The organism is Pseudoalteromonas sp. PS1M3, from assembly GCF_016865405.1.
Lineage (GTDB): Bacteria > Pseudomonadota > Gammaproteobacteria > Enterobacterales > Alteromonadaceae > Pseudoalteromonas > Pseudoalteromonas marina.
Genome location: NZ_AP022624.1, coordinates 2,883,572 through 3,344,944, shown reverse-complemented (window position 1 = coordinate 3,344,944; position 461,373 = coordinate 2,883,572). Strand labels below are relative to the sequence as shown.

The window sequence follows — 461,373 nt, the reverse complement described above, 5'->3', positions numbered from 1 at the left end:
ATCGTTGAGTGCTTCTTTTAAATCTATTTTTTCTTGGCTACCTAGCTCAACTGTAAAGGCTTCTACCTGCACGTTGAACGAACGCCCTTGCGCGCTAAGTGCATTGCTTAAGTGCCACCATGGGCAAAAGCTAGCTTCATCCATAGCGCCATCAAAGTCGCTTGGGATCAGCAGTACATGTTCAATATTAAAATAACGAGCACTGTCTGTTGCATAGGTTGGGCAATATAAATGCTTACTTGAAATAGGGCCTGTGTGTAAATCGAGTACTATGTCGGCTTGGTGCGCAAGCTTTTGCAAATTAAGCGCAATGCGTTTACCGGTATTGAGTAAATATGCAGGGCCGTTAAGTTTGGTGTCTATTTCATCAAGCAAGGCTTGTTTAAAGTTATTTTTTAAAGCTGCATCGTCGTACTGGCTATGATCTTTGGCAAACTGGGTGACTAAATCACTATTGTAGTGATACATACGGTTCCAGTTAGTGCCCGTAATTGGGTCGAATCGGCCAAGGGTAAACTCCCCTGATTTTTGATTGCAACCAATAGGGTTAGCATATGGTACTAAGGTAATGTCGCCTTTTAAATTGAGCTGTTTTAACTGCTCTAGCAGCTGAAAAATAACCGCGTTACCTTGTACCTCGGCGCCATGCATGTTGGCTTGAATATACACGCTTGGACCTGTGCCGTCGCCTTTTAAGCGATACACCGGAATAGTGAGAGGCAAGCCATTTGCTACTTCCCCTACTACAATGTTTTCTTGGCTAATGGGTGTTGTTATGCTCATGTTTATTACCTTAAGTAGTGACTGGCATTTTCTGCTTGGCGCACACAGGTGAGCTCGCCATTTTGTAACACATATTCTGCGGCTAGTTCATGGCATAAAAAGTAGGGCATGCTTTCGGTAAAACCATAGGCGCCACATTGGCTAAATACCAGCCAGTCTTGCTCGTTTAAATCGCTTGGTAGGGTATGCTCACCTAAACAATCAAGGGCAGTACATAATGGGCCATATAGGCTCATTGCTTGTTCTGGCGCCGTTGATTCGCGCAATAACGCCGCAGGAAAATCTTGGCTTGTAACAGCAGGACGCAATAAGTGGTTAATACCACCGGTTAAAATAACTTGCTGTTGGCCGTAGTTTTGTTTGCACTCTACTACGGGGTTAGCATAATGACCGCATTCGCCTACAGCGTAGCGGCCAAGCTCCATCCAAAGCTCGTCTACACCCGCCTCTTTTTTAATTTTAGCAAGCGCGGCTATAAGGCCATCCCACTCAAGGATTGTCTCGTTTTGTGTATAAGGAATGCCTAAACCGCCGCCTAAATCGAGAATTTTAAGGTTTATATTTAAGTTATTAGCCAAGGTGGTAAGCGGTGCAATCATTTGCGACCACAGCTCGCTTAGCTTTTGCGTGCTAAGCATGTTGCCCCACTGAAAAATATGCAGGCCATCAAAATTAAGTGCTGGGTAATCGCCAGTATTGAGCGCTTGCCATTCATCGCAGCCAAGCCCAAACGGAGTTAGGCTGTCGCCGCCTAGTGGGTTTTTTTCACCTTCAGGCCAGCGTAGTTGCACACGCAATAAAACTTGCAGCTGCGTATTTTGCAGCTGCGCTTGTTGGTTTAACCAACGCACTTGATTGAGGCTTTCGGCAACAAAAATACGTACGCCGCGCTCAATAAAGTGTTTAATTTGTTTAGAGCTCTTTGCAGGCCCTGTGTTGAGCACGCGCTGCGAACTAATACCTTGTGCAAGGACTTGTTCAAGTTCACCTTTACTTGCTACGTCAAAGTTAAAGCTTGCGCTATCTAAGCTTTGAATAATCTTAGAAAGCGGGTTCGCTTTTACTGCATACCAAAGTTTTACATCGGTTTGCGCAACTAAGCGCGCAAGGTGTGCGTTTAGTTTATCTAGGTCGTAAACAAAAAAAGGGGTATCAAGTTGCTGAGTAAGCGTATTAACAGCGGTTTTGATTGGCGTGCTCAAAAAGCTCATTATCGTAAAACCTCTTCTAGCAATAACGATGCATCGCTTTGCTCGTCGCGGTATTTAACAATTAACGCACACGACATGCTTAGGCCTTGCTCACGAGCCCACTCGTTAGACGCAGGGCGAGAGCCAGGTATTACAATGGCGTACTCTGGAATTGGCTCGCCTTTATCTAGCTGGCGCTCGTTTACGCAGTCGTACACCGGAATGGTTGCAGATAAGCGTACGCCTGGTGCAAGTACAGCGCCTTTTTTAACCACTACGCCTTCAACAATGACACAACCTGCGCCAATAAACGCATCGTCCTCAACCACAACTGGGCTTGCCCCGATTGGCTCAAGTACACCACCAAGTTGAACGGCTGCGCTCAAATGTACGTTTTTACCTACTTGTGCACACGAGCCCACTAACGCGTGGCTATCAACCATAGTGCCTTCGTCGATGTATGCGCCAATATTTACGTACGCTGGTGGCATAATAATAGTGCCTTTAGCTACGTAGGCACCACGACGAACGCTTGAACCACCTGGTACCATACGCACGCCGTCGTCAGTGCTAAACTCTTGCGGTGCAAGGTTGTGCTTGTCAACAAACCCGCCTGCAAACTCGGTGTTAGTGCCATTTTTAAAGGCTTCTAAAATGCCTTGTTTTACTTCTACGTTAGCTTCCCATTGACCGCTTTCGTTTTGTGATGCTGCGCGTACTGCGCCCGATTCTAAATTATTAAGTAGTTCTAACCAGCTCATTATAAAAACCTGTATTTAATGCCAAGATAAAATGGTGTCGTTTGCAGTGGTAATGCAATCGGTTTGCGTTAACTCAAGATGCGTTAAAGGCGGGCGCAGCAACGGGCTACTTAAGCGGCCTTGTTGGTGCATTAGCACTTTAACGGGAATAGGGTTTGCTACAGCAAATAGGCTATCAATAGCGCGAGTCCACTGAGCAAATAAATTGGGGTGTTGGCCACTTAAGCTGCGTTTTACAAATTCGTGTGTTTGCAAAGGCCACGCGTTTGCCGCAACCGATACTAAGCCTTTTGCACCTGCTTGGGCAAAGTAGGGCATAAGTGCATCGTCGCCACTGTATAGAGCTAAATTAGGCGCGGCTTGTCGGTATGCTTCAAATTGGGTGATGTTGCCACTGGCTTCTTTTAAGGCCCACAGTTTTGGGTGTGCTTTTAAGTTTTCAATGGTTTCGATAGGAATGCTTACACCGCTGCGCCCAGGTACGTTGTATAACATACACGGATGCGCGCTTTCGTTTAATAAGCTTTCGTACCAATGTGTTTGACCTACAGCCCCTGGTTTTGCATAAAGAGGCGAGCCTAATAAGTAGCTGTGAATAGGTAATTGGTTACAGTAGCTAACCCATTCTTTTTGTTGGGCCAAGTTACTACCACCAACAGCAACCATAAGCGGTACACTGGGTTTTAATTGGCACACATGCTCAACAATGCCTTGCTGCTCATTAAGCGTAAGGGCTAAACCTTCACCTGTGCTACCGAGCAGTAAAATACCGTTGTGTGCTGCTTCTTGTTCGCTAACAAGTGTTGTGAGCGTGTCGTAGTCAACATTACCTTGTTGATCAAACGGCGTAACAAGCGCTGTCCACAGTGCGTAGTCATCTAAATTGAAATTATTGATCATCTCTTACGAACCTATAAGGTGTTCGAGATATTAAAGGGGCTGTATGATGTGAGCCGCATTAACGTCGTTCGAACAGTATTCGAAGAGCGAATGGGCTTAAAATAATAGGGCGCACGGCCTTATTATTTAAGACCAGAAGCTCTCCACCAAACTAATAAGCTGTTTTAAAACAGCTATTGGTGACAGTCGCTAGGATTCAACCTAGTCGCCCGAAGTAATTGCTTCGCAAAAGCGTTTACCTCTCGGCGGTATTCCCCTGACGTATGCTCACTGGAGTTTGCGCTCCTAACATACGCTACCTGAATAACGCACCTCTTCTAGCCCTTTGTATTTTGTTTAACCGCAAAAGGTTTAACAAAATACAATTTAAATAGGGTAATTGCGGCGATTAAAACATTTTAGCCGTCTAGGTGTCAAGTTGCAGGATACAGATTAGTTCATCGAAAATGTGGGTGGTTACGTATTGGCTGCTTTTCTCGTAAACTAACCCTATGAGCAGCGAGGTATTTAATAAGTATGGAAAAATTTAGCGATATTTATAAGCGAGCAGTAGAGCGAAAAGGCTCTGAAAAAATGCTTAAGTTATTACTCGCAAAACCCTTATCTAAAAAAGCATTAAGCGCATTAAGTGACGACGATTGGCTTGAAGAATTTACCCGAAAAGTTTTTCAAAGTGGTTTTTACTGGTCGGTAATAAACAGCAAATGGTCGGGCTTTAGAGAGGTTTTTTGGGAATTCAGCGTTGATAAGCTATTAATGATGCCGCCCGATATGCTCGAGCAAAAAGCGAGTGATGAGCGTATTATTCGTAATTATAAAAAAGTGAAAACAATTCCTGAAAATGCCTACATGATCCACGAAATAGCACAGGAATATGGCAGTTTTAGCAAGTTCGTAGCTAACTGGCCAAGCGATGACATTATTGGTTTATGGGCATATTTAAAAAAACACGGCGCCCGTTTGGGTGGAAATACTGGCCCGTATGCCTTAAGAGCGCTTGGTAAAGATACTTTTTTACTTTCGCGAGATGTAGAAAGTTACCTAAGGGCACATAAAATTATTGATGGTGGGCTGCAAACTAAAAAATCACTCACTGCTGCGCAGGCATTTTTTAACGAAATGCAAAAGCAAAGTGGTTTAAGTATGCAAGAGCTGAGTTTAATTGTGGCCTATGGTGTGGGTGACAATCGCGTAGGTATACGTCAACAGTCAGGAAATTAACCATGAAACTAGTGCCGAGATACACAGACATAGCAGATAATTTCGCAATAGAAGATCAACCATCAAGCGTTGCAGCTCCGCAACTGCTTTTGTGGAACGAAGCGTTAGCAAAGCAGTTTAATATAGGTGTTGAGCCGCAGCTGCGTCCTAGTACCTTTGCAGGCAATGAATCACAGCAAATAAAGTCGGTAGCGCTTGGTTATTCTGGGCACCAGTTTGGTCACTTTTCGCCGCGCTTGGGTGATGGGCGAGCGCATTTGCTTGGTGCTATAAATGACGATAAAAACCAGCTGTGGGACATTCAGTTAAAGGGCTCAGGCGCTACCCCGTATTCTAGAGGTGGCGATGGGCGATGTGCATTAGGCCCTGCTATTCGTGAATACGTAATGAGTGAAGCTATGCACGCATTAGGTATTCCCACTACTCGTTGTTTGGCTGTGGTTGGTACCGGCGAAGCGGTTTACCGTAATACGCCTCAACCAGGGGCTGTTGTTACTCGCCTAGCAAGCAGCCATATTCGTGTTGGCTCGTTTCAATACTTAGCAACCCAAGGCGATGCTGAGGGATTAAAAAAATTAGCTGATTTAGCAATTAAACGCCATTACCCTGAAATAACGAGTGAAGGTCCTGAGCGGTATATCGCTTTTTTGACAGCAGTCATTAGCAATCAAGTGAACTTGATTATTAATTGGATGCGCGTTGGGTTTGTTCATGGCGTTATGAACACCGATAACACGCTCGTAAGTGGCGAAACTATAGATTATGGCCCGTGTGCAATGATGGATAGCTTTGATTTTGACACCGTATTTAGCTCTATAGACAAGCAAGGCCGCTACTCTTTTGGTAATCAGCCAAATATGGCGAGTTGGAATTGTGCTCGCTTAGCTGAAAGCCTTATCCCATTAATTAGCGATGATGAAGAAAAAGCTGTGTCATTACTTACTCCAGTTATACATCATTTTTCAGAGCAATTTAATACTCAATTTACAGTAATGTGGAGCAAAAAATTAGGCCTGGCTGGTGCAAAAGAGGGCGACAAAGATCTTGTTTCTGAGCTACTAACATTATTGCAAGCACATCATCTTGATTACACCAATACTTTTGATGCACTGACGGAGTTTGTGAATGGCAATGCAACTATTCCAAAAGAATTAATTGAGTGGGCGAATAAGTGGCAAAGCCGAACAAGTAACGATAGCTACAAAACCATGCGAGCAGCCAATCCACGTATAATTCCGCGAAATCATATAATTGAAACAATATTAGCTGAATATAATGAGCTTGGTTCAAGTAAACTGATGAGCCGTTTTGTAAAAGTAGCTAATAAACCGTACCTGTTCAGCGATGATATGGCCGAATTTCAAGAGGTACCGTCAAATGATACCGACTATAAAACTTTTTGTGGTACTTAAGTGTTGTAAAAATAGATAAGTTAATGATTATAAATAACGATATTTTAGCACAGAGATGTTCATTGATTGAGCAAAGCAAATTCCGGTGTTACTATCTAAACATAAAGATAAGTTAGTTTCATTGTGAGCAAGAACAATTGATTGAGTTGTCTTTGTGTCTTCTGCAGATTATCGATTTATATGATCAACTAGTTGGTTTCTAGCTAGGTAAAGTTTTAAATTTCACCTAAACTGATTTGTTGGATATCGTTATATCGCATTGAAAAAAATTATAAACTTTATTTTTCGTTAAGTATTGATTAACAAAAGTTGAGTTAGTCTGTATAAAACTTAGTGAGCTAGTACTTAATTAGCCACAATTTATTAGTTGTTAAAATGGGAAGAAAACAATGAAATTAAAATCACTAACTATTGCAATTGCGTTAGCTGCAACTAGCGTATCTACTTTTGCTGCTGACAAGCAAGAAGGTTTCTACATTGGCGCATTTGGCGACTACTACGATGCGTCTTGGGAAAATATGAGCGCACAGGCTGGTCTTGACGTAAACGAGTCGACTGGCTTTGGTCTTGAAGCGGGTTACCGCTTCAGCGATTTTTGGAGTGCTCGTTTAGAGTATGCAGATCTTGATTTCAATGCATTCGACAAAGCCGCTGGTAACCGTAACAACATCGACGGTAGCCGTTTTGGTATTGATGCGCTTTACCATTTAGATGGCGGTCCTTTCTACGGTTTAGTTGGTATTAAATCAATGGACGTTGTTGATGACAACACGTTCTTAAATGCAGGTGTTGGTTACAGACACTTCATTACTGACAACTTATTCGCTAACGTTGAAACTGCTGTATACCAAGGTATTGATAAAGGTTACACAGATGTTGGCGCTAAATTAGGTATTAACTATTTCTTTGGACAAAACACTATGCCTGCTGAGCCGGTACAGCCTGCGCCAGAGGTTGTTGAAGTTATGGTTGAGCCAGTAGACAGCGACAATGACAATATTTTAGATGCTGATGACAAGTGTCCTAATACACCAATGACAGATGCTGTTGATGGTACTGGTTGTACTTTATATGAAGATAAAGAAGTAACTGTGAGCTTATTAGTAACGTTCCCTAACGACAAAGCTGCTGTATCACAGCGTTACTTAGACGACATCGATCAAGTTGCATCTTTCTTAAAAGATTACCCAGATACAACAGTGCTTTTAGAAGGTCATACTTCAGCAGTAGGTAAAGCGACTTACAACAAAATGCTATCTAAAAAGCGTGCTGATTCGGTAGCTAAGCAATTAATAGCTGACGGTATTGCATCTGACCGCATTACTACGGTAGGTTTAGGTGAAGAGCGCCTTAAAAATGAAGCTAACACAGCCGCTGCACACGCAGAGAATCGTCGTGTTGAAGCGCACATCAAAACAATCAAAACAGTAAAAGTTTTACGTTAATAGATTATTTTGATTATAAAAACCCAGCTTATGCTGGGTTTTTTTATGGCCGCTATTTATGCTTGTCTACCTAAATAGTAATGATTATTACTTAACAAGTATTCATGGAAATAGAATTTCCCGTAACTACTATTCATAGTGTTTATAGTCGGTATAATCAGTTGTGTAACTGGATGGATTTTCATCTATCTATAAAAGCTTTATAATTACGCGTTAGAATACTATAAGTATTGGGTAACAAGTGCGCATGAAGCGCTACCGAATACTTTCACGTCACCAAGAGGGCAATATTGTGCTACAAGAATATCGTAAACACGTAGAAGAACGTGCCGCGTTAGGTATCGTACCAGCGCCATTAGATGCTCAGCAAACTGCTGATCTTATTGAATTAATAAAAAACCCACCGGCAGGTGAAGAAGAATTCATTTTAGATTTATTAATCAATCGTGTACCACCAGGTGTTGATGACGCTGCTTACATCAAAGCAGGCTTCCTAGCCGCTGTTGCTAAAGGTGAAGCGACTACTTCTCTTATCTCTAAAGAAAAAGCAGCTGAATTATTAGGAACAATGCTAGGCGGATACAATATCGCGCCAATGATTGACCTACTTGATGACGAATCATTAGCGCCAATCGTAGTAAAAGGCCTTTCAAACACATTACTTATGTTTGATGCTTTCTACGACGTAGAAGAAAAAGCCAAAGCAGGCAATGCGTTTGCTAAGCAAATTATCGAATCTTGGGCTGCAGCTGAATGGTTTACAAATAAGCCAGCAGTAGCTGAAAAAATCTCTGTTACTGTATTTAAAGTAACGGGTGAAACAAACACCGATGACTTATCACCTGCACCAGATGCATGGTCACGTCCTGATATCCCACTTCATGCTTTGGCAATGCTAAAAAATGAGCGTGATGGCATAAACCCAGATAAAGCAGGTGAAGTAGGTCCTATCGTACAGCTTGAAGAATTAAAAACTAAAGGCTTACCACTTGCTTATGTAGGTGACGTTGTAGGTACTGGTTCTTCTCGTAAGTCTGCTACTAACTCTGTGCTTTGGTTTATGGGTGATGATATCCCATTTGTACCAAACAAACGTGTTGGTGGTGTATGTTTAGGTAACAAAATAGCACCTATCTTCTTTAACACAATGGAAGATTCTGGCGCATTACCAATCGAATTAAATGTTGACGAGTTCAACATGGGTGATCAAATTGATATTTACCCATACGAAGGTGTTGTTAAACGCCATGGTACTGATGATGTTATCTCTACTTTCGAACTTAAATCAGATGTAATCCTTGATGAAGTTCGTGCTGGTGGTCGTATTCCACTTATCATTGGTCGTGGTTTAACAGACAAAGCACGTACATCTTTAGGTTTAGGTGCTACTGATGTATTTAAAGTACCAGCAGTGACTGAAGAGTCAGACAAAGGCTTTACACTAGCGCAAAAAATGGTTGGTAAAGCATGTAACGTAGCCGGTATTCGCCCAGGCCAATACTGTGAGCCTAAAATGACTACTGTAGGTTCGCAAGATACTACTGGTCCTATGACACGTGATGAACTTAAAGACTTAGCATGTTTAGGTTTCTCTGCAGATTTAACAATGCAGTCATTCTGTCATACCTCTGCTTACCCTAAACCAATTGACGTAAACACGCACCATACGCTTCCTGATTTCATCATGAACCGTGGCGGTGTTTCACTTCGCCCTGGTGACGGTGTAATTCACTCGTGGTTAAACCGTATGTTATTACCAGACACCGTAGGTACTGGTGGTGATTCACATACTCGTTTCCCATTAGGTATTTCGTTCCCAGCGGGTTCAGGTGCAGTAGCATTCGCAGCAGCAACAGGTGTTATGCCACTTGATATGCCTGAGTCTATTTTGGTTCGCTTTAAAGGTGAAATGCAGCCAGGTATCACATTACGTGATCTTGTTCATGCAATTCCTTACTACGGTATCAAAGAAGGCTTATTAACGGTTGAGAAGAAAGGTAAAATCAACGAATTCTCTGGCCGTGTACTAGAAATTGAAGGTGTTGAGCACTTAACTGTTGAGCAAGCATTTGAACTATCAGATGCATCAGCAGAACGTTCAGCTGCTGGTTGTACTGTTAAGCTTTCTAAAGAGTCTATCTCTGAGTACCTTGAGTCTAACATTGTTATGCTTAAGTGGATGATCTCTGAAGGTTACGGCGATGTTCGTACAATCGAGCGTCGTATTACTGCAATGCAAGATTGGTTGGCTAACCCAGAACTTATGGAAGCTGACGCGGATGCAGAATACAAGCACGTACTTGAAATCGACCTAGCTGATATTAAAGAGCCGGTACTTTGTGCACCGAATGACCCAGATGATGCGCGTTTACTATCTGACGTTACAGGCGAGAAAATCGATGAAGTATTTATCGGTTCTTGTATGACTAACATTGGCCACTTCCGTGCAGCGGGTAAATTACTCGATGGCTTTACTGGCCGTATTCCAACACAGCTTTGGGTTGCTCCACCAACGAAGATGGATAAAGACCAACTTACAGACGAAGGTTACTACGGTATCTTTGGTCGTGTAGGTGCACGTATTGAAACTCCAGGGTGTTCACTGTGTATGGGTAATCAAGCACGCGTTGCAGATAAAGCAACGGTTGTTTCTACCTCAACACGTAACTTCCCTAACCGTTTAGGTACAGGCGCAAACGTATTCTTAGCATCAGCAGAGCTTGCTGCAGTTGCGGCAATTTTAGGTAAATTACCTACTCCGGCTGAGTACCAAGAATATGCAGCGAAAATCAATGCAACGGCAGCAGATACTTACCGTTACTTGAACTTCCACCGTATGCCTCAGTACACTAAAAAAGCAGACAACGTAATTATTCAGCAAGCTGTTTAATTTATAGAGTTTGAATAAAAAACCCGCTTCGGCGGGTTTTTTATTGTTTAAATATAATTTAGATTATTCATGCTTTAATAGCCTTATACTGAATTAAAATTAAGTATTTTTCACATTTAAGTTGGATAATAAAGCAATAATTCCTCGCTACATGCATTAAAATCTCTTTTAATATTCTCATTATTTTAGGCGAGATTTCATGACTGCATTAAACAACCAGAATTTACTGCAACTTCGTTTTATTAACCAAGCAAATATTGATTTGGTTAAGCCTTCTTTTGATAACCTACCTGCAAATCCATATGCAGATGGCGAATTTCGTAAGCGTCGTTATTCAGTAATTAAATTTCAAAATGGTGAGCTAAAATTGCAAGCTGCCAAAGCATTTGTTCAAGACGATTCGATTAATACGTTTCAAGGTAACGTTGAACGTACTTACGAAAATTTAGAGCAAAGCCTACTTGAATCAGATGGCATGAAAAGTATTGTCAGTGAGTTTTGCCAGCTTACCGGTATTGATGAAGATCGCGATATTGAAATACATCAATTTAGAATGTTAGCCATTGATAGCGATACGCCAGCAGCGCCAGAAGGCGTGCATCAAGACGGTTTTGATCATGTATGTATATGCGGTGTTTCGCACGAAAACTTAGAAGGTGGCGAGTTACTTGTATACGAAAACAAGCAAGCTGAGCCATGTTTCAAAATGGAAATTAAAGACGGCATGTTTGCGCTTATAAACGACCGCCAAGTTTGGCACAATGCAACGCCAATGAATAAAGTTGATGCTAGCAAACCAGGTTACCTGGATTGCTTTGTACTTACCTCTTAAGGAATGCTCATGAATATAGCGCAATTACGTGAGCAGTTTCCGGCATTAATGCAAAGCGTTGATGGTAAATCGCCGATATTTTTAGACGGCCCTGGTGGCTCTCAAGTGCCGCATTCAGTGCTTAATGCAATGTCTGCTTATTTAGGACACTACAATTCAAACCTAGGTGGCGCGTTTTTTTCAAGCGATAAAACTGTTGAGCTAATGGCAAATGCACGCCAAGCTGCAGCCGATTTACTCAATGCGCCAAGTGCTCAAAATATTGTGTTTGGCCCTAACATGACAAGCCTTACCTTTAGCTTTAGCCGAGCTATTTCGCGCAATTGGCAAGCCGGTGATGAGATCATTGTTACTAACGCCGATCACTTCTCAAACGTGTCATCATGGCAGCAAGCCGCAGAAGATAAAGGCGTTAAGGTTAATACTGCCTTGATTAATGAAGCCGATTGCAGCCTAGATATGACGCAGTTTGAAAGCTTATTAAACAGCAAGACTAAGTTGGTGGCTGTTACCTATGCTTCAAATACTACAGGCTCAATTAACGATATTGAACGCATTATAGAGCTAGCTCATGCTGTGGGCGCTCTTGTGTATGTTGATGCGGTACATTATGCGCCGCACGAGCTTATTGATGTACAAGCCCTTGATTGCGACTTTTTAGCCTGCTCAGCGTATAAGTTTTTTGGCCCACACTTAGGGATGGTGTACGGTAAAAAAGAGCATCTTGAAGGTTTTACGCCGTACAAAGTAGAGCCTGCTAAAGATGTAGCGCCGGGACGTTGGGAAACCGGTACCCAAAGCTTTGAAGCAATGGCAGGCTTTATTGCCGCTGTTGATTACATTGCTGCAATTAGCGAGCTTGATGATGGCCATACACGCCGTGAAAAGCTAACAGCTGCGTTTGCTAAAACTAAACAGCACGAGATGGCGCTCAGTGAGCACTTTTTAACGCGTTTGGTTAATTACCCTCGTATAAAGTTATACGGTATTGATGACTTTGATCGATTAAACGAACGTACCCCTACGTTTGCTTTAACATTTGAAGGGCTTGAGCCACGCGCCGTTTCAGAGTTTTTAGGCAAACAGCATATATGTGTGTGGGATGGACATTTTTACGCGCAAGGTTTATGCAAGCAATTAAACGTGCTTGATACAGGCGGTGTAGTACGTATTGGTTGTATGCATTACAACACAGTCGAAGAGCTTGATAAGCTGTTTGATATGTTTGACGAGCTACTTGGTTAAATAGGTCGTCTACTAAATATATAAATAAGCCATAAGTGTTACTTATGGCTTATTTATTGGTTTAGCTTTTAGGTGCACCATATATTTGCTCTGCACGGTTAAATAGCACCCACGAGGTTAAAATATACTTATCGTTTGATACTGGCTTATTACCCCTATGTGTATGCGTAAAGTAGCCAGGCGCTATCACCATGGTGCCTTTTTTAGGGGCTATTTTACGGTTTTGATAATAAAACTCCGTTTCTCCACCTTCCTCGACATCGTTTAAGTAAAACATAAATAAAAGTACACGATGCAGGGCTTCATTGTGTTGTAACTGAGGATACACTTCGCTGTGCCAGTAAGGATAACCCCCTTTATTTACCTCGTATTTCTGCGCTTGGATATTACCTAATCTAAATATTTGCTGCACAAGGACAGGGAGCTGTGGCTTACCCACTTCATCAAAATTTTCTTGAGTTAAATCTACTACTTCCCCCGTTTTTGGATGATAAACCTTTAAGCCAAATGCGCCAATCATCATAAAAATATGTTCTTCAATATAGTTAAAAACATGTTGTGCAGTCGTTTGTTGTATGTGTTTTAATTGCTCTGCATATTCGGGGTGACTATTTAGGTGCAGGTCGTGGCTGTCTTTTTTCTTTAAATCAACACCGCCTGAAGTAACCCCTTGTTTTACATGCGGGCTTTGCGTGAACGTATTAATAAAGTTATCGCAAAAATCATCGCTCAATGCGTTTTCATAAACGCGAATAAAGTCCGTCATGGTTTACCTTTGTATAATTATTTTTGGATTAATATGTTTATTGAAAAAGTGATACCGCGCTTTAGCGAAACAGATGCACTCGGACACATCAACAATACCGTACTCCCCGTGTGGTTTGAAGCCGCTCGCGTCCCTATTTTTAAATTTTTTACGCCAGACTTAAACCCACATGACTGGAAACTAATCATTGCCAAAATAGAAGTGTCGTTTGTGGGGGAGTTATTTTATGGCCACGAAATCACGATTAAAACGTCTGTAGATCACATCGGCACAAGCTCTTTTGTACTCAAGCAAGAGGCATTTCAGCATGATAAATGCTGTGCAATTGGAAAGGTTGTAATGGTCAGATATAACTTTGCTGAAAGAGCTAAGCAAGCTTTGAGCACTGAAGAAAAAGCAGCACTTGAGAAGCATATGGCTTAATTTACAAACCGATACTGCAGTGTTACGCACATTTCAACTTAGCCCATTATAAGTAACTGAGTGCCAATAATTAAAAAGGTACTCAGTATTAACGTTAAATAAATAGCGCAATTGTAAATTTTATTAAAAAATTTAACGTTTTTTAATTGAGTTACCAATATGAGTTATATACTATTTATAATATATATAGCTGCCTTATCTAACTAATATAGTTTTCTAGGTAACTTTTGAGGAATGTGCGTGACGATGACAACCATTGATGAACCAATGCAGGTTATACATCTTAGTGATTCTAAGAATTTAACAGCCGAAATATTGCCATTTGGTGCAATAATTAAAAGCATTAAATTTAAAAACCAAGAAATGACGCTTAGCGTCGACGATCCTCAGTACTATCTTGAAAACCCATTTTATTTAGGCGCTACAGTAGGTCGATACGCTAATCGTATCGCTGAAGGGCGTTTTAACTTATCTGGCTCGCAGTATCAACTGGAAGCAAATAACGGCCCTAATAGCCTACACGGCGGCGTTAAAGGCTTTAATAAAGTACTTTGGCAAGTAACCAAACAAACCGACAGTGAGGTTGAGCTTTATTATTGCTCAGTGGATGGCGAAGAGGGTTTTCCTGGAGAGTTAAAAGTATGGCAAACCATTACTGCAGAAAATGGGCAGCTTCTACTTAAGTTTAAAGCGACTTGCAATAAAGAGACTCTCGTTAACTTCACTAACCATTGCTATTTTAATCTTGAGAGCAGCGACACTATTGAGAACCATTTACTTCAGGTAAATGCGACCCACTATTTACCCATTGATGAGCACAGCATCCCATTGGGCGGGCCTGCCCCCGTTGCAAATAGCTGCTTTGATTTTATTAAGCCAAAATTAGTTAAAGATGCATTAACGCAAAGTCACACCCAATTAGATGCAGCTAATGGTTTAGATCACTGTTATATATTTGAAAACGACGACAGCCTTCATACCATGGCGACATTAACGTCGCAGCAAACCGGTATTAATTTAACACTCAAAAGCACTCAGCCAGGTATGCAATTATACACAGCTAATTTTGTTAGTGACCCTTTTAGGGCACGGCAAGCACTTTGCCTTGAAGCGCAAAATTGGCCTGATGCGCCAAATCGCGAAAATTATCCCAAAGCTAATTTATTGCCTGATGAAGAATATAGTCAGGTTATTATTTACGCGTTTTCGTAAGTAAACTCAATACGTTAACATGATGCTTCATGTTAAAAAAAAGAAAACAAAAAGAAAACCCATAGTAATAAAATAATGCCTACAATTAAGGAAAGGGTTGCACTTTTACTTAGTTTAAAGTATTTATAATATAAATAGTATTTGAAATAATTTTAAAGCTATTCAACCATCACAACGACAAAATGACTACACACAATCAGGAGTTTTTAAAAAATGATAATTAACAATAAGTTATCGTTCAACAAGAAAACCGCGCTTAGTATTGCTATAACAGGCATCTTGGCAAGCGGTAGCGTTGCAGCTCAAGGCGCGGAAGGTGATACACCTAAAGTAAATGAAGATGTTGAAGTTATCGCAGTAACGGGTATACGCAGCAGCTTACGTTCATCAATGTTAGATAAAAAAGCATCTAATGTTGTTACAGACGGAATTAAAGCAGAAGATCTTGGTAAATTCCCTGATTTAAACGTGGCAGAGTCTCTGCAACGTATTACAGGTGTAGCTATTGACCGAAGTGGCGGTGAAGGTCAAGCCGTAACAATTCGTGGTTTTGGTCCACAGTTTAATACGGTTCTTGTAAACGGTCGCCAAATTGCGACTGATAGTGCAGGGCGAGAATTCAACTTTGATGTGTTAGCGGCTGACCAAATTACAGGTGCTGATATTTATAAAAGTAATAGCGCTTTACTTCAGGAAGGCGGTATTGGTGGTACGGTTAACGTAACAACTGCACGTCCTTTTGACTTTGGAGGCTTGCATGTAATTGGTTCAGTTAAAGGCATGTACGAAAGCCTTTCTGAAGAAGTATCTCCGTCGGCATCATTTTTAGTAAGTAATACATTTAACGACGATAAGTTGGGTGTACTTTTCGCTATTACTAATCAGCAGCGTAAACTTCAAAATAACCAAATTTTGACAGCCGGTTGGCGCGGTGGCCAAACAATTTCTAACCCACAAGACGGTGTGTTATTTGATAATGCATACATTCCACGTAACTGGGACCAAGTTGTTGATGAGCAAGACCGTGAGCGTACTAACGCAAGTCTAGTGCTTCAATATGCACCATCGGATGACATTACAGTAACGGTTGATGGTTTAATTTCGAAATTTGAAGTTGATTCAACAGTTCGCGACCTTGCATCTTGGTTTGAACCAGATCGTGTAGGCAGTGCAACAATTGATGAAGCAACAGGTACACTATTAACGTTTAGCCAAGATGTAGGTTTAGGTGCGCCAAGTGGTAACCCTGCAAGTGACTTTGTATCTCATACACGTAACTCTCGTGATGTAACTAACAAAGCATTTGGTATTAATGTTGATTGGCAAGTAAACGAGTCATTAAAAGCGAAATTTGATGTATCTCGCTCAACAGCTGAAAATGATCGTGCTGGTCGAGATCGTTTTAACGTAGTGGGTATTATTAACAGCTACAGCTTTGATGGCACAGGCGGTGTTCCAACTGTTCAGCATGATGGTTTTGATAATGGCTCTCTTCCAGATCCAAGCCTTGCTCGCCTTCATTACAACGAGATGGGTAACCAGTTTACCAACGAAGACGAAATTACAGAAGCGAAAGCCGATTTTGAATACGTACCAGATAAAGGCCCAGTAGAGCGCATTAACTTTGGTGCTTATCGTCAAGAGCGCGAAAAGTCTAGCTTCCAAATTTTTGGTAGCCAATGTCAGTTTTGTGGTTACGGCACTGAAGCGCCTACTGACGTAATTGATTTTGAAGCATACCAAGCAAATAACTACTTCCCTGGCTTAATTGACACATTCTACACCTACGACGGTGATAAAATGCTTGATTACCTAGCGGATCAGGGTTTCCCTGTTGCACCTACACTGCAAAATAACCGTTACACAATTAACGAAGATATCACTAGCTTATACATGGACTTCACTATAGGTTTTGACCTAGCTGATATGCCTGTAACGGTTAACATGGGTGCGCGTTACTCAGAGACAGATATTGATGTGTCTGCAGTTCAAAGTTTTGTAACAGACGTAGTACCTACATCTGATGCAACGTTATTTGCTAACGTATTTGGTCCTGCAACAAACATTACACAAGGTACAAGTTACTCAAACTTATTACCTTCTTTGAATGTGAAGCTTGAGCTTCAAGAAAATATGGTATTACGTTTTGCAGCGTACGACAGTATTACTCGTCCAACAATGTCGCAGTTATCGCCTGCAACAACGTTTAACGAACCTCGTCGTCAAAACTTAACGGCAAGTGGCGGTAACCCAGCACTTAAGCCATTCCAATCTGAAAACTGGGATATTTCTTACGAGTGGTACTACAACGATGCTAACTTATTTAGCTTTGCGGTATTCAGTAAAGAAGTTGACGACTTTATTGTTACGTTAACAGGTGCAGAAACTTACACCATGTCTGACCGTAACGGCCCTGATTTTGCGTGTACTACATGTACAGACCAAACAGATGAAGAACTTGTTGGTAGCTCAGAAGTTTACACTGTAACGCGTCCACAAAATGGTGAGTCAGCAACAGTTACGGGTTACGAAATTGGTGTAACTCATATGTTTGAGAATGGCTTTGGCTTTATTGCTAATGCTACAGTAGTAGATAGCGATATCAGCATTGGTTCTGATACATCACAAACATTTGCACTTGAAGGTTTAGGTGACTCACAAAACTTAGTATTGTTTTATGAGCAAGATAACTGGCAAGCACGTGTTGCGTACAACAACCGTGAAGGCTTTTTACGCTTAGTTGATAATGGCTTCAATGGTGAGCCAGTGAACGTAGAAACTTACGGTCAGTGGGATATCAGTGCAAGCTACGATATTAACGAAAACTTCACTATATTTGCTGAAGGTATCAATATTACTGAGGAAGAGTTAGTACAAACAGGTCGTTTTGCTAACCAGGTTTACTCAGTTGAAGACAATGGTTCACGTTACGCGTTTGGTATTCGCGGATCGTTTTAATTGATAAAGGGGCGATTAATCGCCTCTTTGTTTTCATTGCAGTGCTAAAGGCACTAATACCAATTGGGTTATTTTATCGGTAATGTATATTAGATAACCACATTGATTAAAATGAGACCACGTTAAATACAAATGCCCTAACGGGCATTTGTTGTCTAAAACGTTATCAAAAATACTCAAAGAGTAGTCCATTATGAATAAAGCAGTAAAAACAGTAGCGGTAATTGGTGGTGGCACAGCCGGGTGGCTCAGTGCTGCACTTATTGCGTCGTATCATCAAAGCCAAAATGGAGACGGCTTAAAAGTAATGTTGGTGGAATCATCAGATATTCCAACCATTGGTGTCGGCGAGGGTACGTGGCCCACCATGAAAAACACACTTCAACAAATTGGTTTACGCGAAGTCGATGTATTTAAAACGTGTAACGCAACCTTTAAACAAGGTGGAAAATTTGTAAATTGGACGCATGGTAATAATGACTTTTACTATCACCCATTTACAGTGCCACTGGGTTATGGCCGCATTGATTTAGCGCCCTATTTAGATAATGTTGTTGACTATGCACAGCAAACTAATTTTCAACACGATATTTGTGAGGCTAGTTTAGCACCTCGTGGCATTGCGCAAGGTGAATATCAAGGTAATTGCAATTACGCCTACCATTTAGATGCGGGCGCCTTTGCTGAAATGCTTAAACAGCATAGTAAAAGCAAGTTAGGCGTTGAGCATGTTATTGGCACTGTCGATGAAGTAAAACTAGATAATGACGGGGCAATAGATACCCTGACCTTAAAAGATCAAACCCGCACTATAAACGCCGATTTATATGTCGATTGCACTGGCTTTTCTTCATTATTATTAGGTCAAGCGCTTAATATTCCATTTAAAAAAATGGACCATGTGTTATTTAACGACAGTGCACTTGCAATGCAAGTCCCTTACGCAGAGGGCGATGAGTCACTTGCGAGTCATACGATTGCCACTGCACAAAACGCAGGCTGGATTTGGGATATTGGTCTAACGCATCGACGAGGCGTAGGGCATGTATATTCAAGCAAGTTCTTATCAGACGATGAAGCCGAGCAAAACCTACGAAATTATTTAGGTGATGCTGCTGAAGGCCTAACCGCGCGTAAGATTAGTTTTGAATCAGGTTACCGAGAAAAGTTTTGGCATAAAAACTGTGTTGCTGTGGGTATGTCAGCTGGGTTTGTCGAGCCACTGGAAGCAACCGCTATTATGCTTGTTGAAATTTCATCACGCTTTGTTGCAGAACATATGCCAGCAGACACAAAAGTAATGCCGATTGTTGCTAAACGATTCAACGAACAAATGGATTATCGTTGGCAGCGTATTATCGACTTTTTAAAATTGCATTACATGCTGACCAAGCGTCCTGAGCCATATTGGCAGGCACATGTTGACCCAGACACTATACCGCAAAGTCTTAAAGATGATTTACTGTTATGGGAAAGCCGAGGCCCGCTTATCCAAGATTTTCATGGGGCGCTTGAGCTTTTTCCAGCAGCGAGCTACCAGTATGTTTTATACGGCATGGGCTTTAAGCCAGATTTTACCAAGCAAGCATATTTGTACTCACAAGATGCACAAGCTAAACAAATAATTGAACGTAACAGCCAGCTTACACAGCAGATGTTGCAAACTTTGCCGCCACACCGTGCTTACATAGAGCAGTGGTTAGCAGCTAACCCAGTTTAAGGATGTGTAATTATGGCCATTAGCGAGCTATTAAATACAAAGCACCAAGCAGTAAAAATTTGTCCAAACGCAGGGCTTGAATACGCTAAAACACAGCATTTAATTAATTTAAGAGCCAGTGAAGTAGCAAAAGCCGCCTGTGATTTACCTGTTTTTTTAGCGCGTAATACACAAAACGGTAGTTATACCATATCGGCTCTAACGAGCTTTAGCGCTCAGCAAAGTTTGTTAGTAAACAATGATCAATGGCTAGCACTTTATACGCCTGTATGTATGCAAACTCAGCCATTATATTTAATGACCCGAGAAGCAAACAGTAGCGAATACTTTGTTGCTATTGACGAGCAAAACATTGCGATCAGTACAGACTCCGGTGAAGCATTATTTGATGCAAAGGGTAACCCAAGTTTATACCTAAGCTCGCAGCAAAAGCTGTTAGAAAATGATTTAAAAAATGATTATTTAACTTATCAGTTTACTCAAGAGTTAGTGCGTTTAGGGCTAATAAAAGACATTAATATTGTTTTGCAGTTTAAACAGGGTGAAACCCAAACAATTCAGGGTTTAAGCACGATTGATGAAGACAAGTTACAAGCTCTAGATAGTACAACAATCGCACAGCTACAAAAACAAGGGTATTTAAGTGCTATTAACAGCATGCTTATTTCTTTGTTTCAATTAAATGCACTAGTTAAGCTACATAATCAGCGCGAAGATTTAATGGCGCTAGCACAAGTAAAATTAGAGCTTAGTCGCGACACACACGCGCTATAAAGTGCACATTTATATTATTAAGACATTGCGTATATCACGCAGGAGACACACATGTCAGACAACATTTTGCAGCTGGTGGTTTTTATATTTGTAACCGCCTTAATTGGCGGGCTTACCTATTGGAAGTGCCGTGGACAAAACAGAAATAATGGGGAAAGCCAAACTAAAGAATACTTTTTAGCAGGCGGCGGCTTAACGTGGATGTTTGTCGCAGGTTCAATCACCCTCACTAATTTAAGTACCGACCAACTTGTTGGAATGAATGGTAACCAAATGGCTTTATTGGTTTGGTGGGAATTAGCGGCCATTATTGGCCTGATTATTTTAGCTAAAGTATTTATCCCTGTTTATTACAAATATAACTGCACAACAACCACTGAGTTATTAGAAAAGCGCTACAACAATAAGCATATTCGCGCCGTTATTGGTGGCTTGTTCTTTTTAGGAAATGCATTAATTTATATGCCAGCGGTCATTTATTCCGGTGCGCTATTTATGCAAACCATGTTTAAAGTTGATATTCCATTAATGTATATAGCAACCGCTTTTGCCATTGTAGGCGCTATTTATGCCTTTTTTGGTGGGTTACGCGCAGTTGCGGTGTCAGATACATACAACGGGCTACTTGTGTTAGGTATGGCAATACTTGTCGTGTTCTTAGCGCTTAACGCAATTGATTACGACTTTAGCGGTATTCCACAGGAGCGGTTAACACTAATTGGCGGGCCTGATTCACCTATACCTTGGCCAACCTTATTAACAGGTATGTTATTTATTCAAATGTACTATTGGGGTACTAACCAAACTATTACACAACGTGCTATGGCGGCACCTAATGTTAAAGAAGCGCAAAAAGGTATATTTGCAGCAGCGGGTATTCGTTTTTTAATCGTACCAGCAATTGTTGTACTACCAGGTATTATTTCTTACAAGTTATATGGCGATATTGGTGATGCTGCATACGGCCGTATTGTTGGCGATGTAATGCCAGCATGGTTAACAGGTGTATTTGCGGCAGCAATGGCAGCGGCAGTACTTTCTACTTATAACAGCTTATTAAATTCTGCCACTGCACTTTATGTATGTGATATTCACGAAGCGTACTTTAATAAAGAGCCAAGTGTAGTAAAGCTAAGTGGCTATGTTACTTTATTACTTACCAGTTTAACGCTTGTGCTTGTGCCAATTTATCAGCAAGCCGACAGCATTATTAACTTACTACAACAGTTAAACGGCTTGTTAAGTATGCCTATATTCTCAATTTTTGTAGTGGGCTTATTATTTAAAAATGTGGATGCGCGCGCAGGTATCGCTGCGGTAATTTTAGGTGTTGTTATGTATGGCATGCTGACATTCGAAAATTCACCGCTGCATACAACCATTCATTACATTCACCTAATGCCAATTACACTTATTGTATGTGTAGCCTTTGCGTTAATAGTGAATAAAGTTGTGTTTGGGTTAACCGCACAATGGGCGGGTAAATCACCTGCAATTGATAACGCAGTTAAAGAATAAACGTTAACTAACCGACGTTAATACAATCGGCCAAAGTATAGCTTTGGCCGATTTTTTATTTTAAACAATGTGATTACCACTATAGTTAATCATTAAGTGAAACCTAAGTGGTATATCCAGTGGTTTTATCTCAGTATTTGCGATAGAAAAACTATTAAAACTCAATTTATATGATATATACTATTATTGATGGTCGCTGTCTGATAGATTGTGCCTGAACACTTTAGAGATCGCGTTAACGCCTATCGCTAACATCATCTCGGTATATTAATCACTCACACAATGAATAAGAGGATAGGAAAATCATGGCCAACACTAAATCATTTTATCGATTAGACAGTGTAAACAGCACCGTTATTTTCAACTGTCAAAGTAAAACACCTGCGTTACTTTATTTTGGGAAACGCCTATCAGAGCAAACAACTGAGCTAATGCTTACTCAGCTTGCTACTCGTCAAGAAGTAAAATGTGCCGTAGTTGAAGAAGCACCTATTTCTCTTTCTCCATTATTAGGTGAGGGCTTTACAGGTGCACCTGGGCTTGAGCTTATAAATGACTCTATTGCTTGGTCTGTAGGACCAAAGTTAAAAGAGGTTCGTCAGCCATCATCATCAACGCTTGAGTTTGTAAGTGAAGATACATTACGCGGAATTGAAGTCGTTCATAGTATTACGCTTGATAACAACACTAATGTGTTAAGCGCGCATACGGTATTAACTAATTTAAGTGATTCACCACTCAGCGTTAATTTTTGTGCAGCACCCACATTCCAGCTACCCGATAGCGTGAACAAAATTATAAGTTTTGAAGGGCGGTGGTCAAACGAGTTTCAACGTCAATCTGTCGACTTAGTACTAGGCAGCTTTGTACGTGAAAACCGTAAAGGTAAAACATCGCACGACGTATTCCCTGGTTTATTAGTTCATAGCGAAGGCGCAGGCGAGCAACAAGGCGAGTGCTATGGCTTTCATTTAGGCTGGAGTGGTAACAACAAGCTACGCGCTGAGCTACTACCAGAAGGGCGCCGTTATGTGCAAATGGGTGAGTTATTATTACCGGGCGAGCTAACACTTGCTAAAGGGCAAACGTATCAAAGTCCACGTATTTATGGCTCGTTTTCGAGCGACGGCTTTAGCGCGCTTTCGCGTAATTTTCATCAGTTTGTTAAGGCTAATTTACTTAGCCAAGCACAGCGCGAAAAAACACGCCCGGTGCATTACAACACGTGGGAAGGTATTTATTTTGACCACGATGTAGATACGCTTAAGCAGTTAGCCGATAAAGTAGCACCATTAGGTATTGAGCGTTTTGTTCTGGACGATGGTTGGTTTAAAGGTCGCCGCGGTGATTTTGCAGGCTTAGGTGATTGGACAGTTGATTACGAAATTTACCCAGATGGTTTATCGCCAGTCATCGATCATGTAAATAGCTTAGGTATGGAATTTGGTATTTGGTTTGAACCAGAAATGGTTAACCCAGATAGCGACTTATACCGCGCTCACCCTGATTGGGTCTTAGGCTCAGAAAATAACGAGCAACTGAGCTTTAGAAACCAACTTGTGCTTGATTTAACGCGCACTGAGGTGGTTGAATATTTATACAAAGCCATTGACGATATTTTGGTTGAATACCCAACTATTAAGTATATTAAATGGGATATGAACCGCGATATTAACCATGCGGGTAATTTTGATGGTAAGCCTGCGGTACATCAGCAAACACTGGCGCTGTATCGCTTAATCGATCGCATTAAAGCGGCGCATCCAGGCCTTGAAATAGAAAGCTGTTCGTCAGGTGGTGCACGTGTAGATTATGGTGTGCTTGCACACACAGACCGTGTATGGACGTCAGATTCTAACGATGCGCTTGACCGTCTTGAAATTCAACGTGGTTGTTCGTTCTTCTTCCCATCGTCGGTTATGGGTGCACACGTAGGCCCACGTGATTGTCATATTACAGGGCGTAATGTGAGCATTGAAATGCGTGCTGCGGTATCCATGTTTGGCCACATGGGAATTGAAATGGACCCACGTGAGCTGACCGATCACGAATACAATGCGCTTAAAGCGGCTATTGCGCTGCACAAAGAGCACCGTGAATTTATTCATGCTGCCGATTTGTACCGCCTCGATAGCGACGATTTATCAATTAACTTTGGTTTAATCGATGAGCAAAAATCAAAAGCGTTATTTGCGTATAACAGCGTGCGCGAAACACCGCGTACTGCGCCTAATAAGCTTCGTTTTGTTGGTTTGGATGCAGATACACAGTACACACTTAATTTAGTGTGGCCTGTTAAGTTTGAAGAATACCGCCCTTCGTCTATTGCCGCCGTCAACGGGCAAACCTTTTCGGGTGAAGCGTTAATGGAATTTGGCCTACAAATGCCAATTTCATTTCCGCAAACATCACTTATTTTTGAGCTTAATAAAGCTTAAAATATAATACGCAGTAAAAAGGGAGCTAAGTAGCTCCCTTTTTTAATGGTATTTTTTTAGTCATCAATCGAGTTTAGATTCGATGAGCTCTAGCGCTTCTTCTAAAATTGTTTCGACCGCTTTTTTAGCGCGCTCGGGATTCCCAGATTTAATTGTGTCTAAAATATCAGCGTGTTTAGTTACGTCAGCGCCTGGTACACCTTTAATATGGTTAGTGTAACGAATACTTACTCTGAGAGCAGTACTAATAAATTCAGTCAGCTGTACAAAAAATCGGTTGTTACTGGCTACTAAAATGCTGGTATGGAAGGCGATGTCGGCTTCTAACGGGTCGTCTAACCCTTCATCGGCATCAGCCATGCGCGCAAGTGCGTTATCAATTTCTGCAAGCTGCTCTGGCGTAGCGCTTATTGCGGCTAACGCGGCTGCTTGTGGTTCAAGTGCAACACGTACTTGGGTAAATTCTTTTAATAATGATAGTGACGGTTTGCTGCTTAAAATCCAACGAAGCACGTCGGTATCAAACATATTCCAACTGCTTTCTGGTAATACACGAATACCTTGCTTTGGGCGCGATGAGATAAGCCCTTTAGCAGAGAGCATTTTTACTGCCTCGCGCGTTGCACTGCGGCTTACATCGTACTTAACGCATAAATCAGCTTCCGATGGTAACCCTTCGCTTACAGGATACACGCCCCGCACTATTGCAAACCCTAAATCATGGGTTAGTTGGTGAGTTAAGTTTTGGCGAGGTTGAGTTTTCATCGTGCGAATTTCCGAGTTCATTATTGCTTAATTATATATCATATATCATATTAATGTACGTAAGGATATGTTATAAACTTTTAAATCGCTAATTATTTTAACACAGCAATAACAACTTGGTTTGGCTCTTTTTCTCTAAGTAATCGTTTTTAAAGGGTTTAAGTTGAACTGAAAACATGCTGCAAGGAAATTTAATTTTGAACACTCAAGCTCAATATCACAGTCTTTCTGGCAAGGTTATTTTTATCACTGGTGGTGCGTCAGGCATTGGCAGAGCCATGGTTGAGTCGTTTGTTAAACAGCAAGCCAAAGTAGCATTTATTGATATAGATGATGAAGCCGCGCAAGCGCTCATTAGCGATTTACCCGATGCTAATTTATGGTACAGGCAAGTTGATGTCACTGATTCGAACGCTTTGCAAAAGTCACTGGTTGATGCGTGTGCTGCCCTTGGTAGCGTAAATGTGCTTGTAAATAATGTGGCAAACGACCGTCGTCAAGCCAGTGAAGACGTGACGGTTAAAGACTGGGACCAGTGTTTACAAATTAATTTAAATCCTGCTTTTTTTGCCTCTCAAGTGGCTATGTCGTTTATGCAGCAAGAAGGTGCTGGCAGTATTATTAATTTTAGCTCTATTAATGCCATTATGGGCCAACCACAAATGGCAGGTTATGTAACCGCCAAAGCGGGTTTAATAGGTATGACCAAAGCACTCGCTCGTGATTATGGTGAATTTGGTATTCGCGTTAATGCCATATTACCAGGCTGGGTTGCAACCGAGCGTCAATTAGCAAGCTGGTTCACCGAAGAAGAACAAGTAAAATGGATGGAAGCTATGGCGCTTAAAAAATTAGTAACGCCAGACGACGTCGCTAATTTAGCGCTTTTCTTAGCCGCCGATGAAAGCAGTATGATCACCGGGCAAGGCATTAAAATTGACGGTGGGAGACTTTAAAGTTTGACTACTTCAACTTTGTTTATAGCCGTTGACTGGGGCACAAGTCATTTACGTGCTTACTTGTGTAAAGTAGGTGAGGGCAGTGAGTTAACGTTAATTGAACAACGTGACGGGCCTGGCGTTGTAAAAGTTAATCAACACTTTCAACAAACACTGATTCACGCAATTACACCTTGGACAGCGCAATATGGTGTACTACCTATTTATATTGCAGGCCAAATTACATCAACGATTGGCTGGCATGAAACCCCTTATTTAGAGTGCCCAATTAACCCTGAAGGCTTGCTTGATGCTGCTGTTAGCTTTGAATGTGAAGGGCACACTATTAATGCTTTACCAGGCACAAAATGCACGTTACAAAACACGCTAATTGATGTCATGCGAGGTGAAGAATTACAAATACTGGGTTTTTTAAAACAAAACGAGCAGTATCAAACGGGTAAAGTTTTACTGTGTTTACCTGGCACACATACCAAGTGGGTACTTATTAATAATGGTAAAATAATATGTTTTAAAACCGCTATGACCGGCGAGTTATACGACCTGTTATGTCATCAAAGCGTGTTAATTCCTGATGATTGCGCTGAAGGTGAATTTGATTGGCAAGCGTTTGAACAAGGCTGCGATTTAACATTGGGCAGTGATAGCGGTAACTTAGCGCATGGTATTTTTAGTGTAAGAACACGCCAATTGTCCAAAGAACTAACCCCTGTTCAAGCTAAAGCATACCTATCGGGCGTGCTAATAGGCAGTGATGTACGTGCAGCACGCTATGCAAGTGAATGGCAGCTACTCAGCAACACGCAGGTTGTGGTTATTGGTACTAAGCAACTTAACACGTGTTTTACCAAGGCGCTTACAAAAATAGGGGTACAGTGCAGTGAGTTTGATATTAAATCGGCAACGCTTAGTGGGTTTAACTATTTATACCAGTCGGCTGAATAGCTAATAATAAAAACCCCTTTATAGCTTGTTAACCATAAAGGGGAAAACGGGAAATAGTGATAATGAAACAGCTTATTAATCAGCGTGTTTCAATATAATTATTTAAAACTGTAATCTGCTCATCGCTAAAACGTAAACCCAGTTTACTGCGACGCCATAAAATGTTGTAAGCATTACCAGCCCATTCTTGATTAAGTAAATAATCAACTTCGGCAGCAAATAACCCATGGCCAAAGTCATGTCCTAAATCACTGAGTTGTGTGGCATTACCTAAAATAATTTTTGTACGTGTGCCATACGTACGCACAAAACGCTTCAACGTCACTTCTGGTAGCCAGTTGTATAAAGATTTAAGCTCTTGAGTCAGTGCTTCAACATTATCAAAGTCGCCACCAGGTAATGCACTGTGTTTAGTCCATGCTTTACCCATTTGCGGATAAAAGTCTTCTAACTTATCAACAGCGGCTTCTGCCAGTTTACGGTAAGTGGTAATTTTTCCACCAAATACGCTTAATAATGGAGTGTGTTTACTCTCACTTGAAAGCTCTAGCTTGTAGTCACGTGTTACGGCTTGCGCACTAATAGATTCGTCATCTAATAGCGGGCGTACACCTGAAAAAGTATGAACTATGTCTTCGCGTTTAATGTGGTTTTTAAAGTAGCTGTTAGTAATATCGATTAAGTAATCGATTTCTTCATCACTAATTTTAACATCTTGTGCTGCGCCGTTATGCTCTACATCGGTTGTGCCAACTAACGAATAGTCATCTTCAAATGGAATAACAAATACAATTCTTTGATCTTTATTTTGTAAAATATAGGCTTCTTTTTCATCGTGAATGCGAGGCACTACAATGTGGCTGCCTTTTACAAGGCGAATATTTTGTGGTGATTTTTCAATTAGCGCTTCATCAAATAATTTTGCAACCCACGGACCTGCTGCATTAACAATGCCTTTAGCCGATACAGTGTATTTACTTTTAGTATTTTGTTGCTCAAGCGTTACCTGCCATTTATTTTGCTCACGTTTAGCGTTTACACATTTGGTTTGTGTAGCAATGGTAGCGCCTTTTTCTTGTGCAGAAAGGGCATTTAAAATAACTAAACGAGAGTCATCAACCCATCCATCTGAGTATTCAAAACCTTTTACAATAGATGGCTCTAGCACGCTATTTTCGCCAAATTTAATACCTCGAGAACCAGCCAGTGTTTCGCGCTTGGCTAGGTTGTCGTACATAAACAAGCCAATGCGGATCATCCATGCAGGGCGTAAATGCGACTGATGCGGTAATCTAAAAGTAAGTGGCCACATAATATGAGGGGCATTTTTAAGCAGCACTTCTCGTTCAGCTAAAGCTTCTTTTACTAATCTAAATTCATAATGCTCAAGGTAACGTAAACCACCGTGGATTAACTTAGAACTATTTGATGATGTCGCACAAGCAAGGTCCGATTGTTCACACAAAAGTACTTTTAAACCTCTGCCAGCTGCATCAGCTGCTATTCCAGTGCCGTTTACACCACCACCGACGACGAGTAGGTCGTATTCGTTATCTGCTAATTCCACTGTGAGCTAACCTTTTTATTTGTAATATAAATAAGACATATTCCATCATAAAGCGACCGTTAGTGTTTGACAATAGCTAACCGTGCTTTTTGATTTTAAATTTTTTAGCCTGATCTTTTTAAAATCAAACTGCGTAAAACGCGCTTTTAAATAGCGTTTGAGCTGGTTTAGAAGCCGCTAAATCTCATTAGCGGCTGCATACATTATTGTTGTTGGCAATCGTCGCTAGATAGTCGAACTTGCGCTACACAGTGCTGCCATTTTGCGTATAAATCATTACGTTCATCAGCACTCATTGTTGGCTCAAAACGACGGTCACAGGTCCACATTTTAGCGAGTTGCTCAGTTGACTCGTAAATACCTGCTTGCAAGCCGGCTAAATAAGCAACGCCTAACGAGGTGGTTTCGGTGACTGTTGGGCGCTCTACGGTTGCACCTAAAATGTTAGATAAAAAGGTCAGTACCCAGTTATTTTTAACCATTCCGCCATCTACGCGTAGTACACTTGGGCGAAGTCCATCACGTTCCATTGCTTTTTGTAAATCTTTGGTTTGATAACCCACCGATTGCAAAGCTGCGGCAACAATAGTGCTGATGCCAGAGTCGCGTGTTAAGCCTAAAATTGCACCACGTGCGTTAGGGTCCCAATAGGGGGCGCCTAAACCTGTAAAAGAAGGTACTAAAAATACCCCATGATCAAGTGGTACATCTTTCACTAGTGATTCACTTTCGCCTGCATGACTCAACAGTTTTAAGCCTTCAACAATCCACTGCATAGTGGCACCCGCCATAAAAATGCTGCCTTCAATGGCGTAAGTGGGTTTGCCATTTAATCTATAAGCAACCGTAGTCAGTAAGCGGTTCTCAGATGTAAGGGCTTTTTCGCCCGTATTCAGCATTAAAAAACAGCCCGTACCATAGGTGCTTTTAGCCATACCTTGTTCAAAGCAAGCATGACCAACAAGCGCAGCTTGCTGATCGCCTGCAATACCACATACGCGTATTGGCGCGCCAAAAATATCTTCACTGGTTGAGCCAAACTCGTCTGCTGAATCCATTACTTGTGGAAGCATCGATTCAGGAATACCAAATAAGTCGAGTAACTCTTGATCCCATTGCTGTGTATGAATATTAAATAACATGGTGCGCGAGGCATTAGTGGCATCGGTGCGATGCTCTTGTCCACCTGTTAGGTGCCATAATAAATAAGTATCAACGGTACCAAAGGCCAGTTCGCCAGCATCGGCTTGTTCACTTGCGCCCTCTACGTTGTCTAAAATCCAGCGTACTTTAGTGGCAGAAAAATAAGGGTCGAGCAATAAGCCTGTTTTGTCGCTAATAGTTTGGCAAAGTTCGTCAGTGCTTAGGCTTTCGCAATAATCACTGGTACGGCGGTCTTGCCAAACAATGGCGTTATACACTGGCTTACCGGTTTTTTTGTTCCATACCAAGGTCGTTTCACGTTGGTTGGTGATACCAATAGCAATAATTTCATCAGGCTTTACGTCGTTTTCAGATAACACTTCACGGCTTGTGCTAAGCACGGTTTGCCAAATATCGTTTGGGTCATGTTCAACCCAACCATTTTTTGGAAAATGCTGTGAAAATTCTTGTTGTGCTGACCCAAAAACGTCTGCATCTTTTGTAAACAAGATGGCCCGAGAGCTTGTGGTTCCTTGATCAATTGAGAGTATGTATTTTGACATGATATTTGTGTTATTTATCTTATCTTATATATGACTAGATTGCCTTTAACAAAGGTTAATGGCAATGGTTTTTTCTTAAAATAGCCGATTAAAAAACAAACATTTTTATATTGTGTGTTAACTCATTTATATAAAAGGTTTTTATTTCAGTCTGGTTTTAAGGCGAAGGCGGCTATCAAGTTTTATAGCCGCTTAAATTAAGTATTACTTACTACGAGGTTTACTTTGTTGCCAATCCATACCTGATGAGAAGCGGTTATCAAAGCCATACCATTGTGGTAGTGGCTTACCATCAACAATGGCTTGGTCGCCATTTTGAGGTAAATCTAAGTACTTACACTGGCTGCTTATGTCTTTTACATGGCAATCCATCATGGCAAGTACAAAGTGTTTATTTATTTCGTTAATGGTGCGCAATGACCACGATGGCTCGTAGTAATGACCTAAATCTAATTCACTACTGCTTTGGGCAATCGCAGGGGCTGGGTGCGGTGCAATATTATGGCGGGCATTTTTATAAGTAAGCATGTACTTGTCGGCACTGCCAGTTTGGTTGTAAAGATTTTTAATGCCTTCAAAACCAGAAATATCATCTAAGTCACCTGCAATATAAAGTGAAGGCACTTTAATGTTTTTCATTGCTTTAGCGTCAAATAAGTTATGCTGTCCACCCCAAGGTGCGATAGCCACCATTGTTTTTATACGAGGGTCTACTTGCGGGTTTTGATATTGCCCGCCTGCACAGCTATTAAGTAGTTGCTGTACTTGTTTAATTTGAGCAGGGTCAGTCATTCCCGTAAACATGGCTGTAGTTTGCTCGTTAAAGGCATAACAACCACCAATTGTATTAACCGCACCAAATCCACCCATAGAGTAGCCAATAACACCTGCGCTAGTTTGATCTACTTGCTCGCTTGCAAAGTTGCTTTGTTCGTTAAAATAATTAATCACAAATTGCTGATCGCGTGAGCGATTAATCAAGGTGCTAAAAAAGCCCGCAAAGGGCGCGTTTTTAAAATCTACATGGGCGTTTGTGGAGTCTGTATGATCAAGCGCAACAACTATGTAGCCATGCGAGGCTAAGTGCTCGCCAAGGTAGTACATAATTGTGCGGTAGCCGGTATAACCGTGCGAAAGTACTACAACTGGGTAGTTATCGGCGTTACTTATATCAACATCTCGCTGTGCATCGGCCTGTAAGGTAAATTGTTTGCCTGAGCGTGTTATGTCTGTGTAGCTGGTTAGTGGTTTGTTTGCTTTACTATCTGCTGGATACCACACTTCAACTTTTAAAGGGCGATCTTTTTGGCTTTGCGTTGTGGGATCAAACTGCGCCGGATTAACTAAGTCTAGGGTTTTTACACCTACTTTATAGGTGCCTTTAGCTGCTAATTCAGGGAGAACTTCGCTGGTTATTGGCGGATAAAGTTGCTCAGGCTTATTTGATTCGGCAATTACCGTACCGGTAGTTAAACTGGCCGTGGCTAATAACATTGCCTTTGAAAGCGTTTTTAAACCATGTGTTGTAGTCATTGTGTATCCTTGTTGCGTGTATTTTTATTAATTTATGTCATGAGATTCGACAGTCGCGCTATATTCAATCTGCCATTGGGCTCTTAGGGTATCCATCATCGCCATAACCCGTAAGCTAGTGCTTAGTGGTAATACAGAGCTTTGTATTTGTTTATTTAATATGCACTCAGTAACGTGATCAATTTCAAATTTAAAGTTTTCATCATCACTAAATGGGTAGTCAAAATGTTGAATAGCTTGCCCATTAATATGAAGCTCAAGACCTTTTGCACCTACAAACCAAGGTATGCGTATAAAGCCATGTTCACCGGTAATACATGCTTCGGTTGGACCGTTTTGCTCAAGTGCGCTGCTAAGTTGTGCGAACTGACCATTACCATAATCGAGCATGGTAATATTTCGCGCATCTACACCTGTATCTGCCTTATGCACAAATGAGCTGATTTTTTCAGGGGCTTTATTAAAAACCACATCAGCAATCGATAGCGGGTAAATCCCTAAATCAAGCAAAGCGCCACCGGCTGTATTTGGGTTCATTAAGCGGTGGGTGTTGGCAAAGGTGCCGGGTAAACTAAAGTTGGCCTGCACGGTATGTACTTTGCCAATAACTGCTTGGCTTAGTAGCTTCTCTAATTTTATAATGGCGGGTAAAAAGCGCATCCACACTCCTTCCATTAAAAAACAATTTTTTTGCTCTGCCAGTGCGGTTAAGTTTTTTAATTGCTGTGCATTAACGGTAATAGGTTTTTCACTTAGTACGTGCTTATTATGCATCAAGCATTGGGCGATGCTTTGAAAGTGTTGGTCGTGAGTGTTTGCAATGTAAATAGCATCAATGTTTGGGCATTGCATAAGGGCTTGGTAGCTCTCATAGCCTTTAATTGAATAATGTGTGGCAAACTCGTTTGCGCGCTGCTCACTAGTTGAGGCTGCGCCAATAAGCTGAGCATCAGCGCAATGCGCAATGCTTTTAGCAAAGGTGTGAGCAATATTGCCACACCCAATAATACCCCAGTTAACCTTTGCCATATTGATACCTACTTTTAAAAAGACGTTATTTGTAACCCTGAACCTGCTGAGCACACATAAATATCTGCGTATAAGTTAAAGCGTTCAAAGTAATGTTTTTCAACGGCGGCTTTAATTAGCGGTACTTCTGCATCGCGGCATAAACACACTATTGCTCCCCCAAAACCACCACCGGTCATGCGCACTGCGCCACGCTCACCCATCGCTTCTTTACATATTTCTACTAAGCCATCCGTTGCGGGTACCGTTACTTCAAAGTCGTGTTTAAGTGATTGGTGCGATGCAGCCATCAATTCACGAAGTTGCTCCATATCATTGGCTTGCAATGCTGTAGTTGCGGCGATAACGCGGTCGTTTTCGCTAATTACATGGTGCGCACGTTTGTACTCGTTATTGCTAAGTTGTGCTTTAACAGCATCTAGCTTAGCCATAGTTGCTTGGCGAAGTGTTTTAACTCCCATTTTTTCAGCAGCTTGTTCGCAATCAATACGGCGTTGATTGTATTCGCTGTCTACTAATTTACGTGGGTAGTTAGAGTTTACAATAACAATGTTTAAGTCATCAGGCACTTTCACAGACTTAGTTGCCAAATTTTCGCAATCTATTAGTAATGCGTGGCCGTTTTCGCCTTTTGCCGAAATGAGCTGATCCATAATGCCACACTGGCAATGCATAAAGTCGTTTTCAGCTTCTTGCCCTAGTAGTGCAATTTTTTCTTCGCTTAAACCAAGCTGTGCAATATGGTTAAACATACCACCCACAGCCACTTCTAATGCTGCCGATGATGATAAACCACTACCTTGCGGTAAGTTACTATCAATAAGTAAATCAGCACCGCGTAAGGTGTGGCCTGCGCGTTTTAATACGAATGCAACGGCGCGAATATAATTTCCCCATTGCGATTGACCTTCGCTAATCGGTTCGTCAACGTTAAAGCTGTCTTGCTCGCCTGGGTAATTGAGTGACTGCACGGTAATTGTATTATCGTCGCGCTCTTTAAACATCACTTGGGTACGAAATTCTAATGAGCACGGAAATACAAAGCCGTCGTTGTAGTCAGTAAACTCACCGATTAGGTTTACACGTCCTGGTGCAGCTGCAATACCCTGAGCAGGGGCACCGTACAGTGATAAAAAGTGGTGTTGAAATTCATTAAGCTTCATCTGTGTGTCCTGCTGTATTTTTATAGTGTGTAGTGCTTGCTGCTTTTAAAATAGACGCGGCTGTTTCTGCGCTTAAATCGCGCTGACTTTCGCCTAACATTTCGTAGCCAACCATGTGTTTTTTAACGGTGGCAGAGCGAAGTAGTGGCGGGTAAAAGTGTGCATGTAAGCGCCAGTGTTGCTCATCAGAGCCACGATTTGCTGGAGCATTATGCCACCCCATAGAGTAAGGGAAGCTGCAGTTAAATACGTTGTCGTATTTAGTGGTTAATACTTTTAATGCCTGAGCGAGTGAATCGGTTTGTACATCACTAAGCTGACTAAAGTTTTGAATGTTGTCTTTAGTTACTAGTAAGGTTTCAAATGGCCATGCTGCCCAAAAAGGCACCACAACAAGCCAGTGTTCATTCTCAAATACGACACGGGTTTTATCGACTTGTTCTTTTTTTACATAGTCGGCAAGCATAGCAGTGCCGTGTTTATCAAAATAAGCACGCTGCTGAGTATCTTCGGCTTCTATTTCGGTAGATAGGTGCGAATGCGCCCATACTTGGCCATGCGGATGGGGCTGCGAGCACCCCATGATCTCGCCTTTATTTTCAAATACCTGAACACACTCGTATTGCTGTGCAAGCTCGGTATAGTTGTCTTTCCACGTTTTTACTACGGCATGCAGGGCATCGTGCTCAAGCTCTGGTAATGTTTTGTTATGTTCTGGCGAAAAACAAATTACGCGGCATTCGCCGCTTGCTTCATCAGCAATAAATAAATCGCTATCTGACTCTACGCTTTGTGATTGTTCGCTGGCATTGGGCGTTAGTGCGCCAAAGTCATTTTTAAAAACATGGGTGTATTTGTAGTCTGGGTTGCTGTCGCCATTTGCTCGTGTATTGCTTGGGCAAAGCGGGCAGCTTTCGTCATGCTTTGGCAATACTGTTTCGTTAACGGCTTCGGTTGCGCCTAACCATGGGCGGTTATTACGATGCGGTGAAACTAATACCCAGCGCCCCGTTAGCGGGTTTTTACGTCTGTGAGTACTTTCTAATAAAGCCATATCAACTCTCCAACCCACTTGGGTAATTAGTTTGCCAGCGCCATGTATCGTTGGTCATGTCGCTCAGTGTTAGTTCTGCGTGCCAGTTAAGGGTGTTTTGCGCTTTTGTGGCATCAGCGTAATTGCAGGCAATATCGCCTGCACGGCGCGGTGCACTTTTATACGGAATAGCTTTACCTGCTGATGCGCTAAATGCGTTGATCATATCAAGCACTGAATAACCTTGGCCTGTGCCTAAGTTGTATGCATGAAAGGCGGTATCTGATTTATGTTGCATAAATGCCGCTACATGGCCTTTAGCTAAATCTAAAACGTGAATGTAATCGCGCACGCCAGTACCATCTTCGGTATCGTAGTCGTCACCAAAAATATTAACTACCTCACGTTTACCTACCGCAGTTTGAGCAATAAATGGCATTAAATTATTTGGAATACCATTTGGGCTTTCGCCCAATAAACCACTTGGATGTGCGCCTACTGGGTTAAAGTAACGCAGTGCTATGCCCATAAAGTTGCTGTTGGCATTACATACATCTTGCATGGCTTGTTCTACCATGACTTTAGTCCAACCATAAGGATTGGTTGCGCGTATTGGGTGCTTTTCATCAATAGGCAGGTAGTCTGGCTCGCCATAAACAGTGGCCGATGAGCTGAAAATTATATGATTAACACCTTCATCTTGCATGTTTTGTAGCATGCTTAATGTGCCCGATACATTGTTTTGGTAGTAACGTAGTGGTTGCTCGGTCGATTCACCTACCGCTTTTAACGCTGCAAAATGAAATACAGCCTCAGCCTGAGTGTGCTTAAGCGCAAGTTTAAACTGCTGCTCGTTTTGAATATCGCCTAAAATAAATTCAAAACGTGTACCTGTAATTTTTTCGAGTTGATCAAGTACACGAGGGCTCGCATTAGATAAGTTATCGTAAATTACAGGTGTAATGCCTGCTTCATGTAATGCAATACATGTGTGGCTACCTATGTAACCCATGCCGCCAGTCACTAAAACTTTCATGTGTTTTCTCGAAAATATATTTATATGATAAATACTACTATTAAGGAAGTTTAAAAACAATAGTTATGAATTGTTCAAAATTCAAATAAATGATTAAAAAACATTCACTGCTATTGCCGTCACTTTATTAATACTTTCTATAAACTGATTCAACAACGGTCTAATTATCATTCAAAGATGGCAATGCTATTATTTCACAATCGTAATTCGTTAAATGTGTAAGCGCTGTATTACATAACATGGAGCTAGGTATGAACAAAAAAATTTTAATCACAGGTGCAACAGATGGCATTGGGTTTGAAACAGCTAAAATGCTGCTAGCGCAAGGTCATACCGTTCTTCTTCACGGGCGTAATGCGCAAAAGCTCAATAAAGTACACTCTTTACTCAATAACGATTATCCGCAAGCAAGCACACAAACTTACGTGGCCGATTTGAGTGAAATGGCGCAAGTGCGTAATCTGGCTAAACAAATAACAGCCGACCATAAACACTTAGATGTACTTATTAATAATGCAGGTGTGTTTAAGCTCGACAACCCTGAAACTGCAGATGGTCTTGATGCACGATTTGCAGTAAACACATTAGCGCCTTATTTATTAACAACTTTACTATTACCGCTTTTTGATACCCAAGGGCGAATTGTTAATGTGTCGTCAGCGGCGCAAGCAACAGTCAACTTAGATGCACTGATTGGGCAAAGCTTTTTGTCAGATAACGCAGCATACGCACAAAGCAAATTGGCAATTACAATGTGGTCGCGTCATATGGGTATAAAACTTAAGGGTAATGGTCCATTGGTGGTATCGGTTAACCCTAAGTCGCTACTAGGCAGCAAAATGGTTAAAGACGCATACGGCCTTAATGGCGGCGATTTAAAGTTAGGTGCCGATATATTTTGCCGCGCTGCACTAAGCGATGAGTTTAGTAATTCAACAGGGCTTTACTTTGATAATGACGCTGAGTGCTTTTCAGCCCCTCATGCAGATGCATTGAATGACGCTAAAAATCAACAGCTAATAGATGCACTCGATTTAAAGTTATTACAGCTAGCAATATAGCTAACGCAATTTGAGCGCTGGTTATAGAGTGTATTACCTAGTTATACACCGTATAAAGTTTTATTGAAGACAAACAAAGAGTTCACCACTTTAAAATGGCGAACTCTTTTTTGTTTTTGGAATTTTATATTTATTGTGCGCTTATTAAACGCTGATACAACCAATCTTTTAATTCAGAACGGTCGTGTTTTAGCTGGTGCATTTGCTCATCGCTAATAGGCGCACCGTCCAATTCTAATATTCTTATTTCTTTATCTAGTTTATTGTACTGCTCGGCTTTTTCTGCAAAGTCAGCATCACTTTTGTTCAACGTATTTATCGTGTTTATGTGCTCAGGAAAGTCGTTTGTTAATGAATGGTCTTCGCCTAACATAGTCGCTCCTTAGTAAAAAATAAGCTTATACAAAATAAGCTGTCACTTAATGAGCTTGGGTTTAAATAAGGGGAATTCAACCACTCGCATCAAAAATTTAATAGGGTAAGTAAGTGTTACGTCATGCTAAAGAGGGAATTACTATTTATCTAGTTGCAAATCACTGACACTCATAACAGCTTGGGTTAGAATGCAACACGCCTAAATACTCCCGATAACTATCTTTATTGAGTACTTAATTACATGCTTTTAATGATCGATAATTACGATTCGTTTACCTATAACTTAGTGCAGTACTTTCAGCGATTGGATCAAGACGTATTAGTAAAACGTAATGACGAGTTGAGCATTGCGCAAATTAAACAACTTAATCCGGAGCATATAGTTATCTCTCCGGGTCCTTGCTCACCGAATGAAGCTGGTATATCGTTAAGTGTAGTTGAACACCTAAAAGGCCAATTTCCTATATTAGGGATTTGCTTGGGACATCAAACGATTGCCCAAGCTTTAGGCGGGGATGTAGTGCGCGCTAAAAAAGTAATGCATGGTAAAACATCTCCCATAACGCACACCAATAAAGGTGTTTTTAAAGGATTAGCTAATCCTTTAACGGTTTGTCGTTACCACTCGCTGGTGGTTAAAGCGCAGTCGTTGCCCAACGAACTTGAAATAACAGCGTGGACACAAACACCGCAAGGTGAGTTTGACGAAATAATGGGCATGCAACACAAGGAGTTAGCAATTGAAGGGGTGCAGTTTCACCCGGAAGCTATTTTAACCGAGCAGGGATTAACGCTGCTTGATAACTTTTTAACTCGCTTCTAGTCTAATAACACTAAACGTATTCAATAATTACTAATTAACGAGCACTATGACTGAACTTGCACAACAACAGCGTACAGCAAAAATACTTGATCAACGGGGACACGATTTGCTGTTGGGTCATAGTTTTGCGCATCAGCAAATTGGGTTTATTCATACCTTAGATATTGATTACGGCGAGCCTATGAAGCAGCGTACCTTGTTGCAGGTTGAAGTGTCAGCGCAACAAAAGCGTAAGCAAACAAGTACCGCTCATCATAAGTATCGTGCACAAGCCAGCGAACAGCTTCATAAAGTAATTGAAACAGCTATATTTAAACAGCTCGAAGATATGGACGCAGTGATTCAAACCACAATAGGGATTGAAGACAGCGTTGCCACTATTTTAGATATATTAGCTGTAAAGTCGGCCTCAGTTGGCCGTTTAGAGCCGTTAGTAAACGATTTAAGCTGGCTAGGGCGCGAATTGGTCACGTTGGTTAACCTCCCGTATTACCGAAACCAGCGTAGTAAAAAAAATACCGCGGTAAAAGTAGACAGCCCCGCACTTGCTCTGCGTTACATAGGGCTTGATAACTTACAGTTAGTGATTCCCACATTTGCAGTTCGCCATTGGATGCCCCACAGTACCGAGCCTTTTTCGTTACTAAAACGTAGGCTCAGAGACAGCGCAATGGCCAACGCCATTGCCGCGCAAAAAATTGCAGAAATAAACGACGTAAACGAGATACACGCATTTACCTTGGGTATGTTATTAGATGTAGGGCGTATTACGTTAGTACGTTTGTACTTAAAAACCTTTGAGCAGGTTTGGCAACGAAAAGTACAAATAGCACGTCAAGAAAACCAAAAAGACCTCCACACAGCATTATTAGAGCTAAAGCCCGACCCTTTATTTTTAACTACACTGCTGTGCAATAAGTCAATTCAGGTCAGTGCACGAGTCATCGACAAAATGGCCTTTAAATATTTGCCATTTAAAGGCGTGATGGAACAGTTACAAAATGGCGTAAATAAAGGCGATAGTGCCTTACCGTTAACGCAGGTCATGTTAAAAGCGCGGTGTTACTCCCAGTACTTAATTTTAAAAGAACACCAACTAATTGAGCCCGACGAAACGGCGGCATGGTTTTCGTATTTTCAGTTCACTAAAACGGAACTAAAAACCCTTCAAACAAGCAATTTTACCAATCTTGCTATTCAAATTGACTAAAAAATTAAATTTTTTGTTAATTTTTTTACGACTATTCATTCATTCCCACTGATTCATCCGTAAAGTTATTTAGTGGTAAAAGCCTATGCAGGTCACTACTGATGCGGTTAGTTGATAAAAAATAAGTGTGTTTAGGTATGCAAATAGTTATTCACTATCTATGAAATAATATCTTAAGCCCTTTATTTTCAAGGGTTACATGAAAGTTTTTAACGAGACAGCTACCACTAATTCTGAAATAATGGGCGTCTGAAAATTGAACCACAAAGCAGTTTTTTGTACCCAACAGACACCTGAACGTACTTAAAAGCTTGGTTAATATTTTTAATCAAACACTTATTTATGCTTTGTGTAGATCACAATTAAGAGGAAATAAAATGACAGTCAATCGCGAATTATTTGATCACGTAATGGTTCCTAACTACGCACCTTCAAGCGTAATTCCTGTTCGAGGCGAAGGCTCTCGCGTATGGGATCAACAAGGCAAAGAGTTTATCGACTTTGCTGGTGGTATTGCTGTTAACTGTCTTGGCCACTGTCACCCTGCTTTAGTAGGTGCATTAAAAGAACAGGGCGAAAAAATTTGGCATTTATCAAATGTTATGACTAATGAACCGGCGCTTCGCCTCGCTAAAAAAATGGTTGATGCCACTTTTGGTGAAAAAGTTTACTTTGCTAACTCTGGCGCAGAAGCAAACGAAGCCGCACTTAAATTAGCGCGTCGTTTTGCACTTGATAAGTTTGGCCCAGAAAAATCACAAATCATCGCATTTAACAAAGGTTTCCACGGTCGCACATTCTTTACTGTAACTGTTGGTGGCCAAGCGGCATACTCAGATGGTTTTGGTCCTAAGCCGGGTGACATCGTACATTGTGATTACAACGATCTAGCCGCATTTGAAGCGCTAATTAGCGACCAAACATGCGCCGTAATGATGGAACCACTGCAAGGCGAGGGCGGTATTGTTTCACCAACTGACGAGTTTGCTCAGCAAGTTCGCGATTTATGTACTAAACACAATGCGCTACTTATTTTTGATGAAGTACAAACAGGTGTTGGCCGTACAGGTGATTTGTACGCATACCAAGGTTTAAATGTAGTACCTGATATTTTAACTTCAGCAAAAGCATTAGGCGGCGGTTTCCCAATTGGCGCAATGTTGACTACAACAGATATTGCACAGCATCTAAAAGTAGGTACTCATGGTTCTACTTACGGCGGTAACCCGCTTGCATGTGCTGTTGCCGAAGCCGCATTTGATACTGTTAACACACCCGACGTACTTGCTGGTGTAAAAGAAAAAGCAGCTTTATTTAACGAACTCCTTGCAGCGGTAAACGAAAAATACAACGTATTTAGCGAAATTCGCGGTAAAGGTTTGTTAATTGGTGCTGTTGTGAATGAGCAATACAAAGGCCGCGCTAAAGAATTTTTAGTAGCCGGTACTGAACAAGGTCTAATGTCATTAGTGGCAGGTGCTGATGTTGTTCGTTTTACACCGTCTCTTGTTATCCCAGAAGCGGATATTCGCGAAGGTATGGCACGTTTTGAAAAAGCAGTTGCAAGCGTAGTAAACGCATAAGCTGTTTTAGCCAATCTACCGAGGGCAAGCATTGTTTGCCCTACGAATTTTATTTACCGTTATTTATAAGGGAGCAAGCGGACTCATGATGATCCTTCGCCCAATCCAGCAAAATGATTATTCAGCATTACTGACAATCGCCCACGAATCGGGCCATGGTTTTACATCTTTGCCTTTAAACGAAGAGCTATTACAAAAGAAGATTGACCATTCAGTAAGCTCATTTGCTAAACAAACGTCACAACCCGGTGACGAAGGCTACTTGTTTGTTCTTGAAGATAGCGAAACAGGTGAAGTAGTAGGTACCTCGGCTATAGAAGCAGCTGTGGGCCTAGATGATGCGTTTTATCATTACCATTTAAGTAAAGTGATTCACTCTTCGCGCACACTAGATGTTTACAAAGCGGTTGATATTTTAACGCTATGTAACGACTACACTGGCGCAACAGAGCTGTGCACCTTGTTTTTGAAAGACGGCTATCGCAAAAACTGTAACGGCAAACTGCTGTCTAAAGCACGCTTTATGTTTATTAAACAACACCAAGCACGCTTTGCAGAAACCGTTATTGCAGAAATGCGCGGTGTGTCTGATGAAAACGGCAATAGCCCGTTTTGGCAGTGGTTAGAAGAACACTTTTTCTCAATGGACTTCCCAACAGCAGATTACTTAACTGGTATTGGCCAAAAAGTATTTATTGCTGAACTGATGCCTAAATACCCAATTTACGTCAATTTATTGAGTAAAGATGCGCAAGCGGTAATCGGTCAAGTTCACAACAATACTCGTCCAGCGATTGAATTATTAAAAAGCGAAGGCTTCACGTTTAACGGCTACGTCGATATTTTTGACGCAGGTCCAACAGTTGAAGCAAAAGTAGATAATATAGCTACAGTACGTAACTCACACGACTTTATTGTTGAAATTGGTGAGCAAACGGGCGACACCATGGTGTTATTAGCAAACGACAAGCTCGAAAACTTTAGAGCGACCGTTGCATCAATGAGTTTCGACGAACGCGCTAAAACCGTTGTGTTATCACAACAAGTAGCCGACGCCCTGCAATTACAAACGGGCGATACTGTTAGCGCAACCCCTGTTTAATTTAGGAGAAAGTATATGACTCATCCTGCACAATTTATTAATGGTCAATGGTCACAAGGCCAAGGCTCAGAATTTAACTCAGTAAACCCAGCAAATAACGATGTTATTTGGCAAGCATCATCAGCCACTGCAGAGCAAGTTGATGCAGCTGTTGGCGCTGCGCGTGAAGCGTTTTACGCATGGGCTGATAAAAGCTTTACTGAGCGTTTAGAAATAGTAAAAGCATTCGCAGCACAATTAAAAGAAAACAGTGAAGAGCTTGCAATCACCATTGCACAAGAAACAGGTAAGCCACTATGGGAAACACGCACTGAAGCGGGTGCGATGGTTGGTAAAATTGCCATTTCAGAAAAAGCATTTTTAGAGCGCACGGGCGATGTTGAAAATGCAATGCCATTGGGCCGCGCGATGATTCGCCACAAGCCACACGGTGTTGTAGCAGTATTTGGCCCGTATAATTTTCCGGGCCACTTACCAAACGGCCATATTGTGCCAGCGTTACTAGCGGGTAATACGGTTGTATTTAAACCGTCTGAACTAACACCAAAAGTGGCTGAGCTTACCCTTAAATTGTGGGAAAAAGCGGGTTTACCAGCAGGCGTTATTAACCTTGTTCAAGGTGAAGTTGAAACGGGTAAAGCCCTTGCTGCTCATAAAGGCATTGATGGCTTGTTCTTTACTGGTTCATCGCGCACAGGTCATATTTTACATGAACAGTTTGCAGGCCAGCCGGGTAAAATTTTAGCTCTCGAAATGGGCGGTAATAATCCGCTTATTATTACTGACGTTGAAGATACTAAAGCCGTTGTACACGATATTGTGCAATCAGCATTTATTTCAAGCGGTCAGCGTTGTACCTGTGCTCGTAAGTTATTTTTACCAACAGGTAGTAAAGGCGATGCAATATTAGAGCGCCTAATTACTGCAACTAAAGCCATTAAAGTAGGCAACTACGACGATGAAGATCAGCCATTTATGGGCTCTATGATCTCATCAGCGGCAGCAGAAGGTATGGTTAAAGCACAAAGCGAGCTTGTTGAGCTTGGCGGTAAGGTGCTTGTAGAACTAGAGCACACAGCAAATACAGGCTTTGTAACACCAGGTATTATTGAGTGTTCAGCAATTGGCGACTTCCCAGACGAAGAGCATTTTGGCCCACTTTTAAAAGTGTTCCGCTTTGACGACTTTGACAGCGCAATTGATAAAGCAAACGACACAAGCTTTGGTTTATCTGCTGGTTTACTTAGCGATAATGAAGCCGATTACGACCACTTTTTACGTCGTATTCGTGCCGGTATTGTTAACTGGAACCGCCCAATTACGGGTGCATCTAGCGCTGCACCATTTGGTGGTATTGGCGCATCAGGCAATCACAGAGCAAGCGCGTACTACGCAGCTGACTACTGTGCATACCCTGTAGCTTCAGTAGAGCTTGAAAAAGTAGCCATGCCAGCAACATTAAGCCCAGGCTTAAAAATAGATTAAGTTAATAATACTTAATTAGTATAAAAGCAGCTTCGGCTGCTTTTTTTGTATGCTTAAATCACAAAGCTAGCAATCAACCGCGCTTTCTGCTTAAATCAGCGTAAGTAATATTATTAGGTGGTAAATATCATGGTTTTAGATAGGCAAGGGTACGATGATTTAATCATGTATCTAACTCAAAATTTAGCATTGTTTGAGAAGCCAGGTGTGATAAAACCAGGCGCTCCAACGGTAATGGAACTCATAGAAGATGTTATTGCCGAAAACGTCATGCTAATTTGTGAACAGCACACAAACCTTAACACAGAGCAACGCAGCTTAATTGTGCGTGAGGTTGATGGCATTGTTTACGACTTACAAGAAGTGCTTAGCAGCATTACGTCACAGCCTGTTACGGTTGAACAACATGAGTTTATTGACGAATTTGCAAGCTTAATTAAAAACCTCTTCGACAGCGCTGTTTCGCAGCAGTATTAATCCCCAATTTATAGCGCCGCGTATCGCATTTCGTTTGCAACTGCGGCCAACTTGCTTACAATCAAGAAAAATATTTTTGAGATAAAAACATGCAAGCAAATGTAAAATGGGTTGATGGCGACACATTCGTAGGTCGTTCTAATTCTAATCACAACGTTGTATTTGATACCGGTAGCGACAGTGCTGCACCTAGCCCAATGGAAATGGTATTGATGTCGGTTGGCTGTTGTTCATCGGTTGATGTTGTGGGTATTTTAAAAAAAGCCAAACAAGACTTTTCAGACGTTCAAGTACAATTAAGTGCCGAACGCGCCGAAACTGCTCCTCGCGTATTTACTAAAATCAATTTACATTTTGTTGTTACAGGCAAAAATGTGTCTGAAAAGCACCTTGCACGCGCTGTTTCTTTGTCTGCTGAAAAGTATTGCTCGGTAGCTTTAATGCTTGATAAAACAGTAGAAATTACTCATAGCCATGAAGTTGTGCAAGAACAGGTAAAATAACGCTTTTTCCATAAGGAAAATTCGTATAAAATCCGCGAACTTTTCATTCTGCAGGTGCAGATTTCACTAATTTATAGGTTGGTTTATTATGAACAAACCCTTCGATAAACTTAAACTTCATGGCTTTAACAATTTAACCAAAAGTTTAAGCTTTAGTATTTACGATATTTGCTACGCAAAAACCGAGCAACAACGTAAAGAATATATTGAATATATCGATGAGCAGTACAGTGCAGATAGACTAACCGACATTTTAGGTGAAGTTGTTGATATTATTGGTGCCAATATTTTAAATGTTGCACGCCAAGATTATGAACCACAGGGCGCCAGTGTAACTATTTTGGTTTCGGAAGAGCCTGTAGAAGAGCAGCAAAATTACGATGCTGACGAAGCACCAGGCCCATTACCTGACTCAGTGGTTGCGCACCTAGATAAAAGCCATATTTGTGTACACACATACCCAGAAGCTCACCCTGATGATGGTATTTGTACATTCCGTGCTGATATTGAAGTATCTACGTGTGGTATTATTTCGCCGCTTAAAGCATTAAACTTCTTAATTCATAGTTTAGAGTCTGACGTGGTAACAATTGACTACCGTGTACGTGGTTTTACTCGCGACGTAAACGGCGTTAAGCATTATATTGACCACGCTATTAACTCAATTCAAAACTTCATGACAGACGATACCAAAGAAGCGTACCAAATGATGGACGTAAACGTGTATCAAGAAAACCTGTTCCATACCAAAATGATGTTAAAAGAAACCGACCTGAACACATACTTGTTTGGTCTTTCTACAACTGATTTATCGGATGATGAAGAAGAAGAAATTCGCTCTAAGCTAAACCGTGAAATGCAAGAAATATTCTATGGTCGTAACCTGCCAGAAACAGAATAATAGTCACGTTAGTTAAATAAAAACGGCGCTCATTGAGCGCCGTTTTTGTATGCGTTAATAAATATACCTATAAATCACTTACATCAGAGTTTAGGTTATTTAACAAGTAACAACTCGGTTTGTCGGCCGTTTAAGTACCACACGCCGGTTTTATCAAAAATAGCGTCTTCTTCTAACATTATGCGTATTTCTTTATTCCATGGTTTTATAAACACCGCATTGTTAAGCTCAATAGAGTAAGCGGTATTTAAATGCAGTGGGTAGTCGCCATCGCCGGATACACCCTGTTGTGAATCCCACATACCCAGTGTGGTACCCGCAGCATGACCATGATAGCCAAGCGGGTGCGTATAAATAGTGGGTTTTAAACCTTGGGCAATGGCTTTTTCGCGAGCGGCTTTTAATACCTGATTACCCGTTTTACCTTCGCTAAATTCAGCGGTAAAAATGTCTTGGAGTTTATTGCCCTTTTTAAGCGCATCAACAAGGTAAGCGGGCGCAATGGTTTCGCCAGGCTTTAAAACATAAGCATGTTGTTGGGTGTCGGTATTTAAGCGTAAGTACGTAATACCAAAATCGACATGCAGTAAGTCACCCGCTTGAATAACGTTATCGGCGTAACCATTAGTAAAGCTGTCTTCGTGATCGAACGATTGGCTGTCGGCGCGTTGTATTGCAATACTTGGGTGAAACCATGTTTGCAGTTTTAGCTCTTTTACGCGCTCTCTAAACCACCACACTAAATCGTCGCTGGTTGTTTTGCCCACCGTTATTACTTTGCTTGAAAAACCCTCGGCAATAATAGCGTGCGCAATAGCAACAATGTGTTTATACATGTCTATTTCTTGGGGGATACGCTGCTCTAACCAGGCAACTGCCAGCGGCTCGGCCGATATTATTTTATTTTTATAAGCGCTAGGTAAGTTGGCCATTAAGGTATTGTAATCGCCTAGCACTAAGCCGTCGGCATGACCCCAATCGGTAGACGTATTGAGTGCAATGTTATCTGGGTTGTAGCGTTCAATAATATCGTTCAGTGCTTGCCACTGGTTTGGCTGCGCCTTTTTGTCCCAGCCTTTTGTAAATACGTTACCTATTTTATAGGGCGCAATGGCGTAAGCATCCACATTGCCTTGTTCATTTAAGGCAAAGAGCAAAATGGTGGTACGCCTTGCCGATAACCAGGTTGCTGGCAGCATTGTTTTTAATATGGGATCTTCGTTGTATTCGCGGCTAATAAGCAGCCACATATCGATGTTGTGTTGCTTCATTAAGCTGGGCATTAATGTGTTTACCCTAAGCTCGGTTATATTATCTATAAACGCAGCGCGTTCTTTCATCGATAAAATAGCAGGCACGCCATCGGCTTTAGCTAAGGGGCTTAAAATAAGCGTGGTAAGTAAGCTCACGCAAAGTAGGAGGTGTTTTGTAAGGTGCATAATTGTTTTATTTTTAGGCTAGTTAATTTATAACATGCCTTAATGGCAGCCATAAAAAAACATTTTGAGATAAACAGCACACAAAAAAGCCCAGCTAACTCGCTGGGCTTTAGCATGAATAGGGATATTATTTAATCATGCTGTAAATAAGTGCAAATACCGCAAGCGCACCTACCGCTAACACAAACAAAGTACTTAAACGGTTACGATACTTATGCAGAGCCGGTACTTTATAAACTGCAATCATAGGCATGATAAATAATATCATTGCAATAATAGGGCCCGACAGCTGATCCATCATATCGAGTATGCTTGGGTTTTTAACTGCACAAAACCAAATTGCAAAAAACATAATAACTACGCCAATTTTATCTACCGTTTTAGCACCAAGCTGTGTTTGCTTAGTCACCAAACCTGTAAAGCTTTCGCGGGCTCCTAAAAAGTGACCTAAAAACGACGACGTAATGGCAATAAAGGCAACTAAAGGTCCAAGCGTCGCAATAAACGAGTTATGGGTAATGTTAGCAAGGTACGATAAAACCGAGACGTTATCGGCTTTTGCTTGTGCCATCTGCTCACCTGTTAGCGACAGCACGCACGAAAATACAAACAGCAATACAAACACAATTAACAGTAAGCTTGTGCGCTTTAAAATGGCTTCTGATTTGCGTGTAGCAAGGTCGTCATAGTGTTCGCGTTGTACATGCACAAAGCTTGAAATAGCCGCTGCATGGCTAAACGAAAACACAATAATAGGAATAGATAACCACAGCGTTTTACCAAAGCTGCCCACTTCAGGTAGGCTCATGTTGGGCATTTGCCAGCTAGGTATTAAATACAGGGATAAAAAAAACAAAATACCCACAAGCGGATACACCAAAATAGAAAACGCGCGCAGCATTAGGCGCTCGCCACCCATCATTAGGCTTATCATACCGGCTACCAAAACACCCGAAAGCACTACGCGAGGCGGCGATTCCATGCCCAGCTGGTTTACCATAAAGCTGTCTACGGTGTTGGTTAAGCCTACACCGTAAATAAGCAAAATAGGGAATATAGATAAAAAGTATAACAATGAGATTAATCGCCCTGCATTAACGCCAAAGTGTTCTTCAACAACATCGGTAAAATCGGCATGCTTATTTTTAGACGATAATACAAAGCGTGCTAAACCACGGTGGGCTAAAAAGGTCATCGGAAACGCTAAACACGCCATAATAATCAGCGGCCAAAAACCGCCAATACCAATGTTAATAGGTAAAAATAAAATACCCGCACCAACGGCGGTACCAAAAAGGCTTAAGGTCCACTGCGTATCGTGTAGGTTCCATTTAGATTTTGCGTTTGAATTTGCACTTGAATGCGCGTGTGTTGATGCATTTGAATGCGTTGCATCTAAAGGTGTTGTCATGTGTGTGTGCCGTCCATTATTTATAATAATAACCGCGCCGAAGGATATAGTTTTTGGCCCACTTTTTCATGTTTTTAGCGCCCTAGAGCCACAATTAACTGCGTTAAAATAGCCCCCAAGTGTCATGAATACGAAACAGCGGTGTAAAAGTAAACAAAGCCAGCACAAGGTGTTTAAAAATGTAGTAATGACACGCTTTACTATTTCTAGCACAGCTAAATAACTCGCTAAAATATAATATTTATAATTGGCAAACACTTACACGGTTTGTTATTAATAGGCGTTCATAAAATAAGGATGTTTTCATACAAAAATGGTGAAAGTGTTCTTTTGTTAAATTGTCAGGTTTTTCATCGTGTTAATTCATATAGTTTTTACTGAAACAGCAGTAATATTAACGAAGGTCGAATATAAATCATTCAGGGAAATACAAAATGATTTTTGTGACTTCAAAGCGTCACTTGGTCCTTGGACAGAGTGTGAGGTTTTTGATTATCTAAATTTTGAATATTCAAATTTAGCACCGAATGCTAGGGATCAACTAAAAAAGCTTAAATCGAGTGGGCACAACGAAATTGTACTTTCTTTTTGCGATAAGGCATAAACCTACAACTTAATAAATTAACTCACTTTTGTGCATACATGAAGGGCAGCTGTGCAATTTATTTAGAGGTTTTATAATGTTTATAGGCAACAATCATTAATGCGGTGCTTCACTAACTGGTTGGCTAGACTTAAGTTGGAATCAAATTTGAAAATTATTATTGTATTAATATGTTTAATAACCTCTTTTAATTCCTTCGCTTGTTTTGTTCAACCAGAAGGTTTAACAGAACAACATGAAACTCAATTAATTAATTATTTAATTTATGCTGGTGTTCTAATGACTGCAGCTTTATTTATTAGGGCTTCATATAATATACAAAAAATTTGGATTCCAATTTTGTTGCAGGTTATTTTTGGGTATTTTCCAATGTATCTGTATATGCTGGAAATAGCAGGTGTATCACCTTATTCAGGCTCCTGTGGTGCTCCTGGGTTTGTTTACATTGGTAAAGTATTAGCCATTGGTATGGCCTGTATTTTTGCACTTGAAGCAGTTTTATTCTTTAAGGGCAGAGGAAGTAGAAAAGTAAAATAATAAGCTCGGATTTTATTTTTATTTAGAATTAGGATAAACAATAAGTCTATAGTTTTACACCGGCATGTGAATGACTACGTATTAACAGGCAATATATGGCAGACCAAGAAATAAGACAATTTATTGAGGATATACAATCTAAGTTTCCAGATGTCATACCGCTAATGGATAAACACGAAGAATGTGAATTCGCTTTTCGTATGGAGGAGTTCGCAAATTTAACAACGTTTGCATTCAACGAACAGAAAAACGCCGACGCCCTAAAGTATTTGTCATATATGAATCTAAAACTAGAGACTGCAAGCCCTGCCGAGTTTGAATACATAGATACCTATTATGTTGAGCACTTGTTTTGGAAAGCGACTCCCATCGGAATTGAAATGGGCTGGCCACTCGTCCCCGGTAAACTAAAAAAGCTGTACTTAAATTTTCATGGGCGAGCGCCTCAAATACGTTGAGTATTGGTAAAGGTTATTCTTATTTGTTTTTATTTAAAAATTAAAACCTGTTCCGAAAAGTTGTTAAGTAGGCGCTATTGTTGTGAACTTGATGAGAGATTTTTATTAAACTCCGTTATACTTCTTACAATTGAATATGCCAAATGAAGTAAATAGGCCGCTAACAGCAATGAGCACAGACATTCTTTTTCATACTATTTTTCCGCACGAAACCAGTCAAACATGGGTTGTATTTGTCCATGGCGCTGGGGGAAGTTCGGCAATTTGGTTTCGTCAGCTCAAAGCTTATAAAAAAGAATACAATGTATTGTTGCTAGATCTTCGTGGTCACGGTAAATCAAATAACTTAGTACAAAATTTTGTTGATAATAATTATTCGTTTAATAACGTCTCTAAAGATATTATTGATGTGTTAGACCATAACAATATCACCAGCGCACACTTTGTTGGTATTTCATTGGGCACAATACTCATTCGTAATATTGCTGAAATTGCGCCGCAATATGTTTCTAGCATGGTGCTAGGTGGCGCGGTAACTCGCTTTAATACTCGCAGTAATACTTTGGTTTATTTAGGTAATACCTTTAAGCATTTCTTGCCGTATATGTGGCTATACCGTTTATTTGCTTTTATTATGATGCCCAAAAAGCGCCATAAAGAATCTCGGCTTTTGTTTGTTCGTGAAGCAAAACGTTTGTGCCAAAAGGAGTTTATAAAATGGTTTAAATTAGCCATGGATGTAAACCCCTTAATGCAGTATTTCAAAGAAAAAGACATCGATATCCCCATTCTTTACATTATGGGTAAAGAAGATCATATGTTCCTTGGCCCTGTTAAAGAAATGGTTAAACGCCATAAAAATAGCGTACTGCAAACTATTCACCATTGCGGCCATGTTTGTAATGTGGAACGCCCAGACTTATTCAACCAGCACTCGCTTGCTTTTATCGCCCAGCAAAATAGTTAAGGATTTTAGAAGGAATAGGGATAGGACTTTTTTTAGACCTTCGTTCTAAACTAAAAATAAGACTTAAAGGAATAACACTCTACTCTTATATCAAAGCATAGGTTGAGTAGAGCGAAGCAAAACCCAACACGCTATACCGTCATGTAAGCAGTAAAGCCAAGATTGAGGGCATAACGAACAGTCTATTAAAATACAATACTTACAACTAGTAATAACTGACATAGTTTGCTAATAATAGAGCCACATTAAATAAAGGCATTTTTCGTGAAAAGAGGGGAAGTGCTTTTGATAAAATTGCTGCAGTGTAATTCAATTGGATATATATGATACAAGAAATACGAGTTAACTCTTTTGAGAACTACGTTAATGAAGTAACGCAAAGAGAAAAAGAAATGTGGTTTAGAGGGGTAACTAATAAATCATTTTCTTTAATACCAGGCTCTGTAAGGTATGGGCTGGATGGAGATAAGGAAATTACTGCTGTTTTAGACTTTATGGCTGCATACCAGAATTATCATGAAAAAATCGAAAATTCGTTTGAACTTTATAGCCTAATGCAGCATTACGGCTTCCCTACAAGATTACTAGATTGGTCAACTTCAATGATTGTTGCATTGTATTTTGCATTAGATGGAGAAGCTAGCCGTGATCGAGATGGTAATTCCATTGATAGAGTTGTTTGGGGTATGACAACGGGTATGCTCAATAAGCTAAATTTTCTCAAGCGTCGTGTAATTCCAACTGCAATTGGAAAAGCCAGCAGCGCTGGGGAAAATTACTTGCCTAGTCCCTTGAGAAGAGAAGAAGGTGATAACTCTAAATTTGAGGTTAAACCTATAGCTGTTCGAATGCCTTTTACTAACAAGCGAGTACATGCTCAAAAGGGGTGTTTTACTATCCATGGAAGTGATCCACGAGGCATTGAAGATATTATGCTATCAAATGGTCTAGGTAATGAATTGATAAAGTTTGTATTTGATGAGGACGCTGCAACACGTATCAGAAAGACTCTTCATAAACTGGAAATAAATGAAGATGACATATACCAAGATTTAAATTCTTTATCTCAAAGAATCGTCAGAAAAAGAAAAATCGGAGTCGAAAATTAGGTTGATTATTTATCGCTCCTAGTGCAAAACACATTTTCCTATGATTACCTATGTATAAAGTGAAAAATACACAGATAATCATAAGGGGGTAAATCATTAGCTTAATGGGGTCGCAGCTCTTGCAGTCCTTTAGTGTTTCTAAAATGCTTCTCAGGCATTAATGTGCTGGCTAAGCTATCAAGTATTATCACTGCTATTATCAAAAAAGAAGAAAATGATACCGGTAAAGGATGCTGTTAAAATAAGGCCTGTTAAAGCTTGTAGCGCAGAGAATAACCTAAAGAAGTTATCTGGGATCGTAATTTCGCCATAGCCAAGAGTTGTAAAAGTTACCAAGCTAAAATATAGCGTGTCTATAAATTGTTTTGGGCAATTTAGTTCATTAAATATCAAAGAGTAAAGTGCGGTGAATAGAAGAATATTAACTATCAATAAGACAAAGTTAGATATGAGAATAAGGAGTGAGTATTTAATATTAGTTTTTATAGCAGTCTCAAATTGATAGATTCTACTTTTTAGGAATGGTTGAAGTTCCCCTACTATTTCATTTAATTCTTCTGAGAGAGTAACTTCTTTAAGCTTTTCGTCGATTTTTTTCTTTTTTTCTACAATCAGGTTTCTGTGCTGCCACATTTTAATATTGTATTTTTTAGTTCTAGCTAATGTTCGTATGAATATTGCATATTCTCTCCAGCTTTGATCACCCAATTGCATTAACTTTGATCGCTTATTCTCATTAAGCTTTGATCACTAAAATCACTTGTAAATGATCACATTTATGCTCTTAATGATTTTGCCGATCAAAGCTTAATACCACTCGTAACCGAGTTCACGTTTTATCATTTTTGTAGGTGTGTTAAACCGTTATCTGAATCGTTTGATGAGGATAACAACAATGACAACAAGACCTATATCTATGAGTAAATTACATTCCATTTTACGGCTGAAGTACTCAGCACAATTATCCCATCGAGAGATTGCCAGAAGTTTAAATATTTCACCTGGTACTGTGGCTAATTACCTTAAAAAGGCCAATGAGTTAGGCTTAAATCAATGGCCAATACCAGAGGATAAACAGCAAAATACATTTTTCAACACCAAACTCAAGCGCTTCTCAACGCGTAAAAAAAGACACCCAACGCCTGACTGGTTAAATATCAATAAAGACTTAAAACAACATAAACACCTAACATTACAGCTCGTATTTGATGAGTTACTTGAAAAAGTGGGTGAGCCTTATTACAGCTACAGTCACTTCTGCCGAGCTTATAAACAATGGTTAGGTACCCAGCGACTCTCAATGCGTCAGCAGCATAAAGGGGGTGAAAAGCTGTTTGTGGATTATTGTGGCCCCACAATTACCATTACTTGTCCGACGACACAAGAAAAGCGCACTGCTCAGATATTCGTTGCTGTACTAGGTGCATCAAATTATACCTATGCTGAAGCAACGTATAGTCAGCAACTTGAAGATTGGGTAATGAGTCATGCGCGTTGCTTTGAATTTTTAGGCGGCGTTCCTGACGTTGTTATTCCCGATAATCTCAGAAGTGCTGTCAGTAAAACCTGTCGCTACGAGCCTGATTTAAATCCGACGTACCACCAGTTAGCCGAGTACTTTAACGTTGCTGTCATTCCGGCTAGACCTTATAAACCCAAAGATAAATCGAAGGCTGAAGTCGGCGTACAAATTGTTGAGCGTTGGATCATGGCACGCTTACGTAACCAAACCTTCCACAGCTTAGCGCAACTCAATCATGAAATAGCAAAGCTACTGGATATGATGAACAATAAGGTGATGAAGCAATATCAACAATCACGCAAACAGCTATTTGATATGGTGGATAAAAACGCATTAAAGCCATTGCCTGAAAAGCCCTATCAATATACACAAATCAAAACAGTACGTGTGCATATTGATTACCATGTTGAAATAGAAAAACATTACTACAGCGTGCCTTATCTGTGGGTTAAAAAACAATTACGCGCACACATATCCAATCAACTCGTGCAGCTTTATTATGACGGCACTTTAATAGCACAGCATCCTCGCTCAAACCGTTTAGGCGGACATACGACACAGACACATCATATGCCAAAGGCGCATCAAAAACAGCATGAGCAGTCACCGATAAATTTACGCTCATGGGCATTGAGTATCGGTGATTATACTCATCAAGTCGTTGAATTATTGCTTAATAGCAAACGTCATCCAGAGCAAGCTTATCGCACCTGTTTAGGGGTATTAAGTTTAGCTAAAACGTATTCAAAAGAACGCCTCGAGCGAGCATGTTACCGAGCAATTTGCATGAATACGACCACACACAGATCTATTAAGCAAATGCTGCAAAAAGGGTTAGACCAACAACCATTACCCACACTCCAAACAGAGCCAGAAAAGCCAATTACACACAGCAACATACGTGGCACAGATTACTACCATTAAGGAATGTAAACATGATAGAAACAATTAATCAGCAACTTCAATTGCTCAAGTTATCGGGTATAAAGCAAGCACTCAAGCAGCAGCTTGAACAGCCAAACCTATATCAAGAACAAAGCTTTATAGAGCGCGTCAGTTTATTGCTAACGCATGAAATTGATACGCGTAACCAAAGAAAAATAGAGCGACTGGTGCGACAAGCAAAATTCCGCGTACCGGGTCAGTTAAATCAACTCATTTACTCGCCGAAGCGTAATCTAGATAAAGCACAAATACGCGGCCTCAGCCAAAGCACCTGGCTGAGTTTACATCAGAATATATTAATTACAGGCGCCACAGGCTGTGGCAAAACCTACCTCGCGTGTGCATTGGGTCACGAGCACTGTTTACAAGGAAAAAGTGTCTTCTATATTCGATTAAAAGAATTACTTGAAAGTCTATTTCTAGCACAGGCCGATGGCAGTTATCGAAAATTATTGGGTAAACTCATTAAATACGACTTACTTATTTTAGACGATTGGGGGCTAGAGCCACTCAGTGCTCAGCAACGAAGCGACTTACTTGAATTAATCGATGCTAGATATGGTTATAAATCACACATCATCATTAGTCAGTTACCACAGGAAAACTGGCACCAAATGATCGGCGAATCAACGCACGCTGATGCTATTTTAGATAGGCTGATTCATGGTGCAATTAAGTTGAATTTAAAAGGAGAATCGATACGAAAACAGTTAAATGAATTGACTGATGATGATCAGTTAAGTTAATTTAAAAATGGCTCTACAAAATGATAAATCAAGCGATCAAAGCTGATGAGAATCGGTGATCAAAGTCATGAGAATACGCAAATATTATAGAAGAGCTAATACATAGTACTATGAATAAAGAAATAAGGCAGATGAGAATCGTTAGTTGCGCGTAAGAAAATGCAATAATGCATAGTGTAGTTATGAGTAGTGTAAAAAAGTACCAGCTTGATAAAGCTTTATTATTGTATACAAAACCTTTAGCTTTTTCATAAAAATTCATTCTTCCCTACCCTTATCACAGTTTCCTAAATAAACTATAAAGTAGCGCAAGCAGTGTATTTAAACTAGTGATTTAACAAGAGGGCATCTTTTCGTAGTTATAGTTATGCTCCTTAGTGAGGTTTATAAATTAAACCACGAGTGAGGTTTATTTGGTAAAAGCTCTCTATTAAAGCATGGGGTTTTTAAACTTGCGTTTTAGGTCTTTGGTTCACTAATATAATAGTTAACCTACGGAGTTTAGATTTAAATCGAGCTGCTCGTGGCTAACAGCTCGAAGCTCTTAGCTTTTATTCTTCCACCGCACTCACTACAAAATACGGATTCAAATACTCATCTTTAGTATTGTAAATAAGCGGGCTGCCATCAAGCTTGGTGACTTTTGCACCGGCTATTTCGGCGATTGCATGGCCAGCTCCGGTATCCCATTCACAGGTTGGGCCTAAGCGTGGGTAAATATCGGCGCTGCCTTCAGCAACTAAACACAGTTTTAGTGAGCTGCCTTTTGAGACCATTTCTACGTCGTCAAAGCGTTTTACAAATTCGGCTAAATCGGGTGATGGGTGCGAGCGGCTGCCTACAACACGTATTAACCCTTTGTTAGGCTTAGTGGTTACTTTAAGTTCTATACGCTCATCGCCCATGTCTTTAAACGCGCCAATGGCGTCGCTTGCTAGGTACGATACGCCAAGTGCAGGGGCATCAACAACCGCGAGTACCGGTTTTCCGTTTTCTATTAGGGCAATGTTTACGGTAAATTCGCCGTTCTTTTTAATGAACTCTTTGGTACCGTCAATTGGATCGACTAACCAGTAGCTTTTCCACGTTTGGCGAATCGCCCAGCTTATGTCGGCGTTTTCTTCGCTAAGGACGGGGATGTCGGGCGTAAGCTGAAGTAGCCCCGCTACAATGACCTTATGAGCTGCTAAGTCGGCGTCGGTTACTGGGCTTTCATCGGCTTTGTATTCAACGTTAAAGTCCTTTTCGTAAATCCCCATAATGGCTTTGCCTGCGGTGCGGGCAAGGATGAGGGTTTCTTCTAGCAGTTCGGTTTGGTTCATTGGGGTTAACCTATTATATGCGTTTGTTTTAGATACGTTATCAGTTGGGCAACCGATTGGTCTAGGGTGTTTTTACTTGTATCTAAAATTATTTCAGGCTTTGTGGGTACTTCGTAGTTTGAGTCGATTCCAGTAAAGTGTTTTATCTCTCCTGCGCGCGCTTTTTTGTATAGCCCTTTTGGATCGCGGCTTTCGCATACATCAAGCGGAGTATCTATAAATACTTCAATAAACTCTCCGTCGTCTACTAAATTGCGCACCATGTCGCGTTCAGCTCTAAAAGGCGATATAAACGCAGTAAGTACTAACAAGCCTGCGTCGGTCATCAGTTTTGCGGTTTCGCCTACACGGCGAATGTTTTCTATGCGGTCTTCATCGCTAAAGCCTAGGTCTTTACATAAACCGTGGCGTACGTTGTCGCCATCGAGCAGGTAAGTGTGTACGCCTTGCTGATTAAGCGCCGCTTCGAGTGCGTTGGCTACGGTGCTTTTACCCGAACCTGAAAAACCAGTAAACCATAAAATAGCCGGCTTATGTTTTTTTTGCTCGCTACGTTGTGCTTTAGTGGTTGCGTAGTTATGCCAAACTATATTTTCATCCATAGTGATGTGTCTCTTATGCTGTTTGCGCCAGTATTAAAAAGGAAATACCAGCGGGATCAGGGTTAATACCGTGACTGAATAAATAATAGAAAGGGGCAAGCCCATAACAATGTAATCTTTTAAGCGATAATTACCCGCGCTATACACCATTAAATTTGTTTGATACCCAAATGGCGAAATAAAACTTGCCGATGCGCCAAAAGCAACCGCCATAATAAAAGGGAGCGGGTCTACATTAAAGCCAACAGCCAATGAGTAAGCAACCGGAAATGAAAGTGCCGCTGCCGCATTATTTGTAATAAGTTCGGTAAATAATACGGTCATTAAAAATATGGCTATAAATGCGCCGTAAGGACCAAAGTCGCCAAGTACCATAAATAGCGCACTCGATATTTGCCCAGCAAGGCCAGTGCCTATCATTAATTTTGCAAGCCCAATGGCGCTACCTACTACAACAAGTAACTCAAGCGGAAATCGGCGTTTGATTTCGTTTAGCTTTATGGTGCCGCTGAGCATTAAGCCAATAAGCAATACCAATAAGCCTTTTACTAACGGCACTACCCCAAAAATACTTAAACCCAATACACCCGCAAAGCTGAGTAATACAATATTAGATTGTTTGGGCGCAAGGTGGGTTTGTAAATCAAGGCCTGAAATATATACAAACTCACGCTTTAAATTAGGTAGGCTGTAAAAGTTTTTGCCGGGTGCCAAAATGAGTGAATCGCCTGCTTGTAATTGTACTTGGCCAAGGCCGCCTTGAAGGCGGTCGTGCCCACGGCGAATAGCAATAACAGCAGCGTGAAACTGCTCGCGAAAGCGTATTTCTTTTACTGTTTTGCCTATAAATTTAGACGACTGACTTACGACCACTTCAACTAAGTGTTCTATGTCTTTTTCGTGGTTATCGTGTACTACTTTTAAACCATCAAAGCGTGTTAATAGAGGGACTGATTTAATGTCGCCTACAAATAATAAAATGTCGTTTTGTTGAATAATTTGCTGAGGCGTTACTGCGCATATGCGTTCGTTATTACGAATTATTTCAGCTAGGAACAAGTCTTTTAAATCGCGTAGGCCGTTTTCTTCTACTGTGCGACCTATTAATTTTGAGCCTGTTTGTACTTTACCTTCAAGGTAAAAAGGAACAACTTCTTGATCGCTTTTGCCGTTGTCAGGCAAGTATTTAAGCATTACCAAAATAGTAATAAGGCCAATACTAAGCGCGCCTAAACCCACTAAGGTAAAGTCGAAAAAGCCCAGTGGCTGCATACCTGCATCTACCGCAAAGCCGTTAACAATGAGGTTTGTTGAAGTACCTATGAGTGTAATGGTGCCACCTAAAATAGCAGTGTACGACAGCGGTAATAATAGCTTTGAGGGTGAATGGTTTGGGTTATCTTTTATAGCGGTAATGAGTGAGGCAACCACCGCCGTATTATTAGTAAACGACGATAAAAATGCAGTAGAAATCCCCAGTTTTGTTACCGACTTAACTAAGCTACCTTTAGATAACGACATGGATAGCTTTTGAATTAACGTGGTTTTTTCGATTGCAATCGACACTAATACGAGGAGCACTAAGGTAATAAGTGACGGATTGGCGTAGTTAACTAGCATGTATTCAAGGTCAATTAGCCCGGCTAAATAGCTGGTGCCAATAGCGCTTACAAATAACCATGCTGGATTAATGCGGGTGCCAAAAAGGCACCCGACTAAGGTAAGCATTATGCCTGTTAAAACTAGCTGCTCTACCATGCTTTATTATTCCTAACAGACATTAATAAACTTACAGTTTCGAAATATCAAGCGCTTGCCAATGCGGGAAGTGCTTGCGTACTAAGCTATTAAACTCAACTTCAAACTCACTGAAATCGCTTTTGCTTTTTTCGCTTTGTAGTACGTGTTCAATCATACCGGCTGCTACCGTTAAGTTAGATAAACGGTCAATTAGAATGAAAGAGCCTGTTTCGTGGTTATTGTGGTACTCGTCGGCCAAAATAGTTTCGGTTAGCTCAAGCGTTACAATAGCAATTTCGTTTAGCTGTAATGAATCGGCAGAGCCATGTTCAAGCGTGTTTACATCAATAGTGTGGTCAATCTTTTTAACCACAGCCGATGTGTTTTTGCTGCCCAGTTTTAGGTTGTAGTTTTTACCTAGCACCAATGGCGATTCGTGCATCCATACAATTTTAGCCTGAAGCTGATTAGTAACAGCGGCAGTTGAACTTGCCGGTACGATTACGTCGCCGCGGCTAATGTCTATTTCACTGTTTAGCGTAATAGTAATTGCTTGGCCTGCTTCTGCTGTGTCTAGGTTGCCATTAAAGGTGACAATTTCTTTAATGCTTGATGTTTTACCCGACGGTAATACTTTTACAGCGTCGCCTACTTGTAGCTTGCCCGATGCTAATGTGCCCTGAAAACCACGAAAGTTTAAGTTAGGGCGTATTACATATTGCACGGGTAAACGTGCTTCAAAACCGGTATCGGTTTGTGCCGCTGGCGAGTCTTCTAAAAGCTCAAGCAGTGGTTTGTCGGTGTAATACGGTGTATGTGCAGAGCGCGTTACTACGTTGTCGCCTTTAAGCGCCGACATAGGCACAAACTTGATGTTTGTTACATTTAGTTGCTCAGCAAATTTAAGGTAATCGGCTTTGATTTTTTCATAAACGGTTTCGTCAAAATCAACGATATCCATTTTATTAATGGCTACAACAAACTGTTTAATACCTAGCGAGTCACAAATAAAGCTATGGCGCTTGGTTTGTACTTGCACGCCGTAACGCGCATCAACCAAAATAATGGCGACATCGCTTGTTGATGCACCCGTTACCATGTTGCGTGTATATTGCTCGTGGCCTGGTGTGTCGGCAATAATAAATTTACGCTTAGCCGTTGAAAAGTATCGGTATGCTACGTCAATGGTAATGCCTTGTTCGCGTTCAGCTTGTAGGCCATCTACTAGTAATGCAAGGTCAAGATCTTCACCTGCGTTACCTACTTTTTCGTTGTCTTTGTGAAGGGCTGCTAGCTGATCTTCATAAATTTGGTGGCTGTCGTGTAATAGGCGGCCAATCAGTGTTGATTTACCATCGTCTACGCTGCCACAGGTAAGCATGCGCAATAAGCTTTTGTCTTGTTGACGTGCTAGGTAGGCGTCTATGCCTATTTCTTTTACTTCGTTAAATGTATCGTTATTTTGGCTAGACATTAGAAATACCCCTCACGTTTTTTCTTCTCCATTGAGCCTGCTGAGTCATGGTCAATAACGCGGCCTTCGCGTTCTGATGATGTAGATAACAGCATTTCTTCAATAATTTCGGTTAGTGTACTGGCTGTAGATTCAACGGCGCCGGTTAGTGGGTAACAGCCTAATGTACGAAAACGGACCGATTTCATTTGTGGTACTTCGCCTTCTTCAAGTGGCATACGTTCGTCATCAACCATGATAAGTGTGCCGTCACGTTCAACTACAGGGCGCTCTTTAGCTAGGTAAAGCGGAACCATTTCGATGTTTTCTTGATAAATGTATTGCCAAATATCAAGCTCAGTCCAGTTAGATAACGGGAATACACGAATGCTTTCGCCTGGGTTTACTTGACTGTTATAAGTATTCCAAAGCTCTGGACGTTGGTTTTTTGGATCCCAACGATGGTGCTTGTCGCGGAACGAGTACACACGTTCTTTTGCACGTGATTTTTCTTCGTCGCGGCGAGCGCCACCAAAGGCTGCATCAAAACCGTATTTGTTAAGAGCTTGCTTTAACCCTTGGGTTTTCATTATATCGGTATGCTTACCCGAGCCATGAGTAAAGGGGCCAACGCCCATTGCTAAGCCTTCTGGGTTTTTGTGTACCAGTAGGTCAAAGTCGTACTCTTTTGCTATGCGGTCGCGAAATTCAATCATTTCACGAAACTTCCAGTCGGTGTCTACGTGTAATAACGGAAACGGAATTTTTGCAGGGTAAAACGCTTTACGCGCTAAGTGCAGAAGTACCGACGAGTCTTTACCAATTGAGTAAAGCATTACTGGGTTTTCAAACTCAGCGGCGACTTCGCGCATGATTTTGATACTTTCAGCTTCAAGTTGCTGAAGATGAGTTAAAGCCATTGTTAGTCGTCCTACTAAAATGATTAAAAGTTATAAAATTAAATTTGGTTACTAATTTGCTATATCGGTTAACGGTTGCGCATAGCTACTTGTTTGGTTGTTTTGCCCAAACCATGCAAGCTGCGAGTGTAGGGCGGCTACTTCACCAATAATAAGTAATGCTGGCGATACAATGCTGTTGCGTTCAATTAAATTGGCAAGCTCACCTAATTGGCCTGTTACTACACGTTGATTTTTGCGCGTGCCATTTTCGATCACGGCAACTGGCGTGTCGGCTTTGCGGCCATGCTGTAATAGTTCTGCTTGAATGTGTGGTGACTTAATTACGCCCATGTATATAGCAAGTGTTTGGTTTGGTTTAGCCAGTGATTGCCAATCAAGTTCTTGGCCATCTTTTTTACAGTGCCCTGTTACAAACTGAATAGCTTGGGCATGATCGCGATGCGTAAGCGGAATACCTGCATACGCACTACACCCTGCTGCAGCTGTAATACCCGGTACTATTTGGTAATTCACCTTGTTGGCAGCCAATACTTGTACTTCTTCACCGCCTCGGCCATAAATAAAGGGGTCACCGCCTTTAATTCGGCATACTTTTTTACCTTGTTTAGCTAGGTCAACCAACATTTGGTTAGTGTCTTCTTGAACAACACTATGGTCGCCTAAGCGTTTACCAACACAAATTAGGTCTGCATCACGACGAACAAGCTCCATAATTTCGTCAGACACTAAAAAGTCGTAAACAACTACATCAGCCTGTTGCATAAGTTGCAGTGCTTTAAGGGTTAAAAGTTCTGGGTCGCCAGGGCCTGCCCCTACCACATAAACTTCGCCCTCGGGCTCGGCTTTAGCGTCTAGCATTTGTTCAAGTTGTTGCTCAGCACCTTGGGTGTCGCCGGTTTGTACTTTACTCACAACTGATGAGTCGAACACGCCTTCCCAAAATTGGCGGCGATCAGAAAAGTGCTTAAAGCGCTGTTTTACTTTATCTCTAAAGCCACCCACCAGTGTGGCAAGTGGGCCAATGTGTTGTGGTATTAATGTCTCTAACTTTTCGCGTAAACGGCGTGCCAGTACAGGGGCTGTTCCCGCACTCGAAATAGCAATTGTAATAGGGTTACGGTCAACAATAGAAGGAAATATAAACGTACATTTAGGTTGGTCATCAACCACGTTTACAAACACATTGCGAGCATTGGCAAGCTCAAACACCGTGTTGTTAACTTCGTCTCGATCGGTTGCTGCAATAACTAGCATTTTTCCGTCTAGGTGTGATTCGTCAAAGTAAGCGTCTATTAGGGTCACTTCGTTGTGTTGTGCGTGTTCTTTTAATTCGTCACAAAACCAAGGTGCCACTAAGGTTACTGCTGCACGGGCTTTTAAAAACGCGCGACACTTGCGTAATGCGACCTCTCCACCGCCAACAACCAATACAGGTTTGTTGTCGAGTTTGGTAAAGATAGGTAAATATTGCACGTTGGTAACACCCCTAAACAATTTTATAAAACGCTTTAATCTGTTGCGCAGAATATAGCGGCTATGTGTAAGTAAAAAATAATTAAAACCAAGTTGATATAACCAAAAGTTATATTGGGTAGCGGTTTTAAGCCTAAGACTGAGTTAACAAGGGATTGCGGCTAGTTACAAGTAAAATAATAAGCTTAGAGTGTTTGGTTATGAGCTATAGCGAGTTTTTTTTAATTTGTTAATATGAGGCATATTAATTTTACCCAAGCAGGGCAAGGGAGTCCGTATGACAAAACAACAAGATGCATTACTCGCAGTAGAGCTTATGGATTTAACTAGCTTAAACACAAGCGACACAACAAAAGACATTCAAGCTCTGATCAATAGTATTAGGCCTGCACTAGGCACGCCAGCTGCGGTGTGTGTGTTTAGCGATTTTGTAGACGATGCAAAAATAGCGCTTGCTGCACGAGAGCTTAGCCACGTTAAAGTAGCAACGGTGACTAACTTTCCAACGGGTGACGCCCTGCTGAGCGATGTGATAAACGAAACACTTATAGCCATTGATCGCGGCGCAGATGAAATAGACCTCGTTATCCCTTATAAAAAACTAGCAGCAGGTGATACGCAAGCCACGCTTAAGTACATAAGTGAAAGTAAAAAAGCGTGCGGCACTCAAGCTCAGCTAAAAGTAATTGTAGAAAGTGGTGAGCTAAAAACAGAGTCGTTGATTGCTCAAGCGACCGAACTGGCTATTAAAGGCGGCGCTGATTTTGTAAAAACGAGTACAGGCAAAGTCGCTATAAATGCGACGATTGAGTCAACTAAGGTAATGTTAACGACCATTAAAAATTCAGGTAAACGTGTTGGTTTTAAAGCTGCCGGCGGTGTTAAAACGGTGGCTGATGCCAGTGAATATTTAGCACTAGCCCGTTCAATAATGAGCGATGACTATCTACAAGCCACCACATTTAGGTTTGGTGCTTCAAGCCTATTAAGCGTTGTATATAAAGTATTAGAGAAATAAAGGACAAATAATGAGAGCAAGAAATTCAGGGATGCAAAGTTTGGTTAATAATTTAGTTAAAGGTGCCTTTGTTGTTGGTGTAATTGGGTTTGGATTAACCGCATGCACTAACCCAAGTACGCCAGCGGGTGAAGAGGGCTATGTTTACGAAAAACCACGAGTATTTGGTGAAGGTGGTTACCAAGGCACCATGATAGGGCCTGCTAATTATGGTATGTCATTACTGCGGAATGAAGTGGTAAACATAGATATGCGGCCCAATACGTATACCGAAACATTTAGAATATTAGCTAATGATGATTTAAACATAAAATTTGATTTTCATGCTGTGATTGCCATTCAAAGTGGTTCAGTGCAAACCGTTGTTGAACAATATGGAGCAGAAAACTGGTACAAACGTTTTGTGCGTGAAACGTTCAGAACTTACGTAAGAGATACGGTGCAGAAATACGACAGTGGTGAACTTAAAACAAACCGCGAAAAAATAGCCCAAGAGGTCACACTGCGTTTACAAAATTATTTATCAACCACCCCCTTTAAGCTTGCCAATGTAGTTGTAGGTAATATTAACTACCCCGATATTGTTGCTAATGCGGTAGAGAAAAAACTAGCTGCGCAGCAGTTACTTGCTGAAAAAGAAACACAAAAAGAAATTGCGCGTAAAGATGCAGAAATACGTGTTGAAGAAGCAAAAGGTATAGCGCAGGCACAAAAAATTATTAACGCTACGCTTACGGCTAATTATTTACAACATGAAGCCATAAATGCGCAAATAAAAATGGCCGAGTCGCCAAACCATACAACGGTTTATATTCCTGTGGGTAATAATGGCGTGCCACTTGTTAAAGGGGCGAATTAAGCCTTTTTAATATTAAGTACTTAATTGTTTATAGAGATTTTGCATTGCGGGTATCTTTTAGGCTTGTGTAAATGATTTGCGTAAGTATAATAGGCATCCACTTTGCAGGGGCGTAGTTCCAATTGGTAGAACAGCGGTCTCCAAAACCGACGGTTGGGAGTTCGAATCTCTCCGCCCCTGCCAATTTACTCATTAATATGAGTAAGTCTGGGGTTAAAAATCGGTTTAAATAAGTCTGTTTTTAAGTTTAGATTTTAATGGATTAACCCTGCCATTGTGTAGGGTTGTTGTGTCTGTAGTTAAGGTAATAATATTATGAGCACGAATGTAGAAACACCATCAAGCGGGATGGAGTCAGTGAAGTGGTTAGTAGCAATCGCGCTACTTGCAGGCGCAGTTGTTGGTAATCATATGTATGCAGATCAGTCTGTATTACTACGTGCTATCGGCGTTGTTGTTGCAATAGCGGCCGGATTAGCCATTGCCTCACAAACTTTTAAGGGACGTACCTTTCTTGCTTTCGCTAAAGAAGCTCGAATTGAAGTACGCAAAGTTATTTGGCCTACGCGTCAAGAAACTACCCACACGACATTAATTGTAATGGTTGCAACCGTGATTATGGCACTTATCCTTTGGGGATTAGATGGCATTTTATTCCGCGCTGTTGGCTTTTTAACTGGATTGGAGATCTGATCCCATGTCGGATGAGAACAAAGAAATTAAATTACGTTGGTACGTAGTACAAGCATTTTCTGGTTATGAAAAGCGTGTAGCTCAAACGTTAACTGAACACATTAAAATCGAAGGTCTTGAAGAGAGCTTTGGTGAAATATTAGTACCAACTGAAGAAGTGGTTGAGATGCGCGCAGGTCAAAAGCGTAAATCTGAGCGTAAATTCTTTCCAGGCTACGTACTAGTACAAATGGATATGAATGACGCTAGCTGGCACTTAGTAAATAGCACAGAGCGTGTAATGGGCTTCATTGGCGGTACATCTGACCGTCCAGCGCCAATTAGCTCTAAAGAAGCTGATCGTATTCTTAACCGTTTACAAGAAAATGCTGAAGCACCTAAGCCTGCTACATTATTCGAACCAGGTGAAGTAGTACGCGTAACTGACGGTCCATTTGCAGACTTCAGTGGTGTAGTTGAAGAAGTTGACTACGAAAAAAGCCGCGTAAAAGTATCTGTACTTATTTTTGGTCGTTCTACGCCAGTTGAGCTTGAATTTGGTCAAGTTGAGCAAGATAAGTAATTGATTAAAAAAGCTTCACTGCTGAAATTTTAAATTTTGGCACGAAGCTTGAAAAAGGCCGCTGATTATCTTATAATCAGCGGCCTTTTTGTATAAAGGTAAAAATTTATTTTTACAGTACAAAAAGTACGAAACCAATTTTTAAACTGGGAAGCCGTTAGAGTACGCGTCCTCGCGCGCACAAGGCTAAGACCCACCAAATGAGGTATTTATAATGGCTAAAAAAGTTGAAGCTCTAATCAAGCTACAAGTTGCCGCTGGTATGGCTAATCCTAGTCCTCCAGTAGGTCCTGCACTAGGTCAACACGGTGTAAACATCATGGAATTCTGTAAAGCGTTTAACGCACGTACAGAGTCTATCGAAAAAGGCGCTCCAGTTCCTGTAGTGATCTCTGTTTACGGTGACCGTTCATTTACGTTCGACATGAAAACGCCACCTGCTGCTTACTTACTTAAGAAAGCTGCTGGTATCAAGTCAGGCTCAGGCCGTCCTAACACTGACAAAGTAGGCACAGTAACTCGTGCTCAACTTGAAGAGATTGTTGAGACAAAACGAACTGACCTTACAGCTGCCGATATGGACGCAGCGGTTCGCACTATCGCAGGTTCTGCGCGTGCGATGGGCTTGAACGTAGAGGACTAAGAAATGGCTAAATTAACTAAACGTATGCGTACTATCCGCGAAAAAGTGGAAGTAACTAAAGATTACGAAATCAATGAAGCAGTTGCTCTTTTAAAAGAGTTAGCGACAGCTAAATTCGTAGAAAGTGTTGACGTTGCTGTTAACCTTGGTATCGATGCTCGTAAATCTGACCAAAACGTTCGTGGTGCAACTGTACTACCTAACGGTACTGGTCGTGACGTTCGCGTTGCAGTATTCACACAAGGCGCTAACGCAGAAGCTGCGAAAGAAGCCGGTGCTGAATTAGTAGGTATGGAAGATCTTGCTGAGCTAGTTAAAAAAGGCGAGATGGATTTTGACGTTGTTGTTGCATCTCCAGACGCTATGCGTGTTGTTGGTCAACTAGGTCAAATCTTAGGTCCACGTGGTCTAATGCCAAACCCTAAAACTGGTACTGTAACACCTAACGTTGCAGAAGCAGTTAAAAATGCTAAAGCTGGTCAAGTGCGTTACCGCAATGACAAAAACGGCATCATCCATACTACTATTGGTAAGGTTGATTTCACAGCTGAGCAACTTCAACAAAACCTTGAAGCTCTAATTGTTGCACTTAAGAAGGCTAAACCTTCTCAAGCTAAAGGTGTTTACTTGAAAAAAGTAACTATCTCTACAACAATGGGCGCAGGTGTTTCTGTTGACCAAGCTACTTTAAACACAGTAGTTGCTTAATTTAGTGTTTACATGGCACGAAATTTGTACTATAATTTCGCGCCATTTTGTTGATTAATTTATTAATTAGCAAAATAAAGAATTCGGGTTGAAGTTCATAATTTCGGTGCGCCTCTGGCAAAGCGATAAATTGGGCTTCCGTCCAAGACCGTAGGCGGCTTAGGCCTTAATTTTACCTACGTAGACGGTGTAGACCCCAGATAGATTTTTCCTAATCCTTCTGGCTCTCGCCGTAAAAAGCATCTCTACCTTTTTGGTAGGGAAGAGTAGAACAGGGGAAACCGATTGTCGGTAACCCCATTAAACCAGGAGTAACACCCATGGCTTTAAATCTTCAAGGCAAAAAAGCAATAGTTGCTGAAGTCAACGAAGCAGCCAATGGTGCTCTATCTGCAGTTGTTGCAGATTCTCGTGGTGTAACAGTTGGCGCAATCACTGCCCTTCGTAAAGAAGCTCGTGAAGCTGGTGTATGGATGAAAGTTGTTCGTAACACTTTAGCAAAACGTGCTCTTGAAGGAACAGATTTTGAGTGTCTTTCTGATTCATTTGTTGGTCCAAGCTTAATCGCTTTCTCATCAGAGCACCCAGGTGCTGCTGCGCGTATCTTTTCAGATTTCGCGAAAAAGAATGAGAAATTTGAGCTTAAAACGGCCGCTTTTGAAGGTAACGTAGTAGATGCAGCTATGCTTGCAACTCTACCTACATACGACGAAGCTGTTGCACGCTTAATGAGTGCTATGAAAGAAGCGTCTGCTGGCAAATTGTGTAAAACAATTGAAGCAGTACGTGTACAGAAAGAAGAGCAAGCTGCTTAATTTTAAGTTGTTTAATCCTTTCGGTGTAAAATTTATTTGGACCTAGAGTCCGTTAATTATTAGGAAATTTGTAATGTCTGTATCTAAAGACCAAATCCTTGACGCAATTGCTGAAATGTCAGTAATGGACGTTGTTGCTCTTGTTGAAGCAATGGAAGAAAAATTCGGCGTAACTGCTGCAGCTGCAATGGTAGCTGGTCCAGCTGCTGAAGCTGCTGAAGAGAAAACAGAATTTGACGTAATCCTTACTGGCGCTGGCGCTAACAAGGTTGCTGCAATCAAAGCTGTTCGTAGCGCTACAGGCCTTGGCCTTAAAGAAGCTAAAGCTCTTGTTGAAGCTGCTCCTACACCTGTTAAAGAAGGTGTATCTAAAGAAGAAGCTGAAGCACTTGCAAAAGATCTTACTGAAGCTGGTGCTGAAGTTGAGGTTAAGTAATTTAGCTTACGCTAAGTTCGCTGCCTGAGAAATCAGGCAAGGGCTGGTGATTATTTAATCACCGGCCTTTTTGCGCTATGGAGTGATGCACTCTTATAGCGCAAATAAAATCTAATTATTTCTTTACTTTCAACGCTTTATAGTTTGCTAGTGTTGAAAAGGGATTTAATTAGAACAACAATAAAATGTTGTAAATCTTGGCATAGCTGCCAGTTAAGTCTGTTCTTACAAGAACAGGTCGGGTCAAAGATCAGCAAGCTGAGGAACCCCATGGCTTACTCTTATTCTGAAAAGAAACGTATCCGTAAGGATTTTGGTAAACGTCCACAAGTTTTGGATATACCTTTTTTACTGTCTACACAGTTAGAATCGTTTAAAAAATTCTTAGTGCCGGACGCTGATGGCGATCATGGTTTGGAAGCTGCCTTCCGTTCTGTGTTCCCTATAAAAAGCTACTCGGGAAATTCTGAGCTTCAATACGTAAGTTACCGTATTGGTGAGCCAGTTTTCGATGTAAAAGAATGTCAAATTCGCGGTGTGACTTATTCTGCTCCACTTCGCGTGAAACTGCGTCTTGTTGTTATGGACAAAGAAGCTCCAGGCACAGTTAAAGACATTAAAGAGCAAGAAGTTTACATGGGCGAAATTCCGCTCATGACCGATACCGGTACCTTTGTAATCAATGGTACAGAGCGTGTTATCGTTTCTCAGCTACACCGTAGCCCTGGTGTATTCTTTGATAACGACCGCGGTAAAACTCATTCATCAGGTAAAGTATTATATAACGCACGCGTTATTCCTTACCGTGGTTCATGGTTAGACTTCGAATTTGATGCAAAAGATAACTTATATGTACGTATTGACCGCCGTCGTAAATTACCGGCGTCTATCATCTTACGTGCACTTGAGTACTCTAGTGAAGAAATCCTAGATATCTTCTTCGATACTACTGCGTTTGAAGTAGCTGACGGTAAAGTTCTAATGGAACTTGTACCTTCACGTTTACGTGGTGAAACTGCCGCTTTTGATATCAAAGGCGAAGACGGTGAAGTACTTGTTGAAAGCGGGCGTCGTGTTACGGCTCGTCACATCAAGAGTATCGAGAAAAAAGGCATTACTCAGTTAGAAGTACCTCATGAGTACATCATTGGCCGTATTATTTCTAAAAACTACGTTGATGAATCAACGGGTGAAGTTATTGCAAATGCGAATGATGAATTAACTCTTGAGCTTATGGCTGAATTAGTTAAAGCCGGTCACACTACCATTGATACGTTGTACATCAATGAAGTGGACAGCGGTGCTTACATGTCAAATACATTGAACATTGACTCTTCAAGCAACCGTTTAGAAGCACTAGTAGAAATTTATCGCATGATGCGGCCAGGCGAGCCACCGACGAAAGACGCGGCTGAAGCCTTATTCCAAAACTTGTTCTTCTCTGAAGAGCGTTATGACCTATCAACTGTTGGTCGTATGAAGTTTAATAGCCGTGTTGGTTACGATTCTGACACAGGCCCAGGCACATTAAGCAAAGAAGACATCGTGTCTGTTATGAAAGTATTAATTGCTATTCGTAACGGTCAAGGCGATGTTGATGATATCGACCACTTAGGCAACCGTCGTATACGTAGTGTTGGCGAAATGGCTGAGAACCAATTCCGTGTTGGTCTAGTACGTGTAGAACGTGCTGTACGTGAGCGTTTAAGCTTAGGTGACCTTGACGCGATAATGCCACAAGATCTTATTAACGCTAAGCCTATTTCGGCAGCGGTTAAAGAGTTCTTCGGCTCGTCTCAGTTATCACAGTTTATGGACCAAAATAACCCGCTATCAGAAGTAACGCATAAGCGTCGTATTTCTGCATTAGGTCCGGGCGGTCTAACACGTGAGCGCGCTGGCTTTGAAGTACGTGACGTTCACGTAACTCACTACGGTCGCGTATGTCCAATCGAGACTCCTGAGGGTCCAAACATCGGTCTAATTAACTCATTGTCTACGTACGCACGTACAAATGACTACGGTTTCTTAGAAACACCTTACCGCAAAGTGGTAGACGGTGTAGTAACTGATGAAGTTGATTACTTATCAGCCATTGAAGAAGGTCAGTTTGTTATCGCACAGGCGAACTCAAACTTAACTGAAACCAATGAGTTTGTAGATGAACTTATTCCATGTCGTCACAAAGGTGAATCAACCTTTATGGGTCGCATGGACCAGCAATATATGGATGTATCACCACAACAGGTGATCTCTGTAGCAGCAGCACTTATCCCGTTCCTAGAACACGATGATGCTAACCGCGCATTGATGGGTTCAAACATGCAACGTCAAGCAGTACCAACATTGAAAGCGGATAAGCCGTTAGTAGGTACAGGTATTGAGTTAACACTAGCGAAAGATTCTGGTGTAACGATTGTTGCAAAACGTGGTGGTGAAGTAATGTATGCCGACGCAAGTCGCATCGTTGTAAACGTACATGAAGAAGAACGCATCCCTGGTGAAGCGGGTATCGACATCTACAACTTAACCAAGTACACACGTTCTAACCAAAATACATGTATTAACCAAAAACCAACGTGCATGGTTGGTGAACCGGTTACTCGTGGTGACGTGTTAGCAGATGGTCCTTCGACTGACTTAGGTGACTTAGCCCTTGGTCAAAACCTTCGCGTGGCATTCATGCCATGGAACGGTTATAACTTCGAGGATTCAATCTTACTATCAGAGCGCGTAGTTGAAGAAGATCGTTTAACGACTATCCATATTCAAGAACTACAGTGTGTTGCCCGTGATACTAAATTAGGTCCAGAAGAGATCACTGCAGATATCCCGAACGTGGGCGAATCTGCACTAGGCAAGCTTGATGAATCAGGCGTTGTTTATATTGGTGCTGAAGTTAAAGGCGGCGATATTCTAGTAGGTAAAGTGACTCCGAAAGGCGAAACACAGCTTACACCTGAAGAGAAGCTACTGCGTGCTATCTTCGGCGAAAAAGCATCTGACGTTAAAGACAGCTCTTTACGTGTACCAAACTCTGTAACTGGTACAGTAATTGACGTGCAAGTTTTCACCCGTGACGGTGTTGAAAAAGATAAGCGTGCGTTAGAAGTTGAAGACATGCAGCTTCGCGAAGCGAAGAAAGACTTCAACGAAGAGTTCCGTATTCTTGAAGCTGGCGTTTTAGAACGCGCTCGTAAGCTACTTGTAGCTGCAGGCTTTGATGAAAACAACTTAGTGTCATTAAATGCTGAAAAACTATTAACTCAAAGCCTTGCTGAAGAAGATAAGCAAGCTGAACTTGAGCAACTAGCTGCACAGTACGATGAACTTAAAGCTGAATACGATAAGAAGTTTGAAAACAAACGTCGTAAAATTACTCAAGGTGATGACTTAGCACCAGGCGTACTTAAAATTGTTAAAGTATACCTAGCTGTTAAACGTCGTATCCAACCGGGTGATAAAATGGCGGGTCGTCACGGTAACAAAGGTGTTATCTCGACTATCGTACCAGTAGAAGATATGCCATACGATGATAAAGGTCGTACGGTAGATATCGTACTAAATCCACTAGGTGTACCATCGCGTATGAACATCGGTCAGATCCTTGAAACACATATGGGTCTTGCTGCACGTGGTATCGGTGAACGTTTAGAAGAAATGATGAAAGAGCAACGTGAGCTTCATGAGCTACGTGAATTCATCAAGCAAGCTTACGAAATTGGTGAATCTCGCCAAGTTGTAGACATTGCAAGTTTCTCTGATGACGAAATTCGTCGCCTAGCTGAAAACTTAAAAGGTGGTTTACCAATCGCTACTCCTGCATTTGATGGCGCTAAAGAAAGCGAAATCAAAGACATGCTAGAGCTTGGTGGATACCCTAGAAGTGGTCAGGTTACACTTTATGATGGCCGTACTGGCGATCAGTTTGAACGTCAAGTAACTGTTGGTTACATGTACATGCTTAAACTTAACCACTTGGTTGATGATAAGATGCACGCGCGTTCTACTGGTTCTTATAGCCTTGTTACTCAGCAGCCGCTGGGTGGTAAAGCACAGTTCGGTGGCCAGCGTTTTGGTGAGATGGAAGTATGGGCACTTGAAGCTTATGGTGCTGCTTACACTCTACAAGAAATGCTAACAGTGAAATCGGATGACGTGAATGGTCGTACTAAGATGTATAAAAACATCGTTGATGGTAACCACAAGATGGAACCAGGTATGCCAGAATCGTTCAACGTATTGTTGAAAGAAATCCGCTCACTGGGTATCAACATCGAGTTGGAAGAAAATTAAGCCAATTAGATGCTGCAGTTGACGCTGCAGCATCTGTTACGGCTGAATAGAATGTAGGGACGAGATTACCCGTCCTCGAGATTAACTCCGACAGGAGAGCTAAGGTGAAAGACTTACTTAAGTTTCTGAAGCAACAAAATAAGACCGAAGAATTCGATGCAATTCGCATTGGTCTTGCTTCACCAGACATGGTTCGTTCATGGTCATACGGTGAAGTAAAGAAACCTGAGACTATTAACTACCGTACTTTCAAGCCTGAGCGCGATGGCTTATTCTGTGCCCGTATTTTCGGCCCAGTGAAAGATTATGAGTGTTTATGTGGTAAATATAAACGCCTTAAACACCGTGGTGTGATCTGTGAGAAGTGTGGCGTTGAAGTTACACTGACCAAAGTGCGTCGTGATCGTATGGGTCATATTGACCTTGCGAGCCCAGTAGCACATATATGGTTTTTAAAATCATTACCGTCACGTATCGGCTTAATGCTAGATATGACGCTTCGTGATATTGAACGTGTTCTTTACTTCGAATCATTCGTAGTAACTGAGCCAGGTATGACAACGCTTGAGCGTGGTCAGTTACTAGGTGAAGAAGAGTACCTAGATGCATTAGAAGAGCACGGTGATGAGTTTGAAGCGAAGATGGGTGCTGAAGCAGTTTTAGACTTGCTTCGTGAACTTGATCTTGGCCAATTAATTGCTGAGATGCGTGAAGAGTTACCAACAATTAACTCTGAAACTAAGCGTAAAAAAATCACTAAACGTCTTAAGTTAATGGAATCATTCCACCAATCAGGTAATAACCCTGAGTGGATGATCATGACAGTACTTCCAGTATTGCCACCTGATCTACGTCCATTAGTACCACTAGACGGTGGTCGTTTTGCGACATCTGATCTAAATGACCTTTACCGTCGTGTTATTAACCGTAATAACCGTCTTAAGCGTCTATTAGATTTAGCTGCACCAGACATTATCGTACGAAACGAAAAACGTATGTTACAAGAAGCGGTAGATGCGCTACTTGATAACGGTCGTCGTGGTCGTGCTATTACAGGTTCTAACAAGCGTCCGCTTAAATCTCTTGCTGATATGATCAAGGGTAAGCAAGGTCGTTTCCGTCAGAACTTACTTGGTAAGCGTGTAGATTACTCAGGCCGTTCTGTAATCACAGTAGGTCCTACACTTAAGCTTCACCAATGTGGTCTTCCTAAGAAGATGGCACTTGAGCTATTCAAACCGTTTATCTACGGCAAACTAGAGCGTCGCGGCATGGCTACGACAATCAAAGCTGCTAAGAAGATGGTAGAGCGTGAAGTAGCGGAAGTATGGGATGTATTAGACGAAGTAATTCGTGAACATCCGGTATTACTAAACCGTGCACCAACACTTCACCGTTTGGGTATCCAAGCGTTTGAGCCTGTGCTTATCGAAGGTAAAGCGATTCATTTGCATCCATTAGTATGTGCGGCTTACAACGCCGATTTCGATGGTGACCAAATGGCGGTACACGTACCGTTAACAATTGAAGCACAGCTTGAAGCACGTGCATTGATGATGTCAACAAACAACATTCTATCTCCTGCGAATGGTGAGCCAATCATCGTTCCTTCACAGGATGTTGTATTGGGTCTTTACTACATGACCCGTGATTGCATCAACGCAAAAGGCGAAGGCGCAATATTTAAAGATCCTAAAGAAGCAGAAAAAGCATACCGTAGCGGTAATGCAGACCTTCACGCTATTGTGAAAGTACGTATTAGCCAGTCAGTTGCTAACGAGCACGGTGTAGTAGAAGATACTACAACGGTTATCGAAACAACGGTAGGTCGTGCAATTCTGTCTCTAATTTTACCAACTGGTATGCCGTTTGAGTCAATCAACCAGCCACTAGGTAAAAAGCAGATTTCTAGCTTGTTGAATGAGTGTTACCGTCGCTTAGGCCTTAAAGACACAGTTGTGTTTGCTGACCAAGTTATGTACACCGGTTTCCATTACGCAATGAAGTCTGGTGTTTCTATCGGTATCGATGACTTAGTTATCCCACCGGTTAAAGCGCAGATCATTGAATCAGCAGAGGCTGAAGTAACTGAAATCAACCAACAATTCCAATCAGGTCTTGTAACGGCTGGTGAGAAGTACAACAAAGTTATCGATATCTGGTCACGTGTAAATGAAAACTTATCACGTGAGATGATGGCTAACTTGTCGAAAGACACAGTAACCAACGCGAAAGGTGAAGAAGTAGAGCAACCGTCATTTAACTCAGTGTTTATGATGGCCGACTCAGGTGCTCGTGGTAGTGCCGCTCAGATCCGTCAGCTAGCAGGTATGCGTGGTCTAATGGCACGTCCAGATGGTTCAATCATCGAGACACCAATCACGGCTAACTTCCGTGAAGGTCTAAACGTACTTCAGTACTTCATCTCAACTCACGGTGCGCGTAAAGGTCTAGCCGATACAGCACTGAAAACAGCGAACTCGGGTTACTTAACGCGTCGTCTAGTAGACGTAGCACAAGATTTGGTAATCAACGAAGACGACTGTGGCACAGAAGATGGCTTAACAATGAAACCGCTTATTGAAGGTGGTGATGTTGTAGAAGCGCTTCGCGAACGTGTACTAGGTCGTGTTGTAGCTGAAGATGTTGTTATTCCAGGTACTAATACTGTACTTGTAGAACGTAATATCATGCTTGATGAAAAACTGTGTGACCTTTTAGAAGAGCACTCGGTTGATGAAGTACGCGTACGCTCAGTTATCACATGTGATAATGACTTTGGTGTATGTGCTAACTGTTATGGTCGTGACCTTGCACGTGGTCATATCATCAACGCAGGTGAATCAGTAGGTGTTATCGCGGCACAGTCAATTGGTGAGCCGGGTACACAGCTTACGATGCGTACATTCCACATCGGTGGTGCGGCATCTCGAGCGTCAGCTGAAAATAATGTACAAGTTAAAACTAACGGTACATTAAAACTTCACAATGCTAAGTATGTATTAAATACAGACGGTAAGATTGTTATTACGTCACGTTCAACGGAAATCACTATCATCGATAGTCATGGCCGTGAAAAAGAGCGTTATAAAGTGCCTTATGGTGCAGTATTAACAGTTCAAGACAATGCAGAAGTTCAAGGTAACGACATTGTTGCTACTTGGGACCCGCATAGTCACCCAATCGTTCTTGAGCACAAATCAAAAGTATCGTTTAGCGATATCGATGACTCGAATACAGAGACACAAACCGATGAACTAACTGGTTTGACTCGTATCGTAGTTAAAGACCTTGCTAAAGCGAATGCTAAAGAGCCTAAACTTATCATCGAAAGTGATGAGCGTGGTCTGCAAGAAACACGTCTTCCTTCATTCACAACGATTGAAGTAACAGACGGTGCGACTGCAAACCCAGGTGACGTGTTAGCACGTATCCCGCAAGAAGGCTCTAAAACTCGTGATATCACGGGTGGTCTACCTCGCGTAGCCGACTTATTTGAAGCGCGTAAGCCAAAAGATCCAGCTATCTTAGCTGAAATCACCGGTACTATTAGCTTCGGTAAAGAGACTAAAGGTAAGAAGCGTTTAGTTATTACTCCAGCTGAAGGCGATCATTACGAAGAAATGATTCCTAAGTGGCGTCAACTTAACGTGTTTGAAGGTGAACAAGTGTCTAAAGGTGAGGTAATTGCCGATGGTCCTGAATCACCACATGACATCTTACGCCTACGTGGTGTGACTCATGTTGCTAACTACATTGTTAACGAAGTGCAAGAGGTTTACCGTTTGCAAGGCGTTAAGATCAATGACAAGCACATTGAAACAATTATCCGTCAAATGTTACGTAAATGTACCATTTTACACGGTGGTGATACTGACTTCTTAGCTGGTGAACAAATCGAAGTGGCGCGCGTTAATATCGCAAACCGTGACCTTGAAAAACAAGGTAAGATCCCAGCGAAGTTTGAAATCCAGTTAATGGGTATTACTAAAGCATCACTAGCGACAGAATCTTTCATCTCTGCAGCGTCTTTCCAAGAAACAACACGTGTTCTTACAGATGCAGCAGTGAATGGTAAGAGCGATGAGCTTCGCGGTCTGAAAGAAAACGTAATTGTGGGTCGTTTGATCCCAGCCGGTACCGGTTTTGCGTATCATCAAGATCGTATGGCTCGCCGTAAACAAAGCAAAGAAGTAGTAGAAGAGCAAACAGTAAGCGCTGAAGAGGCAACTCAAGCACTAACTGATGCACTAAATGCTGATTTGTCTGGAAATCAATAAACTGTTCTTAATCAATAGATTAAGAGATCGTAAGGCAGTTAAGTGCTGTCTTACGGTTAGTTTAGGTTGACAGGTTAAACTTTGCTCATTAAAATTCCGCCACCCATTTACTTGTGTGCTTATCGTAGGCAGGTAATAAAGGGCGGATTTTTTTATTTTTTTCAGTAGTAATTTTAATTTCAGGAGCTATTTAAATGGCAACTATTAACCAGCTAGTGCGTAAGCCACGCCGTAGCAAGGTTACGAAAAGTAACTCAGCTGCACTAAAAGCGTGTCCGCAAAAGCGCGGTGTATGTACTCGTGTATATACAACTACACCTAAGAAACCAAACTCAGCGTTACGTAAAGTAGCTCGTGTACGTTTAACTAACGGTTTCGAAGTAACATCTTACATCGGTGGTGAAGGTCATAACCTTCAAGAGCACAGTGTAATCCTAATCCGTGGTGGTCGTGTTAAAGATTTACCAGGTGTGCGTTTTCACACTGTACGTGGTGCACTTGACTGTGCAGGCGTTAGCGACCGTCGTCAAGCTCGTTCTAAATACGGTGCAAAACGCCCTAAAGGGTAATTGTATTCCGTTAGTAAGGCCAAGCACTAAATATTATTAATTATTGTTTTGGGTGATTGACTCGAAAGAGCAAACCTGAATAAACCGGAGATACAAAATGCCTAGAAGACGCGTAATAGGTCAACGTAAAATTCTTCCAGATCCTAAGTTCGGATCGGAACTTCTTGCTAAATTCGTTAACATCGTAATGTTAGACGGCAAGAAATCTACTGCTGAAAAAATTGTTTATGGTGCGCTAGACGTGGCTGCTGAGAAATCAGGCAAGTCGCACCTAGAAATCTTTGAATCTGCACTTGATAACATCCGTCCACAGGTAGAGGTTAAATCTCGCCGTGTTGGTGGTTCAACTTATCAAGTACCAGTTGAAGTACGTCCAGTTCGTCGCAACGCATTAGGTATGCGTTGGTTAGTAGACGCTGCACGTAAGCGTGGCGAAAAATCTATGGGCTTACGTTTAGCTCAAGAAATCGTTGACGCTGCTGATAATAAAGGCACTGCGGTTAAGAAACGTGAAGACGTTCACCGTATGGCTGAAGCGAATAAAGCATTCGCTCATTACCGTTGGTAATCTGTCCTTAACCTTTAAGAGGATCATATGGCACGTACAACTCCACTTGAGCGCTACCGTAATATCGGCATAGTAGCTCACGTAGATGCAGGCAAAACCACCACAACAGAACGTGTTCTGTTCTACACAGGTCTTTCTCATAAGATCGGTGAAGTACATGATGGCGCTGCAACTATGGACTGGATGGAGCAGGAACAAGAGCGTGGTATCACAATCACTTCTGCTGCAACAACGTGTTTTTGGAAAGGGATGGACGCTCAATTTGACGCCCATCGTATCAATATTATTGATACTCCAGGACACGTAGATTTCACTATCGAGGTAGAGCGTTCTTTGCGTGTACTTGATGGTGCGGTAGTTGTGCTTTGTGCTTCTTCTGGTGTACAGCCGCAAACTGAAACAGTTTGGCGTCAAGCGAACAAATACGAAGTTCCAAGAATGATCTTCGTAAATAAAATGGATCGCACGGGCGCTGACTTTTTAGCTGTTGTTAGCCAGGTGAAATCTCGTCTTGGAGCAACGCCTGTTCCAATTCAGTTGCCAGTAGGCGCTGAGGACGACTTTAAAGGTGTTATTGACCTTATAAAAATGAAAGTGATTAACTGGAACGAAGCGGACCAGGGTATGACTTTCACATATGAGTCAATACCGGCAGACCTTCTTGAGTCAGCTGAAGAATGGCGCTCTCATTTAGTTGAAAGCGCTGCTGAAGCCTCAGAAGAACTAATGGACAAATACTTAGAAGGTGAAGAGTTAAGTGAAGCAGAAATTAAAAATGCTTTACGCCAACGCACATTGGCCAATGAGATTGTTCCAGTAACTTGTGGAAGCGCATTTAAAAACAAAGGTGTTCAAGCGGTGCTTGACGGCGTTGTAGAATACATGCCTTCACCAGAACAAGTTAAACAAATCCAAGGTATCTTAGAAGATGGTACCGAAGAGGAACGTCCAGCTGATGATAAAGCGCCGTTTGCTGCACTTGCATTTAAAATTGCAACAGACCCGTTTGTTGGCACTTTAACCTTTTTCCGTGTTTACTCTGGTACTGTTAAACAGGGTGACGCGGTATACAACCCAGTTAAAAGTAAGCGTGAGCGACTTGGCCGTATCGTACAGATGCATTCAAACTCTCGTGAAGAGATCAAAGAAGTCTACGCAGGCGACATCGCGGCGGCTATTGGTCTTAAAGACGTTACAACAGGTGAGACACTGTGTGCTCCGAATTCAATTATTACGCTTGAGCGTATGGAATTCCCAGAACCAGTTATCTCTGTTGCGGTTGAGCCTCGCACAATCGCTGACCAGGACAAGATGGGTATCGCGCTAGGTAAACTAGCTGCCGAAGATCCGTCTTTCCGCGTACAAACTGACGAAGAATCAGGCCAGACAATTATTTCTGGTATGGGTGAACTTCACCTAGATATTATCGTCGACCGTATGAAACGTGAATTCAGTGTTGAATGTAACGTTGGTAAGCCGCAGGTTTCATATCGTGAAGCTATTCGTTCAACTGTAGAAGTTGAAGGAAAGTTCATTCGTCAATCAGGTGGTCGTGGTCAATATGGTCACGTTTGGTTGAAGCTTGAACCGATGGATATTTCGGATGATGATTCTCCAATTTACGAATTCGTTAACGAAACCGTAGGTGGATCAGTTCCTAAAGAATACATCCCAGCGGTAGACAAAGGTATCCAAGAGCAAATGTCTCAAGGTGTACTGGCAGGCTATCCTTTACTTGGCGTTAAAGCGACTTTATATGATGGTTCGTTCCATGATGTAGATTCGAATGAAATGGCATTTAAAATTGCAGGTTCATTAGCTATGAGAGACGGTGCGCTTAAAGCAAACCCAGTTCTTTTAGAACCACTAATGAAGGTTGAGGTAATCACTCCTGACTCAAACATGGGTGATGTAGTTGGCGACTTAAACCGTCGTCGCGGCATGATCGAGGGCATGGAAGATGCACTTGGTGGGCTTAAGCAAATAAATGCGCAGGTTCCACTGTCTGAAATGTTCGGTTATGCGACTGCTTTACGTTCTGCAACTCAGGGTCGTGCTTCTTACTCTATGGAGTTTTTGAAGTACGCTGAAGCCTCAAAGCAGGTTGCAGATACAATAATTTCAGCTCGCGCTGTAATATGATTTTAGCTTGTCTGGCTCAATAGTGAGTCAGGCTTTAATTTCTTAATTAGGAATTTTTTAAGATGGCAAAAGAAAAGTTTGAACGCGTAAAACCGCACGTAAACGTTGGTACAATCGGCCACGTTGACCACGGTAAAACTACACTAACTGCAGCAATCACTAACGTACTTGCAAAAGTATACGGCGGTGTTGCTAAAGATTTCGCATCAATCGATAACGCTCCAGAAGAGCGCGAGCGTGGTATCACAATCTCAACTTCACACGTTGAGTACGACACACCAACTCGTCACTACGCACACGTAGATTGTCCTGGTCACGCCGATTATGTTAAAAACATGATCACTGGTGCTGCACAAATGGACGGCGCTATCTTAGTAGTAGCTGCGACTGATGGCCCAATGCCACAAACGCGTGAGCACATCCTTCTTTCTCGTCAGGTTGGCGTACCTTACATCATCGTATTCATGAACAAATGTGACATGGTTGATGACGAAGAGCTACTTGAACTAGTAGAAATGGAAGTTCGTGAACTTCTTTCTGAGTACGATTTCCCAGGTGACGACTTACCACTAATTCAAGGTTCTGCACTTAAAGCACTTGAAGGCGAGAAGCAATGGGAAGACAAGATTGTAGAGCTTGCAGAAGCACTAGATTCTTACATCCCAGAGCCAGAGCGTGACATCGATAAGCCATTCATCATGCCTATCGAAGACGTTTTCTCAATCCAAGGTCGTGGTACTGTTGTAACTGGTCGTGTTGAAGCCGGTATCATCAACGTGAATGACGAAGTTGAAATCGTTGGTATCAAAGAGACTACTAAGTCTACTTGTACTGGTGTTGAAATGTTCCGTAAGCTTCTTGACGAAGGTCGTGCTGGTGAGAACATTGGTGCACTACTACGTGGTACTAAGCGTGAAGACGTTGAACGTGGTCAAGTACTAGCTAAGCCTGGTTCAATCAACCCACACACTACATTCACTTCAGAAGTATACGTACTTTCTAAAGATGAAGGTGGTCGTCATACTCCATTCTTCAAAGGTTACCGTCCACAGTTCTACTTCCGTACAACTGACGTAACTGGTGACGTACAGTTACCAGAAGGCGTAGAAATGGTAATGCCTGGTGATAACATCAAGATGACAGTAACTCTAATCGCACCAATCGCGATGGATGAAGGTCTTCGTTTTGCTATCCGTGAAGGTGGCCGTACTGTAGGTGCTGGTGTTGTAGCAACTATCGTAGAGTAATAATTAACGTTTAAGTTAATTGTTAGAAAAAGGTCACTTAGGTGGCCTTTTTTAATGCCTGCAATTTGCCTCACGTGAAGGTGGCGCTCTTACCTCAGGCGTAGGTGCTTTGTAGCAACGTTCAATGAGTGATAGTTAACGTTTAAGTTAATTAATACTATAAAACCCGAGCTTAGTCTCGGGTTTTTTAATGCCTGCAATTTGCCTCACGTGAAGGTGGCGCTCTTACCTCAGGCGTAGGTGCTTTGTAGCAACGTTCAATGAGTAATATTTAGCGTTTAAGTTTTTAATACCTGAATAAAAGTGATTAGTTTTCAGTTATCTGACCCGGATAAATATGTGATCTTTAGTACGTTTGAATAAACGAACTTACCTCGATTAAAAGCTCACAAAACTAGCCGTTCGATATGTGTATTTGATAAGGTAGGGTGTCACTTATTAGAGGGGTCTTCATGCTAAATAAACTAATATTTACTGCAAAAGAAGTTAGGGATAACGAGGCACTAGCTGCTAAAAATAGCCATTGTGAGTTATTTACCCTCATGCAGCGCGCTGGGCACGCTGCATTCAACGCTTGGCAAGACTTTAATGCAGAGCATACGTTAGTTGTTGTAGGGCATGGTAATAACGCTGGGGACGGTTATATTAGCGCGAGCCTAATTAAGCAAGCGGGTAAGCGAGTAACTTTGTGTGCCGTTAACCCTGAAAAAGCACTAACAGGAGATGCTGCAAAAGCGTTTAAGTTATGGCGTGATGAAGGCGGTGAAGTTAATGCTTATACGAGTGAGTTATTAAACCGAAGTGATTTAATTATAGATGCGATGCTAGGTACAGGGATCACAAGCTCGGTTCGCGATAATTTTGCTAAAATTATTAATGAAATTAACGCCAGTAATAAACCTGTATTGAGTATAGATGTATCCTCAGGTATCAGCGCAGATACTGGCCAACCTTTAGGTATTGCTATACAAGCAAGTAAAACAATAACCTTTGTTGCTATTAAGCAGGGGCTAACAACGGCTATAGGTAAACAACATTGCGGGGAGTTAATATTTGACGATCTAAATATTGGACCTGCATTTTTTGAGCTCGCTACTTCAAGCGGCACACTTATAAATATTAAGAGCTTTAAAAAGCTTGGTGCGCGTAACCTAAATAGCCATAAAGGAACTCATGGTAAACTCCTCTGTGTAGGCGGCAATGAGGGAACGGCCGGTGCAATCCGATTAACCAGTGAAGCTGCACTTAGAGCAGGAGCGGGTATGGTAAAAGTATATACACATTCAAGTTCTGTAGTGCCTGTAAGCATTGGTAGGCCTGAATTAATGGTAAGCAGTGACAATCTACAACAAGCGCTTGAATGGGCTAGTAGTGTGGTAATAGGACCAGGGCTTGGGCAGGACGAATGGGCACAACAAACGTTCAATGAAGTAATGCAATTTTGCCAAAATAATAAAATGCCATTAGTCATAGATGCAGATGCTCTTAATTTACTTGCTAAGCAAGCCTCATCGTACACATTAAAGCAATGTGTACTTACACCACACCCAGGAGAAGCATCAAGGTTATTAAGTGTAACGACTCAGGAAATTGAATCAAATAGGTTTGAGAATGCTCGATTGTGTGCTAAGCGCTATAACGCTACTTGCGTATTAAAAGGAGCCGGAACACTAATTGATAATGCTGAGAATACGTGGGTGTGTGAAGACGGTAACGCAGCACTGGCCGTTGGTGGTAGTGGCGATGTACTCACTGGTATTATTGGTGCTTTATTGGCTCAGGGTTTAAATATTGATGAAGCAGCGCGTTATGGTGTAACACTGCACGCTAAAGCTGGCGATATCGCCAGTGTGCGAGAAGGGGAGCGAGGTATGCTACCCTCCGATTTATTTAAAATAGTTAGATCCTTAATAAATTAAGCTTTCTATTTTTGTTGAATTAAATCCCACTTATTACCGTATAAATCTTCAAAAACAGCAACAACTCCGTAAGGTTCATTACGGGGTTGTTCATTAAAGACAACACCGTTAGCTAACATGTTTTCATGATCGCGCCAAAAATCGTTAGTATGTAAAAATAACCAAACACGCCCACCGGCTTGGTTACCAATAGCACTTATTTGTTCTGGCGCAGTGGCTTGAGCAAGTAGTATATGCGTACCATTTGACTGCGGCGGTGTAATTAACACCCAACGTTTTCCCTCACCTAAATCAGTATCTTCAACTAATTCAAAGCTCAATTTTTTAGTGTAAAACTCAATGGCTTCATCATAATCTTTTACGATTAAGGCAATACTGCCAATATGCTGTTTTATACCTGACATAAACTACTCCTTGATTGTGTTGCTGCGTATTTTTACATATCAGTGTGTGTTTTGTGTAGGGTTGTATATATTTGTAGATTATGCATCTTCATCCGGCGGGTCGCCTGAGTCTTCCTTACGTTTTCTTTGCTCTTGCTTCGCCTTTTGAACATTTTCGTAGGTAGGTGGCGGAATTGGCATCAGGGAAATAAGCGGAAAAAAACGCTAAAAACAAATATGCCCCTGTCGACATACTTTTACCCCAAGTAATCATTTTTAACAAAAGGCAAACTATTAAAAGCAGCAATGCAGATATTAGGGTTACAAGCACTGCGATGAAAGTAATTCCATTACTGTTAAGTATGTCCATGGTGTGGTTTTTTAATTTATACGTTATTACTATTTGGGGGTAAATTGAACAATAACAATAAAAAAGTACTAAAAAGTAAAAACCCAGCCGAAGCTGGGTTTTATATAAGATAGGTGCTTAAACGGTGATGATTACATCATGCCGCCCATGCCACCCATTCCGCCCATGCCACCCATATCAGGGGCACCAGCAGCTTCTTCTTTAGGGATTTCAGCAACCATTGCTTCAGTTGTGATCATTAGACCCGCTATAGACCCTGCAAATTGTAGTGCAGAGCGCGTTACTTTAGTTGGATCTAGGATACCCATTTCAATCATGTCATTGTATTCGCCAGTTGCTGCGTTGTAACCGTAGTTACCTTCGCCACCTTTAACAGCGTTAATAACAACAGATGCTTCGTCACCCGCGTTAGTTACGATTTGACGAAGAGGTGCTTCCATCGCACGAAGGGCAACTTTAACACCGTGGTTTTGATCTTCGTTATCGCCAAGTAGTTCAACTAGCTTGCTAGCTGCACGTACTAGAGCAACACCGCCACCCGGTACTACACCTTCTTCAACCGCTGCACGAGTTGCATGTAATGCATCTTCAACACGGTCTTTTTTCTCTTTCATTTCAATTTCAGTTGCTGCGCCTACTTTAATTACTGCAACACCGCCGGCAAGTTTAGCCATACGCTCTTGTAGTTTTTCTTTATCGTAGTCTGATGTTGCTTCTTCAATTTGTGCTTTAATTTGAGAAACACGACCGGTAATGCCTTCTTCTTCGCCAGCACCATCGATGATAGTTGTATCGTCTTTAGTGATAACAACGCGCTTAGCTGTACCTAGGTCTTCAACTGTTGCTTTTTCAAGCTCAAGGCCAATTTCTTCAGAAATAACAGTACCGCCAGTTAATACGGCGATATCTTGTAACATCGCTTTACGACGGTCGCCAAAACCAGGAGCTTTAACCGCTGATACCTTAACAATGCCGCGCATGTTGTTAACTACAAGCGTTGCAAGTGCTTCGCCTTCAAGGTCTTCAGCAATGATTAATAGTGGCTTGCTTGCTTTAGCAACGGCTTCTAATGTAGGTAGTAGCTCACGAATGTTAGATACTTTTTTATCTACAAGTAGAATAAATGGGTTATCTAATTCAACTGCGCCTTTTTCAGCGTTGTTAATGAAGTAAGGAGATAGGTAACCACGGTCAAACTGCATGCCTTCTACAACATCTAGTTCGTTCTCTAGTGATTGACCTTCTTCAACAGTAATAACACCTGTATTACGGCCTACTTTTTCCATTGCTTCTGCAATGATGTCGCCAATTTCTTTATCAGAGTTAGCTGAAATAGTACCTACTTGAGCAATAGCTTTAGTATCAGCACAAGGAACAGAAAGCGCCTTAAGCTCTGCAACAGCAGCAATGATTGCTTTATCAATACCACGTTTAAGGTCCATTGGGTTCATGCCTGCAGCAACCGCTTTAAGGCCTTCATTAACAATAGACTGTGCAAGTACTGTAGCGGTAGTTGTACCATCGCCGGCTGCATCATTTGCTTTAGATGCAACTTCTTTAACCATTTGCGCGCCCATGTTTTCAAACTTATCTTCAAGTTCGATTTCTTTTGCTACAGATACACCATCTTTAGTGATCACTGGAGAGCCAAACGATTTGTCTAGTACAACGTTACGGCCTTTAGGACCTAATGTAACTTTAACTGCGTTTGCTAGGATGTTTACGCCAGTTAGCATTTTAGCGCGTGCGTCACCTGCAAAAAGTACTTCTTTAGCTGCCATGTTTTAAATTCCTCTAAATTCTTAAATGTGTGTTAAACGAAAAGTAGGCTTAGCCTACAATGCCTAAAATGTTGTCTTCACGCATGATCAGGTACTCTTGACCTTCGATCTTTTCAGTTTTCTCAACATATGAGCCAAATAACACAGTGTCACCGGCTTTTACTTCTAAAGCTCTAACGTCACCGTTATCTAAAATACGACCATTACCTACGGCTACTACTTCTCCGCGAGTTGATTTTTCAGCTGCAGAGCCAGTTAATACAATACCGCCAGCAGATTTTGTTTCTTCTTCTAGACGTTTAACGATTACGCGATCTTGTAAAGGACGAATGTTCATGTTTTTTAGTTCTCCTAACAGTTTCTGAACAGTACAGAAAAAAGCTTTTCTAATTTGCATTCATTAATGGGGGTAGAGTAAAAAATTCCAAGAGAAAAAATGATAAATTTTTAATCTTTTCGTTCAAACTCACCATCAATGGTTGTTGGTTGTTCGGTTTGTTGCTGGTCACGCATCGAATGCGGTTGTTGCGCGTATGGGGAAGGACCTTGTTGCATACCTGCACTCATTCTCACAGTTGCCTGACTTGCAAGGCCTGCAGCTAATTTATTACGAATTGCAGGGGTTAATAAAAGTAAACCAAAAACGTCAGTCATGATGCCTGGCGTTAACAATAGTACACCGGCAATAATTACGCATATTCCCGTGAATAATTCTTTAGCAGGCATCTGGCCTTGCGCCATTTGCGTTTGCGCATTTTGAAGTGCGCCTATACCTTGTTGTTTCACCATTTTCGCACCCACAATAGCGGTTAGTACCACCAAAGCAATTGTTGCGAAGCCACCTATTACGTCACTAACCTGAATTAGCAAGGCAATTTCAATAATAGGAATGATGATAAACAGCAAAAATAAAATTCTAAACATAAGACTCTCTAAAAATGACACTCATTAAGGTGCTAATGAAATATAAGTGAGGGTTGTCGGGTCTATTTTCAAGCTAATAAGAGTAAGTAATAAACTTTAATGTTAGTAAAGTTATAGCTAGTGGGTTTAAGTCACTTTACTGTAAAGACCTCAAATGTTGACAGAGTTCGTGTCTACACATTATACCCGCTATCAGCTACTATGGGGCTAGACCCCCGTAAACAAGTAAAGGTTCACTATGACAACGCAATTTAAACTTATTTTTACCACTTGCAGAGATAACCATGAAGCCCGTTTATTGGCTATGGCGCTAATTGAAAAGAAACTGGCTGCTTGTGTAAATATTTTACCTGCCATGACTTCAATTTACATATGGGAAGGTGAAGTAGCCGAGGCAACTGAAGTGAAGCTGCTAATTAAAACCAAGGCCGATAAAATGAACGATGTATTTTTAACTTTGAAAGATCTTCACAGCTATGAAGTACCAGAAATACAAGTCGTTGATGTAGCAACCGGTAACTTGGCTTACTTTAATTGGATGGATGAGGTGCTTCATTAATGCGCTTTATTTTATTTTTTTTATTAAGCGTATTAATGGCGCCTGTTTGGGCAACACAAAATACCCTTGATGATTTTCTTAAACCAACTCAGCACACATTTTTACCGGTTAACGAAGCGTTTGTATTTGATTTTGATCAGCAAGGTAGTACGTTATTTGTTGGTTGGGATATCGCTGATGACTATTACTTATATAAAGATAAAATAGAAATTATTGCTAAAGGTGCCAGCATTGACGTGCCTGAGTTGGGCTCTGGTGAAGTTATTGAAGATGAGTTTTTTGGTAAAACTGAAGTGTTTTTTAATTCTCTCAGTATTATCAGCAAGCTTAGTAATGTAAGTGAAGATGGCGTTGTTAAGGTGCGTTATCAAGGTTGTGCAAAAGCAGGGCTGTGTTATCCACCTGAAATTATAAGCATTCCATTGAGTGTACTGGCAGGTGAGAATAATACTAATGACAATACCGCAACAAGTAGTGCATTCTCGGCACTTAGCCAACCTGTAGAAAAACCTGTTACTGCAGCAACACCTGAGAAAGAGCTCACCTTTACAGAGCAACTAGCTAGTCAGAGCTTAATGGTTAACCTTGCTATATTTTTTGCTGTGGGTGTAGGTTTGGCATTTACACCGTGTGTATTTCCGATGTTCCCTATTTTATCTAGCTTAATTGCGGGTCAAAAGAACCTGTCTACCAAAAAAGCATTTGCACTGTCATTTGTTTATATTCAGGGTATGGCGGTCACCTATGCTGCATTAGGCTTAGTGGTTGCTGCATTAGGCGGCCAAGTGCAAGGTTACTTACAGCACCCATATGTATTGATAAGTTTTAGTTTGCTGTTTGTATTGTTGGCTATGTCGATGTTCGGTTGGTACGAAATAAAATTACCTAGCAGTATGATGAACAAACTAACCCAAGTGAGCAATAACCAAAAAGGCGGTAATTACATTGGGGTATTCCTGATGGGGGTTTTATCAGGGCTTATTGCATCACCCTGTACCACTGCACCTTTATCAGCCGCATTATTATTTGTAGCGCAAAGCGGCGATTACTTAGTCGGTGGACTAACGCTTTACGTACTTAGCCTAGGAATGGGCTTACCACTGTTACTCCTTGGTACATCGGGAGGTAAGCTATTACCTAAAGCTGGCGGGTGGATGGAACAAGTTAAAACTTTATTTGGTTTTATTATGCTAGTTGTGCCACTTATTTTGCTAGAGCGAATTATCGATATCGAGATAATTTTATTATTAGCTGGTTTATTAGCTATCGCTACAGCGCTTTATTTTCATCATTGGCAAAGCGCCCAATCGCAAGGTAAGTTAAAAACTTTATTGTGGTTTATGGCTGTTTTATTAGTGCTTACGGGCTTTAATTTAACCAAAAACTATTTTTGGCCAACACAAGCCGTGAGTTTACAAACAACCTCGCAAAGCAATGAGTTTAAACACGTTGCCAATTTAGCCGAGCTTAAACAAGCTGTATCACAAGCAAATAGCGAAGGCCGCATGGTTATGGTGGACTTATACGCTGACTGGTGTGTAGCGTGCAAAGAGTTTGAGCATTACACATTTCCTGACCCGCAAGTGCAAAGTGAGTTTAGCCATTACCAATTGATTCAAATTGACCTAACCCAAAGCGATAATGAAACAATTGAGCTTATGGAAGCATACTCAGTGTTTGGTTTGCCGAGTATTTTATTCTTCAATACCCAAGGTGAAGAGTTAAGTGCACAACGTGTAACTGGCTTTTTAAATGCGGATGATTTTGCTAAGCACCTAGCTGCAGTGCGTGCCAGCGCTGAATAATCATTCTATATGGCACAACATTATATTAATGTTGTGCCATATCACTTCCCTCAAAGCATGTCCCCAGAATAGAGATTAGACCAGTATTTTGCTGCTATTTACTTCGAAATCACTATAATAGTTGGTTAACGTGAGAAATTGTTGCTATCTTACTTTTTTCTGCTTACTTTTTAGAGAAAAACTAGTTAGTAACCGCTTAACTCATTACTTATAGGATATATCGCGTATTATGGCTGCAAAATTAAAGATTTTAGTTATAAATGGCCCAAATTTAAACATGCTAGGAAAGCGTGAACCTGATAAGTACGGTTCGCATTCTTTAGAGCATATTATGAGCGAGTTAAACAGCGCTGCTAATAGTTTAGGTGTGGCATTAACGCATTTCCAAAGTAATAGTGAGCAAGCGCTCATTGAACGCATTCATGATGCTTGGCAAGCGGTTGATTACATAATAATTAACCCAGCAGCATTTACGCACACAAGCGTTGCATTACGTGATGCATTGTTAAGTGTTGATATTCCGTTTTATGAGGTGCACTTGAGCAATGTGCACGCACGTGAAGCTTTTCGCCATCATTCTTATTTTTCAGATGTGGCACAAGGCGTTATATGTGGATTAGGTGCAATGGGTTACCACGCAGCATTAAATGCAGCGGTTAACCGGTCGCAAAACGCAATTTAATTTAAAAATTAACACACTAACAAACTAACAGGCGGGTCGTGTAATGGATATTCGCAAGATAAAAAAACTTATCGAATTAGTAGAAGAATCGGGCATTGCGGAACTAGAAATCACTGAAGGTGAAGAGTCGGTACGCATAAACCGTAACAATATGAGTGCGGGTCCAGCTTACCCACAATTTGCACCACAACAATATGCGCCAGCTCCTGCACAGCAAGCGCCAGCCCCTGCTGCCCCTGTAGCAGTTGAAGCAGAAGCTGCGCCTGCTGCACCAACGGGTCATCAAGTTAAATCACCTATGGTTGGTTCATTTTACTCAGCATCTTCTCCAGAGGCACCTGCTTACGTAGAAGTAGGCTCTAAAGTTAATGTAGGCGATACACTGTGTATCATTGAAGCCATGAAAATGATGAACCAAATTGAAGCTGATAAAGCGGGTACTGTACGCGCAATTTTAGCTGAAAATGGCGAGCCAATTGAATTTGACCAACCTCTATTCATCATTGACTAATAGCATAACGTAAAAGGCCAACTCTAATGTTAGATAAAGTAGTCATAGCAAACCGAGGTGAAATAGCACTTCGTATATTGCGCGCCTGCAAAGAGCTTGGGATCAAAACGGTTGCTGTTCATTCAACGGCGGATCGCGATCTTAAGCATGTATTGCTTGCAGATGAAACCATCTGTATTGGTAAGCCATCAGCAACAGAAAGTTATTTAGATATACCGCGCATTATTGCTGCGGCCGAAATAACTGATGCGGTAGCGATTCACCCAGGTTATGGTTTCCTTGCAGAAAACGCAGATTTTGCAGACCAAGTTGAGCAAAGCGGTTTTGTATTTATTGGGCCAAAAGGCGACACAATTCGCCTAATGGGCGATAAAGTATCTGCTATTGCCGCAATGCGTAAAGCCGGCGTTCCATGTGTGCCGGGTTCAGATGGTCCTGTGACAGACGATAACGAACGCAACATGCAAATTGCTAAGCGCATTGGTTATCCGGTTATTATTAAAGCAGCTGGCGGCGGCGGTGGTCGTGGTATGCGTGTAGTACGCAATGAATCTGAATTAGTAAATTCAATTTCACTAACGCAGCAAGAAGCTAAACAGTTTTTTGGTAACGGTATGGTTTACATGGAGAAATACCTTGAAAACCCGCGTCATATCGAAGTACAAGTATTAGCCGACGGACAAGGTAATGCAGTTCACTTAGGTGAACGCGATTGTTCAATGCAGCGCCGTCATCAAAAGGTAGTTGAAGAGGCTCCTGCTCCAGGCATAACAGCTGAAACACGTAAGTTTATTGGTGAGCGTTGTACACGTGCGTGTATTGAAATTGGTTACCGTGGCGCGGGGACGTTTGAGTTTTTATACGAAAACGGCGAGTTTTACTTCATTGAAATGAATACCCGTATTCAGGTTGAGCATCCAGTAACAGAAATGGTTACGGGTATTGACTTAATCAAAGAACAGCTAAAAATAGCAGCGGGTCAGCCATTATCGTTCACGCAAGACGACGTCGTTATTCGTGGCCATGCGATTGAGTGTAGAATTAATGCTGAAGACCCTGAAACGTTTATCCCGTCACCGGGTAAAATTACACGTTTTCATCCCGCTGGTGGGTTAGGTATTCGTTGGGACAGCCATATTTATGCTGACTACACTGTACCACCTCACTACGATTCAATGGTTGGCAAGCTAATTACTTACGGTGAAAACCGTGATGTGGCTATTGCCCGTGCACGTAATGCACTAAACGAATTAGTAATTGATGGAATTAAAACTAATACTCCTTTGCATAAGCGTATTCTTGCAGATGAGAATTTCCAAAATGGTGGAACTAATATCCACTACCTTGAGAAAAAGTTAGGGTTGTAATCTTCCTAAATTAAAAAAACCGGCTTAGGCCGGTTTTTTTATGCCTGAAACTTCAATTTATCGCCATAAATAAATAATCTGGTATGATTAGCTAATATGCGCTTTTAAGTTAATTTTGAGGTAATAATGACCCGTAGTTTTGAATCTCACTTAAATGATGAACTTGCAACTGTTGCAATGGGTAAGCAAGTAGCAGCAGTTATTGAGCAAGGTGCTGTGATTTATTTACATGGTGATTTAGGCGCTGGTAAAACAACGTTTACACGTGGTGTAGTGCAAGGCTTTGGTCATACAGGTAAAGTTAAGAGTCCAACGTATACGCTGGTCGAACCCTATGAGCTTGACCGTGTAAACGTGTATCACTTTGACTTGTATCGCTTAGGTGATCCAGAAGAACTTGAATTTATGGGTATACGCGATTATTTTTCACCGCAGGCTATTTGTGTTGTTGAGTGGCCAGAAAAGGGCGGAGAGTTTATCCCTGTACCCGATTTAGATATAACGCTAAGCTATGTAGGTGACGAGCGTAAAATTGTGTTCAAAAGTACCAGTGAACGTGGTGCAGCAATTGTCGATAAACTAAAAAACAAATAATAAAATAGTGAAGGCAGTAATTATCAAATGAATCGAGGCGCAATTAAACTCTCAGTTTCTCTTATGATTTTCATCATGAGCTTTTCTTTGTGGGCACAAAACACGATAAATAGTGTGCGTGTGTGGCCATCTCCAGATAGTACACGCGTTGTATTTGATTTAGACGATAAACCCGATTTTAGTTATTTTATGCTAAAAAACCCAAGCCGCTTAGTGGTTGACCTAGAAAATACCAAAGAGCTTAAAGTACTACCCGGTGTGCCACCTAAGCACCAAATTGTTAGTAAATTACGTTACTCAAAGCCCAAAAATAAGCAAAGCGTTCGTTTAGTATTTGAGTTAAGCGCACCGGTAAAACCAGTGCTATTTGCGCTTGCGCCTACTGGGCCATACAAAAATAGGCTTGTGGTCGATTTATATAATAAAAGTGAACCAGAACCAGTGGCTTCACCTGCACAAAAAGCGGCAAAAAAACGTCAACTTAGCCAAGAACGCGATATTGTAATTGCTATCGATGCAGGGCATGGCGGTGAGGACCCTGGCTCAATAGGGCCATCAGGCACGTATGAAAAAACGGTCACGTTGCAAATAGCTAAGCGCCTTGAGCGAATGATAGACGCTGAGCGAGGCATGATTTCGCGTATGGTACGAAGTGGTGATTACTTTGTAAAACTTAATACGAGAACAAACAGAGCACGAGAGAAAAAAGCCGACTTTTTTGTGTCTATTCACGCAGATGCATTTACAAGCCCTGCGCCTAATGGTGCATCGGTATGGGTGCTGTCATTACGAAGAGCTAATTCTGAAATAGGTAAATGGATAGAAGATAAAGAAAAGCATTCCGAGTTGCTCGGTGGTGCAGCCGATGTAATGAAAGATGCGGCTAACGAAAAATACTTAGCGCAGGCATTACTTGATATGTCGATGGATCATTCAATGAAAACCGGCTTAAACGTTGCTGAAGAAGTGGTTAAAGAGCTACGAAAAATTGCAAAGCTTCATAAAAAAGACCCGCAACATGCTAGCCTTGCGGTTCTTAAGTCGCCAGATATCCCCTCTATTTTGGTCGAAACGGGGTTTATATCTAACCCGCGAGAAGAAAAATTATTGAAAAGTGCAAATCATCAAGAGCGTTTAGCCAAGGCTATGTTCACTTCAATCAAAAATTACTATTTGAAAAACCCACCAGATGATTCGTTGTTTGCAAAATTGAAGTCGCAATACCCTACAAAACATAAAGTACGTCCGGGTGAATCTTTAAGTATGTTGGCAAGCCGTTATGGGATCAGCATAAGTAAAATAAAAAAAGTAAATAAACTAAATTCAAACACGCTTTTTATTGGTCAAGAGCTCGACATACCACAAAGTTAATTACATAAATCTGCACGCAGTTTGCTAGGAAATATCATGAATATTGAAATACTACCTGCCCGTTTAGCCAACCAGATTGCCGCAGGTGAAGTGGTTGAGCGTCCAGCGTCGGTAGTAAAAGAGCTTGTTGAAAATAGCCTAGATGCTGGCGCTACTCGTATTCAAATAGAGATAGAGCGTGGTGGCCATAAGCTTATTCGTATTCGTGATAATGGCTCGGGTATAGGTAAAGAAGAGCTCACACTTGCGCTTTCTCGCCATGCGACAAGTAAGTTAAAGTCGCTTGATGATTTAGAAAATATTTGTTCACTAGGTTTTAGGGGCGAGGCATTAGCTTCAATTAGCTCAGTATCGCGATTAACCCTCAGCTCCAAACCAAAGACTCAAGACGCTGCTTGGCAAGCATTTGCAGAAGGCCGTGATATGGCTGTGCAAGTTAAGCCGGTTGCTCACCCTGATGGCACCACCATTGAGGTTAAAGATCTATTTTTTAATACCCCTGCACGGCGCAAATTTTTACGTACCGAAAAAACAGAGTTTACCCATATTGATGAGCTCATTAAGCGTATAGCGCTTAGCCGGTTTGATGTATCGATTACGCTGACTCATAACGAAAAAGTAGTTAGGCAATACCGCGCAAAAACAGATCCCGCTCACGCCATAACTCGCGTTGCACAAGTTGCGGGTAAGGCGTTTGCAGAGCAAGGACTTCATATTCAATCTGGGGAAGCAGGCCTTCAACTGCATGGCTGGGTTTTACCGGTAGGCTCTGTAAATACAACGCAGTACACGTATGTAAATAATCGTATGATGCGCGATAAGCTCATTTTACACGCTATTCGTCAGGCATTTGAAGAAGTTAGTGGGGTACAAGAGCTACCAGGGTTTGTAATTTATATTGATATTGACCCACGCCAAGTTGATGTAAATGTACACCCAGCAAAGCATGAAGTACGTTTTCATCAAGGTCGCTTAGTACATGACTTTATTTTACAAGCGATCAAGCAAGTTGTTGTGCCACTGCAAGGTGAGTTTAACAATGAAGCGGTAACGACAGCTGATGATCATTTACCTGCATTTACTCATGCCATGCATCCGTCGACATCTAAAAATGAGACTAGCGGCGGTTACGATTATCCTAAATCTCAGTTACAACCAAATTATTCAGGTAGTTCAAGTTCAACTGGTGCAAAAAGTAGTGGTGGTGGATACAGAGCATCATCAAGTGCAAACCATCAAGACGTGAATGCGTTTTATCAGGGAGTGAGTGAACAACATGCTGCTCACTTTGATGTCGTGGCGCAAACCACTCAGCAAGATTCATCAGTACCGGAACAAAGTGCTGTGAGTATGGTGTCTATTATTAGTTTGCATGATGGAAACTGTGTCTTTAGTGCGCAGCAGCAGCTATTTTGCTCACATTTTAAATACGCCATAGTTGATGATTGGCATGAGCAAATTAAAGAGCAAGGTAGCCTTGAAGGTAAAGCATTGTTATTACCTGTCAGGGTTAATTTATCAAAAGAAGACTGTTTGCTAATCGAAGGGCAGCAATCGTGGTTCACGCTGCTTGGCTTTGAATTGGTGATAGAGAAGCAGTTTGTCATGGTTAAAAAGCTGCCTTCATGTTTGTATTTACTTGATGTAAGTAATGCTGTTAACGAGTTACTAAGCGCGTGTAAAAGGCAGTTTGAGAACATAGAAGATTGGTTAAAATGGCAGGCCGAATGTATACCGCCGCGCTTTTATGCTAGCAACGTATTTATAACTCAACAAATGCGCTTACAAAATAATGCGCAAACTATTGAACGCTTGCGTGAAAAAGCAGTTAAAATAGAGCTAAGTCAGTATTTAGCGCAATTAAATTAGGGTGTTCGTGTTGAGTCAATTACCAGTTATATTTTTAATGGGTCCCACTGCTGCAGGTAAAACAGCATTGGCTATTTCTTTGTGCGAGCATTTAAATACAGAGATAATCAGCGTCGATTCAGCATTAGTGTATAAAGGTATGGACATTGGCACTGCAAAACCTGATTCAGAAGAATTGGCTCGCGCTCCACATCATCTTATTGATCTGCTTGACCCGAGTGAAACGTATTCTGTTGCAGATTTTAGACGTGATGCAATAAAAAAAATTGATGAATTTCATCAACAAGGTAAAGTACCTGTATTAGTTGGAGGTACAATGCTGTACTTCAAGGCACTTATTGACGGTTTATCGCCTCTGCCTGAGGCAGACCCAGCTATAAGGGCTCAACTTGAAGCAGAGGCTAGTGAGTTTGGCTGGCCACACTTGTATCAAGAACTCGTAAAAATAGATCCACAAGCGGCACAAAAAATGAGTGAAAACGACTCCCAAAGAATTAACCGTGCGCTGGAGGTATATCGATTAACCGGTAAAACAATGACTGAACTGCAAAAGCAAAAGCAGCCACCTTTACCGTATACTTTTCATCAATTTGCCATCGCGCCGCAAGAGCGAAGTGAATTACATCAACGAATTGAAGAAAGGTTTAAAATAATGATAGATCAGGGGTTTGAAAATGAAGTTTCGGCCTTATATCTACGTAAAGATTTACATCACAATATGCCTTCTATTCGTTGTGTGGGCTATAGACAGATGTGGGATTACCTTGCGGGTGAAGTAAGTCATGATGAAATGGTATTCCGAGGTATTGCAGCAACCCGGCAATTGGCTAAACGTCAATTAACTTGGTTGAGAAGTTGGCCTGATGTTACTTGGTTAACAACCGGCGATGAAGAAAACTTGCATCATGTAGTAAGTTCGCTAAGCTAGTAGTAGTTGGATATGATTTAGCTTTATTAAATGAGTTCAGCCACTTAATTATAATAACACCTAGAACGAAGGAAGAATAACATGGCAAAAGGCCAATCGTTACAAGACCCATTTTTGAATGCACTACGTCGTGAGCGCATTCCGGTATCAATCTTTTTGGTTAATGGCATAAAATTACAAGGTAAAATCCAGTCATTTGATCAATTTGTTATTTTACTTGAAAACACGGTAAACCAAATGGTTTACAAACACGCAATTTCAACAGTTGTACCTGCTCGCGCAGTCAACTTCCAAGGTGTTCAAGGGAGCGATGACACTGAAGAACCAGAAGCTGGAAACTTTTAATTAGGAGCGTAATGCTTGTTTGACCGCTATGAATCCGGCGAACAGGCAATTTTAGTTCATATCGACTTACCTAAAGAAGGGGATCGTGAAGATCTTCATGAATTAGAGATGTTGGTATCTTCTGCTGGTGTTAGTAGTTTGGCGGTTGTGCAAGGCAGCCGTCAAGCACCACATCCGAAACTATTCGTCGGTACCGGTAAAGCAGAAGAAATAGCTGAGATTGTCAAAATCCACAATGCAGATGTCGTTATTTTTAATCATCAACTCAGACCGTCACAAGAACGCAACTTAGAGCGCGTTTGTCAGTGCCGTGTGCTTGATAGAACGACCCTTATTCTTGATATTTTTGCTCAACGTGCACGTACCCATGAGGGTAAATTGCAGGTTGAATTGGCACAACTTCGTCATATGTCTACTCGGCTGATCCGAGGTTGGACTCACCTTGAGCGTCAAAAGGGTGGTATTGGTCTACGTGGACCTGGTGAAACTCAATTAGAGACCGATAGGCGTTTACTGCGCGTACGTATTCAAAGTATTCGTGCACGACTACAAAAAGTGGCTGTCCAGCGTGAGCAGGGTAGACGCGCGCGTAACCGTAATGAAATTCCAACGGTGTCGTTAGTTGGTTACACTAATGCGGGTAAATCTACATTATTTAATCGTATTACAGATTCTGAGGTTTATGCTGCCGATCAGCTTTTTGCGACGCTTGACCCAACACTGCGTAAACTGGAGTTGGGTGATGTTGGTCAAGTGATTTTAGCCGATACCGTGGGTTTTATCCGTCATTTGCCTCACGATTTAGTGGCTGCATTTAAAGCAACATTGACCGAAACACGTGAAGCCGATTTGCAGTTACACGTAATAGATGCTGCTGATTCGCGAATTAAAGAAAATATTGAACAAGTGCAATCTGTGCTTAAAGAAATTGAAGCCGATGACGTTCCACAGCTATTAATTTATAATAAAATTGATGCGCTTGATAATGTTGCTCCGCGTATTGATCGAGATAGTGAAGGTCAACCTATAAGAGTATGGTTGTCTGCACAAACGGGTGAAGGGTGTGAATTACTAAGCGAAGCCATTAGCGAGTTGCTTGCTAAAAAAATGTTTAGTGAAACGCTTTTATTAACCCCTTTATACGGGCGTTTAAGGGCTTCACTTTTTAGCTTAAATGCGGTGCATGAAGAGCGATTTGATGAACAAGGCAATTGGCTACTAGATGTAAGAATGCCAATGGTTGAATGGAATCGCTTAATTAAAGAATTTGGTCCTGAAATTGTTGGTTTTATCAACCAAGATTAAAAATTGACGTTTAAATGTCGGTTTTTGTATGAGAAACGCAGTAGATTTGATAGATTTAACACAATTTCCTAATTTATTTAGATAACAATGGAGTATAGCTATGGCCTGGAATGAACCGGGTAATAATGGCAATGACAAAGATCCGTGGAACAATAAAGGCGGACGTGATCAAGGCCCACCTGATTTAGACGAGGTGTTCCGTAAGTTTAGTAACAAGTTCGGCGGCTTATTTGGCGGTAAAAAATCCGGCAATGGAAGCGGTGGCGGACTTGGCGGAGCCGGTATTTCATTTATCCTCATTATCGCTGCCATTGTGTGGGCGTTAAGTGGTATTTATACGGTTAAAGAAGCCGAACGTGGTGTTGTTTTGCAGTTTGGTAAATATGACCGAATTGCTGAACCTGGTTTGCGTTGGAAAATGACGTTTATTGAAACGGTTATCCCAGTTGATATTGAAGCCGTTCGTTCACTGTCGGCGTCTGGTTTTATGCTTACTGAAGATGAAAACGTGGTAAGTGTTGAGTTTCAGGTGCAATACCGTGTTATTGACCCATACCTTTACAAGTTTAGCGTAACGAATGCTGATAGCAGTTTAGAAGAAGCGCTAGACAGTGCACTACGTTATGTTGTGGGTCATGCAAAAATGGACCAAGTTTTAACGAACGGTCGTGAAGAAGTGCGTCAAAACACATGGGATGAGCTTAACAAGGTAATCGAACCATACAATCTTGGTTTAATTGTTACTGATGTTAACTTTAAAGATTCTCGCCCACCTACTGAAGTTAAAGATGCGTTTGATGATGCGATTGCAGCACAAGAAGATGAAGAGCGTTTCATCCGTGAAGCAGAAGCGTATGCGCGTGAAATTGAACCGCGTGCACGTGGTCAAGTAACACGTATGACACAAGAAGCTGAAGGTTACCAAGAGCGTATTACACTGGAAGCGCAAGGTGAGGTTGCTCGTTTTGAAAAGCTATTACCTGAGTATTTAGCGGCTAAAGAAGTAACGCGTGAACGCTTATACATTGATGCAATGGAAGAAGTGTTAGGTAGCAGTTCTAAGGTGTTGGTTGATGTGAAGGGTGGTAATAACATGATGTACTTACCTCTTGATAAAATCATGGAAAAGCAAGGCACTGCAACACGTGTTGCGTTACCAAGCTCAAGTGACATTCAAGACTTAAGAAACAAAGTAAATACATCACGTAACAGCACCGTTAATAGCAGCAACGACCGCTTTAACAACGATCGCTTTAACTAGGGGAGATAAGCATAATGAAAAATTTTAGTTTAGTAATACTACTAGTTGCCATTGTGATGTCTTTCTCATCGGTATTTGTTGTACCTGAAGGGCAAAAAGCAATTGTGCTATTGTTCAGTAAAGTACAAAAAGATGACGATGATCAAGCGGTTGTTTATGGCCCAGGTTTGCATTTGAAAGTCCCATTTTTTAGCCAAGTACGTCGTATTGATGCACGTATTCAAACGCTAGATGGAACGCCAGATCGTTTTGTGACAAGTGAGAAGAAAGACTTAATTGTTGATTCGTTTGTTAAATGGCGTGTTAACGACTTTAGTGCTTTTTACTTACGTGCACGTGGCGACAAGCAATATGCTGAAACGTTACTTGAGCAAAAGGTTAATAACGGACTTCGTACTAACTTTGGTACACGCACAATTCGTGAAATTGTATCAGGTGAGCGTAGTGAGCTTATGGAAGAAGCATTAGTTCAAGCATCTGAAAGTGCCCGCGAGTTAGGTATTGAAGTGCTAGACGTACGTGTTAAGCAAATTAATTTGCCTCAAGAAGTAAGTAGTTCGATTTATCAACGTATGCGTGCTGAGCGTACTGCCGTTGCTAAAGAGCACCGCTCTGAAGGTCAGGAAAAAGCGGAGACTATTCGTGCTAGCGTTGACCGTCGAGTGACAGTTATGCTTGCAGACGCTGAACGTAACTCACGCTCAGTACGTGGTCAAGGTGATGCAGATGCTGCCGCTATTTATGCAAATGCATATAATAAAGATCCAGAGTTTTTCAGCTTTGTACGTTCTTTAGAAGCGTATAAGAAAACGTTTAAAGGTAAGCAAGACGTGATGGTACTTTCACCAGACAGTGACTTCTTCCAATATATGAAAGGCGCTAAAGCGCAGTAGACTATATTTATACTTTTAAAATTTAAAGCCCCGCACTTGCGGGGCTTTTTGTTGAATACAATCTACAACTTTAAATCACTGTTATATATGTGGTTATTTACTCATATTTTAATTTAATAATTCTTCGCAGAAAAAATAAGCTGAACAGGGGTGATCTTTGCTTGGGTTTTCTGGTAAAATCTCGTCCTAATTTTCTCTAAGTGAATTTACAATGGGTAAAAACGTTGTTGTATTAGGCACCCAATGGGGTGACGAAGGTAAGGGTAAGGTAGTTGACCTCCTTACGGACAAAGCATCTTTAGTAGTTCGTTATCAAGGTGGCCACAATGCAGGTCATACTTTAGTTATCGAAGGTAAAAAGACGGTTCTACACCTTATTCCATCGGGTGTATTACGTGACAATGTTAAATGTGTGATTGGTAATGGTGTTGTTTTATCACCAGAAGCGCTAATGAAAGAAATTGGCATGCTTGAAGAGCGTGGCGTACCAGTACGCGAACGTCTTTTAATAAGTGAAGCATGTCCGCTAATTTTGCCTTTCCATGTTGCATTAGATGTAGCCCGCGAAACAGCTCGTGGCGACAAGCCAATTGGCACAACTGGCCGTGGTATTGGTCCTGCGTACGAAGATAAAGTAGCACGTCGCGGTTTACGCGTAGGTGATTTATTTAATCCTGAATTATTTGCAGCTAAACTAAAAGAAGTTCTTGAGTACCATAACTTCACATTAGTTAATTACTACAAAGTAGACGCTGTAGATTTCCAAAAAACGTTTGATGATGCAATGGCTGTTGCAGATATCTTAAAAGCAATGGTTGTAGATGTAACTGAGCTTTTAGACCAAACACGTTTAGCAGGTGAGCACATTTTATTTGAAGGTGCGCAAGGTACATTACTTGATATTGATCACGGTACTTATCCTTATGTAACTTCGTCAAACACGACCGCTGGTGGCGTTGCAACTGGTGCTGGTTTTGGTCCACTAAACCTTGACTACGTGTTAGGTATTATCAAAGCGTACACAACACGTGTTGGTTCAGGCCCTTTCCCTACAGAGCTTTACGATGGCCTTGATAAGCAAGACCCAGTTGGTAAGCACTTAGGTGACAAAGGTCATGAGTTTGGTGCTACTACAGGTCGTCTTCGTCGTACTGGTTGGTTAGATGCAGTGGCAATGCGCCGTGCAGTTCAAATCAACAGTATTTCAGGTTTTTGTTTAACTAAGCTTGACGTTTTAGATGGCTTAGAAACACTTAAAATCTGTACTGGCTACCAGCTTGAAGATGGCACTGTTACAAACGTAACACCATTAGCTGCTGAAGGTTACGAGAAAGTAACTCCAGTATATGAAGAGATGCCGGGTTGGTCTGAAAATACTGTGGGTGTAACTTCACTTGAAGGCTTACCAAAAGCTGCAATTGATTACATCAAGCGTATTGAAGAAATCACTGGTGTTCCAATTGATATTATTTCTACAGGTCCAGACCGCGTAGAAACGATGGTACTTCGCAACCCGTTTGCTTAATTACCATAAATATAAAAAAAGCTGCTAAATGCAGCTTTTTTTGTGTCTAAAATTCACCTTGGAACGATCTTTGTATATTATTTAGTATGATAATTTTTGTACGTGGTGAACATGCGCCTATTTTTAAAAAGTTCGTTATTAGCTGTGCCCTTAGTGTCAGTGTCTTTATTTATATCTTCCAATACGTTAGCAGATGAATCACCTGCTGCAGTACCGCTATACACTGAATCAGAGCTTATCGCGTTAATAAATAAAAATGTGCATTTGCAGCGTGTAAAGGCAGATGATTGCCAGTTAGTTCAAGATATTGAAGCGCGAGCCAATAAAATGGCATTGCCATCCTATCAGTTTTTATATGGCGATATGCTTGCTTATAATGTGTGTGTTGAACGAAATGTAGAGCTAGGCGTGTATTATATGAGAAAGTCTGCTGAGCAAGGCTTAGCGGCAGCGCTTGAGCAGTTAGGTCGCTATTACGATACCGGAAGGCTAGTTCAGCAAGATAAAGCCATGGCTATTACGTATTTACGGGAAGCTTCTGCACAAGGTAACTTAAAAGCGCAGTTACGTTTAGTGAAGTTGTTTAATGATGGCTACGGTAGCCCACGGGATTTTGAAGATGCATATCGTTGGTTGTTTAATGCAATGGTAGCAGATAAAGCAACGCATAAAAAAATTGAAAACGCCCTAACTAAGCTTGCGCAAAAAATGCCTGATAGTGTCGTAGAGCGCGCTCGGTTACCTATGTAATACTAATCAAGAATAAACTTTAATTAAGTGAGTTGCTGTACATTTAGAAAAAAGCCCTAATAAAATTAGGGCTTTTTTGTGAGCATTATTTTAGTTAACTTTATTCTTTGTCTTTAGGTTGAGGGTCTTTTAATAACGACATTTTTGGGGGGTGCAGTGCAACAATACGCTCACCTTCTTGAGGCGGTTTGTCCATATTAAGTGTGAATGGTGTTACTTTAGCTGGTGTATCGTCATCGTTGTCTTTATCTCCTTTAAGAATAAATAAAGGGATAGCCTCAGGGTTCATTTCTAAGTATTGCTCCCAGCTAAACTCATCTGAAATACGTGTAGCACTTACTTTGCCGCCTTTAGCAATGACACTGCTTAAGCGAGCGTACGAACCTTCATCCCCAAATAATATTTGACGCGATAAAAATGTCGCACTGTCTTTGTTGGCTTTAGCGTGTGTTGTTGATGAGCGTAACGAAAACACGTTTTTTTCATTGAGTAAATGTGAAAAATACTGCACACCTAATGCATTGTGATGCCTGTTCGGTGAAAGCGCTAAAACACTTCGGATAGTTGTAAGCGGTAAGTATCGTTCAGCATGCTCTGATTGCGGATTACCATAATAGCAAGGCAAGCCATCCATACGTGCCATTTTGCAGTTTTCCCATGCAGGATCTGAAAGGTGGACAGGAATATTTTGCTCTTTTAAACCTCGCCCTATTGCACGTGACACATGGTTAGCCCCAATAATTAAAATAGTATTAGGTGATGGTTGACGCACACCTAGTAACTTAGCCACAGGGATTGCGGTTAGGCTTTGTAGTACAACAGTTATAATAATAACTGTAAAAATAAGTGGAACCATTTTTTCTGCATCAGCCACACCCGCTTCCATCATGCTAAGTGCAAACACTGAACCAACAGCGGCTGCTACAATACCCCTTGGCGCAATCCAGGCGAGTACTAAGCGAGATTTAATTGGTAAGTCGGTACCAAAGGTAGAGATAGCAATACATAAAGGGCGTGCTACGAATAACACAATCGCTAAAAAAATAAATACATCACTGTCTAACATCATTAAGTCGGAAAGCTGTAGACGGGCTGCGAGTAAGATGAAAAGCGTTGATATAAGAATCATCGATAAGTCTTCTTTAAACTCTAAAACAGAGTCTATTTCTAGGTCATCTTGATTCGCAAGCCAAATACCAAATACCGTTACGGCCAATAAGCCTGACTCATGGCTTAAGTAGTTTGATACAGAAAAGCTAATTAATACCAGCGCTAAAATACCAAACTTATGTAATTCAAATGGCAACCATTCTCGGCGCATTAATTGAGTTGTAACCCAGCCTGCTGCTACCCCTATTGTTAGACCAACTCCAACAGTTTTAACTAAAGCAACAATAGTATGGCTTAGTACCTCGCCTTGGCCTACTAACATTACTGCTTCAAATACCAGTACAGCAAACAATGCCCCGATAGGGTCAATAACAATCCCTTCCCAGCGTAGAATGCGGTCTATGTCTTGTGTGGGGCGCATGGAGTTTAGTAAAGGCGCTATTACTGTCGGGCCTGTTACCACAAGCACTGCGCCGAGCACAGCAGCAACCCGCCAATTGAGCTCAAGTAACCAATAGGCACTTAAACTAATTACAACACAGGTTGCAATCATACCAATGGAGCATAGGTTTCTGACTACTTTACCAATTCCCTTTAACTCCCTAAAGTGAAGGGTAAGGGCGCCTTCAAATAGAATAACAGCCACACTTAATGATACGACAGGGAAGAGTAAGTCGCCTAAAAGTGCATCAGGGTCTAAAACACCACTAAATGGCCCAAGTAACAGGCCAGTGAGCAATAAAAAAAGAATAGCGGGTACTCTAAATGCCCACGCTACCCATTGGGCAAGCACTGAGCAGAGTGCGATACCGGCTATGTAAATTGCTGACATAGATTAAGAATTCCTTATTATGATTTTATTTAAAGTATAACGATTTTAGTTGTTATTAAAGGGGTATACACGGGAAAATCAACTATTACTATTTAATTTTAGCCGCTAACAAAATATTAGTACGTATTAATTATGGTTAGCGTTGCTAAATATTTTATAAATTATCAATAACACCTTCTATCTTCATGATTTTAAAATAAAAAAGTTTGTTATTAAACGCTTTTTAATATGGTCGTTTGAATTTTAGCCTTGATCTTACGACCTAATTTAGCGTATTATACTTCGAGTTCGAATAATTAGGTATCTAATTAAATTATCTGGGAAATAAATTCATCGTTAATGTTACGGTCATATTTGCTAGGTATAATCGTTATTTAGAAGCTAGTTCAGTATTTGAACGCCTAAAATATAATTTATTTAATTACTTGATACGGTTTATCTCAAGCATTTAAAGTTTGAGTTGAATTGATATCTTTCAATGTTTAACCCCCATCGTGGCGGTTAAATCTCGGTCCTTTAGTCTTCACCCTATCTGTTGGTGTACCAGACTTTAGAGGCTCTATGTATGTTGTTAATAAAAAAGTCACCAAGGCTTTTTACAGCGATGCATAAACAACACTTTTTAAACTTTCTTATAGGCATTACTTTCACTGCAAGGTATCTGCTTCTTTATATCTGAGCTTAAATTTAAAGCCTTGTTTTTAGATTTTGGCTTTCTTGTGTGCGTTTAAAAGTGTTGCTAAAAAACACAAATTCGAAGCTACATATATTGGTAGCTATTTAGTTTAGCTCATTAAAACTGAGCACAGATAAAATGGAAAGTAGAAGACTTATGCAAAAGTTAAATTGGCGACGCATTGTTTTAAAAGTAGGTAGCGCACTTATTGCTCCAGATCAAGACGGTTGTCGTTCTCGTTACATTCTTACTATCGCACAGTTTATTGTTCGTTGTCGTGCTCGCGGCATTGAAGTGATTTTAGTTTCATCAGGTTCTGTTGCGGCAGGTTCGCATCTATTTCCATCAGACCAACCCCGTTCAGTTGTATTAAAAAAAGCAATGGCCGCCGCTGGTCAAACTGAAATGATTGCTATGTGGGACCGCTTTTTTGATTTTCCATCTGCCCAGCTTTTGCTAACTCATGGTGATTTGCGCGACCGAGAGCGCTATCAAAGTATTCGTGAAACCGTGTTTACATTATTAGAGCATGGTGTTTTACCTATCATTAATGAAAATGATGCGGTAACTACTGATGACCTTAAAGTAGGTGATAACGATAATTTATCAGCAATGGTTGCAGCAGCCGCTGATGCAGACGCTTTACTGATTTTTTCAGACGTAGATGGTTTATACGATAAAAACCCAAATCTTCATGACGATGCTGTTTTATTACCTGAAATAAAATCAATTGATGATTCTATTTACGCCATGGCAGGATGTGCTACTAGCGCGGTAGGTACTGGCGGTATGAAAACTAAAATAGAAGCAGCAGAAAAAGCAACATCACACGGAATCGCAACATATATAATTAATGGTTTTAAAGAAGAGACATTTAATCGTTTATTAGAGGGTGACAACCCTGGAACAATATTTTTACCATACGAAAAACCAATGCAAGATTCTGTTCATTGGATGACACACACTGCGAATGAGCAAGGTGAAGTTGTGGTAGATGGAACATTTGATGAATCAATCGAAGGTGAAACAGGCATAATTCGCGGCGATGAAATTGTTGAAGTACATGGTGAGTTTGCAATTGGCGACACCATACTCGTTAGAAGTGAAGATGGTACGCGTTTAGCTAAAGCGACCGCAAATTACAGTAGTTGTTTGTTGAATTTCATTGCAGACAACGAACAAAGTGAATTTAGTGAAAAAATGCAGGATTCTATTGGACCTGTTATTTCAGAAAAAGATATCGCATTATTGGAGAAGTCATGAGTTTAATTACGGATATTTCGCGTCAGGCAGCTAAAGCTGCAAATACACTTGCTTTACTCGACACCGAGACAAAAAACCAAGTGTTAACAGAAATGGCTGCGGCATTAAGAGAGCAAAAAGCATTTATAATTCAAGAAAACGAAAGTGATTTAAGCGCTGCGCGCGACAACAATTTGCCTGCGGCAATGGTTGATCGTCTAACTCTGAACGATGAGCGCATAGAATCGATGGCTGAAGGGATAGAAGTTATAGTAAGCCTGGATGATCCGGTGGGTCAGCTTCGTGAAATCACGGAACGACCTAATGGTATTAAAATTCGTAAAATGCGCGTACCACTTGGTGTTGTTTGTATGATTTATGAAGCACGCCCTAATGTGACCGCAGACGCTGGTGCTTTGTGCTTTAAATCGGGTAATGGCGTTATTTTACGCGGTGGTAAAGAGGCGCTCAAAAGCTCACAAGCGATTGCCAGTGTAATGCACAGTGTACTTGAAAAGCACAACTTACCCGTTTCATTAATCTCGGTTATTCCAGATCCCGATCGTGCACTTCTTATGGAGTTGATGCAGCAACGTGATAGCATCGATTTAATCATTCCTCGCGGCGGTGAAGGGTTGATTAACTTTGTTACCGAGAACAGTACCATTCCTGTTATTCAGCATTACAAAGGCGTATGTCATTTGTATGTCGATAAAGACGCAGACCTAGAGGTTGCGATTAATTTATTACTTAATGGTAAAACACAACGAACGGGTGTATGTAATGCACTTGAAGGTTTGGTTGTACATGAAGATATCGCAGATGAGTTCCTAAATTTATGTGCGGTAGTACTTCGTCAAGAAGGTGTAAAGATCAATGCTGATAGCTTTGCTGCCAAATACTTCGATAATGCAACTGTTTTAGCTGATGATGAGTTTGGTGAAGAATACCTAGACTTAGAAATCGCGATACGCGTAGTACCTACATTTTCAGCCGCTGTTGAGCATATTGCTCAATTTGGCTCAAATCACACAGAAGTGATTTGTACTAAAAACCAAGCCGCAGCTGAGTTATTTCAACGTAGTGTAGATGCGTCAGTTGTGATGGTGAATGCATCGTCTCGTTTTTCTGATGGTTCACAGTTAGGATTGGGTGCAGAGATAGGCATTGCTACATCTAAGCTTCATGCGTACGGTCCTATGGGGCTTGAATCACTCACAACAGAAAAATATTTAGTGAATGGCGAAGGTCAAGTTCGCGAATAAATTTTATATTAATTTTACAAAAGCCGAGCATAGCTCGGCTTTTTATTTTTGATAAAAATCACTTTAATTTAGCTAGCCAATCGTTTACTGGCTCAGGTTTATGCAAGTGATAACCCTGTAGTATCACCTCCGGGTATTCCTGTAGTAAATCGAAGTGTGATTGGTTTTCGACACCCTCTGCAACAACGTCTAATTCAAATAAACGTCCCAAACTCACAATCATATCTATTATTAGTTTGTCATTTTTATTTGTTGGCGCTTCGAGCACAAAAGAACGGTCTATTTTAAGCTCTTGAATTGGTAATTGCTTTAAATATGTGAGGCTTGAATAGCCAGTTCCAAAGTCATCAATTGATACTTTTACACCCAACTTTTTGAGGTTATGCACAGCTTCAATAGCAGAGTCCATATTATTTAGTAGCGTACCTTCAATAATCTCTATAGTGAGTTGCGACGCAATAACATTATTAATTGTTAGCTGTTCAACTAAAAAGGCTAAAAAGCGTGGCTCATGGAAATGTCGACCACTTATGTTTATTGATAAACTTAAGTGAGGGTGTGTTTGATTAATCTTAGCTAATGTTTTTAAGGCATTTTCACATACCCAGCAATCTAAGTCATAAATAACGTCAGACTCTTCAGCAATAGAAATAAACTCACCGGGGCTAATAAAGCCTTTTGTCGTGTGTTGCCAACGAAGTAAAACCTCAGCTCCTTTTAAAATTTGATCACTATCATATTGAGACTGTAAATGAAGCGATAACTCGTTATAAGCGATTGCTTTGCGTAGGTCTTGCTCAATTTCGAAACGTCTTTTTGCTTGTTCACCAAATGAGGTGTCAAAAAATGTAACTCGGTTACCCCCTTTCTCTTTTGCTTTATAGCAGGCAGCTTCACAGTTTCTGATAGTCTCGATAGCGCTTTCCCATTGCCCATGTTGCGGGAATATGTACATACCAATACTTACTGTTAGGCTAACTTCCTTTAAATCAACAAAAAAAGGCAGTCTTACGGATGTAAGAATTTCTTGTGCTTTTTTCTCTGCAATAATTTGAGCCCTAGCTCTGCCAATGCCTTTATCTAGGACAGACAACGTTGCAAAGGCATCGCTTCCCAAGCGGGCAATAATATCATTATTATCAGTATTTTCATGGATACGCTTCGTTAGTTCTTTTAGGACATGGTCACCGGCTAGCAGGCCCATTCCATCATTAAACGAGTGAAACCCATCTACATCGATAATAAAAATATAGGCAAAATTTTTGTCAGTGGAACAGCTTTGTAATTGCTGCTCTAACTGCTTTAAGAAGCTGTTACGATTAGGTAGGGCGGTTAATTCGTCATGCCAAGTTAAGTAATCTATTCGCTCCTGAGTCACTTTTAGGCTTGATATATCGCTAAATACACCGATGTAGTGATCGTTGGTATCGTGTTCATTTTTTACAAGGCTTAACGTTAGCAGTTCAGGGTATAACTCACCACTTTTGCGTCGGGTAACTAACTCACCACTCCAGTAGCCGGCTTCACTTGCGTGTTGCCATACTTGTTCAAAGTTTATATTTGGCTGGTTATTTTGTTTGATATCGTGAATATGCATATTCAACGAATCAGCTTCATCGTAACCCGTGATGCGGCAAAAAGAAGGATTAACCGCGATTATTTTGCCTGTACTGTTAGTTATCACAACACCGTCAGCTGTACTCGTTAGTGCGTGAAAAAAGAGTTGATGTTTAGATGATAACTGCTTTAATTCTTTTTCTCTAACATCCAGCTCCATTGCTAAAGATTCTATTTCAAGCAGCTTGTCATGTAGGTCAAAGTTTTTCTCTATTAATCGGTCTAGCATACCTTGTGCTGTTATATGTGTACGAATGCGAGCTCTGACCAAGGCTAATTTATAAGGCTTGTGAATATAATCTATGGCGCCCATAGCAAAGCCTTTTTCTTCAGACTCTTCTTCTGTAAGCGCCGTAACAAAGATGATGGGAATGCCTTTTGTTTTGGGTTTCCCTTTTAGTATAGTGCACACTTCATAACCATTCATTCCCGGCATCATTATGTCGAGTAAAATTAAATCTGGACGGGTAGACTCAATAAACGTTAGAGCTTGCTCTCCACTTGTCGATATTCGAACATCGTAGTCGGTTGAAAGCCCTTCTACCAAAACATGTAAGTTACTTGGTTCGTCATCAACAATTAGAATTAAAGGCTTTTGTCGCTGCGCTTTTTGTTCACTTTTATTTATGGTGGAATGAGTTAAATGCACTGTTAATCCTTTTTACATAGTATTTAAATTCTGAATCACTCAATCATTAATGCTTTGTGTCTGCTTTATATGTTTCAATAATCGAAATTACAGACGGATAGTCGAAACTATTAATCGCCTCTATTAGTTTTGATAAGCCGTGTTCAGTATCATAGCTATTCGCTTCTAAATGCCTTTTTAGGTCGTTTGGGATAGGACGAGACGCTAATGCTAGTGAGTGAATCTCATTTATCACTACCAGCTCATCTTCGAGATTGTGTCGTTTCGGCTCTATATTTTCCAAATTGAGTGACGCTAATAATTCTTTAATAGAAAAAAGCGTTGCTGCCAAATTTTCTTTTAATAAATCTATATTAAGCGAGTTTTCCTCAAGTAGTGCTTTTTCAGTCTCTAATGCACACTTTTGCAGCTTCTCTAGCCCTAATGTACCCGCTAACCCCTTCAGTGTATGCACCGTTCGCTTTAAAGTAGCAACATCATTATTGTTTATTAATAAATCAGCCTTCGCTGAAAAGTTATTATTACCATCTATAAACCGAGTAAGCAATGTCATGAGTAAGGTTTCATTGTTATCAACGTTTTGCTTTGCTTTTACTAAATTTATTGTTTGCAAATTATCTCTACTTTTTAGGTGTTTATCTAAGCTTTCGTAAAGCGCGTCAAATACAATGGGTTTAACCAAAAAGTCATCCATACCTGCATCAGCGGCTGCTTTTCTATCTCTGGGCTCTACAGCGGCACTTAAAGCAATAATAGGCATATTGTAGCCTTTAGCTCTTAGCTCTTTTGTTGCTTCAAGGCCGTCCATATGGGGCATTTGTATATCCATAAATACAATATCAAAATGTTGAGCTGATACTTTATCTATAGCGTCTAGCCCATCGTTTGCAATTGTTGTATTAAGGTCAAATTTACCTAGCATTGCAGAGGTTATTTCTTGGTTAAGTTTGTTATCGTCCACAACAAGTGCTTTAAAATCAGTTAGTTTTGGCAGTGCTACCTTTGCAGGTAAAGGGTTATTTTTGCTAGCAGTGTTATTAATTAATTGCTGTTCTGCAATGGTGAATGGAAGAGTAAATAAAAACTCACTTCCTTTGCCAAGTTCGCTTTTTACTTGTATGTCACCACCTAATAATTTGGTTAGCTGTTTGCTAATCGTTAGGCCAAGCCCTGTGCCTCCGTACTTTCTTGTTGTACTTGAGTCGCCTTGAGCAAATGATTCAAACACCCTATCAGATTGGGCTTGCGTCATACCAATTCCGGTATCACTAATGCTAAAGCGCAACTGTACTTTGTTTTCTTTTTGAAAAATGACTTCTATGGTTAATGACACCTCACCCTTATCGGTAAACTTAATGGCATTACCAATGCAATTATTAATTATTTGATTTAGCTGTATAGGATCGCCTAAAAGGGTCAGGTGTCTGTCGGCATGCACAACACAATTTAGAGCTAGTCCTTTTTGTTGTGCATTAATCGAAAATAAATCTTGGACGTTAGATACGATCGTATCGAGTGTGAAAGGGATTTTCTCAAGTTTGACGTTATTAGAGTCGAGTTTTGAAAAGTCTAAAATATTGTTTAAAACTTGCAGTAAACTTTGCGCGCTGGAAAACGCTTTTTTAGCGTATTGCTCCTGCTTTGCGGGCATTTCACTACTTTGTAAGAGTTGAAGCATACCCAATATGCCATTCATTGGTGTGCGAAGTTCATGGCTCATATTAGCCACAAAATCAATTTTTGTTTTATTAGCCTTGTTTGTTTCCTCTATTGCTTGAGTAAGCTCTGTATTCATGGCTTCCATTTTTACATTTAAAGCGCGTGTTTCATCAAGTAATTGCTTCGTTTCCTCACTTTTTAAATAAAGTGTATTAGCCGCTTTTAACACAGATGCAATTTCGCTCAGCTTTGTATGCTTATTTTTTAGTGTTATTGGCTCACCTTCATTCATACTATTAAGTAGCAAGGTAAGCTGTGATAGGGGTTTAATAACAAAAGCAACAATAAAATAACAAAGCAGCAAAATAATAATCAGAATTAAAAAGGTAAACAGGCTGCTTTGCTTAGTTTTTTTTGTTAATTCGTTATTAAACTGTAATTTAGCCAAGTTTAGCTTTTCTTCTTCAGCGCTTTTAATTTTATTAGTTAGGTATAAAAGTTCGTTTTCGATCCCTGTCAGCACTACATTTACAGAGTACGTATAACTGCGAGTTAGAAGTATTAGTTGGTTATGTGTTTTTTTTAAATTAATTGTTTTATCAAGTAAGGAGTCATTAATAGCTGACATACGGTTAATTTTTGTGTGCAAAAACTCTAGATTTTGCTTCACATTTTGAGCTTCATCAAAATTAGGTTTATAAAGGTAGCTGACAGCTGCATGCTTAAGGTTGCTAATGGTTAGTAAAATATCATTGTATAGAATTTTTTTACCATTATTTGATACTGACTCAAGTGCCATTACCTTTTGTTGTAGCTCTTCAATGGGCAGCTTAAATCCAGATGAGTATATTTGCTCGCGCTTTTGTCTGTTAATAACTACTTTTTCAAATGTTGTTTCATAGTTTTTTAGGTGCTCGCTGAGGCGAGTAAGCATATTTTTATATTCAGGGGTTTTGTCTAGCGTGTTTAATGTTAATTGCCCTAAATGAATATTTGCTTGGTCTAAATATGTTTTAAACTTTGCAATATTATTTTTATTAGCGTCATCAATAAATGCAACGGCATGACTTTGTAAGGCGATGACATCTCTTTCCAGCTTTACTACAGCCTCACTTTGGCTAATTGCATTGTTTTGAATGTTTTGTAAGCTGGTTAACGACTCTTGCAAGTGGTTAAATAAATAACTTTGTAAAAGAAGCAGTCCAGCTAGTACCGCTAAGGTCGCAATTATTTTTGATTTAATAGAACGCATTAGCGACTTATTAACTCATACCACTTTTGTAAACTGTAGTCGTATGTTGGCATAACGGTATTCCATACTGCAACATTACTGAAGCGTTTAGTGTAACTTCCACCATTTCTTTGTTCGCCTTTTCTAACCGCAATATTACCATTTGTTTCTAGTAAATCAGTGCTTGCGATTTTGCCGTCATACCAATAGTCCCATTCATTCTGTGAAAGTAATGGTTTAGAACGCTGCGGATTGCTTATGTAATAACCTTGGCGAGCAATAAACGCACCTGGCCAGCCAGATAACCACCAATTCATATAATCGTAAGAAGCATCTTTCACACTATCATGCGTTTGTGATGACAAACACATTACACCATGCCAGCCTCTGTAGCCTTCTTTAGGTGCTGCAAAGCGCACATTTATGTCTTGGCCATTTAGCGCAGATACCGCAGGTGAAAACATGCTTTCAATATGAACGCGTTCATCTTTCATATACTGAACAGATTCAGGCACTGAGTTCCAATAACCGCTAAAGTGGCCTTGGCGTTTGAGCTCAAGTAGTACCTTAAATAAGTTATCCAATTCAATACGAGTCATTGCCCCTATATTGTTAATTTTCACAAGCCCTTTAGCTTTAGCAGCAAGCGCTAAGTCAAATAAACCAATAGTAGGCGCATTTACAATACCTACTTTTCCTCTATGTTGCTCATCCAGTAACCATCCCCAACTTTCAGTTTCATAGGCAATACCAGGTTTAATAAATTTAGTGTTATAACCAAAGGAGTCTACATTGTGCACGTAGGGTAAAAAGCTTATTAAGTCGCTTTCTTGCTCACTGAGTGTGCCATTGGGTTGTACGTTTAATATTTTGAAGGGAGCGTCACCTGCACCAATATTGGCATCTTCTGATAACTTTCCTGTTTTTGTAAGGCTATTTATTTCGTTAAAATAAGTAAGGCGTTTTTTTTCTATGGGTTGTATTGAACCTGCATTCCACAACACATTAATACTGTTTGACCACTGCTCGTATAAATCAAATGAGCTGGGGTCCATTGAGGCTCTTTGCAAAACAGCGGCACTGCCAGCGGGCGTAAATTCAATATTAATGCCTAAATCACTCATGGCTTGCTTACGAATTGCATCTTGTAACGTTACATGTGTGCCAAGCACTCTTATTGTGACCTTATTTCGAGCAAAAACATAAGGAACATGCGTTATAGCGCCTGCAGTTAAGCCTATAGCTGCAAGTTTTTTAAGTGTTGAGCGTTTTGGAGAGTCCATGATTTACCTAAGGCATTAATAGATATACAAGTATGTATAGCTAATAATTGATAAAGACTCAAGATAATAGAGATAAATGAAAAACAAAATAAAATGAATGAATTAGGGTGTTTTTTAAGTAAAGAATATATTTGAGAAAGGAGTAGGAAAGTGGTGGAGCTAAGCAGGATCGAACTGCTGACCTCCTGCGTGCAAGGCAGGCGCTCTCCCAGCTGAGCTATAGCCCCACATTCCTAGTTTATGTATAACATAAACGCTTGGCCGCTGAGTTCCAAGCGGGACGAACTTTAAGTTTTTTTATAAATTTGGTCAAGTATTTTTTCGCTAATTTTCACTGTTTAGATGAATTTTTGATAGACTCAGCTTAATTACTCATTAAAACGACAGAAAATAATGAAAAAAAGCGTTTTGGTACTGATGATTTTACTTTCGGGTTGTGCATCAAATGAAGAGCCGCCTTTTGAAATAAATAACAAACAGTTTTTTGAAAAACAAGATGAGCAAGGAAATAATGTATTTGCTTATGTTGTATCGGTTAAAGCTAAGCACCGTGAGAACTTTAATCTCGATCGTGGACGTAATAACAGACCTTCTCGCAGTGAAGTTAAGGACTATATTGAGCAAGAACACTTTGAAGAGTCGAGTGTGTTAAAGCTAAAACTAGAAGATCGGGCCGTTGAATTATTAAAGCAAGAGCTTACAACGCGTGAATACTGCGCTAATAATCATGAAATAACAGACGTTCTGTGGCGAGATCTAAGCGTGCAATTAAGAGGGCGTTGTTTGTAACTATGTTAGCGGACAAAACAAAATTAGAGGCGTGTTTAGCGCATTTAAATATTAATTACGATGTTATCGAGCACCCACCTTTATATACTAGCTTAGCAGCGGATGAATTATTGCTTGAACGCCCAGGTACCCGTTTAAAAAATTTATTTTTGCGTGATAACGAAGGTAAACGTCACTTTTTAGTAATTACAGCTCACAATAAGCAGTTGGACCTAAAAGCGCTTTCTAAACAGCAAGGTTTGTCGCGTTTAGGGTTTGCTTCAAGCGAACGTTTAGCAACTTATTTAAAAGTTGCACCAGGTTGTGTATCAATGCTTGCGCTTCTAAACGATAAACAAAATGCGGTAACAGTATGGTTAGACCAAGATATTTGGTTTGGGGAGTTATTTCACTGCCACCCCTTTGAAAATACGCTGACATGGATTTTGAGTAAATCAGACCTAGAAACCTTTTTTAATTATACGGATCATCAACCGCGCGTCATGTTTTTACCGTCAAGGTAAGCCCAGGTAACAAGAAAAAAGCCACACAAACAAACAACAAGTAAGGTAAACATAAATGCTGTTTGTCCGTACTGTTGATAAACTAAACCCGGTAATAGCGAGCCACAAGCCCCGCCACTGTAATAAAACGAGACATACCCTCCGTTTGTGACGCTTGGTGGTGCTTTACTTATTTGATTGACCAGTGGAGCTGCGGTTGAATGAATAATAAACATAGCCGCACAAAATAGCGTGAATGCAGTTAAAAATACGCTTAGCTGGTGGCTTATTAGCGCAACAATACTAAGGCTATAAAAAATGAAAGTCGCTGCTAATACGTGCCAAGCGGAAGGTGCTTTTTTTAGTAGCCAAGGCGTCGCAATAGATGCCAAAGCACCAATTAAATAGCCGCTATAAACTAATCCAATATCACGGGTGTTGGTAATTAAAAATGTTTTTTGCAGTATAAAAGGCAAATAATTAAGTAAAGCAGCAAAACAAAAAAACATACAAAACACAGCGCTGTAAACTTTTAAAAGAGGGCCTTCCTTAAGTTGTTTGATGTAATCTAGAGGTGATTTTGGAGCATGGGTGCTAAGGTTGTTGAATTTCTGGGGCTTTATTAATATGGCTAAAAAAACAAGCATAAAAGCAATTAAGTAATAAAAGCTTTGCCAATGCCATAAGTCACTAAACAGTGCAGCAAGTACTCTTCCAAAGTAACCACCTGCAATACTGCTGCCTATATAAAGTGTCATATTTTTTTGAAGTGTATCAGCGCTAAAGCTTATCCCTATGAAACTGGTCATGGCGGTTAATGCTGCGGGAAGAGTAAGGCCTTGTAAAAACCTTACTAACAGCAAGAGCTCAAAACTAGGCACCCATATAAATAGCAAGCAGCTAAAGCTCAGTATTATCATTGCAATGCGAAGTATTTTTAAAGGATTCTGTTTAGCTAAAAACAAGCCGTATACTAATGGTGCAATAGCGAGTGGCAGCATGGTTGCCGTCATAAGGCTACCAGCAACGGCAGGCGATACATTATATTCACTCGCAAATAAGTTCAGTAACGGTTGAGGTGCATAAAGCACAAAAAATATAACAATGGAGCAAGCAAGTAGATGAATTAAGCGCATTATTTGGCTTATGAGTTAGCTAGTTGGCTACTTAATTGTATTGAAAGTTAACTCTAATTGATAATTAAAAGTACGATTATTGCTTTATATCATGCTTAGTATGAAGGAGTTTGTTAGATTAATACCAATAGCACTGTTATTTAAACGCGTTGATGATTAAAATGAGCGTAATATTAGTTTTTACTGGAACAATGCCATGGGTTCATTACAAGACCAATTGCTTCAAGCAGGGTTAACAACATCGCATAAAGCTAAAGTTGCTAAATCAGAAAAACGTAAGCAACAAAAAAAACAAAAAAAGGGGGCGACAAGTAACCCTAGTGATCTGCAAAAGCATATTCAACAAACTAAACTTGAGCAGCAGAAAAAAGCAGAAGAGCTTAACCAAGTTCGCCAAGTTAGCCTTAAACAGCGTGAGCAAGAAGCGCGCGTTAAACAAATTTTAGAGCACAACAACCAAGATGCTATTCGTGGTGAGCGAACCTTTAATTTTACTTACGACAAAAAAGTTAAAAGTATTGAAGTGAATGAAAACACTCAAAAAGCATTGTCGGGTGGTCGTTTAGCAATTTGTGTCCTAGAAGGGCAGTTTTATGTATTAGAAGACGAACCCGCTCGCAAGGTGGCTGAAGTTGACGAAAAATACATTGTTTTTCATGTTGAAGCTGAAAATAAACCAAAAGATGAAGACGATCCGTACGCAGATTTTGAAGTGCCAGACGATTTAGTATGGTAACAATCAGTTAAGCGTCTGCTCATATTTATTTGCTAAACTAATTATGAGCATAAAACGAGCTAGCAGTGTAGGATTAAGTTGATCGTCTAGCATCGTTTCTAACGTATGCTTTTTATTTGATTGTTGACTACAATCAATTGAACAGTTTTTTCTAACCGTCAAAAAAGAAGAGTAAATACAATGAGCAAGATGAAAACACTAATACTAGGCGCGGGCATTAGTTTAGCCGCAAGTTTCTCGTTTAATGCAGCTGCTGCCGATGGCGCCGCTCTTTACACTGCAAAAAATTGTCAAACCTGCCATGGTGCAGATGGTAAAGCACCAATTATGGGTATGTACCCTAAACTTAATGGCCAAAACAAAGATTACCTAGTTGCGCAAATGAAAGACATTAAGTCGGGTGCGCGTAATAATGGTATGTCTATGGCGATGAAAGCAATGGTTGCTACAGTAACAGACGAAGAGTTTGAAGCTATTGCAGACTACTTATCTAAAGTAAAATAACGCAAAGCAGTTATTCGCCCTTTAAAAACAGCCACACACGTGTGGCTGTTTTTGTTTGTTGATTGCTATAAAGAACAGAGTGTTTTAGACTTCTAAACATCTATTCGCACTTGTTATGTGTGTATTTTAAAAGGCTTACTATGTTTGATTTACCCCAACTCGATTTAAAAAATAAAGTATCTGCTCAAGAGTGGCAACTTCGTGTCGACCTTGCTGCCTGTTACCGGCTAGTGGATCACTTTCGCTGGGGAGATTTAATTTATACGCATTTATCAGCGCGTTTGCCGGGCACTGACCATTATCTTGTTAATGCTTTTGGATTAACATTTGACGAAGTAACCGCGTCAAACTTGGTTAAGGTAGACTTAAACGGGAATATAATCGACGACACTCCGTTTAGCATTAATCCTGCTGGTTTTACTATTCATAGTGCAATACACGAAGTAAGAGAAGATGCGCATTGCGTTATTCACCTGCACACCAAAGAAACCATTGCTGTGGCTACGCAAAAAAAGGGCTTATTACCATTGAGCCAGTATTCTATGTTTTCATTGCCGTCGCTTTCATATCACGGTTACGAAGGCCTTGCAGTTAATGATGATGAGCGCAAAGTCCTTCAGGATGATCTAGGCTCAACTAATCACATGTTATTAGTTAACCATGGTGGGTTAACCGTAGGCCCTACTGTAGGCGATGCGTTTATGCGTTTTTACGACTTACAGCGCGCCTGCGAAATACAATTAGCGCTGCAAGCTAGCTCGCAAGAGGTAATTCCCGTGCCTCAACCAATTATCGACAATATTTATAATCAAGCCAATGTGGTTCATAGCGGCAGCACCGGAGGCCAGCTTGCTTGGCCTGCTATGCTACGTAAAGCGTATCGGCTTGATCCCAGTTTTGCAAAATAACCTTAACAGGTTAATAAGGAATTTTTATGAAGGTAAATCGCGTAGAAGTATTTGATATTCATTGTCCAGCGCGCCCAGCATGGACACCTGTATTCGTTCGCATTCATACTGATGAAGGCATTAGTGGTGTGGGTGAGGCGGGTCTTGCTTATGATTTAGGTCATAGCGCAGCTGCCGCCATGATCAAAGAAATGGCAGATGCTTTTTTAATTGGGCACGACCCGTTTCAGACAGAAAAGCTATGGTCTCGCATGTTACGAGAAAGCTTTTGGGGTTTAGGTGGTGGACCCGTTGTGTACGCTGCAATGAGCGCAATTGATACTGCGCTTTGGGATATTAAAGGTAAGGCGCTTGGGTTACCGGTATATCAATTACTTGGTGGTAAGGTTAACGACAAGCTTCGTACTTATGCATCGCAACTGCAGTTTGACTGGGATAGCGAATTTAAAGCGCTCGTTCAGCCACAAGAATATGCAGAGGCAGCATTAAAAGCCATAGCTGAGGGTTACGATGCAGTAAAGGTAGATCCAATTCAATATGATAAAGACGGTAATACCTATTACGACCGAACTAATATTATTTCACGCCCAGAAATGAAGTTGTATCGCGCGCGTATGCAAGCTATTCGTGAAGCCGTGGGTGATGAAGTGGATATTATTTTTGAATGCCATAGTTTACCGGGTGCTACATCTGCTATTCAAATTGGTGAAATAGCCGAAGAATTTGATTGTATGTACTTTGAAGAGCCTGTGAACTACTTAAATCACTCATTGCATGCCAAAGTAGCAGATAAAGTTAATGTGCCAATTGCAGGTGGTGAGCGCTTGTATAACCGCTGGGGGGTTCGTCCTTATTTAGAAGATCAGAGTATTGACGTACTTCAGCCCGATATCGGTTTATGTGGTGGTTTTACTGAAACTAAAAAGGTATGCGATTACGCTGATATTTTTGATGTACGCATTCAGGCGCACGTATGTGGTGGGCCAGTTGCAACGGCTGCATCACTGCACCTGGAAACCGCTATTCCTAACTTTTTAATTCATGAGCATCACACGTACGCAATTAAAAAGTGGAACCGCGAGTTGTGTTTACAAGACCCACAACCTAAAAATGGTTTCTTTGAAGTATCTGAAGAGCCAGGTTTGGGTATTGAGCTAAACGATGAGATTGTAATGCGGTCGCAACGTGTAGAAATAAAATAATAACTAAGCTTGTTATTATAACAGCCGGTAAGTGACTATTCACTTACCGGCTTTTTATTAGCAAAATTAAGGTTGTTCGTTAATTACGCACTCAACACCTTTGAGCTCTTGAGTTGCTTTGCTATCTACGTGGCGTATAAAGCATTGTTTGTTTTTTATCATCAGCTCAAATTGGTCGGGTGGATTAAGCTGATGACTTTTTATTATGTTATTTTCGTTTAAATTATTTAGCGTAACCACACTGTTTATTGTAAATACATCGTCATCTAACGTTATATTTTGCATATTCATAAGGGTATTGATTACTTTGTTAACTGCGCTTTGATTAGGCGCTAAAAGTAATGCATGTTGTAATTTTGGAGTGGGTTCAGCGTGTTGCGATACACAGCCACTTAATAAAGCGCACAAAGCTAAGCTCGAAATGAATAATGTGTTTTTCATAAAACCTACGCCATTTTAAGCATAATAAAATTTAAATATAACGACTTTTACTTACACTTGGTAGTAGTGCTTTGCATTTGCGTAGCTGAGCTTATGCCATAGGCTATGGCTATTACATAACGCATAATGCTGATGCCATAGGGCATTGTAATGCGTGTTTATTTGGCATACCGGAAAGTTACTAGCAAACATAATACGCTGCTCGCCAAAATGCTGTAAAAGCCACTTAAAGCAGGTTTCTTGTTGTGCTTGTGTCAGGTCTAATAATTCAAAGCCAGAAAACTTAATGGCAATATTGCTATATTGGGCAAGTAGTTCAACGCCTTTTTGCCAAGAGATCAAATCATCAGGCAACCCTGCATGGTTAAGAATAATTTGTAGGTGAGGTAATTGTTTTGCACAGTGAGCAATATGATTGGCCACACTAATATTGTGTAACTCAAATTGCGCTTCAAAATGCAATTTGTTTGCTGCTAATAAGTCAAGATTATGAATACAACGAGGGCTTTTTAGCCTTAATGCGTCATCCCCTTCGGTTATATCTCTAATACCACATAAGCTTGAATGAGCAAGCGCATTTAGTGCATTACTAAATTGCTCAGCAGGGGCATTTATTTGGTTAAAGCTAATGGCTTTAAATGGCATTTCACTTAAGTGCTTACTTAGCCAATTTAGCTCCTCAATTGGGGCTGAGTTATCAAAGCCTGCTTCTATGTGTACAAGGCCTTTTAATTTAAAGTCGGTACTGTTGGCAAGTTGTTGTGCGCTAATAGGCCGTTTTATTTTTTCTAAATTGGGCCACGCAGGAGGGTTACTTCCTTGTAGCCAAGTGTATTGACCATCAAGTAAATTAAAAAAATGAACATGCGGGTCAATTATATTTGTACTCATTGGGCTGTATAGCCGCCATCAATACTTTGTAAGCTGCCAGTAATAAAGCTTGCATCGTCACTTGCTAAAAAACTCACAAGAGCGGCTACTTCATCGGCTTGACCTAATCGGTTTAGCGGTTGAAGACTGGCTTCCTCTGCCACTATATCGGCTTTGTTTGCACCGCTTTTATCGCAGTAAGCGTCTATTGCGTTATGAAATAAAGGGGTTTCAATGGTGCCTGGACACACTGCATTAGCACGAATATTAAAGCGTGCATAATCAAGTGCCGTAGTTTTTGCCATTGAGGCGAGGGCATGTTTAGTGAGGTTGTAGGCAAATGAATTTTGCTTGGCAATTAATGCTTGGTCGGATGCTATTAATATAATAGAACCCGCATTATTTGCCTTCATCGTTGGGAGTACGCTTTGTACTGCCGCATAGGCGCCTTTTACATTAAGCGCAAATAGCGCATCGAGCGTTTGCTCATCAGTGCTTTCTATATTTGCGCTTAAGTGTTTTCCAGCATTAGAAACCAGTACGTCAATACGTTGAGATTGTTCATGTATCGTGTTTATCGAGCGGCGGACAGCCTCTACATCACTTACATCGCAATGATGAAAAACACCTACATCACTTGGTGTGATATCAAGGTTATGGACCTCATAGCCACTGGTTAGTAAGCGTTTTACTACCGCTAGGCCAATCCCTTTTGTACCACCTGTTACAATTGCAACTTTTGACATACTTGTTCCTTTTTCGCTAATTAGTGAGCGTGGCCACAACCGCCTTCAGCGTGAACATGGCCATGCGAAATCTCTTCGCTGGTTGCTTCGCGTACCGATACAACTTCAACATCAAATGTCAGAGTTTTACCTGCAAATGGGTGATTTAGGTCACAATCGGCATTAAAACGACCAACTTTAACAATAGTCACTTGATGACGGCCTTGGTTAGATTGAACCATTGCGGTCATACCTGGTTTCCACACTTTAACATCGCCTTGTAAATGCTTTAGTGGAATGCGTTGAATTAAGTCATCAACTCGCTCACCATAAGATTCACTCGGTTCAAGTGTTACACTAAATTTATCGCCGGCACTTTTATCTTCAAGGGCTTTTTCTAAACCCGCAAGCATACCTTCGCTACCATGGATGTAGCTAAGTGGTGCATCATTTACACTACTTTCAATTTTCTCACCCGCTTCACTGAGTGTGTAGTGAAACTCTACTGCCGAATTTTTACTAATTTGCATGCTGATCTCTTTCAATAATAACTATGTTAGGGCGTGATTTTACGCGAAATAGATTGGTTTATAAACTTAACGTGGTTGATTTAGTGTTTTTTGCAGATCAAGCAGTAGGTCTTTTTTGATTGGCTTGGCTTTAGGTTTTTCAGCTTGAGGAATAAAAAGTACTAGCTGACTGCCGGGCTTTAAAATACTTGAGGCTGATAATTTATTCCACTTAGCTAAATCGCTATGTGGTACGTCGTAAAGTTGGCTAATGCTCCACAGGCTATCTCCAGTTTTTACGGTGTAGTCGATTTCTATTGTTGGGATGACAATATCTTCTTGAGGTTCTAGATAAGGGCTTATTTTGTAATCTATGGTTAAAGAGCTTGGTAAGGTTTTGGGTTGCCCAACCAATAACTTTTCGCCTATACCAATAAAGTTATTGGCTTTGTTATTAAGCTGTTTAAGCGCTTTGACCGACATACTATAACGCTTTGCAATGCCATAAAGTGTATCGTTTTGCTTTACTATGTATTCACCAGCAAAGTTAGATTTAAAAAACTGACTTTTTAAAAGTGCCTCTTGGCCTATTGGCAGTAGTAAGGTATGTGGTCCGTTTGGCGAACTTTGATTTTTTAAATACCCTTGGTTAATTGCATGTAACTGCTTTGAGCCAATTCCAGACAGCTTAGCAATAACTGAAAAATCGAATTGCTGACCTATATTCATTTGTGTGGTGAGTGGTTTATAAGCAAGTTTTGGTTGCTTCATGCCTTTTTGTGGATGCTTAACTAAATAACTTAAAGCGAGTAATTTTGGTACGTAATCAGCAGTTTCTTTTGGCAAGCTTAGCGACCAAAAGTCAGTGCTTTTTCCTCGTTTTGTATTTTTCTCTATGGCCCGCTTTACGCGTCCTTCACCGCTATTGTAGGCGGCTAATGCATGTAGCCAGTTACCATTAAAGCGTTTATGTAAATAACTCAGATAATCCAGCGCGGCATCGGTTGAAGCAAGTACATCTTGGCGTCCGTCGTACCATTGATCTGACTTTATACCAAAGTGATACGCAGTTGCACCGACAAGTTGCCATACGCCAACAGCTTGCTGCGATGAGGCAGCTGTAGGTCTAAAGTCACTTTCCACAAAAGGCAGTAACGCTATTTCCATAGGGAGGTTTCTTTGCTCTATTTTTTTTACAATGTGGTATAAATAGGGTGCTGCACGCTTACTTACCGTGGTTAGGTATTTAGGCTGTTTTAGATACCACTTAATGCGTTTTTTTAAAGCCCGATTTTGATAAACCGTAAAGTGTAAGTTGTTAGCAATGTGCACCCATAAATCAGTCGTTTTTGGTGGGCGCTTTTTTACGACTCTATTTTTAACCTTTAGTGGCGTGCTTTGTTCTTCAATAAGCAGTGCTTGTTGCTTTTGGGGTATCGGTTCATCTACGTTTTGGTGATTAGCGTAATCAGGCTCAAAATGAGTAAATATTTGAGGTGCCTCAGCCTGCTTTTGCTCAGTTGATTCACAACCAAACAAAAAAAGTACTAAAAAGCATAATATCAAACTGCGCATAGTGATCACTTGAATAAATTCCTTTTATTATTTTAACACAATCCGTTGTGTTGGGTTATTGTGAGCTTTTAGCGCGATTGAGTCCTGCTTGTAAAAAAAACTGGCTCGACTTTTGGTTTAGTGTGTCTTGTTGATAAGGAGCGAGCACATTTTGTGGAAAAGATTCTATGAGTGCTTCAGTTGTTAGGTTTTGATTACTTTTGACGTGTTCAGTCAGGGCATTTAAAAATGCCAGTGGTTGCTTTAGTTGTTGTTTATTTAGAGTATCACCATGGCCTGGTATAATGAGTGATAGCTTTTCATTACTTATGTATTGTTTAAGCAACGTTTGCCAGCTTTTAAGTTCACCGTGGCCTGGGTAAGGCAGCCAATCAACAATATCACCACCAATTAACGTGCTCCCATTGTTTGTAGTAATGGTTAAATCACCCGTAGTATGCGCTTTGTGTGGTGTGATATTTATTTCAAAGTTCCCTAAATTAAGCGTTTTACTTACTGCTAATGCTATTTTTGGTGGATTAAGCTTATATTCGCGCCAGCGAAAAAGTCGTGCTTTAGCCAGTTCTAGCTTTTCTCGCCATGCTGTTTGTTCTTCTTTGGGAATTGAAGCTAAACGCTGATAACTCAGTTCAATGCTTTTTTCATAGCTGTCGAGTTTATTGATGTAGGCTTTTTGATAGGTTTTAAAATCAGCGCTCACTTGCTGGTGGGTAATGAGTTTAGCGTTTGGATAGTAGTGTTGAACCACCGCCATGCCCAGTAAGTGATCGTCGTGATAATGAGTTGCAACTAAATAACAAAGAGGCGTTTTAAGACGTTTTTTTAGTTCAACAACTAGTTGTTCAACACCGGCAAAATTCCCGCTGGTATCAACAAGTAGGGCGCATTCAGCGCCTTCAATCAAAACTTGGTTTGAGTCGTAAAAGCGTAAATCGTCCTGTTGTTTTAAAAATTGGATATTGTTATTAATAGTTTGCCAGCTAATAGCTGCATTTGAATTGGCTGTGGCAAAAAGTAAACCTATCATCAGGAGTGTATATTTTAACGATGAGTGAATAGTGAGTAAGGAGTACTTCATTTGCGATCTCTTGCAGGCCATTTATTACCCTAATGATAAACAAAAAGCGCAGGTTGCGCTTTTTATTTTTTTTGTTCGGGGTCACTTGCCAAATGTTGGCTGAGTTTATCAACAAGTTGGTCTTGGTGTTGCTGCTCAACAGTTGCTTGTGTTTTTGCTTCAAGCAAATCGTGGCTTAAATTAAGTGCTGCCATAAGCAATGCTTTTTGATCGTTTCGAACGGTTGAACGCTGTTTCATTTGTTCAACTAAGTCGTTTAGATTTTTAGCTGCTGCTATCAATGCCTCTTCTTGTCCTTGCGGACAAGCAAATTGCTGCTCTTTACCTAGCAACTCAACAGTGACCCGCTGGTTTTGCAGCTCAGACATTAGCTAGCCTGTTGTGCGCTTTGTAATTTATCAAGCAAGCCAGTTAATGTTGTGCTGGCATCTTTTTGCTTTTCTTCGTTTTCAAGCGCTTCTAGTTGTAAAAGCTCATTATCATCAGCAAGTTTGCTGTTTTGTTCTTTTAAGCTAGCAACATCAGTTTGTAATTGATTATTGCGTTCAATAAGTGAATCGATCAGTTGTTCGAGTTGTTGAAGAGTATTGTTGTCCATAAGGCGCTCATATAACTGTAATTAATGTCTTGCAAATGTAAAGCAAAGTACATTAATTTACTAGCATTTACGCGAGTTTTAGCTGATTTTTCTTCTTTGTTAAGGGATAATTCATACAACGTGCTTTTTTGTTCATATATGGTTCATTTAAACACCCTTTATCCAAGAGGTTGTTGAATTTTGCGGAATAAAGTTTGTTCAAACTAGGGGGTATTTAATCGTGGCGCGAGGTTTGTAACTTAGTGGACTCGGTAACTGCTCCCGCGTTATTCTACCGGCTTAAATTCATGTAAGTATAACCGCACTATGTAGGCTCTACTTTGCCTAAATATCAAACAGGCCGCTTAAACTTTAACCTCGAACGGTTAACAGACCCTAGTGCAAGTTGCTAAAGCCCAGTGATTATGGTTCACTTGCGATATTAAATTGCGTATGGCGAAAATAAATAATGCTTAGTTACAGACACTCATTTCATGCGGGTAATCCGGCCGATGTTCTAAAACATCTTGTATTGGCTGAGGTGCTTAAATATCAAACAGTTAAGGATAAGCCGCTAGATTACATTGATACGCACTCTGGCGCAGGCTTTTTTGAACTCGCAGCAGCTGATGCTCAAAAAACGCAAGAATACCAAGACGGTATTGAAAAGTTGTGGGCGCACACAAGTGAGCATGAGGCACTTAACGAATACATTGACCTAATTAAATCGTTCAATAATACGAGTGACCTCGATTTTTATCCGGGTTCACCAAAAATTGCTGAACATTATTTACGTCGTCAAGATAAAGGTTGGTTTTTTGAATTGCACCCAAGAGACTTAGTCTTGCTAGAAAGTAATATGCAGGGTAAGCGCTCTATTCGAGTGCGCGGTGAAGACGGGTTCACTGGTTTGGTAGGGCTACTGCCACCTGCGTCTCGAAGAGCGTGCGTATTAATCGACCCACCATACGAAATTAAAGATGATTATGAACGCGTTGTAAAAACATTAATTAAAGCACATCAACGATTTGCAACGGGTACTTATATGATTTGGTATCCAGTTGTTGATCGGGAGCGCATTAACAATATGGAGCTGGGTTTAATTGATTCCGGTATGCGAAATATTCAGTTATTTGAGCTGGGAACCGAGGCCGATACTGACGTTCATGGCATGACTGCATCAGGTATGATAGTGATTAATCCGCCATGGAAGCTTAAACAAACTATGGATAATGTATTGCCTGAGCTAGTGTCATTGTTAAGTGAACCTACTGGCTTTTATAGGTGTGAGCAACTGGTTGACGAATAACCACTACTTACAAAAATGCCCAGCACTGCTGGGCATTTTTGTTCTAACTTATTACTCACAGTTAAAAGCGAAGATAGCGTGAGTTATTGACTGCCTACTTTTTAACAAACTTAGTTAAAATGACAATGCGCTGGCCATCAACACGCCCTTCAATGTGCTCAGGGTTACTGGTTAAACCAATGTTGCGCACCGCAGTACCACGTTTTGCTGTAAGGCTACTGCCTTTTACATCTAAATCTTTTATGAGTGTCACGGTATCGCCAGCTTGAAGAACCACGCCATTACTATCGACATGTTTAACATCGTCATCTTCAGCAAGTGCTTTATTAGCCCAAGCCAGAGTCTCTTCTTCTAGATATACCATGTCTAGCGCATCTTGTGCCCAACCGTTATCAGGTGCTAAGCGCGATAGCATTCTATAGGCAACAACTTGAACCGCAGGTGTTTGGCTCCACATGCTGTCATTTAAACAATGCCAATGCGTCGGCGTTACATCTACGGTGTTTTCAATTTGTTCTTTGCATGTTTTGCAAGTGTAAATGCATTTGTCTGAATGTGTTTCGGTTACAGGTGGAACTTCATAAACAGATAAGTCATTGGTAGCTGCACACAATTCACACTGGTTGTTGCTGCGTTCAATTAAGGCTTTTTCAATACTCATAGGACTACTTTTTTGGTCGGGTTAATATTTTTGCATAGTATAACTCAGCGCACTGGGTGTGTGTTATAAATCCCTTAATTTTGTATGGGTATTTCTTTCATGTATTTTTCAGCTATGTTGTTTATATAGCCAATGCTGTGGAGGTTTTTTATTACTTTATTAATGATAGGCATTAAGTGCTTATGTTTGCTAAGTAGGCGAATTCTCAAAAAACCATGAGAATATTGAGCACCAAAACCAATGTTGATATTAAGTTTTTGTGACCAATATAAGGTTGGCAACTCACCTATTATGGCAACATCTACTCTTTTTCGAACTAGCGCCTCTATGAGTTCTTTTTCCGAAGGAAAATCAACGCGTTTAAATGTATCAGCATTGTGATAATAATAACCTAATACTGTGCCTACATTTTTACCCTCCATGTTGGACACATGTTGCCATTTTTTTGTGTTTTCGGGCAGCGTTACAAGCATTTCTGTTACTGTAATTAATGGGTCAGAAAATACATATTTGGTGTTGGTTCTTTCACTTTGAGGTAGCCAATCAAGCGAGATCACATCAAAGTCAATAATCCCTTCATTAAGGTATTTAGTGATTCGCTTTGCAGGTAGCGATTCATGAGAAGCAGAGATATTAGCGTCAATCAGTACTTTTTCAATGATTTCTGGTAACACTCCCGGGCGTTTAGGATTGTTGGTGTAGAAAGGGTAATGACTTCCAGATGAGCTAATGTTGTACTTTAGGGTATTGTTGCTTTGTGCTGCAATATTAGGAAGCGAGCTCAATGCTAAACATAATATCAATAACCACTTTAAAATAAGCAAACCCGCTCCTGTACTACGAACTTTTTTATTAGTTTTATTTACTTTGCAAAATTTTGCAACGATTAAGATGCATTTACTATACTTTTAATCTCTAACATAGATTAGACTCAAAAGATTAGCTTTAATTTTGCACAAACTTATAGGTGAATTCTATTGAACGTGTCTGACACCCCGTCGTTAACACCTACGTTGACACAATATGTTGCTAGGCAACCAATATTTGATGCTGACAAAGCTGTGTTTGCTTATGAGTTGCTTTACCGAAACTCCGCAAATAATGCGTTTCCTGTAGGCACTAGCGATGAGCACGCGACCAGCCGTTTGTTTTTTAATACCTTAATGCTAGTTGGCGCAGAAAAGCTTACAGCTCACCAACTTGCTTTTGTAAATCTTTCTACAGACGCCTTACTGGATGAATTCCCCAAACTATTAAACGCTGAACATACTGTAATTGAAATTGTTGAGCGCACGGTAAACATTGCAGCGGTTGCTAGTCGTATTAAAGCGCTGAAAGGTCAGGGTTATGTATTTGCACTGGACGATTATGACGGCGATGAAAAATGGGAGCCGTTACTCGCCCTTGTTAGTTATATAAAAATTGAGGCTGAAGAGCCTATTATTAAAACTAATATGCGGGTTAAAAAGCTGAAACGAAGTTACCCTCATTGCAAAATAATAGTAGAGCGAATAGAAACTTACGATCAGTTTATAAACTTACGTGATGCAGGTTGTGATTATTTTCAGGGATTCTTTTTTGCCCGCCCAGAAATGCTAACTTACAGTGGGGTCGATCCTTCAAAAGTTACCGTTTTCGAACTCCTTAAAGCAATAGCAAAAGAATCGTTATGCTTTGAAGAAATTCATCAGCGTGTAGCTAAAGATGTAGGAATAACGGCGCGAATTTTACGTTTGGCAAATGCACGTTCTAATAATAGTAATTTAGTTATTACGTCCATATCGCAAGCTGTTGTTTATTTAGGTGAGGACGTAATTCGTCAATTTGTGCGTGTATTAGCTGTTAGCGATTTAGGAATAGATAAACCAACAGAGTTGACTAAATTTGCTCTTGTACGCGCTCGGTTAATAGAGCTTATATTAGCTGAAACAAACAAAAATTTATCTCAGCAAGGTTACTTAGTGGGTTTGTTTTCGATGCTTGATGCGATATTAGATATTGAGCTAGCAACTATTGTAAAAGAGTTTACGCTAGATAAAAGCATAACAGATGCTTTGCTACTGCAAACCGGTTTGCTAGGCGATTGCTTATTACTGGCAAAAGCGATTGAAACTAAAAACTGGGCAGTGGTTGAAACACAACTTAAGTTGGTTAACCCAGAGATGGAAATAGAAAAAATATACAGCTTTATATTAGGGCGTGTTGATCTTTGTGGTATGAAAAACAAACAGCATGAAGATAAGGTATAATTGAATTCGCCAGAAAACTTTACACCGAACCTACATGCCAAGATTAATGCTAACAGACGGGACATGGAATGTCTTATCAAAAGTAATGTACTTAAGTGGTCGAATTTATAATAAGCCCGACCATAGAAAAACGCTCGAAGGCATACTGTATAAGATGCGCACAGGTATTCCATGGCGAGATTTACCTTCTGATTTTGGCCGTTGGAGTGCTATCTACAGACGGTTTAATTTATGGTCCAAAAAAGGGATTTTGAATGAACTGTTTCGCGCATTATCTCGTGATGCGGACATGGATTGGGTCTTCATTGATGGCAGTATTGTCAGGGCTCATCAACATAGTTGCGGTGCAAGAACTGCTGACAATGAATCAATTGGAAAGAGCCGAGGTGGAAATTCTACGAAAATTCATCTTGCAGTCGATAGCGGAGGGTTGCCTGTTTATTATGAATTATCCTGTGGAAATACGCATGATATCGTCCATGCAGAGTCACTCGTAGCTAATTGCCCAACAAGTAATATGGTTGTCGCAGATAAAGGCTACGACAGTGAAAAACTGAGAGCGTTTGTTCGTGATAATAACGCTACACCCGTTATTCCACGTAAGGGCAACAGTTTAGTAGGCAATGAAGATATTGACTGGTGCATGTATAAATATCGGCACTTGGTTGAGAATGCATTTGGCCGTATTAAGCAATATAGAGGGATAGCCACGCGGTATGAAAAGCTTGAACGAAATTATCATTCAATGCTCGCTTTAGCATTTACTATGATGTGGCTACCAATGTGGGCTGATTGATATATGTACTACAAAGATCAACAGCCCCTAGAGTCAATGCTTTATAGTGATGATGTAATAGAAGTTATGAGCGAATAAGTATGCGTAATTTTTTATCTGTTGTAAGTGTAGTTATTGCTTTATGTTTGTTATTTCCGGGTATTACAAAACCCGTGCTAACAATTGAAGGGAATATTGATAAATCAAAACTTGCTCAAGCGGGGATTGAAATGTTAGCTGAAGAGGGCGATGGCCGAACGCGCAGCATGCTAATGATGTTTTCAAACATGTTGGGCCTGGATAAGTTAGACGGTGAGATTAGCGCTTATAGCAAAACGCAAAGTATTTACGGCACTATCACAGACCTAGCAAATAATAATAATTTACTTGTGGCTGCCTTGGTTGGTCTTTTTTCAGTTGTGGTGCCAAGCTTAAAGCTATTATTACAGCTACTGTATTGCTGCTTACCAGTTAATAGACTTAAGCAAGTATGTGGCAATATTGTTTGTGCACTCAGCAAATGGAGTATGGTTGATGTATTTGTAATAGCATTAATTGTTACGTATTTAGCGGGCAATGCACACGGTAAAAGTGGTGAATTGCTTGTTATGAATGCACAATTTGGTGAAGGGTTTTGGTATTTTAGTGGCTATTGTATATTTACAGTAATTGCCAGTTATTTAATTAAACCCCAAACCAAACTACAAAACACGCCCTAAATTATTTGTAGTCGTTTATAAGTTACTTTAAAATCCCCTTTTTTGATTGAGGTACTATTTTGCAACGCTTGTACACTATTTTACTTACGCTTACTTTACTGCTCACGTTCGTGGGTCAGTCTTTTGCGTCTGTAGCAAGTGAATGTGAAATGCCCCATCAGTCTAATGCTCACGTTAATATGCATTTGGGCAATAGTAGCGCAGAGAATAACAGCGCTCACCATTCCATGATGCAAATGGATTGCTGCGATGATGAAGCGACTGCTCAAAATGAATGCAGTTGCCCTGTTAATGGCTGTACGGCTAACTCAATGCTTAATGTCGATATTCTAATACTTATTACAGTTACAAGTACTGAAAAAGTTAATACATGCGAATCGCGTGCTCAAACAACCTCTCCCAAATCACTTTACCGACCTCCAATGTTTGCTTAAATAGCAGGATAGGTGTGTTTAAATTTTATGGAACCTCAAGCTGATTTTTATCTTTTGAAAACGTGATTAGTTTTCGTATTAGGTGCGGCTGATATAAACACCTTTCTTGCCAATTTAAATTTTTTATTAATTTTTAAATGGAGCAAGTGATGAATTACGCTTTAAAAATAAATGCAGTGCTATGTTGTTTGACTTTGTTCAGCAGTGCGGCGAATACCCAAGAAGAAAAAACGACTGGCGCAATAGATGAGTATAGCTCTGTACGTACGCTAAACTTATCTCACGCCCTTACCTATGCACTTGCAAATGATCCGTGGTTATCGGCAAGCCGCCACCAAGAGCAAGCCATTATGGCGCAAAGTATTATGGCGGGTACTTTACCCGACCCAACACTAACGCTTGGTCTTATGAACTTACCAACAAATGGTTATGCGTTTGACCAAGAAGGGATGACTCAATTTAAAGTGAGTCTAAACCAAAAATTTAGCCGCGGTGATAGCCTGTCACTGAAACAAAAGTCGCTTTTTCAGTCGTCTAAGTAATATCCATGGCAGCGAGCTGATAGGCTGGCTCAAGTCAAAGCGATGGTTACTGAGTTTTGGTTAAATGCTTATAGGGCTCAGTACAGTATTAATTTGATTGAGAAAGACAAAGAGTTATTTACTCAGCTTATTCAAATAACTGAGGCCAGCTATGCAAGTACGCAGGGTAAAACACGCCAGCAAGATATTATTCGTGCTCAGTTAGAGCTTACCCGCTTAGAAGATAAGCTACTCATACTTGAACAGCAACTTCACAGTGCTAAAAACCGGCTAGCGCAATGGTTACCCATAACAATGTTAGTAAAATCTTTAGACGATAAATTTATACCTCCTGTGGCGCTTACTGATTTTAATACCCTTGAATTTAGTCAACTTATGCAATTACTTATGGCTCATCCAGCTATTGTTGCTATAGAGCAAAGTGTGTTGGCAAAGCAAACACAAGTGAGCTTAGCGAAACAAAGTTATAAGCCACAGATAGGGGTTAATGTGGGGTATGGCTATCGAGCAGACACCCCAATGGGCCAATCAAGAGCCGATTTACTTTCTGTGGGAGTTAGCATTGATCTCCCTTTATTTACGGATAACAGGCAAGACCAACACGTTAAATCGGCTATATCTATTACGGAAGCGACTAAAACACAAAAAAGGGTCGCTTTGCAAAAGCTCAAAGGTATGTATTTTAAAGAATATAGTCAGCTATCCCAGTTACAAAAACGAAATACGCTATATCAAAATATTTTATTAGTACAAATGGCTGAGCAATCACAAGCAAACTTGAATGCTTATACGCGTGATGACGGTGACTTTTCTGATGTTATGCAAGCACGTATTAGTGAGTTAAATGCCAAAATTGACGCGCTCAATATCCAAGTCGATCAACACATTATTATTGCACGCTTAAATTATTATATGAGTAGCTTAGATTCTCAAGTTATGGGCGAACTACGTGAGGAGCAGCCTGATGAACACTAATTTGAAACTATTCATTGCCGCTATTGTAGGGGCTGGTTTATGGGCTGCTTTTACGCAAATTATAATTGATGAAAAACCGGCCGTAAAACAACCCTTATATTGGGTGGCGCCCATGGACAGCAATTATAGGCGTGACGCTCCAGGTCTCTCTCCTATGGGGATGGGTTTAGTGCCCGTTTACGACGAAGTTGGTAATAGTGAAAGTGAAAAAGGAGCGATTACTATTTCGCCAGTGGTGATTAATAATTTAGGAGTGAAAACCACTAAGGTGCAGTTAAAAACACTGCAAAGTAACATCAATACAGTGGGTTATGTGCAATATAACCAAGATAAAATTACTCATATTCACCCTCGTGTAGAAGGGTGGCTTGAGGATTTATATGTAAAAGCGCAAGGCGATAAGGTAAACGCCGGCGAACCTTTGTATACCTTATATTCACCGCAGCTAGTTAATGCACAAGAAGAGTTTTTATTGGCAGTAAATAGAAATAACAATGTACTAATTCGTGCTGCAAAGGCACGTTTAGAGTCGTTAAATGTATCTGCTGAATTTATTGAGCGCTTACAAAAAAATAAGAAAATAATGCAAAATATTACCTTTTATGCGCGTCAAAGTGGGATTGTTGATGAGCTGAATGTGCGAGAAGGTTTTTATGTAAAGCCGGGTACATCTATGATGAGTATTGCTCAACTTGATGAAGTATGGGTGGAGGCGGAAATATTTGAACGTCAATCGTCGCTTATTAGTGTTGGCCTACCGGTAACCATGACCCTTGATTATTTTAAGGGAAAAATATGGCAAGGACAGGTCGATTATATTTATCCGGCGCTTGATGCTCAAAATAGAACACTCCGGGTTAGGCTCCGATTTACAAATAAAGACCTTAAGCTAAAAGCGAATATGTTTGCTCAGGTGACTATTCATACAAAAGCGAGTGAACCTCAGCTTGTAGTACCAAAAGAAGCTGTAATTCTTACGCAACATCAAAACCGCGTAGTTATAGCATTAGGCGAAGGGCGCTTTAAATCTGTTGAAGTACAAGTAGGACAAACAAGCGTTGATGAAACGATTATTTTATCAGGTGTGGTGGTAAACGATAGCGTGGTTACCTCTGCACAATTTTTAATAGATTCTGAGTCGAGTAAGCTTTCAGACTTTAAGCGAATGGAGATGCCAGCTGCTGATAGTAGTAACGATGACAACTCTCAAAGTGCAACCGTAAATGGCGTTATAAATACAATTGATGCAGCAACTCGAGTTGTAAATATTAGTCGTGAAGCTATTCCAAAGTGGAACCGAGGTCCAGCAACAATGAATTTTGTTCTGGCACCGCATATAGAGGTTAACTCTCTTATTAAAGGTCAAACCATTGATTTCACGTTTAGTATTATTAATGATGATTTTGTGATCACCGCTTTAAATAATATAGACGCAATAGATCACTCCTCAATGCAACATACGATGGGCGAGGAAGTAAAATGATTACTGCTGTTATCCGCTGGTCTGTTCATAACCGGTTATTGGTATTGTTGCTTACATTAATTTTAGTGGGCGGTGGTGTGTTTGCCGTTAAAAATACGCCCGTAGATGCCTTGCCCGATTTATCTGATGTGCAAGTTATTGTAAAAACATCGTATCCAGGGCAAGCACCACAAGTGGTTCAAGACCAAGTTACTTATGTGCTTACTACTGCTATGTTATCGGTGCCAGGGGCAAAAACCGTAAGAGGCTTTTCATTTTTTGGCGACTCGTATGTTTATATTATTTTTGATGACAGCACTGATTTGTACTGGGCGCGTAGCCGAGTGCAAGAATACCTAACCCAAGCTGCAAACCGTCTGCCTGAAGGTGCAACGCCAGAGCTTGGACCTGATGCAACGGGTGTTGGTTGGGTTTACCTATATGCCCTTATTGATAAAACAAATACGCTTGATATTAGCCAATTGCGAGACTTACAAGATTGGTTTTTAAAGTTTGAATTACAAACTGTTCCGGGTGTTTCTGAAGTAGCCTCTGTAGGGGGAATGGTTAAGCAGTATCAAGTAAATGTAGATCCTAATAAGCTGCGTGCTTACGGCATTCCGTTGAGTCTTATTCAAACTGCAATACAGCAAGGAAACCAAGAAACAGGCGCCTCTGTTATTGAAATGGCCGAAGCGGAATACATGGTTACCAGCACAGGGTACATAAAAAGTGTTGCCGATTTAGAGGCTATTCCATTAGGTACTAATGCAAATGGCACTGCTTTGCAGTTACGTGATGTCGCAAATATTCGCCTAGGCCCACAAATGCGCCGTGGCGTGAGTGATCTTAACGGTGAAGGCGAAGCTACCGGTGGTATTGTTGTTATGCGCTACGGCGAAAATGCACAAAAAACCATTGAACTGGTTAAGGCTAAACTCGAATCCCTTAAAAAAGGATTACCAGAGGGCGTTGAGATTATTCCCGTTTACGACCGGTCAAACTTAATTAACAACGCAATAAGTAATCTGACAAGTAAACTTGTTGAAGAGCTGATTGTTGTAGCGCTTGTGTGTGTTGTGTTTTTGTTTCATGTGCGCTCATCTTTGGTGGCTATTGTTACCTTACCGCTGGGTATTTTAACGGCGTTTATTGTGATGTATTGGCAAGGAATTAACGCTAATATTATGTCTTTGGGCGGGATTGCGATTGCCATAGGGGCAATGACCGATGGCGCCATAGTAATGATTGAAAATATGCATAAGCATATGGAAAAAACGCCTCTGACTGATCAAAACCGTTGGGAAGTCGTTATTAAAGCGACAAGCGAAGTAGGCCCTGCGCTGTTTTTTAGTTTATTAATTATTACCGTGAGTTTTTTGCCTGTATTTATTTTAGAAGCGCAGGAAGGGCGAATGTTCTCACCTCTTGCTTACACTAAAACTTATGCAATGGCGGCCTCAGCAGGGTTAGCGATCACCCTAGTGCCTGTATTAATGGGTTATTTTATAAGAGGTAAGGTAATACCTGAAAATAAAAATCCCGTAAATAGATTGCTTGTAGCGGCTTATCGGCCTTTGCTCAGATGGGTGCTTAATTTTCCAAAAACAACCTTAATATTTGCCTTAGTTATGACCTTGGTAGGTTTTTACCCACTTAACAAAATAGGTAGCGAGTTTATTCCGCCACTTGATGAGGGTGATTTAATGTATATGCCCACTACATACCCAAGTATATCAATAGCTAAAGCTCGAGAGATTTTGCAGCAAACAGATAAGTTAATCGCAACCGTACCGGAAGTTAAAACAGTTTTTGGTAAAGTCGGGCGAGCTGAAACAGCCACCGATCCCGCTCCACTGACAATGATTGAAACGTTTATTCAATTAAAGCCCAAAGACGAGTGGCGAGAGGGAATGACTCTTGAAAAACTCAAAGCCGAACTTGATGCATTAGTCACGTTTCCTGGTTTAACTAATGCGTGGGTTATGCCAATTAAAACACGCATAGACATGTTGGCAACCGGTATTAAAACACCAATAGGTATTAAAGTGGCAGGTCCACAGTTAAGTGAAATTCAAAAAATTGGTGAGCAAATAGAAACGCTACTTGCTGATATTCAAGGCACTGTATCTGTTTACTCTGAACGAGTGGCTGGTGGGCGCTACGTAAAAATTGATATAAACCGTGAAAAAGCAGCGCGTTATAATTTAAACATAAGCGATATACAGCAAGTTATAGCAACGGCAGTTGGTGGTAAAAATGTAACACAAACAATAGAAGGGCAGGCTCGTTATTCGGTTAACGTGCGTTATCCGCAAGTTTTTAGGGATTCTCCTGACGCCCTTATGTTATTGCCCATTGTGACGCCACAAGGACAGCATATTGCGCTTGGAGATGTCGCTAATGTATTTATTGAAAATGGCCCGTCTGGCATTAAAAGTGAAAATGCACGTTTAAATGGTTGGGTTTATATTGATATAGATGGCGTAGACATTGGTAGCTATGTTGAAAGCGCGAGAGCCTTGCTCGATGAGCATTTAACGCTGCCATCGGGGTATTCTATTTCATGGGCTGGGCAGTATGAATATATGCAACGTGCAAAAGAGAAGCTCACCTACGTAGTGCCTCTCACTTTGGCCATTATTGTTGTGCTGCTCTATCTTAATTTTAAAAGCTTTGCTGAAGTAACTATTATTATGTGCACACTGCCATTGGCTATGATAGGTGGTGTATGGCTCATGTACCTTCAAGGTTTTAACTTTTCAGTCGCCGTAGGGGTTGGTTTTATTGCACTGGCCGGTGTTGCTGTGGAGATTGGGGTGATTATGCTGGTTTACTTAAATCAGGCATATCAAAACATGTGCTTAACTGCTAAGCGAGCTGATAAACCACTTTCGTTAGCTCAGTTACAGCAGGCAATTATTGAAGGTGCCGGGTTACGTGTGGGTCCTGTAATGATGACGGTGGCTACTATTGTTATTGGTTTATTACCTGTGCTTTATGGTACGGGTAGCGGTAGTGAAGTAATGAGCCGAATTGCAGCGCCTATGGTAGGTGGTATGGTAAGCGCAATAATGTTGACCTTATTAGTTATTCCTGCGGTTTACCTATTATGGAGAAAAAAGGCTATTAAGTAACAGTGATAGGGTAATGACTTATCATTGCCCTATAAAAATTACCTATTGTCTGTAAGTTATTCTATTAATTTGTATTTTAATTTATTTTTAAAGTGTAACCCATTGTTTTTAATTGTGGTTTTTATTGGCATGATTCAAGCAACTAGTAACTCATAAGTTAACTAAGTAAGGAATGCACATGCAAGTTAAAACAATTAAAGAGGTATACGATTGGACAGTATTATTTCATACGCAAATGGCGGCTAACTTTCATAGCGTTAAACCAATACTTGATGAGCGTAATGCCATGCTGGTGGATTATTACCTTAATTACGAAAAAAAACTCGCTGAAGATTTAGTGGGTTTTAAAGCGATTACCGAAATTAACACGCTCGACACATTTTGTTATGAGTACTTTGCCAGTAACCCCGAACTTATTACGTTTAACGATATCAGCAAAGATAAGCAGTTAGATGAAAAAGCAATTCAAGATTACTTATCGAGTCAGCATCAAAAAGTTATCGCGCTTTACGATTACCTTCTCGAGCGTGCAGAAACGCAAAATGCGCAAGAGAAGCTAGCGCAGCTACTAGAGCTTGAAAAGCAAGGGCTTAAACAAATGATGCAAAGTACAAATCGCCATATGGATATGTAATTAGCTAAAGTATACTTAGCTAAAAGTAGGGTGTATTTGCACCCTACTTAATTATTTACTCTTCAAAATATTATGAGCAGTTAAGACTTATTCCTACCTTTTTTAAATAACGTTGTTCTAGTTCTAAATCTGCATTAAGTAACGTGTGTGTTTGTAAATAATTATCGTAAAATTTAATAAAAAGCCCTGTGGCATTAGCGCTAATATTCATATTAGGTTGCTGGCTAATTTGGCGTTTTTGATTAAATAAAACAGCTAAGCGTAAAATAGTAACAAGCTTAATTACATGTTGCTGCGCGATTGTTGTGAACTCTGGTAATTCATCACGTTTAATTTTTTTTCGGTAAAAGCGAATTAGCGAGCTTAAAATGAGTTGCTCTTGCTGAGTAAAACCAGGAAGCTGGCTATTTGCCACAATGTAAGCGCTGTGTTTATTAATACCTGAAGAGTTAATAGATAAGCCAATTTCGTGTAGCTTAGCAGCCCAATTAAGAAGCGCTATGTCGTTATTATCATTTAGTTGCCACGCTTTGCTAAGGCGCTCGTATATCCAAGTAGCTGTATTAGCAACGCGTGAGGCATGGGCTTTATCTACGGTGTATCGTTCACTCAGGTTATTGATTGTATTGCTGCGAATGTCTTTATCGGCGAGTTTTTGCTGCATTTCATGAAGTAGCCCCTCTCTTAAAGAGAAGTCACTATAAGAGAGCTGATTGATTGAAAACTCTTTAAAAACAGCAATAAGAATGGCAAGTCCTCCACATAGACTCTGCTGACGCTCAGGCGTTAATCCTTCTATACTTATATTATCGATATGTTTAGCGGCAATGCATTGCTGCTTAAGAGCCAGTAAATCGTCAATACTTACACATGTTTGTTGCGGGTTTTGTGCGCACACCATGGTTAAAATTGATTTAATAGTGCCTGATGTACCAATTACATCTTGCCAACCTTCGTTAATGTAGTTGGCAAAAATAACTTCGATTTCTTGTTCCGCTTTTATTTCAGCTCGATTAAAACGCTTAGCCGTAATAGCTCCACCACTAAAAAACTGTTTTGTGTAGCTAACACAGCCCATATTACGGCTGGTAAGAAGCTTATGTTTGAAGTGCTTACCAATAATTAGTTCGGTACTGCCTCCGCCAATATCGATAATAAGGCGGTTCTCTTCGTTATGTACATAATGAGCCACACCTTGATAAATAAGCCGAGCTTCTTCTTGCCCTGGGATCACATCAATATGAAATGGAAATACCTTACTCGCCTGAGTTAAAAAGGCATGAATATTTTTGGCGCGCCTAAAAGTGTATGTAGCAGCTACTTTTACATTACCAGGAGGAAAGTCTTCAAGGGTGTTTGCAAACTGCTTAAGTACAAGTAGTGCACGGTCTATGGCTGCTTGGTTTAGTCTTAATTTATCGTCTAAGCCATCGGCTAAATAAACACGCTGTTTCTCTTTATGCAGAATTTGTAATGTGCCATCCACTTCGCGCGCAACGACCAAGTGAAAGCTATTCGAACCTAGATCGACGGCCGCTATTGATGGGTGATCATTCATTATTATAATTACTCTCCCATTTTTTTAAGTGATCGTATATTGCTATTTGTGAGCGAATTTTTTTTCTGTTACCGCGCCTAACATAGGTATTTTTTTGCTCGCTATCGATTAGCCGAGCTTTTGTGCGGTCTTTAAATTGTAGCTCTAAAATGTCCAGAATGAGCTGTTTTAATTTATTATTTAAAATGGGCACTCCCACTTCAACGCGTTGATCAAGATTGCGAGTCATCCAATCAGCGGAAGAAATATACACCTTTTCATTGCCATTATTGCCAAATACCATTACGCGAGGATGCTCTAAAAAGCGATCAACAATACTGATCACTTTTATGTTTTCGCTAAAGTGAGCCACCCCCGGTATTAATGAACACATACCACGTACAATAATTCGGATTTTTACTCCACGACGACCGGCATAATAAAGTTTATCTACAAGTTGTTTATCAACTAAATTATTTACTTTAATTGTAATTTTTCCTGTGAAACCATCTTCAACATGCTGAATCTCTTTATCAATTAAATCCAATAAAGTGTCGCGAGCATTAATAGGGGAGAGCATTAAATATTCAAAATTAAAGGGCTTGTAGCTGCTTTCTATAAACTTAAATACGCTATCGCATTCTTCACAAATACCGTTATGTTTTGTGAAAAGGCTAAAGTCAGTGTAGATTTTAGCTGTTTTTTCGTGAAAGTTTCCGGTACCGATATGGGCGTATTTAACTATTTTGTTTTTTTCTTTACGGTGAATAACACATAGTTTGCTATGCACTTTTAGGGCTGGAATACCAAAAATAACTTTTATTCCAGCACTGCTAAGAACTTTAGCCCATTCAATATTGTTCTGCTCATCAAAGCGTGCTTTAAGCTCAACCATTACCGTGACACTTTTGCCATTTTTAGCGGCATTGATGAGTAAAGAAATAAGCCGAGACTTACTCGCCACTCGATAAATATTTACTTTAATCTGCGTCACCATAGGATCAAATGCGGCTTGGCGAACATACTCCAGTAAATGATTAAATGTGTGATATGGGTAGTAGAGCAGTATGTCTTGCTCGCTTATTGCGTCAAATACGCTGCTGTGTTTGTTAAAAGCTGTGCTTTGTATTGCTGGAAGTGTTTTGTTTTCAAGGTATTGGCGACCCACATTAGGAAAAGCAATAAAATCTCTAAAGTTACGGTATCGACCCGCGGGTATCAGCGCATCATGATGACTCACGTTTAGACGTTTTTTCATCACTTTTAACATACTTTCTGGCATGCTCTCGTCGTAAACAAGGCGCACAGGCTCTGCATAAATACGTTGTTTAAGACCCTTAGACATTTTATCGAGCAGTCCTTCTTCTAGCTCATCGTCTAAATTGTATTCTGCATCTCGTGTGAGTTTTATTGCATGACCTTGAATTTTATCAAAGTGAAAAAAGTTACTAAAAACATCATTTAAATAGTAAGAAATAACGTCATCAAGCATAACAATGGTTTTACGACGACGTGTCTTTTCAGGCGGTAATATAATAAAACGGGGTACTCGGTCTGTGGGGACTTCAAGCATAGCGTAGTGGCTTTTTTCGTCACTCATTTCAATAAACAAGTAAGTCATTGTGTCGTTTATATAGTCTGAGTAATCTTTATTTTCATTAAGTAAAATGGGAGATATATGCTGTAAAACCTTGTCATGAAAATACGCTTTTAGCCAATTAAGATGAAAATCTGTTAATTTTTCGGGGCGATCTACATGGATATTATGAGTGGTTAAATCGTTTAAAATTTGTTGGTGTATTAGGTTAAATTTTTTGCCTAGCTGCAAAACTTTTTGTTGAATTTGACTTAATAAAGCTTCGTCTTCTTCAAAATTAGCATCGGGAAGTTTGTTTAATAAAATACGGCGTTTAACGTCGGCAACACGCACCCTAAAAAATTCATCAAGGTTATTAGAAAAAATCCCCAAAAACCGCATGCGTTCAATTATTGGATTATTTTTGTCTTTAGCCTCTTGTAGAACGCGCTCGTTGAATGACAGCCAACTAAGCTCTTTAGCAAAGTATTCAACGGTTTGAGTATGTTCTATGTGGGCATTCATATTATATTCCATTATCTAACGCTGAGTTAAATATAGAACAATTTAATGACATTAAAATGACATGCGTGTCACTTGTATGACACGCAATAAAAAATTATGCTTCTTCTGTGTCTACTATTAAGTCGCTGGTTATTGACTCAAGCGCATCAATTACTTCGTCTTTATCCATTCCGTTAGGTAAGGTAACGGTTGCAACAGCGCTAAAAATAGGGACTCCCCAATTAGGTGCGCTTTGTTGTCTAGAATTTAAATGAGTAATACTTGCTCCTTTGTGTCGTATTACGCTCGCGAGCTCTTGGACAATACCAGGGCGATCGTTTCCTGTGATCACTAAATTGATTTGTTCACGTGGTGAAGGTTCAATTTCAGTATTGCCAGCTTCAATACGCACTTCAAGTTTTGGTAAAGCGGTAAGCGCGTTTTGCAGTTCCTGAAAATGCTCTTCAGCAACTTCTAACTGAATAATCCCTGCAAAATGACCTAATAAATGGCTAAGGTTACTACATAACCAGTTGCCGTGATTTTTTAAAACTACCGATGAAATATCTTCTACTAAGCCTGGACGATCCTTTCCTAAAATAGTTATTACCAACTGTTTCATAAATTGTGCCTCTTTTTAAGCCCGAAGAATGTAAATGCGTAGGCATTAAATAAAATATGTTTTGATGCTGACGCGCTTTTATAGGTTAATGATTTTATTATGTTAATAATTAATTTAACGTGAATGAAAGAAAGGTAAGCGCATCCCTTAATTTACCATTTGAGTATTAACCTCGTTAAATGCTTTGTCCAATTATTTTTGTTATTTAGTTCCCTTCTAAATGACTAATCTAACGCTTAATTAATACAATAACTTATGCCACCTTAGATATACCTTTAATTAGAGTGCTTATTATGACCGTTGTAACATTACTGTCATCTTGATGAAATATAATTTATAGAACGTTAAGATTTAAAGGTGTTTTGATGACTTCCAATCCGAATAAACCGTCTTTTAATACGGATCGAAGCCGTCTATTTAAAGACAGGTTTGCCAAATTTGGCATAACCGCCGGTGGAGTAATGGTATTAATAGCGCTGTTGTTAATATTTTTCTACCTTCTTTATGTAGTACAGCCAATTTTTGAGTCAGCTAAAGTTGAAAAGCGTGACAGCTTCACAGTAAGTAACGCAGATCAAATAGTTGGCTTAGGTGTTGAAGAGCAAACCGAAGTTGCTTATTTACTAAGCCAACAAGGCCAAGTTGATTTTTACAATGTAGAAAAAGCAAGTTTTGGTAAAAAACTCAAGACGCTTAATGTTGCTCTTCCAAGCGAAGTAACAAGCTTTGCAACGAGTGCACCGTTTCAGGGCCAATACGCATATGGTTTAGAAAACGGCACTGTGATGGTGGTTGTACCTAAGTTTTTAGTTACCTTTCCAAATAACGAACGTAAATTAACGCCACGTGTTGATTATCCGCTTGGTGAAATGGCGTTAGAAGTTGATGCTCAAGGCGCTGCTATCAAGCGCTTTGCGTTTTCTCACTATGAAGATAAAACGGCGGTTGTTGCATTAACCGCAGATAAGCGCGTTTTGTTTAGCAGCTTTGTTGCTGAAGAAAACATGTTTACAGGTGAAGTAGAGTGGGTTGTTGAGCGAACAGAGCTTGATGTTGAAGGTCGTGTAGATGAGCTTTTAATTTCGCCAGATACAACACGTACGTTTATTCGTTCAGCTAATCAAATTTACGTTTATGATACGCGTTATCCAAGTGAAGTAGAGCAAATCCAGTTATTATCGGCTAATGAAGAAAACGCTAATATAGTGTCTGCTCAGTTACTTGCGGGTGCAAACTCGTTAATGCTTGCTAACGATAACGGTGAAGTGTCGCAGTGGTTTGAAGTAAACACAGACGCTGGTCGTCAGTTCCAAAAAATTCGTGCGTTTGAAACAACCAAACAAAGCAAATTAAATATTTTTACAGAATTTTATCGTCGTACTTTTTTCACTACCAGCAGTAACGGTGAGCTTGGTGTTTACTACACAACAAGCGAAGCTAAGCTATGGCAGGGTAAAGTAAGTGAAGGCGAAATTAAACACTTTGCAATTGCTCCACGTTCAAATGCTGCGTTAATTTTAGCGGATGGCAAATTAACGGTATTAGAGGTTCACAACGAACATCCTGAAGTAACATGGTCTGCGTTATGGCAAGAAGTGTGGTACGAAGGTTACCCAGAGCCTGCATACATTTGGCAGTCAACATCTGCAAGTGATGACTTTGAATCTAAATTTTCGCTAGTGCCTATTTCGTTCGGTACAATTAAAGCTGCTTTTTACGCTATGTTATTTGCAGTACCCATTGCGATTTCGTCGGCAATTTACACTGCGTACTTTATGTCGAGTGGATTACGTAAGGTTGTAAAGCCAACCGTTGAAATAATGGAAGCACTTCCTACGGTTATTTTAGGCTTTTTAGCGGGCCTTTGGTTAGCGCCTTTAATTGAAGAGCACTTACCTGCAATTGTTGGCTTATTCATTTTATTACCTATTGGTATTTTAGGTTCAGCACTTGCGTGGACGAAGTTACCAGCAAGTATTCGCCATAAAATACCTGAAGGTTCTCATTCAATTATTTTGATTCCTGTTGTATTAGTTGTTGGTTGGTTCTCGTTCGCAATGAGCGAAACAGTAGAGCTGTGGATGTTTGACGGTAATGTACGCCAGTATCTAACAAACGAGTTGGGCATGACATTCGACCAACGTAATTCATTGGTAGTCGGTATAGCAATGGGTTTTGCAGTGGTTCCAACTATTTTCTCTATTGCAGAAGACGCCGTATTTAGTGTACCTAAGCACTTATCAAATGGTTCATTAGCACTAGGGGCTACTCAATGGCAAACACTCGTACGTGTTGTGCTATTAACTGCAAGCCCAGGTATATTCTCTGCGGTAATGATGGGCCTAGGCCGTGCCGTGGGCGAAACCATGATTGTACTCATGGCAACAGGTAACACACCGATTATGGACTGGAGTATTTTCCAAGGCATGAGAACGCTGGCAGCTAATATTGCGGTAGAAATGCCTGAATCAGAAGTAGGTAGCTCGCATTACAGAATATTGTTTTTAGCCGCCTTTGTACTATTCATATTCACCTTTGTATTTAACACGTTAGCTGAGTTTGTTCGTCAGCAGTTACGTGAAAAATACAGCTCAATGTAAGTGGAGAGACACGACATGGTAAAGCAGTGGTTTAAGTCTGGTTCTCCTTGGATTTGGATGACCGGCGGTGCAGTGAGCATCAGCTTAATTTCGGTTTTAGGTATATTAGCGATGATAGCCTGGAAGGGATTGAGTTTTTTCTGGCCTTCTCAAGTTGTACAGTTTGAGCTTGAAGGCTCGATTGCCAAGCAAACCGTTATTGGTGAAGTTTACGACCGTGAACTCGTACCAAAAGAACGTTTGGCAGCGACAGGTGTTGATGTTTCAGCATTTGATAAAGAAGAATTTGAACGTTTACTTATAAAAACAGGTAACCGTGAATACGTAGCTCTAGATTTTCGTTGGATACTTGAAACCGACATAAAAGCAAAGTCTACACCTGCTACGCTTGCAGTATTTGAACGTAGTAAAAATGGTAATTTTTACGGGTATGTAGAAAGTGTATTTAAAGACGGCAAGCCAGTAGAGGGCGATAAAGTAGAGGCTTTATATGACCTTGTTGAGCGTGCTGTAGATTTAAATGATGAAGCACTGGATTTACAAAATGGCGATATAGGTCATATCAACTATGAACTTGAGCGCTTGCGCTTAAAAGAGAAAAGCTACTTACTTGATAACCAGTTAACAGATGAACGTGTTGCAGAGCTTGCAAAAATGCGTGCTGAATTACGTGCCGAGTACGGCGAGCTTGAAAAAGAGTTATTTGCACTGCGTAAACAGGCCAAGCGCGACCATGTAACGGTAAAAGATATGCGCGGGGAAATAGTTACGATCCCAATGTATCAAGTACTTGATGTGTGGTTTCCGAACGACATGGGCTTTTTTGCAAAGCTAGGCCACTACTTTGGTCAACTAGGCAAGTTTGTATCTGATGATCCACGCGAAGCAAATACAGAAGGCGGTGTATTCCCTGCTATATTTGGTACTGTATTTATGGTTATGTTGATGGCTGTGATAGTAACGCCGTTTGGTGTTGTTGCTGCTATTTACTTGCACGAATACGCGGCTAAAAATGCGGTCACTAAAATGATTCGTATCGCGGTAATTAACTTAGCGGGTGTACCTTCTATTGTTTATGGTGTATTCGGCTTAGGCTTTTTTGTATATATGCTAGGTGGCAGTATCGACCAATTATTTTACCCAGAGTCTTCACCAACACCAGTATTTGGTACGCCAGGTGTAATGTGGTCTGCACTAACATTGGCAATACTAACGTTACCCGTGGTTATTGTATCTACGGAAGAGGGTTTATCACGTATTCCAAGCACTGTACGTGACGGTTCATTAGCATTGGGTGCAACTAAAGTTGAAACCCTATGGCGTATTGTAATTCCAATGGCAAGCCCTGCAATTATGACGGGGTTAATACTGGCTGTTGCACGTGCAGCAGGCGAAGTTGCGCCCCTGATGTTGGTAGGTGTTGTTAAAATGGCACCGACGTTACCATTAGACGGCAACTTTCCGTATTTTCACTTAGACAGAAAGTTCATGCACTTAGGCTTTCATATTTACGATGTTGGCTTCCAGAGCCCGAATGTTGAAGCGGCACGCCCGCTAGTATATGCAACGGCATTTTTACTTGTGTCGGTAATTATCACACTCAACATAACGGCCATTGGTATACGTAACCATTTACGTGAAAAATTCAGATCGCTTGAACACTAATTAGTAAAGATTTAATAGGTAACAAACATGATTACAGTCGCTCCAAAAGTAAACCAAGCCAATTTGGGCATGAAGTTAGATTTAGACAATTTAACAGACGAGCAAAAAGCGTTAGAGATTAAAGATCTCGATCTTTACTACGGTGATAAACAAGCGCTTAGTAAAGTGAATATGAATATTCCAAAAGGCCAAGTAACGGCGTTTATCGGCCCATCAGGTTGTGGTAAATCAACGCTATTACGTTGTATTAACCGAATGAATGACTTGGTTGATATTTGTCGAATTGAAGGTGAAATACTCCTTCATGGACAAAATATTTACGATAAAAATGTAGATGTTGCGGCGCTTCGCCGTAACGTTGGGATGGTGTTTCAGCGTCCTAACCCATTTCCAAAATCGATTTATGAAAATGTAGTCTATGGTCTACGCTTACAGGGCATTAAAGAAAAGCGTAAGTTAGACGAAGTAGTAGAGCAGTCATTACGTGGCGCTGCTTTATGGGATGAAGTAAAAGATAGACTACATGACAGTGCATTTGGTTTATCAGGCGGTCAGCAACAGCGTTTAGTTATTGCTCGATCTATTGCGATAGAGCCTGAGGTTTTACTACTAGATGAACCAACGTCAGCGCTTGATCCAATTTCTACTCTAGTTATTGAAGAACTAATTAACGATTTAAAGAATAAATTTACCGTTGTTATTGTTACGCATAACATGCAACAAGCAGCGCGAGTGTCTGACCAAACAGCCTTTATGTACATGGGTGAGCTGATTGAATACTCAGATACAAATACCTTATTTACAACACCAACAAAGAAAAAGACTGAAGATTATATTACAGGTCGTTACGGCTAAATAATTAACAGTATCGTGTTGTACAAGATTTAGAGAGAAGGTAATTATGGAACATAATATTAATAAGCATATTTCTGGTCGCTTTAATCAAGAGCTTGAAAATGTTCGTAACCATGTACTAAGCATGGGTGGGTTAGTTGAGCAACAACTAAGTAGTGCGCTTGATGCGGTAAGCACTAACGATGCAGAACTTGCAGAAAAAGTGCGTAAAAACGACTACAAAGTTAATGCTATGGAAGTGAGCATTGATGAAGAATGTACTCGTATTATTGCGCGTCGTCAGCCCGCTGCCAGCGATTTACGTTTGGTGATTGCTATTGCAAAAACTATTGCTGACCTCGAGCGTATTGGCGATGAAGCTGAGCGTATTGCAAAAGTGGCTCTCGATTCTTTCACTAAAGATCAACAAGATTTGTTAGTGAATATTGAAAATATGGGTCGTCAGGTTTTAAAAATGTTACACGATGTACTTGATGCGTTTGCACGTATGGATGTGCAACGCGCATTTGAAGTACACAAAGAAGATGCTAAAGTTGATCGTGAATATGAAGCCATAACACGTCAAATTATGACGTACATGATGGAAGATCCACGTTCTATTCCAAAAATCATGGATTTAGTTTGGTCAGTGCGTTCATTAGAGCGGATTGGCGACCGTTGTCAGAATATTGCTGAGTACATTATCTACTTTGTAAATGGTAAAGATATTCGCCATATATCACAGGAAGATATTGAAAAATCGCTTTAAAGTTCATTAGCGCATTTTAACAAAGCGGCTATAAGCCGCTTTGTTTATTTAGCTATAAGTTAAATAATAAAAACCGTTCACAATTGTTGTGAATACTGTAAAATCGCATGCTGCACGCATGTAATTTGATTAAAGGGTCAGTTATGCCTACAAACGCGTTTTTAGGAGTTTTTGCAAAATCTCCTTTCAAACCAATGGAAGATCACATCAAAAAAGTTCATCAAGCTAGTAAAGCTTTGATACCTTTTTTTAATCACGTTTTTAAAGAAGAGTGGACACAAGCAGAAGAGCTTCGTATCACTATTCGTAATTTAGAGCGTGAAGCCGATGACATGAAAAGAGACATACGTTTACAGTTACCACGCGGTTTATTTATGCCGGTAGAACGTACGGATCTGCTCGAGTTAGTAACCCAACAAGACAAAATTGCTAATAAAGCAAAAGACATTGCTGGGCGCGTAATCGGTCGTGAAATGACCATACCAGCAGTAATGCAAGCTGATTTCTTGGCTTACTTAACTCGTTGTGTGGATGCGACAAAACAAGCATCTAAAGCAATAAACGAGTTAGAAGAGCTATTAGAAACAGGCTTTAAAGGTCGCGAAGTGACCTTAGTAGAAAAAATGCTCGTTGAATTGGATGCAATAGAACAAGACACGGATGACATGCAAATTAAAGTACGCCGCCAACTACGTGAAGTAGAAAGTGAACTTAACCCTGTAGATGTAATGTTTTTATACAGCATTATTGAATGGGTTGGTGAGCTTGCAGATATTGCAGAGCGCGTAGGATCACGTCTTGAGCTGATGTTAGCTCGTTAATTTAAAATCAGTTCAAACACGAAAGATTAAGGTTATACAATGGATATCATTGCATCTTACGGCACGGTATTAGTTTTAATTGCCGCAGCTGTTGGTTTTTTCATGGCTTATGGTATTGGCGCGAACGACGTTGCGAACGCCATGGGTACATCTGTAGGTTCAAAAGCATTAACAATCAAACAAGCTATTTTAATAGCTATGATTTTTGAGTTTGCAGGTGCTTATTTGGCAGGTGGTGAAGTTACATCAACTATTCGTAAAGGAATAATTGATGCTGCACCGTTTGCGAATATTCCTGAACTGATGGTTTTAGGTATGATTGCCGCGCTATTTGCCGCGGGTTCATGGCTACTAATCGCTTCATTTTTAGGTTGGCCAGTATCAACAACTCACTCTATTATTGGTGCAATCATTGGTTTTGCGCTAGTAGCTGTGGGTACAGAAGCAATCCAGTGGAATAAAGTAGGCGGCATTGTAGGAAGCTGGATCATTACACCAGCTATATCCGGCTTTATTGCGTATCTAATATTCATGAGCGCGCAAAAGCTTATATTTGATACAGATGCACCATTAAAGAACGCTAAACGCTACGTACCAATCTACATGGGTTTAGCGGGTTTTATCATGGCTTTAGTTACAATAAAAAAAGGTTTAAAGCACGTTGGTATTAACCTAGGTTCTGTTGAAGGCTATGCGCTTTCAATTGGTGTTGCAGTGGTTGTTGCCATCATTGGTAAAATTGCTATTTCTCGCTTAAACATCGATCCTAAAGCTGATAAGCAAATGCAATTTAATAACGTAGAAAAAGTGTTTGCGGTATTAATGGTGTTAACCGCTTGTTGTATGGCATTTGCTCACGGTTCTAACGATGTTGCTAATGCAATTGGTCCACTAGCTGCTGTTGTAAATATTGTTGAAAACAACGGTGAAATTGCTAAGAAGGCAGCAATTGCATGGTGGATTCTTCCACTAGGTGGCTTTGGTATTGTTGCAGGTCTTGCCATTTTAGGTAAAAAAGTAATTAAAACAATTGGTGAAGGCATTACACATTTAACGCCTAGCCGTGGTTTTGCTGCAGAACTTGCCGCTGCTTCTACTGTTGTTATTGCATCAGGAACTGGTATGCCAATCTCTACTACTCAAACCTTAGTGGGTGCGGTACTAGGTGTAGGTATGGCACGTGGTATTGGTGCACTTAACATGAGCGTTATCAGAAACATTGTAGTTTCTTGGGTAATAACGTTGCCAGTTGGTGCTGCCCTTGCTATTGTTATCTTCTACGTACTGAGAACCGCATTTGGGGTTTAACAAAAAAGTACTAAAAGACTTTTAGCTTGAAAAGATCTCAATGCCCTAGGTATTGGGGTCTTTTTATTTGTGGAAAGAAAAAATGACCAATCTTCCAAGTATTAAACAGCTTCAGTATTTACTCGCTGTTCATCAGCATCAGCATTTTGGCCGTGCAGCCAGTGCCTGTTTTATTGGCCAGTCGACACTAAGCAGTGCCATTCAAAATCTTGAAGAAACGCTGGGTTGTCAACTTATTGAGCGTGAAAACCGAAGCCTTATGTTTACAAGCATAGGTGAAGAGGTTGTTGAGCGTTCACGAAAAATAATTAACGACACTATTAGTTTAAAAGAGCTTACAAAAAGCTTTTTAACGCCGCTTAGCGGTAAGTTAACCGTTGGCGTTATTCCTACTATTGCAAGCTTTATTGCAGCGCCTTTGTATCACTTTTGTCAGCAAACTTTTTGTGAATTAGAGTTGGTACTAATTGAGGATACCAGCGACAAATTACTGGATAAGCTAGAGCATGGGCACATTGACTTAGCGTTACTGGCATTACCGTATGCAACCGACAAGTTCCATACCCAAATTTTAGCAAAAGATCATTTTAGCTTAGTGCACCATAAAGATTATATGCCTGCAAAGGGCGTAGAAGACTTTAACCTATTACCTGATGCCAGTGTGTTTTTGTTAGAGCGAGAGCACTGTATGACGGGTCACGCGCTGAGTGCATGCCATTTAAACCGCTCAAGCTGTATTAACCCATTTGAAGCGGCCAGCTTACATACATTACTCAGCATGGTTGAACATCAGCTCGGGGTGACTTTTTTACCACAAATGGCTATTAATGCCGGTATTTTAGAAAATAAACAGATGGTAGCCACACCGTCGCAAAGCGATGCTTACAGAGATATTGGTATTCTTTGGCGAAAAACTACAGGACGTATTCGCGATTTTAAATTGTTTAGCGAGCAGCTTGAGGTGTTTTTACAGCGCCAATGTAGTTTAAACTTTAATGAGCCAAGCAATTAAAGTTAACCGCTATTAAAAAATTAAAGCAGCCTACAATGGCTGCTTTTGACTTTGAACATGGCTTTCAAATGGCTCCAGTTCAGGTAAGAAGAGTAAGTAAATCCAAACCACTACATTAAAATAGGGTAAGCACCCTAATGCAGTAAATACCTTAACGGGGTAACCTTTTAAACTTGCATACCTGTAACATTGGTATGCAATAATAAAGTGAATGATTAGTAATAATATAACTAGTTGCGCCATACCTTCCTCCCTAAAACCCTTGTAGCTTAAAATTAACGATGTATTGCTAGTGGGTAATGTCATGTTTATACAGTGTAATCCTTTAATTTACATGACATCCTCTTTATCTGATAAGGAAAGTATAGGCAAGAAAGAAGATAATGGAAGAAAAAAGTGACGTAAAATTGTTCGAATTTGTTAGTTTTAACCTAGGCTACTGTTGGTAAATACTTTTATTTTGATAAATTTTTTCAAGCTCATCATTTATTTTTTCAACAGGAACGGGGCGAGCAATAAAGTAGCCTTGTCCGTAGTCGACACCAATGTCCCTTAAAGTAGTAAATAATTCTTTATTTTCAACGTATTCCGCAACAGAATATTTATCGAGTGAGCGGCTAATGTCGTTAATTGCTTTTACCAAAGCAAGGTCAATGGGGTCATTGAGCATGTCGCGAACAAACGAGCCATCTATTTTTACATGTTGAGCCGGTAGCTGTTTTAGATAGCTAAAGGTACTAAAGCCAGTCCCAAAATCGTCTATTGAAAAGTGACACCCTAAAGAGTTAAGTTTATCAATCATCTTACGTGTAGCTTGTATGTTATTTATGCTTGCAGATTCGGTGATCTCAAAAATAATCCGAGTAGCGGGAACATTGTACTTTTCAAGGTTCGACTCAATGAGTGGTAGCAGTCGCTCATCTAAAAATGATTGCGCAGATAGATTAATGGCAACTTGGCTAAGTTGAGGGTATTTTGCAACACTTTTAATCGCATTTCTAATTACGCACTGATCCATTAAAAAGGTGTCGTTAAGCATTTCTAGAGACGGAATAAACTGGTTAGGGTAAATGAGAGTGCCTTTAAGTTTTAACCGCAATAGCGCCTCAAAGTACGCAACTTTTTCTGCTTTAAAATCCCATATAGGCTGGTAATGCAATTCAATATTATTCTGTTGAAGTGCTTGGCGGATTTCGTGTCCCCACTCAAGACCTGTTTGAAGCGTATTGTTTTGCGCATCTTCTTTTGAGTAGCAATGGACTAAATTACGGCCTAGGTTTTTTGCAATATATAAAGCAATATCGGCTTGCTTTAGGCACTCATTTGGGTCGTTATTGTTTACTGTAATTTGCGTCAAGCCGATAGAGCAGCTTATTGTGTAGCTTTGCTCTTTTGACTTAAAGGTATGCTGCTCTATGGCACTACAGACACCTTCTGCAATAAGGTGCGCATCGAGTAAGTTCATATTTTTTAGAATGACGGCAAATTCATCGCCACCAATACGACATACTAAATGTTCTTTTTCAATGTTGTCTTTAAACAGCTGTGCCACATCTTTTAACACCAAGTCGCCTTGATGATGGCCTTGGCTATCATTAATAATTTTAAAATGATCAAGGTCAATGTAAATCAAGGCATGCTCAACATCGCTGTGAGTATGTTTGGGTTTACAAATACGACTTAGCTCTTGGTCAAAGTGGTATCGGTTGTGTAAGCCAGTTAATGGATCATGCAGTGCAAGATGGCGTAATTGAAGTTCGGCTTGCTTACGCTCGTGAATGTTATCAATAGTGACAGTGATCGTTGCATTATTACGTCTGTTTTTAATTAGCTGCAACCTACATTCAACCCAAATTTGGCCACCGTTTTTATGTTGGAGTTTTATTTCTATTTGCTGATGATCGTTCCCACCACCGAGTATATCGTCGATGGTTGCTTTGAGCTTTATCTGACATTCACCAGTATAAAATTGCGTTAGGCTTTTTTGCAGGCTTGTTTTAACGCCAAAACCACTTAAGGTTTCCCAGGCTGGGTTTATAAAGCGAATTTTTCCTAACTGGTCGAGCTCAAGAACAACAGTATTAAGGTGCAATAATATGCGCTGATGAGCTGAGAATAGTTCTTTATACCTCACTTCGCTTACGCTTAACTGCTCTACTTTTTGAGCAAATTCAGCGTAGCTCACCATAAAATCTTCTCGACGAGCGGCATGATCACATACTTTATTTAAAAATGAAGGTTCGTAAGGGGCGCGAATAAAATCGGTTACGCCCGATAACAAAAGCTGTTCGGCATAATCTGCATCAGCGCTATCTATAATAGTAACAATGGCTTGCTTTGGGTTATGTTGTAAAATATTTTCGACAAGCAAGCTAGATTCATCGGTTTTTTCTTGAGTGTTATCAAGCAGTACGATTGAGAACTGTTGTTGGTTGTACTGGTTCAGTGCGGCTTTACACGTTGTGACATGTGTAATAGCAAAATTTAGTTTTAGTTCTTCAGTTATAGACTCCGCTTTATTTGTCTGGGGCTCTAACAAAAGTAGGTTTAGTCGACTGCTTTTTTCTAAATGTGTAGATAAAACATTAGCCAGAACTTGCGGTAGCATATCTTGGTTTTCAAAAGGCAAAACAGCATCGATTCCGTAACTACGGGCGGTTGTTTCTGCAATTCGTTCGCAATAAGTCGGGGGCATCAACAAAATAGGGGTGTTTTTAGGGGTTTTTAATAGCCCTGAGCGAATCATACGAGAAAAACGCCAACCGTCTATTTTACCCACATTTAATCCAGTGATAATAATATCAACCGGTTGTTGCTTAAGAGTTTTAAGAGCTTCCTGGCTATCATTTGCTTCAATAAAGCTAAATACGTTAAGCTTTTTTAAAGTATCTTTAATCACCCTGCGCTCAGCACGGCTTGCATTTAAAATCAGCAAATTTAATTGTTCTGCCACGCAGGAGATCCTAAAAATCGTAATTTACTACCATTACTAAGGGTAATAAGTTTTGTTAGTAAGAACAAGTAGATTTGAATAATCCCCCCGAATAGAGGGATGCTCAGGTTTACAGTAGTTGGATTGGCTTCTTGAGCTTAATTGACGATAGATATACACTTGGCGCGATTTTTAATGATGTGGATTACCAACTATGCGCGTAGCTGACTTTAGTTTTGACTTACCCGATGAATTAATTGCTCGCTTTCCAAAAAAAGATCGTACGAGTAGCCGCTTATTAAGCCTCGATGGTCCAACAGGGGAGATAAGCCATAAAGTATTTAGTGATATTCTTGAGCTAGTTAACGAAAACGACTTACTCATCTTTAATAATACGCGAGTAATACCAGCACGTATGTTTGGCCAAAAAGCATCGGGCGGTAAGGTTGAGGTACTTGTTGAACGAGTATTGGATGAACACCGTGTGCTTGCTCATGTTCGTGCAAGTAAATCATTAAAACCAGGCAATGAGGTTATTTTAGAAGGCAAAGCTAAAGCCACTATGATTGCCCGTCACGACACCTTATTTGAGCTGGAATTTGATCACAGCAAAAATGTACTCGATACACTTAACGATATTGGTCACATGCCGTTACCGCCTTATATTGACCGACCAGATGACGAAGCTGACCGCGAACGTTATCAAACAGTATATGGTGAAAAACCAGGGGCTGTGGCAGCACCTACAGCGGGCTTACATTTTGACGAGCCGCTTATGGCTGCGCTTAAAAATAAAGGTGTAAAAATGGCCTTTGTCACGTTACACGTAGGCGCAGGTACATTTCAGCCAGTACGTGTAGAAACCATTGACGAACACGTAATGCATTCAGAATACATTGAAGTACCACAAGATGTTGTGGACGCTGTAGCACAGACTAAAGCGAGCGGTGGGCGAGTGATTGCTGTTGGTACTACATCAATGCGTTCGCTCGAATCAGCTGCAAAAATACATGGCGGTAAATTAGATACTTACTTTGGCGATACCGATATTTTTATTTTTCCGGGTTACCAATTTAACGTTGTCGATGCCATGGTCACTAATTTCCATTTACCTGAGTCAACGTTAATTATGTTGGTGAGCGCGTTCAGCGGACAAGACAACATAATGGGTGCTTACAACACAGCAATAGAACAAAAATATCGCTTTTTTAGTTATGGCGATGCTATGTTTTTAACACGTAAATAGCGCTGTTTTATTTATTATCAAATATAACTAACACTCAACCCCAGCATACTTGCTGGGGTTTTTAGTTGCATATGATTATAACGAGCGAATTTACCGCAGCTAATAGTATTAGCAGTGCAAAAAGGGTAGAATCGAGCGGTTAAATTATAGCTTGTTGGACTGTTTTTCCGACATTGAGGATGATATGAAATTTGAATTAGACCGCACCGACGGTAAAGCGCGCCGTGGCCGCTTGATTTTTGACCGTGGTGTAATAGAAACACCTGCATTTATGCCAGTAGGTACTTACGGTACTGTTAAAGGCATGACACCTGATGAAGTTAAAGCAACAGGTGCGCAAATTTGTTTAGGTAATACCTTTCACTTAATGCTTCGCCCTGGTACTGAAATTATTAAACAGCACGGTGATTTGCACGACTTTATGAATTGGGACTTCCCAATTTTAACTGACTCAGGCGGCTTCCAAGTATTTAGTCTTGGCGCAATGCGTAAAATTACCGAAGAAGGTGTTTTGTTTCAGTCACCTGTAAACGGTGACCAAATAATGATGTCGCCAGAAAAATCAATGGAAGTGCAACGTGATTTAGGGTCAGATATTGTAATGATATTTGACGAATGTACACCATACCCTGCTACTGAAAAAGAAGCTAAAGACTCTATGGAGTTGTCTCTTCGTTGGGCTAAACGCTCAAAAGAAGGTCACGGCGATAACCCTTCTGCGTTATTTGGTATTATTCAAGGTGGTATGTACCCAGAATTACGTGCACAATCACAAGCTGGTTTAGAAGAAATTGGCTTTGACGGCTATGCATTGGGTGGTTTATCAGTTGGTGAACCTAAAAACGAAATGATGAATATTCTTGATCATTGTGCGTACAAAATGCCTGAAAATAAGCCGCGTTACTTAATGGGTGTTGGCAAGCCAGAAGATTTGGTTGAATCGGTACGCCGTGGCATAGATATGTTTGACTGTGTTATGCCGACGCGTAATGCACGTAATGGTCACTTATTTATTACCACTGGTATTATTAAAATACGTAACGCAGTGCACAAAACAGATACCGGTCCACTCGACCCTGATTGTGATTGCCATACGTGTAAAAATTACTCGCGTGCTTATTTACATCACCTTGATAAATGTAACGAAATTTTAGGTGCACGACTAAACACAATACATAACTTACGTTACTATCAGCGTGTTATGGAAGGCCTGCGCAATGCAATTAGCGAAGGTAAACTAGAAGAATTTGTAAAAGATTTTTACGCTCGCCGCGGCCAAGAAGTGCCAGAGCTTGCAGATATAAAAAATTAAACTTTAAATTTAAAGAGGAAGTATTATGAGTTTATTTATTTCAAACGCACACGCATCAGCTGGCGCACCTGCAGCCGGTGGCGGCATGGAAATGCTAATCATGTTAGCTATTTTCGGTTTAGTTTTTTACTTTTTAATTTACCGCCCACAAGCTAAGCGTGTTAAAGAGCATAAAGGCTTAATGAATGCGATGGCTAAAGGCGATGAAGTACTAACCCAAGGTGGTTTAGTAGGTAAAATTGTTAAAATTGCAGAAGATAAAGATTTCATCGTTATCTCTTTAAATGAGCAAGCAGAAGTTACAGTTCAAAAAGCGTCTGTATCTGCTGTATTGCCAAAAGGCACAATGAAGTCGCTATAAAAATAATAAGGACGACCCCGTGTTAAACAAGTTTCCAGTGTGGAAGTATTTACTTGTTTTAGCTGTGGTTGCCATTGGCCTTTTATATGCCTCTCCAAACTTGTATGGCCGTGACCCGGCTATACAAGTTTCGGGCGCTAAAGGTGCTGATGTTGATCTCAGTGTAGTAGACAAAGTAAACGCAACACTTAAAAAACATAACGTAGCAGTTAAATCAACCAAGCTTGAAGGCGGGCAAATACTTGTTCGTTTTAAAAATGTTGAAGAGCAATTAAAAGCACAAGATTTATTGCGTGACTCGCTAAGTGACGATTACATTTCAGCCATTAATATGGCGCCGGCTCAACCTCTTTGGTTAAAATCCCTTGGCGGAAATCCAATGAAGTTAGGTCTAGATTTAAGTGGTGGCGTACATTTCACCATGGAAATCGACATGGCAACAGCGGTTGATAACCAGCTTGAGCAAATGGAGCAAGATTTCCGTAGCGATCTACGCGAAGAAAAACTTCGTTATCGCAGCGTTCGTCGCGTTGCTGGCTCTGACCGTATGCGTGTTGAAATGCGTAATGAAGAAGATAAAAATGCTGCAGAGCGCTTTTTAGAATCTCGTTACCCACTTAACGTATATATTGATGACAGTAGTAACGATAATGCATTTTTTGCCACTATGAGTGAGCAAAAGCTGAAAGAGATTCGTGACTACGCCATCAAGCAAAACGAAACAATCATTCGTAATCGTATCAACCAAATTGGTGTTGCAGAGCCAAACGTACAGCGCCAGGGTGCTGAACGTATTATTGTGCAATTACCCGGTGTGCAAGATACTGCTCGTGCTAAGGAAATTTTAGGTGCGACAGCAACGCTTGAATTTCGTGAAGTAGACGAAAACGCCGATCCAAGCGCTGCCGCTCAAGGCCGTATCCCTGCTGGTACTGAAATGATCATGAGCCGCGACGGTTACCCTGTGGTACTAAAAAAACGTATTATTCTTGAAGGTAGTCATATCACTGGCGCGCAATCAGGCGCAGATGAATACCAACGCCCACAAGTAAGCATTTCACTCGACAGCAAAGGCGGTTCAAAAATGAATGCCTTTACTAAGCGTGCAATTGGCAAACGCATGGCAACGGTATTTATTGAATATAAACCATCAGGTAAAAAAGACGAAAATGGTAAAGCACTTCCACCTATTAAGGTAGAAGAAGTTATTAACGTGGCAACAATTCAAGCTCGTTTAGACCGCTCTTTTCGTATTACAGGTATTGATAACCCAGCTGAAGCACATAACTTAAGTTTACTGCTTCGCGCAGGTGCACTTGTTGCACCCATTCAAATTGTTGAAGAGCGTACAGTGGGGCCAAGCTTAGGCCAAGAAAACATTGAAGCAGGTATGACTGCGGTTGCACTTGGTTTTGCGTTTGTACTTGCCTTTATGCTTATTTATTACAAAGGTTTTGGCTTAGTGGCTAACTTAGCGCTTGCTGCTAACTTGGTGCTTATTGTTGGCATAATGTCACTTATTCCAGGCGCTACGTTAACCTTGCCGGGTATTGCAGGTATTGTACTTACAGTTGGTATGGCGGTTGATGCTAACGTACTAATTTTTGAACGTATTCGTGAAGAGCTGGCCGATGGTCGTAGCCCGCAACAAGCCGTTCATTTTGGTTACGATAGCGCATTCAGTACTATATTTGATGCCAATATCACTACGTTAATTGCGGCAGTTATATTGTTTGCAGTGGGCACGGGCCCAATTGCAGGCTTTGCCGTTACATTAGCTATTGGTATTTTAACTTCAATGTTTACAGCCATTGTTGGTACCCGAGCGGTGATCAACTTATTTATTGGTGGTAAACGCATTGATAAACTTTCTATTTAAGGAGCAGACATGCAAATTTTAAGTTTGGGTAGCAGAACCCTTCGTTTCATGTCTCTTCGAAAAGTGGCAATGGGCTTTTCTACGCTATTAATTGTAGCGTCGATAGTATCAATGTTTACGAAGGGCTTAAATTTTGGTCTTGATTTTACCGGCGGCACCGCGGTAGAAGTGGGTTTTTCTCAACCGGCTGATCTTAAAAAAGTGCGTAATGTACTTGGTGAAAATGGCTTTGCTGATGCATCAGTGCAGCTGTTTGGTTCGAGCCAAGATATATTAGTGCGCTTAGCTCCACGTGGAAGCGATGTTAAAGCTGAAGTAATTGGTAACCAAGTAATTGATGCACTGAAAAAAGCGGACGACAGCGTAGTCATGCGTCGTATTGAGTTTGTTGGCCCAAGTGTCGGTGAAGACTTGAAAGAGCAGGGTGGCCTAGCCATGTTAACTGCACTTATTTGTATCTTAATTTACGTTGCATTTCGTTTTGAATGGCGTTTTGCTGTGGGTGCTGTAGGCGCACTATTACACGATGTAATTATCACTTTAGGTTTGTTTTCAGTACTGGGTTTAGAGTTTGATTTAACTATATTAGCGGCAATATTGGCGGTAATCGGTTACTCACTCAACGATACTATTGTTGTATCTGACCGTATTCGTGAAAATTTCCGTAAAGTACGCATCGACGATACCGTTGAAATTATTGATATTTCACTTACGCAAACACTTAACCGTACACTTGTTACATCAATCACCACAATTTTGGTATTGATTGCATTGTTTGTATGGGGTGGACAAACCATTCATGGTTTTGCTACTGCATTATTGTTTGGTGTATTTATTGGTACATATTCTTCTGTATATGTTGCAAGCTCGGTTGCACTTGCAATGGGAGTAAGTAAAGAAGATTTAATACCAGAAGTGATAGAAAAAGAAGGTGCAGATCAAGATCCGATGGCAATGCCATAATCTTAAATGCATTAAAAAGACCGCTCTATGAGCGGTTTTTTATTGCCTATAACATAGGAGTTTGAAATAAATATGTCATACAGAATTGCTATTTTATTGCTCTAATTGAAATAATAATTGAGCCAGTAGTGACCCTTCAACGACAAGCCTTAGAGGCTATTTTAGATAGCGGGGAAGTAACCACGTTATTTCAGCCTATTTTAGATATATCTGGTCAGCTCATTCTTGGTTACGAGGCGCTTAGTCGAGGTCCACAAAAGAGCTTATTAGAAATGCCCAATATGCTCTTTAAAGCTGCGCATCAAGAGGGCCTTATTTCTGAGCTAGAGCTACTATGCCGCTCAAAGGCAATAGAAAACTTTGTTAAGCTAAATTTGCAAGGTAAGCTTTTTTTAAATGTGAGCCCAAAAACGCTACTAGACCCTTGCCACCCAAAAGGCGAAACACGCCACCTAACCGAGCAGTTTGGTTTAGCGACTAATCGTGTTGTTATAGAAGTAACAGAGCAAGACAAAGTAGATAACGACGACTTATTACTTAAAACCATTGCGCATTACCGAGAGCTCGGTTTTACCATTGCAATTGATGATTTAGGAACTGGGTACTCTGGCTTAAAGCAATGGTCTGCACTGCGTCCTGACTATGTAAAAATAGATCGTTATTTTATCGACCATTGCGATCAGAGTGAGGTTAAAAAGGAGTTTTTAAAATCAATTATTGTTTTAGCTAAAGCAACAAACACCTTAGTGATTGCAGAAGGCATTGAGCGCTCTGAGGAACTCGCACTGGTTGAAAGTTTAGGCATTAATAATGTACAAGGTTTTTTATTTGAACGACCGAACTTGCAACCAAGTCGTGATTTTAGCTCTGCTCAAATACAAGCACTTACATTTAAATTATGTGATCAGTTTGATCAGTCAATGGCGATTGGCGCGCTAAGCCAACCACAAAAGGCCATAGCAAGTGATACCCGATGCAAAGACGCTCATTTACTTTTTGAGCAAGACAAAGCCATTATTAGCATACCTGTAATCAATCAACAGAGTCAGCCAGTGGGCCTACTACATAAAGACCAACTTACCGAGGTATTTGCAGCACCCTATGGTCATGCTCTTTATGATAAACGCCCTGTTATAGAGTTAATGGACAAACAACCCTTGATTGTTGATGTAGACCAAAAGCTCGATACGGTGAGTAAGCAAATAACTGAGCAAGACTTCGATATTAGGCGCCATATTGTTATTACTAGAGGCGGTAATTATTTAGGGCTTGCGCCACTAAGAGACATTCTAAAACATATAACAGAAGAAAAAATTCGCCACGCACAACATGCAAATCCGCTAACAATGTTACCAGGCAATGTCGCAATAAACGAAGCTATAGAGCATAGGTTACGTAATAAAAATAAATTTCATCTTGCTTATATTGACCTGAATCACTTTAAACAGTTTAACGATCTTTATGGCTACGCGAGTGGCGACAGTGTTATTAAATTATTGGCTGATGTAACAGTGCAAGCCTGTACAAATAGTGCTAACTTTGTAGGACACATTGGTGGTGACGACTTTATGGTTGTTTTTGACCAAAGCGATGCGGTAAGTATTTGTAATCGTATTATTGAACAGTTTGAACATCGTTCTCGTGCTTTTTTTACGCCCGATCACATAGCTAGCAAAGGGTATTGGGCTACAAATCGTGAAGGTGAAAAGCAGTTTGTACCGTTACTCACCTTATCTATCGGATTAGTTGAACCCGATTTACAGCAGTGCAAAAATAGCCATCAGGTTGCAGCATTAGCAACGGATGCAAAGAAAGAAGCCAAACGATTTCGTCATAGCTATCTTTTTACATGCAAGCGAAGGCGCCCAGCGCCTCCAGTAGTAGCGATTAGCAAATAGTAAAAAGGTAATTTACTAATAGGTGATCATGATGTTGCCATTAAAGTGTATCGTATGTGTAGTGAGCTTGTTTATTGGAAGTGTTGTAGCAAGCGAAGTTAATATTGTAAAAATTCCGAAAGATCAACATGCGCATTTTGCCCGTGATGATTACCTCAATGACATGCTAACCAAGGCATTGATAAGAGCCCAGTATCCTGTCGAAATAGAACGTGTTGCTGTACACCCGCATCAGCAACGCAATTTAATGTCACTTGATGATAGCTCGCTTGATTTATTTTGGAGTATGAGCAGCCCTGAACGAGAGTCACTGGCAACAGCTATTAAAATTCCATTGTTCAAAGGGTATATAGGCAAAAGAGCGTTAGTTACAAATAAACAGAATTTAGATAAATTTAAAGATATAAAAACGCTTGAGCAATTATCAAAACTGAGCTCGGTACAGGGGCATGATTGGCCTGATACGCGCATATTGGTTAATAACGGTTTAAACGTGAGACCATTATCAAACTTGAAAGCCATGTTTGCGCTTACTAGCCAAGGCCGCATAGATTACTTTCCGCGATCATTTATTGAAGTCAATTCTGAGCTTTTAGAGCGAGATCACAAAAATTTACGTATTGTGCCTAATTTATATATTAGCTACCCAACAGCGCTATATTATTTTGTGTCTAAGGATAAGCCTGAGTTGGCTAAAGCGCTTGAGCAGGGAATTAAAATAATGCAGCAAAACGGCGAGTTTGATGCGTTATTTTATGAATACTTTGCTACAGATTTAAATTCCCTTCCTTATACAAAAGGGGAAACTATTGAGATTAAGCTGATAAACTCATATTTTTAAAAACAAAAAAGGAGCCTAGGCTCCTTTTTTGTTGCACCAATTATATTGGTAAAAGCAATTTATTAGCGAAGTAACGACTCAGTTAACACTGGACGAATTTCACGAATAATAGCTTGAGTCAGTTTTGGCGCGCCACAGATGATATTGCCACTGTGGTTGTAGTTATTACCACCAGCAAAATCGACAACCATACCACCCGCTTCTTTAACCATAAGCTCACCTGCAGCAGAGTGCCAAGGTTTTAAGCCAATTTCAAAAAAGCCATCAACACGGCCAGCAGCAACATACGCCATGTCTAATGCAGAACAACCTGCGCGACGAATATCTACAGTGTGAACAAATAACGCTTTAAACGCTTCAGTGTATGCATCTGTATGTTGTTTATGCTTAAAAGGGAAGCCCGTTGCCAATACTGTACCAGCAAGAACAGTTGTTTTACTCACGCGTAAACGCTTGCTGTTAAGTTGTGCGCCTTGACCTTTAGATGCAGTGAAAAGCTCACCACGAATCGGATCATAAATAACGGCTTGGTCTAAACGACCTTTAACTTTAAGTGCAATAGAGATTGCGTAATGTGGAATACCTTTGATGAAGTTTGTTGTTCCATCGATAGGATCTACAATCCATTGGTAATCATCATCCTTGCCTTTGTGTTCACCTAGTTCTTCGCCCACAACAGAGTGAGTAGGGTAAGACTGTAAAATAGTGTCACGGATTACGGCTTCGGCTTCTTTATCAATATTAGTTACTAAGTCGTTAGCGCCTTTTTGTTGCACTTCAACTTTTGATAAATCTTCGCCAGCGCGAAGTAAAATTTTGCCTGCGTTGCGCGCAGCGCGAACCGCAATGTTTAACATTGGATGCATGGAGTTACCTTTGGGTTGTAAAAGAACGTTTGTATTTTCAGCCGGCGTATTTTAGCGACTTTTGACATAAAGTAAACAATAAACCCTAAATACTTGTGAGTGTTTTTTGTACAGCCTTGAAAGTGTTGCACATTTAATTAAAACAAAAGTGTATTTTTAATTACCCACTAAAAATTTAAAAAAAGCGCTTTACCTAAAGTTAACTTGAGGTTTTATTGTGTGTCTAAATTAACTCACAAGGAAACAGTATGTATTTAGAACACGTAAATTTAGTTGTTAAAAACATTGATACCATGATTCGCTTTTACCAAGCCATTTTTCCCCACTGGGTAATACGAAGTGAAGGGCGGGGTGAATGGTATGGAAAACCAAGGCGTTGGGTCCACTTTGGTGACGACACGCAATACATAGCAATGAGCGATCATGGTGAGGGTGAAAATAGATCGCTTTCAGGGCATCAAGTTGGGTTTGCTCACTTTGCTTACGTGACGGCTAATTTAGATAATACGGTGTCTCGTTTAAATAAAGCGGGTTTTTCAGTTCATAAGCAAGGCAATGAAAACCCATTTAGAAAAAATATCTACTTCAGAGACCCTTCGGGCTTTGAAGTTGAGTTTGTAGAGTACTTGTCGGATATACCTACAGAACGTAATAATGATCTATAAGCCTGTAATTATAATATGGCTGCTAAAAAGCAGCCATATTAAAGCAAATACAGTTGCACTTATTTACTGCTGACTCCAAGCTGTGACCTTAAATCGTTTGCAAAGCTCATGAACTTTTCTTTTATGGTACGTTTTATCTTTACTTCAACCGACCCTAGTATCGCTTTGCCTTCAATATGAATGGTAGGACCTTGACGCTTATTTAACGTTACTGATTTGTTTTCTAGCGTGCTTAAAATACAAAACATTTTGGACACAACATTAACATGCTCGGGTACGTAAATTTCGTCGCTACCAAAAATACAATTAACATGAATTGTCACGTTTTGATGCGTAAAGATAGCGTCGGTGAAATCAAGCACCACAGAGCCCATATAATTATTTAGGTAAATATTTTTAGGAACCACCCATTGTCCGCTTCGCTCGTTTGAACCCAAAATACTGCGCAGTGTGATGTCGTCATCGCTATTTTGTTGAGCACTGTAATTAGGCGTAAACTGCGATTGCTTTTCAGCTTTGTATTGCTTGTCGGTATTAAGTGTTAAGTCATCTACTAACGTAAGCAGCACAGAATTGTCTTTTGCATCCATTGCTTTGTCTAATCGTCTTTCAAATGCCTCAACCGATATAACGCCATGGCTATAGTTATAAATTAACTGATCAATCACTTGTTCGCGTACTTGCTCTATTGGGCGGTCTTCAACTTTTACAGACATGGGGCATTCCTTAATTGTATTTGCAATTAGTTAACTAGCTAGCAAACCGTATACCAAAATTAATTTTGTTTATTATCAATAGTTTAATTTTTAAAGGCTTTTTGTTTAGTTGTTATATTAACGACACATTAACCAAAATAGCAATAATCTAGTAATTTTCACACTTTGAGAAAGTTTTACTCACTTGCCTGTAAATAGGGGAAATGCGTTAAACCTGCAAGAGTCTATTTTTTGTTAAGCCTATGATTTTTAATGGTAAATAAAGTTGGCTTGATGTTCGCATTAGTTAAAGTGTCTTTAATCAAAAGGAGAAAGATTATGAAAACATTTAACAAATCTATTATCGCCGCGTTAGTTCTTGGTACAACAGCAATGGGTGCACAAGCAAACAGCTGGGAAAACGAAAGTAAAGATGCTTGGATTGATGGCAAGGCAGAAACTGTGCTTCTTATGAACACAGACCTAAACAACTTTGACATAAACACTGATGTAACAAATGGCAAGGTAGTACTTACAGGTAAAGTTGATAGCGAAGTAGAGAAAGAGCTAGCAGAAGAGCTTGTACTTAGTCTAGATGGCGTCATGGACGTTGAAAACAGCCTAACCGTTGTTAAAAACATGAGCGCTAAACATACAGATTCTAAAATGATGGATGATGATAACGACCTAACGGACGCTAAAATCACCACCGTTATTACAACACGTTTCCTATTTGATTCTGAAGTAGGTGGAACCGATATTGATGTAGATACCGATAATGGTGTTGTTACATTAAACGGCTCAGTTGAATCATCAGCGGAAAAGCAATTAGCAATCGAAATTGCTAAAAATGCAGAAGACGTACGTGATGTGGTAGATAACTTATCTATCGTAGCTGAATAACGTTATACTCAAAGCCCAGCATTGCTGGGCTTTTTGTTTTTAACTGTTTGAAGGAGCTAAATAATGGATATCATTCGAATAATACTGTCTGTTTTGCTACCACCACTGGGTGTTTTTTTACAAGTGGGCTTAGGTATGCATTTTTGGATTAATATTTTATTAACGCTATTGGGTTACTTCCCTGGGTTAATACATGCAATTTATATTATTGCTAAAAAATAATGCGCAGCTGAGTTATGTTTACGCCAGTTGTAAGTAAATATCGCTCAGCGCATTCTATTAATAAATATTATTTTTAATCATTTTTACTTTATTTTCCTAAAACTCCCCAAATTTACCCATTCACACTCTTTAAAAGATTACAATTTAAGCAGTTAGCTTATTGATTGTTAAAATAAAGGTTTTTGGTAGTGACAAGCCCTAAAAAAGTTTTTATACTGCAACCCGCTTTAGTCGCTCTGTGGCTGAACGCTTCAAAAATTAACTGCCTTGCAGTTATATAAAGTTGGCCCCTTAGCTCAGTTGGTTAGAGCACACGACTCATAATCGTTAGGTCCCCAGTTCGAGTCTGGGAGGGGCCACCACTTTTCAAAGCTTTCCAAGTAGATCTTATTAAATTTTTACACACTTAAAATCCAAAGCCCTACATTATTATTCTTTATTGGTTGATATCTTGATTTTTAATTAATCTATAAAATTTCTAATTGCAATCAAATATATAGCTGTGTATTTTATTGGGTACAACAATATGTTGTTAAAATGTATCTAAAAGGAAGTACCATGAAAATGAATAAAGTCGCACTCTTATTATTAAGCTCAGTTTTTGTCACCCCTGCTGCATTTGCAGAAACACCTAACTTTAATTATGTGTCTGGCGGTTATTTAAATGCAGATTTTGATGGCGATGATTTAAACGGTTGGACGCTTGATGGTAGTAAATTACTAGGCGATAACTTTTTTGTGTCTGGTCAATATAAGACTGTAGGCGACTCAGAAGATGGTTTGGATGTAGATCTAAATTGGTTGAGCGCAGGCGTGGGCTACCGTACTGCAATTAGTGAAAGCACTGACTTTTATGGTTTAGTAACGTACGAAAACATTGAAACTGAAGTATCGTTCAGCGGTACTGATTTGTCGGATGATGAAAATGGCTATGGATTATCTGTTGGTGTTAGATCAATGCTAACTGATAGCATCGAAATTGATGGCCGCTTAAGTTACATTGATATTGCAGATGACAGTGAAACAGCTATCACTTTAGGTGCTCGTTACTATGTGAATACAAATTTCTCTGTAGGTACTAGCTACACCACAATAGATGATTTAGATTATATTAGCTTAACTGCACGTTACAGCTTTTAATCACAAGCAGTTAAATGAGCGCACTTATTAGTGCGCTTTTTAGTTTTTACGTAGCTATAACACGCTAATTTACGTGGTATAAGCCATTGCTGCGAATGTAAATAGTTGCTGTTATATCGCTTGTGTTCTCAAGCGAGTGAATGAATTTACCCCCAGATTCTACAAAGCTACCTGCACTTAAGTTTTGTGAGTTACTTTTTGAGCTGTATTGCACGTTGCCTGCAATTATCACTGCACGAAACTCATCCGCATCTGTGCTAATTTCCCCCTTAAACCCGGCTGGTAGTTTTATCATTGAGCCGTACATTGTCTCGGTGTCTCCCCAAAGGTAGGTTGTTTGTACACCTTTAGCATTAATATTGCTTACGTCGTTTTTGTCTAGCCAAACAAGGTTGTCTTTATGTACGTTTAATGGGCGTTCACCATTATCAAACTGTTTGTTTGTTGGTTTTACTAAATAAGGGCCTGAGTCTATTTCTAGGTAAATTAGATTTGTAGTGCCATTGGCTGCAGTAGTATGGTTTTCACCGGCAGGTTGTGTCCAAAATGATCCCGCAGGCATCCACATTTTTTCAGCTGTGGGGTCGTCATTGTGCATTTGGCCTTCAATTACAATACCTCGGTAAGTAATGTTATGAATATGCGGCGGGGACTCGAACCCTTTTTTAAAGCGTACTAGCATACCTGTTGCGGTATCTGCGGTACGATCGCCCCATAAATACGCTGCACCGGGACTTTGCTCGCCTCTTAATGGGTTTAAATAGCCCCATTTGACTTTGTTTGCAGGTATTACTTTTGATTCGTGCTCGTCTGCAAAAGTAGGTGCAGACATAAGCGAAGTTGTGAGCATTAAAGCTGATAGGGCAATTCTACATTTCATAAATATTTTCCTTTGCGTTGGGATAGAGACACAATAGCGAGTATTTTTCATTCCATAAACAGGCTAATGTTTAATACAGTTTCGTTAAAACGTGGATAATTGGCAGCATCAACGAATAGTTTTATAAAGGGGCAGATATGAAAATTGCAGATTTACGCGTATTACTAAAAGTTGCGCAGCTTCAATCAATAACAGCGGCTGCGCATCAGTTGGATATGAGCTCGTCGGCAGCGAGTGTCTCTATTAAACGAATAGAGCAAGCTCTTGGTACACAACTATTTGTTCGCACTACTAGAAAGATAAGATTGACCGCTGAAGGTGAGCGTTACTTACCATTATGCGAACAGGCGCTTGGGTTACTGATGCAAGGGCAAGCGGCTATTAATGAAAAGCAGGAGTGTATTACAGGCCAAGTGCGAATGGCGGTGTCGTCTGAAATGGGACGTAATCTAATGCGTGTTTTGCTTAATGAGCTTATGGATCTTCATAGTTCTATAACTTTGAGGTTGCATGCAAGTGATAGCCGTGCTGATTTTTATCGTGATGGAATTGATGTTGCATTAAGAGCGATGAAAAAAGGTGTAGCTGAGGAGCTTAATTTATATGGATTTAAAATTTGTAATATTCCACACGTGGTGTGCGCTTCACCTAGTTACTTAAAACTGAATGGCGAGCCGTTAGTGCCGAACGATTTGAGCGAGCACAACGCATTACTCTACAAACTTTACGAAGTAGTGCACGCAGATTGGGAGTTTTATGATAATACACAGCAATACAAAGTTAAAATGAACAGCGATAGAGCTGTAAACGATGGTGATATTGTTAGGCGCTGGTGTGTCGATGGTGCTGGGATTGCAAAAAAGTCAGCCATTGATGTAGCAGATGATTTGCTTAGCGGTAAGCTCAAACGAATAATACCCGATTATAAAATACCCTTAACAGAAATGTGGCTAGTGCTTCCGAGCCGGCAGTTTATTTCGCCTGCAATAAGGCTGATACGTGATGAGTTAAAAAGTAAAATAATGGCTCTTAGGGCATCGCTATTGGCAAAGCATATTTTGACTGAAGACGAGTGGCCTTGTGATGATGAGTACAAGGCCTGAATTGTGTTAATTTTTACGATATATCTCGTGGTCCATGTCGTAAATATTAACGCTTAAACTGTCAGACTCCCTGCAATAGGTTTTTAAACACGCAAGTAGGTGCTCACTCAGAGTTTGCTTTTGCTCTACTGTTCGCCCTGCCATAATGTGTGCTTGCACATGTATAAACCCTTCTTTACCCACACCCAATTGATACTGCTGATATGCAACTGCGCGAGTTTTTATAGTTTCTAAATCAAATAAACCGCTTTCGAATGTGCATTTATGGATTTTTTCTACCAGTACTTGAGGTAATACAGGGAGGTCTTCTGAGTGCTCAATAATAATGTGCGGCATGCGGGTGGTTCCTGTTGGTTACGGCATTAAGCGTGTCGTTAATTGTAACAAATACACGACGGCTCGCTAAACCCCATACGGCTAAAATGTTTGTTTTAAACTAATTTAGTTGTGCTGATTTTTGATGTTAGTATAAAAACACACAGGTGAACCCAAGCTTATTAAAATAAGCGTTTAAAAAACCTAGCTTAAATTAAGGATGAGTATGAAATTTCAGCAAAAAATAAAACATTTAGCCGTGCTAATGGGCGTAGTAATTACGTTAAGTGCCTGCTCTGATGATGTGGCGTCGGTGAGTTTAGGTTTGTTTACTACAAAAGATGTGGTGGTGAACTCACAGCAAGATCCGATCATTAAAGGAGTGACGTGTCATATTAGTCATGTTGAGGCCGATTTAGACTTTTCTGACCCGTCAGACATGTCGATTGCGTGTCGTCAAACAGGGCCAATCACCGCGGAGCAATTACAAGAAATTGATCGTAGTAAGTCTGGTGAGGTGGTGTTTAAGTCATCAAAGAGCATTTTATTTAAATCGTTAAAGGTGCGCCGAATATACGACGCTAAAACTCGCACATTATTATATTTGTCGTATTCAACAAAAGAGTCGAGCGGCAGTCATCACCATGCATTATCTACTGTGCCTTTATATAACACGAAAGCATGGCAGTGGGCACAAGAGCAAGAATAATTAAATTAAGAGTACACTATGTTAGCGTTATTTAAATCAGCGCCTTTGTTAGAGCAACAAGAGCAGCAATGGCTTATTGATACTTTTATTTGGGCTGTAGAAAATTTTGATGCTGAGTTTTTTACTAAACATACGCAAATAATATTGCCTACAGGGCAATATTTTCCTGATTCGGTATCAAGTATTGAGCAAATGGCCACCAGCGTATTTAAGCGAGTAACTACGTATGCGGGAATGAGTGCATGGCCAATTCAATTAGTTGCGCCTCAGCAATTACAGCCACAAGTGTTTCCTCGTTTTGAGTTTAGTAGTGTAATACGTGGTGAGCGCTGTGAGTTAATTGTGCCGCCGAGCCATGCTATTAATATTTCATTTAACCCTAATCAAATAAATCAGCCCCAAGATTTAGTTGCCAGTTTTGCCGGAACACTGGCTACTATTATGATTCATCATGTGGGTGTATTGCCTCCAGGGGGGAAGGACTTTTTACCCCAAGCTGCTGATGCGCTTGCCTGTTTTTTAGGTTTTGGTGTCATGATGTGCAATACTGTGTATCAGTTTAAAGGCGGGTGCGGCTCATGTTACAACCCGTACGCTAACCGTGAAGCACAATTGAGCGAAACACATACGGTATTTATGCATGCTTTGGTTTGCTACTTCAAAAAAGACAACGTATCTAAAAAACATTTAAAGCCCCATTTACGAAGCCAATTCAAAAAAGCGCAAAAAGAAATTAAAGCGCTGGTGAGTGAATCGGCAAACCCGTTATTACTGGCGTATGCACCTAACTAGCAAGGATAAGTGTGGACTATTTAGATGAATTTTTATTAATTGTTATTGCTCACTTCTTTGCAGTAGCGAGCCCAGGCCCTGACTTTGCTGTTGTGCTAAAGCAAAGTGTGCAACAAGGTAGGCGAAACGCATTGTGGACAAGTGCAGGCGTTGGCGGCGCTATTTTGTTGCACATAGCTTATTGTGTAATGGGTGTGGCGCTTATTTTGTCTCAATCGCCTAGTTTGTTTATGGCACTTAAATATGTAGCTGGCGCTTATTTGGCTTATCTTGGAATACAAGCACTAAGAGCAGCTAAGCCGGGCGCATCATCAACCAATAATATTGATAACCAAACAGCCCCTGAAGAGTCTATTTGGGTTGCTTTTAGACGCGGTTTTTTCACTAACGCACTGAACCCAAAAGCCACGCTCTTTTTTATGTCGTTATTTACCTTGGTAATAAGTCAAACAACGCCAGTGAGTGTGCAAATTGGTTATGGTATTTATATGGCGCTTGCAACATGGGCGTGGTTTTCTGCGCTTTCGTTGGTACTTTCTAAAGCCTGCGTGCGTGATTTTTTTCAGCAACGCGGCTACTGGTTTGACCGAGGTATTGGCGTTATTTTAATTGCGTTGGCTGTACGTGTTGTTATTTAACTTGTTCAATTTATGTAATACAAGCAGGAGTAAACATGCCTTTATATAATTTTTCGTTTGGATCTAACATGTCGTCTAATCGTTTGTTGGCACGTTTGCCAAATGCAAAGCGTGTGGGCACAGCAATCCTTAAAGGGTATGAGCTAACCTTTGATATGCTTTTTTCTGATGGTTCGGGTAAATGCAGTATTCAAAAAACTGATAAAGCAGATGCCTTAGTATACGGTGTGGTCTATGAGGTTAACACTGACGAAAAACTCACTTTAGATGCGATAGAAGGCCCAGGTTACGACTGTGTAGATATAACGGTTGAGCTGTTAAATGGGCAAACAATTGATACCCATTGTTATATTGCAAATACACACGACGAGGACGTTTTACCCTACGATTGGTACGTTAAACATGTTCATCGCGGAGCACTTGAAGCGGGCGTACCAAAGGCTTACAGTGATGCAATACTTAATCGCCCACAAAAGAGCGATCCTAATAAAGAACGTGCAGCAATTGAATTTGCAGTGCATCAATAATAAAAGGACTAACATGAAACTGACTAATTTAGCGGCTTTTACACTACTGGCCAGTGCTACTTTTAATACTTGGGCACAGGTTGATACCAACAAAATAGAAGAGGTCATTAAAACCTCTATGGCGCGCTTTGATGTGCCAGGTATGGCCGTTGCTATTGTTGAAAATGACGAGGTTGTACTCGCTAAAGGGTTTGGCATCGCAAACCTAAATACAAAGGCTGAAGTAAATAAAGATACGTTATTTGGTATTGCATCAAATACAAAAGCATTTACCAGCGCCGCGTTAGCTAAATTAGTCGATGAGGGGAAATTACGCTGGGATGACCGCGTAATCGACCATTTACCTGAATTTAGATTATACGACTCATATGTAACCCGGGAAATGCGAGTGCGCGATTTACTAAGCCACCGTAGTGGTTTAGGCCTTGGGCAAGGCGACTTAATGATTTGGCCAAGCACAGATAAATCAGTCGCTGATATTCTATCGGGGTTAAAATACTTAAAACCAGCCAGCAGTTTTCGTAGTAAATACGCTTATAACAACCTGATGTTTGTAACAGCAGGTGAAGTTGTAGCGCGTGTATCTGGCATAAGCTGGAACGATTACGTTGAAAAACATATTTTACAGCCGCTAAAAATGACCAATTCACGCGCAGGTTTTTCGCGTATCCCAAAAAGTAATAAAAACTGGGCAATAGGGCATATTCCAATGGAGGGAAGCTTACACCCATTTTTTGTTAATTACCTTGAAGACTTTAGAGGCGCAGGTGCTATTGCATCGAGTGTAAACGATATGAGCCAATGGCTACGCACTCAATTGACTGGCGGCAAAATGCCTAATGGCGATCAATTGTTTAGTGAAAAACAACAAGCGCAAATGTGGCATCCGCACATTACCTCTATGGCATCTAAAAGTGCCTTTGAGGCATACCATCAACAATTTAGAGGTTATGGTTTAGGTTGGAGTATAGAGGACTACCACGGCTTTAAAAAGCTAGGTCACGGTGGCGGTATTTTAGGGATGGTGTCGCAGGTTACTTTACTACCAGAAAAAAAACTCGGTATTGTTATTTTGTCTAATCAGCAAGCATTTAGTGCTTTAAGTGCTGTTACTCACGAAGTACTTGAGGATGTGCTCAACCTAGAGGATAAAGATTGGGTTGAAGATTTAGCCAAAAAGCATTTTGAAGGTAAGCAAAAAGCATACGCAAATGCGACACCACCAACCCCTGCGGATTATCAGCCACAGCTACCTAGTATAAATTATACTGGTACATTACACGATGATTGGTATGGCGACGTTATTATTGAAGAGCTTGATGGTAAATTGCGAATTGATTTTACGCACACAAAGCGCTTAAAAGGCACACTTGAGCACTATACAGGCAACACGTTTATTGTTAAGTGGGACGAAAAGCTGCTCGAAGCCGATGCGTTTATTAGTTTTGAAATGAGTACAGCTAACCGTGTTAATAGCGCCAACATGCGTGCAGTTTCAACAGCCGTGACCGACTTTAGCTTTGACTTTAGAAATTTAAATTTAAAAACTAAATGATTAACGCTCAAGTTATATAGTTATACACCAAAGTCGCAAAGCCACCATCGGGTGGCTTTGTTATATTAAGTTTTCACTTATTTGGTTTTTGGAGTTTTTATGCGTACTGCAGTTATCTCACATCCACATTGCCGTAAACATAAAATGATAGACGACCACCCTGAGTGCCCAGAACGTTTAGATGCGATAACTGATCGCTTACTTGCCAGTGGCGTAGACGTGGGGTTAAAGCATTTACAAGCGCCTAAAGCTCATCGAGAACATTATTTACTAGCGCATGATGAGGCGCTTGTTAATTTGGTTGAGCGATTAATTCCTCAAGAGGGCTTAAATAATCTCGATGGCGATACATGGCTTTGCCCTGACTCATTTAAAGCAATTGAGCGCGCGGTGGGGGCCGGGGTTTTAGCGGTAGATGAAATACTTGATAATAAACTCGACGCGGCATTTTGTTCTGTGCGTCCGCCAGGACATCATGCCAATAAGCACTCGTCATCAGGGTTTTGTGTATTTAATAACTTAGCGATTGCTGTTAAGTATGCACAAAGCAAAGGCATCAAACGTATTGCAATTGCCGATTTTGATGTACACCACGGTAACGGAACCCAAGATATTTTTATTGATGATGACAGGGTACTGCTTTGCTCGTTATTTCAATACCCGTTTTACCCAAATACAGCGGTTAAAAATAATAACCATATTGTTAATTCGCCTTTACCTATTGCAAGCAATGGGGACGATTTAAAAGAGGTATTCAACACCCAATGGTTACCGAAATTAAAGGATTTTAAGCCTGAACTGTTATTTATAAGTGCAGGTTTTGACGCACATGTAGAAGATGACATGGCAAGCCTGAATTTTGTAGAAGACGATTACATTTGGCTCACTGAGCAGCTATGCAAAGTAACAAAAGAAGGTGGCTGTAAGGGAGTTATATCGTATTTGGAAGGGGGCTATGCGCTATCAGCATTGGGTAGAAGTGCAGTAGCGCATATTAAAGTGCTTAGCGAGCAATAGTTATTAAAAGTATGTTTAAAGCCCGAGTAAATCAAATGCCTGTGAAGTACTTAGCGTTTTAATTTTACCTAGGCAACAATGCCCTTCATTTAATAGGTAAGCAGTAACAAGGTGTGCTAGCTGCTCTTCGGTTAAGGCTGAGTAAAGTTGACCTTGCAGGTTAAGGTATTGACCTTGTTTATTAAGCACTCTTACATTAGTTAGTTCACTTGATGCAACACCGTGTAAGCACTCATTTTGCTCTAGCTGGTTTCGCACTATTTCAAGCTCATTATAAATAACCATTAACTGTGGAAAGCTGTTTAACATGGTTAGCCTACAGTTACTTCGTATGAAGTAAATTTACGTATATTAATAACGCCGTTATCAAATATTAAATATTGGCCTTTAATACCTTGTAAAATACCGCTTACAACGGGATTTTTATCAAAGTTAAATGAGCTGATTTTGGTTGGGTATTCGGTGACTGGAAAGTTTAAATCAACCACGTCTTCATCAAGTTGTTCTATGGCTGTTGCGCCAAATAGCTCACTAAGCTCGTTTAGTTTATCGCTAATTTGTGGAATAAGCTCAGCGGCGGCAGCTTTTAAGTCTATAGCTTCGTTTTGACCTTTTAACATATTGCGCCAATTAGTTTTATCGGCAATAAACTCTGCTAATGCAACCTCTACCAAGCCCGACTGCAAGCGTGTTTGTACTTTAAAAATAGGTAAAGCTTGAGTGGCGCCTTGGTCAACCCAACGTGTAGGTATTTGTGTATGGCGCGTAATACCTACTTTTAATCCCGAGGTGTTAGCTAAGTAAACGTAATGTGGGATCATACAATTAGCTTCGCCCCACTGTGGCTCTCGACATGTACCTTGATCGTAGTGGCAGGTTTCTGGTTTCATAATACACATGTCGCAGCTAGCGAGCTTACGCATACAAACAAAACAATGGCCTTGAGAATAACTTTTTTTGGTTTTTTTACCGCAGTTAGAACACAAAATAGTGCCGCTAAATGTAAGCGTTAGTTCTTTACCTATAAAAGCATTTAAGTTAACTAGCTCATCGCCAACGGGAAGTTGATATTGAACGGGTTCTGTTAAGCTCGATTTTAATTTACGCAGTGTGCCTTGCATCTTCACATAGCCCCTAAAGATGTTTAAAAAGGAGAGTCTAACATTTTTAAACTGTATTGGCTTTTTAAGAAATTAACATACTCAGGATAAGGCAACGCTTTAGCATATAAATAACCTTGTGCGCGGTCTGCATTCATTTGTTTTAATAGCTGGTGGATTTCTTGAGTTTCAACACCTTCTACAGTAATTGACAAGTTAAGCTGGTGCGCCATATCTATTGATGTTTGAACTATGACTTGGTGAGCGGGGTTATTAACGAGGTCAAAAATAAATGATTTATCTATTTTAAGCTCGCTAAAGTGGTAGTTAACAAGGTAGCTCAATGATGCGTAACCTGTGCCAAAGTCATCGAGTACAACTTTTATTCCTAATGCTGATAATTCATCAACTAATTTAATGAGCACGTCTTGGCTTTCTACAAAGGCAGATTCAGTTAATTCAAACTTAAGTAAGTGAGCGGGTGCTTGATGTTTAATTAATATATTTTCTATTTTTTCAGCTAAGTTATTAATGGCTAAGTTTTTAGCGCTTAAGTTAACGCTAATTGTGTGCTCTTTATGGCCGCTGTTAATTAGCTCTACAAGATCTTTACAAGCTTGTTCAATAACCCACAAGGTCAGCTCATTAATTATTCCGGTATGCTCAGCCAATATTACAAGCTCTTCAATCGAAATGTTTTTATAGGTGGGATCAGGCCAGCGTAGTAGCGCTTCAGCGCCTATTACTTGATTATTGACTAAACTTATTTGCGGTTGATAATACAGCGCAAGCTGGTTTGTTTTAATTGCTTTTTGCAAATGAGCCGCCAAACCAACATCCATTATTAAACTGTTATTAATTGCAGACGACGCAACGCGATCTGCACGTCCTTTTGCATCTTTTAAGGCTAAGTAACCGCGCTTTAACCAATATTCAAAATCATTACTTTGGTTTGCACTACTAATGCCAATTGTGTAGTTGAGTTGCAGACTCAAACCTTTAATTTCATATTGCTTGGGGAGGTTACTAATGACTTTTGTGAGTAGTGTTTTGAGTGTGTCTTGGTTTTGGTTTTTGGTTGAGATACAAGCAAATACACCACTGTTTAAATCAGCCAGACGAGGACTGTTATTTAAATCGGTTTCAAGGTTTGCAAACTCTCTTTCGTGCATTAATTCATTCTCTAGTCGCTCAGCAATGTGCTTTATGAGGGTGTAACCTTGAGTCGATGTAATGATGGTATTAAGCGAATTAAAATGACATATTTTTATTAGGCACAAGGTGGTAGAACGGTTTTGGCTTTGCAGGGACATAAATGCTTGTTTGAGCTTAGAGCTATTAAGCAACTTAGTTTGTTGAGTGTGAGTTGCATGGTAAAGCGCGCGCTCTCGTTGATAGCGTACACGATCAGCCAACGCCATGGCCATTAAAACAATTTCACATAAAATCGCCACCAAAAAGGCGTGACGCGAAGTGAAGCTGTAATCAATCACGCCGGTGAGCTCCAGTGGTTGTATTACAGCACCTAAAATAAGGGGAACCCACGAAAAAACGTAAAATTTGGCCCATCTAAAACCACTAAGCAGTTTTTTATAAATTAATATAGTGCATGCAACATATAGCAGCGCTAATACGCAGAAAAAAAGTGGCGCAGCGATGTTTTCAGGAATAAAAAAGCTAGCTATACCCATAACAAACATAAGAGAAAGCAGCGCTTTGCTCATTGTGTATCGCCAGCACTTATCTTTATGGTAGCGCAAAAACATAGTACAAAAGGCGAGAGTAAAAAACGAAACAGCGTAATTACTCACAATGACTTTGTGATGAAAAAATAGTTGCCATTCTAAAGGCCAAAGGTAAAACCCAAACCCAAGCACTATACCCATTAGTATCAGTGCGCTAATTATGTAACCAATATAAACAAGGTAAACCCGGTCTTTTATACCAAAATAGAGTACTAGGTTGTAAAGTGCAGCCATGAGTAATACGCCAGCAAATATTCCCCAAATACCAGTTTGAGAACGCATTAAATCTACAAATTCTTTATCGCGGTATAAATTGATAGGTGTTTTGCTAATGCCCACGGTGTCTATTTTAATAACGAGGCGCTGGGTTGATTTTTGCTCCATCAAAAAGTTGATGTGTGGCACGCTGTACTGAAACAAAGTCAGTTTTTTTTCTCTATCACCCAACTTATAAGTTTTTAATATATGGTTGTTTTTATCTAAACGATAAACTGTGAGGTGATCGGCCATTGGGTTATCAAAGTGAGCAACTACTTTTTGACTTTCTTGGCTTTTGTTTTCTAAATCAAGAAACAACCAATAATTTTGCTGAGTAAAACTCCAAGGAATTTCTGAAAAAGGAGCATGGGTAAGTAAATTAGGTTGCTTGATAATTGCATCGAATGTTTGGTTTTTGGTTTCATCAATGTAGTAGGCGTGATTGAGGTACATTGGTGATGTTTTATCAATTGTGTAACGAGTAGGCACTACTAGGTTTGAAGCCAATGTATTGATAATAAAAAATATAAATATCAAAATGGCAACAGCAAGTGAATGATAACGTAAAGTTCTAAGTTCCAATGTATGCTTACTTTTTAAAAACTTTTAATTAGTGTAGCACTAAAAAAGCGCAGGCGAACTGCGCTTTTTTAGTTAAATTAATTGGTCATACCAATCAATTTTTATTAGCTTACTGCTCGCGAGCAATAGCACGATAAGCAATATCAGTTCGATACTCCATACCATCCCAGCTAATTTGTTTAACCAGCTCGTAGGCTCGTTGTTGTGCTTCTGTTACGCTATTACCCAATGCCGTTGCGCACAAAACACGGCCGCCGGCAGTAACAACATCATCGCCGCTTTGTTTAGTACCCGCATGAAATACTTTTTCATCAGCAGGGTAGTTAACCTTAAGGCCTGAAATAGCATCGCCTTTAGGGTAGTCACCCGGGTAGCCTTTAGCTGCAAGTACAACGCCTACCGCTGCGCGTGGGTCAAACTCGATGGCGGTTTTATCTAGTTCTTCACGGTTAGCCGCTTCAATCAGTTCAACTAAATCTGATTGTAAACGTAGCATCATAGGTTGTGTTTCAGGGTCGCCAAAACGACAGTTATACTCGATAACTTTAGGTGTACCTGAGCTATCTATCATTAAACCTGCATACAAGAAGCCAGTGTACGGGTGGCCTTCGCTTGCCATGCCTTCTACTGTCGGGGTGATCACTTCATCCATAATGCGTTGGTGGATTTCGTTTGTCACCACTGGCGCAGGAGAGTATGCACCCATACCGCCAGTATTTGGGCCGGCATCGCCATTATAAGCACGTTTATGATCTTGGCTTGTTGCAAACGGAAGGACGTTTTTACCATCTACCATCACAATGAAAGAGGCTTCTTCGCCTTCTAAAAACTCTTCAATAACAACACGGCTACCAGCATCACCAAAGGCATTACCGGCAAGCATATCGCGAATAGCGTCTTCAGCTTCCTGATGTGTCATTGCAACAATAACGCCTTTACCTGCGGCTAAACCATCGGCTTTAATTACAATTGGCGCACCTTTTTCTTTTAAATAAGCAAGGGCCGGGTCAATTTGCTCAAATGTTTGGTAATCGGCGGTTGGTATATCATGACGTGCTAAAAAGTCTTTCGTAAACGACTTAGAGCCTTCAAGCTGGGCAGCACCCGCTGTTGGGCCAAATATAGCCATATCATGTTCACGAAATTTATCCACAACACCTAATACGAGCGGTACTTCAGGGCCTACAATGGTGAGCTCTACATTGTTTTGCTGAGCAAATTTTAATAAGCCATCTAAATCTTCAACGTTAATTGCAACGTTTTCGAGTTTAGGCTCAAGTGCAGTACCTGCGTTACCTGGAGCAACAAACACGGTATTTACTTTACTGTTTTGAGCGGCCTTAAACGCAAGTGCGTGTTCGCGGCCGCCGCTGCCAATGACTAATACATTCATGGCGTACTATTCCTATTTAAAGCGGTTTTTTAAATTTAAGCGTCATACGGTCGCTTTCACCAATAGCTTTATATTTTTCAGCGTCTTGTTCGCCAAGTCTTAAGCTAGGTGGTAGCGTCCACACCCCTTTAGGGTGATCGGCTGTATCTTTTGGATTAGCATTAATTTCACTAGTTGCTGCTAGCTCAAATCCTGCTTGCTTTGCAAGGTCAACCACGTAACTCTGTTTCATATAACCTGATGTTTTTTGATCCTCATCAGCACGGTTTTCAGCTAAACGATGCTCAACCACACCCAATGTACCACCTGGTTTTAGTGCTTTATAAAACGCTTTAAATGCGCTCAATGCACCGTCTGTATCTTTACCCATATACCAGTTATGCACATTGCGGAAGGTAAGTACCATATCGGCAGATTCTGCAGGCGCAATATCTAGGTGGGTTAAAGGGGCAAACTCTGTAATTTTAACATTACTAAAGCGTTCGTCTTCAGCTACTTTTTGTTTAAACGCAGCTAATGAGCGTTGATAGTAACCAACCGATGAGTCGCTAGGGAAATGAGCAGCGTAGTATAAGCCTTGCTCTTTCAATGCTGGCGCTAAAATTTCACTGTACCAACCACCACCTGGCGCAATTTCTACAACGGTCATTGACGGTTTAAAGCCAAAAAATGCCAATGTTTGCTCAGGGTGGCGATATTCATCACGAGCACTATTTTTAGCGCTTCGCTCGCTTGCTTTTATTGCGTGGCTTAGGCTTGATTCATGGTTATGGCTCAATGCCATTGTTGAAGTAAGTGCTAGGCTAGCAACAAGTAGAGACTTTAGTGCAAATTTCATCGTTTGTTCCTTCACATTAAAATTAGGAGTTAGAATAATCAGAATACGTGAATTGCTTGCAAACAAAAAGGGTTAAACGTTGAGCTTAACCCTTTTTGTGATTAGTGGCGGAAGTGACGCATGCCAGTAAACACCATAGCCATGCCCGCTTCATCCGCGGCCGCGATAACTTCTTCATCGCGCATTGAACCACCCGGTTGAATAACCGCTGTTATACCAGCGGCTGCAGCAGCATCTATGCCATCGCGGAATGGGAAAAACGCATCCGATGCCATAACAGAACCCGGTACTTCTAGGTTTTCATCAGCAGCTTTAATACCCGCTATTTTAGCAGAGTAAACGCGGCTCATTTGGCCTGCGCCTACACCAATAGTCATACCGTCGCGGGCATACACAATCGCGTTTGATTTAACAAACTTAGCGACTTTCCAGCAAAACAGTAAATCTTTAAGTTCTTGCTCAGAAGGCTGACGCTTAGAGACGACTTTTAAGTCGCCTTGAGTAACCATACCTAGGTCGCGATCTTGTACTAAAACGCCGCCGTTTACACGTTTAATATCGTGGCCCGTTGCTTTGCCACTCCATTGTCCGCACGCTAATAAACGTACGTTCTTTTTAGCTTCAACAATTTTTGCAGCTTCACTTGAAATGCTCGGGGCAATAATCACTTCAACAAATTGACGGTCAACAATGGCTTGTGCTGTTGCAGCATCAAGCTCGCGGTTAAAGGCAATAATGCCGCCAAACGCTGATGTTGGGTCTGTTTTAAATGCACGCTCGTAAGCACTAAGAATATCTTCACCAATTGAAACACCACACGGGTTTGCGTGTTTAACAATAACACACGCAGGTACATCAAATTCTTTAACGCACTCAAGGGCTGCATCGGTATCTGCAATGTTATTAAACGACAGTGCTTTACCTTGTAACTGAGTAGCAGTTGCAACTGATGCTTCACTTACATCGTTTTCAACGTAAAAAGCAGCATCTTGATGTGAGTTTTCACCGTAACGCATATCTTGCTTTTTAGTGAATTGCATGTTGATAGTACGTGGGAACTTAGTGTCTTCAACGGCTTCTTCAGTGTAATCAGGAACCATTTTGCCAAAGTAATTAGCAATCATGCCATCGTATTGAGCTGTGTGCTCATAGGCGGCAATAGCTAAATCAAAACGTGTTTTATACGTAGTTGAACCATTGTTATTTTGAATTTCGCTAATAACGCGATCGTAATCGCTTGCGTTTACCACAATCGTTACGTCTTTGTGATTTTTAGCAGCTGCACGAACCATTGTCGGGCCGCCAATATCAATATTTTCAATGGCATCTTCAAGGCTGCAGTTTTCTTGAGCGACAGTATTCGCAAAGGGGTATAAGTTAACTACAACAATATCGATAGCAGAGATGTTGTTATCTGCCATTACGCTTTCATCTTGTTCGCGACGAGCTAAAATGCCGCCGTGAATTTTAGGGTGAAGGGTTTTTACGCGGCCATCCATGATTTCAGGGTGACCGGTGTGATCTGAAACTTCAGTCACTTTTATGCCGTTATCAGCAAGGAGTTTACATGTACCGCCAGTTGATAAAATATCTACACCTTGCGCTTCTAGTGCGCGGGCAAATTCAACAATACCGGTTTTATCAGACACACTTAATAGTGCGCGACGAATGGGACGATGAGTATCCATTGTAGTTTGATTTCCTCAGTTAATGAGCTAGCTTAGAAGCGGGCATTTTAACTGATTACAACTTAAAAAACGACTTATAAAGCATCAATAAGCGTGAGCATTTTGCAACTCACTTACTAAATTTTGGACATAAAAAAAGCACCCTAAGGTGCTTTTTTAATAATTAACTGTGATTTATCACAGCCTGAATCTTAGTTCATGCCGTATTTTTTTAACTTTTTACGTAAAGTACCACGGTTGATACCTAGTAAAATAGCTGCACGAGTTTGGTTACCACGTGTGTATGTCATTACTTCTTCAAGTAATGGCGCTTCTAGCTCTGAAAGAACAAGGTCGTAAACGTCTTGCACATCTTGACCGTTAAGCTGTTTTAAGTAGTGGTGAACAGCTTTTTTTACTGCATCACGCAATGGCTGCGGTTTCTCGTGTGACTGAACATGAGGGTTTGTGATAAATGGAGAAGTCACGTTTTGTTCGAACATTATAAAGTCTCTTTCTTTCTTAGTTAGCTGCTAGTGTTTTAAAGTATTGCTCTAATGCGACGACCTGTGCTTCTGAGTTGTCGAGCGCATTAAATACTCGCCTAAACTGACCATCACTGTCATGGGTTTGCAAATACCAAGATACATGTTTGCGAGCAATTCTCGCGCCCATTGGCTCACCGTAAAACGCATGGAGGTTTGTTAAATGCTCCATTAAAATACTGCGCACCTCTGCAATAGCAGGTGGCTGCATGTGTTCACCAGTTCGCAAATAGTGGTCTATCTCCCTAAATATCCAAGGGCGACCTTGGGCGGCTCGACCAATCATAATGGCATCTGCACCCGTATAGTCTAAAACCTGTTTTGCTTTTTCTGGCGAGGTAATATCACCATTTGCAACAACAGGAATTGACACTGAACGTTTTATATCCCTAATCGTGGCGTACTCTGCTTCACCTTTATACATACATGCGCGTGTTCGCCCATGCACAGCCAGTGATGCAATGCCATAACGTTCAGCTATTCTCGCAATCTCTACACCATTACGGTTATCCGGATCCCACCCTGTACGGATTTTAAGTGTTACAGGTATATCAACAGCATTAACAACTGCATCAATAATCTCTTCCACGAGTTCAGGAAACTGTAATAAAGCAGAGCCTGCGAGTTTCTTGTTCACTTTTTTTGCTGGGCACCCCATATTGATATCTATGATTTGTGCACCGTTAGCAACATTGAATTGTGCGGCCTGCGCCATAAGCTCAGGATCAGCTCCTGCAATCTGCACCGCGCGTATACCCGACTCACCGCTGTGATCCATACGATTCATCGACTTTTCAGTTTTCCAAACCTTTGGGTTTGACGATAACATTTCAGACACAGCAAGCCCGGCGCCTAAGCGACGGCAGAGTTGTCTAAATGGTCTGTCTGTAATGCCGGCCATAGGCGCAACAATTACATTATTCTCAAGTTGGTATTTACCGATACGCACTGTATTCAATAGGCCTCTTTTCAAGGGGCGCTAAGTTTACGGCTTTTTTGACAAAAATCAAAGGCTATAAATTGAACAAAAGTGACTTTTTTTTGCACTTTTCGTATTGACATTTGATAACCGTATGACGAAAGGGTTTATTTGTGTGAAATTTGAACGAATGGTGTTTTTATAATAAATAATGTTTATTTTTTATTTTGTAAAAAAATAGTAAAGCCTGTTAAATACAGGCTTTACATGCGACTTTTGAGTTAATACTCTAAAATTTATAATGTATATGCTTAGCTATTTTTTGTACCGCTAACACGGGTCCAATCACCTTCAATGGCAATTTCATCGAGCTCAATAAAGGGCGCGTATATGTCAGCAACCGATTGTGCTTGTTCTTCTAAAATGCCAGACATCGCAATTTTACCGCCTGGCTTTAACAACCCTAAAATCACACTGTGAAGCTCTCGTAGTGGTTGTGCTAAAATATTTGCCACAACAATATCGGCTGTAAACTCAGGTTGATTTTCTGGCAGGTACACTTCAAGTTTGTCAGCAACGCCATTACGGTTAGCGTTATCTAAGCTTGCTTCGAGTGCTTGCGGGTCAATATCTATCCCTATCATGCGCTCAGCACCCAATTTAATAGCAGCGATACCTAAAATGCCCGAGCCACAGCCAAAATCCACGACGGTTTTACCGGTAAGGTCTTGGCTTTCTAGCCATTTTAAACACAGAGCTGTTGTTGCGTGTGTGCCTGTGCCAAACGCAAGGCCAGGGTCAAGTAAAACGTTAACAGCATCAGGATCAGGAATATCGCGCCAGCTAGGGCAAATCCATAGCTTTTCACCAAACTGAATAGGGTGGAAGTTATCCATCCATTCACGTTCCCAGTCTTTATCTTCAAGCTGTTCAATTTTGTAAACGAGAGATTCATTTATTTCGTCGTGGCGCTTTAACAGTGCGATCACTTCGTTCATATCGTGATTAGCTTCAAATAAACCAATTACAGTGGTGTCAGCCCAAAATTCAACAGTGCCAATTTTTGGCTCGTAAATAGGGGTGTCTTTAGCATCTATAAAGGTAACAGACGCACTGCCTGCTTCCATTAATAGGTCACTTACTGCATCTGCGGTTGCAGCATTGGCATTGATACGGATTTGGATCCAAGCCATCTTTATTTCCTTGAAATAGAAAAAAGGCCGCTACAGCGGCCTTTTTAGTTTATACAAAGCGCTAAATTACTTAGCGTCTAAAAAGCTTTTTAGTAAATCTGAGCGAGAAGGGTGGCGTAATTTACGCAGTGCTTTCGCTTCTATTTGACGAATACGCTCACGTGTTACATCAAACTGCTTACCTACTTCTTCTAAGGTGTGGTCGGTATTCATATCAATACCAAAGCGCATACGAAGTACTTTTGCTTCACGCGCTGTTAAGCCGGCTAGTACATCGTTAGTTGCGCCACGAAGCGACTCCATTGTTGCCGAATCGATTGGCGAATCAATGGTGGTGTCTTCGATAAAGTCACCTAAGTGCGAATCTTCATCATCACCGATTGGTGTTTCCATCGAAATTGGCTCTTTAGCAATTTTAAGTACCTTACGGATTTTATCCTCAGGCATCATCATGCGTTCAGCTAATTCTTCTGGATTTGGCTCACGACCCATTTCTTGTAACATTTGACGAGAGATACGGTTAAGTTTATTAATCGTTTCGATCATATGTACTGGGATACGGATAGTTCTTGCTTGGTCGGCAATAGAGCGAGTAATTGCTTGACGTATCCACCACGTAGCATAAGTAGAGAACTTATAACCACGACGGTATTCAAACTTATCTACCGCTTTCATCAAGCCAATATTACCTTCTTGGATTAAATCCAAGAACTGTAAACCACGGTTTGTGTATTTTTTAGCAATTGAGATTACAAGACGTAAATTAGCTTCAACCATTTCTTTTTTCGCACGGCGCGCTTTTGCTTCACCAATACTCATACGACGGTTAATGTCTTTAATACGCTCTATGCTTAAACCAGTTGTTTGCTCAATAATAGATAGCTTATTGATACAACGAATTATTTCAGGTTTAACTTCTTCAAGTTTAGCTGAGTATTTCTCGTTGTTTGAAATTTCTAAATCAACCCACGAAGGATCTGTTTCGTTATTAGCAAAGTGCTTAACGAATGCTTTTTTAGGTAGCTTAGCAATTTGTACAGCTTGTTTCATGATTAGACGTTCTTGAACACGAACACGATCCATCATTTCGCGCATGTTGTTAACCATGCGATCAAACTGTTTAGGAATTAGCTTGAAGGTTCTGAAAAGCTCACCAATTTCAAAAATGGCAGCTTGTGAATCAGGATGCGAACGACCTTTAGCTTCAAACGTATCACGTGCTTTATTGTATAAATCACGTAAGTTTTCAAAATGAATGCGAGCTTCTTCAGGATCTGGGCCTGTATCTACTTCTTCTTCATCTTCATCATCGTCACTTTTGTCATCGTCTTCATCGTCGTCATCAAGTTGTTTTTCACTTAATTCCGAACCGATATTAGTTGCTGAAATTGGCGCTTCATCTTCGTTTGGATCAATGAAACCAACGATGATATCGCTTAAACGCATTTCTTCTGCTTCAAACTTATCCCACTGTTCTAGTAGGTAAGTGATTGCTTCAGGGTATTCAGCAACTGAAATTTGTACTTGGTTGATCCCTTCTTCAATACGCTTAGCGATAACAATTTCGCCTTCACGTGTAAGAAGTTCAACAGTGCCCATTTCGCGCATGTACATGCGAACTGGATCGGTAGTGCGGCCAATTTCTTTTTCTACCGTAGCAAGTGCAGCAGCGGCAGCTTCAGCTGCGTCTTCGTCTGTCGTTGTTTCTTGCATCATTAGTTCATCGGCATCAGGCGCGTTTTCGCTAACCTTAATACCCATGTCATTAATCATGCTTATGATATCTTCTACTTGATCTGAGTCAATTATGTCTTGTGGAAGGTGATCATTTACTTCTGCAAAAGTTAAGTAGCCTTGCTCTTTACCTTTTTGAATCAGAAGTTTTAATTGTGACTGAGGAGTTGGATCCATAGAGATTGTTTCTTCCACTCTGATAAGTTGATACAACAGGCGCCATCACTTGGTTTACATTAATGCCAACCAGAACAATGTGACGCAGTGAATAGCACAGTATAACATCCAAAACTAGATCTGACTAGCTGTTAGTCGCTTTTAACGCTGTCATTAGTAAATGACATTCTAGTCTTTCGTCGCTATTTAAACCTTGTGTCTTGTCTTTTATTAATAAGGTCTCTAGTCGATAATTTAAACACTGATCTTCAATAAATTTAAAAGTATTTTTAAAAACAGTCTCTAAACGCTCTTCATTTATTTCATGTTGCCAAGTAGCGAGCTTAATAAGAGGCTCATAATCGTCAGTACCTCTAAAAAATTCGAGTATCTGAGCCGTAGTGATAGTCTCTTTTTCAAGTGCTTGTTGCTGCAAGCGAAGCAATAAACCAATACCTGCAATGTTCATTTGTGCAAGTTCTGGCAAATAAGGAACACTTTTAGCTAGGTTTGGATGCTGAATTAAAATACCAATAGCCTGTCGCATTGGGGTTATTTTAAATTTTCGCTCAATAGAGTGCTGCTGTTTTGGTGTTTTTAATCGGTTATTAAGTTGTTCACGCGTGCGCCCAATTAACCTGCCTAATTGCTCTAAAATATTTTCTTGGTAAAATTCACTCGGAATTTTTTCAATGAGCGGTAGGGCTGCACTGAGTAATTTTGCTTTACCCGAATCGAGTGTTAAATCAATTTCTTGGCTTAATCTGTTAAACATGACTTTAGTAAAGTCATCGGCTTCACTTAAACGCTGTTCGAATGCTTCTTTACCTTCTTTTTGCACTAATGAATCGGGATCTTCTCCATCAGGCAAAAATACAAAGTTCAATGCTTTACCGTCATTTAAGTAGGGGAGCGCATTTTCAAGTGCCCGCCAAGCTGCATCGCGTCCAGCTCGGTCGCCATCGTAACAACAAATGACCTTATCGGTCGTTCTAAATAACGTATGCATGTGTTCGCTTGTTGTGGCGGTTCCCAGTGCTGCAACAGCGTATTCAATCTCTTTTTCTGCAAGTGCAACAACATCCATGTAGCCTTCAACAATAAGAATGTGCTCTAACTTTTTGTGTGCTTGTTTAGCTTCATAAAGGCCATAAAGCTCAAACCCTTTATGAAAAATTCGAGTCTCTGGAGAGTTTAAATATTTAGGCCCTTGATCAGCTTGCATAACGCGACCGCCAAAGGCGACAACTCTGCCGCGTTTATCACGAATAGGAAACATTAAGCGGTCGCGAAAAAAGTCGAACTGCCTGCCTGGTGTTTTTTCTGAGGCGAGCTTTAATTCGACGAGTTGCTCTTTTTGTTCTTTATTACGGCCAAGTTGTAAACATAAGCCATCCCATTCACTAGGGGCGTAGCCAACCATAAACTTTTTAACGGTTTCTCCGCTCAGTCCTCGACCTTTAACATAGTCAATGACTGCGGCCGAGTTAGCGTGGTGCTTTAGTTGGTGCTGATAAAAGCGAGCTGTATGAAGCATCAAATCGTAATCTGAACGCTTTTGCGCAGCGGTACGTTCTGGCGCAGAACTACCGCCTTGTTCGCGGGGCACGTCCAAGTTGAGCATGCTGGCAAGCTCTTCAATGGCATCAACAAACTCTAGTTTGTCGTATTCCATAACAAATGATATTGCGTTGCCATTCGCCCCACAGCCAAAGCAATGATAAAACTGTTTATCTTGCGATACCGTAAACGAGGGAGACTTTTCGTTATGAAAAGGGCAACACGCTTGATAGTCTTTACCGGCTTTTTTAAGCCCAACTTTAGAGTCTATCAGGTCGACAATATCGGTTCTGGCAAGTAAATCATCTATAAAACTTCGTGGGATCTTTCCAGCCATTAGTAAAATACAGTCCTGAAATATTAAGAAGAATAACGAAAGTGAAACTTAAAATTTATACTCGTAAGGTATAAATAATTGGACCTTAACTTATCAAAATGACGGCTAAATAAATAGAGTCAGTATGAATAATTTCATTTTTGAATATAGGCATAACGTTTACTTTTTAGTGACGTAAAAACAAAGAAACCGAGCACTAGGCTCGGTTTACTTCAATTATACTTTACGTATAGGGAGTGTTAGGCGGTTAATCTTTGCTTTATTAAACCAGAGATCTTACCCATATCGGCGCGACCTTCAGCTTTGCTTTTGATTATACCCATCACTTTACCCATGTCTTGCATACCTGCTGCGTTAGTATCAGCAATAGCCGCGTCAATGAGAGCAATTATTTCTTCGTCACTCAACTGTTGAGGTAAGAAGGTTTCAAGTGCTGCTATTTCATTGGCTTCAATTTCAGCTAAATCATCACGCCCAGCATCTTTGTACTGAGTGTAAGAGTCGCGACGTTGTTTAACAAGCTTCACTATAACGGAGGTAATACCTGCGTCGTCTAGTGTTATTTGCTCGTCAATCTCACGTTGCTTGATTGCAGCAAGTACCATGCGAATAGGGTTAAGACGTTGTTTGTCTTTAGCTCTCATCGCATCTTTTTGCGCATCTTTTAGCGTTATTAAAAGGCTCATTTATACAAGACCTAATGTATTAGTATAATTTAACGCGACGAGCGTTATCACGAGAAAGTTTTTTCATGTGACGCTTAACTGCTGCAGCTTTCTTACGCTTACGCTCAGCTGTTGGCTTTTCATAGTGCTCGCGACGACGAACTTCTGAAAGGATACCTGCTTTTTCACATGAACGCTTGAAGCGACGAAGTGCTACGTCAAACGGTTCGTTCTCTCTTACTTTAATTACTGGCATTAAAAATTCACCTACCTAAATTATGAGCGTTGCTCAAGTTGATCAAACATTGATCAAGTGGTTCAAAAATGGTGCGGTATTGTAATCCGAAGCAACACCACATGTAAAGGATAATATTAACAGAAACGCATAGTGTAAAACAGTATTAATTTAGCTGGCGTTGGTAGAGTCTACAAAATACTTGGCCTGCTTTTTTTTCTTTAATTAACAGCCAGTTACTAGGTGGTTTGAACGTATTTAGATCGCTCTCTACTTCAAGGTAAATTAGTGCTTCTTCGCTAAGCCAATTATTTATTTCTAATAAGTTACAGCTAGTTTGAGCTAAATTTTTGCGAAAAGGCGGGTCAACAAAAACAAGATCAAAAGGCGTATTACTATTTTTTTGTTCTAAAAATGAAAGAGAGTTAGTGTGCCTTACCTGTGCATTTTGTAATTTTAGTGTTGCTATGTTTTGCGCTAGTTGCTTTGCTGCACTTGGGTCAAGCTCTATAAAAAGAGCAGTACTTGCAAAACGCGAAAGAGCTTCGAACCCCAACCCACCAGAACCTGCAAAACAATCGAGAACTTTAGCTTCACGCGTGTCTTGCATTAACCAGTTAAATACAGTCTCTTTAATTCGGTCTGTAGTAGGACGTAAACCTTGTACGTCTTTTACTGGAAGTTTTCGGCCACGAAATTGCCCACTTATCACTCTAATAAAGCCATCAGTAGATTTGGTAATTGCTTTATTTTTAGTTGTTTTATTTCTCATTTAGCTCACTAAAAAATGGTATCTGGGATCTAGCTCAGATAATATTGTAGTAGATTACGTATAGCTTCATTTTTCAACCGCATTAAAAGTGTTACTATTGAACACTTATGTTTTGAATGGTTGTTTGGCTGGCAAAGTGTGTTGGCTCTTCCAAGCTATTTTCAAATTTTAGTTTATCAGATTTTTATAAGTGGTTATTAGCAAGTATGGCAAAAAAAAGTAAATTAATGTCTTGGCTCGGCTTTGGTAAGTCAGATAAAAAACAAGCCGAACAAAAAGCAGAGGCTGATAAACAACAAGCTTTAGCAGAGCAAGAAGCTAAACGCTTAGAAGAAGAACGCGTTGCCGCTGAAAAAGCCGAGCAAGAACGCGTTGCTGCAGAGCAAGCGGAAAAGTTAGCAATAGAACGAGCAAATGCTGAGCTGTTAGCAAAAGAACAAGCGGAAGCCGAGCAGCAGAGAGTGGAGCAACAAAATCGCCTTGCTGAGCAAGCTGAAGCGCAGCGTTTAGAACAAGAACGTGCTACAGCAGAGCAAGCAGAGGCCAAGCGTTTAGAGCAAGAACGTGCTGCGGCAGAGCAAGAACGTGCTGCAGCAGAGCAAGCAGAAGCCCAGCGCATAGAGCAAGAACGTATTGCAGCACAGCAAGCAGAAGCGCAGCGCATAGAACAAGAACGTGCTGCAGCACAGCAAGCAGAAGCGCAGCGCATAGAACAAGAACGTGCTGCAGCAGAGCAAGCAGAAGCGCAGCGTTTAGAGCAAGAACGCATTGCAGCAGAGCAAGCAGAAGCACAGCGCATAGAGCAAGAACGCATTGCAGCAGAGCAAGCAGAAGCGCAGCGCATAGAGCAAGAACGCATTGCAGCAGAGCAAGCAGAAGCACAGCGCATAGAGCTAGAACGTGCTGCAGCAGAGCAAGCTGAAACGCAGCGTTTAGAGCAAGAACGTGCTGCAGCAGAGCAAGCAGAAGCCCAGCGCATAGAGCAAGAACGCATTGCAGCAGAGCAAGCAGAAGCACAGCGCATAGAGCAAGCACGCATTGCAACAGAGCAAGCCGAAGTGCAGCGCTTAGAACAAGAACGTATTGCAGCAGAGCAAGCTAAGAAAGAAGAAAAACCTAAGAAAGAGGGCTTTTTTTCACGTCTTAAAAAAGGATTACTAAAAACCCGCGTTAATATTGGCGCAGGATTTTCGTCTATTTTTAGTGGTAAAAAAATAGATGATGACCTTTTTGAAGAGCTTGAAACTCAATTATTGACGGCTGATTTAGGCGTAGATACCACCATGAAGTTAATCGATAGATTAACGGACGGTGCAAATAGAAAGCAGCTTAAGGATGGCGATGCTTTATACGAGCTAATGAAGCAAGAAATGGCAGCGATGCTAAAGACTGCTGAACAGCCATTAACAATACCAGCAGAAAAAAAACCGTTTGTGATTTTAATGGTAGGCGTAAATGGGGTTGGTAAAACAACTACGATTGGTAAGCTAGCTAAGCAATTCCAAAATGAAGGTAAGTCGGTCATGCTTGCTGCGGGTGACACTTTTAGAGCCGCTGCGGTTGAACAACTTCAAGTATGGGGTGAGCGCAATAGTATTCCTGTTATAGCACAGCATACCGGCGCCGATAGTGCATCGGTGGTATTTGATGCTTTTCAGGCCGCAAAAGCGCGTAATGTAGATGTGTTAATTGCTGATACAGCGGGTCGTCTGCAAAATAAAGATAATTTGATGCAAGAGCTTGAGAAAATAGCTCGTGTAATGAAAAAAATAGATCCTGATGCACCGCACGAGGTGATGCTAACTATAGATGCAGGTACAGGGCAAAATGCGATTAGCCAAGTAAACTTGTTTAACCAATGTGTGGGTTTAACGGGTATTACTTTGTCAAAACTTGATGGTACAGCAAAGGGTGGAGTTATTTTTGCTGTAGCTGATAAGTTTAACATTCCAATTCGTTATATTGGTGTTGGTGAAGGTATTGATGATTTGCGTTCATTTAAAAGCGATGACTTTATTGATGCATTATTTAGCCAAGATGAGGACGACGCTTAATTTACCAAGAAGGGAGCTTGCTCCCTTTTTAATTGCGAGGAATACCAATTGCATTAACACTTTAATGAGGTTGGCATAATAAAAAATGATAAATTTTCAGCAAGTAAGTAAAACCTATCCAGGGGGGCATCGTGCCCTCGAAAAAGTTAATTTTCATATAAAACCTGGCGAATTGGCCTTTTTGACAGGCCATAGTGGTGCGGGTAAAAGTACACTTTTAAAGCTTATCAGCTTAATGGAACGTCCATCTGCTGGTAACGTATTTATTAATGGTGTTGATTTAAATAAAGTTAATTCGCGACAAATCCCTTATGCTCGCCGAGATATTGGTATTATTTTTCAAAACCATCGATTATTAGAACGATACACTGTATTTGATAATGTCGCGCTACCGCTGATCATCGAAGGAACTCATCGTAATCAAATCGCAAAGCGGGTTCATGGTGCGCTCGATAAAGTGGGTTTAATCGATAAAGTTAAATGCCATCCATCTATGTTGTCGGGTGGTGAGCAACAGCGAGTCGGTATTGCACGCGCTATTGTAAATTCTCCGCCAATTTTACTTGCCGATGAGCCAACGGGTAACTTAGATCCTGAACTCTCAATGGAAATACTTAAATTATTTGAAGACTTTAATAAGCATGGTACAACCGTACTTATTGCTACCCATGACTTAGGCCTTGTTGCACGCATGAAGTATAGGAGCTTAACGTTAAAGGATGGCAGAATGCTTGAAGATCCATTAGCGCAGGGGGCATTATGAGTTTACTGTTTAAAAGCCGCCAAAACAAAAACGAAAAACAAAAAAAATCATTTATTTCAAATGGCTACTTTTTTATCGTTAATATTTTTCGCCAAGGGATTCATAGCCTGGGTGAAATGTGGCGTACACCACTGGCATCTATGATGACAATTGCGGTACTTGGATTAAGCTTAACGCTTCCTGCCACACTTTACTTAGTGGTTAAAAATGTTCAGCAAGTTAGTAGTGGCTTTGAAGAGGCTAGTGAAATATCGTTATTTGTAAAACAAACAATGACGAAACAAGAAACAGCAACGCTAGTTAAGCGCCTAGCCTTATATCCTGAAGTAGAGAGTGTAACGTTTATTTCAAAACAGCAAGCGCTAAAAGAGTTTCAGGAGGTGTCAGGTTTTGGGCAAGCGCTAGAATATTTAGATAGCAACCCATTACCCGATGTTGTACTAGTTACGCCTACTAAGCGGCACCGCCAGCCTAATGCCGCCAAGGTACTTATGACTAAGTTAGAAGCGGAACGTGAGGTTGATTTTGGCAAACTTGATATAGCCTGGTTAGAGCGCTTAAATGCATTGCTTAGCTTGCTAAAAGAAAGTGTAATAACCATTACCTTATTATTATTAACGTCTGTAACTCTCATAATAGGTAATACTATTCGCCTATCGATTATGGATAAAAAAGAAGAAATACAAGTAATGAAACTTGTAGGTGCTACAAATACGTTTATACACGCACCATTTTTATGGACTGGTATTTGGTATGGCGTTATTGGTGGATTATTTGCTTTTATATCAGTTGCATTGATGATGTGGTGGCTTTCTTCAGCCGTAAACAGTGTGGCTGGTGTGTATCAAACTAACTTTTTACTCATTGGTTTAACGCTTAGCGAATTTGGCTTTTTAGTTTTACTTGCTACAAGTTTGGGGTTTGTTGGCTCTTACTTATCTGTAAATCGATACATTAAAGAAATAGAGCCAGACAAAGTGTAATACGCACCTATATAGCTCGCTGTTAATCAAGCGAGCTATATAGGTTATGCTATTGGCGCTTTATTCGCTTCAAAGTAAACTTTGTGAATATACATTTAACTTTATAAGCGTGTTTATCTCTTCCTCATTCGCGCAAGCTAATACAAGTGAACTAACTCAATGCTTAGCGCGTATGTTATTGGGTTGGGTTGTTCAGGTCCTATAAAAACTGTCACATTTATCTACTACCCTCCATATCAAGCTGAATTGTAAATAGAGTGAAAAGCTGGCGTTAATCACCCGCAATCCCTTAATTCATCGCTTATTCAGTCGCTTATAGTAGACTTCAATAACGCTAAAAAACCGCTTGATTTATACTTTAAAAAAGTTTTAAATTGGGGTTAGCACTCTTCAGGAAAGAGTGCTAAGATGGTTTCAAATGTTTATCACCGAGGTGAAAAATGAGTAAAGATTTATACGCAATGGCACTTACAGTTGGACAACAAAGCGCAAGCATGGATGGCTACCTTCAAGCGGTCAGCACAATCCCTATGCTTAAAGTTGAAGAAGAGCAAGAACTTGCTAAAAAACTTCAGGAAGAAGGCGATCTTAGTGCTGCAAAGCAACTCATTATGTCGCATTTGCGCTTTGTAGCGCACATAGCTAAAAGCTACTCGGGATACGGCTTGCCACAAGCTGACCTTATTCAAGAAGGCAATATAGGCCTGATGAAAGCGGTTAAACGTTTCGACCCAAGCGTGGGTGTTCGTTTAGTATCGTTTGCAGTGCATTGGATTAAAGCCGAAATACACGAATTTGTTCTTAAGAACTGGCGTATAGTTAAAGTAGCTACTACAAAAGCACAGCGTAAATTGTTTTTTAATCTTCGTAAAAATAAAAAGCGTTTAGGCTGGTTTAACCAAGCAGAGGTTAGCACTGTTGCTAGTGAGCTGGGTGTAAGCGAAAAAGAAGTGCGTGAAATGGAATCTCGTATGAGCGGTCAAGATATGGGCTTTGACTTAACGGGTGATGATAACGATGACGCACCAACAAGCACTTATTCACCGGTACAATATTTAACGGATGGTTCTGCTGATTTAGCTGATGACATTGAGCAGCAACAATGGCAAGAACAGTCTCATACTCGTTTGTTTAGTGCACTTAAAACACTAGATGAACGTTCACAAGACATTGTAAGTGCGCGCTGGTTGTCTGATGATAAAGCAACACTGCAAGAGCTTGCTGAAAAATACAGTGTATCTGCTGAGCGTGTTCGCCAGCTTGAAAAAACAGCAATGAAAAAGTTACAAAGCGCTATGAGCTGATACGTTCTAAAAGCGTAATATTTTTAAAAGCCCTGCATTAAAATGCAGGGCTTTTTTATTGAAAATTAATAATGTAGACAAGTATTCTAGGAAGTATCTTGTTTTATTTAATTATCGCGCGCTAATCGTTTTCCCTTGAGCTTGCGCTAACTGAATATATTTACGTTGTACTAACTGAGAAACAGGTACTAACTCATAGCCTTGTTGAGTAAGCTCAGGCAGGGCTTTACGTAAAAAAGCAATGGTCTCAGGATAAGGGTGAGCAATGGCAATGGCAAAATTGTGATCTGTTGCTTTTTGTTTAAGTTCATCGAGCCTAAACTGAAGTTGATCTGCTGTTGTTATGTTGTCCAAAAAAACATGGCGACCAATATTTTCAACCCCAAAAAAGTTTGCAGCATTTTGTGCCTGGCTTAAGCCAGTTGTTCGGCTATCTAAAAAGTACAACTCGCGCTTTTTAAGTACTTCCATTGTCCATTTCATGGCTTGGCTTTGCTGAGTTAATGCAGAGCCCATATGATTATTAACACCTCTAACTTGCGGTAAACTTGCTAGTGCTGTTCCTAGCGTTTGTTGAAGTTGAGCTTTGTCCATATCAAGAGTAAGCGCACCAGGCCCTAGTGCTTTGCCGTTAAGTGCCTGCATAGGCACATGTAAAAGCAGCTCTTTATTTGCTTTGCTAGCACGTGTTGCAAAAACTTGCGAATAGGGTGTGTGGGGCAAAATTGAATAGGTCAATTGCCCAGGTAAGGTTAAAAACTCTAAGTCTCTTTGGTGGTAGCCTATATCATCAATAACTATCGCTATTTGTTTAGCATTAGCGCTAAAGCAAGCAATACATACACTGAAAAAAAGCCACATCCGTATTTTTTTGTTAATAGTATTCACGTTTATAATTTTTATTATCTTTTTATGCCCAGTAACGCTCAAACAAAATAGATTACTGCATACTGAGTAATTGTTTTGCTTTAACTAACTGTAAATCAGCTAAGGTGTTAACAAGCTGGTGTTGATTATTTTTTACTTGCTCATTTTTTATTATAACGGCTTTATTGTTTTGTGGAAGTGTTGTTTGATTAATCGTCACATCGGGCTTTATTCCAACGCCATCTATTGATTCACCAGAAGGTGTAAAATACTTTGCGGTAGTGAGTTTTAAAGCGGTATTGCCATCACCTAATGGTATAAGTGATTGCACTGACCCTTTTCCAAAAGATTGGCTTCCAACCACTTTTGCCCTGTTGTTGTCTTTTAAGGCGCCGGCCAAAATTTCGGCCGCAGAGGCTGAATTTTCATTAATAAGTACAACAATTGAGGCGCCTTTGAGTATGTCGCCCCTTTTAGCATAAAAGGCTTGGTTAGCGTCAAAGTATCTGCCTTTCGTTGTTACTATAGTTCCGCTTTCTAAGAATAAATCAGAGACGGCAATCGCACTTTTAAGGGTGCCTCCGGGGTTGTCACGTAAATCAATTACAAGCCCTAATAATGGATAATCATAATTATTTTGCATCGCTGCAATTTGCAGTGCAACTTCGTGTAGTGTGTGATTAGAAAAACTATTAATAGCTAAATAGCCAATGCCGGACTCTAAAACTTTACTGGTTACACTCTCTAATTGTATTTGCGTACGAGCTACGTTAAATGACAAAACTTCTGGGCTTTCATTTCGCTTAACGGTGAGATTAATTGTTGTAAATTTATTTTCTTTTATTAAAGTTGCGACTTCGCTAACGCTGAGCAAATTGACCGTTTTTTGATTAACACTAACAATAATATCGCCAGCTAAAATACCTGCTTCTTTCGCTGGTGAGTTATTTACCACGTTAACTATTTTTATGTCAGTATCGACCTTTTTTACTTCAATACCTAAGCCCGTATATTGGCCATTGGTATTATCAAATAAGGCATCGAGCTCGTGTTCGTTAAGGTATTTAGAGTAGGGGTCTAGCTTTGAGTATAAGCGCTCAAACTGTTTGTTGTTGTATTGCACATAATGGCTGTTTTGAAGATCTAAATCATCAACATAATAGGCGTGTATGTTAAATAAAATTTCATCTATTTGTTGGCTTTTAAGGTTTTTTACTGAGCTGGCAAATGCATTGTTAAGTACTAAAGTAAAGGTGAATAAAAGCAGGCTGAAAACATAGCCTGCTTTTTTAAATGCGGGTATTACATTGTTGTTTTTCATCAGCTACTCCTCAGCGGAGCAGCGGTTTATTCAATTAAATACGTCTGCACCATTTTACGGGATTTACTGCGCGTCCTTTGTGTCGTATTTCAAAGTATAGACCAGAACTTGCCTGTCCGCCGCTTTGGCCAACCAACGCTAAAGTTTCGCCTTGGCGTACCAAGTCACCTACGTCTCTCAGTAGTGTTTGTGCATGGCCGTATAGGCTCATAAATCCTTCACCATGATCGACTACAATTACCCAGCCATAACCTTTTAACCAATCTGCAAATACAACTTGGCCATTGTGCACGCTATTAACATTTTCGCCTTCTTTAGCGCCAATTAGCACGCCTTTCCAATCAATGCCGCCATGTTTTCGTTGGCCAAATTTGTGTTTTAACTTACCTTTACTAGGCCAGTTTAATTTGCCTTTATTTTTATTGAGGCCAAGTAATTCTATTTTTTTTGTTTTTTCTTTTTCTAATTCTTCAATTGTATTAACAAGGGTTTGTTGGTTTTCTTTTAAGTAATCGATTGAGCTTTTAGTACTCGTAAGCTGAACTTGAAGATTCCTAAGGTTAGCTTGACGTTCACTTTGTGCATTTACTAAGGCTGTTTGACGCCTTTTTTGCTCGTTGTATAAAGCTAAAAGCTTTTCTTTTGTTTTATTGAGTGCAACTTGGTTTAACGCGATTTGTTGTTTAAGTTCTTTTAATTCTTCTATCTGTTCAATTCGTGCTTTGTTTAGGTAATTATAATAGCTAAGTGTTCGCTCAAATTGCGCTGTGTTTTCTTGATTCAGCAACATTTTAGAGTAGTCATCACCACCTGCCATGTAAGCGCTTTTAAGTTGCGCTCCTAAAATACGTTGAAATTCGATGTGTTTTTTATCGAGTTCATCAGCTTTTTTTTGTTGTTGATTTTGCTGTTGTTGGGTTTCTTTAACAGACTGCTCAGCCATATTGAGTGCTTTAGCGTTTTTAGCTATTTCAAGCTCATGGCTTTTAAGATTTTTTTGAAGTTGAGATATTTTTTTTCGTTGTTGATTATACTCAGATTGGCTTTGTTCAAGTGCTTGTTTCACTTGTGAGAGATCTTTTTTAGTGCGATCTTCATTGGCAGCTGCTGATGCAGCCACCAATGAGGCGAGTATTAAGCCGCACTTAAAGTATCGGTTAACACGTTTAATCATGGGTTATTTCAACGTCATGATGGGTGTGCCAGTCATTTCACTTGGCTGCTCCATGCCCATTAAGTGCAGCATAGTAGGGGCAACATCGCTTAATGCTTTACCTTCAGATGGTGTCGCATCGCGACCAACATAAATAAAGGGCACCGGTTCACTTGTATGCGCGGTATGTGCTTGGCCCGTTTTAAGGTTAGCCATTTGTTCTGCATTACCATGATCGGCTGTGATCAACGCTTCACCGCCAAATTCGTTCAATGCATCAACTACACGGCCAATACAGGTGTCAACGGCTTCACAAGCTTTTACAGCGGCATCAAATACACCTGAGTGGCCAACCATATCGCCATTGGGGTAATTACATATAATGGCGTCGTATTTCCCGCTTTTAATTGCTTCTATGAGCTTATCGGTTAGCATTTCTGAGTTCATTTCAGGTTGCAAGTCGTAGGTAGCCACTTGCGGTGAAGGGATTAATTCACGCGTTTCACCTTCAAATTCGTCCTCACGTCCGCCGCTAAAAAAGAAGGTAACGTGTGCGTATTTTTCTGTTTCAGAAATACGCAGTTGTGTTTTCCCTTGTTTTTCAAGCCACTCCCCTAATACATTAGTAAGAGGAGTTGGGCCAAATGCAACGGGTGCGTCTATATCGGCTGCATATTCTGTCATCATAACAAATGCGCTGAGAGCGGGGGATTTTTTCTTGGTAAAGCCATCAAACTCAGGCTCTACAAAGGCGCGTGTAATTTCTCGTGCTCGGTCTGCCCTAAAGTTTGCAAAAATAACGGTGTCGCCATCATTAATTTGCGCTGCTTCTCTACCTGCTGGTGTAATGGTTGTAGGAGCAACAAACTCATCGTTTTCGTCGCGCTCATAAGCTGCATTTAATGCGGTTACGCCATCGCTGTAGTTAAACTCTCCAATGCCAGAGGTCATTACGTCATAGGCTTTTTCTACACGATTCCAGCGGTTATCTCTATCCATTGCATAATAACGACCAACGAGTGTTGCTAGCCGACCACATTCAAGTTTTGCAAACAACGCTTCTATACGTTCAATCGATTCTTTGGCACTACGGGGTGGTGTATCACGACCATCCAAAAATGCATGAAAATAGACTTCCTTAGCACCGCGTTTTGCAGCCAGCTCTATGCTTGCAACAATGTGATCTTCATGACTATGAACGCCACCCGGGCTCAATAACCCCATAACATGAACGGCTTTGCCGGCATTAACTGCTTTATCAATGTTTTCAACAAGTGCAGGGGTTGAGTCAAATTCACCGTCATTTATTGCTTTTGTAATTCGAGTAAAGTCTTGGTATACAACACGTCCTGCACCTAAATTAACATGCCCAACTTCAGAATTACCCATTTGTCCATCAGGAAGACCTACATCAAAACCAGATGCTGAAATTAATGTGCGAGGGCGAGATGCCCATAAGTTATCTAACACGGGGGTATTCGCTGCTAGTATTGCATTGCTTTGCTCGTCTTCACGATATCCCCAACCGTCTAAAATCATTAATACCAGTGGTTTTTTATGTTCAGTCATAGTCACTCCTAAAAGTTAGCACCTGTTTTGCTTTAGCATACCGTGTTTTGTTACTTGAATCAGCATACAAAACAGCATATTAATTTTTTTCACTTAATTGAATATCGTATTGATGCTGATGTGCGGTTAATAACATTTATATGGGGTGTTTTTCCTCCTTTTAAACTCTGTGTAAACTCGCATTTTAAGTTGGTTTGGGTATACTTGCGTGGCTAAAGTCTAAAATGTCTAAAACATTGCGTTTTAGGATGTAATTTATAGTGGAAGTCGAATGGATCAATATATTGAATTTATAAGCAATCACCCTATTTTAAGCCTTGCTTGGGTTGGTATTGTTTTTCTTATTGTCAGTGGTTGGATAAAAAGTAAATTTTCAGCTATTCGTCAAATAAACCCTCAGCAACTAACGCTACTTATTAATCGTGAAGATGGTCAAGTAGTGGATATGCGAGCACAAAAAGAGTTTACGTCTGGCCGTATTTCGGGTGCTGAACACTTAAGCCCTGAAAATGCAAAAAAATCTGACTTTTCAGGCCTTGAAAAGTACAAGACTAAACCCATTATATTGGTATGTACTACAGGTATGACAGCCCAAGGCACGGCCACAGCAATGCATAAAGCTGGTTTTGAACAGGTTTATGTATTAGCGGGCGGAATGGGTGCATGGCAATCTGCTAGCTTACCAACGATAACAGGTCGCTAATCTCGTTTAGCTAAACCGATAGAGGATTTATTATGAGTAACGTTGTTTTATACACCAAGGCATATTGTCCATTTTGTCAGCGAGCTATGGCGCTTTTAAAAAGCAAAGGCGTTGAATTCACTAATTTTGATATTGGTGTACAACCTGAACTTCGCGATGAAATGATTACTAAAGCCGGTGGCGCAAGCACTGTACCGCAAATTTTTATTAATGATGAACATATCGGTGGCTGTGACGACATGATGGCTATTGAGGCTCAAGGTAAACTTGACGCTAAGCTTAACGCTTAATTTAATTATAATAACGAACAAGTTAGGAATAACAATGAACGAAGAAACTCAAAACGCAGCAGCGGCACAAGACGCAGGCGCACAATTTACTATTCAACGTATTTACACTAAAGACGTGTCGTTTGAAACGCCAAACTCTCCGGCAATTTTTCAAAAAGAATGGACGCCAGAAGTTAAGCTAGACCTAGATACTCGCTCTAACAAGTTGGACGAAGGTGTATTTGAAGTTGTTTTAGCATTAACTGTGACAGCATCAATTGGCGAAGAAACTGCGTTTTTATGTGAAATTCAACAAGCGGGTATTTTTACTATTGCAGAGGTTGAAGAAGTACAGCTTGCTCATATGCTAGGTGCATTTTGTCCTAACGTATTGTTCCCATATGCACGTGAAGCGGTATCTAACCTAGTTAACCGTGGCACTTTCCCACAGTTAAACCTTGCGCCAGTAAACTTTGACGCATTGTTTGCACAGTATATGCAACAACGTACTGCGCAAGCTGACCAGGTTACAGCAGACGCATAACTTATGAGTACAGCAACTTCAGCTGTTACTGTATTGGGGGCGGGGTCTTATGGCACCGCCCTTGCTATTTGTTTAGCCCGAAATGGTCATAAAGTGACGCTTTGGGGACGCAATAGCGACGACGTTGCTACGCTTGCAGCTGAGCGGAAAAATCAACGTTACTTACCAGATGCACCCTTCCCAGACACTCTAGTACTAGAAGCCGATTTACAACGTGCCGTTGCATGTAGCGCTATTGTGCTTGTTGTTGTGCCAAGCCATGCATTTGGCGACACACTTGCGCAAATAAAACCTGCATTGCAAATCGATGCTAAAGTCGCGTGGGCGACTAAAGGCCTTGAGCCAAATACAGGGCGTTTATTACAAGAAGTTGCACAGCAAGAGCTGGGTGATGAAATCGCACTTGCGGTGCTTTCGGGTCCTACATTTGCGAAAGAAATGGCAATGGGTTCACCAACAGCTATTTCTGTTTCGTCTACCTCACCTGAGTTTGCACAACAATTGGCTGATTTACTGCATTGTGGTCGTTCATTTCGAGTGTATAACAATGACGATTTTATTGGCATACAGCTTGGTGGTGCGGTTAAAAACGTAATTGCTATTGGCGCGGGTATTTCTGATGGTGTAGGTTTTGGAGCCAATGCTCGCACAGCCTTGATCACACGAGGTCTTGCAGAGCTGACTCGGTTAGGTTGCGCTCTAGGCGCAAAGCCAGAAACCTTTATGGGAATGGCAGGCCTTGGCGATTTAATTTTAACCTGTACCGATAACCAATCACGCAATCGTCGTTTTGGTTTAGCACTGGGTAAAGGTGAAAGTGTTGAAACTGCAATTGAGTCGATAGGCCAAGTAGTCGAGGGCTTTAGAAACACCAAAGAGGTGTATTTACTTGCCCAGCGTGCAGGCGTTGAAATGCCTATCACTGAACAGATTTACAAAGTACTTTATGAAAATAAAGATATGAAAGCCGCTGCTATGGCATTGTTAGGTAGAGAGCAACGATCAGAATAGCACTCACTACTGTGATAATAACTAAAAAAACCGACATCATGTCGGTTTTTTGTTAGCTTTAATAATACGCGTATCATTGCGCGTTAGGAAAGCCCAACTGTCGCCATGATTCGTAAACAAATACAGCGACTGCATTTGAAAGGTTCATGCTTCGGCTATTTGGTTGCATTGGGATGCGTACACGCTGCTCGTTTGGTAGAGCTTGAATCATCTCATCGGGTAGTCCGCGTGTTTCTGGACCAAATACTAGGCAGTCGCCGGCTTCGTAACGTGCCTCATGATGAAATTGGCTGCCTTTGGTTGTACAAGCATACACTTTTTTCGGTTTACACTTTTCAAGATACGCTTCAAATGACGCATGACGCTGAACATGGCTGAATTCATGGTAATCAAGGCCTGCACGCTTTACACGTTTGTCGTCCCACTCAAACCCTAAAGGCTCAATTAAATGCAGCGAAAAGCCGGTATTTGCACAAAGGCGGATAATATTCCCTGTGTTTGGTGGAATTTCAGGTTGGTATAAAACAATATCCAGCATAATTAGCCTTTTAATAATGGTATTTGACGAAAGCAGTATACACGAAACCCTTAAAAAAAATGATATACTCAAGGTATTGAATACTCTTTTTAGCGGATGAAATTGTGCATAACCGCAGTTACGAATTTTGGGTTAAAGCTTCTAGTATTATTACTATGGTAATGGTGAGTTTAATGATTGCGGCAAAGGCGTGGGCCTGGCTTGCTTCAGGCTCTGCTTCAATGCTTGGCTCCTTAACAGACTCATTAATGGACATTACCGCTACATTTATGAGTTTTTTAGTTTTAGGCTACGCACTGCGTCCAGCCGATGATGATCATCGGTTTGGCCACGGTAAAGCCGAGGCATTAGCAGGGCTTGGGCAAGCTGCGTTTATTGCAGGCTCGGGCTGTTTACTGGCATTTCATGGTATAGAGCGCTTATTTAACCCTATAGAGCTTACACATTCATTATTAGGTGTATGGGTAAGTGCTTTTGCAATTGCATGTACCCTGGTCATTGTTTTTGTGCAAACTAAGGTTATTCAGCATACCGAGTCGATTGCTATAAAAGCAGATTCGGTGCATTACAAAGGTGATTTGATTTTAAACGCTGCTGTTTTAATTGCGATTGCTCTATCTTATTACGGAATGATGTATGCCGATCCTATTTTTGCAATAGGGGTAGCAGGTTACTTACTTTATAACAGTTGGGATATTGCAAGAGATAGTGCCGATCATTTAATGGATAAAGAACTCCCAGACGATGAAAAGCAAAGCATTTTTGATATTGCTAAAGAGCACAGCGATGTGCATGGCGTACACGGGATCCGTACTCGCCAGGGGGGGAAAATTAAGTTTATTCAAATGCATTTAGAGCTTGATGACCATTTAAGTCTAATACGAGCCCATACTGTGGCTGATGAGGTTGAAGCGATGATTGGTGCTCGTTTTGAATCTGAGGTTGATATACTAATCCACCTCGACCCGCTTTCTGTTTTAACTAAGCCGTCACCGACTCACAAAACTTATACAGACTCTTAAGTACTGGCTGGCGTACATCATCACATTCAAAGAATAGTTCGTGCTTGGCGTCAGCAAAGCTTTCTAGGGTAATATTCGCGTACTTATTAGCTAGTCTATAGTGCGCTTCATTATCGACAACTACATCGTTTTTTGCGCTTGCAATATAAAGTGGAATATCAACAGTAAGCTCATCTATTGATGATAAAAAAGTAAAGGTTGAATTTAGCCACCCATAAGTAACCCCGCCAAGTTGTAGCAAAGGCTCCTCATTATATGTTTGCCTAAATAGGCTGTAGCGTAATTCGCAACTTGTTAATACGTTTAAAGGGAACTCTTCTGGGGTGTAGTCGGTTTGCCCAAGGGCATAGCTAAACTGAAAACCAAGACGCACGGCATTACTTGCAATTATTCGGGCTAAAGGCTTTGGAATACCTTTGGTGTGTATATCGAACATTGGGGCTGATAAAAACGCACCGCTAAAACTATGCTCATAGTTTGCCAAATAATCAAATGCAATTGCACCTCCCATTGAGTGGCTCACTAATAGCTTTTTACCTTGCCAAACGGTGTCGACTATTTGGGTGTTAAATAAATTAAGGTCGGCACTGTAGTCACCAAAATTATTTACATAGCCCTTATGTTTATTTTTTAAATAGCGGTAAGAGCGACCCTGTCCTTGGTGGTCAACAATAAAAACAGCAAAATTATTAGTATAAAGCTCCCATAACAACTCTTTGTATTTATCGAGCCCTTCGATTCTGCCTGAGCTAATAACTATGGCAACATGAGCTTTATCTGGCTGGGCATGCGCATAAAATAACTGCCCATTAGGCGTATTTAAATACGCTTTAACTAATGTGTTTTGATAAAAATCATTAATGGCTGATTGGTTACCTTTAAGCTCGCGCTCACTACTATAAAACATGGTTTACTCTTTGATTATTGGCAGTGTGATATTAGCACACAAGCCGCCCTGATCTTTGTTCGATAAGACTAAGGTGCCATTATGAGCTGTAATTGCATTTTTTGCGATAGCTAAGCCTAAACCGGTTCCACCACTGACTCTATCTCTTGCATCAGACTGCCTAAAAAACGGCTCACATAGCTTATCAAGCTGGTTATTTGGCACGCCTGGGCCATCATCACATATTTCAATATGCACGGCATCACCATGCGATAGTTTTATACTTATTGTGTTATTTGCATATTTAATGGCATTACGAAGTAGGTTTTCAAGCGCGCTGGCAATCAGGGCTTCATCGCAGCTAATGGTTACGCTTGCATCGCCTGTTATTGTTAACTGCTTATCATATTGTTTTGCTTCAAATTTTGCATCGTTTAAAACATGTTCAACAATAACGTTTAGTGATTGCTTTTGCATTGCAAGGGTTTGGCTTTTTGCTTCTAAACGAGACACTTGAAGCACATCAGCAATCATTTGATCGAGTTGATTAGCCTCTTTTTCTATTCGTAATAAATAAGACTGACTTGCTTCATTTGCTTGCATTTGTGCAAGGCCTGTTGCCATTTTTAAGCGAGTAAGTGGCGAACGTAACTCATGGGATATATCAGCAAGCAAGCGTTTTTGTGAGCTTATTAATAGTTCTAGCTGGTTTGCCATACTGTTAAAGTCTCGACCAAGTACCCCTAGCTCATCTTTTCTATTAGTTGAAATAGCAGCACGTGCGCTTAAATTGCCAGAAGATAGTTTTATAGCTGCTTTTTTAAGGCTGTTAATTGGTGCAATTAAGTTACGACTAAACAAAAAGCTCAAAATTAAAGAGGCAATAATTGCAATAGATACTTTGATCCAGCCGGGCATTAGCTTTAAGCGTATAAACAGAGGTGGCTGATTGTTTATGTCTATTTCATATAAATAAAATACTCCTTCGGGGACGGTTAATTGAACTGGCCCAAAGGCTTGATATTGCTCAGTGAAAACAATTTGCGGTGGCATGTTTTTGGTAAAATTAAGAAGGCTTAGGTCTATGTTTATAGGTGTTTCTTTATTAGTAAAAGAAATATCAGATTGCTCAGCGCTTAAATATAAAAGCTTACGTTTAGATAAGCGTGGATGCGAAAGAATACTCTCAAGCGAACGTTTATGCTTATATGCAGAGCGCTCAATGCTTCTTGCGGTATAAGCTAGGTTTTTTTCCATCGGGCCATGTAAGGGTTCATTACTTACTAAGTTCAGTACACTGATATTACTTAAAAAAACAAGCGCAGTAACGGTGCCAATAATGGTTAGCCAAAACCAAACAAATATTTTAAAAAATAAATAATGCCTAGGGTGCTTAAGCCAAGATAAAGCGCCTGATTTACTCGCCTTGGATGAAAACATAACCGCTGCCTCGCATTGTTTTAATTCGTTCTGTTTTAATGTGCTCTGCTATTTTTTTTCGGATATTACTTACATGCATATCAATAGAGCGGTCGAACGATGCTAAACGCCTGCCTAGCACTTCTTCACTAATTTGCTCTTTACTAACAACTTGGCTGGCGTTTTTACACAAAAGTGCCAGTATTTCGTACTCTGTGCCAGTAAGCGTGAGAGTATTTTCATCAATAGAGGCTTCTCGTGCTGCAAGGTTAATAGTTACACCATTTACAAGCAGCTTATTAGTTGTGTTGATATTTAAGCTGTTTATATGCTCTATACGACGTGTAATCGCTTTTACGCGGGCAAGTAACTCTCTGTGATTAAATGGTTTTGGTATGTAATCATCCGCACCGAGCTCTAATCCAAAAATACGATCAAAGTCTTCACCTTTAGCTGTAAGCATAATAACTGGGGTGAGTTTGGTTTGCCTAAGTTGTTTTAGAACTTCAAAGCCATCTAGCGTAGGTAGCATGACATCAAGCAATATTAATGCGTAGTCGTTTGCCTGTGCTAACTTTAGGCCTTGTTCGCCGTCGTGTACGCTTTGTATTTCAAACCCTTGGCTTGAAAGGTATTCGCTTAGTAACTCACAAAGACCCGTATCGTCGTCAATCATTAATAGTTTCATTTACAAACCCTTAGGCAATATTTCATTTCTTTATTTTACGCCCTTAATTGCTCAAAAGTGAATCTTTACACAACCTTTACACTGCTTTGCGTTACTTTGCGTTGAGTTAGTTATAGTTAACTCACTGGCTAGGCAATTACACGACAGCCAACCACAACCAACCCAACAGTTAAGGTGATGATTATGACTAAAGTAAATACACTTTCAAAATTAGTACTTATTTGTGGCTTAGCAACAGCCACACTTGGTGCAGGTAGCGTACTAGCTAAAGGCGGTATGCATGATCGACAAGGGCATTCTTCAGCGCGTTTTTTACTTTCTGAACGCGGCGCCGAAAAACTTGATTTAACGCAAGGTCAGCAAACTAAGCTAAAAGCTATTTTTGAAGCACAAAAAACACAAATGAAAGCCTTACGAGGCGACGATAAAGAAGCACGTAAAGCAATGCGTGAAGCGCACAAAGCAAAAATGGACGTACTACTATCAGCAGCAACATTTGACGAAAATGCAGCAAAAGAGCTTTTAAGTGAGCGCCAAAGTAAAGGTGAAGAGTTTGCCTTAATTAAGCTAAAAACGCAGCATCAAGTAATGCAGTTGCTTAACGCAGAGCAAAAAGAAAAGTTTGCTAAAATTCAAAAGCGTAAAAGTAAAAAGCAGCGTAAGCAAAAAAGCTAACTGACCCTAAGGTTAACTTTTAAGTGAGTACTAAAAAGCCAGCATTTAGCTGGCTTTTGTTTATATAAAAACTAGATGACATTACTTAAAAAAGTCATCTTCATTTTTAGCCATCATGGCTTCTATGTCTTCAATCATGTCTTGGTTTATTTGATCAGCCGATGTGATTGGCGCTGAAATTTTATTATTTTCAAACGACCACTCACCCAGATCAATGAGTTGGCAACGCTTAGAACAAAATGGGCGGTGAGGACTTTGCTCAGACCACTCAACATTTGTTTTACAGGTTGGACAATTTACAACAGTAGGCATGTTTTACTCTCAACAGGTTACTCATTAGCGCTTACTGTATTTAAAGCAAGCAAAGCGCTAAATAGTTTTACATATTAGTTACGCGGTTTATTTCAGCAAGTGACGTTAAACCATCAGCGGCTTTACGTAAACCCGATAGGCGCAAATTATTAAAACCGGCTTTTAATGATACCTCAGCGATTTCTAGTGAGTTACCACCGCGCATGATTATTTGTGCAATTTCTGGTGTGATTTGCATAACTTCGTAAATACCTACACGGCCTTTGTAACCATCGGTACAGCCATCACACCCTTTAGGTGCATATAAAGTTATATCTTCAATTTGCGCTGTACTAAATCCTTGACGAGAGAGCTCTTCGCTTGGCAATTGTTCTGCCGTTTTACATTTAGGGCATAAACGACGTGCTAGTCGCTGTGCAATAATTAAACTAATTGAGCTGGCTACGTTATAGGCGGGTACGCCCATATTTAATAGTCGGGTAATGGTTTCTGGCGCTGAATTGGTATGTAATGTAGATAAAACCAAGTGACCCGTTTGCGCCGCTTTTATTGAAATTTCTGCGGTTTCAAGGTCACGTATTTCACCTACCATAACTACATCGGGATCTTGACGTAAAAACGCACGCAGTGCATTAGCAAAGGTCATGTCGGCTTTAGGGTTAATTTGTACTTGGTTTATCCCTTCAAGATTTATCTCAACTGGATCCTCAGCGGTACTAATGTTTCGCTCAGGTTGGTTTAATATGTTTAAACCCGTATAAAGCGATACCGTTTTACCTGACCCGGTAGGACCTGTAACAAGTATCATGCCTTGTGGTTGACCAAGTGCATCCATGTATAACTTTTTCTGCTCTTCTTCGTAACCAAGTACATCAATGCCTAGCATAGCGCTTGATGAATCAAGAATACGCATTACTATTTTTTCGCCCCACAGCGTGGGCATAGTACTGACACGAAAATCGATACTTTTTCGTTCAGTAATTTTTAATTTAATTCGGCCATCTTGTGGTTTACGCTTTTCGGCAATATCAAGTCGCGACATTACTTTAATACGAGCAGAAAGCTTGGTTGCTAATGTATTAGGCGGGCTTGCCACTTCGTGCAAAATACCATCAATACGAAAACGAATTCGGTACTTATGCTCGTAAGGTTCAAAATGTAGATCCGATGCGCCTTTTTTTATCGCGTCCATTAAAATTTTATTAATGTACACAATAATTGGGGCATCGTCTTTGTCGTCATCTTGAGGTGCAGATTCTTTTTGGCTTTCTGTCTCTAGGTCGGCAAATTCTTTAAACTCATCATCGCTTAAATTTAGGCTGCCGGTTGCATCTAGCAATTGCTCAATTTTATTATCGAGCTGAATGTAATCAACGACGACTATTTCACATGAAAGGCCGGTACTAAATTCAAAGTTTTCGAAGGCGCCGTAATCGGTTGGATCAGAGGCCGCCACATACACTTTTCGGCCTTTTTGTACCAACGGTAAAATATGGTGTTTGCGGATCAGTTTTTCTTTTACAAGATCGGCAGGAATAGATGCAGGATCAAAGTCTTTTAAATCAAAATAGGGAACACGAAACAAATCAATACATTGCTCTGCTAACTCTTTACTGTCTATTTTTCCGCATTTAGAAATCAGTTCAGCGGTTGAGGCAAACTCTTGCTGCTTTGCTTTTACCGTATCGGCATCAATACGCCCAAGCGTAAGAAACTTTCTTAATAACGGTGAGTTAATATTCATTGCGCACCTTTTTAATCCTTCAGAGAGAGTAATTTATCAGAAAAAAGAAGGGGATTACATTACTCTTCACAATCTAGGCTAAATTTATTAATTAATATAGGAGATTAGTTTGTTTTGACTCGTTTTTACTATTTAAGTTGCTTGCATTTGTGCCATGTGCAGATAACGTTTATGCAGCGTTAATAAGTCGTGGTTAACGTCGTTAAGTGCACGGTCGTTATTTAAAATATCATCTGCTTTTTTTTGTTTGTCTTCGCGTGACATTTGCGCTGCAATAATCGCTTTTACTTGCTCAACACTTACGTTATCACGCGAAGCCGTGCGCTCTATTTGTACACTTTGAGGTATATCAATCAGTAGCGTTCGATTACACAATTTATCTAGGCTGTTTTCAAACAAAAGTGGTGCTACAAGTACTACATATGGACTTTTTGCGGCAGTAAGGTCGTTATGTATTTTGTTTCTAATGAGTGGATGCAATAAATTATTTAGCCACTCTTTGTCGGCACTATTAGTAAAAATACGTTCACGTAAAGCGCTTCTGTTTAGTGTGCCTTCGCGCAATAAAATACTTTGTCCAAATTTGCTTACAATGGCATTTAAACCATCGCTTTTAGGCTTTACGACTTGGCGCGCAATAATGTCGGCATCAACTATTGTTATACCCAGCTGCTCAAACATATTACTTACCGCTGTTTTGCCACAGCCTATACCACCTGTTAAGCCAAGTACCCAAGGCGATGCTTTAATATCAGATTTGCTCATTTTAGTGCGCACTCAAGTTAGTAACCAATTAAGTTAAAATACGCGCTTTGCAATTGGTTACCCCACAGTAACGTGATCCAACCAGCAATTGCTAGGTAAGGCCCAAATGGGATGGGCGTTGCTTTATCTTTACCCTGAATAGTTAACAAAGCGATGCCAATAATGGCGCCAACAACACTTGAAAGCAGTATTATGGTAAGTAACGACTGCCAACCCAATAGCGTACCAAATAAAGCTAACAGTTTAAAGTCGCCATAGCCCATGCCTTCTTTGCCGGTTAATAACTTAAATAGCCAAAATACACTCCACAAGCTTAAATAACCAAAAGCGGCACCCATAACGGCATCACTTGGTGTAATTGTAACTCCGCCAACAGCGGCAATAAGTGCCAGCCAAACAAGCGGCAAAGTTAGCTGGTCAGGCAGTAACATGTGGTCTATATCAATAAAGGTCAGTGCCACAAGTGCCCATGTGATCACTATGTATAATAATGCTTGTTCTGTTGCGCCAAAGGTATAAGCAACCACTAAGCTTAATAGAGCCGTAACAGCCTCAACTGCAGGGTAACGAATAGAGATAGGATTACTACAACTTGCGCATTTACCCTTAAGTATTAACCAGCTAATAATAGGAATGTTTTGCCAAGGCTTAATGGCCGTTTTGCACTTAGGGCAGGTAGAATTTGGTTTTACAAGATTAAAAGGCTCGCTGGTGTTTTTTGGTTTAGCTTGATTGGTATTGAGCTCGTCTTCAAGTAATAGCCTACACTCGCTTTGCCACTCTCGCTGCATCATAAGCGGCAAACGGTAAATAACTACGTTTAAAAAACTACCCACACATAAACTAACTAAGCCAACCGTGGTTAAATAAAACCACAGTTGGCTTTGCATTACTTCAATAATACTTTGCATATATACCTGAAAATTTGTCTAAAAAAGTCTAAAAAAGTCTAAAAAAGTCTAAAAAAAGGTCTAAAAATTAAGTGAGATAATTATCACAAAGAGAAGTTAAAGAAAGCAAATAAAAAGACTAAACCGCCAACCTTATGAAAACAAAGATCTCTTTAATTTCTGTAAAATTTTTTATTAATTAAACAACAGAACCTAATTGGAAAATAGGCAAATACATAGCAATAATCAAACCACCAACCAATACACCAAGTACCGCCATAATAAGCGGCTCTAACAGGCTTGAAAGCCCATCAACCGCATCATCAACCTCTTGCTCGTAAATAGTCGCTACTTTTGCCAGCATGCCATCAAGCGATCCAGACTCTTCACCAATGGCGACCATTTGGATTACCATATCAGGGAATATTTTAGAGTTTCGCATCGCCCAGTTCATCTGATTACCCGAGCTCACTTCGGCTTTTATATCTAGTATTGCATAGCGGTAAACAGCATTTCCGGATGCACCAGCTGCAGAGTTGAGTGCATCAACCAGTGGTACACCAGCCGCAAAGGTGGTCGACAGTGTGCGGGCATAGCGGGCAACGGCTGCTTTATTTAAAATCATACCGATTACAGGAAGTTTTAATATGACTCGGTCGGTTGCATCTCTAAGTTTTAAACTTCTGAGTTTGGCTTCTTTAAATGCATAACCAAATGCAACAATAGTGATTAATATCATCCACCAATACGCTTGCATAAAGTTAGATATACTAATTACAAATAAGGTAAATGCGGGAAGCTCAGCGCCAAAGCCCGCAAATATATCTTGAAACTGTGGCACTACGAAGATTAAAAGTATTGAGGTAACTATAAGTGCTACAACTAAAACTGCGATAGGGTAAAACATGGCTTTTTTAATTTTTGACTTAAGCGCTTCTGACTTTTCTTTGTAAAGTGCAACACGGTCAAATATTTTATCAAGTGCACCCGATTGCTCACCTGACTCGACTAAATCACAATATAAATCATCAAAGTATCGAGGGTATTTTCTTAGTGCTGAGGAAAGAGTTTGCCCTGCTTTTACATCACCACCAATTGCATTCATTAACTTACTGACACTTTTATTATTTGAGCCACTAGCAATCATTTCAATTGATTGTATTAATGGAACACCTGCTGTGAGCATGGTTGCAATTTGACGAGTTACTAATGCTATATCTTTAGGGGTTATTTTCTGTGTGTGTACACCAAATAAAGGCTTTGCTTTGCGTTTTACTTTTGAAGGGGTAATTCCTTGCTTACGCAGCTGAGCTTTTATTAAAGCAATGCTTTGACCTGTTAGTTCGCCTTCTAGTTTCTTCCCTCGAGCGCTCACACCAACCCACTCAAAAGTATCCAAACTTTTATTTTCTTGTTTTTTAGCCATTACTTTGATACCACCTGAAAATTAAAAAGGTAGCATAAAGCTACCTTATAATCGTTCAAACTTTAATGGTCTTATTAATTAGATGCTGCAACAGTTGTACAAGTTGCAGGTGCTAATTTAGCTTCTACAGTTGTTGTACACGACCAAGTTCCAGTTGCGGTTCTACCTAAAGTGATAGTGCCACTTTGGACAGTGCCTGACCCTAGCATTGAGCATGAGATAGCATTTGCTTGTGCTCCTGTAGCTGCAGGTGCGTTCACCGAAAAAGCATTGCATCGAGCTGTGGCAGCAGTTGTAGCTGAACTAAGCCCTAAATTTGCTGCAGTATAAAATGCATTAGGACGACCTTCTGAAATGGCTACATCATAGGCGCTACGCGCACCTGATATTTCAGCTAGAGAAGAGGCAACCTGAGCTTTCTGTGTATAATCTTGGTAAGCAGGTAATGCTACTGCTGCAAGAATACCGATGATTGCTACTACAATCATTAATTCAATTAGGGTGAAACCCTGTTGTTTTTGAGTCATTGTTTTCATGTTTCCTCTCCTAAAGGATAGATTGTGTAAATTAAATCATTAATTGGCATTGTGCCTAACTTAATTTAACTGATTTACTTTACAGTTTTGCTTAAAATAAACTTTTTCGCTATCCACATTTTGCTGCAGAGTTAGCGCTATATTTGCACTTTAGCTTTAGGGTATGAAACACAAAAGCTAGGTGTGAATTCACTATGTTTTATACTTAACTGGCTGCTTATAGGCTGGATACAAATAATTGCTAACAGCAGCTAATAAAAAGTGTAGTCATAAGTAACTTGGATTGCTTGTTAGGATGAGCTTAAAAACAAGTATCTAGTTATTTATGACGAGATTTTATAATAAAACAGTACAAGTGTATCATTTTATTTTAGTTGTTAGCACGCTACTTTTCCTAAAATAGCTAATTAATTTAACAAATTGTTACAATTAGTTATTTTTAACTATTAAATTACTTTTGTTTTAACTTGTCAACGCTTTAGCATTTATTAAATGTAGAACTAAATTATTACTTTGGCCATACATCATTCAAAACGCATCGACAAATCGATTGATTGTAAGTTTTTTGTTAATGCACCGCTAGATATAAAGTCGACACCCGCTTGTGAATACGTTTTAAGTGTTTCTAGCGTCATATTGCCAGACACTTCTAATTTAGCGCGTTTGTTAGTTAAAATAACGGCTTGCTTAATTTGTTCAACGCTAAAATTATCAAGCATGATTATATCGGCGCCTGCGTCTATGGCTTGCTTTAGCTCTTGCAGCGATTCAACTTCAACTTCAACCGGTTTGCTTGGGTGATTTAGTTTTGCCTGAGCAATGGCTTTATTTATACCTCCGCAGGCTGCTATGTGGTTTTCTTTTATTAAAAATGCATCAAACAACCCAATACGGTGGTTTGCGCCACCACCGCACTTTACTGCATATTTTTGCAGCGCTCTGAGTCCTGGAATAGTTTTACGGGTATCGAGTAGCTGTGTGCTAGTACCACTAAGCTCTTTTACATAATGCGCTGTGGTTGTTGCTGTGCCAGAAAGCGTTTGTACAAAGTTAAGTGCAGTGCGCTCAGCGGTTAAAATTGCGCGGGCGGAGCCTTTTGCTGTAAATAAAGTACTGTTGGCAGTGACAACGTCGCCATCGTTTACCAGTACTGATACCTGCACTGTTGGGTCTACTTGCTTGAACACTTCAATAATGATGTCTTTTCCACAAAATATGCATTCTTCACGGGTTATCACTTTGGCACTTGCTTGCTCGTTTTGTGGGATAAGCTGAGCGGTAATATCCCCATCGGCTGCGGTTTGGTAGTTTAAGTCTTCGTCGAGCGCAAGGGTAACAAGTTGACTAAGTAAAGTGTGCGAAATAGACATGGCTAAAAGCTCATAAGCATTAATAAATTAAAGAAAATTTTACTATGTTTAAATAATGAATAGAAGCGCTTTTAATTATTAGAGCATAGCTGAGAGCTTTATTATTAAAATATAAGCAGCTTATAATTCCTTACCTACCTAGGTGGGATTTGGTTACTATCATTATTTTTATAAATCCTTTAGCATCAAGGTTATGAATAGTTTGGTATAAATGTAATGGCAATTGATTTAAATGGAGTGTTATTAGCGGCGCAACAGCGCGCATGCACGCACTATGATGAGCGCCCAGAACACACAGATATTACCTTGTTGGTCATTCATAATATTTCACTCCCCGCAGGGCAGTTTGGCACACCCTTTGTAGATGATTTATTTATGGGGTGTATTGATTGCAATGCCCATACAAGTTTTAGTGATTTAAAAGGGCTGCGTGTATCAGCGCATTGCTTTATTAAACGCACTGGTGAGTTGATTCAATACGTGCCATTTAACAAGCGTGCTTGGCATGCCGGCGTATCTGAATATGAAGGACAAACTGTATGCAATAATTACAGTATTGGTATTGAGCTTGAAGGCACCGATACAGCTGCTTATACTCGCGATCAGTACGCCTCGTTATGTAATTTAAGTAAATCTATAATGCAGCGCTATCCCAAAATTACCTCTTCGCGTATTGTGGGGCACTGCGATATTGCACCCGGTCGCAAAACAGACCCCGGCAGTAGTTTTAACTGGCCATTATTTTTAAACATGCTTGAGCAACCAAGTTGAGAGAGTCACTATCATGATTTTAGTTTCTATTATTTTAGCGTTAATTTTAGAGCGTTTAGGGGCGCGAGCTAACTATTGGCAAATAAGTTATTACGCCAATGGCTATTTAAAACGCTCCAACCGCTTACTTGCCAGTAACGGTTTATTTAGTTCGGCAATGGGTTTTTTAATTTGGCTATTTTTACCTGTAGTAGCTATGGCGTGTATTTACAACTTGTCGAAATTTGTTTTGTGGGAGTTGGCCATTAATATTGCTGTTTTACTTGTTTGCTTTGGTTGTGCAAAGCAACGTGCTTTATATAAAGCATATTTAAACGCACTCACACGCGATGATGGTACCGCGGCGTCTTTATATGCACTGCAAATGGGGCAAAAACGTACTGAAGATCAAAAAGGCGGTGAAACCTTTGGGCAAACACTTGCTTGGGTAAATTTTAGGTTTTACTGTGCCGTTATTTTTTGGTTTGTTGTTCTAGGTGCGCCGGGTGCTGTTTTATATGCTCTTGTACGTACTTTTGCCGATTTAGTGCGAGATAACCATAAAGTGATATTTGCTAAACATTTTAAGTTAATACATAAATTACTGTTTTGGTTAGATTGGTTACCCGCACGTATAGCGAGTTTTGGTTACTTAGTAATTGGTAACTTTAATAAAGGAACGAGCTGCTGGTTACATTACGCGCTTGATTTTTCAAGCCCTAACCGAAAGGTCGTCACTTATACTGCGCTTGCAGCAGAGCAAGTAGAAAAGCGTTATTACGGTTGCACTTACGAGGCAACGTGTATGATTAAGTTAGTTAAGCGTAATGTACTATTTTATTTAGTTTTAATTGCATTACTTACTTTGTTTGGCGGTTTGTCTTAACACCTTATTTTTTTGAAGCCAATTTAAAGGTAAAGCACTTATTTACGCTAAAGTGCTTTGCTCTTGGCTTCCTTGCCTATTTAAAACGCTTTAAACATAGCAATTAGATCTTTCCTTAAAATAGAGTTAAAACTCTAAATTTATCTGGTCAGACCATTTGAATGTTAATCTTACTAGCCTCTCAAAACTAAGCTATATTGTGTATTGTTTGATCTTCGTTAAAAATGCGTTACGCTAATATCCCCGTACAAGTAACCTGTAAATTGACAGCTATATGGGTTTTTGATAACGTATTGCAAATTCTTGGTATGACCAATTTACCTTTTGGGTAAATCTTATAACTTTAAGCTCCAGTTTTGGGGCTTGGTATTTATACAACGCGGACGTTGATTCATGTCTTTAAAGATTAAAGCAGCAAAACTATCTGATGTTATTTTACAGCAACTTGAGAATATGATTCTTGAGGGATCGTTAGCACCAGGAGAAAAGCTGCCTCCAGAGCGTGAACTAGCAAAACAGTTTGAAGTGTCTCGTCCTTCGCTGCGCGAGGCCATTCAAAAGTTAGAAGCAAAAGGGCTCGTTACGCGTCGTCAAGGCGGTGGTACGTTTGTAAAAAATCAGCTGGAAGAAGGGTTAACTGATCCGTTGTTTGAACTGATAAGTAAACACCCTGAGTCACAATTTGATTTGCTCGAATTTCGTCATGCTTTAGAAGGTATTGCTGCTTACTACGCAGCACTGCGAGGTACAAGTAACGATTTTACTAAAGTAAAACAAAGCTTTGATAAAATTGCGCTTTCGCATGATGACCTACAGCAAAAAGCAAAAGCAATTAATGCCTTTCATTTTAGTGTGGCTGAGGCCTCACATAATGTTGTGTTATTGCACTTGGTGAGAGGTATGCAGGCGCTGCTTGAGCAAAACGTATTGCAAAATTTAACGGTTTTATTAGAAAAACCTGATATTAGCAGTCAGTTAGCCGAGCACAGGCGTTTGTTAATGGATGCGGTTATTGACGGCAATCCAGAACAAGCTCGTTTAGCAAGTAATGCGCATTTAGCGTTTATTGAGGAAGCATTACTTGAAGCGGGCAAAGAATATTCGCGAATTGAACGTAGTTTAAGACGCACAAAACAAAATTAAGCTAATACTCTATTACTTGAACACACTAACTTAAGTATCAGTTGTATTAAATTAACAACATTCGTATTTTAAACATAAGGAAACCTCCATATGTCTGAAGTCAATAAAATTGACGTAGACGCGCTAGAAACACAAGAGTGGTTACAAGCTCTTGAATCAGTTGTGCGTGAAGAAGGTGTTGAACGAGCTCAGTACTTACTTGAGCAAGTATTAGAGCAAGCCCGCTTAGACGGCGTTGATATGCCAACGGGTATTACCACGAACTACGTTAATACTATTCCTGTAGATCAAGAACCTGCTTACCCAGGTGATGTGAACCTTGAACGCCGTATTCGTTCAATTATTCGTTGGAACGCGATTATGATCGTTCTGCGTGCATCTAAAAAAGATCTCGACTTAGGCGGCCATATGGCGTCTTACCAATCGTCAGCAGCATTTTATGAAGTGTGTTTTAACCACTTTTTTAAAGCGCCAAACGAGGTAGACGGTGGTGACTTAGTTTATTACCAAGGCCATATTTCTCCGGGTATTTACGCGCGTGCATTTGTTGAAGGTCGCTTAAGCGCAGCTCAACTAGACAACTTCCGCCAAGAAGTAGATGGTAAAGGTTTACCGTCGTACCCACACCCTAAATTAATGCCTGAATTTTGGCAGTTCCCTACAGTATCAATGGGCTTAGGTCCAATTGCATCTATTTACCAAGCGCGTTTCTTAAAATACCTAGACGGCCGTGGCTTAAAAGACACTAAAAACCAACGTGTATATGCGTTTTTAGGTGACGGTGAAATGGATGAGCCAGAATCACGCGGCGCAATCTCTTTTGCTGCTCGTGAAAAGCTAGACAACCTATGTTACCTAATTAACTGTAACTTACAGCGTTTAGATGGCCCAGTAATGGGTAATGGTAAAATTATTCAAGAACTAGAAGGCCTATTTAAAGGCGCTGGTTGGAACGTGATTAAAGTTGTATGGGGAAGCGGTTGGGATATTCTGCTAGCTAAAGATACAACAGGTAAATTACTACAGTTGATGAACGAAACAATTGACGGTGATTACCAAACATATAAAGCAAAAGATGGCGCGTACGTTCGTGAGCATTTCTTTGGTCGTTACCCAGAAACAGCAGCCCTTGTTGCAGATATGACGGATGACGAAATTTTTGCACTTAAGCGTGGTGGTCATGAGCCATCAAAACTTTATGCTGCATTTAAAAAGGCCGAGCAAACTAACGACCGTCCTACTGTGATACTTGCTAAAACTGTAAAAGGTTACGGCATGGGTGAAGCAGCTGAAGGTAAAAACATTGCACACCAAGTGAAAAAAATGGACATGAGCCATGTTGAACACTTACGTGACCGTTTAGGCCTACAAGACTTAGTCTCTGAAGAAGCAATTAAAGACTTACCTTACTTAGAGCTTGATGAAAGCTCTGAAGAGTACAAGTACTTACATGCTCGTCGTAAAGACTTAGAAGGTTATACACCAACTCGCATAGCTAAGTTTTCTGAAAAATTACAGTTGCCAGAAGTAGCAGCATTTAAGCCACTACTTGAAGAGCAAAAACGTGATATTTCAACCACAATGGGCTTTGTTCGTGCACTTAATATTTTATTGAAAGACAAAGGTATTGGTAAAAACATTGTACCAATTATTGCCGATGAAGCGCGTACCTTTGGTATGGAAGGTTTATTCCGTCAAATTGGTATTTACAACCCACATGGCCAAAACTACACCCCTCAAGACCGTGATATTGTTTCTTACTATAAAGAAGCTACATCAGGGCAAGTACTTCAAGAGGGTATTAATGAGTTAGGTGCAATGTCGTCATGGGTTGCTGCTGCAACATCATACAGCACGAATGATTTACCAATGATCCCATTCTACATTTACTACTCTATGTTTGGTTTCCAACGTGTTGGCGACATGGCATGGATGGCGGGTGACCAACAAGCACGTGGTTTCTTGCTAGGTGCTACGGCTGGTCGTACTACGCTAAATGGTGAAGGTTTACAGCACGAAGATGGTCACAGCCATATTCTTGCAAATACGGTTCCTAACTGTATTTCTTACGACCCGACTTACGCATTTGAAGTTGCCGTAATTGTACAAGATGGTATTCGTCGTATGTACGGTGACGACCAAGAAAATATTTACTACTACCTAACGCTAATGAACGAAAACTACCATCAGCCAGCTATGCCTGAAGGTGCTGAAGAAGGTATTCGTAAAGGTATTTATAAGCTTGAAAGCTACGAAGGTAAAAAAGCCAACGTACAGCTATTAAGCTCAGGTACTATCATGACTGAAGTGCGTAAAGCGGCTGCAATTCTAAGTGATGATTACGGCATTGCATCAGATGTTTACTCTGTAACGTCATTCAATGAGCTTACGCGTGATGGTCAAGATGTTGAGCGCTTCAACATGCTTAACCCTGAAAGCGAGCAAAAAACAGCTTACATCACGAGCGTATTAAACGACTCAGTAACTGTTGCCGCTACCGATTACATGAAAAACTACGCAGAACAAGCGCGTTCATTTATTCCTAGCAGCAACTATAAAGTGTTAGGTACAGATGGTTACGGTCGTTCTGATAGCCGTGAAAACTTACGTCGTCATTTTGAAGTTAACGCAAGCTACGTTGTTGTTGCTACGTTATCTGAACTTGCTAAACGCGGTGAAGTTGAAAAGTCTGTTGTTGTTGACGCGCTTAAGAAATTCGACATCGACACAAATAAACTAAACCCACTGTACGCATAAGAGGTTTGTAATGAGTATTGAAATTAATGTTCCAGATATCGGTGGCGATGACGTAGAAGTAACCGAAATCTTAGTAAGCGTTGGTGACAAAGTAGATGTTGACCAATCTTTACTGACAGTTGAAGGCGACAAAGCCTCAATGGAAGTACCTGCTGCGCAAGCGGGTACCGTAAAAGAAATTAAAGTAAATGTTGGCGATACAGTAACAACGGGTTCTTTAGTATTTATATTTGAAGGCGAAAGCGCAGGTGCTGATTCAGCACCTGAAGCCCCCGCTCAATCGGCGGCACCAGCTCACGCTTCAGGTTCTTCAACTAAAGAAGTAACCGTACCAGATATTGGTGATGACGAAGTTGAGGTAACTGAAATCATGGTTGCTGTTGGCGATACAGTTGAAGAAGAGCAATCTATCTTAAACGTTGAAGGCGACAAAGCGGCTATGGAAGTACCAGCACCGTTTGCTGGTACTGTAAAAGAGATTAAAGTAGCTACTGGCGATACAGTAAAAACAGGTTCATTAGTATTTGTTTTTGAAGTTGCAGGTTCGAGCGCACCAGCATCAGATGCGCCTAAGCAAGAATCTGCGCCAGCAGAGACTGTTCAAAGCGCCGAGCCAAGCACAAAAGAAGTAAACGTACCTGACATTGGCGACGACGAAGTTGAAGTAACTGAAATCATGGTTGCTGTTGGCGATACCGTTGAAGAAGAGCAATCTATCTTAAACGTTGAAGGCGACAAAGCGGCTATGGAAGTACCAGCGCCATTTGCAGGCACAGTTAAAGAAATTAAAGTAGCAGCGGGCGATAAAGTAAAAACCGGTTCACTTATTTTTGTATTTGAAGTTGCAGGCAGTGCACCTGCAAAAGCTTCAGCACCTGCTGAACAAAAGCCAGCGGCGGCACCTGCAAAAACCGAGTCTGCGCCAGCACAGGCTGCACCTGCCGCTAAAGTTAGCAACGAAAGTTTTGAAAACAATAGCGCGTATGCTCATGCATCGCCAGTTGTTCGTCGTTTAGCACGTGAGTTTGGTATTAACTTAGCGAACGTAAAAGGCACGGGTCGTAAAAACCGTGTGGTTAAAGAAGACGTGCAAAACTATGTTAAAAGCTTAGTGAAGCAAGTTGAGTCTGGTCAAGTTTCAGCATCAGCAGGTAATGCTGGTGGCAGTGAGCTTGGCTTAATTCCTTGGCCAAAAGTAGATTTTGCTAAATTTGGTGAAATTGAAGAGAAAAAACTGTCTCGCATCCAAAAGCTATCGGGTAAAAACTTACACCGTAACTGGGTACAAATACCGCATGTTACACAGTTTGACGAAGCAGATATCACAAGCCTTGAAGTATTCCGTAAAGAACAAAACGTTTTAAGCGAGAAGAAAAAGCTTGGCGTTAAAATCACACCACTAGTGTTTGTGATGAAAGCTGCGGCTAAAGTACTTGCTGAGTTCCCAACGTTTAACTCGTCGCTGTCTGAAGATGGCGAAAGCTTGATTCTTAAAAAGTACATTAATATTGGTGTTGCGGTAGATACGCCTAATGGCTTAGTTGTTCCAGTGTTTAAAGACGTGGACAAAAAAGGCATTATTGAGCTATCTCGTGAGCTAATGGAAGTGTCTAAAAAAGCGCGTGAAGGTAAGCTAACTGCATCAGATATGCAAGGCGGTTGTTTTACTATTTCAAGTTTAGGCGGTATTGGTGGTACGGCATTTACGCCAATTGTTAACGCACCAGAGGTTGCTATTTTAGGTGTATCTAAATCTGAAATGAAACCTAAGTGGAACGGTAAAGACTTTGAACCTAAATTAATGGTTCCGTTGTCTATGTCGTACGATCACCGCGTGATTGACGGTGCACTAGCTGCACGCTTTACCGCAACGCTTGCTAGCTACATGAGCGACATACGTCAATTAGTGATGTAATCGCTACAATATGAACAAAATCAAATCCCAGCCAGTTGTTTTTAGCTGGGATTTTTACTATATGCAATGATACAATCTTTGCACTATTTGTGAATTGCTCTGATTTTCTGCCCATGCAGAAACATGGCAGTTAAATTTTAGGGCAGTGTCCCGTTCAAACAATTAAGGTAATAGCATGAGCAACGAATTAAAAACTCAAGTTGTTGTACTAGGCGGTGGTCCTGGTGGTTACTCTGCGGCTTTCCGTGCTGCTGACTTGGGCTTAGAAGTTACATTAGTAGAATCGCGTGAAACATTAGGCGGCGTATGTCTTAATGTGGGTTGTATTCCTTCAAAAGCACTTTTACACGTAGCTAAAGTAATTGATGACGCTGCAGAAATGTCATCTCATGGTGTTACTTTTGGTGCACCGCAAATTGACTTAGACAAAATCCGTTCTTGGAAAGAGTCTGTTGTTGGTCAGCTTACGGGCGGCTTAGACGGCATGGCTAAAATGCGTAAAGTTAAAGTTGTACCAGGCTATGGTAAATTTACTGGTAGCAACACTTTAGCTGTTGAAGGTGCTGACGGTACAACTACTATCACATTCGACAATGCTATTATTGCCGCAGGTTCAAAACCAGTTAATTTACCTTTCATCCCAGAAGATGACCGTGTAATTGACTCAACTGGCGCATTAGAGCTTAAAGATATTCCTGAAAAACTACTTGTTTTAGGCGGTGGTATCATCGGTCTTGAAATGGGTACTGTTTACCGCGCATTAGGTTCTGCCATTGACGTTGTAGAATTTGCTGATCAATTAGTTCCTGCAGCTGATAAAGATATTATCAAAGTTTACCAAAAATACGTAAGCGATAAGTTTAACGTTATGCTTTCAACTAAAGTAGTTGCTGTTGAAGCGAAAGACGATGGCTTATACGTTACATTTGAAGGTAAAAATGCACCAGCTGAGCCAGTACGTTACGATAAAGTACTTGTTGCAGTAGGTCGTACGCCTAACGGTAATTTACTTGATGCTGAAAAAGCAGGTGTAAATGTAGATGAGCGTGGTTTTATTAACGTTGATAAACAGTTACGTACTAATGTAAGCAATATTTTTGCAATTGGTGACTTAGTTGGCCAGCCTATGCTTGCGCATAAAGCGGTTCATGAAGGTCATGTTGCTGCTGAAGTTATCTCTGGTCAGAAGCACTTCTTCGACCCTAAATGTATTCCTTCAATTGCCTACACTGACCCAGAAATTGCATGGGTAGGTGTTACTGAGAAAGAAGCTAAAGAGCAAGGTTTAAGCATTGAAACTGCGGTATTCCCGTGGGCTGCTTCAGGTCGTGCAATTGCATCTTCTCGTACTGAGGGTTCTACTAAGCTTATCTTTGATAAAGAAAGTGGCCGTATAATAGGTGGTGCTATGATTGGTATTAACGCGGGCGAAATGCTTGGCGAAATCGGTTTAGGTATTGAAATGGGTGCAGATGGTGAAGACTTAGCACTTACTATTCATGCTCACCCAACATTGAACGAATCAATTGGCCTTGCAGCTGAAATTTTTGAAGGTTCAATCACTGATTTACCAAACAAAAAAGCAGTTAAAAAGAAGAAGTAAGTTCTTTTAACTAGCAACGCTTTTTTAAAACCCAAGCTTCGGCTTGGGTTTTTTGTTTTATAGCTGTGAATCCAAACATAAACAAAACTTGCTTTAATAAAATGCCATTTTATTTTGAGCTGATAGCTGATAGCTGATAGCTGATAGCTGATAGCTGATAGCTGATAGCTGATAGCTGATAGCTGATAGCTGATAGCTGATAGCTGATAGCTGATAGCTGATATCTATTCATCACGTTTTTAGCTACAATATGCGCCGATCAAATTTAAGGTAATTAATCACTGTGACTCACTCTTCTCATAATTCAGTACTGCTATTACGCGCTCAGCAAATTAGTGAATCTCGTCGCGAATTTAATGCCCGTGGCGCTAAGTTAGCACGTTGTGAGCAATGCTTAATTGCAAAGCACTACTGTATTTGTGAAGGCGTAGAGAAAGCGCAGTGCGATGCTGCAGTGTGTTTATTGATGTACCATAACGAAAGTTTTAAACCTTCAAATACGGGGCGTTTAATTGCCGAAATTATACCCGATAACCATGCTTTTAAATGGGATAGAACTAATCCAGATGATGCGCTAATAGCGCTTATTAATGATGAGCAATATCAGCCAATGGTTATTTTTCCTGCTGAGGATGTAGAAGAGGGGCGAGCTATTACGCAAGTGAATATTGAGCCTAATAAAAAGCCGCTATTCATATTTTTAGATGGTACATGGCGTGAAGCGAAAAAAATGATTCGTAAAAGCCCATATTTAGATAACTTGCCCGTATTGTCTATTACAGCTGATAAGTTATCAGATTATCGCTTACGAGTTGCGCCTCATGCGCATCAATTAGGCACAGCTGAAGTAGGTATTTTAGTGCTAGCACTCGCGGGTGAAATGGATGCAGCTAAAAAGCTTGAGGATCACTTTATAAAGTTTAGAGATGCGTATCTTATGGGAAAACGAAATAAAGGCAGACCAGAGTCTCTTTAATACCGATTGTATTGAGTGGTAGTATTAAATTTAGGTCAAAGAAAAGCGCGCTCTATCTCTAGGCGCGCTTGCGGAATCTTCTAATTTTCTGCATCCTGCAATTGAACTTAATCAACTCCAATTTTTACTGTTCCATGTTTATTGCTATATTACTTTTTAGTTCTATGCAATATAAGCCAATCCGGGCTTATCTCCTTTATTCCTATACGTCCTGTTGCGGTAAAACCTATTACCAAATCCTTCATTTGCACGTCCTAGTGCTTCCGTGTTGTTATCAGTCCATTGTGTTGCCTGTTAAGACCTGTCCTTTATATTCCTTCAACTTCCTGTTAAGCAACACTCCAATGTTGCACTCCTTTATGCATCTTCCTGATGCTGTCCGTTTATTAACACTCCGTTGCGATGCTCATCCTGAGCCTGTCCTAACTCCGTGTTATCCTTAATAACCAGTCACTGGTTTGCGAGTAATTAATCCCTGTCCTTTTACTCGTTAAGCGTCATTGCTTAGTTGATGTGTTAATTATAGGTGGATGGTCCAACTAAAGTAGGACAAAAACGCTAAATAGTTTATGTATTATTATTGTTAAATATTATATAGTTATTTAATATCAATGGTTTATGTTTTTTTTGGTAGGTTTTTAATCGGTGTTTTACTTATAAGCTGCCACTTCCGTGAGATATCTCTTACAGGGTATTTCTGTTTTGGACGCTTTTTTAGTATTTATGGGTATTTAGGGTGTGCACTTTTTAACTGTTCACGGTAGAATTATTGATAATAATTACTATTTAGGTGGAATAATGAAGAAAACACTCGCTATCGCTTTAGGATTTATCGTATCGGCGCCAGCCTTTGCAAATGATGTTGTTAATATTTACTCTTTTCGCCAACCTTTTTTAATACAACCTATTTTAGACGATTTTACAAAACAAACCGGTATTAAAACAAATGTTGTGTTTGCTAAAAAAGGCTTAATCGAGCGTGTAAAACGCGAAGGTAAACATAGTAAAGCTGATTTAGTTCTTACTTCTAATTTTAGTGCACTCATTCAATTGGAAGATTTAAACTTAACTCAAACAATTAATAGTACTAATGTAAATGCTAACGTACCTTCTGCTTTTCGAGATGGAGATGGCCAATGGGTCGCGCTAACAAAACGCGTGCGAAATGTATATTCGTCCAAAGATCGTTTGGGCGCATTACCAAAGCTCACTTACGAAGAACTAGCCGATCCAAAGTATAAAGGGCAAATTTGTACTCGTTCAGGTAAACATCCGTATAACTTAGGGTTAGTTGCTTCAATGATTGCTCATCACGGTGAAGCGCAAACTAAAACATGGCTTGAAGGCATGAAGGCTAATTTAGCACGTAAACCACAAGGCAATGACCGTGCTCAAGTTAAAGCCGTTAAAGAGGGGCTATGTAATCTTGCGTTAGGCAATAGTTACTACTTGGGTAAAATGTTGCAAGACGAAGAACAAAAAGCATGGGCTGAGGCGGTATACATTAATTTCCCTAATCAAACTGATCGTGGTTCACATATTAATGTTTCGGGGGCTGTTATCACTAAATATGCTAAAAACCCTGAAAATGCCTTGAAACTCATAGAGTATATGACCGACAATAAAGCGCAAAACATGTATGCATCGCTTAATATGGAATACCCAGTTAAGCCTGGTGTGCAATTATCCAGTTTGGTTGCATCATGGGGCAGCTTTAAAGAAGATAGCTTGCCACTTGATGAGATCAGTAAATATCGTCCGTTAGCGCTTAAGTTAATTGATGAGGTGAAGTTCGATCTTTAATGACTTATAAATTTAAGCTGTCTAAATGGCAGCTATTCGCGTGGTCGACAGGTTTAGTTTTGTCGGCCCCGTTGTTCTTCCTTCTTTTTGAATCGCTACAAGGCAACTCAGAGGTTTTTACTCACCTTTGGGACACTGTGCTTTGGGATTACATTTCTAATACTGTACTACTTATATTGGGTGTGTGTGCACTCAGTAGTGTTATCGCGTTGCCACTTGGTTGGCTAACTGCTTATTGTAACTTTCCCGGTAAAAAACATTTTGAATGGGCGCTCATGCTGCCCCTTGCTATGCCTACTTACATTATTGCCTACGTGTATACTGATTTACTTGATTACGCAGGACCCGTGCAAATAACTCTAAGGGAGTGGTTTGGCTGGCAATCTCCCAGTGACTATTGGTTTTTTGATATACGTACCCTGCCGGGCGCAATAGTCATGATTGCCTTGGTGCTTTACCCATACTTATTTTTAATTTTTAAAACGGCTTTGAGAGAGCAGTCTTTTAAATTGGTACAGGCAAGTCAATTAATGGGACTTTCCCCAACTAAAAGTTTTTTTAAAGTGAGTCTTGTATTATCTCGTGGTTCTATTGTTGCGGCCCTTGCGCTTATTAGTATGGAAACAATGGCCGATTTTGCAACAGTAAGTTATTTTGCTGTTAGCACGCTCACAACCGCGGTATACGATACATGGTTTGGTTATTACTCCTTGACTGCTGCTGCAAAAATATCAGGTGTCATGCTGTTACTTCTATTTTTAGCGCTTATGGCAGAGCGCTTTAGTCGTCGTAATCAAGCTGTATTTGAACGCCAATCGGGCGTAAATAGTGAAGCACTTTATATTTTAAAGGGAAAGTCGGCTTGGTTAGCAACGGCATTTTGTGGCACGGTTTTACTTGTATCTTTTGTGATCCCGATTGCAGTACTACTTAATTACGCCATTACCTACTTTGAAAAAGCATGGAGTGCTGAGTTTTTTAATTATGCGTGGCAAAGCCTAAAAGTGGCAGGCGTTGTGAGCGTAATAACAATTGCATTAGGTGTTTTTGTTGTTTTTTATCAGCGTATAGCAACACAGTCTTACCCTCTCGTTCCTGGGCGACTAGCGAGTACGGGCTATGCACTGCCTGGCACCGTATTAGCAATTGCCGTTTTATTACCTTTAACACTGTTAGAAAGTAGTATTAATAATGTATTAGAGCCTTATAATTTAGACATAGGTCTGTTACTAACAGGCAGTGTGTTTACTATTGTGATTGCTTATGTCGTTCGGTTTTATGCCATTGCTCACGGAGCGATAGAGTCGAGCTTTGTGCGTATTAGTCCATCACTTGATATGGCAAGCCAGTCTATGGGTAAAAGCCAAGGCCAAACATTGCGTTTAGTGCACCTACCTTTATTAAGAAGAGGCTTACTGACAGCTGCCTTACTCGTTTTTATTGAATGCATGAAAGAACTTCCTGCTGCGTTATTACTCAGACCATTTAACTTTGAAAGTCTAGCAACGCATGTTTTTCAGTACGTGAGTGATGAGCAGTTAGAGCTGGCTTCTATATCTGCTTTATCTATTGTTATTGTTGGATTTATCCCCTTGTATTTTATTAATCGTTCTATGGAGCAACACACTTAAATGAGTAGTTTAATTTTGCAAGGTGTCAGCTATCACTATAACGGTACAAAGGTGATCGAAAACTTAGACTTAACCGTGGGTAAAGATGAGATTGTATGCTTGCTTGGTGCCAGTGGCTGCGGTAAAACCACCACATTAAAAGCCATTGCAGGCTTAGTTGAGGCCAAGCACGGAAGTGTATTTATAGATGGCAAGCTGGTAAGTGATGGGTCAACATTTATTGCACCAGAGCACCGAAATATAGGTATGATGTTTCAAGATTACGCGTTGTTTCCTCATCTAAGCGTAGCAAATAACATTGCGTTTGGGTTAGGTAAAATGAGCCAATCCGAAAAACAACAGCGTGTGGATGAAATGCTTCAGTTAGTGCATTTGTCTGGTTGCGCAGATAGATTTCCTCACCAGCTTTCTGGTGGGCAGCAGCAACGCGTTGCGATTGCCCGTGCGTTGGCTTATAAACCAAGTTTACTACTTCTTGATGAGCCGTTTTCAAATATAGATACCCAAGTTCGTTTTGAATTAATTGCAGATATTCGCCGTATTATTAAGGCGCAACAAGTATCAGCGGTATTTGTTACCCATTCAAAAGAAGAAGCTTTTGCTTTTTCTGACACGCTTGCCATTATGGACCGCGGTAGTATTGCTCAACAAGGCACGCCAGAGCAGCTTTTTGCTGCTCCTAGGTCAAAGGTGGTTGCAGAGTTTCTAGGTCAAGGCATATACTTATCCGCAGAAGCATTAACGGCAACTGAATATAAAACACCTTTTGGCACCGTTGAGTCAGATACGCAAACGAGCCACCATCCATGTAGTGGTGAGTTATATGTGCGACCTCACCAAATTGAACTTGTGCAAGAGTGTCAAAGTGACAAACTCAGTAAACGGGCTACAATATTAAGTCGTCGCTTTATTGGCTCTGCGTATGTTTATAAAGTTGTTATAGCCGAACAAACGCTTGAAGTTGAAGCGCAATATGGCCAATCATTTGAAATCAATGAGCAGGTTATAATAAAAATAAAACCCCACACAGTGAATTTTTTTGAATCATAGTTAATGTGATTCACTGTGTACATATCTGTAAAACTGAGGAATAACAATGGCGCAAGCGCAATCTGGGATTTGTGCTGAAGCAAACCTGCATGGTTTGCATTTATTTTTTAATGTGTTTGATGGTCAAGACGAATCATTGCGCGCTAAATTAAAACAAGTAAGCGCAATTGAAGAAGAGTTTAATGATCAGTTTTCAGAGTCGATGTTGTCGTGCGTTGTTGCCATTGGCGCCCAATATTGGCCTCATATTCTTCCTGAGTATATTCCTAGTGAGCTGCAAAGCTTTCCTAATATAAATCATGCAGAGCACCAAATGAGTGTTCAGCCGTGCGACTTGTTTGTGCAGGTACGTTCAGACAGAGAAGATGTAAACCACTTATTTGCATTGCAAGTTTTAAAGCTTTTTGCACCTGATGTTGAGCTGGTGGAGCAAATCCGTAACTTTCGTTTTTTAGATGGCCGAGATTTTAATGGTTTTATTTATGGTGGTGATATGCCACACGGAAGAAAAAAGCGTTCAACTGCTTTAATTAATAAACCTGGTTGTTTTGAAGATCAGGGAAGTTATATTCATGTTCAGCGCTATAAACACGACTTAACTGTTTGGCAGCACCTATCGCTCAGTGAGCAAGAGCAAATTATGGGCCGTACACGGCTTGATAATACGCTTATAACCCCAGCACTAAATACCAGTCATGCCACGCGTAGTGAGTTAAAAGATGAAGAGGGGCAACCCCTTTTGTTGAATCAAAGCATGCCTTATGGCGATGTTTATGAGCAAGGTATGTTATGCATAAGCTGCGCAAGTACTGGTACTGCATTTGAGGCTGTATTAAATAGCCGTTTAGGGGAGGGGGAGTGTTACGACCATTGGCTTGATTTTACTCAAGCCGATATGGGGTCTGCTTTTTTTGCCCCCTCAGTTGGGTTTTTAAAGCAAATTTAAACCGTATCAAACAAAATACGTACACGTTCAAGTGTGACATCTATTTCAGAAATTTTTGCTGGAGCAATAAATATAGTATCGTCTCCGGCAATAGTACCTAATACACCATCGGCCTTTCCTAACGAGTCAAGTAAGCGGGCAATAAGCTGCGCAGCGCCTGGGCTGGTGCGAATAATGATCATCATTTCATTATGCATAATATCAATGACTAACTGGCGTAATGGGCTTTTAGCTGTCGGCACTCCCATTTCAGCGGGTAGGCAGTAAACCATTTCTTGCTTAGCGTTGCGGGTACGCACAGCACCAAACTTACTTAACATGCGTGACACTTTACTTTGGCTTATATTGTCAAAGCCTTGCTCTTTAAGTGCATCAACTATTTCGCCCTGAGAGCCAAAGTTTTCTTCTTTTAAAAGTGATTTAAACGCTTTTACCAATGCTTCTTGTTTATCTTGAGGTTGCATAGTCTTTATTCATTATTGTTTTTTATGCTGTAAATACTACACAAAAATGAATAATTATGCAGCAGTTGTTTAGTCAACTTGACAGTTTGATGCGATAAACCACCAAAGTTTACAACTATGGTCGAAAATATCGCAAAATAGGCCCGATAAATTTGTTTTTAGGCGCTAATTTCATTATCTTAAGGGCCACAAGTATTTCCTACCTCAAATGACGGAGAATTCCAATGAAAGTTGCTGTATTAGGTGCTGCAGGCGGTATCGGTCAAGCATTGTCTTTACTATTAAAAACAGGCTTACCAGCTGGTTCTGAATTATCACTTTACGATGTTGCACCAGTTGTACCAGGTGTTGCTGTTGACCTATCACACATCCCAACTGATGTTAAAGTAGCAGGTTTTGGCGCAGACGATTTAAACAAAGCGCTTGACGGTGCTGATATTGTTTTAATCCCAGCGGGTATGCCACGTAAACCAGGTATGGATCGTGCAGATTTATTTAACGTAAATGCCGGTATCATTAAAACACTAGCTGAAGGCATTGTAGCTAGTTGTCCTAAAGCACTTGTGGGTATTATTACTAACCCAGTAAACGGCACAGTACCAATTGTTGCTGAAGTGTTCAAGAAAGCAGGTACATACGATGCAAGCCGTGTATTTGGTATTACTACGCTTGACGTGATTCGTTCAGAAGCATTTGTTGCTGAACTTAAAGGCGTAGACGTTGCTACAGTTAAAGTACCCGTAATTGGTGGTCACTCTGGCACAACTATTCTTCCTCTACTTTCTCAAGTTGAAGGCGTAACTTTCACTGAAGACGAAGTTGCTGCACTTACTCCACGTATCCAAAATGCAGGTACTGAAGTAGTAAATGCTAAAGCAGGTGGTGGTTCAGCTACATTATCAATGGGTGCTGCTGCAGCACGTTTTTGTATGTCTTTAGTTAAAGGCCTACAAGGTGAAGATGTTGTAGATTACGCATACGTTGCTGTTGAAGATGGGGATGCAGAGTATTTTGCACACCCAGTACGTTTAGGTAAAAACGGCGTTGAAGAAATTCTTTCTTACGGCGAGCTAAGCGCGTTTGAAGAAAAAGCGAAGAACGATATGCTTGAAACACTGAAAAAAGACATCAAAGAAGGTGTTGATTTCATGGCGTAATAGCCAGAATGAGCATTAAAAAAGCCTGCATTTGCAGGCTTTTTTGTTGCTCGAATGTTATTTACTCTTAATGTTGAATAAGAGGCTCGTTAAGGCTAGTGATCACGGTCAACGGCTATACGGGCTAAGCTTACCAATGCGTGCTTGTATTCAGATTCTGGTAGAAAATCTAAGCAAGCAATTGCTTTATCGGCTTCAAGCTCTGCTTTTTGCATTGTAAACTCAAGCGCATTGGTTTGTTTTAACGTAGATAAAATCTCTTCTAAATGTTCCATACCATTACTGTGCTCAATGGCATCACGAATTAACTGTGTTTGATGCGCATTACCGTGTTGCATTGCATATATAAGTGGTAGGGTAGGCTTACCTTCGGCTAGATCATCGCCTATATTTTTACCTAGCTGGTCTGCATCGGCGTTATAATCAAGCACATCGTCAACAAGTTGAAATGCCGTACCTAAGTGCATACCGTATAAGTTTAATGCATTGAGCGTGGCTTCATCATTGTTGGTAATAATAGCAGCAAGCCCGGTAGCAGCTTCAAACAGCTTAGCCGTTTTGGAGTAAATAACTTGCATGTAGCTGGCTTCGGTTGTGTCTGGATCGTTGCAATTCATAAGTTGCAGCACTTCACCTTCAGCAATGATATTGGTAGCATCGGCGAGTATTTGCATAATTTGCATTTTGCCTAAACCAACCATTAACTGGAATGAGCGCGTGTATATAAAGTCGCCAACTAATACGCTAGCAGCATTACCAAATTCAGCGTTAGCGGTCGGGGTGCCTCGGCGTAAGTTTGACTCATCAACAACGTCGTCGTGTAATAAGGTCGCGGTGTGAATAAACTCAACAATGGTCGCAAGTGTAATGTGGTCTTTACCAGTATATCCTAGCGCTTTGGCAGCTAAAATAGCCAACATAGGGCGAACGCGTTTGCCGCCGCTATTAACTATGTATAAACCAAGTTGGTTTACTAACGCCACCTCTGAGCGCATTTGCGCATGTATAAGTTGATTGACGTCATTCATATCGCTTTCTATTAACGCCTGGATAGCTTTTATATCCATTGATCTCCGAGCCAATTTTTATGTGTGAACGGCGCAGATTGTACAACAAAAAACGCACTAGCTCGATATTTTGTGACGATTGATTTAAAAAACCTACCTAAAGTGCTTAATAAGTGCTTAATTCAATCACAAATGTGTTTAATTATTAGACGATGAAAGGTGGTTTTTGAGTTTGAATAATGGTCGACGCAGGTTGCAATTTTATTAGTAGGGTTATTTTTGCAAAGAGTTAAAAAGCGCTTGGCAAAAGGCTTAATTAATATAAAATAGAGAAAATATTGAATTGCTCTCAAAGCAGCTACTTTTTATTCATTTTAATTACAAAATAGGCTTGCTAGTTATTTCGCGTTAGCGTAAACTTCGCGCCCTATCGAAGAATATTTTAGTTGCGCCGATTTGAGGGTGCACAGACGGAGTTAATTATGTACGCGGTTTTCCAAAGTGGTGGTAAACAGCATCGTGTGACTGAAGGTCAAACGATTCGTCTTGAAAAATTAGACGTTGAAACTGGTGCGGCAGTTGAATTTGATTCAGTGCTTTTAGTTGCTGATGGTGAGAAGATCGAGATCGGTGTACCGTTCGTAAACGGTGGTAAGATAACAGCTGAGGTTGTTTCACATGGTCGCGGTGAGAAAATTAAGGTTGTTAAATTTAGACGCCGTAAGCATTCTCGTAAGCAAATGGGCCACCGTCAATGGTTCACTGAAGTTAAAATCACTGGCATTAGCGCTTAATTAGAGGTACTTAGAAATGGCACATAAAAAAACAGCTGGTAGTACTCGTAACGGTCGCGATTCAGAAAGCAAACGCCTAGGTGTTAAGCGTTTTGGTGGCGAATCAGTTCTAGCGGGTAGCATCATTGTTCGTCAGCGTGGAACACGTTTCCACCCTGGTACAAACGTAGGTATCGGTAAAGACCACACTATTTTTGCAAAAGCAGATGGTAAAGTTCAATTTGAACAAAAAGGTCCTTTAAACCGTAAATACGTAACTATCGTAACTGAGTAATCAGTAAGGTAGTTAAAAAACCCCGCCTTTGCGGGGTTTTTTGTTTTGAGACAAAAATATATACCAAAGCCAAGCCTGCAATCGGCTTGGCTTCGGTATATAATGTATAAATTAGCAAGCCAATCCCTAAAGTGAGTAATCATGAAGTTTGTAGATGAAGTAGAAATTCGCGCAGAGGCCGGAGACGGCGGAAGCGGTATCGTGTCTTTCCGACGTGAAAAATATGTCCCAGATGGTGGGCCTGACGGCGGTGACGGTGGAGACGGTGGTAGTGTTTATCTACAAGCTGATGAAAACTTAAATACCCTTATTGACTATCAGTTTGAGCGTTTTCACAGAGCTGAGCGCGGCACAAACGGACGTAGCCGAAACTGTACAGGTAAAAAAGCAGACGATTTGTTTGTAATGGTTCCTGTAGGTACGCGTATAACCGATGTTGATACGCAAGAAGGGCTTGGTGATTTGACCCAACATGGTCAACGAATTTTGGTTGCAAAAGGTGGTTTCCACGGCTTGGGGAATGCACGTTTTAAATCAAGTACTAACCGAGCGCCTCGTCAAAAAACACTAGGTACACCCGGTGAAGTACGTAACTTAAAATTAGAGTTACTATTGCTAGCTGACGTAGGTTTACTAGGTTTGCCAAATGCTGGTAAATCGACCTTTATTCGCAGTGTGTCAGCAGCAAGACCAAAAGTAGCTGACTACCCATTTACAACGCTTATTCCTAATTTAGGTGTAGTGCGTCCGGAAGCTAACAAGTCATTTGTAATAGCTGATATACCTGGGTTGATTGAAGGTGCGTCTGATGGTGCCGGTTTAGGTATCCGCTTCTTAAAGCATTTAGAGCGCTGTCGTGTGTTATTGCACATCATTGATGTAATGCCTGTTGATGGATCAAACCCAGTCGATAATGCGTTTGCAATTATAAACGAACTGCATCAATACAGTCCTAAGCTTGCAGAAAAGCCTCGTTGGTTAGTGTTTAATAAAATAGATTTGTTACCTGAAGATGAAGCACAAGCGCTATGCGATGCGATTGCACAAGAGCTAGGTGAGTCTGAAAATATTTATCAAATCTCAGCTATTAACAAGCTGCATACTCAACCGCTTATACACGATATTATGACATTGCTTGATAGCATGCCTAAAGAGAAGTTTGAGCAAGTTGAAGATGAAGAAATAGAATTTAAGTGGGATACCTACCATCAAAAAGCCACTAAGGGCGATGATGATGATTGGGATGACTGGGATGAAGATGATTACGATGTAGAAGTAGTCTACGAACGTTAATTTTCATTAAATATAAAAAGGAGCATAGGCTCCTTTTTTGTTTTTTAATAGTAAAGTATTAGGTATTTAATGTGATTATTTCAATGATTGCCGCCATGGCAAATAACCGTGTTATTGGTCTTGATAATAAAATGCCATGGCATTTACCTGCAGATCTTCAACATTTTAAAGCCGTTACTACAGGTAAGCCTGTGATCATGGGTCGTAAAACTTTTGAGTCTATTGGCCGTCCTTTACCTGGTAGACGCAATATTATTATTACGCGCAACACTGAATATAAGGCCGAGGGTATTGAAACTGTAACAAGCCCAGAGGCCGCGCTGAGCTTGGTTTGTGGTGTTGAAGAAGTGATGATTATAGGCGGTGGAAATGTTTATCAGCAATTTTTAACACAAGCTGAGCGCTTATATTTAACCTTTATTGATCTTGATGTAGAAGGTGATACACAGTTCCCTGATTATCAAGCTGTTGCAAATTGGGAAGTGAAAGAAGAGCAAGTAAAACAGCCTGACGAAAAAAATAAACATAGTTATAAATTCGTAACTTTGTATAAATACTGCTAACATTATTGCGAAAGGTTAACTAGGTTGGTACAATATTAACCAGTTAACGTAGGAATAAAGTACCAAACAAGGGTCAACAATGTTTAAATTATCAAAGTTAGTTGTTATTTCTGCTATTGCTGCAGGTTCACTTTCGTACACAGCTCCAGCAAAGGCTAATGATCAACTAGCGCTATCTATTTGCGAGTATATCGCAGCAGATGATAAAAACCGTTTACGTAGCAAGTTAAAAAGCTCTCGTGTAAAAATTCGTAACATATATGATTCTATTCAATGTAACGGTAATAACTTATTGCGTCATGCTGTTGCCAGCAATGCAGTAGATGCAGGTGAGTATATTGTTAAAAACTTATCTAAAAGTTCATTGTCAGACGGTGCCGACATAGCCTGGGCTGAAGGAAATCACGCAGGTTCTGCGCTTATTCCTGTAATTAAAGACCGTGCTGGTTTGTAATTATTAGTAATTTAAAAAAAGCCGCGATTATCGCGGCTTTTTTGTTGCTGGAAAAATAATTGACTATTTAGAGGCCGATATTACTGAGTAATATCGGCCTCTATCTGTCTGAGTACTCTGATCAGCTTTTATCATGTTTATTTATGAATGTCTCAGTTCACTCACTTATAAATGCTTCACCTTCAATCATCCATTTAGCTGCAGGCTGACCTTTTAGGTAATGATCGAAGTACTGCATCATACGGACTGAAAAATCGACCTGATTTGGGAATTTTTTAAGGTGATGCGGTTCACCTTCATACTGTAAAAAAGTGGCATCTTTGCCTGCACGACGAAGTGCTAAATAATACTGTACGCCTTCGTGCCAAGGCACCGCATCATCTTTGTCTCCAAACATGATTAAAATTGGCGTATTGACTTTGTCAGCAAAAAATACGGGTGAGTTTTCAATATATAACTCTGGTGCCTCAAATAAGTTTTTACCTATGCGGCTTTGTCCTGTTTCGTATTGAAACTGGCGAGCAAGGCCTGACTTTAAGCGTATGCCACTGTATGCGCTGGTCATGTTAGATACCGGCGCGCCTGATACAACCGCGTTAAACATATCTGTTTGGGTGATAATAAATGCACTTTGGTACCCAGCCCATGAGTGACCTTGCAAGCCAATTTTGTTTGGATCGGCAATACCAAGATCTATTAACTTTTGGGTAGCGTTGATCATGGTTTGCGTTGACGATTTGCCCGGGTGACCTATTTCAAAACGAATATCAGGTAAAAAGATGGCGTAGCCATTTGATGTAAACATTGGGAAATTAGGGCGATGATTTAACTCCATTTTAGGAAAATCAAACATACGCTGGCTCATGTAACGATAAAAATAAACGACAACAGGTACTTTATCGCCTTTCTTGTAACCGTCAGGTTTTATTAAAACACCTTGTAAGTCTTCACCATCAAAGCCTTTGTAGCTAATCAGTTCAGGTTTTTCACCCCAAGCAAAATTTGCGGTTTGAGGGTTCAAATCAGTTACTTTTTGTGTGGTTAAAAAGCTTAAGTCGGTTTGATAGAAATCTGGGAACTGATGATAACTCTGTTCAGTAAATAGGTATTTATCTGCTTTCTTGGCTTTTTTAACAATATCAAAACGTTTATCACCACTGAGTACTTCAGTAATGGTCGTATTTTCTAAATCAAGCTTTGCAATCCCTCTTTGCTTTGTTTGAAGGTCAACAGCAGTAACTAGCAGTGTTTCATCTTGTTTAAAGCCTACCTGGTTTCTATCAAGCTTAATGACGCGATACTGTGTATTAGTCTGCTTTCCATTTGTTAAGCGTTTAGCTTGATTGGTGTTTACATTAAACGCCCAAATATCATATTTGCTATAAGCAAGTACTTGGCTGCTATCGCTCATCCAGCCTGCAAAACCATAGCCTGGTTGATCTGATGGGTAATCGTGTTTGTCGTCGGCAAAGGTTGCTTTGATGGCTTGTGTAACCGGAGTAACCTTATTGTTAGCTAATTCTTTTAGTTGTATTTGGTTGTCAGCAAAGTAAGCCGCAAATAAGCCATTAGGAGAAAGAGAAGGCCTAAAAGGGCTGTTAGTCACAATAGGAGTTTGCTTGCCTGTATTAATGTTTACAGCGTAGTAATCTGCAAAAAAGCCGCCATACATTATTTTTTCTAAATAGGGAGTATTTGACGAGCCCAGTAAGGAAGTATCGCGCTCTGTATTAAGAGCAACGCTCGGCATTGCAGGGGTACTTAGTTGAACCACTTTTTGTGAATTTACATGGTATACGGCTTCGTAATGAAGGTGCTTATTAACCGCGTTCCATTGCTGTTTTTCTCGTGGTTTTATCTCTGGGTCTTTATTATGCCAAACATCCAAGCCTTTTTGATCGCGAATAGTGGCAATGTCATAGAGTGAGAGTTCATCTACGAATTCTTTTGCTTTAACTTTCGCTGCAAGTTTTGGTCGGTTTTCAAAGTATAGGCGTTCACCGTTTTCTGACCAGCTTAGTTTTGCGGTTTTGCCTATAGTCCACTCTTTGTTTGTAGATTCAATAGTTAAAAGTGCTTCGTTTTTCCATAATTGTAGTGAGTGGTTTCGACGGCGGGTATCTTCGTTTACATAATTACCCAATGTAAATGCTACGGTTGCTTCGATTGGGTGCCATGCTATTTTATTAGCAATAACACCGGGTTCATCAATTAGCACTTCACTTTTAAAAGATGTTAGCGTGATTAGCTTTATTTGGTTGTCGTTACCATCAGGGTAACTTTGACTTAGTAAAAGCTGATCATTGGTAGCACTTATACTGTAACTAAAAACATTATCAATAGTTTCACTTTGTTGGTTTTTTAAATTAACAATAACGAGCGAGTAAACCTTGTCTTTTTTGTCAGGTGAAATGGCGCTATTGTCTTCATCTTCACTCTCATCCTTGGTATTTTTTTCTACATTATCAGCTTTATCCGCTTTTTTATCTAAGCGATACGCAAGCCATACCCCGTCGTTTGATAATGCGTAGTCTTTTACATTCTCAAAACGTTTTTGCTCACCTGTTTCTGTATTTACTAGTACTAAGTTATTTTTAAGTGTGTTTTTTTTCTTGGTGGTTTCTTTTTCGAGTAATGTGGGTACTTGTATAAATGCAGTCCAGTTGGCTGCTTTGTTTATAAACGGCTTGGTGCCGCGGTCCACTTCGCTGATTAAACTATTTGAGGTTAAAGAGTAAACCTGACCTGCAGCATTGCCGCGGTATGGCGTAGCACTTAAAGATAAAATACGTCCATCTTCAGATAGTTGTGTGCCTTTGGCTGATTTAAAGTTAAATACATCTGTGAATTCTAATGCCTCTTTTGCATTAGGCGCGGTGCTGACTAAGCCAGTAATAAGTGCGCTACTTAGGAGGGTGAGCTTTGTTTTCATTATTGAATCTCGTTTTTTAACATTATTTTATTGTAACGAGTTTGACCAATATTTCGACCAGATAGGATAGAAGGCAGGTAGTGGCGATAAGTAACAGGTATAAACGATAAAACGACCATTTGGTCGTTTTATTAAAAAAATAATTCAGTGGGTATGATTATGTTAGAGCCAAATTTTTTGCAATTCAGGCCATTGTTTTTCAAATTGGACGCTTGGCTTAGTTTTAAAGTCACTGCGCACAAATTGATTCATTTTTCCTTCAACATAGGCAAGTAAAAAGTTAGCCAGTGTAAGCTCATCGCTTTGGAAGTTTTTACCTTCACGGAGCTTACGTTCTCTGAGTACTTGTTTAAGTTGGGTCTCTAATTTCTCAAAAAAGCTTTGAACGCGTTCACGTAAGCGCTCTTGTTCACCTTGCAGCGCATCACCGGTTAAAATGCGAGTAATACCAGGGTTTTTTTCGGCAAATGTTAAAAGTAAAAGTAAAATATTATAAACACGGGTTTGGCTTTCTTTTTCGTTTTCTAAAATAAGGTTAATGCGCGATAAAAGAGTGTCTTCAATAAACTCGATTAAGCCTTCAAACATGCGCGCTTTGCTAGGGAAATGACGATACAGAGCCGCTTCAGATACACCAACCTCAGCAGCTAGTTTAGCTGTGGTGATTCGTTGACCAGGGCTTGTTTCTAACATTTGTGCGAGTGCTTGCAGTATTTGCTCTTTGCGATTACTTCTTTTTGTCGCAGGCATGAACATTCCTTTTTTATTAGTTATTCTTGGCTGGGGTTAATCATTTTTTGTTCAAATGAAAAGCATATGTTAATGTTTTATTCAGTTTGTTTCCAGCCTTTTATAGATGTTTAGCCAGCTGTTCGATCACTTTTAAAGCAATTGTACTTTTACTGCTAACGGGCAATTCTAACTGTTTATTTTGCCAATACAGAGTCAACGCGTTTTGATCAGAATTAAACCCTAAACCACTTTGCGATACATCGTTTGCGCATATCATATCTAGGTTTTTATTAACTAATTTACCTTTAGCATAACTCTCAACGTTTTGCGTTTCAGCGGCAAAACCCACAGTGTAAGGGCGGTTTTTTTCTATATTAGCAACCGCTGCAATTACATCTGGGTTTTTAACTAACGTTAGTGTTAGCTCGTCGCCTTGCTTTTTCATTTTTTGAGTTGCTACTTCGCCAGCTCTGTAATCGGCAACAGCTGCGCAGCCAATAAACGCATCCGACTGCGGTGCATATACTAGTGCTTCATTTAATAGTTGCTCTGCGCTTTCTATATTTATTAGGTTTGCACCAATAGGTGCTTTAATAGTTACAGGGCCAGAAATTAAATTAACGTTAGCACCGAGTAACAACGCGGCTTCTGCAAGTGCGTAACCCATTTTTCCAGAGCTATGGTTTGATATAAACCTAACAGGGTCAAGCGGCTCACGGGTTGGGCCTGCAGTGATAGTAATTGTTTTACCAGCTAAAATTTGAGGAGGTTGCTTTTCAAGACATAACGCTACAAGCTCATGTGGTTCAAGCATACGTCCTGAGCCAACATCACCACACGCTTGCTCTCCTTTACCCGGGCCCCAAATAAGTACGTTACGCGCTTTCAAGGTGGCTAGGTTTGCTTGCGTTGCAGCATGTGCATACATTTGCTGGTTCATAGCTGGGGCTACTGCAACTTTTGCTGGGGTCGCAAGCAGTAAAGTCGTCAGTAAGTCGTCTGCAATGCCGGTCGCCATTTTTGCAATGATATTACATGTTGCAGGAGCGACTAAAATAAGATCAGCCCACTTGGCAAACTCAATGTGTCCCATCGCGGCTTCAGCGGCAGGGTCGAGCAATGAATCCGATACTATCTCGCCGCTAACGGCTTGCATTGTGAGTGGCGTAATAAAATGCTTAGCTGACTCAGTCATGACAACTTTTACTTCACAACCATGCTCTTTTAATCGTCTTACGAGCTCAGCGCATTTATAGGCTGCAATTCCACCGCTAATACCCAGTACAATTTTTTTGTTTGTTAACGTCATCATGGTTGTCTGTCAATCTTATTAAATATGGCGCCTAAAATAACAAATCTTTACTCGTTCAGCTAAGTTTTTAATTTAAAATTACAAGCTAAATTTTTATTTTGCATTACATTTATAAGACACATGAGTTATTCAAGGATGAAAAAATGCAACTAACTTCACTGCCCAATGCTCAACGCCCACGTGAAAAGCTTATCGAAAAAGGCGCTAAAGCGCTAAGTGATGCAGAGCTCCTTGCCATATTTTTACGTACCGGGTTGCCGGGGATGAACGTAATAGAGTTGGCTCAGCACTTACTGAACGAAAATAAAACATTACATAACTTGTTTAATGCCAGCATGGACGAATTTTGTTCGCAAAAAGGATTGGGAACGGCGAAGTATGTTCAATTACAAGCGGTACTTGAATTAAGTCAGCGTTATATGCAGGAGCGCTGCCAACGAGATGCCGTGTTTAACTCCCCTAATTCAGTATACGATTACCTAACCATTCAAATGCGGGGTCTACAGCAAGAGGTATTTATGGTGCTTTATCTTGATAGTCAAAACCGCTTAGTAAAAGATGAGATTCTTTTTTACGGCACAATAAATGCCGCAAGTGTGTATCCGCGGGAGGTTGTTAAAGCAGCACTTAAAAATAATGCAGCGGCTGTTATCTTTGCTCATAACCATCCAAGTGGGATTGCTGAACCAAGCCAAGCAGATAAGCTTATTACCAATAAATTGCAGCAAGCACTGCAATTAGTAGACATAAATGTGCTTGACCATATCATTGTGGGAGGTGAAACGTGTGTTTCGTTTGCCGAGCGTGGCCTTATTTAACTCTCTTTGATATAGAAATGTGCTAAAAATGAGCGGTTTAATACATTTTAGCAAATTAGTTTAATTTAAATGCAGTTTTTACTTTCCCTAAGGGCATTCGATCTTTATAATTGGCCGCTATCAAATTTACATATGAGCTGGTTGGATAGATCAGTATTTGATCTTTGCCTGTAAAAGCTGTATAAAGAGCGCCCTTCGATTTATCTAGGGCAGAAATACACGGCCTTAGATTAAATTAAGCTCGAGCGAAGTTATTGGAGATATATAGACATGTCTAAAGTATGTCAAGTTACAGGTAAGCGTCCAGCGGTTGGTAACCACCGTTCACACGCGAGAAACGCGACTAGACGTCGTTTCCTACCTAACCTACAAACACACCGTTTTTGGGTTGAAAGTGAAAAACGTTTTGTAACATTACGCACTACTACTAAAGGTATGCGTATTATCGATAAAAAAGGCATCGACGCGGTTCTTACAGAAATCCGTGCTCGCGGCGAAAAAGTTTAAGGAACTGAATCATGCGCGATAAAATCCGTTTAGTTTCAACTGCCGGTACTGGTTTTTTCTACACTACTGACAAAAACAAACGTAACATGCCTGAAAAGATGGAAATCAAAAAGTTCGATCCTAAGGCTCGTAAACACGTGATTTTCAAAGAAGCTAAAATCAAGTAATTTTAGTTTTTTAGAATTTAAAAACCCAGCTTAGGCTGGGTTTTTTGTTTTCTGGTGATAAGTTAGTAATATATTTGAACTAATACGTATGTTCATTAGCAACTATACCCAACCAGTTTTAAGGAATAAAACCGATATTGTTCGTTTAATCTTTTTATAAAACAGGTATATAACGAAGCTTCCTCTAGTGATTGACGAGGCTTAGTTGTCTAAAAATAGCTCGTTAGTATTAAGCCTCATTAAACTAAAAAATTATCTTATTCACAAAAAAAGGCCAAACAGTCAGTTTGGCCTTTGCTATCCCAAAGATTATGAAATTACTATTATGGTTGGTATTGTCCGCTAATAGTTAAACCAGAGAAGGTTCTGTAAGCATTTACACTTAAATGCCATGTACCGGCTTGTGGGTTATTAAAGGTACATGTTTCAGCATTACCATTTTTATATGGACGACAATCGTAGCTAGACGATGTTGGCTGACTACCAAACTTCACAAATAAATCAGCATCACCTGTACCACCAGAAGTAGTTACAGTAAATGTAGACATACCTGCAGGCACATCTAGTGTGTAGTGTTTCCACTGACCAGCACTGGCACTTACGTCACTAACAGTACCACCACCTGCTTCAGGTGTGCCTGAACCGCCACCAGAAGATGCACCTGTGATATTACCTACCAAACTCACACCAGAGTAAGCAGAGTAACCACGAAGCATTACATGGTATGTACCTGCCGTTGGATTATCGATAGAACATTCTTCGCTGTTGCCGCCTTTGTACGGACGACAGTCGTAACTTGATGTAGTTGGTTGGCTGCCAGCACGAACGTATAGATCGGCATCACCTGTACCACCGCTCATTGTAAACGTCACATTGGTTGCTCCGCTTGGTACGGTCATGGTGTAAAAATCTTGTGCGTTAGCACCACCACTTAAGCCTGTTTTAGCTTCGCCATCAACAAGTTCACTATCACCTGTTGTGGGTGGTGTTGTACCGCCACTTGCTGCGGCAACAGCAGCTGCTGCATCAACAATACCTGTACCACAGTTGTTACATGTTGCAGGGAACGAGCGAGTAGACGATTTTAAAATACTCTCAATTTCATCAGGCGTAGCATTTGGTTTTGCTTGCTTGATAAGTGCAGCTACACCCGCTACGTGCGGAGCGGCCATAGATGTACCTTGAGAGAATGAATAGCTATCGGTTGATGGAGAAGAAGATCCCGAGTTATATGTAGACAGAACACCTTCAGAATCGTTAGCAAAGCTTTGCGCGCCACCGGGTGCAGCAACATCAATGTTACTACCGTAGTTTGAGTAATAAGCTCGGCCACCATTTCGACCAACTGATGCTACATTAACAACACCGTTACAGTTACCTGGGTTGTAGTTTGCTGAGTTATCGTTATCGTTACCAGCAGCAATGACAACAACAGCGCCATTGTTGCGAGCTGTATTGATCGCATTTTGTGTTGTAGAACTACAAGAGCCACTTCCGCCTAAGCTCATGTTAATAACATCAGCTGGGTTAGGGTTTCCAGGGATGCCCGATACGTTACCGCCAGATGCCCAAATAATGCCGTCGGCAATATCAGACGTTAAACCACCACATTTACCAAGTACACGTACTGGAACTACTTTTGCGTCATAAGCAACACCGGCAACGCCTTCACCATTATTTGTAACGGCTGCAACAGTACCCGCAACGTGCGTACCATGCCAGCTAGACCCTTGCGCACCATTATTACCACATTCGCCGGCTGCTACTGCATCGCCCGGATCACGTGCATCGCTATCACGGCCGCCGCCATCGTTAGCAACTGATAGGTTAGAAATCATATCGTAACCTGGCAAAATATTAGCGTTTAAATCGGCATGAGGGCGGTAACCTGTATCAAGAACAGCCACTACTACACCACTACCTGTTGCGGTGTCCCAAGCTGTTGGTAAGTTCAAACCGCCAGCTTGCTCATAGTAGTGCCACTGGTCGCCATAGCGCGGATCGTTAGGTGTCGCAAAAGGTTTTAACATTTGGTCAACTTCAATGTACTCAACGTTGCCTGAATCAACCATTTCTTGCATAAACTCTTGTGCTTCTGCTGCGCTAAGTTTTTTATCTGCTCGCATAACATGGTGGTTATTTAGTGCCATTGCGCGAATGTACTTTGCTTTAACTTTTCCTTTTTTAGAGGCAAAGTTTTTAACAAAGTTTTTTGCACGTGCTTTCATGTTTACAGGGCTTTCATCTGCAGTAGAGTAACTCAGTGCATCAACGTTGTTATTTTTATATTTAATGATGAATTGCGTTTCAAAGCCACTTTGATTTTGAAGTTTAGCTGTTGTATCAGCCACTGAAGGGCCAATTGCTTGTGCTGGGTTAGCCATGCTTGATGCAGTAGCGAAAAGCGTACTAATGGTAAGTGCTATTGCACACTTATTAAATGTTTTACTTGTTGTCATAATTTTCCCTAGATTTTTTATTAGTTATATCGTGATGGATTGTCACAATGCAGGTACAAAGGTAAATTATGTGTTAATAAATTTAAAATACTAAATCATTATGTCCCTATTTCATTTAGTTATAACGAGCGTTTTAAAGGGTTTTTTCATTGTTTTGTATTTATCATATAAAATAAAAATGATATAAAGGTATTGCTTTTTGGTTTGTGTTTTTAATACTTCTAAAAAGTAGAAAGTATATTTATTGTGTTATTTGTAATAATTAAATTGGAGCATTGTTGGCAACTAATTTTTGCTATAATCGAGCAAATTGTTAAGTGAGATAAATAGATGACCCAGGTAGATGTAATTGTAATTGGTGCGGGAGCGGCTGGATTAATGTGTGCAGCACAAGCTGGATACCGAGGCCGACGTGTTACAGTACTTGATATGGGTAAAAAGCCGGGTCGTAAAATTTTAATTAGTGGTGGCGGGCGCTGTAATTTTACAAATGAGAATGCAGCACCGGAAAATTACTTATGCAGCAATCCACATTTTGTTAAATCATGTTTGAGCCGTTATACGCAATATGACTTTATTGAGCTGGTGGACCGCCACGGTTTGGCATACCATCATAAAACGTTAGGCCAGCTGTTTTGTGATAATAGTGCGCAAGATATTGTTAATATACTTCTTACTGAATGCGAGTGGGCAGGTGTAAATATAGCCTTGCGCAGTGAAGTGATTAATGTACAAAAAACAGAGTCGGGTTATAGCGTTACCACAGAGCAAGAGACCTTACATTGCGAGTCGTTAGTGGTTGCGTCGGGTGGGCTTACTATGCCCAAGCTTGGTGCTACACCTATTGGTTATAAAATTGCTGAGCAGTTTGGTTTAAACGTACTACCTACTATGGCCGCGCTTGTACCATTTACCCTTCACCAACACGACAAAGAACGCTTTGAAGGGTTATCAGGCGTTAGCATACCGTGCGAAGTAACAAGTGAAGACGGCACCACATTTAAAGAAAATATATTATTTACGCACCGTGGTTTATCTGGCCCCGCTATATTACAAATAAGTTCATTTTGGCGTGCAGGGCAGGCTGTTACTATTAATCTACTTCCTGAGCTAGATTTAAAACAGCAGCTTGCAGACTGGCGAGAAACGCAACCTCAAAAATCACTAAAAAATAGCCTAACGACAATATTGCCAAAACGGTTCATTGAAATATTACATGAAAGCAATGCAATACCTGATTGCAATATTAATCAGCTTACCCATAGTCAAATTGAAGACCTTGCTAACTACATTCATGCGTGGCAAATAAAACCCAACGGAACCGAAGGCTATAGAACTGCAGAAGTAACCCTGGGTGGTGTAAATACAGACGAACTAAGCTCTAAAACGTTTGAAGCCAAAAAATCACAAGGCTTGTACTTTATAGGGGAAGTAACCGATGTAACCGGTTGGCTTGGAGGGTATAACTTTCAGTACGCTTGGAGCTGTGGATTTGCAGCCGGGCAATACGCGTAGTTATTTTATCCATTGTTAAATAGAGCACACTCATATTACACTTAAAGCTTATGTGGCTAATATGAGTGTTCTAATGCTGAAGCATGTTTTAATTGTTTTTTTACTTTTATATGTAAGCATGGGTGCAAAAGCCTCTGAAAACTTAAGTGATCATGAAGTGTTTTGTATGAAAACAGACCAAGATTGCCTAACCTACATTCAATCTCGCCTTTTAAATACACAAAAGAACTCCTCTAATTGGTATAAATTGAAAACTTACGAGTTTGACTATTATTTTGATTATCAAAAATTCGATAATCTTCATAGCGCATTAAGCCCCTTTGTTGACCAAGAAGAATTACCCGGCGCATTTAAAATACAAGTTTATTTTTATTATGCTAAATCGCTTAATTACTTAGGTGATAAGCAACAAGCGAAAGCCTATGCGGCAAAAGCATTTGCTCAACTTGATGAAATTTATAATGTATTTGGTGATCCTTTAAGGATTGTAGAGCTGGCTAATTTACAGCACATATTTGGCGATAAAAAAAAGGCACTAAGGGTATTGCTTGATGCCGAAAAGCGTTATGCAAAAAGTAGTGATGCTATTTTTCACTTTGAGCTGCACATCAATAAAGGGCACATTTATTACAATTGGCAACAGTACCCTCAAGCGATAGAAAGTAATTTAAAAGCCTACAACGCTATAAAAAGAACAAAACACCATGCTAAAACTGTAATTGCGCTAGGTAACTTAGCTTTTTCATATTTTAAGCATAATGATTTTAATAACGCAGTAAAATATTATAAAACTGCGTTCGACTACATCGAACCGGATAGCATTTACCAAGCAACCTATAGTTTACGTTTAGCGCAATCGTATTGGGAGTTGGGTAACAAAACACAAGCGGCTTTGTGGTTAAATAAAATAGATAGAACTAATGTGGAATTCTCAAAAAGCCATGCAAAAGTTTATGATGAAATAAAAAGTAAAATCTAATGCTAGTTTGCTCTTTAAATTTAAAAACAAAAAAGCCGATAATGCATATTCAATATCGGCTTTTTAGTGTTATTTATTAAAGCTATTAGGCTTTAGCAAACGCATCTTGTAGTGGAGGTACTACTTGCTTTTTACGGCTTAATACACCATCTAACCATACTTTATCATTTTCTGGTTTTACGCCGTAAGCCTGCTCAACTAAGTTTGCATCGTCAGATACAATTAGCATTTGTGAGCCTTCTTTCATAATATCGGTAAGCAGCAAAAATACTGAGTGACGATTACCTTCGGCTTTAAGCTTTGCAATATCAGCTTCAAGGTCAGCTTTAATATCGTCAAACACAGCAAGGTCGATTACTTCTAGTTGGCCAATACCTACTAGGTTACCGTTCATGTTGAAATCTTTAAAGTCACGCATAACTAAGTCACGTGCAGGTGTATCTTCTACTGCAGACTTAACGCGAAACATATCCATGCCTAGTTCTTTAAAGTCTTCAACACCCGCAATTTCAGCAAGTGCTTCAACACATTTAATATCGGCAGTGGTACATGTAGGTGATTTAAATATTACGGTGTCGCTTAAAATTGCACACATCATAATACCTGCGATGTCTTTAGGGATTTCTACGCTGTAAAAATCGTACATCATTTTAATAATGGTATTTGAGCAGCCAACAGGACGGATCCAACATTCAAGCGGAGTAGATGATGTTAAGTCACCTAATTTATGGTGATCTACCACGCCAACAACGCGGGCTTGGTCGATATCATCAGGTGCTTGTGTTTTTTCTGTGTGATCGACAATATACACATCTTCGCCCGCGTAGCTTAATTTAAGCTCAGGTGCTTCGAAGCCAAATTTATCAAGGATAAATTGAGTTTCTGGTGAAACTTCACCAAGACGAGTTGGTATTGCCGGCTCATCAATTTGGTTTTTTAAATAAGCCAGTGCAATTGCACCACAAATAGAATCTGAATCTGGGATTTTATGGCCCACTACATACATAGACATTGACGGAACTCCTTTAAATTTGCCGATATTCTAACAAAGTCTGCGCCCTTTAACATATAGACAGTGCAATTAAGTTTTAGTTACACTTTAAAATATTGAATTTACTAGGTGTATAAATATGCGACTGGGCCGTAAGGGGTGGAATAACGTTATAATCTTCTCGATGCTGATTATGATTTTCTTTTTAAATGGTTGGCATAAGCAGTTTTTAAGTGGTGAACAAGAGCCCACATTGCAAGCGGTGTTACCTACACAAAGCTTTGTTTTAACCCTTAGTTTTGTTGATCAAAAAATTGAGCGTATTGGTACTAGCTGGCGTACAACTGCAATAAAGAAAGATGTGCCTGTTTTTTGGCAACCGTCAGAGCAACAACTACAAGAACTTGTTAATATTTGGCAAGGAATACAGTTGCCAGTGGTTAATGAGTCTGTGGTTTTTAACCCAAATGCGCCTTTGTATGTTGCCACATTTGAATTAGCTGGAGAAAGTTTGCCTTGGGTATATTTACTTTACAAAGGAAATAATCAGTATTATTTACTCGAAAAAAGTACTCAGCGCGTATTTTCACTTGATATAACTACAGCTACACAGTTGTTTCCTAGTTTTGATTTTTCACAAAGTGGGTCTAATTAATGCCTGAATTACCAGAGGTAGAAGTGAGCCGAATGGGCATTACTCCTCACATAAAAAACCAAGTTGTAACCAAGGTTAATATTTATAATGCGAGTATGCGCTGGCCAGTACCTGACGATGTTTACCAGCTAGAGGGGTTAACTGTTACCAATATTGAGCGCCGTGCAAAATATTTATTGCTGCATTGTGAGCTTGGTAGCACTATTTTACATTTAGGTATGTCAGGTAACCTACGGGTTGTAGATAAGAGCGAGCCTTTAAAAAAGCACGACCATGTTGAATTTGTATTTGCTAATGATAAAGCGCTGCGCTTAAACGATCCTCGCCGCTTTGGGTGTTGCTTATGGCAAGAGCCAGGTGAGGTGCATAAGTTACTCTCAAAGCTTGGCCCAGAGCCCTTAACGGATAACTTTTTCGCAAAGCGCGTATACGAGCAGTCACGCAATAAAAAAGTACCTGTAAAACAGTTTATTATGGATAACGCTGTGGTAGTAGGGGTTGGGAATATTTACGCTAACGAGTCATTGTTTAAAGCTGGGATTCATCCAAAGCGCGAAGCGGGGAAGGTGTCACTTAAGCGCTATCAAGCACTTATCCCTATAATAAAAGACACGCTTGCTGCCGCTATAACTCAAGGTGGTACCACGCTTAAAGACTTTGCACAAAGTGATGGTAAGCCGGGTTATTTTGCTCAAGAGCTATTGGTATATGGGCGAAAAGGAAAGCCCTGTTTAACGTGTGATAATGAGCTGGAAGAAATAAGGCTGGGGCAGCGTAGTACTGTTTTTTGTTCACATTGCCAAAAGTAACTACCTTTACTTTCTAATGCTATAAAGAAAACCCCGTTAACACATGGTGCTAACGGGGTTTTTAGTATATGCAAAGCGTTTTAAACTTTAAACTCGTCTACCGATAAACGCAGCTCTTCGGCAAGTTTTGCTACTTCAGAGCTTGAGATATTAGTTTGGCTTGCGCCTTCAGCTGTTTGTTCTGCAATAGCAACAATAGACTCTAAACGTTCACTAATTTCTTCAGCCACTTGTTGTTGCTCAAGTGCTGCTGTAGATATTTCTTCACTCACGTCATGGGCTTGCGATACCGCAAAGGTGATTGAGTCAAGCGCTGTACTTGCTAAGTCAGTTTGCTCTACACACGATACTGCGCGTTGCTTACCTTTGGTCATTGCTGTTACAGCCGCTTCTGCGCCCGTTTGTAGCGATTCAATCATTGATTGGATCTCTTGGGTTGACTCTTGAGTTTTACTTGCCAATGAGCGTACTTCGTCTGCTACAACGGCAAAGCCACGGCCGTATTCACCTGCACGGGCGGCTTCGATTGCGGCGTTAAGCGCGAGTAAGTTAGTTTGATCTGCAATGCCACGAATAACATCAAGTATGCTGCCAATCGATGCGCTATCTTGGTGAAGCTTATTAATAACTTGAGAGGCATCATCGACCTCGCGAGCTAATTGCTCAATAGTTGATTTGTTATTGTTGGAAATACCTTTAACACGTTCAGCTTCTTTATCTGCGTTTTTAATTTCGCTTAATGCTTGCTGTGCACTATTGCTTACTGTTTGCGATGTGCTGCTCATTTCAGTCGTTGCTGTTGCTGCCTGCTGCACTTGTGCTTGCTGGTTACTAATAGCTTGGCTTGATTCTGCAGTAATTGCCGAAGTTTCTTCTGATGCAGCCGCTAGTTGAGTCGAACGAGAAATAATACCTTTAATTAAGCTGCGTAAGCTGTCTATTAGAGTATTACAGCTTTTTGATAGCTCGCCAAATTCGTCTTTAGCGCTGTCATCTAAGCGTTGAGTCATATCGCCACTGGCTACAATGTCTAAAATTCGGTTTACTTCGGCAAGTGGTTTTGTAATACGGCTTACGGTTATATATGCAATAGCGATGGCAAGTAAAGTTGCGATAACCATTCCAACCCAGGTCCATAAATTTGCAGAGTCTACGTCGTTACGAACGCCTTTTTGAAGCTCAAAGGCAACATTACTTGCTTGCGAAACTAACTCGTCAATTTGATTAAGTGCTATTTTTGTTGCGGCTTCTGAGTCGGCTAGCTCTTTTTCAGTAAGCGCAATTGAATCAATTAAACGTTTTTTATTGGCGGCTAAACTGTTGTTACCTTTTACGTTACTCTCAAGTGCTTCAACATGCTCTTTGAGGTCATTAAACAAGTCGCTATGGCTTTGCTCAATAGCCGGTTTAATTAGAGCAACAGTGCGTGTTACTTCTTCAAGATAGTAGGTTTGCTCGCTTTTAACGATATCTAATGTGGTTAACGTTTTTACTGTTAACATGTCGGTACTGTTGGTAACTACCGACATAAAGTTATTTTCCAAGTTATTCGCAGCTTGGAAAGCACGAGGGTGGTCTTGTTCAAAACCATCTATATCTATTATGTCTAAAACTACTGAGTTAGCATCTTCTGCGCTAAGCTCAATGGCTTCAATTTGTGCAGTGAGTGTTTTATTTAATGCCAGTTGTTTATTTTTATCTTCGAGTAAGTTTTCAACAATACTTAAAAAGTTTTCATAGGTTTGCTCAACACTTTGACTACTTTTGCTTAGTTCAGGGTCGTTTTTAACAACGCTCTGAAGCTGTGCATGGAGTTCGTTGAATGATTTTTTTTGTTCGAATACTCTTTTTTTAATGGGTTCAAGCTCACTTGCGGATGAAGTATAAAAACTTGCTTGTGCTGCCTTACTCATTAATATGAATTCAGCTTGTAGCTCTGAACTTTTGTTTAATGCCGGTAATGATAGCTGGTTCACCTGTTGAGTAGAACGGTCTATATTCGCTATTTTAATTAACGAATTGCCGCCAATAATTAAAAGTAATAGCGTGATAAATATAAAACCACCCCAAATACGTTGGCTCACTGTTAGATTCATATGGATTTCCACTCAAAGATACTTTAATTAAAACTTATCGGCTTTTATTCGGATAAGTTAAGTAATTAAAATCAATTACTTCAATTAATTTTAACTATTAGTTTATAAATCTAACAGATGTATTGGAATTTTTCAGGTTATTTAGGTAAAAAGAGTCATTTTTCTATAAATAGATTTTTTGTTTTAAGTTCCATTAACGTCATCCCGTTACCCCATACACAGCCTGTGTCTAAAGCATGAACATGGTTAACCCCTGTTTTACCCTCAAGTGATGCCCAGTGACCAAAAACAAGCTCATCCTTAAGTGTGAGAATGTTCTTGTGCATAAACCACGGTGTTAACATTTTGCTATCTGCTATTGCACCTTTTGCATTAAGGTCTAGCTTATGGTCATGGGTTAAAAAGCGCATGCGGGTAAAGTAGTTAACTATATATCTAAACTTTTCGTAGTCATTGAGTGTTGTTGACCACTTTTTAGGATGGGGAGAGTACATATGCTTAAAAAAGTTTTTTGCATTCTTTGATTGATAGCAATCTTGAGCAAATTTTGCGTGTTGCAATGCATCTTCAATTGACCAATCAGGGTTTAAGCCTGCATGAGAGATAAAGCAATTATGTGTTTTTAAATATAAAGCGAGTGGTTGGGTTTGTAAAAAAGAGATATAACGCTTGAGTAAGCTGCTTTTAAAAATAGGAGCTAATTTATCTTTTGGGTTAGTCGGCTTATTTAAAAAATAACAAGCAATCATGTGCAAATCATGATTACCCAGTGTGATTGTCATGCTGTCTTGATGTTGATAGATGAAATCAAGGCAGGCAAGTGAGTCAGGGCCACGGGCAACAATATCACCCACTAAATATAGGTGATCTTTACTTGGGTTAAAATCAACCCTTTGTAACAAGGTGCTGAACTCTTTGAAGCACCCTTGTAAATCACCTATTGCATAATCGGCCATGTAGCGTTTTTACTAATGCAAAATATTAGGGCAAGCTAAACGAAATACATTAATAGGTGCTTCAAACTCTGCACCAAACTCGTTGCGTAGCGTGTAGTGGCCTTGCATTGTACCAACAGGCGTATCTAGGATAGCACCACTGGTGTATTTGTAACTCTCACCTGGGCCAATTGTGGGGGTTTCGCCAACAACGCCTTCGCCTTCAACTTCAACTTCTTTGCCGTTTGCGTCTGTAATTAACCAATAACGATGCAATAACTTAGCACTACATAAACTATGATTTTTTATTGTTACAGAGTAGGCAAATACGTATTTTTCTATTTCCGGCTGTGATTGACCTTCAACATAAAATGTCTCTACAGACACCTTTACAGGTGATCCAATATTACTGCTCTTTGTCATAAATCCAGTTAGCTATATCAATAAATTGTTGTAAAGATAAACTTTCAGCACGTAATGTAGCGTCAACACCTATGCTTGCCATTTCTTCGGCTGTAAGTAAGTTGCCAAGGCTGTTTCGTAATGTTTTACGGCGTTGATTAAACGCTTCTAAACATACCGTGTTAAGTATTTTTACGCTTTTAGCTGTTCGTTGTTCAGGCTTTTTAGGAATTAAGCGAATAACTGCAGAGTCAACTTTAGGAGCGGGCTTAAAACATTCTGGCGGCACTTCAATTACAGGCATTGCATTACAGTAGTACTGCGTCATCACGCTTAAACGACCAAATGTTTTACTGCCAGGACCTGCAACCATGCGCTTTACAACTTCTTTTTGAAGCATAAAGTGCATGTGCTCAATGTTATCGGCAAACTCAAAAAGATGAAATAACAATGGCGTGGAGATGTTGTAAGGTAAATTACCAAACACTTTTAACCTTTTGTCGTCTTTAACTAAGCTTGCAAAGTCGTACTTCATTGCATCGCCTTGGTTTACCGTTAATTTTGGCCCTAAAAATGGGTGTTCAATTAAGCGTTTTGCAAGGTCTTTATCTAGCTCTACAACTGTTAGGTGTCCGCTAAGTTCAGCCACAGGTTCGGTGATCGCACCTAAGCCTGGGCCTATTTCTACTAAATTATCTTCTGGTTTAGGATCGATTGCTGAAACTATTTTATCGATGATCATTTCATCAAATAGAAAGTTTTGTCCAAAACGTTTTCGGGCGCGGTGTCCTAAGTGTACTTTATCGGTCATTGATTTTGTGCTTTTTCATGGGCGAGCTTAATTGCTTCGCGGATCGCTAATTCAAAACTTCCAACATCGGCGGTACCTGTACCAGCTAAATCTAGCGCTGTACCGTGGTCAACTGAAGTGCGAATAAAAGGTAAACCCAGTGTGATATTCACCGATTTACCAAATCCTTTGTATTTTAGCACAGGTAAACCCTGATCGTGATACATAGCAAGTACGGCATCGGCCTCAGAAAGGTATTTATCCTGAAATAATGTATCGGCAGGTAGTGGACCAATTAAATTCATCCCTTGGTTTCTTAAAATATCAAGGGTAGGGGTAATTGTGTCTATTTCTTCACGGCCCAAGTGACCATCTTCACCAGCGTGCGGATTTAACCCACAAACTAATATACGTGGCCTTTCAATACCAAACTTAGTCCGTAAGTCGTGATCTAAAATAGTGGCAACTTTAGTCAGGCGATCTTCGGTGATTGCACGTGATACATAAGCCAGTGGGATGTGTGTTGTCACAAGTGCAACACGGAGCCCTTCTGTGGCTAATAACATGACAACATCTGCGGTGTTTGATTGTTGTGCAAAATATTCTGTGTGGCCACTGAACGAAATGCCGGCTTTATTTATAATCCCTTTGTGAACAGGGCCTGTAACGACAGCGTCAAACGTCCCATCCATGTTTTTTTCGCTTGCGATGCGCAAGGTGTCTAACACGTATTGGCCATTAGCATCGTTAAGTACGCCTAACTCTACATCATCACCTAAATTGACTTGATAAATATACACGCTGCCTGCGGGTGTTGTTTTTGCGGGGGCGTTTTCATCAAACTCAATGAGGTTTATAGGTAAACCTAAAAGTTTTGCACGTTCTTTTAATAGTTTGGCATCAGCAAGCACAACAAGTTGTGCGTCCCACGCTTGCTGAGCAAGCGTAATGAGCAAATCTGGACCAATACCGGCAGGTTCACCTGGTGTAATTGCTATTCTTAAGGTCATATTTATTCGTCTGTAGGGAAAATTTCAACATGGGCTTGTTCGCGCATTTCTTGCTGCCAGTTGAAGCTTTCTTCTTTAAATTTACGGTTAAATAGCATGCCATGTGCGCGGTTACGTTTTGCTAACTCAGTTTTATCAGCAACACGTTTGTCGAGTAGCTGTACTATATGCCAACCAAACTGGGTTCTAAAAGGCTCGCTAATCTCGTTTTGTTTGAGCGATAGTAATGTATCTCTAAACGCAGGAACATAGGTAGTTGGATCAGTCCAATCGTATTCACCGCCTTTGAGTGCAGAGCCTGGATCTTCAGAGTATTCTTTAGCGAGCTCGCCAAAATCAGCGTTGCCAGCACGTAGGTCTTTAGCAAAACCAGCAAGCATATTACGTGCTTTTTCTTCGCTTAGAATAATTGAAGGTTCAATAAGTATGTGGCGTGAGCGCACTTCTGTTGTTTCAACTACTTGTAGGCCACGCACATCTTGAACTTTAATAATATGAAAGCCAGCACCTGAGCGAAGTGGCCCTACGATAGCATCTTTCTTTTTACTCTTTACAGCTTCAGCGAAAAGAGAAGGCATCTCATTTATACCCATCCAACCTAATTGACCGCCTTCAAGTGCTTTTGAGCCGCTTGATGATGAAATTGCAATGCGTTTAAATTCTTGGCCGTCGTTAAGTAATTCAATAACTTTATCAGCACGTGTTTTAGCCGCTGAGATTTCATCTGCTGTTGCTTCGTTAGGAATATCGATCAGGATGTGGCCAATATCATACTCTTCTGCACTTTGACCTTGGCTAGCCATTATTTTTAATAAATTATCGACTTCTTGCTCACTAATATAAATACGGCGGTCAACGTTTGCGCGGGTAACTTGTTGTGTTGTGATCTCTTTACGTATTTCTTCACGGTATGCTTGAAAGCTATCGCCAGATGCTTCAACCGTACGTCGTAAATCGCTAATTGTACCGCCTTGCTCTTTTGCAATGTTAGCAAGCGTTTGATCTAACTGGCTGTCAGAAATTTGTAAACCCATGCGCTCAGCCATTTGCATCATCAGTGCTTGGCTAACTAAACGTTCCATGGCTTGCACACGTAAAGTTTCGTCTTTAGGTAATTGTTGACCTTGTTCTTGGGCTTGCTTTTTTACGCGATCAACAATGGAGTTTACTTCGCTTTGTAAAATAACACCTTGGTTTACAATGCCAACAACTTTGTCAATTTCTACTGGTTCAGCAAATGCATTTTGGCACAGGCTGATACTTAAAACGGTTGATACTAATAATTTTTTTAAAGTCATGTTCTATTTACTACTCTTGCTAATAGTACGTTTGTGATACTAGTTATTAAGAAAATACGGTCTACGATAGCCAAAAATACCTTGTTGTAATAGTTTTTGTGCATCATAGCGGCTTTTACTTCCCAGTCCTTTTAGTACAAAATTAAAACTAATACCTGAATCAAAGGTGGCTTGCTCTGTACCTATTGACTGATTTAAATCAGTTTCGATTTGGCGGTGACCAGTAATTTGAAACGCCCAACAGCACGATTCATACTGCAACCCACTTAATATTTCGACACTTCGGTTGTTTTCAAGGTCGCGATGATAGCTTGCAATAAACTGCCATTCGTCACTTATTGGAATACTTGTAAACACACCTGTTTGCTCGATTGTATTTCCTGAGACATCATTTGCATAGCGATGGTTCAATTGCACTAGCTGATTATTATCACCTTTGTAATCTAAAGTGGCATTTGATTGAATCATTTGTTTGCTATCAGTGTTGTACTGTATACCCGCAGAAAAATACCAACGACGATGCCAATGTACCATGGTTTGCGCTGCAAATAATGCATTGTAATTGCTATCTGAGTTTAAGCTTTGCTCGGTTGGCTTGGCATCATCAGATAAATAAAATATTTGTCCGGCACTAAAGTTAAAAATCTCTTCTTGTTTTTTATCAAATAAGCGCGTTGTTGCACCGAGCGTAAACTGGTTTGCAGCGGCTATTCTATCAACACCAGAAAAGCGTGTGTCTCTAAATAAGCCGTAATAATCGTCTTGTAATTTGGTTGTATCGTATAAACCAATATCAGATTGATCCTTATTAGGCGTATATAAATACTGTATTTGCGGCTCTAGTGTTTGAATACCGTCTTGGACAAGGTAGGAAGTATCGCGCTCAAAATTAAGCTGTGAATATAAACGTACTTTTGGCAAAGTACGCGATACGCTTTGCTTAAACTGTGTCCCGGATAGGTCACCTTGTTGATCGTAATTTGTTTGTAATAAGCTTACTTCAGATAAAAATGACCATGCGTATTGGTCGTAATCAAACCGTGCTTTTGGCTCAATATGAACTCGAGTTGCTTGATCTATAATTGCAGAGCTGTTGGTAAAATGGCTCAACTCACCAGACACGCTAAAATCAAAATGATCAAATTTCCATGGTGCTGTTTGTGTGAAATTAATTTGTGGTATAGCAGTGTACGACTCTAAGTGATCACCCAGTACCTCAAAGTTTTGAACTTTTATATCGGTCCGCCATGTGTCTCCTAAATGAGTCAGTACGCCGGTACGATAAAGTTGGGTGTCGGTTTTATTCGCATAACTTGATTCTAAATCAGTAATATAGTTATCGTCGCTTACATTGGTAACGTCAACACTTGCTCGCCAATTTTCGTTTAAGTAACTTTTTTGCTGCCAATGAAACATGTAGCGCTCACCAAGCGCTGGCTCTGAGTCGTCTTTGTTTAGGTATTCTATACCCACTAGGCCTTCATGTTGCTTGGTTAAATATCTAAGCTCTGTTTTTAATTGCAAACCCTTGTTAGCCATATAACGCGGCGTGATGGTGGCATCTAAGTTAGGCGCAATATTCCAATAATAAGGAGTAATGGTTTCTAAGCCATACTTGTCTGAGCTTGAGATACTAGGCGTGAGTAATCCCGATTTACGGCGCTCGTCTAATGGGAAAGTAAAATAAGGTAAATACAAAACAGGGGTATTTAAAATTCGAAGTATGGCATTGTGAGTTTCGCCCCAACCTTCTTCGCGAGATAAATTAATCTCGTCGGCTTCAATTTCCCAAGCTGGGGTTTCGCCCGGACAAGCAGTAAAGCTTGCATTCATCAGTACTAAGCCAGAATCATTTATAGTGAGCTTTTCAGCACCGCCTTTACCTTGTTGTTCTGTTAGCTTGTAATCAGCACCTAACAGGCTAATTTCTGAATTATTTAAATCGGCATTTAACCCTGAGCTATTTACGTTACTAACAGCATCGCGATATACAATAGGACCTGTGGCATTAAGTAAACCACGTTGCTTGTCTATCAATGCAGTTTGTGCGGACAAACTCATATTAACGGTGTTAATATCAACATTGCCGGTAAATTCGGCGCTTTGAGTACCAAGGAGTTCTACATCATCAGCTTTAATGTCAACATTACCGAGTTTTACGCCAGGTAGCGGTTGCCAAGCTCTGGTTTGCATTGAAGTGCCACAAAGTTTGTGTGTCAGTTCAGTTTCGGCAAGCGATGGTGCGCTAACTACGCTTAGCATCAAAATGCCCCAGGTTTTGCTCATTTATTGACCCTAATACTGTGTGTATAAATATAATTTACACATAATAAAGGAAAATAATGGCAAATACAGTAATTGACCTAATTAACTTAGTTAAAAATAGATATCTTATAAAATGACACGCTTTGATAATTTACAACACTTCATAACGACCCACTTTGGCAAACAGCCAGATACCCTTGAGGCGATAACCGGAGATGCGAGTTTTAGGCGGTATTTTCGCTTAACAATTAATAATCAGCACTTTATTGTAATGGACTCCGATCCACAAAAGGTCAATAACGCACCTTACTTATCTTTGAATCAAGTTTTTACTGACCAGGGTTTTTTGTTACCGCATATTATTAAAAGTGATGAACAACAAGGCTTTTTTATTTTAACTGATTTAGGCAGCACACACTTAGCCGACATGCTTAATGATGCAAGTAGAACCGACTACTACACACAGTTAATAAGTTTATCAGCCAAGTGGGCAAAAACGCCTGAGGCTTCAGATATGCAGGCCTATGGTAAAGACTTTATAGCGCTTGAATTGTCGATATTCAGCCAATGGTTAGTAAAAGAGTTTATTGCTGAACGCGTTGATACAAACCAACTTAAAATGTGGGAGTCGAGCTGCGATCTACTCACTCAAACCATGCTTGAACAACCCACGGTAACAGTTCATCGCGACTACCACAGCCGTAATATTATGCACAGCGACTCTCAGTGGGCAATAATTGATTACCAAGACACCGTACGAGGGCCACTTTGTTACGATTTAGTTTCGTTGTTACGCGATTGCTATTTTAAGCTCCCTAACAATGAACTCGCTCAGCTATTAGCATTTGGATATAAAGAGTTTAAACGCGAAGGCTTAGTCACTAACACGTCGTTTGAAGAATTTAAAGTTTGGTTTGACTTAACGGGTTTACAGCGTCATTTAAAAGCCGCCGGTATATTTTGTCGCCTGTATTTGCGTGACGGTAAGACAGGTTATTTAACTAATATTTTGCCTACCCTTGAATATATTGTAGATGTTGCTGAACGCTATCCTGAACTCAATGCACTCAGTGACTGGGTTAAAAATACGATAGTGCCAAAAGTGACTAAAAGATTAGAGCAGGTAAATTTATGAAAGCCATGATTTTAGCCGCAGGGCGTGGGCAGCGCATGATGCCGCTCACTCAAGCTATGCCTAAACCTATGCTTAAAGTGCAAAATAAACCACTAATAGAGCATCATGTTAATAACTTAAAGGCCGCTGGCATTACCGACATAGTGATAAACCTTGCATGGCAGGGTGATAAAATTAAAGCGTACTTTAAAGATGGCAGTCAATTTGGTGTAAATATTGTTTATAGCCAAGAAGTTGAAGGCGGCCTTGAAACCGCGGGTGGTATTATTCAGGCACTTCCTTTATTGGGAGAGTCGTTTATTGTGATAAATGGCGACGTATTTACCGATTACGATGTAAGCTCGCTTATGCAATTACATTTGCAACCAGGTGAGGCACATTTGGTGCTTATTGAAAATCCCCCACATAATCTTGATGGGGATTTTACATTGAGCCATTTATCCCCAGATAGTCAAAAATATACGTTTTCGGGTATTAGTCGTTATCAGGCTGACTTTTTTAATGGTTTAGAGCCGGGCATTCGTCCGCTTGGGCCGTTATTGCGAGAAAAACTAAGTAAGCATTTAGTGTCTACCGAGCTTTATATTGGTAATTGGGATGACATAGGCACACCAGCGCGTTTAACGGCATTAAATGAGCGCTTGGCTTAAGCCGACACATAATTAATAGGAGTAGTCGTTTACATGTGGGGAAAAATACTCGGATTTTGTTTTGGTTTTATGTTTGGCAAAATTTTTGGTGCTATTTTAGGGTTATACCTTGGTCATTTATTTGATAAAAGCTTAAAAAATAATTTTGATAAGGCGGGTGGTTTTTCAAGTTTATTTAATGGTGATGACGTTCACGAGCGCCAAGCGCTATTCTTTTCAAGCTGCTTTGCAGTGATGGGGCATATTGCAAAGTCTAATGGCCGAGTAAGCGAGGTACACATTAAAGCCGCTAGCTTATTTATGGACGAAATGGGTTTGAAAGGCGAAGAACGCCGTGAAGCACAGCATGCATTTCAAGCGGGTAAACAAAGCGACTTTTCATTAAAAGAAACCGTCTATGATTTTAAAGAACGCTTTGCTAAGCGTCATGACTTACTGCAATTATTTTTAGAAATACAAATTCAAATGGCGTTTTCTGATGGCGTTTTAGCTGAGCAAGAAAAGCAGTTATTAAGTGAAGTAAGCAAGCAGTTAGGTATTTCTAAAACTCATTTTGCGTTTGTACTTAAACGCTATCAAGCTGAATTTAACTTTAGAAAACAGCAACAGCGTTACCAACAGCAGCAAGGGCAAAGTAGCAGTTATAAAGAAGGCTCAGGGCACCATGTACCCCCCAACAATAATATGAATCGTGCGCAAGCGCTTGGGCTTTTAGGACTTAACGATGGGGCAACCGAGCGGGAAGTAAAAGTAGCGTACCGAAAGTTAATGGCGCAACATCATCCTGATAAATTAGTATCGCAAGGTTTACCAAAACATATGATGGAATTGGCGGTTAAAAAAAGCCAAGACATTCAAGCAGCCTATGAGTATTTAAAAAAGGCGGCGTAAAAAGCCGTCTATTTCTTTTGTTAGCCGAGCATGTTGTTGAGGTTGATCACGAAGCCCAAATAACTGGCGCTGGCGGTAGTCAAACTTAGCGTTTCGGTTAACCCAGCGCTGGCGATTTTTTAAGTTAATTAAAATATCACGGTTGTCGCTGGCGTAATAAATATCTAAAAGTGCAGGCGTAACAAGAGACGTTGTCTGGCTTAAGCTTTTATTGCGTTTTGCATTGGGCAGATAGCTACTTACACTAATAAACGCATCAATACGCTCTTGTGGAAAGTCTGCATAGTACTCAGTTAACACCCCTGCGCTGGTGCCTTGCGCAATCACAACGATATTAGTGGGTTCTTGCATCGCTGTTTGGTAAAGCGCTTTGTAGCGAGCAAGTAAATTTAGTTTGTAGTTATCGAGTATTTCGTCGCTGATGGCTTCAATGGCATCTACATGGTGAGGCGCTTCATTTTTACTTGAAGCATTAGGCTGCTCTGACTCAGTGTTGGCTTGACTCTCTGTTTCAGTGGCGGCACTTGGTGCTGTTTCTGCAGCAGGCTCAGCTATTTTACTCGCTTGCCAATCAATATCAGGGGTAGTCATCGCATAGGTGGTGTAGCCTAAATTGTTAAGCTCTTTGCGTAAGTAACTCATTCCAGCATTGTTGGTAGGGGTTGATTGCCAATCGGGAATAAGTAATACAATCCCTCTAAAATCAGCGCTCATGTATTCACTACGTAAACTTAAAAATTCAGTTTCACCTGCTAGCATTGTTTTTACTTCGTCGGTAGGTAAAAGGCGTTTAATATCGCTATTTTCAATACTTGATAAAGAAGGTGGGGCAATATGTTCTGCAGCCGTTGTACAGAGTGCTAAAAGGGCTACACAGCTAAACGCCATGTAACACAGAACCTTTTTAAATAATCGCAAAAACACCATAACACGCTCAATCAGTCGTCATTAGTTAGGTATCGGCATGCTTGTTTAAAAGTTTAATTTTTCCTAAGTAATCGAGCCCATTAAAACTCGGGTTCTGCTTCAAAGGTCATTACTTGTTCGGTGACAGGGTGTTTTAGTTGCAACATTTGTGCGTGAAGTTGTAAACGCGGTGCGGCTGCAAGCGCCTCTTTATGAGCATAGAGTCGGTCACCTAAAATAGGGTGGCCAAGGCTTAGCATGTGTACGCGCAATTGATGTGAACGCCCCGTAATTGGAGTGAGCTCTACGCGTGTGGCGTTTTCTTCTCGTTCAAGTACTTTGAAATGAGTGAGTGATGGCTTGCCATTTTCATGATCTACCATTTGCTTTGGGCGATTAGGCCAGTCGCAAATAAGGGGTAAATCAACCGAGCCATTGTCTTGTTCAAGCTTACCAAAAACGCGAGCTATATAACGCTTAGCGGTTTCGCGATCTTGAAATTGCATGCTTAAATGTCGGTGTGCAGCTTTATTCATAGCAAGGCAGAGTATGCCAGACGTTGCCATATCAAGACGATGAACAATTCGTGCGGTTGGAAACACGCGATTAACGCGGTTAATTAAGCTGTCGGCATGCTTAGGATCTTTACCCGGTACGGTCAATAATTCGCTGGGTTTATTAACAATGAGCAAGTCGTCGTCTTGAAAAAGTATGGTTAAATACGGGTTCATTGGGGGATTGTAATTAACTAACACGGCCGACCTTAATGATTTTGAAGGACGCTATTTTAGGGTAGCAAGGGCAAAGGCTCAAGGAAAACATTGATAGCCTGTACGAAGGCTTCTAATTTATATACTTTTTTGAATATAAAAAAGCGCGGTATAAATACCACGCTTTACTTAGCTGCTGTTGTTTGCAATTTTTACTAACAACTAAAAGCTCAAAACCTTAGTGAGAAACCACGATTAAGCGAATTGCATCTAGTTGTAACTGCGCCTTTTCAATGTGTGCAGTTAGCTCGGTGCGTTGCTTATCGTAAAAGGTAATTTCTTCTTGGCGAATATTAGGGTTAATTTGCTTAAGCGCGCTTAATCGCTCTTGCTCTTCGCTAAGAGACGTTTGCATTTTAGCTAGCGACTGTGAACGAATAACCTCGAGTTTTTCTTGTGCCATGTCTTTTGCAGTTGTGATCATAGGGTGAATTGCGCTTTGTAGCGCACCCGCGAGTTTACTTGCTGTTTGACGACCAACGGCTGAAAGCTGTTGGTTAAACCCGTCAAATGCGACGTTTTCGCCTAAGTTATTACTGGCTTTATCAAGCAATATACGAATAGGCGTTGGCGGTAAAAAGCGACCCACTTGTAATGCTTTAGGCGCCATTGCTTCGGCTACAAAAATTAGCTCAACAAAAAAGGTGCCCGCAGGGAGTTTTTTGTTTTTGAGTAAAGCAACCGATGCGCTACCAAAGTCATCATCACAAATCATATCCATCGTGCCTTGCACCATTGGATGATCCCAACTGATAAAATGTACATCTTCTTGCGAAAGTGCAGTATCACGGTCAAAGGTCACTGTCATGCCGTCATCTTTAAGCGATGGAAATGACGCGCTTAACATATGCTCTGTAGGCTTTAATATAATTGTATTTTCGCCTTTGTCTTCTTGGCTTACACCAAAGGTGTCGAACACGTTAATCATGTAGCTGGGCAGCTCAAACTGGTTGTCGAGCTTTTCAATATCAGCAACTAATGAGTCGGCGGCGCCTTGCCCCGATGAGTGCAGTTCTAATAAACGATCTCGTCCACTTTCCATTTTTTTACGTAGCACAGTATTTTGCTGAGCGACTTGCTCAAGGAGTGGGTCAAGTTCGTCTTCATCACAGTTATGGGCTGAAATAAACTCGAGTAAGTCATCACGAAATTCTTTATACAATAGCTGGCCAGTCGTTGATGTGGTTTCAAACGCATCAAGGCCTTCATTGTACCAACGCAGTAACACTTCTTGCGCCGTGTTTTCAAAGTATGGCACGTGAATGTTTACATCTTGTGTTTGCCCTATACGGTCTAATCGACCAATTCGTTGTTCTAGTAAATCGGGGTTTAATGGTAAATCAAATAACACTAAGTGATGTGAGAACTGAAAGTTACGACCTTCTGAGCCAATTTCTGAACACAATAATATTTGTGCGTTATCGTATTCGTCTGCAAAAAAGGCGGCCGCGCGGTCACGCTCTATAATCGACATACCTTCGTGGAATACCGAGGCTTTAATCGCTTCACGTTCACGCAGTATTTGTTCAAGGCTAATAGCCGTTTCGGCCTTGGCACAAATAAGGAGTACTTTTTCGTGTTTAAGCGTTTTAAGTGTTTCAATTAACCAATCTACGCGAGGATCAAAGGCGCCCCAGCTTGCGCTTTCACCTTCAAACTCTTGGAATATTTTTTCAGGAAAAAGAGCACGATGCGCGCTCAGCTCTGCGTTTTGAATACCACTCATGTTACCTAATACCGACATGGCCGTTTTGTATTGCTTTGGTAATGCCATTGGATAGGCATGCAATTTACGACTTGGGTAGCCATCAATGCCACTGCGGCTATTTCTGAACAATATACGCCCTGTACCGTGTCTGTCGAGTAGCATGTTAAGTATTTCTTTACGCGCTGGTAAATCACCTTGCTGTGCTTTTTCAAGAATGACGGTAATGTCGGTTTCTTTTAATAGCTCGATAAGCGTTGCTTTTGCGTTGTCGTCAAGAGCTTGCTCTTGCAATAACTGGTTTGCAGCTTGCGCTACATCTTTGTAATTGGCTTCTTCTTCTTTGAATACGTCGTAGTCGTAAAAACGGTCTGGGTCGAGCAATTGTAAGCGAGCAAAGTGACTGCTATGGCCTAGTTGATCAGGCGTTGCTGTAAGTAAAATAAGGCCCGGAATATCTTGGCTTAGCTCAGCCATGCGTTGATATTCAGTACTTGGTTTACCGTTATTAATGCTTAAGTGGTGCGCTTCATCAACAACTAATAGATCCCAATCAGCTAATGTGGCTTGTTCAAACCAGCGCTTTTTCTTGGTTAAAAACTCAAGGCTAGTAAGGACTAACTGCTCTGTATCAAATACATTTGGCGAGTCGGCAAAGGCTTCGTCGCAACGCTCTTCATCAAAAATAGAAAAACGTAAGTTAAAGCGGCGTAGCATTTCGACTAACCACTGGTGCTGAAGGTTTTCAGGTACAACAATAAGTACACGGCTGGCGCGACCACTAATAATTTGCTGATGCAGTATCATGCCTGCTTCAATGGTTTTACCTAAGCCTACTTCGTCAGATAATAATACGCGTGGTGCAAAACGTTTACCCACTTCTTGGGCAATGTAAAGCTGATGCGGAATAAGGTTAGCGCGTTGACCAATCAATCCTTTTATAGGTGATTGTTCGCGTTCAAATTTATGTTGCCATGTTTGGTAACGAAGCGTGTAACGATCAAAACGATCTACTTGGCCGGCAAATAAACGGTCTTGTGGCTTATTAAATTTTATAAAATGATCTAAAAAGGTTTCTTTTAACTTTGCTTCTTCGCCGTTATCAACACGGGTGCCCACATAGCAAAGTAACTCACCTTGTACTTCAATAGATTCGACTTCTAATTCCCATTCTTCAACGCTTTTGATCACATCGCCTGGATTAAATGCCACACGGGTAACGGGTGCTTCTGCTGTAGAGTAAACACGGTTTTCACCACTGGCTGGAAATAATATGCTGACCTGGCGGCCTTCAATGGCAACAACGGTGCCTAATCCTAAATCTGACTCTGTATCACTGATCCAACGCTGACCTAAGGAAAAATTCATGTATGTCTCGTCTATGATGAAAAGGGCGGCTATGTTACCTGTAAGCTAACACCACTGCAAGGCGCTATTTAGCTCACTTTTAATTAATTTTATAAGTGTTAATTATAAAGAATAAAACCGCCATTTTTTAACCTATTAAAAAGGTAAATAAAAACTAAATTCAGGTTGTAATAAAACGGACTTTTATGACAAATAGACTAAACTTTCAATATGCCTTGGCAATTAAGTATTGCAGGTTTTGATTTTTGCCCGTTTTACTTAGTTATTTTGGTATAGCATAAAAATCATAAAACGTAAGGAAAGTGCTATGGAAAAAGCTTCGAACCTTGAAAGTAAAATGTATGTGCTAGACACCAACGTACTCCTCCACGAGCCCCTCGCTTATTTGTCTTTTCAAGAACATAACGTGGTTATTCCGATGACCGTACTTGAAGAGCTTGATCATATTAAAGATAGAAAACACGATGTAAGCCGCGATGCCCGCGTTGCAATTCGTGGTTTAGATGAGGTACTCAAAAACGCAACCCCTGAACAAATGCTACAAGGTGTAGCCTTACCCAGTAATAAAAAAGCAAAGTCGAGCTCTGCCGGTACGCTCATTATTGTTAACGACCATTTATTCGCAGACTCAATTTCGGGTTTGCCAGGCAATGAAAACGACCATCGAATTATTAACTGTGCTGTATATTTACAAAAGCAGCATAGCGATTCAAAAGTGATATTGGTTACCAAAGATATAAACATGCGCTTAAAAGCTAAAGGTGCAGGGCTTAAATATGTAGAGGATTACCGAACAGATCAGCTTATTGATGATATTAATTTGCTCACTAGCGGTTATAAAAAAGTAGAGGGTGATTTCTGGGGACATGTAGGGCAATGCAATACAGAGCAGCACGGGCGAGATACGTTTCATCATGTGCCTAAAAATTTAATACCCGATGTATTTTGTAATGAGTATTTACTTGACGAGAGTAATCACTTTGCAGCTAGGGTAAAGTCGTTTGATGATAAGCACATTACTATAAAAGATATTAGTGTTGAGCGGTTAATGCATCATCATGCATGGGGCGTTAAGCCCAAAAATATTTATCAGGGTATGGCGCTTGATGCATTACTTGATACTAGCATTGAACTGGTGATTTTAACGGGCCCCGCTGGATGTGGGAAAACGTTATTAGCGCTTGCCTGTGCACTTGAGTTGGTTATAGAAAAAGGTATTTACGATAAAGTGCTTGTGACCCGAAATACCCCTGAAATTGCAGAGTCTATTGGTTTTTTACCCGGTACGGAAGAGGAAAAAATGGCGCCGTGGCTCGCTGCTATTACCGATACGCTAGAAGTGCTCCATAAAGGTGACGAGAACCCAATATCGAGCCGAAATTACATCATGGAAAAGGCCAATGTACAGTTTAAGTCGGTTAATTTTATGCGTGGGCGCAGTATTCAAAATGCGGTGGTGATTTTACAACCCCGAATTGAAAATATTTTAAAACATTTACTACCTTATTTTTATTGGCCTACATCAAAAGTAAAAAGAATTTCCAAAAATTTCGATATTTTTATCAACCTTAGACACTATCAAAATAATAAACCTTTACTAAATTCTCATAACTTTCATGAAGTGAGTAATACAAAGTCTAGCAATGACTCAATGTTAGGGGTAGCTGCATAATGAATAATTTGAAAAAAAACAGAAACCCACGAGTACTCGATACATCAGCTTTGGTTCATGATCCAAAGTCATTGCTCGCTTACAGTGAAGATGTATACATCTGTCTAACAGTTTTAGAAGAATTAGATAACTTAAAAGAGAGAACTAATAAATCGGTAAGTGCTGATGCTCGTGTATGTATCCGTATGCTTGAAGACATTATAAACGGGCACAGTGCAGAAGAAATGGAAGCAGGTATTCCACTGCCTTCTACTGAAACAGCTAAAAGAGGCAAGTTGTTCATTGGTATTGATACTCAATTGGACATGGCAAAAGAGTTAAAGCACACGATTGGTAGCGATGCTGACAACAGAATTATTAACTATGCACTACATCTTCAGAAAGAGTTAGATAAAGACGTTACTATCGTTAGCCGCGACATTAATATGCGACTAAAAGCTCGAACTGTTGGTGTTATGGCTGAAGATGTATCTGTTGATAATCAAATCGCAGATATAGATTTGTTATATACAGGAGTACAAGCTTTTGAAGGGGATCTTTTTGATCGAATTGAATCAGACAAAGACTTCAAGGTTTCAGGAGAAGTTTATACATTCCCAATAAGCTTGTTTAACGATGAAGTTCAGCCAAACATGTATTGGTATGATGAAGCTGGACATATTGGGCGAATTTCAGAAGTAACTGATACTAAAGTTTACACAAAGTTATTGCCGCGTAAGCAAGAAAAAGTATGGGGGATTTTGCCTAAAAACCAGCGTCAGGCGGTGGCTTTAAGCCAATTAACAGATCCTTATTATGACTTAAATATCATCCTTGGCCCTGCTGGCTCCGGGAAAACTTTTTTAGCAGTTGCTTCGGCGCTGCATCAAGTATTGGAGTTGAAAAAGTACAAAAAAATTGTTGTGGTGCGATCGAGAGATTTTATGGATGATGATCCCGGATTCCTTCCGGGGGATTTAACTGAAAAATCAATGCCTTTGCTCGCAGGTATTACAGACGCACTTATCTCGATGCACTCGGATGATAATCATGAAAGTAATATTCATGCAACAGTCGAGCATGTGATCGAAAAAGCCAATATAGAATTTACTAGTATGGCTTACTTCCGAGGTCGTTCAATAGACGATGCTGTTTTAATCATTGATGAAGCTCAAAACATGACACGTGCTCAGATCAAAGGGATGCTTAGTCGGGGAGGAAAAAATTGTCGGACAATTGTACTCGGTAACCTAGCCCAGATTGATGATAAGTTTGTCACACCCGCATCTTCAGGTGCTAGCGCGGCTGTTAACGTGTATAGAAACTATGAAAAAGGCTCAGTATTGATATTTGATGAAGTAGAGCGTAGTAGCTTGGCTGAATTCACTGAAAAGAACATGTAGGCATCAAACTACAATTCACATTTCCTTATAATATTGCGACAATAGCCACTGCTTTTTGCAGTGGCTTTTCAGAGAAGCCCGTTCCCACGAAAACAGGACGAAATGGATTTACTCTGAACTAAAAGATTAAATATTCACAAAAACTGAGTGACATAGGTGCGTGGCCTAGCGTTGCCGTTTTTTGGTGTATTGATGTCTTTTAATAAAGAAGACCTGCTAGTAAATATAAAAAGGCAGGCAAAACGATTATCTAAATTATTAACTATTCCCCTTGGACAAGCCCAAGAAGCCCTAGCTATTTGTCTGTATGACTGTAACAGTTACAGCGATTTACTAGTAAAAATAAAAGCTGAATCCTTTGACAACCCATTGATAGCACTGTCTGCTCTCTCACCAAACTCGGAAATATTTTTAGTAAAAATATTAGCTAGCCACCTAGATAGCATCATTGGAAATTTTGAAAAAAAATTTCCCGGTTCCAATATAAATGAAGAATTAGTCATATCCCTTTTCGGACTTAGCTTTGATGAGTTCAAAGCCAAAATTTCTGACTGATTTTGTACAAATCCGTAAGTTGCCATTTAAAAATTTAGCGATATTATGAGTGAAAGGTTGTGCGGACAGCCTACGCCTACACATGTTTTTCGCCTTGAAAAACGTGAACAGTGAAGCGGAGCATCCGTAAAAATTTGGTTATTTGAACAATAAATAAAGCAATGTGTTGGTAGGCCATTGTTTATTGGAAAGTTGTTTGGAGAACTAAGTGATCTCACTTTATCAATTAAAGAATAAGCTCAATAAACAAGCAAAAGAGTTTGCTGAGTTATTAGAGTTTCCTGATCTTTACGCCCAAGGCCTGTGGGCTAGAGGTGTTTATAACTGCCCTCATTTTTCTGATACCCATAAATATCTCTCTGAAGTATTTGAAAAGAAAAAGCTGGACTCAATTCTAAAGCACGATTCCCTGAAATATTTAATGATCAACGAATACGATGATCAAGAAATTATTGAATCGCTTCATAAAGAAATTGAGTCAATGGCAAACCGTATTGAAAGCCTGATGCTGGTAGATATCGAAACATTAGAGTTAGTTTCAGTGATATACCAAGTTTTAGGGTTGCCTGAAAATGCCAAGTTTATTGTAAATACAGGTGCAGACTTCCGCTTAGAGTGGCGACCATACTTTGATGCCTTTGATGATCCGTTGATAGTTCAATATGCAGATTTAAAAGTTCATGGTTGTTATTTCAGGCTAATCGCTTGCAAGTTTCCGTTTGAAAAGCTTTCCTTGGATGACATTAGAAAATACATGTACATCAATCATGTAAACCATAATGGTGAGTTTGAAGGCTGTATTTCTGAAGGAAATACATTTTCTAAGCATGTGCACTGGCTGGTGTTGACACTTGAATTATTCAGTAGCGGCAAAGTAAATAAGGCTCAGTTCAATCCAACAACCTTCAAAATCGAAGGTATGCGCTATTTGGTATATGGCTTCCCATTGATTCCTTCCTTTGTATCTGATTGGCACAAACCTGATTTATGTCTACGAGTCAAAAATCTAGATGGCGATCAGAAGTTCATTGTTCGTATCGAACAGCAAGATCTTGTTTTTTATGCGAGGCGCGTTGATACCAACTTTTTTAACACAATCGATTATGAAAAATACATTTCGTTGTATCAATCTAGTGTTCTGTCACATTTTGATGCTGACAACAATTTGCTTAAAGTTGATGGGGTTAAATATCTAAGTTTTTTTCGTCCTTTTTCTGTAGAAGATATGAAAGGAGTTCAAGCATGAGACCTAGAGTAAAACTAACCAACGCAAAACTTATCTCAATTCAATCTGATACAGAGGAAAAAGTTGAACGGGTGCTTTACGGCACATTTGCTGACGAAAATGAAAATGGTAAAGAAGGAGATGCTTTATTCACGATAAAGGTTTTGGAAATCAATGGTCTAGAAAGTAAGTGCTTTGGTGTTGACTTTTATATCTTAGATGCTGAATCTAAAGAGTTTGATGTAAATGCATTTGAGTTTAATTTAATGCATGAGTGTATGTATTCTCCTAATGAGTTATTAGAGCTGCGAGATATGCTCCCGGCTAGTTATTAGTAAGGGAATACGTTGGATAGAATATATTTAAAGGATGCCTACATAGTATCTGTTTACGACTATAAAGAATTTGAAAAAATATTTCTTGGCGAGTTTTTATCAGGGGGGGTTATTGAAGATGAAACATTCAGGTTTCGGCCATTTCAGCAAATCGTGACTTCAAAGATTGTTAGCAAATCTGCTGATGAGGATAAGTTAGAAATATACACACATAGTGGGAGTTGTTATGTGATTGATGCTGACCATAAGTTAATTGATATTTCATTTGTTGAACTGGTTGTTATGAGAGCAGGAGCTTATTCGGCAGATCGAGTTTTAGAAATGAGAGAGCAACTTAAGTCTCAAAATAAAAGCCATTGAATAGCGAAGATAAGAAGTCTGATGAGATTATTATTTGTCACTTACCTCTTTGAAAAATTTGACGATAATCAAATATTCATAAATGTTTATACAGCATCAATTGACTTAGTCAAAAATTTGCATTAGTATTAGAGATGTATATTTGTAAGAGAATTTTATGTCTAAAGCATTTTCAAAAGTCTTAGTAATGACGCTTATGCTGGTTGCCTCTGTAGGGCAAGCATTTGCGTATTCTGCTATGCCTTGCGAAATGTCATCAGGTTCTCACGAATCACACATGAACATGAACATGAACATGAACATGAACATGGATCATGGTGATATGAATAAAAGCAGTAATGGTCAATCAGAAGATTGTTGTGACGTTGAATGTATTTGTCCTGCAAATGCTTGCTCATCTACGACAGTCCTAAATTCCAGTGTTGACTCGACAGATATTCAAATATTCAGTGAATTTGTAGCTGCTCTGCAATCTAAACAACCTCATTCAATTTCCACTTCCCTTTATCGTCCACCAATTTTTGCCTAATACAGGATTAGTGCGTCCAAATTTCTCGCACATGTAATTAATTTTTCTGTTAGTCAATATAGCGTCGTAGCGCTATAGATATTTTCCAGCGATGTCTGGGGGCAAAAATGATCAATAAGTATTTAAAAATAGCAGTAGTAATGCTGCTTTCACCTGCGTTTGCAAACGCCAACGAACATAACCATGCACACAATAACGACGTAACACCTTTGGAGTTAATCGTTTATAAAACCCCTACTTGTGGGTGTTGTAAAAAATGGATAACTCATATTGAAGACAAAGGGATCGTTGCGCATTCCAAAGATTTCCGAAACATCGGCAACATCAAAACTAAGTATGGTATCAAACCTAATTACCGTTCATGCCACACGGCAGTGAGTAGAAATGGATTTGCCTTTGAAGGTCATATACCTGCTAAATTTATTCAGCAGTTCTTATCAGAAGAACATCCCAATGCGATTGGGCTTTCAGTTCCAGCAATGCCAGTTGGCTCTCCCGGTATGGAAGTCGATGACCGCTTTATGCCATACAACGTGTTAATTCTATTTAAAGATGGAACGAGCAAAGTCTATGCAAAAGTTAAGACATACGAGGAGCAATTCTAATGAAATTGAACTCTTCAAACCTTACTTCACTTTCAACTGCATTAATACTCGGCTTATCTGTATTCTCAGCTCAAGCTGAGAAAGTAGTGTCGCTTGAACAAGCTATCACCTTAGCTCAGCAAAATGATCCTTGGCTTCATGGTAGCCGATTGAAACAAAGTGCAGTTGAAAATAGAAGTATTGCTTCAGGTACTTTGCCTGATCCGAAAGTATCGCTAGGGATAATGAATTTACCAACAGATACTTGGGATTTAGATCAGGAAGGAATGACTCAGCTAAAGGTTGGCGTCTCTCAAATGTTTCCGAGAGGCGACAGTCTAGAGATCAAGAAAGATCAGTTACAAATTGAGTCCACGAAATTTCCACTGTTACGAGAGGATCGTAAAGCTAAGTTGAAAAGCCAAGTGTCACAACTTTGGTTAGATGCTTACTTAGCCCAACAAACTATTAAATTGATTGAAGATGATTGGTCTCTCTTTGAGCAGATGGCGGAAGTGGCTAAAGCTAGCTATTCAAACGTTGTTGGTAAAACTAGACAGCAAGATGTTATTCGTGCTCAGTTGGAAATCGTGCAGTTAGATGACAGATTAACTTCGCAAAAGCAGAAACTAGAAACGACAATCGCTCGTCTCAATGAGTGGCTTCATATTTACGATGCGGATCGTTTGAATGAATCATTCAACTTTGACGCGCAACCATTAGAGTTTAGCGTCTCAAAAGAATTGCCTTCGATTCAATTGAATAATCCAACAGTCCTAAAAGCATCTAATTACTCAAGAAATCTATTGGCTCAGGAGCTTTCGAATCACCCAGCCATACTTGCGATTGATATAAAACGCAAAGCTTCAGAAAAAGGAATTGAGTTAGCCAAACAGCAATATGAGCCGCAATGGGGCGTTAATGCTAGTTATGCCTATCGCGACAATATGCCCTCTGGTGATAGCCGAGCTGATTTATTTTCTGTTGGGGTAACGTTTGATTTACCCTTGTTTACCGAGAACAGACAAGATAAGCAAGTTGCAGCTTCTATTGCAGATTCAGAGACTATTAAAACCGAGAAACTATTACTGACAAAGCAAATGATCAGTGTTTTAGAAAAAGAACTAAGACAGCTTAAACGCTTATCAGATAGACAATCTATCTATCAAGAACAACTCCTTAAACAAACTCATGACCAAGCAGAAGCGTCATTGACAGCCTACACAAATGATGATGGCGATTTTGCCGAAGTTGTTCGAGCAAGAATTGCCGAATTAAATGCCAGAATATCAGCCTTAAGAATTGATGTTGACGCACTTAAAACAGTTGCTCGTATCAACTATTTCTTTGCGCATTCTCAATCTAACTCAAATGCTGAACATAAGTCGATGCAAACTTCACACAAAACTAATCAGCACTTATCCAGTCAGCAATTTGGAGAAAAATAATGTCAACGAATACAAAAACAATTATTGCCATCATCATTGGGGCAGCACTTGGTGCTGGAGCATTGAGTTTATATCAAGGTACTGGCTCAAACAGTAATAGTAATGAAGCAACATCAGGAGAAAAAAAGCCTCTGTATTGGGTTGCACCGATGGATTCTAATTACCGCCGGGACAAGCCCGGTAAGTCGCCTATGGGGATGGATCTAATTCCAGTGTATGAGGAAGGATCATCTGGTGATGACTTTGGCCCCGGAGCAGTAAAAATTGCGCCTCATGTAGTGAATAACCTTGGGGTTCGCACTGCACCTGTTGAACTGAAAAATATGCATACTGAAATCTCAACGGTAGGTTATGTTCAATATGATGAAGATAAGCTAATTCATATCCACCCACGGGTTGATGGCTGGATTGATAAACTTTACATCAAAGCAGCAGGTAACCCTGTAGAGAAAGGGCAGCCTCTTTATACACTATATTCTCCTCAGTTAGTTAATGCTCAGGAAGAGCTGTTAATAGCGTTAAAGCGCAACAATAGTTCTTTAATTTCAGCAGCCAAAGATCGCCTAAAAGCGTTACAGCTTTCAGCAGACTTTGTTCAAAAGCTAGAAAAGACACGAAAGGTTCAGCAAACAATTACCTTTTATTCACCACAAGCAGGTGTTGTCGATGGTTTGAAGGTTAGAGAAGGTTTTTATGTAAAGCCGGGAAACACCTTATTAAGCATTGGCCAGCTAGATCAAGTTTGGGTTGAAGCAGAAGTGTTTGAACGTGACGCAGCCTTAATTAAAAAAGGACTTCCTGTATCAATGACACTGGATTATTTACCCGGTGAGGACTGGGCTGGTGTCGTTGATTATGTTTATCCAACATTGAACAGTAAAACACGCACACTCCGAGTGAGATTGAAATTTGATAACACAGACTATCAATTAAAACCAAATATGTTTGCACAAGTCTCTATTCACGCTAATCAAGCTGATAGCACCATCCTCGTGCCTAAAGAAGCCGTTATTAGAACAGGTAAACAGGACAGAGTAGTACTTGCGTTAGGTGATGGGCAATTTAAATCTATTGAAGTGACTATTGGCCGGGTTGATATCGACAGCATCGAAATATTAGACGGCTTAAATGAAGATGACGTTGTGGTGACATCTGCCCAATTCTTGATTGATTCTGAATCAAGTAAAAGCTCTGACTTTAAACGAATGACTCATGATGAAGTGCCTAACTCTGTTTGGATGCAAGGGGATGTTAATAGTGTTATGGCAGGGCACCGCATGGTTAATATTTCACATGGCCCTGCTGAAGCTTGGGATTGGCCTGAAATGGTTATGGATTTTACTGTGGCTGAAAAAGTCGATATTGACTCATTAAAGTCAGGTCAATCTTTGCACTTTGAAGTGAGCAAAACCGAAGACGGTGGATATGAAATTACTGGAATTCATATCATGAGTGAGCCTGAAGTATCATCAGCAACAGTATCTGGTTTGATTAATGCGATTGATATTGATACACGGATTCTAAATATTAGCAGAGGCCCAATAGAGAAATGGGATAGACCTGCTGCGACGATGGATTTTATCGTCGCGGACAATATAGAAATGGTTGATTTCAATGTCGGTGATAATGTCACTTTCACTTTTGAGGTTAGAGATGACTTAGTTATCACTGACATTTCTCTTGAATCAGATGAACAACACGGCAAGGAAAATAAAGCTGCTGTTGATCATTCTAATCATTAAGTGGGAGAAAAATAATGATTGAATCAATTATTAGATGGTCTATCGGCAATCGTTTCTTTGTTTTGTTGATTACCTTAATTATCGCGTTTGGTGGTTTGTATTCATTACAAAAAACACCAGTAGATGCACTCCCCGATCTTTCTGATGTGCAGGTGATAATTAAGACGAGCTATCCGGGACAGGCACCACAAGTAGTGCAAGATCAAGTGACGTTTCCCCTTACTACAGCCATGTTGTCAGTACCGGGAGCGCAAACTGTTCGTGGTTACTCATTTTTTGGTGATTCCTACGTCTATATCATTTTTGATGATGATACTGATTTGTATTGGGCTAGAAGCAGAGTACTTGAATACTTAAGCCAAGTAGCATCAAGCCTGCCTGATTCGGCAAAACCACAATTAGGACCTGATGCGACAGGAGTGGGTTGGGTATACATCTACGCTTTAACAGATAAGTCAGGAAACCATGATCTAAGCCAATTAAGAAGTATTCAAGACTGGTTTTTAAAGTATGAACTACAAACTGTTCCGGGCGTGTCTGAGGTTTCCGCCGTTGGCGGTATGGTTAAGCAATATCAGGTGCAAGTAGATCCTGACAAATTGAGAGCTTACGATATTCCTCTAAGTTTAATACAAATAGCCTTACAAAAAGGGAACAAAGAAACTGGCGCATCCGTTGTGGAAATGGCTGAAGCTGAATATATGGTTACCGCAACGGGGTATATTCAATCAGTTAGTGATATAGAGAAAATTCCACTTGGTATTAACGAACAAGGCACGCCGTTGCGTATTGGAGATGTTGCCAACGTTAACCTTGGTCCTCAAATGCGCCGTGGTATCGCAGAACTTAATGGCGAAGGCGAAGTTGTTGGTGGTGTTGTCGTTATGCGCTTTGGTGAAAATGCTCAACAAACCATAAATGGGGTAAAAGAAAAGCTTGAGTCGCTCAAATCTTCTTTACCAGAGGGGGTGGAGGTTGTCCCTGTCTATGACAGATCGAAGTTAATAGATCGTGCTGTTGATAACCTTTGGAGCAAGTTGCTAGAGGAGCTTGCAGTCGTGGCTATTGTCTGTGTGGCTTTCCTATTTCATCTTCGCTCATCTATTGTGGCAGTTATTACTCTGCCATTAGGTATCTTGGTGTCGTTCATTATCATGTATATGCAAGGCATCAATGCCAACATTATGTCTTTAGGCGGTATCGCTATTGCGATTGGTGCGATGACTGATGGTGCAATAGTGATGATTGAAAATATGCACAAGCATATGGAGAAAACACCACTAACAGATGAAAATCGCTGGCAAATTGTTGCTAAGGCTGCGAGTGAAGTAGGCCCTGCACTATTTTTTAGCTTACTGATCATTACAGTCTCATTCTTACCTGTATTTATCTTGGAAGCGCAAGAAGGAAGAATGTTCTCTCCGCTCGCCTATACAAAAACCTATGCAATGGCGGCATCAGCAGGTTTGGCGATCACATTGGTGCCTGTTTTGATGGGCTACTTTATTCGAGGCAAAGTTGTTTCTGAAAAGAAAAACCCGTTAAACCGATTATTGATTGCTATCTACATGCCTGTTTTAAAGCAAGTCATGAAGTTTCCAAAATCGACAATAGTAGCAGCAATATTAGTGACTATCGTTGGCTTTTGGCCTGTCGATAAAATTGGTAGTGAATTCATTCCGCCATTGGATGAAGGCGATCTCATGTATATGCCTACTACCTATCCCGGTATTTCAATTGGTAAAGCAAGGGAGTTATTGCAGCAAACAGACAAGCTTATTCGCACTGTGCCAGAAGTTGAAACTGTATTTGGTAAAGTAGGAAGAGCTGAAACTGCAACCGATCCTGCACCTTTAACCATGATTGAAACCTTTATTCAATTGAAGCCACAAGAGCAGTGGCGAGAGGGTGTGACTACTGAATCGTTAAAAGCTGAGTTTGATAAATTGGTTAAGTTTCCGGGCTTAACGAATGCTTGGGTTATGCCAATCAAGACCCGAATCGACATGTTAGCAACAGGCATAAAAACGCCTGTGGGTATTAAAGTCGCCGGACCAGAGCTTGATGTGATTCAGGAAATCGGCCAACAAATAGAGCAAATTTTACCCGAAGTTACAGGCACAGCATCAGTTTACTCAGAGCGAGTTGCAGGTGGACGATATATCAAGGTTGATATTTCACGCGATAAGGCAAGTCGCTTTGGGTTAAACATCGAAGATGTTCAACAAGTGGTTTCTACAGCTATTGGTGGTATGAACGTTACCCAAACGGTAGAAGGTCAAGAGCGTTACCCTGTTAACTTACGCTATCCGCAAGACTATCGAGACTCTCCTGAGCAGCTATCACGATTACCTGTTGTAACACCAAGTGGTCAACGCATTGCACTAGGTGATGTCGCAGATATTCGAGTTGAGAACGGTCCGCCGGGGATTAAGAGTGAAAATGCTCGTTTAAATGGCTGGACGTTTATCGATATAGACGGTGTTGACGTAGGTACTTATGTTGAAAGTGCAAAAATACACTTGGCTAATAATCTAAAACTACCAGCAGGTTATTCAATTACTTGGGCTGGGCAATACGAATATATGGAAAGAGCGAAAGAAAAGCTCACCTATGTATTGCCTTTAACACTCGCCATTATTGTTATTCTACTTTACTTAAACTTCAGAGCGTTTAGTGAGGTGGCTATCATTATCGTTACCTTGCCGATGGCGATGATTGGTGGCTTATGGTTGATGTATCTGGAAGGGTTTAACTTCTCTGTGGCTGTTGGCGTGGGCTTTATTGCTCTAGCTGGGGTAGCGGTTGAGATTGGTGTGATAATGTTGGTCTATCTCAATCAGGCACTTGCTGAGCTTAAGGAAAAAGCTGAAGAGCGAGCTGAACCTATCTCTGATGATGCATATCAAGATGCATTATTGCACGGTGCAGGCTTACGAGTTCGTCCAGTAATGATGACAGTTGCAACAATCATTATCGGCTTGATGCCCATTTTATATGGTACAGGAACAGGTTCGGAGATTATGAGTCGTATTGCTGCACCTATGGTAGGCGGAATGACAAGTGCTGTGCTACTCACTCTTATTGTGCTCCCAGTAATTTACTCAATCGTTAAAAAGCCAGAATTAAACGCCTTTAACAAGGAGCTTTCTAAGGCGGAGCTAAAAAGTAATGCTTAGCGAAGTTAAGAAACCATAAATAGCAATTTCAATAAACTAAAATAGAGGTAAATATGAAAAAACTAATTAAATTTTTAACCGTAATCAGTGTCGTTTTTAGTAGTGCGGTATTTGCGCATGTGCATCTTGAAAAAAGTGTGCCTGCTGATAATGCAATGCTAATGAATTCTCCAGAAGAGTTAACTTTGGTGTTCACCAAAGAGGTACGGGTTGTAAAAGTTTCATTGGCCAATAAACAAGGCGAAGAATTTAAATTTGGATTCGAGCCTTCTAAAGTCGCTACTAGCAAATTTACATGGAAACTACCTAAATTAGCTCCTGCAAACTATGCTGTGGATGTAACCTTCTTAGGTAACGATGGTCATAAAATGAAACATAGCTTCGGCTTTATGGTTCATTAATAAGGCTGTGTGATTGATATGGAAATGTATATCTGGAATACAGTCATTGTACTGTCAAAAATTGTATTTTACGTCGGCTTTGCCTGTATTGCTGGTTATACATTTTTCAGGCAAATATTTGAGAATAATGAATCTCATACTAATGCTGTAATAAGGAGCTTTCTAAGGCGGAGCTAAAAAGTAATGCTTAGCGAAGTTAAGAAACCATAAATAGCAATTTCAACAAACTAAAATAGAGGTATATATGAAAACATTAATTAAATTTTTAACCGTAATCAGTGTCGTTTTTAGTAGTGCGGTATTTGCGCATGTGCATCTTGAAAAAAGTGTGCCTGCTGATAATGCAATGCTAATGAATCCTCCAGAAGAGTTAACTTTGGTGTTCACCAAAGAGGTACGGGTTGTAAAAGTTTCATTGGCCAATAAACAAGGCGAAGAATTTAAATTTGGATTCGAGCCTTCTAAAGTCGCTACTAGCAAATTTACATGGAAACTACCTAAATTAGCTCCTGCAAACTATGCTGTGGATGTAACCTTCTTAGGTAACGATGGTCATAAAATGAAACATAGCTTCGGCTTTATGGTTCACTAAAATAGGCGGTGTGATTGATATGGAAATGTATATCTGGAATACAGTCATTGTACTGTCTAAAATTGTATTTTACGTCGGCTTTGCCTGTATTGCTGGTTATACATTTTTCAGGCAAATATTTGAGAATAATGAATCTCATACTAATGCTGTAATAGCGAATTTAACGTGGACAAGAACTTATATAGTTATGGCTTTGATCGCTAATATTACTTGGTTCTTTGCCAGTACTGGTGCAATGGCAGAAGAGGGAATTCAGGGGGCGATAGACGCTGATATATTGGCTATTATGTGGGACTCCTCTGTCGGCACTGGAGCTTTGCTTCGAGCGCTTGGGCTAGTTACCGCAATAATCGCTTTAGCTTTAAGGTTCAAACTCGCTGTGAACTCGTACTTAAAACAAAGCGCTTTAATGTTGAGTTTATTAATCCTTGCATACTCATTCACGTTACTGGGTCATATTTCTGAGTTAGGCACAATTGAAAAAGGCTTGCTTATTTTGCATGTGCTCGTTATGGTATGGTGGTTTGGGGCGTTATTGCCACTAAAACAGGCTTGCCATCAGCTAAGTTATGCAGAACTTCATTTGCTGATGGAAAGCTTTGGCAAACAAGCAAGTTTTACAGTGAGCCTATTGTTGGTAGCAGGCCTCTGGCTCGTGATTCAATTGGTCGGAAGTCTTGATGCACTAATAAGCTCAAGTTACGGACAAACACTGTTGTTTAAATTGGCCCTTGTAGTGTCTATTTTGGCACTTGCTGCTAAACATAAACTAATACTCGTTCCACAACTTAAAAATAGTCAAGGCAGGGAGGCGTTATCTAAATCTATCTCGATAGAAATGCTAGTAGCTTTTGCCATTTTATCTGTAACGGCTGGGCTTACTAGTGTTGTTGGCCCTGCAAATTAAAACCTAAAAGAGAGAATGAAAACAATAAATATATTACTTGTTTATTAATGACGTTTAGTTTCGCAGCAAACTCTCATGGTGATAAGAACAAAGACAAAGGTTTGTTTAAAGGTATAGATACCCCTGCCGCAAAAGTTGTTTTGGCATTTCATCAAGCACTTGAAACTGGCAATCAAAAACAGGCTAGAGCGCAGTTAGCGGATGATGTCACCATTTTCGAGGGAGGCCGCGTTGAAAGGAGCGCTGATGAATATGCTCATCATCATATGTTGTCGGATATGAAGTATTTAGCAGCGATGAAGAGCGACACACTTGAACATCAAGTGACGATACTTGGAAATACCGCTATCTCTGCGTCGCGTAGTCAAACTACAGGTACTCATAAAGGTGTTGAACGCGATTATCAAGGCATGGAAACGATGGTGCTGGAAAAACAAAATGGTGAATGGAAGATTAAGCACATTCATTGGTCACATTAATTTATTGGTTAAATAACGGAGTACAAAATGAGAATTAAAAATCCATTACATCAAATTTCTACACCGCGTAGACGCTTTGTACAAGGTTTAGCTGCTGGCGGTATATTAGCTGCTTTTCCAAGTGTTCTTCATGCAGCTTCATCTTTGATTGCTGGAACTTCAACAGGTACTGCGCCCGAACTAAGTGGAGAAGTAATAGATTTAGTGATAGATGAGTCACCCGTAAACTTCACAGGTGTTGTAAGAATGGCTACAACAATCAATGGCTCAATACCAGCTCCTACCTTGCGCCTCAGAGAAGGTGATGACGTTACTATCAGGGTAACTAATAAATTATCAGTGCCGAGTTCAATTCATTGGCATGGGATCATTCTTCCGTATCAAATGGATGGTGTACCGGGCATTAGCTTTAAAGGCATTATGCCTGGCGAAACGTTTGTTTATAAATTTAAGTTACAACAAAGCGGTACTTATTGGTATCACTCACACAGTGGCTTTCAAGAAATGACCGGTATGTATGGGGCGTTAATTATTGAGCCAAGAGAAAAGGATATTATTAGTGCTGACAATGAGCATGTCATCCTATTGTCTGATTGGACTGATGATGATCCTATGGAGTTATTCCGTAAATTAAAAATTCAGGGGGATGTATTTAACTTTAATCAACCTACTGTTCCAGAGTTTTTTGATGACATTTCAAATAGCAGCGTTTCAAATGCGCTACAACGCCGGGAAATGTGGAATAAAATGAGAATGAACCCTACAGATCTTGCAGACTTATCAGCATCTGCAATGACTTTTTTAATGAATGGTTGTGCGCCTTTGACAAACTGGCGTGGAATGTTTAAAGCTGGCGAAAAGGTTAGGCTTAGATTTATTAATGGTTCTAGCAATACGTTTTTTGATGTAAGAATACCTGAGCTGAAGTTAACAGTTGTACAAGCTGATGGACAAAATGTTGAACCTGTGACAGTAGATGAATTTAGATTTGGTCCCGGTGAAACTTATGATGTACTTGTCGAGCCAAAAAATGATGCATATACGATTTTTGCACAAAGCATGGATCGCTCAGGTTATGCTAAAGGTACTTTATCAATGGCACCTAATATTAATGCACCAGTACCTGCTCTAGATCCCGTTGAATGGTTAACGATGACAGATATGATGGGGAATATGGCCCAAGGTGGTGAGCATTCCGCGATGGCAGGTATGGCAGACATGTCGGGCATGAATTCTAATAAAATGGATCATAGTGCAATGGGTCATGGAGCGATGGCAATGGACCATAGTAAGCATAATATGGGTAAAAACCCACTGGCTGTTCCAAGTCAGAAAGTTCGCCACGCTAAAACAGAATATGGCGCCTCAATTGATGCGCGCATTGATACGCCACGCACAAACTTAGACGATCCTGGTGTTGGGCTGCGCAATAACGGCCGTCGAGTTTTAACACTTGCAGATTTACGCTCTCTTGATGGCATAGTTGACCACCAAGCACCCGAAGCCGAAATTGAGCTGCATTTAACCGGCAACATGGAACGCTACAGCTGGTCTTTTGATGGCTTAGAGTTTGGTAAAAGTACCCCTGTGCATATGAAGCATAATCAGCGGGTACGAGTTATTTTACAAAACGATACCATGATGACACACCCTATGCATTTACATGGTATGTGGAGCGACTTGGAGAACGATCAAGGCGATGTGTTAGTTCGCCGCCATACCATAATGGTACAGCCCGCCCAAAGAATTAGCTTTTTAACTACGCCACATGATGTTGGTCGTTGGGCTTGGCATTGTCATTTACTGTTTCATATGGATGCAGGTATGTTTAGAGAGGTGGTTGTATCATGAGAAATTTAACCTTATCAACAGTACTTACTAGTGCACTATTAATTAGCGCACCGTTATTGAGCCTGAATGTGTTTGCTCAAACTGAAATGGGCGACATGTCTGGCGATATGGCGGGCGATAAAATGCAGCCGCAAGGCGGCGATGCCCCTAAAAATGCTCGCGATCCACACGCTTATGCTAATGGCACAACCTTAACGCAAGGGCCATATGCTTTAGCAGATGGCGAGCGCTTAACCCTTGCAGATGAGTATAAGTTTTACGCTATTTTAGGTGATCGCCTTGAGTATAACGAACAAGCCGATGCTGCTGTTTTCGATTTACAAGCTTGGTACGGCACCACCTTTAATCGATTAGTGATAAAAACCGAGGGCGATGTTAGTTATGGCAAGCTTGAAGAAAATCAAACTGATATTTTATGGGGTCATGCAATTTCGGCTTATTGGGATACGCAAGTCGGTATTCGCTACGATTATTATAAAGAAGGCAAAAACCGTCAATGGTTAGCGTTTGGTATTCAAGGCTTAGCACCTTATTGGTTTGAGCTTGATATGACAGCGTATGTAGGTGAGAGCGGCAATACAGCATTTACAGCACAAGCTGAATATGAGCTGCTTTTAACACAAAGGCTCATTATACAGCCTCGTGCTGAAATAACATTTTATGGTAAAGACGATGAACAAAATGAGCTAGGCAGTGGGCTATCTAGTACTGCTATTGGCGTTAGGGTTCGTTATGAATTTACTCGCCAATTTGCACCTTATGTAGGTGTAGAGTGGACTAATAAATTTGGTAGCACAGCAGATTACGCCAAGCTAAACGAGCAGAGCAGCAACGATACTGAGTTTGTTGCCGGTTTAAGATTTTGGTTTTAATACGAAGAAATAACTACATTGATTTAATGAGAGCTACCGCAATTATATTGATGGTAGCTTTTCATTTTGTCTGGGATTTAAACTATTTTGGTTATATTAGAACAGACATACCTAACGGCTTTTTCTGGAAAGAGCTAAGAGCAATAATTGTAAGTTTGTTCTTGTTTTCTGTTGGTGCCAGTCTGGTTTATTCCTATCAAGGTGGTATATCAGCGAAGAAATTAGCTTGGCGAACGGTTAAGATATCTAGTGCTGCGTTACTAGTGACTTTATCCTCACTATTTACCTTGCCAGAACATTGGATTTACTTTGGTATTTTACACTTCATAGCAGTTGCAACACTTCTATTAGTTTGGTTGGTGGGGAAACCTAAACTTGCTTTGCTGCTATCTTTATTTATTTTTAGCGCATACATAGCGATAGAAATACCGTGGAATTGGCCTTTTAGCTATATTGAACAATATATTTCAAAACATCCTAGTGACTTGGTTACTCTTTTTCCTTGGTTGGCTTTGCCCTTGCTCGGTATCTGGGCTGCAAATTTCCGAATCTTTCGTCTGGCTCCCGCCAATCAACATGCGATAAACCCTTATTTGACATTGCTTAGTCAACACTCTTTACTGATTTATTTACTTCACCAACCTTTGCTTTTTGCTGGCTTTAGCGCTATCGAATGGATCAATTGAATATGAAAGTCCTCTATTTCGGAAATAATCTCTTTTCAAACTGTTTAACATTTATGGTTAACCAAGGCTTTAGTGTTGAAGCTGTTTATATTAATGATGTAGAGGAAAACGCAAGTATCGTTAAACGAATTTGTGGCATACATAAGATAATGACACATTCTTTAAGACCGACTAAAGAAGAACTTGATGAATATATAAAATCTGGAGTAACTCTTTTTGTCGTTGCTGACTATGGATATAGACTGCCCATAACAGATATAAAATATGCCTTTAATATTCATCCCTCACTTTTACCTAAAGGTAGAGGCCCTACGCCATTAACTTACATTGTGGATCTACCAGAATTTGCAGGTGTAAGCATACACAAAATCACATATATGCTTGATGGCGGAGATATCTTACTCCAAGAACAATTTGAAGTAGGACAAAATGAATCCATTTCCTCCTTAATGGTGAAGTCAAGCTTACTTGCGGAATCTTTACTGCAAACCTTGTTAAATGATCTCGAAACTATCTATGAGAGTGCTACGCCACAACAAAAACGATTAGCTACTTATTGGAAGCAACCTAGTATAGAAAGGAGAATCATGTCGTGGCTCAATGATACTCAACAATTTAGGCAAGCAATACGTCAATATGGGCATTTTGGCATCTTAATAACAATTTATGAAGAGCTTTTTATTGTCAGCCAATTAGAGGTGGCCGATTTCAAACATGACTACAAGCTAGGCAGCATAATTTTTGAAGACCAAGCGCTGATTAGTGTGGCTATGAATGGTGGCTTTGCTGTTGTTTTTAAAAGTTCTATGGTGCTAGTAAACTCAGCAGTACTAGAGTAATTCGTATATTAAAAGTGTGTATAAAATGTTTTGAAGCAGACTTTAAGGGCTAGGTTAGAACGTAGGTTTTAGTTCAAAGGTTGATCAAGATCATAAAATTATTTTTATAAAGTGGCTAATATTGTAGGTGCTAAAGAAGGAATGATAATGTTTGGACTTTTCAGGTGGTTTAAAATAGTAATAATAACTGTGTTGCTTACGCAGCATGGCTTTGCGATTGCTAAACCAATGAATTGTGAAGAACACCATAAGGACTCTTCCGACACGCATATTATACAACCAAGCAAAAATATGCATCATCAATCAATGATTGACAATAGTCACTATCACACTGAAAATTCGCAAGATTCTAAAAACCGTCATGGTGATGAAGACTGTGAAAAATGTAAAGCTGGTGATTGTGTTTGTTGTGAAGGCGGTTTTTGTGCAAGCTTTCATTTAAATGCCTATCTTGTGCAAGTGGAAGAAGAAAGTAGCAACAATAGTAACTTAGACTTAATTATTCAACGGATACCCCCGCCAGCCTCTGGTATCCATCTCTTACTTTATCGTCCACCAATTATTGGCTAATCACAGGATCAGTGCGTCTTTTTTTCGCCACTCCCATCAAAAATAGAATGACTTATTCATTGATTTAAATAATCAATTGTTTTGAACGATTAGTACGATATTTGGAAAGGCACTATGAAAATGCTCAAGTTATTGCCATTTACAGTAATTAATACTGTCGATTTTGACCGAGATTTCTCTTTTACCAAAAAATTAGTTTTTAGCTTTTGCATTATTAATCACGAATAATCACTTGACCTGTGTCTTAGACACAGGTCTAAGCTGTAGGTGAGATTACAAACTTAGGTGAAGAACTAAGGAGTGAACATGAAAGTTGCAGAGCTGGCAAAAAGCCTTGGAACGACTGCTGATACGGTGCGCTATTACTCGCGATTGGGACTGTTAAAACCTGCCAAGTCAGTGAACGGCTACAAGTCATACTCGAATAAAGAAGTATCGAGACTTAAATTCATTTTAAGTGCCAGAAACCTTGGTTTTTCCGTTGTAGATATCAAGGAAATTATTAATGAATCTGAAGATGGTAAAAGTGCGTGCCCATTAGTCAGAAGCCTGATCAAAGAGCGGCTCGAAGAAACAGAAAAACAGTTTCAAGCAATGTTGGCACTTCGAGGAAAAATGTCTTCTGCGCTTTCTCGATGGGAAGAAATGGAAGACAAAGCACCGACTGCAAACATGGTTTGTCATCTCATCGAAAACTTTGAGCAAATTAAAAAAACATAGGAGGAAAAAGGGTGGCTACTAACACAAATATAAAAACTGAATCAGGCTGTTGCTGTCAGGCAAAAGCTCAATCCTCTTCGTGTAAAAGTAAGGAGAATACGTTGGAGAAAGTATCACATAACCAACAGCTTATCATTGAAGGCGCTGGGTGTGCTAGCTGTGTAGGCAAAATTGAAGGGGCATTAAATGCAACTCTTGGAGTCGTCAGTGCGGAAATGAATTTTGCTGATAGGACTGTAACAGTTTCTGGGACAGCTAAGACAGAAGAATTGATCAAAGCTGTTGAGTCTGTGGGGTATAACGCGAAGCCAATTGATGATAGCTCAGCAACAGATGCGCTTGACGAGAAAGAAGCGGCTGATTGGGCATATTATAAAAAGCTAATGCGCGATACATTTATTGCCCTTTCACTCGGTGTTCCTTTGATGATCTACAGTATTGTAGTTGGAGAAATGACGGTTGAAACCAACCTTGAACGCATGTCTTGGCTGCTTGTAGGCATTTTAACTTTTGGTGTTATGTATTTTTCAGGTAAGCATTTTTATGTTGGCGCTTGGAAAAGCTTTAAAAATCACTCCGCTAATATGGACACTCTAATAGCTTTAGGAACAGGTACAGCTTGGTTGTATTCGATGGTTGTCGTGTTTGCACCTGACGCCGTTCCATTGATGGCACGGCATGTTTATTTTGAAGCTACCGCCATGATCATTGGCTTAATTGATTTAGGTCTAGCATTAGAAATAAAAGCCAGAGGTAAAACCTCTGAGGCCATTAAACGTCTTATCGGCTTGCAGGCCAAAACGGCAACCGTAGTTCGTGATAACAAAGAGGTTCAGATTGGTATTGAGCAGGTTTTACTGAATGATGTTGTAAAGGTAAAACCGGGCGAAAAAATTCCCGTCGATGGTGTGGTATTGGAAGGCCACACCTCCATTGATGAGTCCATGCTGACAGGCGAACCCATGCCTGTTGAAAAAGCTGAAGAAGATGAGGTTGTCGCTGGTACTTTGAACAAATCAGGCATGATTTTATTTAGAGCGACACGCGTTGGTAAAGACACGGCGCTTGCACAGATCATCAATATGGTCAAACGAGCGCAAAATTCAAAACCGCCGATTGGCCGCTTGGCCGATGTTATTTCAGCTTTTTTCGTTCCTGTTGTCATGATCATCTCTGTGTTAAGTGCGCTAGCATGGCTTAACTTTGGACCTGAGCCTGCAATTGCTTTTGCCATCGTTTCAGCAACTACCGTACTCATTATTGCCTGTCCGTGTGCTTTGGGCTTGGCAACGCCTATGTCTGTTATGGTCGGAGTAGGAAAAGCAGCAGAAGCAGGAGTGCTAATTCGAAACGGTGAAGCACTGCAAACCGCCTCTAAAATCACTGCCATGATTTTAGATAAAACGGGCACTATTACTGAAGGGGCACCTAAGGTAACCGATATTGTTTTGGCAAAAGCTACTAACGAAGAAGGCGTACTACAGCTTGCAGCAAGTTTAGAAAGCGGCTCAGAGCACCCTTTAGCGCAAGCGATTGTTGAAAGTGCGTTAGCGCACGATATTGAGTTACTAAAAATTGAAGCCTTTAACGCCATCACGGGTTTTGGTGTAGAAGCAAACTGCAACAATAAAGCCCTGCTTTTCGGTAACGATAAACTAATGAAGTTAAAAGGCATAGACCTCACTGGCTTTGTTGGAAAAGCCCAGTCTTTAGCAAAAGAAGCTAAAACACCTATGTATTTTGCTGTTGATGGTGAGCTTGCCGCAATAATTGCTGTTGCAGATCCAATCAAGTCAGACTCAATCTCTGCTATCCAACGTCTTCAGGCCAATGGTATACGCGTCATCATGCTAACGGGGGATAACAAGGAAACCGCTGCCGCTGTTGCCAAAAAAGCGGGCATTAGCGAGTTTTTTGCTGAAGTGCTGCCAGAAGACAAAGCCAACAAGGTGAAAGAGCTACAAGGCAGTGGCGAAATCGTTGGTATGACAGGTGATGGCATCAACGATGCTCCGGCGCTAGCGTTAGCTGATGTTGGTTTTGCTATAGGCACAGGTACAGACGTTGCGATTGAAAGCGCAGATATTACCCTGATGCGTGGTTCACTTCATGGCCTTGCTGATGCCATCGCGGTAAGCAAAGCGACTTTACGAAATATCAAACAAAACTTGTTTGGCGCGTTTGTCTATAACGTAGCCGGGATTCCTTTTGCTGCGGGGGTTCTATACCCCTTCTTTGGCATTCTGCTTAGCCCTGTAATTGCTGGTGCTGCAATGGCGTTTTCGTCATTGACCGTAGTGTCAAATGCAAATCGACTTCGCTTTTTTAAAGCCCAAAACTCATAGAAAGTAAGCATTTGGAGAATCACAATGATGATAATTAACTTATTAGGCTTAGTGTTAATTGCAATGATTGTTTGGTGGTTTTGGCTATACAAACCCAATAAAACAATTGTTCAAGATAGTGAAGTACTCATTGAAGTGAGGGATGGCGTGTATTCACCATCCTCAATTCAGGTGTCTGCTAGCCAGCCTGTCACTCTGAAGTTTATGCGCAAAGATCAATCACCCTGCGCTGAAACAATGCTTATTCCATCATTGGAGATAAGTGAGCAGCTTAAATTAAATGAAATTACTCAAATTACCTTATTGAACTTATCACCGGGAGAGCATGAGTTTCATTGTCAGATGCAAATGTATCGCGGTGTCTTAAAAGTCGTTTAGGAGGCCAACATGAAAAATGAGCACCCTAAATTTTGGTTTACACCCACAGGTTGGGCTGCATTGGTGCTTATTGCCGCAGCCACCTATTTTTTAATCTTTGAACATGGACAACATGTTCTGCAATTTCTTCCCTATTTAATTTTGCTGTTATGTCCTTTGATGCATGTATTTATGCATGGCAGTCACGGCAAACATGGTCACGATCATTCACATGCGCCTGATGACAAAAAGGAAGAGAGCTTTCAAGAACTCACGGATAAAAATGAAGCCTATCGCGATGGCTACATACAAGGGTTAGAAAAAGGACGCAAGGAATTGCATAAGAAGGAGAACAGTGATGAATGAGACATATGATTATGGCTTATGGTCAATGGTGATACTGAATTCAGCAATTTTTATCTTTTTTGCCTTTAGTTTTGTAAAACCAAAAACATCAACTGATTGGCGAAGCCTAGGAGCGTTCTCCGCCTTTATTGTCGCCCTATTTACTGAAATGTATGGCTTTCCTTTAACTATCTATTTTTTGTCTGGATGGTTAACTGAAAATTACCCAGAAGTTAACTTCTTTGCGCATGAAAATGGGCACTTATTACATACTTTCTTTGGTTTGGAAGGTGATGCCCATTGGGACCCATTTCATATAGCGAGTATGGTGTTTATTGTGGCAGGTTTCTTTATGTTGTCTTCAGCATGGAACGTATTGCATCACGCGCAAAAACACCATCAATTGGCTACTACAGGATGGTACGCGAGGTGTCGTCACCCACAGTACGTAGCTTTCATTCTAATCATATTCGGCTTTTTATTGCAGTGGCCGACCATCCCAACACTTGCGATGTTTCCAATCTTAGTCGTTGTTTACGTCAAGCTAGCGAAACGCGAAGAGACACAAGCTATTGCCGAGTTTGGTTCGGAGTACCATAGCTATATGGAATCGACACCAAGTTGGATTCCAAATTTTAATAAGAACATAGAAGGTAAAAATCATGAAAATGTTAGGTAAATCAATTTTATTTGTCAGCTCACTATTGGCGGCCACAAGCTTATTTGCTCAAAAAAATGAGAATAAACATGAAGGTGCGAACAAATCGGATATGCATCAAGGCATGGCAATGTCGCATGAGAACATGGGAAAAATGCATTCAAAAATGATGGAAATGAAAAAGGAAGTCCATGCCATTAAAGCTGAAAAAGATCCTGAAAAGCAACAGCAGATGATGGCTGAACATCACCGCTCAATGATGAAGATGATGCAATCCATGCACAAAAACATGGAAGAAATGCCAATGCATCAACAAATCAAGATGGCTGAACATCATTTAGAAATGATGGGGAACATGATGCCGCAGATGAACCGCAAAATGGAAGAAATGAAAGATAGCAATCAACAACACTCGCACTCACATTAGGAGATAAATTATGAGCGATTTAGATCATAGAGTTGGCGTTAGAGAGCAGAATTTAGTTGTTCGAAATTTAAGACTAAGTAATGTCACAGAAGAAAACTGTGACGAGTTAGTAAAAAAAATTGATCAGCTTTTTGGTATAGATGAAGTCAGTTACAACATCAAAGAAGGTGAAATACACCTAGCATATGATGCGGCAAATATAAACCTTGATGGGATTGAGGAAGTTATTCGCAAACATGGTGCCGATGTTCATGATGATTGGTGGACGCACACTAAAGAAAGTTACTACAAATTTGTTGATCAGAATGTTAAAGACAACGCTGCTCATAAACCGTGGAGTTGTCACAAAGTTCCTCCGGGTGCAAGCCGGATAAAATAAGTAAGCTTCCAAAGAGCTTGCTCAGTTAATAAGTTAGATGAGGAAAAAATGATGAAAACATCCAATATGAAAATTCTTTTGCTTGTTGTATTCGGTATCTTTTTAGCAGGCTGTTCGAATACTGCGTTTTATCACAAAAATATGATGAGGGGCCAAGTGGTTGAGCAGTCTACTGATCGAACTCTGATTTGTATTGGTGCCAAACATGGTGCAGAGGTTGGACAAAAATACAGTGTTATTAGATTCCATGAGGAAATTGCGCCGGGTGAAGGTGATGATCCGTACACTATTGAAAAAGTGGGAACGGTACAAATTACTAAAATTGTAAATGATCACTTCGCAACGGTAAAACTAATATCTGGTGACATCGCAGCGAAAGATATGGTGGAACTTGAAGACTAGTAAAGTGGTGGCGAAAGCCACCACAGGAGAATAACGATGAAACTTAATGAAAAAGCTTTTGCGTTGGCCTGTGCCGCCGCCTTTGCCATTGTTTGGGTTGTGTGTTCAGTTCTGGTTATGGTGATGCCAGATATGATGTCCAGTATGACTGGAAACATGTTACATACGGATTGGAAAAGTATGGGCTGGCATATGTCCTTTATAGGGGTACTTATTGGTGGCTTTTTATGGGCATTATTGATGGGGATCACTGGCTGGCTGATCGCTAAAATCTATAATATGCAATCAAGTTAGCAGAGAAGGTTAATTTTAGTGGAATTATCTCAAGGACAATATTTGAAGCAATGGTTGGGTAGCACACTAATAATTGAGTTAATTGGTGAATTATCCGTTAGTGGAATAAACCAATATTTGGAAGAGATTACCGATGAGCTATCTTCGGTTAACCAGCCTGTTAATTTTATTTTGGATCTATCTTGTTTTAAAGGTGTAGTTGTTAGTCGTTGCTGTAACGTAGAACCAATATCAGTGCAAATACGCTCTACTGGAGTGACTTCAGCGAGAAAAGCTATTGTCGGAGATAAGTTAAAAGGTGTTCAAATAGACATAACTGAGTTTCCGGAATGCTCTATCAATAATACTGAGCACTTTAGTGATCTGAGTAGTGCGTTGAGGTGGATTCAATAATGATGCTTACTATAAGACTGGTTTTTAAAAAGTATAAATTAAAGTAGCAGAATCCGAACTAAAGAACAAGATTTAAATGTTCAACTGTCCAAGTTGGACGCTCAGGGCTGTGAAAAAATATTCCAAGGCAAACAGTCTGGTGCTTCGATTCGAAATGAAGAAAAGCTTAAGGAACTCATCGACTTTATCAGGGAAGGTGATGAAGTTATTGTTACTCGCCTCGACCGTTTGGGACGGTCGTTAAAATCTATTCTTGAGGCAATTGAAAGCATCCATAAGAAAGGTGCTTGTTTGAATATTATCGACGGCTCTCTCAATACCAAAAATGATAATCCGTTTGCCACTGCCATGATCAACCTATGTGGAGTATTTGTGACTGTGCATAATGATTGAGATTGATCTCATTTTAGACTGAAAGGTTTTAAAGGGATGCCGCCAATCTCTCTTTTTATGAAAGTATGATTTTTTAATCATAATATCTGAGACTCAATCAGTTATATTACGATAATTTGATGCTATTTGCTAACGGCAGCTCCTCCGACATTGCGGACATTAGCATCAATGAATACCTTATGACTTCACTTAGCCAAAAGCGGAAGTTAGCTTTTGAGTTATTAACGAAAATTCAGAGTGTAAAGCAGACGTTGAAGAGTCAATAATAAACTTCAATTTAAACACTCTAGTGCATTAACGGCTGCAACTAATTTTGTCGTTCTAGAATTGGCGGAATTTTGCTGTTCCATATGAGAAGTAAACACACCAGTCACCATTCAATAGTTTGGCAAAACCTTGTGTGACTCATACTTGTGATACCGCTGACATGAATTTGTCAGCATTTCTTCCGTTTTTATCTGTCCACATTTAGGACATGCAATAGTCGATTAATGTTCTATATTCTGCCCGTATGCCTCTAACAGAGTTAACTATCTAGTGACTTAATGATCCCGCATGCTTCAATAGTATTGTTCGAACCACAAGCACTAGCCATCTGTTGTAATTCAGCTTTAAGCGCCCTTAATTCTTTCATGCGTTTATTCACTAGTGCAAGTTGCTGATCAATTAATGCATTAACGCTAGAGCAGCTTTCTTCTGGCTTATTTTTTAATTCGATAAGACGTTTAATATCATTGAGTGATATATCTAGGCTGCGACAATGTTTTACGAACTCCAATTGTTTAAGTGCTTTACTATCATACAGCCTGAAATTACCTTCTGAACGGTTTGGATTTAACAGTAATCCTTCTCTTTCATAATATCTAATCGTTTGTATTGAACAGCCCGATTTTTTAGACAATTCGCCTATTTTCATCAATTTTCCCCAGACACTTGACTCTATAGTTACTATAGGCTCTATAGTATAAGTATGCAACGAAAAGGATATATAAAAAATGACTGAGAAATATTTAAACAATACGAATATCGTTAATTTTGAACACAAAGATATCCAATCCCTGATCGATCAGCGAGGATGGCAAAGCTTAGACGATTTCAACAAAATTGGAGCAGCATACCAATTTGTGAAAGATGAAATTTTGTTTGGTTACAACAAGAGCGATGATATTTCAGCGAGTGAAGTGCTGTCTGATGGTTATGGTCAATGCAATACCAAAGGCAATCTACTAATGGCTCTATTGCGTGGATTAGGCATTCCATGCCGATTTCACGGGTTTACTATAAACCAACAGTTACAGAAAGGTGCCATACCAATCTATGTTTTTTGGTTAGCGCCGAAATACATTATCCACAGTTGGGTAGAGGTTTACTTTGATGGACGTTGGATCAACTTAGAAGGCTTTATCTTGGATGAGCAATATCTCACTTCGTTACAACAGAAATTTAGCGAAGAAAAAGATAACTTTTGTGGCTATGGTGTTGCGACAAAATGCTTCTCTGCTCCAGATACAAATTGGCGCGGAACTGATACCTATATTCAAAAAGAAGGTATTCATGATGATTTCGGACTTTATGACTCTCCTGATAAGTTCTACCAAGAAAAAGGCACTAATTTGTCAGGCGTTAAACGTTGGATGTATCAGCGAGTGATCCGTCACCTGATCAACTTCAATGTCGCCAAAATAAGAAAGACGACAGTACTGGAGGTACAAAATGCACAACCATAATCACAGTCATCAGCATGGTAAAAACGACCGGATTGGCTGGGCATTTTTCCTTAATGTGATATTTACTATTATCGAATTTATTGGGGGTTGGCTAACCAACAGTACTGCGATAATGGCAGATGCCGTTCACGATCTTGGTGACAGTCTTTCTATAGGTTTTGCATGGATTTTAAGTCGTTTTTCAGATAAAGAAGCATCAGACAAATTCAGCTATGGTTATCGCCGACTTACACTTTTTGGTGCATTGGTAAATAGTATCGTTTTGATTATTGGTTCTATTTGGGTTTTATTTGAAGCAATACCGAGGTTGTCCAATCCTGAAATGCCTGTTGTCGAGGGGATGTTAGGGCTAGCGATACTCGGCGTTGCCGTTAACGGATATGCTGTATTAAAATTAAAAGCTGGAGAAACCTTAAATGAAAAAGTACTTACATGGCACTTGCTTGAAGACGTACTTGGCTGGGTTGCTGTGCTTATTGTATCTATTGTGCTGTTATTTGTAGATTTGCCCATTTTAGATCCGTTACTATCTATTGGCTTCACATTGTTTATCTTGTTCAATGTTTTTAAAAATCTGAAATCAACAATTGTCTTGTTTCTTCAGGCCGCGCCAGATGAAGAAACTCAAGAAAGTATAAAAGAGTCGCTAACTAACCTTCCAGAAGTTAATGGCGTACATCATCTGCATTTTTGGTCGTTAGATGGCGAAAGTCACGTATTAACCGCTCACATAGAATTAGTCGAAAAAATTGACGTTGATGAATTAATTAAACTTAAGGAACAAGTGGCTAAGAGACTTTCTGCCTATCGCTTGTCTCATACAACCATTGAATTTGAGTTTCCTAAAGAGACTTGCCGAGATGATGCGAATTAAACTTTAAAAATTAAAATAAAAAGATTAAATATAAAAGCAGCTTAAACATAAATTAAGCTGCTTTTTTGTTTTTAAATTTCGTCAGATTGCTGTTTACTGCTCTCAGCGCCATGCGCCCATTGATATAAAATAGGCAATACAAACAAAGTTAAAATTGTAGAAGATATAATACCGCCGATAACAACTGTTGCTAGTGGTCGTTGCACTTCTGCACCAATTCCAGTGTTTAACGCCATTGGAATAAAACCTAAACTTGCGACCAGTGCCGTCATTAAAATAGGTCTTAAACGAATGATGGCACCTTCAATGATCGCTACGTAAAGGTCGCCTTTTTCATGCCAAAGATCTCGAATAAAAGCCAACATAACCAAGCCATTTAATACGGCAACACCTGACAATGCTATGAAGCCGACACCTGCCGAAATAGATAAAGGCATGTCTCTTAAATAAAGAGAAATTACGCCCCCAGTTAATGCTAACGGTACACCACTGAAAATGATCAATGCATCTTTTAATGAACCAAATGCAATAACCAAAATACCTAAGATAACAATTAGTGTGATCGGCACAACTAAGCTTAATCTTTTACTCGCTGACTCTAGCTGTTCAAAGGTTCCGCCATAATCAAGCCAGTATCCTGCTGGAATTTCTCCTTCCTGATTAATTTTAGCTTTCACTTCTTTGACAAAACCGCCTAAATCTCTACCACGAACATTGACGGTAACCACAACTCTTCTTTTACCGCTCTCACGGCTAATTTGAGCAGGTAAAGACTCAGATTTAAGCTCTGCAACTTCTTCAAGTGGCACATAGTTACCATTCTCAAGTGGAAGCGGCAGAAATTTCAAACCATCAATATCCGTTCTAGTTTGCTCCGGTAGACGAACAACTAACTCAAATCGTCTGTCTCCTTCATAAATGATCCCCGCAGATTCCCCCCCTATTGCAGTGGCAACCCAGTCTTGCAATTCGGTAACGTTCAATCCATACCTACCAAGTGCTTCGCGTTTAGGGATTACCGATAAAGATGGAACACCTGTGACTTGTTCCATTCTGGCATCTGCTGCACCATCTACGGTTTTCACAATATTTAGAATATCTTTTGCGGTAAGTAATAACCGATCCAAATCATCGCCAAATACTTTGATGCCCACATCAGCTCTAACGCCAGAAATCAATTCATTGAAACGCATTTGAATAGGCTGAGTGAATTCATAGTTGTTGCCCGGAATGTTTTTCAGTACCTCTTCCATTTCTTCAACTAATTCACTCTTTGGCTTTGAAGGTTCGGCCCAATCTTTACGTGGTTTTAAAATAACAAAGATATCAGCAATACTCGGTGGCATTGGATCAGTTGCTACTTCTGGTGTGCCGATGCGCGAGAATACTTTATCAACTTCAGGAAACGCTTTAATACGTTGCTCAAGTACTTCTTGCATTTCTACTGATTGCTCTAGGCCAGTCGATGGAATTCTTAATGCCTGTAGTGCAATATCACCTTCATTTAATTGAGGAACAAATTCTGTCCCAAGCGTAGTTGCTAACCAAAGGCTATACCCCATTAACAGCGTTGAGAATGAAACAATAATCCAACGAAATTTCATCGCCATTTTTAACAATGGTTCATAAATAGACTTGGTTGAACGAATAACTACACTTTCTTTTTCGCTGATTTTACCTTTCATAAACACAGCTACAGCAGCAGGAACCAGTGTAACTGAAAGGATCATTGCGGAAATTAACGCCATAACGACAGTTGCCGCCATAGGGTGGAACATTTTCCCTTCAACGCCAGTTAGCGTGAAAATGGGGATGTAAACAACAGTGATAATTGCCACACCAAACAAGCTTGGACGTATCACTTCTGAAGTGGCTTCAAAAACGGTATTTAGGCGTTCTCTTAAGTCTTGCCTATGACCGTTGTGTTGGGCCTGTGCTAACCTACGGACAGAGTTTTCAACGATGATTACAGCCCCGTCCACTATCAAGCCAAAGTCCAATGCGCCGAGACTCATTAAATTGGCAGATACTCCTGCTTGCACCATACCTGTGATTGTCATTAACATGGAAATAGGGATAACAGCAGCGGTAATGAGAGCTGCACGTAAATTTCCAAGTAGAATAAATAACACAACAATAACTAAAAGCGCACCTTCAACGAGGTTTTTGGTAACGGTTGCAATCGCTTTATCTACTAATGTTGTTCTGTCGTAAACAGGCTCAGCGGTAATGCCCTTTGGCAGAGATTTTTGTATTTCGCTGAGCTTCTGTTCAACTGCTAAGGCAACGGTGCGAGAATTCTCACCAATCAGCATCATGGTTGTACCAAGCACTGTCTCAATGCCATTACGAGTAGCAGCCCCTGTTCTAAGTTCTTTGCCAATAGCAACATTGGCAACATCACTTATTTTTACAGGAATACCATTGTACTTTTTGATGATGACATTGAGGATCTCATCTATTGTCTCAAGTTGCCCAATGGAGCGCACTAACACTTGCTGTCCGTTTTGTTCGATATAACCTGCGCCACGGTTGTCATTGTTTTTACGTAATGCATCAGATATTTCTTCAAAGGTTACCTGATGAAAAAGTAATTTTTCGGGTTTAGGCGTTATGTGATATTGCTTGTTGTAGCCGCCGATACTGTTGACCTCAATGACGCCTTTAACTTGAGCCAATTGCGGTTTAATGATCCAGTCTTGTATTTCTCTTAAGGCAATAGCGGTATAAGGCTCTCCATTAGGCATTTTAGCGTCAGGAGAAGCTTGTACGGTATACATAAATATTTCGCCAAGCCCTGTCGAAATAGGACCCATTTCTGGCTCTAAGCCAGAGGGAATAACGCCTTTTATCGCAGCTAATCTTGCATTGATTAAGTTGCGAGCAAAATAAATATCGGTTCCCTCTTCAAAGATAACGGTTACTTGAGATAATCCATATCTTGACAGGGAGCGGGTGTGAGACAGCTTTGGCAATCCGGCTAAGGCTGTTTCTACAGGAAAGGTCACCCTTTGTTCCGCTTCCAAAGGTGAATAACCGGGGGCAGAAGTGTTTATTTGTACCTGCACGTTTGTTATATCTGGAACAGCATCAATGGGAAGTTTTTGATAACTCCACATACCAACGCCGATGATTACCATCAGCAAGCTTAATACTAAATAGCGCCTATTTATTGCAAGACGCAAAATTGATTCAATCATATTGCGTCTCCTAATCGTCGTCTTCTACTTCAGATTTCAATATATCTGCTTTTATCAGATAACTGTTTTTGTTTACATATTCAGTGTCTTTACTGAGGCCACCAATAACCTCGATATAGTTCTTATCTGAACGTCCTAATACAAGCGGTGCAAATTCGTACTCTTCATCTTCTTTAACAAATACACCTAATTGTCCACCTAGCTCTTGGATAGCAACTTTCTCAACGGCTAAATCCACCTTGAATTGATTTATTTTGACGTTGCCTTTTAATAATTGACCTGACGTTAGCTTTAACTCAGTGTTGTTTAATCGTACCCGTGCCAATACATAAGGTTGGTCTTTAGCTGGAATAATATTAGTGATGACTGAACTGAATGCGTGTTCACCTTGCTCAATATCAACATGCTGACCGACTTTGATTTGATTATATTGGCTGGTAAACACCTTAAATTCAGCCCACAAGGTGTCAAAATTGACGATTTCAAACAAGCTAGTGTTTTGCGTGATACCGCCAACATTTCCATTTCTCTGTAAAACTACCCCAGAAACAGGGGACGTTATTTTATAGGTATTTAAGCTTTCGTTAGATTCAATAACGGCCAATAGATCTCCTTTTTTTACCTTATCACCAACAGTGGAGTTAATTGTCTTTATAACGCCGTTATATCTAGCGCCAACTTGAAATAATTGTTCAGCGCCTATCGTCGTAGCGCCGTATACAGGGATAGTTTGGTTCAACGTTTTTGAAGCTAAATAGGCTGTTTCAACACCAAGCCTTTTTGCCATGTTATTGTTTATTTTGCTAATGCCTTCTTCGCCTTCATGTTCATCTTCACTAGCGATAACACTTTGAATGGGTGATAGATACCCAATAAAAATCAATAGTGCGAGTAAATAGTTTTTCATTTTGAATTCCTAAACGATTCAGTTAATAACTGAATCAATAAATTGTTATTAAACTTAAAGTGATGTTTATTTAGAGTGACAGCGCTTCGTTTGTTAGTTTTTCTATCTCTGCGCCATAAATTAGGGCAGCAGATGCCGCATCAATGAGGGTTCGCCGAGCATTTAACAGCTCTTGTCTAGCCGATACATAATCAAGATATCCATATCGACCTTTTTGATAGGCGTCTTGAGTATCTTCCAGTGCATCTTCAAGCATTGGGATAACCGACTGCTTTAATGAATTAGCTGTTAATATGGCTTGTTTTCTATTGGAGTATGCTCGTAGTAAGTGATTTCTAAACCTCAACTTAGTCGCCTCTTTCTCTATGGCAACTTGGTCACGCTCTGCTAGCGCACTAGCGATTGCACCAGAATTTCGCTTTTCAGCAAACAAAGGTAAGCTAAAGCCAGCGACCAGTACCGTATCATTGACTTCTTGAGAGCGCCTAACACCAACAGACCATTTGATATTGGCCGTTGACTCTGTTTTAGCCAACTGTAATTCGGCCTCTTTTAGTCGCTGCTCACTTGCATAAACTTGAATAGCAGGGTTTTTCTCTAATTTCGCAAAGAGACTACTAAAATCACTATCATTGCCAAACTGAAACAGATCTCCAGTTACTCTAGAGAATGACACTGATGTTTCTCCCCAGTAAGCTGATAAAGAAAGCTTTAGATATTCCAAGCGCTTTTGTTCAGATTGAAGGGTGAGGTTAGCCTGAGCAATAACTGCTTTTGAGCGTTTCACTTCAGCCTCAGGAGTAGCACCTGCGCGGTTACGCTGAGATACAATCTCTAACGTTTCTTGTGCTAAGCTCAAAGCATTTTCTGCCAATATAACTCTTTGTTGGGCTGCAAGTACTTCCACGTACTTCTCAGTGACTTGAGCCATTAAATTAAGCGCAGAGACTTCTTTCTCAGCATTGAGTAGTGCTCTTGATTTTGAAACAAGTCCAATCCGCGCTGAGCGTTTATCTCCCATTTCGATAACCGAAGATAGAGCGACTGTTAATTCAGCACTGTCGAATGCATTAAATTCACCTGAGCCTGCAAAGTTCTCAGCTTCAACTTCTAGTTCATAAGCAGGATTTAAACTTGCTGTTTGTTCTTGTCCTGTTAATGCGGTTTGTTTGAAATCAAATATTTTGAGTTCAGGATTTTGTTTAAGCGTCCACTGAATTGCCTCTTGAAGATTTAACTGCTTTTCAAAGGCATAAACATTAAATGTAAAAAGTGACAACGCGAGAAACGCGATATATTTAAGCCGAGGTGTTACACACCTCAAAATTGCTATCTTGCGATGCACACAGGTATTAAGTGCCATGTATACTTTCCTATAAATTTATATGTTTTTTTCGGTCATTAACATTTGACCTTTCATAATTTTCTATAAAATTTAGGCGTATTTAGGTGGGCGGAATGGCACCGAGATATAGCCTTTTAGCTCAGGAGAAACTAAGGCGTAGGTAAGGAAATATTCTATTGTTTGTAAAATGTTACAAGAATAATCTGCATTTAAAAATAAGTGACAACAGCAACAAAAATTACAATTATCAATTGAAGTGTTGCTATTACTCACCTCAAATATATTGGAGGTTTCTGGAGATTTTAGCGGGGTAATAGACTCAGTTAGTGATGTATTAAAAGAACTTTCAATTAAGTTTACTTCAAGCTCTTCTAGCGAAAAAAACACAGATTGCACCGCGATTAAAATCATTATCACGTATGATATATATGGTTTAAAATATGACGGACGCATTAGGTTCATTGTTATCTAGTTCGCTTCAATCAGTCTGATAGTTCCCAAAGTCGTTGGGACTATGTTTAAATCTGAAACATGAGTAAACCCTGATTCAACCTCTAAAGAAGGAAGGACTCCATCTACATTATCTTTTGTAGTTTCAAAACCATCTAATAACTGAACGACAAAGAACAATATCCGTTGAAATATTGAAGTCGGCTTTCCCCAGTCAGCAATTAATAAAATGCCACCCGGTTTAAGTACCCGACGAATTTCAGTTAATGTCGCACGCTTAGTTGAACGGCTTAAGTGATGAAAAAACAAACTTGAAACTACGATATCAAAGGAATTATCACTAAAAGGCATTTCTTGTCCAAAGCCCTGTCTAAAAGAAATATTAAGATCCTTGCCTATAACTTTTTTCTGTGAAATATCTAAAGCGGTTTGGTCTGCATCTAAGCCTATTACGGTATATTTAGGTGATTTTTCAGCTATTAATTTTGTTAGCGTTCCGGTTCCACATCCAACATCAAGTAGGTTGTTTCCTTTGACGTTGGCAACTTTATCTACAATCAGTTTTTTAAAAAATGCTTCTCTCGTGGTGATAGCAACGAGGCTGTCATAAAAATTAGTTAACCAATGAAATCGTAATGGCGGAATGTAGGCATTGTTTTTCATAACTTCATTTCCCTTTAGCCGTTTGAAGCAGACTTAAACTAGCTATAAAGATGCTATTAATGGTTTTAAAATTTAAATAAATAGCCATGATGAATTTGTTTAATACTTTAGCTGTAAGATACGGCGAGCACCGTTTAAAACTACAACAGCAATAATCAAACCAATCACTAAATCTGGATAACGGCTGCTTGTTACTGTAACTAAAAAGCCAGCTAAGATTACCCCAACATTTGCAATAACGTCATTTGCGGAAAAAATCCAGCTTGCTTTCATATGAGCGCCGTCTTCTTTATTACCAAATATTAAAAATAGACAAGCAATGTTAGCGATTAGTGCTATTCCACCAAATATCATCATTAAAGAAGAGATCGGTTCACTACCGTAAACAAAGCGTCTTACGACTTCGCTCAAAGCACTTAGCGCTAGAATAACTTGAAGCACACCAGATATATGTGCCGCTCTAAGTTTCATGCTGATACTTTTACCTACCGAATAAATAGCCAAACCATACACAGCAGCATCAGCAAACATATCTAATGAGTCTGCAATTAGGCCAGCAGACTGTGCAATCAACCCAGCAATTACTTCTATAAAAAACATGACTCCATTAATGGCTAACAACCATTTTAGGGTTGATGCTTCTTTCATCTCATTTTTTTGGGCTAGATCTTTTGCTTTTGCAGCTTCGGTGCTGCAACTTTCTTTAGTTGATGCCAACTCTGCACCGAGATTGAGTTGTTGTAATTTTTTTGTTATCTCATCTAAATTTTCATCATGAAAAACCTTGACTAAACGGCTAGGAATATCAAATTGCAACCCAACTGAAGGCTCAATTGAGTCAAGTGCTAACCTAATCAATCTCTCTTCTGAAGGACAGTCCATTTGAGGTACTTTAAATGTACTGACAAACGCGCCACTATAGTTATCTAATTGTGTATCAATTTTTACATCTTCATTGGTAGAAGATGATTGACACTGACCACTACATTTTTCTGACATATTTAACATTCCGTAATAATATTAAAATAAGTATAAAATCTATAGTGGCTATAGAGTCAAATAAAAATTATTCAATATGAAAAGTTTGGGAAGTAACTCAAATAGCTATTCCAAGAAAATAATTGTTGGGGGGTAGTGACAGCAAACACTGCTAACATTATTTGGACTGCCCGTTTTATACCGATGTTTATCAAAGATAAAAAATAGAAGAGCTATCTAGATAGAATAAATTAACCGATGATCCTAATTCCACATTAAAGTCGCGTTGGTGTGTTACTAATTGTACAGAGGATCTAAAACAAGATTTAAATTTAAAAGTAAGAGCAACGACTATATTGTTGGAACACTTGTCATGAGATACGCTAAGCCTAATGTCCGGTTTCGTATCAAAGTGAATTTTAGCTGAAGTAATTTTGTACCATCGTTTACGACTGCTTCAGGCTGTGAGTTCAACCACTCGATGCAACACACTGATTAAATCGCTCCGCAGGTGTTTCGTATTCTAGTGTTTTCCGCGGTCTCTCATTAAGTTGTCTGGCAACTTGGTTTAATCTTATCTGAGAATGCTCATTTAAGTTAGTTCCTTTTGGAAAATATTGTCTTAATAACCTATTTGTATTTTCATTGGAGCCGCGTTGCCAAGGTGATTGTGGATCGCAGAAATATACTTGAATATCTGTAGCTAGAGTAAAGTCTTTATGATTAGTAAGCTCACATCCTCTGTCCCAAGTTAATGATTTATAAAGCTCTGCTGGCAACTTATTAGCTTGTTTAATCAACGCTTCGATTACTTGCTTTGTTTTATTACTAGGTACTTTCACTAACATTACATACCTAGAGTGCCGCTCAACTAGAGTCGCGATAAAACTGTTTCCTGAGCCTTGGATCAAGTCTCCCTCCCAGTGGCCTGGAACAGCTCTGTCTTCAACATTTGATGGCCTTTCACTAATTGGTACAGCGTCAACTATCTTTCCTAACCCTTTACCTTTAAGAGTGGCGTGTTTTGATTTCCTGACTACCCGCTGCGTCCTTAAGTGTTTTTGTAGCTCTTTTTTTAAGGCGCCGCGGGTTTGTATATATAGGGTTTTATATATTGTTTCGTGCGACACATTCAAATCCTCATTATTGGGGTATCTCCGCCTAAGCCAACCAGAGATTTGCTGAGGTGACCATGCAGATTCTATCTTTTGAGCAATGATTAAACATAATTCTTTGTTGCCATACAGCTTACAAGGCTTAGGGCGTTTGGCATTTTCCCAGGCAACTTTGTCAGCTTTACTCGCTCGATATTTTTTAATCCCGCCGTGGCGGTTTACTTCACGGCAAATAGTGGAAGGTGAGCGATTAAGGTATCTCGCTATTTCTCGAAGTGACTTACTTGCTGCTAACCCTCGTGAAATGTCTTCTCGCTCTGCAAGAGTTAGTGTTGTTGGTGAGCGTTTGGGCTCAAGCGGCCGAACACCACCTGTTTTATGGATAATACCTAATATAGATGAATGGTATCGATCAAATAACCTTGCTATATCATGCGCACTATCACCGCGCTGATATCGATCCCAAATTAACCTTCTTTGTTCTGCATTATAATAAATACGCTTTCTCTGTTTCATGTAAACGCTCCTTTAAATAATAATAAGGATAGCGTTGCATTCACCAGTTGAACTCACAGCTCAAATCTGACGAAGATTTCCTAGTACTCACCCAATCTGGCTTGATGAGAAATAATCTCAAACATTATGCGTAGCCACATATTCGCTCAACTTGAGCGGGATCTTATAAAAGCCAGAACCACAGAAGGTCGTGAAGAGGCTAAAGCTAAAGGCAAACACATGGGCAGATTGCCTGCTTTATCAGACAAACAAGCGAAAGAATTATATAAAGATAAATTAAATGGTGAATCGATCTCTGCATTAGCGAAGAAATATTCTGTTAGCCGCCCCACGGTTCACTGTAGTGGTCAATAAAATTTGGCCACAGCTTTAGAATCTTGGTATCTAACCTCAGATTCATTTGGCGCTAAACCGGCATTATAATGATGTGGCCTAACGTTGTTGTAATACCCGTTGATATAATCACTCACACTATATTTAGCATCTTTAAAGTTTTCGTATCCAACCTTTGGCATCCACTCCGTTTTAAAGCTTCTAAAAAATCGCTCCATTGGCGCATTATCCCAACAATTTCCGCGCCTGCTCATACTTTGTGTAATTTTATAGCGCCATAAACGTTGACGATATTTTAAACTTGTATAATGACTACCTTGGTCTGAATGAAACATCAGTCCACTTGGCTTACCTCTGCTTTCATACGCGAGTTCAAGCGCTTTTAGCGTTAAGTTAGTATCTGGCGACAACGACATTGCCCAACCAACGACTTTACGTGCAAACAAATCAACAACGACCGCTAAATAGGCCCAGCGATTGCCTGTCCAAATATACGTCACATCACCGCACCACACGGTATCTGGCTCAACAACATCAAATTGTCTATCAAGCAGATTTGGAATTTCAAGGTGCTCATTACCACCGCGTTTATATGAATGTTGAGGTACTTGGCAGCTTTCAAGCTTTAATTTAACCATTAGCTTAGCAGCACGATAACGACTCAATTCAAAATCATTGTTCGTTGCTATTGCCGCGATTGTCCGCGCCCCAGCTGAGCCGCCGCTCATTGCATGTATGGCTTTAACTTCAGCTTCTAGCCTTATTTGCTCTGGCGTCGGCGTTGTATCCCGTATAGCCCAATATTTATAGCTGCTACGATGCACATTGAATACGTTACACAGCACGCTAATTGGGTAACGCTCTCGTTGATTTAGTTTCTCAATTAACGAGAATTGTTCAGGGAGTCGGACATCAAGAGAGCGGTAGCCTTTTTTAATATATCCTTTTCTAATTTAATGCGTTGGATTTGCTTTTTAAGTTCGCGGATTTCAATTTGTTCGGGCGTCATTGGTGAAGCAGATGGTGTCTGGCCACTCCGCTCTTGCTTTAATTGAGTAACCCACTTACTGACGGTTGATTTACCCACCCCCATCGCTTTGGCTGCTTCTTCTTGAGTATAACTTTGGTCAACTACAAGCTGAGCTGTTTCTAATTTGATTGCCGCAGAATACGTTGCGCGTTTTAATTTCGTCATTTTTTCACCCAAATTTGTATGCTTATTAGCATAACATTTCTTTCTTAATGGGTGGCCAAAATCACTGTACCACTACACACCGAACTATTGAAAGAATGGAACAAAAGAAATAATAAATAAAAGGAGACGTTATGTGGTCTGATAAAGAATCAAAAATTGATTTCTTAAATTTTAATGAAACGGCTGAGTCAATAAAAGATCTTATAACAGAAAAGGAGTTAATGCCTATTAGTATAGGCGTTTTTGGTGATTGGGGCGCTGGAAAATCGACGATTCTTGAACTTACTAAGGCTTCTCTGGAAAGTGATGAACAAGAATATATCCAAGTACATTTCGATGCATGGACTTTCCAAGGGTATGATGACGCTAAAGCGGCGTTACTAGAAACAATTGCATCTACTTTAGTTAAAAAAGCAGCAGACGATAAAAATCTCAGTGCAAAAGCAAAAGAGTTTGCTGGACGAATAGATAAGATCAGACTGATGGGATTGCTAATGGATGGTGGTGCAGCATTAGCTGGTATACCAACTATGGGTGGTATACAGAAGATCATGGGACTATTCAGTGGTGGTGACGATGGTGAACTGGATGTTGATGATGTAAAGGATGCTGTAGACGGTGCTAAAGATGTTGCTAAGAAAAACAAAGGTTTGATCAAAGATAATAAATCATTTTCTGGACTTCCCATAGTTTGCTAGACACCCAAAGAGTTACATTGTAACTTCTAATTAGAGGTGTTTTATGAGCAAAGGCAAACGGTATACCCAAGAATTTAAAATAGAAGCAGTTAAACAAATAACTGAACGTGGTTATTCAGTTGCTGAAGTATCAGAACGATTAGATATTTGTACCAAAACGTTATATCACTGGCGAAGCCAGTTATCAGAGAAACCCAAACAAACCAAATCATCAGATGAACAACTAAGGATCGCCAAACTTGAGGCCGAGCTAAAACGTGTCACGGAGGAACGCGACATTCTAAAAAAGGCCGCAAGGTACTTTGCCAGCAACCCCGAGTAAAGTACGCTTTTATTCGTGAGCATCAAAATGAGTTTTCTATTGCTGCGATGTGTAAACTCTTTAAGCTACACCGCAGTGGCTTTTATGCGTGGTTAAAGAAGCCATTGAGTGACAGAGCAATCGAAGATAATCGTTTGCTTAAGCTTATTAGAGAGTTTTACGTTGCTAGTGGTGGCACTTACGGTAGTCCTTGGATACACGCAGATTTACGTGAAGCTGGTGAAAAATGTAGTGTTAATCGCGTAGCTAAGATCATGCGCCAACATAAACTCAAAGCGCAAATAGGTTATAAACGTCGCCATATTAAAGGCGGTAAAACATCGCGCATTGCAGATAACTTGCTAGCTCGTCAGTTTAATCCTCCTGCGCCGAATCAAACTTGGGTAAGTGATATTACTTATGTGAGAACCTATGAAGGATTCTTGTATGTAGCAACTGTCATGGATTTATTCTCTAGGCGCATCGTAGGCTGGTCGATGGATAAAAACATGGACAAGCACTTAGTAATTAAAGCATTGCTCATGGCAGTTTATCAGCGCCAACCCAAAGCTGACGTAATGGTACATAGTGATCAAGGAAGCCAGTATGGTAGCGCTGATTACTTAGCCTTTATGAAAGAACATAACCTTGTACCCTCAATGAGTCGAGCTGGGAATTGTCACGATAATGCAGTTGCTGAAAGCTTTTTTTCGACGATTAAAAAGCGAATAGTTAAGCGTAAGATATATTCGACAAGGGAAGATGCGAAAGCAGAGATATTTAATTTTATAGAAATGTTTTACAATCCGAAAAAACGTCACTCGCATACAGGCGGTGTTTCACCTGCTAAGTTTGAGGAAGCGTATTTTTCTGAGTTAGAAACTGTCTAGTAAAAGCTGGGAAGTCCAGTCCACCTAACAAGGCACACTGCAAATAAAGTTTATAAGTCTCTTTTTGAGCTGTATTCGTCTCCAGTAACTGTTTAAGTTCTTTTGGAGAATATGGTTGTAGACCTTTGTCTGGTGAGTCTTCTTTTTGTTTCAATGTATTTGGAATGCTCAAATTACTGACCCATTTCCATAAGCCCCCAGAACGATTGTTGCTGGTAGGTAATTGAAACAACGAACTGACACCTGATTTAGCTTTCGATTTAATACGTACCTGTTTGTATTCAAGTGAGAAGGGGAGGCTATCTATAGCTCCGCGCTTATGGCTCCATATATAGAATGCTTTAACAGCTCTAATTCGTTCTTGAGCGCTGTTAAAGCTTATGCGTTTAGACTTATCTTTGGTTTCGACTCTTTCACATAAATGTTTGTGATATCTCCACACAGGTAACCTAGAAATATCATCATCTACAGATTGTTTTGAAAGTGGTGCAGCTATTACTTCAAAATAGGATGCATCATCTTTATCCAACCAATCTAAGAAAGCTTTTAAGCGCTTAGCTATACTGCGAACAGACTTAACATCTAATGGCTTTCCCGGTTGGCTGGCATGATAAGCGTCACTAAAAGCCTCATTGTCTATTTGATTCTTTTTGAGACTGAAATGACCTTCAAAGCGGTGCATTAAAAATAAGTTCATTTCTTGGCATTCGGTGAAGCGAGTCGGGTGATATAGCACTGGAAAATTAGGTTCTATTTTATCGTGCCTATATGAGTGAGTTCAGATGCCTTTTTCAGTCTTAATAGGTTGCCCTGATTTATCGAGGTGAAAAGACATTCCTTTTCCAAAGTTGACTGATGTTTTAATTATTTTAGTTTTTGTTGTATTTCGAAGTATCATTTTCGTTCACCTTTGATTCTTAGCTAGAGTATGTGTGTAAAAACTTTTTTGTTCAAGTTTATTGGGGGTATGATAGTATTATATCAATTCGGGGGTGATTTTAGATGAAAGTCAAAATTTAACAGCGTCTCAACTTAAAACCATTATTACTCGTTGCGGAGAAGGCACCAAGCTCATTTGCACCGGTAATTTAGCGCAAATAGACAGTAATTATTTAACGCCAGTCACATCAGGTTTAACCTACATAGTAGAACGTTTTAAAAACTTTGAAGGCAGTGCAACTATAAATCTTAATGGTGTTGTAAGGAGTCGGTTGGCTTCATTTGCAGAAGAGAATTTATAACTTGCGCTTAACTATTTGGCTCGATAGTCTAATGATTGATTTTCGGGCCAAATGGCAGACTGCACGTTGAATTTTTTACCTCTCAAACATTATTATCGCTCTTTAATTGTTGCCCTGTTGGTGCCTTTAATCGTTGCTTTTTTACTGTGTTTACATCTTTACAATATCAAGCTTGAGCGCACAGTAGAAAAACGTGACGCTGATTTTCTTAATATATCCGCCCAAATAAATCATGGCATGCAATCAATCAGTGATTTAATGGCTAATATGCTTAACTTATACGAGCAGCCTGCACTGAGTCTTGCTAATCGTAATTTATTTGAAGGTATTAATCAGTATGAAGGTTATTACTATCGCCATTTTACTCAACAATGCACCGAGATTGTAGGTAAAGGGGATTTTAATCTTTCACCAAATGAACTTTCAAAGTGGCAACAGTTAGTTAAATTAGGTCCTTCGTTTAATACAACTCTGGCACTTATGCAGTCGCTTAGCGCCGTTGCGTATGTTGATGAAAATGGCGCTGCATTTGTAGCGAGGCGCAATAAGAGCAAGAGTTTATTACTAACAGAGATTCTTGAAGGGCGATTTAAACCAGACTTTTCAGGCAGCCTTTTATCTTCAAGCCCGATTGTAAATATAGACGGGAAGGCTTACTACTCAATCGGACGCCAGCGAGAACTTGGCTCGCGTGATTATATTATCGTTATTTACGATGTGGAGGTTATTTCTGCCTGGCTAAAAAAAGTTACGCCAAATCAGGGAGAATATATATTTGTTAATCGGTTTGATCAGGTTGTTGCAAGCACAAAAAATGCAATAGCTGAGGGGATCACACTTAAAGAATACTGGCCTGAAATGGCGGCATCACAACAAAAATTAACGGTGTTAACCAGTGGCACAAACTTTTTTATGCAGCCAAAAAGCAACCTCCCAATACATGCTGCATTTTATGAGTCTAAATCCGGTTTTGTAAATGTTATTCGGTATGAAATTTTACTCGAGTTTACATTTTTAACGCTGTTTCTAAGTTTAATGTTTTGTGTGTTCTTTTGGTTAAGTCAGCGCATATTTTTAAAACCTATGACACATCTCATGCATTACTTAGAGCAAAGCAATAGCGACAACAGCAAAGAGTCTAATTATCAAATCCCTATTAATTGGCAGCCATGGTTCACTAAAATAAAACTAGTATTTGCTAAAAACAGACAACTAGTCGATTCGCTGCAAGATGTAAACCGAGAGCTTGACGAAAAGCTGCAATTGCAATCAGAAAAACTAACACGCAGTTATCAAGCTAAAGAGCGACATTTAGCTTTACTAAACACAATGTTAAATAGTGTTCCAGATTTCATATATTTTAAGAATATTGATGGGTCTTTTTTAGGGTGCAACAAGGCATTTGAAGCGTACATTGGATGCGATCAAAGCGCGCTAGTGGGTAGGCGTATACAAGATATAACGGACGAATACGAACAAATAAGTATTCTTGAAAAACAGGTTTTACAAAATCGCAGTAATGTTCAGCAACGCGTTGATACAGATGATAAGTCTTACCAACTGACGATTGCGCCTTTTTACAATGAGCAGCAGCACTTGTTAGGCACAATGGGGATCGGTAGAGATATAACAGAACAGCAGCAAACTTTACATGCACTAAAAGCGTCTGAGTCTAAATTTAGAAGTGCTATTGAATTTGCTGCAAACGGTGTTGTGCTTCTTTCGCTTGATCAGACTATATTGCAAGTAAACAAAGCAGCAAGAAAACTATTTACTGAGCAAGATGTGTTGGTAGGTGAGCAACTTAAACTGCTATTTGATGATAGTCAGTGGCAAGAAATTAAAACAAGACTAGCTCAGCTGCTTGATGATAAGAAAGAGGTTTATCATTTAACATTAGCACGAGGAAATTTGACTAGCTGGCTTCAACTCAGTGTATCGCTCGTGTGGGATGAAAAGCGAGATCCTTCGTATTATGTTATTCACTTACAAGATGTGAGTGCATTAACTAAAGCTAAGCACAATGCTGAGCGCGCAACCCTCGCTAAAAGTCGCTTTATAGCTAACTTAAGTCATGAAATACGTACTCCTTTGAATGCGGTGTTAGGTTTGCTTGACATGCTTATAGAGCAAGGGCTTACGCAAAGACAAATTCAGCAAACAGATCAAGCTAAGCAAGCTGCGCAAAGTTTACTCTTAATGCTCAACCGCATGCTCGATTTTGCCAGAGTTGAAAGCGCACAGGCTGAGTTAAAACTAGCCCCATTTACGGTTGTGGAACTTGTTGATATTTGCGATAGCTTAACAGGGCCCTTGTGTGAGCAAAAAGGGGTTGAATTTATTATTGATGTTGACCCTTTAATTGCACCTAGTTTGATTTGCGATAGTATAAGACTACAGCAGGTGTTGGGTAATTTATTAACTAATGCTGTTAAGTTTACTCACAATGGTAGGATTACCTTAAAAATGGAGCTAATTGAGGGAGATAGTACCGAGCAAGCGATCTGTTTTAGTGTAAAAGATACTGGCAGCGGGATTAATGAGGCTGACCAATTACGTTTATTTGATGCCTTTACACAAGGCGATGAATCATCAACACGCGCCCATCAAGGTGTAGGGTTAGGGTTGGCTATTGTAAAACATGCTGTATCTCTTATGGGCGGCGAGATAGCCGTAAACAGTGAAAAAGGCCTTGGTTGTGAGTTTTATTTCAGCATTAGTTTACAGGTAGACGATACAAAAAATCAGCTGTTGCCTGTTGATGCTCTGGCTATTATATCCCAGCGAAGCCGAGCTTTAAAACGCGCTGTAGCAGCCTATTCAGAGTTAACCAGTATTGATTTAGATGAAGCATTGAATTACCCAATCAAACTTTCGGGACGTAATCAGCTTATTGTTGATGAAGCTGATTTACCTGAGCTATTAAGTGTAAAAGCAATAAATGACTCGCTTACTTCACACACTGTATCGGTCATTATCGTTAATCATCAGCTAACCTTTAGCTCATCTATGAGTAAAGGCTTATTAGCGCAGCATGTTAAAGCATCTGCACTTGGACAGCGATTATTTGATTTAAGTAGTGGTTTTGCATTAAAGCAAATTGCAAGTGACGCTAATATACAGGCACAGCAACCGAGTAGAGAGGTGTCAGGTTTACTGATCTTGGCAATTGATGATAATAAACTAAACTTAGAAATTATAAGTAGTGTTTTAGAAAAAGCTAATGTAAATGTTGTAACCTCAACCAATGCATCTGATGGTATGGAGCTGCTACAAGTTTTAAAACCAGATCTGATTTTAATGGATGTGCAAATGCCGCATATAGATGGTTGTCAAGCTACTACGTTGATTCGTCAACAGTTTGACGATAAGCAATTGCCTATATTTGCATTGACAGCCCATTGTGAGCCTGCGGATATAGAGCGTTCGTTAAAATGCGGTATGAATAAACATTTAACAAAGCCCGTTGTAGCAAAAGTACTACTTGATGCTATTGCAGATATGCAGATCACTAAAACGGTATTTTTTGATAGGGCATTTGCCTTAGCTCAATTTAGCGCTGATGAGGCGTTACTTAATACTATGATTGATAAATTTGCTAGCCTATGTGAGACCCAATTACAACAAATTGACGAATGTACCGTTAAAGGTGAATTGGTACGTTTAGTGCATAGTATCAAAGGAGTATCGGGTAACTTGGGTTTTAAGCGGTTATCGTCTTGTGCGCTTCAGTGCGAACAAAGTCTTAAAGCAACCAATGACCCTGAAGATCAAATCATAAAAGAGCTTATTATGCAGTTGAAGCAGGTTATTGTATTTATTAGAGGTTTGGAGGCGGTGGATGTCAAAAAAAGCTAAAGTGCTTGTAGTTGACGACGATCCACTTAACAGGTTAGTGCTTGAAAAAACGTTGTGTGAAGAGCATGACGTGTTTTTAGCTAAAAGTGCAGAAGAGGCACTCGCTTTTGTAAGAACTACGCAGTTTGATTTGATTTTGCTTGATATTGTAATGCCCGTTATGAACGGCTTTGAACTTATTGTTAAGTTAAAAGAAAATCCTATTACCCAGGCTATTCCAGTTATTTTTATTTCTGCTAATCAAGAGCATGCTGATGAATCAAAAGGATTAGAGCTAGGCGCGATGGACTATATTACTAAGCCATTCAGTGCTTCTATTGTTAGAGTGCGAGTACGAAATCAATTACTGATAAAACAAAAAAACGATTTACTTGAAATGTTAGCGTCCATAGATGGATTAACCGAAATACCCAACAGACGCTACCTTGATGAAAATTTGTCTCGAGAGTGGCGAAGAAGTAAACGAGGGGGCTCGGTGCTATCTGTACTGCTAATGGATATAGATTACTTTAAACGATACAACGACACATATGGCCACAGAGCCGGTGATGAATGTTTAAAAAAAGTAGCACAATCTTTATTGGCACAATGTAAACGTGGAAGTGACTTTATTGCCCGCTACGGTGGGGAAGAGTTTGCGGCTATTTTACCTGATGTATCTAAAGAGGAAGCAATTGCGTTTGCAAATAAGCTTAGAAGCGCTGTAAACAAATTAAATATAGAGCACAAAACATCGTTAAATGCACAATGTATAACTATCAGTATTGGCGTTGCAACCATGGAAGATGGCCGCTCAACCTCAGAGCATTCATTATTAGAAGAAGCTGACTTAGGGTTGTATGAAGCAAAAGAGGCTGGCCGTAATAGAGTGGTCGCTCACTAATAAAATAGGCCAGTAACGTTACTGGCCTTTTTGTATTTTAGTGGCTAACCATATTTAATGCGCTGTCACCAATACCGACAAGTTTATCGTTTTTGAATACAAGTGGCGTACACTCATCTTTAGTCATTTTACCATCAGAATGAATGCTATGAGTTGCATAAAATAAGACTTGATACACATCATCCCCTTTTTTTACTAACTCTGTAAAATTAGGGGTTTTAAGTGTTGTTAATACCGACTGGTAGCTGCTATCCATTTTTAATTCAGAAATCGCTTCGCGATTATTTTTGTGCTTAGTTTGCCAGCTAGTTGAGTCATTACCTGCCCAGTGCGTTTCTGCTTCACCATCAGATACGGCGATAACACAACCCGTTAAAAATGGAGTAATAAGTGCCGCTGCTAGTAGAGATTTATTCATTTTTGTATGTACCTTAATCATTTTTACTTAATTATTAATGATAGTAACGCAAAGTATACGCCAAGTTTAAATTTTATTTATAATCAATTGCTTACGTTGTGTGTGGTATTTAGTTAATTTTAAAAAATAAAAAAATTGGTAAAAACAGCCACTTTTTAGTTTATTTAACCCAAGCAATGATTAAGGTATTTACTATTCAGAGCTCAGGTTACTTGGCTAAGGTGAGTATTAAACTAAGCGGCTACGAGGCTAAGGTGAGTATTAAACTAAGCGGCTACGAGGCTCCCCTTGTTTGAATGCTTTAATATTTAAACTTACCTCTTTAACTAATCGCACAATTGATTCGGTGCTTGCCCACGCAATATGCGGCGTTAGCAATAGGTTACTCCCTTTATAATTTGCCAGTGGATTTGAAAGCTCAGCAGGCTCTTTTGTTAATACATCAACGCCTGCGCCAGCAATTATATTTTGCTCTAGTGCACTGGTTAAATCCGCCTCATTAATAATACCGCCTCGTGCTGTGTTAATTATGATGCAGCTTGGTTTCATTACTTTAAATTCGTTTAAGGTAATTAAATTGCGCGTTTCTTCTGTTAACGGGCAGTGCACACTAATTATGTCTGCGGTTTTTATGGCTTCGTCAAAAGGCGTTCTGCCATCGCGGCATGGTGCGCCTTTGCGCTCAGACATAACTACATTTGCACCAAAAGCCTCGGCTACATTTGCAACAGCCTGTCCTAGTGTACCACCGCCTATGATTGTTAGTGTTTTGCCTTGTAAATCATTAAAACTGTAGTCAAGACGGCAAAACATTTCACTTTTCTGCCAAGCACCTTGCTGACAATCAGCTTGATATCGGTGTGTATTACCTAGCAGGTTTGTGATTAAAGAGAAGGTATGTTGAACAACCGAAGGTGTTGAATAACCTGCAACGTTTGTAACTGCAATGCCGTGATCTTTTGCAGCCTCTAGATCAACATTATTAGTTCCCGTAGCACTCACGCATATTAGTTTTAGATTTTTTAGTTGGCTAATTGTTTCGCGGTTTAACACGACCTTATTGGTAATTAAAATATCAGCCCCTTGGCTATGCTCAACAACTTGCTCTGGGCTAGTAAGTTCGTAGGTTTTAAGGCTCCCTAGTTGCTCTAAACAGGCAAGTGATGTATTTGCTAATGTGGCGTTATCGAGAACAGTAATTTTCATGATGTGTCCTAATTAAATAAAATAATTTTAATACTTGACCTTGGTGCGTGCTCTAAGGTTTATAGTTGGCATCAGTTGAGAATATACTCATTGGAGAAACAAATGAAAATAGGTGAGTTTGCAAATCAGTTAGGTGTCTCAACAGATACCCTAAGATACTATGAAAAACACAATTTGTTAACGCCATCAAGTCGAACCGAGGCAGGTTATCGCGATTATGATAAGGCAGCTCTCAAACAAATGAAGTTTATTTTGCGTGCTAAAAATGTTGGTTTTAGCTTGTTAGAGATCAGAGAGTTATTGCAAATTAAATTTAAAAAACACCAGCATTCGTGCCATGAAGTGAAAGATTTAACGATACAAAAACGCGATCTAGTTGCAGAGCGTATTGCTGAGCTAACACGTTTTCATCAATCGCTATCGATACTGGCAGATAAGTGCTGTGGTGGACAAGAACCCGCTTATAACTGTTCAATATTAACAACCTTGGAGGACATCGATGGACTTACTTAATAATTTTTGGCAGTTATTTTTACTATCTGCCCCTTGGTTAATGCTTGGGTTGCTGATTGCTGGGTTTTTAAATGTATATTTACCGGCAAATTTTTTAAATAACCATTTAGGTAAAGAAGGCTTTTTGACTACAGTGAAAGCGGCTTTAATTGGTGCGCCAATGCCTTTGTGTTCATGTGGTGTTATCCCTGCTGCAATAGGCTTGAGACGCGCCGGTGCTTCAAAGGGTGCCACGACTGCGTTTTTAGTGTCGACGCCTGAAACGGGGGTTGATTCTGTTTCAGTATCGTATGTGTTATTAGGTCCGTTTATGTCTATTATTCGCCCCATAGCTGCTATCTGCAGTGCTATTGTTGCAGGTGTGTTAGTTGGGCGAGATACCGATAGGCTGCAGACTAAGCCTGCGGCAGGTGCTCAAACAAAAACCAGTTGCTGTGCGTCTAAAACGGCAGAGCCTAAAGTTCAAACCAGTTGTTGTGATAAACCAAACAAGGCATTACAAAGTCAATGGCAGAAAGTACAACAAGCGATAAGTTTTAGCTGCAATAAACTTCTGTCGGATACCATGGTCTGGTTAATGATTGGTTTATTCTTTGCCGCGTTGGTACAGACCTATGTTCCAGAGTCATTTTTAACACAGTGGGGCAGTGGCATTGTTGCCATGCTTGTGGTGATTTTGATCAGTATACCCATGTATATTTGTGCCACTGCTTCTACGCCTATTGCTGCAGGCTTGTTATTGAGTGGAGTATCGCCTGGAGCGGTGTTAGTGTTTATGCTCGCAGGGCCGGCAACAAATATTGCTACGTTAGGTGTTGTAGCTAATGAGCTTGGCAAGCGTGCTGTATTCGCTTATTTGACAGGGGTTATTGGGGTTGCATTGATTTTTGGGTTTTTAACGGATTATTTAGTAACTGAGTTTGGGTTTGTTGTTTCCCCGCAACTAGGTGAAGAGCATCAGGTGCTTCCATATTGGCTAAGCTTTATTTGTGGTGTAATTTTAATCGCACTTATTCTGCGTTTAGTTGTCATAGCATTACAAGCAAAGCGAAAGGTAACTTGTTAACACCAAGCGACTTTGTCGTATCTTAATTACCAAGCAATTCTGTCGTAATTGCTAATTACCAAGGGAAACTGTCGGTCTCTTTTTTACATGTTTGTTAGTGTTCTTGTTTTTGAATACTAGAAGGCATGTTGAGGATGATTGTGATGGATTCTAAAGCTCAACTAACCGTTGATATAATTGCCAAAGTGGTTGAAGGCAGAATAACAATTACCAATGCTGCTAAGTTACTCAGTAAGTCTAGACGTTCAATAGAACGCTATGTGAAGAGATATCAGAAAGTCGGTATTCAGTTTGTTGTGCATGGTAACAGTGGCAAAGCCCCATCCAACAAAACGCCGGTATCAATAAAAAAAGCGGTTCAAAAATTGATTCAGGAAAAATATTACGATTTGAATCTGTTGCACTTGGCTGAACAATTAGCTACGAATGAGAACATTGTTATTAAGCGTGAAACCCTTCGCGGTTGGGCACATGATATTCATCACGTTAAACGAGCCAAACGAAGACGTAGCAATGTTCGAAAACGCAGAGAGCGTATGGCAGCGCCGGGCTTAATGATGCAGATGGATGGTAGTCCCCATCGTTGGTTTGGCGATAAGAAGCATTGTTTGATTGCGATGATTGATGATGCCACCAGTGAAGTACATGCAGAGTTCTTCCCATCTGAAACCACCGCTGGTTGTATGAAAGTCATGCGAGATTGCATCGAAACTAAGGGCGTGTTTAAAACGCTGTACGTGGATAGAGCGGGTATCTTCGGCGGCCCTAAGCGTTGCAACTTCTCACAAATGCAGCGTGCATGTGAAGAATTGGGTATTGAGATTATCTTCGCCAATTCGCCTCAAGGTAAAGGCCGTGTTGAACGTGCCTTTGATACATTTCAAGACCGTCTTGTACCTGAGCTAAGGCTTAACAATATTAAAGATATAGCCAGTGCTAATGCATACCTGAAACATGTATTCATCCCACAATTCTGGCAGTCTAGAATTCAAGTGAAATCAAAGCAAGCGCCTGAATTTACACCATTATCGAAACACACCAACCTTGATGATATCTGCGTCATTAAAGACCATCGTAAGATCCGCAATGACCACACCTTCAGCTACGGTAACAAGTTCTATTTGATTGATTCACCGCTAAAACATTCCATAGCTAATCAGAAAATTGAGATCCGAAACACCAGCAAGAAAGGCTTCACCGCACACTTCGCAGGGCGGCAACTCAAGGTATCTGAAGTAAATGAGCCAAGTAAGCTTGAATCAGAAGACTTAGCAGTACAAAAGAAACTAGAGGTGTTGGCATTAATCGAAAAGCTTGGAAGTATCAGTGCAGCTTCACGACAAAGTGGCGTCTCACGAGACACTATTCACCGACACTTAAGACTGGTTAAGCAAGGCGGTCCTGATGCCTTAAAACGCCAAGAAACTCCCGATATAAGACATAAAAACTGTGTAGATAAAGCCATCGAAGATGCAGTCGTAAAATTCTCCGTTGAGCATCCCCACCTTGGTCAACAGAAAGTGGCCATCAAGCTGACTGAAGCCCTCGGTATTGATATTAGCGCAGGCGGTGTGCGTAGCATGTGGTTAAGAAACAATTTGAATACCACTGCACTGAGAGTTGCAAGGTCGCAAGCGTTGTAAGAATAGGCATAAATCATAGCCAGTTTAACAACTGGCTGATATGCTATTTACGACAAAGTCGCTCGGTAATTAGACCGACACAATCCCTTGGTAATCACAAAAGCGAAAGGTAACTGGTAAGAGCATTACTTAATTGTTTGTTATATATGTACTTTTTAGAGTGCTTGTAAGTTTTTATAAAAATGCAATAGCCTGACTTAGTTCGCATTTCAGTTTGCCTGAGTTATACTCAAACCAATAAAACAAACGGTACGTATTTTACGTGCCGTTTTTTAACTTTATAGATGCAGTAATGAGTGAATTAGAAGACAAGTACGCAGACATAAGACCTTACAACGACAATGAGGTTAACGCATCATTAGCGCGTTTAATGAGTGATGATGCATTTATAGATGTCATTGCTAAGTATAACCTACCGCGCTTTCTATCCGCAGTGCCATTTATTGCCCGCCCATTGGTAAGAAGCCAACTACGCAAAAAGTGGGGAAAAGTAACGAGCGTTGAAGATGTTCAAAATGAAGTTGCTACGTATTTAGATAAACTTATAAAACGCACCACGTCAAAAGTCACCTTTTCAGGTTTAGATAAATTAGATCCTAATCAAGCTTATTTATTTGTTTCTAACCACCGCGATATAGTGCTTGATCCTGCGCTTGTTAACTGGGGGTTATACCAACATAAAATGAAAACGGTACGAATAGCTATTGGTGATAATTTACTGCAAATACCCTACATAACAGAGCTGATGCGTTTAAATAAAAGCTTTATTGTTAAGCGCTCAGCTAAAGCCCCTAAAGAAATGCTAAAAGCCCTTACGCAATTGTCATCGTATATTTATGACTCACTAATGGGCGGGCACTCCATTTGGATTGCACAAAAAGAAGGGCGCGCTAAAGATGGCTTTGATCAAACCGATCCTGCATTACTAAAAATGTTGCAACTTAATGGCCGTAAGCAAAAGAAAGAGTTTGGTGAGTACATTAAAGAGTTAAAAGTTGTGCCTGTTTCTATTTCTTATCAATATGAGCCATGCGCTATAGCAAAAGCTAAAGAGCTTTATCATAAGCAACAACATGGTGAATATGTTAAGTCGGTAGGTGAAGATATTTTAAGCATTGTTGAGGGCTTTAGTACGGCAAAGGGCCATGTTCATTTAGCTTTTGGGCAGCCTATTGAGTCACAATGCGATAGCGCTGAGGAACTTGCTAACACTATTGACCAGCAAATAATAGATTCATTTTACTTACATCCAGGCAATTATATTGCTGGTGGTTGTAAAGAGTCGGTAATTAACTCTCCAGATACGGCAACATTTGAACAACGTATTGCGCAGGTACCTGAAGAGCTTAAGCCACTTGTATTGGCTATGTATGCAAAACCATTTCATCGTAAAGCACAAATAAATGTTAAAAGCCCTGAATCGCTTTAGCATTAAGTAAATAAAGTAAAAAGTAGCAATAGTATTGCTACTTTTTTTTTGTTTAAAAATAACGCTATACTGCAATTATGACCTTAACTAAGCGGTGTATGCTATGCAACAAATTGAAATATTTGATATTCCAAGTCCTTGTAAAAGTATTTGCTTAGTTAACAATAGAGGGTATTGCAAAGGGTGTTACCGTAGTCGTGACGAGCGATTTTTATGGAACTCTTTAACCAATGCACAAAAGAAAAAAGTTTTGAGCCTATGCCAGCAACGCTACAAGCGATATCTTCTCAAAAAACAGGAAGCAGAAAGTGCAACTAACACGGCAAAGCAGCACGGATTCGATTTTTAATCATACATATTGTATTTAGCTTTAAGCGCATAAGCCGTGCCATTGTTATGAAGTTTATTGAGTGCCGCTTCTAAGCCTTCAATTAGGTGCGCATTTTGTTTGTTTAAGTAATGATAAACAGGTGTTACACGTAGTGTCTCTTTTTGGTAGCAAACATCAGGATGCTGGATTGGTAGACTGTCAGATGCAAAATCGAGTAGCAATATACCTTTTACTTTTTTTTGAGTAAGCAGGTTTAGTTGCGTACTTATATTTTTTACTTCAATTACATTACCATCAAATTGCGTATTTTTTATGTACTGTGCTTGTATGGGGCAATCAGCTAAAATAGCGACGTTATCGAGCCGGTTTAATATGCTTTGCTGGCAGTTTTTATACAGTATTAATTTAAACTTGAACAATGGGTAGTTAACAGGCAGCAAATTAGGAAAATCTACCTCTATACTGTTGTCTCGACCCAACTGTCCGTCTAGTGTGCCATTATTAGCAGCGCGAAGAGCATTTTGGGGATTAAAATCGATAAGGTGTATTTCGTAGCCTATGTCCTTGTAGGCGAGTGTAAGAAGCTCAAGAACATAATTTGCTTGCGGTACGTTATCAGGGCGGTTAAATGTGAGCGTGTTTTGATTGCTAAAACATGCCGTGCTCAACATAAAACACGTTAATAGAAACAATACACTAAAGCGACTTTGCATTATCATTTCCAATTACTGCTGAGATAAATTAATAAGAGGCGTATAATAGCAAGGTGCTTGCTTTTTGCCCAGCATTGCAAGCTATGTATTACACCCTAAGCCATATAAAGAATGAGGAAATCCTGTGAGTTTTAACCTATGTTTATTACCACGTGAAGATAAGTACCAAATCCAGCTCGACTATGAAGCCTCATTTTGGGCATACCAAATTAAGCGTAATAAAAAAACACGCGAGCAAGTTTATAATACAATCCATAGCCGTCCAGTAGCAGAGCAAACGGTATTAAAACAAAAATTTGAGCAATATTTGGCACTAATGCTTAGTTAAAATGTATACCACCCAATTATTAGATAAAGTAAAAACACCCTTAGTAAATAAATTTTACAAACTACATGGGGCTAGCGGGCGCGCTAATAAGCAAGATCAAGTATGGGTTATATACTTAGATGAGCAAATAGTGGCTGCATGTAGGGTGCAACATAAATCCAATTTTTTGTTTTTATCCACGGTTTATGTTGCTAAAGAACATCGCTCAAAAGGGCTGGCAAAGCAATTAATAACTGATCTTTTGAAGCATCAACACATGCATGTTTATACCTTTGCATTTAAAAACATAGTCGATTTATACCTCAGTATTGGTTTTAACCAAGTGTTAACATATACTGCTGATCTACACGTACTTTTTGATATGTATAAGCACCGTAATATTGTCGCACTAGAGTACCCATAAAAATAAAAAACCATATGGAATGACCATGAGTAAGGGCGTTAATTGGATTTTAAGTTGCTGCTTAGTTTTAATAACTATAGTGAGTTGCCAGGCTGGTGCACAAGTTAAGCGTTTATCACCCAGTGAAGGCCTATCACAAAGCTACGTTAATACCATACTCATCGATAACAACGGGTATTTGTGGCTTTCTACCGAAGGGGGGTTAAACCGTTACGATGGGTATCAAGTAACCCCGATTAATGGCCCAAATGGAGAGCTAGAAGAAGCAATTATTGACAGAATATACCAAGACATAGACGGTTATATTTGGATTGCCTCATTACTCGAGGGCCTGTTTAGATATGATCCAGCCACTGATACTTACAAGCAATTTTTAAGTCCTCCAAGCAACGAAGAGCAAATTTTTAATCAATCAGTATTTACCATGCTAGCGGCTGATTCAAAATCACTGTGGATTGGACGAGGTCGAGATTTTGCGAAGCTCGATATTCAAAGCGGTGTGATTGAATCTGTTTTTGAGCTGCCTAAAGAATACAAAAATACATTAGTAAGAAGCTTGTTTCATTATAACGGTTACATTTTTATAGCGACCTCTCACGGTGCTTACGTTCATGATATTGCTAATGATCTAACTCGTCCATTACAGCATTTAAAAGGTGAGGCGGCGCATGTTTACCAAAATAATGTTAAGTCGTTTGAGCTGGGTGAAAATAACCAGTTATTAGTCGGCACGGTCAAAGGTATGTATCAGGTTGATATTAGTGATTTACCAAGCATGTTTGAACGTCCCGATATTGCATTCAAAAATAAAGTGCTACTTGCCGACCTAAATGTGTGGAAAATAGAGTACAACCAAGGTGAAATCGATCTTGCGACAGACAAAGGGTTATTCAAATTTGATTTAAACAGTGGTGAGTTAATAAAAAATACACGAATCACTCAAAGTAAATATACCTTAGCCGACACCAGCATTATTGATATGGCCAAAGATAAGTCTGGTGGCGTATGGGTGGCCACAAAAAGTGATGGTGCCTTTTATCTATCAAAAGATACGTATCATTTTAACAATGTTGATGGCAGTGTGCTGGGTGGCGCAGGTTTATCTCACCATTCAATATGGGGAATAACCGAATTTAACGAAAAGCTTTGGCTTGCAACCAATAATGGCTTAACTGAGGTTGATTTAAAAACCAATACCAGCAAAGTATATTTAAAAGATTATAAAGCTGACGCTTACACACGTGAGTTTAGCGTTTGGCAAATTATGCCCTATAAAAATATGCTTTGGCTTAATACAAATCGAGGCTTGTATATTTTTGATCCAAATACGTACCAAGTCACTGAACCTAAAACAAAAAATGTGGCAAACCAAGATCATATCTCAGGGTGGGTACACGGTGTTGCTTTAATGCCAAATGGCGATTTATATTTTATGCATCGTGACCATGGCGCGTTTGTTTATAACATAGACACTAAAATTGTGACACGATTGGGCGGTGAATTGGCACAATTTAACCCTTTTTTAGCGCATGGTTTTTTACCCGCTTTACCAAATAAACCTGACTGGCCACTCTTTTTTAATGCCGGTATTTTATATCAATTAAACCCTAACAACCTAGCGTTAGAAATGATTTATAAAGTACCCAAACAACATGAAAACGTTGCAATTAGTGTGCTTTCATACGTAATTGATAATAACAACGTGTTGTGGATCTCTCTTTCTAACTTTGGCTTAATTGGTATTGATTCATCAACGTATGAACACCTTCATACTATTGATCTTGATAAGAATAAATTAGGTACATTACTTTACAGTATGGTGCTTGACGACGACGGTATGATTTGGATGAGTAGCCATAAAGGAATATGGCGTTTAAATCCAGAAACGCTCCACTTTCAGCAGTTTAGTACAGCCGAGGGGCTTTTATCGGCTGAATTTAATAGCTCAGCAATGGCGCAGCTTAACGATGGCCGCATTGTATATGGGGGGTTAAAAGGAATAACGTATTTTCATCCAATGGAAAACCAAAGTTATAAGCCGCTTATAGAGCATGTAAATATAACGCGGGTAAATTTAATGTCCCGAGAGTTATCTCGCGATTTAAGGCAACCTCTGAATGAAGTCGTTTTAAACCACGATGACATTGGTCTTGAAGTGGCTTTTTCTGCAATGGCTTTTAGTAATCAAGAACGTATTATTTATGAGTACCAGCTTGATAACGGGCAAAAAACCTACGCAAGAAATAACAACCGAGTACTATTTCCTAAGTTAAACCCTGGTAGTTATACATTAAAAGTTTGGGCTAAAGACCCCTTAACGGGAATTTTTACCAAGCCAGCTACATTAAAAATAAAGGTTAAATACCCACTTTGGCGTGCGCCTTATTTTATGGTGTTATACGGCGCTTTATTTTTATTTTTTATTGCCATGTGGGTCAGGCGACGTAATAAAATTCAACGTATCTTATTGGCTGCGCATAAAGAAAGTAAAGACAGTGAGTCCCGTTTAAAGCTTGCCCTTGAAGGCAGTGAGTCTGGCGTATGGGATTGGCAGTCAAGTAATCCAAGTATTTATCAGCCTCGTTTAAGTAATGAGCTGGGTTATAAACACGATACTGTAAGCCTTGATGAATACTTGGCTAAAATACACCCGCAAGAAAAACAACTATTTCGTTTAGAGTGGTTAGAGTTTTTGTCGACCGATAAAGGCTACTTTAACTGTACATACCGTGTACGTCATGCCAAAGGTTATTGGCGTTGGTATAAAGACTTTGGCAAAGTGGTTGAGTGGGATGAAAAAACGCCTCAAAAAGTAGCAGGTACATACACTAACATGACCCGTGAAATGGTATTTGAAGAGCACGCACGCTTATTTACTGCTGCATTTGAACAAACTCGTGATTGGGTTTTTATTCTCGATAAAAACTTTAATGTTCGTGCCTCTAATAAATCACTGCAAACCGCTTTTAACTTTGCTGCAGAGCCCATTTCAAGTAGGGCGTTAAAATTAGGTATGTCGCCTAAAAGCCGTGTTGATTACTTACGTATTATGAAAAAGCTCTCAGAAGGGGAGCATTTTTCTTGTGAAGATATGGTGCGCCTTCACAATGGAGAGTCTCGCCATGTGCTAGTTAAAATAAGTGCGGTTGCTGATACAGAACAACGCTTAAGCAGCTACGTGATTATTTTAACGGATATACATGCACAAAAACTGGCAGAAAGTGAACTGCACCAACTCGCTAACTTTGATGTGTTAACCGGCTTACCGAATCGTACGTTGTTTAATGATAGGGTTGAGCATGCCCTTGAGCAAGCCCAAAAGCACTTATGCAAAGCTGCGCTTTTACATATTAATATTAAGCGCTTTAAATATTTTAATGATTCATTAGGCCACGAAGTCGCCGATGAACTTATTAAAAAAGTTGCAGAGCGGTTAAAATGCTCACTACGTTCATCAGACAGTATTGCACGATTTGGTGGTGATGAATTCGTGGTCCTGGTTGAAGATATTCACCAAATAGAAGAAGTATTACTTATTTGTACCAAACTTATGGATTGCGTGAATCAAAATATAAGTATTAACGACCAAGTAGTGAATATTAATTTAAGCATTGGTGTTGCTATTTCTCCTGATGATGCAACACAAAGTGGTGCCTTACTGAAGGCGGCAAACATTGCGCTCTATCATGCCAAAGGTGCGCTTGAAAGTAATTATCAATTTTACAAACAAGAAATGAATCAGCATGTTCAAAAAGCCCTTCATTTAGAATCACAGTTAACAAAAGCCTATCAAGAGCATGAGTTTTGTAATTATTACCAACCTATTATAAATGCTCACACACATCAAACTGAAGGCTTTGAAGTATTACTTCGCTGGCCTGAAAATAAGCGAATCCAAACACAGGAGTTTTCGTTGGCGGCTGAAGGTGTTGGTTTAATAACTAAAATAATGCTACAAACCTTTAACAGAGCATTAAATGAGCTTAACGAATGGCGAAAAGCATCTCCTGATTTGTATTTATCGATTAACTTATCGGCATTAGATTTTGAATTTATAGAGCTTGTGCCAGAGATTAAAAAAGCGCTTATTAATGCTAACGTGCCATCAGAGGCTATTGTATTTGAAATAACAGAATCTATTTTAATGCGTGACTCAAACCTTGCACTGCAAAGTATGAAAAAGCTAAAAGAGTTAGGCTGTAAACTCTATATGGACGACTTTGGTACCGGCTATGCATCGCTAACTTACTTAAAGCGTTTTCCTATAGATGTGCTTAAGATTGATCGAAGTTTTGTTCAAGACATCGGTATTGATTCTGATGATGAGGCAATTATTGAATCAACACTCACATTGGCACACAGTTTAGGCAAAGAGTGTGTGGCTGAGGGCGTTGAAAGCCTGCAGCAGCTTCTGTTTTTAACCGCGTTAGGGTGCAAGCATTTTCAGGGCTATTTATTTAGTAAGCCTGTTCCAAGTGAAGATGTACCAGCGCTCATAGTACGTGACTGGCAAGATATTTTTAGTAGTAACCTACACGCAGATCATAGATAAGCGGTCATAAATATCAAAAATAGTGTTATTAGTCCTTTTAAGCACAGTGCACGTTAAGTTGCAATATTATAGCGCCTTACTGGTTTTAGGCGCTCTGAACATAACGTAAGTTATTGGGCTGAGTTTATTTTGTGTTGAGCACCATGTTAATGCTGCCTTCTTCAAAATCGCGGCTTACTTTAAAGCCCAACTTGCGGGCAAGTTCAATCATACCTGTGTTTTCTGGTAGTGTTATACCTTCAATCCATTCAACGCCTTGGCGTTTACAATGGTTAATTGCAGCATTCATTAAAATTCGACCTAGCCCTAAGCCCTGGCAATCAGAACGAACCACAATAGCAAACTCAGCATGCACGTTGTCGGGATCCATAATCACACGCGACACCCCTAAGGTACGTGTTTTTCCCTCTAAGCGTTGGCAAACAATAAACGCCATTTCTCGGTCGTAATCAATTTGAGTCATTTTAGCAAGTTGATCGTGGTTAAATTGAGGTAACTCGCCAAAAAAGCGTTTGTAACGATCTTCTTTATTGAGTGATTGATCAAATGCCTTGTGGGCTTGTTCATCTTCAGGTTTTATTGGCCTAAGCGTTGCTTGAGTATTATTTTTTAGCGTTACTATTTCTACAAGATCTATAGGGTAGGGGCGAATACATAACCGTTTGCGGTTACTTTTTGACTGGTATCGATTTAGCGTTATGGTGGCATCAAGTACTAAAAATTGCCCGTTACTTGCAAGTATTGGGTTAAGTTCCATTGCGCTAATATCTGGTTGATCCACAACGAGCTGTGAAATACGCGTGAGCAACGCACATAAACGATATTTGTCGACCTTTTCAGGTAAAATGCGATCTTTTAATACGCCTTTATCATGTGCGGCAGCAATTAAATATTTAGCCAAGTTCATATTAAGGGGAGGGAGGGCTACTGCCGCTTGAGCGTACTCAAGCCCTGTACCTGCCTCACCAAGTAAAATAACGGGGCCAAAATTAGGCTCTGTTTTAATTGCAATCCGCAGCTCGTTTGCACCTGCACGCGGTGCCATTTTTTGGAGTGAAAACCCATCAATAGTGGCATCCGGATAAGTGTTTTTAATACGAATAAGCATCGCAAATGCGGTTTGCTCAACTTCATTGGCATCGTTTAGATTTAAAACCACGCCGCCGACTTCAGACTTAGAAGCAATACTTGGGCTTATAAGCTTAAGCGCAACGGGAAAACCAAGCTCTATTGCTTGTTCTTTTGCTTCAGTAGGTGTGTACGCCACTTTAGTTTCAATACATTCAACACCATAGTGGCTTAGTACTTGGCTTGCATTGTGAGTGGGTAGATAGGTTTGTTCTTCATCTAAATATTCAGTTATTAACGTTGTGGCAGCAGCTTTGTTTATTTTTGCATCGTCAGTGTTAGACTCTGGCGTTTGCGTTAAATGTTTTTGGTTTCGACGATACGACACCAAGTGCATAAACGCACCGACAGCGCCTTCAGGTGTTCGATAAGTAGGAATTGCATTATTAGCGCATATTTTTCTGGCTGCAAATGAAGCATCTTCACCCATAAAGTTGGTAAACACATAAGGGCGAGCCATTTTGGGCAACGTTTGCAGCGCTTGAACAATAACACTGGCATAGTCTTCACTTGGAGCCAGTGCCGATGGGGTATGTATTATCAATAAGTTTTTTACTTCTTTTGCATGCAATAATATTTCTAATGCTTGTTTGTAACGCGCTGGTGCCGAGTCACCAAAAATATCAATCGGGTTGGAGGTTGCTTCCGAGCGGGGAATAACGTGATTAAGCGCACTGCGTGTTTCACTACTAAGCGCCGCTAATTTCCCAGAACGTTGAATTAGCTCATCAACCGCCATAACACCCGGGCCTCCACCATTTGTTAAAATAGTGAGCTGTTCAACTTGCAATAATTTTGGGTGCATGGCGAGCGTTTGTGTTGCAGCAAATAGCTCTCGTAGGTCGTTAACGCGCAGCATACCCGCACGTTGAAATAACGCATCGTATACGGCATCAGAGCTTTGTTTTCCACCGGAATGGATCTCTGCAGCAAGAGCGCCAGCATTTGTCTTTCCAGTTTTTATGGCAATAACAGGTTTACTAAATGCAGCCGCTCTTGCGGCCGAAATAAAGCCACGGATGTCTTCAATATTATCAATATAAAGTAAAATAGCTTTAGTTTTTGAATCACGCCCTAAAAAGTCGAGCAGCTCATCAAAATCAATATCTAAACACCCCCCCACAGATACAAAGTACGAAAAGCCAATATCTTTATTTTTAGCCCAATCTAATATGGTTGAACATACCGCTGCAGATTGCGACACAAAGGCAATTTTACCTGGGCTTGCCACTGTATGAGAAAAGCTGGCATTTAAGCCAATATGGGGAATTAATAGCCCTAAGCTATTAGGGCCTAATAAAGTAACGTGGTGTTTATGGGCGCATGCTTTTAGCGCACTTTTTTGATCGTTCGTTAAGCCATCGGCAATGATAATAGCGCTTTTACAGCCCAGCTCGCCTAGTTGGCTAATAATGTCGAACAGGGTATTTTTATTGGTACAAATAACGGCAAGGTCAGGCACTTTAGGTAGATCATTAATACACGGGTATGCAAGTACGCCATGAACAGCGCTATAGCTTGGCGTTACAGGCATGATTGGTCCTTTAAAACCGCCTTGTAATAAATTACGCATAACGACAAAACCGGCACGAGAGGCATTATTTGACGCGCCTATCACTGCCACTGAGCTTGGGTTAAAAAACTGACTAATTCGCTTTAGGCTCATTGCGTTTCCTTAGCTTTTAAATTTTGCGTTATACATTGTCTCAATGTACCCTGTTTAACAGGTTATTTCGAGTTTATAGATACGTATTATTGATATCAATCAAGGAGTGTACTGTGATTAAAACACCTGGTTTTCACACTGTGCTGGCGGCTATTTTTTTAAGCCTAGGCTTAATTAGCTTAGGGTTTATTTTAAAAAGTGCAGCACTAAATGTAAAAGAAATGGAGCGTACAGTACAAGTTAAAGGATTAGCAGAGCAAGAGGTGATTGCCGATACTGTTATATGGCCTTTGCAATTTAGCGATGCAGATAACGACCTTGAAAAGTTGGTAAATAGGGTTGAGAAAAAAAACGCAGCCGTGATCGCATTTTTAAAACTGCATGGTTTTGATGACGCCGAAATATCACTTGGTAGTCAATCTATTGTTGATAAGCAGGCGCGCGAGTACGGCAATGAAAATCAGCAATTTAGGTACATTGTTCGTTCAAATATGACCGTTTATTCTAGCGCTGTAGACAAGGTGCAAAATGCGCTGAGCAAAGTAAGCCAATTAGCTAAACAAAATATTGCCATAGTACAAGATAGTTACGAAACACGTGTTGAGTATATTTTTACAGGGCTAAACGATGTGAAACCGGCCATGGTTCAACAAGCAACTGAAAAAGCCCGCGAAGTGGCTAACAAGTTTGCTAGGGATTCCAATTCAAAACTAGGAAAAATAAAAACAGCTCGCCAAGGGCAGTTTAGTATTACTAATCGCGATTCAAATACACCACAAATAAAAAACGTAAGAGTAGTAACCACTGTTGAATACTACTTAAACGACTAGGATCTATTTATTATTCTAGGTTAAATTTATAGCGGTGTGTTTAGTATTTATGTAACTCATTAGGTTACAAATCTCGTACCTTGGTAAAATAGTTACTCGATTGGCCAACGCTTAATCTATCAAGGTTTTCACGACCTAAACCGCTTTAACTAAATGTGCAACTTGCGCGGTTGAACGTTGCAGGTAAGCAGCACTAAGTAAAATACTGGTTTCGTTAAGATCTGTTCCTTTTAATATATTTGCCAACTGCTGTTTAGCTGTTGGGTTCTGTTTTTGTTCTATTTCCATCAAGGCTAACAGTGCCGAAAATTCATGCTTTACCGGCGTGCTTGGTTTATTTGCATACGCAATGTAACAAGCAACAGGTGTTAGGCCACGAGCATTGGGTTGAGCAAGCGCTTTTACTAAGTCATCGTTAGATTCAAATAACATTAATGAGCGCACATAATTAAACGCCAGCTTTTGGGCATTAGCGTGTTTAAATACAGTGTGCAACACATTATTTCCTTGGGTATCTTGTGCCAAGAAGCCCTTATTTTCTCTAAGCGCCGGAGTAAAAAACGTCAAGGCATCTGTGGTTGTTAACTGATTGATAAAAGGTGCAGGTGGGGTATTGCTTGTTAAAATACGTGTTGCTACATTTTGCATAAAATCGTACTTAATACTCATGCGCAAAGCGCTTTCGTACAGATGATTAAGCTGCTGTGTTTGTTGTGCTTGGTTTAACTGCTTAAAGTCATTATCAAGTTCATTTAATTGATGCTTTGAAATACGTGCGTTAAGTAACTGTATGCATAACTCCATAATTTTTGCGCCTCTTAAATACCTTTTTGTTTAGCTTAACCTATTATTGCCAATTGGTACAAAATACAAAAAAGGTCGCATAAGCGACCTTTTAGTTAGCTTTATAAATTGGGATTAAGCTTTTTTGCTTGCTACCCATTCATTTACAAAGTTTTCTAGTACGTTAAGTGGTACAGGGCCATTTTTTAGCACTACATCGTGGAACTGACGAATATCAAACTTGTCGCCAAGTTGCTTTTTAGCGTCTTCACGTAGTTCTAAAATTTTCAACATACCTACTTTGTAAGCCGTTGCTTGCGAAGGCATTACAATGTGACGTTCAACCATTTTAACGCCGTCAGAAGTGGCATTAGGGGTGTTATTCACGTAGTAATCAATCCCTTCTTGGCGAGTCCACTTCATTGCGTGAATACCGGTATCAACCACTAAACGGCACGCGCGCCATAATTCCATAGAAAGACGACCAAAGTCTGAGTATGGGTCTGAGTACATACCCATTTCTTTAGGTACAAGCTCAGAGTATAAACCCCAACCTTCAATGTAGGCTGTGTAGCCGCCAAATTTACGGAACTTAGGCACACCTTCTAGTTCTTGCGAAATAGCTATTTGCATGTGGTGACCCGGAATACCTTCATGGTAAGCCAGTGCTTCCATTTGGTACGTTGGCATCGCTTCCATGTCGTAAAGGTTTGCGTAGTAAATACCTGGGCGTGAACCATCTGGCGCAGGCTGTTGGTAAAATGCTTTACCCGCCGCTTTTTCACGGAAAGCTTCAACTGCTTTTACTTTAAGGTCGGCTTTTGGCTTAACAATAAATAGCTCATCAAGACGCACTTTCATTGTGTCGATCATAGCTGTTGCTTCGTCAAGGTAGCGCTGTTTACCCTCTGCTGTATTTGGGTAGTAAAATTGCTTATCAGTTTTCATAAACTGCATAAACGCTTTTAAATCGCCTTTAAAGCCTACTTTATCTTTAATTTCACGCATTTCGTCATGTATACGGCTTACTTCTGATAGGCCAATTGCATGAATTTCTTTTGCAGTTAAATCAGTGGTGGTTGTGCGTTTAAGTGCATTATTGTAAAAGGTATTACCTTCAGGTAATTTCCAAGCACCATCACGGTCGTCAGCACGTTTTTCAAGTTGTGCTAGGTAGTTAATAAGCTTTGAGTAAGCTGGTTTAACTGCCGATTTTAACGCGTCAGTTGCCTCATTGATAAGTGCATCTTTCTCGTCTTGGCTGATTTCAAGTGCCGTTACTTTGCGTTTAAAGTCTGCTAAAAGTGTTGAATCGTCACCTTTTTCAAATGGTGCACCTTGAATAATGTTTTTGCTTGAATCAATAACATGTGGAAACACAAACTTAGGCGCTATAATGCCTTTGTCTGCTCGTGTTTCTAAGTCAGTTACTAATTGGTCAAATACCGTAGGCACCCCATTTAAACGCGAAATATAGTCTTTTGCTTCTTTAACATTACTAATTGAATGTTGGTTTATTAAAAATGCAGGCACCATAGAGTGTGTACCAAACATTTGGTTTACCGGGTAGTTGTGGTAACGCCATTTAAAGTCAGCAATTGAGCTTTCTAAGTCTTGTTTTTTTAAGTCGTAGCTTACTTTAGTTGCATCGTCTAGCAGGTCGCGGTTAATCGCGTTTAGGGCAACTAAGTCGGCTTTAGTTTCAGCGAGGTCTTTGAGTTTTTGCTCTTCGCTGCCGTCATCCCACTTATCGTAATCTTTTTTAATACCCATGTAAGTTTGGTAAACCGGGCTGCTCATCACATCACGGTTAAAGGTATCTTCAAAAAACGCATTGGCTTTGTCAATTTCGCTTTGTACAGGTTGCGCTTGTACAATTGGAGTGGTTACAGATTGTTGTGGTGCTTGTTGGCAACCAGCAAGGAGTGCAACACTCACAGCTGCTGCAATAAAGGTAAGTTTACGCATTGTTTTCCCTTTTGTTGTTAGAAACCCATTAGGGTATTTTAATTTTTCATGTATTCGCTTTACATGACGTATAACGCCCAATGCATTATACGAACAATTCTAGCAGGTCATTTAAAAAGCGATGCCCTTTAAGGCTCACTTGCCAGTGACCGTCTTTTTCTATTAATAAACCGGTGTTTATGGCTTTATTTAAAGCTGCTTGTTGGCTTTGCAATGGCTGATTAGTCAGCGCACTGTAGTCTTCAATCGGGCATGGCTCTGCAAGGCGAAAGCGATTCATAAAAAACTCGAAAGCCAAATCGTCTTGCTCAACGTGCCAGCTTTTATACAAATAAGGCTTTACCATATCCATGTAGCCACGGGGATGTTTGACCTTTTCAGTTCGGGTAATTATGCCGGTTTTTGCATTGGTAACCTTACCATGAGCACCACAGCCAATCCCCAGATAATCGCCAAACCGCCAATAATTTAGGTTATGTTGGCATTGATAGCCCGGTTTTGCATACCCTGAAATTTCGTATTGTATATAACCTGCTTCTGCAAGTAGTGCTTGGCCTTGTTCTTGAATATCCCACAGAGTTTCATCTTGAGGAAGTGTTGGCGGTTTAGATGCAAACTGAGTATTAGGCTCTATGGTAAGTTGGTACCACGAAATATGTGGCGGATCGAGGGCAATAATTTGCTTTAAATCACTTAATGCATCGTCTAAGGTTTGCCCTGGTAAGCCGTGCATTAAATCAAGATTAAAGCTATTTAAACCAGCTTCTTTGGCTTGCTCTGCTGCATAGGTTGCCTCGTTAGCACCATGAATGCGGCCAAGCGCTTTTAACTTGTCGCTTTGCAGGCTCTGTATGCCAATTGAAATGCGGTTTATACCTGCTTTCACATACTCTTTAAATCGGCCCGTTTCTACTGTGCCTGGGTTTGCTTCGAGGGTTATTTCACAATTATCGGCAAGGCCTATAAGGCTATCTACTTCGCTTAGTAGGCGTGTATAAGCATCACCGGTCAATAAACTTGGGGTACCGCCACCAATAAATATACTGTGAATTTTTCGCCCTTGGACTAAGTGTAAGTCGGCTTTTAAATCGTCTATTAAATGCTGAACATATTCAGCTTCAGGAATGTCGCCTTTTTGCCCGTGGCTATTAAAGTCGCAATAAGGGCATTTTTGCACGCACCAAGGTACGTGCACATATAAACTTAGAGGAGGAAGAGTCACAGGCCGCCTTTTAGTTGTAGCTTATTTAGCAAAGCCTGTAGTGCTTGACCGCGATGGCTCACAGCATTTTTTTGCTCTTTGGTTAACTCGGCGCTGGTACAGTTTTGCTCTTCAACAAAAAATACCGGGTCGTAACCAAACCCGCCTTCGCCATGTTGGGTTTGTGTAATTTCGCCTTCCCAGCTTGCGCTGCAAATAAGCGGGGTAGGGTCATCGGCGTGGCGCATTAATACTAATACACACCAAAAACGCGCTTTACGATTTGGGTTATTACCTAAATCATTCAGTAGTTTATCTATGTTGTCTTGATCGCTTGCGCTCTCACCAGCAAAGCGAGCAGAGTAAACCCCCGGTGCACCATTTAAACCATCAACCTCTAAGCCGGAATCATCAGCTATGGCTGGCATACCCGTAATTTTAGCTGCATGACGGGCTTTAATAATAGCATTTTCAACAAAGGTAGTACCTGTTTCGGCTACTTCACTAACGTTAAAATCACTTTGTGGAACTACATTAATATTAAGTGGGCTTAACATGTTGGCCAGCTCACTTACTTTGCCAGGGTTACCTGTGGCAAGGACTAAAGTTTTGTTCATAATATTATTTATCTACGTAAAATTTTTGCTGAAATTGCAGTGTTTGAAATTGATTACTTTGCTGTATTTCAATTTCAAAGCGCAGTATTTCTTCGTTTGTAAAATCGACTTGGGCAAGGTAATAAATCGACTCGCCTTCAATTACTTCTTTAAAGTTAAGCGTTTGTTTGTTGCCAAGTAGGTTTCTGGCTGTGCCAGATAACTTGGCCTTTTGAGCTGTATTGCCTGTATTGTTTTTTAACACAGAAATATTAACAATCCCTTTATATCCACTGCGCTCAAGCCCATAAGCCTTGGCAATTTGTGGCTGAATAAAGGTTGATGGAAAAGCAATGTAATGTACTTGCCACGGGCCAAGTTCTTTATATTGCCCGCCCAATGTTTGTTCGCTGTGTGCGTTAAATGCGAATGTTAAACAAGCAATAAAACAAAATTTAATTAACCGATTCATTGTTCACTCCAAAAATATAAAAAAGAGGCCATAAGGCCTCTTTTACTTAAAACAAAGGCTTAAGCTAAAAAGTCCATTAACAGCATTTGCAAAAACTGAATACCAATAATTAATACAAGTACTGATAAATCTAACCCACCCATTGGTGGAATAATTTTACGAAGTGGCTTGAGCATTGGCTCAGTAAGCTGGTGGAAAACCGCTTCAATAGGGTTGTAGCCTTGGCTTACCCAGCTGAGAATTGCGCGGATAATTAATACCCAAAATACTAAGTTTAAGCCTTCTTTTATTACGGTAATTAGAGCTTGAATAAACACGGGTTGCGCAGCCCATGCGCCGTAAATTACCAACATTAAAGTACTAATTTTGGCAATAGCTACAATAAATGCCAGCAATAGTGAGGCTAAATCAAGCCCACCTAACCCGGGTATAATTTTACGTAAAGGGTTGACTGCAAACGACGTTGCTTTAACCACAAACTGGCTCATTGGGTTGTAAAAATCGGCTTTTGCCCACTGTAGCCAAAAACGCAGTAGTACCACCATTAAAAACAAATCAAACAGAGTACTGATCAAAAATTGCATGGCATTCATAGTGTAACCTTTAATAGTAAAGTAGTTTTAAAGTTCTTTTTCCATTTGCATCGCTCGAGCAATACACGCATCCATCGCATCGCCAACGGTTTTAGTTAAGCCTTCGTCTTTTAAATGCTCAACTGCGGCATGTGTAGTGCCGCCTTTAGATGTTACGTTTGCGCGTAGCTGAGAAATGCTAATTTCTGGTTGGCTTAACGCCATTTCGGCAGCGCCAAGTGCTGTTTGTTGTACTAAACGACGAGCATCTTCATCATTAAAGCCAAGCGCTTTTGCTTTTTCTTCAATGGCTTCCATAAATAAGAAAAAGTAAGCTGGTGATGAACCTGTTACTGCAATGATATCGTTAATTTGCGCTTCTTGTTCGACCCACACCACAATACCTGTGCACTCAAATACTTGTTGAACAAATTCATGTTCTTGTTGCGTTTCGCCAGCGCCAAATAAGCCAGACACGCCACGCCCTAATAAAGACGGTGTATTAGGCATGCAACGTACAATTTTTACATCTTTCCCTAACATTTCGCGCAAGCGGCTTATTGTTAAACCAGCAGCTACTGAGATAAAGAGTTTATCACTGAAATCGATGCCAGACTCTTGAAACGATTTACATAAATCGCCCATCATTTGCGGCTTTACAGACAAAACAATTACATCAGCATCGCGTAGGGCTTCGTTATTGTCACTGGTGGTTTGCACCTTGAAATCGGCTGCTACCTTTGCAAGCTTTTCTTGGTTGCGGTTAGTCGCAATGATGTTGTTTGCGTCAAAGCCGTTTTTTACCATGCCACCAATAATAGCGTAGCTCATGTTACCTGTGCCTATAAATGCGATTTTTTTATCTGACATAAATCTGTTTTTACCTTTTAAGTTCGTGTTCCAAAAATGTCTGTTCCGATCCTCACCATAGTTGAGCCTGCACTAATTGCGGCTTCAACGTCATTACTCATACCCATAGATAGAGTGTCTAACTGTGGATATTGGGCCTTTAGTTTATCAAAGCAAGTTTGTAATTGCTCAAAATATTGAGTTTGTGTCGTTGGATCGTCACTTTTTGCAGGAATAGCCATCAAACCACGTAATCTTAACTGATCACATTGGCTAATAAACTCAGCAAGATTTGCGATGTCATCGGGATGACAGCCCGACTTTGCCTCCTCGGCGCTAATATTTACCTGAATAAGTACATTAAGTGGTGGTTTACTGGTTGGGCGCTGAGCGTTGAGGCGCTTGGCTATTTTGATTCGATCGACGCTTTGTACCCAATCAAAATTTTCTGCCACTAAAGCACTTTTATTTGACTGGATAGGGCCAATGAAATGCCAAATGATATCGCTATATGTGTGCAGTTGAGCTATTTTATCTACAGCTTCTTGAACATAAGACTCACCAAACTGGCGTTGGCCATAATTGTAGGCAGCAACTATATCGTCGCTAGGTTTGGTTTTAGACACCGCCAGTAAGGTTATTTCATCTTTGCTTCTGTGCGTGTTTTTTGCCGCGTTTGAAATTCTTGCGTAGGCGCAAGTGAGTCGTTCTGCTATTGTAACCATATAATTATCAGCCAGTTGTGGAGTCATAAATGGATATTACCGAATTATTAGCGTTTAGTGTGCAACACAATGCATCCGATTTACATTTATCGTCGGGTGTTTCACCTATGATACGCGTAGATGGTGATGTTCGCCGCATTAATATACCAGCCCTTGCAGATAAAGACGTAAACAGTTTAGTTTACGATATTATGAACGATACTCAGCGCAAAGATTACGAACAAAACCTTGAGGTGGATTTTTCGTTTGAGGTTCCTAATCTTGCTCGCTTTCGTGTTAATGCCTTTAATTCAAACCGCGGTCCTGCGGCAGTATTTCGTACTATACCGAGTGAAGTATTAACACTTGATGATTTAGGCGCGCCAGATATTTTTAAAACAATATCAGACAACCCGCGTGGGTTAGTGCTTGTTACCGGGCCAACAGGGTCGGGTAAATCAACAACACTTGCGGCCATGGTTGATTACATAAATCAAAATAAGCATCACCATATTTTAACGATTGAAGACCCAATCGAATTTGTTCACGATAACAAGTTAAGCTTAGTTAACCAACGTGAAGTGCATCGTGATACACACAGTTTTTCAAACGCACTACGTAGTGCGCTGCGTGAAGACCCCGATGTTATATTAGTGGGTGAGTTGCGTGATTTAGAAACTATTCGCCTAGCGATGACCGCTGCTGAAACCGGTCATTTAGTGTTTGGTACGTTGCATACAACCTCAGCGCCCAAAACCATTGACCGTATTATTGATGTATTCCCTGGTGAAGAAAAAGCAATGGTACGCTCTATGTTGTCTGAGTCATTGCGTGCGGTTATTTCACAAACACTCCTTAAAAAAATTGGCGGTGGGCGAGTGGCTGCTCATGAAATTATGATTGGTGTACCCGCCATACGTAACTTAATTCGTGAAGACAAAATTGCACAAATGTACTCGTCTATTCAAACGGGGGCATCAATTGGTATGCAAACAATGGATCAATGTTTAACAAACTTAGTTAACCGAGGCATTGTGACCAACACCGCAGCGCAAGCTAAAGCGCAAGACAAAACACAATTTGGTGGTTAAGGAATTATCATGACTTTATCTTTAAACCGTTACTTAATCACTATGATTGAGAAAAAAGGCTCTGATTTATTTGTATCTAGCCGTTTACCTGTTAGTGCAAAAATAAACGGTGAATTAATTCCTTTGGGCGACGACAAACTCACTGACGAAGAGTCTTTACAGTTGATTGAGTCTGCGATGAGCGAAAAGCAAAAAGCGGAGTTTCATGCTACTAAAGAATGTAACTTTGCTATTGCAACCGACGAAGGGCGTTTTCGTATTTCTGCGTTTTGGCAGCGCGATAGAGCAGGTATGGTTATTCGCCGAATTGTGACACAGATCCCCGATGTCAGTGATTTGGGCTTACCTTCTACACTTACCGACGTCATTATGGCTAAGCGCGGTTTAGTTCTGTTTGTTGGTGGAACAGGAACCGGTAAGTCGACCTCATTAGCAGCCTTGATTGGCTACAGAAACCGAAACCAACGGGGTCACATTTTAACAATTGAAGATCCTATTGAGTTTGTTCATGAGCACCGCAAAAGTATTATTACTCAACGCGAAGTAGGGCTCGATACAGATAGTTTTGAGTCGGCGCTCAAAAGCTCATTACGTCAAGCTCCAGATGTTATTTTAATTGGTGAAATACGTTCGCAAGAAACTATGGAATACGCATTAAGCTTTGCTGAAACAGGGCATTTATGTGTGGCTACACTACATGCCAACAATGCTAACCAAGCCATTGACCGTATTATGCATTTGGTACCAAAAGAGAAACATGACAAGCTAAAATACGATCTAGCCCTTAACTTACGTGCCATTGTTGCTCAACAATTAATACCTACCTCAGATGGCGAAGGACGCGTTGCCGCAATAGAGATATTACTTAATTCACCTATGGTGGCAGAGCTGATTAAAAACGGCGATATTGGCGGCATTAAAGAGGCTATGGCTAAATCTAACGATATGGGCATGCAAACCTTCGACCAAGCCCTTTTTGAGTTATACAGGCAGCAACGTATCAACTATGCAGATGCACTGCATCATGCTGACTCACCAAATGACTTACGCTTGATGATTAAACTGCGCAATAACGAACAACAAGGTGCGGGCTTTTTACAAGGTGTAACTATTGATGGAATGGGGGATGACGATAACTAATTAGTTATTGTTATTAAAAAAGCGCGACTTTCCAGCCGCGCTTTTTTAATATTTAACACACCTAATTACAGCGTTACTCACCGTAAAATGATTCAAAAAAACTTTCTAAAATAATTACCGCAGACATATTATCTACATTTCCTTTACCTAAATTTTTATAACCACCTTGCTCAAATAAACGGGCTTTTGCGTCAGCAGTTGTTAGGCGCTCATCTTGTGTTTGTACAGGAATGCCATAGTGATTATGTAACCTGTTAGCAAACTTTTTAGCTTTAAATGTCACCTCTTGTGAAGTGCCATCCATATTAAGCGGTAAACCGACCACCATTAAATCTGGTTGCCATTCGTTTACTTGTACTGCGATATGATCCCAGTTTGGAATACCATCTTGCGCTTTTACGGCCTTAAGGCTTGATGCGCTGCCAGTGAGTTCTTGCCCCACGGCAATACCAATACTTTTAGTGCCAAAATCAAATCCCATTACGGTGCGCTCGCCTTGTGGCTTAAATGTTCTTTTTGTCATTGATAATGTTTTACTTAGGCTGCTTTTCAAGCCGTTATGTTAAAGGTTTACATAAAAAAATTCACTTGTAATAGCGTGTCTATTTCCAAGTGAATTTATATTATGAACTTAATTTAGAAAGGAGATATTTAAGCATGCCCGGCTTCAGGGCTTAGTTGGCCTATATCAAAGCCAAGCATTGAAACGGCTTTTTCCCATCGTTTTTCAGCGGGCGTGTTAAAAATAATGGCCGGATCCGCTTCTATAATTAGCCAGCTGTTATCAAGCAGTTCTTGTTCTAGTTGGCCTTGTTCCCAACCTGCATACCCTAAGGTGATAATAAACTGCTCAGGGGCATGTGCTGTCGTTAAACTTGCTAGCACGTCTTTAGAGGTGGTGATCATAATATCACTACTGAGCTTTTGGCTTGAGGTATACCCGAGCTTAGGGGAGTGAAGCACAAAACCTCTATCTGTTTTAACTGGACCACCTGCAAACACAGCTACTTTAGCTGCTTGTTGGGTTTTGTCGTTATCGATTTCTATTTTATCAAGTAGTTCACCAACGGTTACGTTGATGGGTTGGTTTATCACCAATCCCATTGCCCCATCTTCATTGTGCTCGCAAATATACGTAACAGCACGTTTAAAAAAAGGGTCTTGCATTGACGGCATGGCGATTAAAAAATGATTTTCTAATGACTGCATAGATTTCACCCTTTCAGTTAATGAATTTTGAGTATGGCACAACCCTGTATTTTATAACTAAATAAGTTAACTGATTTTATTAAAATATTAATACAGCAAGTGCTGCATTAATATTTAAACGTTAAACGCATTGCGTTAAGCCAATTTAACTTATTTAACCTGAGGCTAGACTATTTAGCTAATTTTCTCTCAATAGCATCAAAAAGAATACCTGTGATTGATATATCATACGCGGCTTCAATTTCACGCACACACGTAGGTGCTGTTACGTTAATTTCGGTTAGCTTGTCGCCAATAATATCAAGGCCAACAAATACAAGGCCTTTTTCTTTAAGCGTGGGCGCAACGGCCTGTGCAATTCTCATATCTGACTCGCTCAATGGGCGAGCTTCACCACGACCGCCTGCGGCTAGATTTCCGCGAGTTTCACCGTTTTGTGGAATACGCGCTAAGCAGTAGGGAATGACTTCACCGTCAACCACAAGAACGCGTTTATCGCCTTGTGTAATAGCAGGAACATAATTTTGTACCATGGCATAGCGGCTGCCATGCTCGGTTAGGGTCTCGCAAATAACACCTATGTTTGCATCATCTTCTTTTACACGAAAAATAGACGCGCCGCCCATACCGTCAAGTGGCTTTAAAATAATGTCTTTATGCTCAGCTAAAAATTCACGAATTTGTTTTTGGCTGCGCGTAACTAAGGTATCTGGCGTGTGTTCGCTAAACCATGCAGTAAACAGCTTTTCGTTAGCATCACGCAAGCTTTGTGGTTTATTAATAATTAACGTGCCTTCATCTTCAGCGCGCTCTAAAAGATACGTTGCGTAAATGTATTCAGTGTCAAACGGCGGATCTTTGCGCATTAAAATTACATCAAGATCGGCAAGGGCAATGGTGGTTTTTTCTTCTAGTTCGTACCATTTTTCTTCGTTGTTAAATACACGCGCTTTGGCAGCGGTGGCATAAGACTTACCTTTACGAAGTGATAAATCATCCATCTCCATATAGTAAATTTCGTAGCCACGCTCTTGCGCCTGCATCATCATTGCAAAGCCGGTGTCTTTTTTGATGTTAAACCCACTAATAGGATCTGAAATAATACCTAATTTAATTGCCATGCGCTGTGCCTTAATCTATGTGTAATTACTACTAGAGTTTACTAATAGCTTTGATATGAGGGTGTTTTTAGCTATTTCAATTAGCTAAATCACCAAATTGTAGCTGTAATGCACTTAAGACCGTTAAAGCGGCGGTTTCAGTTCGTAAAACACGTGGCCCTAAACGAATATCAACAAATTCTTGTTGTTTAGTTTGTGCCATTTCTTCGTCAGTAAAGCCGCCTTCTGGGCCGACTAAAAACCGAACGCCATCTTTAGGTACAGTAATGGTTTTAATGCTGTGTTCTGCGCGAGGATGAAGCGTGAGCTTTATCGCGTTAGTTGATTGCTCAAGCCACTGTTTTATGTCTATAGGGGGGTGAACAACCGGTACATAATTACGCCCCGACTGCTCGGCTGCCGCAATCGCTATTTTTTGCCATTGTTGATGCTTTTTATCAAGGCGGTCGCCAATGAGCTTTACGCCACAGCGCTGACTAAAAATAGGGGTGATTTCGGTAATACCTAACTCAACTGACTTTTGAATTGTAAAATCCATTTTATCGCCACGCGATACGCATTGGCCTAAGTGAATTTTTAATGGTGATTCTACGTCGTGAGGATTAAATTGCTGTGGCATAACCACTACATTCTTTTTACTCACTTCTATAATTTCACTTAGGTATTCACCACCTTCGCCATTAAAAATAGACACATGTTCGCCTACTTTCATGCGAAGTACTCTGCCTATGTGGCCAGCTGCATCGTCATCGAGTGACACGGGAGTGTTTAGTGTAATAGAAGACGCTTGGTAAATATGAGGAACTCGCATGTGATTTCACTTATAAGTTGGCGATAAAGTTATATACCGCTATGTTAAGTAAGCTGCGAGCTAGGTGCAATTATTTATTGTTTATTAAGTAACTCTGTTAACTCAATAATATCGACTGATGTATCGGCTATGTCGGTATGACAAGATAGGTGGTTTGAAAAGCCTTCGTCTTTTACAGGGCTAAAAGCAAAACCGCTTTCATCTTGAGTGACTAAAAAACGTTTTTCATGCAGTGAGTTATAAATAAAACGTTGTTTTTCATCAGCCAGTAAATAATCGGTTTGATTAAACAATACACCTTTAATATCATGATGTTCATGCAAATAACTGGCAAGCTCAGAAACGCTAATTTCGTTTTCAAAATCGCAATAACAATAATCTTTAATGAGTTCATCAAACATCATTTTAACTAACTGGCGAGTATTAGCACCTGCAATGACTAAGGTACTTGGGGCATCTCGCTTTGCACTATTAAAATAGTGACCAGCAAACGCTCTGCTAAATTCGTTATCTATATCGATTAATAGATAGTTAGTAACTTCAAATGGCATAATGTCCCAGTGCAATTAAGCAAAGTGTTATGTAAGCAAGTTTTGTGTAAGCCCAAGCGAAAAATGTTTAATGTTAAATAGAAAACATGCTAATTAGTAAATAGCCTATTGCACAAAAAACAGCAAATTCAATACAAGCAATACCTATGTTGTCTTGATGATCAACTTCAAGTGCTGCATCAATATTGGGTAGTGATATTTTTTTTACAATAAATGTTAACGCATATAACAGTATCCACATTACACCGCAATGCATTACCAGTGTAAACAGGTTTTCAACCATTTTACCGTTTTGAAACGTAGCACTCGACAAGCCTGCATACGAGGCAAGCGCTAAACCAATTGATTTACCAGCATAGCGAATACCAATAGAGGTATTTTCTAAATTAAAATTACTTTGTAGCGAAGCGCCTTGATTGGCTTTTGCAAAACGATGTTCGCGTATTTTACTATCAAGTGCAAACATACCTTGCAGTAAAAAAAAGCTGACTAACGCGATTAATAAGTTACTGAACCCTTGAGTGTGGGTCCATGTGTAAAGGCCTAAGGTCATAATGAAATTAGCTATTAGCATGCCAGAGTCTACTAAGGCGGCGCATACATTTTGTTTTAAAATAGCCGCTTCTTCGTTAAAACGATGCAAAATCCACTTTCGGTGAATCAAATGTCCCACTTTTATAAATGAAAACAACAGCAACACTAATATTGCTACTTTAAGTGGATTAGATTGTGCGGTACTTACACTTATTTCATCAAATAAAAAGGCAATGGTTGCAATAACAACCGAAATCTCTGAAGCAAAATTGATCCCCATGGCAAAGTTATCATGCTGGGCTAATTCATCTTTAAGCGCTTGTTTTAATTTAATTTGAGTTATTATTCTTAATGAAAAAATAGTTAAGCAAATAACAGCAAAACTAATAGTAATCGCAACAAAACTAGTGTTAGATAAAGATAAATATGACATGGTTGTCCTAATTAGAGTTAACCTTTAAGGTTTTAATCATTCTAGTACGGTTACTGATGATATAAAAGAGAGGATTGATGAGTAACGCAATACAACTTCCTATTCAATTACAAAAACTTGGGTTAAAGCGCTATGAGCAGCTGTACCCGCAGCATCCTATAGAAAACGAAGTTGTAAGGTTATTAGCGTTAAGCGACTTTGCTTGGCGCTGTATTCAGTCTCAGCCTGATTTAAAAAGCGGGTTACTATGTGAAGACGAAATTAAAAGTAGAGACATACCTTCCCCCTTCGACAACTTAACACTGGCAGATATAAACGAAGCACAGTGTCATCAAATACTTCGCAAATATCGTGAAAAATACTGGCTTAAAGTCGCTTTTTTAGATTTATGTTGTGAAAACCCAATTGCAGATAGCATTGAGTATATTAGCCAGCTTGCTGATAAGTTAATTCAAAGCGCTAACGAGTGGGCCCATGCGCAAGTGGCCACACTTAATGGTGAGCCTATAGATGAGCAAGGGCAATCTTTGCCTTTAATGGTACTTGGTATGGGCAAGTTAGGTGGTAAAGAACTTAACTATTCTTCAGATATCGACCTTATATTTGCATACCCTCGTAGTGTTAAAACTCAAGGCGGGCGAAAAAGTATTGAGGCGCAGGTGTTTTACACAAAAGTGGCTCAAAAGCTAATAGCAGCACTTAACCAAACAACAGGGGATGGGCAGGTATTTAGGGTTGATATGCGCCTTAGGCCATTTGGTGAAAGTGGCCCATTGGTCATGAGTTTTAACGCTATTGAAGATTATTACCAAGAGCAAGGGCGTGATTGGGAGCGTTACGCCATGCTTAAAAGTCGTTTAATTGGTAAGCCCAATCACTATTGGGATGAATTTAATCAATTGCTTAAACCTTTCGTATACCGACGGTATATTGATTTTTCAGTTATTGAATCGCTTCGTAAAATGAAACTCATGATTGCGCAAGAAGTTCGCCGTAAACGTTTAACCAATAATATAAAACTGGGGGCTGGCGGAATACGAGAAGTTGAATTTATTGTTCAAGCACTACAAATGGTACGCGGCGGGCGAGAGGCTAATTTACAGACGCAATCATTACTTAATGCGTTAAACCAGTTAGCACTAAACCAAGTTATTGATGACGACGAAGCAAAAGAGCTGAAAAGTAATTATCTTTATTTACGAAAGGTAGAGCAATACCTGCAAATATTCGACGACCAGCAAACGCAAACTTTGCCTGATGATGAGATAAACCAACAACGGTTAAATTACCTATTATCGCAACCAGACTTTGCAGCGTCAGTAAATGAAATTGAGCAGGTAATGGCGCAGGTGCACAATGAGTTTATTCAGGTAATAGGGGAAGAAACAGAGCCTCTAGACACGTGTGAAGGTGCATTTATAAGTGCGTGGGATCATTGTGATGTCAGTTTTTTAAATGAACCTAAAGACGAATGGCAAGAACCACTGCAAGACTTTAAATTACGTTTGTCTAAAGTAAAAGTTGGAAATCGAGGGCGTGAGATTCTTGATAAACTCATGCCAGCCATGCTTAAACAGCTAAGCGACTTTAATGCCAGTGCCATAGTATTTGGTACTGTGTGCCAAATTCTTAATAAAATTATTTCGCGTACTGCCTACTTAGAACTGCTATATGAAAACCCAGGCACGTTAAAGCAGTTAGTTTCTTTGTGTTGCCATAGTAAGTGGATTGGCGAGCATATTTCTCGTTACCCAATTTTACTTGATGAATTAATTGACCCTGCTGTGCTTTATAAACCAACACCACTTAGCGCTTATAAAGACGAAATACGTCAATATTTTTTACGCATAGAGCACGACGATTTAGAGCTACAAATGGAGTCGTTAAGGCAGTTTAAACAAACTCATCAATTACGGATAGCTGCCGCAGACGCCACCGGCGTTTTGGATGTTATGAAAGTAAGCGATCACTTAACCGCATTGGCAGAAGCTATAGTCGAGCAGGCCGTAAACATTGCATGGCATAACACGGTAAAGCGCTTTGGCATGCCGCCAAACACTGACAATGAACACAAGGGTTTTGCCGTTATTGCCTATGGTAAAACGGGTGGTTTTGAAGTGGGCTACGACTCAGATTTAGATCTTGTGTTTGTTCACAATCACGATGGCTCGAGTCAGACCAATGGCGATAAAGCGATTGATTCTCGCCAGTTTTATTTAAAACTTGCCCAACGTTTAATGCACTTATTTAATACGCGAACGGCGTCGGGTATTTTATACGAGTTAGATACACGTCTTCGCCCAGAGGGGGCTTCGGGTTTACTTGCTATCAATTTAGAGAGCTTTAATCACTATCAACAAACACAAGCGTGGACATGGGAGCATCAAGCGCTGGTTCGTGCTCGTATTATTTTGGGTCAAAATGAGTTAGAAAAACGCTTTTCGCAAATACGTAAAAATATACTTTGCCAAGCGCGTGAAACGGCTGTGTTAAAAGATGATGTCATTAAAATGCGAGAGAAAATGCGTGGCCACCTTGCAAAAGGTAACACGCAGTTATTTGACCTAAAACAAGATGCTGGTGGCATGGCCGACATTGAATTTATTACGCAATACCTTGTTCTTAAAAATGCACACGATAGCGAGCAACTAAGCTTATTTTCAGATAATGTAAGAATACTTACTGATGCTGCTAAAATAGGCTGTATTACAAAAGAGCAAAAGCAGCAGTTAATTAAAGCGTATATTGACTACCGTTCGTGTTACCACGTACTCAGCTTAGATCAGAAAGGAAAGTTAGTTGAACGCGAGCAGTTTTTACAAGACATCACTAATGTGACAGCCATTTGGAAAGCGGTTTTTGAGCTGTAGGATTTGTTCAATCATATTTGTTTGCTTTATAAGCAAACACGCTCTAAGTGATGTACTTATATAAAAATCACGCAAAAGCGTGATTTTTTATCTAACTCAAATGTTGAGTTTTAAGCAGTTAGCACGCACAAACTCAGAGGGTAATTCAGTAATTACTGCCGCTCTTTGCTTATTACAAAAGTAGGTATATACCTCGTGTTCAAAGTCATCATTTATAGCTCTGCCTACTTGGTACAGGGCTGAGGTGAAATTACTGTCGACTCTAAAATGATCTTTAACGACATAGTCTTTACTTAAGTACCAATAGAGCTCAATGCCTTCGTTTTTAGCATACTCAACTAAAACATCTTTCAATGTTGAACCATTTTCGAAGCGCCTAGGCTCCACACTTCCTGTCCAACTTGCTGGCATGGGGGTAACAGTGCGCGTACGCTCAGCTAAAACTCTATCGACAGTTTGATCTGGCTTTTTTAAACTCAATACGTATTGGTCACGCTCTTTGTTGCTTTTAACTTGATTTCGAATCGAGGCATAAAAGCGAGATAATCCTTCGGCAGCGGCATTTTTAGATTCTTTTAAATCTAATGTTGGAACATTTCCCATTAAAAAGTACGCAGCAAGCGCTATTAATATGACTGCAAATGACAAGTACCTAATCCAAAACCACATTACAACCACCCTTAATTGTTCCTGTTATTGTTATACCATTACTATTTATAAAATGAAGGAGTATTTTTATCTGGTCGCGTTTTAAAACGGCGATGTAGCCACATGTATTGTTCTGGTGCGGCATTAATTGATAATTCCATGCGTTGATTAACACGCGTGACATCGGCTTTGTCATCACCGCTTGGGAAGTTTTCAAGCTCTGGAATAATTTCTAAATGGTACTTTCCACTTTCATCTCGGCGGGTAATCAAACTCATAGTTTCGCAATTTTTACTGCCAGCGAACATCAGTGTACCTGTTGTAGTTGCGGTATCTTGCACTGCATAAAAAGGGACGAATTCGCAGCGGTTACGGCCATAGTCTTGATCGGGTAGGTAGTAGCACACTTTTTTATTTTTTAAGGCTTTTAGTAAGCCTTTTACGTCCTTTTTACCAACCAAGTATTCATTAGAGCGAAGGCGACCATTAGTTGTAAAGTACTCCATTAATGGGTTGTTGTGCGGGCGGTAAAAACCAATACCCATACAACCCAATCCCATTAATCGGCCTGCCATTTCAAGGTGTAAAACATGAGGTACTAGTAACAGTACGCCTTTTCCAGATTGTTGCACTCGTTCAAAGTGTTCAAGCCCTTTTAAAGACCCTAAAGCTTTTTTCGCTCGCCACTGCGGCCACCACCATGCCATTCCGGTTTCAACCATCGCAATGCCAGTGTTTTCCATATTTTTTAGCACCAATGCTTTTTGATCTTCGTCGCTCATATCAGGAAAGCAGCGTTTAATATTTACTTCGGCAATGTGTCGGCGGCGTTTCATGTATTTATGAACTAAACGGCCAAGTAGTTTGCCCAGGGCTAATTGAAGTTTTTGCGGAAGCCAAGAAATTAGGTATAAGAAAAAAACGCCAATCCACGTTAGCCAGTATCGAGGGCCTAAAAAAGATGCTTTAAAAGGAGATGAGGTGACCACAAAAATTGCTCTAAAATTAAAAACGCTAGTTTAACGCTAAGCGCTGTAAAATACAAAAAGCCAGCATGTAGCTGGCTTTGTATGTGTTTTGTGACTGTTTAGGCTGCTTTTAAACCCTGGTTTATAGCTTCCAGGTCTTTGCTTGTTAGTGTACCCGCTGCTTGCTTTAAGCGCAGAGTAGATAGCACATAACGATAACGTACATCAGCAAGGTTACGTTTAGCATTGTATAGGTTTTGTGTGCTTACAAGTACATCAACAATTGTACGCGTACCGACCTCAAAGCCTGCCTCTGTTGCTTTTAAAGCACTTTGGGCAGATACAACTGCTTGCTCTAGCGCTTTATAGGTTGCAATGTCAGACACTACTTGATTGTAAGACGTAATAACCGTGCGGGTAATTGCGCGGTAATTGGCTTCGTAATCTTGGCTCGCTGCCACGTAAAATGCACGTGCTTGATCAGTAGCTGCTACTGTTGCCCCCCCAGAGTATAAAGGAAGGCTAAAGTTAAGGCCTACTGAGGTTGAGTCTGCACGAGGTTGTCTAGTTAGGCTTGTACCATTTATATCTGTATCTGTTAAAGAGTCGCCATAACTTGCGCTTAGGGTTAGCTTTGGATAGTGACCCGCTCTTGCCAGTTTAATTTGATCTTGCGCTATATCTACGGTTACTTTAGCAACTTGCAAGCTAATATTTTTATCTTTAGCAATATTTAAAAAGTCGCTAGAGTCTCGAGCTGGCTTAGTTGTAGAAAATGTCTCTGTATTTAAAAAGTCTAACTTAGCGTGATATTTACCCGTAATTTCTCGTAGTTGCTCACGCGCTGTTTCTACTGAGTTATTAGCAATAATTTCTTGTGCAACAGAGTTGTCAAACTGTGCTTGTGCTTCGTGTACATCGGTAATTGCCGTTAAACCAACAGCGTAACGTTGTTTAGTTTGTTCAAGCTGGCGTTCGATGGCGCGTTTTTCCGTTTTAATAAATTCAAGGTTATCAATCGCACTTAAAACGTTAAAGTAGCCTTCCGCAACACGAACAATTAAGTTTTGTTTCGCCGAGTCGTATTGAGCATTTGCTTGCAACGCTTGTTTGTCTGCAATGTCTAATGAGTTCCATGCGCCTAAATCAAATAAAGTTTGGCTTAAGCTAAGACCACGGGTGAACTGATCAGAGTCGCTTTCGACTTTAACTTGGCTTGTCAGGTCCGTCACACTTTGAAAAGAGGTTGAGTCACTTTTTGTATAACCCATTGTTAAACCAATTTGCGGCAATAATGCAGCCATTGCAGTATCTGCTTGGTAAGATTGTGCGTCTGCTTGGGCTTTTGCTTTTAAAACGGTAGGATCGTTGGCCGTTGCAATTTCAAAAACTTGTAGTAAATCTTCAGCGCTTGCTGCTGTTGTGCCTAATGCGCATGATAAACTAACTAGCGCCGCAAGAATGTTCTTTTTCATATGTTGTTCGGTCCTTAGACAATTTTTATACTAAAACCATGGTAACCTGTTTTACGTAATAACTAAAAATAAAAAGAGTAAAACAGTGCGTCGAAATGTAACAGAATATATTAACGTACTTCAAAGTTTTTAATAAGTAGAGGATGCTTACGTGCCAGATAAAAAACTTGTTCAGTTTACGCATAAAGATGTCAGCGTAAAGCCGGTCAAAAATTTGTATAAAGGCTTTTTTCAGGTTGATTTGTATCAGTTTGAACATGCCTTGTTTGCGGGCGGTAAATCAGAACTTATTAGTCGCGAGATTTTAGAGCGTGGAGACGCCATTGCTGTGTTGCCTTACGACCCCATATCAGACACTGTGCTTTTAATAGAACAAATACGTATAGGGGCTATTAAAAGCAAACATTCACCTTGGCTACTAGAATGTATTGCTGGAATGACTGACGGCAGTGACGATTATGAATCGGTCGTAAAGAAAGAAGCGTACGAAGAAGCTGGGCTTAATTTAACAGAGCTTGAATTTATGCTTTCGTACCTTTCAAGCCCTGGTGGTACAACAGAGCGGTTACATTTATATCTTGCACGAGCCGATTTAAGTGACGTTGAGTCTGGTGTGTATGGCCTTGAAACCGAAGGTGAAGATATAAAAACTCACGTACTCAGCGTTGATGATGCGCTAACTCGCCTCAACAATGGTGAAATGGATAATGCTGCAACCGTTATTTGCATGCAGTGGCTTGCGCTTAACCATGAAAAAATGAAACACAAGTGGACAGATTCTTCTTCATAGCCACAAATTGGCTCACAGTATAATGGTGGTATTTTGACAGTACAATTAGCAACAAATAGATATATCCAAAGCCTCCCAAAGTATTTAACGCTTTGTGAGCACAACTACTTACGACTTTTAAAATTGTTACCGGCTGAACGAGCGATTGGCTGCAGCCGAGAAGTGAAGTTGGGGAACAGTGAGTTTGCGACTAAGGTTGATGGCAGTGCAAAATACACTATGGATATTTCTATTAAGCAGCTAAGCGGCATGGTAAAGGGAATTGCACCGCTTTATTTAACTGTGAGGTTGTATCACGATGCTAAAGTGGCTGAAATTATCCATCACGATTACCATCAGCGTATTAAGCCTTCTTATGGTTACCCTAATCCAAAAATGCATCAAAAAGATGAAAAATATCAACTTAATGCATTTTTATACGACTGGCTTGTAGCCTGTGTAGAACACGGACAAGCAACGCTGAATTGGGATGTAAATAATGGCTTGGTTTGATGAACCTTACCTCATTGATAAGTCGTCGTTACGCATAGCACATATTACCGATTGTCATTTATTCTCAAATAAAGCCGGTGAGTACTTTGGCGTAAATACGGCGAATTACTTTGAACAGGCGCTGGCTCATATGGCTAAGCAATCCCTTGATTTTGTAATATTTGGCGGCGACCTTACGCAAGATCATAGCCCAGAGTCCTATTTTTTATTTAGTGAGCTGATTAACCAAAGTGATTTAACATGCCCTGTTTTTTGGGTTCCAGGTAACCATGATGACATCGCTCAGCTTAACCGAATGAGTGGTGGGCAAATAAATCGCGCTAAACATATAGTGGCAAATGGCGTTGAGTTACTTCTTATTAATTCTAAAGGGCCAACGCCTGCAGGGTGGGTAACAGGTACGCATTTGAATGAAATTACCGAACGGCTGTTTACTTCGGCGAGTTCCAAAATTATGTTTTGTCACCATAACCCACTTCCTATTGATGGCTACCTAGACAAACACATGCTCGAAAACGGGCCGCAATTACTTAATATTTTAGTTAATAGCGAAAACGTTTTCGGCTTGTTTCATGGTCATGTGCATAATGAATACATGCAAACGTTTAGAGCGCTTCCCATTTACGCGACCCCAGCCAGCTCAGTGCAGTTTAAAAAACACAGCCCCGAATGGATACAGCAAGACCATGGGCCAGCATACAGGCTGATATGTATCAGCACGAAAAAAGAGAATATAAGTACAGATATGGAAGTAGTATGGCTAAACGGGTAATCTATATTCATGGTTTTAATAGCTCAGATAAATCATATAAAGCTGTGCGCTTTGGCGAGCTTATGGCACACTATGACGTTGACTATTGTGTACCGTGCCTAAACCATGAGCCCATACAAGCCATCATAGCGCTTGAGCAATTACTTACACCTAATACTGTTTTATTAGGTAGCTCATTAGGTGGATTTTTTGCCACGTATTTATCGCAGCGTTATCAAATTCCTGCTGTGGTTATAAATCCCGCGGTTGCGCCATACACTTTATTAAAGCCGTTGCTTGGTTTAAATTATAATCCGTATCAAGATTATCATTATGAATTGAATAGCAGCCACATAGCGGCTTTAAAAGCGTTGGCTGTTGATGACCTAAAGCACCCTGAATTACTGTATTTATTACAGCAAACAGGCGATGAAGTGTTAAATTTTCAACACGCAGTAAACTATTATTCGCAATGTAAGCAAAGGATCGAGTTTGGTGGCGATCATAGCTATCTTGGCTTTGAACAAACCTTCGCAAGTATTGTAGATTTTCTTAAAATCACGTAAAACTAGTTAAGCATAGCCTTAGCGCATATAAAGATAAAAACTATGAGTGATCAAAATTATAACGCCGAAGCCATTGAAGTACTTAATGGATTAGATCCGGTAAAAAGACGCCCCGGGATGTACACCGATACTGTGCGCCCAAATCATTTAGGCCAAGAAGTAATCGATAACAGTGTCGATGAAGCTATGGCGGGCCATGCAACTAAGATTGACGTAATTCTACACGAAGATAACTCGCTTGAAGTCAGTGATGATGGTCGTGGTATGCCCATAGATATTCACCCAGAGGAAGGTATTCCAGGTATAGAGCTTATTTTTACTAAGCTGCATGCCGGGGGGAAATTCTCAAACAAAAACTATCAGTTTTCAGGTGGTTTACATGGGGTAGGTATTTCAGTTGTAAATGCATTATCTACACGTGTAGAAGTAACGGTTCGCCGTGATGCACAGCAATACAGAATGGCCTTTGAAAACGGTGATAAAGTTGAAGATTTAAACGTTATAGGCACTGTCGGTAAACGTAACACCGGGACTACCGTTCGCTTTTGGGCTGATGCCAGCTATTTTGACTCTGCTAATTACTCTATTACCAAGCTTAATCATTTATTAAAAGCCAAAGCGGTACTTTGCCCTGGTTTGCGTATTAAGTTTGTTAATAAACAAACAAAAGAAACGCAAGAATGGTTTTACGAAACCGGCTTAAAAGATTATTTAATTGAAGCGGTTAAAGGTTTCGAAACGCTGCCACAGGACCCATTTGTAGGTGAGTTTAAAAGCGCTATAGAAGGTGTTGATTGGGCTGTTGTATGGCTGCCAGAGGGCGGTGAATCGATAGCTGAAAGTTATGTAAACCTAATCCCCACTGCGCAAGGCGGTACACATGTTAATGGTTTACGCCAAGGCTTACTTGAAGCCATGCGCGAGTTTTGTGAATTTAGAAACTTATTACCTCGTGGTGTAAAACTTACCCCAGACGATATATGGGAGCGCTGTAGTTATGTGCTTTCGGTTAAAATGCAAGACCCTCAGTTTGCCGGCCAAACAAAAGAAAAACTGTCTTCACGCACGTGTGCGGCACTTGTTTCGGGTGTTGTAAAAGATGCATTTAGCCTTTGGTTAAATGAACATACAGATACAGCAGAGTTGTTAGCTGAGCTGTGTATATCAAACGCACAAAGTCGTTTAAAAGCCGCTAAAAAAGTAGTGCGTAAACGCGTTACAGCGGGCCCTGCATTACCAGGTAAACTTACCGACTGTAGCGCAGCAGATAACGACCGTACCGAACTATTTCTAGTAGAGGGTGACTCTGCTGGTGGCTCGGCTAAGCAAGCGCGAGATCGTGAGTTTCAAGCAATAATGCCGCTGCGTGGTAAAATTTTAAATACGTGGGAAGTTGAGTCAGGGCAAATATTAGCATCGCAAGAGGTGCATGATATTTCTGTGGCTTTAGGGATCGATCCTGATTCAGCCGACATGAGCGGGCTACGCTACAATAAAATTTGTATATTGGCCGATGCTGACTCTGATGGTCTTCACATTGCCACACTGTTATGTGCTTTGTTTGTTCGACACTTTCCGCAGTTAGTAAAAACAGGTCATGTATACGTAGCAATGCCACCATTATTTAGAATAGATATTGGTAAAGAGGTATATTACGCCTTAGATGAAGATGAAAAAACCAGTATTTTGGCCCGTATTGAAGCAGAAAAAAAACGCGGTAAAGTAAACGTACAGCGTTTTAAAGGATTGGGTGAAATGAACCCACTGCAACTTCGCGAAACCACCATGGATCCAAACACAAGACGTTTAGTTCAGCTAACACTTGATGAAGAAGTTCAAACCATGGAAATGATGGATATGTTACTTGCTAAAAAGCGTTCGCCAGACAGGCGCCAATGGTTAGAAGATCATGGTAACAAGGCACAAGTATAAGTGCGTGTTGGCCACTAGGAGATAGAAATGAATAAACTACTAGCAACTTTATTGTTACTGAGTTTAACAAGTGCGTCTGCAATGGCTAAAAACATACTAGACAAGCTTAGTGTTGCACCTGGTTTTGAACTTAGTTTATTTGCAGACGACGTTGAAAATGCGCGCCAAATTGCAGTATCAAAAAAAGGCATTGTTTACGCAGGCTCGCGCAAAGCAGGTAATGTGTATGCGCTTATCGATCATAATAGCGATGGTGTAGCCGATAAAAAAATTGTGATTGCAGAGGGTTTAAACATGCCCTCAGGGCTGGCTATTAAAGATGGTGATTTATACGTAGGTGAAGTGCATCGTATTATTCGCTTTAAAAATATAGACACCCAATTAAAAGATCCAAAGTTTGATGTGATCTACAACGCATTGCCTTCAGAGCGCCACCATGGCTGGAAGTTTTTACGCTTCACACCCACAGGCGAATTGCTTATTCCTGTCGGTGTACCGTGTAATATTTGCGCCGAAGACGAGCGCTTTGGTCGTATTTTTTCACTAAACGTAGAAACCAAGCAAATTAAAACAATAGCGCAGGGCGTTCGAAATACCGTTGGTTTTGATTTTCACCCAAGCACTCAGGCTTTGTGGTTTAGTGATAATGGTCGCGACATGATGGGCGATGATATTCCACCAGATGAAATAAACCGCGTAAGTAAAGAAGGGGAGCACTTTGGGTTCCCTTATATTCATGCCGGTGCGATTAGTGATCCTGAATTTGGTAAAGGAAAAAATATTGCTGATTACACGTCTCCTGCGCTCGCATTGCCTGCCCATGTGGCACCATTAGGTATTCATTTTTACAACGCAAAACAATTCCCAGCAAGCTACAAAGAGCAGTTATTTGTTGCTGAACATGGCTCATGGAATCGTAGTAAAAAAGCAGGCTACAAAGTAGCTATAGCCACAATAGAGCAAGGCCGTGTGACTAAATACACGCCGTTTATTACCGGCTTTATGAAAGACGAAACAACATTTGGACGCCCAGTTGCATTTGCAGAGTTAGGTGACGGCAGTCTGTTAGTAAGTGACGATTACGCCAATGTAATCTACCGCGTAAGCTATAAGAAAAACTAGGTAAGCTTTAATGAGTGATACAGATACCTTGCTAATGCAAGGAATAGAGCAACAAACAATGGGGCGCTTTACTGAAGACGCCTATTTAAACTATTCCATGTACGTGATCATGGATCGTGCTTTGCCACATGTTGGTGATGGCTTAAAACCAGTGCAGCGTCGTATTATTTACGCGATGAGCGAATTAGGCTTATCGGCCGCAGCTAAATACAAAAAGTCAGCTCGTACCGTGGGTGACGTACTCGGTAAATATCACCCTCATGGCGATAGTGCTTGTTACGAAGCCATGGTACTTATGGCGCAACCGTTTTCGTATCGCTATCCACTTGTTGACGGCCAAGGAAACTGGGGTGCTGCTGATGATCCTAAATCATTTGCTGCAATGCGTTATACTGAAGCGCGTTTATCTAAGTTTTCTGAAGTACTGCTTAAAGAGCTTGGCCAAGGCACGGTAGATTGGACACCAAACTTTGATGGTACACTAGACGAACCAGTTGTATTGCCCTCACGCTTACCGCATATTTTACTTAATGGCATTACCGGTATTGCTGTTGGTATGGCAACTGATATTCCGCCTCATAACGTGAGAGAAGTAGCCAGTGCATGTTGTTTATTACTCGACAAACCAAAGACAGAGCTTGATGAATTATTAGAGCTGGTACACGCACCTGACTACCCAACCGATGCCGAAATAATTACCCCAAAAGCCGATATTCATAAAATATATAAAACCGGCCGAGGCTCAATTAAAATGCGTGCGGTGTATAGTGAAGAGCAAGGCGATATTGTGATCACCGCGCTTCCGCATCAATGTTCAGGCGGTAAGGTACTTGAGCAAATTGCAGCGCAAATGAACGCAAAAAAACTGCCTATGATTGCTGATTTACGTGACGAATCAGATCACGAAAACCCAACACGTATAGTGATTATACCACGCTCTAATCGTATTAAAGCTGAGCCATTAATGGCTCACTTGTTTGCGACCACCGATTTAGAAAAAAACTACCGCGTAAACTTAAATATGCTGGGGCTAGATGGTCGTCCGCAGGTTAAAGATTTGCGTAGTATTTTAAGTGAGTGGCTCATATTTAGGCGCGAGACTGTTCGTCGTCGTTTGCAGTATCGTTTAGATAAAGTACTGGCGCGCTTACATATTTTAGAAGGCTTATTAGCAGCGTTCTTAAATATTGATGAAGTGATTGAAATTATTCGTAGTGAAGATAAGCCAAAGCCTATTTTAATGCAGCGCTTTGATTTAACCGATATACAAGCAGAAGCTATTTTAGAATTAAAACTTCGCCATTTAGCTAAACTTGAAGAGTTTAAAATTCGTGGTGAGCAAGACGAGCTTGCTAAAGAGCGTGATAAATTAGAACTCACGCTTGGTTCAGACCGCCGTATGTCAACGTTGCTTAAAAAAGAAATTCAAGAAGCGGCAGAAATGTATGGTGATGATCGTCGTTCTCCTGTTATCGAGCGCTCGGAAGCGAAAGCTTTAAACGAAAAAGATTTAATTCCATCAGAATCAGTGACTGTTGTTCTTTCAGACAAAGGGTGGGCACGCGTTGGTAAAGGTCATGACTTGGATGCGCAAGGATTAAGTTACCGCTCAGGCGATGCCTACAGAGCTTCAGCTCGCGGTAAGAGTAATCAGCCCGCTGTATTTCTAGATTCAGCAGGGCGTGCATTTGCAACTGATGCACATAGTTTACCGTCGGCACGTAGCCAAGGCGAGCCAATGACTGGGCGTTTTAACTTAACAACCGGTGCAAATTTTGAGCACGTTGTTATGGCTGAAGATAGCCAAGTATTACTTATGGCATCGGACGCGGGTTACGGTTTTATCACTGATTTTAAAGATCTTGTGAGTAAAAACAAAAACGGTAAAGCGTTAGTGAGTGTGCCTAAAGGCGGTATTTTACTCAAACCAATTAGAGTGAGCGATGTAGCTAGCGATTACTGTATGGCTATTTCTAACGAAGGACGCATGCTTTTATTCCCATTACGCGATTTACCTAAACTAGGTAAAGGTAAGGGTAATAAAATTATTTCTATCCCTGGTGCCAAGGTACAGGCTCGTGAAGAGTTTGTGAAAGTACTGGCTGTTGTCCCTCTAGGAAGTAGCGTTACATTGCATGCCGGTAAACGCAAGCTAACCCTTAAACCAACAGATTTAGAGCATTATCATGGTGAACGAGGTCGTCGAGGTAATAAGTTACCGCGAGGCTTGCAGCGTGTTGATGAAGCCGTTGTTGAGCTAACGCCTCAAGATGAAGAGCCTGTTGAAAGTACGGCAGATGAATAATAAGCTCTGAGCTCACGTATTACGGCCTGCAATTGCAGGCCGTTTTTGTTTGTAGAGCCCAATTTTTACCATTTTATTGTTATGTGTTAAGCAATTAATTTTAGCATTGACTCTATTTCAGCGTACAGTTGTTCGCTATTGTCTCGTCTGTGTCACAAAATAACGCTATAATAGTGTCATAGTGCGTAATGACATGCGCACCGCACACAATTGATTTGGAGAACGAGTTTGTTAGCTGTAATACGTGTTTTTATTATGTTTATGTTTATATTGTTGAGTTGTATTTTTGGTTTGTTACTTTCATTAGTCAGGCCTTTTCACCCAAATAATGTTCACATAATTGCAGGCTGGTTTGGTTCTATGGCCAAAATGATCGGTGTTAAATTAGTGCTGACGCGCCATCAAGATGCTGAGAATATTGGCCCTGCAGTGTACATTGCAAATCATCAAAATAGTTATGATTTATTTACAGTACCAGCAATGGTACCAAAAAACTGTGTAAGTCTTGGTAAAAAGAGCCTAAAGTGGATCCCATTTTTTGGTCAACTTTATTGGCTGTCAGGCAATATTTTAATAGATAGAGCAAATCGTTCAAAAGCGGCTGGTACTATTTCAAAAGCAGCTGAAAAAATTAAGAAAAATGGGCTATCTATATGGGTATTCGCAGAAGGTACACGAAGCTATGGGCGCGGTTTATTACCTTTTAAAACAGGTGCTTTTCATACCGCGATGAGTGCGGACGTGCCAGTGGTTCCCGTGTGTATGAATACAACGCATAAAACCATTAAGCTAAATCGTTGGGATAATGGTACAATTTACATCGAAATGTTAGCGCCTATATCACTTGATAAAAGTATAAGTGCGCGAGAGCACGCTCAAAACGTACATACTGTTATGGCTGCTAAAATAAACGAATTAGATGCTCAAGTGAGAGAGAAATAATGGAAAACTGGCGCGAAATAAGTGAAGACATCGTAAGTTCACTACTTGAAGATGGATCAGATCCTGAAATACTTTATGAAGTAGAACACCACTTTGTGTGTGAAGACTTCCCTAAACTAGAGCAAGCCGCATTGGCTGCTTTTAAATTAGGCTACGATGTTGAAGAGCCAGCAGAGCTTGAGCTTGAAGAAGGCAGCAAAATTTGGAGCTTCGACATAGTAGTAGAAGCTGAGCTAGACGTAGACGTCATTATGGAAGACGTTGATAAACTAGCAGCACTTGCTGTTGAATGCGACGTTGAGTACGACGGTTGGGGCACTTACTTTCAAGAGTAATTAGCGATTCAAGTATAAAAATTAAAAAAGGCGAGCATTTAACAATGCGCGCCTTTTTAGTTTTTAATTGATGGCTATATCAGGTTTATATCAATACTTGATAAACTTGAAGGGCTAAACCAGGGAGGCACTGGTTTAAACTTAGGTATTTAGAATAACAAAATATTTGCCCTGTCATCGACATGATTTTTCAGCCTCCAGATAGATCACTTAATACTATTAGAGCCACTTTTTATTTTTAAAATACACACCAATACCACCAGTAAGTATCACTAAAAAAACAATAAACAGCGTAAATGCATAGGGGTTGTCTGTACCAGGAATTCCCCCAACGTTTACCCCAAGCAAACCTGTCAAAAAGCCTAGCGGTAAAAACAAGGCAGCCACTACCGACATCACATACATACGTTGGTTTAACTGCTCAGAAACATGGTTAGTAACTGTTTGTTGAATAATTTGTGCACGCTCTATTGAGCTGTCTAATTCTTCAAGGTAGCGAATAAGTAAGTTAGTGGTTTCGTTTAGCTTTGCCTTATCGTCATCTAAAAGCCACTCATAATGACCGTTTACCATTGTAGTGAGCGCCTCTTTTTGAGGCTTTAAATAACGTTTTAGCGCAATAGTTTGGCGGCGTAACTGCGATAGCGCTTGGTTGTCAAAGCGCTTACTTGGCTCGTCTATTTCTTCTTCAAAGCCATCAAGTGTCTCATCTAAAGAGTCAATAACACTTTGCATACGTGAAGTCAGCTTTTGTGTAATAGCACACACAAGCTCTGATATAGAGCACGGGCCTTTATTGTCTTTTAACGAGTTAAGTACATCGTCAATAGATAAAAGGCGACGCTTACGAGAAGTGATGACTATATTTTCGTTAATAAATAAACGTACCGACACCATGTCCTCGGGGCTTTGCGCTGGGTTTAAGTTTACACCGCGCAAAAACAGCATGTGTCCATTTGCAGACTGCGTGATACGTGGGCGTGTTTCATCCGCCGTAAATGACTCTAGCTCATAATCGGTTAAAAGCTCACAGTGTTTGAGCCAGTTGACTACGTCGGTTTGGCTGTAATCCATATGGACCCATAATTTACCTTGCTCAGGTTGCCAGTTGTGAAGATCTTCGCTGCTTTGTATAGCGCGAGCACCGCCTTTTTCATCAAGCACTAGGGCGTGAAGCAAACCGTTAATCATAATAATGTCTCATAATAGTGTAATTTTAATACTATAAACTATAGTGTATCTAACTGACCAAAACATATTTACTTTTAATAAGTTAAGGCACTTTTTAAATTATTGGTCTAGTTTAAATGCTGTTTAATTATATTGCAGCAAGACGTGCATTGTGAGACTAATAGGCATTAAAGATCAATCAAATTGATTCATCAGTAAGATAAATTTATTTTGTTGGTCTTTTTATTTCTATAGCGTATAAACCTCTTTTTTACAAAGGGCACATTTATGACGACAAAAATAACAATAGGTTGGCGTGAGTGGTTAAGTTTACCTGAGCTTGGTATTGAGCGGATCAAGGCTAAAGTTGACACTGGTGCGCGTACTTCATGTATTCATGCTATTAACATTGAAGAATACGAAGTTGATGGCGAAAAGTGGGTTAAATTTATAGCTCAACCATTACAAGATGACGAAGAAACTCAAATTACTTGTAATGCTAAAGTGAAAAAAATGAAATACGTAACCAGCTCCAGTGGTGAAAAGCAATTGCGTTATTTTATAGAAACAACATTACACGCGGGTGAACATAGCTGGCCTATTGAAGTCACCCTCACAAGCCGCGCAACCATGAAGTTTAGAATGTTGCTAGGTCGAACAGCCATGGAGAATCGTGTCGTTGTTGACACGGCATTATCTCATTTACTATAAAAAGTATTGGGCTTATGCTGCAAAAAAGCAGCCATTAAGCACTAATGCTGTAAAATTTAGTTAAGGTTTTAACTATGAAAATCGGTATTTTATCTCGTAACAGAAAGTTATATTCAACACGTCGTTTAATCGAGGCTGCAGAGGCTCGTGGGCACGAAGTGAAAGTGATAGACGCACTTCGCTCGTACATGAATATAAACTCTGAACAGCCTGAAATTCACTATCGCGGTGAAAACTTAAAAGATTTTGATGCCATTGTGCCGCGTATTGGCGCATCGGTAACATTTTATGGCTGTGCCGTTTTACGCCAGTTTGAAATGATGGGGGTATACCCCGTAAACGAATCTGTGGCTATTTCTCGTTCACGCGATAAATTACGTTCGTTACAGTTATTATCACGCAAGGGTGTAGGCATGCCTGTAACGGGGTTTGCGAGCAAGCCTGATGACGTGAAAGATTTACTCGAAATGGTTGGCGGTGCACCGGTTGTGATTAAATTACTAGAGGGCACACAAGGTATTGGTGTTGTACTTGCTGAAACGCGCAAAGCTGCTGAAAGTGTAATCGAAGCTTTCATGGGCTTAAAAGCCAATATTATGGTTCAGGAATACATTAAAGAAGCGGGTGGTGCGGATATTCGCTGTTTTGTGTTAGGCGATAAAGTAATTGCAGCGATGAAGCGCCAAGCGCAAGAAGGTGAGTTCCGTTCAAACCTTCACCGTGGTGGTAGCGCTACACTAGTTCGCATTACGCCTGAAGAGCGTAAAACCGCGGTTGCTGCAGCAAAAGCAATGGGTTTAAATGTAGCGGGTGTAGATTTACTTCGCTCATCTCGTGGGCCTTTAGTGATGGAGGTTAACTCATCACCAGGTCTTGAAGGTATTGAAATAGCAACAGGTAAAGATATTGCAGGTATGGTGATTGATTTCATCGAAAAAAATGCCTCAATCAAAGGAACCGCAACTCGTGGCAAAGGTTAAAATTAACCGTCCTTTCGCTTTATTAGGTGAAAGTATTGGTGTTGGTGAACGCAAAACGTTAGCTTTAGAGGCTGCAAAGCTTTACACCCACTCACCTCTTAACATACCTATAGAGGTTGTTAATGGCGTAATGGAAGGCCCTGTACTTATGGTATGTGCCGCTATCCATGGCGATGAGCTAAATGGGGTAGAAGTTGTTCGTCAATTACTTGCTAAAATAGATCCAAACCAGCTACGTGGCACGCTTATCGCTGTGCCAATTGTGAATGTGTTTGGTTTTATTCATAAATCGCGCTATTTACCCGACCGTCGCGATATGAACCGCAGTTTCCCTGGTTCTGAAAGAGGGTCGTTAGCGGGTCGTATGGCGTATATGTTTTTCAATCAAGTTGCAGTGCATTGCACGCATATTATTGATTTACATACGGGGGCTATTCACCGAACAAACTTGCCACAAATACGTGCAAATTTGGCGGATGAGGCTACTGCGCAGATGGCCAAAGCCTTTGGTACACCGGCGGTGATTGATGCCTCGCTACGCAATGGCTCACTAAGAAGTGAAGCGGCTAATTTAGGCATACCGGTTATTACTTATGAAGCGGGTGAAGCACTGCGTTTTGACCCAATTGCAATAGCCGCCGGCGTGCAAGGGGTTGACTATGTAATGCGCCATTTAAAAATGATGCGCGGCAAACGCCCTAAAAAACTACCAGAGCCTGTCATTGCAAGCTCGACAAGCTGGGTGCGAGCTGAAGTAGATGGCATTGTGCGTGCTCAAGTATCGCTGGGTGAGCGTGTTACAAAAGGGCAAATACTGGCTTTTATAAGTAGCCCGCTTGGTGACTCTGAACTTGAGTTACTAGCACCACGAAGTGGTATTGTAATTGGTCAGCAAACTATGCCATTGGTTAATGAAGGTGATGCAGTTTTTCATATTGCTTATTTTGCTCATGCTAATAGCTTGGTTGAGCAGCAATTAGAAACATTTATTGATGAAATAAATGATTTGGACGAAGAACTAAAAACTGCAGAGTTAAATAACTAATCCTTTAGTAGCTATTAAAAAGCCGTTTTAGTTATTTAAACGGCTTTTTTTATGCAAAATTTATGATTTTTTAGGGCCTATAATCCGCTTAATTACCGGCGTTTTTGATGGTTTAGGCTCTGCGTTTAAAACCAAAACAGGGCGCGTAACAAATAAATTATTAGGGTAAATGACGCGGTGCCCATCAATATGTTCAAGTACAACATTCATTAAGCCCATTTCGACAATTCGCCCTTCAATATGGTTTGCGCCATCAACAATGCGTACCCAAAAGCCAACACGGCAGTCGTTCTGAATAAACATTAATAAAAACGCGGTCAGGTTACTTAATAATGACCATGCTGCAAATAGCGCGACACCTAACATTGCAAAGAGTGACGAGCCCAGAACCAGTAGCCCTCGTAGTTCAATACCCCAAAATACTAACACTAAACACAACATGACAAAGGCGAGAATAATTTTAAGCAGTAACTCTGCGCGGTATTTACGGTGCAAATCTACTTTACCTTTAATGGCTTGCTCAAGTAACTTTTTAGTTAGCTTTAAAAGCACTGGAAACAGTAACAAGGCAATAATGGTGACTATGAGTTTATATTGATTGGTGAGTAATTCTAAAACATCTAAAAATTCCAAAATAGCGCCTTTTGCAGTTATGTAACAATTAAAAGTAGTAAATAAAGCAACGTGTCAGATGAGTCTTAACTAGCTTAAAGGCCTTAGTTTAGCGTGTTATTTTGGTGCTAAGTAGCTATTTAAAAAGATTTTTTACACTGACAAGCCACTGTACAGAGTCGACATCGTCGGCGCTATCTATGGGGGCGGCTATATCAAGGTGGATCATAGTTCCTGCATTTGCTCTACTTGGTGCCAGGCGCAAACCAACGCCTACATTTTTGAGTACATGATTATTTTCACCATTTGTTTGGTCATTAAACCATGCTCTACCAATATCTATAAAGCCTGCGCCACCTACTTTAAATAGTTGTAGCAAATCGTACTCCCAGTAGTAGCGTTTTTCTAGGCTCACTAAAAAGCTACGGTCGCCATGTTGATAATCCATAGGGTAACCACGCAGGCCTGTCTCGCCACCTAAGGTAAGCTGTTGGTCGGCAGTTAGATTTTTTGCATATTGTACGCGACCTTTGACATACCAAGACTGATCAACACTCGTATTTAGATAATATTGTACTTGCGAGGTCGCTTTAAAATTTTCGAGTTGTTTTTGTTCTTTGTTCCAAAACCCCTCTAGGTTCGTGCTAAAACGCCAAAGCGTATTATCGCCAGAAAAATGCGCTGTTTTAACATTAAGCGAATACACCAAGCGGCTATCGTCATCACTTAATGACTCATCTGAGTAACCGAGTAATGCTTGTGCATTCCAACCTAGGTTTAAATCTTCAGTGCGATAAATGCTGTCAAAATTACGCACCTTAATAAAATTATCCTCAAACCAATGGCCGCTAATATAAGGATAACTGTAGCTTCTATCTTTAGCTATGGGCTCAAACGTGGTTTGAATAGCAGTAAATGTATGCTGCTCATCTACATAACCTAAGCTAATTCGCTGGGTCCAGCTATTACTTAATGCTTTAGAATGACCAATAAAAATGCGATTGAGTTCGGTTGTTTGATCAAATTCACTAATTTCTTTACCACGCCGATATAAGGATTCTTCTCGCTGCTCTGAGTAGCTTAAAATACCGTAGCTGTAAGGTGTGTCTATGGCATAAAATGGATAAGTAAGCTCAAGTAAATGACGCTTACCATCGCTGTTATCGGCATACTCTATGCGACCACGATAGCGGCTAGAAAAAATATTAGGATCGTCGTAAACAAATAAATAACCGCTGCGGTCGCTGTCGGTTGTGCGAGAAAAAGACAACCTTTTACCCCAGCCAAACAAGTTTGATTCTCTAAAACCAATACTCGATTTATTTTCTCCACCGCTGCGGCTAAAGTTTATTTCTGGCAAGAGTGTCCATAAATCACGGGTAATTACTTTAACATCTATATCGCCATCACAGTTTTCTGTTGCGCTAATTTGTGCGTCGTATAGGTAGTTTTCTTTTCGCAGTAGACGCTCTGATTCAGAAAGCTTTTTAGCATCGTAAAGATCGCCAGAGTTAAAAAGCAGTAGGTTTTTAATTACCTCAGGCTCAGTTTGAATGTGTGCTCGGTTAGCAAACCTAAACAATGCGTTATTTTCTTCTTCCAGCGCAGTGTTAAATACATTGAGTTGTTCTAGCGTAATAGTGGCAATTTTTGCATCAGGCTTTGCGGCAACGAGTAGCGTTTCATCGCTGAGTTGGCGACGTAGTTTTTCTTCACTCAAATGTATTGATGACTCAAGAGGGCAGCTACCAATGTTTGAGGGAAATTGCTCAGCAAAGGCGCAAGGCATTAATATAAAAAGACAAAATAACCCAACACTATAGGGCGAAAAACACGTATTACTAACCATTAAGCCTCTTATCTACTGCGTAGCAAACGACTACCGTAATATCAGCTTACATCATTGTTATTTAATTGTAAGTAAAAAGCATGGGTGTTAACAAAATAATTAATTTAGCTTAAGTAATAGGCCAACGCGGCTAATAAATGTTCTGCTTCAGGCCCTTCGCCGTTAATCCAAATACTTTGACTGTAATGCTCGTAATTTAAATTAAACGTTTGTTGGCTATAAGAAAAACGCACCTGATGCCTATCGGCTCCCGCCGAATACTCGCTAATAGCGATATCGTCTGAATGTAGGAATAATGTACTCCACAGCTCAAAGTCTTCATCGTGTGGCGGCTCTGTTGGGGTAATGATGATGCATTGGTGCGTGTGGTCGTAATCTATTTTGCTCATAATTGGCTTATTGTGTGACTAAGTAGTTGCGAATTGCTGTTAAAAAAGCTTCGCCGTATTTGTTTAACTTGGTAAAACCAACGCCTGACACTTTTAAAAACTCACTGTCGGTCGTGGGCATTAGCTGCGCCATTTCGGCTAACGTTTTATCATTAAATACCACATACGGTGGCACATCGTCGGCATCTGCAAGTTCTTTACGTAATGAACGCAAGCGAGCAAATAGTTTTTTATCATAATTAAATTGCGCTAGCTTATCTTGATATACGTGTTTTGCTTGTAAGCGAGGTTCAGCTAATTGCAGCGCGTATTCGCTTTTTAATATAGCGCGGGCGGCTTCGGTTAAGCGCAAAGAGGCGCCTTGTGTTATATCTTGGCTTAGTAATCCTTGGTGGATTAATTGGCGTAAAATACTCAGCCAAAACTCACTGCTTCTGTCTTTACCTATGCCGTAAGTGCTCAACTGATGGTGGTTGTTATCGCGAATACGACTCGTGTTGGCGCCACGTAATAGCTCTACAATGTATCCTAAACCAAATCGCTGTTCAGCTCTGTATACACACGAAAGCGCTTGTTGGGCAACAAGCGTACCGTCAAAGCTTTTTGGTGGGTTTAAGCAAATATCACAGTTACCACATTGCTCGCGTTGGTATTCACTAAAGTAGTTAAGTAGTATCTGACGGCGGCACGTTTGTGCCTCAGCAAAGCTTGCCATGGCATTAAAGCGCTGCTCTTCTACACGGCGACGTTGCTCGTCGTCAATATCTTCAAAAAAGCGCCTTACACGGCCTATATCGGCAGGATCAAAGTACATAATTGCTTCGGCGGCTAAGCCATCGCGTCCTGCTCTTCCTGTTTCTTGATAGTATGCTTCTATACTTTTGGGAATGTCGTAGTGCAAAACAAAACGTACATTGGGTTTATTAATCCCCATACCAAAAGCCACGGTTGCCACCACTATTTGAATATCGTCACGGGCAAAACCTGTTTGCACAAACTGGCGTTGTTCGTTGCTCATACCTGCATGGTAAGCGGCTGCATTAAGGCCTGCATCGGCAAGTTTTTCTGCTATGTCGTCAACACGCTTTCGGCTAGTGCAATAAATAATGCCACTTTGGTTTTTTTGTTCTTTTAAGTAGCGTAATAGTTGCACCATAGGTTTAAATTTTTCTTCTATGGTGTAACGAATGTTAGGTCTATCAAAGCTGCCAGTATGAATGTAAGGCTGCTGAAGTTTTAACTGTTCAACAATATCAAAGCGTGTGGCTTTATCGGCCGTCGCTGTAAGGGCCATCATGGGCACATGGGCAAAGCGTTGCTTAAGTTCGTTTAAGCGAAAATAATGCGGTCTAAAATCATGACCCCAATGCGACACACAATGCGCTTCATCGATCGCAAATAAGCTTATTTTTAAATGCGATAATCGCTCTAAAAAATCACGTTGTAATACTTTTTCGGGGGCTACATACAATAGTTTAATAAGCCCTTGATGAAGTTGCTGATAAACACGTTGTTGTTCTTCGCGAGCTAGGCTGTTATTAACATATGCCGCTTTTACACCCAAAGCTTGAAGTTGCGCGACTTGGTCTTGCATAAGTGAAATAAGTGGCGAGATAACAATGGTCACCCCTTCAAGAACTAACGCCGGAATTTGATAACACACAGATTTTCCGCCACCAGTGGGTAGCAAAACAAGTGTGTCCTGAGCATTTAAAGCGGCATCAATAACGGCTTTTTGGCCATCTCGAAACTCGCTGTAACCAAACACTTGCTTGAGGACAGTCTCGGGTTTTCGCACTAAGGTGCTTGAAGGTAGTGTAGATGTATTCATTGGCGGGTATTTTAGTGTTTTTTTTATAAGATGTCTTTAGCTTTACGCTCGTAGTTTTAAACAAGGTATGTTTTACTCGATGTACCTATTAATATCAGAGAATAATAATGAATAAAGAAATGTTAATTGAACAAATGGGAGCGCTATTCGTAAATGGTATGCCGTTTAATCAATTTTTAAATATATCGGTAGAATCACTTAGCCCAGAACAAGCTAAAATTACATTCCCGTGGCAGGATGTTTTTATAGGTAACCCAGCCCAAAAAATTCTTCATGGTGGGATTATTTCAGCGGTGCTCGATAACGTCGGTGGTATGCTCGCAGCGGCGAGTGTGATAGATAAGCTGACCGATTTAGATATGAACAGTGTACAAAAAAAATTAGCAACACTGGGCACTATTGATTTACGCACCGATTATTTGCGCCCAGGAAAAGGGGATGTGTTTACCGCCAGTGCCACGCTTATTCGTTCGGGTAATAAAGTGTGCGTGTGCCGAATGGAATTACATAATGAGCAATCTGTACAAATCGCTTTTGGCACGGGCACGTATTTAGTTGGATAAAACCTATTTGGCGAGTAAACTGGCGACCTTTTAAATCACTAAGTGTTTACTATGCCAATTGTTACCGAGCAGCGTAAAGGCGCAATATTTGCCTGTCTTGCTTTTGTTATGTGGGGTCTTGCTCCCATTTACTTCAAGTTAATACAACATGTGACTGCATTTGAAATATTAATGCATCGTGTTGTGTGGTCAGTCGTATTTTTAATTTTAGTGGTGAGTGTTCTAAAGTACTGGCGTAAAATTAAGCACATTATAATACAGCCCAAACTGATGCTAATGCTGGTTGTCACCTCGGGGCTACTTGGTTTTAACTGGGGATTATTTATATGGGCGATTAACAATAACCATATGCTCGATGCAAGTTTAGGCTATTACATAAATCCTCTGTTAAATGTTTTATTAGGCATGCTTTTTTTAGGTGAACGCCTCCGAAAATTTCAAGGTGTGGCTGTTGGGCTTGCGTTCTCGGGTGTGATATTACAGTTGGTGAGTTTTGGCTCGTTCCCTGTTGTTGCTTTTTCACTCGCGATATCGTTTGCACTTTATGGCCTGTTACGAAAAAAGCTTCCTGTTGAGGCGTTGCCGGGCATTTTGCTCGAGGCGTTAATATTACTACCAGTGGCGTTGGTTTATTGGTGGATGATGGCACCTTCTGCTACTTCAAGCCTGCCAAATAACGATTGGCTTACTAATTTACTTCTTATTAGTGCTGGTATTGTTACCACATTGCCGCTGCTTTGCTTTACAGGTGCCGCTAAGCGCTTGCAATATACAACCCTAGGCTTTTTTCAATATATAGGGCCTAGTTTAATGTTTATACTTGCTGTGGTGTTTTACGATGAGGTATTTGATACAGAAAGGCTTATTACCTTTGCATGTATTTGGAGTGCTCTGGCTATCTTTAGTTGGGATTCTTATCATCAATCACGTAAGCGTAAAAAAGCGGCCATTACAGCCGCCGAAGTTGCTTAACTATTTATTTAGCTAGTTACTTGGTTGCGACCAGCTTCTTTAGCCTCATAAAGTTTTTGGTCGGCCTGTTTTAATAATGTATCCATTTGATAAACGGGCCCGCCAGAAAAGCCTATTGAAATGGTCAGTTTTATTTTTTCTTTACTAAACTCTTGGCTGTTATTTTCTACAAAATACCTAAACCCTTCCAGTCTCTTCAGTGCTTCTGGGGTGTTTTCATCAGCAAAGTAAACGGCAAATTCTTCGCCACCTAAACGCGCGACTAAATATTTTTCAAAGTATTTTTTAAAGCAAATAGCCAGCCCTTTTAAAACCTGATCGCCTGCATCATGGCCATATGTGTCGTTAATAGATTTAAAGTGGTCTATATCAATCATAGCCAGTGAGCCGTTTGCCTTTTTAAGGCTGAGCGCTTTTAAAGACGTATTTGCTTGCTCAAAAAAGTAACGACGATTAGGTAGGTCAGTAAGGTAATCCGTATTCGCTTGGCGCTTAATTGTGGCTATTTGTTGAAGCATGTCGACGTTTTGGCTTAGCCTGCAATAAAACTCTTCGTTATTAAAGGGTTTATGGAGGTAGTCATTTGCGCCATTTTTTAAAAATAAAGTAGATAGCTCCGACGAGTCAGCGCCTGAAATACCAATAATTGCTTTTTCGTCGTTATTGTATAATCTGCGAATTTCACTGCATAACTCATCGCCATTCATGTTGGGCATCTCGTTATCAGTGATGATCACTGAAATGTCGGGTGACTTTGCCAACATTTCAAGTGCTTGCTTGCCATCCTCAGCTTCAGATACTTGATATTTATGACGTAACAATAAGCTCACAATATAGTGGCGGGTAGATATAGAATCATCAACAACTAATACTTTTACACTTTCGTTGCGAGGCAAACGCTTAAGTTGTTTTTCAAGGTATTGATAAGCTTGTTTATTTTCTTTTATTATGTAATCAATTATTGGGAATTTTTCAACAGTATCACGTGTTCTTTTATCAATGCTACCCGTCATGACAATGGTAGGGATTTCTGCGTTAATTGTGCACGGTACTGCTTCACCATTAGGCGCATCAGGCAAAATAAAATCTACAACAGCGCAAAAGTAATTATTTTGACTAATTAGTATTTTTGTTTGTGCTAACGTTTCTGCTACATCTACTTCGTAGCCTACTTTTAGCGCTATATGTTTCTGCACAAGCGCTATAGCAGGTGTATCTTCAACTATTAATATTTTTCGCTTCACGGAACACCCAGTTTATATTATGCAAAAAAATTGCTTAATACACTTTGTAACTGTAAAAGCGCCAAAAAGCAAATAGCTGAGTGTGTTATAGGCTATCTGATTCTGAAAAACTTTCATGATTTATTGGCGCAGGGCTCGATATTTTTGAGCGGCCAAATAAGGTATGAAACTTCGTTTTACAAGTAGTGAGCTTTAGGTATTTCAGCCATGCTCGTTCAATCGGATTAGTGGGTTCTTGTGAGCCAGTTACTACGGCTACAAAATTTTCTTGGTGCTCATTTTGTGGTTCAATCGTCTTACTATATAAACCTTTTAAAACAATGCCATGTTGTTCTAGTATACTGGCTTCTAATAAGGTGAAATTTCCGCTGCGGCTAAAACCACGTGGAAAATTTTGATCATCATAAAATTGACGTTGGCTAACAAATGCTTGGCGTAGTAGTGAAATGTTAATGCTCATAGCTATATCCTCATACCCTATTAATTAGTTGGAGTATGATGCAAGTTTGGCAATTTTTTAAACAAGTTATTTTTATCGTGAGGATAAAAAAGTGGATATCGATTTATTAAAAACATTTGTTGAAGTAGTGCGCACGCGTCATTTCGGTAAAGCCGCAGAGAACCTCTATATAACGCAGTCGGCGGTCAGTTTTCGTATTCGTCAATTAGAGCAAGGGCTTGGTGTTAATTTATTTATTCGCCAGCGTAATAATATTCAATTAACAGCGCCTGGTGAACGGTTGTTGCCTCATGCGCAAATGATCATAACTGGTATGCAGCGCGCCAAAGTAGATGTAGCCCTTGCTGATAATATGCATAAACAAATTAGCTTGGCAGGGACGCCTAATATTTGGGATGCCTTTTTGCAGTTTGGTATTACTAATATTGTGTCGGCTATGCCGGGAGTCTCTTTGGTTGCTGAAGTTAAAGCCCAGCAAGAAAGCACGCGATTATTGCTTGAGCGCACGCTTGATTTAGCCATTTTATTTGATCCACCAAAAGTAGATGAGTTAGTTGTTGAGCGTATTTGTGAACTGCCTATTATTCCTGTAAGTGGGTATGACACTGCAACAAACGAAAACTTTTTTGATAATCAGTACGTGTATGTTGACTGGGGAACGACATTTTCACTTTGGCATGCACGCCAGTTTACCGGTAAAACGCCTCCATACTTTAGAACAAGCACCGGACGAATTGCGTTAGATTTAATACTACAATGTGGTGGTAGCGCATTTATTCCACATGTTTTGGTTGAGCAACATTTAGAAAATGGTGAATTATTTCATGTAAAAAATGTAGAAAATACGTCAAGAGATATATTTGTAGCCTACCATAGAGATAACGAACAAAAGGAACTGATAGAAACACTCATAAATTTACTACCTACTATTAAGGCACATGCTTAGTAATTGGGTTTTAAGTGGGTACATATTTGTATGATTGATGTTCATGTCCTTTTGATTTCATAAATAATGCAGTTTTATTAACTTTAAAAGTCAAAAATATTTCATTTGTAATATTTCTGTCATTTAGTGGTGACAAACTGCAGTCGTTTTAAAAATTAGTCTTTTGTGATTATCCAAGGAAATAACATGAAATTTGTAAAATCGAGCTTATGCTTAGCACTATTAAGTGGTTTATCTTTTAATGCACTTGCCGATGTAGACATTTACGGTAAAGCGAATGTAACAGTGCAATCATCTGATGACGGCGAAGGATCTTTTACTGAGATAAAAAGTAATGCATCTCGTCTTGGTGTTAAAGGTTCTGAAAAAATAAATGATAGTTTAGAAGCGGTATATAAGTTTGAGTTTCAAGTTGATGTGTCTGATGCTGATTCAAAAGGCGATAACGACGACAATATTTCTGCGCGTAACCAATACGTTGGTTTAAAAGGTGCGTTTGGCCAAGTGGTTATTGGTCGTAACGATACTGCGCTTAAACAATCTCAAGGTAAGTTAGACTTGTTTAACGACCTTGAAGGCGATATTAAAAATGTATTTAAAGGTGAAAACCGTTTAGGGAATACTGTTAGTTATTCATCAAACTCATACGAAGGTTTTAAAGTACTTGCTACTTTTGTAGCTGAAGATGATGTAGACGCTGATAACGGTTACTCAATGGCGGTTACTTACGGTGACGTGGCACTTAAAAAGAGCGCAGTATATGCCTCTATCGCAGCCGATAGTGAAGTAAATGGCTACGATGTAGTACGCGCGTCAATCCAAGGTAAAGTTGAAGACTTTAAACTCGGTGCTATGTACCAAACTCAAGAAAAAGTAGACGGTTCAGCTGAAGGTGACGGTTACTTATTAAATGCAGCATACAGCATGGGTAAAAACACGTTTAAAGTTCAGTACCAAGCAATGGACTTTGACGATAGCGATGATAAAACAGCTATTTCAGTGGGTGTTGATCACAAGCTTAACAAAAACATTAAAGTATTTGGCTTTTACTCAAGCTTTGATATGGACAACAACGTAGACCAAAATTACTTAGGTTTAGGTATGGAATATAAGTTTTAACGACGAGTTAAAACACTCCCTTTTTAACCGCGCTGTAATTAGCGCGGTTTTTTTTGCTTTAAATTATTTACTTACCCGCCCATAATAGAGCTTCATTTGGAATGAGGTGCAATTCCTCAACTGTTCCCGCAACTGTAATTAGCGCTATGCTTTAAGTCAGATACAAATCAATTTTTAATGAGCGGGCCTACTCATGCTAAATTTAATGTACTCCTTTTTGGTGGTTGCATTACAAGTGGGTACTCGTGTCTAGGACAGAGTATTGCAAACTAAAGCACCATTATTAAACGTTCAAAATCTCTCGTGGGGAATAGCAAATAAACCTATTCTCAAACACATTAATGTGCAAATACCTGAAGGTAAATTTGTGGGCTTAATTGGCCCTAATGGTGCAGGTAAGTCGAGTTTACTGCGTTGTTTATATCGTTTTAATAAGCCTAATGAAGGGGTTATAGAGTTTAATAACCATGATATTTGGCAGCTTAAAAGTGATGAATATGCAAAGTGCGTTGCTGTTGTTTTACAAGAGGCGCCATCGCATTTTAATTTGTCGTTATTTGATGTTGTGGCTCTTGGCCTAACGCCTCATAAATCGTTATTTAGCTCTACATCGCAAAGCGAAAAACAACAAATCACTCTAGCTATAAAAACGGTAGGGCTTGAGCTGCATACAAATCAAAATTTTGAATCGCTCTCTGGGGGCGAAAAGCAGCGGGCACTCATTGCACGTGCTATTGTTCAGCAACCTCAGCTGTTAATTATGGATGAGCCCACTAGCCACCTTGATGTTAAGTACCAAATACAGGTTATGGAGCTGGCAAAGTCTCTTGGTGTTACAGTATTTGCTTCGTTTCATGATCTTAATTTGGCTAGCGCTATGTGTGATGAGCTTGTCGTCATTAAAAATGGAGAAATAACGCATACCGGCTCTCCTGCAGAGGTACTGACTGAGCACATGCTTGATGATGTATTTGGTGTATGCGCTCAGGTTAGTAACCATCCTCAAGAATCTCAATTGGGTAAAGTTACGCCTCATATTACCTACTTTTATGGTTACAAATAATATGTTAGCAATGCATGTACGCCATTCAGTTGCACTGATTATTTGCATTACTATTGCCTTAGTAAGTTTATTTTTAGCATTGAGCTTTGGTGCTGCAGATACCTCAATACAGGATGTATTTAACAGTTTTATTTATTTAAATGATGCTTCATTCACCAGCCGTATTATTTTTGAATTAAGAATGCCCCGTACATTATTGGCGTTTTTAGCCGGTGCCGGGTTAGCTATCGCTGGGCTAATTTTACAAACCGTGACACGTAACCCACTAGCAGATCCTTACTTATTCGGTATATCGTCAGGTGCTTCGTTTGGTGTAGTTGTACTTATGGCATTTGTGGGAATTAGCGCAGGTTTTATGCTTTCGGCCGCAGCCTTGCTTGGTAGCTTATTAGCAATGAGCTTACTTATATTAATTGCCACAAGGCAGCAGGGCGGGCAAGTTGAGTCTATGTTACTTGCTGGTGTTGCACTCTCGTTTTTATTTAGTGCATTTACGAGTTTGTTGCTTTATTGGAGCGAGCCGCAAGCCGTTGCAGCTATTTTATTTTGGACCTTAGGAAGTTTTGCACGTGCCCAGTGGGCAACGCTTTGGATACCCTTTTTAGTGATTACACTGTGCACCTGCGTAATGATTAGTTTTAGGCGCCAGCTTAATGCCATGTTATTAGGTGACGAAAGTGCCATAACCCTTGGTGTTAAAGTGCATCGATTTAGGGTGCTTATGCTAATTTTAAGCTCATTAATAACCGCTGTGCTGGTGGCAATGTGTGGCGGTATTGGTTTTGTTGGATTAATGGTGCCACATATTGTGCGCTTTTTTATTTCACAAGGCACCGTAGCAGGGCTATTAATAACAAGCTTAGCAGGAGGCACATTTATGGTGTGGGTCGATGTACTGTCTCGTTCTTTACTTCAAAATCAAGAGTTGCCAGTAGGGGTGATCACGGCCGCTATGGGGAGTGCGTTTTTCTTAAGTTTACTCTTTTTTAGAAAGTCTAAGGTGTAGCCATGAAAACACTCATGATACAGGGTACTACCTCGGATGCGGGAAAAAGCACCTTAGTGGCTGCACTTTGCCGAGTATTTGCAAATCAAGGCATAAAAGTCGCACCGTTTAAGCCACAAAATATGGCACTTAATAGCGCAGTGACAAACGACGGTGGCGAAATTGGCCGTGCGCAAGCTTTGCAAGCTATTGCTGCTAAGGTAGAGCCCGAAACCGACTTTAACCCGATATTACTTAAGCCCAATAGCGATACAGGCGCTCAAGTTATTATTCATGGTAAAGCGATTAGCAACATGGAAGCCGGTAAGTACCACGATTATAAAAAAGTCGCCATGGACGCTGTCATTACATCACACGAGCGTTTAGCAAAACGGTTTGATCTTTTATTGGTGGAAGGTGCGGGAAGCCCCGCTGAAATAAACCTGCGTGAAAACGACATAGCTAACATGGGCTACGCTGAAAAAGTAGACTGCCCAGTGATTATTATTGCTGATATAGATAAAGGCGGTGTATTTGCTCATTTAGTGGGGACATTGGCATTACTTAGCGAATCAGAGCAAGCACGTGTAAAGGGTTTTGTAATTAACCGTTTTAGAGGCGATATAAGTTTGCTTCAAGGAGGGCTTGACTGGTTAGAGCAATACACGGGTAAGCCTGTTTTAGGAGTACTGCCATACCTTCACGATTTAACTCTCGACGCGGAAGATGCTGTTGCAATAAACAATAACGTTACCCATGCAACTATCAATATTGCAATATTATTAGTGCCGCATATTAGTAATCATACCGATTTTGACGCACTGCGTTTACACCCAAATATTAATGTTAACTATATACGCCATACGCAGGTCATTCCTGATGTTGATCTTGTTATATTGCCAGGTAGTAAAAACGTACTTGGCGATTTAAATTTTTTGATAAACGAAGGGTGGGATAATCAGATAAAACGCCACTTACGCTATGGTGGAAAAGTACTTGGAATTTGTGGGGGAATGCAAATGCTGGGTAATATAATTTACGACCCCGAGGGTGTTGAGTCGTCATTAAAAAGTGTGAATGGGTTAGCCTTATGTGATTTTGAAACCACACTCACATCGCAAAAAGTATTAAGTAAAGTGACGGCCACTTTAAAGCTAAATAATCGACAAACTTTATGTAGTGGTTATGAAATCCATGCGGGAGTAAGTAAAGGCAATGCATTAAAGACCCCTTTAATTACCTTTAGTCAGCATCCAAATGGGTTTAAAACAGATGGTTTTATAAGTGACGATAATGCAATTGCGGGCACTTATTTACACGGTTTATTTGATGAGCCCAACGCCACGATGGAAATTTTAAAATGGGTAAAGCCAGATTTAAATATTGATCCAATAAGTATTGATACACACCGCGAACAGCAGTTAGCGCGTTTAGCAACCATGTGCGAAACACATTTAGATATAGCGCAAATTACCTCGATTTATAAAGGGCATAATAATGACTGAACAAACAAAAGACAAACACAAACAGCGCCAGCAAAAAGTAAAAGAACACGTAGATGCCCGTGTTGAAGCCGCGCAAGAGGTTAAAGGTATTTTTCAGGTTATTACTGGCAATGGTAAAGGTAAATCGACTTCTGGTTTTGGCGTGGTAGCACGCTGTGTTGGCCACGGTCAAAAAGCCGCTGTGTGTCAATTCATAAAAGGGACATGGGAGTGTGGTGAGCGTAATTTATTACTAGGCGCAGGGGTTGAATTTGCTGTAATGAATACTGGCTTTACATGGGATACACAAAATAAAGAGGCCGATACCTTAGCAGCACAAGCAACATGGCAAGAGGCAAAGCGCATGCTTGCCGACAGCAGTATTAACTTAGTGTTACTTGATGAGCTAACCTACATGGTGACTTATGGTTATGTCGACTTAGACGAAGTACTAAGTGCACTTAATAATCGCCCGGCTATGCAGTCGGTTATTATCACAGGACGCGCAGCGCACAGAGCATTGACTGACCTTGCCGATACTGTGAGCGAAGTACGTAATGTAAAACACGCATTCGACTCAGGTGTAAAAGCGTTAGAAGGGTTTGACTACTAGTGTTTAAATTGCTTTTTATAGGTTTAATGCTGCTTAGTTTACACGGCAATGCTGTGGCGAACTCAGCGTCTGAGATTAAAAAACTACGTATAGTTGCGCTTGCCCCACACATAGTTGAAAACCTATTTGCCATTGGTGCAGGTGACAATATTGTGGGTACCGTTGACTATGCCGACTACCCATATGAAGCAAAAAATATAGCTCGCATTGGCGGGTACTATGGTATTTCTCTTGAGAAATTATTAGCCTTAAAACCTGATTTAGTGATTGCTTGGAAAAGCGGAAATCAGCAGGAAGATATCGCACAAATAGAGCGCTTGGGTATTAAAGTTCATTTAAGTAACCCTACAACCATAGAAGCCGTGCAAACTGAGCTACTAACACTTGGTAAACTAACAGGGTACGAAAAGCAAAGCCAACAGGTTGCTAAAGCTTTTAAGCAAAAGTTAACCGCTATTATTAAAAACCAGCAAGGGAAGCAGCCTATATCTGGTTTTTATCAGTTATGGGCTGAGCCTATGATGACAATCAGTGAAAGTACATGGATTGGCCAACTAGTAAATACCTGTCACGTAAATAATGTGTTTGCTAATAGCACGACCCCGTATCCACAAATCAGCATTGAAAATGTCATTGTTACTAAGCCTCAAATTATTATTATTCCTGACGAAAAATCTAACACCCCGCAGCCTAATGTTAATTGGCAGGCATGGCCAGAAGTGCCTGCGGTTACAAATAACCAGTTTATTCGCGTTAATGCCGATTTACTTCACCGTTTTACACCGCGTATGTTAGATGGGCTTGCTGATATGTGTGATAAAATAGACGCGTCACGAAAAATAATAAAGAGTATGTAATGAGCGACTGGGATACATTTTTACAAAACGAGCTACAGCACCCTTATATGCAGCAAACTTTAAATGCAGTTGAAAACCGCCGAGCGGAAGGTATTGCTGTTTACCCTCCCGAGCCATACGTATTTAATGCATTTAATGCCACGCCGCTAAACAATATTAGGGTGGTAATTTTAGGGCAAGACCCTTACCACGGCGAAGGGCAAGCTCATGGGCTGTGTTTTTCTGTTATGCCCGAGGTAAAAAAACTCCCACCCTCGCTTAAAAATATGTACAAAGAGCTAGCTACAGATATTGATGGCTTTGTTATTCCTGAGCATGGTTACTTACAAAGCTGGGCAGAACAAGGCGTGTTTTTACTAAATACTGTTTTAACGGTAGAGCAAGGGCAAGCCCATTCCCATAAACATTTAGGTTGGGAGCAATTTACCGATAATGTTATTGCGCACATTAATGAGCACTGCGAAGGTGTAGTATTTATTTTATGGGGCGCACATGCGCAAAAAAAAGGAAAAGGCATAGATAGCACTCGCCACTCTATTTTGAGTGGGCCGCATCCGTCGCCGCTGTCTGCTCACCGAGGCTTTTTTGGTTGTAAGCACTTTTCAAAAACTAACGAACTGCTGTTAGCACAAGGTAAAAAACCTATAAATTGGCAGGTTTAGCTTAATAAGCTTAAGCATTAAAAAAGCCCTCATAAATGAGGGCTTTTGTGTAATTGGTGGGTATAGAAATTAAAAATCTAGCTCATCAATTGCAATTGTGTCTGCAAAGTAATCAAACTCCTCTAATTCTTTACGTAGACGTTGTTTATCTTTTATTGCTTCTATTTCGCGCCATTTTCTTTTTTTGTTCTTCTGAGAGGTTTTTCTTTTTTCATCAGGACCTTCTAGTATCTCTAATATATCGTTTAGGCTATCCATGAACTTCTCCTATTGATTTTATTGACCTCAAGAGTACCTATACCACAGGCCCAGCTAAAATAGAATAAAAAAGTGACAGAGATGTTACAAAGTTGTGATGTTTAAATGAAGATTTATACAAGTAAAGTATTGCTTTTAAATACAAAAACACGTTGTATAAAATTTACAAACAAATTTAAGTCGATGAGGGTTATTTTTTTTTACAGCTAAAATGTATGAGGGAGGTCGGGTTATTAGTCCGTACTTTACAGGCATAAAAAAACGCCGCAATTGCGACGTTTTTTAAAGTACGTTCAAACCAATTACATTGCTTTAAAACGTGCTTCTAGCTGTTCTTGTGCATCAGCAAAAGAGCGAATACCTTCAGCTAGCTTTTCAGTTGCCATTGCATCTTGGTTATGTAACCAACGGAACTGAGCTTCTGTAAGCGGCTCAGGTTTTGGCTCTTTAGGAATATCACTTTCTAGTAAATATTCTTGTGCGCCTTCAAGGTTACCTAAGTCTTCTAAAAGGTTAGGGCTAATAGTTAGCTTGTCACAACCTGTTAGTGCAATAATTTCGCCCGTATTACGGAAACTTGCGCCCATCACTACTGTTTTGTAGTCATGACGTTTGTAAAATTCAAAAATGCTGCGTACTGATTGAACACCTGGATCTTGTAGTGGATCCGTTGGTTTTTCCATGCCGTTAGCAACGTGCCAATCTAAAATACGGCCCACAAATGGCGAGATTAGAAATACATTTGCATCAGCACATGCACGGGCTTGGGCGTCGCTAAATAATAAAGTAAGGTTACATTTAGTCCCTTCTTTTTCTAACTGCTCAGCGGCTTTAATACCTTCCCACGTAGACGCAACTTTAATTAAAATTTTGTCTTTGCTTACACCTTCTTTTTCGTAAAGGCTAAGTAATGTGTGTGCTTTATCAATAGTTGCTTGAGTATCAAACGATAAACGTGCATCTACTTCGGTAGAAATATAACCCGGTACAATCTCACTAATTTCTTTACCAAGTAAAACAGCAAAGTAGTCACATGCAAGTTCTAGTTGTTTAGCTGGATCTTGCTCGGTTTCTTTTGCATAGCTCCAAGCTTTATCTAGGTAAGGCTTATAAGCTTCAATCTCGCTCGCTTTTAATAAAAGCGACGGGTTTGTGGTTGCATCTTCTGGTTGATGCTTTTTGATCGCTTCAATATCGCCAGTGTCGGCTACGATAGATGAATGTTGTTTTAGCCTTTGTAGAGCTGAAGTCATTTGCTTTCCTCATTCCAAGCAAGTTAAAAGAAAAATCGACCCTTAATATATACCATCCATACTGCAACAGTGTGACAATGCTTGATAGGTCTTATGTCCTTATCAATTAAAAAACGGCAATGTATGAATTTTTAAGGGAGGATTTATATAAACAAAACGTGCTTTTCGTTTCATTTAATGTTGAAATTGACATTAAATAATTTACAAGTCAATAGCTAACTATGATCACTGTTATTTCACCTGCAAAAAATCTTGATTACGACACGCCACCGGCAACCGATAAGTTCACTCAGCCTGAATTACTCGAGCACAGCGAGGAACTCATGAAAGTATGCCGTGAACTAACACCTGCGCAAATTGGCAGTTTAATGAAAATTAGCGATAAGCTTTCTGGCCTTAACGCTGCTCGCTTTAGCGAATGGTCGCAACCCTTTACCATTAATAATGCCAAACAAGCCGCGCTTGCTTTTAATGGTGATGTATACGGTGGGTTAGAGGCGAGTACTTTAACTGCAAGCGACCTTGATTACGCGCAAAGTCATTTGCGTATATTATCTGGATTATATGGCCTGTTAAAACCGCTTGATTTAATGCAAGCGTACCGACTAGAAATGGGCACTAAGCTTGAAAACTCTCGTGGTAAAAACCTGTATGAGTTTTGGGGCAGTATTATTGCTGATAAGCTAAATGAAGTAACAAAAGCACAAGATGCACAATATCTCGTTAACCTAGCTTCAAACGAATACTTCAAAGCGGTAGATAAAAAAGCGCTCAACGCGCAAATTATTACGCCGCAGTTTAAAGACTGTAAAAATGGGCAATATAAGGTCATTAGTTTCTACGCTAAAAAAGCGCGTGGCATGATGGCGCGTTACATTATAGAAAACCAAGTAACGCAGTTAAGTCAGTTAAAAGAATTTACCGTAGACGGGTATTACTATAGTGCAGAGGCGACAGCGAAAGAATTAGAGCCGGTATTTTTACGCGACGAGCGAAATTAATATTTACAACCCCAAGCTTATTTCGCTTTTCAAAAGCAAAGTAAGCCGGGGTTTTACCTTATTTAGCAAAAAAAGTAAATTTAGAGGAACACGTCATTGTCACCCGATTACTCCCGTTACTCTCTTAAAGAGCTGCGCGAAGCGCTAGAGACGATAGACAAAGCTAGATACCCTGAGCGACTAGAGCAAATTTATTGTGAAATAACAAAACGAACCGTTGCAGCGAACTCAAACATCCCTAACTCAGATATACCTCCAAGCTCCTGTGAAAATGTAATGATGGGTCGTCGAGTCTTTGTGTTCATCCTTGGCATTATTTTTATCTGCTGGGGAGGGTATAGTGCAATAGAGGGAGAAATGGTGGGGAAAAATCGTATTTATACAAAAGAAAATGACCCATTTTTATTTTATTTTCGAGTTCTCATTTGCATAGGTGTTGGAGTCATTTTGCCCTACTATGCAGTAGTAGGAAAAAAGAATAATCACTCTAGTGCGCACAAAAAATAGCATATAGAGTAACATCACTGGCTTATATCTGAGCCCTTATATGCGTTAGTTATGCATTAAATCGTCACCTGCAGCGCCAGGGTATTCACTTTTTTGGCAATTTCTTTTGCACCGCTTATTGAACCGAGCGAGCATTGTCTTTTATTACAAAACTTTCATCTATAGTCACTTTTTATTTTAAACCTTCGCTATGTGCACCGACTTGACCTTTTGCAGGTCGTTAACTTTTTTTGCTGGTACTAAATTTGCAAAGTGGTTCTATTCATTTCATACATTAGGTGCAAATTAAATGATTAGTATTCCCTCAATTAGTGAAGCTGAAAAGCTAATAGAAGAAAAACTCGGCGGTTGGTTTGATGTTGTTATAAGTCACATTCCTAATTTTATAGTGGCGGTTATTATTGCCATTATATTTTCAATGCTAGCGCGCTTTGCTGGCAACCTAACGAAAAACATATTGCGCCGTTCACTCGACTCTCAACAAATAGCCGATTTAATGGCGTCAATATTTAAGGTTATTGTACTGTGCGTTGGGGTATTTATAGCGCTGGATTTTGTGGGTTTAAAAGGCACGGTTACCTCTTTATTAGCCGGTGCGGGTATTGTTGGTTTAGCCATAGGTTTTGCGTTTCAAGATATGACCGAAAACTTGATTGCGGGCATAGCAATGGGTATACGCAAGCCCTTTAAAACAGGAGACGTAATCGAAACCGACGACGTGTTTGGTTCAGTGCACTCAATAAACCTGCGTAACACGCTAATAGAGAGCTTTTATGGGCAGTTAATTTTAGTACCTAACAAGGTATTATTCAGAAATGTGTTAAAAAATTACACCACACTTGGAGTTAGGCGCATAGAGGTACCGGTAGGCATTTCGTATGGTGACGACATTGAAAAAGCGAAAGAAGTTATTGTAGATAAAATTAACGATTTGGACTTTGTCATTCGTAAAAACGAAACCGATGTTTATGCTGAAGGCTTTGGCGACAGTAGCATTAATTTATTGGTGTGGTTTTGGATTAAATACCCAGGTGAACCAGACTTTATGACAGTACGCCATAAAGGTGTAGTTGCCGTTAAACAAGCGTTGGATGAAGCTGATATTAGTATTCCATTCCCTATTCGCACGCTCGATTTTGGTATTAAAGGCGGTGAAAAACTCGATGCCATGATCAGCGATAAAATAAGTCAGCAATCATCAAATAAAGGCAACGCTGGTGGAGCTGATTCAGGCCAAAACGAATAAATGAGCCATTAATACCAGTGGGAATTATTTACTCACTCGCAACGCAATTTTACATTTAAATACGCGTTGTGGGCTTAAATAAAAATGACTTATGAGTCACAACGACTAAATGCAGCTTTATAAAGCTGCATTTTTTTATGGCTATTTAAGTGTTTGAGAAGGTGAGAGCAACGTTAATTGATTATTGATTAAGGCCTATTTACCTTTTGGGGTGAAATTGAAAGCGGGCTATGTGATATATCGATAAGGCTAAGCCTATTGTGTAGTTACTTCCCGAAACTGACGATAACGCAACATAAATATAAAACATGCAGTAACTTTTGTGGTCCCTTCCCTCATAGGTTGCTTCTTCTTGTTGCCTAAATAATAGGTAATAAGGAGCAAGTAGGGCGTATAAGCTGTATACGACTTTAAGTTATACCTACATAGGCGTAGTCATTAAAATAATGCAGGAGTAGGTACTTAGCTTACTGGGTCACAAATCGCACACCGTAATTATGTTGCTCCTTGATAGAACACGCTTTAATAATGTCAGTTAAACAGGCCTAGGCTTAATATAAATTTATTATTTAAAGAGCGGATTATTTTGGCAAATATTAGGTTGTAATGTATGCAATTTACAATTGGTATTAGGCGGTAAGTAAGAGGTAATTAAAGCGAGTTCTTTATTGTAGTTAATGTGAGTTGCAAGTAAATACTGGCACAAAAAAAGCGCAGCATGTGTTGGAGTAACATGCTGCGCCTAGGATCAATTGAGTTAATAAAAATGCGATTCAAATAACACTAATTTTGTTACGGATGATTTTAACACCATCCATATTTTCTAAAAACTTTTGAGCAAGCGCACGTTCAAAACCGGTTTGCGCTTGACCATGTAATATTACCTCGCCATCTTTAACCTGTACGCGAATATTGCTTAATGCAAAGTTGGGGTTAGTACGAAGCGTGCTTGTAATGGTTTGCTGAAGGTTAGGTTGAGTTGCTACGCTGCTGACTACGGCTAGGTGTGTTGCTGCACTCACTTTGGTAGCGCAGGCTAACAAAAATAAACAACAAAACGAAACTAACGCGATAGTTAACTTTAAGCGGTTCATAACTCAATCCTTTTATATCAATTAAAAATTTAGCCAAACCATTAAATATTCTGGCTATTCTGTGTTTAATATTACAAGTTCAGTGCCAGTTTTAATTTATTGAAATATAAGGTTATTTTATTAAGTGGGAATTCAGGTGGGCAATAATTACATTTAAATGGGTAGGTGTTACATGCACCGGTTACCTATGTTACACGCATTAAAAAGCCGGCATACGCCGGCTTTGGTAAATATGCTAAGTTACTTTTTCTTTTTAACTTTCGCTTTTTTCTTTGCTTTCATTTTTACCGGATCTTTGCGCTTTTTAACCGGTGGCTTAGCCTCTTTATGCTGAGGCTCTATTCCTTTAATTACACGGCGTTTAAGCTTTTGTTCAATGTAGCGTTCTACTTTGTACAAAATACCAATATCATGCGCTTCAACTAATGAAATAGCGATGCCTTTTTTACCTGCACGACCAGTACGGCCAATACGGTGAACATATACGTCGGCGGTACGTGGCATATCAAAGTTAATAACGTGGCTAATGTCAGATACATCAATACCGCGAGCAGCTACATCTGTTGCAATTAATATTTTAGTGCGGCCACTATGAAAGTTTTCCATTGCTTTCATGCGCTTGTCTTGTGGCATTTCACCTCGCAGCCAAGCGGCTTTTACACCGTTATTAGTTAATTCACCAATGAGAGTTTCTAAACGCTCACGGGTTTTAACAAATACAATGGCTTTACTCACGTCTGGGCCGTTAAGGGTGTTGACTAAAAGCTCGAGTTTATGGTGGTAATCATCAGCAAGATGAACCCACTGGTGAATTTTAGCTTTTTCTTTACGAGACGACTCAGCTTCTAACAAAGCCGGATCGTTTAATGTGGTTTCTGCAAATCGCTCTACGCTGTCACCCTCAAGGGTTGCTGAGAATAAAAAACACTGACGGCGGTTTTTAGCTTCATCACAAATACGGCTCATTTCTTTTTTGAAACCCATGTCTAGCATACGGTCGGCTTCATCAATAATAAGCATTTCGACATGTTCAGCATGAAAGTTTTCAGTTTCAAGGTATTCCATTAATCGCCCTGGTGTAGCAATTAATATGTCGTTATTTTTTTCAAAAATCTCTTTATGCGTTCCGTAGTTTATACCACCGGTCACGACACCTATTTTTAGGTGTGTACGTTTGGCTAGTAACTCACATTGCTCATGAATTTGATAAGCCAGCTCACGTGTTGGCGTCATTATTAATACGCGGGCAAAACCAGGCTCACGGCGCGGAAAATCCAATAAGTATTGAATCGCAGGAATTAAAAATGCCGCTGTTTTACCTGTGCCAGTTGGCGCAGACGCTAAAATATCACGTCCCTGAAGAGCTTCAGGAATAGCTTGTTGTTGAATACTGGTTGGCTTCTCGTAGCCCATTTTATCAATGGCATCGAGTAATTTGGTATCAAGATCAAATTCAGAAAATTGCATAGAGTGTCTAAAATAGTGGACAATTACCTTGATTATACGCGCTATGCTGCGCTTGGTGAATGAAAAGGTGAAAAAATGTCTGGTTTTGCATTTAAACAATTTAAGGTTGAACACGACCTCTGCGCAATGAAGGTTTCAACCGACGGCATTTTGCTTGGTGCGTGGGCAAACTTAGCTGGTGCAAACTCGTTACTAGACATTGGTACAGGCACGGGGTTATTGGCGTTAATGTGTAAACAGCGCAGGCCAGCATTGAGTATTACTGCGGTTGAAATAGATGAAAACGCATACAATCAAGCATTACAAAACGTAGCAAATAGTCCGTGGTCCAATATAGCTATTAAGCATCAAACTATTCAAAGCTTTAATAGTGACGCTCCCTTTGATGTCATCATTTCTAATCCGCCTTACTTTAATCACAGTTTAAAAGGCAATAATGCCGCCCGAAACACTGCGCGTCACACCGATGGTTTGAGCTTTGAGGAGCTAATTAACGCGTTTAAGCGGCTTAGCCATTCACAGTCACGGTTTAGTTTAATACTGCCAAACACTGAGGCTTTAGTATTTATTGAGCTTGCTACTCAAAAAGGGCTTTATTTAAATGCACATTGCCAAGTAAAAGCGACACCTAGCAAACCCATAAGCCGCAGTTTAATGACGTTTAGTTATCTAGAATCACAAACCGACAATTCAACGCTATGCATTAGAGAGTTAAACAATAATTACACTACTGATTACATTACTTTGTGTAAGGCATTTTATTTAAAGATGGCGTAATTGTGAGGGAGATTATCTAATAATAAAGGATAGTTTACCCATAATGCATACGTATTCAGTTGTTATTTAATCAATCTCAAGACTAGTGTTAACCACTTGTAAATAACGTTGGGCATGTTGTTTAGCCCGCCAACATTTGGAAACACACACTATGAAGCTGAATAAAATGGTCACCACCGCCGGTTTAAGCCTAGGTTTGCTTTTGCCTAATCTTGCAGCTGCTGCACCCACTACGTTTGTTCATTTATTTGAATGGAGTTGGCCCGATGTTGCACAAGAATGCGAGCAGTTTTTAGGGCCAAAAGGGTATGCTGCTGTACAAGTGTCTCCGCCTAACGAGCATATTACAGGCAACCAATGGTGGACTCGCTATCAACCTGTGAGCTACCAACTGCAAAGTCGAGGCGGTAACCGAACGCAGTTTGTAGATATGGTTAACCGTTGTAAAAGTGCAGGGGTCGATATTTATGTAGATACCTTAATTAATCACATGGCGGCTGGCAGTGGTAATGGCGTTGCGGGTAGCACGTTTGGTAATAAACAATACCCAATTTATAGCCCACAAGACTTTCATGAAAGCTGTAGTATAAATCCAGAAGATTACGGTAATAATCGTTACCGCGTTCAAAACTGCGAGTTAGTAGGACTTGCTGATTTGAATACGTCTTCAAATTACGTGCAAAATACTCTCGCTGCTTATATTAACGACCTTCAGGCTATTGGAGTAAAAGGTTTTAGATTTGATGCGGCTAAACACGTAGCAGCTAGCGATATTCAAAGCCTTATGGCTAAAATAAATGGCTCGCCGTTAGTGTTTCATGAAGTGATTGATCAGGGAACAGAAGCCGTTGATGCCTCTGAGTATTTAAGTACAGGGCTAGTTACCGAGTTTAAATACAGTACACAACTCGGTAATACATTTAGAAACGGCTCGCTTGCATGGTTAAGTAATTTTGGTGAAGGGTGGGGCTTTATGCCAAGCTCGTCAGCGGTCGTATTTGTAGATAATCATGATAATCAGCGGGGGCATGGTGGTGCGGGTAACGTAATTACCTTTGAAGATGGCCGCTTATACGACCTAGCTAACGTATTTATGTTGGCGTATCCGTATGGCTATCCAAAAGTAATGTCGAGTTACGATTTCCATGGTGATACCGATGCGGGCGGGCCGAGTGTTCCCGTTCATAACAGTGGTAATTTAGAATGTTTTGCAAGCAATTGGAAATGTGAGCATCGTTGGTCATATATAGCGGGTGGCGTCGATTTTAGAAATAACACCGCCGACAACTGGGCTGTGACAAATTGGTGGGATAATACTAATAATCAGATTTCATTTGGCCGCGGTAGCTCAGGTCATATGGCCATTAACAAAGAAGACGCAGCGCTCAATGCCACTGTGCAAACAGACATGGCGCCTGGCCAATATTGTAATGTATTAAAAGGTGAATTATCGGGCGATGCTAAAAGTTGTAGCGGTGAGGTTATTACAGTTAATAGTAACGGCACTATTAATTTAAATGTGGCACCTTGGGATACGATGGCAATTCATAAAAACGCTAAGTTATCACAAGGTTCGACTTCAAATCCGAGTGGTGATTGGCAGCGTACCGTCATTTTTATTAACGCACAAACTCAAAGTGGGCAAGACATGTTTGTACGCGGCGGAATAGATCATACCTATGCAAATACAAATTTAGGTAGAAACTGTCAAACAACTAATGTGGAATGTGCGCTGCCTATTCGTCATAACAATTTAAAAAATGCCACTACAAGCCCATGGAAGGTAAACGATAACTATCTAGATTGGTACGGTATTGAAAGCGGGCAAAGCGCCCAGGCAGAAGGTACCGCAGCCGATTGGACTACAAACGTGTGGCCAAGTACATATGGTGCCCAAAAAACAGTGACTAATGACGGCTTTGGCGTTACGCCGCTGAATATTTGGGGCGAACACTATTGGATGCTAGATGTAGACATGGATTGCAGCAAAGCAGTAAATGGGTGGTTTGAGGTAAAAGCATTTGTTAAAAATGGCCAAGGCTGGGAAAGCGATATAAATCAAGCCAATACACCCTTTGCAAGCACTAACCATGTGGCACAATGTGGAAAAATAAATATGTTTGAATTTAATAGCTCGAATGTAGATATTCGTAACTTTTAAACCTATTCGTTAAATTTAGCGATGTGCATTATTACTAAAGCCAAACACCTAAGCGTGTTTGGCTTTTTACCATAAACAATATTGGTAATGTGTTAAATCGCTGTTATATAGCGTGGCAAGTATTACGCTTAAGCAGTTAAAGCGTTTCGCCGTACTCGGTCATTACTTGCTCAACCCAGCTGGCTATGCGCTCATCGCTCAGCTCGTACTGGCTGTCTTCGTCAAGGGCGAGCCCTACAAACTGTTTGCCGTCGGGGGTGAGTGCCTTTGAGGCTTCAAACTCGTAGCTGCTGTCGTTCGGCCAAAAGCCAAGTTGTGTAAATGTTTGTGTGTTTATTTCGTCGTGCAGCATACCTAGAGCGTCTTGAAACCACTGTCCGTAACCTTGTTGGTCGCCCATGCCAAATAAAGCAATGGTTTTACCATTTAGGTTTACGTCTTTTATGTCGTCCCATTTAGACTCCCAGTCTTCTTGTATTTCGCCAAAATCCCATGTTGAAATACCAAAGATGATAAAGTCGTACTGCTCTGCATTTTTTAGTGGTTCGTCTTTAATATTGTGAAGGCTAACTATATCGTCACCAATAAGGTCACGTATTTTTTCTGCTGCCATTTCGGTGTAGCACGTAGTAGAGCCAAAAAATAAACCAATTTGCATCGTATTTATCACTGTGTAATTGCCTGATATGATAGGCTCAAGTTTACCGTAAGGTATTTTTAATTGATACCTTAGCAAAGCATGAGAGCATAATGTGACAACGCTATCTGACGATTTCTCAGAAAATAAAAGCAGTATGAGCACCAATAGCGACTACCTAGAAACCTTTTTAGATAGCCTTTATTTAGAGCAAGGTGTAAGCGAAAACACATTAAGTGCTTACCGTAGCGATTTAGATAAGTTTTGCCAGTTTTTAAAAGGCGAAAACTTAATGGCGGTAACAGGGCACGACATTGAAAGCTACTTAGCGCATCGGGTTGATTTAGGCCTAAAGCCGCGCAGTACAGCGAGAAGTATCAGTGCGCTAAAACGGTTTTATCAGTACTTTGTGCGTGAAAAAATGATTACCGACACACCAATGCTAAATATTGCCCAACCCAAAGCGGGGCAATCGTTACCTAAAACACTTTCTGAAACTGAAGTAGAAGCGCTTCTTAACGCCCCCAATACTGAAGAACCCATGGGGTTACGAGACAAAGCCATGCTTGAATTGCTTTATGCCACAGGCCTGCGTGTCAGTGAGTTGGTTGGGCTACGTATGGAGCAAATTAACTTACGCCAAGCGGTTGTGTTTGTAAAAGGTAAAGGCAACAAAGAACGTTTAGTGCCGCTGGGCGAAGAAGCCATGCATTGGCTTGAGCTTTTTTTAAAAGTGGGCCGCGCACAAATGATCAAACACGCCACCGACTTTGTATTTCCGTCAAAGCGTGGTGTGGGCATGACTCGACAAACCTTTTGGCATAGAATCAAACACTATGCTATTTTGGCATCGGTTGAATCGCCATTATCACCCCACACATTGCGCCATGCATTTGCTACGCATTTATTAAATCACGGGGCCGATTTACGTGTTGTGCAAATGATGCTGGGACACAGCGACCTATCAACAACGCAAATTTATACTCATGTTGCTAATGAACGGTTAAAATCGGTACACGCGCAGCATCATCCGCGCGCTTAATTTGAAATTAAATAGTATTAAGCCGGTCAATATATTAAGTATTTTTAGGATAGAGAGAAGTTATGAAAAAATTAATGTTAGCAGGTGCCATGTTGTGCACAAGTATGAGTGCATTGGCAAATGACGTTGCAGTAACGCCAAATGCTAATGATCCTATTGTTACTAAGTTTGCGGCACTTGGCGTTACGGTTAAGCAAATAAATCCAAGCCCAGTAGCTGGTTTAAAAGAGCTAATTACAAATAAAGGCGTGTTATACGCAAGCCCAGACGGCCAGTTTTTAATGCAAGGCACGTTAATCGATTTAGACAACCGTAATAACCTAACAGAACAAGCTTTAAATAGCGTGCGTGCTGAAGGTATTACAGAATACGAAGAGTCGATGATTGTGTACAAAGCACCAAACGAAAAACACAGCATCACTGTATTTACCGATATTAGCTGTGGTTATTGTCGTAAATTACACCGTGAGCTAAACGATTTACTTGATGCGGGTATTACCGTTAAGTACTTAGCGTTTCCGCGTGGTGGCCTTCAAGGTTCAGGCTATGCAGATTTAATGAATGTATGGTGTGCAAAAGATCAGCAAGAGGCGTTAACAGAAGCTAAAGCTGGTGAGAGTACCACGGCAGTTCCAGGTTGTAGTGCACCCATTGCTGAACACTACCAGCTAGGCCAAAGCTTTGGTATTAGTGGCACGCCAGCCATTATTTTAGACGATGGCACAATGATCCCAGGTTACCAACCTGCTGCTGCATTAAAAGCAGCGTTAGATGCTAATAAAGCATCTTAATAACGTGTTTACGTTTACAAAAAGGCCTTAATGGCCTTTTTTTGTCTTTTTAATACGACTTAATAAGTTAAAAAACTGCATGAAAAAACTGATCATTGCGCGCGAAAACGTTAACGACTCGCACTTACCGAGTCATTTGCATCCGGTAATAAAACAAATTTACGCGACTCGTCGTGTGGTTGATGCCCAAGAGCTCGATAACGGTGTTGCTACGCTTCACGATTATAAATTGTTTAAAGACATCGACAAAGCAAGTGCGTTACTAGTCGATGCGCTTAAGGCGCAAAGCCACATTTTAATTGTGGGCGACTTTGATGCCGATGGCGCAACCAGTACTGCAACCTTAATGCAGGGGTTGCAAATGTTTGGTTTTCAAAATTTAGATTACCTCATTCCAGACCGCTTTAGCTTAGGTTATGGCTTAAGCCCCGCACTGGCCGAACAAATAGTACAAATAAAGCCCGATTTAGTGATCACCGTAGATAACGGTATATCCTGTATTGCCGGTATTGATATTTTAAAATCGGTAGGTATAAAAGTGTTGGTTACAGATCACCATTTACAAGGTGAACAGCTTCCCAATGCCGATGCCATTGTAAATCCAAACAGACACGAATGTAACTTTCCGTCAAAGTCTATTGCTGGTGTAGGCGTAGCGTTTTACTTATTAATAGCACTAAGAAGCCTAATGCGCGAACAAGGTTACTTTACGCAACAAACACCGCCTAACTTAGCAAACTTATTAGACATAGTTGCACTGGGTACAGTCGCTGATGTAGTTGCACTTGATGCAAATAACCGAACATTAGTACACCAAGGCTTAGCGCGTATTCGCAGTGGCAAAACACGCCCAGGTATTACAGCACTTATTGAAGTGGCCAACAGAAATGCAGCGCGTTTAAGCGCCAGCGATTTTGGTTTTTCACTTGCGCCACGTTTAAACGCAGCAGGGCGACTAGACGACATGAGTTTGGGCATAGCGTGTTTACTGAGTAACGATATAAACCAAGCAAGGCGTATCGCAAGCGAACTCGACAGCTTAAACCATGCAAGGCGTGAAATAGAGCAAGGTATGCAAGCTGAAGCACAAGCTGTGCTTGATAGGCTCGCCTTTACCGACGATAACATTCCCGATGCTATTTGTTTGTTTCAAGATGACTGGCACCAAGGCGTAATTGGTATTTTGGCTGGCCGTTTAAAAGAAAAGTACCACCGCCCAACCGTTATTTTTGCCGGTGGTGAAAATGGCGAAATTAAAGGCTCGTGCCGCTCTATTGAAGGGCTGCATATGCGTGACCTACTCGAAGGGTTAAATACCGCCACGCCCCATTTAATAAATAAGTTTGGTGGCCACGCAATGGCTGCGGGTTTAAGCATAGACGAGCAAAATTTTAACGACTTTAAAAGAGCGTTTGATGCCGCAGTCAGTGCGCAATTAAGCGAAGAAAGTAAGCGTTGTATTGTATTTACCGACGGCGAGCTGCCAAACGACTGCTTTACCATGGAGTTTGCCCAATTATTAAAGCAATCAGGCCCATGGGGGCAGCAATTTCCAGAGCCTGTGTTTGAACATACCTTTGAATTAATTCAGCAACGTATTGTTGGTGAAAAGCATTTAAAACTGGTGCTTAAACATCAATCAGGGCGATTAGTTGACGCTATTGCTTTTGGTATAGACGTAAAAGAGTGGCCAGATACCGAAGCACGCTTTGTTAAAGTGGCTTATCAACTTGATATAAACGAGTTTAGAGGTAAATTTAGCTTGCAGCTAATTGTACGAGAGCTTGAAAAAGTGCACTAAAAAATATGCACAATACATGCATAAAAGGCTAATAAAGCGCGCGATTTTTTGTTAAAATCGGGCGTTTTTATCATTTGACGATAATTTATTGCGGATATTCCTCAAGTCGGGCCGTAATAATCTAGCCATTTTGGAGTAATGTACATGTTTGAAGTGAATCCTGTGATTAATCAAATCAAGGAAATTCGCGATCGTACTGAACTGCTTCGGGGGTACCTTTGACTACGCTCTTAAACAAGAGCGCCTAGAAGAAGTTAACGCCGAACTTGAAGATTCAGCTGTATGGAATGAACCTGAACGCGCACAGGCACTTGGCCGTGAGAAGTCAGCATTAGAGGCGGTTGTTGAAACAATCGACAACTTAGTTGCTGGTGCTGATGACGTTGAAGGCTTGCTTGAGCTTGCAATAGAAGCGGAAGACGAAGACACCTTTGACGAAGCAAATGCAGAGCTTGAAGGCCTAAACGAGCAATTAGAGGGTTTAGAGTTTCGTCGTATGTTTTCGGGCACGCACGACGCAAATGATGCATACCTTGATTTACAATCAGGTTCAGGCGGCACTGAAGCTCAAGACTGGTGTAACATGTTACTTCGCATGTACCTACGCTGGGGCGAAGCAAAAGGCTTTAAAGTTGAGCTAGTAGAAGCAACCGATGGCGATGTGGCCGGAATAAAAGGCGCAACAGTTCGCTTTGTTGGTGAATACGCTTACGGTTGGTTACGTACAGAAACAGGCGTACACCGTTTAGTTCGTAAAAGCCCATTTGACTCAAGTGGCCGTCGTCATACATCGTTTGCCTCTGCGTTTGTATACCCAGAGATAGACGACAACATTGAAATTGATATTAATCCGTCTGACTTACGTATAGACGTGTACCGTGCATCGGGTGCAGGTGGTCAGCACGTTAACACCACCGAATCGGCAGTACGTATTACTCACGTGCCTACAAACACGGTAGTGCAATGTCAAAACGAGCGTTCGCAGCATAAAAATAAAGCCCAAGCAATGAAGCAATTAAAAGCTAAATTATTTGAGCTTGAGCTACAGCAGCAAAATGCTGAAAAACAAACGCAAGAAGATGCAAAATCAGATATTGGTTGGGGCAGTCAAATTCGTTCATACGTTCTTGATGACTCACGTATTAAAGATTTACGCACCGGCGTTGAAAACCGCAATACCCAATCGGTACTTGACGGTAACCTAGACAAATTTATTGAAGCCAGCCTTAAATCTGGCCTATAACCACCAAGCTAATAAAGAGCTAAAAAATGACTGATAAAATCCAAGACGAAAACAAGTTAATCGCTGAGCGTCGCGGCAAGTTAGATGCTATTCGCGAAAATTGCCCAGCCAACGGTCATCCAAACCAATTCCGTCGTGAACATTACACGGCTGATTTGCAAGCTGAGTTTGGTGATAAAACAAAAGAAGAATTAATTGAGCTACAGCACGTAGTATCAATTGCTGGTCGTATTCTTGCCAAGCGTGGTCCATTTATGTCTATTCAAGACATGAAAGGCCGTGTACAAGTTTACGCATCAAAAGACGTACAAAAAGACTTAAAAGCAAAATATGGTCAGCTTGATATTGGCGATATTATTGGTGTTAAAGGCCCACTTAACAAATCAGGCAAAGGCGATTTATACGTAGATATGGCCGAGTACGAATTACTTACCAAGTCACTACGCCCATTACCAGAAAAATTTCATGGCCTTTCAGACCAAGAAACAAAATACCGCCAACGTTATGTTGATTTAATTACTAACGAAGCAACGCGCGAAACGTTCCGTATTCGCTCACAAGTAGTTGAAGGTATTCGTCGTTTCTTAGCAGATCGTGACTTTATGGAAGTAGAAACGCCAATGCTGCAGGTTATTCCTGGCGGTGCGTCTGCGCGTCCATTTGTGACTCATCATAACGCGCTTGATATCGACATGTATTTACGTATTGCGCCAGAGCTTTACTTAAAGCGTTTAGTGGTAGGTGGTTTTGACCGCGTATTTGAAATTAACCGTAACTTCCGTAACGAAGGGTTATCAACGCGTCACAACCCAGAATTCACTATGATTGAGTTCTACCAAGCATACGCCGATTACATCGATCTGATGAACATTACCGAAGACATGCTACGTACCGTTGCAACAAACGTTTTAGGCAGCCCAATTGTTGTTAATACAACGAAAGATGAAAACGGCGAAGTAATCGACTCAGTAGAGTACGACTTTGGTAAGCCGTTTGAGCGCCTAAGCATGGCTGATGCTATCTTAAAATATAACCCTGAGTTTGATGCTGCGGTATTTAATGACCCAGAAAACCACTTTGAAGAATTAAAAGCGTACGCGAAACAAGTGCACGTTAAAATTCCTGAAAACTGTGTTTGGGGCCCAGGCAAGTTTTTATGTGAAATATTTGAAGAAACGGCTGAGCACATGCTTATCCAACCTACATTTATTACAGGTTACCCATGGGAAGTGTCGCCACTTGCACGTCGTAACGACGACAATGCATTTGTTACCGACCGCTTTGAATTTTTTGTTGGCGGACGTGAGCTTGCAAATGGTTTCTCGGAGCTTAACGATGCACAAGACCAAGCAGAACGCTTTACTCGCCAAGTTGAAGAAAAAGACGCAGGCGATGATGAGGCAATGCATTACGATGAAGATTACATACGCGCACTAGAGTACGGTTTACCGCCTACAGCTGGTGAGGGTATTGGTATTGACCGATTAGTAATGTTATTTACTGACTCATCTACAATTAAAGATGTTATTTTATTCCCGCATATGCGTCCGCAAGCTGACTAAGCTTAACGAAAATAACACCTTGAAACGCCGCTTAATTGCGGCGTTTTTGTTTTAAAAAATTAGTATGCCGGCTCGCTCTTAACTTGAGGTAATTAATTTATATTAAGCAGCTAACATTAGTGTTAACAGATCTGATTTTCCCGCGATAGGGAAGTTTATGCCATGTAGATTTTATTTGTTATTACCGTAAGTATTTAAACCCGTATTCTGGCGAATTAATGAGGCGAAGATGCACATTTTAAGCTGTTGATAGTTAGTCATTATCTATATGAAAAATTTTATGTGTATATAACAAATTAATGGGTAACTTTTAAACATTATGTTGTATTTTTGTAACTTTATTAGCTACACTATGGCCAAATTTTAAACGGCCTAATTTCTTTAGGTGCTGTAAATAATAAAAACGGATTTACAAAATAATAAAATGACAGATAAAACTATCGAAGAGTCGGAAGAACTCAGTCAAACAGAGCGAGAGCGAGAAGCTTTTTACCGAGCATGCATTGCAGAGTTTCAACAACTAGGTTATCAAGAGCAGTACCTAGCTAGTTTAAAAGATAAATGCGTACCAACCGACGACACACTTACGCCTAACGAAGAGAGTTAATTAGCTTAAAAATTAGGCTTCTTTAATATAAAAACATAACATATGTGTGTTCTGTAACCATATAGACACTTTTGATAGAAAAGTGTTTGACATATTTTCTGAAATCTTTATTATACGCCCCACAAGACGGAGAGGTGTCCGAGTGGCCGAAGGAGCTCCCCTGCTAAGGGAGTATAGAGTTTGTAGCTCTATCGAGGGTTCGAATCCCTCCCTCTCCACCATTTTTTAAATGGCGAAATCTTGTAAACGTAAAGATGGGCGCATAGCTCAGCTGGATAGAGTACCTGGCTACGAACCAGGCGGTCGGAGGTTCGAATCCTCCTGCGCCCACCACTCTTTACACACTCTGCTTAGAGTATAAATAAGTTAAAGTGTTTGGTTTGTAACCAAATCGGTCGGAGGTTCATTCTTACAAGATACGTCCTGCTTCCAGCACTTTTTACACACTCTGCTTTGAGTATAAAAAAGCAAATAGTAAAAGTGGGCGCATAGCTCAGCTGGATAGAGTACCTGGCTACGAACCAGGCGGTCGGAGGTTCGAATCCTCCTGCGCCCACCACTTTTACACACTCTGCTTAGAGTATAAACAAGTAAAAAAGAATGAAAGTGGGCGCATAGCTCAGCTGGATAGAGTACCTGGCTACGAACCAGGCGGTCGGAGGTTCGAATCCTCCTGCGCCCACCACTTTCATACATAAGCCGACGCTAAGTCGGTTTTTTTGTGCCTGAAATAAAGTGAATATGGGAAAATAGCAAGCCACGAACCCGACGGTCAGAGGTTCACTCTTAGAAGGTACGTCCTGCGCCCAGCACTTTCATACATAAGCCGACACTAAGTCGGTTTTTTTGTGCCTGAAATTTGAGAAAGCTTTCAGATATCAGTTAAACCTAATGATACATACTGCCAAATCTTCCATTTAGTCACTTCTCTAAAAGCGCAGCGTCTCTAAACCTCTTTGTGAATAACGCTCTTAAACATAACTGCACAAAGAGAAATAAAAGAGGAGTAAATGAGTAGTTCAAAACCACTATTGTAATTAAACGCTGAAGCTTAAATCGTCGTAGACGTAGAACGTGCTCACGTGAGAAGCGTAGCTTCTAATTACTTATGTATCGACTCAAAAGCATTCGCTGCTCTTTAACTTAAGCTGTGGTATTTTAAACACCTTGTTTAAAAGGATCTTGCTGTATGTTTAAAACCGTATTTTTTATATTTTTATTGAGTTTAAGTGCGCTTTTTACTATTACCACACACGCGAATGAAGCAAAGCATTCAGTAACCGTAGGGGCTGAACAGCCGGCAGTGTACTTACCGCAATTACAAAATAAACGTGTTGGGTTAGTGGTAAATCAAACCTCTTTAGTAGGGCAAGCACACTTGGTTGACAGCCTGCTTAGTAAAAATATAAACATAACCAAAATTTTTGCACCCGAGCATGGTTTTAGAGGCGATCACGACGCCGGTGCTCATGTTAAAAACGCCATAGATAGCAAAACCGGCATTCCACTAATTTCTATTTATGGCAAAAACAAAAAGCCAAGCGCTGAAGCTCTTAGCAATGTAGATGTTATTGTTTTTGATATTCAAGATGTGGGTGTACGTTTTTATACCTATATAAGCTCTATGCATTACATGATGGAGGCTGCGGCTGAGCAAGGTGTTGAATTTATAGTGCTTGATAGGCCAAACCCCAATATTGCCTATATTGACGGGCCAATTCTTGAGCGCGAATTTAAATCGTTTGTAGGCATGCACCCAATACCCGTGCTACATGGAATGACGGTAGGTGAGCTGGCTAACATGATCAAAGGCGAGGGCTGGATCAATAAAGCCACCGATCTAAAGCTCACCGTGATCCCGGTTGATCGTTACACACGCACAACTCGTTATAGCTTACCTGTAAAACCCAGCCCTAATTTACCAAACGATCAATCAATCGCGCTTTACCCATCGCTGTGCTTTTTTGAAGCAACCCCTGTGAGTATTGGCCGCGGCACCGATTTTGCGTTTCAGGTTATTGGTTATTCGCCGGTAAAATTAGGGGATTTTAATTTTACACCGCGGGCTATTAAAGGCGCTGCTTTAAACCCTAAATTTAAAAATACAACGATACATGGCCTTGATTTAAGGCAAGTAAACGCCGCAGGGCTAAATTTAACGTACTTAATAAACGCCTACGCCACCCTTAATAAAGATAACGTCGATTTTTTTGAACGCGCTGGTTTTATGGATAAATTGGCAGGTACTAATAAATTGCGTTTAGCTATAGAGGCAGGGCAGTCGGCTGCGCAAATAAAGAAAAGCTGGCAACGCGGCCTCACACAATTTAAAGCGCAACGAGCGCCTTATTTGTTATATGAGTAAGGCTTAACCATGTTATTTATTTTAAAAAATACTCGCTCCATAAAAAACGCATGGTTAGCCGCTTTGAGTTTAATTATTATAGGCTGCAGTAGTACATATAATTCATTAAAATCGCAGCCATTGCTGACTAAAAGTCAGCTAATAGAGCTGCCAAACGCACAAGTTGTAGCCAGCTTTCCTGAGCCAAATCCAAGTAGCCGGTTTTATGTAAACAACCGTGGCACATTTAAAGCGTATAAAGGTCGCGGCCAATTATTAATACAAAACCACAGTGCCGAAAGTGCCGATATTTACATAAACAATCAAAAACTTGCTACCAATACGTTAACCACTAATACGCTTTATAATTACAGCTTAGCGGCGCATACTCATAATGGGATAAACACATTTAAGGTAGAAAATATTTTACCTAAAGGCGCAAGCTTAACGCTGCGTTTTGCATTTCCTACATTAAATTTAACGCCTAACAAGCCAGTTGATTTTACTGACGTTGATGAACTTATTGAGCGTGATATTAAAGCGGGGTTTCCTGGTGCAGTGCTGGCGGTTGTTAAAAATGGCGAGCTAATAAAACTCACAGCTTATGGTGATGCAAAGCAGTACCAGCAAAACGATCTAATGCTACTGCGCCCAGAGCCTATGCAAACCAATACTCTATTTGACTTAGCCTCAAACACTAAAATATTTGCCACTAACTTTGCACTCATGAAACTAATAAGCGAAGGGCAACTCAATATAAACAACCCCGTGCAAAGTTATTTAACAGAATACACAGGGGGTGGGCGAGAGCAACGCACAGTAAAAGAGTTACTTACTCATAGCGCAGGCTACCCACCTGTGTTTGATTTTCACCGAAAAGATACACAGCAAGGCGATGCATTTTATTCTCAAAATAGCCAAACCACTAAACAGCTTTTGCTCACCAAAGTGCCGCTTAATAACAAAAAACCAATGCAACATGTATATTCTGATATTGATTACATGATTTTAGGTGTATTGGTTGAGCGCATAACAGGGCTGCCACTAGACGAGTACTTAGAGCAGCACGTTTATAAACCCCTTGCACTGAGTAACACGCTATTTAACCCCCTTAAAAAAGGCTTTGAGCGTAGTCAATTTGCAGCCACCGAACTTAGCGGCAACACCCGCGATGGGCGTATTACTTTTGATAATATTCGAACACATGTGTTGCAAGGCCAAGTTCATGACGAACGCGCATTTTACTCGTTTGGCGGCGTTGCTGGGCATGCCGGGTTATTTAGTAACGCTCACGATTTAGCTGTGCTTTGCCAGCTATTATTAAATAATGGTGGCTACGGCGACCAACAATTATTTAGTGCAAGTGCCTTAGCGCAGTTTTTAACGCCGCAAAGCACTAACGAAACGTACGGCCTAGGTTTTAGGCTTGCAGGTAATAACCAAGCACGGCGTTGGCACTTTGGCCCTTATGCCAGCGCACAAGCGTATGGCCATACCGGTTGGACAGGCACCGTAACAGTAATCGATCCCGCTTACGACTTGGCCATTGTTTTGCTTACTAACGCGCGCCACACTGCAATTAAAGGCACACAAAAACGTTATGAATTTACAGGCAAACAATTCGAAACCGCGCAATACGGATCTGTGGTATCGCTTGTTTACGAAGCGCTGTTAAATCAATAAATTATCGTATAGGTTAAAATGGGCTAATACAGTTACGCCCAATGGCTTATTTGCAGGTGACTTGGCAACATCAATCCATTAAGCTAAGCGGTTTACTCCATTAAGCCACTTTTTAAGTTTTGGGCTTAACATATAAGCGTTTAAGCGCGGGTTGTTAATAATTAAGGTTAACTTTTTATGCATTGGTATTCTATTTTACCGCCGCTAATTGCGATTGCTATCGTGTTTTGGCGCAAAGAAGTCATTATGGCGCTGCTAGTTGCCGTGGCGTCTTCTGAGTTTTTACTTGCCTTACAAGGGGAAGGAAATAGCGTATTTTCAACATTTTTAAATACCATAGAGCGTATTATCTCGGTGGCAAGTTCGCCGGGTAACAGCCGCATACTCATATTTAGTATTTTAATAGGAGCCTTACTTGCCTACATTCGTGAATCTGGCGGTGTGGCGGCAACGGTTAACTTATTAATGAACAAAGGGGTTGCAAAAGGTAAGCGCCAAGTTGGCTTTTTAACTATGTTTACTGGCGTTGCGGTGTTTATAGAGTCAAACCTAAGCGTGCTTACGTCGGGTATTTTGTCGCGTGGCCTGTTCGACAAATTTAAAATGAGCCGTGCACGCCTTGCCTACATTATAGATAGTACCAGTGCCCCTGTGTGTATTTTAATACTACTTAACGGCTGGGGTGCATTTGTGCTGGGCTTATTAGGTAATTACGAATTGGGCGAATCGGCGGTATCGGTACTGTGGGGCAGCGTTGGGTATAACTTTTACGCCATAATTACCTTGGTTATTGTTTTTTACACCATTGCGTTTGATAAAGTACATGGCCCAATGAAAGAGGCCGAACAAAAATTAGAGCTACAAACAAACGAGCTAAAAGAAGAAGTAAAAGGCTCTAAAGCGCGCTTTATGTTAGTGCCATTATTTACGCTAATTGCCAGCATGGTAGGCTTTATGTTTTACACTGGTAACGGTGTGTTGGCAGAAGGTAGCGGCTCTAAATCGGTATTATATGCAACTGTACTCGCGATTGTGGTTGCTTACTTACTAATGATTAGTTCGCGCCAATTTACCCACCACCAATTGGTTGATACTGGCTTTAAAGGCATGGGTGAATTACTTCCATTGGTAAGTATTGTTTTGCTCTCGCTTACGCTAGGTGCAAGCCTAAAAGAGCTAGGTACGGGTGTGTTTGTTGCGTCATTGGTAGGCGACTACTTACCTATTTACTTAATAGTGCCTGTGCTGTTTTTAACAGGGGCGGTTATGTCGTTTACTACAGGCACATCGTGGGGCACGTTTGCCATACTTATTCCTATTGGCGTACCGCTCATACAAGCACTGGGTTTACCACCTTCATTGGTTGTAGGCGCTATTTTGGGCGGCGGCATATTTGGCGATCACTGTTCGCCTATATCCGACACCAGCGCGGTATCGGCACTTGCATCGGGGTGTGACCTACTCACTCACGTTAAAACGCAGTTACCGTATGCGTTATTTGGTGGCGCACTGACTTTTATTGCTTATTTGGTTATTAGCATTATTGTGTTGTAAAAACTCGGAATTGAAATATTTAAAAGCCTGCTTAATTGCAGGCTTTTTTGTTTAAGATTGATCACCATCGAGCACATCTAGGCGCTACACAGAGATAAATAATAATAGCTTTTTATTAATAGGTTACGTTCATTGAATGTTGTATGGCATTATGTGAAAAAGAATGATTTAAAGGGAAATTAAATGCACGACATTAAAGAATTCAATTGGAGTAAAGCAACTAATCCTCCATTAGAAGAGTATTTTCCTGCAGATAAATTAGATCGTGCTCGCTACGCCACATTCTTATCAAGGCTATTGGCTCAAGAGGGATTTGACGAAAGCAGGCCTGATAAAGAGAAAAAGAAAAACTATGTATTAAACTTAAACGCTGAATGGGGGGCAGGTAAAACCTATTTTCTTAAGCGTTGGTCACAGGAATTAATAGTAGGTTACCCTGTAGTTTATATTGATGCATGGCAGCAAGACTATTCGGACGATCCATTTTTAACTGTAATTGCAGGTATCATCAAGCAGCTTCAACTTCAGGCTAAGTTTAATATAACTATTCCTAAGAGTGCTGTTTCTATGTTTAAGGCCGTTGCACCTGCTATAGCGCAAGGTTTAACTAAAAAAATATCAGGAATAGATTTAGAAGAGCTACACACATTACTATTTTCTGATGAAGAAATTGAAGATGATCAAAAGCAAAATTCTAACAAGTTAACTGGCAGCGACTTTTCGCCCGTAGTAAAGGCGCTTGCACAAAACTTAATTAAAGATCATGAAGCTAAAAACAAAAGTATTGAAGTAATAAAATCTAAGTTAGATGACTGGGTCAGTAAGTTTGAAAAGCAGGAAGGTAAATCGTTACCCATATTTATTTTTATTGATGAATTAGACCGTTGTCGCCCAAGTTATGCAGTAGAAATGCTTGAGACAATTAAACATATTTTTGATGTAAAAGGCATCGTATTTGTTGTGGCTACGGATACCGAACAGCTTCAACATACAATCAAATCAATATACGGTGAAGGGTTTGACGCTAAGGTTTATTTAGGCCGTTTTTTTAATAGTCGTTACAGTTTAAAACGTCCTGCTTTGAAGGATTTTTTATCAGTACATAGCGATACAACTAAATTTGAAACTGCGTATTTAGAAAGTAAAAAAATTGAGCTACTCCCCCGCACAGAAAACCCCGAAACTGCTTTAGCTAATATTTCAGTTGTATTAGATGCCTTTCAGGTATCAGCAAGAACAGCTATTCAAATTACTGAGCGTATTACAGCTATTATTGTGAATTTACCAAGTGGTAAAAAAATTGATGTACTTGTGCTCACGGTTTTGTTTTGTATCTATGAAAAAGATCATTCTTTATATGAAGAAATAATAAGTGGAAGGTTTAAGAGAACAAAACTAACTCAGAAAAGCGATACACAAAATATAAAGTTATCTGATTATTTATCAGAAGAAATACTACCCGTAGATTTAGAAAGGGATGTTATATTTTTTATTGATTCAAAATTATATAGTAAGGAGCCGAACTGTATAATTAACCGCTACAAAGATACGAAGAAAGTAATTAAATTAAAGCATTACATAGAGTATTTTTTCTGCCAAATTTTTGTAGTTGAAACATCACTTGTTTTTGCAGGATTTGGAAACACGCAGGGGAGGAAGTTAACTGAATTAGATCAAGCTGAAAAAGAATTACGGGAATGCAATGATTCTACTCAATATGAAGTGGCTAAGTCTTTGATTAGATATATTTATGTAAAAGATGCATATAACAAAATTACTAAAGAGCAATATCGTGACTTTATAGAGCTTTCTTCACCATTAGATTATATGGGCGATAGTTAACTACCTCTGTGCAGCGCGAAGCACCTCTGTGTTCTCGGTGGTAATTTCATCTGAATTACCGCCACTTAAGCCTTACATTGCTTCGCTCCAACCCCGGCATGTTTAAGCCCTACAATCTGCCCTTTGCCGTTATGTGCCATGGCCAGCATATCACCTGTGTTTATATTACTTTCAACTGCGTGCCTGCCCTTTAAATCACTCAATAGCGACTGCTTAATTTGCACTAGCACCTCGTCATTACAGCTGGCTATGTACCAGTCGTTGTCGACCTTTACGAGCGTGCCGTATTCTATGTGGCGTTGCTGGTGGCGGCGTAAATCGTTTGCTAATTGGGTGTCGAGCGCGCGTTTTTGTTGCGTTATGGCGCTTGCGTAGCTGCCTGTTTGATCTATTTCATGCGTTGTTATGAACGAGTAGTCGTGTATATCTATGGTGTTTAGTACGGTTTTAGGGGCGGTATTTATTACGTTGTTGCTGTTGAGCACTATAAAGGCCAGTAAGCCCAGAGCGCAGGTAAGGCTTGTGAGTTGCAGGGCAAAACCTAACTTTTTAGGTTGTTTTTGAGCTACGCTGTGTTTTAACGCCTGTTGTTGAGCATGCGAAAGGATGGTACGTGCTTTACGCGCTTTAAAGTGGTTTGTAAGCTTTTCATCAAACTGCTCATCAGACTTGTTCATTATAATCTCCTAATAATTGTTTTAGGTTTTGTTTGGCGTAGCGCAGTCTTGTTTTTATGGTTTGGGCGTTGCTTTGCGTTATAAGCTCTATGTCGGCAAGGCTAAAACCTTCTTGTTGTAAGGTGATGGCTTCGCGCTGCACAAAGCTCAGTTCCTTGAGCGCCGTGTTGAATGCTTCGTAGCTTATGTGTGTGTCACCTATGTGCGAGTCACTATTTGTTAATTGGCTTTGATTGGCACTTTGCAAAGGTTGTAGGCTGTTTTCGTCTAGCTCCACAAAATGTTGCTGTTTGCGGTATTCGTCTATTAACGTGTTACGTGCGAGTTTAAATAACCACGCTTTAGGCGTGGTTTGCGCTTGGTAAAGGTGGCGCTTTTCAATTACTTTTAGCCACGTTTGCTGGCTTACGTCGTATGCTAAATGTGTATTAGACTGGGTAACTAGGTAGTGATATAAATCGTTACTGTATAAGGCAATAAGCTGCTCTAAGTGGCGGTTGTCGCCACTTTTTGCATACCGCGCCATGCAGTCTTTGCTTGGCGCTTCAAATAACCATGACTTAATACTCAATAGCATAGGCGCTTATTCCTTTACTGCGAACTGTCTAATTTAAAATCAAGCTGTACGGTTTGACCTGTTTGTAATTGTGCCACACCTTCAATTACTTTTGGACGATATTTCCAGCGCTTAATGGCGCGAAGTGCTTCGCGATCAAATATGCGTTTTGGTTCGGCGTTTAAAACTACCGCGTCAATTACTTCGCCAGTGGGCGAAATATTAAAGCTAAGTTGTACCCAGCCTTCTATGCCATCACGCGCAGCGGTGGTTGGGTACTTTGGATTTATGCGCACAATGGGTGAGGCATCTCCCGTTGGCCGGTTAAGGGTATTGTTAATGCCGTCACCAAAGTTATCCATTATTAATGGCGGCGCCGTGTTGATTGCCATAACGGGGTCGGCACTCGGTGTTACACGCGGTGGCGCTTTAGGCGGCATTTTTGGTGTAGGTGGTGGTGGCATTTTATCTATGTGTCTTACTTTTGAATCTTCAGGCACTTTAAATATTTCAACCGTTATTTCTTTGCCAGGGTCTAGTGGTGCGCGTTGGTCGCCACTGATTAGGTATTGCATAAATGCAAAGGCGGCAAAGGTCATTGCTGCACCACCAATAACGGCGGTTGATGTTTTTATAAATGTTGGGTTATTTGGGGTTTCGAGTGTGTGCATAAGCCGCTCCTAGTTAACTCATTATGTGGTTTTCAGAGCTATAACGGGTGGCAAATCAAAAAGGGGTGAAATATTTTTATAAAAAATGCGGGGTTTAGTTACAATAGCGTTTCGCATTCTTTTACTTATTAACTTTTTAGGCTGTTATGCAACTCATTGAAATAAATAAAGCGCGTTACCGTAAGCATTTAAATCGTGTCATTGTGGGCTGTGCGGCTTCGCTTGCGGCGGGGAGCTTAGCTATATCGCAAACGCTGATTGCGTTGTTTCCGGATGAAAGCGGAAGCCATTTTCATTGGAACTTAACTGGCGTGGTTATTACAAGTTTAGCCATAGGGTGGTTGTTAAATAAATACCGCACTCATCCTTACATGACCGAAGTGGTTTATGTATGGGAGCTAAAACAGGCACTTAATAAAATAACCCGTAAAATGCCAAAGTTAAAAGCGGCTGGTCGCGAAGGTAACCCCGCTGCACTATTAGCCATTCATTACAGTTATGCGGGCTCGCGTTTATTGTGGCAGCTAGACGACAACCTCATAACAATGGAAGACCTAGCCATTAAGCAAGCTGAGTTAGATTCGGTTGCCGAGCAGTTTAATTTAACGCTAAATGCTGACGATTACGAAGAGAGCATATTAAAACAGTTTTAAAGCCTTATTTAAGGAGCCGCTATGAAAAAGGTACTGATTGTATGTTTAGGTAATATTTGCCGTTCACCTACTGCTGAGGCGGTTTTAAAAGCGCGTGCAAAAGCCTTGGGTGTAAAGGTGGTGGTCGATTCTGCAGGTACAATTGGCTATCACGAAGGAAAATCGCCCGATAGCCGTTCAATGGCGGCGGGTGAAAAGCGCGGCTATAGCTTTAAAGGAATACACTCGCGTAAAGTTCGCACTAGCGACTTTACCGAGTTTGATTTAATTTTAGCAGCCGACAAACAAAATTTAACTGATTTAAAAGAGCAGTGCCCAACGCATTTACACTATAAGTTAGCGTTGTTTTTAGAGTACGGGGAGCAAAGCACAAGTGCCATACCTGATCCCTATTACGGTGGTGACGACGGCTTTGAAAACGTACTTGATTTAATAGAAGCGGCCAGCGATAACATACTTGCTAAAATGTAAGTGCCTCTTATCAGTTTGTTACATTACCGAACATTTGTTTTATTGCCCTTTGTTCCTTAATTGAGTACGATTTATCCTTACTCAAAAGGAATATTATGAATACAAAAATATTACTACTGGTTTTATCACTTGGTTCGGGTTCTGCTTTTGCTAATGATGTGAGCTTTTCGATTGGGGGTGGCTACCCTTACTTGGTTGTACCTGAAGTGTCGTTATCGGCAGATAACAATTCTCAACGCTGGTACGCAAACTATAAAATTGGCCTAGATGATGGCTTTTCAGTGGGTTTTGAACACGCAGTTAGTGATAACAATAAACACGCATTGGGTGTGTTAGTTGGGGCTATTGGCGCACGTGATACCGACCAACCATGTGAAAGCACAAACACTGACGACATTGCTAGCGAGCTAGGTAATATTTTTGGATGTGCGCTAGGGCAAATATTTGATGATGAAACCACAAATGGTATTGGGCTTACATACAGTTATAACTTTAACGGCTTAAATAATAGTGGTTTTAGACTAATACTTGATGCGGGCTATGGTAAAACAAGTGACAGTAACGAAAAAAGAGCCGATGGTGCTATTCGCATTAGTTACGAATTTTAGGGCGTCGTGAGTAAAAATAAAAAAGGCGCTAAATAGCGCCTTTTTTATTTGTAAAACCGCTAGCGATTTATTTTAAAATCTATTTGCACCTGGGTGCTTGCTACTACGGGGCTTCCGTTTTCAAATTTGGGTGCGTAACGCCATTTTTTAAGTGCCTCTAATGCTGACTTTTCAAATGCGTGGCCACCTTCTGAGCTTATTACTGATGAGTTTTTTACAAATCCGGCAGTGTCTACATCAAACTGAAGAACAACAATACCATCTGTATTTTGGCGTGCTTTATTTACTGGATACTTAGGTGGTTGGCGGTATACCGGTGTTTGTTCTTGTGAGTCTTTCCATGGCACCATTTCGGCAATAGCTAAACAATGTTTAGTTGCTTGTTCGCTTTGACCTGTTTTTTCGTAAAGGTTTACAAGTTTTGAGTGCGCGGTAAGTTCGGCGTTATGATCAAAGCTTAGGTTGCTATCAAATACCGAAACAACATGATTTAAACGCTCAATCGCTTTTTTATATTTTCTCTTACTTTGCGCAAACGAGGCGACTAAAAAGTCTGTTTTGATTCGCTCAACCGTGTTTTCATCTAAATTTTCACGGTAGTACTCATCGGCTTCGTTCAATAACTTTTGCGCTGCACGAAACTTTTTATGTGCAAACTTACTTGCTAACAACGACGCGGCTTCAAATTGCATATCGGCAACAAATTTTGGTTTATTTTGTGCTTTAGCAATATCGATTATACGTTCGAGATGATCTTCTGCCAAAGACGCTGATTTAGCATTTTCGGCTTTACCTAAAAGTGCGTCGAGCGTTTGTAATGCATTTTTGCCGTGGTTATCAGCTAAGATTGTATACGCTTGCGAGTAAAGGCTATAACGCTGCTGCCTTATGTTTTTTTTGTTGCTTGTTGTGCTTGGCGGTGTAATGGCTTTAGCATAATTAATAGCAAGGTTTGCTGTGTTGTCGCTTTTATCGCCGTAAAAAGTAAGGCCTGTAGTGTAAGCTCGTTTTGCGGCTTGCTCAATATCGTGTTTTGTTTCTACTGCGTTTAGGTAACTTTGATAGGCAGTTGAAAAAGCCGCTTTAGCGTTGTCAGTTTGGCTAGCAAGTGTATTATTTGTAAAGGCAGATAAGCTTAATCCAACAAATAGGGCAAGGTGTTGTGGCTTCATAATGATCCTTATTAATTGTGAACCTGAACTTTGAATAATAACTCTATGCTAAGTGGTAATTACAGCGCTAACTTTAAATTTTATTCACTAAAAGCGTTGGTTAAAAAGCAGTAGACTTAAATGTCATTACTCTCGTGATATTAAACGTTTTATTTAAAATTCAGATAAATTTAACTAAAAACAACTTACTACAGATGATAGTTATTGTCATTAAATAGGTACGAAAAGCCAATGTTATATGTTGATTTAATGTGTTTTTTACTTAACAAGAACGCTGGGTAAGAGACTTGCTAAAATATTGAATAGTAGTGATATTTTAAATTTATTCTCTAGCCGGATGTTTCCAATGAAAACAAGGCGAGTTTACGCGTCAATAGCTGGCCTATTGTAAGTACATTCAACGCAGTTAGCGCTGAAAATAGCTGCTAGAGATAGGTTTATTATCTCGAGTTCGGGTTAATTAAGGTTAGTCATTGAAAACAGGCGCTGTCGTCGCCATATAATTGCGATAAACAATGTTGTACTACGATCTAATTTTACTCTTTTGTGATATTATCACTTTATTGTCGTGTCGTAGTTATTTAAATATTTGGATTTGTCGTGGCGCAAGTAAGAGCAAGAGTCCAACTTAATGTTGGCAAAAATAGTGATATCCCTGCAGAAATAGTGTCATTTACTGACCTAAAAGATGGCCAAGAACATATTGCTATGGTGTTTAACAACGCCGATACCGAGCAAGATGTACCGCTTATCCGTATGCATTCGGAGTGTTTAACGGGGGATGTTTTTCATTCGTCACGCTGTGATTGCGGCGAACAGTTAAACGAATGTATTGAAATGATGCACGAGCAAGGCGGTATTTTGCTTTACTTACGCCAAGAAGGCCGTGGTATTGGTTTATACAATAAAATTGATGCTTACGTATTGCAATCGCAAGGTATGAATACCTACGAGGCCAATAACCATTTAGGTTTTGCAGACGACTTACGCGACTTTTCGGATGCGGTATTAATGCTTAATGCGCTTAACTTAAAGCACGTTAAATTAATGACCAACAACCCTAAAAAACTCAATGCTTTGAAAGATGCGGGTATTGAAGTTGATACAGTTATTGGTACACACGCACACATAAAGGCGGGTGTAGCAGGTAATAAAGCCTACTTAGAAACCAAAATAAAGCATGGCGCACATATGCTAGATATTAAAAAAATTAAAAAACCTTAATATTACTGGTCTGCCTCTGTGATCCCACCCAACGCCAAGTTATACTTGGCGTGTTTCGTTATAAATTAAGAGCAAGTATGTCTACACAATTACGAGTATTTAAAGCAGATGCCGGGCTAAAGTGGTTAAAAGCGGGATGGCTTATTTTTAAAACCCAGCCAATGACGTTTATTTTTATGCATTTATTTATTGGCATTGTGGGCTTACTGTCGTTGTTTTTACCTTTACTTCAAGTGGTTGCAGCACTGGCTACGCCTTTTTTAACTGCCGGCTTTTACCAAGCAGTGCTGACCAAACAGCAAGGCGGTAAAATAATGTTGGCTGACATTCTTAAGCCATTTTCAGCTAAAGGAAACCGCTTAGGCTTGGTCCGTTTGGCGTTATACCAAATGGGGGCGGGTATTTTAATGGCGTTATTAGCAAACGGTTTATTTGCCGATGCCGTGGCAATTATGAGCCAGCCAGGGCTTGAACCTCAAGCTGCACTTGAGCAAACTATTGCGAGTATTTCGGGTGCGAGTGTTATTTTATTTTTTATGGCCATGCTTATTTATTTAACGGCCTTTGCCTATGCGGTACCGCTTGTTTATTTTAATAAAGAGCAACGTATTTTAACGGCGCTTAAGCAATCGCTTATGGTTTTTTATCATAATTTGTTTCCGTTGAGTGTTTTTGGCGTTATTTGCGTACTATTTATGGCGGTTTCTATGTTCTTATCGTTCTTACCACTGTTGATTTTAATGCCGATTTGCTACATTAGTTTTTTTGTTTCTTATCAGGCGATTTTTATGCCGATTGTCCCGCCAAGTGACGACAAAAATGTTAAGCCACTAAGCAGTGAAACAAGCGGACGCTTTGACGCTTAATGGATGATAAATTAAAACAAAAATTAAAAAATTATGTACTTTGGTTACTCGGGCGCCAAGAATACTCGCGTCGTGAATTAACCTTTAAATTACAGCAAAAAGAAGCCACAGATGAGTTTATCGAAAACTTGCTTGATTGGTGCGAAAAGCACAATTTTATAAACGAGCAACGTTACTGTGAAGGCTTTGTAAGAAAACACATTTTTAAATGCCATGGGCTCAAGCGAATTCAAAGCGAGGCCATGGGTAAAGGGATTGACCGTTCGCTACTTGAAAGAGTAGTTGAAGAGCTTGAAATAGACTGGTTTGAGCTTGCGCAGGATGCGTATAACAAAAAATATTCAAATACACCGGCAAACCTCGATTACAAAGACAAGGCTAAGCGCGTGCGCTACTTAATGTATCGAGGTTTTAGCTACGAACAAATCGATTTTGCAATGCAATCACAGTAAATACAGGTGAGATTTTCACATGCAGCACATGACTACCGCACAAATTAGGCAACAGTTTTTAGACTTTTTTGCCAGCAAGCAACACCAAGTTGTTCCTTCAAGCTCACTTATTCCGGGTAATGATGCCACGTTATTGTTTAACAATGCCGGTATGGTGCAATTCAAAGATGTATTTTTAGGCGCAGAATCTCGCCCATATACACGTGCAACAAGCTCGCAGCGTTGTGTGCGTGCCGGTGGTAAACACAACGATTTAGAAAACGTGGGTTACACGGCGCGCCACCACACATTTTTTGAAATGTTAGGTAACTTCAGTTTTGGTGACTACTTTAAGCAAGAAGCAATTAAGTTTGCGTGGGAGTTTTTAACTGAGGTTGTTAAATTACCTCAGGAAAAACTGCTTGTTACTATTTACCACGATGATGAAGAAGCGTTTGAGTACTGGTCAAAAGATATTGGCTTAAGTGAAGATCGCATTATTCGTATTGCTACCTCTGATAACTTTTGGTCTATGGGTGATACAGGCCCGTGTGGTCCGTGTTCTGAAATATTTTATGATCACGGTGAGCATATTTGGGGTGGTCCTCCGGGCTCTCCAGAGGAAGACGGCGACCGTTTTATCGAAATTTGGAACCTCGTATTTATGCAGTACAACCGTCAAAGCGACGGTACTATGCTGCCACTACCTAAGCAATCTGTTGATACGGGCATGGGCCTTGAGCGTATTTCTGCTATTTTGCAGGGCGTGCATTCAAACTACGAAATCGATTTATTCCAAGGCTTAATTGCAGCAGCGGCGAGTGTCACTAACGCGCAAGATATGGACGATAAGTCGCTTCGCGTAGTAGCGGATCATATTCGCTCATGTGCGTTTTTAATCTCCGACGGTGTTATGCCATCTAACGAAGGCCGTGGTTACGTACTTCGTCGTATTATTCGCCGTGCGGTACGCCATGGTAATAAGCTTGGCGCACAAGGCGCGTTTTTCTTTAAATTAGTTGCTGCACTTATTGAGCAAATGGGTCAAGCGTACCCAGAGCTTGCTAAGCAACAAGAAATTATCGAAAAAGTACTGCGTATTGAAGAAGAGCAATTTGGTAAAACACTTGAGCGTGGCTTAGCTATTTTAGAAGAAAGCTTAAGCGACCTTAAGGGCGATGTGATCCCAGGCGATTTAGTATTTAAACTTTACGATACGTATGGTTTCCCTGCCGATTTAACCGCCGATGTTGCGCGTGAGCGCCAAATGACCATTGATCATAAAGGCTTTGAAGAATGCATGGCTGTACAGCGAAAAACTGCGCAGCAAGCTGGTAAATTTGGTGCCGATTACAACGAGCAGTTAAAATCAGATAAACACACTGACTTTAAAGGCTACGACAGCACGCATTACAGCGCGACAGTGGTTGAAGTGTTTGCCGGTGGTGAAGCCGTACAGTTATTAGAAGATGGCCAAGAAGGCATTGTAATACTAGATCGCACACCGTTTTACGCAGAATCTGGTGGCCAAACGGGTGATACCGGTACTATTACAGTGGCTGGTGGCGAGTTTAATGTGACTAACACTACTAAACTAGGTAATGCATTTGCGCACCACGGTACAGTACAAGGCCGTATTGGTGTTAACGATAAAGTGGATGCCACTATTGATGATGCTCGTCGTGAGAACATCAAGAAAAACCACACAGCTACACATATTTTACACGAAGCATTACGTCAGTTATTAGGTGAGCATGTAAGCCAAAAAGGCTCGTTAGTTCAAGCGGATCGTTTACGATTTGATTTCTCGCACTTTGAAGCGGTAACTAAAGACGAACTACGTGACATTGAGCGTGTAGTTAACGACGAAATTCGCCGTAACTTTGCACTTAATACTGAGCTTATGGCTATTGATGATGCTAAAGCGAAAGGTGCTATGGCGCTGTTTGGCGAAAAGTACGACGACGAAGTACGCGTAGTCACCATTGGCGATTACTCAATTGAGCTTTGTGGTGGCACACACGTTGAACGCGCGGGCGATATTGGCTTATTCAAAATAGTATCTGAAAGCGGTATTGCTGCAGGTGTTCGCCGTATAGAAGCAGTAACTGGCGCAGATGCGGTTGCTTATGTAAGTGAGCAAGAGCAACAGCTTAGCGATGTAGCAGCGCTTGTGAAAGGCGATAGCGCATCAGTACTTGAAAAAGTAACTGCGCTTCTTGAGAAGTCTAAAGGTCTTGAAAAGCAAATTGCTCAGCTTAACGATAAGCTAGCGAGCGCTGCAGGTGCATCGTTACTTGATTCGATTGTAGAAATTAATGGCGTTAAGCTATTGGTTGCAAATGTTGAAGGCACTGAGTCTAAAGCGCTTCGCGGTATGGTTGACGACCTTAAAAACAAGATTGGCTCAGGTGTTATTGCCCTGGGTGTTGCCAGTGGCGACAAAGTAAGCCTAATTGCCGGTGTGACTAAAGACTTAACTGGCAAAGTAAAAGCCGGTGAGCTTGTAAACCACATGGCTTCTCAAGTAGGCGGTAAAGGTGGTGGTCGCCCTGATATGGCACAAGCGGGTGGTTCTGAGCCACAAAACCTTGCTGCTGCACTTGATAGCGTTACTGCTTGGTTAACTGAGCGTACTTAAGCCTAAGTGGCGTTAATTGTACAGAAGTATGGCGGCACGTCGGTTGGCTCAATAGAGCGAATAGAAGCGGTCGCCGACCTTGTTGTTAAAACTAGGCAACAAGGTCATCAAGTGGTTGTAGTGCTCTCGGCTATGTCGGGAGAAACCAACCGCTTAATTAATCTTGCCAAACAAATAGATTCCCGTCCTAGTAACCGCGAGCTCGACGTACTAATTAGTACCGGCGAGCAAGTATCGGTTTCGTTATTGGCTATGGCTATTATCAAACGCGGCCATTCAGCCGTTAGCCTATTAGCTGATCAAGTTAATATTCAAACCGATAATATGTTCGGTAAAGCCCGCATTACAGACATTGCAGCTACACGTTTAAAGCATGAACTTGAGCATAACCGTATTGCTATTATTGCCGGATTTCAGGGGCGTGATGTTGAAGGCAATATAACAACCCTTGGCAGAGGCGGTACTGATACGTCGGCTGTAGAAATAGCTGCGGCTATAAAAGCTGATGAATGTCAGATCTATACTGATGTTGACGGCGTATATACTACAGATCCTCGGGTTGAACCTAACGCACGAAGAATGAGCCAAGTGACCTTTGCTGAAATGCTAGAGTTAGCAAGCTTAGGTGCTAAAGTATTGCATATTCGTTCTGTTGAGGCGGCAGGTAAACACAATGTTCCATTAAGGGTGCTTTCGAGCTTTAACCCCGATGAAGGAACATTGATTACGTTTGAGGAAGACGATATGCCAAGTAAAGTTGTTTCGGGTATTGCATTTAATGCTGATGAGTGCTTAATTAAGGTACAGGGTGTGCAAAGCGGCACTCAAAATCTTGTAAAAATATTGAAACTTTTTGCTGATAACGGCATCGAAATAGATATGATTAATCAAGTTAATCATATCTTTGAAAAAATAGACTATGCTTTTACTGTGCACTCGAACGACTACCCGCAAGCACTTGAGTTACTAACCGAGCAAAAGGTGTCTTTAGGTGCTGAAAATATAATCGGGCTAACAACCATTGCAAAAGTATCTGCTGTTGGTATGGGAATGAAATCGCACTGGGGTGTTGCTAGTTTATTTTTTGATGCCTTAGCAAATGAAAATATTAATGTAGTTTTAGTGTCTACATCAGAGATTAAAATTTCAGTTTTAATAGATGAAAAGTACCTCGAACTGGCTGTTCGTGCATTACATAAAGTATTTTTAACGGAAAGTAGATAGATAGTGAGTTTTTACTTACTTTTTAGTCTATTTTTCATTAATATGGATAAGCGGAATCTTATAATTTTTATTGGAACATGGGAGCAAGAGAATGCTAATACTAACTCGTAGAGTAGGTGAAACCCTTATGATCGGTGACGAAGTAACAGTGACCGTTTTAGGAGTTAAAGGAAATCAAGTTCGAATTGGTGTAAATGCACCAAAAGACGTTTCAGTGCATCGTGAAGAGATTTACATGCGTATACAAGCTGAAAAGTCTAACCCTAATCCGGGCAATGCTTAATCAACACGTATACTTAACTAAATAATTTATTTAGCTAAGCCAAAAAGCCACTCATTGAGTGGCTTTTTTGTTTATAAAGTCGAGCATTTCATCTGTGACTATTTGCTTAGAGATATATTGCATGTTGTTTTTATTTTTTATCAATAAGCCCTGTGGTGTTTCGATTACTTCAGTGATGTCTTGCCAAGCGAGCTGGTAGCTTTTGTAATGGTTTGCCGATTTAATGCCTTCATCATCAAAAGTGAGCGTAACCTCTGAGCCTGATGCTCTGCTAAACATTTGTCTGGTTACCCACCATGGCCTGCGATAATAAAAAGCAACGCATTCGAGTACAGCAACCATGATCAAAAATGTTCCTAAATAATGATCAGCTAAACCGTAGATGCTAAATAAACCAAGTGAAACTAACAGTACCAGTAAAAAATACTTAGGCTGAGCGCGTTTACTGTAAGGAAGTGACTCGTCAAAGCATTCATAAAAGTAGGGTTTATCAAGTGTGTAGGTTGTTGAAAATGACATAGTGCCTTGCTTTAAAAATCGTTTTGTATATTTTAGCAAGTTCGCTTATAAATGAGCAGCATTATAATGCGTGCATTTATTTCGGGCACAAAAAAACGGCCTGGAGGCCGTTTTTTTAATATAATAACTATTAACAGTTAGTTTCTTCAGCGTTTACGCCTTCTTTTACTTCTTCACACGTATCTTCAACAGAGTTTTGTACATCTGTTACTACTTCATCAATACGTTCACCGGCTTCTTCTGCGTTGTTATCTTGGCAACCCATGATGAAAAAACTTGCGAAAAGACCAATTAATGCTGCTTTTAAAGTTGTAGAGTTCATAATGTAATTCCTTGTAAATAAATAAAATTGTAGTGTTAGTTGAGTATATGCCTACCTGGGCGATTTACCACGCAGCGCACCTGAAACTAACGAAATAACTAAAAGTACTATAAAAATAAAGAATATAATTTTTGCTATACCAGCTGCGGCACCCGCGATGCCACCAAAACCTAACACTGCAGCGATTAAAGCAATAACTAAAAATGTGATTGTCCAGCGTAACATTGTTTTCTCCTTGGTTATCAAATTTGTACACAATAGTTAATGCTAGTTGCGTGCCATGATGTATTTTTGTTTAATATCAGTTGTTTATGTGTTTTCTCTGTGTTTTTGAGTTTGCTTGATTGGTAACTTTTACGTTGGGTTGTGTAACTTATTCACACACAAAAATATATCGCCACTGAAAAGCTATGTTTGGTAAGACCAATTAACAAATTTTATTTTCTCTATATTTTATGAGTTACAGTAGGCTTAGTAGAGTACGTAAAAATAGGCTTTGTTTAAACTTTACCTATAGCTTATAGATATAGTGAGTATTTTTTCTGTGTATTATGGGGTGTTGATGAGTAAGGGTTTTTACTGTGGTTAATAAATTTGGTTATATGTTATTTTTATTTTAATTGGTTTTACCAATTTACAATGGCTAGACAAAGGTATTTGTTTTGTTATTATCTAGTGAATAAATATTTAACTAAATCGATTTTTTATTTTTCGATATGGGTTTCAAGGGGAGAAGAATGGATATAGGTGCTGTACTTGCAACTGCTGGTAGCTTAATGCTGACAGGAATGGTTGGGGTGTTTGTCTTTCTTTCAATATTAATTGGCGCAGTTACAATTATGTCTAACTTGGTGGCGCGTTTTAGCCCTGCTGACGTTGCGGCTCCAGTTAAATCGCCATCATTTAAATCTCAAGGTGTGCCAAATGAGCACATCGCTGCTATTAGTGCTGCCATTGCTCAGTACAAATCAAATAACAAATAAGGGGCTCACACATGGCTAAATTAAAATTAACAGAATTGGTTCTACGTGACGCTCATCAGTCATTACTTGCCACTCGTATGCGTTTAGACGACATGCTACCGATTGCCAGCAAACTAGATGATGCAGGTTATTGGTCAATTGAGTCGTGGGGCGGGGCAACATTTGATTCGTGTATTCGCTATTTAGGTGAAGATCCATGGGAACGTATTCGTGCGCTAAAAAAAGCGATGCCAAACACTAAACAGCAAATGCTATTACGCGGTCAAAACTTATTAGGTTACCGCCATTATGCTGATGATGTAGTTGAAAAGTTTGTAGAGCGCGCACATAAAAATGGCGTTGACGTGTTCCGTATTTTTGATGCAATGAATGATGTGCGTAACTTAGAAACTGCGATTAAAGCGGCTGTAAAAGTAGGTGCTCATGCTCAAGGTACTATTTCGTACACGGTAAGCCCTGTTCATACACTTGATATGTGGCTAACTTTAGCTAAGCAACTAGAAGAGCTTGGCTGTCATTCAATTTGTATTAAAGATATGGCGGGTTTATTAAAACCGTACGATGCAGAAGAGCTTATAAAAGCGCTTAAAGAAACGGTGTCTATTCCAATCGCTATGCAGTGCCATGCTACAACAGGTTTAAGCACCGCTACATATCAAAAAGCTATTGATGCCGGTATTGATATGCTTGATACCGCTATTTCTTCTATGAGTATGACTTACGGTCACTCAGCAACAGAAACAATTGTAGCGATTGTTGAAGGTACCGCACGCGATACCGAACTCGATTTAAACCAACTTGAAGAAATTGCTGCTTACTTTAGAGATGTACGTAAAAAATACGCTGCATTCGAAGGTAGCCTTAAAGGGGTTGATGGACGAATCTTATTGGCTCAAGTACCAGGTGGCATGTTAACTAACATGGAAAACCAGCTTAAAGAGCAAGGTGCAGCCGATAAGCTTAACGAAGTGTTACTTGAAATACCGCGTGTACGCGAAGATTTAGGCTTTATTCCACTTGTTACGCCAACGTCGCAAATTGTAGGTACGCAGGCAGTACTTAACGTATTAACCGGTGAGCGTTACAAAACAATCACAAAAGAAACCGCAGGTGTATTAAAAGGTGAGTACGGTTTAACTCCAGCTCCAATGAATAAAGAGCTACAAGAGCGAGTACTTGATGGTAGCGACGTTATTACGTGTCGCCCAGCTGACAATATTGCGCCTGAACTTGAAACGCTTGAAGCAGAGCTATTAAAAGAAGCGCAAGAACAAGGTTTAACACTCGCTGATGATAAAATTGACGACGTACTTACTTATGCACTGTTTCCGCAAGTTGGTTTGAAGTTTATCAAAAACCGCAATAACCCAGATGCGTTCGAACCAGTCCCTAGCGTAGAAGATAATTCAAGTAAGTCACCAGCTAAGGTGTCAGCCAAAGGTAACAATGTTAAGGCTGAGCAATATAGCGTTAAGGTAGACGGTAAGGTTTACGACGTTGTAGTAGCGCAAGGCGGTGAGCTTAAAGAGGTAACGTTAAAAGATTCTGAGCACTTACCTCAGTCTGCTTCAGTGGCTTCGGGTGAAACGTTAAATGCACCTTTAGCAGGTAATATTTTTAAAATAAAAGTAAAAGCCGGCCAAGTTGTAAACGAAGGTGATGTTGTTGTGATTATGGAAGCCATGAAAATGGAGACTGAAGTTCGCGCAATGCATACTGGTACCATTGCTGAAGTGCTTGTGTCTGAGGGTGACTCAGTGACCACGGGCGACGCAATTATTGCGCTGGCTTAAGGAGTAAATGTAAATGGAAGGTCTTTTAAACCTTTGGCAGGCTACTGGTCTTGCTAACTTTACGTTTCCTGGTTTGGTGATGATTGCAGTAGGCTGTTTGTTATTGTTTTTAGCGATATCTAAAAACTTTGAGCCACTGCTTTTATTACCAATTGGCTTTGGCGCGATATTAACTAATATTCCGGTTGCTGGACTATCAGACCCTGGTGGGCTTTTGTACTCAGTTTACTATGTGGGTATAGATACCGGTATTTTTCCACTATTAATATTTATGGGGGTTGGTGCACTAACTGACTTTAGTGCGTTAATAGCAAACCCTCGTATGTTATTACTGGGAGCTGCGGCTCAGTTTGGTATTTTTGCGACCTTATTTGGCGCAATTCTACTTAACTTTATTCCGGGTTTTGAGTTTACCCTTCAAGATGCATCGGCTATTGCTATTATTGGTGGCGCTGACGGCCCAACGGCAATATTTTTAGCCTCAAAATTAGCGCCTGATTTATTAGGTGCCATTGCGGTAGCTGCTTATTCATACATGGCGCTAGTTCCAATTATTCAGCCTCCTATTATGCGTGCACTCACAACACCAGAAGAGCGCCAAATTAAAATGCCTGAGCTACGTAAAGTATCTAAAAAGGAAAAAATTATTTTTCCACTTATGGTACTTACTGCAACAGCCATGTTTTTACCAGCGGCAATACCGCTAGTAGGTATGTTCTGTTTGGGTAACTTAATGCGTGAGTCGGGTGTTGTTGACCGCTTAAGCAACAGTGCGCAAAACGAAATTATCAATATAACAACTATATTTTTAGGATTAGCGGTTGGCTCTAAGCTCGCTGCAGATGACTTTTTGACAGTAGAGACTATTGGTATTTTAGTGCTGGGTGCGCTTGCTTTTGGTATTGGTACAGCATCAGGTGTGTTTATGGCTAAAGGCTTAAATAAAATATCAAAAACCCCTATCAACCCGTTAATTGGTGCCGCTGGTGTGTCAGCCGTTCCTATGGCTGCGCGTGTAGTTAATAAAGTAGGGCTTGAAAATAACCCACATAACTTTTTACTTATGCATGCAATGGGCCCTAATGTGGCGGGCGTATTAGGCAGTGCTGTTGCTGCAGGTATTTTGTTGGCACTTGTTGGCTAAATTGAGATTTAATTTCAACCAACCATTGAGCGCAGTTTACTGCGCTTTTTTTTGTCCGAAACTTCTGTTCGTTAATGGTTTCTTGTTTTGAAGTTTTTGTTTAAAGTGGTGGCTCTTCGCAATTTTAAGGATAGTCATTATGCTTCACACTCCATTAGCTCACTACTTACCTAATGTTAGTAAACTTGTATTTGGATGTATGGGGTTGGGAGGCGGTTGGAATAAAGACCCGATTACCAGCACGCACCTTAAACAAACCCACGAGTGCATTGATAACGCGATTGAAGGCGGTATTAATTTTTTTGATCACGCAGATATATACACTTTTGGCAAAGCAGAGCAGGTATTTGGTCAAGCACTCAGTGAGCGCCCAGAGCTGAGAGAGCACATATACATTCAGTCTAAATGCGGTATAAAGTTTGCTGATGAAAAAGGGCCTAAGCGATATGACTTTTCAGCCGATTGGATTGAACAGTCTGTAGAAAACTCACTTAAGCGATTAAATACGCAATACCTTGATGTACTCATGTTACATCGCCCAGATCCTTTGATGGAAGTTGATGAAGTTGCACGTGTATTTAGCTGTTTAAAAGAAAGTGGCAAAGTAAAACATTTTGCCGTATCAAACATGCAGCAACACCAAATGAACTTTTTGCAGCATGCTCTTGATATGCCTATTGTAGCTAACCAAATAGAGGCCAGCTTACAAAAACATCAATTTATAGATGAAGGCTTGTATGCTGGTAATAGCGACGGGAAAGACATTAACTTTACGCCTGGTAACATTGAATATTGCCGCAGCTTTGACATTCAAATACAAAGTTGGGGGAGCTTGTGCCAAGGTTTGTATACCGGCGGTGATTTATCAAATGCGTCGCAAGCCGATATCAACACAAGTATTTTAGTAAATAAACTTGCTGCAATTTATGGTACCTCTGCAGAGGCTATTGTACTTGCATGGCTACTGCGCCACCCAGCGTCGATTCAACCCATTATTGGCACTACTAATGCTAAGCGTATTAAGGCATCGTGTGAGGCTATAAATGTTCATTTAAGCCGAGAGCATTGGTATGCCTTATACGAAAGCGCTAAAGGCTGCGAAGTACCATAAAAAGGCTTTTCAATGAATGTAATTATTATTTTAGTTTGTTTATTTGTAGCATTGGCAATACTGATCCCATTACTTGAAAAGTATCAAAGCAAAATGGGGCTGGAAGGGGCAACAAAATACAGCAAATATATTTGGCCATTAGTGATGGGGTCTTTAGTTATCCAGCTTATTTATGTGTTAATGAATTAGGCGTGTATCGCTATTGTAGGAAAATTAAGATTAGTAGCCTTTAATATAGAGCACCCTGTGTGAGCTAACTATTGTTAATAAATAAAAAGCACAAAAAAGCCCTTGTAGGTTAAACCTGTAAGGGCTTTTTAATACAGTGATAGCCTGATTACTTAAGTGCCAGTTGTAACTCGCGGTTACGCTCTAACTGAGCAATAAAGTTATCAGCAATAGGTTTAAACTTAGCAAGCTCAGAGCGTGGTAAAGGCTCTGATTTTGGTAATTTAACCGTTTTAGGGTTACGGTGAACACCGTTAACTAAAAACTCATAATGTAGATGCGCGCCAGTTACACGACCTGTAGCACCTACAGTACCAATTTTATCACCTTGTTTAACCTTTTGACCTGTTCTAACAAGCTTTTTATTAAGGTGTAAATACTTAGTGACATATTGTGTGCCATGGCTAATAAATACGTAGTTGCCGTTGTACTTGCTGTAACCTGCCTTAACGACTTTACCGTTACCCGATGCAACAACAGGTGTGCCAGTTCGTGCCGCGTAATCAATACCACGGTGTGCTTTTACTTGCCCAGTAACTGGGTGTAAGCGACGTGGATTAAAACTCGAGCTAATATATTTAAAATTAACGGGGGCACGTAAAAATGCTTTTTTCATACTGCGGCCTTCTGGGGTGTAGAAGTTTCCATCAGTATGTCTAATTGCTGTAAAACGCTGCCCTTGGTTAATAAACTCAGCCGCTATAATTTTACCAGTACCTATAAATTCGCCTTCAACATAGTGAGACTCGTAAATTAAGCCAAATTGATCGTTTTTACGAATGTCGTTAGCAAAATCCACATCCCAGCCAAAAATGTCAGCAAAGTTCATAATTTGGCGTTCGCTTAAACCCGCTGCAATTGCAGAAGTCCAAAAGTTGCTAGAAATTTCGCCGCCAGCTGTTTTGGTCAGGGTTTCTATTTCTTTACTATCTATCGCTGTATTGTAATTACCTTCGTCGTCTAAGGTTACATACAGCGTATCTGTTTTAGAAATAACGTAACGCAATTGTTCAAGTGCGCCATCTTTACCTGTTGCAAAGCTCAGTACTTCGCCTGGGTGAATTTTAGTCAGCTTACGGGTTTCTGCGTTTGTGTTGATTAGTTTATGAAGCGTTTGCGCTGAAAAGCCCGCGCGTTTAAATATAATTGCTAAGTTGTCACCCGTTTTTACTTTGTGGTCGACTAAATCGTACTCAGGAAGCTTTTCTGCTGCTTGCTCTGAATTTAACTCGGTAAGTTTTTCGTTGTCATCGACTTTAACTTGAAGCTCGTAGCGTTTGCCAATCTCTAATGCATTTGCATTGTTGTCTTTGGACGCTGTTGCTTTCTCAGATGGAAGAAACGTTAAAGCGGCAATAGCAGAAACCAAACATAAGATAAGCAATTTGTGTTTTTTGGGGAGGGTATTAACCACGTGAACCATAACGTGCCTTTTTCTGCTGTCAAGATAATAAATACATAATATTGCAGGATATACCTAATATTGTGCGAATACCAGTGCTTTGTAGATTTTAAATCGCGCTGAATTACGCTAAAATCGGGCTTTATATGCCTTTTTAGCGCTTAATATATCTCAGACTGTGCGCATTTTATTTAGTTGCATTAATCACTTAAAAAGTTGTTTTAATTAGGTAGAAATTTGTTATGTTAGTTGCACATATAAGTTTGATTTAGCCCTTGTTAAACTAAGGTTATACAAAACAACTAGTAGCCCTCTTTGTTGGCAGAATTTTGGAGTAATAGACTGTGGATTTACAAACCGCTCTTGCAGAGATAAAACGCGGTGCAGAAGAAATATTAATTGAAGACGAGTTAGTTGAAAAACTAAAGTCGGGCAAAAAGTTAAAAATCAAAGCGGGTTTCGATCCAACAGCGCCAGATTTACACTTAGGGCACACAGTACTAATTAATAAAATGAAAACTTTTCAAGACTTAGGTCATGAAGTTATTTTCTTAATTGGTGATTTTACAGGAATGATTGGTGATCCAACCGGTAAAAATGTGACGCGTAAACCGCTTACCCGCGAAGATGTTCTTGCCAATGCTGAAACGTATAAAGAACAAGTTTTCAAAATTCTAGATCCGGCAAAAACAACCGTTGCTTTTAATTCAACGTGGATGGAAAAGCTGGGTGCTGCAGGCATGATTAAATTAGCTGCAAACCAAACAGTTGCGCGTATGCTTGAACGTGATGACTTTAAGAAGCGTTACAATGGCGGGCAGCCAATTGCAATACATGAATTTTTATACCCGTTAGTGCAAGGTTGGGATTCGGTTGCATTAGAATCTGACGTAGAACTGGGTGGTACCGATCAGCGCTTTAATTTACTAATGGGTCGTGAGCTTCAAAAAGTTGAGGGCCAAAAGCCACAAACTGTTTTAATGATGCCATTACTTGAAGGTACTGACGGCGTTCAAAAAATGTCTAAATCTTTAGGTAACTATATTGGTATTACTGATGCACCAAATGACATGTTTGGTAAAGTTATGTCGATTAGTGATGTATTAATGTGGCGCTACTACGATTTACTAAGTGGCCTTTCGATTGAGCAAATAGCAGCACAAAAAGAACGTGTAGAGCAGGGGACTAACCCGCGCGATATCAAAATTGAACTTGCTAAAGAGCTAATTGCACGTTTTCATAGTGAAGAAGATGCACAAGCTGCGCACAACGATTTTATTCAACGCTTTCAGAAAAAAGCGCTGCCAGATGAAATTCCTGAGCTGACAGTAACCATTGCAGAAGACACTATTTTAATCGCTAACTTATTAAAAGAAGCTAATTTAGTTGCAAGCACATCAGAAGCGATGCGAATGATAAAGCAAGGTGCAGTTAAACTGAACGGTGAAGAAAAAATCACCGATACCAAACTAGAAATAGCAAAAGGCACAACCGCTATTTATCAAGTAGGTAAACGTAAGTTTGCAAACATTACCGTAGCTTAAAAGCACGGGTAATAAAAAATAGCTTAGGCTTAATGCCAGTCAGTTAATAGCTGACTGGCTTTTTTTATGCATAATTTTCACTAAGTAAAGCTCAAATGCTCTTTAGAATTTCAATACACACAATAACGAGTACCCAAAAGGCGCGCGCCTGGTTAAGCCGATTTAAAACCGCTGGTACATCGTCAGCATTAGGTAGCCTATCTGTACCAACTCGCATTTTGTTATGCCGCTTATTAAAGTACATAGCGGGTCCACCTAGTTGCACGCCAAGTGATGCAGAGCATGCACTGAGTAACCAGCCTGTATTTGTTTGATAAAAGTGTTGGCCGTAGTGTTTTATGTAGTGAATACTTTGTTTTGTGGCCTTACTTGCAGCAATTGTGAGTGTAAGTAAACGCACTGGAATATACTCAATAACAAATAAAATAAGCTTTAACGGTTTTAAAAATTCGCTGTTTGGTGAAATATCACCACGCCATGCTTGCTGCATTAAGGTAAGCAGTCGGTAACCAAGTGCTGCAACTGGCCCTAAAAGTAAAAAAACAAATATAACCACAAAGTAATAACGGGCAGTACGAAGTATTAAGCTTTCAATGAGGGCTTTAATAATTCCTGTGGTTGAAAGCTTGCTGACTTCACGAGCAAGCAGTGGTTTTAATAGCTCGCGTGCGGCTGACTTTTGGTTTTGTTTAGTGAGCTTTGCAATACGAAGGGCTTTTTTATTGAGGCTTTGGCTTTCAAGGCAAAGGTATAAAATAAGGCCTGCAAGTAGCTCTGGGTAAAATGCAAATTCAAGTAGCAAGGTAACAATTAGTAAAATAACACTGAGCACCAGCACGCTTGCAAGTATGGCTGCTAAATAGTGGTAGCTGTTTGTATTTTGTTTATTATAAATACGTTTGCCTATGGCGCTAAATACGGCCACTAAAACGGTATTCGGGTGGTACCAACTAACAAGTGGTAAAAAGCGCTCAGCAAGGAGCGCTATTATAAATACAATAAAGTCCAAATGGTTTTGAACAATATTGCTAAGCATTTACAGTGTTACAGCTGTTAGCTTTTCAAGCAGAGCAACAACCATTTTAGATGAGTTGATTGATGCTGTTTCTAAGTATTCTTCAAACGACTGTGGCGATTCTTTGCCAGCAATATCAGACATTGAACGAATAACAACGAAAGGAGTTTCAAGCGTATGACAGGTTTGCGCAATAGACGCACCTTCCATTTCTACAGCAAGCATTGAAGGAAAGTCGCTGCGGGCTTTATCAATACGAACAGGATCACACATAAAGGTATCGCCAGTACAAATAAGGCCCACTAACGTTTTAACTTCGCTAATTTGTGCAATAGTTTGCTCGGCTGCTTTAACTAATTTAGGGTGCGCAGCAAAACCTGCAGGCATTTGTGGTACTTGGCCAATTTCGTAACCAAATGCAGTTACGTCAACATCGTGGTGACGAACTTCTGACGATATGACGACATCGCCAACACTTAATGATGGATCAAAACCGCCAGCAGAGCCGGTGTTAATTACGCAATCAGGCTTAAAATTATCAATAAGTAATGTAGTTGCAATGCTTGATGCTACTTTACCAATACCTGATTGAACTAGAGTTACTGTGCAGCCCGCTAATTCACCAGTGTAAAATGTAAAACCTGCTTTAGTTAAAACAGCTGGGTTTTGCATTGCTTCACGCAAAATTTTAACTTCTGGCTCCATTGCGCCAATAATACCAACATTCATAGTGTTTGATTCCTGAGTTTGAATAGCTTGATTATACGTGAAGTTAGCAATAAAAAACAAAAAAGCGAGACATTTAAAATGCTCGCTTTAATGCAAATTTAGTCACCTGATAATTATATTTCGGCTAATGCTGTTGAATGGGCTTTAGCTTGTGAGGGGGATAAAACAGCAGGTTTGTGAACTCGGTTACGTAATGGGCGCTGTGCTGTTGGTGCTGGTTTACCCAGTTTGAACATAATGGCATCGCGTACTTCTGATGGGCGATAGCCCGCTTTTACCTTCATGCGAATGTGTGGAATGCCTGCAGCTTCTAAGGCGCCATTTACAAACCAGTCGCGCTGGGCTTTGTGGCCATCTTTATTTGCGTTATTTACTAAATCAACAGCTGCTACGATGGTCATTTTTTCTTTGTCAATTAACACAAAATCAAGCTGCTTATTTTTGGCTTTAGCAATAGCGGCACGTTTTGATTTAGGTGATAAACCTTCTTTACAGTCGATAACATCAATAAGCTTAACTCGGCTCACTATTTTATATTGATCGCCAATAGCGCGTTCTAACAGGTTTAAAAAGGCGCTTTCTACTTGCGTAAATACGCTTTGTTTACGTTTAAAAGGATAAGGATTACCACCGTCGTCACTAAATTTTGACGCGGCAATTGATGCACCTACCACTAATACTAAAATCGACAATAAAGCGAATTCCATACGGTAACTCCATAACAACAAATTGACACTGCTTTGTTAAAGCAAGTACCGTGCCCAAATATTGTATGTGATTTACCGAATGGTGATTTAAGTTAACGTAGGTGTTTTATGCCTTATACCCGCCATTAATACCTTTAACAGCAACAGCCACAGCGTCGTGGGCGTGAAGCGATTCGTAATGGTTTATTTGTAGCCAGTAATCTGCGTAACCGTCTGTTTCTAATATTGCTTTAATTTTACGCGCGGCATCTTCGCAGAACATTAAATTTTGCCCATTTAAACGGGCAAATTCTTGTTCATCTTCACGCTTTACTGCCGCTTGCACTGGCGTTTTAAGCTCGCCTTCAAGGGTATTTATTAAGTTAACTACATCAAACTCATTAATGTTGCTATTGAGTTTAACTTTTACGTTAGCAATTGAGCGCTGCGAGTGAGGAGTTGCCACAATGCCTTGTGTTGTGCCAAGCCACTCAAGTACCTCTTTTTGGTTGAGCGTGTCTTGCTTAAATTTTTCGCTAAATGCATTTTGTATTAGCTGGCGTGCAAGAGCCGCCGAGCAAGGGCAAGTTGATGAATAGGTAACATCAACGGTTAGCTCGTAACTAATGATATTATTTTCAATTGTACTTGTAAGTGTGATTGGATAGCTTTTCCAGCCAGCTTTGCCACTCAATAGAGACTTACGGCGAAGAGGTAGCTCAAATTTAAACTCAATCTGTGCCTTATTACTCAACCCTTCATGGCTAGATATAAACGTATTTAGTGCTTGGCTAATTGTTTGAGGATTTACTTGTTGCTCTGTTGAGAGTAAATCAAGCGCTAAAAATAAGCGCGACATATGAATGCCTTTGGCGTCTTCTTTGTGCAAGTTAACAAATGCGCGGGCTTTGGCATTAACAGTAACAGGGCTTAAATCACGCGATTCAAAAATAAATGGCAGTTCAATTTCACCCATGCCAACCCAGTCTAATTTACCTGTTTGTAATGCAGGAGCGGTGTCAGCTATATCGGGCATATTGGTTTGCATGCTATGTTACTCGTTATTGGCAATGATAAGGCGCATTATTTTACACGAAATAATCAATGGCTGAAACGAGGACTTTACTGCCCGCTAAAATTGCGTATGAATATTTTCTGTTTTTGTCGCACAACATGAAAATAGCGAATAGAAAAATGCTAAAATCTGTAAATAGCATTGCCTTTCTTATATTTAAGCAAACAGCAAAGAGATAAAACTACGTATGACCGATTATTCTTTGAGCCCTTGGGTTCGGGTGCTTTCAAGTTCAATAGCGCGATTTGGTGAGTTAAAAACAGCTGCCATTTGTTACGCTTTATTTTTAGCAGCGTCTCTTATTTTATCGAGCATGTTTTACTACGTAGCTATAGGCGAATTGTTTCTTGTAGATATTTTGGCCGTGGTATTTTTTTCAGCTGTTGTGTCACCTTTAATTATAAGCGTACTTATTAATTCAATTCGTCAGTTAGATGCTTCCTACGCTTACTTAGATAGCGCAACTAAACAAGAAAAACTATTAAACCAAACACTTAAAGACAATATTAGTCGGCTTAATATTGAAATAGATGAACGTAAAATGGCTTTTCATGCTAAGCATCGCGCCATTGAAGAACTACGTAGAGAAATTGCCGAGCGTAAAAAAACACAGCAAGAGCTTGCTCAGCAAAGCATGTTACAACGCTCAATTGTTGATTCATCCCCCGATCTGTTTTATTACCGCGATAACAATGGGGTGTTTGCTGGCTGCAATAAAATGTTTGAAGAAGTAATGGGTAAATCAAGCCGTGAGCTTATAGGTAAAACGGTTGAACAAATATTCCCAAACGACTTTTTATCTGAAGTATTGCGCACAGACAAAGAGGTAGAGCAAACTCACAAAGCACTCACCATCGATGTAGGTTATGAAGTTGATGGTGCAACGCGCTGGTTTGAGTTACGAAAACTTCCTTTTATAAACGATGAAGGCGACTACATAGGTTTACTTGGTTTTGGGCGTGATATTACGAGCCGTAAAGAAGCGGCTGAGGCGCTTGAAACCGCATATAAAGATAAAGGGAAATTTATAGCCACGTTAAGCCATGAGTTGCGTACCCCGCTTAACGGTATTGTGGGCTTAACACGTATGTTGCTCGATACCGATCTAAATAAGCAGCAACGCAGTTGGTGTAACACGGTTTTTTCAAGTGCTGAAACGCTCGGTAATATTTTTAACGACATTATAGATTTAGATAAAATAGACAGAGAGCAGCTCGATATTGCCGCCAACTCTATTAATGTATCTGATTTTATAAACGATGTTGTGAATTTTGCAGGGTTAATAACTGAGCAAAAAGGGCTTGAGTTTGATATTGAGCGAAATGGCATGCTTGATATATATGCACTGCTTGATCCTACTCGTTTACGCCAAGTGGTTTGGAACCTGATAAACAACGCAGTGAAATTTACCCAGCATGGCAAAGTAACACTTGAATGTAGCCGTGAAAACCGCCCTGAAGGCCCGTGGTTAGTTATTAAAATTTCAGATACAGGGCAAGGTATTCCACAAGAGCAGCTTTCTCGTATTTTTGATATGTACTATAAAGCACCTGATTTACAAGGCACTAATGCAATAGGTTCAGGTATTGGGCTTGCGGTAACTAAAGCGCTAGTCACGGCTATGAAAGGCAGTATTACAGTAAACAGTACAGAGGGTGAGGGCAGTTGCTTTACAGTGCAAATACCGCTGAGCTTATGCATTGCGCCTACAGAGCAAAGCTATGTTGGCCGAGAGCTTTATATTTTACTCGTTGAAGACGTACCACTTAACGCCGAAATAGCCACTAATTTATTGGAGCAACGCGGACATGAAGTGCTATGGGCTGAAACGGGCGAAGATGCACTTTCGTTTGTTGATACCGAAGACGATCTAGATTTAGTATTACTTGATATGCAGCTACCCGATATAAATGGCGATGAAGTTGCAAGGCAAATTCGTGCTGATAGCCACTTTGATAACCTGCCTATTGTTGCACTAACCGCTAATGTGAGAAGTGCAGAAGAAGAACTTGAAGGTATTTCTATTCAAGGCGCTTTAGCTAAACCTATTAATACAGTAAAGCTTGATAAAATGCTTGCTGATTTATTTGATATTAAGCAAGCTCAATGCAACGAGCCACAGCTAAAAGTAACCGACGAAGCACTTAAAAATATTGATGCGCATTTGCTAGATGTTGAAACAATAGAAGACTTTGTTAACTCTATGGGGTTAGTTGTGTTTAGGCGCAGCAGTCAGTTGTTTGAAAAGCTAAATCCGCAATATCAACAAGAATTGCTTACATCATTAAATACAGGCGACAGGGAAGAGTATAAATCGGTTGCGCACAAGCTCAAAGGTGCCGCAGGTTCTGTTGGTTTAAACGATGTTCAACTGCATGCAAAAGTAATGGAATATGGTGCGATAGATGAGAGTGATGAAGTGCTTAAGGAGTGGCTGCTGGTGTTGGCAGATAAAATAAATGAAGGACAACGTGCCCTTCATTTATTTCTACAGCAATTAGAATAAACGCTAATTAGCTGTCGATTTTACCAATAAAGCGGTAGCCTTCACCATGAATGGTGCTGATAAGCTCTGATGTAGAATTATCGCTTTCAAAATGCTTACGAATACGGCGAATAGTTACATCAACAGTACGGTCGTTTGCACGTAGCTCACGGCCTGTCATATGTTTAATTAGTTGTTCACGGCTAAAAATACGACCTGGAGAATCAAGCATTAATCGCAGTGCTCTGTACTCACCTTTAGGCAAGCGCTTAGCATCGCCATTAGGAGATGTTAAACAGCGGCTATTTTCGTCTAATTCCCAACCGTTAAATGTAATAACACCATTAGTTTCAAGTGCTGATTCATCATCGCTTAGCCCAGTACGCGTAATAAGGTTACGCGCTCTAATAGTCAATTCACGAGGGTTAAATGGTTTAGTAATGTAATCATCAGCGCCAATTTCAAGCCCTAAAATACGATCAACATCGTTATCACGACCTGTTAAGAAGATAAGGCCTACTTTGCGTTTTTGGCGTAATTCACGGGCTAATATAAGGCCGTTTTTGCCTGGAAGATTGATATCCATAACTACGAGATTAACGTCGTCGTTATTTGTAAGCTTGTCATGCATGTCATCGCCATCAATGGCTTCAATAACTTTGTAACCTTCAGCTTCAAATAAACTAACGAGGTTTAGTCGAGTTACGTCTTCATCCTCTACGATTAGAATGACTGGCGTTTGCATTATTAATTAACCTTTTTGGAATATTTTATTTACAAAAAATCGGTATTTAGTATAAATCCGACTACTAGAGATTATAGGATTATATCCAATTGTTAACAAGAAAAAACAAGTTGGATAAAAATAAAACAGTAAGAGTTCAAAGTTTGCTCAAAAAGCCCGTGCAAAAACTACTGTTAAATCGATCAATACACGTATGAAGTTCATTTACTTTGATAATTTATGGACCGGCTGACTACGCAAAGCTGTTAAATAATCAGACTAATTCAAAGTTAAATTATATCACTATCTAATCTTTCATCAATGTATGTGATATCGCAAAAGTAATAAAGTTCAAAAAATTGCGCTATATAAACGATAACTATTACACTTGTTTACCACATGAAGCATAAATAGGGTCAATAAGTAGTAATTCAAGGAATATAAGTAAATATATGTGTTTGGTTACTTCACTTTTAAGGGATGGTTATGATGAATCGCGCACCGCGTTTTTTTTCTAAATCAATTAATATATGGCCGCCTAAAGCTTGGGTTACTAAATTGTAAACTAAGTGCATGCCCAAGCCACTTGCCCCTTGTCCTCTTTTTGAGGTTACAAATGGGTCGAATATTCTGTGTTTAATTTTTTTATCTACGCCTTGGCCGTTATCGCTGTAAATAATAGTGAGTTTTTTTCCTGTTAACTCTACATCAAATTGTATTTCATTATTTTCATTACCAACGAACCCGTGTAGTAGTGAGTTTGTTATTAGTTGTATAAGTACTTGTTGTAATGGTTCTGACTTGCTTTCTACGGTTAAATCGGTTGCACAATTTATGTTTATAACCGGTTTTTTCTCTTCAAGCTCCGAGCTTATTGATGTCAAAACGTCCGTTATTAACTTATGAATATTAATGTAGGTAGTTACGTCATCATCTTGAAAAACAGCTACCTTTTTAAAGGTTGAAATTAAGTCGGCTGCACGGTTTAAGTTACGATAAATTAAATCTAGGTTTTCAATGCCGTCGTCAATAAAGCGCTTTAATTGATTTGAAGTCAGTTTTTTGTCATCAAAGCTAATTTGTAAATCGGCTAACTTATCGCGCAGCAAAGTAGAGCTTGTAATACCAAGGCCTATTGGGGTGTTAACTTCATGTGCAACACCGGCAACCATTTGACCAAGTGATGCCATTTTTTCATTTTCAACAATCTGCGTTTGATACTGATGCATACGTTCAAGGGTTGATAATAACTCTTGATTTGCCTCTCGAAGGGCTATAGTTCGTTGGTTTACTTTTTCTTCTAGCCCTTGGTTAAGCTGTTTAATTTCTTCTTTGTCTTTTTCATGGCGAGTCAATTGTTTTTGGGTGCGTGTAAGCATGATGTTTAAACTGTTAGAAAGCGCTGATATTTCTTTTACGTCGGTTACTGGTGCGCGTACATCGTAGTTATGATTTTTTGATACGTCTTGTAATAGCATGCTAAGCCGCTCTATTGGTCGAGCTATTCTTTTTTGAACATTTATTGCGATAAAATACACAACAACAAGTATCAGTAAAGTCAGTAAGATATCTACAACTATTTTTTGTTTTATATAATCGTCTAAGCTTTCAAGACTTCCACGCATGTATACATGACCAACAAGCTTTTCATTATGAAAAATTGGCTTTATTAGTTCGATATCTTCGTGGGTTATACGTGGTGTTTTTAGCTCTTCAATGCTATCGATTCTGAGGGGGACTGGTGGCGTTTTTTTTGCATTAAAACTTATAAAAAAAACAGGTTTTTGAGATGCTTGCTCAATAGAATATACATGTATGTTTTTAACTAAAGGAGTTTTTTCAAAGTATTTAAGGCGTTTCTCTTCTGTTTCTCTGTCATCTTCAAAAACTGATTTTCCAGCGTCAAAAGCAACTATTTCCGCCAAAATAACGAGCTTACTCACTATTAATTGTTTTTGTTCTTTAACACTTAAATAAGTTGATATAGAAATCGATAATGACAAGCAAATAGCAGTTATAAGCATTATTAGGTTTATGAGTGCTTTACGAATACTGCTTTGATGAACTTTTCTAGGCATTATTTGAGTGTCGCCTGAGTCATTGAGTTTTATTATTTTATTAGTCTAGCAAAGAAGGAACACAGTGGTGCAAAAAAATAAAAATAATAGGTAATATTTTATTGCAAAGTTGAGCACGCAGAATACTCAACTTGAAATATAAAAAATTTAACTACTATAAACGGCAAATTTATTGTTTTTGAATACAGTTTGATAAGTTTCAAATTGCGTTTCTAAAATAGGCGGATATTTTAAAAAGCTGTTTGCCACAATGGTTAGTTTTCCGTTTTTAGTTAAATGTTGTTTTGCGTTAGCTAAAAACGTTTCAGCAACGCTGTAGTCTGTTGCAATGCCTGTGTGAAACGGCGGGTTGCTCACTATTAAATCAAACTTACCACTAATATTTTTAAGGCCATCACTGAGAATTGCTTCACCAGTTACCCCGTTTAACTTTAAAGTTTGAGTTGTTGCGTAGGTTGCAAGTGCGCTTACGTCGCTACATACAAATTCAAGAGCTGTATTTTTTAAACCCAGAAAGGTCGCAATTAAGCCAGCACCGCAACCAAAGTCGAGTACTTTACCTTGTTTGGTTGAAGGGGCATTTTCGAGTAGCATTTTGGTACCAGCGTCTAAACAGCCATGGTTAAACACGCCAGGTACGCTGATAGCTGAAAATGATGTATCGGCAATACTAACGGTAAATGTTTTATGGTAATGGCTAATATCAAATTGCGCATTAAGCTCAATTTGAGAAAATGAGTAAAGTACGCAGTGTTTAGCCGAATCAATCTTATTACTATATTGAGCTTTGCCTGCTAATTGTTTTTCAATCGATTTAACACCACTCTTATTTTCGCCAACCACTAATAATTCGGCATCGCTTGTTATTACCGCGCGTATGTTATCAAGCGCCATTAGCAATTCTGGTTTTGACTTAGGGTAATAAAGAATAACTAAGTCATAATCGCTACCGGTAATGGTGTGGTTAACGCTCACATCAACGCCATGAGTGTTTTTAGCAAATTCACCATTAGCATGGTTATAGCTAAACGCTGTAATTTTGCTATTTGGATTCAGCGTTTTAAGCTCAGCTAAAAAGCCATCTTGAACAAAGTTGACCACCAATATAGATTTACCCGTTAATGCCTCGCTATTTCGAAGTAACAGTAAACTTGGGTTGGTTAATACGCTCATAAATGGCTTTGCCTTACTATGTGTTAAATTAATATAAAAGTGTAATTACTTGGTGCGCTCAAACATTAAGTCCCAAACGCCGTGACCTAATCGGTGGCCGCGTTGCTCAAACTTGGTAAGAGGACGTAAATCAGGGCGAGGTACGTAGTCGTTTGTTTCTGATTGGTTTTTATAACCCGGAGCCGCTTGCATTACTTCTAGCATATGCTCTGCGTAGTTCTCCCAATCAGTAGCCATATGAAAAACACCGCCTATTTTTAATTTTGAGCGAAGCTTTTCAGCAAATTCAGTTTGCACAATACGGCGTTTATGGTGGCGCTTTTTGTGCCATGGATCTGGGAAGAATAATTGCAATGTAGTTAGGCTTTCATCGCTTAAGCAATCAGCAAGCACTTCTACAGCATCGTGTTCAAACACGCGTAAATTAGTTACACCCGCTTCGTCGGCATCCATTAAACATGCACCAACACCAGGGCGGTGTACTTCAATACCAATAAAGTTTAGGTGTGGAGCATTTTTAGCCATTTCGACAAGCGACTTGCCCATACCAAAGCCTATTTCTAGGACTACATCATTGTTGTTGCCGAATACTTGGCTTAAATCAAGCATGCCGTTTTTATGCTCTAAGCCCATTGTTGGCCAGCATTTTTCGATTGCAGCGGCTTGGCCTTTGGTTAATCGACCTTCGCGTTTTACAAAACTGCGAATGGTGCGGATGTATTTACCTTCTTGCTTAGCTTGCTCTAGGTTGGTATTGCTTGATTCACTCATATCTAATTGGCCTGACAAAACAATGTGTTTAAAAATGGTTGCATATTATCCCTGACGATGGCCTCAATCACAAGTATTAGCTGGTTTTACAGCCTCTATAGCTTGATCTTTTTACTCACTGCAATAGACTGACCCGCCATTGAGCATGAGTAAAAGTATAATATGTTGGACTTAAATAAAGAGCAGTCTCACTGGTTTTCAAAACAAGTAGTTGATTGGTATCACCTTCATGGCAGAAAAACACTGCCGTGGCAATTGGGTAAAACACCTTATAAAGTGTGGGTTTCTGAGGTTATGCTCCAGCAAACTCAAGTTGTTACGGTGATCCCATACTTTGAAAAATTTATGAAAAGCTTTCCTGATATTATCGCTTTGGCGAATGCCGAAGAAGATCAGGTTCTTCACCACTGGACTGGTTTAGGTTATTACGCCCGCGCGCGAAACCTTCATAAAACAGCAAAGATAGTTCGCGATAAATTCAACGGGCTGTTTCCTCAAACGCTTGAGGATGTTATGGATTTGCCAGGTATAGGGCGCTCTACAGCAGGGGCTGTATTGTCATTGTCGCTTGGTCAGCATCACCCCATTTTAGATGGTAATGTAAAGCGAGTATTGGCACGCTATTTTATGGTGGAGGGCTGGTATGGGGTAAAAAAAGTAGAAAACCAGCTTTGGCATTTATCGTCGCAATTAACACCTAAAAATAATGTGACTGAATTCAACCAAGCTATGATGGATTTAGGTGCAAGCTTATGTTCACGTAGCCGCTTTGATTGTGAGCCGTGCCCGTTAAACAGCCGCTGCGGTGCGTTTAATGCTAGTAAGGTTAAAGAATTTCCTCATTCGAAGCCAAAAAAAGCAGTGCCTAAAAAAAGCTGTCATCAGCTAATTATAAAATGTGACGATAAGGTCCTTATGGAAAAACGCCCTAGCTCTGGTATTTGGGGGGGATTGTTTGGTTTTTTTGAGTTTGCTGAGCGTAAACAGCTAGATGACTTTTTAGTTCAACATGGCTTTAAATCAGAACTTGAACCATTGGTACCATTTACCCATGTATTTTCTCACTTTGAGCTGACTATTAACCCGCATATATTAAATCTTAGACAAATCCCGGATGTGATTAACGAACGGCAGCTAGTTTGGTACCCGCTAGATCAATCAGTAGAAGTGGGTTTGGCTGCACCAACTAAAAAGTTGGTTAAACAAATTGCACCAATAGGTTAAACTGTTTGCATTTAACGCTTAAGAGAAATTAATTATGGCACGTACTGTATTTTGTCAAAAGTTACAAAAAGAAGCCGAAGGCCTTGGTTTTCAACTTTACCCGGGTGAGCTTGGTGAAAAGATCTTTAATAACATCTCTAAAGAAGCTTTTGCTCAATGGCAACATAAACAAACTATGCTAATTAACGAAAAGCATTTAAATATGATGGATCCAGAGCATCGTACATTTTTAGAAGAGCAAATGGTTGGCTTTCTGTTTGAAGGTAAAGACGTAGAAATTGAAGGCTATAGACCGCCAGAAAAATAAATAATTTATTAAAAAAGGGGCTCAAAGCCCCTTTTTATTGCTAATTATTTAGCTATTAAGTGCTAAAACTCTTCGTTTTCTTCCTCTGCCTTTCTAACTTGCTCTTTTAAAAATTGAGCCGCTTTAGAATATTCAATTTCTAACTGGTCGCGTAAATCAATTAATTCATCAGTTGTTAGTTCGCCCGCTTTGCATTTATCTTCAAATGCGCCGGCAAGCTCACCAACTGTTTCTGCCCCGATGGTTTTAGAAATAGATCTGAGTTGATGACAACCCTCAATTATTTCTGCTAGGTCGTTAACCATAACGCCTGAATTTATTGATTTAATTAAACTTTGACTTTGCTCTAAATACATTTTGAAAAAGCGAAGTTGTTTTGCTTTATCGCCATTTACGTATTTGGCGACTGCATCCATATCTATTGGCAATGCAGTGTTTTGTTGAGAAGCTAGCGCTTGCTTAGGAGCTTGCTTGTTGCTCCAACGTTTTAAAGTATCTTCAAGCGCATTGAGTTCTATAGGCTTTGTAATAAAGTCATTTATACCTACTGCTAAACAGCGTTCTTTTTCACCTTTGAGAGCGTTAGCGGTAACTGCAACTATATAAGGTTGTGCGTCTATAGCTTCTAGTAATTCAGCTTCGTTACGAATTTTTTCAACCATGTCGTATCCCGACATTTTTGGCATGTGTAGATCGGTTAAAATAAGTGAGAAATTGTTCTTTCTCCACATATCTAGGCCTTCTTCGCCATTGTTGGCAACCTCTACGCCATACCCCAATATATGCAATTGGTCGGTTAAAACTTGCTGGTTTAGAAGGTTGTCTTCAACAAGCAAAATTAATTTATTTGATTCTCGAGCTTGCTCAACATTTAAATAGTTATTTAGCGACTTTGCTTTTTTAATTTGTTTTGGTTGATGCAAGCCTGCGGCAACCAAAATAGAAAGCATAAAGTTGGACTTACAAAGCGGAGACGCATTTATGTAAAATATGTTTTTATGATTAATGGCAGCTTCATCTAGTTTGCTTAATACGACTACTTGCTGATTGTAATCCTCAAGTGAGTACAATAAGCGCCTTAGTAATGCGTTGATGTTGTCTATATTATCAATACCATCTGCAACCCAAATAGCACCCTCTGTGTTTTGGTGTTGTTCAATTTCTTTTTCTGTGTGCGCGTAAATAACTTTTGCACCCATAAACGATAAATAACGGTACATTATTTTTTCGCGTTGAAGGTTGTTACTTACAACAATAATTGGTTTGCCGTCTAAGGCATTTTTATGAGCATATTTTATTTTACCAGAGGTGCTAAAAGGCAGCTCAACGGTAAATTCACTGCCAATACCTGCATGGCTATTTACATGGATAGTACCTAACATTAACTCTGTTAGGCTCTTACAAATAGAAAGCCCTAACCCTGTGCCACCAAACTCTCTGGTTATTGAACTCTCAGCCTGAACAAATGGGCTAAATATGTCTCTTAGCTGAGCTTGTGTCATCCCTTTGCCGTTATCGGTTACGCAAAAGCGCAAGGTAAAGTGGTCGGCGGTGTTATGCGCAACCTCAACCGAAATTCTCACATGGCCTTGGGTTTTTTCATCGGTGCTTGTGAATTTAATTGCATTGCTGCATAAATTATAAAGTACTTGGCGCACACGTACGCTGTCACCGACTAGATTTACTGGAATATCAGGCGCAATTGATAGTTCTAAATCGAGTTCTCGTTTTTTAGCGACCGACGACAAAACGCGAGTTACTTCTTCTAGGGTATCGCTCACTGAAAAGGGGATTGGGTCTATGTTAAGCTTACCAGCTTCAATTTTAGAAAAATCTAAAATATCATCCAAAATACTCAGTAGTGAGAATGCTGATTCGCGAATAATAGTACTTAAGCGATGCTGAGCACCATCAAGGTCTGTTTGACGAAGCAAATCGATAGTACCAATAACACCATTCATAGGCGTTCTGATTTCGTGGCTCATAGTAGCCAAAAAGGTGGTTTTAGTTTCGCTAGCTCTTTGTGCTTTTAAAGTTTCTCTCTCGAGTGCAATAGTGCGGTTTTGCACCTCCGACTCTAAACCATTTTGTAGTTTTTTCAGTTCTTTTTGTACCGACTCATTATCGCTAAGGGCTGTTTGTACTTGCTTAAGGAGTACATTTATACTTTGTGCTACAGAGCCTAAACCAATATCTAGCTGTTCATTAACATTACTATTATAGTTACCTTGCTCTGTAATAGCCTGAAGTTCTTGCGAGAGTGAATCAGTGCTTTTACGCAAACGGCCATTAATGTATACGTTAAAAAGTAACGCGAAGATAAATAAAGAAATAACAGTTGCGATTGCAATGCCATATGCAATTACCTGAGAGTCTTGCATGCTTAATGGTGGTGAAGCTAACTCTTGTTTTATAATTAGCTCACCAATTGGCTGATCGTTAAGCAAGAGAATATGATGCAACACACCTGTGTTCTCATTATATTGTGTGATTTTGATGGACTCAGGTGCGGTCTCGCTATTGCTATAAACGAGTTGTGTATCAGAAGTCGCGCTGAAACGATAAAGAGTATATTCAAATTCATCATCTAAAGAGGATGTTAAGTCGAGTAATTGCTTAACCTTGTCTTGGCCATACATTGTTAGCGCGTCGATCATAGGCTGATTTAATGTAGATGCGAGTGTTTTAATATTGACCGATGGCTCAGGTTTAACTGTTTGTGTATCGTTTTTGATGTAGAACGAGTAACCAAATACAGCAAGTGCGGTAATTGCAATATTAAATATAAAAAAAAGTGGTAATAACCCTTTTACCGGCGAAGAGAATTTACTCTGCATTGAATGTTCCCATTGATGTGTTTTTGCTACTTTAGCTATTAGCATAGGTATCTGAACTAATCGTACCATTTACCAAAAATAATTCACTACGGTTTTAGTCTGATTTAGTTATAATATTTCATATATATAGACTGGTTTGTGGTAAAAATGTACGTTATCAATAAAAAATGTACTGAGTTGCTTGAAAACCGTTCAAACAGTCGTAAAGGATAAAAAAAAAGTTGACTTGTAAGGGCAAAACTCGTTTAATACGCCGCACGCCCAGACAGCTGACTTAGTAGATGTTGTTGGGAGTTACATTAAAAATCGGTTAAGATTTTTAATTAGCACTGTTTAAGTGCCTCGATAGCTCAGTTGGTAGAGCAGAGGATTGAAAATCCTCGTGTCCCTGGTTCGATTCCGGGTCGAGGCACCATTTATAAGTTTATCAATCTTTAAAATTGATGAAGTGCCTTAGCACACAGTTTAGTGTGCCGACTTAGCTCAGCTGGTAGAGCAACTGACTTGTAATCAGTAGGTCAACCGTTCGACTCGGTTAGTCGGCACCATTTATTTTAGTTAAGTGTTTTAATAACATTTAATTAGTACTGTTTAAGTGCCTCGATAGCTCAGTTGGTAGAGCAGAGGATTGAAAATCCTCGTGTCCCTGGTTCGATTCCGGGTCGAGGCACCATTTATAAGTTTATCAATCTTTAAAATTGATGACGTGCCTTAGCACACAGTTTAGTGTGCCGACTTAGCTCAGCTGGTAGAGCAACTGACTTGTAATCAGTAGGTCAACCGTTCGACTCGGTTAGTCGGCACCATTTATTTTAGTTAAGTGTTTTAACAACATTTAATTAGCACTGTTTAAGTGCCTCGATAGCTCAGTTGGTAGAGCAGAGGATTGAAAATCCTCGTGTCCCTGGTTCGATTCCGGGTCGAGGCACCATTTATACAAAGCCTTGCTTATGCAGGGCTTTTTTGTTTTTGACCCCTGTTCAAAACTACCATTCAAATAATTTAGTGTGCCGACTTAGCTCAGCTGGTAGAGCAACTGACTTGTAATCAGTAGGTCAACCGTTCGACTCGGTTAGTCGGCACCATTCATCAACTTATTTCTATTATCAAAACACTAAATCAGTAGTCTGTACAAGTTACCCGTTCGACTCGGTTAGTCGGCATCATTTATCCACTTACTTCTATTATCAAAATACTAAATCAGTAGTCTGTACAAGCTACCCGTACGACTCGGTTAGTCGGCACCATTTATCAACTTACTTTTATTATCAAAGCACTGAATCAGTAGTCTGTACAAGTTACCCGTTCGATTTGGTTAGTCGGCACCATTTATCAACTTATTTCTATTATCAAAACACTGAATTAGTAGTCTGTACAAGTTACCCGCTCGACTCGGTTAGTCGGCACCATTTATCAACTTACTTCTATTATCAAAACACTGAATCAGTAGTCTGTATAAGTTACCCATTCGATTTGGTTAGGCTGCACTACCTCGTTTACAGCACTTTATTTTTTCCTGATAAATTAATTTTAATCTACATAAATAATGTTGTGATCTGATAGTGTTTATATTTACAAAGTTGCTGATCATTTAACTATACCTGCCGTATAACTCACTTATTAGTTCACTCATCGCTAGTTGTGTAATGTTATGTAAAGTAAGTTGAGCAAAATTAGCCAAGGTGCTTGAATTACATTCATAAATAGCAGTAATTCAGGTTAAATTATGATTTGGCAATACAAGCCAACGTTATTGGCACTTAGTGTGATTCTGCTCAGTGGCTGTGCGAGTAATATAAATCCACAGGAGCGCCAACAAGCACCCAGTAATGTTCCTAAGCAGTGGCAACAACAAGCAGCAAGTTCAGTTTTGCAAGTGGATGATGAATGGTTAACGCAACTAAACACGCCATTGCTGAAAAAATATGTTAACCAAGCGCTTAAAAACAATCAGCAACTATTGCAAACCAGCTACGATGTTGCCATTACTAAGCAGCAACTTATTGCGTCGGGGGCAGACCTTTGGCCTAGCTTAGATTTATCTACGCGTACTAGCCGAAGTAAAGATAATCGGCCTGTTAGTTATAATAATGCTAGCTCCGTAAGCTTAAACTTAAATTATGAAGTTGATTTATGGGGCAAACTGTCAGATTCAAAACGTGAAGCTAACCTTTCATATTTAGCTCAAAAAGCGCGTTTTGAACAGGCTAAACAGCAGCTTGTTTCGGATGTTGTTCAAGGATGGTTTGATGTTGTGTCTGCACAGCAGCTACTCGATTTATATAAACGCCGTGAAGAAAATGCTAAGCAAAATCTCGATATAATTGAATCGGGTTACCGCCAAGGTATAAACGAAGCGCTCGATGTTTATTTAGCCCGCAATGAGCTAAATAACGAACGTTCACGCATAGCTACTCAATCAGCAAGCTTATCCAGTGCTGCAAGACTACTGGAGCGTTTATTAGGTGAGTACCCAAAAGGAGCAATTTCTGCAAGTAATGACTTACCGGTTATTAACACAGAAATTCCACTGGGAATTCCATCTGAACTTATTACCCGAAAGCCTGCATTACTTGCTAGTTGGTACGAGCTATTGGCGAGCGATGCGTCATTGGCTTACGCACATAAACAGCGTTTTCCTAGTTTAAATTTAACTGCAAGCTTAAGTGATAGCACAGACAGAGTGAGTGACTTATTTTCTCCTTCAAGCCTTGCATGGTCTTTGCTAGGAAGTATTTCGGCACCTATTTTTGAGGGGGGACGTTTACAAGCTAATGAGGAAATTGCACGCCTAAATACACAAAAGCAAGAGCAACAATATCTGCAAACTCTGTACGATGCATTTGGCGATGTAGAAAACGCGATTTCGCAGCAGCAATCTTTAAAGGCTCAATATACCAGCACACTTGAAGCGCAAAAAAATGCACTTGCTGCCGAGCAGTTATCGTTTGAGCAATATCAAAGTGGCTTAGTCACTTACACCACAGTATTGGATGCACAAGGGCGCTCATTCGATGCGCAAAGTTCATTAATACAAATTAAGAATCAATTAATTGCAAATAGAATCAACCTACATGTTGCCCTTGGTGGTGATTTTGAAAAACCATCAAGCGACCTAAAGAGTAACAACGATGAAAACTAAAACAGCTAAAATTATTATTCCAGCCGCGGTTGTTGTTACCGCTCTTTTAATTGTGTTTTTTATCAAAAGTAACCCACCAGAAGCGAGGCGTTTTGGCTCTGCACCAAAAGCAGCTATCAGCGTGTCGGTACTAGAGGTTGTGCCTCAAAGTTACCAAGTAATGATAGACAGCTACGGTACAGTAAAGCCTCGCACACAAAGCTTACTTGTTGCTCAAGCATCAGGGCAAATCATCGACGTGAGTGATGAGTTTAGAGAAGGTGGTTTTTTTGAAAAAGGCGATGTGTTACTAAAGCTTGATGATAGAGATCATCAGGCAGAGGTTAAATCTGCACAAGCTAACTTACTCACAGCAGAGCAAAGCTTGCTAGAAGAAAAAGCCCGCGGGCAACAAGCACTGACTGATTGGAAGCGCCTTGGTGGTTCAAGCCAAGCCAGCAGTCTTGTATTACGTGAGCCGCAATTAGCAGCTGCGCAGGCACAAGTGCTATCGGCTCAAGCTACTCTTGAAAAAGCAGAGCTTGATTTAGAGCGTACAAAAGTGACTGCACCTTATGCTGGGCGCATACTGAGTCGCAGTGTCGATTTAGGCCAAGTAGTGACTAACAATACCCAGCTTGCCACGATTTACGCTATTGATAGCGTAGAAATTCGTTTACCAATAAAAAATAAAGACCTTTCGTTTGTAAACCTGCCAGAGCAATACCGTGATGGTGCTAAAAACCAAGCCGGTTCGTTAGTTAAATTTAGCTCTGATTTAGTGGGCGAACAAACATGGCAAGGCCAACTTGCACGCACTGAAGGCGCAATTGACGAAAACGCGCAGCAACTTTACGTGGTAGCAAAAATAGACGACCCATATAAATCAACCGCGAGTAATCAATACCCAATTAAAATAGGCCAATACATTAAGGCACAAATTGCAGGCAAAACGGTACAAAATGCGTTGATCATTCCCAACAGTACAATTTATCAAGGCACCTATGTTTACGTAGTTGAGGGTGATGTACTAAAACGTAAAGACGTTACTTTTGCATGGCAAAACGCAAACCAAGCAATGATCAAGACAGGATTAAAAGCAAACGACAAGTTGGTTATCACGCCACTTGGTCAAGTGAGTTCGGGCACTAAAGTGAGTATTTTAGGTGAAGAGCTAAAGGAAAAAAAACCTAAAGGTATGCGCCCGTCGCGAGAGCAACTTGAGCAAAAAGCAAAAGAGCTTGGTATCAGTGTTGAAGAGTTAATAAAAAAACGTCGTGCAGCCAAGCAAGGAGATAAAGCATGATTGCTTGGTTTACCAAAAACCATGTTGCTGCCAATTTATTGCTAGTAACTTTGTTGTTGTCGGGGCTATTTAGTTTATCGAGTAAAATACCACTTGAGGTGTTTCCGTCTTTCGAAACAGACATGATAAGCGTAGGTGTTAGCCTGCGTGGTGCAACCCCTGAAGATGTAGAGCAGGGCGTAACAATTCGTATAGAAGAAGCGGTGCAAGACTTAGAGGGCATTAAACAAATATTTAGCCGCTCGTCAGAAGGCTCAGGTTCTGTAACCATTGAGGTTGAAAGTGGTTATGACCCACGTGAGCTGTTGGCTGATATTAAAAGCCGAGTGGATGCGATTAATACGTTTCCTGGCGATGCAGAGAAACCAATTGTTGCGCTTGCTGAGCGTAAAAGAGAAGTAATAGCTGTTACTGTATCAAGTGATTACGGCGAAAAAGAAACGCGTGAATACGCAGAAACAGTGCGAGATCAAATACTGCGTTTGCCTAATGTAACGCAGGTAGAGCTAAGTGGTGTACGAGATTATGAGTTAGCCATTGAAGTTAGCCAAGACACACTTCGCCAATATAACCTAAGCCTTGCGCAAATATCGAGTGCGATTGCTAATTCAAGTTCTGATATTTCTGCTGGTAACTTAAAAACTGAAGGTGGCGATGTACTAATTAGCTCAAAAGGGCAGGCTTACCGCAAAGACGAATTTGCTAGCATAGTAGTTAAAAACCAAGCCGACGGAACAATTATTCGCCTAGGTGATATTGCTACAATAAAAGACGACTTTGAAGAAACGCCAGTGCGTACCCGTTTTAATGGTAAGCAAGCAGCGTTTATAGACGTTTACCGAATTGGCCCGCAAAGCGCGATAACCGTGGCAGACGATGTTAAAAACTATATTGAAGAACAGCAGGCCACGCTACCACAAGGTTTTAAACTAAGCTATTGGGATGACGATTCAGAGTTAGTTAAAAGCCGTATCGCAACCTTAACCAGTAATGCTCTACAAGGTGGTATTTTAGTTCTGGCACTGCTCACGCTATTTTTGCGCCCAGCAATTGCATTTTGGGTATTTATTGGTATTCCAGTATCGTTTATGGGCGCATTTATCGCGATGCCGATATTTGGTGTAACGCTAAATATAATGAGCTTATTTGGCTTTATTTTAGTGCTCGGTATTGTAGTAGATGACGCCATAGTAACTGGTGAAAACGTGTATACCCATTTAAAAACGGCAAAATCGGGTGAGCAGGCTGCTATATTGGGTACTCAAGAAGTGGCTACTCCGGTTACCTTTGGTGTGCTGACTACGGTTGCTGCCTTTTTACCTTTAGCATTCATTGAAGGGGCACGCGGCGCCTTATTTGCGCAAATTCCGGTAGTCGTCATTCCGGTGTTATTGTTCTCGCTAATTGAATCTAAATTTGTGTTACCAGCACATTTAAAATACATAAAATTACGCCACCAAAAAGGTGAACCATCGAAGCTTGAAGCAATTCAGCAACGCTTTGCAGATGGCTTTGAAAGTGCAATTTTAAAATATTACCAACCTATCTTAAACACTGCTTTACGCCATAAATTAGCAACTGTAAGTTTATTTGTTGGGGTATTTTTTATTATTTTAACCATGATCACTAGCGGTTGGACTAAGTTTATCTTTTTCCCACGAATTCCTAGCGAAACCGTACGGGTTAACCTAACACTGCCAACGGGTACACCGTTTGAGGTAACCAATAAATACGTGATTGATATGTCTGAAAAGGCCCAGCAATTACAAGATAAATATCGCGACCCAGATACAGGCGAAAGCGTTATTTTAAACATACTCGCCACTACAGGCGGGCGCGGTGGAGTATCCAACTCTGGGGCGGTACGCTTTGAAATCACGCCTGCAGAAAAGCGTGAATCAGACATAGGCTCACGCGAGCTTGCAAGTGAGTGGCGCGATTTAATAGGTGTGATCCCTGGCGCTGAAAGCTTAACATTTAGAGCTGAAATTGGTCGAAGTTCAGACCCAATAGACGTTCAATTAAGTGGCACCTCGCTAACAATACTCCAAGATGTGGCTGATAATATTAAAAACCGTTTAGCAACTTACCCAACGGTGTTTGATATTGCCGATAGTATGTCTGATGGTAAAGAAGAGTTACGTATAGAGCTTACACAACAAGGTTTAGCGCTTGGTTTAAATCGTGTAAATGTGGCAGGCCAAGTGCGAAATTCGTTTTTTGGCTCGCAAGTTCAACGAATTCAACGCGGACGAGACGACGTGCGTGTAATGGTGCGTTTACCTATAGATGAGCGCCGCTCGATAGCTGATTTACAAAATATACTAATAAATACACCCGATGGCGGTTCTGTACCATTGTCGCATGTGGCAACGCTTACTGCAGGGCAAAGCCCATCAACCATAAACCGTATTGATCGTTATCGCACACTAAACGTGACGGCTGACATAGAAAAAAACAACACCAACATGACGGTGCTTCAAGCCGACCTCGCACAATACTTAGACGAGCTAATGCAGCAATACCCCGGGGTTGATTATAAACTCGAAGGTGAAGCTAAAGAGCAAAGAGAGTCGTTTGGCTCATTGGCTTGGGCGCTGGTGTTTGTATTTTTTATAATTTATGCGCTATTAGCTATTCCGTTTAAGTCATACATGCAACCAATTATTGTTATGAGTGTTATTCCATTTGGTATGATTGGCGCAGTAGTAGGGCACTGGATAATGGGGATGGATTTAACCATTATGAGCCTACTAGGTATGCTTGCGTTAATAGGTGTCGTAGTGAACGATTCGCTTGTATTGGTTGATTTTATTAATAAAAAACGCAGCGAAGGCGGCGATTTAATAGAGGCAGTTAAACTTGCTGGCGCATCGCGCTTTCGCCCAGTTATGCTCACCAGTTTAACCACTTTTATCGGTTTAATGCCGCTGCTGTTTGAAAAAGCCACACAAGCGCAGTTTTTAATACCTATGGCCGTTAGTTTAGGGTTTGGGATAATTTTTGCGACCTTTATTACTTTATTGCTAGTACCAGTCAATTATATGTTGATGGAACGATTTCAAGGCTGGTTTAAATAATACACAAAACGTGTTGATACAAAAGCTGTAGGTATTCAATTGCCTGCAGCTTTTTTGTTTTTAGCTATGCAAAATTGAAAATTATTTAAGGTGTTAAATAGATAAACGTAGATGGATAAAGAGGTTTGATTGTGCGTGTTAAAACGCGAGTAGATAATAGTGTTCCCCAAGATACGGTACTCGGTTTCAGTCCTGAAACCAGAAGGTTTCAGGGCGGGAATCTGCGGTTTACCGTAGGCTTCTCGGTACATGCCAAGCTTGCACAATAGTAAACGAACAGAAACCCTGGTATAAAATTTATCGGCTCAGGGACTTAACCCAGCTCCAGTATCCCAGGGAACAAATTAAGTATATAAGACATATGCCAATCCTTAAACCCAAAACGTAAAAAATTAAGTCGTTCGCTTAGTTTTCCCACACCTTTAACTCGCTGTTTACTTTATTGCGTAGTTTTTGAGCGTGATCATACAATTAATTGGAGTTGCTTTTTATCGAGTGGTAGCATTGCTTTAACTAGCAAAGCGAAGGCTTGATTATGAACGATTTACCAGATTACGAAAAAGCTCAACTACTTTTAGAAAAAAACGAAATATTTGTTTCTCCTGCCGAAGCGCATGGTGTTATTAGTGGTTTATTAGCATGTGGACTAAGTATTGACGACAAGGAGTACCTAGGCCTTTTAAGCGATGTATTCAACGATGGTGAATCGTTCGGTAATGGTTTAAAAGCATTTTTTGGCACTATTTATAAGCAAGTTGTTGCAAGCTTTAATGATGAAGAGTTTCAGTTTGACTTATTTTTACCAAGTGATGACGAAACACTCATCGATCAGGCTAATGGGCTCGTATCATGGGTATCGGGATTTATGCTTGGTTTTGGTTTAAAGCAAAAAGATTACGGTAAGCTGTCGGCTGACGTGAAAGAAGTAATTAGCGACTTTAGCGAAATAACACGCCTAGATACCACTTTCGAAGAAACCGAAGAAGATGCTAACGCACTTCACGAAGTTATTGAATATGTACGTGTATCGGCACTACTTTGTTTTGCTGAGCTTGGTAAAGAGCAAAGCAGCCAAAGTGATAAAAAAACGCTTCATTAAACTTAATTAAAAAGTACAACGGGTTAGCTAATAATGGTTGAAATAAAAAAGTCAGAGTTTAAAGCACGCAGAGAACGCTTACTTGCACAAATGGACGATAACAGCATTGCGCTTATTCCGGCTGCTAGCGAAGTAACGCGAAGCCGCGATACTGACTATGCTTTTAGACAAGACAGCGACTTTTTTTATTTAACCGGTTTTAACGAACCCGATGCTGTATTGGTGCTTTGTAACAACAGCGATACACCCAGCACCCTATTTTGCCTTGATAAAGACAAATTAGCCGAAATTTGGCATGGCCGACGTGTTGGTTTTGATAAAGCCAAAAGCGACTACTTATTTGACGAGGCTTACCCATTAAGTGATTTAGAAGAGCAACTGCTTGATCTACTAAATGGTAAAAATGCGATTTATTTTGCACAAGGCGCTTATGATTCATTTGATAGTAAAGTTTTTTCGCTTTTAGGTACGCTTCGTAGCGGGGCTCGCAAAGGCCTTAAAGCACCGAGTACGTTAAAAGAAATTCGCGGCCTTATTCATGAAATGCGTTTGTTTAAATCGCCAAGCGAAATAGAGGTAATGCGCGAAAGCTGTGAAATTAGCGCCCGTGGCCACATGCGAGCTATGCGCTTTTCACATGCAGGAGCAACTGAGTTTCAATTAGAAGCAGAGCTTCATCATCATTATGCAATGAACGGCGCACCTCATCCGGCTTACGGCACAATTGTAGGTAGCGGCGATAACGCTAATATTCTGCATTACACGCAAAATAGCGATGTACTTAAAAATGGCGATCTAGTACTTATTGATTCAGGTTGTGAGCTACAAGGCTACGCAGCCGATATAACACGTACATTTCCGGTAAATGGCCAGTTTAGTGAAGAACAATCCGCGCTTTATAATATTGTTCTTAACGCACAACTGGCTGCCTTTGAAGAAATTAAACCCGGTGGTTACCTGTCCCACGCTAATAAATTAGCAATGGAAGTACTAACGCAAGGCTTACTTGACTTAGGTATTTTAACTGGCGACTTTACTGAACTAATGGCGCAACAAGCCTGTAAAGAATATTACATGCACGGCCTTGGGCATTGGCTGGGGTTAGACGTGCATGATGTAGGTGATTATAAAATAAATAACGTTGAGCGAGCATTTGAGCCTGGTATGGTTTTAACCATAGAGCCAGGACTCTATATAAGCGAAGACTCAAACGCGCCACAAAAGTACAAAGGTATTGGTATTCGTATAGAAGATAATTTACTCGTTACCGAGTCAGGCCATGAAAACCTTACTTTAAGCGTGCCTAAAAGCATTAGCGATATTCAAGCACTTATGCAACAAACTACAAGCGCATAACGGGTGGAGAGCACAATGGCTAAGCAGTTTGATGTTGTAGTAATTGGTGGTGGTTTAGTTGGCGCAAGTTGCGCACTTAGTATTGCTAAAATAAACCCCTCAATAAACATTGCCGTGGTAGAAGCAAGCCAAGTAACCGATGAATACCACCCAAGCTTTGACGACAGAAGTATTGCGCTTGCTCAGCAATCAGTAGAGTATTTACAAACACTTAATTTATTTGATCAAAATGCCCCTTACACCTCTGCTATTAAAAAAGTGAGCGTGTCTGATAGAGGTCATTTTGGTAAAACCCATATTCAAAGTACTGAATTTGCAAAACCTTCTTTAGGGTATGTAGTTGAGGTTAATCCATTTGGGCGCGCGCTTCATCAGCGGTTAGTGCAATCAAGCATTCGCTTATTTTGCCCTGATAGCGTACTCGAAATAAAACAAACGTTGCATAGCAACGCACTGACTTTGCAAAGTGGCGAACAACTTAATGCCAAGCTAATTATTATAGCCGATGGCGCGCAATCTCCTACACGCCAATTGCTGGGCCTTAATTTTAATACTCAGCCTTATGAGCAAGGCGCTATTATTGCCAATATAGAAGTAGCCGAAGGGCATAATAACCATGCCTTTGAACGCTTTACTCAGCATGGCCCTATGGCACTATTACCGATGAGTAATAACCGCTATTCATTGGTGTGGTGTATGGAAAAAGAGCAAATTAATTCATACATGGACTTAAATGAAATCGAGTTTTTAAGTGCATTACAATCAGCCTTTGGTTACCGCGCAGGGCAATTTGTTAAAGTGGGTATGCGCGCAAGCTACCCGCTGGTATATGGGCAAGCCGAATCGTTAATAGCTCATCGAACGGTGGTTATTGGTAATGCTGCTCATGCTATTCATCCCATTGCAGGGCAAGGCTTTAATTTAGGCTTGCGTGATGTACAAGTACTGAGTGATTTAATTGCCAATAGCCCTAATGAGTTAGGGAGCTATGCGTTTACACGCGAGTATGGCCAGTTGCGCAGCCAAGATATAAAAACAGTGATGACTTTAACAGATGCCTTAGTAAGGTTGTTTTCAAATTCATCTCGAGTATTAGCGCTTGGGCGAAGCATTGGCTTGTTTTCAATGGATTTATTTCCCGCATTAAAAGCCCCGTTAGCAAAACAATTAATGGGGCAAGTTAAACAAGGTTCACGTTTATGAAGCAAACACAGGTGTGTATTGTTGGTGGTGGTTGCGTGGGGCTAACGTTAGCCCTTGGGCTTGCTAAGGCTAATATTAGTGTTGTAGTACTCGATGCAGCATCAACACAAGCCCCTCCAACTGATGAATACGGTTTACGCGTAAGCGCACTAAGTATTGCAAGCCAAACATTATTAGAGCAATTAAACGTTTGGCCTCAAATTATTGCTCAGCGTGCATGTGCATATACCCATATGGATGTTCGCGATGCCGACAGCTTTGGTAAAATAACCTTTAATAACAAACAACTTGAGCTCGACCATTTAGGTCATATAGTTGAAAACGATATTATTCGCTTTGCACTTATCAAACAGCTAGAGCAGCAAAGCAATGCTACGCTAATGTTTGATACCGAATACCAGCAAATACACCAAAGTGAATCAGACGTATTTGTAACCCTTAAAAGCGGCGAGCCTATTATTGCTAAGCTGCTGGTGGCGGCTGATGGCGCAAATTCAGCTATTCGTAAACAATTTAATATGGCGCTGACCTTTAAAGATTACGATCACCATGCATTGGTTGCTACAGTAAAAACAAAAGAGCCACACGCAAATACTGCGCGACAAGTGTTTTTACCAACGGGGCCATTAGCATTTTTACCACTAAGCGATGACAATACTCATTCAATAGTGTGGTCTACTAGCCCCCACCATTGTGATGAATTACTGGCAATGGACGACAACGACTTTAATAAAGCCGTAATGGCTGCCATAGACGGCCAATGCGGCCTGTGTGAAGTGCAAAGTAAACGCGCGGCATTTCCACTTAAAATGCGTTACGCCCAGCAATGGGTAAGCGGCAAAGTAGTATTAATGGGCGATGCAGCGCACACTATTCATCCATTGGCAGGGCTGGGTATGAACCTAGGTCTAAAAGACGCCGCGTATTTAATTGAGCTACTTACAAGTGAGAGTAAAGAATTTGCAAGCACCCGCACACTTCGTGATTACGAGCGTACACGCAAGCTCGACGCGCAAAAGCACATAGCCATGATGCAAGGGCTAAAAGAGTTATTTGAAGGTGCTAACCCGGTTAAAAAGCTAATACGTGGAGTCGGGCTGTCACTCGTTGATAACCTAGGCCCAATAAAACACCTATTCGCCAAAGAAGCGATAGGGAAGTGATAAAGACAAGCGGTTAGTTTTTTAGCTGTCAGTTTTTAGCAAAGAAAAACCGATGTTTAATTTAAACATCGGTTTTTGTTTTTAAGTAGTGTGAAACAGATTAAAAGCTGCGCTTTTCACGCGAGCAATCTCAGCGCCTACATGCAAAGTTTAACACTGAGCTTAATTTCACCTGTAGGCGTTTAGCTTGGCGGCGCGACGAGCATAGCTCGTGATTACTATCGTTAGTTAAAAAGCGCTTTATGTAAAATCAGCTACAAATTGGCTTGGGCTTCATTGACCATATCTTTGAGCGCATCAATTAACAGTTGGTCGCGAGAATTTTGTTTAGCAAGTTTTAGTGCGTCTTCATACTGGTAACGGCTTCTTTAAATTGTTTGTCAGCTGTGTACCCTTGTGATAATCGCATGTGGGAGTAGGCTGCATTTGGGTAACCGCGAGTAAAGTGTTTAAGCGTCGTTATCGCTTTTTTAGTATTACCAAACTTTTGCTGGCGGTGGGCAAATTCTACGTACACATCTTGTGGAATTTTAAGCTCAAATCCGTACTTATCGCTCAGTGCTTGGTAGTAACCGGTAATAAGCGATACATCAGCAAATTTTCCATGCTCGTCTGTTACTTTAAATATTAGGTCGCTAAACAAGTGAATCAGGCTATCGCTAATTGCTGGAAGTATGGTGCCCATATGACTTAAAGTAGGGTAATGCTTATATTCCCACTTTAGCTGTGTGGGCATTTGTTGTTCTAAATTTACTAACGTATTTAATGCGCCTGTATAAAAACGTGCGCCTTCACTCGCTACACTAATAAATAACTCTTGAGCACCTTTAGGGTTTCTAGTGTATTTAATAATATTATTTTTTAACTCTTCGTCACTCCACCAACTATTTGGGCTAATAGCTATGTAGTTGTTAAACAATTCAGGCTGATTAACTAAAGTATAAAGCGCTAATGTACCAGCGTTAGAGTGACCAATTAAAGTGTTGTAGCCGTTAGTTGAGTAATTATTGTTTATGTATGGCATGAGTTCATCAGACACAAACTTTAAAAATTTGTCGGTTTGCCCAGCGTCAGGCCATTTATTTTTAACAAAGGTTTGAAACTCCGTTTTAGGCTCACCCTCTACTTGAGGTAAGTAATCACGAACTCGGTTAGTTGTATCAATAGCAACAAGCATGGCATTAGGTATTTGCTCGTAATCAACAAGGGATTTTATAACGCCAGACGCCGTATGAAAGTGCTCAATACCATCAAGTAAATAAATAACATAAAGCGGCTGGTCGTCTTTTACAGTGTCAGGTATGAAGATGCTGATTGGCCTATCTTCGTTAAGTATTTTTGATTGTAGAATAACTTTTTTACCAACGGTTATGTCGGTTGTAGCGGTGTTTGAATAGCTAAAAAAAGAGGTGCTAAAAGTAAGTATCAAGGCAAGCGATAATAAAAGCTTCATAAATATCCTTATTTAATAATGTGTTGCTTAATAATTGCACGGCTTTAGGCTTGAGTAAACGTTTATATTTTAGGAGCACATACAGGGCTTTATTAATTAAAAGCTTTGATTTTTTTGTGCGAGCAAGCTCAGCGACTTCCAAAAAACGAAGGCACTTACTTTCAATTTACTTATTGATAGCGGGGCATCGAGTACCATCACCCAATAGCTTTAACACTTATCTATTAAAGCTTAAAAAACCTGCTTGCTTAATTATCCTACTAAGCGTAAAATGCGCGCTCATTTCGGCTTTTAAACTATTAATTCCTTGCCTTAAACCGACCGGCCGAAACGGTAGAAGGCTCTATTAACCGTAAGGAATATCCATGCGTCATTACGAAATCGTATTCATGGTTCACCCAGATCAGAGTGAGCAAGTTGCTGGTATGATCGAACGTTATACTGGTTCTATCACTGAAGCTGGTGGTTCAATCCACCGTCTTGAAGATTGGGGCCGTCGTCAATTGGCTTACCCAATTAACAAGCTTCATAAAGCTCATTATGTTCTTATGAACGTTGAAGCACCTACTGAAGTAATCAGCGAGCTAGAAACTACTTTCCGCTACAACGATGCAGTGCTTCGTAACTTAGTTATCCGCACTAAATCTGCAGTAACTGAAGCGTCTCCTCTTGCAAGAGAAGAGAAGAAAGAAGCACCAGCTGCTTAATTGTTTTGAGTCCAAGCATGGCGTTTAACTGGCGGTAAATATAAATGGTTAGCCCTTTTATGAATCAGCTGGTTTTATCTGGGGTAGTTTGTAAAACACCCAAGTTAAGCCAAAGCCCTGCTGGCATCCCGCATTGCATTTTTGTTTTAGAACATAAATCAATGCAAACCGAAGCAGACCTTAACCGTAATAGTTATGTAAAGCTTCAGGTTGTTGCCAGTGGAAAGCAAATGCAACAACAGACTCAACATTTGCACGTTGGGCAGGCATTGCAAGTGAGTGGTTTTTTAAATCGCCACGAAGGTCGTAACGGCCTTAGCCAATTGGTTTTGCATGCTCAGCATATAGAAAGAATTATTTGAGGAATTAATCTCATGGCACGTTATTTCAGACGTCGTAAGTTCTGCCGCTTTAAAGCGGAAGGCGTACAACAAATCGATTACAAAGATCTAGCTACTCTTAGAAACTATGTTACAGAAAGTGGCAAAATCGTACCTAGCCGTATTACAGGTACTAGCGCTAAATTCCAGCGCCAGCTAGCAACTGCTATTAAGCGTGCTCGCTACTTAGCCCTTCTTCCATACACTGACTTACATAAGTAAGCAGCGGATTAACAGTTTTTAAAAGGTGTAGAAACATGCAAGTTATTCTACTAGATAAGATCGCTAACCTAGGTAGCCTAGGTGAACAGGTTGTAGTTAAATCTGGTTTCGCACGTAACTTCCTTTTCCCTCAAGGTAAGGCAGTTCCTGCGACTAAAGCTAACATTGAAACGTTTGACGCTCGTCGCGCAGAACTTGAAGCGAAAATCGCTGAACAGTTAGTTGCTTCACAAGCACGCGCTGAAAAACTAGAAGCATTAGCAGAAGTTACTTTAGTATCTAAAGCTGGTGACGAAGGTAAGTTATTCGGTTCAATCGGTACTCGTGACATCGCTGACGCTATCTCAGCTGTTGGTGTTGAAGTTGCTAAGTCAGAAGTTCGTTTGCCTCTAGGTACTATCCGTGAGACTGGTGAATTTGACGTATCAATTTCTGTTCACACAGACGTAACGGCTACTATCAAAGTAATCGTAATCGCTGAAGCTTAATTTTAAATTAAGCGACAAAAGCCGTGCTTTTAGCACGGCTTTTTTGTGCCTAAAATTCAGTTTTTTTTATTAATGTGGTACTGCCTCCTAATACTCTTCTTACTTAGAATTTAAATTCTTTAAATTTATTTTCATTTCATTCAAACCTTTTACCGCTGTTATTGCGTCTAACTTATCAATACACTGGAAATGGTACCAATACCATAATAATTAAAAGGTGATATCACGGATGTTACACGTTAAACCCGATCAACCCGCCGAGTGCGAAAATGCATTGATTGAGCGCGTAAAGTCGGGTGATCAAAGTGCATACACAATGCTTTACCAATTGCATATAAAGCGCGTTTACGGTTTGTGCTTGCGCTTATTAGCTGATCAGTCGCACGCTGAGGATGCTGCGCAAGAAGTGTTTGTTCAGGTGTGGCACAAAATAGCAATGTTTGATGGTCGTTCGCAGTTTTCTACTTGGTTATACAGTGTGGCGAGTAATATTGCGATTAACTACTTACGTAAACAAAAAAGCTGGGTACAAAAAGTCGTTAGCATTGAACAAGACGGTATGGATGAGCAATCGGCTAAAGACTGTAAAGGCTTAAACGGCTTAGATAAGCTAATTGTTAGGTTACCTGAGCGCGCACGCATGGTGTTTGTATTGTTTGCAGTAGAAGGTTATCGACATGAAGAAATAGCAGAGCAGTTGGGTATTGCCGTTGGATCAAGCAAGTCACAATATCATCGAGCAAGGCAGTTATTACAAGAGTGGTATGAAAATGAATAAACCAAACTTTGACGACTTTTTAGATAAATCATTAAACACGCTTGATAAAGAGATAACGCCACAAAAAGATCTGTGGGCAGGCATAGAAAGAGCCATTGTAAATACCAATGAGCCTGAGCAATCAGCCGTTACTTTATGGCCAAAGTTAAGCGCAATTGCGGCATGTACCGTTGCTGCACTAGTGGCGCTCAATATGTTTGTAATAAACCCTAAACCACAACCGGTTGTGGCCATAAGTGACTATTTTGCGCAGCAAAAGCAAAGCTTACTGGTGCAGTATAAAAATCAAGACGCCTTAACCGATAATTGGCAAACACAATTACAAGAACTTGAAGAGGCAGAATATGCCATTAAGCAAGCACTTAAAAACGAACCCCAAAACCAAGCATTGCTAACAATGTTAGCGCAGATTTATCAACAACAACTTGATTTGATTAATAAGGTGCATGCACCTCGTTGGCAAAGTATTTAGGAGAAAAACATGAAAGCAATTTTACTAGGATTAAGCTTATTTCCACTTGCTGTATTTGCAGGAGAAAAAATTGATAAACAAATAGAAGTGCCAAAAGAGGGTACTGTTTTTATTGAGAATCAGCGTGGTGATGTAAGTATTGCTGGTTGGGATAAAAGCGAGTTTAAAGTAGTGGGCGAGCTTGACGATAAGGCAGAAGGTTTTGAGCTCGAAACAAGAGGCGACAATACATATTTTGTTGTGAAAATGCCACGTAAAATGGGCTGGGGCAGTAATGGCGATGGCTCTAAACTAACTATTTTTATGCCGCATAGCAGCGCATTAGACTTTCGTGGTGTTAATGTATCGGTAATAGCTAAAGCACTTAAAAATGGTGCAGAAGTAAATGTGGTTAATGGTGAAATTACCGCACAAAATTTAGCAGGTAATATTAAGCTAACCAGCGTTAACGGTGATGTGAATGCACAAAGCCTGAGCGGTAATATTCAATTTGAAACGGTAAATGGCGAAATAAATGATGAACAGTCTAGTGGTGAGTTACGCTTTAGCGCTGTGAATGGTGATATTAAGTCGTCATCAAGCGCGAGCGATGTTCGTCTTGAAAATGTGAACGGTGACATAAACTTTAAGCTGGCTAGCATCAAAAACCTACGTATAAACACTGTAAATGGTGAAGCTGAAGTTCGTATTGGTGAGCTACTGGACAGTGCAGATGTACGTTTCGAATCAGTAAGTGGCGATGCAGAGTTTTTCTTCCCTACTAATGTATCGGCTAAATTTGAGATTGAAGCCCATGCCAATGGTAAAATTATTAATGAGCTTAGCGATGACAAAGTAAAAAAAGCCAAATATGGCCCAGCCAGTGAGCTTGAGTTTGTTATTAATGGCGGCAATGCAGACGTTGAAATGGATACTATAAGTGGCCGTATTGAGCTTAAAAAGTAAATCGTAAACTTTTGAGTTACAAAAAGCAGGAAAAGATTTCCTGCTTTGCTATTTGCACAACCCCGGCAAGTCGATAGAATAGAGCCATTCAATTTTAGTACTGTGAAGTTATGGCCAAACCAGATAAGCAAGTCGATACCCTTAAAGTTCCTCCCCATTCAATAGAAGCTGAACAATCTGTTTTAGGTGGCTTAATGCTTGATAACCAAGCATATGACCGCGTAGCCGAACTTGTTGTATCTCAAGATTTTTATACTCGTACGCACAAGCTTATTTTTGAAGCAATGACAGAGCTTGCAGAGTTGGGTGATCCAATCGATTTAATTACGATTTCTGAAAGCCTTGAAAAAAATAATAAACTGGCTGGAATTGGTGGTTTTGCTTACTTAGCCGAAATAGCTAAAAATACACCGAGTGCCGCTAATATCGATGCGTACGCTAATATTGTGCGAGAGCGTGCGGTTGTGCGTGAAATGATTGGTGTAGCAAATGAAATAGCCGAGGCCGGTTTTAATACCGAAGGGCGCACAAGCCATGACTTATTAGATTTTGCCGAAAGTAAAGTATTTAAAATTGCTGAGCAGCGTTCAAAAAGCACCGAAGGGCCGCAAAGCATACACAACATACTCGAAAAAACTGTTGATAAAATAGAAGAGCTATACCAATCTCCGCAAGATGGTGTAACAGGCGTAAGTACCGGCTATGCTGACTTAGATAAAATGACCACAGGCTTACAGCCTTCTGATTTAATTATTGTTGCAGCACGTCCTTCAATGGGTAAAACCACCTTTGCGATGAACCTTGCAGAGCATGCGGCAATGACACAAGACAAGCCTGTGCTTATTTACTCATTAGAGATGCCCTCTGAGCAAATCATGATGAGGATGCTGGCATCACTTGGTCGTATTAACCAAACTAAGGTACGTACTGGTCAGCTAGACGATGATGATTGGGCGCGTCTTTCATCAACCATGGGCTTGTTGATGGAAAAAGGTAAAATGTACGTTGATGATGCATCAGGGTTAACACCTACCGATGTTCGCTCACGTGCACGTCGTATTGCGCGCGATCATGGTGGTATCAGTATGATCATGGTTGATTACCTTCAGCTTATGCGTGTGCCGAGCTTGTCGGATAACAGAACACTTGAAATAGCAGAGATTTCACGCTCTCTTAAATCACTAGCAAAAGAATTAAAATGCCCGGTTGTTGCGCTTTCGCAGCTAAACCGTACGCTTGAGCAACGTGCTGATAAACGCCCAATTAACTCAGATTTACGTGAATCTGGCTCGATAGAGCAGGATGCCGATTTAATCATGTTTATATACCGTGATGAAGTCTACAACGAAGACAGTACTGAAAAAGGCATAGCCGAAATCATCATAGGTAAACAGCGTAACGGTCCAATTGGTAAGGTGCGCTTGACGTTCCAAGGGCAGTTTTCTCGCTTTGATAACTACGCAGGTCCTGCGATGGATGACGAGTATTAATGCGCTTAGCTACTGCTGAAATTAATTTAACGGCACTTGCGCATAATTTAGCGCAGGTAAAGCGTTTTGCACCAAACAGTAAAGTTATGGCGGTATTAAAAGCCAATGCTTATGGCCATGGTTTGGTTAAAATTGCACAACATTTAAATGATGCAGACGCATTTGCAGTAGCACGTATAGATGAAGCTTTAGCGCTTCGAGCTGGCGGGTTAACAAAACCGATTGTGTTACTTGAAGGCTTTTTTAATAAAGACGATTTACCTATTTTATTGGCCAATAACTTTCAAACTATTATTCATGATGGGTATCAGCTTGCCGCTTTGGAAGAGGCTGAGCTTGAAGCGCCTTTATTGTGCTGGCTTAAAGTAAATACCGGCATGCATCGCCTGGGTATTGCCCCAGAGCAGTTTGATGAATTTTATAAGCGCTTGCAAAAAACACCCAATGCCAATAACACCGTTAATTTAATGACCCACTTTGCATGCGCGGACGATGTAAATAACACCAAGACAGCACAGCAAATTTCACAGTTTGACTGCCTAGTAAATAATATTAACCAAGCACATTGCTTATCTAACTCGGCAGGCATTATTGCTTGGCCGAATGCTCATGGCGATTGGGTACGCCCTGGTTTAATGTTATATGGGGTATCACCTATGGCAAACGCATTGGGTGAGCAGCACCAGCTTAAACCCGTTATGCGATTAACGACACGTGTTATAGCAGTGCGCCATGTTCCAGCTAACGAGGCCGTAGGAT

The 461,373-nt window shown here is 40.3% G+C and carries 415 protein-coding genes, 13 tRNA genes, 1 other RNA gene, 3 pseudogenes and 2 riboswitches (2 of these 434 only partly in view); of the genes and pseudogenes, 273 read left to right on the top strand and 159 right to left on the bottom strand.

Annotated features, from left to right (window positions below; translation table 11 throughout):
* The 4 genes in view from PS1M3_RS15575 to dapA are tightly spaced (at most 15 nt apart) and all read right to left on the bottom strand, a layout consistent with a single transcriptional unit that may run on beyond the window.
* A protein-coding gene (locus tag PS1M3_RS15575) for a succinylglutamate desuccinylase/aspartoacylase family protein (RefSeq protein ID WP_203985387.1) crosses the window boundary here: on the bottom strand, nt 1–783 show its 5' portion. Its footprint begins 339 nt before the window's first position; 783 of the gene's 1,122 nt are visible here — the first part of the coding sequence; its start codon is at nt 781–783; its stop codon lies off the left edge, out of view.
* Between the two features lie 5 nt (nt 784–788).
* Entirely contained in the window at nt 789–1,994 is a 1,206-nt protein-coding gene (locus PS1M3_RS15570; RefSeq protein WP_203985385.1) for a PLP-dependent decarboxylase, read from the bottom strand.
* Nucleotides 1,994–2,734, bottom strand: coding sequence for a 2,3,4,5-tetrahydropyridine-2,6-dicarboxylate N-succinyltransferase (locus PS1M3_RS15565; protein WP_006791320.1), 741 nt, complete (start codon nt 2,732–2,734; stop codon nt 1,994–1,996). Before PS1M3_RS15565 ends, PS1M3_RS15570 begins: the two co-directional genes overlap by 1 nt.
* A gap of 15 nt (nt 2,735–2,749) precedes the next feature.
* Nucleotides 2,750–3,634, bottom strand: a complete 885-nt coding sequence (gene dapA / locus PS1M3_RS15560) for a 4-hydroxy-tetrahydrodipicolinate synthase (RefSeq protein ID WP_203985383.1) — start codon at nt 3,632–3,634, stop codon at nt 2,750–2,752.
* Nucleotides 3,635–3,762: 128 nt separating this feature from the next.
* Nucleotides 3,763–3,959: riboswitch (Lysine riboswitch) on the bottom strand.
* 191 nt (nt 3,960–4,150) lie between these two features.
* Between dapA and PS1M3_RS15555 the strand changes: the two genes are divergently transcribed.
* The 6 genes from PS1M3_RS15555 (at nt 4,151) to PS1M3_RS15530 (ending at nt 12,679) form a co-directional block, all read left to right on the top strand.
* Nucleotides 4,151–4,855: a DNA-3-methyladenine glycosylase I gene (locus PS1M3_RS15555; RefSeq protein ID WP_203985380.1), complete on the top strand. Its 705-nt coding sequence runs from the start codon at nt 4,151–4,153 to the stop codon at nt 4,853–4,855.
* A gap of 2 nt (nt 4,856–4,857) precedes the next feature.
* Nucleotides 4,858–6,267: a YdiU family protein gene (locus tag PS1M3_RS15550; protein WP_203985378.1), complete on the top strand. Its 1,410-nt coding sequence runs from the start codon at nt 4,858–4,860 to the stop codon at nt 6,265–6,267.
* A gap of 389 nt (nt 6,268–6,656) precedes the next feature.
* The gene (locus tag PS1M3_RS15545) at nt 6,657–7,712 is read left to right on the top strand and encodes an OmpA family protein (RefSeq protein WP_006791316.1); all 1,056 of its coding nucleotides are present in this window, start codon (nt 6,657–6,659) and stop codon (nt 7,710–7,712) included.
* A 292-nt stretch (nt 7,713–8,004) separates the two neighbouring features.
* Nucleotides 8,005–10,602, top strand: coding sequence for a bifunctional aconitate hydratase 2/2-methylisocitrate dehydratase (gene acnB / locus PS1M3_RS15540; RefSeq protein WP_006791315.1), 2,598 nt, complete (start codon nt 8,005–8,007; stop codon nt 10,600–10,602).
* 199 nt (nt 10,603–10,801) lie between these two features.
* Entirely contained in the window at nt 10,802–11,434 is a 633-nt protein-coding gene (locus tag PS1M3_RS15535; protein ID WP_203985376.1) for a 2OG-Fe dioxygenase family protein, read from the top strand.
* A 9-nt stretch (nt 11,435–11,443) separates the two neighbouring features.
* The gene (locus PS1M3_RS15530; RefSeq protein WP_203985373.1) at nt 11,444–12,679 is read left to right on the top strand and encodes a cysteine desulfurase-like protein; all 1,236 of its coding nucleotides are present in this window, start codon (nt 11,444–11,446) and stop codon (nt 12,677–12,679) included.
* Nucleotides 12,680–12,740: 61 nt separating this feature from the next.
* Here the strand turns inward: PS1M3_RS15530 and PS1M3_RS15525 are convergent, their stop codons facing one another.
* Nucleotides 12,741–13,445 carry a 2OG-Fe(II) oxygenase gene (locus tag PS1M3_RS15525; RefSeq protein WP_006791311.1) on the bottom strand — a complete coding sequence of 235 codons (705 nt, stop codon included), beginning with the start codon at nt 13,443–13,445 and terminating at the stop codon, nt 12,741–12,743.
* Between the two features lie 33 nt (nt 13,446–13,478).
* Between PS1M3_RS15525 and PS1M3_RS15520 the strand changes: the two genes are divergently transcribed.
* From PS1M3_RS15520 to PS1M3_RS15490, 7 genes are all read left to right on the top strand, one after another.
* Entirely contained in the window at nt 13,479–13,868 is a 390-nt protein-coding gene (locus PS1M3_RS15520) for a thioesterase family protein (RefSeq protein WP_138740548.1), read from the top strand.
* Nucleotides 13,869–14,114: 246 nt separating this feature from the next.
* The gene (locus PS1M3_RS15515; protein ID WP_203987332.1) at nt 14,115–15,080 is read left to right on the top strand and encodes an aldose epimerase family protein; all 966 of its coding nucleotides are present in this window, start codon (nt 14,115–14,117) and stop codon (nt 15,078–15,080) included.
* Between the two features lie 213 nt (nt 15,081–15,293).
* Nucleotides 15,294–18,038, top strand: a complete 2,745-nt coding sequence (locus tag PS1M3_RS15510; RefSeq protein WP_006791307.1) for a TonB-dependent receptor — start codon at nt 15,294–15,296, stop codon at nt 18,036–18,038.
* A gap of 193 nt (nt 18,039–18,231) precedes the next feature.
* Nucleotides 18,232–19,758, top strand: coding sequence for a tryptophan halogenase family protein (locus tag PS1M3_RS15505; RefSeq protein ID WP_006791306.1), 1,527 nt, complete (start codon nt 18,232–18,234; stop codon nt 19,756–19,758).
* A 12-nt stretch (nt 19,759–19,770) separates the two neighbouring features.
* Nucleotides 19,771–20,532: a SapC family protein gene (locus tag PS1M3_RS15500; RefSeq protein ID WP_203985371.1), complete on the top strand. Its 762-nt coding sequence runs from the start codon at nt 19,771–19,773 to the stop codon at nt 20,530–20,532.
* A 51-nt stretch (nt 20,533–20,583) separates the two neighbouring features.
* The gene (locus PS1M3_RS15495) at nt 20,584–22,050 is read left to right on the top strand and encodes an SLC5 family protein (protein ID WP_006791304.1); all 1,467 of its coding nucleotides are present in this window, start codon (nt 20,584–20,586) and stop codon (nt 22,048–22,050) included.
* A 305-nt stretch (nt 22,051–22,355) separates the two neighbouring features.
* Entirely contained in the window at nt 22,356–24,488 is a 2,133-nt protein-coding gene (locus PS1M3_RS15490; RefSeq protein ID WP_203985368.1) for an alpha-galactosidase, read from the top strand.
* Between the two features lie 63 nt (nt 24,489–24,551).
* On the opposite strand, the gene PS1M3_RS15485 is transcribed toward PS1M3_RS15490, so the two are convergent.
* The gene (locus tag PS1M3_RS15485; protein ID WP_006791302.1) at nt 24,552–25,253 is read right to left on the bottom strand and encodes a FadR/GntR family transcriptional regulator; all 702 of its coding nucleotides are present in this window, start codon (nt 25,251–25,253) and stop codon (nt 24,552–24,554) included.
* A 197-nt stretch (nt 25,254–25,450) separates the two neighbouring features.
* Between PS1M3_RS15485 and PS1M3_RS15480 the strand changes: the two genes are divergently transcribed.
* Nucleotides 25,451–26,209: an SDR family NAD(P)-dependent oxidoreductase gene (locus PS1M3_RS15480; RefSeq protein ID WP_008127054.1), complete on the top strand. Its 759-nt coding sequence runs from the start codon at nt 25,451–25,453 to the stop codon at nt 26,207–26,209.
* Between the two features lie 3 nt (nt 26,210–26,212).
* Complete coding sequence (locus PS1M3_RS15475) at nt 26,213–27,157, top strand: 2-dehydro-3-deoxygalactonokinase (protein ID WP_203985366.1); 945 nt, start codon at nt 26,213–26,215, stop codon at nt 27,155–27,157.
* A gap of 79 nt (nt 27,158–27,236) precedes the next feature.
* On the opposite strand, the gene glpD is transcribed toward PS1M3_RS15475, so the two are convergent.
* From glpD to galE, 7 genes are all read right to left on the bottom strand, one after another.
* A complete protein-coding gene (glpD, locus tag PS1M3_RS15470; RefSeq protein ID WP_203985364.1) occupies nt 27,237–28,724 on the bottom strand; it encodes a glycerol-3-phosphate dehydrogenase in 1,488 nt (495 codons plus the stop codon).
* 203 nt (nt 28,725–28,927) lie between these two features.
* Complete coding sequence (gene glpK, locus PS1M3_RS15465; RefSeq protein WP_203985357.1) at nt 28,928–30,430, bottom strand: glycerol kinase GlpK; 1,503 nt, start codon at nt 30,428–30,430, stop codon at nt 28,928–28,930.
* A 204-nt stretch (nt 30,431–30,634) separates the two neighbouring features.
* Entirely contained in the window at nt 30,635–31,963 is a 1,329-nt protein-coding gene (locus PS1M3_RS15460) for a dienelactone hydrolase family protein (RefSeq protein WP_138740554.1), read from the bottom strand.
* A 27-nt stretch (nt 31,964–31,990) separates the two neighbouring features.
* A complete protein-coding gene (locus tag PS1M3_RS15455; protein WP_138740555.1) occupies nt 31,991–32,992 on the bottom strand; it encodes a Gfo/Idh/MocA family protein in 1,002 nt (333 codons plus the stop codon).
* A gap of 14 nt (nt 32,993–33,006) precedes the next feature.
* Nucleotides 33,007–34,155, bottom strand: a complete 1,149-nt coding sequence (galK, locus tag PS1M3_RS15450; RefSeq protein WP_006791295.1) for a galactokinase — start codon at nt 34,153–34,155, stop codon at nt 33,007–33,009.
* The gene (locus PS1M3_RS15445) at nt 34,145–35,209 is read right to left on the bottom strand and encodes a UDP-glucose--hexose-1-phosphate uridylyltransferase (protein WP_058430005.1); all 1,065 of its coding nucleotides are present in this window, start codon (nt 35,207–35,209) and stop codon (nt 34,145–34,147) included. The genes galK and PS1M3_RS15445 overlap by 11 nt, the downstream gene beginning before the upstream one ends.
* Nucleotide 35,210: 1 nt before the next feature.
* The gene (galE, locus tag PS1M3_RS15440; protein WP_010557684.1) at nt 35,211–36,224 is read right to left on the bottom strand and encodes a UDP-glucose 4-epimerase GalE; all 1,014 of its coding nucleotides are present in this window, start codon (nt 36,222–36,224) and stop codon (nt 35,211–35,213) included.
* Between the two features lie 251 nt (nt 36,225–36,475).
* Between galE and PS1M3_RS15435 the strand changes: the two genes are divergently transcribed.
* Complete coding sequence (locus PS1M3_RS15435) at nt 36,476–37,285, top strand: SDR family NAD(P)-dependent oxidoreductase (RefSeq protein WP_203985344.1); 810 nt, start codon at nt 36,476–36,478, stop codon at nt 37,283–37,285.
* A gap of 130 nt (nt 37,286–37,415) precedes the next feature.
* Here PS1M3_RS15435 and PS1M3_RS15430 read toward each other — a convergent pair whose 3' ends face one another.
* Nucleotides 37,416–37,658 carry a YdcH family protein gene (locus PS1M3_RS15430; RefSeq protein ID WP_006791291.1) on the bottom strand — a complete coding sequence of 81 codons (243 nt, stop codon included), beginning with the start codon at nt 37,656–37,658 and terminating at the stop codon, nt 37,416–37,418.
* A 243-nt stretch (nt 37,659–37,901) separates the two neighbouring features.
* On the opposite strand from PS1M3_RS15430, the gene PS1M3_RS15425 reads away from it, so the two are divergent.
* The 8 genes from PS1M3_RS15425 (at nt 37,902) to speD (ending at nt 45,744) form a co-directional block, all read left to right on the top strand.
* Entirely contained in the window at nt 37,902–38,483 is a 582-nt protein-coding gene (locus PS1M3_RS15425; RefSeq protein WP_010557686.1) for an aminodeoxychorismate/anthranilate synthase component II, read from the top strand.
* Nucleotides 38,484–38,529: 46 nt separating this feature from the next.
* Nucleotides 38,530–39,693, top strand: a complete 1,164-nt coding sequence (locus tag PS1M3_RS15420) for an HDOD domain-containing protein (RefSeq protein ID WP_203985337.1) — start codon at nt 38,530–38,532, stop codon at nt 39,691–39,693.
* Nucleotides 39,694–40,070: 377 nt separating this feature from the next.
* Nucleotides 40,071–41,276, top strand: a complete 1,206-nt coding sequence (locus tag PS1M3_RS15415) for an aspartate aminotransferase family protein (RefSeq protein ID WP_006791288.1) — start codon at nt 40,071–40,073, stop codon at nt 41,274–41,276.
* Between the two features lie 85 nt (nt 41,277–41,361).
* Complete coding sequence (gene astA, locus PS1M3_RS15410; RefSeq protein ID WP_203985335.1) at nt 41,362–42,378, top strand: arginine N-succinyltransferase; 1,017 nt, start codon at nt 41,362–41,364, stop codon at nt 42,376–42,378.
* Nucleotides 42,379–42,393: 15 nt separating this feature from the next.
* Nucleotides 42,394–43,863 (top strand): succinylglutamate-semialdehyde dehydrogenase, encoded by a 1,470-nt coding sequence (gene astD / locus PS1M3_RS15405; protein ID WP_006791286.1) that lies wholly within the window; start codon nt 42,394–42,396, stop codon nt 43,861–43,863.
* 129 nt (nt 43,864–43,992) lie between these two features.
* Nucleotides 43,993–44,340: a DUF3802 family protein gene (locus tag PS1M3_RS15400; protein WP_006791285.1), complete on the top strand. Its 348-nt coding sequence runs from the start codon at nt 43,993–43,995 to the stop codon at nt 44,338–44,340.
* 89 nt (nt 44,341–44,429) lie between these two features.
* Entirely contained in the window at nt 44,430–44,843 is a 414-nt protein-coding gene (locus tag PS1M3_RS15395) for an OsmC family protein (RefSeq protein ID WP_006791284.1), read from the top strand.
* 88 nt (nt 44,844–44,931) lie between these two features.
* On the top strand, nt 44,932–45,744 hold the full coding sequence (gene speD, locus PS1M3_RS15390) for an adenosylmethionine decarboxylase (RefSeq protein WP_006791283.1): 813 nt from the start codon (nt 44,932–44,934) through the stop codon (nt 45,742–45,744).
* 95 nt (nt 45,745–45,839) lie between these two features.
* Here the strand turns inward: speD and PS1M3_RS15385 are convergent, their stop codons facing one another.
* Nucleotides 45,840–47,183 carry a M24 family metallopeptidase gene (locus PS1M3_RS15385; protein WP_203985334.1) on the bottom strand — a complete coding sequence of 448 codons (1,344 nt, stop codon included), beginning with the start codon at nt 47,181–47,183 and terminating at the stop codon, nt 45,840–45,842.
* A 127-nt stretch (nt 47,184–47,310) separates the two neighbouring features.
* Nucleotides 47,311–48,594 carry an aromatic amino acid transport family protein gene (locus PS1M3_RS15380; RefSeq protein ID WP_203985327.1) on the bottom strand — a complete coding sequence of 428 codons (1,284 nt, stop codon included), beginning with the start codon at nt 48,592–48,594 and terminating at the stop codon, nt 47,311–47,313.
* 751 nt (nt 48,595–49,345) lie between these two features.
* On the opposite strand from PS1M3_RS15380, the gene PS1M3_RS15375 reads away from it, so the two are divergent.
* From PS1M3_RS15375 to PS1M3_RS15360, 4 genes are all read left to right on the top strand, one after another.
* Entirely contained in the window at nt 49,346–49,735 is a 390-nt protein-coding gene (locus PS1M3_RS15375; RefSeq protein WP_138740564.1) for a hypothetical protein, read from the top strand.
* Between the two features lie 95 nt (nt 49,736–49,830).
* Nucleotides 49,831–50,193, top strand: coding sequence for a hypothetical protein (locus PS1M3_RS15370; protein WP_138740565.1), 363 nt, complete (start codon nt 49,831–49,833; stop codon nt 50,191–50,193).
* Nucleotides 50,194–50,362: 169 nt separating this feature from the next.
* A complete protein-coding gene (locus PS1M3_RS15365; RefSeq protein WP_203985325.1) occupies nt 50,363–51,160 on the top strand; it encodes an alpha/beta fold hydrolase in 798 nt (265 codons plus the stop codon).
* 323 nt (nt 51,161–51,483) lie between these two features.
* Nucleotides 51,484–52,269 carry an FRG domain-containing protein gene (locus tag PS1M3_RS15360; protein WP_203985323.1) on the top strand — a complete coding sequence of 262 codons (786 nt, stop codon included), beginning with the start codon at nt 51,484–51,486 and terminating at the stop codon, nt 52,267–52,269.
* 177 nt (nt 52,270–52,446) lie between these two features.
* On the opposite strand, the gene PS1M3_RS15355 is transcribed toward PS1M3_RS15360, so the two are convergent.
* On the bottom strand, nt 52,447–52,983 hold the full coding sequence (locus PS1M3_RS15355; protein ID WP_203985321.1) for a potassium channel family protein: 537 nt from the start codon (nt 52,981–52,983) through the stop codon (nt 52,447–52,449).
* A 181-nt stretch (nt 52,984–53,164) separates the two neighbouring features.
* Here PS1M3_RS15355 and istA point away from each other — a divergent pair, with 181 nt between their 5' ends.
* Complete coding sequence (istA, locus tag PS1M3_RS15350) at nt 53,165–54,715, top strand: IS21 family transposase (protein WP_008466912.1); 1,551 nt, start codon at nt 53,165–53,167, stop codon at nt 54,713–54,715.
* A gap of 11 nt (nt 54,716–54,726) precedes the next feature.
* Nucleotides 54,727–55,482, top strand: coding sequence for an IS21-like element helper ATPase IstB (gene istB / locus PS1M3_RS15345; RefSeq protein ID WP_203984839.1), 756 nt, complete (start codon nt 54,727–54,729; stop codon nt 55,480–55,482).
* A gap of 551 nt (nt 55,483–56,033) precedes the next feature.
* On the opposite strand, the gene cysQ is transcribed toward istB, so the two are convergent.
* The 6 genes from cysQ to cysG are packed head-to-tail and all read right to left on the bottom strand — an operon-like array spanning nt 56,034 to nt 62,995.
* Nucleotides 56,034–56,804 carry a 3'(2'),5'-bisphosphate nucleotidase CysQ gene (gene cysQ / locus PS1M3_RS15340; RefSeq protein WP_203985319.1) on the bottom strand — a complete coding sequence of 257 codons (771 nt, stop codon included), beginning with the start codon at nt 56,802–56,804 and terminating at the stop codon, nt 56,034–56,036.
* A 5-nt stretch (nt 56,805–56,809) separates the two neighbouring features.
* Nucleotides 56,810–57,406 carry an adenylyl-sulfate kinase gene (gene cysC, locus PS1M3_RS15335; protein WP_008127182.1) on the bottom strand — a complete coding sequence of 199 codons (597 nt, stop codon included), beginning with the start codon at nt 57,404–57,406 and terminating at the stop codon, nt 56,810–56,812.
* 33 nt (nt 57,407–57,439) lie between these two features.
* Nucleotides 57,440–59,164 (bottom strand): SLC13 family permease, encoded by a 1,725-nt coding sequence (locus PS1M3_RS15330; RefSeq protein WP_203985312.1) that lies wholly within the window; start codon nt 59,162–59,164, stop codon nt 57,440–57,442.
* 31 nt (nt 59,165–59,195) lie between these two features.
* A complete protein-coding gene (gene cysN / locus PS1M3_RS15325; protein WP_008127185.1) occupies nt 59,196–60,620 on the bottom strand; it encodes a sulfate adenylyltransferase subunit CysN in 1,425 nt (474 codons plus the stop codon).
* Nucleotides 60,620–61,519, bottom strand: coding sequence for a sulfate adenylyltransferase subunit CysD (gene cysD, locus PS1M3_RS15320; RefSeq protein WP_006791269.1), 900 nt, complete (start codon nt 61,517–61,519; stop codon nt 60,620–60,622). The genes cysN and cysD overlap by 1 nt, the downstream gene beginning before the upstream one ends.
* Nucleotides 61,520–61,570: 51 nt before the next feature.
* Nucleotides 61,571–62,995, bottom strand: a complete 1,425-nt coding sequence (gene cysG / locus PS1M3_RS15315; RefSeq protein ID WP_203985310.1) for a siroheme synthase CysG — start codon at nt 62,993–62,995, stop codon at nt 61,571–61,573.
* A 277-nt stretch (nt 62,996–63,272) separates the two neighbouring features.
* Between cysG and deoC the strand changes: the two genes are divergently transcribed.
* From deoC to PS1M3_RS15235, 16 genes are all read left to right on the top strand, one after another.
* Entirely contained in the window at nt 63,273–64,013 is a 741-nt protein-coding gene (gene deoC / locus PS1M3_RS15310) for a deoxyribose-phosphate aldolase (protein WP_138740757.1), read from the top strand.
* A gap of 10 nt (nt 64,014–64,023) precedes the next feature.
* Nucleotides 64,024–64,872, top strand: coding sequence for an SPFH domain-containing protein (locus tag PS1M3_RS15305; RefSeq protein ID WP_010557707.1), 849 nt, complete (start codon nt 64,024–64,026; stop codon nt 64,870–64,872).
* A 106-nt stretch (nt 64,873–64,978) separates the two neighbouring features.
* A tRNA-Trp gene (locus PS1M3_RS15300) sits at nt 64,979–65,055 on the top strand.
* Nucleotides 65,056–65,187: 132 nt separating this feature from the next.
* A complete protein-coding gene (secE, locus tag PS1M3_RS15295) occupies nt 65,188–65,565 on the top strand; it encodes a preprotein translocase subunit SecE (protein WP_006791265.1) in 378 nt (125 codons plus the stop codon).
* Between the two features lie 4 nt (nt 65,566–65,569).
* Nucleotides 65,570–66,127 (top strand): transcription termination/antitermination protein NusG, encoded by a 558-nt coding sequence (gene nusG / locus PS1M3_RS15290; protein WP_006791264.1) that lies wholly within the window; start codon nt 65,570–65,572, stop codon nt 66,125–66,127.
* 214 nt (nt 66,128–66,341) lie between these two features.
* Nucleotides 66,342–66,770: a 50S ribosomal protein L11 gene (gene rplK, locus PS1M3_RS15285; protein ID WP_002958879.1), complete on the top strand. Its 429-nt coding sequence runs from the start codon at nt 66,342–66,344 to the stop codon at nt 66,768–66,770.
* 3 nt (nt 66,771–66,773) lie between these two features.
* Complete coding sequence (rplA, locus tag PS1M3_RS15280; protein ID WP_006791263.1) at nt 66,774–67,478, top strand: 50S ribosomal protein L1; 705 nt, start codon at nt 66,774–66,776, stop codon at nt 67,476–67,478.
* 320 nt (nt 67,479–67,798) lie between these two features.
* Nucleotides 67,799–68,293 (top strand): 50S ribosomal protein L10, encoded by a 495-nt coding sequence (rplJ, locus tag PS1M3_RS15275; RefSeq protein ID WP_054206867.1) that lies wholly within the window; start codon nt 67,799–67,801, stop codon nt 68,291–68,293.
* A gap of 73 nt (nt 68,294–68,366) precedes the next feature.
* On the top strand, nt 68,367–68,729 hold the full coding sequence (gene rplL, locus PS1M3_RS15270) for a 50S ribosomal protein L7/L12 (RefSeq protein WP_006791261.1): 363 nt from the start codon (nt 68,367–68,369) through the stop codon (nt 68,727–68,729).
* Between the two features lie 270 nt (nt 68,730–68,999).
* The gene (rpoB, locus tag PS1M3_RS15265; RefSeq protein WP_058405991.1) at nt 69,000–73,025 is read left to right on the top strand and encodes a DNA-directed RNA polymerase subunit beta; all 4,026 of its coding nucleotides are present in this window, start codon (nt 69,000–69,002) and stop codon (nt 73,023–73,025) included.
* Nucleotides 73,026–73,129: 104 nt separating this feature from the next.
* On the top strand, nt 73,130–77,305 hold the full coding sequence (gene rpoC / locus PS1M3_RS15260) for a DNA-directed RNA polymerase subunit beta' (protein ID WP_006791259.1): 4,176 nt from the start codon (nt 73,130–73,132) through the stop codon (nt 77,303–77,305).
* A gap of 194 nt (nt 77,306–77,499) precedes the next feature.
* Nucleotides 77,500–77,874: a 30S ribosomal protein S12 gene (gene rpsL / locus PS1M3_RS15255; RefSeq protein ID WP_002958885.1), complete on the top strand. Its 375-nt coding sequence runs from the start codon at nt 77,500–77,502 to the stop codon at nt 77,872–77,874.
* 97 nt (nt 77,875–77,971) lie between these two features.
* Nucleotides 77,972–78,442, top strand: a complete 471-nt coding sequence (gene rpsG / locus PS1M3_RS15250; protein WP_004588211.1) for a 30S ribosomal protein S7 — start codon at nt 77,972–77,974, stop codon at nt 78,440–78,442.
* 27 nt (nt 78,443–78,469) lie between these two features.
* Nucleotides 78,470–80,584 (top strand): elongation factor G, encoded by a 2,115-nt coding sequence (fusA, locus tag PS1M3_RS15245; protein ID WP_008126612.1) that lies wholly within the window; start codon nt 78,470–78,472, stop codon nt 80,582–80,584.
* Between the two features lie 62 nt (nt 80,585–80,646).
* Nucleotides 80,647–81,831 (top strand): elongation factor Tu, encoded by a 1,185-nt coding sequence (gene tuf, locus PS1M3_RS15240; RefSeq protein ID WP_006791257.1) that lies wholly within the window; start codon nt 80,647–80,649, stop codon nt 81,829–81,831.
* A 452-nt stretch (nt 81,832–82,283) separates the two neighbouring features.
* Entirely contained in the window at nt 82,284–83,750 is a 1,467-nt protein-coding gene (locus tag PS1M3_RS15235) for an NAD(P)H-hydrate dehydratase (RefSeq protein ID WP_203985307.1), read from the top strand.
* Between the two features lie 5 nt (nt 83,751–83,755).
* On the opposite strand, the gene PS1M3_RS15230 is transcribed toward PS1M3_RS15235, so the two are convergent.
* The 4 genes from PS1M3_RS15230 to PS1M3_RS15215 all read right to left on the bottom strand — a co-directional run bounded on the left by PS1M3_RS15230 (nt 83,756) and on the right by PS1M3_RS15215 (nt 87,208).
* Complete coding sequence (locus PS1M3_RS15230) at nt 83,756–84,154, bottom strand: VOC family protein (RefSeq protein ID WP_008128360.1); 399 nt, start codon at nt 84,152–84,154, stop codon at nt 83,756–83,758.
* A gap of 480 nt (nt 84,155–84,634) precedes the next feature.
* A complete protein-coding gene (groL, locus tag PS1M3_RS15225; RefSeq protein ID WP_006791253.1) occupies nt 84,635–86,284 on the bottom strand; it encodes a chaperonin GroEL in 1,650 nt (549 codons plus the stop codon).
* 49 nt (nt 86,285–86,333) lie between these two features.
* Nucleotides 86,334–86,621, bottom strand: a complete 288-nt coding sequence (locus tag PS1M3_RS15220) for a co-chaperone GroES (RefSeq protein ID WP_006791252.1) — start codon at nt 86,619–86,621, stop codon at nt 86,334–86,336.
* 110 nt (nt 86,622–86,731) lie between these two features.
* Nucleotides 86,732–87,208, bottom strand: a complete 477-nt coding sequence (locus PS1M3_RS15215) for an FxsA family protein (protein WP_203985306.1) — start codon at nt 87,206–87,208, stop codon at nt 86,732–86,734.
* A 238-nt stretch (nt 87,209–87,446) separates the two neighbouring features.
* Between PS1M3_RS15215 and cutA the strand changes: the two genes are divergently transcribed.
* The 15 genes from cutA (at nt 87,447) to PS1M3_RS15140 (ending at nt 102,973) form a co-directional block, all read left to right on the top strand.
* Nucleotides 87,447–87,767 carry a divalent-cation tolerance protein CutA gene (gene cutA, locus PS1M3_RS15210; protein WP_008113508.1) on the top strand — a complete coding sequence of 107 codons (321 nt, stop codon included), beginning with the start codon at nt 87,447–87,449 and terminating at the stop codon, nt 87,765–87,767.
* Nucleotides 87,767–89,572, top strand: coding sequence for a protein-disulfide reductase DsbD (locus tag PS1M3_RS15205; protein ID WP_138765207.1), 1,806 nt, complete (start codon nt 87,767–87,769; stop codon nt 89,570–89,572). Before cutA ends, PS1M3_RS15205 begins: the two co-directional genes overlap by 1 nt.
* A gap of 229 nt (nt 89,573–89,801) precedes the next feature.
* Complete coding sequence (aroQ, locus tag PS1M3_RS15200) at nt 89,802–90,254, top strand: type II 3-dehydroquinate dehydratase (RefSeq protein ID WP_203985304.1); 453 nt, start codon at nt 89,802–89,804, stop codon at nt 90,252–90,254.
* A 43-nt stretch (nt 90,255–90,297) separates the two neighbouring features.
* Nucleotides 90,298–90,765 (top strand): acetyl-CoA carboxylase biotin carboxyl carrier protein, encoded by a 468-nt coding sequence (gene accB / locus PS1M3_RS15195; RefSeq protein WP_008128370.1) that lies wholly within the window; start codon nt 90,298–90,300, stop codon nt 90,763–90,765.
* 26 nt (nt 90,766–90,791) lie between these two features.
* The gene (accC, locus tag PS1M3_RS15190; RefSeq protein WP_203985303.1) at nt 90,792–92,132 is read left to right on the top strand and encodes an acetyl-CoA carboxylase biotin carboxylase subunit; all 1,341 of its coding nucleotides are present in this window, start codon (nt 90,792–90,794) and stop codon (nt 92,130–92,132) included.
* Between the two features lie 126 nt (nt 92,133–92,258).
* On the top strand, nt 92,259–92,726 hold the full coding sequence (tsaE, locus tag PS1M3_RS15185) for a tRNA (adenosine(37)-N6)-threonylcarbamoyltransferase complex ATPase subunit type 1 TsaE (RefSeq protein WP_203985301.1): 468 nt from the start codon (nt 92,259–92,261) through the stop codon (nt 92,724–92,726).
* Between the two features lie 75 nt (nt 92,727–92,801).
* Entirely contained in the window at nt 92,802–94,097 is a 1,296-nt protein-coding gene (locus PS1M3_RS15180) for an N-acetylmuramoyl-L-alanine amidase (RefSeq protein WP_371816592.1), read from the top strand.
* 36 nt (nt 94,098–94,133) lie between these two features.
* Nucleotides 94,134–95,966, top strand: a complete 1,833-nt coding sequence (gene mutL, locus PS1M3_RS15175) for a DNA mismatch repair endonuclease MutL (RefSeq protein WP_203985291.1) — start codon at nt 94,134–94,136, stop codon at nt 95,964–95,966.
* A gap of 10 nt (nt 95,967–95,976) precedes the next feature.
* On the top strand, nt 95,977–96,894 hold the full coding sequence (gene miaA, locus PS1M3_RS15170) for a tRNA (adenosine(37)-N6)-dimethylallyltransferase MiaA (RefSeq protein ID WP_008128382.1): 918 nt from the start codon (nt 95,977–95,979) through the stop codon (nt 96,892–96,894).
* An 81-nt stretch (nt 96,895–96,975) separates the two neighbouring features.
* Nucleotides 96,976–97,239: an RNA chaperone Hfq gene (hfq, locus tag PS1M3_RS15165; RefSeq protein ID WP_006791241.1), complete on the top strand. Its 264-nt coding sequence runs from the start codon at nt 96,976–96,978 to the stop codon at nt 97,237–97,239.
* 15 nt (nt 97,240–97,254) lie between these two features.
* Complete coding sequence (hflX, locus tag PS1M3_RS15160; protein ID WP_008128385.1) at nt 97,255–98,544, top strand: ribosome rescue GTPase HflX; 1,290 nt, start codon at nt 97,255–97,257, stop codon at nt 98,542–98,544.
* 100 nt (nt 98,545–98,644) lie between these two features.
* The gene (hflK, locus tag PS1M3_RS15155; protein WP_006791239.1) at nt 98,645–99,805 is read left to right on the top strand and encodes an FtsH protease activity modulator HflK; all 1,161 of its coding nucleotides are present in this window, start codon (nt 98,645–98,647) and stop codon (nt 99,803–99,805) included.
* 14 nt (nt 99,806–99,819) lie between these two features.
* Nucleotides 99,820–100,698, top strand: a complete 879-nt coding sequence (hflC, locus tag PS1M3_RS15150) for a protease modulator HflC (RefSeq protein WP_006791238.1) — start codon at nt 99,820–99,822, stop codon at nt 100,696–100,698.
* 211 nt (nt 100,699–100,909) lie between these two features.
* Complete coding sequence (locus PS1M3_RS15145) at nt 100,910–102,223, top strand: adenylosuccinate synthase (protein ID WP_008128387.1); 1,314 nt, start codon at nt 100,910–100,912, stop codon at nt 102,221–102,223.
* Between the two features lie 111 nt (nt 102,224–102,334).
* On the top strand, nt 102,335–102,973 hold the full coding sequence (locus tag PS1M3_RS15140; RefSeq protein WP_008128241.1) for a tetratricopeptide repeat protein: 639 nt from the start codon (nt 102,335–102,337) through the stop codon (nt 102,971–102,973).
* 100 nt (nt 102,974–103,073) lie between these two features.
* Here PS1M3_RS15140 and PS1M3_RS15135 read toward each other — a convergent pair whose 3' ends face one another.
* On the bottom strand, nt 103,074–104,915 hold the full coding sequence (locus PS1M3_RS15135; RefSeq protein ID WP_006791234.1) for a sodium:proton antiporter: 1,842 nt from the start codon (nt 104,913–104,915) through the stop codon (nt 103,074–103,076).
* Nucleotides 104,916–105,747: 832 nt separating this feature from the next.
* Between PS1M3_RS15135 and proB the strand changes: the two genes are divergently transcribed.
* Both proB and PS1M3_RS15125 read left to right on the top strand, forming a co-directional pair.
* Complete coding sequence (proB, locus tag PS1M3_RS15130; protein WP_006791232.1) at nt 105,748–106,854, top strand: glutamate 5-kinase; 1,107 nt, start codon at nt 105,748–105,750, stop codon at nt 106,852–106,854.
* Nucleotides 106,851–108,098, top strand: coding sequence for a glutamate-5-semialdehyde dehydrogenase (locus PS1M3_RS15125; protein WP_008128245.1), 1,248 nt, complete (start codon nt 106,851–106,853; stop codon nt 108,096–108,098). The genes proB and PS1M3_RS15125 overlap by 4 nt, the downstream gene beginning before the upstream one ends.
* A gap of 58 nt (nt 108,099–108,156) precedes the next feature.
* On the opposite strand, the gene PS1M3_RS15120 is transcribed toward PS1M3_RS15125, so the two are convergent.
* From PS1M3_RS15120 to PS1M3_RS15105, 4 genes are all read right to left on the bottom strand, one after another.
* Nucleotides 108,157–110,364: an EAL domain-containing protein gene (locus PS1M3_RS15120; RefSeq protein WP_203985289.1), complete on the bottom strand. Its 2,208-nt coding sequence runs from the start codon at nt 110,362–110,364 to the stop codon at nt 108,157–108,159.
* Between the two features lie 46 nt (nt 110,365–110,410).
* On the bottom strand, nt 110,411–113,275 hold the full coding sequence (locus PS1M3_RS15115) for an ATP-binding protein (RefSeq protein WP_203985287.1): 2,865 nt from the start codon (nt 113,273–113,275) through the stop codon (nt 110,411–110,413).
* The gene (locus PS1M3_RS15110) at nt 113,275–114,537 is read right to left on the bottom strand and encodes a PotD/PotF family extracellular solute-binding protein (protein WP_203985285.1); all 1,263 of its coding nucleotides are present in this window, start codon (nt 114,535–114,537) and stop codon (nt 113,275–113,277) included. Before PS1M3_RS15110 ends, PS1M3_RS15115 begins: the two co-directional genes overlap by 1 nt.
* A gap of 151 nt (nt 114,538–114,688) precedes the next feature.
* A tRNA-Ala gene (locus PS1M3_RS15105) sits at nt 114,689–114,764 on the bottom strand.
* Between the two features lie 166 nt (nt 114,765–114,930).
* On the opposite strand from PS1M3_RS15105, the gene PS1M3_RS15100 reads away from it, so the two are divergent.
* Complete coding sequence (locus PS1M3_RS15100; RefSeq protein WP_203985283.1) at nt 114,931–115,326, top strand: hypothetical protein; 396 nt, start codon at nt 114,931–114,933, stop codon at nt 115,324–115,326.
* A gap of 2 nt (nt 115,327–115,328) precedes the next feature.
* Nucleotides 115,329–115,829: a prolyl-tRNA synthetase associated domain-containing protein gene (locus PS1M3_RS15095; protein WP_203985281.1), complete on the top strand. Its 501-nt coding sequence runs from the start codon at nt 115,329–115,331 to the stop codon at nt 115,827–115,829.
* Here the strand turns inward: PS1M3_RS15095 and PS1M3_RS15090 are convergent.
* Nucleotides 115,796–116,944, bottom strand: a complete 1,149-nt coding sequence (locus PS1M3_RS15090; RefSeq protein WP_203985279.1) for an MFS transporter — start codon at nt 116,942–116,944, stop codon at nt 115,796–115,798. The two genes, PS1M3_RS15095 and PS1M3_RS15090, sit on opposite strands and share 34 nt — an antisense overlap.
* Nucleotides 116,945–117,140: 196 nt before the next feature.
* Between PS1M3_RS15090 and PS1M3_RS15085 the strand changes: the two genes are divergently transcribed.
* The 4 genes from PS1M3_RS15085 to PS1M3_RS15070 all read left to right on the top strand — a co-directional run bounded on the left by PS1M3_RS15085 (nt 117,141) and on the right by PS1M3_RS15070 (nt 120,294).
* On the top strand, nt 117,141–117,680 hold the full coding sequence (locus PS1M3_RS15085) for a DUF2058 domain-containing protein (RefSeq protein ID WP_006791224.1): 540 nt from the start codon (nt 117,141–117,143) through the stop codon (nt 117,678–117,680).
* A gap of 180 nt (nt 117,681–117,860) precedes the next feature.
* Complete coding sequence (locus tag PS1M3_RS15080) at nt 117,861–118,184, top strand: c-type cytochrome (RefSeq protein WP_008128263.1); 324 nt, start codon at nt 117,861–117,863, stop codon at nt 118,182–118,184.
* Nucleotides 118,185–118,324: 140 nt separating this feature from the next.
* Nucleotides 118,325–119,092, top strand: coding sequence for a class II aldolase/adducin family protein (locus PS1M3_RS15075; RefSeq protein WP_006791222.1), 768 nt, complete (start codon nt 118,325–118,327; stop codon nt 119,090–119,092).
* Nucleotides 119,093–119,118: 26 nt separating this feature from the next.
* Nucleotides 119,119–120,294 carry a mandelate racemase/muconate lactonizing enzyme family protein gene (locus tag PS1M3_RS15070; RefSeq protein ID WP_008128266.1) on the top strand — a complete coding sequence of 392 codons (1,176 nt, stop codon included), beginning with the start codon at nt 119,119–119,121 and terminating at the stop codon, nt 120,292–120,294.
* A 66-nt stretch (nt 120,295–120,360) separates the two neighbouring features.
* Here PS1M3_RS15070 and PS1M3_RS15065 read toward each other — a convergent pair whose 3' ends face one another.
* The 8 genes from PS1M3_RS15065 to zapB form a co-directional block, all read right to left on the bottom strand.
* A complete protein-coding gene (locus PS1M3_RS15065) occupies nt 120,361–120,735 on the bottom strand; it encodes a hypothetical protein (RefSeq protein WP_203985277.1) in 375 nt (124 codons plus the stop codon).
* A gap of 51 nt (nt 120,736–120,786) precedes the next feature.
* On the bottom strand, nt 120,787–121,626 hold the full coding sequence (locus PS1M3_RS15060) for an amidohydrolase (protein ID WP_008128271.1): 840 nt from the start codon (nt 121,624–121,626) through the stop codon (nt 120,787–120,789).
* Nucleotides 121,623–122,351 carry an SDR family NAD(P)-dependent oxidoreductase gene (locus tag PS1M3_RS15055; protein WP_008128273.1) on the bottom strand — a complete coding sequence of 243 codons (729 nt, stop codon included), beginning with the start codon at nt 122,349–122,351 and terminating at the stop codon, nt 121,623–121,625. The genes PS1M3_RS15060 and PS1M3_RS15055 overlap by 4 nt, the downstream gene beginning before the upstream one ends.
* Nucleotides 122,352–122,371: 20 nt before the next feature.
* Nucleotides 122,372–122,860, bottom strand: coding sequence for a peptidylprolyl isomerase (locus PS1M3_RS15050; protein ID WP_008128275.1), 489 nt, complete (start codon nt 122,858–122,860; stop codon nt 122,372–122,374).
* Between the two features lie 66 nt (nt 122,861–122,926).
* Nucleotides 122,927–124,414: a LysM peptidoglycan-binding domain-containing protein gene (locus PS1M3_RS15045; RefSeq protein WP_033025226.1), complete on the bottom strand. Its 1,488-nt coding sequence runs from the start codon at nt 124,412–124,414 to the stop codon at nt 122,927–122,929.
* A gap of 55 nt (nt 124,415–124,469) precedes the next feature.
* Nucleotides 124,470–125,492 (bottom strand): MBL fold metallo-hydrolase, encoded by a 1,023-nt coding sequence (locus tag PS1M3_RS15040; RefSeq protein WP_008128279.1) that lies wholly within the window; start codon nt 125,490–125,492, stop codon nt 124,470–124,472.
* Between the two features lie 62 nt (nt 125,493–125,554).
* Entirely contained in the window at nt 125,555–125,860 is a 306-nt protein-coding gene (locus tag PS1M3_RS15035) for a cell division protein ZapA (RefSeq protein WP_006791214.1), read from the bottom strand.
* Nucleotides 125,860–126,090, bottom strand: a complete 231-nt coding sequence (gene zapB, locus PS1M3_RS15030; protein WP_006791213.1) for a cell division protein ZapB — start codon at nt 126,088–126,090, stop codon at nt 125,860–125,862. The genes PS1M3_RS15035 and zapB overlap by 1 nt, the downstream gene beginning before the upstream one ends.
* Before the next feature lie 448 nt (nt 126,091–126,538).
* Here zapB and PS1M3_RS15025 point away from each other — a divergent pair, with 448 nt between their 5' ends.
* Nucleotides 126,539–127,378, top strand: coding sequence for a 23S rRNA (adenine(2030)-N(6))-methyltransferase RlmJ (locus PS1M3_RS15025; RefSeq protein WP_008128280.1), 840 nt, complete (start codon nt 126,539–126,541; stop codon nt 127,376–127,378).
* A gap of 94 nt (nt 127,379–127,472) precedes the next feature.
* On the opposite strand, the gene PS1M3_RS15020 is transcribed toward PS1M3_RS15025, so the two are convergent.
* Entirely contained in the window at nt 127,473–128,039 is a 567-nt protein-coding gene (locus tag PS1M3_RS15020; protein ID WP_008130442.1) for an alkylphosphonate utilization protein, read from the bottom strand.
* A 74-nt stretch (nt 128,040–128,113) separates the two neighbouring features.
* A complete protein-coding gene (locus PS1M3_RS15015) occupies nt 128,114–128,863 on the bottom strand; it encodes an ABC transporter substrate-binding protein (RefSeq protein WP_008130444.1) in 750 nt (249 codons plus the stop codon).
* Nucleotides 128,864–129,016: 153 nt separating this feature from the next.
* On the opposite strand from PS1M3_RS15015, the gene PS1M3_RS15010 reads away from it, so the two are divergent.
* The 8 genes and pseudogenes from PS1M3_RS15010 to PS1M3_RS14975 all read left to right on the top strand — a co-directional run bounded on the left by PS1M3_RS15010 (nt 129,017) and on the right by PS1M3_RS14975 (nt 138,966).
* The gene (locus PS1M3_RS15010; RefSeq protein WP_203985275.1) at nt 129,017–130,288 is read left to right on the top strand and encodes an EAL and HDOD domain-containing protein; all 1,272 of its coding nucleotides are present in this window, start codon (nt 129,017–129,019) and stop codon (nt 130,286–130,288) included.
* A 34-nt stretch (nt 130,289–130,322) separates the two neighbouring features.
* Entirely contained in the window at nt 130,323–131,084 is a 762-nt protein-coding gene (locus PS1M3_RS15005) for an IS5 family transposase (protein WP_024600859.1), read from the top strand.
* An 80-nt stretch (nt 131,085–131,164) separates the two neighbouring features.
* Nucleotides 131,165–131,782 (top strand): paraquat-inducible protein A, encoded by a 618-nt coding sequence (locus tag PS1M3_RS15000; RefSeq protein ID WP_006791208.1) that lies wholly within the window; start codon nt 131,165–131,167, stop codon nt 131,780–131,782.
* Nucleotides 131,783–131,841: 59 nt separating this feature from the next.
* Nucleotides 131,842–132,216, top strand: a complete 375-nt coding sequence (locus tag PS1M3_RS14995) for a hypothetical protein (RefSeq protein ID WP_008130448.1) — start codon at nt 131,842–131,844, stop codon at nt 132,214–132,216.
* Between the two features lie 149 nt (nt 132,217–132,365).
* A pseudogene (locus PS1M3_RS14990) lies at nt 132,366–133,733 on the top strand (TolC family protein).
* Entirely contained in the window at nt 133,723–135,216 is a 1,494-nt protein-coding gene (locus tag PS1M3_RS14985) for an efflux RND transporter periplasmic adaptor subunit (RefSeq protein WP_008130455.1), read from the top strand. Before PS1M3_RS14990 ends, PS1M3_RS14985 begins: the two are co-directional and overlap by 11 nt.
* Nucleotides 135,213–138,332 carry an efflux RND transporter permease subunit gene (locus PS1M3_RS14980; protein ID WP_203985273.1) on the top strand — a complete coding sequence of 1,040 codons (3,120 nt, stop codon included), beginning with the start codon at nt 135,213–135,215 and terminating at the stop codon, nt 138,330–138,332. Before PS1M3_RS14985 ends, PS1M3_RS14980 begins: the two co-directional genes overlap by 4 nt.
* Before the next feature lie 178 nt (nt 138,333–138,510).
* Nucleotides 138,511–138,966, top strand: coding sequence for a hypothetical protein (locus tag PS1M3_RS14975; protein ID WP_006791203.1), 456 nt, complete (start codon nt 138,511–138,513; stop codon nt 138,964–138,966).
* A 70-nt stretch (nt 138,967–139,036) separates the two neighbouring features.
* Here the strand turns inward: PS1M3_RS14975 and PS1M3_RS14970 are convergent, their stop codons facing one another.
* The 3 genes from PS1M3_RS14970 to PS1M3_RS14960 form a co-directional block, all read right to left on the bottom strand.
* Nucleotides 139,037–140,524: an exopolyphosphatase gene (locus tag PS1M3_RS14970; protein ID WP_006791202.1), complete on the bottom strand. Its 1,488-nt coding sequence runs from the start codon at nt 140,522–140,524 to the stop codon at nt 139,037–139,039.
* Complete coding sequence (ppk1, locus tag PS1M3_RS14965) at nt 140,517–142,604, bottom strand: polyphosphate kinase 1 (protein ID WP_008130463.1); 2,088 nt, start codon at nt 142,602–142,604, stop codon at nt 140,517–140,519. The genes PS1M3_RS14970 and ppk1 overlap by 8 nt, the downstream gene beginning before the upstream one ends.
* Nucleotides 142,605–142,698: 94 nt before the next feature.
* Nucleotides 142,699–143,205, bottom strand: a complete 507-nt coding sequence (locus PS1M3_RS14960; RefSeq protein WP_006791200.1) for a glycine cleavage system protein R — start codon at nt 143,203–143,205, stop codon at nt 142,699–142,701.
* Nucleotides 143,206–143,570: 365 nt separating this feature from the next.
* Here PS1M3_RS14960 and PS1M3_RS14955 point away from each other — a divergent pair, with 365 nt between their 5' ends.
* From PS1M3_RS14955 to PS1M3_RS14925, 7 genes are all read left to right on the top strand, one after another.
* Nucleotides 143,571–145,805 (top strand): ABC transporter permease subunit, encoded by a 2,235-nt coding sequence (locus PS1M3_RS14955; RefSeq protein WP_203985271.1) that lies wholly within the window; start codon nt 143,571–143,573, stop codon nt 145,803–145,805.
* Between the two features lie 15 nt (nt 145,806–145,820).
* Nucleotides 145,821–147,470, top strand: coding sequence for a phosphate ABC transporter permease PstA (pstA, locus tag PS1M3_RS14950; protein ID WP_006791198.1), 1,650 nt, complete (start codon nt 145,821–145,823; stop codon nt 147,468–147,470).
* Between the two features lie 27 nt (nt 147,471–147,497).
* Nucleotides 147,498–148,325, top strand: a complete 828-nt coding sequence (gene pstB / locus PS1M3_RS14945; RefSeq protein WP_006791197.1) for a phosphate ABC transporter ATP-binding protein PstB — start codon at nt 147,498–147,500, stop codon at nt 148,323–148,325.
* A gap of 46 nt (nt 148,326–148,371) precedes the next feature.
* Nucleotides 148,372–149,073, top strand: a complete 702-nt coding sequence (gene phoU / locus PS1M3_RS14940) for a phosphate signaling complex protein PhoU (protein WP_006791196.1) — start codon at nt 148,372–148,374, stop codon at nt 149,071–149,073.
* 143 nt (nt 149,074–149,216) lie between these two features.
* Nucleotides 149,217–149,894 carry a TIGR00153 family protein gene (locus PS1M3_RS14935; RefSeq protein ID WP_006791195.1) on the top strand — a complete coding sequence of 226 codons (678 nt, stop codon included), beginning with the start codon at nt 149,217–149,219 and terminating at the stop codon, nt 149,892–149,894.
* A 39-nt stretch (nt 149,895–149,933) separates the two neighbouring features.
* Complete coding sequence (locus PS1M3_RS14930) at nt 149,934–151,202, top strand: inorganic phosphate transporter (RefSeq protein ID WP_008130472.1); 1,269 nt, start codon at nt 149,934–149,936, stop codon at nt 151,200–151,202.
* Nucleotides 151,203–151,284: 82 nt separating this feature from the next.
* Entirely contained in the window at nt 151,285–152,214 is a 930-nt protein-coding gene (locus PS1M3_RS14925) for a hydrogen peroxide-inducible genes activator (RefSeq protein WP_203985269.1), read from the top strand.
* Nucleotides 152,215–152,244: 30 nt separating this feature from the next.
* On the opposite strand, the gene PS1M3_RS14920 is transcribed toward PS1M3_RS14925, so the two are convergent.
* Together PS1M3_RS14920 and PS1M3_RS14915 are read right to left on the bottom strand one after the other, a co-directional pair.
* A complete protein-coding gene (locus PS1M3_RS14920; protein WP_203985267.1) occupies nt 152,245–152,457 on the bottom strand; it encodes a hypothetical protein in 213 nt (70 codons plus the stop codon).
* A 193-nt stretch (nt 152,458–152,650) separates the two neighbouring features.
* The gene (locus tag PS1M3_RS14915) at nt 152,651–155,167 is read right to left on the bottom strand and encodes an EAL domain-containing protein (protein WP_203985260.1); all 2,517 of its coding nucleotides are present in this window, start codon (nt 155,165–155,167) and stop codon (nt 152,651–152,653) included.
* A 193-nt stretch (nt 155,168–155,360) separates the two neighbouring features.
* On the opposite strand from PS1M3_RS14915, the gene queA reads away from it, so the two are divergent.
* The 7 genes from queA (at nt 155,361) to PS1M3_RS14880 (ending at nt 163,646) form a co-directional block, all read left to right on the top strand.
* On the top strand, nt 155,361–156,392 hold the full coding sequence (queA, locus tag PS1M3_RS14910; RefSeq protein WP_008130478.1) for a tRNA preQ1(34) S-adenosylmethionine ribosyltransferase-isomerase QueA: 1,032 nt from the start codon (nt 155,361–155,363) through the stop codon (nt 156,390–156,392).
* Between the two features lie 184 nt (nt 156,393–156,576).
* Nucleotides 156,577–157,704: a tRNA guanosine(34) transglycosylase Tgt gene (gene tgt, locus PS1M3_RS14905; protein ID WP_006791189.1), complete on the top strand. Its 1,128-nt coding sequence runs from the start codon at nt 156,577–156,579 to the stop codon at nt 157,702–157,704.
* 25 nt (nt 157,705–157,729) lie between these two features.
* Nucleotides 157,730–158,065 carry a preprotein translocase subunit YajC gene (yajC, locus tag PS1M3_RS14900; protein WP_006791188.1) on the top strand — a complete coding sequence of 112 codons (336 nt, stop codon included), beginning with the start codon at nt 157,730–157,732 and terminating at the stop codon, nt 158,063–158,065.
* 19 nt (nt 158,066–158,084) lie between these two features.
* Nucleotides 158,085–159,944 carry a protein translocase subunit SecD gene (secD, locus tag PS1M3_RS14895; RefSeq protein WP_006791187.1) on the top strand — a complete coding sequence of 620 codons (1,860 nt, stop codon included), beginning with the start codon at nt 158,085–158,087 and terminating at the stop codon, nt 159,942–159,944.
* Between the two features lie 9 nt (nt 159,945–159,953).
* Nucleotides 159,954–160,907, top strand: a complete 954-nt coding sequence (gene secF / locus PS1M3_RS14890; RefSeq protein ID WP_006791186.1) for a protein translocase subunit SecF — start codon at nt 159,954–159,956, stop codon at nt 160,905–160,907.
* 128 nt (nt 160,908–161,035) lie between these two features.
* Nucleotides 161,036–162,805 (top strand): bifunctional diguanylate cyclase/phosphodiesterase, encoded by a 1,770-nt coding sequence (locus PS1M3_RS14885; protein WP_203985252.1) that lies wholly within the window; start codon nt 161,036–161,038, stop codon nt 162,803–162,805.
* A gap of 31 nt (nt 162,806–162,836) precedes the next feature.
* Nucleotides 162,837–163,646 (top strand): ABC transporter substrate-binding protein, encoded by an 810-nt coding sequence (locus PS1M3_RS14880; protein ID WP_203987328.1) that lies wholly within the window; start codon nt 162,837–162,839, stop codon nt 163,644–163,646.
* A gap of 62 nt (nt 163,647–163,708) precedes the next feature.
* On the opposite strand, the gene suhB is transcribed toward PS1M3_RS14880, so the two are convergent.
* A complete protein-coding gene (suhB, locus tag PS1M3_RS14875) occupies nt 163,709–164,512 on the bottom strand; it encodes an inositol-1-monophosphatase (RefSeq protein WP_203985244.1) in 804 nt (267 codons plus the stop codon).
* Between the two features lie 248 nt (nt 164,513–164,760).
* Between suhB and PS1M3_RS14870 the strand changes: the two genes are divergently transcribed.
* Nucleotides 164,761–165,177: a VOC family protein gene (locus PS1M3_RS14870; protein ID WP_203985243.1), complete on the top strand. Its 417-nt coding sequence runs from the start codon at nt 164,761–164,763 to the stop codon at nt 165,175–165,177.
* A 59-nt stretch (nt 165,178–165,236) separates the two neighbouring features.
* Here the strand turns inward: PS1M3_RS14870 and PS1M3_RS14865 are convergent, their stop codons facing one another.
* The gene (locus tag PS1M3_RS14865; protein WP_203985241.1) at nt 165,237–165,893 is read right to left on the bottom strand and encodes a LiaF domain-containing protein; all 657 of its coding nucleotides are present in this window, start codon (nt 165,891–165,893) and stop codon (nt 165,237–165,239) included.
* A 318-nt stretch (nt 165,894–166,211) separates the two neighbouring features.
* Between PS1M3_RS14865 and PS1M3_RS14860 the strand changes: the two genes are divergently transcribed.
* The 4 genes from PS1M3_RS14860 (at nt 166,212) to PS1M3_RS14845 (ending at nt 168,137) form a co-directional block, all read left to right on the top strand.
* Complete coding sequence (locus PS1M3_RS14860) at nt 166,212–166,775, top strand: BON domain-containing protein (protein ID WP_006791180.1); 564 nt, start codon at nt 166,212–166,214, stop codon at nt 166,773–166,775.
* A gap of 63 nt (nt 166,776–166,838) precedes the next feature.
* Nucleotides 166,839–166,997: a YqaE/Pmp3 family membrane protein gene (locus tag PS1M3_RS14855; protein ID WP_006791179.1), complete on the top strand. Its 159-nt coding sequence runs from the start codon at nt 166,839–166,841 to the stop codon at nt 166,995–166,997.
* 285 nt (nt 166,998–167,282) lie between these two features.
* Nucleotides 167,283–167,359: transfer RNA gene (locus PS1M3_RS14850), tRNA-Ile, on the top strand.
* 196 nt (nt 167,360–167,555) lie between these two features.
* Nucleotides 167,556–168,137: a porin family protein gene (locus tag PS1M3_RS14845; RefSeq protein WP_008128724.1), complete on the top strand. Its 582-nt coding sequence runs from the start codon at nt 167,556–167,558 to the stop codon at nt 168,135–168,137.
* Nucleotides 168,138–168,201: 64 nt separating this feature from the next.
* Here the strand turns inward: PS1M3_RS14845 and PS1M3_RS14840 are convergent, their stop codons facing one another.
* On the bottom strand, nt 168,202–169,017 hold the full coding sequence (locus PS1M3_RS14840) for a DUF4437 domain-containing protein (protein WP_008128725.1): 816 nt from the start codon (nt 169,015–169,017) through the stop codon (nt 168,202–168,204).
* Between the two features lie 137 nt (nt 169,018–169,154).
* Here PS1M3_RS14840 and PS1M3_RS14835 point away from each other — a divergent pair, with 137 nt between their 5' ends.
* Complete coding sequence (locus PS1M3_RS14835; protein WP_203985239.1) at nt 169,155–170,120, top strand: LysR family transcriptional regulator; 966 nt, start codon at nt 169,155–169,157, stop codon at nt 170,118–170,120.
* A gap of 6 nt (nt 170,121–170,126) precedes the next feature.
* On the opposite strand, the gene PS1M3_RS14830 is transcribed toward PS1M3_RS14835, so the two are convergent.
* Nucleotides 170,127–170,456 (bottom strand): 5-carboxymethyl-2-hydroxymuconate Delta-isomerase, encoded by a 330-nt coding sequence (locus PS1M3_RS14830; RefSeq protein WP_006791175.1) that lies wholly within the window; start codon nt 170,454–170,456, stop codon nt 170,127–170,129.
* 205 nt (nt 170,457–170,661) lie between these two features.
* Between PS1M3_RS14830 and PS1M3_RS14825 the strand changes: the two genes are divergently transcribed.
* The 6 genes from PS1M3_RS14825 to PS1M3_RS14800 all read left to right on the top strand — a co-directional run bounded on the left by PS1M3_RS14825 (nt 170,662) and on the right by PS1M3_RS14800 (nt 175,673).
* A complete protein-coding gene (locus PS1M3_RS14825; protein WP_203985237.1) occupies nt 170,662–171,144 on the top strand; it encodes a CreA family protein in 483 nt (160 codons plus the stop codon).
* 18 nt (nt 171,145–171,162) lie between these two features.
* Nucleotides 171,163–171,936, top strand: coding sequence for a hypothetical protein (locus tag PS1M3_RS14820; protein ID WP_203985235.1), 774 nt, complete (start codon nt 171,163–171,165; stop codon nt 171,934–171,936).
* Nucleotides 171,937–171,947: 11 nt separating this feature from the next.
* The gene (locus tag PS1M3_RS14815) at nt 171,948–172,574 is read left to right on the top strand and encodes a LysE family translocator (RefSeq protein WP_203985233.1); all 627 of its coding nucleotides are present in this window, start codon (nt 171,948–171,950) and stop codon (nt 172,572–172,574) included.
* A 35-nt stretch (nt 172,575–172,609) separates the two neighbouring features.
* The gene (locus PS1M3_RS14810) at nt 172,610–173,101 is read left to right on the top strand and encodes a gamma-glutamylcyclotransferase family protein (RefSeq protein ID WP_008128736.1); all 492 of its coding nucleotides are present in this window, start codon (nt 172,610–172,612) and stop codon (nt 173,099–173,101) included.
* Between the two features lie 13 nt (nt 173,102–173,114).
* Nucleotides 173,115–174,656: a serine hydrolase gene (locus tag PS1M3_RS14805; protein ID WP_008128738.1), complete on the top strand. Its 1,542-nt coding sequence runs from the start codon at nt 173,115–173,117 to the stop codon at nt 174,654–174,656.
* A 99-nt stretch (nt 174,657–174,755) separates the two neighbouring features.
* A complete protein-coding gene (locus tag PS1M3_RS14800; RefSeq protein ID WP_008128740.1) occupies nt 174,756–175,673 on the top strand; it encodes a histone deacetylase family protein in 918 nt (305 codons plus the stop codon).
* Between the two features lie 15 nt (nt 175,674–175,688).
* Here PS1M3_RS14800 and PS1M3_RS14795 read toward each other — a convergent pair whose 3' ends face one another.
* From PS1M3_RS14795 to rsmD, 14 genes are all read right to left on the bottom strand, one after another.
* Nucleotides 175,689–175,982 (bottom strand): hypothetical protein, encoded by a 294-nt coding sequence (locus PS1M3_RS14795; protein WP_008128741.1) that lies wholly within the window; start codon nt 175,980–175,982, stop codon nt 175,689–175,691.
* Between the two features lie 2 nt (nt 175,983–175,984).
* Entirely contained in the window at nt 175,985–176,794 is an 810-nt protein-coding gene (locus tag PS1M3_RS14790; RefSeq protein ID WP_138740510.1) for a DUF2797 domain-containing protein, read from the bottom strand.
* A 23-nt stretch (nt 176,795–176,817) separates the two neighbouring features.
* Nucleotides 176,818–179,358 (bottom strand): EAL domain-containing protein, encoded by a 2,541-nt coding sequence (locus PS1M3_RS14785; protein ID WP_006791166.1) that lies wholly within the window; start codon nt 179,356–179,358, stop codon nt 176,818–176,820.
* Nucleotides 179,359–179,467: 109 nt separating this feature from the next.
* The gene (gene purD, locus PS1M3_RS14780) at nt 179,468–180,751 is read right to left on the bottom strand and encodes a phosphoribosylamine--glycine ligase (protein ID WP_008128752.1); all 1,284 of its coding nucleotides are present in this window, start codon (nt 180,749–180,751) and stop codon (nt 179,468–179,470) included.
* Between the two features lie 16 nt (nt 180,752–180,767).
* Nucleotides 180,768–181,589, bottom strand: a complete 822-nt coding sequence (locus tag PS1M3_RS14775) for a class I SAM-dependent methyltransferase (RefSeq protein WP_006791164.1) — start codon at nt 181,587–181,589, stop codon at nt 180,768–180,770.
* Nucleotides 181,590–181,690: 101 nt separating this feature from the next.
* The gene (gene purH, locus PS1M3_RS14770) at nt 181,691–183,277 is read right to left on the bottom strand and encodes a bifunctional phosphoribosylaminoimidazolecarboxamide formyltransferase/IMP cyclohydrolase (protein WP_203985226.1); all 1,587 of its coding nucleotides are present in this window, start codon (nt 183,275–183,277) and stop codon (nt 181,691–181,693) included.
* A 191-nt stretch (nt 183,278–183,468) separates the two neighbouring features.
* On the bottom strand, nt 183,469–183,759 hold the full coding sequence (fis, locus tag PS1M3_RS14765) for a DNA-binding transcriptional regulator Fis (RefSeq protein ID WP_002957804.1): 291 nt from the start codon (nt 183,757–183,759) through the stop codon (nt 183,469–183,471).
* Nucleotides 183,760–183,778: 19 nt separating this feature from the next.
* Complete coding sequence (gene dusB, locus PS1M3_RS14760; protein WP_010556644.1) at nt 183,779–184,750, bottom strand: tRNA dihydrouridine synthase DusB; 972 nt, start codon at nt 184,748–184,750, stop codon at nt 183,779–183,781.
* Nucleotides 184,751–185,031: 281 nt separating this feature from the next.
* Nucleotides 185,032–185,913: a 50S ribosomal protein L11 methyltransferase gene (gene prmA, locus PS1M3_RS14755; RefSeq protein ID WP_008128759.1), complete on the bottom strand. Its 882-nt coding sequence runs from the start codon at nt 185,911–185,913 to the stop codon at nt 185,032–185,034.
* A gap of 66 nt (nt 185,914–185,979) precedes the next feature.
* Complete coding sequence (gene rpoD, locus PS1M3_RS14750; protein ID WP_006794813.1) at nt 185,980–187,824, bottom strand: RNA polymerase sigma factor RpoD; 1,845 nt, start codon at nt 187,822–187,824, stop codon at nt 185,980–185,982.
* Between the two features lie 124 nt (nt 187,825–187,948).
* Nucleotides 187,949–189,700, bottom strand: coding sequence for a DNA primase (dnaG, locus tag PS1M3_RS14745; RefSeq protein ID WP_138740497.1), 1,752 nt, complete (start codon nt 189,698–189,700; stop codon nt 187,949–187,951).
* A 239-nt stretch (nt 189,701–189,939) separates the two neighbouring features.
* Entirely contained in the window at nt 189,940–190,386 is a 447-nt protein-coding gene (locus PS1M3_RS14740) for a GatB/YqeY domain-containing protein (protein WP_008128764.1), read from the bottom strand.
* A gap of 19 nt (nt 190,387–190,405) precedes the next feature.
* Nucleotides 190,406–190,621, bottom strand: coding sequence for a 30S ribosomal protein S21 (rpsU, locus tag PS1M3_RS14735; RefSeq protein ID WP_002957797.1), 216 nt, complete (start codon nt 190,619–190,621; stop codon nt 190,406–190,408).
* A 145-nt stretch (nt 190,622–190,766) separates the two neighbouring features.
* Complete coding sequence (gene rsmD, locus PS1M3_RS14730) at nt 190,767–191,372, bottom strand: 16S rRNA (guanine(966)-N(2))-methyltransferase RsmD (RefSeq protein ID WP_138740495.1); 606 nt, start codon at nt 191,370–191,372, stop codon at nt 190,767–190,769.
* A gap of 206 nt (nt 191,373–191,578) precedes the next feature.
* Here rsmD and ftsY point away from each other — a divergent pair, with 206 nt between their 5' ends.
* The 4 genes from ftsY to rpoH all read left to right on the top strand — a co-directional run bounded on the left by ftsY (nt 191,579) and on the right by rpoH (nt 196,476).
* Nucleotides 191,579–193,426, top strand: a complete 1,848-nt coding sequence (ftsY, locus tag PS1M3_RS14725) for a signal recognition particle-docking protein FtsY (protein ID WP_203985224.1) — start codon at nt 191,579–191,581, stop codon at nt 193,424–193,426.
* A gap of 85 nt (nt 193,427–193,511) precedes the next feature.
* On the top strand, nt 193,512–194,189 hold the full coding sequence (ftsE, locus tag PS1M3_RS14720) for a cell division ATP-binding protein FtsE (RefSeq protein WP_006794808.1): 678 nt from the start codon (nt 193,512–193,514) through the stop codon (nt 194,187–194,189).
* The gene (gene ftsX, locus PS1M3_RS14715; RefSeq protein ID WP_006794807.1) at nt 194,186–195,172 is read left to right on the top strand and encodes a permease-like cell division protein FtsX; all 987 of its coding nucleotides are present in this window, start codon (nt 194,186–194,188) and stop codon (nt 195,170–195,172) included. Before ftsE ends, ftsX begins: the two co-directional genes overlap by 4 nt.
* Before the next feature lie 440 nt (nt 195,173–195,612).
* Nucleotides 195,613–196,476 (top strand): RNA polymerase sigma factor RpoH, encoded by an 864-nt coding sequence (gene rpoH / locus PS1M3_RS14710; protein WP_008128777.1) that lies wholly within the window; start codon nt 195,613–195,615, stop codon nt 196,474–196,476.
* Nucleotides 196,477–196,587: 111 nt separating this feature from the next.
* Here the strand turns inward: rpoH and PS1M3_RS14705 are convergent, their stop codons facing one another.
* The 4 genes from PS1M3_RS14705 to gpmM all read right to left on the bottom strand — a co-directional run bounded on the left by PS1M3_RS14705 (nt 196,588) and on the right by gpmM (nt 201,386).
* On the bottom strand, nt 196,588–197,337 hold the full coding sequence (locus PS1M3_RS14705; protein ID WP_010556638.1) for a divergent polysaccharide deacetylase family protein: 750 nt from the start codon (nt 197,335–197,337) through the stop codon (nt 196,588–196,590).
* Between the two features lie 79 nt (nt 197,338–197,416).
* A complete protein-coding gene (locus PS1M3_RS14700; protein ID WP_203985222.1) occupies nt 197,417–198,664 on the bottom strand; it encodes a S41 family peptidase in 1,248 nt (415 codons plus the stop codon).
* 34 nt (nt 198,665–198,698) lie between these two features.
* On the bottom strand, nt 198,699–199,838 hold the full coding sequence (locus tag PS1M3_RS14695) for a murein hydrolase activator EnvC (RefSeq protein ID WP_203985220.1): 1,140 nt from the start codon (nt 199,836–199,838) through the stop codon (nt 198,699–198,701).
* Between the two features lie 3 nt (nt 199,839–199,841).
* Complete coding sequence (gene gpmM, locus PS1M3_RS14690) at nt 199,842–201,386, bottom strand: 2,3-bisphosphoglycerate-independent phosphoglycerate mutase (RefSeq protein ID WP_203985218.1); 1,545 nt, start codon at nt 201,384–201,386, stop codon at nt 199,842–199,844.
* A 271-nt stretch (nt 201,387–201,657) separates the two neighbouring features.
* Here gpmM and PS1M3_RS14685 point away from each other — a divergent pair, with 271 nt between their 5' ends.
* Genes PS1M3_RS14685 through gpsA form a run of 4 tightly spaced genes read left to right on the top strand, consistent with a single transcriptional unit; the run spans nt 201,658 to nt 203,913 of the window.
* The gene (locus PS1M3_RS14685; RefSeq protein ID WP_006794823.1) at nt 201,658–202,089 is read left to right on the top strand and encodes a rhodanese-like domain-containing protein; all 432 of its coding nucleotides are present in this window, start codon (nt 201,658–201,660) and stop codon (nt 202,087–202,089) included.
* Nucleotides 202,090–202,121: 32 nt separating this feature from the next.
* Nucleotides 202,122–202,379: a glutaredoxin 3 gene (gene grxC / locus PS1M3_RS14680; protein WP_006794822.1), complete on the top strand. Its 258-nt coding sequence runs from the start codon at nt 202,122–202,124 to the stop codon at nt 202,377–202,379.
* Between the two features lie 34 nt (nt 202,380–202,413).
* On the top strand, nt 202,414–202,902 hold the full coding sequence (secB, locus tag PS1M3_RS14675) for a protein-export chaperone SecB (RefSeq protein WP_006794821.1): 489 nt from the start codon (nt 202,414–202,416) through the stop codon (nt 202,900–202,902).
* 3 nt (nt 202,903–202,905) lie between these two features.
* The gene (gpsA, locus tag PS1M3_RS14670) at nt 202,906–203,913 is read left to right on the top strand and encodes an NAD(P)H-dependent glycerol-3-phosphate dehydrogenase (protein ID WP_010556635.1); all 1,008 of its coding nucleotides are present in this window, start codon (nt 202,906–202,908) and stop codon (nt 203,911–203,913) included.
* Between the two features lie 73 nt (nt 203,914–203,986).
* Here the strand turns inward: gpsA and trmL are convergent, their stop codons facing one another.
* Nucleotides 203,987–204,451, bottom strand: a complete 465-nt coding sequence (trmL, locus tag PS1M3_RS14665) for a tRNA (uridine(34)/cytosine(34)/5-carboxymethylaminomethyluridine(34)-2'-O)-methyltransferase TrmL (protein ID WP_006794819.1) — start codon at nt 204,449–204,451, stop codon at nt 203,987–203,989.
* A 155-nt stretch (nt 204,452–204,606) separates the two neighbouring features.
* On the opposite strand from trmL, the gene PS1M3_RS14660 reads away from it, so the two are divergent.
* Entirely contained in the window at nt 204,607–205,473 is an 867-nt protein-coding gene (locus PS1M3_RS14660; protein WP_203987326.1) for a cation diffusion facilitator family transporter, read from the top strand.
* On the opposite strand, the gene PS1M3_RS14655 is transcribed toward PS1M3_RS14660, so the two are convergent.
* The 3 genes from PS1M3_RS14655 to PS1M3_RS14645 are packed head-to-tail and all read right to left on the bottom strand — an operon-like array spanning nt 205,433 to nt 208,466.
* On the bottom strand, nt 205,433–206,380 hold the full coding sequence (locus tag PS1M3_RS14655) for an alpha/beta fold hydrolase (protein WP_203985210.1): 948 nt from the start codon (nt 206,378–206,380) through the stop codon (nt 205,433–205,435). The two genes, PS1M3_RS14660 and PS1M3_RS14655, sit on opposite strands and share 41 nt — an antisense overlap.
* Before the next feature lie 3 nt (nt 206,381–206,383).
* Nucleotides 206,384–207,799: an ATP-binding protein gene (locus PS1M3_RS14650; RefSeq protein ID WP_203985207.1), complete on the bottom strand. Its 1,416-nt coding sequence runs from the start codon at nt 207,797–207,799 to the stop codon at nt 206,384–206,386.
* On the bottom strand, nt 207,777–208,466 hold the full coding sequence (locus PS1M3_RS14645) for a response regulator (RefSeq protein WP_203985199.1): 690 nt from the start codon (nt 208,464–208,466) through the stop codon (nt 207,777–207,779). Before PS1M3_RS14645 ends, PS1M3_RS14650 begins: the two co-directional genes overlap by 23 nt.
* A gap of 183 nt (nt 208,467–208,649) precedes the next feature.
* Between PS1M3_RS14645 and PS1M3_RS14640 the strand changes: the two genes are divergently transcribed.
* Complete coding sequence (locus tag PS1M3_RS14640; protein WP_203985191.1) at nt 208,650–209,141, top strand: Spy/CpxP family protein refolding chaperone; 492 nt, start codon at nt 208,650–208,652, stop codon at nt 209,139–209,141.
* 81 nt (nt 209,142–209,222) lie between these two features.
* On the opposite strand, the gene yacG is transcribed toward PS1M3_RS14640, so the two are convergent.
* The 7 genes from yacG to nadC form a co-directional block, all read right to left on the bottom strand.
* On the bottom strand, nt 209,223–209,453 hold the full coding sequence (yacG, locus tag PS1M3_RS14635) for a DNA gyrase inhibitor YacG (protein WP_006794561.1): 231 nt from the start codon (nt 209,451–209,453) through the stop codon (nt 209,223–209,225).
* Nucleotides 209,454–209,520: 67 nt separating this feature from the next.
* A complete protein-coding gene (gene pilB, locus PS1M3_RS14630; RefSeq protein ID WP_203985184.1) occupies nt 209,521–211,197 on the bottom strand; it encodes a type IV-A pilus assembly ATPase PilB in 1,677 nt (558 codons plus the stop codon).
* A gap of 132 nt (nt 211,198–211,329) precedes the next feature.
* On the bottom strand, nt 211,330–211,962 hold the full coding sequence (gene coaE, locus PS1M3_RS14625) for a dephospho-CoA kinase (RefSeq protein ID WP_203985175.1): 633 nt from the start codon (nt 211,960–211,962) through the stop codon (nt 211,330–211,332).
* Nucleotides 211,963–211,979: 17 nt separating this feature from the next.
* Entirely contained in the window at nt 211,980–212,873 is an 894-nt protein-coding gene (locus PS1M3_RS14620; RefSeq protein ID WP_203985173.1) for an A24 family peptidase, read from the bottom strand.
* Nucleotides 212,874–213,051: 178 nt separating this feature from the next.
* Complete coding sequence (locus tag PS1M3_RS14615; protein WP_203985165.1) at nt 213,052–214,278, bottom strand: type II secretion system F family protein; 1,227 nt, start codon at nt 214,276–214,278, stop codon at nt 213,052–213,054.
* Between the two features lie 74 nt (nt 214,279–214,352).
* Nucleotides 214,353–214,805 carry a pilin gene (locus PS1M3_RS14610; protein WP_239104501.1) on the bottom strand — a complete coding sequence of 151 codons (453 nt, stop codon included), beginning with the start codon at nt 214,803–214,805 and terminating at the stop codon, nt 214,353–214,355.
* Between the two features lie 533 nt (nt 214,806–215,338).
* The gene (nadC, locus tag PS1M3_RS14605) at nt 215,339–216,184 is read right to left on the bottom strand and encodes a carboxylating nicotinate-nucleotide diphosphorylase (protein ID WP_203985161.1); all 846 of its coding nucleotides are present in this window, start codon (nt 216,182–216,184) and stop codon (nt 215,339–215,341) included.
* Nucleotides 216,185–216,400: 216 nt separating this feature from the next.
* Here nadC and ampD point away from each other — a divergent pair, with 216 nt between their 5' ends.
* The 11 genes from ampD to PS1M3_RS14550 all read left to right on the top strand — a co-directional run bounded on the left by ampD (nt 216,401) and on the right by PS1M3_RS14550 (nt 231,644).
* A complete protein-coding gene (ampD, locus tag PS1M3_RS14600) occupies nt 216,401–216,955 on the top strand; it encodes a 1,6-anhydro-N-acetylmuramyl-L-alanine amidase AmpD (RefSeq protein ID WP_203985159.1) in 555 nt (184 codons plus the stop codon).
* A gap of 13 nt (nt 216,956–216,968) precedes the next feature.
* Nucleotides 216,969–217,820: a beta-lactamase regulator AmpE gene (gene ampE, locus PS1M3_RS14595; RefSeq protein ID WP_203985158.1), complete on the top strand. Its 852-nt coding sequence runs from the start codon at nt 216,969–216,971 to the stop codon at nt 217,818–217,820.
* A gap of 393 nt (nt 217,821–218,213) precedes the next feature.
* Complete coding sequence (pdhR, locus tag PS1M3_RS14590; RefSeq protein ID WP_006794551.1) at nt 218,214–218,963, top strand: pyruvate dehydrogenase complex transcriptional repressor PdhR; 750 nt, start codon at nt 218,214–218,216, stop codon at nt 218,961–218,963.
* A gap of 90 nt (nt 218,964–219,053) precedes the next feature.
* Nucleotides 219,054–221,720, top strand: coding sequence for a pyruvate dehydrogenase (acetyl-transferring), homodimeric type (gene aceE / locus PS1M3_RS14585; protein WP_138739827.1), 2,667 nt, complete (start codon nt 219,054–219,056; stop codon nt 221,718–221,720).
* Nucleotides 221,721–221,730: 10 nt separating this feature from the next.
* Nucleotides 221,731–223,635: a pyruvate dehydrogenase complex dihydrolipoyllysine-residue acetyltransferase gene (aceF, locus tag PS1M3_RS14580; RefSeq protein WP_203985156.1), complete on the top strand. Its 1,905-nt coding sequence runs from the start codon at nt 221,731–221,733 to the stop codon at nt 223,633–223,635.
* Nucleotides 223,636–223,810: 175 nt separating this feature from the next.
* Nucleotides 223,811–225,238 (top strand): dihydrolipoyl dehydrogenase, encoded by a 1,428-nt coding sequence (gene lpdA, locus PS1M3_RS14575; protein ID WP_203985154.1) that lies wholly within the window; start codon nt 223,811–223,813, stop codon nt 225,236–225,238.
* A 283-nt stretch (nt 225,239–225,521) separates the two neighbouring features.
* Complete coding sequence (locus PS1M3_RS14570) at nt 225,522–226,214, top strand: tRNA-uridine aminocarboxypropyltransferase (protein WP_203985152.1); 693 nt, start codon at nt 225,522–225,524, stop codon at nt 226,212–226,214.
* 798 nt (nt 226,215–227,012) lie between these two features.
* Nucleotides 227,013–228,017, top strand: coding sequence for a Fe(3+) ABC transporter substrate-binding protein (locus PS1M3_RS14565; protein WP_203985150.1), 1,005 nt, complete (start codon nt 227,013–227,015; stop codon nt 228,015–228,017).
* On the top strand, nt 228,017–229,648 hold the full coding sequence (locus PS1M3_RS14560) for an iron ABC transporter permease (RefSeq protein WP_008131115.1): 1,632 nt from the start codon (nt 228,017–228,019) through the stop codon (nt 229,646–229,648). The genes PS1M3_RS14565 and PS1M3_RS14560 overlap by 1 nt, the downstream gene beginning before the upstream one ends.
* A complete protein-coding gene (locus PS1M3_RS14555; protein WP_203985149.1) occupies nt 229,649–230,698 on the top strand; it encodes an ABC transporter ATP-binding protein in 1,050 nt (349 codons plus the stop codon).
* A gap of 46 nt (nt 230,699–230,744) precedes the next feature.
* Entirely contained in the window at nt 230,745–231,644 is a 900-nt protein-coding gene (locus PS1M3_RS14550; protein ID WP_203985147.1) for a Dyp-type peroxidase, read from the top strand.
* On the opposite strand, the gene argR is transcribed toward PS1M3_RS14550, so the two are convergent.
* Complete coding sequence (gene argR, locus PS1M3_RS14545; RefSeq protein WP_006794541.1) at nt 231,641–232,108, bottom strand: transcriptional regulator ArgR; 468 nt, start codon at nt 232,106–232,108, stop codon at nt 231,641–231,643. The two genes, PS1M3_RS14550 and argR, sit on opposite strands and share 4 nt — an antisense overlap.
* Before the next feature lie 224 nt (nt 232,109–232,332).
* Here argR and mdh point away from each other — a divergent pair, with 224 nt between their 5' ends.
* The gene (gene mdh, locus PS1M3_RS14540; protein WP_006794540.1) at nt 232,333–233,265 is read left to right on the top strand and encodes a malate dehydrogenase; all 933 of its coding nucleotides are present in this window, start codon (nt 232,333–232,335) and stop codon (nt 233,263–233,265) included.
* A 95-nt stretch (nt 233,266–233,360) separates the two neighbouring features.
* Here the strand turns inward: mdh and ispB are convergent, their stop codons facing one another.
* On the bottom strand, nt 233,361–234,332 hold the full coding sequence (ispB, locus tag PS1M3_RS14535) for an octaprenyl diphosphate synthase (RefSeq protein WP_008131122.1): 972 nt from the start codon (nt 234,330–234,332) through the stop codon (nt 233,361–233,363).
* A 422-nt stretch (nt 234,333–234,754) separates the two neighbouring features.
* On the opposite strand from ispB, the gene rplU reads away from it, so the two are divergent.
* From rplU to PS1M3_RS14510, 5 genes are all read left to right on the top strand, one after another.
* Complete coding sequence (gene rplU, locus PS1M3_RS14530) at nt 234,755–235,066, top strand: 50S ribosomal protein L21 (RefSeq protein WP_006794538.1); 312 nt, start codon at nt 234,755–234,757, stop codon at nt 235,064–235,066.
* Nucleotides 235,067–235,082: 16 nt separating this feature from the next.
* Complete coding sequence (gene rpmA, locus PS1M3_RS14525) at nt 235,083–235,340, top strand: 50S ribosomal protein L27 (RefSeq protein ID WP_203985140.1); 258 nt, start codon at nt 235,083–235,085, stop codon at nt 235,338–235,340.
* A gap of 141 nt (nt 235,341–235,481) precedes the next feature.
* Nucleotides 235,482–236,633 carry an Obg family GTPase CgtA gene (gene cgtA, locus PS1M3_RS14520; protein ID WP_006794537.1) on the top strand — a complete coding sequence of 384 codons (1,152 nt, stop codon included), beginning with the start codon at nt 235,482–235,484 and terminating at the stop codon, nt 236,631–236,633.
* 71 nt (nt 236,634–236,704) lie between these two features.
* Nucleotides 236,705–237,196 carry a type 3 dihydrofolate reductase gene (gene folA, locus PS1M3_RS14515; protein WP_203985138.1) on the top strand — a complete coding sequence of 164 codons (492 nt, stop codon included), beginning with the start codon at nt 236,705–236,707 and terminating at the stop codon, nt 237,194–237,196.
* A 79-nt stretch (nt 237,197–237,275) separates the two neighbouring features.
* Nucleotides 237,276–237,650 (top strand): DUF3718 domain-containing protein, encoded by a 375-nt coding sequence (locus PS1M3_RS14510; protein WP_138739834.1) that lies wholly within the window; start codon nt 237,276–237,278, stop codon nt 237,648–237,650.
* Nucleotides 237,651–237,807: 157 nt separating this feature from the next.
* Here the strand turns inward: PS1M3_RS14510 and PS1M3_RS14505 are convergent, their stop codons facing one another.
* The 3 genes from PS1M3_RS14505 to coaBC form a co-directional block, all read right to left on the bottom strand.
* Entirely contained in the window at nt 237,808–240,582 is a 2,775-nt protein-coding gene (locus PS1M3_RS14505) for a prolyl oligopeptidase family serine peptidase (protein WP_203985135.1), read from the bottom strand.
* A 162-nt stretch (nt 240,583–240,744) separates the two neighbouring features.
* Complete coding sequence (gene slmA / locus PS1M3_RS14500; protein WP_006794533.1) at nt 240,745–241,332, bottom strand: nucleoid occlusion factor SlmA; 588 nt, start codon at nt 241,330–241,332, stop codon at nt 240,745–240,747.
* Between the two features lie 100 nt (nt 241,333–241,432).
* Nucleotides 241,433–242,626, bottom strand: a complete 1,194-nt coding sequence (gene coaBC, locus PS1M3_RS14495; RefSeq protein WP_008131136.1) for a bifunctional phosphopantothenoylcysteine decarboxylase/phosphopantothenate--cysteine ligase CoaBC — start codon at nt 242,624–242,626, stop codon at nt 241,433–241,435.
* A gap of 143 nt (nt 242,627–242,769) precedes the next feature.
* On the opposite strand from coaBC, the gene radC reads away from it, so the two are divergent.
* The 3 genes from radC (at nt 242,770) to rpmG (ending at nt 244,118) form a co-directional block, all read left to right on the top strand.
* The gene (gene radC / locus PS1M3_RS14490) at nt 242,770–243,444 is read left to right on the top strand and encodes a DNA repair protein RadC (RefSeq protein ID WP_008131137.1); all 675 of its coding nucleotides are present in this window, start codon (nt 242,770–242,772) and stop codon (nt 243,442–243,444) included.
* Nucleotides 243,445–243,714: 270 nt separating this feature from the next.
* Nucleotides 243,715–243,951: a 50S ribosomal protein L28 gene (rpmB, locus tag PS1M3_RS14485; protein ID WP_006793236.1), complete on the top strand. Its 237-nt coding sequence runs from the start codon at nt 243,715–243,717 to the stop codon at nt 243,949–243,951.
* Nucleotides 243,952–243,962: 11 nt separating this feature from the next.
* Nucleotides 243,963–244,118: a 50S ribosomal protein L33 gene (gene rpmG / locus PS1M3_RS14480; protein WP_004587947.1), complete on the top strand. Its 156-nt coding sequence runs from the start codon at nt 243,963–243,965 to the stop codon at nt 244,116–244,118.
* A gap of 323 nt (nt 244,119–244,441) precedes the next feature.
* Here rpmG and PS1M3_RS14475 read toward each other — a convergent pair whose 3' ends face one another.
* Complete coding sequence (locus PS1M3_RS14475) at nt 244,442–246,577, bottom strand: S8 family peptidase (protein WP_010556609.1); 2,136 nt, start codon at nt 246,575–246,577, stop codon at nt 244,442–244,444.
* Between the two features lie 330 nt (nt 246,578–246,907).
* Here PS1M3_RS14475 and PS1M3_RS14470 point away from each other — a divergent pair, with 330 nt between their 5' ends.
* Together PS1M3_RS14470 and PS1M3_RS14465 are read left to right on the top strand one after the other, a co-directional pair.
* Entirely contained in the window at nt 246,908–248,092 is a 1,185-nt protein-coding gene (locus tag PS1M3_RS14470) for an NAD(P)/FAD-dependent oxidoreductase (RefSeq protein WP_203985133.1), read from the top strand.
* A gap of 73 nt (nt 248,093–248,165) precedes the next feature.
* Nucleotides 248,166–249,071 carry a M48 family metallopeptidase gene (locus PS1M3_RS14465; RefSeq protein WP_203985131.1) on the top strand — a complete coding sequence of 302 codons (906 nt, stop codon included), beginning with the start codon at nt 248,166–248,168 and terminating at the stop codon, nt 249,069–249,071.
* 85 nt (nt 249,072–249,156) lie between these two features.
* On the opposite strand, the gene PS1M3_RS14460 is transcribed toward PS1M3_RS14465, so the two are convergent.
* On the bottom strand, nt 249,157–250,083 hold the full coding sequence (locus PS1M3_RS14460) for a manganese-dependent inorganic pyrophosphatase (RefSeq protein ID WP_010556607.1): 927 nt from the start codon (nt 250,081–250,083) through the stop codon (nt 249,157–249,159).
* A 118-nt stretch (nt 250,084–250,201) separates the two neighbouring features.
* Between PS1M3_RS14460 and PS1M3_RS14455 the strand changes: the two genes are divergently transcribed.
* A complete protein-coding gene (locus PS1M3_RS14455) occupies nt 250,202–250,717 on the top strand; it encodes a hypothetical protein (RefSeq protein WP_203985129.1) in 516 nt (171 codons plus the stop codon).
* Nucleotides 250,717–251,526: a bifunctional DNA-formamidopyrimidine glycosylase/DNA-(apurinic or apyrimidinic site) lyase gene (gene mutM / locus PS1M3_RS14450; protein WP_006793230.1), complete on the top strand. Its 810-nt coding sequence runs from the start codon at nt 250,717–250,719 to the stop codon at nt 251,524–251,526. The genes PS1M3_RS14455 and mutM overlap by 1 nt, the downstream gene beginning before the upstream one ends.
* Nucleotides 251,527–251,606: 80 nt before the next feature.
* Here mutM and PS1M3_RS14445 read toward each other — a convergent pair whose 3' ends face one another.
* From PS1M3_RS14445 to lptD, 7 genes are all read right to left on the bottom strand, one after another.
* Nucleotides 251,607–253,622, bottom strand: a complete 2,016-nt coding sequence (locus PS1M3_RS14445) for a methyl-accepting chemotaxis protein (RefSeq protein ID WP_010556604.1) — start codon at nt 253,620–253,622, stop codon at nt 251,607–251,609.
* Nucleotides 253,623–253,777: 155 nt separating this feature from the next.
* Nucleotides 253,778–254,578, bottom strand: coding sequence for a symmetrical bis(5'-nucleosyl)-tetraphosphatase (locus tag PS1M3_RS14440; protein ID WP_039038028.1), 801 nt, complete (start codon nt 254,576–254,578; stop codon nt 253,778–253,780).
* A gap of 12 nt (nt 254,579–254,590) precedes the next feature.
* Complete coding sequence (apaG, locus tag PS1M3_RS14435) at nt 254,591–254,980, bottom strand: Co2+/Mg2+ efflux protein ApaG (RefSeq protein ID WP_006793227.1); 390 nt, start codon at nt 254,978–254,980, stop codon at nt 254,591–254,593.
* The gene (gene rsmA, locus PS1M3_RS14430) at nt 254,964–255,770 is read right to left on the bottom strand and encodes a 16S rRNA (adenine(1518)-N(6)/adenine(1519)-N(6))-dimethyltransferase RsmA (RefSeq protein WP_203985127.1); all 807 of its coding nucleotides are present in this window, start codon (nt 255,768–255,770) and stop codon (nt 254,964–254,966) included. Before rsmA ends, apaG begins: the two co-directional genes overlap by 17 nt.
* Complete coding sequence (gene pdxA, locus PS1M3_RS14425) at nt 255,767–256,759, bottom strand: 4-hydroxythreonine-4-phosphate dehydrogenase PdxA (RefSeq protein ID WP_203985125.1); 993 nt, start codon at nt 256,757–256,759, stop codon at nt 255,767–255,769. The genes rsmA and pdxA overlap by 4 nt, the downstream gene beginning before the upstream one ends.
* Before the next feature lie 2 nt (nt 256,760–256,761).
* Nucleotides 256,762–258,057, bottom strand: a complete 1,296-nt coding sequence (surA, locus tag PS1M3_RS14420; RefSeq protein ID WP_008131826.1) for a peptidylprolyl isomerase SurA — start codon at nt 258,055–258,057, stop codon at nt 256,762–256,764.
* Between the two features lie 39 nt (nt 258,058–258,096).
* Nucleotides 258,097–260,343, bottom strand: a complete 2,247-nt coding sequence (gene lptD / locus PS1M3_RS14415) for an LPS assembly protein LptD (protein ID WP_203985117.1) — start codon at nt 260,341–260,343, stop codon at nt 258,097–258,099.
* Nucleotides 260,344–260,455: 112 nt separating this feature from the next.
* On the opposite strand from lptD, the gene PS1M3_RS14410 reads away from it, so the two are divergent.
* From PS1M3_RS14410 to djlA, 3 genes are read left to right on the top strand one after another with little or no spacing between them, the layout of a single operon-like run.
* Nucleotides 260,456–261,457 (top strand): aminoglycoside phosphotransferase family protein, encoded by a 1,002-nt coding sequence (locus tag PS1M3_RS14410; protein ID WP_203985109.1) that lies wholly within the window; start codon nt 260,456–260,458, stop codon nt 261,455–261,457.
* A complete protein-coding gene (gene murU, locus PS1M3_RS14405) occupies nt 261,454–262,107 on the top strand; it encodes an N-acetylmuramate alpha-1-phosphate uridylyltransferase MurU (protein WP_008131831.1) in 654 nt (217 codons plus the stop codon). The genes PS1M3_RS14410 and murU overlap by 4 nt, the downstream gene beginning before the upstream one ends.
* 33 nt (nt 262,108–262,140) lie before the next feature.
* The gene (gene djlA, locus PS1M3_RS14400) at nt 262,141–262,998 is read left to right on the top strand and encodes a co-chaperone DjlA (protein ID WP_008131833.1); all 858 of its coding nucleotides are present in this window, start codon (nt 262,141–262,143) and stop codon (nt 262,996–262,998) included.
* On the opposite strand, the gene PS1M3_RS14395 is transcribed toward djlA, so the two are convergent.
* The 3 genes from PS1M3_RS14395 to rapA all read right to left on the bottom strand — a co-directional run bounded on the left by PS1M3_RS14395 (nt 262,981) and on the right by rapA (nt 267,747).
* Nucleotides 262,981–263,886 (bottom strand): DUF3530 family protein, encoded by a 906-nt coding sequence (locus tag PS1M3_RS14395; protein ID WP_239104465.1) that lies wholly within the window; start codon nt 263,884–263,886, stop codon nt 262,981–262,983. The genes djlA and PS1M3_RS14395 overlap by 18 nt on opposite strands.
* 119 nt (nt 263,887–264,005) lie before the next feature.
* Complete coding sequence (rluA, locus tag PS1M3_RS14390) at nt 264,006–264,659, bottom strand: bifunctional tRNA pseudouridine(32) synthase/23S rRNA pseudouridine(746) synthase RluA (protein WP_138739840.1); 654 nt, start codon at nt 264,657–264,659, stop codon at nt 264,006–264,008.
* 193 nt (nt 264,660–264,852) lie between these two features.
* Nucleotides 264,853–267,747, bottom strand: coding sequence for an RNA polymerase-associated protein RapA (gene rapA / locus PS1M3_RS14385; RefSeq protein ID WP_203985101.1), 2,895 nt, complete (start codon nt 267,745–267,747; stop codon nt 264,853–264,855).
* 307 nt (nt 267,748–268,054) lie between these two features.
* Between rapA and PS1M3_RS14380 the strand changes: the two genes are divergently transcribed.
* The 31 genes from PS1M3_RS14380 to PS1M3_RS14230 all read left to right on the top strand — a co-directional run bounded on the left by PS1M3_RS14380 (nt 268,055) and on the right by PS1M3_RS14230 (nt 294,668).
* Nucleotides 268,055–269,419, top strand: a complete 1,365-nt coding sequence (locus PS1M3_RS14380; protein WP_239104464.1) for a PhoH family protein — start codon at nt 268,055–268,057, stop codon at nt 269,417–269,419.
* A complete protein-coding gene (locus tag PS1M3_RS14375; protein WP_203985098.1) occupies nt 269,419–270,801 on the top strand; it encodes a PhoH family protein in 1,383 nt (460 codons plus the stop codon). Before PS1M3_RS14380 ends, PS1M3_RS14375 begins: the two co-directional genes overlap by 1 nt.
* 192 nt (nt 270,802–270,993) lie before the next feature.
* Complete coding sequence (locus PS1M3_RS14370) at nt 270,994–271,356, top strand: hypothetical protein (protein WP_024595179.1); 363 nt, start codon at nt 270,994–270,996, stop codon at nt 271,354–271,356.
* A gap of 208 nt (nt 271,357–271,564) precedes the next feature.
* Nucleotides 271,565–272,602, top strand: a complete 1,038-nt coding sequence (locus tag PS1M3_RS14365; protein WP_013465892.1) for a hypothetical protein — start codon at nt 271,565–271,567, stop codon at nt 272,600–272,602.
* Nucleotides 272,599–272,916: a hypothetical protein gene (locus PS1M3_RS14360; protein WP_008109627.1), complete on the top strand. Its 318-nt coding sequence runs from the start codon at nt 272,599–272,601 to the stop codon at nt 272,914–272,916. The genes PS1M3_RS14365 and PS1M3_RS14360 overlap by 4 nt, the downstream gene beginning before the upstream one ends.
* A 12-nt stretch (nt 272,917–272,928) precedes the next feature.
* Entirely contained in the window at nt 272,929–273,276 is a 348-nt protein-coding gene (locus PS1M3_RS14355; RefSeq protein WP_016899198.1) for a hypothetical protein, read from the top strand.
* A 157-nt stretch (nt 273,277–273,433) separates the two neighbouring features.
* Nucleotides 273,434–273,805, top strand: coding sequence for a hypothetical protein (locus tag PS1M3_RS14350; protein WP_203985096.1), 372 nt, complete (start codon nt 273,434–273,436; stop codon nt 273,803–273,805).
* 107 nt (nt 273,806–273,912) lie between these two features.
* On the top strand, nt 273,913–274,410 hold the full coding sequence (locus tag PS1M3_RS14345) for a DUF411 domain-containing protein (RefSeq protein WP_004589252.1): 498 nt from the start codon (nt 273,913–273,915) through the stop codon (nt 274,408–274,410).
* Nucleotides 274,410–275,837 carry a TolC family protein gene (locus tag PS1M3_RS14340; protein ID WP_203985094.1) on the top strand — a complete coding sequence of 476 codons (1,428 nt, stop codon included), beginning with the start codon at nt 274,410–274,412 and terminating at the stop codon, nt 275,835–275,837. Before PS1M3_RS14345 ends, PS1M3_RS14340 begins: the two co-directional genes overlap by 1 nt.
* A complete protein-coding gene (locus PS1M3_RS14335; protein WP_004589254.1) occupies nt 275,837–277,579 on the top strand; it encodes an efflux RND transporter periplasmic adaptor subunit in 1,743 nt (580 codons plus the stop codon). Before PS1M3_RS14340 ends, PS1M3_RS14335 begins: the two co-directional genes overlap by 1 nt.
* Nucleotides 277,580–277,593: 14 nt before the next feature.
* Nucleotides 277,594–280,758, top strand: coding sequence for an efflux RND transporter permease subunit (locus PS1M3_RS14330; protein WP_016899201.1), 3,165 nt, complete (start codon nt 277,594–277,596; stop codon nt 280,756–280,758).
* A gap of 53 nt (nt 280,759–280,811) precedes the next feature.
* Complete coding sequence (locus tag PS1M3_RS14325; protein WP_138739850.1) at nt 280,812–281,159, top strand: copper resistance CopC family protein; 348 nt, start codon at nt 280,812–280,814, stop codon at nt 281,157–281,159.
* Between the two features lie 244 nt (nt 281,160–281,403).
* Nucleotides 281,404–281,751 carry a copper resistance CopC family protein gene (locus tag PS1M3_RS14320; protein ID WP_004589258.1) on the top strand — a complete coding sequence of 116 codons (348 nt, stop codon included), beginning with the start codon at nt 281,404–281,406 and terminating at the stop codon, nt 281,749–281,751.
* 19 nt (nt 281,752–281,770) lie between these two features.
* A complete protein-coding gene (locus PS1M3_RS14315) occupies nt 281,771–282,658 on the top strand; it encodes a copper resistance D family protein (protein WP_203987324.1) in 888 nt (295 codons plus the stop codon).
* A gap of 47 nt (nt 282,659–282,705) precedes the next feature.
* Nucleotides 282,706–283,137, top strand: coding sequence for a DUF4440 domain-containing protein (locus PS1M3_RS14310; RefSeq protein WP_203985092.1), 432 nt, complete (start codon nt 282,706–282,708; stop codon nt 283,135–283,137).
* A 27-nt stretch (nt 283,138–283,164) separates the two neighbouring features.
* Entirely contained in the window at nt 283,165–284,988 is a 1,824-nt protein-coding gene (locus tag PS1M3_RS14305; protein WP_203985090.1) for a copper resistance system multicopper oxidase, read from the top strand.
* On the top strand, nt 284,985–285,860 hold the full coding sequence (locus PS1M3_RS14300; protein ID WP_008109642.1) for a copper resistance protein B: 876 nt from the start codon (nt 284,985–284,987) through the stop codon (nt 285,858–285,860). Before PS1M3_RS14305 ends, PS1M3_RS14300 begins: the two co-directional genes overlap by 4 nt.
* Before the next feature lie 26 nt (nt 285,861–285,886).
* On the top strand, nt 285,887–286,546 hold the full coding sequence (locus PS1M3_RS14295; protein ID WP_008109643.1) for a heparan-alpha-glucosaminide N-acetyltransferase: 660 nt from the start codon (nt 285,887–285,889) through the stop codon (nt 286,544–286,546).
* On the top strand, nt 286,534–287,385 hold the full coding sequence (locus PS1M3_RS14290) for a formyltransferase family protein (protein WP_238529425.1): 852 nt from the start codon (nt 286,534–286,536) through the stop codon (nt 287,383–287,385). The genes PS1M3_RS14295 and PS1M3_RS14290 overlap by 13 nt, the downstream gene beginning before the upstream one ends.
* A 147-nt stretch (nt 287,386–287,532) precedes the next feature.
* Entirely contained in the window at nt 287,533–287,955 is a 423-nt protein-coding gene (locus PS1M3_RS14285) for a hypothetical protein (protein ID WP_203985081.1), read from the top strand.
* Between the two features lie 306 nt (nt 287,956–288,261).
* Complete coding sequence (locus PS1M3_RS14280) at nt 288,262–288,675, top strand: MerR family transcriptional regulator (RefSeq protein WP_008109656.1); 414 nt, start codon at nt 288,262–288,264, stop codon at nt 288,673–288,675.
* A gap of 101 nt (nt 288,676–288,776) precedes the next feature.
* Nucleotides 288,777–291,020, top strand: coding sequence for a heavy metal translocating P-type ATPase (locus tag PS1M3_RS14275; protein WP_203985079.1), 2,244 nt, complete (start codon nt 288,777–288,779; stop codon nt 291,018–291,020).
* 24 nt (nt 291,021–291,044) lie between these two features.
* A complete protein-coding gene (locus PS1M3_RS14270; RefSeq protein ID WP_029773135.1) occupies nt 291,045–291,398 on the top strand; it encodes a cupredoxin domain-containing protein in 354 nt (117 codons plus the stop codon).
* 9 nt (nt 291,399–291,407) lie between these two features.
* A complete protein-coding gene (locus tag PS1M3_RS14265) occupies nt 291,408–291,743 on the top strand; it encodes a DUF2933 domain-containing protein (RefSeq protein WP_008128023.1) in 336 nt (111 codons plus the stop codon).
* Nucleotides 291,736–292,401 (top strand): isoprenylcysteine carboxylmethyltransferase family protein, encoded by a 666-nt coding sequence (locus tag PS1M3_RS14260; RefSeq protein ID WP_008128020.1) that lies wholly within the window; start codon nt 291,736–291,738, stop codon nt 292,399–292,401. Before PS1M3_RS14265 ends, PS1M3_RS14260 begins: the two co-directional genes overlap by 8 nt.
* Nucleotides 292,385–292,807, top strand: a complete 423-nt coding sequence (locus PS1M3_RS14255; RefSeq protein WP_203985077.1) for a hypothetical protein — start codon at nt 292,385–292,387, stop codon at nt 292,805–292,807. The genes PS1M3_RS14260 and PS1M3_RS14255 overlap by 17 nt, the downstream gene beginning before the upstream one ends.
* A 10-nt stretch (nt 292,808–292,817) precedes the next feature.
* Nucleotides 292,818–293,186 carry a hypothetical protein gene (locus PS1M3_RS14250; RefSeq protein ID WP_008128017.1) on the top strand — a complete coding sequence of 123 codons (369 nt, stop codon included), beginning with the start codon at nt 292,818–292,820 and terminating at the stop codon, nt 293,184–293,186.
* A gap of 48 nt (nt 293,187–293,234) precedes the next feature.
* Complete coding sequence (locus tag PS1M3_RS14245; protein WP_235590935.1) at nt 293,235–293,588, top strand: hypothetical protein; 354 nt, start codon at nt 293,235–293,237, stop codon at nt 293,586–293,588.
* Nucleotides 293,589–293,624: 36 nt separating this feature from the next.
* The gene (locus PS1M3_RS14240) at nt 293,625–293,882 is read left to right on the top strand and encodes a DUF5676 family membrane protein (protein ID WP_138529288.1); all 258 of its coding nucleotides are present in this window, start codon (nt 293,625–293,627) and stop codon (nt 293,880–293,882) included.
* 18 nt (nt 293,883–293,900) lie between these two features.
* Nucleotides 293,901–294,275, top strand: a complete 375-nt coding sequence (locus tag PS1M3_RS14235) for a hypothetical protein (protein ID WP_203985075.1) — start codon at nt 293,901–293,903, stop codon at nt 294,273–294,275.
* Nucleotides 294,276–294,368: 93 nt separating this feature from the next.
* Entirely contained in the window at nt 294,369–294,668 is a 300-nt protein-coding gene (locus PS1M3_RS14230) for a recombinase family protein (protein WP_239104463.1), read from the top strand.
* Nucleotides 294,669–295,194: 526 nt separating this feature from the next.
* Here PS1M3_RS14230 and cadR read toward each other — a convergent pair.
* Nucleotides 295,195–295,584 carry a Cd(II)/Pb(II)-responsive transcriptional regulator gene (gene cadR / locus PS1M3_RS14225; RefSeq protein WP_008109677.1) on the bottom strand — a complete coding sequence of 130 codons (390 nt, stop codon included), beginning with the start codon at nt 295,582–295,584 and terminating at the stop codon, nt 295,195–295,197.
* 79 nt (nt 295,585–295,663) lie between these two features.
* On the opposite strand from cadR, the gene PS1M3_RS14220 reads away from it, so the two are divergent.
* Together PS1M3_RS14220 and PS1M3_RS14215 are read left to right on the top strand one after the other, a co-directional pair.
* Nucleotides 295,664–296,395, top strand: a complete 732-nt coding sequence (locus PS1M3_RS14220) for a transglutaminase family protein (RefSeq protein ID WP_138739847.1) — start codon at nt 295,664–295,666, stop codon at nt 296,393–296,395.
* Nucleotides 296,382–297,269 carry a cation diffusion facilitator family transporter gene (locus PS1M3_RS14215; protein ID WP_008128682.1) on the top strand — a complete coding sequence of 296 codons (888 nt, stop codon included), beginning with the start codon at nt 296,382–296,384 and terminating at the stop codon, nt 297,267–297,269. Before PS1M3_RS14220 ends, PS1M3_RS14215 begins: the two co-directional genes overlap by 14 nt.
* A 71-nt stretch (nt 297,270–297,340) precedes the next feature.
* Here PS1M3_RS14215 and PS1M3_RS14210 read toward each other — a convergent pair whose 3' ends face one another.
* The 6 genes from PS1M3_RS14210 to PS1M3_RS14185 all read right to left on the bottom strand — a co-directional run bounded on the left by PS1M3_RS14210 (nt 297,341) and on the right by PS1M3_RS14185 (nt 306,443).
* Nucleotides 297,341–300,469 (bottom strand): efflux RND transporter permease subunit, encoded by a 3,129-nt coding sequence (locus tag PS1M3_RS14210; RefSeq protein WP_008128680.1) that lies wholly within the window; start codon nt 300,467–300,469, stop codon nt 297,341–297,343.
* Between the two features lie 10 nt (nt 300,470–300,479).
* Nucleotides 300,480–301,376: an efflux RND transporter periplasmic adaptor subunit gene (locus PS1M3_RS14205; protein WP_008128679.1), complete on the bottom strand. Its 897-nt coding sequence runs from the start codon at nt 301,374–301,376 to the stop codon at nt 300,480–300,482.
* Nucleotides 301,377–301,446: 70 nt separating this feature from the next.
* Nucleotides 301,447–302,739, bottom strand: coding sequence for a TolC family protein (locus PS1M3_RS14200; protein WP_008128677.1), 1,293 nt, complete (start codon nt 302,737–302,739; stop codon nt 301,447–301,449).
* Between the two features lie 450 nt (nt 302,740–303,189).
* Nucleotides 303,190–303,834 (bottom strand): class I SAM-dependent methyltransferase, encoded by a 645-nt coding sequence (locus tag PS1M3_RS14195; RefSeq protein WP_008109690.1) that lies wholly within the window; start codon nt 303,832–303,834, stop codon nt 303,190–303,192.
* 99 nt (nt 303,835–303,933) lie between these two features.
* Complete coding sequence (locus PS1M3_RS14190; RefSeq protein WP_008109692.1) at nt 303,934–304,833, bottom strand: cation transporter; 900 nt, start codon at nt 304,831–304,833, stop codon at nt 303,934–303,936.
* A gap of 449 nt (nt 304,834–305,282) precedes the next feature.
* Nucleotides 305,283–306,443, bottom strand: coding sequence for an IS30 family transposase (locus tag PS1M3_RS14185; RefSeq protein WP_203984430.1), 1,161 nt, complete (start codon nt 306,441–306,443; stop codon nt 305,283–305,285).
* 126 nt (nt 306,444–306,569) lie between these two features.
* On the opposite strand from PS1M3_RS14185, the gene PS1M3_RS20085 reads away from it, so the two are divergent.
* A complete protein-coding gene (locus tag PS1M3_RS20085; protein WP_239104462.1) occupies nt 306,570–306,797 on the top strand; it encodes a hypothetical protein in 228 nt (75 codons plus the stop codon).
* Here PS1M3_RS20085 and PS1M3_RS14175 read toward each other — a convergent pair.
* A protein-coding gene (locus PS1M3_RS14175) for an IS3 family transposase (protein ID WP_086007400.1) occupies nt 306,791–307,971 on the bottom strand; the annotation gives its coding sequence in 2 pieces (ribosomal slippage) (nt 306,791–307,713 and nt 307,713–307,971; 1,182 coding nt in all). The genes PS1M3_RS20085 and PS1M3_RS14175 overlap by 7 nt on opposite strands.
* A 131-nt stretch (nt 307,972–308,102) precedes the next feature.
* On the opposite strand from PS1M3_RS14175, the gene PS1M3_RS14170 reads away from it, so the two are divergent.
* Both PS1M3_RS14170 and PS1M3_RS14165 read left to right on the top strand, forming a co-directional pair.
* A complete protein-coding gene (locus PS1M3_RS14170; RefSeq protein ID WP_239104461.1) occupies nt 308,103–308,669 on the top strand; it encodes a P-loop NTPase fold protein in 567 nt (188 codons plus the stop codon).
* A gap of 43 nt (nt 308,670–308,712) precedes the next feature.
* Nucleotides 308,713–309,860 (top strand): IS3 family transposase gene (locus PS1M3_RS14165; RefSeq protein ID WP_203985073.1). Its coding sequence is split into 2 segments (ribosomal slippage): nt 308,713–308,950 and nt 308,950–309,860, totalling 1,149 coding nucleotides; the frame shifts between segments, so codons are not numbered across the junction.
* Here PS1M3_RS14165 and PS1M3_RS14160 read toward each other — a convergent pair.
* Nucleotides 309,817–310,557, bottom strand: a complete 741-nt coding sequence (locus PS1M3_RS14160) for a hypothetical protein (protein WP_239104460.1) — start codon at nt 310,555–310,557, stop codon at nt 309,817–309,819. The two genes, PS1M3_RS14165 and PS1M3_RS14160, sit on opposite strands and share 44 nt — an antisense overlap.
* 286 nt (nt 310,558–310,843) lie before the next feature.
* On the opposite strand from PS1M3_RS14160, the pseudogene PS1M3_RS14155 reads away from it, so the two are divergent.
* From PS1M3_RS14155 to PS1M3_RS14145, 3 genes and pseudogenes are all read left to right on the top strand, one after another.
* A pseudogene (locus tag PS1M3_RS14155) lies at nt 310,844–311,101 on the top strand (PhoH family protein); the annotation flags it as partial.
* A 66-nt stretch (nt 311,102–311,167) separates the two neighbouring features.
* Nucleotides 311,168–314,959, top strand: coding sequence for a PAS domain-containing hybrid sensor histidine kinase/response regulator (locus PS1M3_RS14150; protein WP_203985071.1), 3,792 nt, complete (start codon nt 311,168–311,170; stop codon nt 314,957–314,959).
* Nucleotides 314,943–315,842 (top strand): diguanylate cyclase, encoded by a 900-nt coding sequence (locus PS1M3_RS14145; protein ID WP_203985064.1) that lies wholly within the window; start codon nt 314,943–314,945, stop codon nt 315,840–315,842. Before PS1M3_RS14150 ends, PS1M3_RS14145 begins: the two co-directional genes overlap by 17 nt.
* Before the next feature lie 37 nt (nt 315,843–315,879).
* Here PS1M3_RS14145 and PS1M3_RS14140 read toward each other — a convergent pair whose 3' ends face one another.
* Entirely contained in the window at nt 315,880–316,260 is a 381-nt protein-coding gene (locus PS1M3_RS14140; protein ID WP_203985056.1) for a DUF3192 domain-containing protein, read from the bottom strand.
* Nucleotides 316,261–316,521: 261 nt separating this feature from the next.
* Nucleotides 316,522–317,466, bottom strand: coding sequence for a D-2-hydroxyacid dehydrogenase (locus tag PS1M3_RS14135; protein ID WP_008128005.1), 945 nt, complete (start codon nt 317,464–317,466; stop codon nt 316,522–316,524).
* Between the two features lie 102 nt (nt 317,467–317,568).
* Between PS1M3_RS14135 and zntR the strand changes: the two genes are divergently transcribed.
* The 5 genes from zntR (at nt 317,569) to PS1M3_RS14110 (ending at nt 322,466) form a co-directional block, all read left to right on the top strand.
* Nucleotides 317,569–317,979, top strand: a complete 411-nt coding sequence (gene zntR / locus PS1M3_RS14130; protein ID WP_203985054.1) for a Zn(2+)-responsive transcriptional regulator — start codon at nt 317,569–317,571, stop codon at nt 317,977–317,979.
* A complete protein-coding gene (locus tag PS1M3_RS14125; protein WP_203985052.1) occupies nt 317,966–319,045 on the top strand; it encodes an SO_0444 family Cu/Zn efflux transporter in 1,080 nt (359 codons plus the stop codon). Before zntR ends, PS1M3_RS14125 begins: the two co-directional genes overlap by 14 nt.
* 134 nt (nt 319,046–319,179) lie before the next feature.
* Nucleotides 319,180–320,688 (top strand): ISNCY family transposase, encoded by a 1,509-nt coding sequence (locus PS1M3_RS14120; RefSeq protein WP_203983756.1) that lies wholly within the window; start codon nt 319,180–319,182, stop codon nt 320,686–320,688.
* Nucleotides 320,689–320,980: 292 nt separating this feature from the next.
* Entirely contained in the window at nt 320,981–322,117 is a 1,137-nt protein-coding gene (locus PS1M3_RS14115; RefSeq protein ID WP_033019396.1) for a 1-acyl-sn-glycerol-3-phosphate acyltransferase, read from the top strand.
* Between the two features lie 103 nt (nt 322,118–322,220).
* Entirely contained in the window at nt 322,221–322,466 is a 246-nt protein-coding gene (locus PS1M3_RS14110) for a DUF1289 domain-containing protein (RefSeq protein ID WP_138739856.1), read from the top strand.
* Here the strand turns inward: PS1M3_RS14110 and PS1M3_RS14105 are convergent.
* Nucleotides 322,463–323,161, bottom strand: a complete 699-nt coding sequence (locus PS1M3_RS14105) for an ABC transporter substrate-binding protein (protein ID WP_058433140.1) — start codon at nt 323,159–323,161, stop codon at nt 322,463–322,465. The genes PS1M3_RS14110 and PS1M3_RS14105 overlap by 4 nt on opposite strands.
* A gap of 124 nt (nt 323,162–323,285) precedes the next feature.
* On the opposite strand from PS1M3_RS14105, the gene PS1M3_RS14100 reads away from it, so the two are divergent.
* From PS1M3_RS14100 to PS1M3_RS14090, 3 genes are read left to right on the top strand one after another with little or no spacing between them, the layout of a single operon-like run.
* Nucleotides 323,286–323,489 carry a DUF3283 family protein gene (locus PS1M3_RS14100; RefSeq protein WP_006793205.1) on the top strand — a complete coding sequence of 68 codons (204 nt, stop codon included), beginning with the start codon at nt 323,286–323,288 and terminating at the stop codon, nt 323,487–323,489.
* A gap of 1 nt (nt 323,490) precedes the next feature.
* Nucleotides 323,491–323,892 (top strand): GNAT family N-acetyltransferase, encoded by a 402-nt coding sequence (locus tag PS1M3_RS14095; RefSeq protein WP_008132419.1) that lies wholly within the window; start codon nt 323,491–323,493, stop codon nt 323,890–323,892.
* A 25-nt stretch (nt 323,893–323,917) separates the two neighbouring features.
* Entirely contained in the window at nt 323,918–328,444 is a 4,527-nt protein-coding gene (locus PS1M3_RS14090) for an EAL domain-containing protein (protein ID WP_203985044.1), read from the top strand.
* A gap of 124 nt (nt 328,445–328,568) precedes the next feature.
* Here the strand turns inward: PS1M3_RS14090 and PS1M3_RS14085 are convergent, their stop codons facing one another.
* Complete coding sequence (locus tag PS1M3_RS14085) at nt 328,569–331,238, bottom strand: bifunctional acetate--CoA ligase family protein/GNAT family N-acetyltransferase (protein WP_203985039.1); 2,670 nt, start codon at nt 331,236–331,238, stop codon at nt 328,569–328,571.
* 113 nt (nt 331,239–331,351) lie between these two features.
* Between PS1M3_RS14085 and PS1M3_RS14080 the strand changes: the two genes are divergently transcribed.
* Nucleotides 331,352–332,068 carry an SIMPL domain-containing protein gene (locus tag PS1M3_RS14080; protein ID WP_010556584.1) on the top strand — a complete coding sequence of 239 codons (717 nt, stop codon included), beginning with the start codon at nt 331,352–331,354 and terminating at the stop codon, nt 332,066–332,068.
* Nucleotides 332,069–332,203: 135 nt separating this feature from the next.
* Here the strand turns inward: PS1M3_RS14080 and PS1M3_RS14075 are convergent, their stop codons facing one another.
* From PS1M3_RS14075 to PS1M3_RS14040, 8 genes are all read right to left on the bottom strand, one after another.
* Nucleotides 332,204–332,872 (bottom strand): hypothetical protein, encoded by a 669-nt coding sequence (locus tag PS1M3_RS14075; protein WP_203985037.1) that lies wholly within the window; start codon nt 332,870–332,872, stop codon nt 332,204–332,206.
* Nucleotides 332,873–332,986: 114 nt separating this feature from the next.
* Complete coding sequence (locus PS1M3_RS14070; protein WP_006793198.1) at nt 332,987–334,819, bottom strand: DUF885 family protein; 1,833 nt, start codon at nt 334,817–334,819, stop codon at nt 332,987–332,989.
* A gap of 85 nt (nt 334,820–334,904) precedes the next feature.
* Entirely contained in the window at nt 334,905–336,041 is a 1,137-nt protein-coding gene (hemW, locus tag PS1M3_RS14065) for a radical SAM family heme chaperone HemW (RefSeq protein ID WP_008132405.1), read from the bottom strand.
* Entirely contained in the window at nt 336,038–336,637 is a 600-nt protein-coding gene (locus PS1M3_RS14060) for an XTP/dITP diphosphatase (protein WP_008132404.1), read from the bottom strand. Before PS1M3_RS14060 ends, hemW begins: the two co-directional genes overlap by 4 nt.
* 4 nt (nt 336,638–336,641) lie before the next feature.
* A complete protein-coding gene (locus PS1M3_RS14055; protein WP_008132403.1) occupies nt 336,642–337,088 on the bottom strand; it encodes a DUF4426 domain-containing protein in 447 nt (148 codons plus the stop codon).
* Between the two features lie 59 nt (nt 337,089–337,147).
* Nucleotides 337,148–337,681: a YggT family protein gene (locus tag PS1M3_RS14050; protein WP_006793194.1), complete on the bottom strand. Its 534-nt coding sequence runs from the start codon at nt 337,679–337,681 to the stop codon at nt 337,148–337,150.
* 27 nt (nt 337,682–337,708) lie between these two features.
* Nucleotides 337,709–338,530 carry a pyrroline-5-carboxylate reductase gene (gene proC / locus PS1M3_RS14045; RefSeq protein WP_008132402.1) on the bottom strand — a complete coding sequence of 274 codons (822 nt, stop codon included), beginning with the start codon at nt 338,528–338,530 and terminating at the stop codon, nt 337,709–337,711.
* A 17-nt stretch (nt 338,531–338,547) separates the two neighbouring features.
* Nucleotides 338,548–339,261 carry a YggS family pyridoxal phosphate-dependent enzyme gene (locus PS1M3_RS14040; protein ID WP_008132401.1) on the bottom strand — a complete coding sequence of 238 codons (714 nt, stop codon included), beginning with the start codon at nt 339,259–339,261 and terminating at the stop codon, nt 338,548–338,550.
* A 2-nt stretch (nt 339,262–339,263) separates the two neighbouring features.
* On the opposite strand from PS1M3_RS14040, the gene PS1M3_RS14035 reads away from it, so the two are divergent.
* Both PS1M3_RS14035 and PS1M3_RS14030 read left to right on the top strand, forming a co-directional pair.
* The gene (locus tag PS1M3_RS14035; protein WP_006793191.1) at nt 339,264–340,304 is read left to right on the top strand and encodes a type IV pilus twitching motility protein PilT; all 1,041 of its coding nucleotides are present in this window, start codon (nt 339,264–339,266) and stop codon (nt 340,302–340,304) included.
* A 9-nt stretch (nt 340,305–340,313) separates the two neighbouring features.
* Nucleotides 340,314–341,444 (top strand): PilT/PilU family type 4a pilus ATPase, encoded by a 1,131-nt coding sequence (locus tag PS1M3_RS14030; protein ID WP_203985029.1) that lies wholly within the window; start codon nt 340,314–340,316, stop codon nt 341,442–341,444.
* Between the two features lie 73 nt (nt 341,445–341,517).
* Here the strand turns inward: PS1M3_RS14030 and ruvX are convergent, their stop codons facing one another.
* The 6 genes from ruvX to PS1M3_RS14000 form a co-directional block, all read right to left on the bottom strand.
* On the bottom strand, nt 341,518–341,967 hold the full coding sequence (gene ruvX, locus PS1M3_RS14025) for a Holliday junction resolvase RuvX (RefSeq protein ID WP_006793189.1): 450 nt from the start codon (nt 341,965–341,967) through the stop codon (nt 341,518–341,520).
* A gap of 128 nt (nt 341,968–342,095) precedes the next feature.
* Complete coding sequence (locus PS1M3_RS14020; RefSeq protein ID WP_008132397.1) at nt 342,096–342,653, bottom strand: YqgE/AlgH family protein; 558 nt, start codon at nt 342,651–342,653, stop codon at nt 342,096–342,098.
* Between the two features lie 170 nt (nt 342,654–342,823).
* Nucleotides 342,824–343,774: a glutathione synthase gene (gene gshB, locus PS1M3_RS14015; protein WP_008132396.1), complete on the bottom strand. Its 951-nt coding sequence runs from the start codon at nt 343,772–343,774 to the stop codon at nt 342,824–342,826.
* A 76-nt stretch (nt 343,775–343,850) separates the two neighbouring features.
* A complete protein-coding gene (rsmE, locus tag PS1M3_RS14010) occupies nt 343,851–344,585 on the bottom strand; it encodes a 16S rRNA (uracil(1498)-N(3))-methyltransferase (RefSeq protein WP_008132394.1) in 735 nt (244 codons plus the stop codon).
* Between the two features lie 74 nt (nt 344,586–344,659).
* The gene (locus PS1M3_RS14005; protein ID WP_006793185.1) at nt 344,660–345,136 is read right to left on the bottom strand and encodes a hypothetical protein; all 477 of its coding nucleotides are present in this window, start codon (nt 345,134–345,136) and stop codon (nt 344,660–344,662) included.
* A 73-nt stretch (nt 345,137–345,209) separates the two neighbouring features.
* Entirely contained in the window at nt 345,210–346,103 is an 894-nt protein-coding gene (locus tag PS1M3_RS14000; RefSeq protein ID WP_006793184.1) for a hypothetical protein, read from the bottom strand.
* 77 nt (nt 346,104–346,180) lie between these two features.
* On the opposite strand from PS1M3_RS14000, the gene glnE reads away from it, so the two are divergent.
* Complete coding sequence (glnE, locus tag PS1M3_RS13995) at nt 346,181–348,973, top strand: bifunctional [glutamate--ammonia ligase]-adenylyl-L-tyrosine phosphorylase/[glutamate--ammonia-ligase] adenylyltransferase (RefSeq protein ID WP_203985023.1); 2,793 nt, start codon at nt 346,181–346,183, stop codon at nt 348,971–348,973.
* A 96-nt stretch (nt 348,974–349,069) separates the two neighbouring features.
* Here the strand turns inward: glnE and PS1M3_RS13990 are convergent, their stop codons facing one another.
* From PS1M3_RS13990 to tolC, 3 genes are all read right to left on the bottom strand, one after another.
* Complete coding sequence (locus PS1M3_RS13990; RefSeq protein ID WP_203985011.1) at nt 349,070–349,642, bottom strand: toxin co-regulated pilus biosynthesis Q family protein; 573 nt, start codon at nt 349,640–349,642, stop codon at nt 349,070–349,072.
* Nucleotides 349,643–349,683: 41 nt separating this feature from the next.
* Nucleotides 349,684–350,610, bottom strand: a complete 927-nt coding sequence (lpxL, locus tag PS1M3_RS13985) for an LpxL/LpxP family Kdo(2)-lipid IV(A) lauroyl/palmitoleoyl acyltransferase (RefSeq protein WP_010556574.1) — start codon at nt 350,608–350,610, stop codon at nt 349,684–349,686.
* A gap of 98 nt (nt 350,611–350,708) precedes the next feature.
* Entirely contained in the window at nt 350,709–352,064 is a 1,356-nt protein-coding gene (gene tolC / locus PS1M3_RS13980; protein ID WP_203985009.1) for an outer membrane channel protein TolC, read from the bottom strand.
* A gap of 151 nt (nt 352,065–352,215) precedes the next feature.
* Here tolC and PS1M3_RS13975 point away from each other — a divergent pair, with 151 nt between their 5' ends.
* The 9 genes from PS1M3_RS13975 to rraB all read left to right on the top strand — a co-directional run bounded on the left by PS1M3_RS13975 (nt 352,216) and on the right by rraB (nt 361,299).
* Complete coding sequence (locus tag PS1M3_RS13975; protein WP_008110587.1) at nt 352,216–352,854, top strand: NUDIX domain-containing protein; 639 nt, start codon at nt 352,216–352,218, stop codon at nt 352,852–352,854.
* A 33-nt stretch (nt 352,855–352,887) separates the two neighbouring features.
* Entirely contained in the window at nt 352,888–353,346 is a 459-nt protein-coding gene (locus tag PS1M3_RS13970; RefSeq protein ID WP_008128954.1) for a DUF1249 domain-containing protein, read from the top strand.
* Nucleotides 353,333–354,118 (top strand): metallophosphoesterase, encoded by a 786-nt coding sequence (locus PS1M3_RS13965; protein WP_203985002.1) that lies wholly within the window; start codon nt 353,333–353,335, stop codon nt 354,116–354,118. Before PS1M3_RS13970 ends, PS1M3_RS13965 begins: the two co-directional genes overlap by 14 nt.
* The gene (locus PS1M3_RS13960; protein ID WP_008128958.1) at nt 354,103–354,663 is read left to right on the top strand and encodes a YqiA/YcfP family alpha/beta fold hydrolase; all 561 of its coding nucleotides are present in this window, start codon (nt 354,103–354,105) and stop codon (nt 354,661–354,663) included. The genes PS1M3_RS13965 and PS1M3_RS13960 overlap by 16 nt, the downstream gene beginning before the upstream one ends.
* A gap of 42 nt (nt 354,664–354,705) precedes the next feature.
* Nucleotides 354,706–356,595, top strand: a complete 1,890-nt coding sequence (parE, locus tag PS1M3_RS13955; RefSeq protein WP_006793175.1) for a DNA topoisomerase IV subunit B — start codon at nt 354,706–354,708, stop codon at nt 356,593–356,595.
* 27 nt (nt 356,596–356,622) lie between these two features.
* A complete protein-coding gene (locus PS1M3_RS13950) occupies nt 356,623–357,717 on the top strand; it encodes a sorbosone dehydrogenase family protein (protein ID WP_203985000.1) in 1,095 nt (364 codons plus the stop codon).
* Between the two features lie 10 nt (nt 357,718–357,727).
* Nucleotides 357,728–360,022 (top strand): DNA topoisomerase IV subunit A, encoded by a 2,295-nt coding sequence (parC, locus tag PS1M3_RS13945; RefSeq protein WP_203984994.1) that lies wholly within the window; start codon nt 357,728–357,730, stop codon nt 360,020–360,022.
* A 228-nt stretch (nt 360,023–360,250) separates the two neighbouring features.
* Nucleotides 360,251–360,964, top strand: coding sequence for a 1-acylglycerol-3-phosphate O-acyltransferase (locus PS1M3_RS13940; protein ID WP_203984992.1), 714 nt, complete (start codon nt 360,251–360,253; stop codon nt 360,962–360,964).
* On the top strand, nt 360,964–361,299 hold the full coding sequence (gene rraB, locus PS1M3_RS13935) for a ribonuclease E inhibitor RraB (RefSeq protein ID WP_203984989.1): 336 nt from the start codon (nt 360,964–360,966) through the stop codon (nt 361,297–361,299). Before PS1M3_RS13940 ends, rraB begins: the two co-directional genes overlap by 1 nt.
* 219 nt (nt 361,300–361,518) lie before the next feature.
* Here rraB and PS1M3_RS13930 read toward each other — a convergent pair whose 3' ends face one another.
* Nucleotides 361,519–362,490 carry a zinc transporter ZntB gene (locus PS1M3_RS13930; RefSeq protein WP_203984987.1) on the bottom strand — a complete coding sequence of 324 codons (972 nt, stop codon included), beginning with the start codon at nt 362,488–362,490 and terminating at the stop codon, nt 361,519–361,521.
* 267 nt (nt 362,491–362,757) lie between these two features.
* Here PS1M3_RS13930 and PS1M3_RS13925 point away from each other — a divergent pair, with 267 nt between their 5' ends.
* The 3 genes from PS1M3_RS13925 (at nt 362,758) to PS1M3_RS13915 (ending at nt 365,205) form a co-directional block, all read left to right on the top strand.
* Entirely contained in the window at nt 362,758–363,180 is a 423-nt protein-coding gene (locus PS1M3_RS13925; RefSeq protein WP_058552430.1) for an ATP-dependent zinc protease, read from the top strand.
* A gap of 74 nt (nt 363,181–363,254) precedes the next feature.
* On the top strand, nt 363,255–364,160 hold the full coding sequence (gene rimK, locus PS1M3_RS13920; RefSeq protein ID WP_006793168.1) for a 30S ribosomal protein S6--L-glutamate ligase: 906 nt from the start codon (nt 363,255–363,257) through the stop codon (nt 364,158–364,160).
* Nucleotides 364,147–365,205, top strand: a complete 1,059-nt coding sequence (locus PS1M3_RS13915) for a succinylglutamate desuccinylase/aspartoacylase family protein (RefSeq protein WP_203984985.1) — start codon at nt 364,147–364,149, stop codon at nt 365,203–365,205. Before rimK ends, PS1M3_RS13915 begins: the two co-directional genes overlap by 14 nt.
* 60 nt (nt 365,206–365,265) lie before the next feature.
* On the opposite strand, the gene PS1M3_RS13910 is transcribed toward PS1M3_RS13915, so the two are convergent.
* From PS1M3_RS13910 to recQ, 4 genes are all read right to left on the bottom strand, one after another.
* A complete protein-coding gene (locus PS1M3_RS13910) occupies nt 365,266–365,838 on the bottom strand; it encodes a mechanosensitive ion channel domain-containing protein (RefSeq protein WP_203984983.1) in 573 nt (190 codons plus the stop codon).
* Between the two features lie 115 nt (nt 365,839–365,953).
* Nucleotides 365,954–367,606, bottom strand: coding sequence for a BamA/TamA family outer membrane protein (locus tag PS1M3_RS13905; RefSeq protein WP_371816616.1), 1,653 nt, complete (start codon nt 367,604–367,606; stop codon nt 365,954–365,956).
* 164 nt (nt 367,607–367,770) lie between these two features.
* Nucleotides 367,771–368,055, bottom strand: coding sequence for a DUF3630 family protein (locus tag PS1M3_RS13900; RefSeq protein ID WP_138739873.1), 285 nt, complete (start codon nt 368,053–368,055; stop codon nt 367,771–367,773).
* Nucleotides 368,056–368,062: 7 nt separating this feature from the next.
* Nucleotides 368,063–369,886, bottom strand: a complete 1,824-nt coding sequence (gene recQ / locus PS1M3_RS13895) for a DNA helicase RecQ (protein WP_203984967.1) — start codon at nt 369,884–369,886, stop codon at nt 368,063–368,065.
* Between the two features lie 107 nt (nt 369,887–369,993).
* Here recQ and PS1M3_RS13890 point away from each other — a divergent pair, with 107 nt between their 5' ends.
* Both PS1M3_RS13890 and rarD read left to right on the top strand, forming a co-directional pair.
* A complete protein-coding gene (locus tag PS1M3_RS13890; protein ID WP_171047556.1) occupies nt 369,994–370,449 on the top strand; it encodes a thioesterase family protein in 456 nt (151 codons plus the stop codon).
* 51 nt (nt 370,450–370,500) lie between these two features.
* Entirely contained in the window at nt 370,501–371,421 is a 921-nt protein-coding gene (gene rarD / locus PS1M3_RS13885) for an EamA family transporter RarD (RefSeq protein WP_010556565.1), read from the top strand.
* A gap of 8 nt (nt 371,422–371,429) precedes the next feature.
* On the opposite strand, the gene PS1M3_RS13880 is transcribed toward rarD, so the two are convergent.
* A complete protein-coding gene (locus PS1M3_RS13880) occupies nt 371,430–372,665 on the bottom strand; it encodes a diguanylate cyclase (protein WP_203984960.1) in 1,236 nt (411 codons plus the stop codon).
* Between the two features lie 85 nt (nt 372,666–372,750).
* Entirely contained in the window at nt 372,751–373,125 is a 375-nt protein-coding gene (locus PS1M3_RS13875; RefSeq protein WP_203984954.1) for a DUF413 domain-containing protein, read from the bottom strand.
* A gap of 91 nt (nt 373,126–373,216) precedes the next feature.
* Here PS1M3_RS13875 and PS1M3_RS13870 point away from each other — a divergent pair, with 91 nt between their 5' ends.
* The 8 genes from PS1M3_RS13870 to ung all read left to right on the top strand — a co-directional run bounded on the left by PS1M3_RS13870 (nt 373,217) and on the right by ung (nt 380,854).
* Entirely contained in the window at nt 373,217–374,071 is an 855-nt protein-coding gene (locus PS1M3_RS13870; protein WP_008128976.1) for a LysR family transcriptional regulator, read from the top strand.
* A 186-nt stretch (nt 374,072–374,257) separates the two neighbouring features.
* Complete coding sequence (locus PS1M3_RS13865) at nt 374,258–375,190, top strand: porin (RefSeq protein WP_203984953.1); 933 nt, start codon at nt 374,258–374,260, stop codon at nt 375,188–375,190.
* A gap of 47 nt (nt 375,191–375,237) precedes the next feature.
* Nucleotides 375,238–375,377, top strand: a riboswitch (cobalamin riboswitch).
* Between the two features lie 75 nt (nt 375,378–375,452).
* Nucleotides 375,453–376,253: an ABC transporter ATP-binding protein gene (locus PS1M3_RS13860; protein ID WP_008128979.1), complete on the top strand. Its 801-nt coding sequence runs from the start codon at nt 375,453–375,455 to the stop codon at nt 376,251–376,253.
* A gap of 1 nt (nt 376,254) precedes the next feature.
* Nucleotides 376,255–377,259: an iron ABC transporter permease gene (locus tag PS1M3_RS13855; protein WP_058429751.1), complete on the top strand. Its 1,005-nt coding sequence runs from the start codon at nt 376,255–376,257 to the stop codon at nt 377,257–377,259.
* A gap of 2 nt (nt 377,260–377,261) precedes the next feature.
* Entirely contained in the window at nt 377,262–378,743 is a 1,482-nt protein-coding gene (locus PS1M3_RS13850; protein WP_203984951.1) for a cobyric acid synthase, read from the top strand.
* On the top strand, nt 378,736–379,335 hold the full coding sequence (cobO, locus tag PS1M3_RS13845) for a cob(I)yrinic acid a,c-diamide adenosyltransferase (RefSeq protein ID WP_203984950.1): 600 nt from the start codon (nt 378,736–378,738) through the stop codon (nt 379,333–379,335). Before PS1M3_RS13850 ends, cobO begins: the two co-directional genes overlap by 8 nt.
* On the top strand, nt 379,335–380,192 hold the full coding sequence (locus tag PS1M3_RS13840) for a cobalamin-binding protein (protein ID WP_203984948.1): 858 nt from the start codon (nt 379,335–379,337) through the stop codon (nt 380,190–380,192). Before cobO ends, PS1M3_RS13840 begins: the two co-directional genes overlap by 1 nt.
* The gene (ung, locus tag PS1M3_RS13835; RefSeq protein ID WP_203984947.1) at nt 380,192–380,854 is read left to right on the top strand and encodes a uracil-DNA glycosylase; all 663 of its coding nucleotides are present in this window, start codon (nt 380,192–380,194) and stop codon (nt 380,852–380,854) included. Before PS1M3_RS13840 ends, ung begins: the two co-directional genes overlap by 1 nt.
* A 69-nt stretch (nt 380,855–380,923) precedes the next feature.
* Here the strand turns inward: ung and PS1M3_RS13830 are convergent, their stop codons facing one another.
* The gene (locus tag PS1M3_RS13830; RefSeq protein WP_006793150.1) at nt 380,924–381,112 is read right to left on the bottom strand and encodes a DUF3545 family protein; all 189 of its coding nucleotides are present in this window, start codon (nt 381,110–381,112) and stop codon (nt 380,924–380,926) included.
* A gap of 302 nt (nt 381,113–381,414) precedes the next feature.
* Complete coding sequence (tal, locus tag PS1M3_RS13825) at nt 381,415–382,365, bottom strand: transaldolase (RefSeq protein ID WP_006793149.1); 951 nt, start codon at nt 382,363–382,365, stop codon at nt 381,415–381,417.
* Nucleotides 382,366–382,586: 221 nt separating this feature from the next.
* Between tal and yaaA the strand changes: the two genes are divergently transcribed.
* From yaaA to PS1M3_RS13810, 3 genes are all read left to right on the top strand, one after another.
* Nucleotides 382,587–383,366, top strand: coding sequence for a peroxide stress protein YaaA (yaaA, locus tag PS1M3_RS13820; RefSeq protein WP_008128991.1), 780 nt, complete (start codon nt 382,587–382,589; stop codon nt 383,364–383,366).
* Nucleotides 383,367–383,462: 96 nt separating this feature from the next.
* Entirely contained in the window at nt 383,463–383,873 is a 411-nt protein-coding gene (locus PS1M3_RS13815) for a hypothetical protein (protein ID WP_033025331.1), read from the top strand.
* Between the two features lie 289 nt (nt 383,874–384,162).
* Nucleotides 384,163–385,119, top strand: coding sequence for a mechanosensitive ion channel family protein (locus PS1M3_RS13810; protein ID WP_008128993.1), 957 nt, complete (start codon nt 384,163–384,165; stop codon nt 385,117–385,119).
* 773 nt (nt 385,120–385,892) lie between these two features.
* Here PS1M3_RS13810 and PS1M3_RS13805 read toward each other — a convergent pair.
* On the bottom strand, nt 385,893–386,213 hold the full coding sequence (locus PS1M3_RS13805) for a BON domain-containing protein (protein ID WP_008128997.1): 321 nt from the start codon (nt 386,211–386,213) through the stop codon (nt 385,893–385,895).
* 240 nt (nt 386,214–386,453) lie between these two features.
* Entirely contained in the window at nt 386,454–387,680 is a 1,227-nt protein-coding gene (gene srmB, locus PS1M3_RS13800) for an ATP-dependent RNA helicase SrmB (RefSeq protein WP_058429728.1), read from the bottom strand.
* A gap of 75 nt (nt 387,681–387,755) precedes the next feature.
* On the opposite strand from srmB, the gene PS1M3_RS13795 reads away from it, so the two are divergent.
* Nucleotides 387,756–388,457, top strand: a complete 702-nt coding sequence (locus PS1M3_RS13795; protein ID WP_203984945.1) for a tRNA1(Val) (adenine(37)-N6)-methyltransferase — start codon at nt 387,756–387,758, stop codon at nt 388,455–388,457.
* A gap of 151 nt (nt 388,458–388,608) precedes the next feature.
* Nucleotides 388,609–390,618 (top strand): alpha-amylase family protein, encoded by a 2,010-nt coding sequence (locus tag PS1M3_RS13790; protein ID WP_203984943.1) that lies wholly within the window; start codon nt 388,609–388,611, stop codon nt 390,616–390,618.
* Between the two features lie 136 nt (nt 390,619–390,754).
* Here the strand turns inward: PS1M3_RS13790 and fldB are convergent, their stop codons facing one another.
* Nucleotides 390,755–391,276, bottom strand: a complete 522-nt coding sequence (gene fldB / locus PS1M3_RS13785; RefSeq protein ID WP_006793142.1) for a flavodoxin FldB — start codon at nt 391,274–391,276, stop codon at nt 390,755–390,757.
* 94 nt (nt 391,277–391,370) lie between these two features.
* On the opposite strand from fldB, the gene xerD reads away from it, so the two are divergent.
* From xerD to PS1M3_RS13715, 14 genes are all read left to right on the top strand, one after another.
* Entirely contained in the window at nt 391,371–392,297 is a 927-nt protein-coding gene (xerD, locus tag PS1M3_RS13780; protein ID WP_203984941.1) for a site-specific tyrosine recombinase XerD, read from the top strand.
* Between the two features lie 62 nt (nt 392,298–392,359).
* Nucleotides 392,360–393,088: a bifunctional protein-disulfide isomerase/oxidoreductase DsbC gene (dsbC, locus tag PS1M3_RS13775; protein ID WP_203984939.1), complete on the top strand. Its 729-nt coding sequence runs from the start codon at nt 392,360–392,362 to the stop codon at nt 393,086–393,088.
* 79 nt (nt 393,089–393,167) lie between these two features.
* On the top strand, nt 393,168–394,889 hold the full coding sequence (gene recJ / locus PS1M3_RS13770; protein ID WP_008129007.1) for a single-stranded-DNA-specific exonuclease RecJ: 1,722 nt from the start codon (nt 393,168–393,170) through the stop codon (nt 394,887–394,889).
* A 144-nt stretch (nt 394,890–395,033) separates the two neighbouring features.
* Nucleotides 395,034–396,132 (top strand): peptide chain release factor 2 gene (prfB, locus tag PS1M3_RS13765; protein ID WP_096801177.1). Its coding sequence is split into 2 segments (ribosomal slippage): nt 395,034–395,108 and nt 395,110–396,132, totalling 1,098 coding nucleotides; the frame shifts between segments, so codons are not numbered across the junction.
* 26 nt (nt 396,133–396,158) lie between these two features.
* Nucleotides 396,159–397,694 carry a lysine--tRNA ligase gene (gene lysS, locus PS1M3_RS13760; protein WP_006793137.1) on the top strand — a complete coding sequence of 512 codons (1,536 nt, stop codon included), beginning with the start codon at nt 396,159–396,161 and terminating at the stop codon, nt 397,692–397,694.
* Between the two features lie 424 nt (nt 397,695–398,118).
* Nucleotides 398,119–398,301 carry a hypothetical protein gene (locus PS1M3_RS13755; RefSeq protein ID WP_058429732.1) on the top strand — a complete coding sequence of 61 codons (183 nt, stop codon included), beginning with the start codon at nt 398,119–398,121 and terminating at the stop codon, nt 398,299–398,301.
* A 128-nt stretch (nt 398,302–398,429) separates the two neighbouring features.
* Nucleotides 398,430–398,522: transfer RNA gene (locus tag PS1M3_RS13750), tRNA-Ser, on the top strand.
* A gap of 35 nt (nt 398,523–398,557) precedes the next feature.
* Nucleotides 398,558–398,634 (top strand) — tRNA-Arg (locus PS1M3_RS13745).
* A 149-nt stretch (nt 398,635–398,783) separates the two neighbouring features.
* A tRNA-Arg gene (locus PS1M3_RS13740) sits at nt 398,784–398,860 on the top strand.
* A gap of 49 nt (nt 398,861–398,909) precedes the next feature.
* Nucleotides 398,910–398,986, top strand: a tRNA-Arg gene (locus tag PS1M3_RS13735).
* 504 nt (nt 398,987–399,490) lie between these two features.
* Complete coding sequence (locus PS1M3_RS13730; protein ID WP_203984931.1) at nt 399,491–400,666, top strand: exo-beta-N-acetylmuramidase NamZ domain-containing protein; 1,176 nt, start codon at nt 399,491–399,493, stop codon at nt 400,664–400,666.
* A 9-nt stretch (nt 400,667–400,675) separates the two neighbouring features.
* Entirely contained in the window at nt 400,676–402,328 is a 1,653-nt protein-coding gene (pbp4b, locus tag PS1M3_RS13725) for a penicillin binding protein PBP4B (RefSeq protein WP_203984929.1), read from the top strand.
* Between the two features lie 177 nt (nt 402,329–402,505).
* A complete protein-coding gene (locus tag PS1M3_RS13720) occupies nt 402,506–403,882 on the top strand; it encodes a Na+/H+ antiporter NhaC family protein (RefSeq protein WP_203984927.1) in 1,377 nt (458 codons plus the stop codon).
* 183 nt (nt 403,883–404,065) lie between these two features.
* Entirely contained in the window at nt 404,066–405,724 is a 1,659-nt protein-coding gene (locus PS1M3_RS13715; protein WP_203984925.1) for a P-loop NTPase fold protein, read from the top strand.
* A 65-nt stretch (nt 405,725–405,789) separates the two neighbouring features.
* Here PS1M3_RS13715 and PS1M3_RS13710 read toward each other — a convergent pair whose 3' ends face one another.
* From PS1M3_RS13710 to PS1M3_RS13700, 3 genes are read right to left on the bottom strand one after another with little or no spacing between them, the layout of a single operon-like run.
* Nucleotides 405,790–406,401, bottom strand: a complete 612-nt coding sequence (locus tag PS1M3_RS13710; protein WP_203984916.1) for a hypothetical protein — start codon at nt 406,399–406,401, stop codon at nt 405,790–405,792.
* Entirely contained in the window at nt 406,388–406,978 is a 591-nt protein-coding gene (locus PS1M3_RS13705) for an RNA polymerase sigma factor (protein ID WP_203984915.1), read from the bottom strand. The genes PS1M3_RS13710 and PS1M3_RS13705 overlap by 14 nt, the downstream gene beginning before the upstream one ends.
* A gap of 14 nt (nt 406,979–406,992) precedes the next feature.
* On the bottom strand, nt 406,993–407,628 hold the full coding sequence (locus PS1M3_RS13700; protein ID WP_203984913.1) for an energy transducer TonB: 636 nt from the start codon (nt 407,626–407,628) through the stop codon (nt 406,993–406,995).
* 146 nt (nt 407,629–407,774) lie between these two features.
* On the opposite strand from PS1M3_RS13700, the gene PS1M3_RS13695 reads away from it, so the two are divergent.
* The 3 genes from PS1M3_RS13695 (at nt 407,775) to PS1M3_RS13685 (ending at nt 409,360) form a co-directional block, all read left to right on the top strand.
* Complete coding sequence (locus tag PS1M3_RS13695; protein WP_203984911.1) at nt 407,775–408,281, top strand: DUF3087 domain-containing protein; 507 nt, start codon at nt 407,775–407,777, stop codon at nt 408,279–408,281.
* A 21-nt stretch (nt 408,282–408,302) separates the two neighbouring features.
* On the top strand, nt 408,303–408,752 hold the full coding sequence (locus PS1M3_RS13690; protein WP_010556543.1) for a low molecular weight protein-tyrosine-phosphatase: 450 nt from the start codon (nt 408,303–408,305) through the stop codon (nt 408,750–408,752).
* Nucleotides 408,753–408,847: 95 nt separating this feature from the next.
* The gene (locus PS1M3_RS13685; RefSeq protein ID WP_008129036.1) at nt 408,848–409,360 is read left to right on the top strand and encodes a hypothetical protein; all 513 of its coding nucleotides are present in this window, start codon (nt 408,848–408,850) and stop codon (nt 409,358–409,360) included.
* A gap of 59 nt (nt 409,361–409,419) precedes the next feature.
* On the opposite strand, the gene PS1M3_RS13680 is transcribed toward PS1M3_RS13685, so the two are convergent.
* The gene (locus PS1M3_RS13680; protein WP_138740281.1) at nt 409,420–410,532 is read right to left on the bottom strand and encodes an energy transducer TonB; all 1,113 of its coding nucleotides are present in this window, start codon (nt 410,530–410,532) and stop codon (nt 409,420–409,422) included.
* A gap of 600 nt (nt 410,533–411,132) precedes the next feature.
* Between PS1M3_RS13680 and ribA the strand changes: the two genes are divergently transcribed.
* From ribA to csrA, 6 genes are all read left to right on the top strand, one after another.
* Complete coding sequence (gene ribA, locus PS1M3_RS13675; protein WP_006794352.1) at nt 411,133–411,756, top strand: GTP cyclohydrolase II; 624 nt, start codon at nt 411,133–411,135, stop codon at nt 411,754–411,756.
* A 77-nt stretch (nt 411,757–411,833) separates the two neighbouring features.
* Complete coding sequence (locus PS1M3_RS13670; protein ID WP_008129389.1) at nt 411,834–412,622, top strand: BPSS1780 family membrane protein; 789 nt, start codon at nt 411,834–411,836, stop codon at nt 412,620–412,622.
* Nucleotides 412,622–413,074, top strand: coding sequence for a regulatory protein RecX (locus PS1M3_RS13665; RefSeq protein WP_006794350.1), 453 nt, complete (start codon nt 412,622–412,624; stop codon nt 413,072–413,074). The genes PS1M3_RS13670 and PS1M3_RS13665 overlap by 1 nt, the downstream gene beginning before the upstream one ends.
* 19 nt (nt 413,075–413,093) lie before the next feature.
* Nucleotides 413,094–415,694 (top strand): alanine--tRNA ligase, encoded by a 2,601-nt coding sequence (gene alaS, locus PS1M3_RS13660; protein ID WP_008129392.1) that lies wholly within the window; start codon nt 413,094–413,096, stop codon nt 415,692–415,694.
* A gap of 6 nt (nt 415,695–415,700) precedes the next feature.
* Nucleotides 415,701–416,918 (top strand): aspartate kinase, encoded by a 1,218-nt coding sequence (locus tag PS1M3_RS13655; RefSeq protein WP_006794348.1) that lies wholly within the window; start codon nt 415,701–415,703, stop codon nt 416,916–416,918.
* Nucleotides 416,919–417,009: 91 nt separating this feature from the next.
* Nucleotides 417,010–417,201 carry a carbon storage regulator CsrA gene (csrA, locus tag PS1M3_RS13650; protein WP_004587515.1) on the top strand — a complete coding sequence of 64 codons (192 nt, stop codon included), beginning with the start codon at nt 417,010–417,012 and terminating at the stop codon, nt 417,199–417,201.
* 51 nt (nt 417,202–417,252) lie between these two features.
* On the opposite strand, the gene PS1M3_RS13645 is transcribed toward csrA, so the two are convergent.
* The 3 genes from PS1M3_RS13645 to PS1M3_RS13635 form a co-directional block, all read right to left on the bottom strand.
* Nucleotides 417,253–417,720: a YcxB family protein gene (locus tag PS1M3_RS13645; RefSeq protein ID WP_203984906.1), complete on the bottom strand. Its 468-nt coding sequence runs from the start codon at nt 417,718–417,720 to the stop codon at nt 417,253–417,255.
* A 130-nt stretch (nt 417,721–417,850) separates the two neighbouring features.
* Nucleotides 417,851–418,042: a hypothetical protein gene (locus tag PS1M3_RS13640; RefSeq protein WP_006794346.1), complete on the bottom strand. Its 192-nt coding sequence runs from the start codon at nt 418,040–418,042 to the stop codon at nt 417,851–417,853.
* Between the two features lie 51 nt (nt 418,043–418,093).
* Nucleotides 418,094–418,267, bottom strand: a complete 174-nt coding sequence (locus PS1M3_RS13635) for a DUF1328 family protein (protein ID WP_006794345.1) — start codon at nt 418,265–418,267, stop codon at nt 418,094–418,096.
* A gap of 512 nt (nt 418,268–418,779) precedes the next feature.
* Between PS1M3_RS13635 and PS1M3_RS13630 the strand changes: the two genes are divergently transcribed.
* The 5 genes from PS1M3_RS13630 (at nt 418,780) to PS1M3_RS13610 (ending at nt 423,262) form a co-directional block, all read left to right on the top strand.
* On the top strand, nt 418,780–419,025 hold the full coding sequence (locus PS1M3_RS13630; protein ID WP_006794344.1) for an OadG family protein: 246 nt from the start codon (nt 418,780–418,782) through the stop codon (nt 419,023–419,025).
* An 11-nt stretch (nt 419,026–419,036) separates the two neighbouring features.
* Nucleotides 419,037–420,818 (top strand): sodium-extruding oxaloacetate decarboxylase subunit alpha, encoded by a 1,782-nt coding sequence (gene oadA / locus PS1M3_RS13625; RefSeq protein WP_008129399.1) that lies wholly within the window; start codon nt 419,037–419,039, stop codon nt 420,816–420,818.
* A gap of 13 nt (nt 420,819–420,831) precedes the next feature.
* Nucleotides 420,832–421,962 (top strand): sodium ion-translocating decarboxylase subunit beta, encoded by a 1,131-nt coding sequence (locus PS1M3_RS13620; RefSeq protein ID WP_006794342.1) that lies wholly within the window; start codon nt 420,832–420,834, stop codon nt 421,960–421,962.
* 139 nt (nt 421,963–422,101) lie between these two features.
* Nucleotides 422,102–423,073, top strand: a complete 972-nt coding sequence (locus tag PS1M3_RS13615; RefSeq protein WP_006794341.1) for an aldo/keto reductase family oxidoreductase — start codon at nt 422,102–422,104, stop codon at nt 423,071–423,073.
* Between the two features lie 12 nt (nt 423,074–423,085).
* Nucleotides 423,086–423,262, top strand: a complete 177-nt coding sequence (locus PS1M3_RS13610; protein ID WP_170865578.1) for a hypothetical protein — start codon at nt 423,086–423,088, stop codon at nt 423,260–423,262.
* 148 nt (nt 423,263–423,410) lie between these two features.
* Here PS1M3_RS13610 and PS1M3_RS13605 read toward each other — a convergent pair whose 3' ends face one another.
* Nucleotides 423,411–424,724, bottom strand: coding sequence for a peptidoglycan DD-metalloendopeptidase family protein (locus PS1M3_RS13605; RefSeq protein ID WP_010556536.1), 1,314 nt, complete (start codon nt 424,722–424,724; stop codon nt 423,411–423,413).
* A gap of 323 nt (nt 424,725–425,047) precedes the next feature.
* Between PS1M3_RS13605 and tyrS the strand changes: the two genes are divergently transcribed.
* A complete protein-coding gene (tyrS, locus tag PS1M3_RS13600) occupies nt 425,048–426,247 on the top strand; it encodes a tyrosine--tRNA ligase (protein ID WP_006794338.1) in 1,200 nt (399 codons plus the stop codon).
* Between the two features lie 91 nt (nt 426,248–426,338).
* Here tyrS and PS1M3_RS13595 read toward each other — a convergent pair whose 3' ends face one another.
* The 4 genes from PS1M3_RS13595 to folE2 form a co-directional block, all read right to left on the bottom strand.
* Entirely contained in the window at nt 426,339–427,283 is a 945-nt protein-coding gene (locus PS1M3_RS13595; RefSeq protein WP_203984904.1) for a regulatory signaling modulator protein AmpE, read from the bottom strand.
* Nucleotides 427,284–427,991 carry a 5'-methylthioadenosine/S-adenosylhomocysteine nucleosidase gene (gene mtnN, locus PS1M3_RS13590; protein WP_203984895.1) on the bottom strand — a complete coding sequence of 236 codons (708 nt, stop codon included), beginning with the start codon at nt 427,989–427,991 and terminating at the stop codon, nt 427,284–427,286.
* 113 nt (nt 427,992–428,104) lie between these two features.
* A complete protein-coding gene (locus PS1M3_RS13585; RefSeq protein WP_006794335.1) occupies nt 428,105–428,698 on the bottom strand; it encodes a DUF2726 domain-containing protein in 594 nt (197 codons plus the stop codon).
* Between the two features lie 106 nt (nt 428,699–428,804).
* A complete protein-coding gene (gene folE2 / locus PS1M3_RS13580) occupies nt 428,805–429,725 on the bottom strand; it encodes a GTP cyclohydrolase FolE2 (protein WP_203984887.1) in 921 nt (306 codons plus the stop codon).
* Nucleotides 429,726–429,939: 214 nt separating this feature from the next.
* On the opposite strand from folE2, the gene arcB reads away from it, so the two are divergent.
* On the top strand, nt 429,940–432,258 hold the full coding sequence (arcB, locus tag PS1M3_RS13575) for an aerobic respiration two-component sensor histidine kinase ArcB (protein ID WP_203984885.1): 2,319 nt from the start codon (nt 429,940–429,942) through the stop codon (nt 432,256–432,258).
* A gap of 7 nt (nt 432,259–432,265) precedes the next feature.
* Here the strand turns inward: arcB and arcA are convergent, their stop codons facing one another.
* The 4 genes from arcA to trmB form a co-directional block, all read right to left on the bottom strand.
* Nucleotides 432,266–432,982, bottom strand: a complete 717-nt coding sequence (gene arcA, locus PS1M3_RS13570) for a two-component system response regulator ArcA (RefSeq protein WP_006794331.1) — start codon at nt 432,980–432,982, stop codon at nt 432,266–432,268.
* Nucleotides 432,983–433,434: 452 nt separating this feature from the next.
* Nucleotides 433,435–435,039, bottom strand: a complete 1,605-nt coding sequence (locus PS1M3_RS13565) for a sensor histidine kinase (protein WP_203984883.1) — start codon at nt 435,037–435,039, stop codon at nt 433,435–433,437.
* Nucleotides 435,040–435,186: 147 nt separating this feature from the next.
* Nucleotides 435,187–436,212 carry a methyltransferase gene (locus PS1M3_RS13560; RefSeq protein WP_010556530.1) on the bottom strand — a complete coding sequence of 342 codons (1,026 nt, stop codon included), beginning with the start codon at nt 436,210–436,212 and terminating at the stop codon, nt 435,187–435,189.
* A gap of 45 nt (nt 436,213–436,257) precedes the next feature.
* A complete protein-coding gene (trmB, locus tag PS1M3_RS13555; protein WP_006794328.1) occupies nt 436,258–436,983 on the bottom strand; it encodes a tRNA (guanosine(46)-N7)-methyltransferase TrmB in 726 nt (241 codons plus the stop codon).
* Between the two features lie 162 nt (nt 436,984–437,145).
* Between trmB and mutY the strand changes: the two genes are divergently transcribed.
* Nucleotides 437,146–438,207: an A/G-specific adenine glycosylase gene (gene mutY, locus PS1M3_RS13550; RefSeq protein WP_203984880.1), complete on the top strand. Its 1,062-nt coding sequence runs from the start codon at nt 437,146–437,148 to the stop codon at nt 438,205–438,207.
* Between the two features lie 34 nt (nt 438,208–438,241).
* The gene (locus PS1M3_RS13545; protein WP_006794326.1) at nt 438,242–438,514 is read left to right on the top strand and encodes an oxidative damage protection protein; all 273 of its coding nucleotides are present in this window, start codon (nt 438,242–438,244) and stop codon (nt 438,512–438,514) included.
* Nucleotides 438,515–438,576: 62 nt separating this feature from the next.
* On the opposite strand, the gene PS1M3_RS13540 is transcribed toward PS1M3_RS13545, so the two are convergent.
* The gene (locus tag PS1M3_RS13540) at nt 438,577–441,351 is read right to left on the bottom strand and encodes an ATP-binding protein (RefSeq protein ID WP_203984878.1); all 2,775 of its coding nucleotides are present in this window, start codon (nt 441,349–441,351) and stop codon (nt 438,577–438,579) included.
* Nucleotides 441,352–441,690: 339 nt separating this feature from the next.
* On the opposite strand from PS1M3_RS13540, the gene PS1M3_RS13535 reads away from it, so the two are divergent.
* From PS1M3_RS13535 to PS1M3_RS13495, 9 genes are all read left to right on the top strand, one after another.
* Nucleotides 441,691–441,766 (top strand) — tRNA-Phe (locus tag PS1M3_RS13535).
* A gap of 57 nt (nt 441,767–441,823) precedes the next feature.
* Nucleotides 441,824–441,899: transfer RNA gene (locus tag PS1M3_RS13530), tRNA-Thr, on the top strand.
* A 49-nt stretch (nt 441,900–441,948) separates the two neighbouring features.
* Nucleotides 441,949–442,024: transfer RNA gene (locus tag PS1M3_RS13525), tRNA-Phe, on the top strand.
* 57 nt (nt 442,025–442,081) lie between these two features.
* Nucleotides 442,082–442,157: transfer RNA gene (locus tag PS1M3_RS13520), tRNA-Thr, on the top strand.
* Between the two features lie 49 nt (nt 442,158–442,206).
* Nucleotides 442,207–442,282, top strand: a tRNA-Phe gene (locus PS1M3_RS13515).
* A gap of 78 nt (nt 442,283–442,360) precedes the next feature.
* Nucleotides 442,361–442,436, top strand: a tRNA-Thr gene (locus PS1M3_RS13510).
* A 641-nt stretch (nt 442,437–443,077) separates the two neighbouring features.
* Entirely contained in the window at nt 443,078–444,493 is a 1,416-nt protein-coding gene (locus tag PS1M3_RS13505; RefSeq protein ID WP_203984870.1) for an efflux transporter outer membrane subunit, read from the top strand.
* Entirely contained in the window at nt 444,483–445,778 is a 1,296-nt protein-coding gene (locus PS1M3_RS13500) for an efflux RND transporter periplasmic adaptor subunit (protein WP_203984868.1), read from the top strand. Before PS1M3_RS13505 ends, PS1M3_RS13500 begins: the two co-directional genes overlap by 11 nt.
* The gene (locus PS1M3_RS13495; RefSeq protein WP_010557864.1) at nt 445,775–448,858 is read left to right on the top strand and encodes an efflux RND transporter permease subunit; all 3,084 of its coding nucleotides are present in this window, start codon (nt 445,775–445,777) and stop codon (nt 448,856–448,858) included. The genes PS1M3_RS13500 and PS1M3_RS13495 overlap by 4 nt, the downstream gene beginning before the upstream one ends.
* Before the next feature lie 159 nt (nt 448,859–449,017).
* Here the strand turns inward: PS1M3_RS13495 and ssrS are convergent.
* Nucleotides 449,018–449,200, bottom strand: a non-coding RNA gene (gene ssrS, locus PS1M3_RS13490) — 6S RNA.
* Between the two features lie 193 nt (nt 449,201–449,393).
* Here ssrS and PS1M3_RS13485 point away from each other — a divergent pair.
* From PS1M3_RS13485 to PS1M3_RS13470, 4 genes are read left to right on the top strand one after another with little or no spacing between them, the layout of a single operon-like run.
* Nucleotides 449,394–449,957, top strand: coding sequence for a UPF0149 family protein (locus PS1M3_RS13485; RefSeq protein WP_008131954.1), 564 nt, complete (start codon nt 449,394–449,396; stop codon nt 449,955–449,957).
* Between the two features lie 33 nt (nt 449,958–449,990).
* Nucleotides 449,991–451,313: a Xaa-Pro aminopeptidase gene (pepP, locus tag PS1M3_RS13480; protein ID WP_203984866.1), complete on the top strand. Its 1,323-nt coding sequence runs from the start codon at nt 449,991–449,993 to the stop codon at nt 451,311–451,313.
* A gap of 15 nt (nt 451,314–451,328) precedes the next feature.
* Nucleotides 451,329–452,516 carry a 2-octaprenyl-6-methoxyphenyl hydroxylase gene (ubiH, locus tag PS1M3_RS13475; protein ID WP_203984864.1) on the top strand — a complete coding sequence of 396 codons (1,188 nt, stop codon included), beginning with the start codon at nt 451,329–451,331 and terminating at the stop codon, nt 452,514–452,516.
* Nucleotides 452,513–453,679 (top strand): FAD-dependent monooxygenase, encoded by a 1,167-nt coding sequence (locus PS1M3_RS13470; protein WP_203984862.1) that lies wholly within the window; start codon nt 452,513–452,515, stop codon nt 453,677–453,679. The genes ubiH and PS1M3_RS13470 overlap by 4 nt, the downstream gene beginning before the upstream one ends.
* A 254-nt stretch (nt 453,680–453,933) precedes the next feature.
* Here PS1M3_RS13470 and PS1M3_RS13465 read toward each other — a convergent pair.
* Nucleotides 453,934–455,132: pseudogene (locus PS1M3_RS13465) on the bottom strand (alpha/beta hydrolase-fold protein).
* A gap of 365 nt (nt 455,133–455,497) precedes the next feature.
* Between PS1M3_RS13465 and rpsF the strand changes: the two are divergent.
* The 9 genes from rpsF to alr form a co-directional block, all read left to right on the top strand.
* Nucleotides 455,498–455,839, top strand: a complete 342-nt coding sequence (gene rpsF, locus PS1M3_RS13460; RefSeq protein WP_006793724.1) for a 30S ribosomal protein S6 — start codon at nt 455,498–455,500, stop codon at nt 455,837–455,839.
* A gap of 44 nt (nt 455,840–455,883) precedes the next feature.
* Entirely contained in the window at nt 455,884–456,201 is a 318-nt protein-coding gene (gene priB / locus PS1M3_RS13455) for a primosomal replication protein N (protein WP_006793722.1), read from the top strand.
* A gap of 12 nt (nt 456,202–456,213) precedes the next feature.
* The gene (gene rpsR / locus PS1M3_RS13450; protein WP_006793721.1) at nt 456,214–456,441 is read left to right on the top strand and encodes a 30S ribosomal protein S18; all 228 of its coding nucleotides are present in this window, start codon (nt 456,214–456,216) and stop codon (nt 456,439–456,441) included.
* A 35-nt stretch (nt 456,442–456,476) separates the two neighbouring features.
* Nucleotides 456,477–456,929 (top strand): 50S ribosomal protein L9, encoded by a 453-nt coding sequence (gene rplI / locus PS1M3_RS13445; protein ID WP_203984860.1) that lies wholly within the window; start codon nt 456,477–456,479, stop codon nt 456,927–456,929.
* Nucleotides 456,930–457,158: 229 nt separating this feature from the next.
* On the top strand, nt 457,159–457,707 hold the full coding sequence (locus tag PS1M3_RS13440; protein ID WP_008131937.1) for an RNA polymerase sigma factor: 549 nt from the start codon (nt 457,159–457,161) through the stop codon (nt 457,705–457,707).
* A complete protein-coding gene (locus tag PS1M3_RS13435; RefSeq protein ID WP_006793718.1) occupies nt 457,694–458,179 on the top strand; it encodes a hypothetical protein in 486 nt (161 codons plus the stop codon). Before PS1M3_RS13440 ends, PS1M3_RS13435 begins: the two co-directional genes overlap by 14 nt.
* A 9-nt stretch (nt 458,180–458,188) precedes the next feature.
* Nucleotides 458,189–459,124 (top strand): DUF4097 family beta strand repeat-containing protein, encoded by a 936-nt coding sequence (locus PS1M3_RS13430; RefSeq protein WP_203984858.1) that lies wholly within the window; start codon nt 458,189–458,191, stop codon nt 459,122–459,124.
* A 110-nt stretch (nt 459,125–459,234) separates the two neighbouring features.
* A complete protein-coding gene (dnaB, locus tag PS1M3_RS13425) occupies nt 459,235–460,614 on the top strand; it encodes a replicative DNA helicase (protein WP_006793716.1) in 1,380 nt (459 codons plus the stop codon).
* On the top strand, nt 460,614–461,373 hold the 5' portion of the coding sequence (gene alr, locus PS1M3_RS13420; protein ID WP_203984856.1) for an alanine racemase. The gene runs 320 nt beyond the window's last position; only the first 760 of its 1,080 coding nucleotides appear in the window; it begins with the start codon at nt 460,614–460,616; its stop codon lies beyond the right edge, outside the window. Before dnaB ends, alr begins: the two co-directional genes overlap by 1 nt.

Coding starts and splice junctions, on each gene's coding strand:
- PS1M3_RS14660 (WP_203987326.1), top strand. CDS start 204,607: ATGGTAATGGTGAGTTTAATGATTGCGGCAAAGGCGTGGGCCTGGCTT.
- PS1M3_RS14170 (WP_239104461.1), top strand. CDS start 308,103: ATGTGGTCTGATAAAGAATCAAAAATTGATTTCTTAAATTTTAATGAA.
- PS1M3_RS15500 (WP_203985371.1), top strand. CDS start 19,771: ATGGCCATTAGCGAGCTATTAAATACAAAGCACCAAGCAGTAAAAATT.
- pbp4b (WP_203984929.1), top strand. CDS start 400,676: ATGTTATTTATTTTAAAAAATACTCGCTCCATAAAAAACGCATGGTTA.
- PS1M3_RS13700 (WP_203984913.1), bottom strand. CDS start 407,628: ATGCACACACTCGAAACCCCAAATAACCCAACATTTATAAAAACATCA.
- proC (WP_008132402.1), bottom strand. CDS start 338,530: ATGTCAGATAAAAAAATCGCATTTATAGGCACAGGTAACATGAGCTAC.
- PS1M3_RS14145 (WP_203985064.1), top strand. CDS start 314,943: ATGTCAAAAAAAGCTAAAGTGCTTGTAGTTGACGACGATCCACTTAAC.
- PS1M3_RS14855 (WP_006791179.1), top strand. CDS start 166,839: ATGGATATCATTCGAATAATACTGTCTGTTTTGCTACCACCACTGGGT.
- PS1M3_RS14645 (WP_203985199.1), bottom strand. CDS start 208,466: ATGAAACTATTAATGATTGACGACGATACGGGTCTTTGTGAGTTACTA.
- PS1M3_RS14075 (WP_203985037.1), bottom strand. CDS start 332,872: ATGGAGTTATGCATACAGTTACTTAACGCACGTATTTCAAAGCATCAA.
- rplU (WP_006794538.1), top strand. CDS start 234,755: ATGTACGCGGTTTTCCAAAGTGGTGGTAAACAGCATCGTGTGACTGAA.
- PS1M3_RS13925 (WP_058552430.1), top strand. CDS start 362,758: ATGACGACAAAAATAACAATAGGTTGGCGTGAGTGGTTAAGTTTACCT.
- secE (WP_006791265.1), top strand. CDS start 65,188: ATGAGCACGAATGTAGAAACACCATCAAGCGGGATGGAGTCAGTGAAG.
- PS1M3_RS14210 (WP_008128680.1), bottom strand. CDS start 300,469: ATGATTGAATCAATTTTGCGTCTTGCAATAAATAGGCGCTATTTAGTA.
- srmB (WP_058429728.1), bottom strand. CDS start 387,680: ATGCAATTTTCTGAATTTGATCTTGATACCAAATTACTCGATGCCATT.
- PS1M3_RS15005 (WP_024600859.1), top strand. CDS start 130,323: ATGCCAAGATTAATGCTAACAGACGGGACATGGAATGTCTTATCAAAA.
- PS1M3_RS15420 (WP_203985337.1), top strand. CDS start 38,530: ATGACTGAACTTGCACAACAACAGCGTACAGCAAAAATACTTGATCAA.
- PS1M3_RS14805 (WP_008128738.1), top strand. CDS start 173,115: ATGAAACTGACTAATTTAGCGGCTTTTACACTACTGGCCAGTGCTACT.
- cysC (WP_008127182.1), bottom strand. CDS start 57,406: ATGGATGAAAATATAGTTTGGCATAACTACGCAACCACTAAAGCACAA.
- PS1M3_RS14620 (WP_203985173.1), bottom strand. CDS start 212,873: ATGCAAAGTATTATTGAAGTAATGCAAAGCCAACTGTGGTTTTATTTA.
- PS1M3_RS15060 (WP_008128271.1), bottom strand. CDS start 121,626: ATGAGTACAAATATAATTGACCCGCATGTTCATTTTTTTAATTTACTT.
- PS1M3_RS14845 (WP_008128724.1), top strand. CDS start 167,556: ATGAAAATGAATAAAGTCGCACTCTTATTATTAAGCTCAGTTTTTGTC.
- PS1M3_RS14555 (WP_203985149.1), top strand. CDS start 229,649: ATGAGTAGTTTAATTTTGCAAGGTGTCAGCTATCACTATAACGGTACA.
- tuf (WP_006791257.1), top strand. CDS start 80,647: ATGGCAAAAGAAAAGTTTGAACGCGTAAAACCGCACGTAAACGTTGGT.
- PS1M3_RS15485 (WP_006791302.1), bottom strand. CDS start 25,253: ATGAAAACTCAACCTCGCCAAAACTTAACTCACCAACTAACCCATGAT.
- ung (WP_203984947.1), top strand. CDS start 380,192: ATGAGCGACTGGGATACATTTTTACAAAACGAGCTACAGCACCCTTAT.
- mutY (WP_203984880.1), top strand. CDS start 437,146: ATGTTGGACTTAAATAAAGAGCAGTCTCACTGGTTTTCAAAACAAGTA.
- PS1M3_RS14685 (WP_006794823.1), top strand. CDS start 201,658: ATGGATCAATATATTGAATTTATAAGCAATCACCCTATTTTAAGCCTT.
- dnaG (WP_138740497.1), bottom strand. CDS start 189,700: ATGGCTGGAAAGATCCCACGAAGTTTTATAGATGATTTACTTGCCAGA.
- PS1M3_RS15000 (WP_006791208.1), top strand. CDS start 131,165: ATGCGTAATTTTTTATCTGTTGTAAGTGTAGTTATTGCTTTATGTTTG.
- PS1M3_RS14375 (WP_203985098.1), top strand. CDS start 269,419: ATGAATAATTTGAAAAAAAACAGAAACCCACGAGTACTCGATACATCA.
- PS1M3_RS13990 (WP_203985011.1), bottom strand. CDS start 349,642: ATGTGGTTTTGGATTAGGTACTTGTCATTTGCAGTCATATTAATAGCG.
- PS1M3_RS13850 (WP_203984951.1), top strand. CDS start 377,262: ATGAAAACACTCATGATACAGGGTACTACCTCGGATGCGGGAAAAAGC.
- PS1M3_RS13715 (WP_203984925.1), top strand. CDS start 404,066: ATGCACGACATTAAAGAATTCAATTGGAGTAAAGCAACTAATCCTCCA.
- rarD (WP_010556565.1), top strand. CDS start 370,501: ATGCCAATTGTTACCGAGCAGCGTAAAGGCGCAATATTTGCCTGTCTT.
- PS1M3_RS14970 (WP_006791202.1), bottom strand. CDS start 140,524: ATGAATGATCACCCATCAATAGCGGCCGTCGATCTAGGTTCGAATAGC.
- cadR (WP_008109677.1), bottom strand. CDS start 295,584: ATGAAAATAGGCGAATTGTCTAAAAAATCGGGCTGTTCAATACAAACG.
- PS1M3_RS15045 (WP_033025226.1), bottom strand. CDS start 124,414: ATGCGCAGTTTGATATTATGCTTTTTAGTACTTTTTTTGTTTGGTTGT.
- rpmB (WP_006793236.1), top strand. CDS start 243,715: ATGTCTAAAGTATGTCAAGTTACAGGTAAGCGTCCAGCGGTTGGTAAC.
- ruvX (WP_006793189.1), bottom strand. CDS start 341,967: ATGACAAAAAGAACATTTAAGCCACAAGGCGAGCGCACCGTAATGGGA.
- PS1M3_RS13440 (WP_008131937.1), top strand. CDS start 457,159: ATGTTACACGTTAAACCCGATCAACCCGCCGAGTGCGAAAATGCATTG.
- PS1M3_RS14330 (WP_016899201.1), top strand. CDS start 277,594: ATGATTGAATCAATTATTAGATGGTCTATCGGCAATCGTTTCTTTGTT.
- cutA (WP_008113508.1), top strand. CDS start 87,447: ATGACAACGCAATTTAAACTTATTTTTACCACTTGCAGAGATAACCAT.
- PS1M3_RS15505 (WP_006791306.1), top strand. CDS start 18,232: ATGAATAAAGCAGTAAAAACAGTAGCGGTAATTGGTGGTGGCACAGCC.
- PS1M3_RS14775 (WP_006791164.1), bottom strand. CDS start 181,589: ATGAAATTTGCACTAAAGTCTCTACTTGTTGCTAGCCTAGCACTTACT.
- prmA (WP_008128759.1), bottom strand. CDS start 185,913: ATGGCTTGGATCCAAATCCGTATCAATGCCAATGCTGCAACCGCAGAT.
- PS1M3_RS14085 (WP_203985039.1), bottom strand. CDS start 331,238: ATGAGCCTAAAGCGAATTAGTCAGTTTTTTAACCCAAGCTCAGTGGCA.
- PS1M3_RS14370 (WP_024595179.1), top strand. CDS start 270,994: ATGTCTTTTAATAAAGAAGACCTGCTAGTAAATATAAAAAGGCAGGCA.
- PS1M3_RS14930 (WP_008130472.1), top strand. CDS start 149,934: ATGGATATCATTGCATCTTACGGCACGGTATTAGTTTTAATTGCCGCA.
- yacG (WP_006794561.1), bottom strand. CDS start 209,453: ATGCCTACTGTTGTAAATTGTCCAACCTGTAAAACAAATGTTGAGTGG.
- rsmA (WP_203985127.1), bottom strand. CDS start 255,770: ATGACCGATAAAGTACACTTAGGACACCGCGCCCGAAAACGTTTTGGA.
- PS1M3_RS14240 (WP_138529288.1), top strand. CDS start 293,625: ATGAAACTTAATGAAAAAGCTTTTGCGTTGGCCTGTGCCGCCGCCTTT.
- PS1M3_RS13435 (WP_006793718.1), top strand. CDS start 457,694: ATGAAAATGAATAAACCAAACTTTGACGACTTTTTAGATAAATCATTA.
- PS1M3_RS15400 (WP_006791285.1), top strand. CDS start 43,993: ATGGTTTTAGATAGGCAAGGGTACGATGATTTAATCATGTATCTAACT.
- PS1M3_RS13595 (WP_203984904.1), bottom strand. CDS start 427,283: ATGCTTAGCAATATTGTTCAAAACCATTTGGACTTTATTGTATTTATA.
- PS1M3_RS13500 (WP_203984868.1), top strand. CDS start 444,483: ATGAAAACTAAAACAGCTAAAATTATTATTCCAGCCGCGGTTGTTGTT.
- ispB (WP_008131122.1), bottom strand. CDS start 234,332: ATGGATATAAAAGCTATCCAGGCGTTAATAGAAAGCGATATGAATGAC.
- tal (WP_006793149.1), bottom strand. CDS start 382,365: ATGACTTCAGCTCTACAAAGGCTAAAACAACATTCATCTATCGTAGCC.
- PS1M3_RS14840 (WP_008128725.1), bottom strand. CDS start 169,017: ATGAAATGTAGAATTGCCCTATCAGCTTTAATGCTCACAACTTCGCTT.
- rpmG (WP_004587947.1), top strand. CDS start 243,963: ATGCGCGATAAAATCCGTTTAGTTTCAACTGCCGGTACTGGTTTTTTC.
- dapA (WP_203985383.1), bottom strand. CDS start 3,634: ATGATCAATAATTTCAATTTAGATGACTACGCACTGTGGACAGCGCTT.
- argR (WP_006794541.1), bottom strand. CDS start 232,108: ATGCAACCTCAAGATAAACAAGAAGCATTGGTAAAAGCGTTTAAATCA.
- PS1M3_RS14315 (WP_203987324.1), top strand. CDS start 281,771: ATGGAAATGTATATCTGGAATACAGTCATTGTACTGTCTAAAATTGTA.
- PS1M3_RS14265 (WP_008128023.1), top strand. CDS start 291,408: ATGAAAAATGAGCACCCTAAATTTTGGTTTACACCCACAGGTTGGGCT.
- cysD (WP_006791269.1), bottom strand. CDS start 61,519: ATGGCTTTAACTCATCTTCAGCAACTTGAAGCTGAAAGTATCAAAATC.
- PS1M3_RS14920 (WP_203985267.1), bottom strand. CDS start 152,457: ATGGCGCAACTAGTTATATTATTACTAATCATTCACTTTATTATTGCA.
- pilB (WP_203985184.1), bottom strand. CDS start 211,197: ATGAATATTAACTCACCGTTATTAAGAAAGTTTCTTACGCTTGGGCGT.
- fusA (WP_008126612.1), top strand. CDS start 78,470: ATGGCACGTACAACTCCACTTGAGCGCTACCGTAATATCGGCATAGTA.
- PS1M3_RS14830 (WP_006791175.1), bottom strand. CDS start 170,456: ATGCCGCACATTATTATTGAGCACTCAGAAGACCTCCCTGTATTACCT.
- zapB (WP_006791213.1), bottom strand. CDS start 126,090: ATGGACAACAATACTCTTCAACAACTCGAACAACTGATCGATTCACTT.
- PS1M3_RS13965 (WP_203985002.1), top strand. CDS start 353,333: ATGGCTTGGTTTGATGAACCTTACCTCATTGATAAGTCGTCGTTACGC.
- PS1M3_RS14185 (WP_203984430.1), bottom strand. CDS start 306,443: ATGAAACAGAGAAAGCGTATTTATTATAATGCAGAACAAAGAAGGTTA.
- PS1M3_RS15095 (WP_203985281.1), top strand. CDS start 115,329: ATGTTAGCGGACAAAACAAAATTAGAGGCGTGTTTAGCGCATTTAAAT.
- rsmE (WP_008132394.1), bottom strand. CDS start 344,585: ATGCGAGTTCCTCATATTTACCAAGCGTCTTCTATTACACTAAACACT.
- PS1M3_RS14215 (WP_008128682.1), top strand. CDS start 296,382: ATGCACAACCATAATCACAGTCATCAGCATGGTAAAAACGACCGGATT.
- PS1M3_RS14250 (WP_008128017.1), top strand. CDS start 292,818: ATGAGCGATTTAGATCATAGAGTTGGCGTTAGAGAGCAGAATTTAGTT.
- PS1M3_RS14035 (WP_006793191.1), top strand. CDS start 339,264: ATGGATATTACCGAATTATTAGCGTTTAGTGTGCAACACAATGCATCC.
- PS1M3_RS14560 (WP_008131115.1), top strand. CDS start 228,017: ATGACTTATAAATTTAAGCTGTCTAAATGGCAGCTATTCGCGTGGTCG.
- PS1M3_RS13485 (WP_008131954.1), top strand. CDS start 449,394: ATGAACGATTTACCAGATTACGAAAAAGCTCAACTACTTTTAGAAAAA.
- PS1M3_RS13705 (WP_203984915.1), bottom strand. CDS start 406,978: ATGCTATTGAGTATTAAGTCATGGTTATTTGAAGCGCCAAGCAAAGAC.
- trmL (WP_006794819.1), bottom strand. CDS start 204,451: ATGCTGGATATTGTTTTATACCAACCTGAAATTCCACCAAACACAGGG.
- PS1M3_RS14060 (WP_008132404.1), bottom strand. CDS start 336,637: ATGAACAAAACTTTAGTCCTTGCCACAGGTAACCCTGGCAAAGTAAGT.
- PS1M3_RS15430 (WP_006791291.1), bottom strand. CDS start 37,658: ATGTTAGGCGAAGACCATTCATTAACAAACGACTTTCCTGAGCACATA.
- cysQ (WP_203985319.1), bottom strand. CDS start 56,804: ATGAACCAAACCGAACTGCTAGAAGAAACCCTCATCCTTGCCCGCACC.
- pdhR (WP_006794551.1), top strand. CDS start 218,214: ATGTCTTTAAAGATTAAAGCAGCAAAACTATCTGATGTTATTTTACAG.
- PS1M3_RS15330 (WP_203985312.1), bottom strand. CDS start 59,164: ATGGTAGAGCAGCTAGTTTTAACAGGCATAATGCTTACCTTAGTCGGG.
- rplL (WP_006791261.1), top strand. CDS start 68,367: ATGTCTGTATCTAAAGACCAAATCCTTGACGCAATTGCTGAAATGTCA.
- recJ (WP_008129007.1), top strand. CDS start 393,168: ATGAAAAAACTGATCATTGCGCGCGAAAACGTTAACGACTCGCACTTA.
- rapA (WP_203985101.1), bottom strand. CDS start 267,747: ATGAATTTTTCCTTAGGTCAGCGTTGGATCAGTGATACAGAGTCAGAT.
- PS1M3_RS13630 (WP_006794344.1), top strand. CDS start 418,780: ATGGATATAGGTGCTGTACTTGCAACTGCTGGTAGCTTAATGCTGACA.
- pdxA (WP_203985125.1), bottom strand. CDS start 256,759: ATGACCTTAAGAATAGCAATTACACCAGGTGAACCTGCCGGTATTGGT.
- tsaE (WP_203985301.1), top strand. CDS start 92,259: ATGACCCGTAGTTTTGAATCTCACTTAAATGATGAACTTGCAACTGTT.
- PS1M3_RS15495 (WP_006791304.1), top strand. CDS start 20,584: ATGTCAGACAACATTTTGCAGCTGGTGGTTTTTATATTTGTAACCGCC.
- tgt (WP_006791189.1), top strand. CDS start 156,577: ATGAAATTTGAATTAGACCGCACCGACGGTAAAGCGCGCCGTGGCCGC.
- yajC (WP_006791188.1), top strand. CDS start 157,730: ATGAGTTTATTTATTTCAAACGCACACGCATCAGCTGGCGCACCTGCA.
- PS1M3_RS15205 (WP_138765207.1), top strand. CDS start 87,767: ATGCGCTTTATTTTATTTTTTTTATTAAGCGTATTAATGGCGCCTGTT.
- trmB (WP_006794328.1), bottom strand. CDS start 436,983: ATGAGTGAATCAAGCAATACCAACCTAGAGCAAGCTAAGCAAGAAGGT.
- mutM (WP_006793230.1), top strand. CDS start 250,717: ATGCCTGAATTACCAGAGGTAGAAGTGAGCCGAATGGGCATTACTCCT.
- PS1M3_RS14200 (WP_008128677.1), bottom strand. CDS start 302,739: ATGGCACTTAATACCTGTGTGCATCGCAAGATAGCAATTTTGAGGTGT.
- PS1M3_RS15055 (WP_008128273.1), bottom strand. CDS start 122,351: ATGTCAAAAGTTGCAATTGTAACAGGTGGTACAAAAGGGATTGGCCTA.
- PS1M3_RS14610 (WP_239104501.1), bottom strand. CDS start 214,805: ATGACTCAAAAACAACAGGGTTTCACCCTAATTGAATTAATGATTGTA.
- PS1M3_RS14205 (WP_008128679.1), bottom strand. CDS start 301,376: ATGAAAAACTATTTACTCGCACTATTGATTTTTATTGGGTATCTATCA.
- PS1M3_RS14340 (WP_203985094.1), top strand. CDS start 274,410: ATGAAATTGAACTCTTCAAACCTTACTTCACTTTCAACTGCATTAATA.
- PS1M3_RS13790 (WP_203984943.1), top strand. CDS start 388,609: ATGAAGCTGAATAAAATGGTCACCACCGCCGGTTTAAGCCTAGGTTTG.
- PS1M3_RS14700 (WP_203985222.1), bottom strand. CDS start 198,664: ATGAAAAACAACAATGTAATACCCGCATTTAAAAAAGCAGGCTATGTT.
- PS1M3_RS13960 (WP_008128958.1), top strand. CDS start 354,103: ATGGCTAAACGGGTAATCTATATTCATGGTTTTAATAGCTCAGATAAA.
- secF (WP_006791186.1), top strand. CDS start 159,954: ATGCAAATTTTAAGTTTGGGTAGCAGAACCCTTCGTTTCATGTCTCTT.
- PS1M3_RS14305 (WP_203985090.1), top strand. CDS start 283,165: ATGAGAATTAAAAATCCATTACATCAAATTTCTACACCGCGTAGACGC.
- priB (WP_006793722.1), top strand. CDS start 455,884: ATGGTTAGCCCTTTTATGAATCAGCTGGTTTTATCTGGGGTAGTTTGT.
- mutL (WP_203985291.1), top strand. CDS start 94,134: ATGAATATTGAAATACTACCTGCCCGTTTAGCCAACCAGATTGCCGCA.
- PS1M3_RS13930 (WP_203984987.1), bottom strand. CDS start 362,490: ATGATTAACGGTTTGCTTCACGCCCTAGTGCTTGATGAAAAAGGCGGT.
- PS1M3_RS14105 (WP_058433140.1), bottom strand. CDS start 323,161: ATGCAAAGTCGCTTTAGTGTATTGTTTCTATTAACGTGTTTTATGTTG.
- PS1M3_RS13890 (WP_171047556.1), top strand. CDS start 369,994: ATGAATAAAGAAATGTTAATTGAACAAATGGGAGCGCTATTCGTAAAT.
- PS1M3_RS14795 (WP_008128741.1), bottom strand. CDS start 175,982: ATGTTAAACAGCTTTCCACAGTTAATGGTTATTTATAATGAGCTTGAA.
- PS1M3_RS14070 (WP_006793198.1), bottom strand. CDS start 334,819: ATGCGTAAACTTACCTTTATTGCAGCAGCTGTGAGTGTTGCACTCCTT.
- PS1M3_RS14445 (WP_010556604.1), bottom strand. CDS start 253,622: ATGAATCTAACAGTGAGCCAACGTATTTGGGGTGGTTTTATATTTATC.
- fldB (WP_006793142.1), bottom strand. CDS start 391,276: ATGCAAATTGGTTTATTTTTTGGCTCTACTACGTGCTACACCGAAATG.
- PS1M3_RS15115 (WP_203985287.1), bottom strand. CDS start 113,275: ATGCGTTCTATTAAATCAAAAATAATTGCGACCTTAGCGGTACTAGCT.
- PS1M3_RS15305 (WP_010557707.1), top strand. CDS start 64,024: ATGAGAGCAAGAAATTCAGGGATGCAAAGTTTGGTTAATAATTTAGTT.
- PS1M3_RS14565 (WP_203985150.1), top strand. CDS start 227,013: ATGAAGAAAACACTCGCTATCGCTTTAGGATTTATCGTATCGGCGCCA.
- dsbC (WP_203984939.1), top strand. CDS start 392,360: ATGAAAAAATTAATGTTAGCAGGTGCCATGTTGTGCACAAGTATGAGT.
- PS1M3_RS14320 (WP_004589258.1), top strand. CDS start 281,404: ATGAAAACATTAATTAAATTTTTAACCGTAATCAGTGTCGTTTTTAGT.
- PS1M3_RS15425 (WP_010557686.1), top strand. CDS start 37,902: ATGCTTTTAATGATCGATAATTACGATTCGTTTACCTATAACTTAGTG.
- gpmM (WP_203985218.1), bottom strand. CDS start 201,386: ATGACTGAACATAAAAAACCACTGGTATTAATGATTTTAGACGGTTGG.
- dnaB (WP_006793716.1), top strand. CDS start 459,235: ATGGCCAAACCAGATAAGCAAGTCGATACCCTTAAAGTTCCTCCCCAT.
- glnE (WP_203985023.1), top strand. CDS start 346,181: ATGAGTAACGCAATACAACTTCCTATTCAATTACAAAAACTTGGGTTA.
- PS1M3_RS15125 (WP_008128245.1), top strand. CDS start 106,851: ATGAGTTTAATTACGGATATTTCGCGTCAGGCAGCTAAAGCTGCAAAT.
- PS1M3_RS14860 (WP_006791180.1), top strand. CDS start 166,212: ATGAAAACATTTAACAAATCTATTATCGCCGCGTTAGTTCTTGGTACA.
- PS1M3_RS15040 (WP_008128279.1), bottom strand. CDS start 125,492: ATGAAGTACTCCTTACTCACTATTCACTCATCGTTAAAATATACACTC.
- nadC (WP_203985161.1), bottom strand. CDS start 216,184: ATGTCTATTTCGCACACTTTACTTAGTCAACTTGTTACCCTTGCGCTC.
- PS1M3_RS15385 (WP_203985334.1), bottom strand. CDS start 47,183: ATGCACCTTACAAAACACCTCCTACTTTGCGTGAGCTTACTTACCACG.
- PS1M3_RS15510 (WP_006791307.1), top strand. CDS start 15,294: ATGATAATTAACAATAAGTTATCGTTCAACAAGAAAACCGCGCTTAGT.
- PS1M3_RS14005 (WP_006793185.1), bottom strand. CDS start 345,136: ATGCCATTTGAAGTTACTAACTATCTATTAATCGATATAGATAACGAA.
- galE (WP_010557684.1), bottom strand. CDS start 36,224: ATGAAAGTTTTAGTGACTGGCGGCATGGGTTACATAGGTAGCCACACA.
- PS1M3_RS14740 (WP_008128764.1), bottom strand. CDS start 190,386: ATGAGCCTTTTAATAACGCTAAAAGATGCGCAAAAAGATGCGATGAGA.
- PS1M3_RS15395 (WP_006791284.1), top strand. CDS start 44,430: ATGCAAGCAAATGTAAAATGGGTTGATGGCGACACATTCGTAGGTCGT.
- PS1M3_RS13605 (WP_010556536.1), bottom strand. CDS start 424,724: ATGGTTCACGTGGTTAATACCCTCCCCAAAAAACACAAATTGCTTATC.
- PS1M3_RS14865 (WP_203985241.1), bottom strand. CDS start 165,893: ATGTCTGTAAAAGTTGAAGACCGCCCAATAGAGCAAGTACGCGAACAA.
- ppk1 (WP_008130463.1), bottom strand. CDS start 142,604: ATGAATGCCCACATAGAACATACTCAAACCGTTGAATACTTTGCTAAA.
- PS1M3_RS15135 (WP_006791234.1), bottom strand. CDS start 104,915: ATGTCAGCAATTTACATAGCCGGTATCGCACTCTGCTCAGTGCTTGCC.
- arcA (WP_006794331.1), bottom strand. CDS start 432,982: ATGCAAACGCCAGTCATTCTAATCGTAGAGGATGAAGACGTAACTCGA.
- deoC (WP_138740757.1), top strand. CDS start 63,273: ATGACAAAACAACAAGATGCATTACTCGCAGTAGAGCTTATGGATTTA.
- PS1M3_RS14310 (WP_203985092.1), top strand. CDS start 282,706: ATGACGTTTAGTTTCGCAGCAAACTCTCATGGTGATAAGAACAAAGAC.
- PS1M3_RS15565 (WP_006791320.1), bottom strand. CDS start 2,734: ATGAGCTGGTTAGAACTACTTAATAATTTAGAATCGGGCGCAGTACGC.
- PS1M3_RS13905 (WP_371816616.1), bottom strand. CDS start 367,606: ATGCCTTGCGCCTTTGCTGAGCAATTTCCCTCAAACATTGGTAGCTGC.
- mtnN (WP_203984895.1), bottom strand. CDS start 427,991: ATGAATGTTGGTATTATTGGCGCAATGGAGCCAGAAGTTAAAATTTTG.
- PS1M3_RS14790 (WP_138740510.1), bottom strand. CDS start 176,794: ATGCAAGGCACACTGCGTAAATTAAAATCGAGCTTAACAGAACCCGTT.
- csrA (WP_004587515.1), top strand. CDS start 417,010: ATGCTAATACTAACTCGTAGAGTAGGTGAAACCCTTATGATCGGTGAC.
- grxC (WP_006794822.1), top strand. CDS start 202,122: ATGAGTAACGTTGTTTTATACACCAAGGCATATTGTCCATTTTGTCAG.
- rpoD (WP_006794813.1), bottom strand. CDS start 187,824: ATGGATCCAACTCCTCAGTCACAATTAAAACTTCTGATTCAAAAAGGT.
- PS1M3_RS14190 (WP_008109692.1), bottom strand. CDS start 304,833: ATGTCAGAAAAATGTAGTGGTCAGTGTCAATCATCTTCTACCAATGAA.
- ubiH (WP_203984864.1), top strand. CDS start 451,329: ATGGCTAAGCAGTTTGATGTTGTAGTAATTGGTGGTGGTTTAGTTGGC.
- PS1M3_RS13540 (WP_203984878.1), bottom strand. CDS start 441,351: ATGCAGAGTAAATTCTCTTCGCCGGTAAAAGGGTTATTACCACTTTTT.
- hflK (WP_006791239.1), top strand. CDS start 98,645: ATGGCCTGGAATGAACCGGGTAATAATGGCAATGACAAAGATCCGTGG.
- PS1M3_RS13695 (WP_203984911.1), top strand. CDS start 407,775: ATGCAACTCATTGAAATAAATAAAGCGCGTTACCGTAAGCATTTAAAT.
- ampD (WP_203985159.1), top strand. CDS start 216,401: ATGGCAATTGATTTAAATGGAGTGTTATTAGCGGCGCAACAGCGCGCA.
- PS1M3_RS15215 (WP_203985306.1), bottom strand. CDS start 87,208: ATGTTTAGAATTTTATTTTTGCTGTTTATCATCATTCCTATTATTGAA.
- proB (WP_006791232.1), top strand. CDS start 105,748: ATGCAAAAGTTAAATTGGCGACGCATTGTTTTAAAAGTAGGTAGCGCA.
- fis (WP_002957804.1), bottom strand. CDS start 183,759: ATGTTCGAACAAAACGTGACTTCTCCATTTATCACAAACCCTCATGTT.
- PS1M3_RS14140 (WP_203985056.1), bottom strand. CDS start 316,260: ATGAATAAATCTCTACTAGCAGCGGCACTTATTACTCCATTTTTAACG.
- PS1M3_RS13560 (WP_010556530.1), bottom strand. CDS start 436,212: ATGAGCGTATTAACCAACCCAAGTTTACTGTTACTTCGAAATAGCGAG.
- PS1M3_RS15520 (WP_138740548.1), top strand. CDS start 13,479: ATGTTTATTGAAAAAGTGATACCGCGCTTTAGCGAAACAGATGCACTC.
- PS1M3_RS13875 (WP_203984954.1), bottom strand. CDS start 373,125: ATGAGCATTAACATTTCACTACTACGCCAAGCATTTGTTAGCCAACGT.
- rpsU (WP_002957797.1), bottom strand. CDS start 190,621: ATGCCAGTAATTAAAGTAAGAGAGAACGAACCGTTTGACGTAGCACTT.
- cobO (WP_203984950.1), top strand. CDS start 378,736: ATGACTGAACAAACAAAAGACAAACACAAACAGCGCCAGCAAAAAGTA.
- PS1M3_RS14285 (WP_203985081.1), top strand. CDS start 287,533: ATGTTTGGACTTTTCAGGTGGTTTAAAATAGTAATAATAACTGTGTTG.
- rpoH (WP_008128777.1), top strand. CDS start 195,613: ATGAGTAAAGATTTATACGCAATGGCACTTACAGTTGGACAACAAAGC.
- PS1M3_RS14270 (WP_029773135.1), top strand. CDS start 291,045: ATGATGATAATTAACTTATTAGGCTTAGTGTTAATTGCAATGATTGTT.
- PS1M3_RS15090 (WP_203985279.1), bottom strand. CDS start 116,944: ATGCGCTTAATTCATCTACTTGCTTGCTCCATTGTTATATTTTTTGTG.
- PS1M3_RS13865 (WP_203984953.1), top strand. CDS start 374,258: ATGAAATTTGTAAAATCGAGCTTATGCTTAGCACTATTAAGTGGTTTA.
- galK (WP_006791295.1), bottom strand. CDS start 34,155: ATGAAGCTTAATGAATTTCAACACCACTTTTTATCACTGTACGGTGCC.
- PS1M3_RS15380 (WP_203985327.1), bottom strand. CDS start 48,594: ATGACAACACCTTTAGATGCAACGCATTCAAATGCATCAACACACGCG.
- PS1M3_RS15415 (WP_006791288.1), top strand. CDS start 40,071: ATGACAGTCAATCGCGAATTATTTGATCACGTAATGGTTCCTAACTAC.
- PS1M3_RS14470 (WP_203985133.1), top strand. CDS start 246,908: ATGACCCAGGTAGATGTAATTGTAATTGGTGCGGGAGCGGCTGGATTA.
- PS1M3_RS13620 (WP_006794342.1), top strand. CDS start 420,832: ATGGAAGGTCTTTTAAACCTTTGGCAGGCTACTGGTCTTGCTAACTTT.
- PS1M3_RS14410 (WP_203985109.1), top strand. CDS start 260,456: ATGACACGCTTTGATAATTTACAACACTTCATAACGACCCACTTTGGC.
- lysS (WP_006793137.1), top strand. CDS start 396,159: ATGACTGATAAAATCCAAGACGAAAACAAGTTAATCGCTGAGCGTCGC.
- PS1M3_RS13645 (WP_203984906.1), bottom strand. CDS start 417,720: ATGTCATTTTCAACAACCTACACACTTGATAAACCCTACTTTTATGAA.
- suhB (WP_203985244.1), bottom strand. CDS start 164,512: ATGCATCCAATGTTAAACATTGCGGTTCGCGCTGCGCGCAACGCAGGC.
- aceE (WP_138739827.1), top strand. CDS start 219,054: ATGTCTGAAGTCAATAAAATTGACGTAGACGCGCTAGAAACACAAGAG.
- PS1M3_RS14090 (WP_203985044.1), top strand. CDS start 323,918: ATGAGTAAGGGCGTTAATTGGATTTTAAGTTGCTGCTTAGTTTTAATA.
- PS1M3_RS13565 (WP_203984883.1), bottom strand. CDS start 435,039: ATGCCTAGAAAAGTTCATCAAAGCAGTATTCGTAAAGCACTCATAAAC.
- PS1M3_RS14360 (WP_008109627.1), top strand. CDS start 272,599: ATGAGACCTAGAGTAAAACTAACCAACGCAAAACTTATCTCAATTCAA.
- PS1M3_RS13855 (WP_058429751.1), top strand. CDS start 376,255: ATGTTAGCAATGCATGTACGCCATTCAGTTGCACTGATTATTTGCATT.
- PS1M3_RS14160 (WP_239104460.1), bottom strand. CDS start 310,557: ATGAACTTATTTTTAATGCACCGCTTTGAAGGTCATTTCAGTCTCAAA.
- coaE (WP_203985175.1), bottom strand. CDS start 211,962: ATGAGCAAATCTGATATTAAAGCATCGCCTTGGGTACTTGGCTTAACA.
- PS1M3_RS14925 (WP_203985269.1), top strand. CDS start 151,285: ATGACCAATCTTCCAAGTATTAAACAGCTTCAGTATTTACTCGCTGTT.
- PS1M3_RS14455 (WP_203985129.1), top strand. CDS start 250,202: ATGCGACTGGGCCGTAAGGGGTGGAATAACGTTATAATCTTCTCGATG.
- PS1M3_RS14615 (WP_203985165.1), bottom strand. CDS start 214,278: ATGGCTAAAAAACAAGAAAATAAAAGTTTGGATACTTTTGAGTGGGTT.
- aceF (WP_203985156.1), top strand. CDS start 221,731: ATGAGTATTGAAATTAATGTTCCAGATATCGGTGGCGATGACGTAGAA.
- PS1M3_RS14295 (WP_008109643.1), top strand. CDS start 285,887: ATGAGAGCTACCGCAATTATATTGATGGTAGCTTTTCATTTTGTCTGG.
- PS1M3_RS14835 (WP_203985239.1), top strand. CDS start 169,155: ATGAAAATTGCAGATTTACGCGTATTACTAAAAGTTGCGCAGCTTCAA.
- PS1M3_RS14020 (WP_008132397.1), bottom strand. CDS start 342,653: ATGCAGTCATTAGAAAATCATTTTTTAATCGCCATGCCGTCAATGCAA.
- PS1M3_RS14380 (WP_239104464.1), top strand. CDS start 268,055: ATGGAAAAAGCTTCGAACCTTGAAAGTAAAATGTATGTGCTAGACACC.
- rplI (WP_203984860.1), top strand. CDS start 456,477: ATGCAAGTTATTCTACTAGATAAGATCGCTAACCTAGGTAGCCTAGGT.
- PS1M3_RS15075 (WP_006791222.1), top strand. CDS start 118,325: ATGTTTGATTTACCCCAACTCGATTTAAAAAATAAAGTATCTGCTCAA.
- PS1M3_RS13670 (WP_008129389.1), top strand. CDS start 411,834: ATGTCTACACAATTACGAGTATTTAAAGCAGATGCCGGGCTAAAGTGG.
- cysN (WP_008127185.1), bottom strand. CDS start 60,620: ATGTCTAGCCAAAATAACGATACATTTAACGAAGTAAAAGAAATAGGC.
- oadA (WP_008129399.1), top strand. CDS start 419,037: ATGGCTAAATTAAAATTAACAGAATTGGTTCTACGTGACGCTCATCAG.
- PS1M3_RS14290 (WP_238529425.1), top strand. CDS start 286,534: ATGGATCAATTGAATATGAAAGTCCTCTATTTCGGAAATAATCTCTTT.
- lptD (WP_203985117.1), bottom strand. CDS start 260,343: ATGAGCAAAACCTGGGGCATTTTGATGCTAAGCGTAGTTAGCGCACCA.
- ftsE (WP_006794808.1), top strand. CDS start 193,512: ATGATAAATTTTCAGCAAGTAAGTAAAACCTATCCAGGGGGGCATCGT.
- PS1M3_RS14000 (WP_006793184.1), bottom strand. CDS start 346,103: ATGTCATATTTATCTTTATCTAACACTAGTTTTGTTGCGATTACTATT.
- ampE (WP_203985158.1), top strand. CDS start 216,969: ATGATTTTAGTTTCTATTATTTTAGCGTTAATTTTAGAGCGTTTAGGG.
- PS1M3_RS14705 (WP_010556638.1), bottom strand. CDS start 197,337: ATGTGGCTTTTTTTCAGTGTATGTATTGCTTGCTTTAGCGCTAATGCT.
- PS1M3_RS14650 (WP_203985207.1), bottom strand. CDS start 207,799: ATGTTTTCATCCAAGGCGAGTAAATCAGGCGCTTTATCTTGGCTTAAG.
- PS1M3_RS14095 (WP_008132419.1), top strand. CDS start 323,491: ATGTATACCACCCAATTATTAGATAAAGTAAAAACACCCTTAGTAAAT.
- PS1M3_RS14300 (WP_008109642.1), top strand. CDS start 284,985: ATGAGAAATTTAACCTTATCAACAGTACTTACTAGTGCACTATTAATT.
- PS1M3_RS15050 (WP_008128275.1), bottom strand. CDS start 122,860: ATGCAAATTAGTAAAAATTCGGCAGTAGAGTTTCACTACACACTCAGT.
- PS1M3_RS13755 (WP_058429732.1), top strand. CDS start 398,119: ATGACAGATAAAACTATCGAAGAGTCGGAAGAACTCAGTCAAACAGAG.
- rpsG (WP_004588211.1), top strand. CDS start 77,972: ATGCCTAGAAGACGCGTAATAGGTCAACGTAAAATTCTTCCAGATCCT.
- PS1M3_RS14440 (WP_039038028.1), bottom strand. CDS start 254,578: ATGGCCGATTATGCAATAGGTGATTTACAAGGGTGCTTCAAAGAGTTC.
- PS1M3_RS13795 (WP_203984945.1), top strand. CDS start 387,756: ATGTCTGGTTTTGCATTTAAACAATTTAAGGTTGAACACGACCTCTGC.
- istA (WP_008466912.1), top strand. CDS start 53,165: ATGACAACAAGACCTATATCTATGAGTAAATTACATTCCATTTTACGG.
- PS1M3_RS14245 (WP_235590935.1), top strand. CDS start 293,235: ATGATGAAAACATCCAATATGAAAATTCTTTTGCTTGTTGTATTCGGT.
- PS1M3_RS14985 (WP_008130455.1), top strand. CDS start 133,723: ATGAACACTAATTTGAAACTATTCATTGCCGCTATTGTAGGGGCTGGT.
- PS1M3_RS14870 (WP_203985243.1), top strand. CDS start 164,761: ATGTATTTAGAACACGTAAATTTAGTTGTTAAAAACATTGATACCATG.
- ftsX (WP_006794807.1), top strand. CDS start 194,186: ATGAGTTTACTGTTTAAAAGCCGCCAAAACAAAAACGAAAAACAAAAA.
- yaaA (WP_008128991.1), top strand. CDS start 382,587: ATGATCACTGTTATTTCACCTGCAAAAAATCTTGATTACGACACGCCA.
- PS1M3_RS13810 (WP_008128993.1), top strand. CDS start 384,163: ATGATTAGTATTCCCTCAATTAGTGAAGCTGAAAAGCTAATAGAAGAA.
- PS1M3_RS13690 (WP_010556543.1), top strand. CDS start 408,303: ATGAAAAAGGTACTGATTGTATGTTTAGGTAATATTTGCCGTTCACCT.
- PS1M3_RS14935 (WP_006791195.1), top strand. CDS start 149,217: ATGCCTACAAACGCGTTTTTAGGAGTTTTTGCAAAATCTCCTTTCAAA.
- PS1M3_RS13685 (WP_008129036.1), top strand. CDS start 408,848: ATGAATACAAAAATATTACTACTGGTTTTATCACTTGGTTCGGGTTCT.
- PS1M3_RS15530 (WP_203985373.1), top strand. CDS start 11,444: ATGAATATAGCGCAATTACGTGAGCAGTTTCCGGCATTAATGCAAAGC.
- nusG (WP_006791264.1), top strand. CDS start 65,570: ATGTCGGATGAGAACAAAGAAATTAAATTACGTTGGTACGTAGTACAA.
- PS1M3_RS15515 (WP_203987332.1), top strand. CDS start 14,115: ATGACAACCATTGATGAACCAATGCAGGTTATACATCTTAGTGATTCT.
- alaS (WP_008129392.1), top strand. CDS start 413,094: ATGCAGCACATGACTACCGCACAAATTAGGCAACAGTTTTTAGACTTT.
- PS1M3_RS15110 (WP_203985285.1), bottom strand. CDS start 114,537: ATGGACTCTCCAAAACGCTCAACACTTAAAAAACTTGCAGCTATAGGC.
- PS1M3_RS15140 (WP_008128241.1), top strand. CDS start 102,335: ATGCGCCTATTTTTAAAAAGTTCGTTATTAGCTGTGCCCTTAGTGTCA.
- PS1M3_RS15525 (WP_006791311.1), bottom strand. CDS start 13,445: ATGACGGACTTTATTCGCGTTTATGAAAACGCATTGAGCGATGATTTT.
- glpK (WP_203985357.1), bottom strand. CDS start 30,430: ATGTCAAAATACATACTCTCAATTGATCAAGGAACCACAAGCTCTCGG.
- PS1M3_RS14955 (WP_203985271.1), top strand. CDS start 143,571: ATGACTTCCAATCCGAATAAACCGTCTTTTAATACGGATCGAAGCCGT.
- PS1M3_RS13830 (WP_006793150.1), bottom strand. CDS start 381,112: ATGGATAGCCTAAACGATATATTAGAGATACTAGAAGGTCCTGATGAA.
- PS1M3_RS13710 (WP_203984916.1), bottom strand. CDS start 406,401: ATGAACAAGTCTGATGAGCAGTTTGATGAAAAGCTTACAAACCACTTT.
- PS1M3_RS13635 (WP_006794345.1), bottom strand. CDS start 418,267: ATGTTACGCTGGACAATCACATTTTTAGTTATTGCTTTAATCGCTGCA.
- folE2 (WP_203984887.1), bottom strand. CDS start 429,725: ATGCAAACCAATATGCCCGATATAGCTGACACCGCTCCTGCATTACAA.
- hflC (WP_006791238.1), top strand. CDS start 99,820: ATGAAAAATTTTAGTTTAGTAATACTACTAGTTGCCATTGTGATGTCT.
- zntR (WP_203985054.1), top strand. CDS start 317,569: ATGAAAATAGGTGAGTTTGCAAATCAGTTAGGTGTCTCAACAGATACC.
- astA (WP_203985335.1), top strand. CDS start 41,362: ATGATGATCCTTCGCCCAATCCAGCAAAATGATTATTCAGCATTACTG.
- gpsA (WP_010556635.1), top strand. CDS start 202,906: ATGAGTACAGCAACTTCAGCTGTTACTGTATTGGGGGCGGGGTCTTAT.
- PS1M3_RS14220 (WP_138739847.1), top strand. CDS start 295,664: ATGACTGAGAAATATTTAAACAATACGAATATCGTTAATTTTGAACAC.
- gshB (WP_008132396.1), bottom strand. CDS start 343,774: ATGGCAATTAAATTAGGTATTATTTCAGATCCTATTAGTGGGTTTAAC.
- PS1M3_RS14120 (WP_203983756.1), top strand. CDS start 319,180: ATGATTGTGATGGATTCTAAAGCTCAACTAACCGTTGATATAATTGCC.
- PS1M3_RS14255 (WP_203985077.1), top strand. CDS start 292,385: ATGAAAATGTTAGGTAAATCAATTTTATTTGTCAGCTCACTATTGGCG.
- PS1M3_RS15460 (WP_138740554.1), bottom strand. CDS start 31,963: ATGACTACAACACATGGTTTAAAAACGCTTTCAAAGGCAATGTTATTA.
- PS1M3_RS13505 (WP_203984870.1), top strand. CDS start 443,078: ATGATTTGGCAATACAAGCCAACGTTATTGGCACTTAGTGTGATTCTG.
- PS1M3_RS14135 (WP_008128005.1), bottom strand. CDS start 317,466: ATGAAAATTACTGTTCTCGATAACGCCACATTAGCAAATACATCACTT.
- PS1M3_RS13665 (WP_006794350.1), top strand. CDS start 412,622: ATGGATGATAAATTAAAACAAAAATTAAAAAATTATGTACTTTGGTTA.
- PS1M3_RS14280 (WP_008109656.1), top strand. CDS start 288,262: ATGAAAGTTGCAGAGCTGGCAAAAAGCCTTGGAACGACTGCTGATACG.
- PS1M3_RS14195 (WP_008109690.1), bottom strand. CDS start 303,834: ATGAAAAACAATGCCTACATTCCGCCATTACGATTTCATTGGTTAACT.
- rpmA (WP_203985140.1), top strand. CDS start 235,083: ATGGCACATAAAAAAACAGCTGGTAGTACTCGTAACGGTCGCGATTCA.
- PS1M3_RS14640 (WP_203985191.1), top strand. CDS start 208,650: ATGACTAAAGTAAATACACTTTCAAAATTAGTACTTATTTGTGGCTTA.
- PS1M3_RS15035 (WP_006791214.1), bottom strand. CDS start 125,860: ATGTCTGAGCTGCAAAACCAGCGGGTCACTGTTGAGTTGCTAGGTAAA.
- PS1M3_RS13680 (WP_138740281.1), bottom strand. CDS start 410,532: ATGAAGCCACAACACCTTGCCCTATTTGTTGGATTAAGCTTATCTGCC.
- pstA (WP_006791198.1), top strand. CDS start 145,821: ATGGTAAAGCAGTGGTTTAAGTCTGGTTCTCCTTGGATTTGGATGACC.
- PS1M3_RS15535 (WP_203985376.1), top strand. CDS start 10,802: ATGACTGCATTAAACAACCAGAATTTACTGCAACTTCGTTTTATTAAC.
- PS1M3_RS13720 (WP_203984927.1), top strand. CDS start 402,506: ATGCATTGGTATTCTATTTTACCGCCGCTAATTGCGATTGCTATCGTG.
- surA (WP_008131826.1), bottom strand. CDS start 258,057: ATGACTTTAAAAAAATTATTAGTATCAACCGTTTTAAGTATCAGCCTG.
- PS1M3_RS15025 (WP_008128280.1), top strand. CDS start 126,539: ATGCTTAGTTACAGACACTCATTTCATGCGGGTAATCCGGCCGATGTT.
- accB (WP_008128370.1), top strand. CDS start 90,298: ATGGATATTCGCAAGATAAAAAAACTTATCGAATTAGTAGAAGAATCG.
- PS1M3_RS13585 (WP_006794335.1), bottom strand. CDS start 428,698: ATGGAATTCGCTTTATTGTCGATTTTAGTATTAGTGGTAGGTGCATCA.
- astD (WP_006791286.1), top strand. CDS start 42,394: ATGACTCATCCTGCACAATTTATTAATGGTCAATGGTCACAAGGCCAA.
- PS1M3_RS14460 (WP_010556607.1), bottom strand. CDS start 250,083: ATGTCTATGTATGTAGTGGGCCATAAAATCCCAGATTCAGATTCTATT.
- PS1M3_RS15570 (WP_203985385.1), bottom strand. CDS start 1,994: ATGAGCTTTTTGAGCACGCCAATCAAAACCGCTGTTAATACGCTTACT.
- PS1M3_RS15370 (WP_138740565.1), top strand. CDS start 49,831: ATGGCAGACCAAGAAATAAGACAATTTATTGAGGATATACAATCTAAG.
- cgtA (WP_006794537.1), top strand. CDS start 235,482: ATGAAGTTTGTAGATGAAGTAGAAATTCGCGCAGAGGCCGGAGACGGC.
- PS1M3_RS14335 (WP_004589254.1), top strand. CDS start 275,837: ATGTCAACGAATACAAAAACAATTATTGCCATCATCATTGGGGCAGCA.
- rpoB (WP_058405991.1), top strand. CDS start 69,000: ATGGCTTACTCTTATTCTGAAAAGAAACGTATCCGTAAGGATTTTGGT.
- PS1M3_RS14695 (WP_203985220.1), bottom strand. CDS start 199,838: ATGATTAAACGTGTTAACCGATACTTTAAGTGCGGCTTAATACTCGCC.
- rimK (WP_006793168.1), top strand. CDS start 363,255: ATGAAAATCGGTATTTTATCTCGTAACAGAAAGTTATATTCAACACGT.
- PS1M3_RS14050 (WP_006793194.1), bottom strand. CDS start 337,681: ATGAATGCCATGCAATTTTTGATCAGTACTCTGTTTGATTTGTTTTTA.
- rpsR (WP_006793721.1), top strand. CDS start 456,214: ATGGCACGTTATTTCAGACGTCGTAAGTTCTGCCGCTTTAAAGCGGAA.
- PS1M3_RS15085 (WP_006791224.1), top strand. CDS start 117,141: ATGGGTTCATTACAAGACCAATTGCTTCAAGCAGGGTTAACAACATCG.
- PS1M3_RS15360 (WP_203985323.1), top strand. CDS start 51,484: ATGATACAAGAAATACGAGTTAACTCTTTTGAGAACTACGTTAATGAA.
- PS1M3_RS15180 (WP_371816592.1), top strand. CDS start 92,802: ATGAGCTTTTCTTTGTGGGCACAAAACACGATAAATAGTGTGCGTGTG.
- PS1M3_RS15445 (WP_058430005.1), bottom strand. CDS start 35,209: ATGGCTTTATTAGAAAGTACTCACAGACGTAAAAACCCGCTAACGGGG.
- radC (WP_008131137.1), top strand. CDS start 242,770: ATGCAACTAACTTCACTGCCCAATGCTCAACGCCCACGTGAAAAGCTT.
- PS1M3_RS15435 (WP_203985344.1), top strand. CDS start 36,476: ATGAACAAAAAAATTTTAATCACAGGTGCAACAGATGGCATTGGGTTT.
- PS1M3_RS15355 (WP_203985321.1), bottom strand. CDS start 52,983: ATGCAATTGGGTGATCAAAGCTGGAGAGAATATGCAATATTCATACGA.
- PS1M3_RS13950 (WP_203985000.1), top strand. CDS start 356,623: ATGAATAAACTACTAGCAACTTTATTGTTACTGAGTTTAACAAGTGCG.
- djlA (WP_008131833.1), top strand. CDS start 262,141: ATGTGGGGAAAAATACTCGGATTTTGTTTTGGTTTTATGTTTGGCAAA.
- PS1M3_RS14550 (WP_203985147.1), top strand. CDS start 230,745: ATGGCGCAAGCGCAATCTGGGATTTGTGCTGAAGCAAACCTGCATGGT.
- PS1M3_RS14055 (WP_008132403.1), bottom strand. CDS start 337,088: ATGAATCGGTTAATTAAATTTTGTTTTATTGCTTGTTTAACATTCGCA.
- istB (WP_203984839.1), top strand. CDS start 54,727: ATGATAGAAACAATTAATCAGCAACTTCAATTGCTCAAGTTATCGGGT.
- PS1M3_RS14260 (WP_008128020.1), top strand. CDS start 291,736: ATGAATGAGACATATGATTATGGCTTATGGTCAATGGTGATACTGAAT.
- PS1M3_RS13495 (WP_010557864.1), top strand. CDS start 445,775: ATGATTGCTTGGTTTACCAAAAACCATGTTGCTGCCAATTTATTGCTA.
- purH (WP_203985226.1), bottom strand. CDS start 183,277: ATGGATACTCATCGTCCCATTCGTCGCGCACTATTAAGTGTGTCTGAT.
- purD (WP_008128752.1), bottom strand. CDS start 180,751: ATGAATGTATTAGTCATTGGCAGCGGCGGCCGCGAACACGCACTTGCG.
- PS1M3_RS14350 (WP_203985096.1), top strand. CDS start 273,434: ATGTCTAAAGCATTTTCAAAAGTCTTAGTAATGACGCTTATGCTGGTT.
- slmA (WP_006794533.1), bottom strand. CDS start 241,332: ATGCCTGCGACAAAAAGAAGTAATCGCAAAGAGCAAATACTGCAAGCA.
- PS1M3_RS15080 (WP_008128263.1), top strand. CDS start 117,861: ATGAGCAAGATGAAAACACTAATACTAGGCGCGGGCATTAGTTTAGCC.
- parC (WP_203984994.1), top strand. CDS start 357,728: ATGAGTGATACAGATACCTTGCTAATGCAAGGAATAGAGCAACAAACA.
- ftsY (WP_203985224.1), top strand. CDS start 191,579: ATGGCAAAAAAAAGTAAATTAATGTCTTGGCTCGGCTTTGGTAAGTCA.
- phoU (WP_006791196.1), top strand. CDS start 148,372: ATGGAACATAATATTAATAAGCATATTTCTGGTCGCTTTAATCAAGAG.
- PS1M3_RS14465 (WP_203985131.1), top strand. CDS start 248,166: ATGCTGAAGCATGTTTTAATTGTTTTTTTACTTTTATATGTAAGCATG.
- PS1M3_RS14800 (WP_008128740.1), top strand. CDS start 174,756: ATGCGTACTGCAGTTATCTCACATCCACATTGCCGTAAACATAAAATG.
- PS1M3_RS14810 (WP_008128736.1), top strand. CDS start 172,610: ATGCCTTTATATAATTTTTCGTTTGGATCTAACATGTCGTCTAATCGT.
- rsmD (WP_138740495.1), bottom strand. CDS start 191,372: ATGAGAAATAAAACAACTAAAAATAAAGCAATTACCAAATCTACTGAT.
- accC (WP_203985303.1), top strand. CDS start 90,792: ATGTTAGATAAAGTAGTCATAGCAAACCGAGGTGAAATAGCACTTCGT.
- pstB (WP_006791197.1), top strand. CDS start 147,498: ATGATTACAGTCGCTCCAAAAGTAAACCAAGCCAATTTGGGCATGAAG.
- PS1M3_RS15235 (WP_203985307.1), top strand. CDS start 82,284: ATGCTAAATAAACTAATATTTACTGCAAAAGAAGTTAGGGATAACGAG.
- queA (WP_008130478.1), top strand. CDS start 155,361: ATGCGCGTAGCTGACTTTAGTTTTGACTTACCCGATGAATTAATTGCT.
- PS1M3_RS13615 (WP_006794341.1), top strand. CDS start 422,102: ATGCTTCACACTCCATTAGCTCACTACTTACCTAATGTTAGTAAACTT.
- PS1M3_RS14040 (WP_008132401.1), bottom strand. CDS start 339,261: ATGACTCCACAACTGGCTGATAATTATATGGTTACAATAGCAGAACGA.
- PS1M3_RS14505 (WP_203985135.1), bottom strand. CDS start 240,582: ATGAAAACAAAGCTCACCCTCCTAAGTAGCGCACTTATTACTGGCTTA.
- recQ (WP_203984967.1), bottom strand. CDS start 369,886: ATGAATACATCTACACTACCTTCAAGCACCTTAGTGCGAAAACCCGAG.
- parE (WP_006793175.1), top strand. CDS start 354,706: ATGAGTGATCAAAATTATAACGCCGAAGCCATTGAAGTACTTAATGGA.
- groL (WP_006791253.1), bottom strand. CDS start 86,284: ATGGCAGCTAAAGAAGTACTTTTTGCAGGTGACGCACGCGCTAAAATG.
- PS1M3_RS14820 (WP_203985235.1), top strand. CDS start 171,163: ATGTTAGCGTTATTTAAATCAGCGCCTTTGTTAGAGCAACAAGAGCAG.
- PS1M3_RS15220 (WP_006791252.1), bottom strand. CDS start 86,621: ATGAACATTCGTCCTTTACAAGATCGCGTAATCGTTAAACGTCTAGAA.
- PS1M3_RS15065 (WP_203985277.1), bottom strand. CDS start 120,735: ATGAAAAACACATTATTCATTTCGAGCTTAGCTTTGTGCGCTTTATTA.
- PS1M3_RS15145 (WP_008128387.1), top strand. CDS start 100,910: ATGGGTAAAAACGTTGTTGTATTAGGCACCCAATGGGGTGACGAAGGT.
- rpsL (WP_002958885.1), top strand. CDS start 77,500: ATGGCAACTATTAACCAGCTAGTGCGTAAGCCACGCCGTAGCAAGGTT.
- PS1M3_RS14125 (WP_203985052.1), top strand. CDS start 317,966: ATGGACTTACTTAATAATTTTTGGCAGTTATTTTTACTATCTGCCCCT.
- PS1M3_RS13545 (WP_006794326.1), top strand. CDS start 438,242: ATGGCACGTACTGTATTTTGTCAAAAGTTACAAAAAGAAGCCGAAGGC.
- PS1M3_RS14325 (WP_138739850.1), top strand. CDS start 280,812: ATGAAAAAACTAATTAAATTTTTAACCGTAATCAGTGTCGTTTTTAGT.
- PS1M3_RS13900 (WP_138739873.1), bottom strand. CDS start 368,055: ATGAGCAAAATAGATTACGACCACACGCACCAATGCATCATCATTACC.
- hfq (WP_006791241.1), top strand. CDS start 96,976: ATGGCAAAAGGCCAATCGTTACAAGACCCATTTTTGAATGCACTACGT.
- aroQ (WP_203985304.1), top strand. CDS start 89,802: ATGGCTGCAAAATTAAAGATTTTAGTTATAAATGGCCCAAATTTAAAC.
- PS1M3_RS15550 (WP_203985378.1), top strand. CDS start 4,858: ATGAAACTAGTGCCGAGATACACAGACATAGCAGATAATTTCGCAATA.
- PS1M3_RS15455 (WP_138740555.1), bottom strand. CDS start 32,992: ATGGCAAAGGTTAACTGGGGTATTATTGGGTGTGGCAATATTGCTCAC.
- PS1M3_RS14115 (WP_033019396.1), top strand. CDS start 320,981: ATGAGTGAATTAGAAGACAAGTACGCAGACATAAGACCTTACAACGAC.
- rraB (WP_203984989.1), top strand. CDS start 360,964: ATGGAAAACTGGCGCGAAATAAGTGAAGACATCGTAAGTTCACTACTT.
- rplA (WP_006791263.1), top strand. CDS start 66,774: ATGGCTAAATTAACTAAACGTATGCGTACTATCCGCGAAAAAGTGGAA.
- PS1M3_RS14880 (WP_203987328.1), top strand. CDS start 162,837: ATGTTGCCATTAAAGTGTATCGTATGTGTAGTGAGCTTGTTTATTGGA.
- mdh (WP_006794540.1), top strand. CDS start 232,333: ATGAAAGTTGCTGTATTAGGTGCTGCAGGCGGTATCGGTCAAGCATTG.
- murU (WP_008131831.1), top strand. CDS start 261,454: ATGAAAGCCATGATTTTAGCCGCAGGGCGTGGGCAGCGCATGATGCCG.
- PS1M3_RS13640 (WP_006794346.1), bottom strand. CDS start 418,042: ATGAACTCTACAACTTTAAAAGCAGCATTAATTGGTCTTTTCGCAAGT.
- pepP (WP_203984866.1), top strand. CDS start 449,991: ATGGTTGAAATAAAAAAGTCAGAGTTTAAAGCACGCAGAGAACGCTTA.
- PS1M3_RS14345 (WP_004589252.1), top strand. CDS start 273,913: ATGATCAATAAGTATTTAAAAATAGCAGTAGTAATGCTGCTTTCACCT.
- PS1M3_RS15545 (WP_006791316.1), top strand. CDS start 6,657: ATGAAATTAAAATCACTAACTATTGCAATTGCGTTAGCTGCAACTAGC.
- secB (WP_006794821.1), top strand. CDS start 202,414: ATGAACGAAGAAACTCAAAACGCAGCAGCGGCACAAGACGCAGGCGCA.
- PS1M3_RS15365 (WP_203985325.1), top strand. CDS start 50,363: ATGAGCACAGACATTCTTTTTCATACTATTTTTCCGCACGAAACCAGT.
- coaBC (WP_008131136.1), bottom strand. CDS start 242,626: ATGATGACGTTAACAAACAAAAAAATTGTACTGGGTATTAGCGGTGGA.
- arcB (WP_203984885.1), top strand. CDS start 429,940: ATGACCGATTATTCTTTGAGCCCTTGGGTTCGGGTGCTTTCAAGTTCA.
- PS1M3_RS15555 (WP_203985380.1), top strand. CDS start 4,151: ATGGAAAAATTTAGCGATATTTATAAGCGAGCAGTAGAGCGAAAAGGC.
- PS1M3_RS15070 (WP_008128266.1), top strand. CDS start 119,119: ATGAAGGTAAATCGCGTAGAAGTATTTGATATTCATTGTCCAGCGCGC.
- PS1M3_RS15100 (WP_203985283.1), top strand. CDS start 114,931: ATGAAAAAAAGCGTTTTGGTACTGATGATTTTACTTTCGGGTTGTGCA.
- apaG (WP_006793227.1), bottom strand. CDS start 254,980: ATGACAAAGAGCAGTAATATTGGATCACCTGTAAAGGTGTCTGTAGAG.
- PS1M3_RS14110 (WP_138739856.1), top strand. CDS start 322,221: ATGCAACAAATTGAAATATTTGATATTCCAAGTCCTTGTAAAAGTATT.
- PS1M3_RS13730 (WP_203984931.1), top strand. CDS start 399,491: ATGTTTAAAACCGTATTTTTTATATTTTTATTGAGTTTAAGTGCGCTT.
- rplK (WP_002958879.1), top strand. CDS start 66,342: ATGGCTAAAAAAGTTGAAGCTCTAATCAAGCTACAAGTTGCCGCTGGT.
- PS1M3_RS14980 (WP_203985273.1), top strand. CDS start 135,213: ATGATTACTGCTGTTATCCGCTGGTCTGTTCATAACCGGTTATTGGTA.
- PS1M3_RS13610 (WP_170865578.1), top strand. CDS start 423,086: ATGAATGTAATTATTATTTTAGTTTGTTTATTTGTAGCATTGGCAATA.
- PS1M3_RS15230 (WP_008128360.1), bottom strand. CDS start 84,154: ATGTCAGGTATAAAACAGCATATTGGCAGTATTGCCTTAATCGTAAAA.
- PS1M3_RS14030 (WP_203985029.1), top strand. CDS start 340,314: ATGACTTTATCTTTAAACCGTTACTTAATCACTATGATTGAGAAAAAA.
- PS1M3_RS14960 (WP_006791200.1), bottom strand. CDS start 143,205: ATGAAACAGTTGGTAATAACTATTTTAGGAAAGGATCGTCCAGGCTTA.
- PS1M3_RS15020 (WP_008130442.1), bottom strand. CDS start 128,039: ATGAGTATTGAAAAAGCCTTAATTGAACGCAGCAACAACCAGTGTGAA.
- PS1M3_RS14395 (WP_239104465.1), bottom strand. CDS start 263,886: ATGGCGTTTAGCTGTGTAGCCCTTTTAGCACTCTGTACAACGGCTGCA.
- PS1M3_RS14510 (WP_138739834.1), top strand. CDS start 237,276: ATGTTTAAATTATCAAAGTTAGTTGTTATTTCTGCTATTGCTGCAGGT.
- lpdA (WP_203985154.1), top strand. CDS start 223,811: ATGAGCAACGAATTAAAAACTCAAGTTGTTGTACTAGGCGGTGGTCCT.
- PS1M3_RS14475 (WP_010556609.1), bottom strand. CDS start 246,577: ATGACAACAAGTAAAACATTTAATAAGTGTGCAATAGCACTTACCATT.
- PS1M3_RS14975 (WP_006791203.1), top strand. CDS start 138,511: ATGCAAGTTAAAACAATTAAAGAGGTATACGATTGGACAGTATTATTT.
- rpsF (WP_006793724.1), top strand. CDS start 455,498: ATGCGTCATTACGAAATCGTATTCATGGTTCACCCAGATCAGAGTGAG.
- PS1M3_RS13470 (WP_203984862.1), top strand. CDS start 452,513: ATGAAGCAAACACAGGTGTGTATTGTTGGTGGTGGTTGCGTGGGGCTA.
- tolC (WP_203985009.1), bottom strand. CDS start 352,064: ATGAAAAAGAACATTCTTGCGGCGCTAGTTAGTTTATCATGCGCATTA.
- PS1M3_RS15490 (WP_203985368.1), top strand. CDS start 22,356: ATGGCCAACACTAAATCATTTTATCGATTAGACAGTGTAAACAGCACC.
- PS1M3_RS13805 (WP_008128997.1), bottom strand. CDS start 386,213: ATGAACCGCTTAAAGTTAACTATCGCGTTAGTTTCGTTTTGTTGTTTA.
- speD (WP_006791283.1), top strand. CDS start 44,932: ATGAACAAACCCTTCGATAAACTTAAACTTCATGGCTTTAACAATTTA.
- PS1M3_RS20085 (WP_239104462.1), top strand. CDS start 306,570: ATGCGTAGCCACATATTCGCTCAACTTGAGCGGGATCTTATAAAAGCC.
- rplJ (WP_054206867.1), top strand. CDS start 67,799: ATGGCTTTAAATCTTCAAGGCAAAAAAGCAATAGTTGCTGAAGTCAAC.
- PS1M3_RS14825 (WP_203985237.1), top strand. CDS start 170,662: ATGAAATTTCAGCAAAAAATAAAACATTTAGCCGTGCTAATGGGCGTA.
- PS1M3_RS13430 (WP_203984858.1), top strand. CDS start 458,189: ATGAAAGCAATTTTACTAGGATTAAGCTTATTTCCACTTGCTGTATTT.
- PS1M3_RS14655 (WP_203985210.1), bottom strand. CDS start 206,380: ATGTTTTATAGTAGTGAGCGCGAGCTTAAAGGTAACCAATCAGCCATT.